Genomic DNA, 461,373 nt, shown 5'->3' on the forward strand with positions numbered 1-461,373 from the left:
CGGCCTCGTACAGCACCACCTGATGTCCCAACGAGGCCAGGGATCTGGCGGCTTCCAGCCCGGCCGGGCCGCCGCCGATCACAGCGAACCGCCCAGCGGGTCCTGAGCCTGCGGGCGGCTCCGGGACGTCGAGTTCGCGGCCGGCGCGGGGGTTGACCAGGCAGGAGACCTCGGCGTCGCCGATGGAGCGGTCGATGCAGGCTTCGTTGCAGGCGATGCAGGTGTTGACCAGGTCGTGCCGGCCGGCGCGCGATTTGGCCACGATGGCCGGGTCGGCGAGGAACGGCCGGGCCATCGAGACGAAGTCGATCTTGCCGCCGGCGAGGATACGTTCGGCATGATCGACATGGTTCACCCGATTGGAGGCGATCACCGGCACCTCGACGTCGGCATTCTGCAGCGCGTCCTTGATCATTTCCGCGTACGGCACCCAGACGCCTTGGGGGACAAGGGTTTGCACGGTCGGCACCCGCGCTTCGTGCCAGCCGACGCCGACGTTGATCGCGTCCACGCCGGCTCGAGCCAGCGCAGTCGCGTAGTCGGCGATCTCGTCATGACTGCTGGACCCCGGCATCAGATCAGCGCCGGAGATCCGGAAGATCACCGGCAGGTCGGTGGCGTCCTTGATCATCCGCAACACCGCCAGCCCGAAGTTCCGCCGCCGCGACGGATCGCCGCCCCAGTGATCATCGCGCTGATTGGTCAGCGGCGACAGGAACTGGTTCAGCAGATAGCCCTCGGACGCCATCACCTCGATCGCGTCGAATCCCAACCCGGCGGCGGCTTCGGCTGCTCGACCGAAGTCCTCGAGGGTCTCGTCGATCTGCTCGGCCGACATCGGCTCCGGCATGCATCGGGAGAAGTTGCTGAAGACCGCGGACGGCGCCAGCGGGGTCAGCCCGAACGCCGATTCGAAGGCGTAACGGCCGGCGTGGAACAGCTGCGCGGCGATCTTGGCCCCGCCGTCGTGGGCAGCGGCCACCGCGCGAGCCAACGCAGGCTGATGGGAGGCCTCGCCGATCAAGGAGTACATCCGGCCGCCGGCCCCGACCCGGTTGATCGCGATCCCGCCGGTGACGATCAGGGCTGCGCCGCCACGGGCCCGTTCGGCATAGAAGGCGGCCAGCGCTGCACCGTGATCATCTCGCCCCTCCAGATTGAGGTGCATGGATCCCACGATCAGCCGGTGATCGACTTCCAGTGAGCCGATCCGGCCGGGCTGCCAAACCTTCATGATCAACTGGCCCCGAGTCCAGGGGTCAGCGGGTCGGACGCTCGGGCAGCGTCAGCGGCGCATCGACGTCGGCGAAGAACGGCGGGGCGGTGATGCTCAGCCCGCCGTCGACCACGATGGTCTGACCGGTGATGTACTCCGACGCCGGCGCCAGCAGGAAGGCGCAGGTGTCGGCAACCTCCTGCACGGTGCCGGGCCGCCGCTTCGGGATCCGGTCCAGCACCGTCTGCATCGGCGCCATCCCCGGCACGTTGTAGAAGAACTCGAGCGAGTCGGAGTCGATCAACCCGCCGTTGACCGCGTTCACGTTGATCCCGTACGGCGCGAACTCGACGGCCATGTAACGAACCCAGGCCTCCACTGCGGCCTTCATCGCGCCCAGCGTGGCGTACGTCGGATAGGCACGGATGCTGCCGTACGAGGTCAGTGTCAGGATCCTGCCACCGTTGTCCATCAGCTTGATCGCTTGCTGCGCCCCGAGCACGAAGGACCGCATGTTCATCGCGTACGAGCGATCCAGGTGATGCGGCTTCAGATCAACGATGTTCTTGAACGCGCTGGCCGCGGCGTTGGCGACGAAGTAGTCCAACCGGCCGTACTGATCGGCCACGGCGTCGAACAGCGCCGCGATCCCGTCCTCGGTCTCCACGTCGGCCTGGACGGCAACGCCCTGCCCGCCGGCCTCGGCCACATCGGCGACGACCTTCTCGGCCAGGTCGGCGTTCTTCTTGTAGTTGACCACCACCGTGGCGCCCTCGGCGGCCAGGGTGAGTGCCAGCGTCCGGCCGATGCCCCGGGAGGCACCGGTGATCAACGCGATCTTGTTCTCGTGCAGCTTGCTCAAAATGTGTTCCTTCTCATCCGACTTGTCAGAATGTAGTTGGGCTATAACCCAACCAGCTTCTGACAACTCAGCGGGTCTTGGTCTTTTGTAGTTCGCGGAAGACGACCATCTTCTGGATCTCGTTGGTCCCCTCCTCGAAGCGCTGAGCGCGTGCGTCCCGGTAGACGCGTTCGATCTTCTCGGTCTTCCAGTAGCCGAGTCCGCCGTGAATCTGCAGCGCCTTGTCGGTGACCCGGCCGAGCATGCTGACCGCGGTCATCTTGGCCATCGAGCTCAGCGCCTGCGACCGCGGGCTGCCGGCTTCCCACTCACGGGCGGCGTACAAGATCAACTGTTTGGCCGCCTCGATGTCGGCCTCGTTCTCGGCCAACATGAACTGGATGGCCTGCCGCTGGGTCAACGACTTGCCGAAGGTCACCCGACGCTCGGCGTAGTCGTAGGCCAACTCCTGCGCGCGCTCGGCCAGACCGACGCAACTCATCGCCACCGAAACCCTTGACGGCAACAGGAAACCGCCGAGTGCGACCTGAAGTCCCTGTCCCTCCTCGCCGAGCCGATTGGCCACCGGCACCGGCGCCCGGTCGAAGATCATGTGCGCGTGATCGGTGCCGGTCACCCCCATCGTCTGCGAGGTGTCCTCCACCCGCACCCCGGGAACATCGCGCGGCACCATCAACGCCACCGTGCCCTCATGCCCGGTCGAACCGGCCAGCCGTGCGGCCAACAGCCAGTAGTCACACCGAACACCGAAGGTGATCAAGTGCTTCTCGCCGGACAGGTAGTACGTGTCCCCCTCGCGCTCGACCGAGCAGCTGATGTCGGCGCCGGTGCCGTTGCCCGGTTCGGTCAGAGCGAAGGCGACCTTCTTGGTGCCGGCCACCGACGGGCGGACGAATTGATCACGCTGCTCCTCGGTGGCCCATGGATCCATCGCCCGCCAGGTGCCGTTGACCACGTGCACGATCATCCGCACCGACGCGTGGGATCGGGAGAAGATCTCCATCAGGCCGAGCCACTGTTCGAAGCTCAATCCCTTGCCACCAAGGCGTTGTGGTGCGGCCATCGACAGGTAGCCGCGTTCCCGGAGCTCGCTCCACAGCTCCTCCGGCACCTCGCCGGACGCCTCGATCCGGTCCGCCCAGTCCTCGCCCGGACCGGTGACCCATTCGGTCACCTCGGTGATCAACTTCTCGTACGAGCCCTGGTCGATGCCGACACCTTGCGGGTTGGTCACCTGGTCACTTCCCTTCGATGCGCTGCGGGCGCAGTTCCTTGGCCTGCTCGCGAAGCAGGAATTTCTGGATCTTTCCGGCAGCGTTGCGCGGCAGCGCGTCGATCAACTGCAGTCGCTCCGGCCAGTAGTACTTCGCGACCTGACGATCATCGAGGTATGTGATCATGTCCTCGAAGCCCAGGCTGTGGCCACTCTTCAACACCACGAAGGCACAGGCCCGCTCGCCCAGACGCTCGTCCGGCATCGCCACCACCGCAACATCGTCGACACTGGGGTGGTCGTAGATCAGATTCTCGATCTCGGCCACCGGCACCTTCTCGCCGCCGCGGTTGATCACGTCCTTGACCCGGCCGGTGATCCGGATGAATCCGGACTCGTCGATGACGCCGAGGTCACCGGTCTTGTACCAGCCGTCGGCGGTGTAGACCTCCGCCGTCAGATCCGGACGATCCAGATAACCCTCGAAGTAGGTCGGCGACAGGATCTCGAAGTTGCCCTCCGTGCCGGCGGCCAACACCCGCCCGGTGTCGTCGGTGATCCGCAACTTGATCCCGTCCAGCGCCCGGCCGTCGGTGCCCCACACCTTGACCGGCTCGTCCGTCGGCGCGCTCAGCGCGCCCAGACAAGTCTCGGTTGTGCCGAAGGCGCCACAGACCGCCGTGCCCAGCACCCGAGTCGCTCGTTCGGCCAGGCCACGCGGGACCGCTGCACCGGTGGCCACGAAGATCCGCAGCTCCGGCGGCGCCTCCTCGCCGGCCTCGACCGCCTTGACCAGATCGGCCAGGAACGGAGTCGCCGCCTGGACGAAGCTGCCGTTGCCTTCACGCAGCGCGGCCAGCGCCCGCCGCGGATCCCAGACCGCCTGGATGATCTGCGGCACACCGAGCTCCATCGCCAGCCACATGCCGTAGAGGAATCCGGTCTGATGTGCCAGCGGGGAAGGGATGTAGACGGCATCGGAGGCGTCCAGGCCGAGGTGCTTGATCTCCATCGACGCGGCCCGGGACAGGGTGCCGCCGGTCATCAGCGACCCCTTCGGCTCGCCGGTGGTGCCGGAGGTGAAGAGCAGTTGAGCGGTCTGCTCGGGCGTCGGCTTCCGCTGCGCCAGGGCCTCGACGTCAACCTCGCCGGACAGCAGGTCGTTCCAATCGTGCCAGGCCACCGGTCCCGGCACCCAGTCGCCGCCGGACTGCACGTCGCCCGGCAACACCACCACGTGCTTGAGCTCCTCCGGCGGCTCGACACCATCGCCGTCGACCAGCCGGGAGATCTCGGCGGCGTACTCGCGACCGCGGAAGGTCTCCGGTACGAACAACACGCGAGCCTTGGCTCGGCGCAGCATGAAGGCGATCTCGCGCTCCCGGAAGATCGGCATCAGCGGGCAGCAGACGGCGCCGATCCGCATGGTGGCCAGCGCGATGATCACGAACTCGGTCCAGTTCGGCAACTGCAGCGCCACAGGTTCTCCGGGCTGCACACCGAGCTTGATCAACTGGCTGGCGACGACGTCGACCCGTTGGTTCAGCTCACCCCAGGTGATCTTGGTCGTCGCCCGCGGCCGGGCGTCCAGCACGGCAAGATCATCCGGTCGTTCCTCGGCCCAGCGCGCAAGCCAGTCGGACAAGGTGGTCTTGGCAGCAAGATCGGGACGGCTGGCCTGGATCGGCAACGTACGCTGCGGGCGCTCGTTCTTGCTCGGCGTACCACCCTCGACGCTCATCGGGATGCCGAAGCCGTTCATCGCTTCCAGATAAGCGGGATAGGAGATCCGGTACGCGTTCGGGTAGGTCAGCGTCGACTCGCCGCGAGCGGTCGACGCAGCCACCGCCAGCGACATCAACACTCGGTGATCGTTGAACGAGGACAGCTTCGCGCCGACCAGACCGTCCACACCCCGTACCCGCAGGATGTCTCCGTCAAGATCAAGGTCTCCGCCCATCTGGTTCAACTGCAGCATGGCCGACACCCGGTCGGACTCCTTCAGCCGGACGTGGGCGATGTTGGAGAAGGTGGTCTCGCCGTCGGCGAAGGTGCCCATCACGCTCAAGATCGGCAGCATGTCGGGGATTCCGCGACAGTCGATCTTGGTCGGGTTGAGCCGGATGCCGTCGTGCCGGATCCTCACCCCTTCGTCGGTCAGCTCCATCGGCACGCCCATCTCCCGGGCGACGTCGAGGAAGTGCACCTCGGGGTGATCGGCCGGCCCACCGGAGAGTTGATGCAGTCCGCGGAGCAGGATGTCGGACGGATGCAGAGCAGCCGCGGCGATCCCGAACGCCGCCGAACCGATGTCCGGAGGCATGATCAAATCGCACGGAGTCGCCTGCTGGTCGGGTTCGATCTCGAAGCGACGCCAGTCCGGCGACGCCTTCACGATCAGGCCGAACTGCTTCATCATCTCGACGGTCAGCTCGATGTAGGGCTGCTCGTTGAGCTCGCCCTCGACCTCGATCACCGTCCTGCCGGTGGCGAACGGGGCGAGCAAGATCAAACCGGAGATCCACTGCGACAGGGTGCCGGCGATGGTGACGTGACCGCCGGTAGGTCGCTTCGCGGCAACACTGATCGGCGGGCAGTCGTCGGCGGACTCGAGCTCGACGCCCATCTGTTGCAACGATCGCAGCAGCGGGCCGACGGGCCGGCGCTGGAAGTACTTCTGACCGGTGACCACGACCGGAGTCTCGGCCAGCGACGCCAATCCGATCATGAAATACAGCGTGGTCCCGGAACTGCCGGCCGAGACGCTGTCGCGCACTGGACGGTAGGGGCCGCCGTGAACGATGAAGGTGTCGCCCTCGATGTCGATCTTGGTGCCCAGTCCACGCAACAGCCCGACCGTGTATTGCACGTGCCGCGCATCGGACAATCCGGTGATCCGGCTGACGCCGGGTGCCAGCGAAGCCAGAATCAAGGCCCGATGGGCGTGGTATTTCGAGTTGGGTACGAGCGCCTCGCCGGTCAGCCGGCCACTGGTCCCTTTGACGAGTAGATGCATGGGTTGACTCCCGTCCCTCTCCTGGTCGCCTGGCGGCTGCACTGCCTGGACCATCCGGTTGTCCTGCACGGTCGACGACTCAGTCGCACTTTAGCGACCGACCGTACGCTAACTGCCGATTCGTCAACATACGCCCACCTCTCAGCCGGCGCATCCCGGGGCCACGGCGTGTCCGCCGCCGACCTTGGAATTTCCTAAGGGCAACGTCCAGTGGACAACCACAGCAACGGGCCAGAACAGCAATGAATATCCCGTTGAGCGCCCCAGCGCGAAACCGTGCCCGCAGCGAAGCGAAGGGGGCGGCAGCACTATCGGCACCCCGAGCGGCCGAGGCGGGGGCCCGGGGCCCTCCCCGGAAGCCCAACCCGTAGCACACAAGACCGGCGGCAGCCGCACCCAAAGGACTGAATTCAGACGACTATTCGGTCATCACCCGACGGGCGACCCGAGTCACCACGGCGCGGAACGCGGCCTGCACCTCGGCCGCCTCGGCATCGGGCATCAGCTCCGGCAACTGCTCCAGCAGCCAGGCGGTCCAGGCGCCGATCAGCGCACCGACAACGGCCCGGCCCTGTTCGGTCAGCCGCAGGCCGTCGTCGCGGATCAGAAAACCGGCGGCGACCAGCCCATCGAAGAAGGACGTGAGGACACCGTGCGGCACTCCCAGCCGATCCTCCACGTCCGCCTGCCGGGGACGGCGATCCTCGGCCAGTCGCCGCGCCTGCACGTTCAACAGACCCCAGGCGGTCGGCGGATCGATGTCGATGTGGGCGTTGGCCAGCACCTCCTCGAAGGCGTGCGGATGCTGCCGCAGCACTCGCCCGATCATGGTTTCCAACTGGTGATCGGAGCTGACGCTGGACGGCATCGCGAAGCCCTCGCCGGTGTCGCGCGCGCTGTCCGCGGCGACTCCGCGCATCGCGACCTGAGGCAGGAAGATCGCCAGCAGCAGGCCGAGCAGGGCGACCGGGATGATCCAGGTGAAGACGGCCTGCATGGACTCGGCGTAGGCACGCACGATCGGAGCCTGCTGGGTGGCGTTGAGCTGATGGACAGCCGCCGGCGTGGTCACCGCAGCCGGCGAGACCCCGGCCTGGGCCAGCGCAGGCGGCAGCAGAGTGTCGATCCGGTTGGCGTAGATGGTGCCCATGATCGACGTACCGAAGGAGCCGCCGATGGTACGGAAGAAGGTCAGCCCCGAGGTCGCCGCACCGAGATCCTGATAGTCGGCGGTGCTCTGTACGACCAGGGTGAGCACCTGCATGACCAGGCCGATCCCGGCCCCGAAGACGAACATCGCGATCGACTGAACCAGCACCGTACTGGCCTCGTCCAGCCGGGACAGCAGGAACAGTCCGATCGCGATCACCGCCGTGCCGACGATCGGAAACGCCTTGTATTTTCCGGTCTTGCCGACCACCTGGCCGGCGGCGACCGAGCAGATCAGCAGGCCGACCACCATCGGCAACACGCGCAGCCCGGAGCTGGTCGCCGTCGCGCCGTGGACGTACTGCAGGTAGGTGGGCAGGTAGCTGATGCCGCCCAACATCACGAAGCCGACGAGGAAACTCAGCAGACTGGAGATCACGAACACCCGCGATCGGAACAGTCGCATCGGCAGGATCGGTTCCTCCGCACGCCTCTCGACCAGGACGAAGATCACCAACGAAGCGACCGAGCCGGCGAACAAGCCGATGATCACCGGCGATCCCCACGGGTGTTGGGTGCCGCCCCAGGAGGTCGCCAAGGTCAAACCGCTGGCGCCGAGTGCCACGAACACCACACCCAGGTAGTCGATCTTGGCGCGCTTGAGGTCGCTCAGTCCGGGAATCGTGCTGGCGGCCAGCACCACGACCAAGATCGCCAGCGGGATGTTGATGTAGAACACCCAACGCCAGGACAGGTGATCGGTGAACAGCCCGCCGATCAGCGGCCCGATCACGGTCGCGACGCCGAAGACCGCGCCCATCGCGCCCTGATACTTCCCGCGCTGCCGCAGCGGAATGACCTCGCCGATGAGGGCGGTCGCGGTGACCGCGATGCCACCACCGCCGATCCCCTGCACGGCCCGCGCGATGATCAACATCGTCATGTTCTCGCTCAGGCCGCAGAAGAACGACCCGACGATGAAGATCACCACACTGATCTGGAACAGCCGTTTCCGGCCGAACAGATCGCCGAACTTGCCGGCCAGCACGGTGGCGATGGTTTCCGCCAGCAGGTAGGCCGAGATCACCCAGCTCATGTGCCCGGAGCCGCCCAGCTCGCCGACGATGGTCGGCAGGGCGGTGGACACGATCGTCTGGTCGAGCGCCGACAGCAGCATCCCGAGCACGATCGTCAGGAAGATGATGTTGCGCCGCCGTGAACTGAGCTCCGGCGGCGCGGGCTCGTCCGGTTCGGCTGCTTCCGGTTCTGCGACCCGGGTCGCCGTCATCGGTTCACCTCCGCCATGATCGCCGATCAGCCGTCGGAGCTGCGGGGCCGGTTGGTAGGGCGTGCCTGGCCGCGCGCACGATCGCGACATTATCGTTGCGGGCACCACACCGCTACACCGCAGGCACTCCAACCACCAACCGGCCGAAGGATCATCGTGGCAGCGCTTGAATGGGACACCTCTGCACTCACCCTGCAGTTCAGCATCGACACCGACGGCCCGGTCCAGCTGACCGACATCCGGCTCGCCGACCAGCCCGCGGCCGAGTCCGGCCGGGCCCGGCAACCGTTGGTCGAGATCCTCACGCCCGCCTGGGGCAACGAGAACTGGGGCAGTTGCAATCGGCACAGCGGCACTCGGATCGGCGCCGATCTGCGTTACGTCTCGCACCGGCAAGATCAGCACGGCAAGATCAACAGTTTGTCGATCACCCAGATCGCGCCGGAGTCCGGACTGGAGGTGACCTCCGAATTCCGTTCCTACACAGGGATCCCAGCGGTGCACGCCACCACGACCGTTGGTGTGCAGGCCGGTTCCGAGCCGGTGACGCTGTGGGCGGTGACCAGTCTGGCAACCGGTGCGGTGATCAGTGATCAACCGAACAACCTCGACGTCTGGTACGCGGAGACCAGTTGGTGTGCCGAGAATCGCTGGCGGTCCCGTCCGCTGCGCTCGGCGGGCATGATCACCACCGATTCGGCGGCGCGCGGGGCGACCACCCGGGACAGCATCCGAATCTCGTCGGTCGGTTCCTGGTCCTCCGGGGCCTTTCTGCCAGCCGGAGCCGTTCAAGATCGCGAATCCGGCCGGACACTGGCCTGGCAGATCGAACACAACGGCGGCTGGCAGTGGGAGGTCGGCGAGCGACCGCACACCGTGCCCGCCGAGGCTGACGAAACCTCGACCGGCGGGCCGGTGGTGGGCAGCGAGGAGGCCGCCGGGCCGCCGCGGACCGAGGGCCGTGACGACGGCGCCTACCTTGCGCTGCTCGGCCCCATCGACGCGCTGCACCAGTGGTCGTACACCGTGGACGCCGATCATCGGTTCACCACGGTTCCGGTCACGTTCACCGCCGGCACCTCCTTCGAGGACGCCTTCGGTCAGCTCGCGGCCTATCGACGGGCGGCGCGTCGGTCGCACCCGCAGAACACCGACCTGCCGGTGATCTTCAACGACTACATGGACACCCTGGAAGGCGATCCGACCGAAGCCAAGCTGCTGCCGTTGATCGACGCCGCGGCCGAGGTGGGCTGCGAGTACTTCTGCATCGACGCCGGCTGGTACGACGACACGTCCGGTTGGTGGGAGAGCGTCGGCGACTGGGAACCGTCCACGGTGCGCTTCCCGCGCGGGTTGCGATTCGTCCTTGACCACATCCGTTCCCGCGGCATGATCCCCGGCCTGTGGATGGAGCCGGAGGTGGTCGGGATCACCTCGCGCGCAGCGACGACGCTGCCCGATTCTGCTTTCCTGCAACGCAACGGCATTCGAATTCGAGAGCGGAACCGCTACCTGCTGGACCTGCGCAGCACCGACGCGACCGCGCACCTCGACGCGGCGGTCGATCGCTTGATCAGCGAGCTCGGCGTCGGATTCTTCAAGTTCGACTACAACGTGACACCCGGATCCGGCACCGATCTCGATGCGCCGTCGGTGGGTCACGGCCTGCTCGAACACAACCGTGCCTTGTTGGACTGGCTGGATCGGTTGCTGGATCGCCATCCGCAGTTGATCATCGAGAACTGCGCCTCGGGCGCGATGCGTTCGGACTTCGCGATGCTGTCCCGGTTGGCGTTGCAGTCGACCACCGACCAGCAGGATCCGTTGTTGTACCCGGCGATCGCGGCCGGCGCACTGGTGCACCTGCTGCCCGAGCAGGCCGGGAACTGGGCCTACCCACAGGCCGCCATGACCGACGAGATGATCAGCTTCACAATGTGTACGGGGCTGGCCGGCCGGATCTATCAGGCCGGTCTGATCGACCGGATGTCGCCGGCGCAGGAGGCGCTGGTCGCTGCCGGGATCGCTGTGCACAAACAGATGCGGCACGATCTGGTTCGCTCGATTCCGCGATTCCCGACCGGGATGCCCAGCTGGGACCAGCCGTGGACCACGGTCGGGTTGGACGCCGGCGAGGCGACCTACCTGATCGCCTGGCGGCAGCAACACGCACCCGAGAGCGTACGACTCGAGCTGGCCGGTGTCGCCGACCGGACCATCGAACAGCTCTATCCGCCCGTCGGCACCGTGCCGGACTGGCAGGTCGAGCGGCACTCCGGGGGCTTGACCTTGATCGCCGCGGAGCCGGTTGCCGCCGCCCGCGTCTACAAGATCACCGACTGAGGCGCTTCACCGTTGCAGCCGCGCGTCCTGGGTCGGGTCGGCGTACATCGGCGGGCAACCGTGATCAATCGCGTCCGGGCGTAGCTCGAAGTGCCAGGTTTCGTTGCGGTAGATCTGACACAAGCCGTACTTGGATCCGTTTCTGGACAGCCACGTGGTGGCATCGGATTCACCCAGATCGACCGCCTCCCCGGCTTCGTGTACGGAGGTCCCGGGCCGCGCCACCCAGCGTGCTGCCTCGGCGGTCGAGCCGTACTTCGCCACCGCCTCGGCGAACAGTTGATCTTGGTAAGCCTTCGAACGCCAGCCACTGTTGACGTAGAAAGTGATGCGGCCCCGACCGGCATCGGTAGCAGCCCGGCGCAGTGCGGCGAGCAGCTGCGGTTGAAGCTTGGTCACGCCCGGGTTCACGGTGTCGAAAACGGTCACCCCGTCGCGCAACACCCCGTCGGCCGGCCCGATCGTGGCGTGCTGGTTGTCGCCTGCCCTGGCGTCAGGAGCGCCGTGCTTCTTTGCCCCGTTCTGCCGGCCGTGGGCCACCGGCCGTACCGTTTCGGGCGTGATCGCCGCCGAGGGAGCCGACGCCGATCGGTGGCCGAGGACGCCGACCAGGGTGGCGAAGATGCCGACGGTCAGGACGACGAGGACGACCGATCGGAGGCGTGGTGGCCGGTGCGGGGCCGGTTCGCTGAAGGACATGCGTTCCAGTCAAGACACCGCGATGTTGCCCGCCCGTATCAGGATTTCGATATGCCGGCGATAGGTGTCGGCCCGTAGCATCGACGAATGCGCGTGTTGATCGTCGAGGACGAGCCGTTTATGGCTGACGCCATCCGCGACGGGCTTCGGCTGGAGGCGATCGCTGCCGACACCGCCGGCGACGGCGACACCGCCCTGGAGTTGCTGAGCGTCAACAGCTACGACATCGCCGTCCTGGATCGCGACATCCCCGGCCCGTCCGGCGACGAGATCGCCGCTCACATCGTTCGGAACGGCAGCGGCCTGCCGATCCTGATGCTGACCGCCGCGGACCGGATCGACGACAAGTCCACCGGCTTCGAACTCGGCGCCGACGACTACCTGACCAAGCCGTTCGAGTTGCGCGAACTGGTGCTCAGGCTCAGGGCTTTGGACCGCCGGCGGGCGCGTAGTCGGCCGCCGATTCGCGAACTGGCCGGATTACGGCTGGATCCGTTCCGCCGCGAGGTCTACCGGGACGGTCGCTTCGTCGCGCTGACCCGCAAGCAGTTCGCGGTCCTGGAGGTGCTGGTCGAGGCCGAAAGGTGGTGTGATCAGTGCCGAGGAACTGTTGGAGCGGGCATGGGACGAGAACGCCGATCCCTTCACCAACGCCGTCCGAATCACGGTTTCCGCGCTGCGCAAGCGGCTCGGCGAGCCGGGGCTGATCGCGACGGTGCCAGGGGTGGGCTACCGCATCGACACCGGATCCGGGCGAAGTTGATCATGAAGACCAAGATGATCATGAACCGACAACCGGGCTTGAGCGTCCGGCTGAAACTGACCCTCAGTTACGCCGGCTTCCTGATGCTCGCCGGTGCGGCGGTGCTGGCCGTGGTCTGGGTCTTTTTGCTGCGCTACGTGCCGGACGTGATTCACACCCGCGGCTTCGCACCGTTCATCCCCAGCCGGTCCGATCTGGAGCGCGCGTTCGCGCCGAGGGTCGCCCTGATGCTGGGATTCCTGCTGCTCTTCGGCCTGCTCGGCGGTTGGATCCTGGCCGGCCGGATGCTGGCGCCGCTACACCGGATCACCGAGGCGGCTCGACTGGCCGCCGACGGTTCGCTGTCGCATCGGATCCGACTGCCCGGCCGGAAGGACGAATTCCGGGAGTTGGCCGACGTCTTCGACGGCATGCTGTCCCGGATCGAGGCCCAAGTCCTTGAACAGCAGCGATTCGCCGCGAACGCGTCACACGAACTTCGTACGCCGCTCGCGGTCACCCAGACCATGCTGGACGTGGCCCGCACCGACCCCGATCGTGATCCGAAGGAACTGGTCGAACGGCTGTCCGCGGTGAACACGCGGGCGATCGAGCTGACCGAAGCGTTGCTGGTGCTCAGTCGCACCGAGCAGGGTGCCTTCACCCGCGAGCAGGTCGACCTGTCGCTGATCGCCGAGGAGGCCGCCGAGACTCTTTTCCCGCTGGCGGAGAAGCGCGGCGTCACGATCCGGATCAGCGGCGACATCACCCCCGCGATCGGCTCGTACTCCCTGCTGTTGCAGCTGACCGCCAACCTGTTGCACAACGCCGTCGTGCACAACCTGCCCGAACGGGGCGGCGTGCACATCAGCACCGCGACCGGCCCCCGATATGTCCTGCTCCGGGTCGAGAACACCGGCTCGCAACTGTCCCCCCGATTGGTCGCAACCCTGACCGAACCCTTCCAGCGTGGCAGCGAACGGATCCGCACCGATCATGCCGGCGTCGGTCTCGGCCTGGCGATCGCCAACAGCATCGTCCAAGCCCACAACGGAATTCTTACTCTGACGGCTCGGCCCGAGGGCGGCCTGGTCGCCACCGTGCAACTGCCCGCCGCAGCACCGGCGACCACCGGACGAGATGGTCGGATCCTGCCCTAGCTCGTACCGACCAAGATCAGTTCAACGTCCGTCCGATGACACCTTGCTTGATCAGCCGTGCTGCGACACGTCGTCCAGCCGGGCGGTGCGGAACGGCGAGAGGGCCAGCGCGATCGCTACCACGGCGAAGCCGGCAGCGATGCCCCACAACACCGTACGGTCGCCGAGGGCTTCGGCCAGGAAGCCGCCGGCCAGCGCTCCGACAACGATCATCGCCCGATTGGTCGAGCGCATGATCGCGTTCGTACGACCTTGCAGTTCATCCGGTGTGATCATCTGCCGGTACGCCAACGAGTTCGTGTTCTCCGCACCGCCGACCAGCCCGAGGATGAACTGGGCGGTGCCGAACGTGAGCCATCCCGGCCATCCGTTCCCCGGGCAGAGGGCGATCAGCGCCCAGCCGATCGGATAGCCGATGAGTGCCGCGACCACCACTCGGCCGATCCCGAACGCGGCGCCGAGTCGCACGGCGAAGAGGGCGCCGATCAGGGCTCCGACGCCGCCGGCCGCCATCGCCAGACCGAAGGCGGCGGCCCCGAATCCCAACTGCTGATACACATACGGCACGAGCACGGCATTGGCCGCCGCGTTGCAGATGAACCACGTGTTGGTGTTCAGCGCCAGCGGCATCAGCATCCGATGCCCGTACACCCAGCGCAGTCCGTCAGCCGCCTCCCGCCCGATCCGACGCAGCCGGCCGGCGGTGTCGTCGCGTCGAGGGGGCGGCTCCTCGACGCGTACGATCAGCGTGAGCACGGCCGAGGCGAGGTAACTCGCGGCATCAACCAAGACCGCCCACGGCGCGGTGATCAACTTCACCAGCGATCCGCCGAGCGCCGGTCCGGCGACCTGGACGACGGCTGCCGCTTGGTCGATGCGGGCGTTCGCGGCCGGCAACTGATGGCGCGGCACCAGTCGGGGCAGGATCGACTGCGAGGCGGCGTCGTTGGCCAGCGACAGCATCCCGAAGATGATCATGAAAATGATCAGGCTCGGCACCGACAGCAGGCCGGCCAAGGCCAGTGCCGGGATCGCCATCAGCAGCAGGCCGCGACCAAGATCAGTGATCACCAGCACCGGCCGTCGCCGCAGTCGATCGATGATCACTCCGGCCAGCAGGCCGAAGATCATGTACGGCAACCAGCGAGCTGCGTTCACCATTCCGGTGACGTCCGAACCGCGGCCCAGTGTGTCGACGATCAACCACTGCAGCGCGATCGCGGTGATCGCCGAACCGAATCCGGAAACCGTCTCGGCCGTCCAGAACCGTACGAACCCGCCCCGCTCGCCCAGCGATCGGTCCCGGCCCATCCCCGCATCCTGCCAGGTGGCCGCCCCGACCCACCCCCCACAGCCGCGCGCAAGAACTGCCGCCGCCCGCGAAATATCGGCCGCGGGAGCACGTTTCGCGTGCGGGAGTGTCCGGCCAACGCAGCCGCGCGCGAAATAGCCCGTTCGTGCGGGGATTGACGGGGGATTTGATCAGCTCGAGGGACGGAGCGGGTGACGGGAGTCGAACCCGCCTCTCGACCTTGGGAAGGTCGCGTTCTACCGATGAACTACACCCGCAGGCGACTTCTGCGAGCCGCGGCATCGGAGTCTACACAATCTCAACGCGCCGGGATGCACCGACCGAACCAACCACGTGCGCTGGCTGACCTGGGCAGGATTACAAGATCCCTGCACCAGTGGCATCGAGGTCCCCGAAATCAGGTACCAAACCCTGACTGGCGCAGCACTCTTGTCATCCCACCGCGGACTGGGCACGAACGCCGGCGATCTCGTGCGGCCCCACTGGATTCCAGGAGCTTGCGCGCCGGCCACCCCGGAGTAATGTGATGGTATTAGCTATCACTTTTCGAAGGGAGTCGGTGATGACTCAGCCACAGGTGACCGGGGACGTCGGACCGGTCGGCCATCAGGGAGCGCGGGTGGGCGTCAGTCAACGCAAGGCGCTGGCGGTCAACGGCTGGATCGGGGTGCTGATCGGCGCGGCCAGCATCTACGGCATCGTCGAGGCAGTGCTCAACAGCAGCAAGCTGATCTGGATCCCGATCGTCGTGCTGGTGCTGATCTGCACCATGCTGGTGGTGGTCCCGCCGGGGCGTACCTCGGTGATCCAGTTCTTCGGCAGCTACATCGGTACGGTGCTGCGTCCCGGCTTCTGGATCGTGGTTCCGCTGACCACCAAACGCACGGTCAGCGTCCGGGTCCGTAACTTCGAGACCAGCCGGCTGAAGGTCAACGACGCCGACGGCAACCCGATCGAGATCGCAGCCATCGTGGTGTGGCAGGTCCGCGACACCGCCAAGTCGACGTACGCGGTGGACAACTACCTCGACTTCGTCTCCGTCCAGTCGGAGTCGGCGCTGCGGCATGTCGCCAACAGCTATCCGTACGACATTCCCGGTAGCTCGGTGAAGGAAGTTCAGAGCGGATCCGAGAGCACCGGCACCTCGCTGCGGGGTTCCACCGACGAGGTCGCGGGCGAGTTGGCCCGCGAGGTCGCCGAACGGGTATCCGTTGCCGGGGTGGAGATCCTCGAGGTACGCATCTCCCACCTCGCTTACGCACAAGAGATCGCCCAGGCGATGTTGCGGCGGCAGCAGGCCAGCGCGGTCGTCGCGGCTCGCGGACGGATCGTCGAGGGCGCCGTCGGCATGGTCGAGTTGGCGCTGGCCCGGCTGACCGAGGACGGCGTGGTCGACCTGGACGAGGAGCGCAAGGCCAGCATGGTCAGCAATCTGATGGTGGTGCTGTGCGGGGATCAGCCGCCGTCGCCGATCGTGAACACCGGCTCGCTGTACACCTGAGGGCAGGCCGGTGAGCGAACGACGCCAGGTCCTGCTCCGACTGGATCCCGCCGTCCACGATGCCCTGATGCGCTGGGCCGACGACGAATTCCGCAGCCTGAACGGCCAGGTCGACCTGCTGCTGCGCCGGGCCCTGACCGAGGCCGGGCGGATGCCCCGCAACGTCGGACCGCCCCCCCGCCGCGGCCGCCCGCCCGCCCGGGACACGACGGACTCCTAGCCGACCTGTCAGCATCAGGAAGCGCCAGAGCGCCCGGTGAGGCTGACAAGTCGGGAGAATTCACTGGCTAGGTTGGGGACATGGCCAAGATCGAGTCACTCGACGAGGAGAGTCCTGAAACCGACGAGCGCCAGGAAGACGACCGACAGCTGACCTACGCCGATTATCTGCACCTTGATCAACTTCTCGGCGCCCAGCAACCAAGATCACGCCCGGTGCATCACGACGAATTGCTGTTCATCATCCAGCATCAGACCAGCGAGCTCTGGCTGAAGTTGATCTTGCACGAGTTGATCAGCGCCCGGGACGGTTTCCGCAACGACCAGATCCCCCTTGCGTTGAAGCGATTGGCGCGGGTCAAGCACATCCAGCACACGTTGGCCGATCAATGGTCGATTCTGGCCACGCTGACGCCCAGTGAGTACCTGCAGTTCCGCGACTTCCTGGCCACCTCGTCGGGATTCCAGTCCTATCAGTACCGCGCGGTCGAATTCATCCTCGGCAACAAGGACGCCAAGTTGATCACCGGATTCGATCATGATGAACAGGCGTCGGCGATGCTCGCGGCACTGTTGAACAGCCCCAGCCTGTACGACGAATTCCTGCATCACCTGTCCCGGCAGGGCTACCCCATCCCGACCGCCGTGTTGAACCGCGACCCGACCTTGCCGTACGTCGCCGACGACCGGCTGCTGCCCACGTTCAAGATCATCTATACCGATCCGCAGCAGCACTGGGCCGCGTACGAGACCTGCGAGGAGCTGATCGACATCGAGGACAACTTCCAGCTCTGGCGGTTCCGGCACCTGAAGACGGTCGAACGCACCATCGGGCACAAGGTCGGCACCGGCGGCTCCAGCGGCGTCGACTTCCTGCACAAGGCGCTGGACCGGACCTTCTTTCCCGAGCTGTACGCGGTCCGGACGATCCTGGAACCGGCCGGCCGTCGCGACGGCTGACACGAACAACGACCCGCGGTCGGATATGCGGAGCCACAGCGACGGCATACCCTGGGCGACGGGGATAACCCTGATCGTTCCCGACGTAGTAGCCAAATAGCCCTGGAACGACCGATTCCGCACCGTCGCCGGATTTAGGTTGAACGCCGTGAGCACTGAACCAACACCGAACACCCCAGCGGAAGCACCCGCTGCCCAGCGCCCGTCCGCCCCGGCGGCCGGTGGCCTGCGCGCCTCCGACGCCGATCGGGACCAGGTCGCAACCGTCCTCAGCACCGCCTACGCCGAGGGCCGGCTGACGCTGGAGGAACACGACGACCGGCTCAGCCAGGCGATGGCGGCCAAGACCTTCGCCGAGCTGATCCCGATCACCCAGGACCTGGTCTACACCGGCAGCCCGCAGCCGAAGACCGCGCCCGAGCCCGAGTCGCAGATCGACACCAACGGTGCCACCACCGAGCCGGACCGGATGATGGCCGTCTTCGGCGGCACCACCCGTAAGGGCCGTTGGCGCGTTCGCAAGCACATCCAGGCCTACGCCCTCTTCGGCGGTCAGGACCTGGACATGCGCGACGCCATCTTCGAGAGCCCGGTGGTCGAGATCTCCGGCTTCTGGTGCTTCGGCGGACTCGACCTCAAGGTCCCCGAGGGGATGGAGATCCGCGACCAGACGATGGGCATCTTCGGCGGCACCGAGATCAAGCACGTCGGCGAACCCGAGCCCGGCGCCCCCGTCCTGGTGATCAAGGGCGTCTGCCTGTTCGGCGGCGTCAGCGTCAAGGGCATGGCCCGAAGGCCCAAGGCGACCAAGGCCGCGCAGGATCACTGGCGCGAGCGGACCGACGAGTGGCAACAACGCTGGGCCGAGCGAGCCGAGGAACGCCAACAGCGCTGGGCCGACCGGATCGAGGAACGCAAGCGCCGGCACAGTCATCGGGACTGGTGAACCCCGGCTCGTTGGTTCCCGCACCGGTCCCAGCACGCAGCACCATCTGCACCCGGTGCGGCGTGCTGGGACCGGTGCGGGAAGAGGGACCACCGTAAGCTCTGGGCATGCCGATGGAAGCCCTGTTCGCCCCGCCCGACGAGGACTGGCAGCCGATCTCCCCGAAGTACCGGACGATGCGGCGGCTGAATTCGGTCCTCTGGATCGGGGTGATCTTCACCGCCGGCGCGCTGTACGCCGGGCTCGGCTTCGGACTGTGGTGGCTGGCCGCGGTGATCTGGGCGGTCGCTTTGGCGATCGGCATCCCGCGCTGGATCGTCATCGGCCGCAACTGGCGCTCGTGGGGCTATCTCGAACGCGACGACGACCTTTACATCACCCACGGCGTACTGTTCCGCGAGCTCACCGCGGTCCCGTACGGACGGATGCAGGCCGTCGAGGTCCGCACCACTCCGCTGCAGCGGGCGTTCGGTCTGGCCACCGTGCAACTGGTCACTGCCAGCGCCGCCACCGACGCGGTCATTCCCGGGCTGCTGCCGGATGAGGCCGCTCGGCTGCGGGATCGGCTGACCCAGGTCGGCGAGGCCCAGGCATCCGGCCTATGAGCGAGCAGCCTGGCACGACGCCGACTTCGCGGGAGGCCGACGTGACGCCGACTTCACGCGAAGCTGACACGACCCCGACGCCGCCTCCGCCCAAGGAGACCGAGCGTCCGCATCCGCTCACTCCGCTGATCCGCGGCTGGGCCGTCCTGGTGGTGATCATCTTCCTGGCCGGCCGCGAGGCGGTCCCGGACGAGCACGGCAAGTCGAATCTGCAACAGGTCCTGTCGCTGGGCATCGGCTGGCTGCTGCTCGGCGTGCTGGTGATCGTGCTGTTCGCCGGCGCGGCCGGCTTCGTCTCCTGGTACTTCACCCGGTACGTGATCGACGACGAGGAGCTCCGGGTGGAGACCGGGGCGCTGGCCAAGCGCTCCCGCCGGATCGCCTTCCAGCGGATCCAGTCCGTCGACATCATCCAGCCGCTGGCCGCGCGGATCTTCGGCCTGGTCGAGCTGCGGATCGAGGCCGGCGCCGGCGACAGCCGGACCGTGCTGCGTTATCTGACCCGCAGTCAGGCAACCCAGCTGCGGGACTATCTGCTGGCTCGAGCCCATGGTGATCAAGTCACTCTGGCCGGCTCGGCCGCGCTGCCCCAGGCCAGCGCCTTCACCGATCTCAGCGCCGCCGAACGCACCCTGGTCACGCTGAGTCCCGGGTTGTTGATCATGGGCCTGGTGCTGTCCACCGAGTTCGCCGTGTCGGTCGGGATCCTGGTGGTGATGGTGATCATCAGTACGGTGGCGGGCGCGCCCCTGGTCGGCCTGTTCGGCCTGCTGCCGCTGGCACTGACCGTGGTCGGTCTGGTGAGCCGGCGGGTGACGGCACAGTTCAACTACACCCTGGCCGAGTCGGGTCGGGGCCTGCGGATCACCCGTGGGCTGACCAACCTGAGCAGTCAATCGCTGCCGCTGAACCGGATCCAGGGCGTACGGATCACCGAACCGCTGCTGTGGCGTCGCTTCGGCTGGGCCCGGGTCGACGTCGACGTGCTCGGCTACGGCAGTCACGACCACGAGGACAACAGCACCGACGTCAGCAGCATCCTGCTGCCGATCGCCCGGCTGGATCAGGTCCGTACGGCGTTGTCCCGGGTGCTGCCGGGCGCCGAGTTGGACGGCATCGACCTGCGGCCGTCGCCGAAGCGGGCTCGGGCGATCCGCTGGTTCGACGGCTGGACGTTGCGCTACGGCTGGAATGCCGCGGTGATCACGGCCCGGCGTGGATTCCTGGACCGGGTGACCGACGTGGTACCGCACGCCAAGACGCAGTCGGTGCAGATCAGCCGCGGACCACTGCAGCGTCGGCTGCGGCTGGCCAGCGTGCATGTCCACACGCCCAAGGGTCCGGTCGATCTGATCGCCCGGCACCTGGATCCGGCGGTGGCGCGGGAGTTGGCGATGACGCAACTGGACCGGGCCCGGACCGCACGCCGTACCTCGCTGACCGGCACCGGCGAAGCGGCGGACGAACCGGTGCTGGAACGCTTCGGTATCCCCGGGGTGACACCGCTCGGCTCCGGCGGTGAGTCGGTGGTCTACCCGCTCGGTGATGATCATGTGCTGCGGATCTATCGCTCCGGTCACGAATCCGCCCAGCGGATGATCGAACAGCTCCGCCCGGCCTACCGGTCGTTCGCAGGAGTTGATCTTGGTTTTCGTACGCCGGAGATCATCGAGTCCGGCGAGATCGGCGGCCGGACCTACACGGTGGATCGGCGGATCGCCGGCACGTCGCTGTCGGCCTGGTTGCCGACTGCGACCGGCGACGTACGCCGCCAGGTCCTTGATCAATATCTGCAAGCAGCGGCCAGCATGAGCCAGCTGCCCTTGCCCAGCAGGCAATTCGCTCGGTTGTTCGGGCACGACCCGCGAATCTTCGACTCGCTCGGCGATCTGCTCGAAGATCAACTTCGGACGGCCGAGCAGCGGGTCCGAGACAATCTTGATCGTGATCTTCCGGCCGGCTCGGTGCAGCGAGTGATCGCCGAGGTCCGGCAGCGGGTGTGCGAGCCGGCCCTGGTGCACGGCGATTTCTATCCCGGCAACGTGATGGTCGGCGCGACCCGGCGACCGGATCCGGGTGGCGACGCGGTGCAGACCGTGATCACCGGAGTCGCCGACTTCAGCCCGCATACGCTGGCCGCCGACCCGGTGATGGATCTGGCCGGAGCGATCACGCTGATGGGGATGGAGCAGTATCCGGACGTGCTGGATGATCAACGCTTCCTGCACGAACTCGCGATCAACCGCTACGGCCCGTACGTGCTTGATCTCGAGCACTGGCTGGACGTGTATCGGCGTTACTACGCGATCTACTACGCCGACGATCCGATGGTCTACCCGTACTCGATCGAACACCTGCAGGGCTGACAGCATCGAGGATCTGCAGCCCTGACAACTCTTCGGGGCTGCCCGGAGAAATTCCTTGCGATTGATCGGAACCGGTCAGGGGATCGCGCCGTCCCAGACCCCGACTTGCCGCTCAGCGGCCCTGATCTATCGGCGAGTCGAATGCCAGGAGGTTCAGGTCCTCCCAGAGCGCGTATGGGTGCGCAGCCTCCTGGAATTCGACCCGTCGGGCCGGGGCTCAGCTCGAACATCGGGATTTCAGGAGGTTCGGGTCCCAACAACCCTCGTATGGGTGCACAGGCTCCTGAAATCCGATCCGGGGCCGGGGCGCGGCTGAGGACGGTGCGCCGGCGGGTGACACCGTGCCGATAATCTGCTCCCCATGAGCGAAACCACCGCAGCTTCTGGATCCGACGGCGTCGCGTCACCCACCACGGGTTCGGCCTCGGACCGTCCGGTGCTCGGCATCGACATCGGCGGATCCGGGATCAAAGGCGCGCCGGTCGATCTGCACACCGGCGAATTCGCCGCCGACCGGCTCCGCATCGACACGCCCGCCGACTCCACGCCGGAGAACGTCGCCCGGGTGGTGGCCAAGATCGTTTCCGAGTTCACCGACCAGATCGGCGATGGCCCGATCGGTGTCACCATCCCTGCGGTGGTCAATCACGGCATCACCCGCTCGGCAGCCAACATCGACAAGTCCTGGATCGATCATCCGGCGGAGAAGACCTTCGAGGACGTGCTCGGCCGCAACATCGTGCTGGTCAACGACGCCGACGCCGCCGGTGTCGCCGAGGTTCAGTACGGGGCGGCCAAGGGCAACCTCGGCGTCGTACTGCTGACCACGCTCGGCACCGGCATCGGCAGCGCGCTGATCCACAACGGGATGCTGGTGCCCAACACCGAGTTCGGACACCTGGAGATCGACGGGCATGATGCCGAGTCCCGCGCCTCGGCGAAGTTCAAGGAAGACAAGGGTCTGTCGTACAAGAAGTGGGCCGAGAAGCATCTGCAGCGTTACTACGAGGTGCTCGAGTCGCTGACCTGGCCCGACCTGATCGTGGTCGGCGGCGGAGTCAGCCGGAAGTCGGAGAAATTCCTCCCGCTGCTCAAGCTGAACGCCGAGATCGTCCCGGCCAAGCTGCAGAACTCCGCCGGCATCGTCGGCGCCGCCTGGCTGGCCCACAACTGGAAGGGCTGACTCCTGCCGACTTGTCAGAAGGTAGTGGTGCTATAGCCCATGTACATTCTGACAACTCGGGTCACATGCGGTCGGGGGCTTCGATTCCCAGCAGGTCGAGGCCCTTGGCGAGGACTCGCTGGGTGGCCAGGCAGAGGGCCAGCCGCGAGCCGCGTACCTCACCTTCGGACTTCAGCACCGGGCACTGCTCGTAGAAGGTCGAGTACGCGACCGCGACGTCGTGCAGGTAGCCGCAGAGCCGATGCGGCTGCAGGGTGTCGGCGACCTCGTTGACGATCTCGGCGAACCGCGGCAGCAACAGCGCCAGCTGCTGCTCGGCCGGCTCGTCCAGCACCGTGATCTTGTCCGGTACGGCGATGCCTTCGGCTTCGGCCTTGCGCAGCACCTGATGGGTCCGGGCGTGCGCGTACTGCAGGTACGGGCCGGTGTTGCCGGTGGTCGCCACCATTCGGTCGACGTCGAAGACGTAATCCTTGTTCAGCCCGCTGGAAAGGTCGGCGTACTTGATCGCGGCCAGCGCAACCGCCGGCGCAGCCTTCTCCTCGGCCGCGTCCAGCAAGCTCTTCAGCGTGGCCACCTTGCCGTCACGGGTCTTGAACGGCTTCCCGTCCTTGCCCATCACCATTCCGAACGCGACGTGTTCGGCGCTCACGTTCTCCGGCAGGTAACCGACCTTGCGGCTTACCGCGAACACCTGGTCGAAGTGCGCCGACTGCCGCATGTCGACCACGTAGACGATCCGGTCCGCGTGCAACTCCCGCACCCGACGCCGGATCGCGGCCAGATCGGTGGTCGCGTACCCGTAACCGCCGTCGCTCTTGCGGATGATCATCGGAGCATTGAAGCCCTCGACGAACACACATAGCGCACCGTCGTCGATGACCGCGGTGCCGTTGGCCTCCAACTCCGCGACAACCTTCGGCAGATCGTCGTTGTAGCTGGACTCGCCGGCAAGATCATCATCGGTGAGCCGGATGTTCATCCGTTGATAGGTGGCGTTGAAGCCGGGCAGCGAGATCTTGATCAATTGCTGCCAGATCGTCCGGGTTTCTTCGTCACCGGCCTGCAGCGCGACCACCCGTTTGCGCGCCCGATCCGCGAAATCCTGGTCCTGCTTGAAGTGTGCTGACGCCCGGACATAGAGCTCAGCGGCCGACTCCAGATCGAGGGTGCCGGCATCGATTCCCTCGTCGAGGATCTGCTCGACCAGCTGACCGAACTGGGTTCCCCAGTCGCCGATGTGGTTCTGCGGAATGACGTGGTGTCCGAGCACCGACAGCACCCGGTTGAGGGTGTCGCCGATGATCGTCGAACGCAGATGCCCCACGTGCATCTGCTTGGCGACGTTCGGCGCGGAGTAGTCGATCACAACGGTCTGCGGCTGGTCGGCCTGCTCAAGACCGATCCGCGGATCGGCCAGCTGCTCGCTCGCCGCCGCGGCCAGAGTCTCGGCCTTGAGCCGGAAGTTGATGAAGCCGGGGCCGGCCAGGTCCGGCGGCTCGCAGAGGTCGGCCACGTCGAGGCTGTCGATGATCCGCTGCGCCACCTCACGCGGCGGCTTGCCCTCCTGCTTGGCCAGGCGCAGCGCGACGTTGGACTGGAAGTGGCCGAACTGCGGCTTGGTCGCCGGTCGCAACTCAGGGTCGACTTCCGCGACGGACTGGATGCGGGCGCTGAGGATGGCAGGAAGTGAAGACATGATGGACGCGATTATTTCACCCTCGGCATAGTGCTTTCTCCACCTCCGCCCGGCTCCGGAGCGTTCCCTGCACCATCGGCGTGCCCGCGGAACCCCGGCGCTCCAGCGGATGCACGCCCGACCACCCTTCCCGCGCACCTACGGCGCTGCCGCGGATGCACGAACCTGCGCGGGAGAACCGACGATGCGCGGGAAGGATCGAGGGCCACCGGTCCGGTGAGCGGATCGGGCGGAGGTTGCGCAAGATCGTTGGCTACCGTAGTGCGGAGACGCCGTCCGCGATCGTGGATGGCGCGTCCCGGCCGGCCGCGGCCCCACGTCGTACGCAGTCCGGCAGCAATCCAAACCGTGAGGAGTTCTACCCCTATGGCGCAGGTTCCCACCATCACGTTGAACGACGGCCGTTCGATCCCGCAGTTCGGCATCGGGGTCTGGCAGGTGTCCACCGACGACATCGTCCCCACCGTCAGCAAGGCGCTCGAGGTCGGCTACCGGCACATCGACACCGCCCAGGGCTACCAGAACGAGGAGGGCGTCGGTGAGGCGATCGCCGCCTCCGGCATCGCCCGCGACGAACTCTGGGTGACCACCAAGCTGGCCAACGGCAAGCACGAACGCAGCGACGCCGTCGCCGAGCTCAAGACCAGCCTGGCCAAGCTGCGGCTGGACTACGTCGACCTGTATCTCATCCACTGGCCGACTCCGAACAGCGGTGACTACGTCGAGACCTGGCGCGGCATGCAGGACTGCCTGGAGCAGGGTCTGGCGAAGTCGATCGGCGTCTCCAACTTCCAGCCCGATCATCTGGACAAGATCATCTCCGAGACCGGTACGACGCCGGCGGTGAATCAGATCGAGGTGCACCCGACCTTCGCCAACCAGGCCGCGGTCGACGGCAGCCTCAAGCACGGCGTCCGGGTCGAGGCCTGGAGCCCGCTCGGACTCGGCTCCGATCTGAAGAGCCCGGAGATCGGCGAGATTGCAGCCAGGGTAGGGAAAACTCCGGCCCAGGTGATCTTGCGCTGGCACCTGCAGAAGGGCTACATCGTCTTCCCGAAGTCGGTCACGCCGGCTCGGATCGAGGAGAACTTCCAGGTGTTCGACTTCGAGCTGACCGCGGATGATCTTGCCGCAATCGACGCTCTGGACGAGGGCAACCGGACCGGGCCGAACCCGGACACGTTCGGCTGATCCATCGTCCGAAGAGTCACCCGTGATCGCCGCCGGCCGACACCAGTTCGGCTCGGCGGCGAGCAAGGTAGGCGGTCTCGGCGGTGTTGCCTGCCGACTCGATGGCCGCGTCGTACGCGGCCAGTGACTCCTCGGTCCGGCCCAGCCGACGCAACAGGTCGGCCCGGGTGACGTGGAACGGGTGATAGCCGGACAACTCGCTGGCAAGATCATCAACGGTGGCCAACGCCGACTCGGGGCCGGTCAACTCCGCTACCGCGACCGCCCGATTGAGGGCGATGATCGGCGACGGGTCGAGCCGGACCAATCGGTCGTAGAGCGCGACGACCTGCGACCAGTCGGTGTCCCGGGCCTCCCGTGCCGAGGTGTGGACGGCGTTGATCGCGGCCAGCAACTGGTAGCGTCCCGGCGCAACTGGGGCCGCCAGCCGCTCGCGGACCAGCCGATGCCCCTCGGTGATCAACTCCGCATCCCAGCTGCTGCGGTCCTGCTGACCGAGCGGAACCAGTTCGCCGGCGGCCGAGGTCCGCGCGGTCCGGCGGGCCTCGGTCAGCAACATCAGGGCCAGCAAGCCGCTCACCTCGCCGTCGTCCGGCAGTAGCTCCCGCAGCAGCCGGGTCAGCCGGATCGCTTCGGCGGTCAGCTCACGGCGTACCGGATCGGTGTCCGGGCCGGTCGCCAGATAGCCCTCGTTGAAGATCAGATACAACGCCGCCAGCACCCCGCCGACTCGATCCGGAAGGTCCTCGGCCGACGGGATCCGGTACGGGATGTTGGCGCCCTTGATCTTGGCCTTCGCCCGGGTGATCCGTTGTGCCATCGCGGTCTCGCTGACCAGGAACGCGCGGGCGATCTCGGCCACGGTCAGCCCGCCGAGCATCCGCAGGGTCAACGCGACCCGGGCCTCGATCGCCAGCGCCGGATGGCAGCAGGTGAAGATCAGTCGCAGCCGTTCGTCCTCGATCGCCCCAGCAGACTCGACCGGCTCGGCCGGCACCGCTTCGTAGCGTGACGCCTCACGCTGTTTCCCGTCGCGCTTGCTCTCCCGTCGGATCCGGTCGATCGCCTTGCGATTCGCGGTAGTGGCCAGCCAACCGCCTGGGTTGACGGGCACGCCGTCGACCGGCCAGCGGTGTACGGCCGCCGCGAACGCCTCGGCCGCCGCCTCCTCGGCCAGGTCCAGGTCGCCGAAGCGGCGGGCCAGCGCGGCAACCAGGCGTGCCCATTCGTGCCGATACGCCCGGCTGAGTTCTTCCTGCACATCGTCGGGTCCGGAGTCGCCGAGTTGTCGGCGGTCCGGTGCCGTCGGGTTGAACTCGCTCGATGAGTTCATCTGCCAGACGTTAGCCCAAACCGTTAGCGTGGTCGCCGCAGGTCGCGCGCACGAACAAAGATGATCACGAAGGAGGGCGGATGGAGATTCGTGATGCCGAGGCAGCGGACTGGGAGGCGATCTGGGCGATCTTCCAGCCGATCGTGGCCGCCGGTGAGACGTACGAGTACCCGCGGAGGAGTACATCGGAGCAGGGTCGGCAGTTGTGGATGCTCGAGCCGCCCGGACGGACCGCGGTCGCGGTGGCTGACGACGGCGTCGTCGTCGGCACCTCGCACATGAATCCGAACCGGCTGGGCGCCGGGTCCCATGTGGCCAACGCAAGCTACATGGTCCATCCCGACAAGGCCGGTCGAGGGATCGGCCGGGCCCTGGTGGTCGAGTCGCTGGAGTGGGCGAAGAACAACGGCTATCGGGCGATGCAGTTCAACGCCGTGGTGGACACCAACGCCGGTGCGGTCGGGTTGTACGAGAAGCTCGGTTTCACGATCATCGGCACGGTCCCGGAGGCGTTTCTCTCACCCAGCAAGGGATATGTCGGGCTGCACGTGATGCACCGCTTCCTCTGAACGCGGCCAGGAATCAGACTGGCTCGACGTGAATCCAGCCGCAGCTCAGCCCAGTCGGTAGCCGCGGCGGACCACCGTGGTGATCATCCCGGACACACCGAGTGAGCCGCGCAGCCGGCCGATCGCAACCTCCAGACCATGATCATCACTGACACCCGGCAGAAGTTCTCGGAGCCGCTCCTTGCTCACCACGCCGCCCTCGGCGTTGATCAAGATCTTCAAGATCATCGCACCCGTCGGCGACAGCAGCACACCATGATCAGCCGCGCCCGCGATCACGACCCGGCGGCCGCGCAGCTCGATCGACCCGACCGCGGTGCAGGCGTGCAGGACCCGGGCCTCCAACTGTTCGCACACCGTCCGCACCAGGGCGCCGAGCCGGAAGCGGTCGGGATGGACCGGGTTCAGCCCGACTCGGCGCAGCGGTGCCGCAGTCACGGTGCCGACCGCGATCGGCAGCACGTCACCGGCGAGGGCGGCCAGCAGGCCGGACAACTGGTCGGCGCGTTCGGCGGCCTGCAGCAGCGCCTCCGCCGCGGGGGCGCTGGTGAACGTGACCACGTCGAGTTGCCGTCCGACAATCGCCTCGATCAGCCGGTCCACCTGGCGCGGATCCGGCGGATCGGCCCAGCGGTAGGGGGCCACCGTCAGCAGTCGCGCGCCGGCCTCGGTCAGCCGATCGAGTTGATCTTGGTCGACATAGCCGTGCAACTGCATCGCCACCGTCTGCTGATCGACGCCGCGATCCAGCACGAGGTCGACCAGGCTGGCGGTCGTCTCCTCCGCACCGCTGCCCTGCTCGCTGAGCCCGGCGGCTCGAACCGCGCCGCGGGCCTTCGGTCCCCGGACCAGGATCCGTGCACCGGCCAGGACCTCCAACAGGTGCGGGCCGAGGCCCGCTGCGTCAGCGGCGTCCATCCAGCCGTTGAATCCGTACGAGGTGGTCGCCAGGACGATGTCGGGGCGAGCCTCGATCACCGCGTGGGTGTCGGCGATCAGCCGGTCGTCCTCACCTGCAGGCACGATCCGCAGCGTCGGCGCGTGCAGCACCTCGGCACCACGTCGGACCAACGCCGCGATCAGGTCGTCGGATCGGCGATCTGCGGTGACCCCGATGGTGAAGCCGGCCAGTTGATCACTGCTGTAGCCGATCTGCGCGCTGCTCAGATTCCCCACCCATCACTCGTCGGCCCGTTGCTCGGCGGCCCGCTACTCGCCGGATCCGCGGGTACGCCGACCGGGATCCTCGGTCCGCACGCTAGCACCGCGCGATCGCGTTCGTGTTCCAGCGGCGGCCGCTGCTGACCACGTTCGGTGACCCGGGTGATGGTGGTGTCGGCTCCCTCGGGCGCGTTCACGAAACCGCGGAATCGACGCAGCATCTGAGGATCAGACAGTGTCGCGGCCCACTCGTCGCGATAACCCGCGACGTGCTGCGCCATGGCTTGCTCCAGGTCGGCGCAGATGCCCAGCGAGTCGTCCAAGATCACGTCTCGAAGATGATCAAGTCCACCGTCCAGGTCGGCGATCCACGCTGCGGTCCGTTGCAGTCGATCTGCTGTCCGGACGTAGTACATCACGAACCGGTCGATCACCGTGATCAACATCTCGTCGGTCAGGTCGCCGGCCAGCAGTTCGGCGTGCCGTGGGGTGAAGCCGCCATTTCCGCCCACGTAGAGATTCCAGCCCTTGTCGGTGGCGATCACCCCAACGTCCTTACTGCGCGCCTCGGCACATTCCCGGGCACAGCCGGAGACGCCGAGTTTGATCTTGTGCGGCGACCGCAGCCCGCGGTAACGCAACTCCAGCTCGATCGCCATCCCGACCGAATCCTGCACGCCGTACCGGCACCAGGTGCTGCCCACGCACGACTTCACCGTACGGACCGCCTTGCCGTAGGCGTGCCCGGACTCCATTCCGGCGTCGATCAGGCGTTGCCAGATGCTCGGCAGTTGATCAAGCCGCGCGCCGAACAGGTCGATCCGCTGCCCGCCGGTGATCTTGGTGTAGAGACCGAACTCCTCGGCCACCTCCGCGATCACCTTCAGCTTGGCCGGGGTGATCTCGCCGCCGGGGATCCTGGGCACCACCGAATAGGTGCCGTCCTTCTGCATGTTGGCCAGCGCGCGGTCGTTGGTGTCCTGCAGGGTGCCGCGGCCGTCGGACAACACGTACTCGTTGAACTGACTGGCCAGGATCGAGGCGACCATCGGCCGGCAGATGTCGCAGCCGCGGTTGCTGTCGCCGTCCTGAGCGGCAGCACCGAATCGTTCCACGATCGCCGAGAACGACGTCAACCGCGCGACCCGGATCGACTCGAACAACTCCGATCGCGACATCGCGAAGTGCTCGCAGACGGCCTTCGGGATCTCCACCCCGGCCGCCGCCAGCTCGTTGTTGATCAACTTCTGCACCAGACCCACACACGAGCCGCACTGGCTGCCGGCCCGCGTGCACGCCTTGACTCCCGCCACATCGGTGCAGCCGTCATCCTTGACCGCACAGCGAATGGTGCCGGCGCTGACCGCGTTGCAGGAGCAGACCTGCGCATCGTCGGGAAGGTCGGTCGCGCCGGGTAACTCCGCGCCGGCCGCAGCCAGATAGGAGGCCGGTTCGTTGCCGAGCTCGCGCCCGATCATCGGCCGCAGCGATGAGTACGCTGCTGCGTCGCCGACGAGGATGCCGCCGAGCAAGGTGCGGCCGTCGTCGCTCATCACGAGCTTCTGATAGACGCCGCGGGCCGGGTCGGCGTAGACCACGTCCAGGCAATCCGCGGTCTTGCTCAGCGCATCGCCGAAGACCGCGACGTCGATTCCGGAGAGCTTGAGTTTGGTCGAGTCGTCGACGCCGGGGAAGGTGGCCGGCCCACCCAGCAGCCGGTCCGCCACCACTTCGGCCATCGCGTTGGCGGGCGCGACCAACCCGACGCAGCCGGAGCCGGGCAGCGAGGCGATCTCGCCGATCGCCCAGATCCTCGGATCGGTGGATCGGCAACTTTCGTCGACCAGGACCCCGCCGCGCGGCCCCAGTTCCAGACCCGCATCGCGTCCGAGTTCGTCCCGTGGCCGGACGCCGACCGCGAAGATCACCATGTCGGCGTCGACCTCACGGCCGTCGGTCAACCGGACCGACAGACCATGATCAACAGCGTTGATCTGCTCCGGCCCGACGCCGCCCAGCACGCTGACGCCAAGATCGTTGATCAACCGGCCGAGTGCCTGACCGGCACCTTGATCAAGTTGGGTCGGCATCAGCCAAGGAGCCAGCTGCACCACCCGGACGTCCATCCCCTGGGCGACCAGACCGCCGGCCGCCTCGAGTCCGAGCAAGCCGCCACCCACGATCAGCGCCTTCGGACTCTCCTTGCCGGCAAGGGATTCCAGGTGGCTCTTCATCCGATCGACGTCGGCGATCGTGCGATAGATGTGCACTCCTGGCAGGTCGGCACCAGGAACCGGCGGCACCCACGCATAAGAACCGGTTGCCAGCACCAGCTGGTCGTAGCCGATCTCCGCCCCGCCATCGGTTGTCACGGTGCGATGGTCGCGATCGATCGCGACCACCCGCTCGCCCGACCGCAGTCGTACGCCGGGTCGGCTCCACAGGTCGACGTCTCCCAGCTGCAGATCGGCCTCCGGATCCCAACGCTGTGCCAGATTGACCCGATCGTACGGAGCATGCGGCTCCTCGCCGATCACCGTCAGTGTCCGCTCCCCCAACCCGCGGCTGACCAGCGCGTCGGTCAGCCGGTACGCCGCCGGTCCCGCCCCGACGACGACGATTCGGTCGGGCCGCGCAGTGGGCGAACCGTTCACGGGTCCAGGTTCAGTGTCCACGAGTTCCTCCGCGTCGGTGATCAGGGACGAGCTGAACCAGACCCTAGGAAGATCGGATTTCCTCACCGCTTCATCGCTGTAACGACGTTGTTTCAGCGACCTCACCGTGTGCGCCCGGGCCGGTGTGAACGCCGGAACCCGTCGGTAACCGAGGCCGACAGTGGTCGAAACAAGCCACCCATAGCGTCAACGCCGCAAGGGCAGCCGTCATTGTCGCCAGCTCCCGCCCCACCCGCCCGGAGATCGGAGAGCCGACGATGAGCCTTACCAACAAGGGCCCCGAGCTCGCCACCCGCGCTCAAGCCCCGGATCGGGTGCCGCCGCGCGGTGGCAGCTGGATCGACGACTGGCGCCCCGAAGACGAGACCTTCTGGCAGCAGACCGGACGCGCGGTGGCCCGGCGCAATCTGGGCTGGTCGATCTTCACCGAGTTCCTCGGCTTCGTGGTGTGGCAGCTGTGGAGCATCGTCGTGGTGATGTTGCCGAAAGACGGCTTCACCCTGACCACCAGCCAGGCGTTCTGGCTCATCTCGCTGCCGAGTCTGGTCGGCGCCACGATGCGGTTCCCGTACACGTTCATGGTGGGGCGCTTCGGCGGCCGGAACTGGACCATCATCTCGGCGTTGTTGCTGCTGATCCCGACCACCGGCTTGGCCGTCGTGGTCAGCAATCCGCAGACGCCGTTCCCGGTGCTGCTGGTGGTTGCCGGACTTGCCGGACTCGGTGGCGGCAACTTCGCCAGTTCGATGGCCAACATCACCTTCTTCTTCCCAGCAAGGGAAAAGGGCTGGGCGCTCGGTCTCAACGCGGCCGGCGGAAATCTCGGCGCCTCGGTTGCTCAGCTGGTCGTCCCGATCGCGGTGACGATCACCGCCGGCGCAGGTCTCAACCTGCCCATCGCCGGGCTGCTGTGGATGCCGTTGATCTTGCTCGCCGCCTTCGGCGCCTGGCGGTTCATGAACAATCTGACCGGCGCTCGGAGCGACTTCGCCGGTTCGCTGGCGGCGATCAAGGAGCCGCACCTTTGGCTGATGGCGCTGCTCTACGTCGGCACCTTCGGCTCGTTCATCGGCTTCGCCGGCGTCTTTCCGAAGTTGATCAATGACACCTTCGCCGAGTACTCGACGTTTCAGGTCGGGTCGGCGGCGCTGTCACTGGCATTCCTCGGCGCCCTGGTCGGCTCACTGGCCAGACCGTACGGAGGCCGGCTGGCAGACCGCTTCGGCGGCGCCCGGATCGCCGCAGTCGCCTTTGCCGCGATGGCGGTCGGTTCGTGCACCGTGGTGGCAACCCTGCCGCTGAAGAGCTTCGCGCTGTTCCTGGCCTGCTTCCTGTTCATGTTCGTCGCGACCGGGATCGGCAACGGGGCCACGTACCGGATGATTCCGGCGATCTTCGCCGCGCGCGCAGTCCGCACCGACGCGCCGGGCAGCGGCGGCGCGATCAGTCATCAGCGCAAGGCGTCTGCGGCGCTGGGGCTGGTCGCCGCCGTCGGCGCGTACGGCGGCTTCATCATCCCGCAGATCCTCAGTGCGTCGAAGCAGTCCACCGGTGGCTACGCGAGCGCGTTCCTGTGCTTCGCCGGGGCCTACCTGGTGATGTTGATCATCACCGTCGCGGTGTACGTCCGCGGCCGCGCCGGACTCGGCGGAGCGAGGATCTAGTGATCAACAGCGCCGTTCCGGGTCGGACCGACCTTCCGGACTCCGTCGACACCCACTGTCCGTATTGCGCGTTGCAGTGCGCCATGACGTTGACCCGTGGGTCCGACGACGCCGTCACCGTGACCGGGCGCGACTTTCCCACCAACCGCGGCGGCCTGTGCCGCAAGGGGTGGACCGCGGCCGAGCTCATCCGGCATCCGGATCGGCTGACCCGGCCGATGCTGCGTGATCGTCACGGCGACCTCCGGCCGATCGGCTGGGACCGCGCGTACGACGTCATCGTCGAGCAGATCCGTCGGACTCAACGCGATCACGGCCATGACGCGGTCGCGGTCTTCGGCGGTGGCGGCCTGACCAACGAAAAGGCTTACCTGCTGGGGAAATTCGCCCGGGTCGCTCTGGGCACGGCGATGATCGACTACAACGGGCGCTTCTGCATGTCGTCGGCTGCGGCGGCCGCCAACCGCGCGTTCGGCATCGACCGTGGGCTGCCGTTCCCGGTCGCTGATCTTGATCGCGCGAACACGATCATGCTGCTCGGCTCCAACGTGGCCGACACGATGCCGCCGTTCGTTCAGCATCTGGCCGGCGCCGTTGCGGCCGGCGGTCTGATCGTGGTCGATCCCCGGGTGTCGGCGACAGCGCGGCTGACCGCGGGCGGCTCCGGACTGCATCTCCAGCCGGCGCCGGGCACCGACCTGGAGTTGCTGCTCGGCATCACCCAGGTGCTGTTCGCGGAGAAGTTGATCAAGAACGACTATCTGGCCAGGCGTGCGGTCGGGGTCGGCACGATCCGGCGCAGCGTTGCCGCACTCTGGCCCGAGCGGGTCCAGTCGATCACCGGTGTCCCGGCCGACACCATCCGAGAGGTTGCCCGACGGCTGGCCTGGGCTGCGGATCACGGCGGCTGCTACCTGCTCACCGGTCGGGGTGTGGAGCAGCACGTGAACGGCACCGACACCGCGACCGCGGCCATCAACCTGGCCTTGTTGCTCGGACTCCCCGGCTCGCCCGACTCCGGCTACGGCACGCTGACCGGACAGGGCAACGGCCAGGGCGGCCGCGAGCACGGCCAGAAGTCGGATCAACTGCCCGGCTACCGCAAGATCACCGACCCGGCCGCGCGTGATCACGTTGCTCGAGTCTGGGGTGTCGACGTCGATCAACTTCCCGGACCGGGACTGCCGGCGGTGCAGTTGCTGGAGCGACTCGGCCGGCCGGACGGAGTCCGGATGCTGATGGTGCACGGTTCCAATCTGCTGGTGTCCGCACCCGATGCCACCCGGTTGCAGCGCCGCCTTGCTGATCTTGACTTCCTGGTGGTCAGCGACTTCGTCCTCTCCGAGACCGCTCTGCGGGCCGACCTGGTGCTGCCGGTGCTGCAGTGGGCCGAGGAGGACGGCACCATGACCAACCTGGAGGGCCGGGTGATCAGACGCCGCGCGGTGATCGAACCACCCGGCCAGGCCAAGAGCGAGTTGGAGATTCTGCAGGAGCTGGCCCGGCGGCTCGGTGCCTCCTCGGCGTTCCCGGCCAGTGCGCGCGAGGTGTTCGAAGAGCTCCGACTGGCCAGCGCCGGTGGCATCGCGGACTACTCGGGGATCGACTACGACCTGCTTGACCGAGACGCAGCGGCTCACTGGCCGTACCGCTCGGAGAGCACGCCGCGTCTGTTCACCGACTCCTTCGGCACGGCCGACGGCAAGGCGGTGCTGGTGCCGGTCCGCCCCAGTCGGCCGGTCGACGCGCCACCGTCGGGCCGGCAGCTGACGCTGATCACCGGCCGGCTGCTGGAGCATTATCAGTCCGGCGTCCAGACCCGACGGATTCCGGAACTTGACCATGCTGTTCCCCGAGCCAGGTTGCAGATCCACCCGGCCGCCGCTGCCCGGCTGGGAATCGACGACGGCGACGAAGTGCTGGTCCGCAGCGACCGAGGTGCCGCGGTCTGCTGGGCCGAGCTGACCACCTTGATCCGGCAGGACTCGGTGTTTCTCGCTTTTCACTTCGCCGAGGACGCGTCCGCCAACCGGCTGACCGCCGCGGTCGCCGATCCGATTTCCGGGATGCCGGAGTTCAAGACAAGCAACGTCACGGTCGAGCGCGTCACCTCCGGACAGTCTGGCGGGGCGCAGTTCGACGGCGAGGAGGTCGCGTGATGTTGCTCCAGCACGCACGGCGCGCGCGCCGACTGGTGATCATCGGCTTCGGTCCGGTTGCGTCCCGACTGATCGATGAGTTGCTGCCGGCAGTACGTGATCACCGTCTGCAACTGCTGGTGATCGGTGCGGAGTCGCAGCCGGCCTACAACCGGATCATGATCGGCGAACTGGCACTGGGGAGCATCGATCAAGAGCTGATGATCATGTCGGACCTGCAGGAACTGGAGGCCGACGGCGTCCGGTTTCGGCTGGGGGTGCCGGTGACCGAGATCGATCGGGACCGTCGGTTCGTGACCCTGGCCGACGGTGATCAGTACGCCTACGACGAGTTGATCTTCGCCACCGGTGCCGCGGCCCGGGTGCCCCGACTCGCCGGGTTGCCGGAGTGCCCGCCCGGGCAGGATCCGATGCTGCCGGCCGGTGTCACGGTGTTGCGTGATCTTGGCGATGCGGAACGATTGGCGACGATGTCGCAGCGGGGGCGCGAACTGGTTGTTCTCGGCGGTGGGGTGCTGGGCATGGAGCTGGCACTGACCGCAGCCGAAGCCGGTGCCGTTGTCACCCTCGTACACGCCGGCCGGGTGCCGATGGAACGCAACCTCGACCCGACTGCGGCCGCGATCGTGGCTCGACACCTGCGTCGCCGGCGGATCCGCATTGTCGCCGATGCTCGGGCTGCCGCGGTGCGGCTGCACGAGGGCCGGTTCGCCGGTCTCGGGCTCGCCGACGGCAGTCAGATCTCCGGTGACGGGCTGGTGGTCTGCTGTGGCGCTGCACCGCGCACCGGCTTGGCGGCGCGTTCCGGACTACTCGTCGACGTGGGCATCGTGGTTGATCATCAGCTGCGTACGGTCGACGACGCCACGATCTCGGCAATCGGCGACTGTGCTCAGATGCGTTGTGCAGAAGACGATTGCGAGCGGTGCGTCGCGATCAGTGCACCGAGCGGACTGATCGGTCCCGGCTTTGCTCAGGCCGAATGGCTGGCCGCTCGGCTGCTGGCCGACCGCCACCAGCGCCAGCCGGTTGAGTCGCCGGCAGTTCGGTCGCCGGCGTCGGGCGACGACGCACCGTGCGACGGCGCACCGGTGATGATCTTGAAGACGCCGGGGCTTTCGGTGGTGTCGGCAGGCTCGGTGGATCTCGATCCGCTGGATTGTCTGGTCGGCGAAGATGATCGCCGGGTTGCGCAATGGAGCGATCCGGAGCTCGGCCGGTACGCGAAGATGATCACTCGCGGCGGGACGTTGGAGGGGCTGATCTGCATCGGATTGCCGCGCACCGCGGCCGAGCTGACGCTGTTGTACGAACGCGGCAGCGAACTGCCCAGCGACCGATCGAGCCTGCTGCGGCATGACGGGCCCGATCACGCAAGCGGCACCGATCCGCTCGGTCCCGATGCCACCGTCTGTCGCTGCAACGGTGTCTCGGCCGGTGCGATCAACGCCGCCATCGACGACGGCCATCGCGATGTCACCGCGATCGGTCGCGCTACTCGAGCCGGCACCGGTTGCGGGACCTGCAAGGACCGCATCTGCGAGCTGCTGCGAACTCGGACGGAGGTGGTCGTCGCCTGATCCCAACCGTGCACGTGATGCCTGATCAACCGACGCGGCTTGATCAAGTCCTTGTTCCCGATCCGAACCGACGCTTCCTTGACCGAGGTGATCTTGATGACTCTGACCGCTGACAACCCAACCCTTGTCGATCTTGCCTGGACCGACGTCTGCTCGCTGACTGATCTCGAGCCCGAATGGGGCGAAGCCGCTCTGCTGGACGGCCGCCAACTGGCCGTGTTCCGGCTGTGGGACGACCAGGTGGTGATCACCTCGAACCTGGACCCGCGGACCGGCTCAGCGGTGATCTCCCGCGGCATCGTCGGCACCCGGTCGGGCTGCCCGACCGTTGCTTCGCCCCTGCACAAGGAGTCGTACAGCTTGATCACCGGCGAGTGCTTCGGCAATCCCGACCTGCGACTGCAGATCTACCTCGCCCGCGTCGTCGCCGGTCGAGTCCAGGTCGCCCTCTGATCGCAAACGCGACCCACCGATCCGCGATGCGACGGGACTCGGCATCATCGCCGCGGTTGGCAGTGCGGGCACCAATAGCTGAGGCGTTCCTGCCCGCCCGGGCCGAATTCCTCGACCGCGATCGGGGTGCCGCAGCGCCGACAAGGCCGGCCGCTGCGTCCGTAGACCCAATGGGCGCGGCTCGGCCGTCGATCACCGGTGGTGTTCTGCTCGAAGCCGCCGAGGTTGTTGATCATCAACGTACGGGCTCGTTCGCACAGGCGGCGCAGATCGGGCACGTCACCGACCCTGGTACGCGGGTGAATGCCTTGCAGGAAAAGGATTTCTGCGCGGTAGACGGTGCCGATGCCGGCGAGATTGCGCTGATCGAGCAGGGCTTCGCCGATGGAGCGGTTCGGATTCGATCGCAATCTGCGTACGGCAACGTCTGGATCCCAGTTCTTGTCGAGCAGATCCGGGCCGAGGTGTCCCAGGACGTGCTGTTCGTGGTCGGTCAAGATCAATTCCAGCACCGGCAGCCGGTAGCCGACGGCTGTTGCGCCCCGCACGCCAAGAACGGCGCGAATCTCATGGATGGGTCCGCCATTCCAGTTGCGGCCGTCGGCGAAGACCCGCCAAGCACCGTCCATCTGCAGGTGGGAGTGCAAGGTGTAGCCGTTGCCGAAGCGGACGAGCAGGTGTTTGCCGCGTGGCCGTACCTCGTTGACGATCTCTCCGGTGAGGTCGGTCACAGCGAGGGCGGGGACGCGGAATTCGCAACGGGTCAAGGACTTTCCGGCCAGCGCACGATGAAGTTGCCGGCAAACCGACCAGACGATGTCACCCTCCGGCATCGGCCCTCCCCGGTCGTCGGTTCGCCGTGATCGGCGCGGCTTCTGGTCATGATCGTCACGGCCCAGGGACCAGTATCCAAAAGTCTGAAAAGGATCGCTGCCAACTCTGGGGCCACAGGAATCGGCCCCTAGGATTGGGAGGTGCCTCGACACCGTGCCCGCAAGCAAGCGCAGCCGACCGGCTACGTCCCCCGGGTCGGGCAGGTTGCATTGCTGGGGGCCGGTGTTGGGGTCGCGGCGTTGGCCGGTTCGGTCGGCTACGTCCGTTCCTTCGCCCGCGGCCGGCTGTTCAGCGCCGCCGATGTCCCCTATGCCCCGGTCGGTCTGGTGCTGGGCGCCTTGGCGTACTCCGACGGCACACCCTCGCCCTTCCTGCAAGCGCGACTTGATCTGGCACGACAACTGCTGGCAGCCGGCAAGATCGGAATGATCTTGGTCTCCGGTGATCATGCCGCGCCCGCCTTTGACGAAACCCTGTGCATGCAGGAATATCTGCATGCGCGCGGTGTCCGCAGGGACAAGATCGTCGTCGACCGGCATGGTTATGACACCTACGACTCCTGCGTTCGAGCCCGCGACGTCTTCGGCGTGACCAAGGTCACCGTGATCACCCAGAGCTATCACCTCCCCCGCGCCGTCGGCACCGCTCGTGCGATCGGACTGGACGCCAACGGCGTGGGTGACGACACCGTTCGCGAACGCAGGACATCCTGGACCCGTGGCGCGATCCGCGATCAGCTCGCCTGTCTGAAGACCGTGACCGACCTCGCCCTGCAGCGCCGCCCGGTGCTGCAGAACCCGACCGATCAGGTCCAACGCGCCCTGGATCCTGCTCGCCCCCGCCACAACTGATCGCCAGCAGATCCGCCGGGCTGGCGCTGTTCTCCCGCGCCGGTTCTCCACGCCGACCTCGGCAAATCCTTGAGCTGTTGTGCGTCCGAGGTAATGGTGTAATCATGTAATCGTCATGTCGTACGGAGGAAGGAGGACATGATGAGAGGCACAGATTTCCCGGGTGGCGGTTTCGGCCCCGGCGGGTTCGGTCCACGGGGCTTCGGTCCCGAGGGGCCCGGTCCCGGCGGTCGTCGCGGGCCCGGTGCGCGCGGCCCGGAAGGCCGCGGCGGAGGCCGAGGCGGACGCCGCCGCGACTCCGAAGATGACGATCCCCGCGAAGGACGGGGGGGTGGTCGTGGTCGAGGTGGGCACGGTCCGGGCGGGCACCATCACGGCGGCTTCGAACCGAGCCCGGAAGCACTCCGGGAGTGGTTGTCGGATCCGGCCAACATTCCGTGGGGCCGCGGCCGCGGCCGACGCGGGCCGCGCGGATTCGGCCGGCCCGGCGGATGGCAGCAGAGCGATCTGCCGGCCACCGACGACATCGAGTCCTGGTTCAACGGGCGCCTGCCCGGCGAATGGTTTTCGGCCGTCGAGGTGACCGCGGATCGCGAGGAGATCATCGTCGTCGGCACCCTGGCCGACACCGACGAATTGACCGGAGCCGAGGCCGAAGGACGGATCAGCCGGTTCCGTTCGGACAGCCGGGAGACCCGAATGGAGATCGCCGACGAAGCCCAGGAACGCTATCGCCGCAAGGTCTCCTGGGGTGCCCGCGCCGGCGATGTGGACGAACTGTTCACCCACATCTCGGTGCCGGTGATGACTCGACTCAAGCAACCGGAGCGTCAAGTTCTTGACACGTTGGTCGACGCCGGCGTCGCGCGGTCTCGTTCCGAGGCACTGTCCTGGGCGGTCAAGCTGGTCGGCGAGCACACCGAGACCTGGTTGACCGATCTTCGGGCCGCGATGGCCGAGGTCGACAAGCTCCGGGCCGAGGGTCCGCAAGTCGCGACCGCTACCGACGAGAACGACGCGGACGACGAGCAGGACTGACCCCGCCTGAGATCGAGGCACTGACCCCACAGCCGCACCAGTTGCCGCACGCCGCACCGGCTGCAACTAGTGCGGCTGACTGCAAGTGGTGCGGCTGTGAGACGCGGCAGCGGCATCAGGCCCGGCGGCGCTGCGATCGGTAGTAGTCGATCAAGGACTGGGTCGAGGAATCCTGGTTGGCCAGGGCATCGGCGTCACCACCGACGGCGGGCGCGACCTCGAGCGCGAGTTGCTTGCCCAACTCGACGCCCCACTGATCGAAGCTGTCGATTCCCCACACCGTTCCTTCGGTGAAGGTGATGTGCTCGTACAGCGCGACCAGCTGACCGAGCACCGCGGGGGTGAGTGCCGGGGCCATGATCGAACTCGTCGGCCGATTGCCGGTGAACACCCGGGCCGGCACGATCGACTCCGGCGTCCCCTCGGCCCGCACCTGGTCGGCGGTCTTGCCGAATGCGAGCGCACGGGTCTGAGCGAAGAAGTTCGCCAGGAACAGCTCGTGTACGTCGACATCCCCGTCCTGCAAGGGATGTGAGGGGTTGGCGACGGTGATGAAGTCACACGGGATCAGCCGGGTGCCCTGGTGGATCAGCTGGTAGAACGCGTGCTGGCCGTTGGTGCCGGGTTCCCCCCAGAACACCTCACCAGTCGAGGTTGTGACCGGGCTGCCGTCGTAGCGGACGCCCTTGCCGTTGGACTCCATCGTCAGCTGCTGCAGATAGGCCGGGAAGCGATGCAGATATTGCGCGTACGGCAGCACCGCATGCGTCTCGGCGCCGAAGAAGTTGTTGTACCAGACGTTCAGCAAGCCCATCAGAGCCGGCACGTTCTGCTCCAGCGGGGTCGTGCGGAAATGTTCGTCGATCTTGTGGAAACCGGCCAGGAAGTCGGCGAAGTTGTCCGGCCCGATGGCCACGGCCAACGAGGTGCCGATGGCGGAGTCGACCGAGTAGCGGCCGCCGACCCAATCCCAGAAGCCGAAGGCGTTCGCCGGATCGATGCCGAAGTCGGCGACCTTGTCCAGCGCCGTCGACACCGCGACGAAATGCTTGGCCACGGCTTCCTTGCGTGAGTCCTCGTCGCCGGAGATCGCCCCCGACGCGATCAGCCCGTCCAGCAGCCACGACCGGGACAGTCGGGCATTGGTGAGCGTCTCCAGGGTGCCGAAGGTCTTGGAGCTGACGATGAAGAGTGTCGTCTCCGGATCAAGATCGTGAGTCTTGGTGTACGCGTCGGTCGGGTCGATGTTGGAGATGAAGCGCGCGGTCAGCCCATCCTGCTTGTACGGCAACAGGGCCTCGTACGCCATCACCGGACCAAGATCAGAACCGCCGATGCCGATGTTGACGACGGTCTCGATCCGCTTGCCGGTGACACCGGTCCACGTCCCGCCGCGGACCTTGTCGGCAAACTCGTACACCCGCCTCAGAACCTCGTGCACCTCGCCGACCACGTCCTGACCGTCGACCTCGAGGGTGCCGTCTTCGGGAGCGCGCAGCGCGGTGTGCAGGACGGCGCGATCCTCGGTTACGTTGATGTGCTGGCCGGAGAACATCTGCTCGATCCGATCGGTCAGACCGACCTGCTCGGCCAGCGCGATCAGGGCCTGCTTGATCTGCGGGTTGAGGAAGTTCTTCGACAGGTCGACGAAGAGGTCGCCGGCGGTGAACGTGTACGTGGCGGCCCGCTGCGGATCTGCCGCGAACCAGCCGCGCAGATCGGGCTGGAAGTCGTGCTGCAGTTCGGTGAGCGTGGCCCAGGCCTCGGTGCCAGTGGGATCGACCGGTGCTGTCATGTCTACCGCCTTGTCGAGGTGCGTGTTCTCCCAAGGCCGAGCAGCAGCCCGGGCCTGCGGCCCGGCAATTCAGCTCACCCTCCGCCGCCTCTGGTGAAGGGCAACATCGGCCGGTTCGCACACTACTGACCCGTCCCGCCGCCGTCTCCATCGGCCCCGGCCTGGGACAGGTCAACGTCAGGGGGCGCTGTCATGCGTCCGGGCGCGTGCCTTCTCGGCGGATTTGAGTTGATCGGGCAGGGTTGCCGGGTGGAGGTTGTGACCGAGATCTGGCAGCGAGCCACCGCAACGCAGCCGCCGCCGCACCCGCAGGTGGTCGGCGTGATCGCGGTGATCGGAATGATTCTGGTGCTCTACCGGCGGACCTGGCCGGTCACCCGGCTGTTGGTCACCATCACCCACGAGGGCGCGCACGCGCTGGCGGCGATGCTGGCCGGGCGTCGGCTGACCGCCATCCATCTGAACAGCGACACCTCGGGCCTGACCGTCTCGCACGGCAAAGCCAGAGGGCCGGGCATGATCATCATGCTGACAGTCGGCTACCTCGGGCCGGCGCTGGCCGGGCTGGGCGCCGCCGCGCTGCTCGCGGCCGGACACAGCATCGGTCTGCTCTGGCTGCTGGTGTTGCTGCTGTCGCTGATGTTGCTGCTGATCAGGAACGCGTACGGGATCCTGGTGCTGCTGGTCGCGGGTGGTTCGGTGTTCTTGATCAGCTGGTATCTGGACCCGGTCTGGCAATCCGCGGCGGCCTACCTGATCACCTGGATCCTGCTGATCGCAGCACCGAAGCCGGTGATCGAGTTGATCATGCAACGGCGGCGCGGCGGCGATCGTAGCTCCGACGTCGCGCAACTGGTGACGCTGACCCGGATCCCCGGCCCTATCTGGAGCGGGCTTTTCCTGGTGTGCAGTCTGGCCGGTTTGGCACTGGGAACCGCGGTCCTGCTGCCGAGCCTGATCGAGCTGTTCGAACCGATGTTCACCGGCTGAATGCGATGTCGCCGATATCCACGAGAAGGCTTACAGTGCAGCAAAAAGGGCTTCCGTTCACGACGGAAGCCCTTGTCGGTTTGCCACCGGATGGATCAGCGGAAGCGCCGATCGAATCCATCGCGCTGAGAGATGACGATCAACTCATCACGCATGGTGGGTGTCGGAGCCTTCGCGATCGCACGATCGAGAGCACGACGATTACGAGCAACCTCACGGCGGCGAAGAGCCCTGCCGAGGCGGGACATGGCGGATCCTTTCCTGCTGACCTTCTTTTTACAGTGGCCATCGATCCGCCGAGGATCAAGCCGCGGCGCGAACGATGGAGAAACTTCGACGCCGAAGCTCACATAGCTTAACAGCCGCCTGCCGGCAGCTATTCCGTGGCGTCCGAGAATCCGCTAAACATCGCCCCAGGATCATCCGAACTCAGCCTGGACCGGGCTGAATGATCCTGAAAGGATCGTCAGGCGTTCTGACCGTGGCGGCGGATGTTGCTGATCACGATGCCGTGCCCCTCGAGCATCGCCTCGACCCGCAGACGCTCGATGTCGCGTTCCAGTCCTTCGGTCGGCAGATCGAGATGATGCGGCAGGTCCAGCATCGCGCAGGTCTCGATCAGGACCCGGTCGTAGGCCTGGCGCAGGGCAGCCTGTTGAGTTGCCGAGGCATGTTCACTGTGCCGGATCAGTTCCCGCAGCCGGCGCAAGTCAGCGCCGAGCCGTTCGATCGGCACGCCGACCTGATGCTTGAGCGCACGGACATTTCGGCGGTGTTCGCGCCGTTCCTTCAGCGGTTGCGAAATCCGCTGAATGCCTGACTCACGTAGCGTCTCGTCGTAGCGGCCGATGAGAGCATCGAAGCCGACCATGATCAACAACGGCAGAGCGGCGATGATCAACATCGCCAGCACGCCGAGGGTAATCTGGACCGGCTGCACCATGTCTTCAGGCTACGTCCGGATGGTGGATTCGGGCGACGGAGTCATCGATCCTCCCGATAAGTCTTATAAGCGCTCACAGGACCGGATCTGCGCAGTCAACTTGTGAGGCGTACGCGGCTGGTGAGGCTGCTGAGGTGACGCTTGCTGTTTCTGCGGAGTGCTGATCTGTAGTTTGAGCGCATGGAACGCTTTGATGCGATCGTGATCGGCGCCGGTCAAGCCGGTCCCAGTGTTGCCGGCCAGCTGGCCGGCGACGGGCAGCGGGTGGCGCTGGTGGAGTTCGAGCAGGTCGGAGGCACCTGTCTCAACCACGGCTGTCGCCCGACGAAGGCGCTGCGAGCCAGCGCGGTCGCGGCGCATCGGGCCCGTCGAGCCGGCGACTACGGCATCAGGACCGGTCCCGTACGAGTTGACTTCCCGGCAGTCATGCAGCGCATGCACAGCATGATCGACGAGATGCGATCCGGACTGCTCGACTGGCTGGAATCCCTGCCCGGGTTGGAATTGGTGAGTGGCCAGGCGACCCTGCAGACCGGCGACGGCGAGCACCGGGTGTTGACCGACGACGGCCGCGAACTGGTTTCACCTCGCATCTATCTCGATCTGGGAGCTCGTGCCGCAACGCCGCCGATCCCGGGACTGGACGCGGTCAACTTCCTGACCGAGGTCGAACTGTTGCAACTGACCGAGCTGCCGGAGGACTTGATCATCATCGGCGGCAGTTACATCGGCTGCGAGTTCGGTCAGATGTTTGCCCGGTTCGGATCTCGGGTGACGATCATCGGCGCGATCGCCCCGCGCGAGGATCCGGATGTCTCCTCGGCAGTGGCCGAAATGCTTTCCAGTGAAGGGATCCGACTGATTCCGAGCCATGCCGACGAGGTCAGCGAGAACGAGGGGCGAATCACGGTTCGCTGCCAGGACGGCACCTCGGTCTCCGGTGAGCAACTCCTGGTGGCCGCCGGCCGGCGGCCCAACACCGACCTGATCGGGAACGAACACGGCCTGGAGGTCGACGAGCACGGCTACCTGCGGATCGATGATCGCTACGCCACCTCGGTCCCGGGTGTCTGGGCGCTGGGCGACATCAACGGGCACGGCGCCTTCACCCACACGGCTTATCAGGACAGCCAGATCCTGCTCGATCCGGATCGGAGCGTTGCCGCGCGGATCACCGCATACGCGATGTTCACCGATCCGCCGCTGGGCCGCGTCGGCATGACCCAGACCGAGGCGCGGGCATCCGGGCGTCGGGTGCTCACGTCGAAGCTGCCGATGTCTGCGGTGAGCCGAGCCAGATTGGACAGCGAGACAGTCGGACTGATGCGGGTCCTGGTGGACGCCGACACCGAGGAGATCCTCGGCGCCACCTTCTTCGGGCTGGACGGAGACGATCTCGTGCAGCAGGTCGGCCTCGCGATGCAGGCGAAGGTCGGCTATCGCCGGGTCCGCGACGCGCTGCCGATCCATCCGACGGTTGCCGAGTTCATTCCGACGTTGATGTCCTCGCTGGCCCCGTTGGATCAGTAGATCGTGGCTCAGTCCGTCACCGGGTCGACCCCGCGTCGCTTGCGCGGGGTGTGTCGGCGATAGGCAGAGACATGCTGATCATCGGCGATCCAGAACCGCCAAGGCCGCTCCATCTCCTTGCTGATGCCGACCCGCGGGCCGGTGTTGATCTTGGGCGGCGGCGTGGCTCGGGGCAACAGTCGGACCGCGTCGGTCGCCGGGTCGGTTGCCAGCAGGTCGGTCCCGTTGTCGGCCCGGGTGATGCCCAGCGCCTGGGTCAGCCGACCGGGGCCGCGAGCAAGATCACGATCGACGACCGCGGGTCCCCGGCGCTGTCGAGCAAGATCGATTCCGCGGATCACCTCGCCGGCGCGCAGCAACACCCCGCTGCCTCGACCGTCGGGCCCGGCCGACACGTTGGCGGCGTGATGCATGCCGTAGTTGAAGTAGACGTACAGATGGCCGGCCGGTCCGAACATCACCCAGTTGCGATCCGTCTTGCCGTTGTAGGTGTGGGCGGCCGGGTCGGTCGGACCGTCGTACGCCTCCACCTCAACGATCCGCACCGCGACCTCGCCTCGTTGCAAGGTCGCCCCGAGCAGCGTCCGAGCCGCCACCGTCACATCACCGGCCAGTTCGGTCCGCACGCTGCCGCCTCCCCTCGGAGCGCCGGCTGAGCCTGAGCCGCACTCACGTTGGCTGTCTGGATTCACCGACTGCACCGTAGCCAGCGGCACAAGAACCGTGCCAACCACTCGCCGACAGCCTCGGAAATCTTCGTTCGAGTCCACAGATCGGCGGCCGTCCGGTGGCGAAGCGGCCCGGTTTGGCGGTAGAAGTATCGGATGGGGGACGTCGCGGACTCGGCGATCGATCCGGCACGGTTCGGTCACAGCGATTGGCCGTTCTGTGCCCGCGGCGAGGAATTCGACGTGATCACCGCTCTGTTCGCCGAGCAGCTCGGCGCCGCTGATCCGGCCAACGTCTCCGCAGCAGGCACGCCCCCGACGGCCGACGCCCCCACTCACCCCGACACCTCGTCTCCGACAGGTGCGGTGGTGGTGGCACCGGCGGGGATCGGGAAGAGCCGGCTGCTCAAGGAGGTGCAGTCCTGGGCTCGGCGGCAGCAGCTCCGTACCGCGACAGTGATCGGGACCAGGGCAGCCGCGACCACCCCATACGGAGCGATGTTGCATCTGGTGCCGGCCGAGGCACGGCAGGGCCATACCGACGCGACCTCCTGGTACGGCGCCGTCATCGGCGCGCTGCGATCGGGCGGCGATCCGCTGTTGTTGATCATCGACGACGCCCAACTACTCGACGCCGGCAGCGCGGATCTGATCTTGCATCTGGTGTTGGAGGGCGTGATCCGGCCGCTGGTCGCGATCCGGCGCGGCGAGCCCGTACCGGATCCGATCACCGCTCTGTGGAAGGACGGCTACGCCATCCGGATCGACCTGCAACCCTTCTCCACAAGGGAGATCAAGGAGTTGCTGCGTGCCGCGTTGGGTGGCGAACTGAGCGCCAGGACGGCCGATCTGCTGGCCCGGATGGTCCAGGGCAACGTGCTGTACGCCCGTGAACTGGTCACCGGCGCGGTCCAGGACGGAGCGCTGCGCCGAATCGACGGCGTCTGGCGATGGAACGAGCAGCTGGTCCTCGCGCCGCGGCTGATCGACGCGGTCGGACAACGGCTGTCCGGTTTGAGCGAGTCCGACCGGCAGACGCTGGCGATGCTGGCGTTGGGCGAGCCGCTGCCGCCGAGCTGCGTCGAACGGCTGGCCGACCCCGAAGCGCTGACCCGGCTGGAACGGGCCGGCCTGCTGCAGGACGACCAGGACGAGCTGCGGCTGCACCATCCGCTCTACGGCGAGGTGATCCTGTCCCAGATCGGGGTGATGACCCGCCGCCGGCTGCTCCGGCGACTGGCCGATGCCCTGGAGGCCGACCGGCCGGCCTCCCGCCCCGGAGAAGTTGATCAAGAACGCGAAGTTGATCAAGAAGAAGTTGATCAAGGACGAGGCAACCCGGAAACGCTGCTCCGGATCGCGAGTTGGCGGCTGGAGGCGGGCGGCGAGGTACCGCCGCAGATGCTGACGGCAGCAGCGACCCAGGCCAATCGCGTGTTCGACTACGTCCTGGGCGAAAGGCTGGCCCGGGCGGCTCGCGCCCGCGGCGCCGGGGTGGCCGCGTCGATGGAAGTCGCCCGCGGACTTGCCGGCCAGAATCGGTATCCGGAGGCGGAACGGGTGCTCGCCGACAACGAGCAGGCCGTGCTGGCCGAGACCGACGCGGAGCTGCATCAGACCTACCTGAGCTGCCGAGTCCGGGGGCTCTACCTGGGGCTCGGTCGGCGCGACGAGACGGCGGCCATGCTGGAGCGATTCCACGCCGCGCATCACGACCCGGCTGCCCGGTTGACGCCGGCCCATGTCCGAGAGGCCGACCATCAGTACCTCGGTTACCGGGCCAACCTCGACATCGACGACGGCCGCGCAGCCGATGTCCTCGATCGGGTGCAGCCGGTGTTCGCCGACCCCGAATCCAGCGCGCAGTCTCGGCTGTTGGCGCTGGAGACCAGTGGCGAGGCGTTGGCCTACCTCGGCCTGCACGCCCGAGCCCAGCAGGTGCAGGATTCGCTGCGCCGGTTGTCCCAGGACGCCTTCACCAATGTCGCCGCCGCAGCCGACGTGGCCAGCGCTGCCGCGGAGGCAACCCTGCAACAGGCGCTCTGTCTCACCCTGGACGGCCAGGCCGATCAGGCCACCGCGATGGTCTCGGCGATCCAGGACGCGCTGGTGCACAGCCCGGACGCGATCAACCGCGGTCTGTCCGCGCTGGCTCTCGGCAAATGCCTGCTGTTACAGGGAAAACCGGCCGAAGCACGTGGCCCGCTGATGGATGCGGAGGTCGCCTTCCGCAGCGCCGAGGTCGGTGGGTCGCGTTCCTGGGCGTTGGCGATGCTGGCCCAGACCGCGGCGTTGACGGGCGACATGACGACCGCTCGACGGTGGCTGGGACAGAGTCGGGAACGCGCGCTGGATCGGCGGGTCGCCCGGACCGAGGAGGACGCGGTCGCAGCCGCCGTCTGGATCGCCGTGCTCGAAGGCGATGCGACCGGCGCCGCACGGATCGCCGTCGAGGGCGCGGAGCAGCTGCGCGAGTTACCGATGCCGCGGGCCGGCCTGCTGCACCTGTCCGTACGCGTCGGTGGATCAGCATCGGCCGTCCGCCGGCCGTTGCAGGAGCTCGCGGACAGTTCCGAATGCACCTTCCCGGGGCTGCTGGCCGACCACGTCGACGCGACCGCCGGCGATGATGCGATCGCGCTCGAACACTGCGCCGAACGGTTCGCCGAGCGTGGCCTGCGACTGCTCGCCGCCGAGGCCGCCGCGCAGGCGTCCGTCAGCCATGCCGCGTCCGCTCGGAGCTCGGCCGCATCGCGTACGGCGGTTCGCAGTCAGCAACTCGCGGCCGGGTCCGCGGGCGTACGGACTCCGTTGCTGTTGGACGAGCGGCCGCGATGGCCCGAACTCAGCCGCCGGGAACGCGAGGTCGCCCGGCTGGCCGCCGACGGTTTGTCGAATGCTGCCATCGCGTCCCGGTTGGTGCTTTCGGTGCGGACGGTCGAGTCGCATCTCTACCAGGCGTACGCCAAACTCGGCGTCGAGAGCCGTGCCGAGCTGGTCCGTTATCTCGGCACCGACTGAATTCCGGACCGGACGGATCGGCGGCCAGGCACAGAAATCAGTAGCCGACTACCGAGCCGTACGGGTCGCCGGCGCCGTAGCTTGCCTGACATGGAGCGCGATCAGCTCATCGATGAGCTACCCGACGGCCTGGCGGCAACGCTGCGCCTGTACGAGGCGGGCCAGCCGAGCAGCGTGATCGCCGTGGCCTTGGCCGTGCCGGTGGAGAGTGTGCCGACGCTGCTGCAACTGGCATTGGCCAAACTGCAGAAGCTGATCGACGAGTCCGAACTCGCAGCGGATTCCGGAATCGACCAGCATGGTCCGCGAACCGAATCCCGAGCTCCCGAATCCGCAAGCCCTAAATCCGTAGGTTCGAATCAGTAGGCCCGATCCAGTAGGCCCCGAACCAGTAGTCCAGTACTGAGGCGATCAGCGCGGGCCGTCGTTAGCGTCGGCCATCGGAAGCGACGCGATGGCAGCAGCAATCCCTGGGTGTTGCCGGCGATTTCATCGGCGGTTGTCGGGTCGTGGATGACAACGGTGTGGTGGCGGCCGCCCAGCCTGACGGGGGACGTCGGGAACGGCGTAGGAAGGCGAGCCGCCATCTCATCGGGAGTTCTGGCCATCGGGGGTTCTGGCCCATCGCGGATGGGTCAGACCGTCTCCCACGCCCGGGAGTCAACCGAGCGCAGCATGGCGTCACAGATCTGGGCTGCGCGCAGCCCGTCGGCGAAGGTCGGCAGTCCCTCGGGAGCCTCGCCGTTTCCAACGTAGGCGTCGATCGCGGCGTAGCTGTCGGCAACGAAATTCTCGAAGCACTGCGCGTATCCCTGGGCATGGCCGGCCGGCAGCTGGGACAGCCGCCGCTGCTCGGCGCTGCCGTGGTTGGGGTCGCGGACCACCGTGATCGACTCGGCGTCGCCACCGATCCACAGCTCCTCGGCATGTTCTTGATCAAAAACAGCACTGTGCACGGCGCCGTCGACCTCCAACCACAGGCGATTCTTGCGGCCGGCGGCGAGCTGACTGATCACCGCCGAACCCGAGGTGCCGCGGTCGGTCCTGAACAAGATCAACGCACTGTCCTCGGTGGTCACATCCACCAACGGCCCCTCGCCGCTGGCCGTGGTGAAGGAGGCGGCGGTGCCGGCGGGCCGCTGGGGGATGGCGATCGACGTGTCGGCCACCACCTGGACGATCCGTTCCCCGGTCACCCATTCGGCCAGATCGCACCAGTGCGATCCGATGTCGCCGAAGGCCCGCGACGGACCGCCGGCCTGCGGGTCGACCCGCCAGCCGCTGGCCATCGGATCCAGCATCCAGTCCTGCAGATAGGAGCCGTGGATGAGGTTGGGCGCGCCGAACTCCTCGGACTGCACCCGAGCTCGCATCTCCCGGGCGATCGGATGGAAGCGATAGGCGAACGGCATGGTGTTGACCAGGCCGGCCTTCTCGGCCGCCGCGGCCGCCTGCTGAGCGGTCTCCAGGCTGACCCCCAGGGGCTTCTCGCAGAGCACGTGCTTGCCGGCTTCCAGGGCGGCGATCGAGAACGGCACGTGGGACGAGTTCGGGGTGCAGATGTGGACCGCGTCGATGTCGGAGGCAACCACCTCGTCGATGCTGGCGAAGGCGTGTTCGACACCCCACTGCGCTGCTACCTCGCGGGAACGCTCCGGGCTGGACGCCATCACGCCGACCACCTGGGCACCGGCCAGGATCGCCGCCCGGCGGTGCACTTCGCCGATCATGCCCGCTCCGAGAATCGCCACTTTTCGTACGCCGTTGTTCATGGCGCTCAGAGTAGTGGAGGCGACTTGCGCAACCGCTGCCCGGATCCGCGGTCCAGCCCGCGAAGCGTGCCGATCCGCGTCGGTCGTGCCGGCGCCTAACGGTCGTGCACCAGCTGGGTCACAGCCCCAGCAAGATCATCCGACGGCAGCGCGATGACCCTGCCGAGTCGCTAGGTTTCCCACGAGAGGGGAACAGATGACCATCGAAGCCAGTGGACCCGGGACCGATCAGTCGTCCGGAACGATCGAGTGCACCATGATCAAGACCGAGGACGCGCAGTTGCCGCCGGCCCTGCAGCACCGTGGCCCACGGCTGACCGAACGGTTTCCGTTCCTCTATCCGGCAGCGGTGGAGCTGCTGCGGCTGCGCCGCCGACTGCAGTGGAGTCGCTGGCAGATCGACTGGGCAGGAGACCGCAGCGAAGATGATCTTCCGGTACGGGTCAAACAGCACAAGTCGCTGCTGCTGCGCACGCTCGGTGACTCCGAGATGTGGATGCAGCACAACAAGGTGCAGAATCTGCGGCTGGTCGCCGACCGGCTGGACGGGATCATGATCAAACCCGGCGAGGAGTTCTCCTTCTGCCGGCTGGTCGGCAAGGCCACCCGGCGGAAGGGCTATCTGGACGGCATGCTGCTGGACAACGGCGAGGCCAAGGCCGGGCTCGGCGGCGGCATCTGCCAGATGGCCAACCTGCTGCACTGGATGATCTTGCACAGTCCGCTGGTGGTGACCGAGCGTTCGGAGCACTCCTTCGATCCCTTCCCGGACAACGGCCGGGTGCTGCCCTGGGGTGTCGGGTGTGCCGTCTACTACAACTACGTTGATCTTCGTTTCCGCAACGACACCGACGTCACCTTCCAGCTCCGTACGAAGGTCGGCGAACGTTATCTCGAGGGCGAGTTGCGGGCTTCCGGTCGGGTGCCCTACTCGTACAGCGTGTATGCGAAGGACGAACACTTCACCCGCCAGGGCGACGACTGGTTCCGGCACAACGAGATCTGGCGCGATCTGATCGATCGCACCACCGGCAACCGAGTCGGCAGCGAGTTGATCAAGAAGAACTGCGCGCTGGTGAAGTACGTACCACAAACACCTGCTGTCCCCAGCTGATCAAGATCTTTTCGGGACGTTGGTCACCTCTTTACTCAGATCCCTCTCACCACCATCGGCACGTCGTTAGCTTGCTGCTGTCGGCAGGTGTCGGGCCCGCCGACTGGTCGACATGAATTGCCTGGCTGGGCGTGCCTCTGGGGGGAGAGCCATGACCTTCATAGCCGAGAGTGCCGATGTCGCCGATCCGCACAGGGTGGGCGAGCGGACGAGGATCTGGCATCTCGCGCAGGTCCGCGAGGATGCCGAGATCGGCTCGGACAGCATCATCGGTCGCGGCGCCTACGTCGGTCCGGGAGTACGGATCGGCAACCGTTGCAAGCTGCAGAACTACGCCCTGGTGTATGAGCCGGCCCGGCTGGAGGACGGCGTCTTCATCGGGCCGGCCGCGGTGCTGACCAACGACCTGCACCCGCGCGCGATCAATCCGGACGGGGGCCTGAAGACGGCGGAGGACTGGCGGGCCGTGGGAGTGACGGTCCGCGAGGGCGCCTCGATCGGGGCCCGTGCTGTGTGCGTGGCTCCGGTGACGATCGGACGTTGGGCGACGGTGGCGGCGGGAGCGGTGGTGACCCGCGACGTACCTGATCATGCACTGATGGTCGGCGTTCCGGCTCGGCAGACCGGCTGGGTCGGCGAGTCCGGTCACCGGCTGCAACCCGATGGTGATCACTGGGTGTGTCCGGCGTCCGCGGCCCGATACCGGGTCGAAGACGGAAGGTTGGTGCCGGCATGACCGCCGTCGAGATGATCAACACCGGTTGGCCGCGCGTCAGTCTGGCCGGAGTCCCGGTCGATCTCCTGGACACCGAACCGGCGGTCGCGTTGATCGGCCGGCGAGCTCGGTACGGATCCGACAGCGGGCGGCCGCTGTCCGTCGTCTCGGCCAACCTGGATCACCTTGCCCAGTTCGGATCCAGCGGGAGATGGTTCGACACGTTGGACTACCGGCTGGGCGCCGTCGGCGGGCCGGGCGACGAAGTTGATCATGACCAGGAGTCGACCCTCAGCCCACCCGGATCGGACTGGCTGACCCTGCTGGACGGCGCCCCGCTGGTCGTCGAGGCGTCCCGGCTGACCGGGCGGGCATGGCCGCGGCTGGCCGGCAGTGACCTGATCGGGCCGCTGCTGGACCGGGCCGAAGCCGACGGCACCACGGTCGGTTTCCTGGGCGGGTCGTACGTGATCCAGCGGCTGTTGTCGCGTCAGCTGACCAGGACTCGGCCGGGGTTGATCGTGTCGGGGTTGTGGGCGCCGGATCGAGCCGAGTTGGCGGATCCCGAAGCGTCGCGGGAGCTGGCCGCGACCATCGCATCGTCCGGCACCCAGCTGCTGGTGGTCGGTCTGGGCAAGCCGCGGCAGGAGCTCTGGATGGCCAAGTACGGTCTGGCCACCGGGGCGAACGTGTTGCTGGCCTTCGGTGCGGTGGTTGACTTCCTGGCCGGTGGGGTGCGTCGGGCGCCGCAGTGGGCAGCCGGCCACGGGCTGGAGTGGGCCTGGCGGTTGGCGCTGGAGCCGCGCCGGCTCGCGCGTCGCTATTTGATCGACGATCCGCCCAGCCTGATCCAGTTGCGACGCGATTCGCGGTTGCTCGATGCCGCCGAGCCGGCGGGCGATGGTCGGCCCTACTCGGATCGGCCGGCATCTGCCGAGTCGTCGCCCGAGCAGGTCCTGATCGGCACCGCCGACGGCCGATTCGTTGCCGCGGGCGAGCAGGCCGATGTGGTTGTCCATGTCGTGACGTACAACAGCGCGGGCGCGATCGGCCAACTGTTGCGGAGTCTGCGCGCCGACGCCAGGATGCTGCGACTTCGGGTGATCGTCGTCGACAATGCCTCCACCGACGGCACGCTGGACGCCTTGTCCGGTCTCGATGACGTGACGATCATCTCGACCGGTGGAAACCTCGGCTACGCCGGCGGAATCAACGCGGCGCTGCACCGGTCTCGTACTGCAGAGGCGGTGCTGGTGCTCAATCCTGATCTTGAAGTCGTGCCGGGCGCCGTTCGTGCCCTTTTCCTGCGTATGCGGCGATCCGGTGCCGGGATCGTGGTGCCGCGGCTGCTCAGTGACGACGGCAGCGTGTATCCGTCGGTGCGCCATGAGCCGACGGTGCTGGCGGCGTTCGGCGATGCGGTCCTGGGCAGTCATCTGCCTGGTCGGCCGCGCGCTCTGTCAGAGATCGAATTCAATCGGGAGAGCTATCAACACCCGCATCGGATCGCCTGGGCGACCGGGGCCGCGTTGCTGGTACGGGCCGAACTGGCCGAGCGGCTGGGTGATTGGGACGAGCAGTTCTTTCAGTACTCGGACGACACCGACTACTGTCGTCGGGCCCGCGAACTGGGCGACACGATCTGGTACGAGCCGTCGGCCGTCGTCAAGTTCGGACCGGAGCTGATCAGCCAACCCTCGGAACTCACCGCCTTGATGGCGATCAACCGCATCCGGTACGTCCGCAAACACCGGCCGCGTCCCTATGCTCGGTGGTTCTTTCGTACGGTGGTGCTGGCCGAAACGCTGAGGGCATGGAAGCCGGATCGCCACGGTGTGCTCGCGACCGTGGTCGACGAGGGGACCTGGGACCAGTTGCCCCGGCACCGCCGGGCCGAGCCGTCAGCTCGGACTCTGGACCAGTTTCCGACCGGTTCGGTGATCATCCCGGCACACAATGAGGCCGAGGTGATCGGCCGAACCTTGCAGCACCTCCTACCTGCGTTGGCTTCCGGACGGATCGAGGTGATCGTTGCCTGCAACGGGTGCACGGACAGAACTGCGGAGATCGCACGAAGTTTCGGCGACGTTCGGGTGCTGGAAGTCGGCGAGGCATCCAAGATCACGGCGCTGAACGCCGCCGACGCGGTGGCGACGCACTGGCCACGGATCTACCTCGACGCTGACATCGAACTCGATCCGCTTGCGCTCCGAATGGTTCTCGACCGGCTGCATCGTGGAAGGGTATTGGCTGCCAGGCCGGCGTTTCACTACCAGGACAAGGATGCATCGCCGCCAGTACGTGCCTTCTATCGCGCCCGGCGGCGGATCGGTTCAACCCGGAGTGCCATGTGGGGCGCCGGCGTGTATGGGCTCACCGTCGAGGGTCACGAGCGGTTCGGCAGCTTTCCGCCGGTTGTCGCCGATGACCTCTTTCTGGATGATCAGTTCAGTGCGGAGGAGAAGGTGGTCGTCCCGACATCGCCGGTGACGGTGCACACACCGCGGACTTCAGCCGCGCTCTTGCGCATTCTCCACCGCAATTACCGGGGACAAGCAGACCTTGTCCAGCAGCGGTCCTCTGGCACCGTCGAGCCGATCAAGGGGCGTCCGCACAACACCGCCGACACGGCGCGTGAGCTGATCGCTTCGGTGCACGGCCCGTGGAGTGCCATCGACGCCTTCGCCTATGCAGCGTTTGTCGCCGCGGCCAGACTGTGGCGAACACCGGCCTCTGCGCCCAGTTGGGAACGTGACGAGACGAGCCGCGCAGAAGGAGGGCCAGCATGACCCGGCGCCACTTCACCGCAATCACCATCGCGATCATCACCTACAACAGCGCAGACCACATTGAGAAACTCATCGACGGCATACCCGCCGCAGCGGCCGGCTTGGACACGCGCATCATCGTCGTGGACAACTCATCCAGCGACGACACGATCGAGCGAGTGCGCAGACATCCCGACGTTCTGTTGATCAGCGCAGGCGGCAACACCGGGTACTCGGGCGGCATCAACATCGCCCGCGAGCAGGCGATCGACGGCGCACCGGTCGCCGTGCTGAATCCCGACTTGATCTTGAAGCCTGGCACACTCAGCAGGCTCGTCACCGAACTCGAGTCCTCCGAGACCATCGGGATCGCCGTCCCGCAATTGACCAAACCTGATGGTGCGATCTTCCGGCACCTTCGACGGGAGCCGACGCCGGCTGGAGCGCTCGGCGAGGCACTCTTCGGCGCACACTGGTCGGCCCGGCCAAGATCGCTGGTCGAGATCCTCCAACGCGACACCGACTACGTCGCTGATCACGACGTGGATTGGGCGGGAGCCGCGTTGTGGGTGATCTCGCCCGAGTGCGACAGAGCGGTCGGTGCATGGGATGCCGAGCGATATTTCCTTTTCTCGGAGGAGACCGACTACGCCTACCGGGCTCGACGCCTCGGCTTTCGCGTGCGGTATGTCTCGGCGGCACAAGCAGTACACGAGGGCAGCGGCTCGGGGACGGCAACGATCTTGCTCGCGCTGCTGTCGGTCAACCGGATCCGCCACATCGAGCGGACGCGTACCCGATGGGTTGCCCTTCGCTTCCGGGCCGCGGTCGTCGTTCAACATCTGCTCCGGGCCCACCGGGAGGAGAACAGGCTCACTCTGAAGTACCTGCTCTCACGCAGATCCTGGGACCGTCTGCCGCACGGCGATCCACCGGCGCCGAGGGTCCTGTCGTCCATCGGATCCAAGGACGGCGCCGCATGATCACAATCGGAACGCATCGAGTCAGCACGCTGTGTTTCCATGGGGTCGGGACGCCGGGACGTGTCCTCGAACCTGGCGAGGAGCGGTTCTGGATCAGCGAATCTCGATTCACCGAGATGCTCGATCTGCTGGCTGGCCACCGTCAGGTCGAGATCACCTTTGACGACTCCAACGAGTCCGATCATCGGTTGGCGTTGCCGCAGCTGCAGCAGCGTGGACTGGCGGCGACCTTTTTCGTCATCGCCGGTCGGGTCGATACCGCGGGGTCCCTCAGCTCAGCGCAATTGGTCGAGCTGGCTGCGGCGGGCATGAGCATCGGTTCACATGGAATGGACCACGTCTCCTGGCGTTCGTTGACGACGGCAGCCGATCGACATCGCGAGTTCACCGAGGCAGCGGTGCGGATCGAAGGAGTGACCGGGGCGAAGGTGCGCCGAGTCGCCTGTCCGAACGGTCAGTACGACCGGCGGGTGCTGGCGGGCCTGCGTGCGCACGGATATGAGCGGGTGTACACGGTCGATGGGGGCGCTTCATGGTCATCGGCGTGGGTCCGCGATCGCTACACCATCACCTGTCATGACACGACCGAGTCCTTGGCCGAATACCTCACCGCACCTGACGGAGCACTTCGGACCCGGGCCGCACGGACAGCGCGAGGAGTGATCAAGAGATGGCGCTGACGATCATGATCGGCTTCGCCGACGCCTTCTCCGCGATCGAGGTGGCCTGGTCACTGCAATCCGCAGGATTCTCGGTGGTGGCGTTGAACCGCTCGGGCACTCGACCCGCGCTCCGCCACGTCCGCGGCGTACGGCTGATCGAGGTGACCAGGCCCGAGCACAGCGCGGCACGGTGTCTGGACGACATCACGACCGCTGTCGAAAGCATCGGACCGGCTGCGATGATGCCCTTGGACGATGCGTCGTTGTGGCTGTTCTCCCGGGTCGACGCCGGGGAATCTGTGCTGGTGGGACCTGATCGGAACGGTGCCGATTGGGCGTTGAACAAGGCAGCTCAATTGCGCACAGCGTCTGCGCACGGCCTGGCCGTACCGGACACGCTGGTGATCACGGCGGCATCGCAACTCGACACCCTCGACCTGCCATGCATCGTGAAGCCTTCGGCTGCTGTCGAACTCGTCGATGATCATCTTGTCCGGCCGACCGGCCGGGTATGCGGCGACCGATCCGAGGTAGACCGAGCCCGTACTTCCTTGTCCGGGTATCCCCTGCTGGCACAGCCGATCAAGACCGGGGTCGGCGAAGGAGTCTTCGGCTACGTCGGTCCGGAAGGTCCGACTGCGTGGTCAGCGCATCGACGCGTACGGATGGTGAACCCACAGGGTTCGGCATCATCTGCCTGCGAGTCGGCCGACCCCGATCCTGCGCTACTGAACAGCGTTTCGGCGATGATGGCCGCGCTGGGATGGCGCGGACAGTTCATGGCCGAGTTCCTCCGCGACGTCGACGGAACTCCGTGGTTCATGGAGGTCAACGGCAGGGCCTGGGGAAGCATGGCTCTATCACGTCGTCGCGGTTACGAGTACCCCGCCTGGACGGTGCAGCAGGCACTAGGTCTGCCGATCCGGCCGAGCGTTCCCGTCGATGCGCCGCATGTGAGATGTCGGCACGTCGGCCGGGAGATCCTGCATGCAGCGTTCGTATGGCGAGGGCCCCAATCACAGGCACTTGATCATTGGCCGAAGCGCGGCGCGACGATCCGAGGTTTGCTGACGGTGCAACGACGGGATCGCGTGTACAACTGGAATCGTCGGCAGCCGCACGTGCTGCTCGCCGACACCTGGCAGGCGCTGAGCAGCCAGGCTCGTGGCCGGAAGCGAGCCGTGCGATGAAGTATCGGCGACTCGCCGCTCACATTCACTCGGACTTCTCCGACGACTGCGACTGGCCGTTGATCAAAATCGTCCGTCGGCTGCGGTGGATGGGCTACGACGGTGCGATGGTCTGCGAACACGATCGGACGATGACCGACGAGAAGTGGCAGTTGATCGTCCGCACCTGCGAGCAGATCAGTGCCACCGGCTTCCTGATTGTGCCGGGGATCGAATACCAGGATCCGAGCCACACGATCCACCTGCCCGTGTACGGCGAGATCCCCTTTCTCGGCAGCAGCCCGGCGGTACCGGAGCTACTGTCGCACGCCCGTAGCCACGGTGCGGTCAGTGTTTTCGCCCACCCGGCTCGCCGGTCGGCTCATGATCATTTCGACCCGGCGTGGTTCGCCGATCTCACCGCGATCGAAGTATGGAACCGCAAGTACGACGGGGTTCGGCCCAACACCTGGGCTTTGCGGACCGCCGCCGAGAACAACCTGATGCAGTTCACCGCGCTCGACTTCCACGGCCCTCGCCAGCTGTTCCCCCTGTCCGTGCGGGTACGCGCTTCGGCCGGCGACACCGCCGGTGGGGTGGTGGCCGCAATTTTCTCCGGGGCGTCCATGCCCGGTGCCATCGGGACCAGTCCGGACCGGCTCGCCGACGGTCTAGCCGGTCGGGCGTTGGCAGGGATGGAGGCCAGGCGAGCGGCCCTTGCCCCGGTCATCCGGCGCTGGGAGTCGCTGCTGACCGGTCATCGAGGCATGAGCTGAGAATCGGCAGGTTTGCCGCGGGCAGCTGCTGTCCGAGGAACATAGCGACGAAAGTCCCGAGATGGATCAACGGTCCACGCCGACACTCCTGCGCGGCTAAGTTGACTATGGCAGCGGGCGCCGATTCCTGCTGCAAACGAGGTGAATGCCTGGCTAGGGGGAGCCATGACTTTCATCGCCGACCAGCATGTCGTCGATTCGGCGTGGTCCATCGACCACGTGATCATCACTCGGTTCAACCTCCCGTCGCCCGGACGCGAGCAGAGCATCCGCTCTCGCGAAGGGTGGCTGAGGAGGCGGGTCGAGTTGTTCGAAACCTATTGCGAACCGTCCGTCGTCCGACAGACGTCGCAGGACTTTCATTGGTTGATCTACTTCGACCCGGACAGCCCTGACTGGCTGAAGGCCTGGATCGAACGTAACGACCGACGGTTCACGCCATTCTTCCGGACGAGCGTTCCGCACGACGCCCTGATCGATGATCTTCGTCGGCTGACGGGCGCCACAGGGCAGATCTTGATCACCACCAACCTGGACAACGACGACGGGCTGTCTCCCGATTTCGTCGCTCGGGTTCAGCAGTCGACATCGGGGACTGCGCGGCGGGCGATCTATCTGACCCGGGGTGTGATCATGCACGGTCACAAGCTCTACTTGTACCGCGATCGGTTAAACGCCTTCTGCTCGGTCTCGGAGAGTTGGGAGGCCCCGGTCACCGCGTGGGCGGATTGGCACAACCGGCTCGGTCGCTCGATGCCGGTTGCCCAGCTGACCGGCGCGCCCGGGTGGTTGCAGGTCGTTCATGGTGGCAATGTGAGCAACCGCGTCCACGGTCGACGTGTGGCACTGAGCAAGGTCGCCGGCTTGTTGCCGGGCACCGTACCGATGCCCGATGACCCGGGTCAGATCCGTTGCCTGGCAGAGAATCTCACACTACGACCGATGCGGGGCGTGCGGACGGTAGTTCGCTCCACCATCCGTCGAACGCTCATTCGAGCCTTCGGACGGGACGGCTTCGATCGGCTCAAGAACGCAGTAGCCGAGATCCCCCAACGCGTAGGTGGCAGCCTTCCCGAAGCCTCCGTCGGCGACGGGGAGCAGGTCCGCTGATGCGGCTCGTCGACACCCTTCGCAGCTTGGCGCGCCGGTGGTACATCCTGCTCGCCGGGATCTTGGTGACCGGTGCGATCGCCTACGGCGCCTTCACCTCGATCACACCGACCTACCAAGCGCAGGGGCGAGTGCTGCTGATGCCTCCGACGCTGACGGTCGGGCCCAAGGGCAACCCGTACCTCTTCCTCGGCGGCATGTCGCAGGCCGTTGACGTGTTGATCGGCAAGGCGAGCGCCGAGACGATCGTCGAATCGATCACGACCGCCCACCCCGGCACGACGTACACGCTCGTGGCCGATCCGACGACCAGCGCGCCGGTGGTCCTGATCACCGCGACAAGCCATGACCCGGACTCTGCGATGGCGGTGATGAAGCAGGCCGTGGGAACGGTCGACACCACCTTGACCAGGATGCAGGACGCAGAACATCTCGGCGACAAGCTCCGCATCCGGGCCGAAACCCTTGACCTGGATTCGGAGCCGACGCCGCAGACCAAGACCCAACTCGCTGCGACCATCGTCGCGGCCGGGGCCGGACTGGTCGGGACCGTCGTGCTCACAGGGTTCATCGATGGCTGGCTGGTCCAGCGACGGCTTCGCCGGCAGGGTACGCAGCCGGAGTCGGACCGCAACGGCGGGCCCGAGGAGTCACCCGAGAGTTCAGCCCCATCGGACGTCGCCGAGCCGACGCCAGGTCCCGGCTCTGCCGAGGCAGCACGCGAACCGGCTGCCGGCTCCGATCCGGCCGGCTCCGGGGCCACACCGCCGGACGACCGAACGTCCGGAGCCGGGAGATCACGCGAAACCGCGACCGTCCCGTGACGACTCGTCAAGTTGCGCTGGCGCTGCGTCGGCGTTGGTACGTGGTGCTGTTCGGTCTGCTCTGTTCGGTGGCCGGCGTGATCGGCCTCGACGGTCCGCACCGGCTCTACACCGTGCAGACCGAGTTCGTGTTCGTCGGGCCCGGCAATCCTGCGATCACCGGCCTTCCCGATGCGCGAGCCGAGACGTTGACCGACTTCGCGGGCGTTGTGGGGCGCAAGTACGAGGCTTCCCATCCGACCATCGAGCTCACGTCCCCGACCGCAACCTTGTTCGGCAACGGAATTCGACAAGGGGTGTCCGTTCAACTCGCCAACGCCGGCAGCCAGTGGGTGCACTCGTACAACCGGCCGGTGTTGATCGTTCAGATCATCGGCGATGATCCGGTAGAGGTCCAGCAGACACTCGGCCAGGTGAGCACCGCCCTTACCGCGATCACGCGCCAGTTGCAGACCGAGGCCGGTGCCGCTCCGAGCACGTACATCACGGTCTTCAACGACACCCAGCACAGTCTGATCGGATCGTTCGGCAACTCTCGGATGAGCCGAATGAAGGCCGCCGGAATCATCGCCGGTCTCGGCGTCGGTGCCTCGATCGCGCTCGCGGTCGCCGCCGATGAGTTCATCGGTCGGCGACGGTCGCAGACGATCGTGCGAGCGGCCACCGGACCGACACCGGGCCGAAGTGACGGCCGTGGCGGCACCGGTTTCGACGCCGTGACGTTCCTGACCATCTATCTCGTGCTGGCCTGCGCATTGCCGTCCTACTTGGTGATTCCCGCGCTCGGCCAGATCGGCCGTCCCTCGATTCTCTGGGGCCTCGCCGGCGTTGTCTGGTGGGTCTATTTCCGATTGCAACGAACGACGCCGCTGGCGACCGGCGCCAGGTCGGTCCATCTGGCTCTGTGGGCATTCCTCGCCGTCGCCCTCGCCGGCCTGGCGCGCGCCTATCTCCTTGGCCTGCCGACAACGCAGACCGGTCCGGCCGATGCCGGGCTCCTGCGCCTGCTGAGCTGGGCCGGTGTCGCCCTGGTCGCGCTGGACGGTATCCCCAGTCTCGACCGATTGCTGACGCTGTTGCGGCGGATCGCCCTACTTGGCGGCCTGATGGCGATCCTGGGGCTACTGCAATTCGCCACTGGCCGATCGTTCGTCGACGCGCTGACCCTGCCCGGGTTCGCGGTGAGCTCGGACTTCGACAGCATTCAGGGACGCGCAGGATTCGTACGTGCCGCAGGCACCGCGTCCCATCCGTTGGAGTATGCCTCAGTGCTGTGCATCGCACTGCCGATCGGCATCGTGTTGGGAGCGACGGATCGGCGGCGCGGAGTTCTGCTGCGCTGGTGGCCACCGCTGGTGATCAGCCTTGCCGTGTTGATCTCCGTGTCCAGATCGGCGATCGTCGGAACGGTTGCCGGCGTGGTGTTGCTACTGCCCGCCATTCCCCCGCGGCTCCGGGTCAAGGCCGTCGGTGTCGTCTTCACGCTGCTCGGTCTGGTCTTCTTCCTGGTGCCCGGGATGATCGGTACGTTGCGAGGTCTGTTTCTCGGCATCAACGGCGATCCGAGCACGCAGTCGCGGACTGACAGCGTTGCGGGTGCCGTCGCGATCGCCGGCCGGGCACCCTTGATCGGTAGCGGTTTCGGCACGTTCCTCCCCCAGGAGTTGATCTTGGACAACGAGTATCTGGGATTGGTGATCGAGGTCGGCTTCATCGGTTGCGGATTGTTCATCATCGCTTTGATCGCTGCCGCTTGGTCGGCTTGGCGGTCCGGGCGAGGTGCCGCTCGTGAGCCGTGGGTCCAACTCGGCCCCGCCGTTGCGGCTGCACTGGTGTCCGGATCAACCACGATGATCTTCTTCGACGGCCTGTCGTTTCCGATGTCCGCCGCGCTTCTCTTTGTGCTGCTCGGAATCGCCGGTGCGCTGAGCCGGCTGCTCGCTGGCGACCAGCGTGTCTCAGCCAGTCAAGACGCGCTTGTTGCGCGAGTGCGGTGGCCGGCCCGAAGCGTAGAGACGGCAACCCCGAAATCCTCCTCGATGACCCCTGCCAGCTGACTCCCCGTCTCACCCCAGCTGCAACCGCGGGTCCGAGCCGCTTGGGCGGCCTGTACCGATCTGTCGGGACCGCCGACAGCCTCGGTCAAACCAGCTGCGATCCCGTCCGGAGTGGCGGGCGCCCAGATCGCGCCGTCGTCTGCGAGCCCGAGCCTCGCCAAGGGAGAGTCGTTGATCACGGGGATTGTGCCCGCCGCCAGCATCTCCTCGGCGACCAACGAGATGTTGGTGAAGGACAGCGAGACGCCTGCAATCGTTTGGTTGTAGAGCTCATTCAGCGCCCGCGGCGAAACGCTACCGTGCTGAGTCAATGGAATGGACCAGCCGGTTACCTGGTCTCCAACGACATGGATGGCTTGCTCGGGGTGACTTTGGTGAAAGAGATGCAGCGCTCGACGCGCCAACCAATATCCCCGACGATCGGCTCCGGTCTTGGCGTAGAACACGACCCCTGACCTGACGGCACGTCGATCCGTACCATCGAGCAGGCAGTAGGTGTCCGTGTCACAGCCGAACGGCACGGTCGCTCGCGTCTCGACGCCCAATTGGGCCTCAATACAAGCCGCCGGCATGTCGCCGAGCGCGATGATCTTGAACCCGAAGCGGTAACTGTCCTCGGCGAGAGCATGGAGGAATCCCTGCGGGTAAAAATACGGTTCGTAGTCCTGAACAAAGTAGTAGCGTTCGATCGCCCGATCGGCACGGCAGGCAACCACATGCGCGGTTTCCCAACTGCTGGCCAACACCGCATCGATGCCATCAATCCGTGGCCGGGCACTGCGAATCGGCACATCCATCCAAGGCCATCCGCGCCGGATCACATCCACGTGTCTGGTCACGTCTTCGGTATCTCTGTCATAGAGGTACAGCACGCACTCATGACCTCGGGACTGCAGTGTCTTGATCATCCTGAAAAGTGTCGTGTGACCGCCCGACCCTTGGGCCGGCGGAAAGCACACAACGCCCACGCGCAGAGGCTCATGGTTTCGATCCAGACGACTCGCGGAGACATTCCGGGGGACGGCGGCGGAGTTGGTTATGTCTTCGGGCCGAAGCAGGAACTGCCGCTCCGGCCATGCATATCGATCGCTCATCCACCGGCCGAGCCGAAGCGATGCCCTGGCCATCAGCTCTTCGCGACCGCCCGCTCGCCAGACACGCGCGACGCGCCGAGTCATTTCCGCAGCCTTCGTGATCATGATCATCAACTCCATTCCGGTCATCCCACGCGGGGCACTGACCCGTGACGCGACTTGTGGTGAAGGATCTTCAGACCTCCGGCGGTTACCTGTTCCAAAATTGCGCCCCATGACAACACCAGATAGCAGAGCCCACCAGCTAGACCCCCAACCAGCAAAGCCACGATGTTCTGACTGATCACAATCTCGGTCAAGCGAGCGATCACCCCGGCAACGATGGCAGCCATCAGCGGGCCCTTCAGCGCGTGCAGCATCGCAACCGGACCGCCAGGCGCAATCCGGCGGATCAAGATCATGTAGGCCGGCAAGATTGCCACGGTCACGACGACGACGTGAGCAGTTGCCACGCCACGCAGACCGTCCCAGGCCGCGCCCGCCCACATTGCCGGGAGCAGGAGGATCAGCCACCCCGCCTGCACGGCCATGAGCACAGCGGTACGCCCGGTGCCGACGAGCAGGTTCGCGAACAACAAGGAGATCACGAACAGCGCGCCGTAGGCGCCCAAAATCTGCAGCACCGGAACGGCGGCGGTCCACTGCCTCCCATAGACGGTAGTGATCAACGGACCGGCCAATGCGATCGTCAAGGCGCTGATCGGAAATGCCACCAGGCCGACACTTCGCGCTGCGGTGGCCAACGCCGAACGCAGCGCGGTTTCGTCCTTGCCCACTTGGGAAAACGCTGGCATGGCCACCGTGTTCACCGTTGACGACAACACAGACGTTGCCCACGACGCAGTGTTGAATGCCAACATGTAGACGCCCAGGACGATTGGCCCCATGCGGTGACCGACGAAGATGTAGTCGAGATTCAGAAAGGTGAAGTTGATCAGGTTTGCCCCGGCCAACGGCACGCCGAACCGCAAGATCATCTTCAACTGGGAGCGATCGATGTTTGGGCGAACGAACGCCCTGAGCTGCCAGGCCAGGAACGCGCCCGAACACAGCTGACCGATCACTCGCGACCAGGCAAACGCCATCGTGCCGTCCCCGTGAACCGCAAGCAGGACGAGCGATGCGTTCGCCGGGACGAACCCCACCAACGACGAACTGAAAACCAGCCGCTGCCGGAAGTCCCTGGCCGCCAGCGCAGTCGGCGCGGTGAACACCCCATTGAGGATGATTGACAGCGCGAGTACCCGGACCGCACCTGCCGCGTCCGGCGCGCCCATCACCGTTGCCAACGGACCCGCCATCATCATCGTCGCAATGCCCAGCGACGTTGTCGTCACCAATGCCAAGGCCACGACGGTCGGCCCAATCTTGCGTGGGTCGAAGTCTCGCCGCTGAAGGCAGGAGCCCAAGCCGAAGTCTGAGAAGCTCGAAACAATCGCATACACGGTGGCAGCGACCGCGAAGACACCGAACTCACGTGGTGTGACGATCCGCAACACGATGGCCGTGATCGCGATCGTGACCAGCTTGACGAAGATCGTGTTGGCCGCGCTCCACATGGCGCCGCTGCGGACCGCCCCCGCGTCCAGGACGGCGCTACGTTTTTCGCTCATGTGCCGGTCACGCGCCATCTGCGCCAGCGGTAGGACTCGACGATGCGGTTCAGCGCCCGGTCGGCCCCGGCGAGCGCGCCCGAACTCGAGATCGACTGATAGTGATCGAACTGGCGCCAGGCAAGGGTGGACACGATCTCGGGGCATACCTGACGCGCAAAGCCGGCTAACTCCTGGGCCGACGCTGAGCTACCACCATCCGCGAGTGCCGCCATCCGTGCCCGCCGGAGGGCCTCGTTCGCCAACGCTCGGCGGGCCGCATGATGAGCCCGATCTCCGATCCGCGACGCCACCGTAGGATGCTCAGCGAAGAACGTGTCGAACACATTGGTTCGAGCTTGAAGGTCGGCCAACCAGAGACCTTCGGATCGGCCATGGTGCATATTGGCGCCGTGATCGCGGTAGTAGGCCTGATCCGGTCCGTTGATGCGGCCGACATCGCTGACCGCTGCGATGCGTAGCCATAACTCCATGTCGGCCTCATGTGGCATGTCGGCGCGGTAGCCGACCAGTCGACGCATGATGTCGGTTCGGACAACGGCCTCCGGGCTGAGGATGACATTGCCGCCGCGACGGCACAGCCGCCGGATCCATCCGACTCCGTTCCACACGGTCCAACTGCTGCGGCGCCCAATGAACTCCGGCGGAGTGTCGACGAAATCCTGTGGATGGCCGTAGACCAATCCGACGGTGGGATTGGCGCGCATCAGGCCCGTGGCCCGGCCGAGCGAGCCTGGCGCGAGCAGATCGTCAGCAGACAACAAGACGACGTATTCGCCGCGCGCACGGGACAAGCCCTCGTTGTAGGTGGCGATGTGGCCGGCGTTTCGCTCGTGCAGCAAGACCTTGACTCGGGGGTTGGCATCAGCCAACTCTTGAGCGACCGCCTGGCTGCCGTCGGTCGAGCAGTCGTCGACGATCAACACGTCAACCGCGACGCCTGGCTGATCGAGCACCGAATGCACGGCCTGCGGCAAGTAGCGGCCGTAGTTGTAGCACGGGACCACGACCGAGACGGTGGGTAGAGGCACCTGGCTCCCCGGAGTTGATCTCGGGAGCATCCAGCGCGGCACGTCAGCCCCTCGTTCGCGCTGCCATGGCGGTGACCATTACCTGAGCAACAAACTCCTGCTGATCAACCGTCAGGTGGGGATGGATCGGCAGCGACAGGATCTCCCGCGCGGCTTGTTCCGCAACCGGGAACGAGCCGGGACCGTAACCCAGGTGGGCAAACGCGGGAGTCAGATGTATTGGGACCGGGTAGTGGATGCCGGCGCCGACGCCGGCTCTGTTGAGCGTCTGCAGCAGTTGATCACGGTGCGGCACTCGGACCACGTACAGGTGCCAGACGTCCTCGTTGCCGGGCGCACCCCGCGGCAGTCTGATTCCGGACAGATCATCGAGCAGGCCCCCATAACGCGCGGCGGTCCGGCGGCGACGGTCGTTCCAATCGGCCAGCCGCGACAGTTTCGCGTTCAGCACCACCGCCTGGATCGAGTCGAGCCGGGAATTGATCCCGACCACTTCGTGGTGATACTTGCGAGCACTGCCGTGTGCACTGATCAATCGAACCATCGCAGCAAGATCATCATCGTCGGTGAGGACGGCCCCGGCGTCGCCGGCTGCACCCAGATTCTTGCCCGGGTAGAAGCTTGTCGCGGCAATCCGACCGAGCGAGCCTGCGGCCCGACCATGTCGCCGCGCCCCTTGCGACTGCGCTGCGTCCTCGATGATCACCGCGCCACAGTCGCGCGCGATCGGCTCCAGCTGTTCGACGAACGCGGTCTGCCCGAAGAGGTGGACCGGCACGATCGCCTTGGTTCGCTCGGTGACCGCCGCCGCAACCTGCTGCGGATCGATCAACAGGTGATCGTGATCGACATCGACCGGCACCGGCAGCGCCCCGATCCGCGCGGCCGCCTCGGCTGTCGCAATGAACGTGTTGGCCGGCATGATCACCTCGTCGCCGGGTCCGACGCCTGCTGCCCGCATCGCCAACTCCAGAGCATCCGTGCCGTTGCCGACGCCGACGCAGTGCCGGACACCGATCAGATCGGCGTAGCCGGCCTCGAACTCGGCAACCGCCGGGCCACCGATGAAGGCGGTGTCGGCAAAGAGCTGCTTCAAGCCGACCTGTACGTCCGCGTCGATCTCTGCCTGCTGCGCACCAAGATCAACCATCGGAATCTGCATCAGGGGTTCACCATCCCTTCCCTGCTTGCCGTTTCATGCTTGACCACATCCCCCATCCGTTCGGCCAGCCGATACCGGGTGACATCGACTGCCGAGCGCGCCAATGACGGCGCCATCCGTCGCAGCCGCAACCGATTGCTGCCCACCTCTGCGTACACGCCGGCCAGCCGCCGCGAAGCCCGGCCGGTGCTGTAGCGGTAGCCGACCAACTCACGACCGAATCGGCCCAACTCGGTGCGCAGCCCGGCATCGCCCAACAACGGCCGCAACGCACCTTCCAGATCACGTACACCCGCGCCCCCGGCGCCGAACCAACCCGCGTGCAGGAATCGTTCGGAGTTGTCGGGCCGCAGCGACTGCCAGAATCCGGCCTCACCCTGGACGATCAGCGGCTTGCCGTGGGCCATCGCCTTGATCGCCGACGTACCCATCCCGATCGCCACATCGGCCGCCTCGTACACCGGCTCCGGATCCGGCAGGAACCCCAGCGGGCGGACGATTTCGCGGCCGTGACGCTGATTGACCTGCTGAGCACGACGACAAACCTGCTCGAACCCTTCTCCGTCGCCGGCGATCAACAGCCGGATCGGGTAGTCGGCAGACAGCCGATCGACAACCGCAATCAACGCCAGCACACCCTGCAGCTTTTCCAGCTCGGTGGTCAGCATCGACACCGTCGAGATCACCAGCTCATCGGACCGAACCCCCCACCGAGCGCGTGCAGCCACCACATCCCTGCTCTGGTTGGTGATCATGTCCACCGACGGTTCAATCAGGAACGTCCGACGGCCGAGCGAGTGCTGCCGAGTGGCAAGCGCCGGAGTACCGACCACGATCGGCAACCCACGCGGCAAGAACGCCGGAACCGCCATCGACAGCACCGACATCAGCACCGGGGTGCGACGCAACACGCCGGCCCCGAAGGCCGCGTCCAGGCACGGTCGCCATTCGTACCCGTGGACCAGATCGATGTGCTGTTGCCCGATCACGGTGATCAACTTGCGCACCCACTCCCGTCCGCGGCGCGGATCGGGAGCAGTGATCAGCTCCAGTCCCAGCGTGCGGGCCCGGTCGACCAGGACGCCTGCCGGGGCGAAGATGCTGACCCGGTGCCCGTGACCGCCCATCGCGGCGGCCAGCTCGATGGCGGTCAGCTGACTGCCGCCCATGCCCATCTGATGCGGGCAGACCAGGATCCTCATGACAGCCTCTCAGAGGTGAGATGCAGACTCGCAGCCCGCCCGATCCGGTGATGATCAAAAAGATCCCGTCCGTCCAGCCGGCGGGCGGGCACCCCGGCCCAGGTCTCGTACGACGGGAGATCATCGACGAGCACGCCGCCCATGCCCAACGTCGCGTACGCACCGACCGCCAGTCGTTGCCGGACCGATGAGCCCATGCCCAGGTAGGCTCCCCGTCCGACCCGCACGCCGCCGCCGAGCAGCACACCCGCTGCCAGGGTTGCAAAGTCGGCGACCACGTCGTCGTGGGTGAGCACCACCGACGGCATCGCCACCACGTGTGCACCGACCGTCACCGAGGCGGTCAGCACGACTCCCGACAGCAGGATGCTGCCGGGACCGACCACGCAACCGGGCGGGATCCGAACCCCGCGGTCGATACAGGTCGCGAATCGCTGCTGCTCCACACCGGCCGTGATCAGCCGGCGGACCACGCGTTCTCGGGCCGGACCGGCGCCGATGCAGACCAGCAGCTGTTCGTCCCGCAGTGGCGCCTGGCTGACGTGCCCGATCACCGGGACGCCGTCCAGCTGCGAACCGTGCAGGCTTTCGTTGTCGTCGAGCACTCCGACGATCCGATGCGTTCCCGTCGCGGCGACGGAGGCGATCACCTCCCGCGCCAATCCGCCGGCCCCCAACAACAGCAGCGATTTCATGATCGCTCCGCCCCCGAGGCCGCCTGCAAGCAGTCGATCACTCGTTGTTGATCTTCAACGCTGAGCTGGTGGTAGAGCGGAAGGATGATCGTGTGACCGGTGAGCCGTTCGGTGTTGGGCAGCGGTGTCACCAGCTCCGCCGCCGCATACGCCGGCTGCCGATGCGCGGCCATGATTCCTCTGCGGGCCGAGATTCCCTCGCTGGCGAGCTTCTCCAGCAGCTCCTCCCGGTTCAACGGGAACTCGGCGGCGAGCTCGATCCAGTACGACTGGAAGTTGCTCATCCCCCACGGCGGATCAGTGACCACCCGGACACCCGGGATGTCGACGAGCGCTGTCCGATAGCGGGCTGCCAACGCCCGCCGACGATTCACCAGCTGATCGAGTTTTTCCAGCTGGACAAGGCCGACCGCGGCCTGGAGGTCAGTCATCCGATAGTTGAAGCCGACCTCGGCATACTTCTCCGCCGGCGACAACAGCACGCTGTGCCGATCAGCCGCGGACGTGCTCATCGCGTGCTCGCGCAGGGTACGGGCGCGCTCGGCCCAGCGCCGATTGCCGGTAGTGATCATGCCGCCCTCGCCGGTCGTGATCAACTTCCGCGGATGGAACGACCAGGTGGCCAGATCCGCACCGACACCGACTGGCCGGCCGCGATAGCTGGATCCCGCCGCACAGGCGGCATCCTCGATCAGCACGACGCCGCGACCGTCGCAAACCTCCCGAATCGGTTCAAGATCAACAGGCAGCCCACCTTGATCGACGATGATCACCGCGGTCGTCCGCGCGGTCATCGCCGCCTCGATCGTTGCTGCCGTCACGTTCCCGGTGACTGGATCGACGTCTGCGAACACCGGCCGCGCCCCGGCGTAGGTCGGCGCATTGGCGGTGGCGATGAAGGACAACGACGGGACGACCACGTCGTCCCCTTGTCCCACCCCCGCCACCAACAACGCGAGATGCAACGCCGCCGTACAACTGGAGGTCGCAATCGCATACGGGGCTTGCTGACGGTCGGCGAACGCCGCTTCGAACTGAGCCACCCGCGGTCCCTGCGCGACCCAGCCGGAGGCGATCGTCTCGGCAACCGCTGCGGCTTCTTCCGTACCCAGCCACGGTTTCATCACGTTGATCCGCTCGGTCATCGCACGACCTCCGCAATGCGCTGACCGGCAACCTCGGCTCGTACCGGCCGCCACCAGTCGACGAGCCGCCGCAGTCCCTCGTCCAGACCGACCTCGGCCGCGAAACCGAGATCGCGACGAGCCGCTGCCACGTCGGCAAGCCGACGAGTGACGCCGTTCACTGCGCGCTCCGGGCCGAACTCGACACCGACGGACTCCGCGTCCATGGCCCGCAGCAAGGCGCGAGCCAGGCCGAGCAGACTGGTCTCGGTCCCACTGGCAACGTTGTAGACACCGTCCACAACCTGATCTTGGGTCGCGGCCAACAGGTTGGCCCGGGCGATGTCCTCGGTGAAGACGAAGTCCATCGTCTGTGCGCCGTCGCCGAAGATCAACGGTGGCAGGCCGTCGGCGATCCGCTCCATCCAGCGCACCAGCACCTCGGTGTAGAGGCCGTGCACGTCCATCCGCGGTCCGTACACGTTGAAGTAGCGCAACGCGACGTAGTTCAATCCGTACATCGCTCGGAAGCTGCGAAGCATCCCCTCGTTGAACGACTTTGCCGCACCGTAGAAGGTGTCGTTGTTGTGATGGTGATGTCGTTCACCGGTTGGGAATTCCTCCGCCAGCCCGTACACCGACGCGCTCGACGCGGCCACCACCTTGCGGACGCCGGTTCGGACGGCGGCTTCCAGCACGTTGAAGGTGCCGTCCACCAGCACCTCCAGGGCCAGCCGTGGTTCTTCGGCGCACTGGGTGATCCGGATCGCCGCCTGATGGAAGACCGTGTCCTTGCCGTCGGTCAGCTCACGGAGCAGCGAGCGGTCGCCGATGTCGCCCTCGATCAGGCGGACCCGCCCGCTGCTGAACGCTGCGGCCAGGTTGTCGCGCCGGCCGCGGACCAGGTTGTCCAACACGTCGACGTGCTCGGCGCCGGCCGCGACCAGCTGGTCAACAATCTGCGAACCGATGGTGCCGGCTCCGCCGGTGACGAGATATTGCTTACCAGCAAGGGATGTGAGTGTCATCCGACGACCTCCAGGCTCGGCTCGGGACGGGTGACGGATTGGCAGCGGCTGCCCTGCGTCAGGCTTCGCTGCGCTGCCTCCAGCACAGCCAGCACCCGCAGCGCGGCCCCGCCGTCGGTACGGGCCGGTCGCTGTTCCCGGATGCTCGCCGCAAATTCGGCGACCATCCGGCCGAGCGGCTCGTACTCGGGCAGGGCCGGCGCCCAGGTGTCGCCGAGACGGTACGAGATCTGTGCGGCTTTGCGGCGGCTGGAGTCGCCGAGCATGTCGGCCTGTCGTTGGAGGTCGACGCCGCGGTCGAAGACGCTGACCCGCTGTTGCGGGTTGAGGTCGTCCCACAACAGGGTCCGCCGGCTGCCGCCGATCACCAGCTGTCTGATCTTGGTCGGGCTCAGCCAGTTGACGTGGACGTGGGCCAACGCACCGGCCGGCAGCGTCAGTCCAAGGTAGCCGACGCAGGATCGCCCGGATCCCAGCGGGTCTGCGCCCTGTGCGGTCACCCCGTCCGGTGCCAGCCCGTCGGGCAGCACGAAATCGAGGATGGACAGATCGTGGGGCGCGAGATCCCAGAACACGTCGACGTCCGGCTGCACCAGTCCGAGGTTGATTCGCACGGAGTCCACGTAGAGGACATCGCCGAGCTCGCCGTTTTCGATCAGTTCTTTGATCTTCACCACCGCGGGCGTGTAGCAGTAGGTGTGGTCTGCCATCAGGATCAGCCCGCGTTGCTGTGCGGCGCGCACCATCCGCCGACCCGCCTCGACGGTGTCCGCGAGCGGTTTCTCAACCAGTACGTGTTTTCCGGCGCTCAGCGCGGCCATCGCGATGTCGGCATGAGTCCGTGCCGGTGTGGCGATGGCGATCGCGTCGATCTGCCGCCGATCCAACAATTCGTCCACCGAGTGCTCGACCGCGGCACCGGTCCGGTCGGCGAGTGCGCGGGCCCGTTCATCGTCCCGGTCGCAGATCGCGACCAGATCCCAGTCAGGGCTGGCCGCGAAGTTGCGGGCGAGGTTCGGTCCCCAGTAGCCGGCGCCGACAACGGCCACCTTCAGTTTTCGGACATGGCGAAGCATCGATTCTCATTCCCCCGAATGATCAACAGTGGAACGCGGCGCTCGTCTCGGCGCCCGTTCTATGGCTATGGAGCGTCTGTGCAAGGAAGGGTCTGCGCTTCGTCGCCGCAGGGTCCAGGCGGCGGACGTGTCGTCGCTTCGACGCGGCGCGTTACTCACCGGCCGCCGGCACCAGACAGGAGGCCATCCGATCCGGATTTGTCCAGATCCCGTGCCTGCTTGGCAACCGACGGCGCGGAGGTCAGCCGCGCGTTCGTTGGCTACATCGTCGGCTTGTGCGCCGGATCGCAGTACGCCTTGGTTGCACCGGATCTCCGGTCGGATGCCGCGGATGCCGGCTCCGGACCGCGCTGCTGACGCGTGTCGTGATCATGAAAGATTCCCCCGAATCACTGCGGCCCCCGATGACCGCCGATGGAGCGACAGTAGCGCCGACCGATACGGGTCGTGATTGAATCCTTAAATTTGGCTGTCGATCAAGGTCCTTGGTCCCGTCGATCAACTATCGCGGCAACGGGCAGATCCAGTCTTGGGCCGGCTTGGGTCAGAATGGGGGCATGGATCTGGATCAGGTGGCGGCCGAGTTGTACGCCGGCGCACCCGAGGATTTCACCGCTCGGCGGAAGACCCGCGCGGACGAGGCTCGCGCCGCCGGCGACCGCAGTCTGGCCAAGCAGATCACCGCGTTGCGCCGGCCGACGCGATCGGCCTGGATCGTCAACCTGCTGACGGATCAGGCCGCCGACGAGCTGGCCGAACTGCTCGATCTCGGTGCCGCCCTGGTCCAGGCCCAGCAGCAATTGTCCGGACCGGAGCTGCGCAGGCTGTCCGGCCGACGCCATGCGGCGATCGCGGCGTTGGTTCGCCGTGGCACCCAGCTGGCCGAGGTGCGCGGACACACGCCGAGTGAGGCCACCCTGCGCGAAGTGTCCGCCACGCTGCAGGCAGCCTTGTCCGATCCCGAGATTGCCGCCGAGGTCCGACAAGGCCGGCTCGCCCAGCCACGGGAGTACAGCGGCTTCGGACCGCAGCTCACCTTTGCCCCGCCGGCGGTCCAAGATCAACAGTTCGAGGAGACTGCCGATGACGACCGGCAGTCGTCCGCGGGGGGTGACGCCGAGACCGACCATGATCAGCTGTTGGAGCAGTTGAGTCGTGCGCAGTCAGCCCTGGATCGGATCCGAACTGCTGCCCAGCACGCCCAGCAGCGTGTCGACCGAGCCGCCGAAACCGCCCAACGCACGTCCGCCCGAGTCACCGAGCTCAAAGATCAACTTCGGCGAGCCGAGCAGGAAGCGGCGACGGCGGCGGCAAAACTTGCCGATCACCGGACCGCCGTCGAGGACTTGCGTCGCGACGAACAGGCCGCCGAAGCCGCGGTCTCCGAAGCTCTGGCCCAGCTCGCCGGCGACGACTAGGCCGCTCTACCTCCGTACGCTGCTGCGATTCAAGATCAACACCGCCACGCCTCCCGCCGCCAGCAGCGCCGTGGCCAGCGCGACCGCGTACGTCCAGCCCGACTCGAGCTGCCGTCGATCCATCCCTCCGTGGAGCAGCAGACTCGCGCAGAGGGTCACTCCGATCGCCGACCCGAGGTAGCGTGCGGTGTTGTTGATCCCGCTCCCCAACCCGGTCCGGCCCTCCGGCGCAGTGCCCGCGGTCTCCCGCCCGAGCGCGGAATTCACCACGCCGGCGGCGATTCCGGCGATCAGGAAGCCGGGCAACATCGCCGCGACCGACTCGGCCCGGATCAGGGTCAGCTGCCCAACCGCGATGATCAACAGTGCTACCCCCAGCTGTCTGCGGCCGCGCAGCCAACCCGGCAGTCGGCGAGCGAAATACGCGGTCACTGTGCTGGCCAAGGACCAGCAAGTGAAGACGATCGACGTCGCGAGGACGCCGAGGTGAAAATCGGCGATCATGAAGACCCCGGACACCGACATCAATCCGATCGACCCCAGTCCGACGGCGAATGCCGCCACCTGAACCGCAGCGAAGTCCCGATCCCGGAAGTAGCGAGGGTCGAGCATGGGATCCCGGCGCCTGAACTCGATCATGACGAAGGCGACGAACAGCAGCACGGCGACGGCGATCATGATCACGGGTTCACGTCGGTCGGCTGACGTCCGCAGATCGACCAGGCCGATCAAGATCGTCACGGCGGCCAACAGAAACATCACGGCCCCGGCCAGATCCAACCGTCGCCGGTCAGCGGAGCGTGACTCGGCGAGCCCCCTGCCGCCGACGACCAAGAGCGCGGCACTCAGCACGGCGAGCCCGAGATAGCTGAGCCACCACTGCCCGGCACGGTTGGCCAGGGCTGCGCCGAACGGGCCGGCCGCGATGCCGGCGCCCAGCGCGACAGCCCAGGTGCTGCCCGCGGTCGCTCGTTCCGCCGGACGCGGAAACGCCTCGGCCAACAGCGCCAGCGCGGCCGCCACGACCGCGGCCGCGCCGATGCCGGTGATCACCCGCCCGACGATGAAGGTCACCGACCTGAGGTCGACGTTCACGATCCCAGCGGCAAGATCAACGACCGTGCCCAGCAGCAGCACGGCCGCGCCGAGCACGAACATCCGCCGACGGCCGTACCGATCGGCCAGGGTGCCGGCCAGCAACATCGCAGCCGTCAGTCCGACGCTCATCGAGCTGAGGATCCAGGTGCGCGCGGCCGCGCCGGCTGCCAGCGCAGAACTCAGCGTCGCCAGGTCGGTCAGCGGAAGGGTGTAGGCCGCCAAGGCGAGGAAAGTCCCGGCAGCGGTGATGATCAGCGTCGCGTTCCGAGACCGGGCAGGACCGACCGCTCGGGGTGCCGTGGGTGCGGGCATGGTTCGCCCGTCGATTCTTGACATGCTCTTGCCGCCTTGCTCGATGAGATGCGGCTGAACCGCCGTGCCGGCCCGCCCTGAGTCTGGAATCCAGACTCGGCCGTACGACTCAGCTGGTCTGTTGACCGAACCAAACTGTGACACACTTCCGGTCTGGTGACAAGACCAAATTTCGATAGACTCTCAGCATGGCTTTGGGCAGTGGGTACGACGCTCAGGACTGCGCGGTGGCGCGGGCCTTGGAAGTCGTCGGCGAGCGGTGGACCATGTTGATCATCCGCGACTGCTTCCTGGGGGTACGCCGCTTCAGCGACCTGCAGGCGCATCTCGACATCTCCAAGGCCGTGCTCACCGACCGGTTGAACCGGCTGGTGGAGCAGGGGGTGCTCGAGCGGGACGGCGACCGCGGTCATCAGGAGTATCTGCTGACGAAGGCCGGCCGGGCCCTCGCGCCCGTGCTCGCGACGTTGTCCTACTGGGGCCGGACGTACGGCAACCCGGACGAACGTCCGACCCGGCAACTCGTCCACAGTTGCGGCGCCGAACTGGACGCGAACGGGCGCTGCGGTCCCTGCGACGTCACGCCTCGAGTGGCCGAGATGATCAGCCGTCCCGATCCGAACCGCCCGTCGCGCCGCAACGATTTCGTCACCCGCCAACTGGCCGGCGACCACCGACTGTTGGATCCGATCCGACCTTGATCAACTTCGGCTCTGCGAAGTTGATCAACGGTTCGCACCCACGTCTGGGGCCGCCAGTTTCAGGCGACGGTGGCGTGTTCGGGCCGTTCGGCCATCCAGTCGTCCAGGGTCGCAACACGCTGGGGATGACTTCGACTGCGGGCCAGGAAGCCGGCACCATGCTGGGGCATCGGGTCCTGGTCGGTCGGCTGGTAGCGCAGATCGACGCTCCACCGGACATGGTCGGAATCGTTCGGAGTCGAACTGTGCACCAGACGATCGTTGAACAAGATCGCCGTTCCGGCCCGCACGGGTAGCGCTACCGGCCCGCGCTCGACAGCTCCCAGCTCGGAGACGTCGAGTTCGAGGAAGCCCGTACCGCTGTAGTCCTCCTGGTGGTAGCCCATCACCCGGTGCCGTTGAGTCCTCGGATACACGTGCAGGCAACCGTTCTCCAGCGTCGCGTCGACGAAGGAGATCCACACGGTGATCACCGGATTGGAGTTCGCGTCCGGCCAGTACGACTTGTCCTGATGCCACGGCACGGCACCGGCGGCGATCCTGGGGACCTTCGGCCGCACGTTGTAGACCGGATTGGAGAAGATCTCCGGACCGATCAAGCTTTCCACCACGTCCAGGATCCGCGGGTTGCTCATCAGCGTGTAGTAGCCGGGGATCCGGTCCCGCCAGCTCCGGCCGTACTCCAGGAACTGATCGGGCTCGAGCCCGTCGAACAGATTTGCCAGCCGGTACGGGAACGCCGCCTCGGTCAGCGGATCATCGATCAGCCCTGCCTCGATCAGTTCGTCGGCGATACGGTCCACCTTTTCGGTGAGGGCGCTGCGGACCGGGGCCATGTCCTCCTCCGACAAGAGGTCGGGAAGGACGAGATAGCCCTCGGTGTCGTACTGCTCGACCTGTTCGGCGGTCAACGTCCCCTGGTTGCCAGCACGCATCCGGGCGTTCCCGGTGGCGTCGTCCTGGCGCTGGATGGCAGCTCTCATGTCCCATGACACTAGGGAAGATTGTCGACGCTGTCGTGGTTTACGACGCCCAACAAGTGGTATGAATCGCTCATGATCACACCGCCCGCCGGGCAGCTGATCGCGGTGCCGCTGCAGCATCCGCCGCAGGTGGTGAGTCTTGGCTTCGGGTTGCACGGCGTACGAGATCGGGTCGAGCATTGGTTGTTGCCCGAGCTGTATGCGTTGCACATCTACGACTGGCACGGCAGCTTGAAGATCGGTGCCGTGGTGCATCCGATCCGGCCGGGGGATCTGAGCCTCATCCCGCCGGGGACGCCGATGGAGTATCGCTACAGCGGCCCGTCGCCGCACCTCTATGCACACTTCCGGCTGACCGGCGGCGCGTCGTCGATCGAGATCCCGACCGTGCAACCGCTGGGTCCGCTGGCGTCGGAGTTTCGCAGGCGGCTCGGGGCGGTCAGCAGCACCGATGATCGGGCGCAAACCTCGGCCGCCGTCTGGGCGCTGCTGTGGGAGGCGGCCGCCCGGCGACGCGAGCCGGAGCCGCCGGCCGGTGATCAACACGCCGCTGTCGTCACGGCGGTCGGCTACATCGAACGCAACCTGGCCGGGCCGCTCCGGGTGAGTGTGATCGCTCGCCACGCGCTGGTCTCGCCCAGCCACCTGAACCGGCTGTTCCACGCGACCCACGGGATCAGTGTTTCGACCTACATCCGCGACCAGCGTGCGGAGCGGGCCGCCCACCTGCTGCGTGACACCACCCAGACCATCAGCTCCGTCGCGGCCAGTGTCGGGATGCCTGATCTGCAGGCGTTCAACAAGTTCTGCCGCAGTCGGCTCGGTGCTCCGCCGAGCCGACTGCGACCACAATCCGACAGATCAAAGCCATAATCCAACAGGTCAGAACAGGCCCTGCTTGGCAACCCGTCGGGCCAGCCAGTTGGCCAGCAAGATCAAGATCAGTGAGATGACGGCCTTGAACAGTGCGATCGCCGTCGCGTACGAGTACTGCGGAATCTGTGACTGGAAAGCGATCTGGAACGAGTACGTGTCAAGAACCTGCGACACAGACAGGTTGTTCGGGTTCTGCATCAGGAGAACCTTCTCGAACCCGACGCTGAGCATCTGCCCCATGTTCAAGATCAACAAGGTGACGGTGACCGGCAGGATGCTGGGCAGATCGATGTGCCAGATCCGGCTGATGATGCTGGCACCGTCGACCCGGGCGGCCTCGTGCAATTGCGGATCGACGCTGGCCAGCGCAGCCAGGAAGATGATCGCGGAGTAGCCCAGGGTCTGCCAGGCTCCCGACCACACGTAGGTGTGCCGGAACAGGCCCTCGCTGAGGAAGTCGACCGGATTCCCTGTCAGTGCGGTGATCGGGCGGTTCACCACGCCCGTCGTTGGCGAGAACAACATCAGGATGATGCCGACCAGCACCACGGTCGAGATGAAGTACGGCGCGTAGGTGATCAGTTGCACCGCCTTCTTGAACCGCTGGTTGCGCAGGGAGTTGAGCAGCAGGGCCAGGATGATCGGCAACGGGAACAAGGCGATCAACGCGTAGATGTTGAGCACCAGGGTGTTCTTGATCACCGGCCAGAACAGGTGGCTGTGGAAGAACTGCGAGACGTACTGCATCCCGACCCACGGGCTGCCGTTGATGCCCTCGACGATGTTGTAGTTCTTGAAGGCCAACTGCAACCCGTACATCGGCCAGTAGAGGAAGATCAGCGAGAAGACCACCGGCGGGATCAGCAGCACGTACAACTGCCAGGCCCGTCGCATGCGGCGCAGAAGTGAGGTCTTGCGCGGCTTGGTCTTCGTCGACCGGCGAGTCTTGGACGTCGTCTCGGCCGCGCGTACGGAGGTTGTGGTCATTTGACTGATCCGATCAGTGCGCCCTTGACGAAGTGTTTCTGGACGAACGGGTAGGCGACCAACGGCGGGATCATCGCGACCACGATCATCGCGTACTTCAGCTTGTCGAACAGTTCCTTACGACGCAGCAGTTCTGCCACATCGCCGCTTCCGATCATGGACGGGTTGATCGCGCTCTGCGACAACAACTCCCGAAGCACCAACTGCAGCGGCTGCAACCCGGGATCGGTGGTGTACAGGAATGCGTTGAACCAGCCGTTCCACTGGGTGATCCCGTAGAACAGCAGATTCACGGCGATGATCGGCTTGCTCAACGGGAGCGCGATCCGAAAGAAGAAGCGGAAGTCGTTCGCCCCGTCCACCTTCGCCGCTTCGAGCATCTCGTTGGGAACGTTCATCTGATAGAAGGTCCGGGTGATGATCACGTTGAACACGCTCATCGCTCCGGGCAGGATGATCGCCCACCGGGTGTCCAGCAGCCCGAGCTGCTGGACCACGATGTAGGTCGGAACGATGCCACCGGCGAACAATGCTGGGATCAGGAAGAAGAACGTGATCAGCCGCCGAAACGGAAGATCATCGCGCGAGGATGCGTACCCGGCCAGCAACGTCAGCGCTGTCCCGATCACAGCTCCGGCGACCGTGTAGAGCACGGAGTTGCCGAAGCCGATCACCAGGTTCGGTGACTGAATGATCGTCTTGTACGCGTCCGCGGTGAACCCGACCGGCCACAACACGACCTCGTTGTTCGCGATCGCCGAAGCGCTGGAGAAGGACGCGCTGAAGACGTAGATCAGCGGGTACAGCACCATCAACGTGAACAAGATCAACACGCTGTAGTTGACGATGTAGTAGGCCCGATCGCCCTTCGGTTCTCTGATCCGCATGATCACTTCGGCCTGGAGTCGTAGGCCTTCTGGTAGATATCCAGGTAGCCCTGCAGGTTCATCTGCTTGAAACCGTCCAGGTAGGCGTTCCAGTCGGCGTCGCTGTTGATGTTCTTCTTTCCCAGGGCAAACTGAGACATCGCCTGCTTGACCTGCTGCTGGATCGACGTCGCCGTGTCGGCGACCTGCGCCGCGCTCTCGTCGGGAATGATCAGCGGCGGCAGCTGCAACTCCTTCGGCTCGGCGTGCTGCTCGTACACCTTGCCTGCCTCGTACAGACCCTTCTCATAGGTCGGCGCCTTCGGGTTCACCTGTTGCCCGTTGCGGAAGTCCAGCGATCGAACCGGAGACGTACGAGAAGTATCAGCAGTATTTCGCTGCCGATCGCTACGACCCGAAGAAGTGGGCCGAACTCGCGGCCGAGGCCGGCATGAAGTACGTCGTGCTGACGACCAAGCATCATGAGGGTTTTTGCTTGTGGGACACGCAACTGACCGACTACAAGTCGACCAACACCCCGTTCGGTCGGGATGCCGTCGCCGAATTCGTCGAGGCTGTCCGCGGAGCAGGACTCAAGGTCGGCTTCTACCACTCGCTGATCGACTGGCACCATCCTGACTTCCCGATCGATCAGATCCACCCGCTGCGTGATCATCCGGATGCCGCCAAACTCAACGAGAGCAGGGACATCGCGAAGTACCGCGACTATCTGCACGGTCAGGTCACCGAGTTGCTGACCAACTACGGCGAGATCTCCTACCTGTTCTACGACTTCTCCTACCCCGACTCCCGAGATCCGCGCTATGCCGGCAAGGGCAAGGACGACTGGGGATCGGAAGAGTTGCTGGCGCTGACCCGCAAGCTCCAGCCGGGCATCATCGTGAACGATCGGCTCGATCTGCCGGGCGACCTGGCCACTCCGGAGCAGTACCAACCGTCCGGGCCGATGCTGCGCGACGGTCAGCAGGTGCGTTGGGAGGCCTGCCAGACGATCAACGGCAGCTGGGGCTACGACCGGGACAACCTGGACGCCAAGCCGGTCGACCTGCTGGTACGGATGTTGGTCGACGGCGTTTCCAAGGGTGGCAACCTGTTGCTGAACGTCGGTCCGAACGGTCGCGGCGAGATCGACCCACCGGACGCCGCCCGGCTGCGCGAGATCGGCGAGTGGATGGATCTGCATGCCGACTCGATCTACGGCGCGGGTCCCAGTGACTTCACTCCGCCACCGGGAGCGGTCTACACCCAGCGCGGTGACCGTCTCTACCTGCATCTGTTCAGCTGGCCGATGCGCCATGTGCACCTGCCGAACCTCGCCGGCAAGGTCCGCTACGCGCAGCTGCTCAACGATGCCTCCGAGGTTCGGTTCCGCGAGGTCGACCCGGACCAGCAGGCTCAGAACACCACCCCAGGCGGCCAGCCTGCCGGTACGGTCACGCTGACCCTGCCGATCCGACCGCCCCAGGTCGCGGTGCCGGTGGTGGAGATCTTCTTGGCGTGAGCCGGGGAGTCGGCGGATTGATCATGGTCGAGCGGTCGGCTCGATCATGATCAATCCGTACGCATCGCGCGGCGGATGACGCCGCCGACGGCTTGCAGGAAACGATCTTCCGGGGATCCGAAGGCCATGTCGTCGACCATGTAGGTCCAGGTCGAGGTGGGGCGTTCCATCCCGGACGCCTCCTCGTCCAGGCCGTCGGCGGTGATCACGGCTGTCTCGAACGCCTCGGTTGCCTTGCCCAGCAGGCCGTCCCGCAATCCGCGATAGGCCTGATCACAGGCCGAATGGAACGCCATCAGCGGGGTTTCCCGGCCGAGCGCACGCAGGTGAATGCCTTCGCGAAGCTCGTCGGCAAAGGCGAGATGATCACTCCAGGCACGGTCCAGCACATGCAGCATCACCTGCCGTGCTGCCTCCTCCAAGACTTCGGGCTCAACAGCCTCGGACAACTCCGCCCAGCGCTCAGGGCAGAGCCGGGCGAACTCGACCGCGGCAAGATCATCGCGCAGCACTCGATCGCGATACCCGACCACGTCGTTGCGCTGCGACTCCAGCTGCTGGCTGTAGTTCCAGCTGTTCTGGTGGGTGTCCAGCAGCGCACCTTCGCTGATCCGCTGGGTCTGCTCGACCTTGTCGATCAGTTGCTGGGAAGAGATCTCACCGGTCTCGTCGTCGATCGCCCACCGCAACTGCAGCTCACTGGTGTTGGGGTCATCGTCCAGGCTGACGAAGATCACCGACTCCCCCGGATCGCCCTGGCGGCCGGCCCGCCCGCGAAGTTGATCATCGAGCCGGCGGGTGTGGTAGTGCCCGTGTCCGATCACCAACAGCCCGCCCAGCTCGGCAACTTGATCATGCTCATCGGTGTCGCCGTCGCCGAGCTTGATGTCCACGCCGCGACCAGCCATCTGAGTGGACACCGTGACCGCAGCCAGCCGACCTGCTGCCGCGATCACCTCGGCCTCGACCTCGTCGTTCTTCGCGTTCAGCACGGCGGGCTCGATGCCGTCTTCCCGCAGCAGGTCGGCGATCCGTTCCGAGCCGGCAACGCTGTGCGTACCGACCAGCACCGGGCGCCGCTCGCCATGCTGTTGTTTGATCAACTCGATCATCGCCGCATCGCGATCTTGGTCGTTCTCGAAGATCCGGTCCGGCTGGTCGATCCGGATGCATTCGGCGTTGGTCGGCACCGCACCGGTCTCCAGGCCGTAGAAACCGCGGAACTGTTCGGCCGCGGCCAGCGCCGTGCCGGTCATCCCGCCGACCAGGTCGTAGCGCTTGATCAACGCCTGCACGGTGATGGTGTCCAGGATCTCGCCGTGATCGGTGAGCTCCAAGCCCTCCTTGGCCTCCACCGCAGCATGCAGACCGTCCGGCCAGCGCTGCCGCTGCGCCACCCTGCCACGGTTGGGATCGACCAGCCGTACGGTGCCGTCGCTGACGATGTAGTCCACGTCGCGTTGCACCAGCGTCTCGGCGTACAGGGCGACATTGATCTTACTCAGCAGCAGTTCGTTGCCCTCTGCGTAGAGATTGTCGACGCCCAGCAACTCCTCGACCCGACGCAGCCCGTGATCGGTGAGGTTGACCTGCATGCCGTCGTCGGCCGACTCGTAGTCCTCCTGCTTGATCAACTTCCGGACCACGTCGGCCAGGTTGCCGCCGTCATCGGACACCGGCAAGCTGCCGGCCAGCACCAGCGGCACCTTCGCCTCGTCGATCATCACCGAGTCCGCCTCGTCGATGATCAACGCGTCCGGTTCCGGCTGCACGATCTGATCAACACTGGTCCGCAACCGATCCCGAAGCAGGTCGAAGCCGATCTCGCTGACCGATCCGTAGCAGATGTCGGCGGCGTAGGCGGCGGCGCGATGATCATGATCAACGGTGCCGGTGACCCAGCCGACCTCGATCCCGAACAGCTCGTACAGCGGTCCCATCCACTCGGCGTCCCGGCGAGCCAGATAGTCGTTGACGCTCATCACCTGCACCCGCCGGCCGCGGGCGATCATGCCCAGCGCGGCGATCGCCCCGGCCAGCGTCTTGCCCTCGCCGGTGGCCATCTCCACCACCGTGCCGTCGAGGATGCCGAGCGCGCCCTGCAACTGGACGTCGTACGGACGTTCGCCGATCGTGCGGCGCGCGCCCTCCCGTGCCAGCGCACAGAACTCGCGCAACTCGTTCCGGCCGTCCATCGGCCCCCAGAGCGCGTCGTAGCGCTCCTTCAGGCTCGCGTCGTCCAGTTGCTCGAGCTCCGACTCCAGTTCGCCGGCCGCGACCGCAATCGTGTGCTGCTTGCCGAATCCGGCCGACCCCGGCTTGCCGACCAGCCGCCGGAGCGACGATTTCAATCCCACCCGAGCGACAGTACCGCCCGCCGGATCAGAACGCCTGTTCGTCCAACTCCATCGCGGCCAGATCGGTGTTCTCGGCGATCACGCGCTCGGCGGAGAGCTTGGGCAGCACCGTACGGGCGAACCAGCCGGCGGAGGCGACCTTGCCCTCGTAGAAGTGCCGCTCGGGTTCGGACAGCTCGCCGTTCAGCGCTGCCAGGGCGACCTCGGCGCCGCGCAGCAGCAGCCAGCCGCAGACCACGTCACCCAGTGCGAACAGCAGCCGGGAGGTGTTCAGGCCGATCTTGTAGAGATTTCGCGGATCGCCGCCGGGCACCCGCGGATCCGAGGACATCGCATCGGTCGCCATCACGGTGCCGATCGCCTCGACATCCTCCAACGCCTTAGCCAGCAACGCCCGCTCCTCCTTCAACTGGCCGTTGCCGGACTCGGCCTGCAGGAAGCCGGCGACCTCTGCCTGAAGCTGGCCGAGTGCCTGGCCCTGGTTGCGGATGATCTTGCGGAAGAACAGGTCCTGGCCCTGGATCGCGGTGGTGCCTTCGTACAGGGTGTCGATCTTGGCATCGCGAACGTACTGTTCCAGCGGATAGTCGGCCAGGAAGCCGGAGCCGCCGAACGTCTGCAGCGACTCGGTGCCGAGCAGCGTCCAGGACCGTTCCGAACCGTAGCCCTTGACGATCGGCAGCAGCAGGTCGTTCAGGGCGATCGCGTCCCGGTCCTCGCGGCCCTCCGCAGCGGCGAGCGCCACCTGATCCTGGATGCTCGCGGTGTAGAGCACCAGTGCCCGCATCCCTTCCACGTAAGCCTTCTGGGTCAGCAGCGAGCGCCGTACGTCGGGGTGGTGGGTGATCGTCACGCGGGGCGCGGTCTTGTCCCGGTTGTTGATCAGGTCCGCACCCTGGACGCGGCTCTTGGCGTAGTCCAGCGCATTCAGGTAGCCGGTGGACAACGTCGCGATCGCCTTGGTGCCGACCATCATCCGGGCGTCCTCGATCACCTGGAACATCTGCGCGATGCCGTCGTGCACGTCGCCGAGCAGCCAGCCCTTGGCCGGTTCGTCCGCACCGAAGGTCAGTTCGCAGGTGTTGGAGACCTTCAAGCCCATCTTGTGCTCGACTCCGGTGACGACGACACCGTTGCGCTCACCCAACTCGCCGGTTTCAAGATCGAACTCGTACTTCGGGACCACGAACAGGCTCAGCCCCTTGGTGCCCGGGCCACCGACGCCCTCGACGCCGACCGGACGGGCCAGCACCAGGTGGATGATCTGATCGGAAAGATCATGCTCGGCCGAGGTGATGAACCGCTTGACGCCCTCGATGTGCCAGATGCCGTCCTCCTGCGGGATCGCTCGGGTGCGACCGGCACCGACGTCGGAGCCGGCATCAGGTTCGGTCAACACCATGGTGGCGCCCCAGAGCTTCTGCGCCATCAGTCTGCCGAGCTTCTGGTCCCGCTCGGTGCCGTTACGGAACAGCATCTCGCCGAACTTGGGACCGGAGGCGTACATGTAGATGGCCGGGTTCGATCCCAAGATCAACTCGTTCATCGCCCACCGCACCGACGGTGGTGCCGGCACGCCGTCGACATCGGCGAGCAGGCCGATCTTGTAGAACTCCGAATCCATCAGCGCCCGGAAGGACTTCTTGAACGACTCCGGCAGCGGAGCGGTGTGGGTCTGCGGATCGAAGACCGGCGGCTCGCGATCCGCCTCGACGAAGGACTCGGCCAGCTTCGTCCGGGCCAGATGATCAACCTCGTCCAGGACGGCTTCGGCGGTCTCGGCGTCCATGTCCTCATAAGGGCCCCGGCCCAGGATCCTCGAGCGCCCCAGCACCTCGAACAGGTTGAACTTGATGTCGCGGAGGTTGGACTTGTAGTGAGTCATCGTACGCACCTCGGGTCTTCGTCGAGCCTGCCGGCCGGTTCTGCGGAAGGGTTGTTACTGGTGAGTAACTTCGGCTGATCTTACTCGTCGGTAACCGGCACGCCAAGATGTCCGGGACCGGGAATCGATGACAGGAATCCTGCGCCAGTCGCACTCAGCCGGCCCGATCCGGGCAGCAACTGCCGACTGGTGCACGATTCCTGCGATCCTCCGAGCGACGGACCCGCACTCCCACGGTGATTGTCAGGGCGTCCGCGGCTGGGCAGGATGGCGGCATGACGCATCCCGATCCCCCCAACGAGGCCGACCAGCCGACCCAGGTCAATCCGGCCGTTCCATCCGACCCATCCCGGGCCAATCCTTCCCAGGCTGATTCCTCCCCGGTGCAGAACGAGCCGTCGCAGGATGAGCCGACCCAGGCCCTGGGCTCGCAGTCCGAGCCGACCCAGCAGGTCTCTTCCCAGCCGGGTCAGTGGCACCAGCCCGGTTCCGAACCTCAGCAATGGGGTCAGCAGCCCGACGACGCGGGCGCCCAGCATCCCGGCAGCACATGGACTCAACCACCGGCCAGTCAACCCACCCAGTCGCAACCGTCGGCCGGCCAGTGGCAGAGCCAGCCGTCGGCGAGTCAGTGGCAGAGCCAGCCATCGGCGAGCCAGTGGCAGACCGGACACAGTGGCCAGCCGGGGCCTGCCGGGCACTCGGCACCGGGTGGCCAGTGGGGGCAAGGCCCGTCGGGCACGCAGCAACCCACCGGCGCCCAGGCACCTCAGCCGGGCCACCCCCAGGGACAGGGGTCGGCGAATTTCGGTGCCGCACCGCAGTACCCTCCGATGGGCCAACCACCGACCCAGCCCACCGCGTACCAGAACTGGCAGCAGCCGTCCGGCCGCAAGATCGCGGACGCCAATCCGATCCGGGCCGCCTTCGACTTCAGCTTCAGCCGGTACGCCACCCCCGGCCTGGTCAAGATCATCTACGTGCTCGCGGTGATCATTGCGGCACTGTGGTGGGTCGGTGGAACGATCATCACGTTCATCGCCGGTGCCGCGGCATCCAGTGTCACCGACATGTACGGGAACAGCAGCGGCGGCGGCACGATCTTCTTCGGCTTCGTCTACCTGGTGCTCGGCTGGATCCCGGCCCTGCTGTGGGTGCTCTTCGTCCGGGTCGTGCTGGAGGGCCTGATGGCGCTGGTCCGAGTGGCCGAAGATGCACGCGGCATCCGGGAGAAGGTCGCCGAGTAACGCGCTCGGGACCGTCAGTTCGGGTCGTCACCTCGACCGCTGCCGAGGTGGCGGTCTGCCAGTTCGGTCAGCACCGGCAGGGCAGCTGCCAGGGTGGCACGTTGCGCTGCGGTCAACTCGGCGATTCCTTCGCTGAGCACTCCGGTGCCGGCGCAACGCAAGCCGGCCAGCGTCGTACGCCCGTGATCGGACAGCGCCAGCAGATACGCCCGCCGATCATGGTGATCTTGCTGTCGCGACACCCAGCCACCGTCGGTCAACGCCTCGACCAGACGGGACATGCTCGGCGCGGTCACGCCGAGCGCGGCAGCAAGATCGCCGGGCCGCAGCGGACCGAGCTTCTCCAACGCGGCCAGGGCAGTCAGCCGGGTCGGCGTCAGGCCCTCGCGGGTCGCCGGCTGCCGCAGGTGATAGCCGAGCCGGTTGATCACCGTACGGAGTTGGCCGGCCAGTTGAGCGGTGTCGGACCGCTCGGTCGAGTTGATCATCCTTCACTCCTCGACCCCGCCGGCTGCTGATCCTCGGCCACTTCCGGGGCGTCGACGTGGACGTACTTGCCGCCGCGCAGAGCAGAGGCGATCGCGGCCACCACGCAGGCCAACGCGGCGAATCCGAAGGCGATGCCGAGTCCGGCGGAGAACGGCTGCGAGATCAACGAGGGAAAGAATTCTCGGCCCGTCAGGTAGGCGGCCTGAGGTGCGGCCAGCCGACCGAGCACGGTCGGTCCGAGCAGGGTCTGGACCGGGTTGTAGCCCAGCAGCGAGGCGAACAACACGCTGACCGGTGGCAGAGCGCCGATCTCGGCCGCGGAGGCCGCCGGCACACCTTGCGCGGTCAGTCCGGCCGTCAACGTGTGCGGCAGCGTCCGGGCCAGGCCGGTGATCATCAACGAGAAGAAGATGCCGATGCTGAGCACCATCGCGGAGTTCTGGAAGGTCGTACTCATCCCGGCCCCGACACCGCGCTGGTGCGCCGGCAGGCTGTTCATGATGCCGGCCCGGTTGGGTGCGGCGAACATGCCCATTCCGAGACCGTTGATCAACAACGCCACGGCGAACTGCCAGTAGGCGAAGTCGACCGGCAACACGTACAACCAGACGAAGCTGGCCGCGGCGACCAGCATCCCTACGGTGGCGAAGGTTCTGGCGCCGAAGCGATCGGACAACCATCCCGAGGTCGGCCCCGCCACCAGGAAGCCCACGGTCAGCGGCAGCATGTAGATGCCGGCCCACAACGGCGTCGACTCGAAGCTGTAACCGTGGATCGGCAACCAGATCCCCTGCAGCCAGATGATCATGATGAACATCAGCCCGCCGCGCCCCAGCGCACTCAGCAACGACGCGATGTTGCCCGCTGCGAAGGCGCGGATCTTGAACAGCTCGATCCGAAACATCGGCTCGGCCACCCGGGTCTCGATCACGCAGAAGACGACCAGCACCGCACCGCCGCCGATCAACGCGGTCAGCACCCACGGATTGGTCCAGCCCATCGTGTGGCCGGCGTAGGGCTGGATCCCGTAGGTGATTCCGACCAGCACCGAGATCAAGCCGATGGCGAAGGTGATGTTGCCCCACCAGTCCATCCGAGCATGCCGGCGGACGCCGGTGTCGTGCAGCTTGAGGTAGGCCCAGACCGTACCGAACAGTCCGAACGGCACCGAGACCAGGAACACCAGATGCCACTCGATCGGTCCGAGCAGACCGCCGATCACCAAGCCGACAAAGGATCCGGCGATTCCGGCCACCTGGTTGAGCCCGAGACCGAAGCCGCGTTGATCAACCGGGAAGGCGTCGGTGATGATCGCATTCGAGTTGGCCATCAACATCGCACCGCCGACGCCCTGCAGTACCCGCATGATGATCAACCACAACACCGCCGGCGTGCCGTGCATCCAGGTGATCGACAACAGGATCGAGAACAAGGTGAACACGGCGAAACCGGCGTTGTACATCCGCACTCTGCCGTACATGTCGCCGAGCCGCCCGAAGCTGACCACCAGGACCGCGGTGACCAGCAGATAGCCCATGATCACCCACAGCAGCAGGCTGGTGTTGCCCGGTGCCAGCGGATTGATCCTGATCCCGCGGAAGATGTCCGGCAGCGCGATCAGCAGGATGGACGAGTTGATCACAGCCATCAGTACGCCGAGGGTGGTGTTGGACAGCACGATCCACTTGTAGTGCGGGCTGCGTACCGCGATCCGGGCGCGCTCTGCTCGACTCATGCTCATCATCGGACCCCTGGATCCAACTCAGGAAGGGCGAACAGTTAGTTGTCGTGTACTAACCAGTCCCGACGTTAGGCCCGATCCGTGCCGGGCGCGGTCGCTTCTCAGCCCACTGCCAGCCCCGGCGACCGTCCGGCCGAAAAAGTCCTGAGCTTCGGTTGCTCAGAACAGCAGGGCGGTGGCGGGGTCAGAGAGGATGGCAGCGACGTCGGCCAGGAAGCGGGAGCCCTGTTCCCCGTCGACGATGCGGTGGTCGAAGGAGACGGCCAGGGTGGTGACCCAGCGCGGTTCGATCCGTTCGTCGGCTCCGGTGCCGACCACCCACGGGCGACGATTGATCGCGCCGACCGCCAGGATGCCGGATTCGCCCGGGTTGAGGATCGGCGTACCGGCGTCGACACCGAAGACTCCGACGTTGGTGATGGTGAACGTGCCTCCGGCCAGATCCGCCGGCTGACTCTTGCCCTCGCGAGCGACCATGATCAACTTCTGCAACGCTCCGGCCAGCTCGCGCAGGCTCATCAGGTCGGCGTTCTTGATCTTGGGCACAACCAGGCCCCGCGGGGTGGCAGCAGCGATGCCGAGGTTGACCGCGCCGTGCTGGACGATCTCCTGCGCCGGCTCGTCCCAACGTGAATTCATCGAGGGCGTACGCCGTAGGGCCAACAGGCAGGCCTTTGCGATGATCAACAGCGGCGAGACCTTGACCTCGGCGAATTCCTTGCGTGCCTTGATCGATTCGACCAGCGCCATCGTCGCGGACACGTCGCAGGTGACCCACTCGGTGACGTGCGGCGCGGTGAACGCGGAAGTCACCATGGCCTGCGCGGTTGCCTTGCGGACGCCCTTGATCGGGATTCGTACGTCCTGGCGACCGGGGGCCGGTGCTCTCGTCGTGTCGGATTCCGGTCCTTCGACAAGCTCAGGACCCTTGGAGGCCGGCTCAGGAGCATTGGAGGCTGCGGATTCGACGTCGTCGCGGGTGATCACGCCGCCCGGTCCGCTGCCGTTCACGGCAGCAAGATCAACTCCAAGATCCTTGGCCAGCTTGCGAACCGGCGGTTTGGCCAGCACCCGGCCACCGCTGGGATGCGGCTCGGCATGGGGCTGACCGGGCTGCGGCAGCGGATCGCCGACCGGCTCGGCCGGAACCGGGTGCAACGGCGCCGGCTCGCCGTGCCGGTAGGAGACCGGGTGGTCGGTGCCGAACGCGTCGGCCACCGCCGCATGCGGTTCCTCCGGCTTGTCGGCGACCTTGCGGGCCCGGCGCTTGGTGGAGCCTGCGCGGGCCCCATAGCCGACCAATACGGGTTCGCGTTTGCCGGGATCGGCCTGCTGTGGTTGGGCTTCTTGCCCTTCGGCGGGCTCAGGGCCCTTCGGAGCGGCTTCCTGCCCTCGGGTGGATCCCGACCGTTCGACAGGCTCAGGGACCGTGACGGAGGTGCCGTCGTCAATGGTGATGATCGGGGTGCCGACGTCGACGGTGTCGCCCTCGCCGACCAGCAACTCCGTCACCGTTCCCGCGTACGGGCTGGGCAATTCGACGATCGACTTGCTGGTCTCGACCTCGAGCAGGATGTCGTTGATCTTGACCTGATCACCCGGAGCGACGTGCCAGCTGACGATGTCCGCCTCGACCAGCCCCTCGCCGGGATCGGGCAATCGGAACTGCTTCATGATCACTCTCCTCAGAAGGCCAGTGAGCGGTCGACGCCGTCCAGCACTCGATCAAGATCAGGAAGATACTCTTCCTCCAGCCGGCTTGCCGGGTAGGGAATGTCGAAGCCACCGACGCGCAGCACCGGCGCCTCCAGCGAGTAGAAGCAGTGCTCGCCGATCCGCGCGGCGATCTCGCCACCCAGACCACCGCTGACCGCGGCCTCGTGCACGATGATCACCCGACCGGTCTTCTGCGCCGACTCGGTGATCATGGTCATGTCCAACGGGGACAGCGTTCGCAGGTCGATGACCTCGAGGCTGCGCCCCTCGTCCTCGGCGGCGGTGGCGGCGTCCAGGCACACCTTCACCATCGGCCCGTACGCCAACACGGTGACGTCGCTGCCCGGCCGTACCACCGAGGACGTGTGCAGGGGTTGCGGTTCGGTGTGCTCGTCCACCTCGCCGCGTTCGTGGTAGCGACGCTTCGGCTCGAAGAAGATCACCGGATCGTCGGACGCTACCGCCTGCTGGATCATCCAGTACGCGTCGTGGGCGTTCGACGGCGAGACGACCTTGAGCCCTGGCGTGTGGCAGAAGTACGCCTCGGGTGACTCGCTGTGGTGCTCGACGGCTCCAATCCCTCCTCCGTACGGGATCCGGATCACCACCGGCATCTTGAGCCGGCCGGCGGATCGGTTGCGCATCTTGGCGACCTGGTTCACGATCTGGTCGAAGGCGGGCATGGTGAAGCCGTCGAACTGCATCTCGCAGACCGGACGATAGCCACGCAGCGCCATCCCCACCGCGGTGCCGACGATGCCGGACTCGGCCAGCGGCGAATCGATCACCCGCGCTTCGCCGAAATCCTTCTGCAAACCTTCGGTGACACGGAAAACTCCGCCCAGCTTGCCGATGTCCTCACCGGCCAGCACCACCTTCGGGTCGGCTTCCAGCGCGCGCCGCAAACCGGCGTTCAACGCCTTGGCGATGGTCAGCCGGCTCATCGCACACCCCCTTGGACCGGAAGTTGATCTTCTTGATCGTCATCGGTGAAGGTGTCCAGGTAGGCCGCGTAGTTGGCCTTCTGCTCTTCCAGGTAAGGGGTTTGCTCGGCGTAGACGTGATCGAAGGCGTCGACCAGCCGCGGTTCCGGCAACTCCAGGCACCGCTTGCGCAGATCGGCAGCAAGATCATCCGCCTCGGCGTCGATCTCGGTGAAGTAGTCCTCGGTGACTGCCCCATTACGCACCAGGTAGGCCTTCACCCGGGCGATCGGATCCTTCAGCCGCCAGTGCTCGACCTCGTCGCCCAGCCGGTATTTCGTCGGGTCGTCGGAGGTGGTGTGGGCGCCCATCCGATAGGTGTAGGCCTCGATGAAGGACGGGCCGCTGCCCGACCGGGCCCGTTCCAGCGCCTGCTGGGTGACCGCGTACATCGCCAGCACGTCGTTCCCGTCAACCCGTACGCCGGGAAAGCCGAAGCCGGCCGACCTGCGGTAGAGCGGGATTCGGGACTGCCGTTCGATCGGTTCGGAGATCGCCCACTGATTGTTCTGGCAGATGAAGACCACCGGCGCGTTGTACGAGGCCGCGAAGACGAACGCCTCGCTGACGTCACCCTGACTGGTGGCACCGTCGCCCAGATAGCCGATCACCGCCGCATCCCGATCCGGATCACCGGTGCCGACCAGCCCGTCCCGCTCCAGCCCCATCGCATAACCGGTGGCGTGCAGCGTCTGCGCGCCGATCACGATCGTGTAGAGGTTGAACCGGGTCTGATCGGGATCCCAGCCGCCCAGATCGACACCACGGAAGAGCCGCAGCAGGTCGACCGGATCGATCCCCAGCGTCCAGGCGACCCCATGCTCACGGTAGGTCGGGAAGACGTGATCCTGACCGCCGAGCGCACGGCCGGAGCCGATCTGCGCCGCCTCCTGGCCCAGGCAGGAAGCCCAGAGTCCGAGTTCTCCCTGTCGCTGCAGGGCCGTCGCCTCGGTGTCGATCCGGCGGGTCAGCGTCATGTCCCGGTAGAACCCGGCGATCTGCTCGTCGGTGCAGGTGTTCTGATACTCGTCGGAGGAGACGAGAGTCCCCTCCGGAGTCAGCAGCTGAATGAAGTCGACGTCGGTCGACGAGCCGCTCATCTCGCCCATCGAAGGTTCCTCTCGCGTCGTTGCGGGATCGCCGCAGCTGTGCACGTTCGGCCGATCGGAAACAGCCTGGGGCCGGAGAACAGCCTGGGTGTGGCCGTACGCCAGCCTGTGGCGCCCAACGTACCCCGGCCGTGTTGTTCGGGAGAAAAGAACTTGCCCACCCGAGTTGTTTTGCCCGATGCTGTCCCCGCCTGTTATGCGCAGCCTCGTCGGACACGTTCCGATCGTCGCTGCGGCCCACAGGTTCTGGATCGCCGGCGAGGCCCTAACTCCGCCGGCCCGCAAGAAGGGAGGCGCCGCCGTGATTGTCGTGCTTGATCGCGCCCGCTTGCCGATCCAGAACCCAGGAGCCTTCCGTGACCTCGTCACCGCTTTCCCGTCCCGACTGGGACACCCCCGCCGCTGACAGTTCAACTGCCGGCAGCGACACCGCTGCATTCTCGTTCTCCTTCGTCCCGGTAGCCGAGCCCGGGCCCGGTCAGCGCTGGTCCGCCTACGACGACCCCGGCATCCTGACCGGCCCGGAGCCCGTGCCCGACTGGGTGATCACCGAATCCGGCGCCATCGAGACCGAGCTCGGCACCCTCAAGTCCGGCAAGGAGGCCGACGTCGACCTGATCGAACGTGCCCTCGGTGAACGTCGTACGGTGTTGGCCGCCAAGCGCTACCGGAGCACGGATCATCGCCAGTTCCACCGCGACACCGGCTACACCGAGGGTCGCCGGGTCCGCAACAGCCGCGACCGGCGGGCGATGGCCAAGGGCACCCGCCACGGTCGGTCGGTGGAGGCCGGGCAATGGGCCGCGGCGGAGTTCTTCACCCTGGCCGATCTGTGGTCGGCCGGGCTGCCGGTGCCCTATCCGATCCAGTTGGACGGCACCGAGATCCTGATGGAGTTCATCACCGTCGAGGACGGGACCGGGGCGCCGCGGCTGGCGCAGACCCGTCCCGACCAAGATCAACTCGCGTCCTACTGGGAGCAGTTGCACCAGGCGATGGTGGTGCTCGCCGGGCGGCAGCAGGCACATGGCGACCTGTCCCCGTACAACCTGCTGGTGGCCGATGATCGACTGGTGATCATCGACCTGCCGCAGGTGGTTGACATCGTCGCAAACCCCAGCGGGATGGAGTTTCTGGCTCGCGACTGTCGCAATGTGTGCAGCTGGTTCACCGCCCGCGGGCTGGAGGTCGACGCCGACGACCTGCTGGCCGAGTTGACCTCCTACGCCTGGTGACCACCGACTGACAACTCCCGTCAATCCAAGCAGAACTCGTTGCCCTCGGGGTCGGCCATGATGATGTGGCCCAGGCCCATCGGCGGACTGGGCTCGTGGCGCTGCAATCGGCTGGCTCCGCGGGCGACCAGCCGCTCGGCCTCGGCCTCCAGGGCGGCCATCCGCTGCTCGCCCTCGTGACCCGGTGCTGCTCGTACGTCGAGATGCAACCGGTTCTTGGCCTGCTTGGGTTCGGGCACCCGCTGGAAGTAGAGCCGTGGGCCGACGCCGTCCGGATCGTGCACGGCAGAGGCGTTGTTGCGCTCGGACTCCGGTACGCCGAACGCGTCCAGGGCGGCGTCCCAGGAGTCGAAGCCGGCGGGCGGATCGTCCAGCCGGTAGCCGAGCGCGTCGGCCCAGAATTCGGCCAGCCGGCCGGGATCGGCGCAGTCGAACGTGATCTGTACGGTGCGGGTCATCTCAACTCGCCACCCTTTCGGTTGAGTGCCCTGATTGTGACGATTGCCCTGCTAAATGCGTGTGCAGGTAAAGATCGCGGAGCAGGCACACCTCGGACAAGTGGTGAATCAGCTCGCGGTTGATGTGCAGCACCAGCGCGGACATCGGGTGGTCGGCCCACTCCCCTTCGGCCGGGCCGCACGGGCGGGACAGACCTTCCTCGCCGAGCGCGGCGACGCCCTCTTGCCAGGTCTCGTACTCCGCATCGAGCTGCGCCAACGCCTCGCTCGCGGTCGCAGCGTAATCGAACGCGTGATAGTCGGTCGGCGTCCGGCCGAAGTGGGAGGCGTTGCGCATCGCCAGAACGCCCACGATCACGTGGCCGAGACGCCAGGCAATGGTGGTGAACGGCGGCGGCTCGGGCGGCGGGAAGGCGAAGTCGATCGTCATCGCGCCGCTGCCGGCCTGGACCGGCGCCGTACCCGTGCCCCGCGGACGGACGTTCCAGGTGCCCGGCGCCGGCTCGTCGAAGTATTCGTCATCGGTCAGCCCGTCCAGGCGGGGCCGGGCTTGATGCCGCCAGTGCCAGTCCAGCTGGTCACGCAGCTGCTCGTTCCAGGTGATTTCGGTCATGGGCACAGCCTGCCGCAGATAGCGGACAGAATCGTTCCGCGATCCGTGCGACGATTTCGGCGTGAATCAGGAGTCGACGACCGAGCGGGTGCTGCGACTGCTGTCCTTGCTACAGCGCCGTCCGACCTGGACCTCGGCCGAACTCGCGGATGAGCTCGGCGTGACCACGCGATGCATCCGCCGCGATGTGGAACGGCTGCGCATCCTCGGCTATCCGGTGCACGCAACGGCCGGCGTCGGCGGTGGCTATCAACTCGGCGCCGGTACGCGACTGCCGCCGCTGCTGCTCGATGATCAAGAAGCGATCGCGACCGCGGTGTCGCTGCGCCTCGCTTCGGCAGGAACGGTCGCCGGTGCGTCCGAGGCAGCATTGCGAGCACTGACCAAACTCGATCAGGTGATGCCGCCGCGATTGCGGTCGGAGGTCAGGGCTGTGCACGGTGCCACCGACACGTTGCTCGGCCCGGGTTATGAGGTCGATCCCGAGTTGCTGGCCGGCCTGGCGCGATCCTGCCGCGACACCGTACGCGTGCGGTTTCGATATGCGGGCCGCAGCGGTGACGAGCAGCTGCGCACGGTCGAGCCGATCCGGATGGTGACCACCGGCCGGCGCTGGTACCTGATGGCCCGCGATGTCGATCGCGACGACTGGCGGACCTTCCGGCTTGACCGGATGCGCGAGTTGATCACGACCAGTTGGCGGTTCCGGATCGGTGATCATCCCGATCCGGTGGAGTATGTGCAACGATCGGTCACTGCGTCGCCGTACCGGCATCTGGCAAGGGTCCGGTTGCACACCGACCCGGAGCATGCGCGCTCGCTGATCCCTCCACAGGTGGGCCGGATCGAAGATGATCATGATGGCTGGTGCGTGCTGCTCGCCGGTGGGGACAGTCTGGACTGGATCGCCGTACACCTGGCGATGCTCGATCTGGAGTTGGAGATCCTGGAGCCGGTTGAGCTTCGCGATGCGACCGCGAAGTTGGCCCGGCGGCTCGCCGCGATCGCCGACTCCGCAGCCACACCGCGAGAGTCGAGGCAGCCATGATCAACCTGCCTCCTGGGCTCGACGTCGGCCTGGGTGGCAGACTTCTCGGGGTATCACCGCCCGAACGGAGGTCGACGGATGACGTGGGTCGAGCAGGAGAAGACGGCACTGGTCGCGACGTTCCGCAGCTCGGATGCTGAGGCGCCGACGCTGTGCGAGGGCTGGAACGTACGCCGGTTGCTCGCACACCTGATCCAGCGCGAGCAGCGGCCGGCGGGAGTCCTCGGTGACGTGATCTCGCGAAAGCCGCCGGGACAGGAGCCCGGACTCACCAAGCTCACCGGCACCGCGATGACGCCGGCGGGATACCAGGAGCTGATCGATCGGTTCAGCCGGGACACTCCGCGGTGGTCTCCGATGAGCTGGGCGGCGGAGAAGCTCAACCTCGTCGAGTACGTCATTCATCACGAGGACATCCGGCGGGCCGGCACGGAGCCTGCCGAACCGAGGGACCTGCCCGAGGACGAGCAACTGGCGATCCGGCGGCAACTCGGGACGCTGGCCAAGCTCGGGCTGCGCAAGGCGCCCGTCGGTGTACGGCTGGCAACCCCGCAGGGCGAGAGCCGAGAGATCAAACCGGGCGACGGCGTGACCCTCACCGGCGACCCGGTCGAGCTCGCCTTATGGGTGAGTGGCCGCCGGGACGCAGCCCACGTCAACGTCACCGGCGATCCTGGCGCGGTCAACGCCTTCCAGACCTGGGCTCGGGCAAAATAGCCGGGCGACTACCACGTCACGTCGTCGAGCGCCGGCCAGGGTGGGCCGGCCCGCAGAGCGTTGAGGAATGCCGTCCCCGACTCCCTGCCACTGGGGTGCCGGTCGCCGCGCCGCCATCGATAGGCCGCGACCATCGACAGTACGAGGCCGCGACAGCCATCAACCAGCTGCTGGTCGGCCTGGGTGTAGCGGTCGCTCACCCGTATCGGCAACCAGCCGAGGTCGTACTCGACGGGTCCGCGGGCGGTGTTCTCGAAGTCGATGAAGAGCGGCCCGTCTCTGGTGACGAGCACATTCCCCGGGTGTGGCTCGCCGTGCAGTAGCTGCTCGGGTGCGCGTCGATCCGTGATCGACAGCGTCAGATCGCCCAGCGTGCTGGCAAGGAACGCGCGGTCCGCATCGGTGAGCTCGGGCGTGACGTCGCGGTTGGCGACGTCTTGTTGTACGGCGGTGACGCGGTCCGTGATATGCGGCGTCGTCACCCCGAGCTGCCGCAGACCGACATGAAGGCGCTCAAGGGCCCGCGTGTAGTCGGCGGGCGGAACACGTGACTGCATCGGTTCGAAGTACGTCCAGAAAGTGATCGCGAAGCCGTCCCGCACCTGGACCCGCGGCTCGACCCGCGGGTCGAGTTGAGCAACCGGGCTGTCTGTTTGCCCGAGCCCTGCCACGATCTCGACTTCTCGTTCCGGACTCATCCAATGGCCCGCGTAGTGCGTCGTCGGGGTGACTCGAGCGACCGTGTCGCAGGGCGTCAACCGGACGACCATCCGATTGGAGTCGTTGAGGACCACTGCGTCGTCCACCGCCAAGCCAAGGGCCGAGCCGGTCGACATCGCAGCAGTCACCGCACGCCGTGAATGGGACAACTCCATCCCGTACGCCTCCTAGCCCCGCGCAAGCACCCTACTCGTCCAACGGCGCGACACGACGTCGCGAGATCCAGCGATCTCACGGCGTACTGGCGCTGCATGCTCAGCCTTCTGCGACTCTCGGCTGACTGCCACTGTCGGAGCCATCAACCAGACACAGCACGGCAGGACGCAGCAAGGCGATCACCTCATCCGGGTCGGCGTCGGCCAGCTCGGGTGACTTGATCAGGTGCCGGGACAGAGTCACCCCAAACGTGATCGCGCTGATGATCGCAGCGCGTAGCTGCGCATCATGGCTGGGGATGGCGCGAGCGATCTGCTTCTGGTAGCGCGCGATCCCGGTGCTGGCAGCATTGGCCGCTTCGGGGTTGGTCAGCACCGAGCGCAGCATCGCCAAGGATGCCTCGGGGGCATTGGCGAGCTGGCCGGCGAGGATGGAGAGGAGCTGGTTTGGTCGCTTCGGCCGGTGTTCCACTGACCGGGTCATGGTCAAGCAGGAGCCGGGCAACTGTGCGGCGGTGGGCATACACAAGTCCACCCGCCGCGACGGCCAACTTGCGTGACGAAGGTGCAGAGTTTCAGCCTCCGGAACTGCACCTTCGTCACGCAACTTGATCTTGGCCCAGGCGAAACCCTGACGGGACCGGGGTGCTCGTCGCAGCCGACCTCACTGGCGGCTGACGTCGACCACACCAATTCACGCGACCACCGCAACAGCTGTGCGGCCGCCGTCGACGTCGAGCACCGTGCCGTGCACGAAAACGCTGTTGTCACTGGCCAGGTAGACGGCTGCGGCGCCGATCCCTGAGGCGTTTCCGGCTGCGGCCGCCGGTGTGCCGTTCATCAGAGCAGCACCGGGGAAATCTCCGTCGGCGGCGTGCTCCTCTGGTCTGATGACGCCGGGCGAAATCGCGTTCACACGGATGCCGTGTGGGCCGAACTCTGCAGACCATGCTCGAGTCAGCGTTTCCATCGCTCCCTTGGTCGATGCGTACAGCGCGCCGACCGGGACGGCGAGCCGGGCGATCCAGGATCCGAGATTGATCACCACGCCACCGCCGGATTCGATCATGGACGGCACGACTGCCGCGGTCAGGAAGTACGGAGCCTTGACGTTGATCGCATACATCCGATCGAAGGCGGCCTCGTCGGTGTCGACGGTGCTGACCGCCGGGTAGATGCCGGCGTTGTTGACCAGGATGTCGAGCCTGCCGCCCGCTGCGGTCAGGGCATCCGCGGCCAGCCGCCGACTCGCCTCCGGCGAACCGTCGAGGTCCGCGGGGACGAAGGCCGCGTGGCCACCGGCACCGGTAATCGTGTCGACGACCTCGGCGCCGCGCGCGGTGTCCCGTCCGGAGACGATGACGAACGCACCTTCGGCCGCCAGCGCGACGGCGATCGCAGAGCCGATGTTGCGGGTGGATCCGGTGACCAGAGCGGTCTTGCCTTGCAAACGGGTACCTGTACGTGGGTTCATGGGCCATGACGGTAGGAACATCTTTTTGGACTCGAAAGTCCAAAGTTTCGGGCTAGCGTGGTGCCCAACGCACAGGAGGGCGTGAGTTCGTGGACCGTACGGCCAAGCTGACACCGAAGGGCGAAGCAACGCGGCGCCGGATCATTGCCGGTGCGGCACAGCAGCTCCGCGACTTCGGCGTCGCCGATACCACCCTGGACGATGTCCGGGCCCGGACGTCGACCAGCAAGAGTCAGCTGTTCCACTACTTTCCCGGCGGACGGGAGGAGTTGCTGCTCGCGGTCGCCCGGTACGAAGCCGAGCGGGTGCTGACCGATCAGGACCCGTACCTGAGCGAACTCACCAGCTGGGCTGCCTGGGGACGTTGGCGCGACGCCGTGATCGCCCGCTATCGAGCGCAGGGGCCCAACTGCCCACTGGCGGCGTTGATGTCCCAGGTGCGGCAGACCCAGGGCGCCGGTGAGGTGACGACGGTGCTGCTGGCGCAGTGGGCGGACAAGCTGGCCGCCGGCGTGGTCGCGATGCAGCGCTTGGGCAAGGTCCGCACCGGCCTCGACCCACGCCGGACCGCGCAAGCCATCGTGGCTCTGATCCAGGGCGGGGTGGCCGTGCTGATGGCCACCGGCCGGATCGATCACCTGGAGGCCGCGATGGACCTGGCGCTGAACTACCTCCGTTCCCAGGCCCCCGGGAGCAGGAGATAGCGGCGTCCTGATTGCCGACGCAATCCAAGATCAACTCGGAGCCGGACCCGTACTCTGCCTGATGATCAGATCGGTAGCAAGATCAACTCGAGGGGCCGGGCCGGTCTCGTCGAGGCTGAGGACCATCTGGGCGGCCTGCCGACCCATCTCCAGCAGCGGCTGCCGAACGGTGGTCAGCGGCGGCCCGGTCCACTCGGCGACGTTGAGATCGTCGTAGCCGATCACCGACAGATCGTCCGGAATCGTCAGTCCCGCCAGCCGTGCGGCCTCGTACACGCCGAGCGCCATCAGGTCGTTGCAGGCGAAGATCGCCGTCGGTGGATCGGGCAGTGCCAGCAACCGCTGGGCCTGCCGCAGTCCGCTGTCGCGTTCGAAGTCGCCGGCCAGGATCAACTCCTCGCAGACCGGCACCCCGGCCTCCTCCAGCGCCGAACGATAACCGGCCAGCCGGGCCCGGGAACAGATCATGTCCACCGGACCGCCGATGATGCCGATCCGGCGATGTCCCAGTTGGAGCAGGTGCCGGGTTGCCGACAGGCCGCCGTTCCAGTTCGCCGAACCGACCGACGCGACGCCGGGCGCCGGGTTCCCGGCCGGATCCACAATCACCACAGGGATTCCGCGGGCTTGCAACTGTTGCCGCTGGGACCTGGTGACCCCCGACAGCACCAGCACCACACCGATCGGATTGCGCTGCAGCACGCCGTCCATCCACTCCGGACCGGGCGCTCGATGATCACCGCTCTCGGTCACCACCACGCCGAGTCCGCGGGCGGCCGCGGCCGTCTGTACGCCGCGCAGGATCTCCAACGCCCAGACCGTACTGAAGTTGGCGAAGACCAACTCGATCAGCGCTGCCGGGTCACGCAACCCACGTCGCTGATAGCCGTGCTGATGCAGCAGATCCTCGACCCTGGCTCGGGTCGCCTCCGAGACGCCCGCGCGACCGTTCAGCACCTTGGAGACGGTCGAGGTGGAGACGTCCGCGTCAGCAGCGATCCGGGACAACGTCGACCGTTCCTGCGCAGTCACCTGGGCGTCCGCCATTGTCCCCTCCCCGATCGGTCGTCGTCATCCATCTTTCCCGGCAGGATCATGCCGCACCCGTGGCTCTCAGGTGGCTGATGTCGGCAATTGCCCGAGCTGCCGTTGTCGAGCATCGTTCGGGCCGCCGACGTCAGGCGATCTTGATCATCGCCCGGCGAGTGCCCCACCGATGCCGCCGACACTGAAGTACTTGTTCAGCGCGGCGAACAAGATCACCGGCGGCAACATCATCACCACGGCCACCGCCATCACCAGACCCCAGTTGGTGGCGTTCTGCTGGAAGAAGGTCTCCAACCCGATCGGCAGCGTGTAGTTCAGGTCCGAACGCAGGAACACCAACGCGATCAGGTAATCGTTCCAGGAGAGCAGGAAGCAGAAGATTGCCGTCGACAGTACGCCGGGCAACGAGTTGCGCAGCACCACCCGCAGGAATCCGCCGAACAGCGAGCAGCCGTCCATCCAGGCTGCTTCCTCCAGCGAGATCGGGATCGAGTCGTAGTAGGCGGCCATCATCCAGATCGACACCGACAGACTGGAGCTGACGTAGACGATCACCACGCCGCCGAGGTTGTCGACCAGATTGATCTTGGCGAACAGGATGAACAGCGGAATCACCGCGGTGACCACCGGCAACGACTGCACGATGAACAGCACCAGCGAGTAGCCCGACACGAGTTTGTTGCGGACCCGCGAGATCACGTAGCCGGCCGGCGCCGCCACGGCGAGCGCGATGATCACCGTGACGAAGGTGACACCGAGGCTGTTCTCCAGCCAGTAGACGATGTTGGTCTGCTCGAAGACGTGCTGGAAGTTCTCCAGCGTCGCGCCGGTCGCCGAACTGCCGAGTCCAGGACGGACCGACAAGATCAACACGCCGACGACGGGGATGATCACGATCGCGGTGATCACCAAGATCAACACGAACCGCCACCACTTGCCGCGTTCGTCCGGCGGTGCGGACCGGCGACGTGGCGACTCCTGCGCCGACGTGGGAGATGCCGCCTGCAGCATGGTCTCGGTCATTCGATGTTCACCTTCTTGATCTGGCGGTACAGCACGACCGACACCACAACCAGCACCAGCGTCATCAGGAACGCGATGGCCACCCCGGGCCCGGTCTGGAAGTTCTGGAAGACGGTCCGATATGCCAGCACCACCAGAGATGTGGTCGCGTTCACCGGTCCGCCGCCGGTGAGCAGGAAGATCGTCGGGAAGTCGTTCACACAGAAGATCGTCATCAGGATCCAGCTGATGTAGGTGGATCGCGAGATCAGCGGCATGGTGATGTTGCGGAACGCCTGCCAGCCGGTCGCGCCGTCGACCTTTGCGGCCTCGTACACGTTGACGTCGACCGAAGCCAGCGCCGAACTCATCATCATCATCATGAACGGGAAGCTGATCCAGACCTTGAACACACAAACGGTGATCTTGGCCAGGGTCGGATCGGCCAGGAAGAGTACGTTGCCGAAGCCGAGATGCTCCAACAGGATCGGCAGCGGGCTCTGCGGCGTCGCCACCAACCAGTTCCAGGCCGTCGACGACACCACCACCGGCACCACCCAGGGCAACAGCAGCAGCACCTTGAACAGGGTTCCGGCGGGGATCTTCGTCCGCAGCAGCATCGCCAGCGCCAGACCGATGATCCAGCTACCGAAGACGCCGGTGATGGTGAAGATCAACGTGAACAGTGCGGCGTGCCAGAAGGCCGGATCGGTGAGGACGTCGGCGTAGTTCTGCAGTCCGATGAAGTCGCCCGTCTTGATCAACGTGCCGTCGCGAACCGACTGCAATGCCGCGTACAACAGCGGGTACAAGTTGATCAACAACAGCAGGAACAACGACGGCGCGGCGAGCAAGATCAACGTCACCGCATTGCGGCTCAGTCGGTTGCGCTTACCCGGCGGCACCGGCCGTGCGCCGGTGCCGACGCCGACACCGCGACGTGCCTTGTCGAAATTCTCCGCGAGTGCGGACCCTGACATGAATCAAGCCTCCTAGCACAGCTGGTCAGCCCGGCCGGTGTGCCGACCGGGCTCACCCAGCGATCGCCGCAAAATCAGCCCAGCGACTTGATCGTCTTGGCCACGGCATCCTGCAACTTGGACAGTGCGTCCTTCGACGTGGTCTTGCCGCCCAGGATCGACTGGGTGAAGGTGTCCATCGCCGGTGTGCCGTCAACGGCGGTGACGCCGAGGAAGAGCGCGTCGGAACCGGGCGCCGACCAGGTGTGCGAGATCGGCTGCCACTCCTTGATCGCCTTCACCGCGTTGGCATCCTGCTGGAACTCGGCGGTCTCACTGATCGACTTCAGCGGCGGCAACCCGATGCCGGTGTGCTTGGTCCACAGCTGCGCCATGTTCTTGTAGTAGTAGGTGAGGAACGCCTCGGACGCCTTCTGGCTCGGGGTGTTGGTGTACATCATGATGTTGTTCGGGAAGTAGAGCGCACCCTTCTTGCCCGACGGCCCGGTCAGCGGGCTCATCACCAACAGATCCTTGCCGACCGAACCGCCGATGTTGTTGGCCAGCCCGGCGGTGTCGATGCCCATGGCGAACTTCTTGCTCCGCCACTGGGTGTCGCCGTTGTCGTTGCTGTAGCTGACCGCGCGCGGGTCGGAGTAGCCCTTCTTCACCAACTCCAGCACAAAGTCCATCGCCTCGACGTTGGCGTCGGTGACCATCTCGGGCTCGTGGCCCTCGTTGAACAGTCCGCCGCCGTTGTTGATCATCCAGCAGACCAGGGCGTGGCTGCCGAGGTAGGCACCGGCGCCCGCGCGGGTGCCGTAGCCGAAGGTGCCGATCTTCTTCAGTGCCGCACAGGACTTGAGGTAGCTGTCCCAGTCGGTCGGGATGTCCGCTCCGGCCTTCTCCAGCAGGGATTTGTTGTACCACATCACCCGCATGTCGAGGTTGTACGGAACTGCCGCGTAGCCCTTCTGGACCTTCATGGTGTCGAGCAGGTTGGGCAGGAAGTCGTCGTAGAGGCCGTTGCTCTTCCACGAATTCAGCAGGTCGTCGGCGTAGGCGATCTTGCCCTGCGACTCGAACTGGAACGCCTGGGTACCGCCGCCGGAGCTGACCGCCGGTCCGGTGTTGGAGGCGACCGCGGACGAGAAGGTCTGGGTGAAGTTCGCCCACTGAATGACCTGGTACGTCGCCGGATTCAGTCCCTCGGCGGGCTTGTAGTCGGTGGTGATCTTCTTGTCCAGCACGTTGAACTGGTCGTTGCCCCAGGGCATGTTCCAGAACTTCAACGCGGTCTTGCCGCCGCCTCCTCCGCCACCACCGCTGCTGGCAGCGCGGTTGCAGCCGGTCAGGGTCGCGGCACCCGCCAGTCCAGCCCCCGCGGCCAGACCGATGAATCCCCGACGGGAGAACGCAGAACTAGGACGTGGAGCCATGATCGGTCCTTCCGAACCCGCCGAGATCGTGCGGGTCATTGCTCGTCTCTGAACGAAAACTGTCGAAACCAGAGCAGCTGCGAACGCCCTCAGAAGTCGACTCGGATAACAATGAGCCGCCCGACCGGGGCTTGTCAACCGCCTCGGCCGAACTTCTGCTCGGATCGCCGCAATCGTGTCCAAAACGTCATCAGAAGACCCGCCCTGACCACCTCAATGATCGATTAACCTGGCTCTGGCTAGGGATTTTACCGTCCGGGACCGCTTTCCGACCCGGTCTTGAGCCACCGCGGACTTGACGTCAACTGAAGCGCTTCGGTAGCTTTCGATCGGAGCCCATCAGGGAAGGGACGCGTGTGCCCGAGAGGTACCGCAACAATTTCTCATCCGGCACGAAAAAATTCGCATGCCGCGGATTGCGAAGCACGCGGCCGCCCCGGACGCTCGGCCGATCCGACCGAGGAAGTCAACGTCCGCCGAGACGAGCACACCGCACGCGGATCCGGTGCGGAACAATGACACCGGCCCACCGCCGGGGTGGGCCGCGGACACCGGGAGCCTGAATTGGGTTTGTGGCGAGGTCTTGAGGTCGGCGGGCGACGGATTCTGGCGATCGGTCGGGACGGATCGGCCGTGGCCGCCGTCTCCGCGCTGCTCGACGCCGGCGCCCGTGTCCGGGTGCTCGCGGCTGCTCCGACTCCAGCCCTTCGTGATCTTGCCCAACGCGGCCGGATCGAGCTGGCGGACAGCTTTGCAGCGGAATTCTTGGCCGGCGTCGCGCTGTTGATCATCGCCGAGGATGTTGATCGTGATCATCGGGCGTTGCGGGCCGCCGCCGAGCACGGCATCGTCGTGTACACCCTGCCCGGAAGTGGTTCGGCCGCGGGCCAGCAGCGTAGCGATGACTCACCGAGCAGCAATTCCTTGCTGGACAGGGATTCGGGCGAGGACGCAGTCCGCGCCGGTGAAGTGGTATTGGTCGGTGGCGGCCCCGGAGATCCCGGTCTGCTGACCGTGGCCGGCCTGGCGGCGATCAAGGACGCCGACGTGATCGCTGCCGATCGGTTGGCACCCCTGGCCGCGCTGGCCCAGGCCAGACCGGACGCCGAGATCATCGACGTGGGCAAGATTCCGCGCGGCCCGGCTGCCGAGCAACGTTCGATCGAGGCCCTGCTGATCGAGCGCGCTCAGCAGGGCCTGAAGGTGGTCCGCTTCAAGGGCGGCGACAACTTCGTGTTCGGCCGCGGCGGCGAGGAATGGCAGGCCTGCGCGGCCGCCGGCGTGCCGGTACGGATCATTCCCGGAGTCACCTCGGCGATCGCGGCGCCCGCTGCCGCGGGCATCCCGGTGACTCACCGCAGTCTGACCCAGGGGTTCACCGTGGTGACCGGCCACGTACGCCCGGACGATCCACGTTCGACCGTCGACTGGGCGGCACTCGCGCGCACCGGTACCAGCCTGGTGATCATGATGGGAATGGCGCACCTGCCGGTGATCACCGAGACCTTGATCAACAACGGGTTGGCCGCCGACACTCCGGCGGCCGTGATCGAGGACGGCACGCTGTCCACCATGCGCATTGTCCGCGCGCCGCTGGCCGACATCGCCGCCAGCACCCGCGCCGAAGGCCTGGGCGCTCCGGCCACCATCGTCATCGGCGCGGTCGCCGCCTTCGACCCGTACGCCGATCTCTGAACCCTGTAAGGGATCCAGCCCGTAGGTCCGCGATCACATCTGCCAGACCGTCAGACAGAACGGGTGGCCGGCCGGATCGAGCAGCACGCGCCAGGTTTCGCCGGGCTGATGATCGGGGACGGTAGCGCCCAGTTCCACGGCGGCCTTCTCGGCGGCCGGTATGTCGGCGACCTTGAGGTCCAGGTGGAACTGCTTGTCGCTGTTGTCATCCGGCCACGCCGGGGGCGTGTAGTGATCAACCTTGCCGAAGCCGATCGCCGGCCCGTTCTCGCCGGCCAGCATGCCGACATTCTCGTCCTGGTAGGCGATCGTCATGCCCAACAGTCGGGAGTAGAAGTCCAGCAACGGCTTCGGATCGGCACAGTCGATGGTGAACATGGCCACGCTTGCCACCGGCGTGGCGGTGCTGCTTTCGGATTGCTGTGTTTCGGTCATGGGGATGAGTCAACCCGCCTAGGGCGTCCGCGTCTTGAAGATTCCCGACGCGCCCGCCGGCCCCATGAATCGGCCCTGTCAGTCGGCTCGCGCGGCGTTGGCGTCGAGCATGAATCGCCAGACCAGTCCGTGCGCCAAAATCACCAGGATGATCAACAGCAGCGCAGCCACCTGGATCGGCTTCAACCCGATGCCGCCCACCAGACCCGGTGCGACGCCGAGCACGGCGATCAGCAGATAGGCCAGCAGTCCGCCGGCCTGGGCCGCCCTGACGACCGAATTCGACCGGTCACCACGGGCCCGCGACAACAGCCGGAGCATCGAGACCGCACCGACGAGCGAGATCACGACGAACGAGATCCGCCACACCGCCGGCGACGTCGTGCCGCCGACCTGGGCGAACAACCCCATCAGGGCCGGCAGCAGGAACGACAGGTAGATGCCGCCGATCGTTCGGCGCATCGCGCTGTCCCGGCTCCAGTCGGGCCGGTTGTGAACGACGTTCCACCACAACCCGGTGAGCGTGAAGCAGGTTGTCGAGAACAGCGCGTAGAACGTACTGACGTCCACCTTCTCAAGGTAGCCATCCCGGTCGAGCGCGGAGCGCGATTCGCACACTCCGGGACACACGTCCCGCAGCAGCGCACGAGATCTGTCGCCCCCCGTCCGCCGCGGTGATCGGGACGGGCAGCCGGGGCCGGGCGGGGCCGGATGAATGGCCGTTGGCAGGATGTCGATCATGACCGCGCCGATGTCCACTCCAGAGCCCGACCAGTCCGACCGGGAGAACTTGATCAAGGTCCCGATCACGGCCGACCTGCTGCACGGGGTTGTCGAGTTGGAACAGACCGAACGAGGGGTACGGCCACATCGGCTGCCGGGTTGGGCTCGGGCCCAGACCGCGGATCCGCAACTGGCGATGGTGGAGGCACAGACCTCCGGCGTCCGGCTGGTGTTTCGTACGACGGCCGACGTGGTGGAGTTGGAGGTGCTGCCGACCAAGGTCGTCTATCCGGGCGCACCGCCGCGGCCGGGTGTTCGCTATCACTTGGTCGTCGACGGCGAGCTTCGGGCCGAGACCGAGGCAGCGGCTGGCAACGTCCTGAGTGTTGACCTTGCCACGGGCAGCAGCCGGTTGGAGCCGGGACCGAGTCACACGTTGCGGTTTGATGATCTTGGCCCGGCCCCAAAGACCGTCGAGATCTGGCTCCCGTACGGCGAAGTCAGCGAGCTGATCGAGCTCCGGTCCGACGCGCCGATCGTGCCAGTGACCGATGATCGCCGACGCTGGGTGCATCACGGCAGCTCGATCAGCCACGGCTCGAACGCCGACGGCCCGACGACCATCTGGCCGGTCGTCGCCGCCCGGGGCGGCGACGTCAATCTGACCAACCTCGGATTGGGTGGGGGTGCGCTGCTCGACCCGTTCATCGCGCGGACCGTCCGCGATCTGCCCGCGGACCTGATCAGCATCAAGCTCGGCATAAACCTCACCAACGCCGACCTGATCCGGATGCGTGCCTTCACGCCGGCTGTGCACGGCTACCTCGACACCATCCGCGACGCCCACCCGGACACGCCGTTGCTGCTGATCTCGCCGATCTACTGCCCGATCCACGAAGACACTCCGGGTCCCGGCGCGCCCCAGTTCCGTGAGGACGGCACCATCGCTTTCGTCGCCACCGGAGATCCTGCCGAGGTGGCCCAGGGCAAGCTCACCCTGAACACCATCCGGGACGAGCTGGGGAGAATCGTGCAGCAACGCGGCGCCGCCGATCCGCAGCTCCACTACCTGGACGGCCGACGGCTCTACGGTCCGGATGATCACGACGAGCTGCCGCTGCCGGACAACCTGCACCCCGATCCGGCCACCCATCGCCGGATCGGCGAACGCTTCACCGAGATCGTCTTCGGCGCGGGCGGACCGTTCGCGGGTTGACGGCTCCGCGTCGGTTGCGCCGGACGGGATCGGATTCAGTCGGTGGACGCGCGGGCGACGATCTGCAGATCGGGTGCGGTCTCGTGCAACAACCGGCCCGCCGCGGCGGCGACCAGGCACCTGCCGACCGATCGGCCGAGCTCCTCGACGTGGTGGTTGAGCGCCGTGATCGGCGGATCGGCCCGCTGGCAGGTCAGCGAGTCGTCCCAACACATCAGCGCCACGTCACCGGGGACCGAGAAGCCCAGTTCGCGGATTCGCTCCAGCACCCGGATCCCCACGTCCTCGCCATCCAGCAGAAACGCCCGCGGTCGGACGTCCCGCTGCAGCGCCGCGGTGATCAGTTCGAGGCAGCGGTCGACGTCGTAGTCGGCCTCCGCCGCCTGACCGAGGATCCGCCCGTCGGCCCGATACTGTTCGAACACGCCGAGCCGAACGTGGGTGTGCAGCTGCCGCTGTGGGCCCGAGATCCAGTCGATCTCGTGCCGGCCGCCCGCGATCAGGTGGTCCAGCACCCGGCGCATCCCGTCCGCGTTGTTGACCGCCACCAGGTTGGCGTGATTGAGCTGGGACGAGTCGCCGAGGATCGCGTACGCGAGTCCGGTCCGCTGCACCGAGGCCTCGAAGTCGTCCCCGACAGCGATGTCCTTGCACACAACGCCCTGTACGGCGCCGTCCCGGGCCCACTGCCGGAGCGTCGAAAGCTCCTCGTCCCGGTCAGAAACGATCTTGATCAGTAGTCCGTGAGCTTGCGCGACCAGTTCGTCCTCCAGGCCGACCAACAACCGGTTGTAGAACTGCTCACTGCGCGGTGACCAAGCAGCATTCTGAATTGCCATGCCGAATACGGACACCTGTCTTCGCCTAACTCCTCGGCCATTCGCCTAACTCCTCGGCCATGGGTACGCGGTTGATTTGCATTACCCTCGATCCAGATTTGCCCTCGATCCAGATTTACCGAACACCGACTTCTCCTCGGTTCCGATTGGACGGCAGCTGCTTGAGGTCCTTGGTGAGCCAGAGGATCAGCGAGTGGTCGACTGTGACAATCTCGCCCTCACACAGCGGTGTTCGTGCTCGGCAGGCACCTTTCCCGTCCGGCACGTACCCGCGTTTGGCGTATAACCGTTGGGCGGGCCCGTACTGATCGAACAGGCCGACGGTGATGCCCACGGTCGTCCGGCCCCGGTCCGCCGCCAGTCGTTCGGCCGCGTCCAGTAATGCCGTGCCGATCCCCGTCCGCCGGTGACCGGGTACGACCATCAGTTGATGCACCAACGGGATGTTGTGCGCGGCGAAGTCCGGATTGTTCGACGTCCAACGCAGGGTGACGAGGCCGACAACGGTCCCATCGAGCCTGGCGGTCAGCGTCGTCCCAGCGCCGTCGGCGTGGTCGGCGACGTGCTGCTCCGCGACGCCATTACTGCCGGCCACCCACTCCGTGAGAAAGTCCAGCACGGCAGCCGGATCGGGGTCCCGGCCGAAGTCCGTGATTGCGATGTCGTGGTTCGTCACCGTGATGGCGCCGCGTCAGTTGTATGAGGTGTTCAGTCGCAGGTCCTCTGCCTGTTTCCGCTCCCGCTGCGCCTTGACCCGAGCCGGAACGATCGACTCCCGCGGCTGGGTCGGCTCGAAGTGGTAGCGCTCGGTGCCGAGGGCCCGCAGGACGGCCTGTTCGACCAAGGAATGATCCGAAAACTGCTCCCGGTCGAAACGCATCGGCGCATTCAGATGAATCGGCGGGTTCGTGATGTACCGCGGCGTCCGCGTCACGTTCTGCGCTTTCGCGTGCAGGATGTACGGATGCAACAGGTAGACCGTTCCGATCTCTCCGGTCGCCTCGGCAAAATGCGAGCACTGATCGATCAACCGTGCTTGGGAGAATGCGCCGGGGCCAACACCCTCCGGATGGTCGGCCAGGAAGTTGGCGACGTGACCGACTGAATCGGTCGCGACGAAGGTGGCGCCGCCCTGATGCTGTACGTCCGACCACAGAACCAGGGTGAGAAGACCTTGTTCGGGAGAGTCCAGGAAGTGCCGGAAGAAATCACCATCCTTGTGCCAGCCGGGCGAGGTGGCCGACGCGTCTTCCCAGGGCGTGTCCGCGCCTTCCCACAGGTTGACGATGAATCCGTCACCCCAGGTGTACGGCTCCTTCACCCGGTCGGCTCCGCCGACCAATTCACAGGCAGCCTGCCAGGCCTTGGGCGCAAAGGATTTGACGTCGATCGTGCGATGTGTCGGCATGTGAATCGACGACTCGGCCCAGGTGGACTGGTCATCACTGCGATAGCCCAGACGAGTCCAGATCCACGACGTGTACTCGGCGGCCGCCTTCCGCGAAAAGCAGTCCGGGATGCGTACGAATCCTTGCTCCAGGAATTGCTCGCGCTGATGCGAGTCGAGAACTTCGTACTTCACGGTTCTTCCTTCTTCCGTTGGTGATCAGTTGCTCAGGCAGGCCGCACGGCAGCAGCCTCAGGTGTCGACCTTCGAGGCAGATCGCACCGTGGTGTCGAGCACCTTGGTCAGCCGTGGGGTGGTCGATGCCGTGGCGTCGGCCGGGGCAAGCGGGTAGTGGCAGGCGACCAGTCGTCCCGACGCGTCCTTTTGCAGTGAAGGCTTCTCGTGCTGGCACTTGTCGGTGGCGATCGGGCACCGCGGGTGGTAGGGGCAGCCGGACGGCGGCGACAACGGTGAGGGGATCTCCCCCCGGGGCGGGGCGATCATCCGACGGTCAGCTGCGCTGTGCGGCACCCGAAGGATGGAGTCGATCAGCGCCCGCGTGTACGGATGCCGGGGAGCGTCGAAGAGCTGCTCCGCGGGAGCCTGCTCGACAACCTCGCCCAGGTAGAGGACCAACACCGTGTCACTCAGATACTGGACGACGGCGAGGTTGTGCGAGATGAACACATAAGCGATGCCGAGCTCCTCCTGCAATTCCCGCAGCAGGTCGATGATCTGCACCTGGATGGACACGTCGACGGCGGAGACCGGCTCGTCGCAGACGACGAGTTTGGGCGACAGGGACAGGGCGCGGGCAATCCCCACTCGCTGCTGTTGGCCGCCGGACAGTTCGAACGGGTGAGCATCCCGGACCGAGCGTGGCAGACCCACGCGTGTCAGCAGATCACCCACTCGGGCCCGCCGGGCCGCGGCCGATCCGCCCATCTTCTGGACGATCAGGGCGTCCTCGATCGCGGCTCCCATGGTCATCCGCGGATTCAGGCTGGCCAGCGGGTTCTGGAAGATCATCTGCAGGTCGCGACGGCGCTCTCGCAGCTCCTTCTGCCCGAGGTCCGCCAGGTCCTGCCCTTCGAAGAGGACCCGACCGGCGTCGGCTTGCAGCAGGCGCAGCGCGACCCGGCCGAGAGTGGACTTTCCGGACCCGCTCTCGCCGACAACTCCCAGCGTCTGGCCGGGTTTCACCTCGAACGAGACCGACTCCACGGCATGCAGCGTCCGTCCGCCGATCCGGAATCGCTTCGACACCGACTCGACCTGCAACAGCGCATCAGCTGGCACGTGACATCACCTCTTCGGCTCGGTGGCAAGCCACGGTGTGACCGGGCCCCAAAGACCGCAACTGGGGCACCTCTTGGGTGCAGCGATCGATCGCCATGCTGCATCGGGGAGCGAACGGGCAGCCGCGGATCGGCTCGGTCAGAGTGGCCGCCATCCCCGGGATCGGGGTGAGCTTTCGCCCTCGCTGACCGACTTCGATGACCGAGTCCCTCAGCCCGACCGTATAGGGATGTGCCGGGCAAGCGAGAAACTCCGCCAACCGCGCGCTCTCCATCACCTTGCCCGCGTACAGCACGACGATCCGGTCGCAGAAGTTGGTGGCGACGCCGAAGTCGTGAGTGATCAGGATGATGCTCATCCGGCGGCCCTTGCGAAGATCGTCCAGGAGATCGAGGATCTGCGCTTGCACGGTGACGTCAACGGCGGTGGTGGCCTCGTCGGCAATAAGCAACTGCGGCTCACAGGCGATGGCCATGGCGATCATCGCCCGCTGTCGCATGCCGCCGGAGAACTCGTGCGGATAGCTGCGGAACCGCGCCCGGGCCTCTGGGATGCCGACCTTGTCCAACAGCTCAAGCGTCCTGGCAAAGGCGCCCTTGCGGTTGGTGTAATGGTGGGTCAGCATCGCCTCCATGATCTGATCGCCAATGCGCATCGCCGGATTCAGGCTGGTCATCGGGTCCTGAAAGATCATCCCGATGTCGCGGCCCCTGATGTCCTCCAACTGACGCCGGCGCAGTTTGAGCAGGTCGGTTCCCATGAACCGGGCCGTTCCGGATACCGAGCGGGCTCCGCGGGCCAGGCCCAAGATCGACAACAGCGACACTGACTTGCCGGAGCCGCTCTCACCCACGATGCCGAGCGTCTCTCCCGGTGCCACCGAGAAACTCACCGAGTTGACCGCATAGATCGTGTCGTCGCCTCGCCGGAACCGTGTCTCCAGGTTCTCGACCGTGAGTACGTCCTCAGCCGTCTGGTTTTCGGTCGCCAGCTTCTCGGCTGTCAGATCCTCGATCATCTATGAGCCTCCTTTGGGATCCAACGCTTCCTGCAGTCCGTCCGCGACGAAGAGGAACGACAGCAGCGTGATGGCGAAGATGCCGGCCGGGAAGTAGAGCAACCACGGATAGCCCAGCACGTTCGCGCCGGCCTGGGCGATGAGATTTCCGAAGCTGGGTAGCGGGGGCAACAACCCGAGGCCGACCAGACTCAGGGCGGCCATGATGACCAGGTCCGCGGGAATGCCGAAGGCCAGCGCCACCAGCATGTTGCTGATGGAATTGGGCAACAGGTACCGGCGTGCGATGTGCGGCCAGCTCGCGCCGAGCGCGCGTGCCGCTTCCACCATTTCACCGTTGCGCATGCTCAGCACCAGACCCCGAATGAGCCGAGCGTACGAGGCCCACCCGGTGATCCCGATGGCGATCATGATCGGAAACATTCCCCTTCCCAGCGTGACCACGAGAATGAGGTCGAGAAAGTAAGTGGGGAACGCGAACATGAAATCCACCACGCGCATGATCACCATGTCGGCGGCGCCACCGCGCAGCCCGGCCCAAAGGCCGAGCGCACAGCCGATCACGAAGCTGACGAGGGTGGCACCGAGGGCGATCTCCAGAGCGTTTCGGACGCTCCACAGGATCTGACTGAACATGTCGTGGCCGAGGCCGTCGGTGCCGAACGGGTGTTTCAGCGACGGGGGTTGGTTGGCGTTGATGAAGTCCGTCTCGGTGTAGCTGTGCGGTGCGATCCACGGTCCGATCACGCCGGCGACGAAGAAGATGGCCACCCATACGGCGCCGGCGACCGGCAGCCAGCTCCGACGGTATCGCCGCCACGCAAGACGTGCTTGGGATCGGGGCCGGTCTGGCACTCCGGCAATCGCGCCGGACACCATTTGCGTCACTGCCAAGGCTCTCTCGCTCTCTCTCGCCGCAACGACGGCTGGTGGACCGGTAGCGTGTTCATTCGAGCGCAACCCTCGGGTCGAAGGCGCGATACAACACGTCGACGACGACGTTCATCCCCATCACCATCAGCGACAGGATGTACACCGAGGTGATTGACAACGGGACGTCCTTGGTGGGGAAGGCCGCGCCCATCAAGTTGCCCATTCCGGGGATCGAGAAGATCTGCTCGACCCATACCGTGCTGACCACCGCAAAGGCGAAGGTCGGTCCGATCACTGTGATCAGCGCCGTCAGCGAGTTGCGCATCGCGTGACGGACGACAACTCTTCGACGGGGCACGCCCTTGGCTTCAGCGGTCCGCACGTAGTCCTGACGGAGGCCCTCGATCAGCGAACCTCGCATGTAGCGGGTGATGATGCCGACGCTGCCGGCCGACAACGCGATGATCGGCAGAACTGCTTCGCCGAACGTCCCCCAACCATTGACCGGCAGGATGCCCGGGACCACTACTCCGAAGAGCAGCACCAAGAGGACCGCCAGCACATAGGACGGAATGGCCTGACCGGCAACCGACAATGTGGTCAGCGCGGAGTCGATCCAGGTGTGGCGTTTCAGCGCCGCGACGACCCCCAACGGGATGCCGATGAGAATCGCAAGGAAGACCGACCCGAGCGCCAGCACAGCACTGATCGGGAACGCACTCTTGAGCTGCTGCATGATCGGCACCGACGGATTCGCGAACGACGTCCCGAAGTTGAACGTCAGCGAATGCCACACGTACTTGGCAACCTGCTGCCAGAGCGGCTGGTCGAGCCCGTACCTGCTCTGGAACTGATCGACGTACTGCTGGTAGAGCGCTGGGTTCTGAAGGCGGAGTTGGCCGAGGCCCGCACCGATGTTGGTGGAGTTGAAGAACGAGCCCGGCGCTGCGTACATGAGCAGGTAGGCCACGGCCAGCACCGCCGAAATCGTCATGACCAGCGCGACGAGTCGTTTGGTCAGAAACTTGACAAAGCCCACGTCACCCGACCAATCTTCGGCCTGCGTTGAGTTTTCGCATCGGGCTCGCCCCTACTTCCAGGTGGCGTACTGCAGCTGGAACAGACCGCTCCACGACCAGGGGTTGGGCTGGATTCCGGTGAGTCCAGGCTGGGTCAGGTAGAACGTCTTCTGGAAGTAGAGCGGCATTCCGTAGCCGTTGTTCAGCACGTAGTTGTCAATGTTCGCGCTCAGCTGGTTCGCCGTGTCCTGGTCAATTGCGGCGTTGAGCTCGGCGTTCCACATGATGGCGTCGTGAACCTCCTGCGGCATGTTCTTGTCATCCCAGACCTGGCCGTTCAGGCCGACATTGGCGCCGCCGTTGCCTGCACTCCAGTCCCCGACGAACTTCCATGCCGACACCCATGCGTCGTGCTTGTCCGCTGCACTCTTGGCCTGCTCCCACGCCTTGGTGTAGTTGTCCCATTGGTCCTGGTTGGTCGCCGCACCAGGGATGACGAGAACCTTCTGATAATCGGCCGGCTGCTGCTTGTTCCACTTGTCCAGGTAGGCGATGTCGGCCTTGGCGGCGTCGTCGAGCTTCTTCCAATCTGCCTCCGTCGTCCCCGCAGTCTTGTCATCGGGGTTTCCGAGCTGCTTGACGTCGTTGGGGTCGTACTTGGGGAGGTAGTAGTTCGCGATGTGCTGGCGATAGGACACGGGCCCCTGTGAACCGGAAAAGATGATCTCCTGATTGGCCTGGATCGGCAGACTGGTGAAATCGCTCCAGTTCGGAGTACCGCCGCCGATCACATAACCGGGATGGATGTCTGGGTTGATTCCGCCCCAGGTGATGTTTCCGTAGAGCGTCGATGCCTCCGGCACGATCTTGGTCGTGATGCCCAGGCCCTCTTTGAGCTCCTGTTGGATGGCCTCGGCCACCGGGATGCTGTTGGGATTGTCGGCGGCCGTCTGGGTATAGATGTAGAGCGTGGGCATTCCCTTGCCACCGGGATATCCGGCCTCAGTCAGCAACTGCTTCGCCTTCGCCGTGTCGTACGGAAGGGGATGCTGCAGCGAGAAGGTCGGCCAGCCGGGGAAGCCGAACGCCGACGTGACGCCACCCATGCCGTTGAGGACGTTCTGCACGATCGGTTGGCGGTTCAGGGTCATAGCGACGGCCTGACGCACCTTGATGTCGTCCAGCGGTGAGGCCTCGGTCGACTTGTCCCACTGGAGATAGCTGACCAGATTGTCGGCCTGCGACTTCAGGTTGGCCTTCAGATTGGGGTGAGTTTGAACGTACTTGTAGTCCGACGGCTGGGTGATGACCGCGGCACTCAGTTTCTTGGCCAGGAAATCCTCAACCGGGACGTTCGGCGTCGGGATGACGTTGATCGTCTTGATGTTGCCGACGTTCGTCTGGTTCGGTGCGCCGACATACTCGGGATTGCGGACCAGGGTGACCTTGCCGTTGGGCACAAACGATTTCACGACGTAGGGCCCGTTGCCGACAAAGTAGTCCGGCATGAACCACTTGCTCGGGTGTGCGTCGACCGATGGGCCGTACAGCGGCATCGATCCGGTGATGGCCATCGCGCCGAGGATGTTGTGCGGTGAGGTCAGGGTGAGCTTGATTTCGTAGGGGTTGACCACCTTGACGCCGACATCTTTGGCGGGAACGCCCCCGGCGTGGTAGCTGTAGGCGTTGTTGACGTACGTCATCACGCTCGCCCACATAGCGTCGCTGCTGTTCTTGGGCGAAGCCGTCCGCATCCAGGAGTAGTAGAAGTCCTGGGCCGTCACCGGCTTCCCGTTCGACCACTTGGCGTCATGGCGCAGAAAGAAGGTCCACACCTTTCCGCCCTCGGAGGTCTTGTAGTGGGTGGCGACTTTGGGGACGATCTTGCCGTCCGGCCCGTACCCGTACAGTCCCTCCATGACTGTGCCCTGATCGATCAGGATCTGCGCGCCCCATTGAGACGGATCGAGGGTCGAGACTGCATTTCCGGTCTGACCGACCCCGATCGTGATCTCGGACGGCGCGGCCGCCTTGCCTCCGACCTGGTTGGAGCCATTGGCGCCGGATGTAGCTCCGCCGCCGGATGAGCAGGCTGCAGCAACCATGACGCTGAGTGATGCGACCGCCACCAGAAGGGCTGAACGTTTTCCTCTGTTCATTCCTGTCGAACCTTTCTGCGGACCCGGGTGCCGACGGCCACCGTGGCCGGGCCCCTTCCAGTTGACCGCCGGTTGAGATACCGGCGGTCCGCGCTTAGCGCTTCCGCTGAAGGCCGTCGACGGTGACGAGCCGAACACCAAAGAATTTGGGAACCAACCGACGAAAGAACTCTGTACGTGGAGCCATCGGTGGCCGCGACACGGCTGAATCGGAATGCTGCGCAGCGTTCCGCCGTGCTTTGTGGCCGCCAACAGGCTGACCCGGCGTCGCGCCCTCACAGGAGAGAGTGTCGCCACATCGAGACACTTCGTTCACTAGCTGAATAAACTTCGGGTAGTCTGCCCGAGCGTCGCCAACGTTGTCAACGGTCAAGTCGGAGACATTCTGCGAAGGCGGCTCAAGCCTGAGTTCAGGCTGAGGGAAGGGCCGTGCAGGCTGCAGATCGAGCCAGTAACCGAAGAGCTTGGAGGTCGGCCGGTGCAGCGATCCACGCAAGTACTCGACCATGCCGTGCTCGAACTGGCGCGGCGGCGGGGCGCCGTTACTCGCCCTGAACTGGCCCTCGACCTGGGCGTGACCGCGGCGACGATTACCAACGTGGTCAAACGGCTGCTCGGCGATCAGCTGCTGGTCGAGTCCGGGCATCTTGCTTCCACCGGCGGCAAGCCTCGCTCGTTGCTGCGACTCAATCCCACTTCGCGCTACTCGCTAGGCGTCAGCTTCGGGCCCGGTCGGCTCATCGTCGCGCTCACCGACTTCACCGGCGCAGCAGTCGGTCGGGCGGCGTTCCCGATGCAGGCGGTCGGCCGTGCCGCGGATCTTCGGCGTGGCCTGAGCGACCGGCTGGACGACATCCTGAAGAGCTTCGACGTCAGCCATCAGTCGCTGGCGGGCATCGGAGTGGCCGACCCGGTCGGAGCCGGCACCCCGTGGCTCGACGGCGAGGACGGTGCTCTGAGCGTCAGCGAACCCGCGATCGAGCAAGTTCGGCGCGACACTGGCCTACCCGTGGTCGTGGGAGACGAGGCAAGCTGCGCCGCGCTTGCCGAACTATGGAACGGCTCGCCGGTTGAGGTGGGCGCCAATTTCGCCACCCTCTACATGTCGACACAGATCACTGCGGGCCTGGTGCTGAACGGCCGAATCCACCAGGTGACGCCGCGAGGCAGCCTCGGGCATGTGTCCATCGACCGCAACGGAGCACCCTGCCCATGCGGAGCCCGCGGGTGTATCGACGTGTTGGCCTCGCCGGCAGCGGTCGTCGAACATGTGTTGACGAATGCGCCGCATGCACGCCGGCTCGGTCTGCTGGGCGCGCCGACGACTCGGGCGGTCGACTTCGCCCAGATCGGACGTGCAGCCGTACAGGGTGACAAGACCTGCAGTGCGGCCATCCACGATTCTGCCGAGGCGCTCGCGGTCGGCGTCGCCAACCTGGTCGTGATGCTCGACGTGCAGCGGGTCTTCCTGGCCGGGCCTGGATTCGCCGACGCCGGCAGCATCTATGAGCAGGTGATCAACGACGGGTTGGCGCGAGTGCACCGCACGGGCACCCGGCCGGTGCGGGTCACACTTTCTCGACTCGATCTTGGCTCGGCCGCAATCGGGGCGGCGTCGCTGGTCCTTCAGTCGCGTGCGTTGCGGTAAGGCTCCACACCGACTTATTTCAGCAGCTTGATTTAGCACACGGGCCGTCTTCACGGTCGGCACCGGCGACCGGCCATCTGAGTCGCAGGATGCAGATCCACACTCGGGCCGCACGCCAGGAGGAGAAGTTGATCAAGGTCCCGATCACGGCCGACCTGCTGCACGGTGTTGTTGAGCTGGAACAGACCGCCCGAGGGCTGCGGCCGAGCTGGGAAAGCGGGTAAAACGTAGGAGCAGTCGGCCGGAAACCCTTGAAAACATGGGGTTCCGGCCGACTGCTCCTACGTTCTTACCGCCGAGCCCGGCAACCGGTCAGGCCAGGGACTCCTCCCAGGCCTCGTACAGGGCGGCGTAGCGGCCGCCTTCGGCGTGCATCAACTCGGCCGGGCTGCCGTCCTCCAGGATCCGTCCGTGCTCGAGGACGAGCACCCGGTCGGCGATCTCGACGGTGCTCAACCGATGGGCGATGATCACCGCGGTCCGGCTGGCCAGGATCGTCTGCAACGCCTGCTGCACCAGCCGTTCGCTCGGGATGTCCAGGCTCGACGTGGCCTCGTCCAAGATCAACACCGCCGGATCGGCGAGGAAGGCCCGGGCGAAGGCAACCAGCTGTCGCTGACCGGCGGACAGCCGGCCGCCCCGCTTCTCCACGTCGGTGTCGTAGCCCTTCGGCAGCGCGCTGATGAATTCGTGCGCGCCGACCGCCTTCGCCGCCTCGATCACCTGCTCCCGGCTCGCGCTGGGCCTGCCGAAGAGAATGTTGTCGGCGACCGTCCCGTCGAACATGAAGTTCTCCTGGGTCACCATCACCACGTTGCGGCGCAGGTCCTCGTCACTCAGCTCACGAAGATCGACGCCATCCAGGGTGATCCGGCCGCCGGTCGGGTCGTAGAAGCGGGAGATCATCTTCGCGATCGTGGTCTTGCCCGCGCCGGTGGTGCCGACCAGCGCAACCGTCTGTCCGGCCGGGATCGTCAGATCAAGATCAGGAAGCACCGGTCGATCGTCGACGTAGCTGAAGTCGACGTTCTCGAACTGCACCCGGCCAGCGGCCCGATCCATCGGCACCGGCTCGCTCGGATCGACCACCTCCGGATCCTGCTCCAGCACCCCGGACAGCTTCTCCAGCGCAGCCGACGCGGACTGGAAGAGGTTGTAGAACTGGCTGATGTCCTGCATCGGATCGAAGAACATCCGCAGGTACAGCAGGAACGCGGTCAGCACGCCGATGGTCAGATCGCCTTCCATCGCCCGCCAGCCGCCGTACAGCACGACGATGCCGATGGTGATGTTGCCGATCAGCTTGACGCCCGGCATGAACAGCGCGACCAGCCGGAAGGCCTTGGTGTTGATGTCGCGGTATTCGCCGGCCAGATCCTCGAAGATCTCCGAGTTCCGCGGCTCCCGACGGTAGGCCTGCACCGCCCGGATGCCGGTCATCGTCTCCACGAACTGCACGATCACCATCGCCGAGAACTCCCGCACCCTGCGGTACGTCTTGGACGAGTTCACCGAGAACCAGCGCACCAGCAGCATCAGGATCGGGAAGCTCAGCAGGCAGATGATGCCGAGCTTGGTGTCCAAGGTGATCAACATGATGCCGACACCGACCAGGGTCAGTACGGCCCGGATCAGGCTGTCGAAGCCACCGTTCAGCATCTCCTGAATGGCTTCCACATCGCTGGTCAGCCGGGACACCACCCGGCCGGAGGTGTATCGATCATGGAATTTCACGTCCAGCTTCTGGAAGTGCTTGAACACTCGGCGGCGTACCTCGAGCAGCACGTCCTGACCGACCTTGCCCGAGGTCCGCTGGAAGATCACCCGGGTGACCGCCTGGATCGCGGTGATGATCAACATCGCGATCACGATCTCGATCAGCACCGTGGCAGCGCCGTGATGCATGATCGGCGGCACACCCTTGTCGATGCCCAGGCTGACCAGGTACGGGATCGCCAGCCGGGCCGCGTTCTCGATCACCACCACGATGATCATGAACACCACGGTCAGTTTGTGCGGTGCGAGCAGGTCGCCGAGCAGCCGCCGGCTGCGCTGTTTGAGGAAGACGCTGCCCTTGGCACTCAGCTCCGCCGAGTCCTCGGCGCCGACGCCGCGCCATTGCTGCAGGTTGTCCTCGGGCCGGCTCTGCTCGGATTCGGTAGGTCGGGTTTCGACCTGAGTGCTCATCGGTGCGCCCCCTCCTCCAGCAAATCGAATTCGTCCTGCGGATTGAAGTCCGCACTCAGCAGCTCGCGATACTCCGGCACGGTGTCCAGCAGCTCGGTGTGCGAACCGACGTGGGTGATGGTGCCGCCGGACAGCATCGCCACCCGATCGGCCAGCAGCACGGTGGATGCGCGGTGCGCGACCACGATCCCGGTGACCCCGACCAGCACCCGCTTGAGTGCCTGTTCGACCAGCGCCTCGGTGTGGATGTCGAGCGCGGACAGGGTGTCGTCGAGAACCAGCACCGACGGCTTGGCCAGTACGGCGCGGGCCAGCGCCAGCCGCTGCCGCTGACCACCGGACAGGCTCATCCCCTGCTCACCGATCCGGGTGTCCAGGCCCCAGGGCAGGTCGTAGACGAAGTGCGCCTGGGCGACGTCGATCGCCTCGTCGATTTCGTCCTCGGTCGCGTTCGGCCGGCCGAGCGTCAGGTTCTCCCGCGCCGACATCGAGAACAGGGTCGGATCCTCGAAGGCGGTCGCGACGACCTGCCGCAGCTCGGTCAGCTTGAGCTGCCGGATGTCGGTGCCGTCGATGGTGATCCGGCCCTCGGTGACGTCGTACAGCCGTGCGACCAGGCTGGTCAGGATGGACTTGCCGGCACCGGTGGCGCCGACCAGCGCCACCGTCTCACCCGGCGCGATGTCCAGACTCAGACCGGACAACACCGGGGTGTCCGAATCGGGGAAGGTGAAGCCCGCCCCGTCCAGTTGCAGGTGTCCGCGGACCGGCTGAGACAGTTCGGCCGGGCCGTCGGTGATCGTGTTCTCGGTGTCGAAGATGTCGGCCAGCCGATCGGAGGCGGTCATCGACTCCTGCGCCTGGGAGATCTGCATGCCCAGCATCGAGATCGGGCCGACCAGCGAGGTCATCAGGGTGGTGAACGCGACCAGGGTGCCCAGGGTCAGCTTGTCCTGGCCGGCGGCGACCGCGCCGAGCGCCAGCACGACGATCAGCGTCGCGTTCGGAATCACCTCCAGGAAGGTCCAGAAGTTGGACTGCAGCCGGACCTTCTTCAGCGAGGTGTCGTACAGCTTGACGCTGCGCGCGTCGAACTTGTCGAACATGTACGCCGACCGGCCGAACGACTTGATCACCCGCAGTCCGTGCGCACCCTCCTCGATGGTGGAGGCGACGTCACCGGTCTCGTCCTGGATCTTGCGGGACAGCCGGACGTACTCCCGGGTCACCCGCAGGCAGACCGCGACGATCGGCACGATCGAGACCAGCACCACCACGCCCAGCGGCCAGTAGAGGTTGATCAAGATCAGCGTGACCACGGCGATCTGCAGCGTGTTCAGGATCAGGAACAGCAGACCGAAGCCGAGGAACCGGCGGATGGTGGACAGGTCGCTCATCATCCGCGACAGCAACTGGCCGGACTCCCAGCGATCGTGGAAGGCCATCGGCAGTCGCTGCAGCTTGGCATACAGGTCGATCCGTATGTCGTACTCGACGCCCAGGGTGGCCTTGGCCACGGTCCAGCGACGGCCGAAGATCAGGATCGCCTCGACGATGCCGAGGCCGATCGCGAACAAGCCCAGGGCCCACAACCCCTTGTTGTCCTTGTGGGCGACCGGGCCGTCGATCACCGCCCGGGTGACCAAGGGGACCACGATGGTCGCGCCGACGCTGAGCCCGCCGAAGACGAACATCGCGATGAACCGCGGCAGGTACGGCAGCATGTAGCTGCGCAGCCGCCACAGTGAGGTGTACGAGTGCCGCTTCGGGTTGCCGTCCTTGTCGTACTTCACCGGCGGCGGCGGCAGGATGGCCGCCGGTCGATCCAGGGCAGTCGCGGTGGGGCCGGCGGCCAGGCCCTGCCGTGTCTTGGTAGCTGTTGGTTCGTCCTTGCTCTGTGACGTCCGAGACGTCGGTGCCGATAAATCGGCGGACATGGGGCATACCTCAATAGCTCGGTGGCGGAGAGCACGAGCGCAGCGTGCTCCTTCTTGCGTGCAGGTTCACTGACAACTCAGCCCCTGCGCGTGCCCACAGATCGAGTCAGCGGATCGAGCCCCGACGATGGGGCGGGAAGTCGCCGGACGAGGTACGGACCCCACGGCAGGGGCGGCTGAGCTTGACCAGTCTGCAAGCTCAACTTCGGTTGAGGTCAACTGGAATCCTGCAAGCCATGGCGCGGAGATTTTCTTCGCAGCCGAGGCATCACTCTATCGGAGTTCACCCGATCCGCATCGATCGATTAACCGGCAGTCTCACCTGTCGTACGTTTCCGTTGATGTTTCGCGTTGCTAACCAAGTCCGGTTGCCGGCGGGCAGTGTCGGTCAGGGCGCGGTCGCGGGCTGCAGCTCGGCGACGGCGAACCGGTGCGCCGGCGACGTCACCGCACCGGCCAGCAGCGGATCGTCGGTGGCGGCCATCCAGGAACCGAGTCGAGCCAGCAGATCGGCCCTGACCTCGGCCAGCGCGGGATCATCGGCGCGGTTGCGCAACTCGTACGGATCCTCGGCCAGGTCGTACAGCTCGACGATGGGGTCGTGGCCGATGTTGCCGTTGGGCGCGTGCACCGGGATGCAGCGCCTGACCCAGGACTGGCTCGGGTCCATGAACTTCGGCGCTGCGGTGAAGTTGACGATCAGCTTGTGCCGCTGCGTGCGTACGGAGCGCTTCGGGTCGTAGTAGTCGTGATAGGTCAGCTCGCCGAAGACCTCACCCCGAGTCGCCTGTCCGGATGCTTCACCGTCGGGCTGCTCACCGGGCAACAGCGGCAGGAAACTCCGGCCGTCGATCGCCGGTGCTCCGGCCGGCCCGTCCTGCTCCAGTCCGAGCGCCACCAGCAGCGTCGGCGTCACGTCCAGATTGAGCAGCAGCGGTTCCAGGTGTACGCCTCCGGTCCAGCCGGCCGCCGGCCAGCGGATCATGAACGCGACCTCCAGGCCGGGGTCGTAGAGCGAGCACTTGGCCCGCGGCAGCGCCAGCCCGTGGTCGGTGGTGAAGATGGTGATCGTGTTCTCGGCCAGTCCCAGCCGATCCAACTCGTCCAGCACCCGGCCGGCGCAGTCGTCCATGAACTTGATCGCGCCCTGCAGTTCGGCGATCTCCTCCCGCGCCGATTCGGTGTCGGCCAAATAGCCCGGCACCTCGACGCCGCGGCTGTCGTCGGGCTGCAGGTGATTGCCGATGAAGCCCATCACGCCCGGCGCGTCGCGCTCCCCGGGCCTGCGATGCGGCTCGCTGAAGCCGGCCTGCAGATAGAACGGTTCGTCAGCAGCGGCCAGTCGCCGCAGCGCGTCGGTGGTGCGCTCGACGACCACCTCGCCCAGCCCCTCCGCCTGCACCCGATCGAAGCCGAGCCGGGCGGCGACCTGGTCATCGGCCAGCCGCCGCGACTCGTGATGCTGGCCGACCAATTCGGTCCGGTAACCCGCTCGGCGCAGCCGAGCGGCCAGGTGCTGCTCATCCGCGTGCAGGTCCCAGCCGAAGATGTCGTGGGTCAGCCCGAGGACGCCGTTGTGATGAGGCCAGCGGCCGGTGAACAGGCCCGCTCGGGACGGGCTGCACTGCGGCGCCGTCGCGTACATCTGGTCGGCGATGACGGCGTCTGCGGCGAACGCGTCCAGTCTCGGCGAGCTGACCGTCTTCGCGCCGTACACGTTGAGATGGCGGCCCAGATCGTGACAGTGCAACAACAGCACGTTGGGTCGGCGGACGTTTCCGGCGGTCGGTTCTGCGGTGGACTGCACTGTCTCGGTCGGCATGGATCGTCATTCTCGCGGGCCGGGTGGTTCGTCGCCACCCCGGGGTCCGGCCGATGCGTTTGGCCGGGCTCCGTCGGGTCGCCGGGACCGAAAGCTGACGCCGCGGACGTGTGGGAGAGTTTGACTGGCAGCAAGCCTTCTACGATGAGTCCCTGGTTGCGCAGCCGCGGCCGGTGAGCCGCCAATTCGACAAGGAGATCGGATGCCCCAGCAGGTCAACGGTGTGATCGTACGAGCCAAGGGGGCGCCGACCGAGCTGGTGCCGATCATCATTCCCGATCCCGGTCCGGGCGAGGCCGTGGTGCGGATTCAGGCCTGCGGGGTCTGCCACACCGACCTGCATTATCGCGAGGGTGACATCGGTGACGATTACCCCTATCTGCTCGGGCACGAGGCCGCGGGCGTGGTCGAGTCGATCGGCGACGGTGTCACCGATCTTGCTCCCGGCGACTACGTGATCTTGAACTGGCGCGCGGTCTGCGGGACCTGCCGGGCCTGCAAGCGGGGCCGGCCGTGGCTGTGTTTCGCCACCCACAACGCGAGCCAGAAGATGACGTTGACCGACGGCACCGAGTTGTCGCCGGCGCTGGGCATCGGCGCCTTCGCCGACAAGACGCTGGTGGCGGCGGGCCAATGTACGAAGGTGGATCCGGCCGCCCGGCCGGCTGCGGCCGGGCTGCTCGGCTGCGGGATCATGGCCGGCCTGGGTGCGGCGATCAACACCGGCGGGGTCGGCCGCGGCGACTCGGTCGCGGTGATCGGCTGCGGCGGCGTCGGTGCGGCCGCGATCGCCGGTGCCCGGCTGGCCGGCGCGAGCAAGATCATCGCTGTTGATCTTGACGAGCAGAAGCTGGCCGGCGCTCGTGATCTTGGTGCCACCGACGTGATCAACTCCTCCCAGGGTGACCCGGTGGCGGCGATCCAGCAGCTGACCGGAGGCTTCGGCGCCGACGTGGTGATCGACGCGGTCGGCCGGCCGGAGACGTGGAAGCAGGCCTTCTACGCCAGGGACCTGGCCGGCACCGTCGTGCTGGTCGGCGTACCGACTCCGGAGATGACGTTGGAGATGCCGCTGCTGGACTTCTTCAGCCACGGCGGTTCGCTGAAGTCCAGCTGGTACGGCGATTGTCTGCCGGAGCGGGACTTCCCGATGTTGATCGACCTCTACCTGCAGGGCCGGCTGCCGCTGGACCGGTTCGTCAGTGAAGAGATCGGGATCGGCGAAGTTGATCAAGCATTCGAGACGATGGCATCGGGACGCGTGCTCCGTTCCGTGGTGGTGATGGAGGCAACGGCATGAGCGAGCTGGATCGGGAACCCGATCTTGACGACGATGACGATTACGAGGACGGCCCGGATTTCGGTCCGCACGGCGAAGCCAGGATCGATCATGCGATCACCTCGGGCACGTTCTCCCTGGACGGTCAGACCTTCGAGGTGGAGAACAACGTCTGGGTTGTCGGCGACGAGGCCGAGTGTGTGGTGATCGACGCACCGCACGACGTGGCCGAGATCCTGCAGGTGGTCAGTGGCCGGCGGGTGATCGGGATCCTCTGCACCCACGGTCATGATGATCATGTCCGGTACGCGTTGGATCTGGCGCGGGCCACCACCTCCCGGGTGCTGATCCATCCCGGCGACGAGCCGGTCTGGAAGCTCACCCACAGCCGGCAGCCGCACGGGCAACTGCGCGACGGTCAGCTCATCCCGATCGCCGGAGTTGATCTTCGGGTGATCCACACCCCCGGACACACACCGGGCTCGGTCTGCTTCTACGCCGAGGAATTCCCCGGCTACCGCGACGGCGTGGTCTTCACCGGTGACACGTTGTTCAACGGTGGTCCGGGCGCGACCGGGCGCAGCTTCTCCGACCACTCCGAGATCATCGACTCGATCCGGACCCGGCTGCTCACCCTGCCGTCCGAGACCGTGGTGAAGACCGGACACGGCCCGGACACCACCATCGGCGCCGAACGTGCCAACGTCTGAAGCGGCTAGCGATCCGCGTCAGCCCGACTGATGGCGGCTACCGGGTCGCGCCGAGAACTCCATCGACCAATTGACGGAGGTCACTCTTTGCCTGGGTGACGCTGCGGCCGTCCAGGTGGCGCAGCTGGTGCCAGGTGGCCACGTCGAGAACGGTTGCCAGCAGCCCGGCTACGACCTTGCGCCGGCCAGGAGCGAGGACGGCCAGCTGCGGTCCGAACACCGATTCGACCCAGGCCCGATGCGCTTGCCGGCCGTAGCGGACAGCATCCGCGACGCCGTCGGAGCGTTCGGCCTGCGCTCGCATCCGCATCGCCCCCAACCCGGTCTGCTCGTAGTCGCCGATCACGGTGGTGATGATCGACGCTGGATCACCAGGGCGCGCCCGCGAGCGATAGTCGGTGACCCGAGGGCCGACGAGCTCGACGATCCCGCGCAGGTAGACGCCTTCCTTGGATCCGAAGTGATTGATCACCGTCGGCTGCGAGACGCCGGCCGCACCGGCGATGTCGGCCAGGCTCACCTCGTCGTACCAGCGTTTGTCGAAGAGTTGTTCGGCTGCCCGCAGGATCGCCTGACGTGTCTGCTGAACGGCCTGCGCCCGCGCTCCGAGTCGATAGCCACGGCGCGGCCGAGGTTCATTTTCGCTTCTCCTTGACACAAGTCAATTGTAGCGCGCATAATCGAAACCGTCATCGTCGCCACACACGAATCGGGGAAAATCTGATGGCGCGCATCCTCGCTTACACACCACCCGCAACCGGCCACGCGTTTCCGCTGGTGTCAGGCTTGCTCACACTGCAACGCTACGGCCACACGGTCCATGTGCGGACGTCGCCACGGATCGTCGACGTGCTCCGCCGGGCCGGCCTGGAGACATCAGCCCTCGGCCCTGACGTCCTGGGGTCCGAATCCGACAACGGCGCGGCCGCCGGCAAGCCCGGCCAATTGGCCACCGGCCTGCAGGAGGTGCTTCGTCGCGGATCGGCCGAGATGGCTGATCTTGATGCTGCGGTGGGCGCAGTCCGGCCGGACGTGCTGCTCGTGGACGGCATGGCGTACGGGGCACTGACCCGTGCCGAAGCCGGCGGCCTGCCCTGGGCACTCACATTGCCGTCACTGCTGCCAATGCGCGAGCCCGGCATCCCTCCGTACAGCCTGGGGATGCGGCCGGCGCGCACACCGATCGGACGCGCCCGGGATGCCGTGCTTTGGCCGATCGTCGAACGCGCCTTCGGCAGGGCGCTGCTGCCCGGAATCAACGGCCTGCGCCGGGAGGTCGGCCTCCCGGCGTTCACCTCACCGCTGGACGTCTACAACACCCCCAACCTCGTGATCGCGATGACCGGGGAGCCGATCGAGTACCGGCGTCACCGGCTTCCGGGCAATGTCCGGATGGTCGGCTTCCAACCGTGGGATCCGCCCGCACCGGGCCCGGACTACCTGCGCCAGGCGGGTGATCCGTGGATCCTGGTGACCTGCTCCACCGACTACCAGGGCGACGAATCACTGGCCCAGGTCGTCGCCGCAGCGCTGGCCGGCCGACCGTACCGAGTGTTGATCACGTTGGCCGACAGCTACGGCAGGGTCGACCTCCCGACCGCACCCAACATCTTCGTCGAGCGGTTCGCCCCACACGCCGCCGCGCTCCAGCACGCAGCCCTGGTGATCACCCACTCCGGCATGGGCATTGTCGGCAAGGCCACTCGAGCCGGAGTTCCGGTGGTCGCGGTGCCGTTCGGGCGCGACCAGCCGGAGATCGCACGTCGCGTGGTCGAAGCCGGCACCGGCGTCCGACTACCGGCCGCACGGCTGACCACCGAGCGGGTTCGCACCGCGGTCCGAAGCGCCGTCGCCCTGCAGCCACGAGCCGCGCAGGTGGCCGCCCGACTCGCGCTGACCGATCCGGCCACCGACTTCGCCGATGCGGTCAGTGAACTGATCACCTCTGCACGGCCGACGTTGATCGGCCCGGCGGGCAGATCTGACTGACCATTGCCGCGTCGACGCGGTGAGCCGGCTGTGGACTCGGCGGTCAGCGCGGCAGTTCGGCCGGCAGCCGCGGCGTGTACGGCGCCTCCAGCCGGGCGATCTCGGTCTCGGTCAGGTCAAGCTCGACCGAGGCCAGCGCGTCGGCCAGGTGCTCTGGCTTGCTCATGCCGACGATCGGCGCGGTGACCACCGGGTTCGCACTCACCCAGGCCAGCGCCACCTGGGCCGGTGCGACACCGCGTACCGCGGCAATGTCCAACACTGCTTGGACGATCTCGCGATCGCTGTCCTGGTAGAGGCTCTTGCCGAATTGATCGGTCTCCAGCCGTTGGGTGCTCTGATCCCAGGGCCGGGTCAGCCGACCGCGGGCCAGCGGACTCCACGGGATCAGCCCGACACCAAGATCATCACACAGCGGCAGCATCTCCCGTTCCTCCTCGCGGGCGAGCAGGTTGTAGTGATCTTGCATGCTGACGAACGGCGTCCAACCCCCTGCCATGGCAACGTACTGCGCCTTGGAGAACTGCCAGGCGTACATCGAGGAGGCGCCGAGGTAGCGAGCCTTGCCGGCCTTGACCACGTCGTGCAGCGCCTCCATGGTTTCCTCGATCGGTGTGATCGGGTCCCACCGATGGATCTGGTAGAGGTCGACGTAGTCGGTGCCGAGCCGGCGCAGCGAGTTGTCGATCTCCTGCAGAATCGCCTTGCGGGACAGGCCACCTCCGTTCGGTCCGTCGCTCATCCGGCCGTGCACTTTGGTGGCCAGCACGATGTTGTCCCGCTGAGCGAAGTCGCGCAACGCCCGGCCGGTGATCTCCTCACTGGTGCCGGCGGCGTACACGTTGGCGGTGTCGAAGAAGTTGATCCCGGCCTCGATCGCGTGCTGGATCAGATCGCGCGCTGCGTCCTCCTGCAGCGTCCACGGCCGTCCCTTCGCCGGATCCCCCCAGGACATGCAGCCCACACAGATCGGCGACACTTCCAGCCCGGTGTGGCCCAGCCGTACGTATTCCATGATCATCTCCCGTCGCGATCGCACCCCTTTGCGCCCAACCTATTCCTTGCCCACCTCCCGCGTTCTCGCACCTGGGCGGGATCCGGCTGACGGAGCGTCGGCTGACGTGACAGGATCGAAGTCATGAGATGGCTCCTTCGGCTGCTGGTGAACGCGGCCGCGCTGGCGTTGGCGACCTGGCTGCTCAGCGGCATCACGTTGACCGGGGCGACAGACACCGACAAGGTGCTGATGATGCTGGCGGTGGCGCTGATCTTCGGCATCGTGAACGCGATCGTCAAGCCGCTGTTCAAGCTGGTGACGTTGCCGATCCTGTTGCTCACGCTCGGTCTGTTCCTGCTGGTGATTAATGCGCTGATGTTGATGTTGACGTCGTGGTTGGCCGGATTGTTCAACCTGGGTTGGCATGTCGACGGTTTCTGGACCGCGGTGCTGGGCGCGTTGATCGTCTCGGTGGTGAGCTGGCTGCTGAACACGTTCATCCCGGACAAGCACGAGGAGCGGCGGTGACCGGCTCGGAGCTGTCGGTGATCTTCGTCTGCTGGGGCAACATCTGCCGGTCCCCGATCGCCGAACGGGTCGCCGAGAAGTACGCCGCCGACGGGGGCCTGACCGGTGTCGCATTCAGCAGCGCCGCGACCAGCACCGAGGAGCTCGGCGAACCGATGGATCGGCGTGCGACCGAGGTGCTGCGCCGCCACGGCTATCGCACCGGTGATCATGTCGCGCATCAGATCCAGCCGTCCGAGCTCGCCGATGCGGATCTGGTGATCGCGATGGAGCCGCTACACATCGACCGGATGGGCCGGATCGGCGACAGCAGCCGCGTCCGGTTGCTGACCGATTTCGATCCCGACGCCGAGCCGGGCTCGGGAGTGCCCGATCCCTGGTACGGCGGCCCGGAGGGCTTCGACGACACTCTGGCCGCGGTGGAGGCGGCCATGCCCGGCGTCCTTGATCAGGTACGAGACCTGCAACGGGACTCCGTACGCTGACGCCGTTCCCAGCGATCGCCCCCAGCTCCGATCCAGCCACCGGCTCCGGTCCAGCTGCCGGTTCAGGCGGCCAGGGCCAGCCGCTGCCTGATCCGCCAGGCCCGCAACCCGAGCGTCGGATCGTGTTCGGCCTCGGCGATCTTGGTCAATGCCGACACCAGCGGTCGGCCGCCGCAACGACGGGCGGCGGCGTCATCGGCGATCAGCTCGATCAGCAACCCGGTGGCCCGGCCCAGCTCACGTGCGGTCCGCGAGGTCGGCAGACAGGCCTGGTTGAGCACCGCCAGCCGGGAGAAGATCAGATGCCCACCTCGCAGATGCGCCCGCTCATGCTCCACCACCGCCCGCAGTTCGTCGGCCGACAACGCGAGGTCGAGCCCGGACGAAACGATCACCTCCGCTGACGCGCCCGACTTGTCAGCGTTGGAAGGCGCCATGGCGCTCTGTGCCGCTGACAGGTCGGTGGCGTGGCGCCGGTGCAGGCCGCAGGCGATCAACCGGCGGCTGGTCACGTACGTCACCGGGGTGCCGGCGATCAGCTCGCGCCGATAGCCCGCGCGGGCGACCAGTTCGTTCACCTCGGCCCGGATCCGTCGTTGCGCCAAGATCAACTTCTGGGTACGGGTGGCGACCAGGCTGATCAACGCGCCGCCGATCGCCAGCGCCGACCAGCCGATGATGCCGCCGACCACCCGCGTCGCCGGGCCGATCCAATCGACCGCGCCGAAGCCGAACGAGTTGGCCAGGGTGTCGCCGTCGACCTGGATCCGCCAGCCTTCCCAGACCGCGACGGTGCCGGAGGCGACGGCCGCGGCGACACCGGTGAGGAACAGCAGGTACCACAGCGACAGACACAGCCGCGGATAGTGCACCCGCCAATGTCCGCGGGTCAGCAGCTGCGGGGCCGACACCAGCGTGATCACCGCGTACGCCGCCAGCGCGAGCGCGATGATCATCCGCGGTCCTTGACTCCGCCGGACGAGTCGGCCCTGGAGCCGGGCCGGGTACGCCGCCGGTCCCTTCCCTCCAGGGCACGCCGCAACAGCTCGGCGTCGGCACGGTCCAGGTCGCCGGCGAATCGGAGCAGCACCGCCTGCCGGTCGCCGGTCGTCTCCAGTGACTGCAACATGTTCTCCACCGCATGGTCGGACTCGGACCGGGTCGCGGTGAAGGTGATGTTGGTCTTCGCATCCGAGCGCGTGACCAGGCCCTTGCGCCGCAGCCGGTCCAGCACCGTGAGCACGGTGGTGACGGCCGGCGCCGAACCCTCGAATCCCGCTTGGAGTTCCTTGGCCGTCCGCGGCGCGTCGGCGTCCCAGAGCAGCCGCATCACATCGGCCTCCAACTGGCCCCGATCCCGCGTCACCCGACAACCTCCGCTCGCTCCTGCCCGGCCGATCATACGGCGCCCCGCGCCAACTACGCGCTCCCGGCTCCGGCGCAGCCGGGGGTCGTCGGCCCGGCGCCGAAAGCCCGCACGTGCTGGAAAATACGGCCGAACCAACCCCGACCCGGCCCGAGAACCCAGCACGTGCTGGAAAGTTCGGGACGGGACCTAACCTCGAGCGGGGTGGGTCAGCCGACGGCGGGGACGATCGAGGGGGCAACCCGGCGGCGGACGACGGCCAGGATGCCGGCCACGGCACCGATCACCAGCCAGGCGATCAGTACGCCGATCTGGTCGCCGGCCGAGGAGCCGGTGATGATCGCCCGGGCACCGTCCAACGCCGGGGTGGTCGGCAGGTACGGCCGGATCACACCGAACAAGTCCGGCAGTGCGGTGGTCAGCGCACCCGCGGTGGCCAGCACCGCGACCGCAAGCGAGACGAACCGTCCGATGCCGCCGAACCACGCCACCAGGGCATGGTTGACCACCGCGAACGCGATCGCCGCCAGCAGCGCGAAGCCCAACAGGCCGAACGTCCGCCCGACCGACAGGTCGAGCAGCACGCCCATCATCACCGACAGCACGACCGCCTGCGCGGCGCCGATGACGACGCCGGGAGCGATGCCTTCCAGCGCCAGCCGGAGTGACGACTTCGACGAGCCGAACGCGTCCCGCGGCACCGCCCGGACCACCAGGTAGGTGGCCAGCCCGCCGATCCACAGCGCCAGCGCCATCAACAGCGTGGTGGTCACCACGTTGGAGAAGAGCTCGTCGGACTGATCGGCGGCCACCGGCGCGCTGGCCACCTTGGCCAGCTGGGTGCGGTCGTTCTTGGAGTACGACGGCAGCTGGTCGGCCGCCTTCGCCAGCCCGTCGGCCAGGCTCTTGGTGCCGTCGGCCAACTGAGTGCCGCCGGTGTGCAGCTGGGTCAGCCCCTTGGTCAGCTGGGCCGAACCGGTGGCGGACTGTTTGGTGCCTGTCGCCAGTTGATCACCGGCGTCGGCGAGCTTGCCGGTGCCGTCGCTCAGCTTGGTCGCCCCGGAGCTCAACTGGGTGGCGCCCTTGCTGAGCTTGGCGGTGCCGTCGGCCAGTTTGCCGGTCGCGTCGTGGATGCCGGAGACGCCGGTCTGCAGCTGCTTCGCGCCGGCGGCCAGCTTGCCGACGCCGGTGCCGAGTTGATCACCGCTCTTGCTGATCGTGGTTCCGGAGGTGCCGAGCTTGGTGCCTCTGCTGGCCAGCTTCTCGCCGCCCTTGGTCAGCTTGGTGCCGGCCTGTTTCAGCTGCTTGAGGTCGCCGGTGCCTCCGGTCGAGGCCCCGGAGAGGCTCTTCTGCAGATCGGCCGATCCGCTGATGATCCTCTTGCCTGCTTCGGAGTTCGAGCCGACTCCCTGCTTGACGCCGGCGGCCGTGCCCTCGGCGCCGGTCTTCAATCCCTGTTGCATACCGGCGATGTAGGCCCCGCAGGTGGTCGCGTCCCAGCCCTGCTTGGTGCACATCGCCTGGATCTGTTGCTTGTTCCTCGATGCCGTCGGATCGGCCTGGTTGATCACGGCCTGGGATGCGCCGTCGGCTGCCTTGTCCACACCCTTGACGTAGCTCGACGTGCCGGCCGCGTACTGCGTCAACTGTCCGGTGGCCGCCGACGACTTCTGCATGCCCTTGATCAACTGGTTGACACCGCCGACGTACTGATCAACGCCGTCGGCGTAGCCCGACACACCGTCGGTGTACTTCTTCACGCCGTCGGCGTACTTGCCGACGCCCTTGGTGTATTTCGTCACCCCGGTGGAGGTCTGCTTGGCGCCCTTGCTGAAGTCGCCCATCGACGTGTCCAGCTTGCCGACACCCTTGTCCAGCTTGGAAACTCCGCCGCTGGTCTGCTTCAACCCGGTGGCCAGTTGCTCGGCTCCGGTGGCCAGTTGGGTGGACCCGGTGTCCGTCTGGTCGAGACCAGTGGACAGTTGCTTGGTTCCGTCGCCGAGTTGATCAAGACCGTTGGTCAGCTTCTGCGACCCGGCGGCCGACTTGCCGATCCCGTCGCTGAGCCGGCTGGCACCGTCGTTCAGCTTGTCCGCGCCGTCGGCCGATTTCTTCATCCCGGCAGAGGTCTGGTTGAAGCCGAGATAGAGGTTGTCCAGGTAGGACTTGGTCAGCTGATTGTTCATCGACGACACCGCAGCCGCGGAGATCGCCTGCGCGATCGCCGAGTCGGTCACCCCGGACACGTTCGAGGTGGCGATGTCGAGGGTCGCCTGTTCGGCCTTGTCCCCCGTGTTCTTCGAGTACGAGGTGGCGTCGGCGGAGAAGTTCTTCGGAATGGTGACCACGGCCGCGTACTGACCGTCGGCCAGCCCGTCGGCGGCGTCATCGGAGTCGGTGATCACCCAGTCGAAGTTGTTCCGGTTCGCGTTGTCGTTCTTGGATCCGGCGTCCACCAGTCCACCGGCCAGCTGCCGTCCCAGCGGTACGGTCTGCCCGTTGATCTTGGCGCCGGCGTCGTTGTTCACGATCGCCGCCTGCACCTTGCCCCAACGCGAACTCGAATTCCAGGTGGCCGCCAGGAATCCTCCCGCGACGATCATCGGGACCAGCAGCACGCCGACCACCGACACCCAGCTCAGCCGCCGCTTGCCGGTCGTACGTTCAAGACGGAACATCATGCTTTCCCTTGCTCTGTTGCTTTTCTGTCGGTACGCGGTTGGTTGGTCTGCGCCGCGCTTCAGACGGTTGCGGGCGCGAGTCGGTGATCTTCACTGCCGATCGGCGCCAGCCGCAGCTGCAGGTAACTGCTCGGCAGCAGCGACGCCATCCGTTCCGGATCGGCGGTGGACAGCACCAGACCCCGACCGCTGGTCCGGCAGTCGTTGATCAACTCCGACAAGGCGCCGACCGGGGCGCCGTGCTCCAGCCGTTCGACGTGGTCGACCATGATCACCTTCGCCCGGTGATCACGCGACGCACTGATCGCGGCGACCTGGTCGTCGACCGCGGCCAGGTCGACCAACCGGACTCGGCGGCGTACGGCTCCGGCTTGTTGCGGCAGTACCGAACCGACGGCTTTCAGCTTGCCCGTGGTCGGTCGCATGCGTCCGGACAAGGTCCACAGCAGGCTGGACCGGGCCTCGGCGTCCTCACCGCCGACCACCAGCACCTGGCCGGGCAGCAGCTCCATGTCGGTCCGATCGAAGATCAACTTCTCGCCGCCGCGCTGCTGGGTGCGGACGGTCAATCCCTCGGCGCTGATCAGCGCCCGACTGTCCGGTTGCGGCCAGTCGCGCAGCTCGATTAGGCGGGCCAGACCGGCCCCCTCCACGTCGAACGACGGCAGTCGCTTGTCGATCCATTTCGGTAGCTTCCAGGCGCTCTTTCCCAACAGGGCAAGGACTGCCGGCACCAACGTCATCCGGACGATGAAGGCGTCGACGAAGACACCGGTGGCCAGCCCGACCGCGATCGACTTGATGGTGGAGTCACCCTCGGGGATGAATGCGGCGAACACCGAGAACATGATCACCGCGGCCGCGGTCACCACCCGAGCGGAACTGATGAAGCCGGTCCGGATCGCTCGCTGCGCATCACCTCCGTGTACGTAGTCCTCCCGGATCCGGGAGACCAGGAACACCTCGTAGTCCATCGCCAGCCCGAACAGGATGCCCATCAGCACGATCGGCAGGAAGCTCAGCACCGGGCCCTGGCTGTCCACGTTGAGAAGATCGGACAGGAAGCCGTGCTGGAAGACCAGGGTGACCACGCCGAACGATGCGCCGACGCTGAGCAGGTAGCCGACCGCCGCCTTCAACGGCACCGCGATCGAGCGGAACACCATCATCAGCAACACCAGCGACAGCCCGACGACGAGAATCCCGAACGGGAGCAGGGCATCGCCGAGCTTGTCCGACACGTCGATCGCGATCGCGGTACTGCCGGTGACGGCGATCGCCGTGCCGTGCTCCCGCTCGAATCCGGGAGCAAGATCACGAATCCGCTGGACGAGTTGCTTGGTCTGTTCGGAGTCGCCGGCCGAGCTCGGTACGACCTGGACGATGCCGGTGTCCGCGTTCTGGTTCGGTGTCGCCAGCGGCACGCTCGCCACCCCGGGCAGGTCCTCGATCTCGGACTTGAGGTCGTCCATCACGCCGAGCGGATCGCTGGAGGTGACGATGTTCGCGGTGACGATCAGCGGCGCGTTGTAGCCCGGCCCGAAGTACTTGCCGATCAGATCGAAGGTGACCCGGGCCGGTGAACCGGCCGCAGCACTTCCGTTGTCCGGAAGGGCGAGCTCGAGCCCACGGGCCGGCAGAGCCAGCGCACCCAACCCGCCGACGATCACCACCACGGTCAGGATCGGGATCTTGGTCGCCACCTTCACCCAGCCCGCGAAGAAGCGCTGAGCGCCCCGCAGCTCGGGCACCCGAGCACCGTCCGACGCCTTGCTCAGAGCGCTCTGCTTGCGTTCCTTGCGGCTGGGCTTGGGGCGCAGGCGGTCGCCGGCCAGGCCGAGCATGGCGGGCAACAGGGTGAGGGCGATGGCCACGGCGATGGCGACGCCGATGGCGGCGGCGACACCCATCGTGGTCAGGAACGGGATACCCGCCACCCCGAGGCCGGCCAGCGCAATCATCACGGTCAGGCCGGCGAAGACGACGGCCGAGCCGGCGGTGGCGACCGAGCGGGCGGCCGACTCCTCGGCGTCCATCCCGTCGCGAAGTTGATCACGGTGCCGGGAGATGATGAACAGCGCGTAGTCGATGCCGACCGCCAGGCCGAGCATCAGGGCCAGCATCGGCGTGGACGAGTTGATGGTGGCGACCCCCGTCGCCGCCATGATCCCGGCCATCGTGATGATCACCCCGAGAATCGCGTTCAGCAACGGCATTCCCGCCGCGACGAACGAGCCGAGGGTGATCATCAGCACCACCAGCGCGACCACCACGCCGACCACCTCGGTGATGCTGATGGAGACCGAATCCATGCTGTAGGCGTCTCCGCCGGCAGAGGCCTGGGAGCCGGGCACGGCATCCTGCAGCTGCTCGGTGATCTTGCTGACCTGCTCGGTGGTGGCGTCGGTGACGTCGGCCCGTTCGCCGTCGAACTGGACGGTGATCAGCGCCGCCTGGCCGTTGTCGGAGATCGCGTCGGCGACCTGCTTGGAATACGGCGAGGACACGGCCTGGACCTGATCGAGCTTCTCGAACTTGTCGATCGCGACGTTGATCGCCTGCTTGACCTCGCTGTCGCGGACGGTCTCACCGTCCGGCGCGACCATGATCACCTGCGCCGAGGTGCCGCTGACCTGCGGGAAGGTTCGCTGCAGTTGGGTCAGTGCCTGTTGCGACGACGTGCCCGGCAGCGAGAACGAGTTGTCGAAGGACTTCCCCAGGCCGAGCGCGGCCAATCCGGCGACGACGAGCACCGCCAGCCAGATCCCGAGCACCCGAAGCCGATGCCGGTAGGCCATTCGGCCGAGTCCGTAGAGAAAAGTCGACACGGAGCCTCCATGGCGCTTGGACAACGTACGCGATGGCGACCCGGCGCTGGATCACGCAACGATGGGATTCAGGAACGATTGGATACAGTACTGTATCCGGATACAGAACTGTATCCGCGCTGATGCGACCTGCGCCACAGTCGATCCGACCGGCACAGCTGACGACAGCCCCGCACCACAGATGGCCCTCAGGCTAGGTTTGGGGCGAGGGGTGAATCGATGACCAGCAGTACGGCGGCGCAGGCCGCCTCGGTGAGCGCACCGTCCGCGCGGCGTACCCAGACCCGCGAGCGGCTGATCAATGCGGCCGTCGGCGTCTTCGCCGAACGCGGCATCATCGGTGCCAGCGTGGAGGAGATCAGCGACCGAGCGGGCTTCACCCGGGGCGCCTTCTACTCCAACTTCGCCGACAAGGACGCGCTGGTGCTGGCCATCGTTCAGCACGACGCCGAGCGGGATCTGCAAGCCGTGCAGGACATCTCGGAGGCGCTGATGAACAACGCCGAGCTCGCCGCCAGTGCGCCGGAATCCTTGATCAACATCGCCCTGACCCGGTTGTTCGGCGACGCCGCTCACGACCGGGACGCGATGCTGGCGCGGCACGAGATGAAGCTGTATGCGATCCGCCGGCCCGCGCTGCGGACGGCCTATCGCAGCTACCTGGACGAGTTGTACGGACGGATCGGCGGACTGGTCGACCGGGCGATGACGGCGATCGGGATCGAGTTCACTGTCGACTACCAGGTCGCCATCCCGATGCTGCACGCCTGTTCGGACCACATCGAGATGGGTGCACTGCTGGCCGACGCACCGGCCGACACCGCGCCGATGGAGGCGCTGATCAAGGCCATCAGCCGACCCGTCGGCGGTTGCTCCGAAGGCGGCCAACACACGTCCTAACGCCGGATTGCGGCTCCGGTCGGGCAAGATGGGCCCCAGCACTTCGCCGGTGATGGGCGTTCCGGGTTTCGACAACGGGAGTCAGATGTCAGACATGCACGTGCTGGTCGTCGATGACGACCAGGCGGTGAGGGATTCGCTGCGCCGGTCGCTGGCCTACAACGGCTATCAGGTGAGCACGGCCGGCGACGGTCTGGAGGCGCTGGCCCGGCTGGGCGCGGTCCGTCCGGACGCGGTGATCATGGACGTGATGATGCCGAAACTGGACGGCCTGGAGGCCACCCGGATGCTGCGGTCGGCGGGCAACGACGTACCCATCCTGGTGCTCACCGCACGCGACGCCGTCGGCGATCGGGTGGACGGGCTGGACGCCGGCGCCGACGACTACATGGTCAAGCCGTTCGCTCTGGACGAGTTGCTGGCCCGGCTGCGGGCGCTGGTCCGGCGGGCCGGCACCGTCGCGGACTCGGCCGATCCGTCCACCCACAGCATCAGCTTCAGTGATCTGGCGCTCAACACCCACACCCGCGAGGTGATCCGGGGCGGCCGTTCGATCACGCTGACCCGAACCGAATTCGCCCTGCTCGAGGCGTTCATGGACCATCCGCGCCGGGTGCTGGAGCGGTCCTGGCTGCTGAACGAGGTCTGGGGTTTCGACTTCCCCACCACGGCGAACTCGCTCGAGGTCTACATCGGCTACCTGCGCCGCAAGACCGAGGCCGAAGGCGAGCCGCGACTGATCCACACCGTACGCGGCGTGGGTTACGTGCTCCGCGAGACGCCCCCGTGATCTGTGGATCGTGATCCGCAGTGGCCGATCAACCGCACGACGACAACCCACCCGGCAACCATGATCAACAGGCAGTTGATGATGAGCTGACACCGGCCGATGATCATGATCAACGAGATGTTGATCATGACGACGACTGGGGGCCTCCGGAGCCTCGGGTGCTGCGGATCCGTGGCACCCAGCTGGTCATCCCGGGGTCGTTGATCCTTCGCTTCCGCGGGTTCCTGCGTACGTTCTCGCTGCAGACCCGGGTCACCGTGCTGACCGCGGTCGCCGTGGCGATGGCGGTTGCGGTCACCGGCGCGGCGGCGTACCTGACCACCCGAGTGGCGCTCTACCAGCAGCTCGACTCCCAGCTGCTGGACCTGGCCACCACGGTGGCGACGCCGATCGGCGACGACCCGCAGGATCTCGGCAACGTCAACGCAACCGCCTTGCAGGCGGCCACCGTGAGCGCGGCGCTGGTCCGGGCCAACGGGCAGATCTATCAACTGCCACAGGCGCAGGTGGACCTCAGACCGGGCGCGCCCGAGTTGGCCGTGGCCCGGCTGGGCAGCAGCCGTTCGGTGCGGACCGCGTTGGCCTCCAACGGCGAGCCGTATCGTGTGGTCGCGGTGCCGGTGCCCAATTCTGATCTTGCTCTGGTGCTCGGCCGGCCGCTGCGGCAGACGAACTTGATCTTGAGTTCGCTCTGGCTGGTGTTGGTGATCTTCGGTGCCGCCGGGGTGGTCTGGGCAGCGATTGCGGGCTCGGCGGTGGCCAGATCCGGCCTGCGTCCGGTCCGGCGACTTACTGCGGCCGCCGAGCACGTGGCCGACACCGATGATCTTGCTCCGATCGCGGTCACCGGGAACGACGAGCTGTCCCGGCTGGCCGACTCGTTCAACCAGATGCTGCGTTCGCTGGCCCAGTCCCGGGAACGGCAGAAGCAGCTGATCGCCGACACCGGGCACGAGCTGCGGACGCCGTTGACCAGTCTGCGGACCAACATCGAGCTGCTGGTGGCCGACGAGAAGCAGGGCAACCTGCCGCCTGCTGCGCGGGACGAGATCCTCGGCGACGTGTCGGCCCAGCTCGCCGAATTCACCAGCCTGATCGGCGATCTGGTGCAGCTGGCCCGAGATGATCAGGTCACCCCGGCGCCGGAGCCGATCGACTTCCGCAACGTGGTGAATGCCGCCCTGGAACGCGCCCGGCGGCGCGGTCCGGGGCTGCACTTCGACGTCGAGCTCAACCCGTTCTATGTGGTCGGCGAGGCGGACACACTGGAGCGGGCGATCACCAACCTGCTGGACAACGCGGTCAAGTGGAGCCCGCCGGGCGGCACCATCCGGGTGCAGTTGGAGGGCGATCGGCTGCGGGTAGCCGACGAGGGCCCGGGCATCGCCGAGAAGGATCTGCCGTACATCTTCGACCGGTTCTATCGGGCGGATACCTCCCGCAACACTCCCGGCACCGGGCTCGGGTTGTCGATCGTGGCGCAGACGGTGGCCCGGCACGGCGGCACCGTGCAGGTCGCCCGGTCCGCGCAGGGTGGCGCCGAATTCACCGTACGACTCCCCGGCTCGACCACCTTCGAGGGCCTGAACCTCCCCCACTGAGCCGACTTGTCAGTCGCTGGTGTGGCTATGACCAAACCACCGACTGACAACTCGGCCATACTGCTCGGCAATGCGCACGAATCTCAGGGTCGGCCTGGCCACCACTCAACTCACGCTTGGCGTCGTCGCCGTGCTGCTCACCGCGGCCGCCCTCATCTACACGACCGAACCCGACGAATCCGAGCGGGCCGGCAACCTGCTGCTCGGGACCGGGTTCGGGTTAGGGATCGGTCTGCTCATCGTTTGGGCGTACGCCCGGCGTAGGCCATGGCTACGCAGCGTACTGGCGATCATCTGCGCACTGCTGGCCGCGGGCGGGCTGGTCATGGCCACCCTGATGATCCGCAGTGCCCGGATCAACCCGGATGCCGCGATTCCGATCGGCGCGTTGGCAGCGGCCTCGGCCACGCTCGCGTGGGCGGTCATCGCGGTGGCCGCAGGTTGGGAGGGCCGATTCACGACCGCCATCGTCGAGACGGCAGAGGTGGAGGAGAACAGCGGCGACACCCTGGATCCGGGCCGGCGGCGCTTCGAGACCTTCGGCGTTGTGGTCGTGGTGGTCGCCGCGGTCACGCTGCTGACGGCGGTGGCCGTGGTTGCCGTGAAACCGATCATGTACGGCCTCAATCAGGTCCGCACCTCCTCGGGAACTGTCGCCGGCTCGGTCCGGCGATCGACTCTCGACGGAGGCGCCCGATGGAGCAGGACGATCGACGCCCGCGACGTCGTACCGACCGTGGCCGGGTTGGCGGCCGCAGTCGACGATGGCGTGATCATGATCGATCCGGCAACCGGCAAGACGCTGTGGAGCTACGGACTGCGCTCGGTACATCAGCCGCCGGCGATCTGGCCGGCGGACGCCGGGTCCAAGATCATCGTCAGCTGGGACGACGATCAGGTGGTCGACGGTCTCGATGGATACATCGCCCTGGATGCTCGAACCGGACGCAATGTCGGCAGCTGGCCCACCCGGTTCGACGGAGACGACCTGGCAAGCTCCGACCCGGCGCTGATCAGTCACCAGGTCGGCCTCGGTTCGGATTCGATCGTGGGGATGTCGGCGACCGGAGGCGAGTTGTGGCGCTACCGGCCGGGCCGGTGCATCGACATGGTCGCCGACGGGACGCCATCGATGATCCTCGTGCTGGATCAGCGTTCCTGTGCCAACGGATCGAACACCCTCGTCGGCCTGGACCCGCGGAACGGCCGACAGCGCTGGCAGCAGCCCGCGCCCGCTCCCGATTCCGTCGACCTGACCGTCGCCGGTCTGCGACTCGAGTACGACGGATCGCAGTTGCGACGCCGATCATTGGAGACCGGCCGAATCCAATGGACTTCGCCGGCCGCATCGCTGCACTGCCAACGCCGAACGGAACTGCTGGACAGTGCCGACGGCGTCAACTATCTGGCCGGTTGTCGCGCCGCGGGCGCGGACGCAATCGATGTGGTGCAGGGATACCGAGCCGCCGACGGTACGCCGACGTGGAAGACGGCATTGCCCTTCCCGATGGAGTCGCTGACGGCGGTCGACGACCGGCAGGTGCTGGCGATCACCTCCGGATCGGCGTGCCGGCTGCTGGTGGTCGGAGAGTCCGGCAGTCGGCCACTGTCGGCTTTCCAGTCGCGGGCCGATGCCAGCCGTTGTCGTGCGTCTTCGGTGATCCGGATGGGTGGGGCGTACTTCCTCAACCTGCAGACCGGCGACGAGGCGACCACCCGGCTGATCGCGCTCTCCTGAGTGGCCGCTACGACTTGGTGCTCTGCAGCGTGCCGGGTCAGTCAGGAACGGCCGCGGGTGGCGTACGGGGTGTGCGTCGGGAGCGTCATCCGGGGCGCTCGGCGCGGGCGATGCAGGCCCATCAGTCCGAGCAGCGTCTGGACCCGGAAGCGGTGCCCGCGATAGGGCTCCAGCAACTCCTCGGCCGCGGCATCGTCGAGCACCTCAGCGGTCAGCGCCCAGCAGATGTCCTTGCCGACGTGATAGTCGCCGATGCTCCAGGCGTCCGGGTCGCCGTGGCTGCGCTGGCGTACCTCGGCCGACGTCCAGGGTCCGACGCCGGGCAGGCTGCGCAGGCCCCGATCCGCGTCGGCCGCCGGTCGAGTGACCAGCCGGTCGATCGCGGCAGCCCGACGGGCGGCGCTCACCAACGTACGGCTGCGGTTGGACTCCAGGCCGAGCTGGAGAAACTGCCAACTCGGGATTGTCGCCCAGGCCCGCGGCGTCGGCGGCACTCTCATCCCGTACGCCGCCGAGGCCGGATCCTGCGCAGGTCCCGGCGCCGGTTCGCCGTAGCGGGTGACCAGTCGGCGGAAGGCGCCGTAAGCCTCCAGGCCGGTCACCTTCTGTTCGATGATCGACGGCGCCAGCGCCTCGAAGGCGAGTTCGGTCCGGCCGATCCGCAGCTGCGGATACCGTCGCGCGGCCTCGACCAACACCGGATGCCGCGGCCGGAAGCCGGTCGGATCATCCGCCTCGCCGAGCAGCGCCGGCAACTGTTCCAGCGCCCAGTCGGCGCCCTCGCCCCAGGCTCGCGCGTGCACGCCGCCGGCAGCCGGGTTGATCTTGATCAGGACCGGCCCCTGCGGTGTCAGCGAAGCGCGCAAACAGCCGTCGCCGATCCGGCGGTGGGTCGGATCGTGTGCGCCGCGCTGCAAGGAGCCGAAGACCATCCCCAACGCAACCGGGCGATCAAGCCTGAGGGTTCGTGACCGACTGCGCTGGAGCGGTCGAGGCAGCGGTTCGGCGACGGTCACGGTGCCATCATGCCCGTCCGGTCGCCGCAATCCCTGACCGCCATGGGCTACGCGGCTTGCGTTGACAAGAATCCTGCGCCAGTGAGCCCCGCCTCCGGCTGAGACGCCCGGTGAGTCCGACTGGTGCAGGATTCTTGTAAGACAGACCAACGCGTCAACGGGTCAGCGGTGCTTTGCGCTGAGCGCGGCACCGCCGTCCGCCCGACCCCGACTGCCGCGCGAACCGCGGCGTCGACGCGGTCGTCCCTGATGAGCGGTGCCGCCGCTCCGCGGCTGCTCGGATGCGGGTCGCCGATGTCCGGCCGGCGCGCCCCGGCGGGACTGGTTGCCGCCAGATTGCGCGACACGGGTCTGATCAGCACCGGTCTGGGTGGCCCGGGTCCGCGTACCCGGGGCTAGCTCGACGAGCACCGCGTCGTCGGTGGAGTTCACCGTGGTGGTGGTCGGCTTGATGCCGGCAGCTCGCGTCAGCTGTTTGACCTGCTGCACCTGGTCGGGAGTGGCCAGGGTGACCACCGTGCCGGACTTGCCGGCACGGGCGGTCCGCCCGGAGCGGTGCAGGTAGGCCTTGTGCTCGACCGGCGGGTCGGCATGGATCACCAGCGCGACGTCGTCGACGTGGATGCCCCGGGCGGCGATGTCGGTGGCGACCAGGGTCGAAGCCTCCCCGGAGTGGAAGGCGTCGAGATTGCGGATCCGTGCGTTCTGGCTGAGGTTGCCGTGCAGTTCGACCGCCGGAACGCCGCCGCGATTCAGTTGGCGCGCCAGCCCCTTGGCGCCGTACTTGGTCCGGGTGAAGACCACGGTCCGGCCGGGAGCGCTGGTCAGGTCGATCAGCACCGGCAGCCGGTTCTCGCGTGTCAGCTGAAGCACATGGTGCGACATCGTGTTCACCGGCGACTGCGCCGAATCGGCCTGGTGGACGCGCGGATCGGACAGGAACTGCCGCACCAGCGCGTCGACCGCCTTGTCCAGGGTCGCCGAGAACAGCATTCGCTGGCTCGTGGTCGGAGTCAGCGTGAGCAGTCTCCGTACGGCGGGCAGGAAGCCGAGATCGGCCATGTGATCTGCCTCGTCCAGCACGGTGACCTCGACCTGGGACAGCGAGCAGTGCCCCTGCTCGATCAGGTCTTCGAGTCGGCCGGGGCAGGCGACGATGATGTCCGTGCCGCGCTTGAGCGCCGCCACCTGGCCGCCCTGGCCGACACCGCCGAAGACCGTGTACGAGGTGAGCCGCGCCGCCTGCGCGAGCGGCTGCAGCGCCGCGTCGATCTGGGCCACGAGTTCGCGGGTCGGAGCGAGGATCAGGGCCCGGGGAGCGCCACGGCCGGCCCGCGGCTTGCCGGACAGCCGAGCCACCAGCGGGACCAGGAAGGCCAGCGTCTTGCCGGAGCCGGTGCGACCGCGGCCGAGCACGTCTCTGCCGGCCAGGGCGTCGGGAAGGGTCGCCTGCTGGATCGGCGTCGCGGAGTCGAATCCGAGATCGGTCAGGACGGTGGACAGGCGCGCGGGCACGCCGAGTTGGGCGAACGAGGTCAAGGCAATGGCAATCTGTGAGAGGTATCCCGCCGACAACCGCGACCGGATTTGGCCCGGCAGGTTACGTGCGGAGCAAAGGAGCTTGCTGCAACGCACGGACAACCCGCAGCAGGAACGTGACGAGTTGCGCAGCCGAGGATAGCAGCCGATCGCCGCTGGACCCGCTTCGCGGCTCGACGCGATGGCCTACATCCGTCCGGTCGGGTCGGTGATCACGGTCAGTTCCCAGCCGGTACGCGTCGGCCCGGTCAGCTCGCAACTTGCGTGTTCGGCGACGATCTCGGCGACTTGGGCGACAGTCCTCGGCGACCGCGGCGCCTGCAGCAGCAGTCGGGCCACCGCACCGCGAGTGTGCTTGGCGAAGTGCGAGACCACGCTGCGGTTGCCGGCTCGTTCGGTGACCGCGTTGACCTTGATCAACTTGTCCGTCCGCTCCGGCCGCCAGGCCGCGGCGTAGCCGGTGGAACGGCAGTCGATGATCAACTCCTGGGCGTGGGCGTCGTCCAGCACGCCGGCCAACTGCTGGCGCCATAACGCCGGCAGCGGGCCGATGCCGGGCAGGTTGGTACCGATCGACAACCGGTAGGGCGGGATCCGGTCGGTGATCTTGATCGGACCCCACAACGCGCTCTGCACCCGGATCGCCGCCGAGGCACGACGGCGGGCCGCGCTCTCCAGCCCGGCCAGGTCGAGGGCGTCGTACAGCACCCCGGTGTAGATCTCCGCGGCCGGCCGGGCCGGTTGTTCCAGCAGGGTCCGATTCAGCTCCAGCTCGCCGACAGCGGTCGGACCGAGGTCGAGGATCTCGGCCGCCTGCGGTCCGCTGGAGATGTTGATCAAGGCGTCGATGATCTTGCTCCGGCCGGGATTCAGCTCCGGCAGCGACAGCCGATCAAGATCAACCGGACGGCCGCGGCGAAACGGGCCGGCCTTCCCCTCGGACGGCGGCAGCAAGATCAACAACGGGTCAGCCCTTCGGATACGGCCACGGATTCTTCTTGCAGCCATGCAAACCCTTGGTCTGCTGCATCATGATCGGTGCCGCCTTGCCCGGACCCGGACAGCGGACATGATCATGGCCGAGCGCATGGCCGAACTCGTGGTTGACGACGTTGCGACGATAACCGATCAGATCGGAGCCGTACGATTTCGCGCCGTAGGCCCAGCGGTCGGCGTTCAGCACCACCCGATGCTTGTTGAAGCAGGACACCTTTCCCTCGGTCTGCAGCGGCTCGCACAGCCGGTCGGTGGTGGTGCGGGTGACCAGATAGACGCTGACGTCGGCCTTGGTGTCGGGGCCGACCAGCTTCAGCCGCCAGTCGCCGGACCGGCCCCAGCTGCGCGGGTCGTTGAGGACGGCGTGGATGAAGCGGGCCGTCGCATCCGGGTCGTACGGCAGTCCGCGCTGGACTCGTACCGAATAGGTGATCAGCGCACCGCGGTGTCCCTTCGGCGGCGCGGTGATCTTGGCCGGGCGATACTGCCGCGGGCCGGCGGCCGGAATCTTCACCTTCGCCGGTCGGCTGCTCGGTTCGGCAGCGGATTTCTTCGGGGTCGTCGTGCCGGGTCGCGGAGCAGTCGAGGGGGTTGGGGTGGTGCGTGAGCCGGCGTCCGGGATCGGCCGGGGCTGACCGGCGGCGGTCAGCTGGGTGATCAGGATCAGCGCGAGCAGGCCGGCGCCGACCGCCAGCAACACCGCGCCGGCGGGCCACAGACGGATCGGCCAGAAGCCGCGCCCCGCACCACTCCGCGGCTGCTGGCGGGCCCGGCGGGGCCGCCCGGGATCGGTCGAATCACGCGGGGGTGGGGTCGGGTCTGTACGGTTCGGTTGTCCGCTGGAAGGCCCCACATCAGGAAAGACTAGGACCCGTGAGCCATACGCACGTCTCCGACCATCCGACGACGGCCGAGAGCTCGGTTCGCCAGGTGAAGGCGCTGCGCCTGATGATCGTGATTCTGATCCCGATCGCGATCTGGACCGTGGTCGGCCTGGTCTGGCTGTGGCCGCATCACACGGACGCGCACATCCGCGAGGACACTTCGACCTATTCGGCCAAGGGGGTCACTCTGCCCAAGGGTGAGATCACCAAGGTGCAGCCGATGTCCTGCGAGGGTCAGGCCGGAACCAGTTCCGGCGGCGGTCAGGGTGAGCAGCCGTCCTGCGCGACCATCACGGTGAAGTTGTTGGAGGGACCGGAGCAGGGTCAGCAGACCGACGTGGTGCTGACCTCGGCTCAGTACGGATCGGGCGTGCACGTCGGGCAGAAGGTGAAGCTGTTCCGGGTCCCGCCGGCTCAGGGTGCAGACGGCAAGGCCTCGTACCAGTTCTCCGATTTCGACCGCAGCGTGCCGTTGATCGCGCTGGCGGTGGCGTTCGCGATCGCGGTGATCGTGGTGGCTCGTTGGCGCGGTTTCGCCTCCCTGATCGGGCTCGCCTTCGCCGGCTTCATCCTGATCGAATTCATGTTCCCGGCCCTGGTCAGCGGTCAGAATCCGCTGCTGGTCGGGCTGATCGGCTCGTCCGCGATCATGTTCGTGGTGTTGTACGCGGCGCACGGGTTCAGCGCCCGGACCACCACCGCGCTGGTCGGCACCCTGTTCGGGCTGCTGCTGACCGCGGGACTCGGCTGGGCGGTCGGCAAGTGGGCGCATCTGACCGGGGTGGCCACCGAGGACGACTATCTGCTGGCCGCATCCGCGCCGGACCTGACGCTCAACTCGGTGGTGCTCTGCGGCATCATCATCGCCGGTCTCGGCGTGCTCAACGACGTCACCATCACCCAGGCCTCGGCGGTCTGGGAGTTGGCCGAGTCCGATCCGGATCAGCAGAAGCTCTTCTCCCGGGCGATGCGGATCGGCCGTGATCACATCGCCTCCAGCGTCTACACGATCGCCTTCGCCACCGCCGGCGCCGGCCTGTCCGCGCTGCTGCTGATCACCGTGTACGGACGGCCGCTGACCGAGGTGGCGCAGACCGAGGCGCTGGCCGAGGAGATCATCCGGACCCTGGTCGGCGCCATCGGGCTGGTGTTGGCGATGCCGCTGACGACCGCGATCGGCGTTGCCGTGGTCCGCGCCGGAAAGCTCGGGCGACACCCCGCGGCCGAGACCGGCCGAGCGGACGCCGAGCCGGAATCTCGTACCGGAGAGATCGGCGCACGGACCGGAACGGAGGCGACGAGCGCGGAAGCTGCCTCGAGCGCCGAGGACTCCTTCGCCGCCACGGCAGCTGCGAAGAATCCGAGCGATGCCGGCACCGACGTCGGCGCAGCGCCGACCCGAGTCCGGCCGACGGCGGCCACGACCGCGCCGATGGACGACCGGGAGACCACCGAACTGCCCCGGATCCGGCGCGCGAAGGATGCGTCGACCGAACAGCAGTCGTCGTCGGGCCGCCGCTCCCGACGGGCCCACGACGACGACTCCTTCAATTTCGCCGACCTGCGCGAGGACGACGAGGACGAGCAGCCTCGCGGTCGTCGCTGGCGGTGAGCCGGGCCGGGCCGAAGCTGGGCGACATTCGCAACCGGGACCGCAGTCAGTCCATCGGCTTGCCCGGCTCGTAGTTGCGGCTGGGTCGCAGCCCGGCCGACTGGCCGCCGTCGATGGGGATGACGGCTCCGGTCACGTACGAGGCCGCCGACGAGCACAACCACAGCACGACCTCGCTCACCTCGGCCGGTGCGCCCATCCGCTGGATCGGCACCGATTGGGCGGCCAGCTGCTGGGCGCGCTCACCGGCCGACTCGATGTGATGGGTACGGATCGGGCCGGGCGCGATCGCGTTCACCCGGATGCCCTGGTCGGCGTAGTCCAGCGCGGCGACCCGGCTCAGTCCGATGATCCCGGCCTTGCCGGCCACGTACGGCGCCAGCCGAGCAGTCGCGGTCAGGCCGGCCACCGAGGCCATGTTGACGATGGCGCCGCCGCCGCTCTTCAGCATGGCGGGGATCTGGGCCTTCATGCCGAGGAAGGTGCCGCGGACGTTGGTGGCGATCTCCCGGTCGAACTCCTCCAGGGTGATGTCGGCCAGCAGGGCCGGCCGGTGCCCGCCGGTGGCGTTGTTGAAGGCGAAGTCGAGACGGCCGAACTGTTCGACAGCGGTGTCGACCAGAGCCTGGCAGTCCTCGGCGACCGTCACGTCGGAACGCACGCCGACGGCCCGGCCGCCGGCCTCCGAGATCTCGGCGGCCAACTTCTGCAGGAGTGGCTGGTCCCGGGCGCCGATCACCACCGCTGCCCCGGCTGCGGCGAACGCCCGGGCCGCGTCGGCGCCGATGCCCTTGCTGCCTCCGGCGATCAGTGCCACAGTTCCGATCAGATCGTGTTCCAGGGTTGTCTGCTGCACCATCAAGATCATCTCCCTCGATCGAACCGTTCGATGGTTCGAAGATGATCATCACGCTACGGCGGCGGAGCACTGACATCCAGCGGTCGGCCGCCTGAAACTGTTACCTGGCAGGAAAATACGTCCGGTTGCGTAGGGCACGGCCGCTTCACGACGTAGCCGACCGGTCGCCGCAGACCCGGCGGCAGCGATCCGTCAGCTGACGGTGACGGTGGCGGTACGGGTGACGCCGTTGACGGTGACCGACAGGGTTGCCGTGCCGCTGCGGAGCGCGGTCAGCCGGCCGGTGGCGGAGTCGAAGGCGAGCACCGCGGGTCCGTGATCATCGTCGATCCGGACTCGATCTCCGGACCATCGGGCGCTGACCGGCCAGGCCACCGGGACCCGGCGATCGCCGTCCTGAATGAGCGTCGCGCTCACCGTCGCCGACGCGCCCCGGCGCAGCTTTGCCGGCGCGTCGAGGCTGAGGTCGTCGACCCGGGCATGGGTCTCGACCCGCAGCCAACCCAGCCGCTCACCGGTCGCCGGAACCGGGTTGGCCGATGCAGCAGCCGCGACCCGGCCATGGCGCGGATCGACCCCGAGCATCGTCCAGCCGGTGAAACCGCCTTGGGCGGCCGTCCCGCTCGGTGTCTTGCCCGAGTTGCCGTTGATCACTCGGGTGACGCCGCCGGCCGCGTCGGTGTAGAAGATGCCGACGTGGCCGTTGACCTGGGCGACGGACTTGCCGGTCTCGGCCGTGAACGCCGACAGCGTCCGGGCCAGCGCGGCTGCCTCGTACCGGTCACCGAGCTGGGATGCCTTGTCCGGTTGGGGATCGTCGACCGGATGATGATCGAAGATCAGCACCCCGGTGATCTTCGGGTCGCTGGCCGCGTCGGCGAGTTGATCTTGAAGCATCCGCAGCTGATCGGTGGAGCCGGCCGGATGCAGGGTGCCCGAGGACGAGTCCAGGGTGATGATCTTGATCGCGGTACGGCCTGGCCCGGCAAGATCACGATGGGTCGCGGCCGGGCCGAAGACGTCGGTGAAGTTGCTGATCTTGCCGCCCATGATCTCGTGGTTGCCGGGCACATAGACGTACGGGATCTTGGTGCCGATCTCCTGGTCCAGGATCTGCTGGGCCAGTTGAAGATCCGCCGGCGATCCCTCGTCGACGAAGTCGCCGTCGATGACGAGCAGGTCCGGCTTGGCGGCGACGATCTCCCGCAGCGTACGACGGCCGGCCTGGACGATCGGCGAATCGGGATCGCGGGCGACGAACTGGGTGTCGCTGAGCACCGCGATCCGCTGCGGACGACGATCCACTGTGCCGTTGCCGATCACGGCCGGATCGTGCGGCCAGACCTGATCCGGCAGCTCGGTGTCCAGCGGCACCTGCGCTCGCAGATCGGCGATCGCGAGCTGGTCGGTGTAGCCGGCGTCCGACCGGGTCTCCATGAATCTGATCTTGGTCAGCGTGATCGGGTACGGAGTCCCGGCCGGCACCGGGAAGCGGACCTGCTGCCAGCCGTTCCAGCTGATGATCGGGTTGCTGGCCCCCTGCTCGGGATCGAGATTGGTGACCGTGCCGTCGCCCTTGGTGATCATCAACCGCGGCCACTCGCCCTTGCCGTTCCCCTTGATCCAGAGCGCGAGCGCCTGCGGCTGGCCGGGCACCGCGATCGGGGCCGGCGGCACGGCGTAGGCACCCCGGGTGGCGGTGCTGGTGCTGAAGTCGAAGCTCAATCCCAGCCCTGCTTTGCCGTCCGGGCCGTCGGCCGGTGCCACCGATCCGGTGGCCCGGTCCGCGGCGAACGTCCAGGACCCGGCGTCGACGAAGTCGGCCAGCTGCGTCTCCTGGTAGCCGACCGTGACCGGCACCGTCAGCTGGTGCCCGGCGACGGTGAAGTTGATCTTGGTCGACAACAGATCGCGTTGTGGCGTGATCGTGAAGCTCGCGGGTCCGTCGGCGGCGACCGTGATGCCGTCGCCGGCGCTGACCGTAACGTCGCGAGTCTCCACCGGGACTCGGTAGCCGTCCGGATCGATCGCGGTCAGCGACAGCGTCCCGGTCGCGTCGCCGGACGGAATCGACAGCACCTGGCTGGAGGCAACGATGCGCTGCACCGGGCCGTGCACGGTGATCTTGGTGTCGGTGCGGTGTCGGCGGTTGGCGTAGGTGATCGTCGCCGCTCCGGTGTCCCGGCCGCGTACCACGAGGGTGTCGGAGGTCTTCTGCTCTTGGTCGGACACGATCGACAGGGTTCGGCCCGGGACGCGGAAGCGGCCCCCGCCGGACGCGGCGGCGAGGTTGCCGTCGGTCCCGGTGCCGGTGATGGTGCGGCTCAACCCGACCAGCAGCTCCGCGGCGCCGTCGACGGCCAGTCCCGCGGCCGGTTGCAGCTCGGGCCGGGCAACGGCATCTCCAGGCGCCGACGGGGCCGCCGTGGAGCGGAAGACCAGCGCGTTGGTCACCTTGCGCTGGTTGCCGTCGGACGGCCGGTCGGTCAGGGTCGGCTCGGTGGTGCCGGCGGCACGCGCGACCAGCGTGGTGGAACCGCCGCCGTCCAGGTTGAGCGCGTTCCAGGCGCCGAGATCGGCCATCATCGCGGCCAGTTCCTGGATGGTCATGCCGTGGCTGTCGCCCTGACGGCCGTCGATGCTGACCACCCAGAGACGGCTGCCGTCCTTGCCGATGCCGATCGCGGTCCGGCCGGCGGTGACCTGGTCCTCGGTGGTCGGGATGCCGTCGGTGAGCAGTCGCTGGCTGCCGCCGACCGCAAGATCAACATCGGCGCTGGCCTTGACGGTGAGGTCGACGTGTTCGCCGATCGTCAACGCAGCAAGGGTTTCTGCGCCCTGGCCGCGGCCGACCAGGATCGAGGTGCCGGCCGGCACGGCTTCGGCGTCGGTGATGCCGGAACGGTCGTCACTGACGGCGGTGACCACGCCGTCGACCACCCGCACCACCCGGACCGCATCGGCGGCCGGGATCAGCCGGGCGATCGGGTAGCTGCCCCAGACCGAGTTGAAGAGGCCGATCGAGTCGGCGGCGAAGGTCGGCGAGTTGACCGAGCCGATCTTGGTGCTGCTGCCGCCGGCGGCGTATTCGGCTGCCGACATCAGCGCCTGGATCGCGGCCCGGCCGCCGCTGATGGTGAAGGCCTCTCGCGGGGTCGAGCCGGCGCTGCGCAGACCGGCACTGGAGACGTCGGTGCCGACCGGGGCGTCGGAGGCGTTCATGTCGAAGTAGTCCCCGTTCACCGCGGCCACGACGCGATCGTCGGTGCCGGCGAACTCGCCGACGGTCTGATTGGAGGCCGACACCGTACCGCCGTCGGCGACGTCCAGCGACAGGCTCGGCGTGGTCAGATCAGCGGTCATCACGTGCCCGGTCACCCAGCCGCCCGGCTGCAGCCGCTGGAACGAGGTGAGGTTGAGTCCGGGCGCGATCGCGGTCCCGCGCTGCCGCAGGTAGACCGAGTCGGCGCCGTCCAGCCCCGCCAGCCCGCCGGTCGGTGGCGGGCTGGTCGGCGGCGCCGGCTTCGCGGCCGCGTACGGCGTCATCAGCCAGCCGGCGGACAGCACGACCAGGGCGAGCGCAGCGACCGAACCCCGGCGCGCGAACGAAATTGACATCACCCGCCAACCTTGGCGTGAATCAGCAACCTCGGCAAGGGTCGGCGCCGATTCCGTCCTCACAGCCGCGCGCAAAACCGACCGCCGCACCCGAAACCGGCCGCCATCCCCACAGCCGCGCGCGAAACCTGCCGCCGCACCCGCTATTTCGCGCGCGGCGGCAGGTTTCGCGCGCGGCTATGGGGGCGGGTGCCGATTTCGGGTGCGGCTGCGAACGCGCGGGCCCGATTTCCCGCGACCGGGCTACCAGCCGTGGGTCATGATGGCGGGGATCTCGCCGCTGCCGTGGAATTCGGCGCGCAGCGCCATCAGCACCTGGAGCTCGTGCGGGACCACCGGCTCGGGCAGTTCGTCCAGGGCGAACCAGTCCAGGCCGGAGGACTTCTCCGGCTCCATGGTCCGGGGCTTTCCCTTCCAGTGCTGGGTTGTGAAGAAGAAGTCGACGCGTTCGTCCAGGTCACTGTGCCGCCGGTCGGCGTCCCGGCTGGTGCGGTGCAGGGTGGTCAGCGGCTCCAGGTTGGACTCCTCCACCTCGACGCCGAGCTCCTCGAAGGCCTCCCGGCAGGCGGCCCGCCAGACCGACTCACCCTGCTCGACGTGGCCGGCGGCGCCGGCGGCCCAGTAGCCGTCGCGATAACCGGTGTTGCTGCGTTGCTGCAGCAGCACGTGGTCGTCACGCCGGAGGATCAGGTACGCCGCGGGAACGACCCGGAAACGATCCTTCACAAGTTGATCTTGATGGGTCGAGTTGAGTTCTTCATTGCGCACCGTTGCGTTTCACATCCCATATCTCATTGCGTTTCACTACATTCGGTCCGGACGAACACGAGCCGACGAGTCCGGCCGGCTCCCGGCTGTCAATCGCGTTCGCTGCGGTCGTCCACCGACTTCAGGATCGTCAACAGATCGGGCCGGTCGAAGAAGGTAGCAGTGTCCCAGGCCGACGGCGTACCCGCCCGGGGGTTGGCGCCGGCATCCACCAGCAGCCGCACCACGTCCTCGTACCCCTTGAAGACCGCGCCCGCCAACGGGGTCTGGCCGCGCTCGTTCAGGGCGTCCACGGTGGCCCCGTGGTCGATCAGCGTCCGCACCGTGCCGGCGTGACCGTGGTACGCGGCCAGCATCAGCAATGTGTTGCCGCGGGCGTCGGTCAGGTTCACCGGCATTCCGGCCTCGATGTGGGCGGCCAGCTGTTCCGACTCGCCGGCCCGGGCGCGGTCGAACAGCCACCCGGCCAACTCCCCCGGATCCGAGCCGTGAGGAGCGGACCCGTCGGGAGCGTCGGAGTTGCTGGACGTCGAATCGTCGGCAGCCGACCCGGGATCGGGGTCGCCCATCCTCCTCAGCCCTCCGGCTTGAGCAGCGGGAACAAGACCGTTTCGCGCAGCCCGACGCCGTAGAAGAGCGCCAGCAAACGATCGATGCCGAGCCCCACACCGCCCATCGGCGGAGCGCCGAATTCCAACGCGGCAAGGAAATCCTCGTCCAGCTGCATCGCCTCCGGATCGCCCTTGGCGGCCTCCAGCGACTGCTGGTGGAGCCGATCACGCTGGATCACCGGATCGATCAACTCGCTGAACCCGGTGCCGCGTTCGACGCCGCCGATGATCAGATCCCAGGCCTCGATCAGGTTCGGATCATCGCGGTGCGGCCGGGCCAACGGCTGCGCGATCGGCGGATAGTCGCAGACGAAGGTGGGCTGGATCAGGTCCGGCTCGACCAACTCGCCGAACAGCTCCATCACCAGCTTCTGCGCACCCCACGCCGGGTCGTACTCGACCCCGTTCGCGTCGGCGTATTTGATCAAGGTCGGCAGATCGGTCTGCGGGGTGATCTCCTCGCCCAGCTTGGCAGACAGACCCGGATAGACGCTCAGCCAGGCCCACTCCCCGTCAAGATCAATGGTGCCCATGGGGCTCTCGATCTGTCGCATGCCAACCGCATCGGCTGCGTCCACGATGATCTTGCGGGTGAGTTCGGCGACGGTTCGCTGATCACCCCAGGCCTGGTAGAACTCGAGCATGGTGAATTCGGGCGAGTGGGTGTGATCGCTGCCCTCGTTACGGAAGATCTTGCCCAGCTCGTACACCTGTTCGACGCCGCCGACCACGGCTCGCTTGAGGAAGAGCTCCAGCGCGATCCGCAACGTCATGCCGATGTCGAACGCGTTCAGGTGGGTGTTGAACGGGCGGGCATGCGCGCCACCGTGCACCAACTGCAGCACCGGCGTCTCGATCTCCACGAATCCCTGTGTGTGCAGGGTTTCTCGGATGCTGCGGGTGACCGCGGCCCGGTTGCGGACCATGTCCCGGGCGGCTTCTCGTACGGTCAGGTCGGCGTAGCGTTGCCGGACCCGGGTCTCGTCGGACAACTCCTTGTGGAGGGTCGGCATCGGCCGCAGCGCCTTCGACGCCAGCTGCCAGTCCGAAGCCATCACCGACAGCTCGCCACGGCGGGAGCTGATCACCCGGCCCTCGACGAAGACGAAGTCACCAAGATCAACATCCGCCTTCCAGGCGGCCAGCGACTCCTCGCCGACCTCGGCCAGCGACAGCATCACCTGCAGCCGGCTGACCGAGCTGTCCTGGGTGAGGCCCTCCTGCAGGGTGGCGAAGCAGAGCTTGCCGGTGTTGCGGACGAAGACCACCCGGCCGGTGACGCCGACCCGGTCCTGGGTCTCCTCGCCGGTCTCCAGCTGCCCCCACTGATCGCGGACCTGGCGCAGCGAGTGGGTGCGCGGCACCGAGACGGGGTACGGCTGCTTGCCCTGCTCCAGCAATCGGGCGCGCTTCTCGTGCCGCACCCGGGTCTGCTCGGGTACGTCGCTGCCGAATTCGTCCTCGCTCACAGCGGGCAAGCCTAGACGAGTGATTCCCGGGGCACGCGGCGGTAAGGGGTGGCCACGGCGGCGCTCGGTCGATAAGAATGGCGGCATGACCTCCGATAACGACAACACAGCCCAGAACTCGAACGGGCAGGAGTCCGCGCAGGAGGCGACCAAGCGTCGCTTCCGGGAGGCCTTGGAAGCCAAGCAGGGCCGCAACGGCACCGACCACGTCGACTCCGATCCGCACCCGACCGAGCATGCGCATGGCCCGGTGGACGCCAAGCGGACCTTCCGCCGCAAGACCGGCTAGTTCCAGCGCCTCGTCGTAGGGCCTCAGGCCCCTGCACCGACGTGACGGATCAGGCGGATCTCACCGCTCGTCGGATCTGTCTCCCAGCCGACGGCGGCCAGGTTCTCCACCACCAGATCGGCCTGCAGCTCGCTCCGCGGGCTGGTGGTGATCACGGCCAGGGTCGCCGCCCCGGCGGCACGAGCCGACTGGAGTCCCTTGGGCGCGTCCTCGACCACCAGGCAGTCCGCCGGGTCGAAGCCGAGCCGCTCGGCCGCTGCCAGGTACGGGTCCGGCGCCGGTTTCCCGTGCTCGACGTCGTCGACGGTGACCAGCACCTTCGGCCACCTCAGCCCGGACGCCGTCAGCCGAGCCTCGGCCAGCGGCGCCGTACAGGAGGTCGCGATGGCTACCCGGTCGACCGGCAACCGGTCGAAGGCGTCGATCGCGCCGGGCAACGGCACGATGCCCTCGGTGTCGGTCAGCTCCAGGCGGTTGATCCGCTCCAACGCCTCGGCCTGCCGCTCCGCCGGCAGCACCGCAGCCACCACGCCCTCTGCCGGCACGCCGTGGAAGCCGGTCAGCGCGGCGGCCGGCACCCGCTCGTCGATCGCCCACTGGGTCCACGCGCGAAGCACCGCCGGCGTCGAGTCGATCAGGGTGCCGTCCATGTCGAAGATCACCGCCGCGAACGTCCGGTCGATCAGTTCGGTGGGCATGCCTACTCCTCGTTGCTTCGGTTCGCTTCTGGGCTTCGGTTCGCCTGGGCTGTGTCCGTCACCGCGCCGGGCCGGGCTCGCCAGCGGCGCAGCGTGCCGGTGACGGCCTCGACCAGGGTCTCCGTGGTGAGCAACACCAGACCCCAGCTCAGAATTTCGACCACGTTGCCGTTCAGCTGCGCGATCGCGAACAGCACCGCGACCAACAGCAGCCGTCCGTCCAGCCCCAGCAACGGAGCCGGGCCCATCCGGCCGCGGAGCCGGATCGAGTAGATCAACTCGTACCGCCGGTAGGCGATGGCGGCGAGAGTGACGAAGATCAACAAGCCGGCTACCTCGTCGGCCAGCAGCGCGCTGATCACTGCCGCCTCGGCGATCCAGACCAGCGGCAGGGCCAGCCAGCCGAGCCCATGCACCAGTGGCGCTCGCAGGGTGCCGCCGACCGCGAAGATCAACACCACCGCGGCGATCAGGGTCAGCAGCCACCAGCCCAGGCAGATGCCCAAGATCATCGCCAGCCAGCAGCCGATCATGACCGCAACGCAGATCAGGTACGGGATCCTGACCACGCCGGCGAACCGGGCCAGCCGGCCGACGTCCAGCTGATCATCAAGTTCTCCCGACCTGTCAGCGGCAGAGGTCGCCATGGCGCCTTGTGAGGCTGACAAGTCGGGAGTTTTGAGGGCGCGGAGGAAGCGGCCGCCGGCTGTCCAGGCCAGGGCGAACGCGGAGACCGCGATGGCGGCGATCAGCACCCACAACGGCTGCCTGGTGAGCAGGGTGAGGCTCAAGATCAGATAGCGTTCGGCGATCGGTACGTGGGCGATCTTCTTTACCCAGAAGGAGATCCGCTGGTTGCGCGAGGCGGGTGCGGGCAAACTCGTACGCGCGGACGGGTCGGCGGCCAACCCGGCGTCGACCGGATCGAGAATCGACCGCAGAAGCGCTCGGGCCCGATCGGCTGCACCGGCGGCGCGCAGGACCGTGGTCCGATCGGTGTAGGCGTAATCCTCCAGATGCCGGGCGGTGACGATCACCATCGCGATGATCGCCAACAGCCAGGCCGACGAATGCCCATCGCGTACGCCGACCGCTGCGACGGCGGCGAAGACCAGATACTCCTTGATCCGATCGCCGATGCCGTCCAGCCAGCCGCCGAACGCGGAGAAGCGGCGGGTGAAGCGAGCGACCTCGCCGTCCATGCAGTCGATCACCAGGGCCAACTGCAGCAGCACCGCAGCCGCCACCCAGGCCCACCCCGTACCGGTCAAGATCAACAACCCGGCGACGATGCCGACACCCAGACTGATCGCGGTGATCACGTTCGGCGTCAGCCCGATCCGCAGCGCCAGCCGAGTGCCCAGCCGCGACAGCGGCCGGACCACCGCGGCGGAGTAGGCACCGTCCCCCAGCCGGGACGCGGAACGCAGCCGCTGCCGCCACGGCGACGACCCGAGCCCGCGCTGGCCGACGTGAGAGTGGTCGCGGCCCGGCCGGGACCAGTCGTAGTAGCCCAGCGGTTGTCCGCCGAGCGGCAACCCACCCCGTACCAAGATCAACAACGCCAGGTCGAAGAGGTTGTTGCCGGTGATCAACTCCGGATGGCCGGCAAGCTCATCCACCGCCGTACGCCAGAGCTCGGCGGCACGATCGCGGTCGGCGGCCCGGACCCGCAGCAGCCCGACCGAGACCCGGTTCGGCTCGCCGACCCGATGCCGGACACTGCCCGCCGACTCGATCGTCCGGCCGTCCACCCCCACCCGCAGCACAGTGGCCCGATCAAGATCAACTTCCGGCTGCCGCGGCGCCTCGATGTTGCGCGGATCAGCGACCAGCGCCGCAGTCGGATCACCCGGCACGTCCAGCAGATCCAGAACCGCCGGCAGACTGATCCGCAGCTCGGCGTCGGCAAGCACCAACGGCCCGCTGCCGTCCGCGGCCAGCTCGGCCAACCGACCAAGATCATCAACCGTGCTCAACCGGGCCGGTGCGCAGACCTCGGCCAGCGGCCCTTCGACAAGCTCAGGGATCTTCGGTTCAGTTTGCGGCCCTTGGGCGGGGCCTGGTGACTTAGGGAAAGGCCCTGAGCGTCTTGTCGAAGGGCCGTTCGGCGAGGCGAGCAGGACGCAATCGGCGCCGCGACTGGAACCGCGCACCGAACGCGCCCCCGCGTTACCGATCAGTGCGGCTTTGCCGATCAGCGGCGCATCGCCGGCCGGGGTCGGGCTGCCGATCGAGGACTCGGGCGGCAACTCGGACACGGGCGCATGGTAACCGGCGGACGAGACTGTCGCCGATCCGCAAACATCGACGCGCGACAGCGGGCCGAGGGTACGAGCCGTCACGGCAGACTGGGGGCATGTTCGGGACAACGCTGCCGCTGGGACGGATCGCCGGGATCCGGATCCGGGCGCACTGGTCGGTCGTCATCGTGCTGGCGATGCTGGCCTGGGTGCTCGGCAGCAGCGTGCTGCCCGCGTCGGTGCCGGGCTACAGCTCGCTCGCGTACGGGTTGGCCTCGCTGTTGTTCGCCGTCTGCTTCCTCGGCGGGCTGCTGGCCCACGAACTCACCCACTCCTTCATCGCCCGCCGGTTCGGGCTGGAGGTGGACGGCATCACGCTGTGGGCGCTCGGCGGCGTGGCCCAGCTGAAGGGCGAGCCGCCGAGCCCGAAGGCCGACCTGCTGGTGGCGGCCGGCGGACCGGCGATGAGCGCGCTGATCGGCGGCGCGTGCCTGGGCGCCTCGTACCTCTTCGACGACGGCAGCACGCCACTGCTGCTGATCGCCGGGCTCGCCTGGCTCGGCGTGACCAACCTCTTCCTGGCCGGCTTCAACCTGTTGCCCGGGACGCCGCTGGACGGCGGCCGGGTGCTGCGCTCGGCGGTCTGGCGGGCCACCGGCAATCGGGCCAAGGCGGTGGCGGTCGCGGCCCGTTGTGGGCAGGTCCTCGGCGTGCTGCTGATCGCTGCCGGCATCGCCGAGTTGGTGTTCTGGCGGCAGACCACCGGGCTGTGGCTGGCAGTGATCGGACTGTTCCTGATCTCCTCGGCCCGCAGCGAACTCAACGCCGAACGCGCCCGCGGCCGATTGGTCACGATCCTCGTTCGCACCGTGATGGACAGCCGACCGACGCTGGCGCCCGGCTGGTGGCCGATCGACGCCTTCCTGCAGCAGTTGGGTCCCAACCCGCGGCGGCGGGTCTTCTGCGTGATGTCCGAGCAGAACCAACTGATCGGGCTGACCAGCCTGGCCGAACTGAACGGTCTCGCCGGCACCGGCGGTGGCGGCCTGCGGATCGCCGACGTCTGCCGGGACGCGCCCCGCCAGGTCGGCCCGGACGAGCCGCTGCTGCAGGCGCTCTCCGGAATCTCCCTGCGACCGGGACTCGACCTGCTCGCCGTCCTCGACGACGATCGGCTGATCGGTGTCGTGGACGCCGACGATCTGGTCCGGTCGTGACAGTTGTCATCGATCCTCTCCGCTGCACACGAGAGAGTGATCTGCGGACCAAAACCGCTTGAGTGAGTGAGCACTCACTCACTAGAATCCCGCTCGTGCCTCGCGCGACCGCCCTACCACCCGATGAACGCCGCAGCCAGATCCTGGATGCGGCCGAACCGCTGCTCCGCGTCCACGGACGCAAGGTCAGCACCCGAGAGATCGCCCAGGCCGCCGAGGTTGCCGAGGGCACCATCTTCCGGGTGTTCGACAGCAAGGAAGATCTGATCAACCAGACCATCGTTCGGGCCATCCGGGCCGAACGGACCGTCGCACAGTTGGAGGAGATCGACCCGGATCTTGATCTCGAGGACACTCTGGTCGCGGTCGCGCAAGTCCTGCGCGAACGGCTCCGGCAGACCTTCGAGCTGCTCCGCAGCATCGGCCCGCCGGCCAATGCCACCGAGCAGGACCGGCAGGCCTTCCACGACTACATGGTCGATCAGAATCGGTTGATCACCGCCGCGGTCACCCAGCTGATCGGGCCCGACCAAGATCAACTCGTACTGACCCTGGACCAGACCGTTCAACTGCTCACCACTCTCACCATGACCGTCTCGCACCCGCTGCTCTCCCGTGCGCATGAGCTGTCACACCTGTCGGATGATCCGCGTGCGCTGGTCGATCTGCTCCTGCACGGGGCTCTGATCGACAGCACGCGGACTCGGCAGTCCTTCGATCATCGCTCCGCCGACCCCGCCCCGATGGACATTTCCGCCTGGGCATCCGCTCCCGCCTCCTAACCGAACGCTTCCGCAGAAGGGACGCTTCGTGCTCATCTCGCTGTTACGCCGATATCTGGCGCCCTACAAGGTCTTCTTGGGCCTGGTAGTGCTGTTCCAGTTGATCGGCACACTGGCCAACCTCTATCTACCCAGCCTGAACGCCAAGATCATCGACAACGGCGTGGCCAAGGCCGACATCGACTACATCTGGCGGACCGGCGGAATCATGCTGGTGATCAGCCTGGTCCAGGTGCTGTGCACCATCACCGCGGTCTACTTCGGTGCCCGGACCGCGATGGCGTACGGACGCGACGTCCGGTCGGCGCTCTTCGATCGGGTGCTGACCTTCTCCGCCCGTGAGGTCAACCACTTCGGTGCCCCGTCGTTGATCACTCGCAACACCAACGACGTCAATCAGGTCCAGATGCTGGTGCTGATGAGCTGCACGATGCTGGTGGCGGCGCCGATCACCATGGTCGGCGGCGTGATCATGGCGCTGCGCGAGAACGCCGGCCTGGCCTGGCTGATCGTGGTCGCCGTACCGGTGCTGGCGCTGTCGGTGGGCGCGATCGTGATCCGGCTCGGCCCGCTGTTCCGCAAGATGCAGGAGCGGATCGACGTGGTCAACCGGGTACTGCGCGAACAGATCACCGGCATCCGGGTGGTCCGCGCTTTCGTCCGCGAGCCGTACGAGACCGACCGTTTCGCCCAGGCCAACGCAGACCTGACCGACATCGCGCTGCGGGTCGGCCGGCTGTTCGCGTTGATGTTCCCGGTCGTGATGTTGATCATGAACCTGTCCAGCGCCGCGGTCATCTGGTTCGGCGGACACCGGATCGATGCCGGGAACATGCAGATCGGACAGATGACCGCCTTCCTCACCTATCTGATCCAGATCCTGATGTCGGTGATGATGGCGACCTTCCTGCTGATGATCGCCCCGCGCGCCGCGGTGTCGGCCGAGCGGATCAGCGCGGTGCTGAACACCGAATCCAGTGTTGTGCTGCCGGACCATCCGGTGACCGAGGTCCCCGAACGGGGTGTGGTGAGGTTCAGCAGCGCCGAATTCACCTACCCGGGCGCGGATTCGCCGGTGCTGCAGGACATCAGCTTCGTGGCCGAGCCCGGCAAGACGACAGCGGTGATCGGGTCCACCGGCGCCGGCAAGACCACCCTGATCTCGTTGATTCCACGGCTCTTCGACCTGACCGGCGGTTCGGTCACGGTGGACGGGGTCGAGGTTCGTGATCTTGATGCGGAATTGCTGTGGAGCAAGGTCGGGCTGGTGCCGCAGCGACCGTTCCTGTTCTCCGGAACGGTCGCCAGCAACCTGCGCTACGGCAATCCGGATGCCACCGACGAGGAGCTGTGGCATGCGCTGCGGGTAGCTCAGGCGGCCGACTTCGTGGCCGAGATGCCCGGCGGCCTGGACGCGTCCATCTCCCAGGGTGGCACCAACGTGTCCGGCGGTCAGCGGCAACGCTTGTCGATCGCACGGGCCCTGGTCCGGAAGCCGGAGATCTACGTCTTCGACGATTCCTTCTCCGCCCTGGACGTCACGACGGACGCCAGGCTGCGGGCGGCGCTGCGATCGGAAACCACCGACGCCTGCGTGATCATCGTCGGTCAGCGGGTCTCCACCATCGCCGATGCGGACCAGATCATCGTCCTCGAGGACGGCCGGATCGTCGGCATCGGAACTCATGATCAACTTCTGGAGACCAGTCCGACGTACGCCGAGATCGTCGACTCCCAGCTCAGCGCCGAGGAGGCTGCAGCGTGACCGACAACACTCGTACCGAAGTGACCGAGGACGACTCCGTCAAGACCGGCCCGGACGCCTCGACCACCGCAACCGCGCCGGTCAAGGCCAAGTCGAACGAACGCCCCGACTACGCCAAGAACGCCCGCGGCGGCCACGGCCCGGGCAGCGCTCAGGTGCACGAGAAGGCGATGAACTTCTGGCCGTCGCTGAAACGACTGCTCGGTCACCTGGCGCCCGAACGCGTACGGATCGTCTTCGTCGTCCTGCTGGCGATCGTCGGCATCGTGATGAGCGTGGTCGGCCCGAAGATCCTGGGTCGGGGCACCGACATTCTCTTCGCCGGCATCGTGGGCCGGCAGTTGGCCGGCAAGTTTCCGCCCGGCACCACTCAGCAACAGGTGGTGGACGCGCTTCGCGCGGCCGGCCAGAATCAACTCGCCGATCTGGTCTCCGGGCTGAGGGATCTGGTGCCCGGTCAAGGCATCGACTTCGGCCATCTGGCCCAGGTGCTCGGTCTGGCAGTCGGGCTGTTCGTCCTCTCCTCGATCGCCTTGGCCATCCAGGGTCGGATCCTGAACGTGGTCGTCCAGCGGTCGATCTACCGGCTTCGTGGTGAGATCGAGTCCAAGATCAACAAGCTGCCGCTGAGTTACTTCGACCGGCAGACCCGCGGTGAGTTGCTCAGCCGGGTGACCAACGACATCGACAACATCTCCCAATCACTGCAGCAAACGCTGAGTCAGTTGCTCACCTCGCTGCTGACCGTGATCGGTGTGTTGATCATGATGTTCTCGATCTCGCCGCTGTTGTCGGTGATCGCGTTGATCACCATTCCGGTGGCGCTCGGGGTGACCACGATCATCGGCAAGCAGTCACAGAAGCGATTCGTGCAGATGTGGCGGAGCACCGGCGAGGTGAACAGCCACGTCGAGGAGGCGTACACCGGCCACGCGCTGGTCAAGGTGTTCGGCCGCAGGCAGGAGGTCGAGACGGCCTTCAACGAGAAGAACGACGAGCTCTACAAGGCCGGCTTCGGCGCCCAGTTCATCTCCGGCATGATGATGCCGATCATGATGTTCGTGGGCAACCTCAACTACGTGGTGATCGCGGTGGTCGGCGGGCTCCGGGTGGCGAACGGCCAGATCAGCCTCGGCGACGTACAGGCGTTCATCCAGTACAGCCGGCAGTTCACTCAGCCACTGACCCAGTTGGCGTCGATGGCCAACCTGCTGCAGTCCGGTGTGGCCTCGGCCGAACGCGTCTTCGAGGTCCTGGACGAGGAGGAGCAAACGGCCGAGCTGCAGGGTGCGATGAATCCGACCGAGGGCCGGATCGCCTTCGAGCACGTGGATTTCTCCTACGACCCGGAGAAGCCGTTGATCACCGACCTGTCGCTGGTGGCCGAGCCGGGGCAGACGGTGGCGATCGTCGGCCCGACCGGTGCGGGCAAGACCACGCTGGTGAACTTGATCATGCGGTTCTACGAGTTGAACAAGGGCCGGATCACCTTGGACGGAGTGGACATCTCGACCGTGCCGCGGTCGGATCTGCGATCCAAGATCGGCATGGTGCTGCAGGACACCTGGCTGTTCCACGGCACCATCCGAGACAACATCGCCTACGGTCGGCCGGACGCGACCGAGGAGGAAATCCTCGCTGCCGCCGAGGCGACCTACGTGGATCGGTTCGTGCACTCACTTCCGGACGGCTACGACACGGTGATCGACGAGGAGGGCAGCAACGTCTCCGCCGGTGAGAAGCAGTTGCTCACCATCGCCCGCGCATTCCTCGCCGATCCGGCATTGTTGATCTTGGACGAGGCGACGAGCTCGGTGGACACCCGGACCGAGTTGCTGGTGCAGCAGGCCATGGCCCGGCTGCGCAGCGACCGGACCAGCTTCGTGATCGCTCACCGGCTCTCCACCATCCGGGACGCCGACGTGATCTTGGTGATGGAGCACGGCGCGATCGTCGAACAGGGCAACCACGACACCCTGCTGGAAGCTCGCGGCGCCTACTACGAGCTCTACAACAGCCAGTTCAACAACGCACCGGAGGAGATGGAAGAGGTTCCCGAGACCGCCGCCATCCCGGCGGGCTAGTCGCCGGGTCCTGAGCCTGTCGAAGGACCGGATACCCAACCACACAAGGGCCCTGAGCTCATCGAAGGATTGCATCCCCTTCGACAAGCGCAGGGCCCTTGTTGCGTCTCTGCCCGGCACACGCTGAGGTCCCTCGCCAACCGCAGGGGCCCGTTGGGGCTCAATCCTCGAGCAGGCTCTGGACGGGCCGATCGAGTCGCTCGACCATCGCGGTCACGGCTGTCGTGGCGGCGTCGGCGAACTTGCGATCGGGGTCGCTCGTCGCCGTCACCAGCGCCGCCGCATGCTCGGCTTCGCCCAGCCGGCTCAACACCGTGATCGCGGCGAGTCGAACCCGGGCCGTGTCATCGCGTACGACGAGAGTCGCGCACCCTTCGGCTGCCGCTGCCAGGTCGTGTCTGGCGGCGACCTTGGCGCACATCTCTCGAACCCGCCAGTGATCGTCGGCCAGACCGGAGACGATCGCCGGCTCGGCCAACGGACTCCACTGATGCAACAGGCTGCGCGCGGCCCAGACCCGTGGCCAGTAAGCCATCCCGCGTTCGGTCCAGGTCTCGGCAGGCCCCAGGCCGACCAGGCGCCGTCGGCGAGCCAGCGTGGGTCCGGCTCCGGTTCGGTGATCAACTGCTCCATGCCGATCGCACCGGTCAGCACGCCGGCGCACATGCTGCAAATGCTTCTGGTACCAGCACGGCAACCGCCGCAGCCGCCCGGTCCGACGGCGAGAGCTGATGGCTCCACGGATCCGACAGCGGGCTCACCTGCCCGAAGTGCAGTTGGTCCGTTTCATCGTGCCAGGCTGGGAAACGGCGGGTGAAAGGTTGCACCGGTAGCAGGTGCTTCCCGACGTTCCCGCACACGAGACCCTGAGATCAAGGCGCCAGATGCGCAGCACGCCGCCCACGAACCGATTTTGCCCCGCTGGCGCCTGGATCTCAGGTTTTCCGTTGCCGGGCCTGCCCAGGATCCGAATCTTGCCGTCCCCGGCGCCGTCCGGCTGCCATCATCAACTCCGCGGGTCGCCGTACAGAAAGGGGAAGGCCGATGACGTTCGTGCTGCAGGCGCCGGTGCTGGAGGGCCGTCGGGTCCGGCTGGAGCCGCTTGATCATCGACACACCGCGGACCTGGCGGAGGCGGTCGAGCAGGATCGCAGCTCGTACGAGTTCACCTGGGTGCCGACGGCCGACGAGGTCGACGTCTACATCGACGCACAGTTGGGCCGCAAGGCGGAAGGCAAGCTGGCGCCCTACGCCCAGATCGAGGTGAGCAGCGGCAAGGCCGTCGGGTCGACGTCGTACTGGGATCCGCGGTTCTGGCCGGACACCGACCGGCTGTCCGCGATCGAGGTCGGGTTCAGCTGGCTGGCCGGCCCGGCGCAAGGCACCGGCATCAACACCGAGGCGAAGTTTCTGCTGTTCCGCCACGCCTTCGAGGTCTGGCAGGTCGCCCGGGTCGACCTGAAGACCGACGCGCGCAACGCCCGATCCCGCGCCGCGATCGCGAGCGTCGGCGGCCGGTTCGAGGGCGTGCTGCGGAAGTACTCGAAATCCTGGGCGCCCGGAGAGGACGGCCTGCTCCGCGACTCGGCCGTGTTCTCCATCCTCGACACCGAGTGGCCCGACCTCAAACCCCGCCTCGAATCCCGACTTGTCAGTCGGTACTTTGGCTATAGCCACACCAGCGGCTGACAAGTCGGCTAGGCGAGGCCGGTTTTCAGGCCGGCGCCGCAGAGCGGGGCGACGGTTTCATGATCACGAAGCAGTCGCCAGCCGAGTTGACCATCGTCGGTTTGTTCGGCGTGCCGGACCGCGGCCCAGCAGGCCGCCGCAGTGGCCTCGACGTAGAGACCACGACCGGCCAGATCCCGTTGTGCTGCACGGACCTCGTCGTCGTCGACGGTGACGATGTCGCCGTACGACTCGTCGACGGCTCGCAGGATCTGCTCCGCCCGAGCGGGTTCGGCGATGGCGATTCCCTCGGTGATCGTCTCCGCGCCGTGGGCGTAGCCCGGCGGCAGCTCGGTCAGCCCGGCAGCGCGGGCTCGGGCCAACGGTGCGACCGACTCGGCCTGCACCGCCACCAGCCGCGGCCGCTGGTCGGTCAGACCATGATCAACGAGCTCGGCGATCGCCAACGCCACTCCGAGCACCAGCGTCCCGTTGCCGACCGGCAGCACGACCACCTCGGGCAGCCGGCCGCCAAGGTCCTCCCAGAGTTCGTAACCGTAGGTCTTGGTCCCGTGCAGGAAGTACGGGTTGTAGACGTGGCTGGCGTAGAAGCTGCCGTCCTCGTCGGCGGCCTGCTGCGCCGCGGTCGCGGTCGCCTCCCGATCGCCGTCGATGATCATCACCTCGGCGCCGTGGGCGCGCACCTGTTCGATCTTCTTGGCCGAGGTGCTCGCCGGAACGTAGATCCGGGCGGGCAATCCGGCGCGGGCGGCGTAGGCGGCCACTGCAGTGCCCGCGTTGCCGCTGCTGTCAGCGATCACGCGCGCGGGCCGCAGCCGCCGCGCCGCCTCGAGCAGCATCACCGCACCGCGGTCCTTGAAGGACAGCGTCGGCATCAGGTAGTCGAGCTTGACACTCAGCCGATCGGTGATCGACACCAGCGGCGTACGGCCCTCGCCGAAGCTGATCTTCGGATCGACCAGCGGCAGCGCCTCGGCGTAGCGCCACAACGAGTTGACCCGCTGCGGAAGTTGATCATGCTCGACGACGCCGGCGGTGAAGTCGAGATCCCACGGACCTCCGCAATCCGGACAGCGCCACGCCAGCTCGGACGCCGCCGAGGTGCGGCCGTCACGGGGGCAGCGGTAGCCCGCGATCATGGGCTCTCCCGTGATCATGGCAGGGGCCGGATCGGCAGTTCGGTGGTGTGTTCGGCCCGAAAGCCCAGCACCGTACGGGATCGGGTCAGGTCGATCGGCACCTCCCGGCCGGCAAAGGTACGCGTGCGCAGCACACCCGGCGCGTATCGGTCCAGCAGATCCTCGGTCGCGTACGGCGCACCCGTCACGTCGGCGGCCACCAGCACCGGTTGTACCCCGGGAGCGCTGCACAGCAAGGACTTCTCCACCGCGACCGCGGCGTCCCGCACGTCCAGGTGCGACCACGCCTCGACCACCGCGTGCGCCGGATCCCGGCTGAGCCAGCCGACGTGTTCGGCGATTCCCTCCGCCGGCGCGGTGTACGGGAACCGCAGCGCGACGATGTCCGTCCCCCAATGCCGGTGCACCATCCGGGCACTGATCTCGTCCACGTACTTGCTCAGCGCATACGCGTCGTCCAGATCCGACGGCAGCTGCTCGTCGATCGGGAAGTAGGCCGGCACCACCTCGTGCGAGTTGTACGGAAGCCCGCTGTGGTTGATGCTGCTGGCGATCACCGCCCGCCGGATGCCACGCTCGGCAGCCTGGGTGAGCACGTTGAAGGTGGCGTCGGTGTTGGTCCGGAACACGGTGTACGGCGTGTTGTTCAGCGGATGCGGGATCGCGCCGAGATGGACCACCAGCTCGACCCCGTCCAATGCGTCGGCAACCGTGTCCACGTCGCAGGCGTCGCCGATCAACCGCCGACTCAGCGGCGGCGGTTCATGATCACCGTTGGGCGACAGCGACAGCCCGGTGATGACCGCGTCCAGACCGGACAGCCGGGTGCAGACGGCTCGACCGATGGTGCCCTCGGCACCGGTGACCAGGATCCGCCTGCCCGCCAACGGATGTGCGGTCACCGGGCGGACTCCGCGGACAGCTGGGCCACAGCCCGATCAAGATCAGCGAGCCCGACGCCGAACATGCCGAACCCGGCCAGTGTCGACATCGGCATCTGCCCGATCATCTGCCGCATCGGGCCGTCCAACTGCTGCAGGATCGGACCGACCTTCGGGTCGGCCTCCAGCAAGCCACGGCCCCGGGCATCGGACAACCACTCATCCAGCGTGGATTCGCTGCCCAGCGGGCCGTCGATCGACGGTGCGTCCAGGGTGATGGTCTGCTTCTGGGTCAACTCCCGCGACGACGATCCGACCGCGATCTCGAAATCCCCCGCCTCGACCGCCCACCGGTGCAGTCGCTCGGACCAGAAGGCGAACGCTCGCTGCTCCAACCGGAATTCGACCTCGCCGGATTCGCCCGGTGCCAAGTTGATCTTGGCGAAACCCTTCAACTCGCGCATCGGACGCGGCACCGTGGACGCCGGATCGGCAACGTAGAGCTGCACGACCTCGGCACCGTCGCGATCACCGGTGTTGCGGACCGTGGCCCGGGCGACCACCTCCAGGTCACCGTCCGCGACGCTGCCGCCCACCGTGACGTCGAGATCGGAGACGGCGAAGCTGGTGTAGGACAAGCCGTGCCCGAACGGGTACGCCACCTCGAGCTCGGCCTTGTCGTAGCCACGGTAGCCGATGAAGACGCCTTCGCCGTAACGCACAATCCCTTGCCCACCAGGGAAATTGAGGTAGGAGGGGTTGTCCTGCAGCCGGTCCGGGATGGTCTCGGCGAGCTTGCCGCTGGGGTTGGCCCGGCCGAAGATCAGATCCGCGACCGCGCCCCCGGCGGCCTGGCCGCCCAGCCAGCATTCCAGGATCGCCGTCGCGTGTTGCTGCCAGTCGCTGACGCTGACGGCCGCTCCGTTCGCCAGCAGCACGGCGATCCTGGAGTTCGCCCCGGCCAGCGCGGCCAGCAGGTCGCGTTGACTGGCCGGCAGGTCGATGTCGGTACGGTCGAAGCCCTCCGACTCGGCGGCCGCGGGCAACCCGAGGAAGGCGAGCACCACATCGGCTTCGGCTGCCGCCGCAATCGCCTCGTCCTGCAACGTCGCGTCGTCGCCGCCGTCCTCTAGCCCGTAGCCCGGTACGAAGTTGATCACGACCTCCGGGCCGGCCAATGTGCGCAGCTCCTCCAGTGGGAGGTCGATGCGGGTCGGGTTCACCTGAGAGGAGCCGGCACCCTGGAAGCGCGGCTGCCAAGCGAACTCGCCGACCACCAAGATGTTGATCTTGCTGTCCGCCGCCAGTGGTAGCAGCTGATCATCATTCTTCAGCAGCACGGCCGATTCAGCCGCGGCCCGACGGGCCAGCCGATGGTGTTCGTCGGCGTCGAAACCTTGTTGATCTTCGCGTGCCGGCCGGGTCCGGTCCACCAGGTCGAGCAACCTCCGTACCGTGTCTTCCAGCACCGATTCGTCCAGCTCGCCGGAGCGTACGGCCTCGACCACCGCAGTGTCGCTGTAGCCGATCTTCGGCGGCATCTCGAGATCGAGACCGGCGCGCAGCGCAGCCACCCGATCATGAACGGCACCCCAGTCGGAAACCACCAGCCCGTCGAATCCCCACTCCTGCCGCAACAACTCGGTCAGCAGCCAGTGGTCTTGCGAGGCGTAGACGTTGTTGATCTTGTTGTAGGAACACATCACCGTCCACGGCTTCGCCTCGGTGACCACCCGTTCGAAGGCGGGCAGGTAGATCTCCCGCAGGGTGCGCTCGTCGACCTCGGCGCTGACCCGCATCCGGTCGGTCTCCTGATTGTTGACCGCGAAGTGCTTCAAGGAGGTGCCGATGCCCAAGCTCTGCACGCCGCGCACCATCGCGCCGGCCAGCACGCCGGCCTGGTAGGGGTCCTCGGAGAAGTATTCGAAGTTGCGGCCGCACAACGGCGATCGCTTCATGTTCACGCCGGGGCCGAGCAGCACCGAGACACCCCAGTGCAGGCATTCGCGGGCCAGTGCCTGGCCGACCTCGTACAGCAGCTCCGGGTTCCAGGACGAGGCCAGCGCGGAAGCGGTCGGGAAGCAGGTCGCCGGAACGCTGTCGCCGATGCCGACGTGGTCGCCGTGTTCGAACTGGGCCCGCAGGCCGTGCGGTCCGTCGGAGACCATGATCGATTCGAGCCCGAGCCGCTCCACCGCCGCGGTGTGCCACATGTCCGAACCGATGCTGAGCGCGGCCTTCTCCTCCAGCGTCAGGTCGGCCAGTACCGAGTCCACGTCCAGCGCCATCAGTCCTCCTCGATCACGGCAGCTCACCGGACGACGCCGGCCTGCCGCAGATGCTATCCGCGGGCGGCCGGGCGCGAGCCGAAAGGTGGCCAGCGGGCCGTTCGGGTGCGGGCGGGCTGTCCACCATGCCGACCGTCGGGGCGCGGTTCGTGGCGGAGTGTCAGGATGGTCGCCGTGCACAAGATCCGGCAGAGCAGGAAGTTGACGGGCGTCCGCTACGACGTACGCGGGCCGATCCTGGTCGAGGCCCAACGACTGGAGGCCGAGGGGCATCGCATCCTCAAGCTGAACATCGGCAACCCGGCCCCGTTCGGCTACGAAGCCCCGCCGCAGATGCTCGCCGACGTCATCCACCATCTGCCCGAGTCGCACGGCTACAGCGACTCCCGCGGGATCTATTCGGCCCGGACCGCGGTCGCGCAGTACTACCAGTCGCACGGGCTGCGGGACGTCGAGGTGGACGACGTCTTCATCGGCAACGGGGTCTCCGAGTTGATCTCGATGGTGTTGCAGGCGTTCGTCGACGACGGCAACGAGATCCTGGTGCCGGCTCCGGACTATCCGCTCTGGACAGGAGCGGTCACCTTGTCCGGCGGAACTCCGGTGCACTACCTGTGCGACGAGGACAACGACTGGAATCCCGACCTGACCGACGTCGAGTCCAAGATCACCGAGAACACTCATGCGATCGTGATCATCAACCCGAACAATCCGACCGGAGCCGTTTACAGCAAGGAGATTGTCGCCGGTCTGGTGGACATCGCCCGGCGTCATGATCTTGTCGTGTTCGCCGACGAGATCTACGAGAAGATCATCTTCGACGACGCGGTCCATCATCATGCGGCGACCGCGGCCGGCGACGACGTGTTGTGCCTGACCTTCAGCGGGCTGTCGAAGTCGCATCGGGTCTGCGGCTACCGGGCCGGCTGGGTGATGATCTCCGGTCCGAAGGAGATCGCCGAGGATTTCCTCGAGGGCCTGACCCTGATCTCCAACATGCGGATGTGTGCCAACGTGCCCGGCCAGCACGCGATTCAGACCGCGCTCGGCGGCTATCAGTCGATCGACGAGTTGGTGAAGCCGGGCGGGCGTTTCTACGAGCAGAGCATGCTGGCCGATCGGCTGCTGAACGAGATCCCGGGCGTCAGCAGCGTACGGCCGAAGGGTGCGCTCTACTGCTTCCCTCGACTCGATCCGGACGTCTACAAGATCACCGACGACGAGACGTTCGTGATCGACCTGCTGCGGGCCAAGAAGATCTTGGTCACCCACGGCACCGGGTTCAACTGGCCCACCCCCGACCACTTCCGGCTCGTCACCCTGCCCGACGTGGAACTGCTCGAGGAAGCCATCGGCCGGATCGCCGACTTCCTCGCCACCCGCCGCTGACCGGTCCTGCCAGAGGTTCAGCCGAACCAGCGGTAGGTGAGGTTCATCCGCGGCCCGACCGCGGTACGCGTCTTGGGCACGGCGTGCCGGTAGTCGGACTGCGACTCGTCCTTCATGATCAACAAGTCGCCGGCGCCGAGGTCGAGCTGCCACCGTTGCCCGGATTCCTGGTGCCGGATGGTGAAGCGGCGGCGAGCGCCGAGGCTGATGGAGGCGATGGTCGGCCGGTCGCCCAGCTCCGGTTCGTCGTCGCTGTGGTAGGAGATCGAGTCCCGGCCGTCGCGATACAGGTTGGCCAGACAAGAGTTGTACGTCGCCGCCGACTCCTGCTCCAGTCGCCGCTGCAACGCCTGCAGCGCCTCCGGCGCCGGCTTCGGCTCGTTGCGTACGCCGGAGTAGGTGTAGGCGGCGTCCCCCATCCAGCAGGTCAGCCGCGGGATCTTGATCGTCCGCCCCGCGATCGTGATGTCGTTCTGCTCCCACGCGATCGCGTCGACCAACGCTGCGTACACCCGGTCCTCGTCCTCGACCCAGCCGGGGAGGTAGCGAAAACACGCGGGCAGTTCCATCGCTCCTCCGATCCATCGCGGACTACCAACGTACGCAGGGTGGGACGCCGCTTCAGGGGATCTGGACACAGATGACTGCCAGCGATTGCGGATCGCTGACGGATCGGGGCACGCCGGGCCGCAAACGACCGGATCGGGGCACGATGGTCTGGTGACCAACACAACGCTCGCCACCGCGCCGGCCGACGCGGCACGACCGGATCGACGGGGGCCTGGCTGGGCCTGGTTGAGCGGCATCGCCGCCGCCCTGGCCGGGCTGGCCGCGGCAGAGCTGCTGACCTGGCTGATCGCGCCGCTCGGCTCACCGATCAGCGCCGTCGGCACGTACTTGATCAAGGTGCTGCCGGCACCCTTGATCAACTTCGGCAAGGAGACCCTGGGCTTTGCCGACAAGCCGGTGCTGCTGGTGGTGATCACGATCGTCGCGCTGGCCGTGGGCGGATTCGCCGGCCGGCTCGAGTACGCCCGAACCGGGCTCGGCGCGATCGGGGCCGCGCTGCTGGCGGTGCTCTCGATCTTCGCCATCGCAGCACAACCGGACGTCTCGGCCAACGCGTACGCACCGGTGCTGATCGGGATGGTGGTCGCCTATCTGGTGCTGCGGTTGTTGATCACCCGGCTGCATCGAGTCGAGGCGCCACCCAGCGTCCCGGCCACCCGAGAGATGACCGCAGACCGGCGCCACTTCCTGATCTTGACCGGAGCGATCGCGGCCGGTTCGCTGATCATCGGCGGCGGCAGTCGGGTCCTCGCCAGCGGCAAATCCCTTGCCCTGCAGGCACGTTCCATGATCAAACTTCCGGCAGCTGCCGAACCTGCCCCGCCGGTGCCGGCCGGCGCGAACCTCAAGATCAACAACCTCACCCCGTACATGACCGCCAACGACAACTTCTACCGGGTCGATACCGCCCTGACCGTACCGATCGTCAACCCGACCGACTGGACCTTGCGGATCACCGGCATGGTCGAACGGGAGGTGACGATCAGCTGGCAGGAGCTGCTGAAGCTGCCCCTGTCGGAGTTCTATGTGACCCTGACCTGCGTCTCCAACGAGGTCGGCGGCAACCTGGCCGGCAACGCCCGCTGGCTGGGCTACCCGTTGCGGGAGCTGCTGTCGCGGGCCGGTCCCAAGCCGGGGGCCGACATGGTGTTGTCCCGCAGCGTCGACGGTTTCACCGCGGGCAGTCCGCTGTCGGCACTCACCGATCCGCACCGGGACGCGATCATCGCGATCGGGATGAACGGCGAACCGCTGCCGGCCGAGCACGGCTTCCCGGCCCGGTTGGTGGTGCCGGGCCTGTACGGCTACGTGTCGGCGACCAAGTGGGTCAAGGAACTCAAGGTCACCACGTACGCCGACGATCAGGCCTACTGGACGCCGCTGGGCTGGTCGGCCCGCGGGCCGATCAAGCTCGCCTCGCGGATCGACACCCCGACCGGTGCGGTGAACGCCGGGCGGGTCGCGGTGGCCGGGGTCGCCTGGGCCCAGCACACCGGCATCTCCAAGGTCGAGGTCCGGGTCGATTCGCAACCCTGGCGCACCGCCCGGCTGGCGGCCACGGTCAGCGCCGACACCTGGCGGCAGTGGGTGTACGAGTGGGATGCAGCGCCCGGCGATCATCAACTGACCGTGCGCGCCACCGATGCCGACGGCAACCTGCAGACCGCGGCCTCCGCACCGCCCGCACCCGACGGCGCCACCGGCTGGCACACGGTCAACGTACGGGTCCGCTGACGCTCGGCGACCCGGCGGCCCGGGCCGTCCCGTGCTCGAGCCGGCGCGGCAATTCGCTGGCCGTTTCGGGCAGTCAGTCGGCACGATGTGCGGGTGACCTACGGCTTCGATCTCCCGGCTGACCTGCACCGGCAACTGCGCGGAGAAGTGCCGGAGGCGGCGCTGCGCTGGGTAGAGGAACAGACCGGCCGCCGGGTGGTCACTGCCGAACCGCTGGACGGCGGGCAGTCGGCGGCGCTGCATCGGCTCACTGTTTCCGGGGCCGACGGCGAGGATGTTGATTCGCTGGTGTTGCAACGGTTCGTGCTCGACTGGATCGACGAGGAGCCGTGGGCGCCACGCAACGAGCTCCTCGCCTTCGAATTGCTGGAGAATTCGCCGGTGCCGGCGCCGCGAACGGTCGCGGCCGATCCGGACGGCCTGAACACCGGATCCCCGATGGTCTTGATGAGTGCGCTGCCCGGCGAGGTGATCTGGGATCCGCCGGAGCTCGACCGATGGCTGTCCGCGCTGCTGCAGACCATGATCACGATCCACCGCACGCCGAGACCTGCCACGATGCGGGACTGGTCGCCGTACCCGCCCGAGGAGGTGCCCCCGACCTGGACCCGACACCGCTGGGCTTGGGAGCGCGCGATCACCGCGTACGAGGGTGACCGGCCGCCATCGGAACGCGTCTTCCTGCATCGCGACTTTCATCCTGGCAACGTGTTGTGGCAGGACGGTTCGGTGTCCGGCGTGGTGGACTGGGTGTCGGCTTGCGCCGGCCCGCCCGAGGAGGATGTCGCCCTCTGCCGGATCGACCTGGCCCGCCGCCACGGCCAACCGGTGGCCGACCGCTTCCTTGACCTGTGGCTGCAAGCGACCGGCCGGCGCGAGTACGACCCGTACTGGGATCTGGTCACCGCCGTCTCGATGGGCGGCGATCCCCACCCGCGGCTGGACGAGTTCGTCCGATCCGCCGCCGCCCGCCTCTGACCGCGTCAGGTTTACAACATCTCTGCACCAGTGACGCCGCACTGCCCGAAATCCGCCAGCACACGCCAAGTGGCGCAGCATTTTTGTAATGCCGCCCCCAGATGACTCAATACCAGCCGAGGTTCAGCCCGGTCACGTGCAGCCAGGCGAACACCGTCGGGGCGCCGAGAATGACCAGCGGCAGCGCGATCAGCCCGAGGGCCAGCGCGTAGATGCCGGCACTGAGAAGTCGATGCGGCCGTGGCCGTTCCGCCAGCCGGGCGACCCGTACGGCGGTGCCGTAGCTGACGCCCATGGCGAACCCGGGCACCGGGGCTGCGGCCATCGCGACCAGGGCGCGGGCCAGCGGGATCGGTCCGGTGCGACGGCGGGCGGCGTCATCGGCGAGCAACTCCACCAGCAGCCGCGCCTCGTTCAGCGGGACCTCGCTGCGGACCGCGATCGGGAAGGCTCGGTGCAGTGCGGCGAAGGTGTCCAGCACCAGATCGTGCCGGGCGCGTACGTGGGCTTCCTCGTGGGCCAGCACGGCGGCGACCTCATCGGCGGCGAGCGTCTGCAGTGCGCCCTCGCTGAGCACGACCCGGGACTGCCGCACCGCCGGCAGACAATAGGCGACCGGCTCGGCAGCCGACATCACCCGCAGCCCCGGGCTGGCCACCACTCCGGGAAGTGCGGTCCGCCGCTCGATCTGGTCGAGCAGGTCGAGGGCGTGGCGATGCCGGGTCCGGCGGAGCCGGGACGTGCGGCCGACGATGAGCAACGACCAGATCAGCCGGAGCACCACGATCACCGTGAACAGCAGCACCGTGCCGTACACGATGATCTCGGCCAGCGGCGGTTCCGGCGTACGAAACAGGCCGAGGCTGAGCGCGAAACCGGCACCGACGACCGACAGCAACGCAGCCACCGAACCCGCCTGCCACAACGCAACCGCCGGCCGCGGCGCCCGGTGCAGGAAACGCCAGCGACCGACCCAGATCGAGCCGGGGCCGACCAGGATCACGGCCAGGATGCCGAGCGCAACACCAATCATGCCAACGCAGCCGGTCGGGTCAGTTCTTGGCGGAGTCGGCGGGTGCGGCGCCGGCCTCGAGTTTGGCCAGTGCCTCGCGCATGGTCGCCGCCTCGTCTGGCGTCACCTTGCCGACGAACGCGACCAACGCAGCGGTGCGATCCCGCTCGCTGCCGACCAACGCGTCGTGCATCACGTCGGCGACCATTTCCTCGCGGGTCTGCACGGCGGCGTAGAGGTAGGCGCGCCCGGAACTCTCCCGATGCACCAATCCCTTCTTCGCCAACCGGTCGAGGACCGTCATCACCGTCGTATATGCCAGGTCCCGCTCGCGCGTGAGCGCAGCGTGGACGTCACGGACCGAGCGCGGGCCGTCGGAACTCCACAGTTCCTCCATCACCCGGCGCTCCAGATCCCCCAGAGAACTAACCACGCCCGCATCCTAGCTCGCGTACTACCGTGATCAGTACTACATCGATTCGTACTACGGTTCGTAGTAGTTCTGCGTTACCGTCATGCACATGGACACGGAACTGCTGTCGCGAATCCAGTTCGGGACCACGACCGTCTATCACTTCTTCTTCGTCCCGGTCACGATCGGGATGGCCGGCCTGGTCGCCGGTTTCCAGACCGCCTGGGTACGCACCGGCAAGGACCGCTACCTTCGCCTCACCCGGCTGTACGGGAAGTTGTTCCTGATCAACTTCGCCATCGGAGTGGCCACCGGCATCGTGCAGGAATTCCAGTTCGGGATGAACTGGAGCCAGTTCTCCCGCTTCGTCGGCGACATCTTCGGCGCACCGCTGGCACTGGAGGGGTTGCTGGCGTTCTTCCTGGAGTCGACCTTCCTCGGCCTGTGGATCTTCGGTTGGGATCGGCTGCCGAAAAGGGTGCATCTGGCCTGCATCTGGATCGTCGCCGGCGCCACCGTGCTCAGCGCGACCTTCATCCTCGCGGCGAACTCGTTCATGCAGCATCCGGTCGGCTTCCAGCTCGTGAACGGACGTGCCGAACTGACCGACTTCGGCGCGGTGCTGACCAACCCGGTCTTGCTGGTCACGCTGCCGCATCAGATCTTCGCCTGCTACCTGGTCGGCGCCGGCATCGTCGTAGCCGTCGCCGCCTGGCACCTGACGCGGATCGCCCGCGCCGGCAAAGAACGTGAGCCTGTCGAACGGCCGGAGCAAGACATGATCACCGGCCCTTCGACAGGCTCAGGGATCGATGAGGAGCGGGCCACCTTCCGTACGGCGTTGCGGGTCGGGGCAGTCGCGTTGCTGGTCGCGGGTGCGGGCACGTTCATCTCCGGCGACCTGCAGGGCAAGGTGATGACCGACGTCCAGCCGATGAAGATGGCCGCGGCCGAGGCGCTCTACAACACCGAGAAGCCGGCCTCGTTCTCGATCTTGACCATCGGCACCCTGGACGGCAAGCACGAGGTCTGGTCGATCAAGATTCCTCGGCTGTTGTCCTTCCTGGCCGAGGAGAACTTCACCGCCGAGGTGCACGGCATCAACGACCTGCAGGCCCAGTACGAGCAGACCTACGGCCCGGGCGAGTACGCGCCGAACATCCCCACCACCTACTGGACCTTCCGGCTGATGATGGGGATGGGCATCGCGGCGTTCGGCGGCGGTGCGTTGATCTTGTGGCTGACCCGCAAGAACCGTGACCCGGTGACGACCGGCCTGTGGGGTCTGGTCTGGCGATTCGGCCCGATCCTGTTGCCCTTCCTGCCCATCCTCGGCAATTCGTTCGGCTGGATCTTCACCGAGACCGGGAGACAACCCTGGCTTGTGTTCGGCCTGCTGCCGACCAAGGCCGGGGTCTCACCGAACCTCAGTCCGACCGAGGTGTGGATCTCGCTGATCGTCTTCACCCTGCTCTACGGCATCCTCGCGGTGATCGAGCTCCGGCTGTTCACCCGCACCATCGGTCAAGGACTGCCCGTGCTGGATGCCGAGCCCGAAGACGAGGCAACCGACCGACCCCTCTCCTACGCCTTCTGAGGAGCTGATCATGGAACTCACCACGGTCTGGTTCGTCGCCCAGCTGATCTTGTGGCTCGGCTACTTCGTGCTCGAGGGGTTCGACTTCGGGGTCGGCATGCTGCTGCCGGTGATCGGCCGCCGGGAGGGCGATCGCAGAGCGATGCTGAGCACCATCGGGCCGATCTGGGACGGCAACGAGGTCTGGCTGATCGTTGCCGCCGGCGCGATGTTCGCCGCCTTCCCCGGCTGGTACGCAAGCACGTTCAGCGCCTTCTACCTGCTGCTGTTGATGATCCTGGTCGGTCTGATCGTCCGAGTGATCTCGTTCGAGTATCGCGAGCATCACGAGACCGTCCGCTGGCGGCGCGGCTGGGATGCCTGCCAGATCGTCGGGTCCACACTGCCGTCCTTCCTGTGGGGTTTGATCTTCGCCAACCTGGTCCGCGGGCTGCCGATCAACGCCGACCAGGACTTCACCGGAGGCTTCACCGACCTACTGAATCCCTTTGCCCTGCTGGGCGGAGCGGTGACACTGCTGCTCTTCCTCACCCACGGCGCGGTGTTCCTGGCGCTGAAGACGACCGGTGCACTGCGGCTGCGCGCCAAGCGGACGGCCAGCGTGATCGGCACGGTCACGGCCGCAGCGGCACTCAGCTTCGGTTGCTGGTTCAATTTCGGCGTCGTGACGATCAATCACGGTTGGGTGCTGCTGGCCTCGGTCATCTCGTTGGCCGGGCTGATCTTCGGACTCGGCATGCATCTGCGCAATCGTGACGGCTGGTCCTTTGCCGGCACCGCGGTCGCAGTGGCCGGCCTGGTGGTCTCCTTCTTCGCCTCGCTCTACCCGCGGCTCATCCCCAGCACCAGCAACCCCGCCTGGAGCCTGACCATCCACAACGCCTCGGCAAGCCACTACACGCTGACGATCATGAGTTGGTCCGCGCTGGTGCTGTTGCCGCTGGTGCTGGCCTACCAGGCGTGGACCTACTGGGTCTTCCGCAAGCGGATCACCGTCGCGATGGAGGAACCAGAGTCGGTAGCCGCCCAACCATCCGTGGTGCCGTGACGATGCCCAGTTTGATCACCGAGGGTGTGCGTACCGGCTCGAGTCCCGGTCCCTCGACAGGCTCAGGACACTTGAGCGCGGATCGCCGTTGCCAGCAAGGGCAACCTCTCGCCCGGGGTTCTGAGCTCGTCGAAGGACCAGGAACGCAAGCCAAGGCGATCCAGCACCACACCGGACCGAGTGCTCCTGGCGGAGCAGACCAAGATCAACATCGCGGGCCGGTTGATCCGCAGCTGCTCCGCCGGGCGGCAGCGGCGCGTCGGTTGCTGATCCTGCAGACGATCATCGGCACGGCGAGTTCGCTAACCGTTGTGCTGATTGCCTGGTTCATCGCGTACGGCGTCGGCAGCGCGTTCGACTCCGGCCGACCGCAGCCGCTGGTCGAGGTCGCGCCGTGGTTGGCGGCTGCCTTCGTGGCGCGTGGATTGCTGTCCTGGTTGAGCGATCTGGCGGCGGTGCGCGCGTCGATCGCGGTCAAGGCGCAGCTGCGTCGCGACGTGATGCAGGCGTATCTGGTCCCGTCGGCCGGGCAGCCCGATCACGGCACCGTGACAACGCTGATCAGCAGCGGCCTCGATGATCTTGACGGCTACTTCGCCAAGTACCTGCCGCAGCTGGTGCTGGCGGTCACGGTTCCGTTGGTGATCGGGATCGCGATCGCCGTTCAGGACTTGCTCAGTGCGGTGATCATCGCGGGGACCCTGCCGTTGATCCCGATCTTCATGATCTTGATCGGCTGGACCACGCAGAAGTTGACCGGTCGCCGCTGGCGGGTGCAGGCTCGGCTGGCCCACCACTTCGCCGATCTGATCGCCGGCCTGCCCACGCTGCGCGCCTTCGGTCGGGCCAAGGCTCAGGCCGAAGGTTTGCGCCGCTCGGGCGAGGCGAATCGGGTGGAGACGCTGGCGACCTTGCGGATTGCCCTGCTGTCGGCGCTGGTGCTGGAGCTGCTGGCCACTCTGTCGGTGGCCATCGTGGCGGTGGTGATCGGACTGCGGGTGATCAGCGGCTCGGTCGACCTGACTACGTCCCTGTTCGTGTTGATCTTGGCGCCGGAGGCGTATCTGCCGCTGCGCAAGGTCGGCAGCCACTACCACGACGCCGCCAACGGTGCTGCCGCCGCACGGGCGGCACTCGATCTGATCGACGCCGCGCCAGAGCCGTCGGTCGGCGAGGACGAACTTCCGGCTGGTCCGCTGACCGTGACCGTAGCCGGCGTAGGGTTCGCCTACCCCGGCGCGGCACCGGTGCTCGACAGTGTCGACCTGATTGCGCCGGCCCGCAGGCTGACCTGCTTGACCGGACCGAGTGGTGGCGGCAAGTCCACCCTGCTGTCGATGATCATGGGCTGGACCCGACCGGACGCCGGGCGGCTGATGATCAACGATCGCGATCTCGCCCGGATCCGGCCGGACGCACTCCGGAACGCGATCGCCTGGGTCGGGCAGAATCCCGCGCTGGTCACCGGCACCGTTGCCGACAACGTACGGATGGGTCGGCCGTCCGCATCGCTGGTGCAGGTCAAGCGGGCGATGGCCGCCGCGGGGGTTGATCTTGATCCGGATCGGAGGTTGCAACCTCCGGACGGCATGCTCTCCGCCGGCGAGCTGCGCCGGCTGGCGCTGGCCCGTGCGTGGCTGCGGGTGCGATACGGCGGAGCCCGGTTGATGATCTTGGACGAGCCGACCGCGGGACTGGACGAACAGACCGAACTCGACGCACTCGCCACCATTCGTCGGCTCGGCGTGACCGCGCTGGTGGTCTCGCACCGCCCGGCGGTGCTCGCCTCGGCCGACGAGGTCATCCAGCTCACCGGACCCGGAACCGGATCAGAACCTGGTCAGGGATCCACGTCTGGACAGGGATCCGCGACCGGCGACGGCTCCGGGGCGTTGCTCGCGTCCGGAACGGAGCGCCGTCGAGCATGATCGGCGAACCCGCCGCTGCCGTGCACGCCACCTCCCACCGGGGTGTCGCCGAACCCCGTCCGGAGCAGCGAATTCGCCTGCTGGGCAAGGATTCCGGCTGGCCGATGATTCGCCCGATCCTGCTCGGCGCACTGGCGCAACTGTCCGCGGTCGGGCTGATGGCGCTGTCCGGCTGGCTGCTGTCCCGGGCGGCGCAGCATCCCCCGGTGCTCTACCTGATGTCGGCCATCGTTGCCGTGCGAGCGCTCGGCATCGGTCGCGGCGTATTCCGCTATCGGGAACGAATCGCCGGCCATGATGTCGCGTTGCGCTGGCAGGCGAAGTTGCGGCTGCGAGTGTTCGAGCGTCTCGCCGACGGACGGCCGCTGCGCCGTGGCGGTGACCTGCTGGCACGGGTGCTGGCCGACGTCGACGCGGTCCAGGATCTCGTCGTACGGGTTATGGTCCCGGTGGCGTCCACGGCCATCGTGATCATCGCGGCGTCAGCGGCGATCACGTTCATCTCCTGGCCGGCCGGCGTGCTGCTGCTGGTCGGTTCGGTGTTGTCCGGGGTGCTGGTGCCACTGCTGATCGCGCGCGGGTCAGCGGCCGCGACCGCATCGATGGCACCGCTGCGCGCCGAACTGGCCGATCAGGTGGACGAGGTCGCCCGGGCACGGCAGGGCCTGGTGGCCAACGGCGCCGACGCGGCGGCTCTCGGTCGGCTGAGCACGGTCAGTAGGAGGCTGGCTGCGGCCGAGCGGCGTGCCGCGTACTGGTCCGGGCTCGCGGGCGGCCTGCAATGGTCGATCACCGGGCTGGTGATCGTCGGCTCGCTGCTGATCGGCGGCAGCGCTGTTGTTGATCATGGCCTGGACCCGGTGTATCTCGCCGTGTTTGCGTTGACGCCGCTGGCTCTGCACGAGGTCGTCGCCCAGCTGCCAGTGACGGCGCAGACCTGGCTGCGGACCCGTACCTCATTGCACCGGGTTGCAGCGCTGCTGTCTCGTCCGCTGACTCGATCGACAGGAACGCGTACGGCGACGGCCGCCGACAGCGAGATCGCCTTGCAGGTAAAGGATCTCACGGTCGGCTGGCCCGGAACAGCTGCGGTGGTGGCGGGGTTCGAGCTCACGCTACGGCGTGGCGAGCGCGTCGCCCTGATCGGTCCGAGCGGTCGCGGCAAGTCCACCATCGCCCAGACGATCATGGGATTCCTGCCGCCGGTCGCCGGTTCGATTCTCGTGCCGCACCGGCTCGGATATCTGGCTCAGGACGCGCACCTCTTCGACACCACGGTGGCCGAGAACGTACGGATCGGCGCCAAGGACGCATCCGATGCCGAGGTCCGGGCAGCCCTGACGAGCGTCGGACTCGATTTTGATCTTGATCGCCAGGTCGGTGAGTACGGCGCCGCGATCTCGGGCGGCGAGGCTCGGCGGCTGGCGCTGGCCCGGCTCGAGGTGTCCCGCTCGTGCGCCGGCGACTTCGATCTGTTGATCATGGACGAGCCGACCGAACATCTCGATCGCAACAACGCCGAAGCGATCACCGAGTTGGTCATGACCGTGCCTGCGCGAACGGCGGTGCTGGTGATCACCCACGATCCGCGGTTGATGAGTTGCTGCGATCGCGTGGTTCACCTCTGACCTCTTGGGCACGCTCGCTCGGTACGCCGTTGTGCAACTGCTGGGTTGCACTTCTCGCGATTATGTGCAACCCTAGAATTGCAGTTACTCATCGAGGAGGAAGCATGAACAACGCAGTGCAGGAAGCCACCGAGATCGATCCGCTGGATCGGATCGAGAAGAACATCAAGATCAACGCCGGCCCGGAGAAGGTGTTCGAGATCGTGTCCCGGCCGGGTTGGTGGATCAACGACGGCACCGAGATCGATCCCGAACCGGACCTGCGCCAAGAGGGCGACGTCACCGTGGTGAGCAGTCCGAAGCTCGGCGAGTACCGGATGCAGACCGTCGCGTCCGACCCACCTCACTACGTCGCCATCCGCTGGCACCATCAACTGCCGGACGACGGCATCAAGCGGTCGACGCTGGTGGAGTTCCGACTCGAACCGCAGCCCGACGGCGTCCTACTGAGCGTGGTCGAGAGCGGATTCAGCAAGCTGCAGAAGCCGCGCGAGGACTGGCTCGCCGATCGGGCCGGCAACACCGAGGGTTGGGAGCTGGAGCTGGGTCTGGTTCGTGCCCTCGTCGAGGCGTCGTGACCCACGCCTTGACCGACGTGTTCGCTGCTCTGGCCGACGACACCCGTTGGGCGATCCTGAGCAGGCTGGGCGAGGGGCCGGCGTCCGCGTCGGCCCTCGCTCGGGAGTTCCCGGTCAGCCGGCAGGCGATCGTCCGGCACCTGGACGTGCTGCAGGCGGTCGGTCTGGTCGAGGCCGAGCAGCGGGGCCGTGAGGTGATCCACCGCGCGCTCGGTGGCCGGCTCGACGAGCTGGCCCGCGACCTGGAGCAGATCGCCCGCACCTGGGACCGCCGGCTGGCCAGGATCAAGGAGCTGGCCGAAGATCAGACCTGACCGGGTTCGATCAGTCGCGGGCGGTCAACACCAGCGGTTCGCCGTCGGTGATCACCACGGTGTGCTCGGCATGGGCGCCCCGTGAACCGTCGACGCTGCGCAGGGTCCAGCCGTCGCGATCGGTGTAGATCTGGTCGGTGGTGTGCAGGAACCAGGGTTCGATCGCCAGCACCAGACCCGGCCGCAACCGCAGACCCTTGCCACGGCGGCCGTTGTTGGGCAGGTGCGGATCGCCGTGCATGGTGTGCCCGACGCCGTGTCCGCCGAACTCCAGATTGACCTGCAGCCGATGCTGCTTGGCGACGGCGCCGATCGCCGCGGAGATGTCGCCGAGCTTGTTGCCCGGTCGGGCCTGGGCGATGCCGGCCCGCAGCGCGTCGTTGGTGATCTCGATCAGCCGCTGGTCCTGTGGCCGCGGTTCACCGACGATCACGGTCAGCGCCGAGTCCGACACCCAGCCGTCCACCGAGGCGGCGAAGTCGAAGCTGACCAGGTCACCGTCGGCCAGGTCGTAGTCGTACGGCAGTCCGTGCAGCACCGCGTCGTTGACCGACGTACACAGCACCTTGCCGAACGGCATCGCACCGAACGACGGGTGGTAGTCGATGTAGCAGGACTCGGCGCCGCGGTCCTTGATCATCTCGTGCGCCAGCGCGTCCAGATCGAGCAGATTGCTGCCCACCTTGGCTTCTTTGGCCAGCGCCGTCAGTACGTCGGCGACGAAGCGTCCCGCCGGACGCATCTCCTCGACCTCTTCGGGCGTGCGGTACTCGATCACCCGTGCACCCTACCCCCACGGCGTCGGCTGGCGATGCTCGGCGCTGAGCGGTAAGAACGTCGGAGCAGATGGCCCGAAACCCCCGATCTGGCGGGTTCAAAGCCATCTGCTCCGACGTTCTTACCTCGCTCGCGCAGCACTCAGGGAATCAGCGACACCTTGATCGACTTGGTGCCGTCCGAGACCAGGTCGAGCCCGGCCTGGAACTCGGCCAGCGGCAGCTGGTGGGTGCAGATCTCGTCCATCGGCAGGATGCCCGACTCGAGCAGCTTGATCGCGGCCGGCCAGCAGTACGGGCCGAGGTGGGCGCCGAGCACGTTCAGCTCCTTGTCGTCGGAGATGATCGACCAGTCCACGGTGACGTCGGAGCCGAACACGCTGTACTCGACGTAGGTGCCGAGCTTGCGCAGCAGGTTCAGGCCCTGCGGCACGGCCGACGGATGCCCGGTGCCCTCAATGTAGACGTCGGCGCCGTAGCCGTCGGTCAGGTCCTTGATCGCTTGTACGACGTCGACCTCGGCGATGTTGAGGGCCAGGTCGGCGCCACACTTCTTGGCCAGCTCAAGCTTGTTCGGCGCGACGTCGAGGGCGATCACTCGCAGCGGGTTCTTCGCCTTCGCCCCGGCGATCATGCCGAGTCCGATCGGGCCCGCGCCGGCGATCACCACGGTGTCCTCGAACTTGATTCCTCCCCGCTCGACCGCGTGCAGTGAACAGGACAGCGGCTCGACGAAGGCGGCGTGGGCCGGCGGCAGGTCCTTGCTGATCTTGTGCACGAGGGCGTCGGTGGAGTAGATCATGTACTCCGCCATCGCGCCCGGATTCCTGCGCTTGAAGCCGTGCATGTCGTGCGGCCCGCACATCCAGTACTCACCGCGTACGCAGTAGCGGCACTTCCAGCACGGCACGATCTGCTCGGCGGTGACCCGGTCACCGACCTCGACCCCACGCTTGTTGCGGGCTTGATCATCCAGCTGGACGACGGTGCCGACGAACTCGTGCCCGGGCACCACCTCGGTCTCGGCCCAGGCCGGCCGGTTCTCGTCGCCCCAGAATTTCGCCGCGCCGTGGTAGCACTTCAGGTCGCTGGCGCAGATGCCGACGGCCTCGACCTTGACCAGGATCTCGCCCGGGCCGGGCCTCGGTACGGCGATCTCCTCCAGCGAATAGTTCTCGGGTCCGTGACAGATGACGGCCTTCATCCGATCCGGAATGACGTCGACCATGTGGCTTCTCCTCCTCGCGCTGACGCTGCCTGTCACCGTAGAAGGTCGCGCGCACACCACGCCACCCGGTCACCCTTCGATGCGGATGATCCAGTCCGGCTCGGCCGCCAACGCGCCGTGTACGAGTGCGGTGTAGTCAGCCGCCAGACCGGCGGTGATCGGGCCCGGCCGATGTCCGAAAGTACGGGTCCGGCCGGCGTCGGTGACGATCGTGCGGACCGGTGCGACGCCGGCTGCGGTACCGCAGGCGAACACCTCGCTGATCATGCCGTCCGGGTCGAGCACCTCGTCCAGCGCGATCGGCGCTTCCCGCACCGCGATCCCCCGGCGCTGGGCCAAGTTGATCACCGTGGCGCGGGTGTGGCCGGGCAGGATGGTGCCGGTCAACGGTGGCGTGATCAACTCTGCGGAAGCCCCGGATCCCTGCACCACAAAGCAATTCATCGCCCCGAACTCTTCCAGGAAGCGGTGTTCGACGGCGTCCAGCCAAAGCACCTCGTCGCAGCCGCGGGACATCGCCTCGGTCTTGGCCGCCATCGCGCCGGCGTAGTTGCCGGCGCATTTCACATCGCCGGTGCCGCCGAGCGCGGCCCGGATGTGGCTGCGCTGGGCGTACGCGTCGATCATGGTCCGGCCGCTGGCGAAGAAGCTGTCCACCGGCGAGGCCAGCACCAGGAAGCGAAACTCGGTCGACGGCCGCACTGCCAGCGACGGCTCGTCGGCGAACATCACCGGCCGGATGTATATCGCACTGCCGGGCGAGCTCGGCACCTCGGCGGCGTCGGCGCTGATCAGCCGGGTCACCGCGTCGACGAACAGGCCCGGCGGCAACGGCGGCATCCCCATCCGGGTCGCACTACGGTCGAATCGGGTCGCGCAGTCGGCCGCTCGGAAGATCAACACTGTCCGCTGATCGGCCCGGAAAGCCTTCAGGCCTTCGAAAATCGCCTGTCCGTAGTGCATCACCATTGCCGCCGGTGACATCCGCAGATCGTCGAAGTCGAGCAGCTCGGTTCCCGACCAGACACCGTCGGCGTAGCGGGCGCTGATCACGTGCCGGCTGAACAAGGCGCCGAAGCCGAGCCGCCGTTCACCGTGCTCCGGTTCGGTGGTCTCCGGCGTGCGTGCTTCCTCGGTCTGGCTCATTTTCAGCACGTTACGCCGCGGGTTCGGCCGTGGCGTCATCAGCTGCGGTAGACGATCACCTTGTCGCCGACCTGCGCCTGGCTGAACAGGCTCTGGATGCCGGTCAGGTCTCGTACGTTGACACAGCCGTGGGATGCGCCGGCGTACCCGCGGGCGGCGAAGTCGGAGGAGTAGTGCACCGCCTGGCCGCCGGAGAAGAACATCGAGTACGGCATCTTCGAGTGGTAGATGGTCGAAGTCCAGTCCTTGGCCTTCCAGCCGACGCTGAACGCACCCTCGCGGGTCGGCGAGGTGTCGGCCCCGAACCGGACGTCGAAACGCAATTGAGGCTTGCCGTCGATCACCCAGACGAGCTGGTTCCTGGTCTTGTCGATGCACATCGCCCGACCGGTCAGGCAGCGTTGATCAAGTTCGCTCGTGCTGCCGCCGGATTGGGTCCTCGGATCGTTGCCGGACAGCTCGTCCTTGGTCGGTTCCTTCGTCATGCCGACCAGCCGATCCCAGGTCTTCTGGTCGACGTCACCGGTGGCCGGCAGGCGGCGCTTGTCCTGGAATCCCTTCACTGCTTGCGATGTGACTGACCCGTAGTAGCCGGTGATCTTCTCACTGAACCAGTCCAGCTGGGCCAGTCGTGCCTGCAGTTGTTTGATCTTGGTGCCGTTGTCGCCCTGTTTCATGATCGCCGGGCCGGCCGGTTCGATGTTGTACAGCTCGTTGTGACTGGGTTGCTGGGTCATCGCGGTCAGCTTGGCCCAGGTGACCTCGTCCACAACTCCCGTGGGGGACAAATCACGCTTGTCCTGGAACCCCTTCACCGCGGTCGCGGTCTGCGCACCGTAGTGCGGGGTGACGTCGCCGGAATACCAACCGACCTGCTTCAGCCGGGCCTGCAGTTCCCGGATCTGCTGCCCGTCGTCGCCGGTCCGGTAGATGATCTTGGCCGGCGCCGTGGTCTTCTTCGCGGCCGGTTTGTCCGTGTGCTTGCTGGACGGCTTGGTGGACGTCGTGGACTTGGGCTTCGCGGCCGGTTCGGCGGCCGAGGTCGTGGCTGTCGCCTTGGTCGAGGACGGGCTGCTGCTCGGTGCGGCACTGATGCCCGGAGGGCTGCTGCTGGCCGATGCCACCGGTTTGCCGGAGGAGGCTCCGGCTCCCGGCTTGGCCATGTCGGCCGGCAGCTGTCCGCAGCCGACCAGCACGACCGCGGCCAGGGCTCCGGTGATCGAGGTCACCGCGGCGGTCCGGATCGACCGCGGGCCCGTGCCGGACTTCGTGGTGAGTGCGGAATGCTGGGTGGCGCGGCGGCTCGTCCGCGGCCGGTTGTCGGCCACATCGACTCCTTGCGGGTGCTGGGGAACGCATCCGTCGTACGGTTTCGGGCGCGGCCCGGACACGTACGACGGCCTCAACCTACGGGCCAACCTGCCGGTGCGGCGCCACCGACACCAGCCCGTGCGTCGATCCGTTATCTGCTCGCAACCATCCGCTACTCGGCGCCACGAGCCTTCCCGCGCACCGTCGGTCCTCCCGCGCACGTTCCTACCTGCGCCGCAGCGTCGCCGGTGCGCGGGAGCGAGGGTGGCGAGCCGGTACGTTGGCGGGGTGCGGATCTGTGTCTTCTGCGGCTCGTCGACCGGCCGGATCCCGGCGTATGCACAGGCGGCCGCCGGGCTGGGTCGACTGTTGGCCGAGCGCGGCATCGGATTGGTCTACGGCGGCGCCACGGTCGGCACCATGGGCGTGATGGCCGACGCCGCGTTGGCCGCCGGCGGACAGGTGTACGGGGTGATCCCGGGGCAGCTGGTCGATCGGGAGATCGCCCACCGCAGCCTGACCGAGCTGTACGAGGTCGCCGACATGCATCAGCGCAAGGCAAAGATGGCCGAGCTGGCCGACGCGTTCATCGCTCTCCCCGGCGGCGCCGGCACGCTGGAGGAGCTCTTCGAGGTGTGGACCTGGGCCCAGCTCGGGCTGCACAACAAACCGATCGGGCTGCTCGACGTGGCCGGTTACTTCCAGCTGATGACGCCGCTGCTCGATCACATGGTGGCCGAGGGGTTCCTCAAGCCGCAATATCGCGAAGCGTTGCAGATCGATGCCGACCCAGAGTTGCTGTTGAAGCGACTGGCCGCGGTCGAACCGCCGCCGCCGAAATGGTCGGGCGCCGCAGCGTCGGCCGGCGACAAGGAACGCTGACCCCCGGCGAAGCTGATCATGAATTACGCCCTGGAGGACCAGAATCGGCGGATGCTGCGGGCCCGGGACGCGATGGATCGGACCTTCGCCGAGCAGCTCGACATCCCTGCCCTGGCAGGGATCGCGCATGTCTCCGAAGCGCACTTCATCCGTACGTTCTCGGCGACGTTCGGCGAAACACCGCATCGCTATCTGCAACGGCGTCGGGTCGAACGGGCGATGTTTCTGCTCCGCAACACCGACCTGTCGGTGACCGAGATCTGCTACCGAGTCGGTTTCTCCAGTCTGGGCACCTTCAGCCGGACCTTCACCGCGATCGTCGGCGAGCCTCCGTCCAGACATCGCGGCCGCGGCCCGATCCCGCCGATCCCCGGCTGCTTCGTGATGTCCTGGACCCGCCCCACCCGGCCGACTTGTCAGTAGCTGGTGTGGTTTGAGGAGCGTGCTGAACAATCCGCTCTGCTGCGCGACGAGCGCCTTGTTCAGCACCCTCCTAGCCAAACCACCGACTGACAAGTCGGCTGGAAGTGAGCAGTTTTGGATAAGCAGCGGCGGTCGGTCGAGCCCTAGATTCGACCTCATGTTGAACTCAGTGAGTCAGTCCCAGATCTTCGTCCTCGACCAGGACGAGGCCCTCGATTTCTACACCAACAAGCTCGGCCTGGAGGTCGGCACCGACTTCGACCTCGGCTTCATGCGCTGGCTGACCGTCCAGGTGCCCGGGCATCCGGAACGGCAGATCCTGCTGGAACGTCCCGGAGCCCCGGCGATGGACGAAGCCACCGCCGCGCAGGTACGAGACCTGCTCACCAAGGGAGTGATGGGCGGCTGGTTGATCTTCACCACCGACGACGCCTACGCCTGCTACGAGGACCTGAAGGCCAAGGGAGTCGAGCTCACCGACGGTCCGACCGAGCAGCCGTACGGGGTGGACTTCGGCCTGCGCGACCCGTTCGGCAACCGGATCCGGATCGGCACGATCAAGGTCTGGGCCAACGACCTGCCCGCTGACGCGTTTTCCCAGAACGCGAACTGACCTCGGCGAGTCCACCCGCCTCACAACGTCGGAGCGCGATCGGTGGGGTCGGAACTCCTCGCGCTCGGACCGCATGACAAGATCCCTGCACCAGTGACCTCGAACCGCCCGATCTCGGGCAGTCTGTGCTCACTGGCGCAGCATTCTTGTAATCCCAGCAGAGGGCGCCTTACGCGTGGCCATAGCTCCTGGGATTCGAGCCGGGCGGTCACCCGCGTCCACCGACACGGCGGGTGCCGGCTCACTCGGAGTTGATCATGCTGGTCCGCAGCCGGTGGTTGCCGAGCACCACCGGCGCGGCGGCGGCACAGATCCCGGCGGTGACCAGGAGGGCGCTGCCGGCGCCGAGCCGGGCGGCGATCAGGCCGTAGGCCAGGTTCATGATCACCATCGGCACCGCCTGCACGATGCCGAACAGGGATTGGAATCTGGCCGTCAACTCCGGCGGCGTCCAGACCAGGAACAGCGGGATCAGGTGACCGGTGAAGGTCGCCGTGCCGATGCCCATCAGCACCGACCCGGACACCGCGCACGGCAGCGTCGGCGCGACCGCGATCATGATCGCCCCGACTGCGGCGGCCAACGGCCCGATCATGATCATCCTCCGGCCCGGCGGTAGGCGCCCCAGCGGGCCATGATCACCGTCACCAGCAGCGAGCCGACGATCCAGGCACTCTCGATCCAACCGGCGGCGCGGACACCCCGGCCTTGTTCGCGGACCAGCAGCGGCACTCCGAGATAGATCACCGGCAGGACGCCGCCGGCCACCAGGGCCAGCGAGCCGAGCGCGGCGGGCATTCCGGCAGTCCGCCCGGCCTGCCGCAGGCCGTCCAGCACCTGACCGGCGGTGCCCTTGACCGCGGGGTGCTCACCCGAATCGGCGGCAAGCCGGATCGGCGGCCGGACCACGAGCAGCGCGACCATGATCACCAGGTAGCTGATCAGGTTTGCGCCCAGCGCACCGATCAGGCCGGCGGCCACCACCACCAGCGCACCCAGCCCCGGGCCGACGAGTCGCGCCACCTGCTGCACACCGCCGACCCGGGCCATCACCTTCGGCAGTCGCTCGGCCGGCACGAAGAGACGGACGAATCCGCCGGCCGCCGGCAGGTAGAAGGCGGAGATCGCACCGCCGAGCACGGACAGCCCGATGATCACCGGCAGTGTCGACTCGGTGCCGATCAAGATCGAAAGCGAGCTGATCAAGATCGTCGTCATGCACGCATCGCAGATGATCATGATCCGGCGGATCCCGTGCCGATCGGCGATCGCGCCGCCCAGCAACATCAGGATCGCCCGCGGCAGTGCACCGAGGGTCGCCACCAGACCGGCGATGCGAGCGCCGAACCCGGTCGCCTCCCAGTTGACGGCGAAGGCCAGCATGGTGCTGCCGAGGCCGGCCAGCGTGCTCGCGCCGACGTAGAGCCCGAAGCCGGCCGACCCGGACCGCCAACCCGCCCGGACGGCGTACTGCTGTCCGGTCATGATCAACTCGGCGTGCCCGCACCCGGGTCAGGCGACGAGTCACGGGTCGGATCGCCGGGTGCATCACCGGTGCCATCCAGCCGACGCGGCATCACCAGGGTGCTGAAACTGCCCTGATCGGCCGACCGCACCACGGCCGCCCGCCCGGGCGCGCCCTCGATCAGCACGTCCGGGCCGACGCTGCTCTGCAGCGCCGAAGCCAACAGGGCGGGCGAGAACGCCATCGGGTGCAAGGGGCCGGAGCAGTAGGCGGGCAACGTCCGGGTCTCCGGATCGTTCAGCCGTCCGATCCGAAGTTGATCTTGTTCCGGTTGGAGCACGACGGTGCTGGTCTGATCGGCCGCGATCAACGTCAGCAGGCGGACGCGATCGGTGATCACCCGGCTCCTGACGGCCTCCTCCGCCGTTCCGGTCAGCACCCGACGGTAGTCCGGGAAACGATCGTGGACGACGGCCACCTCGACCCGTTCCGGCTCTTGAAGTTGATCATGGTCGCTGATCATCAACGATCCGGCCCGACCGGTCAGCCGGACCCGGCGACGACGCATCAGCCAGTCGACGACGTCGGTCAGCGCCGCGGCGGGCACGGGCATCCGGCGAGGCGCCCCTTCCAGCTCGCTCAGCGGCAGGGTTCGAGCGGCCATCCGATAGCGGTCGGTCGCGGCCAGCGTCAATTCACCCTCACTCGCGTCGACCAACACACAGTCCAACGCCGCCTCGTCATGATCGGCGGCGGCGAACGGCGCCACCTGCCGGATCGCCCCGGCCAACTCGACCGCACCGACCACGAATGTCGTCGCCGAATCCGCCGCCTCGATCCCACGGCCGCGCAGGGCGCCGACGATCTCGTCCACCGCGGCCCGTGCGCGGTCGGCCCGTTCGGTCAGCCGTTCTGCGTGCGTACGCAGCAAGGCCTCGGCCTGGTCGGGCTCGGCCTCCAAGACCGCCCGCATGGTGGTCAGCGGCACGTCCAGTTCGCGCATCTGCCGGACCAGGACTGCCTGCTGGCGTTGGCCGTCGTCGTAGTAGCGGTAGCCGGTCCGGCCGTCCACGGTGGCCGGCGCGAGCAGCCCGGCGTCGTCGTAGAACCGCAGCGCGCTCGGCGTCAGCCCGACCGATCGGGCGAAGGCGCCGATGGTCAGCAGCGAGGTCTGGGTCACAAGATCATCCTGCGGCTTCGAGTTGGTCGAAGGTCAAGCGCCGCCGGGGTCCGCCCCGTACGCCGATAGCCGCACCAGTTACCGCAAGCCGCACCGGTTGCAACCGGTGCGGCTTGCGGTAAGTAGTGCGGCTGTGGGATTGGGGACTGGGTCGGGTCAGTCCTGACTGCTGCCCAGGGCTGCGGCCAGGTTGGGAGTCTTCAACGATCCGATCCCGGTGATGTCGTCATAACCGGTCCGGGTCTTCAGGGTGCCGCCCTGGTTCAGGGTGACCAGATAGAGGTTGCCCGACTTGGCACTGGTGTAGCTCAGTGCCTGCGGGGCGGCCGGAGTGACGATGTCGTGGAACGCGCCCGGATGTGCCTTCGCCTGCTGGTAGAGCGCCGGATTCGCGAAGCCGAGCTGCTGTCCGGTCCTCTGCTGGGTGATCGCCATCTTGGCCGCGACGATCGGGCTGGCCAGACTCGTACCACCCCAGGTCTGATACTCGAGGTCACCGGTGGCCAGCGTGCTGTCGTCGGTGATCGGCCGGATCGCGATCTGGAATCCGGTGTACGGATCGGCCAGGTCGGCCACGTCCGGGATCACCCGGGACGCCTTGTTTCCCTTACCTGACAGGGATGTCGGCACCACGCCCCGCTGATACTCGGGCTCGGCGATCACCGTACTGACGCCGCCGCCGGCACCGCCGCCGTAGGTGTCACCGGGCAGCGGCGAGCTGTATTTGCCGTTCACCACCTTGTCCAGCTGGTCACCCCAGCCGACCTCGGACTTGTAACCGCCGCGGGCGTTGATCGCCTCGCTGGTGCCGCCGACCGCGGTCACGTACGGCGAGGTGGCCGGCCAGTTCGCGGCGGGGTAACCAAGATCAACAGTGTCGTCACCGTCGTCGCCGCTGGAGAAGTAGAGACCGATGCCGGTGCCGGCAGCCTGGATGTGGATGTTCTGCTGGCCGCGGATGACGTCGTTGCCGACCGCCTCGCCGGTGTAGCCGTAGCTGTTGCTGACCAGGTCGGCCCGGCCGTGATCGAGGATCGCCGACAGGGCGATGTCCATCCCGCCGCCGCAGTTGAAGGCGCCGGAGTAGAGGATGTGAGCGTCCGGCGCGACCGAATGTGCCGACTGGACGTCGATGGTCTCCTCGGTCTGCCACCCGGACGGATAGCCGCAGAGCGCCTCGTCGGAGAAGTCGGCCGGCTTGGCACCGATCTGGGTGAACCGGCTCATCAGCGGTTCGTAGACCGCGCGCATGTAGTCGTTGGTGTCCTGCACGATCGTCGGTGAGGCGTACGCGTCCACGATGCCGACGGTGACGCCGCTGCCGTCATAGCCGGAGTTGATCAGTCGGTCCACGTTGCCGGCCGACCGCAGTTGGCTGGGCAGGTAGCCGCAGACGAAGGTCGGGAACTTGGTCCTGCCGTACGCGCTCGGCATCGTGGCCTTGTACTCGCCGTAGTAGGTCGAGCACTGGCTGGTGGTGGCGGCCTGGCTGCGCGGTGTCGCCTTGGCCGCGCCGCTGGTGGTCGCGCCGGAGCCCTGGACCCCGGTGCTGGAACGCTGGGCACCCGGTACGCCCTCGCCCTGGCGGACGCTGGAGGGCCGAGTCAGCTTGCTGCGCGCGTTGCCGAGACTGATGCCGAGCACCTTGCCGGCGACCGAAACGGGCAGCGTCGGCGCCTTGCTCGGTGCCGAGACGGTGGTGCCGTCGATCCGGTAGTTGTGCAGTGCCGTGCCGAAGGCGGCGTCGACCTCGTCGGCCGGGCCGCGGAAGACCACGTACTCGCGGCTCGCCGGGATCGCTGTGATGGTCATCCCGCTCTGCTTCAGATACTTCTTCACCGAGGCCAGGTCGGCCTTGGTCGGCGCGAACCGCTTGATCCACTGCGCCGGCGTCAGGTATTTGCCGTAGCTGGCGTTACCGGGCGTAGAGACCGCGGTAGCCAACCGCTGGGCGCCCACCTCGTCCTGCAGGTCGAGGTAGACCTCGCCTTCGACGGTGGTGTCGCTGCTGGCTCCGACGTCGTTGGCGGCGGAGACGAAGGCCGGCACGGAGCCGGGGAAGGACCGGCGAGCTCCTGGGTCGGCAGACGAGGTGGTGCTGGCGAGTCCGACCATCGCGACGCTGAGCGTCGTCATGCCTGCGATGGTCAGTCCGCGCTTCAACCGGGGGGAACGGCTGCGCATGATTTCCTTCCTGGTCCGGGTGGCTGGCGATCCGCTGGATTGCGGCCGATGGCCAGCAACTTAGGGACCTGAGCCGTTGCGTGGCGCAACCGGCAGTCGATTCGTACGCGACACGCTGACCGTTGCTGAGAATCTCTCAGGAACGGTACGAGGGTCTCCGAACCGACGCCACCGCGAGCATTGACAAACCGCGGCTGCAGTGATCGTCGGCCACTCCCCGCGGACGACCCAAACCCGCGTTGTCACGACTTCCGGCAGACGAACCGACACCCCCGGCCGCCCGAACCCGCGTTGTCGCGACTTTGAGCGGTGTCCTGGCCGCGGTCGAACGCCCGAACTCGTGTTGTCGCGACTTCCGGCGGTCGGTCCGGGCGGGGCAGGAGCTTGACTGCTGGGTGGGACTTTGGACCTAGAGTCGGCGGCATGGGGCAGGATCTGGACGGCACGGCAGCTCGGCAGCCCACCACCGCAGACCTGCGGGACCTTGCCGCCGGTCTGCCGGTCGAGCCGGTGCCGGCGGACTGCGAGCTCGCACGCCGGGCGGTCGGGCACTACTTCGCCGAACTCGACCGGCGATTCGAAGCCGGATTCGCCGCCGCCGAACAGTCGGCGCACGACGCCGAGGCGATGAGCCCGCCGGACGGCATCTTCCTCGTCGTGGTCGACGACGTTGAACCTGTCGCGTGCGGTGGACTGCAGACGATCGGACCCGGAATCGCCGAGATCAAACGGATGTGGGTGCACCCGGAATGGCGCGGTGCCGGCCTGGGGAGACGACTGCTGGCGGCGCTGGAACTGCGGGCGGTCGAACTCGGCCGGGACCGGATCCGGCTGGACACCAACGACACGCTGACCGAGGCGATCGCCATGTATCAGCGGGCCGGCTACCGGAAGGTCGATCGCTACAACGACAACCCGTACGCCCGGCTCTGGTTCGAGAAGGAACTCCGGCAGGAGTCGATCAGCGATCCAGTTGATCCATGATCAACTCGGCGGACGCGCACATGCCCGCGGCATTGGGATGGAAGCGGCTGCCGTCGTCGGCCGGCGGCCGGAAGCCGTTCACCCACGGTTCGGTGCTGCCGATGGCGTGATCACGACTGGGCTCGGACACCACCACGAGCTCGGCGCCGGACTGCTCGGCCGCGGCGGCGAACACGCCGACCAGTTGCTCGCCGATCCGATGCAGGAACCGCAACTCGTCCGGCTCGACCGGCAGCTGTGGCCCGACCACGGTGTCGGGACCGATCAAGATCGGATAATCCACCAACATGATCCGCGCTGCCGGCGCACGCTTCCGGGCGGCATCGACGACGCGCTCGAGACCGGCGATCGCGTTGTCGACGTCGGCTTCGGACGGCGGCTCGGCGGTCGAGCGTGGCAGTCGGCGCAGCACCGGTCCGAGCAGCCGGTTGCTCCGCAGCCGGCCGGCCGCAGACAGCCGCATCATCGAGCCGATGTAACCAAGATCATTTCCGCCGGCGGTGATCATGATCAACTCTGCGTCCGCCGGCAGCTCCGACAGCTGCGGCGGGTACTTCTTGATCAACATCCGCTGCGGGCTGTCCAGCAACGTCTCGGTGGTGGCGCCGGAGACGCTCAGGTCGACCAACTCGGTACCCAATCGACGGGCGACCAGCTGACCGTAGTTGTTGGCCGATCGTCCGGCCCACCGATCGCGGACCGGTGCGATGCCCGGCCCGGCGGCGAAGGAACTGCCCAGCAGGACCACCCGGTTGACGTCGCTCACGCCACCATCATGGTCGTCGGGTGACGATGTGGGACGCCAACCCGCTGGGATCGCCGGAGCTCGGCCATCCAGGTCGCACCGCGCTCCTTCGACAACCCGGCGGGCACTGTCGGTGCCGGGTGACAGGATGCCGGCATGCGGTATTCGATCAACATCCCCAACTTCGGCAACTTCGCCGACGCACGCGCCGTGCAGCGGGTTGCGGTCGCGGCCGAGCAGGCCGGCTGGGACGGCGTGTTCGTCTGGGACCACGTCGTGCACAACAAGGTGCAGCGTCGAGGCCAGCCGTTCGGCGATCCGTGGATGCTGCTGACCGCGGCAGCGCTGGCCACCAGCAAGATCAAACTCGGCACGTTGCTGACGCCGGTGGCTCGTCGCCGACCCGAGCAGCTGGCCCGTCAGGTGGCCACGCTGGACGCGATCAGCGCAGGCCGGGTGATCTTCGGCGCCGGTCTGGGCGCCCCGATCGAGGACGAGTTCGGCAGCTTCGGCGACACAACCGACGGCCGGGTGCTGGCGGAGCGGCTGGACGAGGGGCTGGAGCTGCTGGCTCGTTACTGGACCGGGCTGCGCGTTGATCATGACGGTCGGCATTATCGGGTACGGGAGGTGACGTTGCTGCCACCGACGGTGCAGCAGCCGCGGCCACCGATCTGGATCGGCGGCTATTGGCCGAACCGGCCGCCGATGCGGCGAGCTGCCCGCTGGGACGGCGTGGTGCCGTTGTTCGCCAGTGCCCAGCATGGCCAGGTCCCGGCGCTGGACGAGGTTCGTTCCATGATCAACTTCGTCCGGGAGCAGCGTGGCAACGTTCCCGACCCGTACGACATCGTGGTCGGCGGCACCACCGATCCCGGCTCCGCGGCCGAGATCATCGGCCCGTTCGCAGACTCCGGCGTCACCTGGTGGGACGAGCGGATGGTCCAGTCCGAGGACGGCTTCGACCGCCTCGCCCCGGTGCTGCGCCGGATCGACCAAGGCCCGCCAAACCTCTGAAACCCAACAACACAAGGGCCCCGAGCTTGCCGAGGTATCCCTGAGCTTGTCGAAGGGGCCTGAGCTAGTCGAAGAGCGCAAACTCGACCACCGCGACTATCCGCGACCCGCCAACAACTCGGCCAGCAAGATCGGCCGACGACCGGTGATCCGCTCGACGTCCGAGCTGACCGCCGCCAGCTCGCCGGCGGCGATCGCGGTGTAGGTGGACACCCAGGCGTCGTACTGCCAATCCGGTGCCGGCCAGCGTTTCCGCGAGGCGTAGGCCTCGGCCACGGTCTCGTCGTGGAAGCGCACCGGTCGTCCGGTCTGCTCGCCGATCGCTGCGGCGATCTCGGCCATGGTCAGCGCCTGCGGCCCGGTGAGGTCGTAGCTGACGTTGCGGTGTGCGGCCGGATCGGCCAGCACCTCGGTTGCCACCCCGGCAACGTCCGCGCGGGCGATCGCGGCCAGCCGACCGTCGCCGGCCGGTCCGCGGATCACCCCGTCCTCGCCGGCGAAACTCGGCAGCAGGTCGAGGTAGAAGTTGTCCCGCAGGAAGGTGTGGGTCAGACCGCGGGACCGGATGTGTTCCTCGGTGGCGTAGTGATCACGTCCGAAGGTGAAGGTGCAGTCGGCCGCCGCGCCGTAGAAGGAGGTGTAGATCAGCTGTTCGACACCCGCCTCGGACGCGGCGTCGATGAACGTACGGTGCTGATCCAGTCGGTCCGGCGCCTCGGTCGCCGACACCATGAACAGCACCCGCACACCATCGAGCGAGCGCAGCGCCAACGCCCGATCCGCGTACGAGGTCGGCACCGCCACCGCCCCATCCACCCTCGGCGCTCGGTCCGGCGTCCGGACCAGCAGCCGTTGCGCGATCCCGCGCTCGGCCAACCCGAGCGCAACCAGCCCGCCGACCGCCCCGGTCGAACCCGTGACCCCGATCTCCGGCAACGAACTCATCACCCTCCTCGCCCCGATCATGATCATCATCGAACCGGGCAGTCAACAGCAAGCCAGCATCCAGGTCCTGAGCCTGTTCGAAGGACCAGAAACTCAACCCCGCGGGCCCTGAGCAAAGCGCAAGGGCCAGAAACTCAACCCAGGGTCCTGAGCGAGGTGCAAAGGGCCAGAAACTCAACCCAGGGTCCTGAGCGAGGCGCAAGGGCCAGAAACTCAACCCAGCGTCCCGAGCACGCCGAAGGATTTCCAACCTCCGCCACTCTTCCTTCTGCTTCTCGTCGTCAAGCCACCGCCCAAGATCACTTACTGGCATTGGTGGGCTCCCGGTCTCAGCAACTGAGCACGTGCGAGTTCACGGGATAGCAGGAGCATGCGCACCCATAGAGGCGCGTCAGCGGTCCGAACCTCATGCAATCGGAGGGGCTGCGGTCGGTTCACGGCCCTCGCGAGGCCGAGCTCCGAGAGACAGCCGAGCGGGTGCCAGTTTTCCGGATTCCAGGAGTCTGCGCACCCATAAACGCGTCCGAGTGGACCGAACCTCCTGAAATCCCGAGGACTGAAGGCGATCGACGCCCTCGACAGGTTGAGGAGCCCTTCGACAGGCTCAGGGACCGGTTTCAAGGAAGTGCCGACGCTACGGTTGCCGGCCGATGATCAAGATCATTTCCCTACTCGGCCGGGTGCCGAAGCCGGCTCATCGGGAGGCCCGACCGGCCCGTGCGGACCAGCGGCCGTCGTGACGGCTGACCCGGATGTCGTGCTGGAAGGCGGCGGTGACGTTCTCGGTGTTGATCACTGCATCCGCCGGACCCTGGGCGACGACCGAACCGTCGGCGATCAGCAGCGCATGGGTGGTGCTGATCGGCAACTCCTCCAGGTGGTGGGTCACCAGCACCCAGGCCAACTCCGGCGCGATCACATCCAGCTCGTCGACGGTCTCCAGCAGTTGCTCGCGGGCGGCCACGTCCAGCCCGGTCGACGGTTCGTCGAGCAGCAGCAGCGCCGGATTATGGACCAGCGCGCGGGCGATCAGGGTCCGGCCGCGTTCGCCCTGAGACAGGGTCGGCCAGCGTTCATCGGCCATTCTGTCCAACCGCAGGGTGAACAGCAGCTTGGCCACCCGGTCGAGTTGTTCCTCGGTCGGCTGCCAACGCAGCGGCGTCTCGATGGTGCCGGTGAATCCGGTCAGCACGACCTCGCGTACGGTCAGCGGGCTGCGCAGCGGATGGCGCGGATTGACGTGCCCGATCCGGCGCCGAAGCGCCTGCAGCTCGACGCGGCCGAGCCGCCGGCCGAGCACGTCGACGGTGCCGGTGGTCGGGTGGGTGACCGCGCCGCAGAAGCCGAGGATGGTGCTCTTGCCGGCGCCGTTGGGACCGAGCAGGGCCCAGTGCTCACCGGCCCGGACGGTGAACGAGATCCCGTGCAGGATCTCCTTCTCGTTGCGCCGGAACGTGACCCGGTCGAGGTCGAGTACGGCGTCGGGTCGCGGCTGCTGGCCCTCCGACTCGGCGATGCGCACGCAGCTACTCCTTCCCCGACGACTCACCCAGCAGCCTGACGATTTCAGCTCGTCGCAGTAGTTGTCCAACCGGTTGTCTCAGATCTCCGGCAGTTCCGTGATCGCTCCCTGCAACGCCGCCGCCGGGTTCGTCGTCTGCATGCCGCCCAACCGAGCAACCACCGGCCGATCCGAGCTGAGTCAGAAGCTCGCCGCGCAAGCGTTACAGCGCTGAAATTGGCCGCCGGAGGTAACCGCTGATTGCCCACGCTGTCAACGGTAGGGTTCGGTGCGCCGGGGAAACGGGGCGAAGGGAGACGCCGGATGGCGAGGGTGCGGCTGCAGGATGTCGCGGCGTTGGCCGGGGTGTCGATGAAGACGGTGTCCAACGTGGTGCACGGGCATCCGGTGGTCCGTGCCGAGACTCGGGAACGGGTGCAGCGGGCGATCGACCAACTCGGCTATCGGCCGCACCTGCAGGCCCGGAATCTCGTCACCGGCCGGACCGGCTTGCTGGCGCTCGCCTTCCCGACCCTGCTCAACCCGTACTTCGCCGAGCTGGCCCACGTGTTCTCCGCAGCCGCCGCCGAACGCGGGTACCGACTGCTGCTGGAGGAGACCGGCGGGCACAGCGACAGCGAACGGCAGATCCTGTCCGGTCGGGAGGCCGGCATGGTCGACGGCGTGCTGTTCCATCCGATGCGGCTGACCAGCGTCGAGATCGCGCAGGCCGCCGGCGATCTGCCGCTGGTGCTGCTCGGCGAGGAACCGGCACCGATCAGCAACGACCACGTGATGATCGACAATCTCGCCGCCGCCGCCGAAGCCGTCGCTCACCTGCTGGCTCTGGGCCGGCGTCGGATCGGGTTCCTCGGACACGAAGCCGGCGAGCTCAGCCACACCTCACGGACACGGCTGCTCGGCTACCAGCAGGGGCTCGAGGCCGGCCGGCTGCGGCTGGACACCTCGCTGCTGGTGCGGGCCGAGACCGGCGACGCGGCCGGCGCCGAACGGGCGCTGTCGGCTGCGCTCAACGACGGGTTGCAGATCGACGCGCTGATCTGCCGGCACGACCTCGTCGCGATCGGAGCGCTGCGCGCGCTGGCCGCGCACGGGCTGACCGTGCCGGGCGACGTGGCCATCATCGGCTGGGACGACATCACCGTGGCCGCCGAGCTGAGGCCGAGCCTGACCTCGGTCCAGCCCGACCTACCGGCGCTGGCCCGCCGTGCGCTGGACCTGCTGGCGGAGCGGATCGACGACTACAGCGGGGTCGGCCGGCATGAACTGGTCGGCCATCGGCTCGCGGTACGGGAGAGCGCGCCGGCCTCCTGACCGCATCGCGGTTGCCGAATTGCAGCGCTGGAATCCGTACGGCATGATGGCGGTCCATGAGCATCGCGTTGCGCGCCAGTCAGCAGGACGGCAGCTACCCCCGCCCGCAACTGCTGCGGCCGGCCTGGACCGACCTGTCGGACACCTGGTCCTTTCGCTACGACGACGAGGATCGCGGTCTGACCGAGGGCTGGCGGCAGGGGCTGCCGGCGGCCGACGGCGGGCCGGACTCGATCGTGGTGCCGTTCCCGCCGGAGTCGGTCGCGTCCGGGATCGGCGACACCGGCTTCCATCCGGTGGTCTGGTATGCCCGCAACTTCGGCGAGCACGAGCTGTCTGCAGCCGGGGAGGCGGGCGGCCGTACGTTGCTGCACTTCGGCGCGGTGGACTACTTCGCCGAGGTCTGGTTGAACGGGCAGTACCTCGGTGATCACGAGGGCGGCAACACCCCGTTCAGCTTCGACGTCACCGACGCGCTGGTGGACGGTGATCAACTGTTGGTGGTGCGCGCCTACGACGATCCGCACGATCTGACGCAGCCGCGGGGCAAGCAGGATTGGCACCGCGACCCGCACGCGATCTGGTACCACCGCACCACCGGCATCTGGCAGCCGGTCTGGTTGGAGCGGGTGCCGGCGACCTCGATCGCCGAACTGGCCTGGATCCCGGACCTGTTCACCGCGACCGTCCGACTGACCGCAAGCATCCGCGGTCCGATCGGCTCCGGCGCCTCCCTGCGCACCGTGCTCGACTTCGACGGCGAGCAACTCGCCGAGCTCAGCTTCCCGGTCGACCGGGCCAAGATCGACATCACCATCCCGCTGCCCCGGCAGCGCAACGGCCAGGGCTACGACGAGGTGATCTGGACCCCGGAGCAGCCGCGCCTGGTCGACGCCGCCGTGCAACTGGTGTCCGACGGCACGGTCACCGACGAGGTGAATTCCTATCTGGGCTTGCGTTCTGCGGTGGTCGACGGCGGCCACTTCCTGCTCAACGACCGCCCCTACGACGTACGCAGTGTGCTCAACCAGGGCTACTGGCCGGACAGTCACCTGGCCGCGCCGTCGGCCGCCGCGCTGCGCCGCGAGGTGGAGTTGATCAAGGAACTCGGCTTCAACGCGGCCCGGATCCACCAGAAGGTCGAGGACCCGCGGTTCCTGTTCTGGGCCGACAAGCTGGGCTTGTTGGTGTGGGGCGAGATCGCCAACGCGTACGAGTTCTCCTTCGACGCGGTCCGTCGGCTGGCAGCGGAGTGGACCGAGGCGGTCCGGCGGGACCTGTCGCATCCGTGCATCGTGAGCTGGGTGCCGATCAACGAGAGTTGGGGTGTCCAGCACAATCCGCAGCAGACCGATCAGCAGGCCTACCAGCGGGCGCTGGCCGATCTGACCCGGGCGTTGGATCCGAGCCGTCCGGTGCTCTCCAACGAGGGCTGGGAGCATCAGAACTCCGACATCATCGGCATCCACGACTACCAGCAGGATGCCGGAATCCTCGCCGAAACCTATGCCCGGTTGGAGAATCGTACCGAGGTGCTGTCCGGTGTCGGGCCGGCCGGGCGTCGGATCATGATCAAGAACGCTACCCTCGGTGGCGAGCAGTACGGCGCCGGCGGCGTTCCGGGTGATCATGGTCAGCCGATCATGCTGACCGAGTTCGGCGGCATCAGCTACGCACCCGACGATGCGCCGGAGCGGCACTGGGGTTACTCCGCGGTGACCGACGCCGACACCTTCCGGACCCGGCTGACCGCGTTGTACGACGCGGTTCGGGCCAGCCGGCTGCTGTCAGGTTCCTGCTACACGCAGCTCACGGACACCTTGCAGGAGACGAACGGATTGTTGACCGCCCGGCGCGAACCGAAGCTGCCGATGGCCGAACTGCGCAAGGCGATTCTGGGAGACTGAGGTGGCCCGATGGCGACGGTTGACGATGTCCGATCCCTCGCACTGAGTCTCGACCGGTCGTATGAGGTCTTCGTCCGCGGACGCCGCAAGTTCCGGATCGGCGACATCGTTTATCTCGCCTTCTCCAGCGACGAAACGATCATGGAATTCGCGTTTCCCAAGGTCGAGCGGGATGCACTCATCGCCGGCGCCCCGCAGAAGTTCCTGCTGCCGGACGTCTCCGACCTCCGGTTCAACTGGGTGCGTTCCCGGCTGGCCGTACTCGATCCGGCCGAAGCGCGCGAACTCGTCCTGGACGCCTGGCGGCTGTGCGTACCGAAGAGGCTGTCCCGCGCGTACGACCTCGACCATCCCGACGGACCCGGATAGATCCGCGAGGCCACGCCTTGTCTTCTTCCCTTCGGCCGTCGGCGTGCTCCGTCACCGGTGTCGAGCGTCGTAAACGACCCACCGCGAGTAGCGTTGTGATCGCTCGCGCAGAGCCCGACCGTGCTCGCGCGGCGCCGGACCGAGGAGGGCACCATGTTCAACTTCTGGACTGTTCTTTATCTGCTTGTGGTCGGCTTGATTGCGGGCTTCATCGCCCGCCTGGTGGTCAAGGGTCGCGACCCGATGCCGTGGTGGATGACTCTGCTGCTCGGCATCATCGGGTCGTTCGTCGGCGGGTTCGCCGGCTATCTCCTGTTCGGATGGGACAAGGAAGAGGGGTTCTTCCAACCGGGCGGCCTGATCTTCTCGATTCTGGGCGCGATCGTCGTCCTGCTGCTGTTGCGGCTGATCCGGCGCCGCCGGTCGCCGAATCCGAGCGGCGGGAGTTCCGAGTCGTAGCCTCCCGGACCGATCGGTACAAGTCGTCCTTGTCCGGCGCTGCGGCCGGCAATTCGGTCGGCCGGCGTCCCTCCGCCGGTAGTTTCCCCGGCATGGCCGAGGCCGCAGCCGTGACGAACACCGTCGGAGCCACCTCCTGGTGGCGCCGCTGGATCCCGGTTGCCGGGTTGTTCCTGTTGTCGCCGTTCTGCGCGGAGTATCTCGTCGGCTACCAGGGTGTGATCATCAACCCGGCGGGCCTGTTGGTCGCGGTGTTGTTCGTCGCGCCGATCTACGGTGCGCCGGCCATGCTGATTCGCGAGATCACCCGCCGTCGCGGGGGTGGTTGGCCGACGATGTTGCTGTTGGCGACGTCGATGCGGCTCAGTTGATCACGTTCGTCGTCGGCCACATCGTCTGGAGCTTCGGCTCGCCGATCGCGGTGATCGAGTCCTGCGTGCCGACACGCGCGGACCGTCCCTGGTTGGAGCGCCCGGGCCTGATCGCGATGGCGATCATCTATCTCAGCGGCGCGATCTTTTTCTCCTACCAGCTGGTGGTCGCGGTTGGCTTTCACGCTTCGGCGTTCCAGTTGATCATGGTTGTGTTGGCGATCGTCGCTGCGGTGGTGGCGGCATTGCTGCTGCCATGCCGACGCAGATCGACTGCGGAGCGGGGTGACGCGCGGAGCACTGGCCGCTCTGCTCCGCCGCCGTGGTTGATCGGTCCGGTCAGCTTGGCGCTGTTGCTCGGCTATGTGTTGGTCCTCGATCAGTGGGGTTGGGTCGGCGTCGCACTCGGCTCGGCGGCGCTGGCGCTGCTCGGTCTGATCTTGATCATCTTCTCCCGGCGCCCGGGTTGGGGGCAGGCTCACATCCTGGCCGCAGCGGGCGGGGCACTGCTGACGTACGCGATCATCGCGTTCTGGGTGAACCCGGAGCACGTCTCGCGGTCGGAGTTGATCTTGGGCCGCGGCGCGACCCTGCTCGGCATGCTCGCGTTGTTGATCTTCGCCGCCGTTCGCTTTCACCGGGCCGCGCGAGTCCCCGAGGAGCGTGCCGAGTAGTCCGCTTTGCTGCGACGAGCGTCGTATTCAGCACCCTCCTTGCGTGCCTCGGCCGCTCGGGCCGACATCGCAGGAGCCTACGCACGCATAGACGATCGCGGAACGACCCGAACCTGCTGCAATCCACACGCCGGCGTCTACGACCGCGACCCTTACCTGCCTGCGGATGATTTCCAACCATGGTTGGGTTTCGGACCGGCAGACCTCGTTTGCGCGCGTCCCTTCTCTTCTCTGGTTGGGTTTCGGACCTTCACCCGGCACTGGCCACCACGGTCACCGGCTGTCGCAGGATCGTCCGCAGCTTCGACGGTTCGACCCGGCGGGCGTCGCTGAGGTAGATCTCGTGGTGCCTGCCGGTCATCCGCAGTCCGGCGGAGGGGATGAACCGGTCGTGCAGGTCGGCGAGCACCTCCGCTTCGTCGTCGTACGAGCCGATGTGCAGCGTCTGCACCGCGGTACCCTCACCCAGGCTTGCCAGCCGGAGCTCGGTCAACCTCGGCGCCGAGCCCTTGCGCGCCGCGGTCGCCACTGCGGCCTCGTACAGCTCGGCATCGATCCAGTCCGGCACCATGATCATCGCCGTCCAACTCCACCGCGACTTGTCCCGGGCCGAGGTGAAGACGCTCAGGTCGTCGGCCCACCACAGCGCCTCCAGCGGAGGGACGACGTAGTCGCGGCCCAGCCCGGTCCTGCTGGCGAACTTCACCGCGTACGCGACCGGGAAGAGTGTCGCGATCGCCCCGGCGTAGGCAGCCGACGTGTTGGGGTCACCGTGGCCGTCGATCATCAGGTACTGCAGCGGCGGCACCTCGACGATCCGAAACTGCCCTTGCCGCGCCCGGTAGCAGTCCAGCGTCTTCTTGAAATCGATCTTCCCTGCCGGCTGCCTCACGCGAGCTGACTCTATCCCGCGGTTTCCCGGCGACGGAGTCCGCGCAGCGCTCAAACCACGCCCATCCGACAACGAGTGGTGCGGAGCTGCACGCAGTGAAGATCGGCCGCTGGGGAAGATCGACTGGGAGCCGGGCCGCGGTCCGATCAGTCCGCGCCCTTGAGCATCGCCGCGGTCAGCACGGTGCCGCCGATACCCCAGCCACCGTCGACGACCTCGTCGACGATCACGAGCGTGTTGGGTCGCGCCACCTCGCCGTAGAGCTCGGCGTAGAGGTCGGTGGCGCGGTCGATGATCTGCTGCTTCTGCTCGGGGCCGAGAGTTCCGGCGGGAACCTTGAAGTTGGCGAACGGCATGCTGATCTCCTTGTGGTGTTGAGTTTCGTCGGTTCGGGTTGTCGCGGTTGAGGTGATGGTGGATCGAGGGTTCCTGGCTGCGTACGTGGTCAGCGGCCGATTCTCTCGGGTGACAGCTCGGCGTCGTTCGGCTGTTGCGTGCCGTGCGGGTCGAGCTGGTTCAGGGTGGCGACGACTTGGTCGTAGTCGCCGCGAGCCTCGCCGTAGCGGAGGAACTTGACCCGCTCGACTTGGATCTCGCGGGCGTCGGGCTGGGTCTCGATCAGGTCGACGACCTCGCCGATGAACTCGTCCAGCGGCATCGCGAAGCTGCTCTCCCGCTGCCCGGGCAGCAGGTCGGTGGCAACCGACGGGGGCTCCAGCTCCAGCACCTTCACGCTGGTGTCGGCGAGTTGCAGGCGGATCGACTCGCTGAGCATGTGGATCGCGGCCTTGGTCGCGTTGTAGCTGGGCGTCGCCGTGAGCGGGGTGAAGGCCAGCCCCGAGGAGACCGTGACGATGGTGGCGTCCGGGCGGCCGCGGAGGTGCTCGACGAAGGCCGCGATCAATCGGATGGGCCCGAGCAGGTTGGTGGTGACCGTGGCCTCCGCGTCGGCGAGGAATCCCGGAGTCGTCCAGTCCTCGACGCGCATGATGCCGGCCATGGTGATCAGGACGTTCAGGTCCGGGTACGCGGACCTGACGTCGGCGGCCGCCCGCCGGATGCTGGCCGGGTCGGCGGTGTCGATGGTCACGGTGCCGATGCCCGGATGGTCGGTGGCGATCTGCTGGAGCAGCTCGGCCCGGCGACCGCCCACGATGACGGTGTTGCCCCTCGCCTGCAGGGCGAGTGCAAGGGCCAGGCCGATGCCGCTGGTCGCCCCGGGGATGAAGATGGTGTTGTCATTGATTTGCACACCACGAGTCAACCGACATTGTCGGGCTCCCGGCAGAGACCGGTTATCGGGGGATTGCCGGTCCCTGCCTCGGCCGCACGGCGGGGCTGGATAATCGGCGCCGTGGATCGAACCGCGCTCGCCGAGTTCCTGGTGCGTCGGCGCCAGTCGCTGTTGCCGGCCGACGTCGGGCTACCGGCCGGAGCGCGGCGTCGTACCCAGGGGTTGCGCCGCGAGGAGGTCGCGTTTCTTGCGGCCATGTCCACCGACTACTACACCCGACTCGAACAGCAGCGGGGTCCGCAACCGAGCACGCAGCTGCTCGGCTCGCTGGCGCGTGCGCTGCGTCTGTCCCCGGACGAACGCGACTACCTGTTCCGCGTCGCCGGTCATGACGCGCCGGACCGGGCGGTTTCGACCCCGTACGTCGCGCCGGCGTTGATGCGCGTGCTCGACCGCCTCACCGACACGCCCGCCCTGATCCTCTCCGCGCTCGGGGAGACCCTGGTGCAGAACGATCCGGCGCGAGCGCTGCTGGGCGACCGCACCTCGTACCAGGGGTTCGAACGCAGCGAGATCTACCGGTGGTTCGCATCGCCCGACCACGAACGACGGATGTATCCCGAACACGACCGCGAACGCGCCGGCCGCGCGCAGGTGGCAACCCTGCGCGCCGCCTACGGTTCGATGGGCCCGCAGTCGCAGGCCGGTGCGCTGGTAGCCGAGTTGTTGCGGATCAGCCCCGAGTTCGTCGAGCTTTGGGACAGGCAGGAGGTGGCCCGCAGGTTCGAGGACCACAAGATCCTCATCCATCCCGAGGTCGGCGAACTCGAACTCGACTGTCAGGCGCTCTTCACCGAGGACCAGTCCCAGGCACTCCTCGTGCTGACCGCCGCACCGCGCAGCGACAGCGAGCAGAAACTGAAACTGCTCGCCGTCGTCGGTACCCAGCGGTTCAGCAACGCGTAACGCCCCGCCCGGGGCGACCGTCTGTCGCCGGCAGTTGTCGACTTTGCCGGCTGCCTGCTCGGCCTCACTGATGCATGTCGATGAAGCGGGAGTAGTGGCCCTGGAAGGCGACCGTGATCGTCTTGGTCGGCCCGTTGCGGTGTTTGGCGACATCGAAGTCCGCCTCACCGGCCCGCTCGGACTCCTTGTCGTAGATGTCCGGCCGGTTGAGCAAGATCACCATGTCGGCGTCCTGCTCCAGGCTGTTGTGCACGGAAATCCCGTTGGCGACGAAGTTGTGAGTGCCGAGCACGGTCGCGTCATAGACCGGCTGCCTGCCGAGGGATTCGATCGCGGCAACCTCGTCCCAGAAGACGTCGTTGCTGGCCTCCAGATGCAGCTGTTGATCATGCAAGAGGTCCGCAACCCGCGCCAGCCGCTGCCGGCTCGGCGCGTGCTTCCACATCGTCGACCCGCAGAAGCTGGTGTCCATGGCGGTGGCGACCTGGCGATGTGTCGTCGACTGCTCGGTGAGCACCTGCTTGACGTTCAACCAGACGTCCGTCGGGATGGTGTCCACGTTCGTGTTCGCCTCGATCGAACGCAGCCTGGCGCGCACCTCGGCAACCTGGGCCGAGCGGGCGCCATGCACACCAATCTCGTTGCAGAAGCGCAACTGCTGGTCCACGCCGTTGATGATCAAGTGATAGCCGTCGCGATACCCGGCCTTCTTGACCGTCTTGATCCGCGTCAGGATCCCGCACCGCAGCAACAGTCGAGCAAGATCATCGGTCAGCCGGCGACTGGTGCTGGCGTAGTGGATGCGTCCCTGACCGGCGCGGGCATCCCAGCGGACCGAGCCGTCGGTCGCCCACAGATGTTCGATGAAGATCCTGATCTGTGGGGTCGGCAGCTTGAACACCCAGTCCGGTACGAACCTTTCGTGACTGCGCAGTCCGAACAGGCCTGATTCGTCCAGATTCGCCTCATCGGTGCTGGCGTGGCGGATCGGCTGGCGACGGACGAACGACCCGTCCCCGAGCAGGTGGGCCAGCAGCTTGATCTCGTCGGTGTCGTGGGGCTCGACGTGCAGCGGGGTCGGCAGGGTCCGGGGCACGGCGAGGCGGCTGCCGGGCGCCAGTTCGGCCAACGGTTGCCAGCCCTGATAGGTCAGGAACGGATGATTGGCGGTCGCCTCGACCTCACGACCAGATGTCAGCCGCAGTCGGAAGACTTCCTTCGTACCGCTGGGGAAGGCATGCGTCATGGTCCGGGGCACCAGCCGGAGGTGTTCGTCCAGCGACCAGACCGGAATGTCCGTGATGCCGCCGTTCATCAGCTCACCCAGGGTGACCTCGGCACCCGTGTCGGCGCGTTGGATCCGCGTACTCGCGGTCAGGCATCCCGATTCACGAAGGTCGGAGAGCATCGGCTTCTTGTCCCCACCGCGGGTCTCCGGGCCACGGTTCAGCTGGGCCAGCGCGACCACCGGGAGCTCGAGCTCCTTGGCCAGCAGCTTCAGCTGGCGGGAGAACTCGGAGACCTCGACCTGGCGGGACTCCACCTTCTTGCCGGAGGTGAGCAGCTGCAGGTAGTCGATGATGATCAACTTCAGCTCGTGCCGCTGCCGCAACCGCCGGGCCTTGGCCCGGATCTCCATCATGGTCAGGTTCGGCGAGTCGTCGATGAACAGCGGCGCCTCGGCCACCTCGCCCATCTTCTTGGCCATCCGCTGCCAGTCGTCGTCGTTCATCTTGCCGTTGCGGATGTGGTTCAGCGGGATCTGCGCCTCGGCCGACAGCAGCCGCATCACGATCTCGATCTGGCTCATCTCCAGCGAGAAGATCGCCGAGGTGAGGCCGCTCTTGATCGACGCGGCGCGCGCAAGATCCAATCCCAGGGTGCTTTTCCCCATCCCGGGCCTGGCGGCAACGATGATCATCTGGCCGGGGTGCATGCCGTTGGTCAGGTCGTCGAGATCGGCGAAACCGGTCGGTACGCCGGCCAGCTGGCCGCCGCGGGAGCCGATCGCCTCGATCTCGTCCATGGTCGGCTGCATCAGCTCCGACAGCGACTTGTAGTCCTCGCTGGTGCGCTTGTCGGTGACCGAGTAGACCTCCGCCTGGGCCCGGTCGACGATGTCGTTGACGTCGCCCTCGGCCGCGTACGACATCTGGCCGATCCGGATCGAGGCGTCGGCCAGTCGACGCAGGATCGCCTTCTCCCGGACGATCTCGGCGTAGTAGCCGGCGTTGGCCGCAATCGACGTGCTGGCCAGCAGGTCGTGCAGATAGGGCGCGCCGCCGACCCGGGCGATCTCGCCGCGGCGGGTCAGCTCGGCCGCGACGGTGACGGCATCGGCCGGCTCGCCCCGGCCGTACAGATCGAGAACGGCGTCGTAGACGAGCTCGTGCGCGGGCCGGTAGAAGTCGGGGCCGCGCAACACCTCGACCACATCGGCGATGGCGTCCTTGCTCATCAGCATCGCGCCGAGCACCGACTGCTCGGCGATCAGGTCCTGCGGCGGCGTCCGATCACCGGCCGAACTGCGGGGGCTGCGGACGTCCTCGTCACCGTACGGCGCGTTGACCTCGGCCAGGCTCACTGAATCCCCCTGCACATTCGTCATCCCACCGGCCGCCGCGTTGTCGGTGGCGACCGCTCGCATATCTCCTGCCGACGAATCACATGCCTGTCATTCGCTCTGCCGCCACTCTAGGTTCGGGCCCTGACAGTTCATCCGGCATCGCGTCACCGAGCGTGCTCGATGGACACTCGGATGGGCACGACAGGGTCCTGCGAGCAAACCCCGCGGCGCAGGTTGGGGCCGGCCGGTCATCGATCGAGCAGCTGGTCTCAGACGGTCCGCCCGGATGACCGAGCAGCACCGTACGCCGGTTCGAGGACCCTGAAAAGCCCGTTGTCCACAGCCCGTGTGGACAAGATCGGATCCCTTGTGGAGACACGCTTGCTGGTTGTGCACCGGCTGCGGACAGCGCTGGGGATAACCGAGCACTCACGCCGGAAAAGCGGTTCTGACTAGGTGTAACGCGATCCACGATCGGTGGACGAGAAGAAGTCCGAGCGGCCGGCAACCGACGGCACGGTCGTCTGCGGCGAGTTGACAGCAGCCGCCTGGTGTGCCTTATCCACGGCGCTTGGGGATAACTGTTGATAACCATGGCCACACGCCGATTACTCGCTTTGTCGACATTTGGTGCGGTTGCCGTTGGGCCCGGAGACCCAGCCGCGCGCAGAACCTGCCGGCGCGCGCGAAATACCCGGTGCGGCGGTCGCTATCGCGCGCGGTAGTTACCGCCACCGGGGATTTCGCGCGCAGCTGTACCGCAACGGGGATTTCGCGCGCGACTGTCTGAACGTGGCGTCGTCGCGACTCCGGGCACCTTCTGGAGGGCTACCCCGGTGGGGTATAGTTTCGGGAGTTGGGAGACAGGGGAGAGAGCGATGAGCACACCGTCCACCGCCACCGCTTCGGCGGCCGCCGGCGAAGCGGAGACCGGGCACAGCCATGGGTATCTGAGCAACAACCACAAGGACGACTACCTCAAGCGGCTGCGGCGGATCGAGGGACAGGCCCGCGGGCTGCAGCGGATGATCGAGGACGAAAAGTACTGCATCGACATCCTCACCCAGGTCTCGGCGATGACCAGCGCGCTGCAGTCGGTGGCGCTCGGCCTGCTCGATGATCATCTGGATCACTGTGTCACCGAAGCCGTGCAGTCCGGTGGTGACGAGGCGAACGAAAAGTTGAAGGAAGCGTCCAAGGCGATCGCCCGCCTGGTTCGCTCCTGAGACCGTCGCAGCCAGGGTCCGGTAAGTCTGCCCGTCGCTCCTTCATGATCAAGTTTTCATGATCAACTCGAAGTTGCAGGATCTTCGAATCCCCAGCGTGAAAGGCGAAATTCATGATCAACACTTATTCCGTACGCGGCATGAGCTGTGAGCATTGCGTGCATGCGGTGACCGAAGAGGTCAGTGCGATCCCCGGCGTCGAGGCGGCCGCTGTCGACCTGGAAGCCGGATCGCTGACGGTGACCAGTGAGCAGCCCATCGATTTCACGCTGATCGAGGCGGCTGTCGACGAAGCCGGTGACTACACCGTCAGCGCGGCCTGATCACCTTCCGAAGGTCGGCCGATCGACTGCGCGGTCGGCCGATCTCTTCCTGGTCCGCCGCGACCCGGATGCCGCTGAGATCAGCCCCGCGGCACGCGATAGCGCAATTCCGCGAATACGCCGCCGACCACCCGAGTCCCTGCCAATTCCAATGGCGGCGTGCTGATCTTGCGCGGGAGCAGCGGCGCCCCGGAACCGAGGAAGACCGGCGCGACGCTGAGGATGACCTCGTCCAACAGGCCGTGATCATGGAACTGGCCGACCAGTTCGCCGCCGCCGACCAGCCAGATGTTCTCCCCGGCCGCCGCCTCGGTCATCGCGGCGTGGATCGGGACGACGTCGCCGGCGGCGAAGTGCAGGTCCGCTCCGTCGACTGCGGGCAGCTCGCGATGGGTCAGAATCCAGCACGGCTGTCGGTACGGCCACGGTTGCGGGCGGGCGGCATCGGCGTTGACGTGGTGGGCGAGAATCCATTCGTACGTGGTCGCGCCCATCGCGATCGCGCCGACCTTCTCGATGAACTCCGGGTAACCCGACTCGTCGCCCTCGTCGAACTGGAACAGCCAGTCCAGTGAGTTCTCCGCATCGGCAATGAAGCCGTCGATGCTGGTCGCGGTGTAGTACTGCGTTGCCATTCCGACAGCCTGACACGGTGCGGGCTGACACGGTGCGGGCTGACACGGTGCGGGCGGCGCCTGCCGGGTCGACCTGGTCGGCCCGTACGGACACAACTGCCGGCAGGATTACGCCCGGGCCCGGAGCCGACCCTCCATCACCTGCTGCAGCAGGTCAACGGTGTCCGGATGCAGGTCCACGCCGAGCGCCCTGCCCTGGGCAGCGAGTTGGAGGGCCAGTCGCTCCACCTCGGCCGCGTTGCCGGCCTGGAACTCGGTACGAATCCGGGCACCCATCAGGAACTCGTCCTGTGGCGCTGCGGTCAGCCCGCGGGAGGCTGCCCACCGGGCGAGATCGACATCGGAGTCGGCCAGAGCGCGTTCGGTGATCTCGACGGCGATGTCGCGGATCACCGACACCATGTCGGTTCGCATCTCCTCGGCCCAATGCCACTGGGTCGGTGCCGCATCGGCCAGCGGCGCGCCGCGCACCAGATCCAACGCCTTGCACAACCCCTCGGTGCTGGTGACGTTGACCCCCGTACCGGTGAGGATCTGCAACCGGTGCCAGTCCGATCCCACCAGGGCAGACAGCACGATCCGGCCCGAATACGCGTCCGGCAGGTAGGGCCGGCCCTCCTCGTCCGCACCGAGCCAGGTACGCAACCGGCTGACATTCGACCGCCGGGTCCCCTCGGCCACCACCAGACCGGCCGCCATCGCGTGCGCGGTGCTGCCGGGATGCTCCAGCAACCACGCAGCGTACTCGATGCATTGCAGCACCGCCCTGCTCGGCCGCGGACCGCCGGCGCCGATCAGGTCGATCGGTCCCAGCAGCATCAACGTCGGGTGCCGGGGTGGCGGCGGCTGTTCCGCGGCGAACGGGCTGGGCACGATCTCGAACTCCTTACTCGCCCCTTGCCTGACCAGCGGGGCCGTCCGGCCCGGCCGATCATCGGATCCGGCTGGCGGATCCGCGGCGACGTCATTGCCGCCGGGGTGAACTGCGGCCGATGGCCAACTCAGGTTGGCGGCCGATGGCCGCCGATGATCAACTTCGGGGCGCTGGTCAGACACCGGTACGGCGTCCGAACGAGCCCGGCTGGGCCGATGGCTTCCGGGCGGGAAGTCGGCAACCCACCACGGAGCCGGCTCGGTGTCCTGCCGCCCGGTGCACTCGATCAGCTGCTGAATCAGACCCGCTGCCGGCGAACCCAACAGCTGGGCGGTGAACTTCCAGCCGGGCGGATCGAGCTCGGCATCGACTAAGTCAGAAGCCGACGGCGACAGCCGAAGCCGCGCCCCTGCGGTCAGCCCGCGTCCGCACAGCACAACCGACAAGCCGACCCGAGGTTCGCTGAGCAACAACTCGGCGAGCTGCTCGGCCTGACGCGGGCTCGGCCGCTGGCTGACGATCGCCACTTCCGGGACCCACGGATCACCAAGATCAGGATCGACTCGGAAGTCGACCGGCGTACGCTTCCTGCCGGCCGCCAGCTGTTCGCGCTGCCGGCCGGCGCGCTGCTGCCAGCGCCACAGAAGTTGATCAAGGTCGGTGACGGTGCCGACGTTGTGCTGATCGACCGACTCGGGCAGCCCGGTCCGATCACCGACGACGGTGATCACCATCTCTTCGGACCAGGGAACGAAGGCGAGCTCGGCGATCATCGCGGTCAGCACGTCCGACGGAGCCGAGCCGGTCCCCTCGACCGCGAACACCCCGGCGGCCTCGAGGTTCACCAGGATCACCGATCCGGCCGAGTCGGTGCCGACCGACACCAGGGCCGGGTACGGCTGCGGACTGTCGGCGAGGTCGCGATCCTGCAGCAGGAACTCCGCATCGGCGACGGACAACCGCCAGTGCACACCATCCGCCACGAAACCGGTCGGCACCGATGCGGCAGGCTCTCTCATGATCAGGTCGAGTTCGCGGCCGGACAGCCGAGCCGCCTGCAGGATCGGTACCGCGACGCCACGTTCCAGGCAGTCCCGGCCGATTGCGCGCAGCGCCCGATCGAGCTGCTCCAGGCTGAGAAGTTGGCGACGACCGAGATCTGCCTGCGCTCGGCCGGCCGCCGGCGGCGGTTGAGGGATCCGCCGGCCGACCGGCCGGGCCCGCAACTGCAGCTGACGTCGGCTGACCAGTCCGGCGGTCAACGCCGCCGCCAGCAGACCTCCGACGCCGGCCAATTGGGCCGGTACGGCCGGTAGATCTCGATCGGCATCCCCCACCGCCTCCGCGTACTCCCCGGCCGGCTGCGGTGCGGACGTGGGTCGGGTTGAGGCGCCTGCCCCGCCCGTGCCCGGCTCACCGGCCCCGGGCGCGGCCGACTCATCGGTGGGCGGGCCCGACTCATCATCGCGGGGCGGGGCCGAACTGTCGCCACCCCGAGACGGAGCCGACGCATCGCCCCGGGGTGCGTTCGATCGACGGTTGTCCAACCGTTGGCTGGATTCATCGTCGTCGGCGGCATCGGCCGTCGGATCGGCGGCGGAGCCCTCGCCGGTCGACCGCCGGCCGGCTGATCGCCCGGCCGAAGGCTCCTGCGGATGCGCCGGATCCGGGCCCGGCGGGATCAGCAGCCGGAGACCGATCGGCACCAGGTCCGGGTCGGCCAGCACACTGCGGTTGGCGTGATAGATCTGCGGCCACGCCGCCGGATCGCCGTAGACCCGATCGGCAATGGTCGAGAGGGTTTCGCCGGGCCGGACGCGAACCTCTCGGGCCGCAGGGCCGACTCCGGGAATGATCAGCCGCCACCCCGGCAGCAGCCGGTCGGGTCCACCGCTGAGCACCGACGGGTTGGCGCGGGCGATCGTCCGCCACTCCTGGCCGCGGCCGTAGTACTGCTCGGCCAGACTCCACAAGTCGTCGCCGTCGCGGACGACATGGACGAGCCGATCCGCATCGCCGGCTCGTTCGTCGGCCAGGGCAGGCCGGTTCCCGTCGCCGGCGCTGCGCGACGAGCGCAATGCCCCAGGCCCAGCAGGCCCAGCAGGCCGGGTCGGTCCGTGCGGTTCAGAACCGGCGCTCGGCGCGGCAGCGGCCGGATCCCCGGGGACCGGATCGGCCGGATGCGGGACCGCGTCGGACGAGGCGGTCTTGTTTGCATCGGTGACGGGCGGTTCGGCGGCGGTCGGGCCGGCGGCGGGAGAATCGACCGGCCCAGGTCTGTCCGGCGCCGAGGCCACGCCTCCCGAGTTCGCCGACCCTGACGCACCGGGCCCCGTTGCTACCGGACCGACCAGCCCCGGAGCCGCTGCGGCGAGTTGGCTCGGCATCACGAACATGCCGAGCACCAGCAGCACGAGTCCGCCGGAGATCTTCTGCATCCCGCCGAGCCCGGGCAGCCGGAGCCGGATCCGCTGCCGACTCACCACCGCGACCACCTCGAGAATCACCGAGATCGCGAACACCAGCCAAGCGACCCAGCCCACGACGGCGATCAGGCCAACCAGAACCGTGCCGTCGTCGGGCGTGGTCAGTGCCGCCCAGATCCGATTCGGATCGAGTCGCTCGGGCAGTGGATTGCCGGCCAACTCGACCAACAGCCAGGGCACCCCGACCACCGCGCCGAGCAGCGCAACCAGTGCTGCGACGCCCTTGACCAAGCGCCCGGCCGCCCCGGTCCTGTCGGGCCCCGTGCGGTGCTGCCGTTGGGTGATCATGAGGGCACCACCCGGGCGGTGGCCTCGCCGGTCCCGGTCACCGAGTCGATACCGATCACGGACAGGAAGATGGTGCGGGCGGTGGCATGGGTGGTGACGATCACGGTCCCGCCTCGGATCTGCACCGATCCGCCCACCTGCGGACCGGGACCCGTTGCCGCGCCGGCGAGATAGTTCCGGGCTGCCGACCGTGCCGAACCGCCGGCCAGACCGGACGACTCGCCGGTGGCGAACGATCCCGACGCACCGGCGTCGGCTGCGGCTCGGGCGGCACCGGCGGCGACGGACTCCGCCCGGCTCACCGCTGCGGCCTTCTGCCCGCCGTCGACGACGAGACCGGCAACCAGGATGAGCGCCGCCGTCGCCACCAGCACGAACACGCTCAGCGCTTGGCCACGGGCATCTCCCCAGGTTCGACGCACAACGCTGCGGAGGGCTCCAAGGGATGCCCGGATGCCGGCGATCGTCATGTCTCATCGCTCCCGATAGGTGTCGATCACGGCCGAGGAACGCCCGGTCAGCCAGAGCGATCCCGGAAAGCCCGGTAGCAGGACGTCGCCGAATTCGACCCGGCACCGTACGACCCCGGTGACCGCGGCCGGCTGCCCGACCGGGGCCCTGAAGCCGCCGAGGTCGAAGCTGATCCGTCGCTGCGCGCAGTCCACGCCGTCGGTCTGCAGTTGCGCGTCGGCGGCAGCGGTCGCGGCCTCGGCGGCGCTGTCGATGCTGCGTTGGATCGACGCCGCCCGTGCACCGGAGTAGGCGGCCTCGGTCAGCGTCGAACGGACGAACCAGATCCGGGCACCGGCCACCACCAGTCCGAGCAAGATCATCAGCGCCGGTGCCAGGATGACCAGCTCGATTGCCGGCGACAGGCCGCGCTGATCGCTGCCGGCCCGCAGAGCACGCCCTGCGGCGACGATCGTCTTGTCCGGCGATGCTGTGTTCGGAGCCGTGTTGATCATGGTCTGGTCACCCGCTCCATCGGTGCGGTGGCGATCTCGGTGATCCGGCCGCGACCGATGTCGAAGATCAGCGGCGCCCGAGCCGACAGTTCCACCCGTACGTTGTCCCCGGAGCGATCGACCCGCAACCGGACGTCCCGCAGACCGCCCACCGCAGCGACCCGGAGCGCCGCCTCAGCCGCTGCGGATCGGTCGCCGTGGTAGTTGCGCGCCACGTCGGCGGCCGCATGCGCTGCTTCGGCGGCGACATTGCGTCCGTGCAGCCAGACACCTGCCTGCACGACGCCGAGCAGGCACAGCATCAGCAGCGGCGCGAGGACGGCGAACTGCAGACTCGTACTGAGCCCCCGTTCGTCGTCAACCGATCGTCCGCGGCGACTGCTGGTGATCATGATCATTGGCCCCAGCGGCAATCAGAACCCGGAGAGCTTCTTGGACACGAACGCCTTCACCGCGACGACGATCGCAGCGGCCACGGTAAGCGCTGCGGCCAGCAGGATCGCCACCTCGGTGGATTGGCTCAGCCCGCGCTGGGACTGGCGCGGGTCGGACCGCAGTGCGACGATCCAGCCGATGGCCAGCTCAAGGTAATGCTTCATGGGTAGGTGATTCCTTCCTCGGTGCTCTGTGTTCTCTGTCCGAAAAGTTGTGCCCGCGGTCAACTCGTCACCAGCCGGATCAGGGCGGGTATCAGGAAGATCAGCGCGAAGATGATCGACGGAATCGTCATGTAGACGGTCATCCCCTCCGATGCCGAGTTGGCCTCGCGCAGCGCGATGGTGAGGTTGGCGTCGCGAAGCTCGCGGACGCGGGCGCGCAGCACCCCGGACAGCGCCACGCCGCTCTCGTCGGTCTGCATTACGTCGGCCAGATCTCGCAGTTCCGGCAGATCAAGATCATCAGCGAGCCGGCGCAGCTCGATGAACGGCGGCTGCTGCTCCAGCCGAGCCCGTTCCAGCGCGGCCCGCAGCTGCCGGAACAGCGGCACGTCGGACAGGGCGGCGGCGTTCTGCAGTGCCTGGGTGCTGGAGGCGTTCGACAGCCGTTCCAGGGTGACCAGATCGATGTACATCAACAGTGCCGAGGCCGCGTCGCCACGGGTCGTCCTGGCCTCGCCGCGCAACATCAGGTCCGGCACGAAAAAGCCGGCGCCCGCACCGGCCAGACCGACCAGAACCGGCACCGGTGCGGCGATCGTGCCGCCCAGCAGTGCCCACAGTCCGGCCAGGATCGGCGGCACGGTCAATCCGATCAGCGCCCAGACGGCCTTGTCGGCATAGAACTCGCTGACCGAGCGGCCACGGATCCGCAGTGCCCGATGCTGGCCCGGCGTCAGCGGGATCGGAGATCGGCGATACACCCAGCTGCCGAACCGTTCCGATCTGGTCTGCGCGATCGGTTCGGCGGCTGCACCCCAGCGCTCGCCGGTGATCGTCCAGGGCCGGCTCAGCCGGGCAATGGTGTCGGCGAGGTGCGGAGTCGCCGGCACCAGCCCGGCGACGATCAACACCACGCCGCCGCTGAGCAGGATCCCGGAGAGCAGGATCATGCCGGCGTTCATCGCCCCGTCCCGAGCAGGATTCGCCGGCGGCGAGGTGGCAGAGCGCGTCGTCGCATCAACATCAGCGCGCCCAGATACAGCGCGGCCAGGATGGCGAGCAACAACTGCCCCAGCCCCGACTGGTACGGGGCGAAGTAGTCGCGGGCGAAGACGAACGCGATGGCCAGCGTGCCGAGCGTGATCACCGTGACCTGACGTACGACCAGGTACGGCTTGGCTCGCTCGGTCTCGATCTCTCGGCGGCCCTTGAGCTGTGCCTGGATCGAGTCTGCCAACTCCGACAGTGTCAGCGCGGCACCGTTGGCGCCACGGTTGGCGGCCAGGATCAGCGCCGCGATCACGGTGTCGGCGTCCGGGCTGTCCAGGTCGTCGGCGAATCGCATCAGCGCTTCCCGGCTGTCCCAGCGGTGGTTCAGACGGCTGATCAGCGAACTCAGCGGATCGCGGATCGTCTCCGGAGCGGTGCGGCCGGAGATCCGGATCGCATCCGGAATGGATTTGCCGGTAGGCAACGTCGCCGCCAGATTTCGTACCCAACGGTCGAGCGCCTCGAGCAGCACGACGTCACGGTCCTTCGGCGGGGTCAAGATCACCGGCAGGGTCCAGGCGATCGCCGGCAGCACCACGATCATCACCACCCAGCCGGAAAAGGCCGCGATCACGAATCCGGTCACCAGTGCCGCCAGCAGGATCAGATCCCGCCGCCGGCCGGCCGCTCCCGGTGGGCGGCGGCTGATCCGGACCCACAGTTGCCCGATCGACGGCCGTTCGCGCCGCGATCGAGGCGCCGGATCGACCGCGACCGGACGCCACCCGACGATCACCAGGACGACGCCGCCGATCAACAGCAGCCCGGCCCAGACGGCCACGAACGGTTCCATCAGCCGGCCGCCTCGATTCGATCCTCGCGGTCGCCATCCTCGCCCCGATCCGGCCTGGGACGAGTCTCGGAGGTTGGGGACCAGCCGGGCAGCGGCCGGTGGAAGGGGGCGAGTTCGGCCGCGAAGTCGGCGTCGGGGTAGAAGCCGGGAGGCTGGGCGCCGGTACCGTGCGAGCTGTAGGCCAGGTGGGTCACCGGCCGGCCGTTCTCGATCGACCGGGTGAGCGTACGGATCTCGGAGATCAGCCGGCGCCGGGTGCCGCCCTTCCAGGTTTCGTCGACCAGGCGGACGTAGATCAGCACGCCGATGTTCAGCGCGATCTGCCGATAGGCCTCGTCGATGGTCAGCACGCCGCCTTGCGCGACCCGGGCGGCGAGCCGATCCATGGTCGATTCGGCCGAGTGCGAGTGCGTCGTGGAGAGCGTGCCCGCCCCGGATTGCATCGCCTCGAACATCGCGAACGCCTCGCCGCCGCGGACCTCGCCGACGACGAGCCGGGCGAGGTTCTGCCGCAATGCCTCGGGAAAGAGCCGGGCGACGGTGAAGTTGCCCGTTTCCTCGGCGCCGTCGCGTTCGCCATGACCGACTCTCGCCTGCAACGCGAGGATGTTCTCCCGGCCCGGCTGCAGATGGGTCATCAATTCGTAGTCGGTCTCCAGGGTGCCGAACCGCTCGCCGGCCGGGATCGCATCGATCAGTCCGCGCAGCAGAGTTGTCTTGCCGGCACCCTGGTCGCCGGCGATCACCATCGACTTGCGGGCCAGTACCGCCGCGTCCAGGAACTGCGCCACCTCCAACGGCATCAGTCCGCCCCGCGCCAGGTCGGCCAGCGACGTACGGGTCAAGGTGTGCTGTCGAATCACGATGCTCGGCCGATAGGACAGCCCGAAGCCGATCGCGTGCAGCCGGAAGCGGTCCCCCAGCGCGAGCGTCATGGTCGGATGGCTGTCGTCGAAGGGCCGGCTCGGCCGGGCGTTCTCGCCGAGGAAGCGGATCGCATCGATCAGTTCCTCGTCGCTGTCCGCGACCGGAGGCAGCTTCTTGCGCCGGCCGTCGCCGTACTGCACCACCACCGAGTCCCAGCCGTGGATCTCGATGTTCTCGGCATCGTCGATCTCGAACAACGGTTGCATCCGGCCGTAGCCGAAGACGCTGTCCTCGAGTACGCGGACGTAATGCCGCTCGGTCTGCGGCGACCACAGCGCGGCTCCCTCGCGATGCAGCGCCCGCACGTGGGCGTTGACCACTCGGCCGATCACCGCCCGGCCCATCAACAGCCGGTCCTCGGCCGGCATCGCCCGCCCGTTCTCGGCCAGGTGAGCCTGGCTCTCTGCCGTGATCTGCTCGGAGGCCTGCTTGCGCAGTAACACCACCTGGGCCCAGTCGACCTCGTCGGACTGGGACCCGCCCGGAACATCGGACGCCGACCGGCCCGACCGCGCCGCCGATCGGTCCGCCGAGTCCGGCGGGCCGAGCCGCGAGCGGTGCGGCAGATCGCGTTCGGGCTGATGCCAGGTCCGGAGCCCGCTCCCCGGGTCGCCGGCAAGTGGCCGCGCCAGGATCGGAACCGCGTCCAGCGGAGGGGTCTTGGTCGCCTCGTCCACGGCCGCGCGGTCCTGCTCAGGCATCGCGATCACCGCCCGGCCACATCCCCGCCGAGAGCCAGCCGCCGGCGCCGATCGGCATCGGTTCCCGCGGATCCTCCAGCCGGGTCTGCCGCCGTCGGATCGTGGCGTTGAGATCGTCGACGGCGGCCTGCAGCGATCGCACCAGCGGAGACCGGTCGAATCGTCGAGGGCGGCGCGCTCCGTCGGAGAACACCCGCGCCGACTCCGGGTCGTCGGCGATCACCGACACCGCGGGCAGGCCGAGCTGCCGGGCGATCTCCCGCCGCCCGTACGGCTGGTTCTCACCCCGCAGGATCAGGCCGAGGTTCGGCTCGCCGGCACTGCGTTCTCGCAGGGTTGTCGCCGCGTTCCGCGCGGCCGCGACCGAGCGGAGATCCGAGGCCAGCATCAGCGCCACCAGATCCGCCCGGTCGACCAGTGGCTGGGGCAATCCCTGTGCGTCCATCCGGCCGGCGTCGAGCAGCACGTCGATGCCGGCTCTGCCGTAGTCGACCAGTGCGTCGGCGAGGTCGGCCCAGACCGATGAGAACAGCGCCGCGTTGGCCGGCCGGACGAACCCCGGGAGCAGCCTTCGGCTCGACGCGGCAGTCGAGTGGTCGGCGGCGTCGGCCTGCGCAGCGGGCTCGACCGCACCGGCAACCGGCTGATCGGTCAGCGGCACCGTTTCGTCACTGATCACCTCGACCAGGCGGCGGCGGTCGCGATGTGCCTCTGCGACCCGCTGCAGTCCCTTCTCGGTCGGCAACTGCCCGCGCAGATAACCGGCCAGTACGGCTTGAAAGGCACCCGGATCGGCGTCGACCAGAATCGCCGACCGATGCCAGGCGAGCGTCAGGCCGACCGCTGTGCTGGTGACTCCCGGCGATCCGGCGGCGGAGGTCAGCACGATCAGCGCCATCTCACCGCTCCGACTCGCGGATCACGACCACCCGGTCCTCGGCCGCGTACGCAGCCGCGTCGATCGCCTGTCGGGCGTCCAGTTCGATGTTCAGGTAGATGCCGTCGTCCAACCGCTCGGAGCTGACGACGGCGGCGGTGATGGTCGGGAGCTGATCGGACCCGGATGCCGGCTGAGCGGTCGCCACCGGTGGAGCTGCGGCGTCCGAATCGGCCGATCCGGCGCCGGCGGCCGACGCCGGCAGCACCACCAGTCGGATCGGACTGCCCGGGGTCAGAAAGCCACTGGGTGCGCGGCCGATCGCGACCCGAATGCCGACCACGCTCTTGCTCTTGGCCGGCGGCAGATTGTCGGTGGTGGCATCTGCCGGGAGCAGCGAGCCGGCGACCAGGTCGTAGGCGGCGACCTGACCGACCAGTGACGGCAACCGATCCGCCGGCACGGCCTGGGCCCCGCCGATGTCGCCGACCGAAACAACCGCCAGATCGTCGGCGCCGATCGTGGTCCCCCGCGTAACCGTATGCCGGATCGCCACCACCTGATGCGATTCGGAGAGCTGCGAATAGAGAAAGAACGAAGCCAGCGCACCCAGGCAGATCGCCACGATACCCAGCGCGATCCAGCGGGGATTTCGTCTGGTCCGGACGCGCGGTCCGACCGGCAGCTGCGGCACCGCGGCCGGCACCGTCGAGGTGTCCGGCATCCGTTCATCAATAGCCATCCTGGGGCCCTCCCATACTGCTCGGGCCCAGAGCCCGCCATTGCTCAGCGCCTGCCGATCCGTGGATCGAACAGGGGATCAAAGGATTGGTTGTGCCCGAACAGAATGTCAAGCGAATGCGGCTAATTGACGATTTCCAAAGGCCTTCTTCAAATTCAATGCCCGCAAAATTGGTGGTGAGGCTTGAGCCGCGATCGGGCGATGAGGACCGCATCATGCGGCCTCGGCGATCACGGCGGCGTGCGCGGCCAACTTGCGGATGGCCCTGCTGCAGCGGAAGCGAACCGTCTCGGCCGTCAGGCCGAATCGGCGGCCGGCCTCGGCGCTGGACAGGACCTCCACATAGACGCTGAGCAGCAGGTTTCGGGTCGCTTCGTCGATGAGCTCCAGCTCAGCCGCCGCTCGGAGCACCCGGCGGGCGTTCAGATCGGTTACCTCCTCGGTTCCCGATCGACCGAAGCCGGCCAGCTCCAATTCCCGGGCGGACAGCGGGAGAGTTGCGATCGAACCGGACGCGGTGGACGCGTCGCGAGTCACCTGCTTCAGGGTGTCCAGCGCGAGGTTGGCCGCTATCCGGCGTGGCCGATGCACCAGCGGGTAGCTGCCGATCCTCGCCCACAACTGGCCGACATAGTCCTCGATCCGATGGCGGTGATCGCGCCGCGCCATCGTCACCAGCTTGCCGAGCATGGTCTGCAGCACGATCCGGCCGGCCAGCTCACCGCCCGGCGAACGGCGCCGGACACCTGCCCCGAGATCGGCCGTGTCCTGTTGATGAATCACGATCAGGGCCGCCAGCACGGCATCCGGGTTGTCCCGAATCGCGGTCAGCACGTCGGCCGCGGTGCGGCAACCGGCCAACGCCGGATGCTCGGTGAGCCACCTCCGGATCTCGGCGCGGCTGTAGCTCGCCAGCCAGCGATCCTGATCGAACTGCGACCATTCGACATTCAGGGCATCGATGAGCGCGAAACGGGACGTACCCGGGCGCGCAGAGCGCGTCTCGACGACGCGCGCTGGGCGCGACTGATCGACGCACCTGGGGCGCGAGCCGCCCGCGGGTTGAGCGCGGCTGCCGACTGCTGACGTCACCGACATGGTGTCCTTCGTGGGTTGGCCGTTTCCGACCTACGTCACACTGCTCCCACGGTGTTGGCAGGAGTGTTGTCCGGCCCTGCGACGTTGTTGTCCGAGAAGCCGAGTTGTTGCCCGCTGCGGTCACCATGACTCGGCACCCCCGACTCTGCACCTGCTTGCAGTTCGTGCGCGAGAACACCGGGCTGTCGGCGGCTGCGGTCAGCCAAACGTCGGCCTGCCGAAACCCTTGGTTGAATCTGATCGCATCTGGCTGGATATTTCCGATCCGGGTGAGCAGGGTGATCGGTAGCGAAATTCGGGTGCCCTGGGGAGAGCGACCCGATTCGCCCATCAGTGGCCCAGGGGGGATGGGACCAACTGAAGGCCAGTTGCCGCTGTTCGTGATTCCGCCTCAGGCGAAGTGATCTCGGGCTCCGGTGGCTGATGACGTGGGTCGGCCCCCGCGATCAAGCGCCGGGGCCGACTCACCACGTACAGGACTCACCACGCACAGGGGGTCGACCGCCGATACGCGGCGATCGGGCCAAGCCGTGGCAGACTGTTCCAGGCCTCGCGCCAGCCCCGACCGGTACGTGGCGGGTCGCGGAGCCGCGGGCCGGGCGTTGTTCTTGATGACCGGTATGCCTTCCAGTAGTAGGACGAGGAGCGGAGCCGGGATGCCAGTTCAGGGCGCGCCGACGCAGACCGCCGTCTATCAGCAGTTCACCCCGCACCGGGTCGGACTACCCAACCTGATCGACTACTTCCGCAATCTGTGGCAGCGGCGCGAGTTCGCCGACGAGATGAGCCGGTCCCGGCTGCGTGGGGCCAACACCAACACCTTCTTCGGCCAGGCCTGGCTGCTGCTCGATCCGCTGCTGCAGGCAGCGGTCTACTTCCTGCTGATCATGCTGGTCCGCGGTGGTTTCCATCACCTCGATTCGGCCAAGCAGTTGATCGCGCACCTGACCGGATCGCTGTTCGCCTTCCGGATCGCGCAGACGGCGCTCAGCACCGGTGCGAAGTCGGTGACCACGGCCGGCAAGGTGCTGCTGAACACGAACTTCCCGCGGTTGCTCATTCCGCTCTCAGCCGTACGCACGACCTTCTTCCGCTTCCTGCCGACGATCCCGCTGTATCTGGCGATTCATCTGGTGGTCGGCGGGCCGTGGTCCTGGCGGATGTTGCTGTCGATCTACTTCCTGCTCTGCATCCTGGTCTTCTCGATGGGACTGGCCGCACTGGTGGCCACGGTGAACGTCTACTTCCGCGACACCGCCAGCTTCCTGCCGTACCTGTCGCGGCTATGGATGTACATGTCGCCGATCCTGTGGCTGCCGACCCAGCTGGATCGCTATCCGGCACTGCTGCAGAGCGTGATCCAGCTCAATCCGATGTTCAGCATGCTCGGCGGGTACTCCGAGTTGTTGCAGAAGTCGAATTGGCCCGACCCGTACATGTGGTTCAGCAGCGCCGGTTGGGCGCTCGCGACGATGGTCGTAGGATTCCTGTTCTTCATCTCCAGGGAGCGTGATTTCGCTGTCCGTGTCCTCTGAGTCACCGGACCGGCCGAACGACCCGTCGGCCCGCTCCGGCGAGGTCCGCCCGCGTCGCGCCCTGGCTTCCGATCAGCAGGAACCGGCCTCGCCGCCGACCCCCGTCCGGTTGCCCGCCCGGTCGGCGTCCGACGGACCGCGCCGTGGAGCCACGCCGTCGCCGGCCGATGATGCGGATACCCAGATCTGGCGTTGGACCGACGCGCCTGATGCCTCGATCCAGGAAGCTGACCGGACCGGTCATCGCCCTGTCGAGGGCAGGCGGACGGCCTCCGGGGCCGAAGACGCCGGATCGGAGACTGCCGGACGGGCCGAATCCGCCGGGGCCGAAGCCGCCGAGGCCGTGCCCGCCAAGCCCGCACAACCGAAGCCGGCACAGGCCACAGCAGCCCAGGCCGAGCAACCGCAGGCCAAGCAGGCCCCAGGCAAGCAGGCCCAAACCAAGAACCGGCAGCCGAAACCCGCCCAGGGCAAGGGCGCCCAGGGCAAGGGCGGACAGGCCAAGCCCGGGCAGGGCAAGGGCGGCAAGGCGAAGGCAGGGCAGCAGACCAAGCAGGCCGCACTGCCCACCCGGCGGAAGAAGTTCCGCGTGCTGCAGGGCATGGGACCGATGGAGCCCCGGCCGGAGATTCCGGACCAGTCCCACCTGCCGCCGGAGCAGCGGACGGACCTCGCGGTCCGCGTCAACGACCTGTACGTGAACTACCGCACCAGCTTCGAGAAGAAGCCGACGCTGCGGCAGGCACTGATGCGATTCGGCCGCGGTCAGCGGGCGGTTCGCGAGGTGGAGGCGCTCAAGGGGATCAGCTTCGAGGTCCGCACCGGCACCTCGATGGGAATCATCGGCGCCAACGGCGCCGGCAAGTCCACCCTGATGCGAACGATGTCGGGCATCCTGTCGCCGACCAAGGGCAGCGTCGAGGTCTGGGGCCAGGCCAGCACCCTGCTCGCGCTCGGCGTCGGCTTCAACAACAACCTGTCCGGCCGGGAGAACATCATCCTCGGCGGACTCGCGGCCGGCCTGTCCCGCGAGGAGGTCGAGGAACGCGCCAACGAGATCGCCGAATGGACCGAGCTCGGTGACTTCATCGACATGCCGATGCGCAGCTACTCCTCCGGCATGTTCTCCCGGGTCTCGTTCTCGGTGGCCGTGCACATGGAACCGGACATCCTGATGATCGACGAGGCGCTGTCCACCGGCGACGCGCACTTCCGCGAGAAGGCCAGCGCCAAGATGGCCGAGCTGCGGTCCAAGGCGCGGGCGATGTTCCTGGTCAGCCACGGGTTGGGTTCGATCAAGGAACTCTGCGATGAGGCGATCTGGATCGACAAGGGTCACCTGAAGAAGGCGGGCAAGCCCGACGAGGTGGTCGAGGCCTACCTCGACTTCATGCAGGCGAAGCGCTCGGCCACCACCCTCGAAGACATCTGAGCCGCCTGCGCCGAAACGCACGACTCGTACGCCGACCGTCCCCGGCTCAGCCCTCGGCGAGCCGCTTGTCCAGGAAGAACTTCAGGTCGCCGGTCTCGCCGTCCTTGCCGCCGCGTCCGACCACCATCGGCGGCGGGCTCGGCTGCAGTCGTACGCCGCGGAGCCGTTCGGCCAGGCCGCCGGGCACCACCAGCTGGTAGTAGCCGCCGTCGGTGCCGATGGCGATGCTGTGATCGCGGCGCAGATACCAGCCCGCCCGGTCCGTCTTCACCTGCTGGCCGGACAGCAGCCGGGCCCGCAACGGTTCGGCCGCGATCCCGGCCGAGTTCGTGGCCGCGACGAAGTCGTCGATCAGCTGCTGCGCACGGGCAGCCTCGGCCCGGCGCGCGCCGGCTGCCAGCTCGGCCCGTCGGGCGGCGTCATCGGCTCGTGCCACCCCGCGATCCTACGGCCGAGGTCGGCGAGCCAGGTTCGGCGGCAAAGGATTGGCTGAGTACGGCCGTACCGCGATCTCATCCGCGGTTCACACCGATTCATTAGACTGCCCCAAGCTCGGGGGACCGGCCGCACCCTGTCCAGCGAGCACTCCTGGGGCGGCACGGCCGCACGTGGCCCGTGCGCCCCAACCCCTGACCACGAAACCAGAGGATGATTCATGTCATCGAGCACGCCGCCCGACGACCAAGGCCTCGACCTGTTCGAGCGCGACGACTCCGCTCCGGCTCCCCGTCGGGCGCCTCGCCGGCGCTGGCCGAAGCGGCTGCTGATCACCCTGCTCGCGGTGGTCGTGGTGGTGGTCGCCGCCGGCGTCATCTACGCGTTGTCGATCGAGCGCAGCATCACCGGCAATCTGAAGCACAGCGACAACCTGCCGCCGGACACCCCGACTGCGGCCGGTCAGTCGCCGCGGCCGGAGAAGCCCAGCAACGACAAGTCGCTGAACTTCGTCCTGATGGGCTCCGACAGCCGCGACCCGAACAACATGCAGGACAACGGCCGCAGCGACACGCTGATGATCCTGCATCTGGACGCGGACCGGAAGAACGCCTACATCGTGTCCTTCCCCCGCGACATGTACGTGCCGATCCCCGGCCACGGCAAGAGCAAGATCAACGCCGCGTACTCCTGGGGCGGGCCGCAGCTGGCGGTCTCCACCCTGGAGCAGTTGACCGGCACTCGGATGGATCACGTCGCCCAGGTCAACTTCGAGGGCTTCATCAACCTGACCGACACCCTCGGCGGCGTCACGGTGACCAACAAGTACGCGTTCAAGTCGCACGGCTACGACTACCCCAAGGGCAAGATCACGTTGCAGGGCGAGAAGGCGCTGTGGTTCGTCCGCGAACGCCATCACCTGCCTAACGGTGATCTCGACCGGTCCGCGAACCAGCGCAAGGTCGTCCAGGCGATCATGGCCAAGGGCCTGAGTAGTTCGACGATCAGCAACCCGCTGAAGTTCAACAGCTTCGTCTCCGGAGTCGCCAAGGACGTCACCGTGGACAACGGTCTGACCAGCAGTGAGATCCGCAACGTCGCCCTGTCGCTGCGGCTGTCGCCCAGCAACATCGAGCAGATCCAGGCCCCGGTCAGCGGCTTCGCCAACGTGTCCGGCGTGGGCAGCATCGACGTCGTCGACCAGGCCAAGATGAAGGAACTGGCGAAGGATCTGCGCAAGGACAACCTGGACGCGTACGTGAAGAAGTACCCGAAGGGCTGATCGTCGTACGGTGCCCGGGCCTGCATCCTCTGCGGTCCGGGCCGCTACGAGCCCAGGCCACGCTCCAGAATGTCGAAGGCCGCGTTGATCGCGGACACCAGGTCGGCGGTGATCTGATCGGCGGAGTCGCCGGCCAGGGTCCGTTCGACAGCGGCCAGGTAGCCGATCCGGTAGCCCGCAACCGCCAGCGCCGCGGTCAGCCGCGGATGGGGGTCGTCGCTGTGCTCGGCCAACAGTCCGGCGAGCAATATCTCCCACTCGTCGACGACCTCCCGAACCCGGGCGCGTAGCGCGGGCGAGTCCTGGACGAGCCGCCAGAAATGCGCGTACGGCTCCCGCACCCCGCCCAGCGGATGCCGCTGCTCGGCCAACTCCAGCACCAGTCCGCGCAACGCCGCCAACGGCGTGACCCCGGCCCCCCGATCACGAACCGCGGCGGTGATCAACTCGGCGGCCTGCGGGATCCGGTCGAAGAAGATGTCCTCCTTGCGCGGGAAGTAGTTGAAGACCGTCACCTTGGAGACCTCCGCCGCGGCGGCGATCTCGTTCACGGTGACGTTGTCGAAGCCACGCTCGGCGAAGAGCCCGGTGGCGATGTCGGAGATCCGTTGCCGGGTCGCCGCCTTCTTCCGTTCGCGTAGCGAGTCCACGAGTGACAATTGTACTTGACTCAATTTTGAACCGAGTTAAGGATTATTCGCATGGACTATGACGTGATCATCGCCGGCGGCGGACCGGTCGGGCTGATGCTGGCCTGCGAACTGCGGCTGCAGGGGGTTGGTGTTGCGGTGCTCGAGCGACGGACCGACATCGATCCGACGATCAAGGCCGGTTCGATCAATCTGCCCACCATGGAGGCCTTTCATCGCCGTGGCCTGCTGCCGGCGGTCGAGCAGGCACAACAGCAGACCCTGGCCGCGATGAAGGCGATGCCGGACGGGCCACGACCGGTCGGCCACTTCGCCGGCCTGTTCATGTTCAGCGACAAGCTCGACGAGTCCGCGCTGGCTGTCGACGGTCCGGCCGCCGGGCTGGGGCTGGTGTCCCAGCAGCAGGTCGAGTTGATCCTCGCTGGCCGCGCCGCCGAGCTCGGCGTCGAGATCCGCCGCGGGGTCGAGGTCACCGGGATCGACGTCGACGACGAGGGCGTGACCGTGCACGCGGGCGACCTGCTGCTGCGTACGACTTGGCTCGTCGGTTGCGACGGAGGCCGCAGCCGGGTACGCGGCTGGGCCGGATTCGACTTCCCGGGCACCGGTCCGGAGATCACCGGACACCAGGCGATGGCCGAGATCGAGGGCGAGGAACTGCTCGGTCGCGGCTGGCACACCACCCCGTACGGCACCTACGCGCACGGGCCGGCCAAGGGCCGGATCCTGACCGTGGAGTTCGACGGCCCGCCGCTGGATCGGGACGCGCCGATCACCCGCGAGGAGCTGGAGGCCAGCTTGCGGCGGGTGACCGGAGCCGACGTCCGGATCGGCGAGGTCAAGACGGCGACCCGGTTCACCGACAACGCCCGGCAGGCCAGCAGCTATCGGCGCGGCCGGGTGCTGCTGGCCGGCGACGCGGCCCACGTGCATTCGCCGTTCGGCGGACAGGGGCTCAATCTCGGCATCGGCGACGCGATGAATCTGGGCTGGAAACTTGCCGCCGAGATCCAGGGCTGGGCACCCGCCGGGCTGTTGGACAGCTACACCACCGAACGGCATCCGATCGGGGCCTGGGTGCTGGACTGGACCCGGGCCCAGGTCGCGCTGATGCGGACCGATCCGAAGAGTCGGGCGCTGCGCAGCATCGTCGCCGATCTGTTGGACACCAATGCCGGCACCACCTACATGGCGAAGAAGATCTCCGGCTACTGGCAGGGCTACGGGGATGATCCGGTGGTCGGCCGCAGCGCACCGGATCTGCTGCTCGCCGACGGCAGCCGCGTCGGTGATCACCTGCACGACGGCAAGGGCCTGTTGCTCGGCACGGCTGCTGAGCTCGACAGCGACCGGGTGATCACGCTGAGCGGCGACTGTCAGCCGTTGCTGATCCGTCCCGACGGGATCGTCGCCTGGGCCGGCGGGGACGGTCTGCACGCAGCCCTGCAGACCTGGTTCGGGGCCGCCGCGGTGCCGCAGTACGCAGCCTGAGTTGCCGGATGGCGGGCAGCCGATGAACGCGGGATAGATTTCGTCGGTGGAGTTTCTGCGGGGGCTGCGTCGGTTGTGGCGACACCGGCTGTTCCGGCGACTGTTCGCCGTCCGGGTCGCCGCGCAGGGTGCCGACGCGGTGCTGCAGGTCGCGCTGGCCTCGTACGTGTTGTTCTCGCCGGAGCGCCAACCCGACGCGGCCGCGATCGCCACCGTGCTGGCGATCACCCTGCTGCCGTTCTCGATCCTCGGCCCCTTCGTCAGCGTGGTGCTGGATCGGGTGTCCCGTCGGCAGGTGTTGTTGATCACCGAGATCTGCCGGGCCGTGCTCGGCTTCGGGCTGGCGGTGCTGGTGGCCGGCGGGATCGGTTCCGGCGCCCGCGAGGCGGTCTTCTACGGCGGCGTACTGCTGGCGATGAGCCTGAACCGGTTCCTGCTGGCCGCGCTGTCGGCGTCGCTGCCGCACACCGTCGACCCGCAGGAATATCTGGTCGCCAACTCGGTGGTGCCGACGGTCGGCCCCGCCGCAGTGATCATCGGCGGCGGCATCGCACTGGGGGTCCGGTTGGTGCTCGGTGGCCGGGTCCCTGCCAGCACCGCCGACGCGGTGTTGTTCGCGCTGGCGGCCTGCGGCTTCGTGATCAGCGCCGTGCTGAGCCTGCGGATCGGCCGCCGGCTGCTCGGTCCGGATGTGGCGGTGCCGACCCGGGCAGCCGAGGTCGTCCAGGGACTGGCCGACGCGGTGCGGCACCTGCGGCAGCGGCGCGAGGCCGGGCTCGGCTTGATCTTCATCGGCCTGCACCGGGTGCCGTACGGGGTGGTGACGGTGGCCAGCATCCTGGTCTATCGCAACTACTTCAACCGGCCGGACCAGGTCGACGCGGCGATCGGTGATCTCGGTGTGCTGGCCGCGGTGACCGGGATCGGGTTCGTGCTGGCCGCGGCGGTGACACCGATCGTCCGGCACCGGATCGGCGCCCGCGCCTGGATGGTCGGCTGCTTCCTCGGATCCGCTGTGCTGCAGGTCTTTCCGGGCGCCACCTACACCAATCTCGGCATCCTGATCGCCGCCTTCTGCTGCGGGGTGCTGGCCCAGGCGATCAAGATCAACGTCGACACCTTCGTCCAGGCCCACGTGGACGACGACTACAAGGGTCGGGTGTTCGTGATCTACGACATGATCTTCAACGTGTCGCTGGTGCTGGCCGCGGTGATCAGCATCTTCGTGCTGCCCGACAACGGCAAGTCGGTGCTGGTGTTGGTGATCATCGCCTGCTGCTACCTGGTGACGGGCATCGTCTTCGGCGTCCTCAGCCGTGGCCTGAATCTCGATCAGGGCAGCGAATCGCTGGCCACCGGGCCGGACCCCGCCCAGCCCGACCCCGCCCCGACAACCGGACGCCCGCGAACAGAATCCCCCGCTGATTGAGCGGATCCGGGCCGAATCGGCCCGATGGACGCAATCAGCGGGCGATCGTGTTCACCGGTCGCCGTCGACCCCCGGGATGTCAGCGCCCGGCACATCGCTCGGAGCGTAGATCTTCGAGTCACCCGGGTAGGGCTTCTTCCAGCCGTGGGTCTGATACCAGGTGTAGCGGTTGAACTGCTCCGGGTGCGCGTAGTCGGGGATCGCGCCGTTGCCGCTGAAGTGCTGCCGGCCGCTCCACTTCTCCCACGCCTTGGCCACGTTCTGCTGATCGGCCGGCACCGCGACGGCCTGCTTCTGTTGCGTGGCCACCTTCGTCGCGGCCGCACCGGTCTTGCCCAGGGTGTCCAGCCCGCACTCCGGCGCGGTCACCACCCCCTCGGTCAGCGGCACCTGATTCGGCACCGACAGGTACGGCGTGAAGTCCGGCTTGTTGGTGAACGCGTCGTACATCGGTGTTGCGGCGGCCACCTTCTGGTTCAGCGGCTGGGCTCCGAGGATCTGTTCGATCGTGCGCACCATGGTGATCTGCGAGAAGTAGGTGCTGATCACCTTGCCGTGTTTGGCGTACGGGCTGATCACCTGCACCGGCGCCCGGTGGCCGTCGACGTGATCGGCACCGTTCTGGCTGTCGTCCTCGACCACGAAGATCGCCGAGTTCTTCCAGTACTTGCTGTGGGAGATCTCGTCGACGATCTTGCCCACCGCCAGATCACCGTCGGCCACCTGCGCCCGCGGTCCCGCGGTGCCGCCGGTGTGATCACTGGACAGCCACATCATGTTCAGGTTGGCGGGCCCGCGCTTCTCGAAGTCCTGTTTCCAGATCTGGTAGCGATACAGGTCCGGGATGGCGGTGTCGAACTGCGGCGAGGCGTGGTTGGAGATCGCGTTCAGCGACGGGATGGCGGACTGATCGTCGACCCGCAGGGCCGAATCGGTCAGCTGGGCCGGATCGCCGCCGTCCTCGACATCCCTGCTGGCGCAGTAGTACTGCTGCCAGGTGGCGTCGGCCGGCTTGTTCTCGAAGGACATGAACTCGCCGAAGTTGCGGGCGGTCTTGCCGGCCGATGCGACCGCGGTCCACAGGAATCCCGAACGCTGGTGGCCGAGCACGTCGTTCTCGGTGTCGTAGCTGCGGATGTACTCGCCGGCGCTGGACTCGGTGTATTCGGGGTTGTCGCCCTGCATCACCCAGTTGTGCCCCTCGGCCGAGTTGGTGCCGACGTCGTAGAAGTTGTCGTAGAGGCCGAACTGCTTGGCCAGCGCGTGCTGATTGGGAGTCACGGTCTTGCCGAACTGGGCCAGGGTGGCGTCGCCGTTGCCGCGCGGATCGTCGCCGTAGATCTGGTCGTAGGTCCGATTTTCCTTCACCAGCAGGAAAACATGCTTGATCTTGGACGGGTCGCCGACCCGGCGCGGGATCGCGACCGCGGCGCGTTTCTTGCCGGTGGCCTGGGCGACGTCGTGGGCGGTCCAGCCGTTCTGGGCGAACACGGTCTTGGTGTACGCGGCGATCTTGCTGTCCTTCGGCAGCCTGAATCGGGTCAGCGAGCCGGTGGTGCTGTGGGTGCCGTGGCCGGTGGCCAGCACCGTGCCGGCGCCCTCGTTGTAGCTCAACTCCGGTCCACGGGCGTCGATGCCGCGGGTGTTGGTGACCACGACCTTGCCGTCGGCGATGGCGAGATCGGCCGGATAGAAGTCTGTCGGCAGCAGACCCAGGTAGGTCACCGGCTCCCGCGGATCGCCGTAGTACTTGAAGACCGCGACCGCGTTGGCCCGGCCGAGACCGACCAGCAGGTGCCCGTCGTCGGTCAGCGCGATGCTGTTCGGCGCGTAGCCGACATCGGAGGACGGCCACGGTTTGGTGTCGATGGTCTGCACCACCTTGTCCTTGGCGGTGTCCACCACCGAGACGCTGTCGTCGAAGGTGTTGGTGACGAAAAGCGTTGCCTGGTTGGCATTCTGGCTGACATAGAGGGCGGTCGGGTGCAGCCCGACCTTGATCGACTTCACCGCCGCGGACGGGTCGGCGATGTTGATCATGCTCAGGGTGCCGCTGGTGGAGGTGCCTTTGTACGGGTCGGCCGGGACTTGGGTGCCGTACGACTCGATGGTGTCGTCGTCGGTGGTGGCGGTCCGGCCGCCCTCGTTGCTCACGTACAGCTTGTCACCGACCAGCGCGACCGAACGCGGTGCGGTGCCGACCTGCCAGCTCTGCGTGACCTGACCGGTCGCCGCATCCAACGCCGCTACCGTGTTCTGGCCGTTGATCGGCACGTACAGCGTCGACCCGTCGGCAGAGAACACCGACTTGCCGGGCAGCGCCGAGCGGCCGTCGACCTGCGGCAGCGAGATCGCCGCCGGGGTGCCCAGGGTGCCGTCGGCGTTGATCGGGAATCGGGTGAAGCCTCCTGTTTGTGGTAGCCAGAGGAACTTGCCGTCCGGCGACCAGGTCGGCCCCTCCTGACCGACGCTGCCGTCGGTGACTTTCTGGTTGACGCCGGTGACGTTGCCGGCCATCGAGATCAGCCGGTAGTCGGACAGGTCGAAGATCTGCAGGATCACCTTCTTATCGGTCGAGGAGACCGCCAGGAATCGTCCGTCCGGGCTGAGCGTCGAGCCCATGAACTTGCCGAACTTGGTCACCAGCCGCTGGCCCAGTGGCGAGATCTGCTGGTCACCGGAGACCTGCAGCCCGGCGGCGTACTCGGTGCCGACCTGTTGCTCGCCGAAGACCGCGGTGCTCGCCGAGGCGACGCCGGATCCGATCAGGGCCGCCGCCGCGATGCCGGCGACCGCCAGCCGGGCCGGGCGGCCACGCCCCAGGTGTCCGGTCGCGTTGGCTGTCGCGGGTCGCCTGTTCCTTCTTACCTGCATGCGTTTCAGTCCTTCTGGGTTGGGGAGAGCAGATCGACCGAACCGTCGAACTGCCAGAGCGGGTTGGGCGCACTGCCGTACGGCGCCCGGACCTGGAAGAAGCCGTTGACCTCGGTCGGCCCGTCACCGTCGGCGACGTAGCGACCGTCGGCGGTGACGTCGAGCTGATAGATCGCCTGCCCGACCGCGGTGGCGCCGGGCAGATGCCAGGTCACCACGCAGCGCCAGTCGGTGCCGGGGCCCTGGTCGTCGACCATCGGACCGCCCTTGTCACAGGTCGCGGCCGCCCGCAACTGAGCCTCGGTGACGGCCGGACGATTGAGTTCTGCTGCCTGCAGCCGATACAGATGTCCGTACGCGGTGGCAAGCGAACGCTCCAGTTTCGGCTTGTCGATGCCCGACCCGGCGGCTGGTGCAGCGACCGCGATCACCAGCACCGAGGCAGCGGTCAGCACCGCCAGCGGCAGCAGCCCGGCCAGCACGAATTTGCGTCCTGACCCGTCGTTGGCCAGGTCGGTGAAGTCGCGGCGGACGAAGATCCGGTACGCGGCGCCAGTCGCCACCGCGGCCCAGGCGAGGGCCACGACGATGCCGATCAGCAGCGGCCCGGTCTGCACCGGCTCGGTGAACAGCCCGCGCCAGGCGATGAACGCCTGGCTGGGCAGGGCGAACCGGACCGCGACCGGCAGCGGCAGCAGTTGGACCACCGCCAGCAGCACGGCCAGCAGGGCCGGCAGCAGCAGCCCGACCGGGGAGCGTCCCAAGGCCACCGAGCCGAGGAAGCCGACCGCCGCGAACGCCGCGGTCGGTGCCAGCACGCAGAGCCAGGCGAGCAGATAGCGCCAGCCGATCTCGGCGCCGGTCAGCTGCCCGCCGTCCAGGCCCACCAGCGGCCGATTCCCGGCCGAGACCAGTCCGCCGGCCAGGGCGGAGACCGCGAGTCCGGCAACCAGCAGCAGGATCACGGATCCGGCGGCCAGCACCTTGGCCAGGAAGATCCGCCGGGGTGAGCGGACGGCGACCAGCAGATGCCGCCAGGTGCCGAGCCGGTCCTCCACCGCGAACACGTCGCCCGCGATCAGCGAGGTGAGCAAGGGCAGCGCCCAGCTGCAGGCGAAGGCGAGCACCACCAGCGCGCCGGCCCAGCCGGTCGCGTTCATCCAGCGGCCGAACACGGTGTCGGCCGGCAGCGAGCTCTGCCGGCTGACGATGCCGACGAAGCCGGCCGGTACGATCCAGCAGGCCAGCAGCAGGATCCGGACCCGCCACTGGGACAGCAGCTTGATCAGCTCGAAGCGGTAGCCGGCAAGCAGCGGTGCCGACCGCGAACTCGTGCGCGACAGCCCGGTGCGCGTCGAGCTGGTACGAGTACGAGCCGGAGCGACCGCGGCACTCATCAGGCGACTCCCCGCTCGGTCACCGGCTGCGCACCCCCGGGAGCGTCGCTGTCGTCACCGCACAGCGCGAGAAACGCCGCCTCCAACGGAGCCACGGTCGGCGCCAGCTCGCGGATCGCGACCTCTGCGCGTACCAGCCGGACCACCAGGTCGTCCAGTTCGCCCTGCGAGCAGCGGACGAGCAGCGAATCGTCGGGATGGGGCCGCGCCTCGTCCGGCGGCAGCAGCGTCAGGTCCGAGGCCTGGGCGATCAGCCGGGCCCGGGCCGGCTCGTCGGTGCGCACGCGGTAGTCCAGGACGTCCGTCGCGCTGGCGAGTTCGGCCAGCGGTCCGGAGAACATCACCCGGCCCGCGTTCAGGATGGTGACCTCCGAACACAGCGCGGCCAGGTCGTCCATCCGGTGACTGGACAGCACCACCGCGGTGCTGGCCGCGGCGAGCCGGCTGAGCACCCGATGTACCTGCCGGGTGCCGGCCGGGTCGAGTCCGTTGGCCGGTTCGTCCAGCACCAGCAGCCGCGGCTTGGTGAGCAGCGCGGCGGCCAGGCCGAGGCGTTGGCGCATGCCGAGGGAGAACCCACGGATCCGGTCGCCGGCCACCTCGCGCAGGCCGACCTGCTCCAGCACCTCGTCGATGTCGTCGGCGTCCTCGGCGCTGTTGTCGGCACCGTCCGTGTTGTCGGCATTTTCCGTGTTTTCGGCGTTGCCGGGGCCGCTGCCGCGGAGCGCGACCAGGGCCGCGAGGTTCTGCCGCGCAGTCAGCGAGGGATACAGTCCCGGGCCGTCGACGAAACCGGCCACGCCGTCGGGCACCGCCGGCCGACTACCGACCGGGCTGCCGAGGATCTCGAGCTGACCGCCGTCTGCTACGGCCAGGCCGAGCAGCAGCCCCAGCAGCGTGGTCTTGCCGGCCCCGTTCGGCCCGACAAGACCGTGGATGCGGCCCTGCTCGACGTCGAGGTCGACGCCGTCCAGGGCGACGACGTCACCGAAGCTCTCACTGATGTCCCGCGCTCGTACGGCGGTGGTCTGATCCATCTGCGGCCCCCAGGAGGTGAAATTCCTCGCTGAAGCTAGGGGCGCGCCGTTACCCGGTTCCCGCCGAACGGCGAACAGTCGGCGAACGATTCAAGATCATCCGGGGCCGGCGAACACAATCACCCGCGCATTGCGCGAAATCGGCTCGCATCGGGGCCGACGGCTCAATCAGCGGGTGATTGTGTTCGCTATGTCCTCGGCACGGCGTTCGGCGAAGAAGCCGCGCAGGTCGTTCAGATACACGTCGGGGACCTGATGCGCGGCGTAGTGGCCGCCCACCGAGTAGCTGTGCCAGGACACGATCCGGGCATGATCGCGTTCGGCGTAGTGCCGGATCGCCCGCACGTCGGCGGCGAACTGCGCCAGTCCGAGCGGCACGGTGGTCGGCCCCTCGGCCGGGTCCTCCAGACCGCCCTCGCGGTAGATCCGGATGGCCGATCCGCCGGTGCCGGTCAGCCAGTGCAGCGACACGTTGGTGAGCAGGAATTCCGGGTCGACGCCGTCCATCACCTGGCAGACCCAGCCCAGCAGGCCGACCGGCGAGTCGGAGAGCGCATGGGCCAGCGTCTGCGGCTGGGTCGCCTGCAGATGGTGGTACCCGGTCCCGGTCGCCTGCCATTCCCGCAGGCCGGCCAACGCGTCCCGGTCGGCGGCGGACAGTTGGTCAATGTCGGCAGGCGGCGGCGGATCCGCTGAGTACGGCAGTTCGCCATCGGGTGCGCTGAACAGCTGGGTGACGTGGACACCGACGACACGATCCGGTGCGATCCGGCCGACCTCCGGCGAGATCACCGATCCCCAGTCGTTGCCGGCAACGCCGTAGCGCCGGTAGCCGAGCCGCGCCATCAGCTGGCTCCAGGCACCGGCGATCCGCCGGGGTCCCCAGCCGGATTCGGTGGCCGAGCCGGACCAGCCGAAGCCGGGCAGCGACGGGATCACCAGATCGAAGGCGGGGTCGTCGGCGGTCGCCGGCTCGGTCAGCGGATCGATGATGTCGAGGAATTCCACCACCGATCCCGGCCAACCGTGGGTCAGCAACAGCGGCAGCGCGTCCTCGCGGGGCGAACGAACCCGCAGGAAGTGGATCCGCTGGCCGTCGATCGAGGTCACGAACTGGGGGTAGGCGTTCAGCCGCGCCTCCCAGCGACGCCAGTCGTACCGGTCGCGCCAGTGCTCGACCAGCCCCCGTACCCGATCCACGGACACGCCGTAGCCGGACGGGTCCGGTTGCGCCCCGACCGGCTCCGGCGGCGCCCAGCGCACCCGCCGAAGCCGATCCTGCAAGTCGTCGAGGTCGGCCTGGGACACCTCGATCCGAAACGGCGAGATCCGCTCGTCCTCCATCGCACTCCCCCTCTGTCGGTGGCACCTTGTCGGCGGCACCGCCGCAGTTCGCGGCGGCCGCACTCATGACACGAAGGTGGTGCGCCGAAATCGACGAGTCCGACCGGGACGGATCCGAGCTTTGGGTCAGCCGGGCAGCCGGCCGGTGGCGAAGTAGGTCGTGCAGACACCGGAGTCGTCGTAGCCGGTTGCCAGTTCGAGCAGCCGTCCCCGCTCAGGCATCGGCAGCAGCGACGAACTGTAGTTCGGGCAGTAGTTGTCGTACGGGGCTGCGATCCGGACCGGTGCCTGCGCAGTGCGCCAGCGCCCTTCGGGTGCGGCGGAGGTGTAGAAGATGGTCGAACCGTTGCCGGCTGCGACGTCGCCGTCCCGGTCGTAGAGCATCTGCCCGACGCTGAGCAGTGCGCCGCCGCCCGAGCGATCGTCGTACCAGCTGATCGTCGGCGCGTGCCGGAACTGCTGGCCGTCGCGGGTGGCCACCAGCCGGCCGAGGTCGGCGGGATCACCCCAGGACACGCCGTCGGGCGCGCGCCGGACCCGCTGCCGGCAGTCCTGTCCGGGTCCGCAGATCTCATAGCTCATCAGGTAGGAGCCGTTCGGCAGCCGACGGACCACCGGCATCCCCGGCCGCAGGTCCGGATCGGCGGCGGCCACCACGTTGCGGGCGGCCGACCAGCTCCGACCGTCCCGGCTGACGGTCTCGATCAGGGTCTGGCTGTGCGCCGGCTGCTGGGTCTCGTCGGAGACGTAGAGCACCAGCCGCCCGTCCCGAGAGACCGCGAACTCCGGCTCCCACAACCCGCCGCTGTTGGCCGCGGTCAGCACCGTGGCCAGACGTTGCCAACTCCGGCCATGATCACGGCTGGCCCAGATCGGCACCGTCATCCGCCGATCCGCGCCGGCGTTCTGCCCGACCGAGGCAGACCACAGCAGCGTTCCCGGCGTCAGGTCACCGACCCGGCGCGGCAACTCGTACAACGTCGAGCAGCACAGTCCCTGGGCGGCTCCCGGGTCGACCACCGAGCCGATCCGGCTGAAGCTGCGGCCGTCGTCCCGGCTCGCGAAGATCGCCCCGATGCCGCCGCTGTCTCCGAACGTCACCACACTCGCGATGATCCGGCCGTCCGCGGATCCGGAATGCTGCAGTCGCAACACCCGTGGATAGAGCGCCGTACCTGCCATCAGCCGGGTGCCGTTGAGTGCTCCGCCGGTCGGAACGGCCGACGCCGGCGTCAAGCCGGCCAGCGCGAGCGCCACCGCGACGCACAAGGACAGCAGGAATCGGATCGGATGACGAGACATCTCACTCCCAGCGATCGACGGTGATCGCTCAGCAGTACAGCAGATTTCTTACAACGATGGAAGAGAGGACGTGGCCCGCTGCCCCGATCCGCGCCGGGAGCGATTGCAGGACAACGGGCCCGCACTGTGGTTCGCTGTTGACCATGTTGCGCCTCACCCGGGTAGCCGTGGCCGGCGCGATCGTCACCCTGACCGTGGCGGTCCCACCGGCCTTCGGCGAGCCGACCGACAGCCCGTCACCGTCGCCGACGCCGGGCGTCACACCGGCCGCCGCCACCCCGGCAACCCGCTCGCCGTCACCCGAAGCTTCGCGCAGCCCGAGCCCGTCGGACACCCAGGCCTCGCCGACGACCTCGCCCTCGACCGAGACCTCGGGGCCACAGTCCGCGCCATCGACGGGCAAACCGTCCAAGCCACCAACGGCGTCGGCGTCGACCTCCGCCACGCCGAGTTCCCCGACGTCGAAGACCCCTGCCGCGAAGTCGGCCGAGCCGATGGCCAAGGCCCAGGCGACAACGAAGCGAAGCGTCAGCCTCAGGGTGTCGGCCGTCGACACCCCGATCAAGGGCCGGTTCTTCCAGGACATCGGCTCGTACGGTTTCAGCGGCACCGTCTCCGGCGCCACGACGGGCCAGAAGGTGGAGGTCTGGTGGGCCAAGTCCACCGGCGGTTGGCAGCGGCTGATCAGCACCACCGCGAAGTCGTCCGGCAGCTGGAGCGTCAACAAGATCACCCGCGGCCCCGGCATCCGCCGCTTCCGGGCCACCCTGGGCGGCAACCCGAGCAGTTCCGGCGTCGTGCACAGCGGCGAGGTCAAGATCAACATCGAGAACGCCTATCCGAAGGTGAACCAACCGCCTTCGTCCGTCGACTCGCTCAGTTCACCGACCATCTCCGGTACGGTTTTCCCTGCCAGAGCAGGGGTTCTGATGCATTTCCGGGTCAAGTCGGGCAAGGACTTCCACGACAAGGCGACGATGCGGACCGACAGCAAGGGCCGCTTCGGTTTCACCTTCAGCACCGGCAAGGGCGATTTGCGCAGCTACTACCTGAGGGCCGTCTACTGGGACGCCCGGGGCAAGTTTTGGGAGGGCGGCAACGTCGTCAAGGTCACCCGATCCCGGGTGCTGAACGCCAAGGTCACCAAGACCACCGCGGCCGACGTGGCCAAGACCTATCGGGCCGGCTGCCCGGTCGGCCCGTCCAAGCTGCGCACCATCAAGATGAACTACGAGGGCTTCGATCACAAGATGCACCGGGGCGTGATGATCGTCCGCTCGGATCGGGTGGACAGTGTGATCGCCTCCTTCAACAAGAGCCTGGGCAAGTCGATCCGCCGGATGGACAACCCGAACTTGTGGGGTGGCAACGATCCGAAGCAGATGGAGGCCGACAACACCTCGGCGTTCAACTGCCGCAAGGTGACCGGCAACCCGTACGCGCAATCGCCGCACAGCTACGGGATCGCGATCGACATCAACACCCGGGAGAATCCGTATCGCGACGTGAACGGCAAGTGGTGGCCGAAGAGCGGTAAGGCCTACATCAAGCGGACGCCGTTCCGGCAGGGCATGCTGACCAAGAGCAGCGGCTTGACCAAGCAGCTGCGTTCGCGTGGCTACTTCTGGGGCGGGCTGTGGAACCCGGGCCGGGACTACCAGCACTTCGAGTACGACAAGTGACGCGCCACAAGCGTCGGTTGTGCCTGCCGGTTTCCCTTGCCGGGTTGGCGATCGGGGCCGTCTTGCTGACCGGTTGCAGCCCGTCGTCGCAACCCGCGCCCTCGCCCAGCACCCCTGCGTCGCCGTCTGCGGGCACCTCGGCGACCCCGACACCCACCAGCGCGACCTCACCGGCATCCACCGGATCGGGTTCGCCGCAGCCGAGCCTGCCGCCGGAGCCGACCACCACCAACACCCTGCCGCCACCTCCGGAGCCGACCGCCCCGGCGCCCAAGTCGGCCGGACCGCTGACCGCCAAGGATCTGCCGGTGCCGGCCGGTTGGCAGCAGGTGGTCAGGGCCGGTGGTGCGGAGGAGGGCTATCGGGGCAACGGCACCTGGGTGCACGGCCGCGACCCGCGCTACGCCGCTCAGGACACCATCACGGTCGGTTGCGCGGGCATCACCCGCGACGACTACCCCGATCCGATCGCCGCCCTCGAAGGCAGCTACGGCAAGCGCGGTGCCACCGGGTCCCGGCCCGGCGTCGGACTGATCATGCAGTTCCGATCGTCGGCCGACGCGCAGCACTACTTCAGCCAGTACCTGACCCAGATCAAGGCCTGTACCGATCCGGACGCACAGACGTACGCCAAGATCACCACCACAACCGAACACAGCGTGATCGATCAACGGACCTACGACGGAAGCACCGACTGGACCGAGATCGCCGCCGTACAAGGGAATCGGGCGACCTTCATCATCCTCACCGACCCCGGCCACAAGATCAACAACAAGGAGGCCGAGGCGGTGCTGGCGAAGATCAAGAGTTGATTCCGAGAGTCACCGGCGATCATGGCCGCGCGGTGTCGTCCTCGTCCTGTGGCAGCGGATACCGGGCAATCCCGCGGATCCGGTCGGTCACCGTCCCCTCGCCGCGGTCGGCCCAGCCGACCAGCGCACGAGCTGCCGTGATCGCCGCCCGGGACGGCGGCGTGGTCACAGGAGGCTCGTCCGTCCGCATCGGGGTCTGGTTCAGCGGCTGCTCGATGGTCCGGTGGGCGTCATCGACTTCGACCTCGACGACCGCGTTCAGGATCCTCCGTACATAGCTTCGCTGCTCGGCCTGAACCATGTTCGCGTTCACCAGCGCGACCAGCGCTGCCACCCCGATCTGCTGGGTACGCGCCTGGGGAGCCACCGCCAGCCCGACCGCCCAACGTAGCGACTCCATGGTTTCCTCACGCTGCCAACCACGGTGGCCGGCCCGGGCGCTGATCCAGGCACCGACCATCGCGCCGCCGAAGGCCAGCACCCCGGTGACGACGAGCACGATCGCGTCGAACATGACCTCATCCTGCCGCGCCACACCGACGGAGCGTCTCGAACACGCCTACCGATCGCGACGGCGTTGGATGGCTAGGATTCGGGCGTGTCGTGGTGGACGCGATGGCGTGCTTATGAGTACGTGCGCAACAGCCTGTGGATCGTCCCGCTGCTGTTCGTCGCGATTGCCGTCGCGCTCGGCTTCGCGATGCCGACGATCGACGAACACACAGCCGGCCGGATCGGCATCAGCTTCGGCTCCACCGGCGCCAGCGGGGTGCTTGGCGCCATCGCCGGCGGCATGATCACCTTCACCGGTTTCGTCTTCTCCATCCTGCTGCTGGCCGTCCAGTTCGGCTCCAGCCAGTTCTCCCCGCGACTGCTGCGCCGATTCCTCCGCGACCCCACCACCAAGATCGCCTTCGGCACCTTCATCGCGACCTTCGTCTATGCGTTGATGGTGTTGCGGGTGGTCGGCACCGGACCGCGGCATGACTTCGTGCCCAACAACGCGGTGTCGGTGTCGCTGTATCTGCTGCTGGTGAGCATGCTGACGTTCCTCCGGCTGGTCAGCCGGACCACGCAAGGGCTGAGGGTGGCGACCGTGGTCAGCGAGGTCGGCCGGGACGGCCGCCGGATCATGGTCCGGAGCTATCCGGACCTGATCACCGATCCCGCCGCCGATGCCGTCCCGGCCCAACCCACGGCGCCTGGCACGGTCCACACGATCCGCCACCGGTTCGCTCCCGGCATCGTCCAGAGCGTCGGCATCCGCGGCCTGGTCGCCTTCGCGCAGCAATCGGACACCGTGATCGAGTTGGTCCCCCGAGTCGGCGACCTGGTCGCCACCGGTGATCCGATCTTCCGGGTGTACGGGTCCGGCGGGCTGAGCGCGGCCGATGAGAAGCGGCTGCAGAAGTCCATCGCCGTCGGCGACGAGCGGACGGTGACCCAGGATCCGCCGTTCGTGTTCCGGCTGCTGGCCGACATCTCCGCCAAGGCGCTGTCGCCGGCGGTCAACGATCCGACCACCTCGATCCAGGCCCTGGATCAGATCAATCTGCTGCTCCGGGTGATCGGCACTCGCCGCCTCGACACCGGCGTCGTCCGCGACGATCGGGGCACCGTTCGATTCTGGCGGCAGGTGCCGTCCTGGGAGGACTACCTGCGGCTGGCCCTGGTGGAGACCCATCAGTACGGCGTCGGCTCGGTCCAGGTGATGCGGCGGATCCGCGCCCTGCTGGAGGACGTCCGCGACAACGTGCCCGACTTCCGCCGGGCCGCGGTCGAGGCCGAACTCGAACTGGTCGCCGCGGCCGCGCTGCGTTCCTTCCCCGAGCCCGGTGACCAGCAGGCCGCCTCGGTGGCCGACCGGCAGGGCCTGGGCGCCACCGCGATCGCCCGGCCGCAGGTCGCCGAGCAGCAGCCCTGAGATTCAGGAGTTGCGCTGCTGCCACCAGGACTGCAGCTCCTGGGTAGCCCGTTCGGTGCCCAATGGGCCGTTGTCGATCCGCAGCTCGAGCAGGTACTTGTAGGCTTCGCCGACCTCGCGGCCGGGAGCGATGTCGAGGATCTGCATGATCTGGTTGCCGTCCAGGTCCGGACGCATCGCGTCCAGTTCCTCCTGCTGGGCCAGTTCGTCGATCCGCCATTCGAGTTCGTCGTAGGCCCGCCGCAGCTTGGTCGCCTTGGCCTGGTTGCGGGTGGTGCAGTCGGCCCGGGTGAGCATGTGCAGCCGTTCGAGTTGATCACCGGCGTCGCGGACGTAGCGGCGTACGGCCGAATCGGTCCAGCCGCCCTCGCCGTCGGAGTAGCCGTGGAAGCGCAGGTGCAGCTCGATCAGCTTGGCCACTGCGTTGATCTCGTCGCCCGCGTAGCGCAGCGCCTTCAGCCGCTTGCGCGCCAGCTTCGCGCCGACCACGTCGTGATGGTGGAAGGTGACCTTGCCGCCGCCCTCGAAGCGCCGGGTCCGCGGTTTGCCGATGTCGTGCAGCAGCGCGGCCAGCCGGTTGATCAGGTCCGGTTCGTGGTTGCGCGACTTCTCCAGGTCGATTGCCTGCTCCAGCACCGTCAGGCTGTGGCTGTAGACGTCCTTGTGTCGGTGATGTTCGTCGCGTTCCAGCCGCAGCGCCGGCAGCTCGGGCACGAAGATGTCTGCCAGTCCGGTCCGGACCAGCAGGTCCAGTCCGACCCGCGGCCGATCGGTCAGCAGCAACTTGGAGAACTCTTCCCGAATCCGTTCGGCGGAGACGATCTGCAGCCGCTCCCGCAGTTCGGTCATCGCGGCGATCAGCTGCGGATTCGGCAGCAGCCCGAGCCGGGCCGTGAACCGCGCCGCCCGCAGCATCCGCAGCGGGTCGTCGGTGAAGGAGATCTCCGGTTCGGCCGGTGTCCGCAGCCGCCGCTCGGCCAGGTCGTCCAGGCCGCCGTACGGGTCAATGAAGCGATGGTCGGGCAGTGACAACGCCATCGCGTTGACGGTGAAGTCGCGCCGGATCAGGTCGCCGTCCAGGCTGTCGCCGAACTCCACCACCGGCTTGCGGCTCTCGGCCTCGTACGAGTCCGCCCGGAAGGTGGTGATCTCGACCTGCCAGTCGCCGACCTGGCCGCCGATGGTGCCGAACTCCCGGCCGACGGTCCAGACCGTCTTGGTCACCGTACGGAGCAGCCGCTCGATCTCGTCCGGCCGGGCCGAGGTGGTGAAGTCCAGGTCCTGGCCGAGTTCACCGAGGATCGCATCACGTACGGTGCCGCCGACCAGGTAAAGCCGATGTCCCGCCTCGGCGAACAGCTGCCCGAGTCGATCGACCAGCGGCACCTGCTTCGTCAGCCGGTCGATCGCGGCCCGCACCCGAGCGTCCGGCCCGTGATCGGGTCCGGCAAGCGCGGCATCCTGGCCGGGTTCCATGGGGTTCGGGCGTTCAGGCACGACGGATGAGTTTAGTGTCATCGCCGCTGGTGGCCGCCCCGGCGGGTGCCCACCAAGTCGATCAATCCGGTTGCGACGAGGTCGCCCCATTAATATGGCGCAGTGCGAGATGGGCGCTGGGCAGGGTCCGGGCGTTGCGTCGTCCGGAAGAACTCCGCGACCCTGCTCGCCCTGTTGCTCGCGGCCCTGCTCGGCATCGCTTCGGCTGCGGTGGCGAACCCGGCGCGTGCCGATGCCGACTCCGGCGCCGACGTGTCGATCGCGCTCAGCAGACTCAGCCCTTCGATCGCGCACAGCGATTCCACCGTCGTCTTCGAGGGCACCGTCACCAACACCAGCGATCAGCCGCTGTCCCGGCTGCAGGCCACGATCTGGCGAGACCTGACGCCGATCACCACCCGGTCCGAGCTCGACACCGTCAACTCCTCTGCTCCGACCGACCCGGTGGGCGCGCGGATGTACAGCTCCGACACGCCGAACGCGTTCCAGGACCTGTACACCGACGCAGCTCCCGACCTGGCGCCGGGACAGTCCAAGAAGTTCAGGATCAGCGCGAAGGCCTCCGACCTGTTCGAGTCGACCACCCCCGCCTCGGGCATCTACCTGGTCGGCGTCCAGGTGCGCGAGGATGGCGTCTCGACCGTCGGCCGGACCCGTACCTATCTGCCGGTGGTGTCCGATCAGTCGTCCAACGGTCTGCAGCCCGGACAGTCCCAGATCGGCACCTCGACCCTGGTCGAGCTGACGGCGACGCCGACGATGACCCGGACCGGGGTGTTCACCGACGACCGGCTGGCCGACCAGTTGGCGCCCGGCGGCCGGCTGGACGCTCTGCTCAGCGCAGCGGAGAAGCCGAACACCAGCTATGTCGTCGACCCCAACCTGATCGCCGAACTGCGGTCGATGCGGGCCGGCTATCAGGTCGTCGACGAGGACGGCCACAAGACCGCGGGCACCGGACAGGACCTGGCCACAGACTGGTTGAACAGGTTCACCGCGATGCAGGCAAGCCATGACGGCTTCCAACTGCTGTACGCCGACGCGGACCTGACCTCGCTGGTGCACGCCGGCCGGCTGGACATCGTCGAACAAGGTCAGCAGGCCGCCGCCCGGGTACCGGAGACCAAGGATCTGCCGCTGCTGGTCACCCCGGCCGGCGGCGCAGCCGACCGGCCGACCCTGTCGGCCGCCAAGCAGCTGGGAGCCCGGGCGATCCTGCTCGCCGACGACAACGTCGGCGATCTCGGCCCCGTGGTCAGCGCGGACAACAGCCCCACCATCCTCAGCTACGACACCGAGGCGTCGACCGGCCCGGGACCCGATCCGCGCGACACCGAGGTCCAACTGCGGCAGGCCGGACTCGCCGACAGCTACATCGATTCGGTCAGCGGCGAGGATCCGAGCACGCTCGGCAGGCTGCGACTGGTCCGCAACGCCGACGAGGCCGGCAGCGAAACCGCGGTTCAGACCGCCCCGTGGCTGACCCCGCGCAGCGTCGCCGATCTGCTGAACGATCCGACGACGCCGTTGGGCAATCGGCTGAGCTATCCGGACGCGGACGGCAAGGACGAGCTGACCGGCCGGCAGCTGAACAAGATCGACCAGCTCACCGGGGACCTCACCACGTATCAGCATCTGCTGGCCCGGCCGGGCAATCTCGGCGTCCTGATCGAGCAGTCCGGTGCCCGTGCGGCCAGCAGCAGCTGGCGCAACCACCGCAAGGCGATGAGCGAATTCGTCGAGGCGCAACGCCGGCTGCTGACCAGCGTGACCGGTACGTCGCTGTCGCTGGACGACCTGATCGACGGCGACGCAGTGCGGGTGGAGAGCAATCCGCAGATCACCTTGACCGGTTCCTCGGCCACGGTGCCAGTGACGATCGTGAACACCCTTGACGTGCCGATCTCGGTGCAACTGGTGGCGTCATCGGCCAACCAGTCCCGGCTGCGGCTGGAGGACGTCGGCGCCGCCGACATCAACTCCGGCAAGGCCATCCCGCCCGGTTGTGACACGCCGGCGCCGGACTGCAAGCCCAGCCGGGTGCCGGTCCAGGTGCCGGCGCATGCCGACGCCAACGGCGATCTGCCGGTGACGTTGCGGCTGGAGACGCGCCAGGGCGAGGACGTCGGCCGGCCGCAGACGATTCGGGTCAATGCCACCCAGGCCGGCCTGGTCGGCTGGGTGATCGCGGTGGCCGCAGGCATCGTCCTGCTCGGTACGGTGGTGCTGCGGATCCGCCAGGTCGCTCGCGAGCGCGGCGAGTCCGAACCCGACGCCAGCGACACCGAACCCGACGACAGCGACACAGGACCTGACGACACCGGAACCGAGGCCGAGACCGGCCGGGCTGAACCCGAACACAGCACGGACGGGCTGCCGCGTGGCTGAACCAATGACCGGATCCGAGACCGACGCCGACGGCAAGTCCACGGCAGCGAGTGCGGGCGCCTCGCGGCTGATCTCGGCGACGGCGGTGATGGCCGCCGGCACCGGGATGTCGCGGGTGCTCGGCTTCCTCAAGGCCGTACTGCTCGGTGTCGCGCTCGGCTACGGCACCCGGCAGGCGGACATGTTCAGCTTCGCCAACGTGGTGCCGCAGGCGATCTACCTGCTGCTGGCGGGCGGCGTACTGAACACGGTCTTCGTACCGCAGATCGTCCGGGCCATGCACGAGGACGACGACGGCGGCGAGGCCTTCACCAACCGGTTGATCACCCTCGGCATGACCGCCATCGCCGGCATCGCGGTGATCGCGACGGTGGCCGCCCCGCTGATCATGTCGGTCTACCTGGACGGCCAGTGGCGACACCCGGATCTGGCCGCCCAGTTCGACTCCGTGGTGATGCTGGCCTACTTCTGCCTGCCGCAGATCTTCTTCTACGGCATCACCGTGATGCTCGGCCAGGTGCTGAACGCCCGCGGCCGGTTCGGGCCGATGATGTGGGCACCGGTGCTGAACAACGTGGTCGGCATCGCCTCGATCGGCCTGTTTCTGTTGCTGTGGCCGGGCAGCCGGGACCTCGGCGCCCCGTTCACCCTGCAGCAGGAACTGGTCCTCGGGCTGGGTGCGACGCTCGGCATCGTCGCCCAGTCGCTGGTGCTGATCCCGTTCGTCCGGGCCATCGGCTTCCGCTTCCGGCCGCGGTTCGACTTCCGGCACACCGGCCTGGGGCGGGCCGGACACGTGGCGAAGTGGACGGTCGGCTACATGATCGTCACCCAGCTGGCCCTGGTGGTGGTCAGTCGGCTGGCCAGCAGTGCGGTGCCGAGCGGACACGGTGCCGGCTGGACGGTCTATCAGAACGCCAACCTGATCTTCATGCTGCCGCATTCACTGATCACGGTCTCGCTGGTCACCGCGATGCTGCCGTCGACCTCGCGGCTGGTGATCTCCGGTGATCTGGCCGGCGCCCGGGACGAGGTCACCCGGACGATGCGGCTGACGGTCGCCGCGCTACTGCCGGCCTCGCTGGCCTTCCTGGCGCTCGCCTTCCCGATCACCGCGGTGCTGTTCGCACACGGCAACGGCTCCGAGCAGTCGGGGCTGATCGGCTGGACGCTGATCGCGTTCGCCATCGGGCTGGTCCCCTTCACCTTGCAGTACGTGTGTCTGCGCGCGTTCTACGCGTTGGAGGACACCCGCACCACGTTCTTCCTGCAGATCCTGATCGCCTCGGTGAACGTGCTGGTAGCGCTGCTGCTGGTGCTGCCGATCGGCAAGCCGAACTGGGTCGCGCCCGGGCTGGCCCTGGCGTATGCGAGTGCCTATCTGATCGGTCTGGGCGTCTCCTTCCATCAGCTCGGCAAGAAACTGCCCGGGCTGCGGGGCCGCGAGATCATCGGGCACTGCGTACGGGTTTTCCTGGCCGCGCTGCCGGCCGCCGGCATCGCGCTGCTGATCACCTGGGGATTCGGACACTGGTCGGACTCGTTCTTCGCCCGGGTGCTGGCGCTGGCGGTGGCCGGGGTGGTGGCCGTCGGTGTCTATCTCGCGATGGCACGGGTTCTGCGGATCTCAGAGGTGAATCAGATCATCAGCACCGTGCTGCGTCGCGGCACGGGCGGGACCACCGGCACCGACGGATCCGATCCCGAGTCACCGGCCGACGAGGAGGAGCCGGCGGGTCTGAACCGGGCCGCGGACGATTCCGGTTCGGTCGGCGGTTCAGTGGTGCCAGCAGCGCCGGAGTCTGGCACGATCGGAGCCGGGATGGCGGATGCGGCTGCAGCCGGCAGCTGGCCGGCGGTCGACGCGGCGACTGAGGCGTTGACCGTCACCCGGATTCGTCAAGCGATCAATCTCCCAGCGGGGCAACAAGCGATGACAGGTGGAAAGTCGGAGCAGTCGGCCGAGGCCATGGCCGACGAAGATCTTCGGCAACCTCCCAACTCGACGGACCCCGATCAGACGGCCGAGTTCTCGCTGGCCGAGCTCGAGGCCGCCGCCGACGAACCAGCCTCCGCCGACGACACCAACCCGGGGGGCAGCCACTCCCCCCTGCCGGTCGACCATCTGCCGGCCGGGGCCGTACTGGCCAGCCGGTATCGGCTGGAGGAGTTGCTCGCCTCCACCGGCAACACCGCCCGCACCTGGCGTGCCTTCGACCTGGTGCTCAGCCGGTCGGTGGTGATCCATCTGCTGCCGGTGGGCGACGAACGCAGCGCCGATCTGCTGGCGGCGGGTCGCCGTGCGGCCGCGGCCACCGATTCCCGCTTCCTGCGGGTGCTGGACGCCGTCGGTGAAGGCGGCCGGACCCCCGACGGCGAGCTGGTCGGCAGCTACATCGTCAGCGAGTACGCCAAGGGCCAGTCGCTGCAGTCGTTGCTGACCGCCGCCCCGCTGACCGGGCTGGAGTCGGCCTGGCTGATCCGCGAGGTGGCCGACGCGTTGTCCGGCGCGCACGCGCGCGGCCTGCAGCATTGCCGGCTCAATCCGGACACCGTGATCATCACCCCCAGCGGCAACATCAAGATCGTCGGACTGCTGATCGAGGCCGCGTTGCGTCCGCAGGAGTACGCGTCCGCACCGTCCGGCGCGCACGACCTGGAAGCCGCCGACATTCATGACCTCGGCCGGTTGCTGTACGCCTGCCTGGTCGCCCGTTGGCCCGGCGGCGGCGAGTTCGGCCTGCCGCCGGCACCGCCGGCCACCGGCGCCGCCCAGGAGAGCGGCCACCCGTGGCTGACCCCGCGGCAGGTCCGGCACGGCGTCTCGCCGACCCTGGACCGGGTCTGTGATCAGTTGCTCAGCGCGGTCCCGCGACAGCACGCGCCGCGGATCGTCACCGCCGCCGAGTTGGTCGGCGAACTCGATCGGGTGCTCGGTTCGGCAGATGCCTCCAGCGACCTGGAGCGACGGCTCCGCCATCCGCATCCGCTCTTCCTGAGCGAGGACACCGAGGCCGAGGACCCGTCCTTCGACACCGTCGCCGCCACCCCGTACGCCGTGGTGGAGCGGACCAGCAGCATCGCCGCCGGCACCAACACCTCCAGCCCGAGCCGCCCGGCCGCGCCGACACTGCCCCCGACGCCACCGACACCCGAACCGGAACGGCGCCGCACCGGCCCACGCCGCTGGATCTGGCTGGTGGTGATCGCGCTGCTGATCGCCGCCGTGGTCGTCACCATCGTCACCTCCCGCGGTCTGGGTCCGGCCCGCAACGCCGAACAGTCTCCGAAGGCCAAGGCGTCGGCGACCGCGCCGGCCCCGCCGCAGCAGCTCAAGATCGTCGACGGTCACGACTTCGACCCGCCGCCGGGCAACGGCGAGGAGAACCCGGACGAGGTGAAGTACGCCTACGACGGGGACCCGAAGACGCGCTGGCGGACGCTGTCCTACATCGGCAGCCCGAAACTGGGCAACCTCAAGCCGGGCGTCGGCATCGTCTTCGACCTCGGCGCGGCCAAGACGGTCGGCGAGGTGAAGCTGCTGCTGTCCGGCGACGGCACGAACCTGCAGATCCGGGTGCCGAAGTCGGACGGTGACGCTCCGGACCTGGACCATCTGAAGAGCTGGCGTACGGTGGCCGAGCAGAAGGGGGCCGGCGGTTCCGCAACGCTGACCCTGAAGCAGCAGGTCGACACCCGCTACGTGTTGGTATTCCTCACCTCCCTGCCGAGGGAGGGGGGCAACTACCGCGGCGGCATCTACGAGGCCGAGGTTCTGTCGTGACGCCTACCCCGCCGGCGGCCGCACCGGCCGAGCCGACCCGGGCTGCGGTGTCGGCTCCGGCGGATCGGCAGCGGGTGCCGACCACGCCGGCGGAGTTGGATCGGGCTGCCGGGCCGCTGTCCGAGTTGTCCGACAGCGAACTGATGGCCTCGCACGTCGCCGGCAATCCGTACGCGTTCTCGGTGCTGGTGGCCCGGCACAAGGACCGGATGTGGGCGGTCGCACTGCGTACCATGCGTAACCCCGAGGACGCCGCGGACGCACTGCAGGACGCGTACATCTCCGCGTTCCGGCGGGCGGCCAGCTTCCGTGGCGAGGCGCAGGTGACGACCTGGCTGCACCGGGTGGTGGTCAACGCCTGCCTGGACCGGATCCGCCGTAACAAGGTACGGGCCGCCGATCCGCTGCCGGAGGATCCCGATCGGGCCGGAGAGCTGGCGGCAACCGGCGACACCGAGGATCCGGTGCTGCAGCGGGAGGAACGAGCCGACATCAACTCCGCGCTGGCCCGGCTGAACCCGGACCAGCGCGCCGCCCTGGTACTGGTGGACATGGAGGGCTACTCGGTCGAGGACGCGGCGGCAATGCTCGGCTGCGCCACCGGCACCATCAAGAGCCGCTGTGCTCGCGGCCGAGCAAAACTGGTGCCATTACTCAGACATTTGCGGGAACCGGATGACGAGCCGGAACGTCGGTCGGACGGTGCCCGCACCAGATCCACCGAACCACCCGCGACCGCAGCGGCCGCCGATCGAGGAAGGACGGGTTGATGAACCGTCCCGTACGGGCCCCAGCATGGTGAACCCACCGCAGCTGACCGACGGTCACCTCGACCGCGCCGACCACCTCGAACTGGATGAGCTGGCCGACGCGGCCGAAGGTTTGCTCGCACCCGAACGGATGCGGCAGGTCGATGCCCATCTGCGCGGCTGCGCCGATTGTCGATCCCTGGCCGGCGAGCTCGCCGGCGTCACCGACCAGCTGGCCACCGCGCCGGCTCCGTCGATGCCCGATGCGGTCTTCGCCCGGTTGCAGCAGACGCTGGCGCACGAGCACGCGTTGCGGCAGCCGGCCGCCGAATCCCGGCCGGCCGGTCACCCCGGGCAGTCCAGTGCCCCGGGTGCTTCCTCCGGAGCCCCGTACGCCGACAAGCCGAGCCCGCGGGTTCATGGCGGAGGTCGGGTCGAGAAGCCACGACTGGCTGAGCACTTCGCCGACACGCTCGGCACCCGCCGCGGGATGCGGGCCCGGTTCGCCGGCGGCGCGTTGGCGGCGACCGCACTGGCCGCCGCCGTCGGTTTCGGCGGGTACGTGGCCAGCGCCTCGGCCGGCGCTGCCGAGCCGTCGCAGGATCAGCCGATGGTGGTCAGCCCCGGAGCGTTGCACGCCAGCGCCGCCGCCGAGGTCGCCGAGGGCGACCTGTCCTCCTACCGTTTCACCCAGGCCTGGTTCTGCGTCCGCAAGGTCACCGACGGCAGGATCACCGGCATCCGCTCCACCGTGCTGAACGGGGACACCGGCTACCTGGTCTTCCTCGACCGCGGCAACGGCGTCCGCGCCGTCTTCGTCACCGGCTGTGACACCGACACCCCCAAGGCCGGCCCCACCGTCACCCTCCCCGGCAAGTAGGCGCCTGAGCCCGTCGAAGGACCCGAGCCCGTCGGAGGGCCCTGCGCCCGTCGAAGGGCCCCGGGCTCACCCACCTCACCGAAGTTGCGTGCCGAAGGTGCAGATTTCGGCGATGAGTCCGTGCTCCTTCGTCCCGCAAGTTCGGTGCGTGTCACCGGACGCGGGGGATCGAGGATGCCACGAGCACCCGGGGCACGGGTGCGATGGGTTCTGCGGGTCGCGGATGGCGGAGGCCGGGTCCGGCCGCGAACACAATCACCCGCTGATTGACTCGAATCGCACGAGACCGGCCGATTCAGCTCAATGGGCGGGTGATTTTATTCGCGAGCTTCCGGGCGCAGGGCCCCAAGGTGTCCCGACCGGATCTGCCGAATCCGCGCGACCGTCGCGGATTCCGGGCGGCTCAGGCGCCGCGGGTGGTGGCGATGTGCTCGATCAGCGCGGTGGTGGAGATCGACGGCGTACGCGGCAGGTAGACGACCTTGCAGAGGTCGGAGCAGAAGTCGAATTTTCCGGCCCAGTCGTCACCCATCACCAGCACGTCAGCCGCGTGTTCGGTGATGTAGTCCCGCTTGAGGTCCAGGCTCTCCTCCACGAAGACCTGATCCACGGACTTGAGGTTGCCGACCAGCTCCAGACGTTCGTCCTGGCTGAAGACGGGGTTGCGGCCCTTTTTGGAGAAGTTCAGTGCGTCGGAGGACACACCCACGATCAGCCGATCGCCGAGCTCGGCGGCTCGGTTCAGCACCCTGACGTGTCCGACATGCAGCACATCGAAGGTCCCGAACGTGATCACAGTGGTGTTGGACACGACTACTTCTCCCACGGGTTGCGCCGAATTCTTCAGGCTCGGCGGGTGACGATTCCGCCCAACCCTACGCATTGTCACCCGATGGACGTGAATTCGTCGCCATTTCGTCCGCCACCGGCAATGTCGCCATGCTCACGGGCGCCAACTCGGTCTCCGTCGGTCTGCGGAGCTCGAACCGACCCCGCCGTACCTTTCCCCACCAGAGCAGGAAACCGACGCCGCAGCCCCGCGGCACCCCATCGTTCCCAGGACGAGTACGGGCGCGTACCTTGCTGCGACCCCGCACAAAGCTGGGCTGACTGGATCGGGCCCGGCACCCCGTCCTTCCCGGGACCCCTCCCTGCGCAGATTTCAGGAGGCTCCGGTCGCCTCCGGGCCCGTATGGGTGCGTACCCTCCTGCAATTCTGCACAGGACGGGTTGATCCCGGCCTCAGGCACGAGACGGATCGGACTTCAGGAGGTTCTGGCCGCTCCGGGACGAGTATGGGTGCGCAGCCTCCTGCAACCTGGAGAAAGCTGGGTTGGTCCGGGTCGGCCGCTGCGGCATCACGCCCCCACCCGAGCTTGATGCAGACCCAGCCACCGCGTTCGTTTCCCACCACAGCGGGAAACCAACCCGCCGCCCGCGGCACGCCCGTACGTTTCCCACCACAACGGGAACCGACGTAGGACGGGCGGAGGGAGCGACCGTCCACGCTGGAACGCACTGGAATACGGCTGGAACGCACTGGAATACGGCTGGAACGCACTGGAATACGGCTGGAACGCACTGGAATAAGGGCGGTCCATGCCCGGTTGCAGGTCGTGCCGGGCGGATCCTGCCCAGGTAGGGTGAGCGCGAACAGCTGGCGGGACAAGGAGTTCGATGAGCAACAACCTTCGCGAACCAAACGACAACATTCGCGATGTGATCATTGTCGGCAGCGGGCCGGCGGGCTACACGGCCGCCATTTACGCCGCCCGCGCGGAGTTGAAGCCACTGGTGTTCGAGGGCTCGATCACCGCCGGCGGCGCGCTGATCAACACCACCGAGGTGGAGAACTTCCCCGGCTTCCCCGAGGGCGTGATGGGCCCGCAGCTGATGAGTCGGATGCGCGACCAGGCCGAGCGCTTCGGCGCCGAGTTGATCCCCGACGACATCGTCTCGATGGAGCTGACCGGCGACATCAAGACCGTGACCGACACCGAGGGCACCGAACATCGGGCCAAGACGGTGATCTTGGCGATGGGGTCGGCGTACCGCAAACTCGGACTGCCGGACGAGGATCGACTCAGCGGACACGGCGTTTCCTGGTGCGCGACCTGTGACGGATTCTTCTTCAAGGACAAGGACATCGCGGTGGTCGGCGGTGGCGACTCGGCCATGGAGGAAGCCACCTTCCTGAGCCGCTTCGGCAAGTCGGTGACCATCGTGCATCGCCGCGACGAGCTGCGCGCGAGCAAGATCATGGCCGACCGCGCCCAGGCCGATCCCAAGATCAACTTCGCCTGGGATTCTGAGGTCGCCGACATCAACGGCGACAACTCGGTTCGTTCGATCACGCTGCGCGACACCCGGACCGGCGAGACACGTGACCTGGAGATCTCCGGCCTGTTCATCGCGGTCGGTCACGATCCCCGATCCGAACTGGTGAAGGGTCAGGTGGACCTCGACGACGAGGGTTACGTCCTCACCGAGGGGCGCAGCACTCGGACGAATCTGACCGGCGTCTTCGCCTGTGGCGACCTGGTCGACCACACCTACCGGCAAGCCATCACGGCTGCGGGTTCGGGATGTTCGGCCGCGCTGGACGCCGAACGTCACGTGGCCGACCTGGCCGACGCAGCAGCGCTGGCCGAGCCGGCCGTCGTCGGTTGAGCCGAGTGTCGGAGCCCGGCGACACAATCACGTACGCGAACAACCAACAGCTAGGAGCAGCAATGGGTGCAGTCAGTGACGTCACCGACGCCGATTTCGAGGAGCGGGTGCTCAAGTCCGACAAGCCCGTGATGGTCGACTACTGGGCCGACTGGTGCGGGCCGTGCAAGCAGGTCAGCCCGATCATCGAGGAGTTGGCCGAGGCGCACGGCGACAAGATCACGTTCGTCAAGATGGACACCAACACCAATCCGGTGACGCCGGCCAACAATCACGTCCTCGGGCTGCCAACCATCCAGGTGTACGTGGGCGGCGAGTTGGTGAAGGCGTTCAAGGGTGCCAAGTCCAAGTCGGTGCTCAAGGGCGCCATCGAGGAATACCTCTGAGCACTGACTTCTCGTAGTCCCCGGGCCCGATGCCCGGGGACTTCGTCGTTTCAGGTTTGAGGACCTTGATCAAGCCGCACGGTGATCGCATCGACCCGAGCGGCAACACGGTGACCCGGAAGAGCCCGGGCAATCACACATCGATCATTTGGGACTGGTGAACCAATGGCTGACTACTGGGATCTGCCGGGATTGGCAGAGGTGTATTTCGAGGACAGCTGGGTGCTCGACGTGATCGCCCAGCCGGGGCGGGTCGGGCTGGACATGGACATCGTGCTGCGCGAGTCGCATCCCGACTATCGGCCCCCGGCGCCGGGTGAGCAGTACTGCTATCGGCGGGGTCGGCTGATCTTCGCGCAGGTCCGTTCACTGAGCTGGCAGGACCAGGGGGCGCCGCCGGCCACCGACGCCTCGGGTGATCATGACTACGGCTCGATCGACGAGTTCGAGGTGGAGGAGGGCAACTTCACCCTGACCGGAGACTTCGGCACCGTCCGGCTGACGTCGGCGGCACCGCAGATCGTGTGGGCGCCGACCGCCGGTAGCTGATCACCAATCGTGCACGGTGCCGTCGGCCAAGCGGTTGAACGGCAGATAGGCCGTCTGGTAGGGGTACTTCCCCGCCTCGTCCACGTTCAACTCGACCCCCAAGCCCGGCTTGTCACCCGGATGCAGATAGCCGTCGGTGAAGGTCATCGACTGTTCGAAGACCGCGTTGGTCTTGGCGCCGTGCGGCATGTACTCCTGGATGCCGAAGTTGTGGATGGCAAGATCAAGATGCAGCCCGGCCGCGAAGCCGACCGGCGAGATGTCGGTCGGTCCGTGGATACCGGACTTGATCTGATACTGCCCGGCGTACTCCAAGATCTTCTTCAGCTGGGTGATGCCACCGGTGTGGGTGATCGCACTGCGTACGTAGTCGATCAACTGTTCCTTGATCAACAGCTGGTAATCCCAAACAGTGTTGAAGATCTCGCCGATCGCCAGCGGAGTGGTGGTGTGCTGGCGGACCAGCCGCAGCGCCTCCTGATTCTCGGCCGGAGTGCAATCCTCCAACCAGAAAAGATCGTACGGCTCCAACGCCTTGCCGAGCTTGGCCGCCTGGATCGGCGTCATCCGGTGATGCCCGTCATGCAGCAGCGGCAGCTGGGGCCCGAACTCGTTGCGAACAGCCTCGAACACCGTCGGCAGATGCCGCAAGTAGGCGCGGGTGTCCCAGTCCTCCTCCGGCGGCCGCAACGCCCGCTGGGCCGGCTCGTAATGATCATCACGATCATCGCCGGGCACCGGTTCGACCTTCGCGTGGACACCGTAGATCGCCCGCAGACCGGGCACGCCGGACTGCACCCGGATCGCCCGGAAACCCTGCTCCTGATGCGTTCTGATGCTGTCGAAGAGCTCCGGCAGCTCGCTGCCGCTGGCGTGGCCGTAGGCCAGGATCCCGTTCCGGCTGGCTCCGCCGAGCAACTGATAGAGCGGCAACCCGGCCTGCTTGGCCTTGATGTCCCACAGCGCCACGTCGACTGCGGCGATGGCGGCCATGGTCACCGGACCACGCCGCCAGTAGGCGCTGCGATAGAGGAACTGCCAGGTGTCCTCGATGTTCTGCGGATCCCGTTCGATCAACAGCGGGACGACATGATCCTTCAGGTACGAGGCGACGGACAGCTCGCGGCCGTTCAGGGTCGCGTCACCGAGACCGGTGATCCCGTCGTCCGTGGTGATCTTCAACGTGACGAAGTTGCGATCCGGGCTGGTGATGATCACCTCGGCCGACTTGATCAACATCGATGCTCCTACTTGACGTCCAGCTGCTTGAGTTGATCACCGATCGCCGCTGCCAACTCGTGATCATCGGCCAGGTCAGCGCCGAAGAATTCAAGCATGACAGGGATTCGCGCCGACGGCGTCGCGGTTTCGGCCGACGCGAAGCGCGAGTACAGCTCCGCCACACCTTGATCATTGACCCGATCGGTGCCCAGGTGGATCAGCCAGCCGGCCAGCGTGGCCGGCGTGCCCGGATCCAGCGGCAGCCGCGCGGCCCGCCGGGCCCGGTAGATGCCCAGTGTCCGGTTCGGCAGCTTCTGCGAACCGTCGCCGGCGATCTGGATCAGGTTGTGCCGGATCCGCGGATTGCGGAAGCGGACCCGCAGCGCCTCGCACGCACGCTCGATCTCCGCCGCGTCGAACGGCAGCACCTCGGCCGCTGCAGACCACAGCGCCTCCAGCAACTCGGTGCAGCGCGGGTCGGCCATGGTCTGGTCGATGGTCGCGTGGCCGAGCGCCAGACCGTAGTAGGCCAGCATCGAGTGGCCCGCGTTCAGCAGCCACAGCTTGCGCTGCTCGTACGGGGCCACGTCGTCGACGACGGTCACACCGACCTGATCCCAGGCGGGACGTCCTGCCGGGAAGTCACCGGCGATCACCCATTCGGTGAACGGCTCGCAGACGACCGGCATGTTGTCGATCGCCTGCTCGGCGCCCTGCTCGCGCAGCCAGGCGGTGGCCAGCTCCCGATCGGCATCGGTGGTGGCCGGTGTGATCCGATCCACCATGGTGCTCGGAAAGCTCGCCGACGTTTCGATCCAGGCCGCCAGGTCGTCGTCCCACTGCCCGGCCAGCTCGCGTACGGTCCGGCCCAGCACCTCGCCGTTGCTGGCCAGGTTGTCGCAGCTGATCACCGCCACCGGCCCGAGCCCGGCCTGCCGCCGGGTCTGCAGTCCGTACAGCAATCGCGACATCGCCGAACCCGGACGACCCGCCTGCAACGCGGGCAGATCGTCCGGCGTGACCCGATAACCGGCCTCAGTGATCGTCATGGTGACCAGCTGCAGATCGTCGACCAGCCAGGCGTCGCGCCAGGCGTCCTGGTCGGCACCGGCCGAGGCCGCGCGGATGCTGTTGATCAACTCCAGCTTGTCGCCGTCGGCGCCGCGTTCGATCAAGGTGTAACCGAATCCCTGTGCAGCAAGGGTTTCTGCGGCATCGGGCTTGCGGCCGGTGAAGGCGTGGATGCCGGTTTGTTGTCCGGTGAGCTGCTCGGCACGGTGGGTGTAGTAGGCCTGATGGGCGCGGAAGAAGGCGCCCAGACCCAGGTGGATCGTGCGCGGGTCGCTCACGCCGTCGCGTCCCGGGTGACGGTGACGGTCACGTCGTCGTACTTCCCGTTGAGGACGTCGTCGAAGTTCACCGGCTGGCCCAGCGTCGCCGAGATGTAGAGCGAGCGGACCAGGGCCAGCGACAGCATCGCCTCGGTGACGGTGACCAGCGGCTGGGTGCCGCCCCGCAGCGCTTGGGCGATGTCGTCGTACTGACGGAAATGGCCGGCGACGAAGCCGTCGGGCTCGTTCCGGCTGCCGGCGAATTCGTCCCGCTCGGCGGCTGCCTTGCCGAGCACGGCCTCGGCCTGGTTGCCGATGGTCTTGGCCTCGCGGAGGTTGTCGGAGACCTCGCCGTCACCGGCGTGGAAGTAGCGCAACTGATCGTTGTCGACGATCGCCGAGCCGAGCGAGCCGAGCACCTGGACCCGCGCGGTCAGCCCCGGGTAGGCGGCAGTCGTCATGTGGATGACGGCCAGGGCTCCGGACTCGAACCGGACCGTGGCGGTGGCGGTGTCCTCGATCTCGATCCGCTCGTGGGCCAGCTGCGCGGTGTGGGCGAAGATCTCCACCGGCCGTCCGCAGAACCAGCGCAGCAGGTCGACGGTGTGCACGCCCTGGTTCATCACGGCGCCGCCGCCGTCGAGCGCCCAGGTCCCGCGCCAGTCGCCGGAGTCGTAGTACTCCTGGCTGCGATACCAGGACATGGTCGCGACGGCGGAAGTGATCCGGCCGAACCGGTTCTCCTCGATCGCCTGGTGCACCAGCGCGCTGCCCGGATCGAACCGGTGCTGGCTGATCACCGACACCAGTTGGCCGTTCTCGGCAGCCTTCGCGGTCGCCTCGGCGAACTCCCGGCTCTTGGCCACCGACACGTCCAGCGGCTTCTCGATCACCGCATGCTTGCCGGCGTTGATCACCTCGAGCGCGTTGTCGATGTGATAGCCACTCGGCGTGCAGACCACCCCGAGGTCGACGGTGCCGGAGGCGACGGCGTCGGCGATCGAGTCGTAGATGACCGGCTCGGTGGCGCCGAGCTCGACGACCTTCTGCGCGGTCTTCTCCGCGGCGGACCGGTCGACGTCGACCAACGCGGTCACGGTGAAGTCGGGGTGCTTGGTGAGCACGTTCGCGTGGTGGACGCCGATGATCCCGCAGCCGATGATCAGGGCCCGGGTCTGCCCGGACTGCTCCGAAGTCGCCGGGGCTGCTGCGGTGGTCGATGAGGGTGTGGTCACGAGTGGTTCACTCCAGCCGTCGTTGCCGTTGTCCCCGAGCATGCCGAGCAGCTCGCTCAAAGGGGTTCTCCAACGCAGAACGTTAGAGAGCGCCGCAAGCGATGGCAAGCGTTTGCCACAGTGTTTCCAGTCCGATTCGCCCGATCCGCGGGATCGGCGTCACAGAAGGAGGCCGTCGGCTCATCGGTCGCCGGCATCCGCGTCTCGCGGAGAACTGAGCCGTGCTCAGCCGGCGATCGTCTCGCCGTGCAAACGTGCGGTGATCGGCGTACCGGTTTCGACGGTTCGGCCGACAGTGCACAACCGGTCGTGGGACTGCTTGATCGAGCGGCGCAGTACGTCGGTGGCCTGCCGTCCGCCGTCGTCGTCGGGGAAGCTGATGTCGAAGTCGATCAGCAGATCGATCAGCCGATTGCCGTGCTCGTCGGCGATCTTGTTGCCGGAGCTGGTCGCGGTGAAGGTGTCCGGCTCGGAGCGTTTGCCGGTGATGAGGTCGACGTCGATCGCGCTGCACGCGGCGATCGCAGCCAGCAGCAGTTCGACCGGGGTGAAGTCGTCGCCCTGTCCGCTGCCGATGTCGATCGTGCCTCCGCGCACGTTGGTCGCGGTGTAGCTGCCCTTAGCGGTACGTGCCAGGGTGACGCTGCGCAGGGTGTCCTTGGGGGTTTGCTCGGCCATGTGCCTGAGCCTGCCACGCCAGATCGGTTCGGCCGAACCGGGCCCGAGGCCCGTGCCGGAGGGCGGCGGCGTCGATCAGGACGAGTGCGAGAGGTGCTGCCGGACCAGATCCTGGTGCTGTTGAAAGCTCGCCGGTTGAGCCGGGCCCGGCTGGGAGACGAGGTCGGCGAACCGTTGCCAGGCGGCCGCGAAGTCCGGTCGCCAGCGAGCGGTGCTGGACGCATCCAGGCGCAGCGTCGGCGTGATTGGGTGTCGGCGAACGATGTGGAATCCCATCGCCTGCCAGAAGCTGACCGGCAACAGCACCATTCTTGACCCCTGGTCGCCATCGGCGTGCGGGATCGCGGCCGGGCCGAAGGTGCCGATCACCTCGACAGTGCCGAGTTGGCGCTTGGCCAGTTGGGCGACGGCGGTACGGACCAGGTTGCGGGCCAAGCCGCGGCCGCGATAGTCACGGCAGACCGCCACCGCCGTCAGCACGGCCGCGTCCGGACTGAGCGCGTCGGCCGAGTTGCCGCCGAGTCCGGGGAGCGGGACCGGAGGGACCAACTCGGCCGGTGCGAGGGTGAGATAGCCGGGTTGATCGCCGTTCAGTTGGGCGACGACGCCGCACAGACCCCACAGGTCGGTGGTCTCCTGGATCCAGTCCGGCAACCGATCGTCGCTGCGGCCGAAGGCGTCGATCACCGTGCGGGCGGTGAAGCCGTAGCCGCAGTGCGCGCACGGATCCTCGATCCCCGACAGGATCGGGCCGGTCAGCGGCCGGTAGCGCGGCGTGGTCATGACGCTTGTTGCCCCCGGACCGAGAAATCCTCGCGTGGCCGCGACAGCCCGGCGACGAAGCCCGCCAGCATCCCGGCCGTCGCGCCGCCGACGAGCCACAGTGCCCAGCGCAGGGCCCGTCGCCCGGTCGGATTCGGCTCCCCACTCCGACTCATGGCCTACATGCTAGGGCGTCCGGCGAAACCTCGTCCGAATCCAACGCGGCCGGAGGTCGCTCCGCTCAGAATCGTCGGCGGTGCCGGCAGTGTTCGAGAGCGGCTGGAATCGGCCGATTATCGTGGGGGCGTGAATCCGGACCGACCGCCCCGAGCCGCTGCCGTCGTTGGGCCGGTCCGCCGCAGCATTTTCGATACTTATCCGGACCGTGCATCGAGCGGCAGGAGCGATCTCGCTGCCGGTTGCGCTCTTGACCGTGGCGTCGAGTGGTGACCGTCGTCAAGCAGATCGCGGTCGTTCTGGGCGGGTTGCTGATCGCGGCGATCATGGTCGGGCTGGGCGTCTGGCAGCTCGACGTGTACGAGTCACAGGGCCACAGTGCCGCCGTTGCTCGGGCCGCCGCGCCGCCGGTCGACGTCGCGTCGGTCGCGCCGCCGGGACAGGACGTCGGCGACGCGTACGGGCGTCGTGTTCGCTTCACCGGGCATTACGACCCGAAGCTGCAGACCTACATCGCCGACCCCGAACGGCGCGGACGCTATCGCGTGCTGACCGCCTTTCGGCTGGATTCCGGCGGCGCCTTGGCCGTGGTTCGTGGTGTCACCGACGGCAAGGACGCTGCGCCGCCGCCCACGGGGACGGTCACTCAGACCGGCGTATTGCTGCCGTCGGAAGGGGCCGACGCGCAGGCGGCGCCCTCCAGCGAGCCGACCTCGGTGGTGCTGGCGTCGCTGACGCAGTCGTGGCCGATCGATCTGGTGAACGGCTATGCGACCCTCGGCGCCGACGAGGCACGGGCCCAGTCGCTCACTCCGGCGACGATCGAGCTGCCGAGCTCGCACGGGCGACTCCGCAACGGGTTCTACGCTCTGCAGTGGTGGGTGTTCGCCGGGTTCGCCGTGGTGATGGCGATCCGGATCGCCCGCGATCTCGGCCGAGACGGCGATTCGGTCGAGGCTTTTGACTCCGACGCCGACTCTGACTCCGGCGGCGCCTCAGCGGCGGCCGAGACGGAACAACACTCCTCCGACACGGCTGACCATCGTGTGTCCGGCCCCGTGCGGTCGCCGTAGTGCGCATTGTCCTCCAGGGCCACCCTGCGTTCGTCGTCTGCGTCTGGCCGCAGCTTCGGGTGTTCGAATGCGACGCTTCCGATGAGTTGCCGCTGAGCGGCGGTCCGTGGGCGATCCCCGGCGATGCGGCGCTGGATTGATCTACGACATAGAGTCGTCGTCATGCGTGGCGCCCTGATTCGGTACCGGGTGATGGCTTATGTCGTCGGCACCCTGTTGATCATCCTGATGTGCATTGCGGTGCCGTTGAAGTACTTCGCCGGAGATGATCGGCTGGTCAACGTCGCCGGCGTCGCGCACGGCTGGTTGTACATGCTCTTGATCATCTCGGCCATCGATCTCGGCCGTCGGGCGCACTGGACGTGGAAGCGCCTGCTCCTGATCGCGCTCGCCGGGACGGTGCCCTTCCTGTCGTTCGTAGCCGAACGGTCGGCGACCAAGAACGTACGCGCGAAGCTCGCTGCGGAAGAGGCCGAGGAGGCCGAGTACGTCGACAACTCCGAATACGCGGACGGTGCCGCCGACTGACCACAGGACGGCCGGGTCAGTTGACCCAGCAGGCCGCGTCCCGGGCGGTTCGGCCGGCACGATCTCGCCGGCGATGGTCCCGACATCCGGACGAACTGCCCCAAAGCCCGACGACACCCGGAGGTCATCCTGGCCACCCGGCCATCGCATCCTCTTCTTCGGTCGCAGGCCGGCAGGTCACTATTTGTCGACATATCGTCTAATTAACTAATTGCTGTAGCGTCTTCGTGACCGGACGATTCACGAGACGGCTGGCTGTGGCCCGAAGGTAATGCGGCCGAAGCGCAGCTGATGTTCATCCGACGGCGCCGGTGCGTCAGTCAAGACCGCTGGACGGGCTCCCGTCCGGGCGCGTCCGCCGATCCGAATCACGAACTCGATCGCTCCGGGTCGCAACCGCGGGCGCTCGGGACGACCCCGCTCTCACCGTCCGTCGATCAACGCGACGATGCGCTCCATGTCCTCGGCCGTGGCGAAGTCGATGGTGATCTTGCCCCGCGACTTTCCGACGTCGACCCGGACGCGGGTCTCCAGCCGATCGGACAGCCGATCGGCAATCTCCAGCGCGCGCGGGCTCGCGGCGCGACGCTCGCGGGTGCGCGAGCGAGGCTCCTCGGTGCCCTCTCCCAGGGTCACGAGCTCCTCGGTGGCACGCACCGACAGGCCCTCGGCGACAACACGCTGCGCCATCCGTTCCTGCGCCGACTGGTCCTCGACCATCAGCAACGCCCTCGCGTGGCCGGCGCTGAGCACGCCTGCCGCGACCCGACGCTGCACCGATCCGGGCAGCCGCAGCAGCCGGATCGTGTTCGAGATCTGCGGCCGCGAACGCTTGATCCGCTGCGCCAGCTCCTCCTGCGAACAACCGAAGTCATCCAGCATCTGTTGGTAGGCCGCCGCCTCCTCGAGCGGATTCAGTTGGCTGCGGTGCAGGTTCTCCAGCAGAGCGTCGCGCAGCAGGTCCGCTTCCTCCGTACGACGGACGATCGCCGGGATCGTGGTCAGCTCGGCCGCCTGGGAGGCCCGCCAACGACGCTCCCCCATCACCAGCTCGTATCTCGGATCGTCCGCATCGGCGTCGTCCAGTGGTCGCACCACGATCGGCTGCAGCAGGCCGACCTCGGTGATCGAGTCGACCAGTTCGTTCAGTTCGTCCTCGTCGAAGACGGTTCGAGGCTGCCGCGGATTCGGCCGGATGCTGCCGATCGGCACCTCGGCAAAGTAGGAGCCTTCGGGAACTGGATGCTGGTCGCCGGACGTCGCCGTCTCGGCCGGAGAAACGCCGTCGGCTTCGACCGGTGGCTTCTCCGTCGAGGGCGTGTGCGACGCGGTGGGCGGCCGCGGCTCTGAGCGTTGGATCAGCTGGCCGAGTCCGCGTCCCAGTCCGCGTGGTGCTGCGTTGCTCATCAGTTCTCCTTCGCGCCGCGGCGGGCGATCTCGTGCGCGGCTTCCAGGTACGAGACCGCACCGGCCGACTCGGGGTGATAGGTGAGGACGGTTTGGCCGTAGCTCGGTGCTTCCGAAATGCGGACCGACCGCGGAATCACGGTCGGCAGCGTCTGGTCGGCAAAGTAGGCGCGGACCTCATCCGCCACCTGCGCGGCGAGACGGGTCCGGCCGTCGTACATGGTCAGCAGGACGGTACTGAGCTGCAACTCCTCGTTCAGCTCGCCCATCACCAGATCGATCGTGTTCATCAACTGAGAGACGCCCTCCAGGGCGTAATACTCGCATTGGATCGGGATCAGCACTTCACCGGCCGCAACTAGCGCGTTGAGGGTCAACAAGCCCAACGAGGGCGGGCAGTCGATCAGGATGTAGTCCGTCGGGTTGTCGGCGAGGTAGCGCGTCAGGGCCCGCTTCAGCCGGTTCTCGCGCGCAACCACGGAGACCAGTTCGATCTCGGCGCCGGCCAGGTCGACCGTGGCCGGAAGCACCTTCAGGTTCGGAGCTTCCGGCGAGTCCACGACATGGTCGGCGATCGGCTCCCCATCGATCAGCACTTCGTAGGCGCCCTTCACACCGGTGTCGTGTTGTACGCCCAGCGCCGTCGACGCGTTTCCTTGCGGGTCGAGGTCGACAACAAGCACCGACAAACCGCCCAACGCGAGCGCGGCAGCAAGGTTCACCGACGTCGTCGTCTTGCCCACGCCGCCCTTCTGATTCGCCACCACGACAATCCGGGTCGCGTGCGGCGCGGGCATCGGATCGACCTCGGGGGTTTCACGTGAAACAGCGCCAACGTCTGGTGGTGCGTCGACAGGCTCACCAGGGGATGTTTCACCCAACGTCGGGCCATCAACACCCGCCGGGCCGACCTCGCCGACGGCTCCTCGCTCCCCGGCCACGGCCCGCGATTCGTCGGGCACGAAGGAGACCATGGCCCGCCGCGGTCGGATCTGCGACTCCTCAACCGCGTCGGCGCCGGCAACCCCGTCAGCGGATTCCGGGGCGTCGAATCCGTGTCTTTCGGTCCGATTGGTCGTCCCGACTCCAACTGCGGCAGCCGTTGTGCTGCCGATCGCCGCATCCGCTGGCACCGAGGGGCGCAACTCAACCGACGGCTGCTCGCCGGTCCTCACGCCGTAGGCGCTCCCCCGATCATGGTCCCCCTGCGCCCACGGTGCTGCCCCGCCTCCGACCGACGCCTGATCGCCGCCGACCTGATCTTCGTTGCCTCGATCGCTTCCCGCCGGAACCGTGACCGACTGGTCCTCAGCTTCTTGAGCTTCAGTCTCCCGAACTTCGGCACCCTGGTCCTCGGTGACATGGTCTGTGACCGGCTCGACTCTCGTCGACTGATGTCCGGCCGCGCGGGCTTCGCCCCGCGGGTTGCTGTCCGGGTCTGTTCCGTCCCCGACATTCGGATTGGCGGTCATCGCGTCGCGAGCCGCCATACCCGTACCGGAATCGGTCGACGGCGCAGAACCCGACGGATGCGTCGCTCCACCGTGGGCGTCGTGCCCGCCGACGGACAGAGCATCACTCCCTGCCGCTGGTGCGTCCTGCACGACCGTTGGTTCTACGGGTTGCGGTCCACCAGTGTCCTCCGAGTCGCCCTGGCTCGCACCGACTTCCCGCGATGGATTTTGCTGTGCGTCAGCCGACGTCTCGGTTCGTCGGTCCTCTGTCGACACCGGCTCGGCAGGGTCGCGCTGCCCAGCTTCACCCGGCGGGAAGACGGACATCTCAGCGCTCTCTTGCTCGGCGGCGTCCGCCGCGTCGGCGTCTTCCGATGGTTCCGCTTCGGCCGATTCGGCGGATGCGCCCTCACTGTCGGCTTCTCGGTCCCCCTCGGGCGCATCCAGACGTTCCGCCCGTTCGTGAGCTGCCAACCGCTCGCTGTCGTTGCCATCAAGGTCGACCGAGACGTCGACCGCTGTCTCTGACCCGGAAGACTCCGGTCCAGTGGCGGGGGATCGATCCAAGCCGTCATTGCCCGCGGGATCGACTTGCGCCCCGGTCCCGTCCTCGACCGGATGGACACCTTCGGACGTTTCACGTGAAACATCCGGGGTGGTCGTTTCACGTGAAACAAAGGGCCAGCCGAGCAGGCGGCCAATCTTCGGCATCTTTGGCCAGCCCAAGCCGCCACCCTTCGGAGAACTTGAATCAGAAGAATTCGTCGCCATCGGTCCTCACTCATCGACCGCCCCGCCGGCGGCACCCGCTAACGCTACAAGACCTAGCCGACACTTGCCTCTCCGCCTGCCGCGTGTCCGAGCACCCTTGTTCCGGGCACCGGGCTACGCGACTCAACCGCCATTGACACGCTCTTGAGACAACCATTCCGGGTGAGACGGGAGGCCTCAGAAGGAGAGGCCAAACGCGCTCAGCCGCGGGTCTGGCCGTCACACTCCTGGGCTCAAGCGACGTCTGCTACCCGGCCGCCGGCTGCCACCGATGCCGCCAAGTTCATCGGGACCGTGTCGACGGAGATCGACAGGAACGCTGTGACCGGGTGGGCGATTGCCTCGACCTGGTCCGCACATCGGAAGAGTTCGGGCTGTCGATGCGCTGTCAACCACAGGGTTGTGCGATCACAGCCGTTGACGACGACATGGCACGAGAGCCGGGCAGCTCCGAATCATAGGTAGATCGCTATCCGAGCGTGAGGGTGGGGCCGGACTCGCGAAAGGATCCATTCGTCCGTGTCTCCGCCCCGAACTCCGGCGTTGCTTGCGAGAGCGGACGGGTCCACCGATTGAGGCACGCGGGTCCCGAGCATCCTCGTGAGGCCGAGCGACACACCGGGCGTCGGGGCGCCGGATGCCGGACTGGTCGTACGGGGTGTGGCTGTCCCGGCAGAGGGATGCTCCGGACACGACGGTTGCGAATCAGGCAGTCGGCCCGATGGTGTCATCACGCCGGAGCAATCCGACCTGCTGCCAGAGCCGTCGGCATGGGCTGAGCACGCACGCATCGATCACGTCCAGCTGCCAGACTTCGGCTGTCGTCGGACACCACGGACCAAGAGTCAGCGCACATCGGCTTGCGACCGGGTGAACTCGGCAAGTTCGGCGGGGCAGTCTTCGGGTGGTCGCCCTGCGTATCACTCTCGGTGCCAATGCCCCGTCACGCGGTGAGCAAGGGGCCGCCGCGCGCAATGGTGCTGATTGGCCGAGCACTATCGGGCGTACCCCGAAGCGTAGGAAATGGCAGTCGGGCCATGCACCGAGCGGTGCGCAGCGGGCGAACCTTGCAATCCCACTGTCGGATCCACCCGCTGGTGGCGGCTCGTCGAGCCACCAGACTTGACAGACATTCCTGCCGGGTCAGGCGAGAGGCCCGCGACGGACACGCTCAGGCCGCCGCCTGCAGTCCGCTTGAAGCCGCCCACTGGCCCAACGAACTCCAATCAAGACGACACAGCGGTCGAGAATGAGCTCGGCGAACCAGGTCGCCACGGGCGTTCCGACTCGAGAGCCTCCAGCAGATGCTCGCCGGCCCCGCACTCCGAACGACAAGGAATCCGACGCCGAGGTCGCCGCCCGACATCGATTGTCGCGGACGAGTCAGTGGGGTTCGAACAATGCGGCTGCCGGCACTACTGAAACGATTTAGTGCCGCCGAGCTTGGGGCGCCGGACCAGACTTCCGGTCACGTGCAGTCTGGGCTGCATGAACTGCGAACGTCACGGTTTCAAGATCAGCAACCGAAGGGCGAGATGTCGGATCGGACAGATTTGTTCATGATCAACAACCCGAATTCAGTCCGGACAAGTCATGATCAACTTCGACAATCCTCTTACATACAAGGGATTTGTCATTTGATCAGCGAGTGTCGCCGTCGAGAAGTTGATCTTGCATCCAACGCTGATCGGCTGGGGGAGGGCGCGAAGTTCTGCGCAGCGAAAGCCTACTGTTGCGACGAACCACGGAATCCCAGTTCGTCTCCGCCGAGCGAGCGGGCGGCCGCATCGCATCGCCGGTCGGCAAATGAACGGGCGCCCCATTCACCCAGTCTCCTTCAGCTGGCTGGCGGGCGGGTGAGCGCTCCAAGTCGAGGACGACGCGTACGGACGGTCGCCCTCGAATTCCGTGCCCCAAGCCACCGCTTTGTGGCACAGCGCGCATCAGATGCGTATGCGTTAGCAAGGCGCCGGCGCGTTGCGGCCAGGCGACGGACCGTGAGCAGCGACAACGCGGCCACGACCACATCGGTCACGAAGTAGGTGGCGGCGCTCCGTGCAGCTGGAGTCGGTGGATCCGCGGTAATGCCTCAACTCGTGACCGGTGGGACGCGTCGGGTTTGTCGCCTGCCAGGAGGAAGGGACCACCGGTTTGCCATGAGGATGGGACCGGGTTCGTCCCCGGTGGTCGACCGTGGGACCGATGATTGCTGATGGGTGGGGTTCTGGTCAATCCTGCTGGTCGGACTCGGCTGGTTTGCCGGGTCGGGGCCGTTGTCGTTGGCGGTAGGACTCGCCTTCGACGACGAGTTCGTAGGCGGCTGATTGGAACCGGTCCATCGCGGATTGGGCGAGCAGCGGGTCGGCCATCATGGTCAGGATTTCGGGTGGCTCGCGGTTGCTGGTGATGATCATGGAGCCTTTGCGGTGTCGTTCGACGATGAGTTCGTAGAAGTCGCTGGTTTCGGTGGTTTCGAGGCGGTGCAGGGCGAGGTCGTCCATGATCAACAAGTCGACGCGGTGGAGTTTACGCATCTCGTCGTCGTAACTGCCGTCGAGCCGGGCGCCGCGGAGTCGTTTGAACAGTTTGTCGGCGCGTTCGGCGTGCACGCTGTGGTGACGTCTGACGGCGATGTGGCCGAGTGCGTTGGCCAGGAACGTCTTCCCGACGCCGACGGGTCCCATGATCAGAACGTTGTAGGCATCGGCCAGGAACCTCAGTGAGGTGAGTTCCTGCCATAGGTCCTGATCGAAGCTGGCCGGCGTGGTGTCGTCCCAGGCCTGGAGCTGCATCTGCGGGTCGAGGTGGGCTGCTTTGGCGCGGCGTTGGGCGGATTGGCGGTCGCGGCGGGTGACTTCGTCGGAGAAGATCATTTCCAGGAAGTCGTGGTGCGGCATCCGGTTCGACCGTGCCAACGCGAGCCGGTCGGGCAGGGTGTCGAGGAGTTGACCGAGTTTCAACCTGCGCATCAACGACTTCAACTCCGGGGTGACCTCGATCGGCTTGACCGCAGGCTCGGCATCCGGTCGACGACTCGCGCGCTGGCTCGTGCTCATGGCAACCTCCGGACCGTCTCCGACGACGAGTCGGAGCCTGTTGTTGATCTTGAAAGTGTTGGTCTCGACGTTGATCTTGATGTTGACGTTGATCGCCGGATGGCGAAGTCGCCGGTGTCTCGGACGAACCGGGACGGCGCTGACACCGATCTCGCTGGACCCGGTGTCGCCGAGTCCGCTGTTGCTGGCAGCAGCGCGGGCTGGGCCTGGATGGCTTGGGTGGTGGCGCGGGTGAGCATGCGGTCGATCAGGCCGATGTCGATGACTTCGGCTTCCAACGCCCGCCGGCAGGCGTCATCGACCGCTTCCGGGCCGTGGCGTTTGACCAGGCCGAGGAGCCGGTAGACCTGCCGCATCTTGGTCCACGGCAACGGATGCTCCAACACCTGCGCGGCATAGACACCGATGTGGTCGCCGTGGATCGCGGCTTTGCGTTGCAGGGCGTCGATATCACGCATCGCATAGACCGACTGATGCGCCGGCAGATCAGCCGGATCGGTCTGCCGACGACCAGGTCCCACCCTCGGGTGGACCTTGATCAACTCGGCCCGCCAATACAGCTTCACCGTCGCCGCATCGGCGCGGGCGGTGATCCGTTGCCCGATCAGATCGCCCGGGACGCTATAGAGGGCCTTGGCGACCTGGACGTGCCGGTCCGGGGCCACCTTCGGCCGGGTCCAGGACGGCACGTCGAACGGCGTCACAGGGCGGGCCAGCAGCTTCGGCTGCTCGTCGGCGGTGAACACCTCGGCCGGATGGAGCCGGGTCGTGCCATGGACCCGCATCCCGGCGGTCTCAGCACACCACCGCTCGGCCCGAGCCCGGCAATCGTCCAGGCCGTTGAAGGACTCGCCGGCGAAGAAGTTCGAGCGCGCATACTGCACGCACCGCTCGACCCTCGGTTTGTCCTGCGGGCTGCGGACCCGGGCCGGGTCGATCACGAACCCGCGGGACTCGGCATACTCCCGGAACGATTCGTTCAACCGCGGATCGGTCGCGTCCGCGCGGTCGACGATGGCCTTCATGTTGTCCGGAATCACCACCGCGAACACGCCGTCGAAGAACTCCCACGCCGCCTCGAACCCGGCAATCACCTCCTGCAATGTTTCACCGAAGGTCGGATAGACGAACATGTGCCGCGAATAGACCGCGGTGAAGATCAACCCCTTCGTCACCCGACGACGAACCTGACCGGAACCATGATCAACTTCGATCATCCCGAGTCGTCCGAAGTCGACCTGCAACTCTGCACCCGGCTCACAATCAGCGACTCGAACCGTGGCCCGCCGACGACCGAAGTCCAACTCACTGGTCGCATACCGATTCAGGGTCCGATACGACACCACCACACCCCGACGACCCAACAAGATGTTGATCTTGGTCAACGTCAGGCCCTGATCCAACCAGGCCTTGAGTTGATCATGATGAACAGCGATCGTCTCCCACGCCTCACCCTTGCCGTTGGGACGCTTGCTACGAACTCCACCGACCACCGCGGTGATCAACTCACTGGTCAGCTGGGACGCGTCCCCGTCACGGTCCAGGCCGTGGGACTGCGCCATCTCCACATACCGGCGGACCGTCTTCCGATCGGTGCCCGACAACCGGGCCACCTCCCGCAGACCGGTACCCGCCAGCCACAATCGCAAGATCTCTCGGATCTCGACCACCGAAACCTCCCGGAAGCTCATAGGGCCAATAGATCGGCCGAACAACCGAGACCCCGGCAGGCGCGCCAACGGTGGTCCCATCACTGGCAAAACCGTCAGCCAGGTGGTCCCATCACTGGCAAACCAGTGGTCCCATCCTCATGGCAAAACCGGCTCCAAAGCGGTCCCTTCCCGCTGGCAACCGACATCGGGTTGTCGGTTGACCTGCGTGGGCCGTTCCATTGGTGATCGTCCGGACCCGGATCCTGACCGCCGACTCGCCGCGATCGCACAACACCCGCGAGTCGGCCACGGCGGTCGCGCGGGCCGACTTCGCGGTCACGGTCAGCATCGACAACGGGATCCTCGCCGGGGCGCCGGCCGGAGCGTGACGCCAAAAGCGCGGTAGGCGTCGAGTTGGGCTTCGTCGAGTCGGCCGGATCAGAAGGGGACGGCGATGGTTGATTGCCGACGCCGGATCGTGATCGAGCGACCTCGAGGACCGGCGCCGGCCTACCGGTGCATCCGGATCTACTCGATGGGGTTCGGCCAACCGCCTCAACCACAAGCCAGCAGCAGCGAGCAAGCGCATTCACCGGGCAAATAGTCGCGAACGCCGGTGGGAAAGGGTCCTACCTCTAGGTCGACCGTAGAGCTTGGACCAACTGGTGCGAATCAGCGCGACGGCTCTGCCGTCGTCCGTCGACGCGCGTTTCCCCTGGTCATCGGGCTGACCGGACCCGTACGACCTGGGTAGCTTCGGCTTGCGGGTGCGCTCGGACCGACAGCACCTCAGCCGACAGCCGGCGCTTGGCCAACATTGACGACGCCTGATCGATCTCGCCCGCGGCGGAGCTGCCCTTCAGCGCCAGCAGCTCACCGTTGCCCGCCATCAGCGGCAGGCACCAGGTCAGCAGCCGGGGGAGCGGCGCCACGGCACGCGCCGTGACGACATCGAAACGCCCGTCGTGATCCTCGGCGCGGGCACGGACCACGGAGATGCGTTCGGCCAGACCCAACTCCTCGACCGCCTGGGTCAGGAAATTGAAGCGCCGCAGCAACGGTTCCAGGAGCGTCACGCGCAGGTCCGGGCGGCCGATCGCCAGCGGAACACCAGGGAGGCCGGCGCCGCTACCGACATCCACGAGGGTCGATCCCTCCGGGATCAGATCCGCCATCGCGACCGAGTTCAGCACGTGCCGATCCCACAGCCGATCGGTCTCGCGGGGCCCGATCAAGCCCCACGCAATTCCTCGATTTCTCAATATGTCGACATATTGTGAAATTTGGTCAAAGTTGGAGAAGGTCTCCCGCGCTATGCCTTCGCTGCGATCGTCTGCCACGGCGACTCCTTCCGCTCCATCGTCCCAGCCATCATCGGAGTGCGCCCGTTCACCCGGATGGATTCAGCCCGGGAGGGACACGCTCGTCGACGGATCGACGTGGCTCAGCGCCTTGATTCCATTCAGCAGCCCGGCCCGGCTCAGCAGCGCGGCTCGGTGCCACTCGATCAGCCTGCGAAGTGTCGCTGTCGAGCTCAGGAACCTCGTCGGGTTCGGCAGGATGACCCGATTCAACGGGCTGCTCGGGCACAACAGGATCCTGCGGCTCGACGGGCCGCGCGGGCTCAGGGCGGTGACCCGGTTCAGCCGGGGGAGTCCTATCGGCCGAAACGGCCGAGTCGTCGGACTCGGCCGTCGGCGCCACACGCTTCGGCTCTTCGCAGGACACAGTGGTCAGTCGGCAGGCTGAATGACGACCCGCCGCTGAGGTTCCTCGCCCTCGGACTCGCTGGTCAGCCCAGCTTCGGCAACCACGTCGTGGACAATCTTGCGCTCGAACGGGTTCATCGGGGTCAGTCGGGCCGGCTCGCCGGAGGACTTGACCTCCTCGATCGCGTCCCGAGCGAGATCGGTCAACGTCTTGCGGCGCTGCTCGCGGTAACCACCGACGTCGAGCATCAGCCGGCTCCGATTGCCGGTCTCGGTGATCACTGCCAGCCTGGCCAGCTCCTGCAGCGCCTCCAGCACCTCACCGTCGGCGCCGACCAACACCTTCGAATCGGTGATCACCGAGACGTGGGCGCGACCGTTCTCCACGTACGTGTCGATGTCGCCGTCCAGGTCGGCGATGTCCAGCAGCTCCTCGAGGTAGTCGGCAGCCACCTCGCCCTCGGTCTCGAGCGGATCCGAGTCGGAGTCGTCATCGTCGTCCGAGTCATCGTCCTCGGCGTCCGACTCCTCGTCCGAGGCGTCCGCCGCGTCGGCAGCCGCAACCGACTCGGACGTCTGGCGGTCGGCGCCGGCACCATCAGGGTCCGAGCCATCGGCCGCGTCGGTCGGGTCCTGTGCGGTGACGTCTTCGACGTCCTGCTGGGGCGACGTCTGTTCCCGATCGGCTGCTGCCGAATCGATAACGGTGGTGTCCTCTGCGCCGTCAACCACGGCTTCCTCCTGTCGTGAGCACGGACCTGATCATCCGGCCCGGTTCTACGGACGCCCGGTTCATCGACCGAGCAGGTGAAATCTGTTGTGGAAATGCGCCGTCGAGCCGAACTCGGCGGCCAATGCAACCGAGAGCGTCGTCAGTTGCGGCGCTGGGATCTGGTCTGTCGCTTCGGTTGCTGCCGAGCCGGCCGGTTCGCCGCCGGCGTGGCACCGTTGCCGCTGCTGGATCCGTTGCCGTTCGTCGGATTGCTGTTCAGAGTCGTCGTACCCGCAGTCTGGGTCGAGACCTGTCGGCCGTTGCCGGTCGCATCGGGATGCGGATGATGCTCGGCCTTGCGCTTCTGCTTGGCTTCCCAGATCTCGTACGCCTCGGTGTTGGGCATCGGATTTCGTTTGATCACGTAGAACTGCTGACCCATCGTCCACAGTTGCGAGGTGACCCAGTAGAACAGCACGCCGATCGGGATGTTCACGCCCATGAACACGAAGATCAGCGGGAAGAGGTACAGCATCATCTTCTGCTGCTGTGCCAGCGGCCCCTCCAGAGCCTCCTTCGGCATGTTCTTGCGCGTCAGCTGCAGCTGCGTGTAGAACATCGTCGCCGTCATGATCACGATCATCACCGCGGCGACGGTCTGCACACTGCTCCAGTGCTCGACCGGCCAGAACTTGTCCGCCAGCCGGGCGCCGAAGACCGTCGACTGATTCAGCGACTGCAACAGGTCCGGGTTCTTCTCAAGCCAATAGCCGTGCGCAGTCGGCTGGCCGGTCTCCGGGTTGATCCGCGACGCACCGTCCAGCACCCGGTACAGGCCGATGAAGATCGGCGACTGCAACAGCAGCGGCAGGCAGGACGCCATCGGGTTGGCGTTCTCCTCGCGATACAGCTTCATCGTCTCTTGGCCGAGCCGCTCGCGATCATGGCCGTACTTCTTCTGCAGCTCGCGAATCTTCGGCTGCAGCATCTGCATCTTGCGCGACGAGTGGATCTGGCGCACGAACAGCGGGATCAGGATGATCCGGATGATGATGGTCAAACAGACGATCGACAACGCCCAGGTCCAGCCCGAATCCGGGCCGAGCAGCGGAGCCCACATCGTGTGGAACAGGACCAACAGACCCGACACCGCCCAGTAGATGGGGGTCATGATCGTGTTGAAGAAGTCCCCGAGTGCCGACCAGATACTCAGCGGGACAAGGAGCGGGACAAGTGTGTCCATCAATTCACCATTTCCTTGGGCGCCGGGTGCGCCGGTTCATCATGCCGATGCGGATGGGCCGACTCGGCGTCGTGTGCCGGATCCGTTCCCGGTACGGGGTCGTAGCCGCCGCGTGCCCAGGGATGGCAGCGGAGCAGTCTGCGGGCGGCCAGCCAGCTGCCGCGCGCGGCACCGTGCGTCTGCACCGCGGTCAACGCGTACGCCGAACAGCTCGGGTAATAGCGGCAGACGTTGCCGTACAGCGGACTGATCACCAGCCGGTACGCCTTCAACAGGCCGATCAACAGGTACTTCATCGGGGCAGCCCCATCAGGTTCGGATCTTCCACCCCAGGCTGCCACCGGCGCACCAACCGCGACCAAGCCTGGCCGAAGTCCTGCGGCAGCCGGGCCGGTCGCTGACTGGCGGCCGGCAGTGCGCGGACCACCAACAGGGCGTTGGTCGGCAGCTCGGTCAGGTGCTCGCGGACCAGATGGCGCAGCCGCCGCCTGACCCGGTTGCGGGTCACCGCGTTGCCGATCGCCTTGGACACCACGAAGCCGACCAGGGGTCCCTGGTCGGCTTGCGGATCACGCCAGCCGTGCACGACGACGGTCGGGGTACCGACCCGCGCGCCGCGCCGTACGGTGCGGGTGAAGTCGTCGCCGGAACGCATCCTCATCGCCTGCGGCAACACCGTGCATCACCGTCCGACTCAGCAGCGTCCGGATGTCGGGCGGTCAGGCCGACAGCCGGGCCCGGCCCTTGCGGCGGCGGGCGGCCAGCACGGCGCGGCCGGCGCGGGTGCGCATCCGGTGACGGAAACCATGGGTACGGCTGCGGCGCCGGTTGCTCGGCTGGAAAGTGCGCTTGCTCACGGGTGTACTCCGACGTTGTTCGCGTTTACTGGACTGACGCCCGAGTGCAAGGGCGTAAAAGGTCAGGTCCGCTGGGCCAGCTCGACAGGTACGAGAAGGCTTCAGGTGACCGGTCTACGGTACGCACCGGCGACCGCTGGGTCAAACTGAGCCCCGGACACCGTCCTGTCCAGGCGACACGCCGCAAGAATACGCAGATTGTCGGCGTTTGCTTGCGAGCCCGAACCGAGGATTGCTAGGTTCTCGCCACACCGGTTGTTCCGGATGCGGATGACCGGCACTCCCCCGAAACACACAATCCAGCCGAGGCCCCGCGCGGGCTGCGGCCAGTCACGCCTGCACCATGCACAGCTGTGGATAGACGTGTGGACGAACTAGAGTGACCCGGTGCCGCGACTTGTCGGGGCGCCATCAACCGAGCCTTGATGCCAGAAGGACCAGCGCTGCTCCTGCGACGGCACGGGGCGAACCGACGACGACCGGGAAGCCGTGGCGGAGATCGAGTGACCGAGGAGTCCCAACACCAGGCCGGTGCCGAGAATCTGGCACAACAAGTGCTTGTCGCCTGGAATCGCGTCCGGACCGAATTGTCTCCGGAGCAACGGATCTGGCTGAACGACAGCAAGCCGCTGACCTTGCACGAGAGCACGCTGATGGTGGCCGTGCCGAGCGAATTCAACCGGGAACGGCTGGAGACCCGCTACCGGGAAAGCATCGAGAACGTGCTCAGCGATCATTTCCGGCGGCCGACGAAGGTCGCCGTGATCGTGGACAAGGCGCTCAGCCAGTCGAACCCCGAGCAGTCCGATCCCCAGTCCGCTTCGGCCCAATCCGGTCCGACCCAACCCGGTTCGGGCCAGTCCGATGATCACTCAGGTCCCGACGGCGTCGAACCTCAGCCGTCAGCCGCCGCGGGGGAGGCGGACCCGGCCGGGGCCGACGCCAGCTACCGCAGCGCCTACGCACACCGTGATTTCGGCAGCGCCGAGTACGGACCGTCCGACCAGTACCTCGGCCAGGGTTATCCGACCGAGGGCGTCGGAGGTGGCCAGCCGCCGCGCGGACTCGACGGTGCCACGCCCCGACCGGCGCGGCAGGACTCCGCCGAGTTGCCGGGTGGTGGCAGCTTCGTACCGAATCGAGGCTTCGGCGGCGAGCCGGACTCGACGACCAATCGGCGCGAGGACACGCGGCTCAATCCGAAGTACTCCTTCGAGACGTTCGTGATCGGCGGGTCCAACCGGTTCGCGCACGCCGCGGCGGTCGCCGTCGCCGAGTCGCCCGGCAAGGCGTACAACCCGCTGATGATCTACGGGGACTCCGGGCTGGGCAAGACCCACCTGCTGCACGCGCTGGGTCACTACGTCCGCAACTACTTCAGCCGAGCCCGGGTCCGCTACGTGTCCACCGAGGAGTTGACCAACGACTTCATCTCGGCGATCACCGACAACAAGACGCACCAGTTCCGCCGCAAGTATCGCGACGTCGAGGTGCTGCTGGTCGACGACATCCAGTTCCTGGAGGGCAAGGAGCAGACCCAGGAAGAGTTCTTCCACACCTTCAACACGCTGCACAACGCGCAGAAGCAGATCGTGATGACCTCGGACCGGCCGCCGAAGCTGCTGGATTCCCTGGAGGCCCGACTGCGCAGCCGATTCGAGTGGGGGCTGATCACCGACATCCAGCCACCGGACCTGGAGACCCGGATCGCGATCCTGCGCAAGAAGGCCGCTCAGGAGCGGCTGACCGCCGGCCCGGACGTGCTGGAGTTCATCGCCTCCAAGATCCAGACCAACATCCGCGAACTCGAGGGTGCCCTGATCCGGGTCACCGCCTTCGCCAGCCTGAATCGACAGCAGGTCGACATGGCGTTGGCGGAGGTGGTGCTGAAGGACCTGATCCCCGAAGGCGGCGAGGCGCAGATCACCTCCGGCATGATCATGGGCCAGGTCGCCTCCTATTTCGGGCTGACCATCGAGGACCTCTGCGGGCAGAGCCGGACCCACGTGCTGGTCACCGCCCGGCAGATCGCCATGTACCTGTGCCGTGAGTTGACCGACCTGTCGCTGCCGAAGATCGGTCAGCAGTTCGGCGGCCGTGACCACACCACCGTGATGCACGCCGAACGCAAGATCCGTACGCTGATGGCCGAGCGCCGCAGCGTGTTCAATCAGGTCACCGAACTGACCAACCGCATCAAGCAGAGTGCTCGATGACGTCCGCCTGGGTGCCGCTTCCGCTGGTCTGGGTGCTGTAGGGAACCTTCTGGTGGCGACCCCAGACCTCCGCCGTGGGCGGCTTCACTGCCTCGCTTGGCTTCACCGCCTCCGCTTCGCTCGGCGGCGGTTTCGCGCTGGGGCGCTCAACGGGTTATTCATGCAGTTTCAGGCGTTCGGTGTGGCGGCACCCTGCGGCCGACCAAGGGCGGCAGACGCTGGGAAGCCGCGACACAGGTCCTGAGCAAGGCGTGCGGACCGTTTCGCGACGCGGCGACGAACGCAACGGAAGCACACTGGGCACGAAATTGGATCGACTGACTGCCGGCTGCGACCTAGGGTTCACGACCATGGTCACGTACATGATCCAGGTGCGTCGTGTCCGGGGCACGGCGACGTCCCGGTACGGCCGTACGGTCCGCAACGACGCAGCCGTCACCGACGCGGCTCTGGGGATGGCATCGGCTGCGGCCTGAATGGGCCGAGCAACTCGTCTCGGCAGCCGGGTTGGGTCCCGGTGACCTCGTACTCGATCTCGGCGCCGGGGACGGCGCGCTGACGGCTCCGCTGGCGGCCACCGGTGCTCAGGTTCTCGCGGTTGAGCTACACCCGCAACGGCTCGCCCGACTGCGCGAGCGATTCGCCGACCATCCGCGCGTTCACGTACTGGGTCTCGATCTGCTGGACCCTCGGCTGCCGGCACGGCGTTTCCACGTCGTGGCCAACCCGCCGTGGTCGCTGGCCAAGCCGCTGATTCGCAGCCTGACCGACGCCCGCAGCCGACTGATCGGTGCGCAGTTGGTGCTGCAACGCGGTCTGGTGGCCGACTTCGACCGACGGGGTGCCGCCGGCCCGGGCGCGAGAGCTCGGTTCCGGGCCGAATACGCGGCCTCCGTGCCCCGGCAGGCGTTTCGACCCAGTCCGCCGGGTCCGGCGGCCGTACTTCAGCTCACGGCGCGGCGTGGTCGTTGATCGGGCGCGCCACTCGTCCCGGCTGCGGCGACGACGCGTCGGATTCATCCCGACCGCACGGGTACCGCGGATGTCCGCATCTGCGCATCGGTCGAAGTTGCCGGTTTCGGACAGCACAGGCCCTTGCCAAATCCGGCCGAAGCGCGATACGCACAGTTGGGGAGAACGCTGTGGATAACTGTGGACGACACGCGGCGGCGTTGGGGACGTGCTCGGGACGCTCGAGCCGGGTTCGTCCGCCCATCCCAAAATCCTCCCCGTGTAATTCCAACCTTTCCACACCGGCATCGATGCTGGCATTCGCAAGCTGACCTGCGGAAACAACGGTTATCCCCAGGCTCCACAACCGCTATGACTACTACGAGAGTTACAACTATCCCGAAAGCTTCGAAGTCAGTTGCCCCAACATCGTGTGGATGACAACCCGCGCCGACGGTAAAGATCACCGATCGGTAACGGCCATTCGCAATTGGCGCCGGACTGTGATTGCGTGGCACGGCGTAACCGCACCCCGAGACATCCAGCGGCCGTTTTTGGCTGACGACGAGCAGGAAGGGCGACACCCGGCGCATGTGGGAGTTCATCAAGAAGCAACCCGAACAGCTTCTGTACAACTCCTACCAACACGCCAGTCTTGTCATTCAAGCGGTGATCATCGCCACCGTGATCGCCGTCGCCCTGGCGATCCTGATCCTGCGGGTGCCGCGGCTGACCGGCATCGCCAACGCCGTCAGCGCCATCGGCCTGACCATCCCGTCCTTCGCCCTGCTCGGCCTGCTGATCCCGTTGATCGGCATCGGCTGGCAGCCGGCCCTGGTCGCCGTGGTCTTCTACGCCGTCCTGCCGATCCTGCGTAACGCCGTGGTCGGTCTGCAGGGCGTCGAGCCGGTGCTGGTCGAGTCCGCCCGCGGGATGGGGATGAATCCGATCCGCACCCTGCTTCGGGTCGAACTGCCGCTGGCCTGGCCGGTGATCCTGGCCGGGATCCGGATCTCGATGCAGATGTCGTTCGGGATCGCCGCCATCGCCGCGTACGTGTTGGGCCCGGGCCTGGGCACGTACATCTTCGGCGGGCTGAGCAACATCGGTGGCGCCGGCGCCACCGCATCCGCACTCACCGGGACCATCGGCGTGGTGATCATCGCGCTGATCGTGGACGGCCTGCTCGTCCTGCTCGCCCGCGCCACCACCTCGAGAGGGATTCGTGTCTGACACAGCAACCAGCGTCTCGACCCCGGCCGGAACCACTCAGCCGACCGGCAGCTCGGGGGTCACCGGTGTCGACATCGAGCTGATCGGCGTCACCAAGAAATACCCAGGGCAGAAACGGGCCGCGGTCGAGCCGCTGGACCTGCACATCCCGGCCGGCGAGATCGTGATCTTCGTCGGCCCGTCCGGCTGCGGCAAGACCACCTCGCTGAAGATGATCAACCGACTGATCGAGCCGACCGGTGGGCAGATCCTGATCGGCGGCCGGGACGCCAGGTCGGTCGACGAGAACGAGTTGCGGCGCCAGATCGGCTACGTGATCCAGGGCGGCAGTCTGTTTCCGCATCTGACCGTGGCCGACAACATCGGGCTGGTGCCGCGGCTGTTGCGCTGGAAGAAGCCGCGGATCGCCGAACGGGTGGACGAGCTGCTCGAGTTGGTCGGTCTGGATCCGCAGCGCTACCGCGACCGGTTCCCGCGCGAGCTGTCCGGCGGCCAGCAGCAACGCGTCGGCGTGGCCCGCGGACTGGCCGCCGATCCGCCGGTGATCTTGATGGACGAGCCGTTCGGCGCGGTGGACCCGATCACCCGGCAGCGGCTGCAGGACGAACTGCTCAGCATCCAGGAGGAGTTGGGCAAGACGATCGTCTGCGTCACGCACGACATCGACGAGGCGATCAAGCTCGGCGACCGGATCCTGATCCTGGCCGAGGGCGCCCAGGTGCAGCAGTACGACACTCCGGAGGCGATCCTGGCCGCCCCCGCCAACGACTTCGTGGCCGATTTCGTCGGTGCCGGTTCGTCGTTGAAGCAGCTCAGCCTGAGCCGGGTCAGCGACGTCGAGTTGAGCAAGCCGACCGTGGCCAGCGTGGGCGATTCGGCCCCCGACGCCGTCGGCCGCGCCACCGCAGCGGGTGACGATGCGGTGATCATTCTTGATCGGCGACGGCGGCCGCGAGCCTGGGTGTGGCTGCGCGAACTGCGGCAACAGCAGCAGATCGCCGACCCCGGTGATGATCGCGTGCTGACCGTGGATCGCCGCGCCACCTTGAACGACGCCCTGGACACCATGCTTACCGACAGCCACGCCGGCGCGATCGTGACCGGACGCCGAGACGAATATCTCGGAGTGATCGACTTCCAGTCGGTCACCGAGTACATGGTCGCCAGCACCGCGCAGGTCCAGGCCGATCAAGATCACCAGGGGCAAGATCAACACGACCTTGATCAACAAGAAGTTGATCATGCTCCGCCGGCGACCGGGGCGCTGTCCTGATGACGGCCGTCGTCCAGGACCCTGCGGCGGCGCCGCAACCGATCGGCGAGGCGCCGAACCCGACCGTACAGCGCCAGAAGCGTCAACGGCCGCCGATCGGACTGTTCGGCCTGCCGATCTTCGTCGCCGTGGTGATGATCTGCTGGTTGATCTGGCGACTGACCGCCGACATCGACTCGGTGGCCATGGTCACGTTGAACTGGTCGGCGCTCGGTACCGCGCTCTGGCAGCACGTCAAGCTGACCATCGTCGGCGCTGTGATCGTGATGGCGGTGGCGATGCCGTTGGGCGTCGCGCTGACCCGCAACAGCCTGCGGAAATTTTCCGGCCCGGTGGTCGCCTTCGCCAACGGCGGCCAGGCCGCACCGGCGATCGGACTGCTGGTGCTGCTGGCGATGTGGCTGGGTTTCGGCTTCTGGACGGCCATCGTCGCACTCGGTATCTACGCCATCCTGCCGGTGCTGCGAAACACCATCACCGGCCTCGACGCCGTCGACCGGACCTTGATCGAGGCCGGCCGGGGGATGGGCATGTCGAATCTCTCGGTGTTGCTGCGGATCGAGATCCCGCTGGCCATCCCGGTGATCATGTCCGGGGTACGGACCGCACTGGTGCTGATGGTCGGCACCGCCAGCCTGGCCACGTTCATCAATGCCGGCGGTCTGGGCGTGCTGATCACCACCGGCGTCAACCTCTTCCGCAACTCGGTACTGATCACGGGGGCGGTCCTGATCACCTGCCTGGCGCTGTTGATCGATTGGGTCGGCCGGCTGTTGGAGTACGTCGTCCGGCCGAAAGGGATGCGCTGAGATGAGCCTTCGCCGGAAGATCAACAAGACCAAGATCAACAACCGTCGGCAGACCAAGATCAACAAGTCGCCGGTCGGTCGCCGGATCAAGATCATCGCTGCCGCCACCGTTGCGGCGATCATGGTCCCGGTCAGTGGCTGCGGGCTCGGCACCTCCGGCGGCTACGTCCCGACGGCGGAGTTGGCCGGGCCGTTGGCCGAGGTGAAACCGCTGGACGGCGCCACCATCAGCGTGGGTTCGAAGAACTTCACCGAACAACTGCTGCTGGGCAAGATCTTGGAGATCGTGCTCAAGTCGGCCGGGGCGAATGTCGAGGATCTGACCGACATCCCCGGCAGCGCGGCCGCTCGGCAGGCCCAGCTGGCCGGGCAGGTCGATGCTCAGTGGGAGTACACCGGCACCGCCTGGCTGACCTACATGGGTGAGTCGAAGCCGATCCGCGATCCGCACCAGCAGTACGTGGCCGTCCGGGATCGGGATCTGAAGGAGAACGACCTGGTCTGGATGCCGCCGGCTCCGATGAACGACACCTACGGGTTCGCCAGCACCGCGGCCACCGCCAAGAAGCTGGGCGTGAAGACACTGGCCGACCTGAAGAAGGTGCCCGTGAAGGAGCGGACGTTCTGCATCGAGAGCGAGTTCGCCAGTCGCAGTGACGGCTTCCGGCCGATGCTCAAGGCGTACGGACTGAACTACGGCACCGACGTACCGAAGAAGAACGTCAAGATCTTCGACACCGGAGCGATCTACGCGGCCACCGCCCAGGGCGCCTGCAACTTCGGCGAGGTCTTCACCACCGACGGCCGGATCGCCGCACTCGACCTGACGGTGCTCGCCGACAACAAGAACTTCTTCCCGATCTACAACGGCTGCACCGTCGTACGCAAGGAAGTGGTGGACAAGTATCCGCAGTTGAAGGACCTGATCGACCCGCTGTCGAAGAAGCTGACCGACAAGACCATGACCGAGCTCAACGGCCGGGTCGACGTCGACGGAGAGACCCCGGCTACGGTGGCCGAGGACTGGCTGAGATCCGAAGGCTTCATCCGCTGATCGGCGCGCGGGAACGGCAGAAGCGATGGACCGACACGGACGTCCGCGGTCGTCGGTATGATCAACCGCGCCCGTGCACACAGGATTCTTCGCAGGGCTGGCTGAGCGTGGCTGCAGGCATGAGGAGGCAAGGGTGAAGATTCGACTCGAGCGCGATGTGCTGGCCGAGGCCGTGCAGTGGGCGGCCCGGAGCCTGCCGACTCGACCGAGCGTGCCGATCCTGGCCGGTCTGTTGGTCACCGCCACCGAGTCCGGTGTCACCCTGTCGAGCTTCGACTACGAGACCTCGGCCCAGATCAAGGTCGCGGCCCAGGTCAGCGACGAGGGTCAGGCGTTGGTGTCCGGCCGGCTGCTCGCCGACATCTCCCGATCGCTGCCGCACAAGCCGGTCGACCTGGTCGCCGACGAGTCCCGGATGGAGATCACCTGTGGCAGCGCGCGCTTCACCCTGCAGGCGCTGCCGGTGGGCGACTACCCGAGCCTGCCGCACATGCCGGAGGCCACCGGCACGGTTGCCAGCGACGCCTTCGCCCAGGCGGTCAGCCAGGTCGTCGTCGCCGCCGGCCGGGACGAGCTGCTGCCCGTCTTCACCGGTGTCCGGCTGGAGATCGAGGGCGACACCCTGTCGCTGCTGGCCACCGACCGCTACCGGATGGCGCTGAAGGAACTGAACTGGAATCCCGGCTCGCCGCAGCTGTCCACCGCGGCGTTGGTGCCGGCCCGGGTGCTCGCCGACACCGCCCGGTCGATGTCGGCCGGTGAGGAGATCACCCTGAGCCTGGCCGCGAGCGCGAGCGGCGACGGCATCATCGGCTTCGAGGGACACGGCTCCGGCGGCCGTCGGCAGACCACCACCCGGCTGCTGGACGGGGAATTCCCCAAGGTCCGGCACATCATGAACACCCAGTCCGCACTGAACGTGCGCGTGAACACCGGCGAGTTGATCGCGGCCGCCAAGCGCGTTGCGCTGGTCGCCGAACGGAACACCTCGGTACGGATGCTGATCGGCGACGGATCGATCACCCTGGAGGCCGCGACCGGCGACCAGGCCCAGGCATCCGAGGCGATCGAGGCGACCGTCCAAGCGGTCGGCGGTGGCGAACCGGCCCTGGACGCCGCCGGCTTCAACCCGACTTACCTGCTGGACGCGCTCGGAGTCTTCGACACTCCGTACGTGAACTTCGCCTTCACCGCGCCGGGCAAACCCTGCCTGCTCACCGGTTTGGCCGAGATCGACGGCGAGGCGGTCGGCGAGTACCGCCACGTGATCATGTTGATGCGGCTGCCGTCGTAGCGCAGTCGAGACTCTGCCGCTGCCGCGATCTGGTCTGACGGCCTGCGTTCCGGGGGCGGCCCCGTACCCCTATCGCGGTTGCGTCACGCGGCGACCTCACGCCATGCCCTCCGCTGTGCTTCGGGCACGGTCTCGCGCTGGGGCGCTCGACGGGGGCGTTCAATCTAGCCTTCAAGCGTCCGTCGTGGCGGCATCACGCCGCCACGGTGGCGTCGAGCTGCGGCAGCCACCCCGTACCAGTCGCGCGTCCAACCCGTAAGGTGATGGGCGAGGTTTCGTCGCTAGAAGGAGTGGGTCATGCAGCTGGGGATGGTCGGTCTGGGACGGATGGGCGCGAACATCGTCCGGCGGTTGATGCACGGGGGTCACGAGTGCGTGGTCTTCGACACCAATCCGGATTCGGTCAAGAACCTGGCGGCCGAGGGCGCCACCGGAGCTGAGTCGCTGGAGGACTTCGTCGGCAAGCTCACCGGGCCCAAGGTGGTCTGGGTGATGATCCCGGCGAGTATCACCGGCAAGGTGGTGGACCAGGTCGCGGCGCTGCTCGGCGACGCCGACATCATCATCGACGGCGGCAATTCCAACTATCGCGACGACGTACGCCGGGCCAAGAAGCTGTCCGAGCGCGGCATCCACTACGTCGACGTCGGCACCAGCGGCGGCGTCTTCGGGCTGGAACGCGGCTACTGCCTGATGGCCGGCGGCTCCGACTACGCCTTCGACACGATCGAGCCGTTGCTGAAGACGATCGCTCCGGGCACCGGCGAGATCGACCGCACCCCGGGCCGCAACGGCGAACTCGCCCCGGAGGAGCAGGGCTACCTGCACTGCGGTCCGTCCGGCGCCGGCCACTTCGTCAAGATGGTGCACAACGGCATCGAGTACGGGATCATGGCCGCCTTCGCCGAGGGCCTGAACATCCTCGACAACGCCGACGCCGGACTGCGCGAGACAGAACACTCCGCCGAGATCGCACCGCTCGAGGAGCCCGAGTACTACCAGTTCGACATCGACACCCCGAAGGTCGCCGAGTTGTGGCGCCGGGGATCGGTCATCTCGTCCTGGCTGCTGGACCTGACCGCCGCGGCACTGAACTCCAATCCGAACCTGGACGGGCTGGCCGGCCGGGTGTCGGACTCCGGCGAGGGCCGCTGGACCGTGAAGGCTGCCGTCGACGTCGGCGTGCCGGCACCGGTGCTCGCCGCGTCGCTGTTCGAACGGTTCGCCTCCCGCGACAACGACCACTTCGCCAACCAGGTGCTGTCGGCGATGCGGCAGCAGTTCGGCGGCCACCGCGAATTGCCGTCCGGCGACTCCCTGGAGTCCGGCGCCAACCGGGACCACGCCGAGTAAGGGCCCACTTCCACAGCCGCGCCCTCAATCGACTCCCGCACCCGAAATTCCGCGTGCGGGAGCGATTCTTGCGCGCGCCTGTCTGCAGGCTGCCGCCGTCGAAGTTGATCTTGGTCGATCCACAGAGTTCTTCACACACTGGGGATTCCCGGCATCGCTGTGGACAGGAGTTGATCACGAACGAACGACGATGTTGCGCGACGAAAGTGCGGTATTTGTCGCCGAAGGGCAGCACTCTCGTTGCGCAAGTTGGTGAGACCCGCACTGCTGGCGTTCCCCGGCGGCAGCCGGACCAAGCCGACTAGGGTGATCCGCGTGTTCGTGGACCATCTGCAGCTGACCGATTTCCGGTCCTACGCCGGGGTCGACGTGCCGCTCGGGCCGGGGATGACGACCTTCGTCGGGGCCAACGGTCAGGGCAAGACCAACCTGGTCGAGGCGGTCGAATACCTGTCCACGATGTCGTCGCATCGGGTTGCCTCGGAGACGCCGCTGGTTCGCGCCGGCGCCGAGTTGGCGTTGCTGCGGGCTCGGGTCCGGGCCGGGCTGGACGACAACCGCTCGCTGCAGCTGGAGATCGCGATCACTCCGGGCAAGGCCAACAAGGCCAAGCTCAACCGGTCGCCGCTACCGCGTGCTCGGGAACTGATCGGATTGCTGCGTACGGTGGTGTTCTCGCCCGAGGACCTCGCCGTGGTCAAGGGTGACCCGAGCGAACGACGCCGGTTCATCGACACCCTGGTGATCTCCCGCTGGCCGCGAATGTCGGCGGTCAAGGCGGACTACGACCGGGTGCTCAAACAGCGCAACACCCTGCTCAAGTCGTTGAGCGGACGGTCGGCGGGCGGCCGACGCGGCGAGGTGCTGGCCGAGGCCGCCAGCACCCTGGACGTCTGGGACTCCCACCTGGCCCAGGCCGGGGCGTCGCTGCTGCAAGCCCGACTCCGTACGCTGACCGAGCTGCAACCCCTGACCAGCAAGGCGTACGCGGAGATCGCGCCGACCAACAACCTGGTCGGCGCCGAGTACAAGACCTCGCTGGAGATCGCCGAGGTCGACGGCACGCCGGAACTGGAGCTGCTGACCGAGGCTTTGTTGCAGCGGATGCAGGAACGGCGTACCGATGAGATCCAGCGCGGCATCAGCTTGGTCGGTCCGCATCGCGACGACATCGCGCTGAGCATCGGCGACCTGCCCGCTCGTGGCTACGCCAGTCACGGCGAGTCCTGGTCGCTGGCGTTGGCGTTGCGGCTGGGCAGCTTTGCGTTGCTGCGACAGGACGGAGTGGAGCCGGTGCTGGTCCTGGACGACGTCTTCGCCGAGCTGGACGCAACCCGGCGAGATCGACTCGCCGGTCAGATCCTCGACGCCGAACAGGTGCTGATCACCGCCGCGGTCGCCGAGGACGTACCGACCCGGCTGGCCGGGCGTCGCTTCCGGGTTTCCGCCGGCGAGGTGGTCGCCGACGACGTGTCCGAGGGCCCTGAGCCAGTCGAAGGGCCGACGACGTGAGCGAGATGCGGCCAGGTCAGGAGCCCGATCGACCGGAGAAGAACAGCCAGGAGGAGCAGAGGCCGGAGCATGACCCAACCGGGTTGGGGCTGGCCCGGGCGATCGCCGGATCGGTCGCGGGCAGCAGGTATCGGCGGCGCAAGCCGCGGCCGTCAGCGCCCCTCGAACCGCAGTCGACCGGTGCGCATCCCGACGACCGCGACCCGCAGTTGCTCGGCGCGGCCCTGGATCGGCTGGTCGATTCGCAGGGCTGGTCCAAGGAGATCAACGTTCGGCTGCTGCTCGGCAAGTGGCCGGTGTTGGTGGGCCCGGTGAACGCTCAGCACAGCACGCCGATCGGCTACCAGGACACCGTGGTGACGGTGCGGACCGACGCGACCGCGTGGGCGACCCAGCTCCGTACGATGGCACCGCAGTTGGTCGCCAAACTCAACGAGGCTCTTGGCGACGGGACCGTGACCCGGATCGAGATCCTCGGTCCCGAAGTGCCGTCGTGGAAGAAGGGACGACGCTCGGTCCGCGGCCGCGGACCGCGCGACACCTACGGCTGACCGCAGTCACTGCATCGCACAAGAATCCTGCACCAGTTGCGTCCGACCTCACGCACCCGGCGAGCAGACCTCAACTGGAGCAGCATTCTTGTCATTTCGACGTGGCAGGCGCGGTAGCGCGCCGGTCCCGGCGAGCCAGCCAGCGCAACTGGATGATCCGGGCGATGCCGAGCAGGATCACCAGGAAGGCCCCGCCGGCCGCGGCGAACAGCAGCAGCACGCCGAGCGGCATGCTGCCCTGGGCGCCGAAGTAGTGGACCGTGACGGGATCGAGGTTCTGCAGGATGAAGATCAACAGCAGCACCAGCACCACGAATCCGACGGCGACGGCGACCCAGGCGGCACCGATCCGGGTACGGGTGTTCACCGCCGGCGGCGCCGGCTTGGTCACGGCGTCGGGAACCGATTCGTCTGCAGGGACGAGCGTGCCCGAGTCCTCGGGCTGGGTCGAGTCCGTCGGCTCCGGTGACGCGACGTCATCGGACGCGATGCGTTCCTCTGGCTGATCCGTCATGGCTCTCCGTCCGCAAGGGCCCTGATGAGCCCTGATGAGTAGTGGCCCTGATGACCTCATGCATACCCGCTGTGGCCGGCAGGTCACCCTGCCTGAACGCTAACGGTCGGTGGCCGAGCCTCCCTGCCCATCCGTACGGCGCGCCCCAGGTCGCGATCCGGCCGGCGCTTCGATCCTGACGATGTCGTACGTGACCGACCGACACCCTAAGATCACCACCGATGACCGCCCTGGCCATGCTGTGGACCGACATCCGGATCCTGTTGGTCGACACCACCAAGATCTGGTGGAAGCTGCTGCCCAAGATCCTGGCGATCTTCCTGTTCGGCTGGCTCGGCTACCAACTCGGGCTGGAGGCGGCCGTGTTCGTCGGTCAGGCCAACGCCTGGTTGGCGCTGTTGATCTTCGCCTTCTCCTTCGTCAGCAAGCTGGTCGCGGTGGTGCTGATCCTGCGACTGGTCGGCAACGCGCTCGGGCTGCGTGGGCTGATTCCCGAGGACGAGGCCGAACAGGACGATCGTGACGACGGCATCACCCGGTTGCTGGCCGTGACGCTGCTGCCGTTCCTCGGCATCTACACCGCGTTCGGGCTGGTCACCAAGGCGAGCGATCAGATGTTGATCGAGGACATGTATCGCTCGGGTGGCGCGTTTGCCGATCACACCATCATGAGCAGCGTCCGGCTGAACGGCGACGACGTGTCGGTGTGGCGCTGGGTGTTCGTGCTGGGGCTGATCGTCGGCACCTACGTGGTCCGCCGGTCCATCGACATCGTGCACGAGCGGACCGGCTTCCGGCCGCTCGGCCTGGTCGGCACGTTCATCGAGGCGTTCTTCGTGCTGATCACGCTGACCGCCGGCATCGATGTGTTCGGCCAGATCAAGTTCTGGATCACCGATCGGCAGTTCGTGGCCTGGATCCACACCGCCGCCGAGACGATGTCCAGCGCGTTCGTCGCGCTCGGCATCAACCTGCCGGCGATCTTCACCACCATCACCGACTTCATCGGCCAGCAGGTTTGGCCGATCGTGGTGTCCGGACTGAGCGAGCCGATCTTCTGGTTGGCCATCGCCGCGCTGGTGTACGGGTCCAGCGTCATCTCGGTCGCCGAGCTGTGGCGCAAGGGTAAGCCGCTGGCCAGCCGCGTCCGGGTCGCCCGGCGGATGCTGGAGCGGTCGGCCCGCGAGCACGAACGGGCTGAAGAGTCATCACATAAGACGGGTCTTGTCGTCGCCACCGAGGTCAAGGAGGCGTTCCTCGGCGACATCGACGACAAGTACATGCCGACGCTGAACTCGTTGCGGTTGATCTTGCGGGCCGGGGTGATCTTCCTGGGTGCCTATGTGCTGGTGTACGCGTTGCAGCACGTCGCCGCGACCGCCTTCCTGCTGGTGATGAACCGCACTGTCGGCGGCCACGACATGAGCTTCTGGATCGTCTGGCTGCCGGGCTTCAACCTGCTCCAGGATCTGATCTTCGAACCGTGGCGGCTGTGTCTGCTGGCGGTTGCGTTGCGCCGCTGCCTGGAGATCTTCCGGATGCGGGCGGTGGTTGCCGGCACCCTGCAGCAGCAGGTGGAACGTCCGGTCACCGCCGAGCAGGTCGCCGCTGCCGATCTCGAGGCCAAGGGGCGCCCGGTGCCGCAGCAGGTGGGGATCTGATGGCCGAGCGTGGCACGGTGCCGATCAGCCGCCGGAACCGGGTGACGGCGGTGCTGGTCGCCCTGGCCTGTGTGGTGGTAGCGGGCGTCGGGGTCAAGATCACCGACGACCTGGACACAGGCGAGGTGGTGCGCACGGCCCGAGTCGGCGAGCCGGCCCCGTACAACGGTGGCACGCTGACCGTGACCAAGGTGACTCCGGGCACCATGATCACCAACGACTACTCCGACAACGCATTGACCACCGGCGGGATGTTCCTGCAGTTGACGGTCCGGATCGCCGCGCCCGACGGGCCGGTGGCCACCGGTGCGTCCGGCGGTCTGGAGCTGCACAGCGGCGACCACATCTATCGCTCCTTCGGCGACACCGTGATGTCGGTGACCACCGGTTACGTGGGCACCGCCGATCTGGTCTTCGAGGTCGATCCGCGCCATCTCGACGGCGCTTACGTGGACTTCAAGAAGAGTGAGATCATCCACGTCACCCCTGCCGTGGTACGAGTCCGGCTGGGCATCACCAAGGACAACGTCGCCCAATGGCGTGCGTCAGCGAAGGGTCGCACGCTGCAGCCCGCCGACCTGCAGGAGAAGCCGATTCCATGATCACCTCGAATCGGCTGTCCGATCGGGCCCGGTCCTGGATCGTCGCGATGATCGCCTTCTGCTGCGTACTGATCTTCCTGGTCGTCTGGACCACGTACGCGACCACCCATACGAAGGATCGATTCGAGCAACTGCCCGCCGGCGCCACGGGCACGCTCGCGGAGTCGACCTTCCGGGTGCTGGAGCTGAAACAGACCGAGGTGATGACCGACGGCGAGGATCAGCACCCGTCCGATGCCAACGAGGTCTGGGTGGTCGCGACCATGGACCTGACCCTGTCGCATCCGGTGAGAAATCCGACCTGCACCCTGGAACTGGTGGCCGAGGGCAACCGGACCTGGGAGCCGGTCACCACCGAGTTCTTTGATCGATCACTGCCCCAGTACTGCGGCGGGGACACCGACGAACATCCGATCAAGGTCGGGCAACCGTGGCGCTTCGAGCAGGTGTTCCGAGTGCCGACCCGGTTCGTCGACCACATCTACGGGGTTGCCCTCGTTGATCATGGAACCGCGGCCCCGATGAAGGTCCTCCGTCCGGCCTGACCGCCGCACCCGATATCACCGGGTGGTTGCCACAGCCGCGCGCAAAACCGACCGCCGCACCCGTTATTCCGCGCGCGGCAGCAAGTTTCGCGCGCGGCTGTGGGATGGGCGCGGGTCAGTAGTCGTCTTTCTTGGGGGGCAGGACTTTCAGTGGGATCCGGATCCGGTACAGGTCGCCGCTGTCGGCGTCCCAGGTTTCCTCATCGCTGGAGGAGAACGCCGAGTTGTTGCCGTAGGTCAGCTTCCCGACACCGAGCGTGATCGTCTTGCCCGGGTTCATCGTCTTGTCGAACTCGAATTCGATCTGGTAGGCGACCGGCGGCAGCCCGGGGGTGATCATGCTCGGTCCGTCCGGTACGTCGCCCTTGCGCAGGATGTGCGAGTAGGTCGCCTCGACCGGTGTGCCGTGACGGTTGACGGCCAGAAACCATCGCTCCTGGGGGGATACCGCCTCGGTCCAGGTGTTGCGGACGGTGCCGTTGATCAGCACCTTGTTGATCACCTTGTCGTCGTACTGCTTCTGCCGCTGCACCGTGGCCTGGGTGAAGGTGAAGTCGTACGGACCGTTGGCGAACGTCTTGCCGACCGCGACGTCGGTGATCTTGTCGTCGCGGTAGTCGAAGCCGCCGAGCGCCCACACCAGCGCGAACACCAACACCACCACCAGAACAGGGATCCCGACGCCCAGCACCCGCCGCTTCGGCCGCGGTCGCGGATCGGCCGGCGCCGACGGCGGCGCCCAGGACGAATCAGGGTCGGCATCATCGACCCAGGTCACGGCATCCGCCGCCCTCTGATCTCCAGCCCCCTGCTCCGTCACCCGCGAGATTCTAGGCCAGCCCAGGGTTCCTCAGCCTGTCGAAGGACCGAGACCCGACCCGACAGAATCAGACGAAGTAGTACACCGCCGCCAGACCGACGTACACGGCACACAACACAACCCCGGACAACACCGTCATGGTTCGCCGCAACAACAACAGCGCCGGCACCGCGATCGCGATCGCGATGGTGATCAGTTCCACCGGCCGGAAATCCAACGGCAGCGCGTTGATCGCGACGGCCACCAGCACCACCGCCGGCAGCACCAGGGTGGCGACCTGGGCGCCGGAACTGAACGCGATCTGCCCGGCCAGATCGAGCCGGCCGCGGTTGGCGATCAGGATCGCCCCGCCGTGCTCGGTGGCGTTTCCGACGATGGCCACGATCACTGCCGCGACGAAGAACTGCGGCAGCCCGGCGCTCTCGGCGAACTGCTTGATGGTGGAGGTCAGGGTCTCCGACACGCCGACCGTGGCCAGGGTGGCGACGCCGAGCACGATCAGCGCGGTGGCCAGCGGCCAGTGCTGCTCGTCGGAGTCGGGCTCCTCCCGATCGGCCAGGTATTCGGTGTGCGCGGCGTGGGCCCGGCGCACCGAGATCGTGGTGAAGCCGATGTACGCCACCAGCAGCGCGATGCAGACCGCGATCACCAGCGGACTGCCGATGCCGCCGGCGCTGTCGCCGGTGTGCCCGAGCATGGTGGTCAGCGAGAACAGCACCACCGCGAGGCCGGCCAACATCAGCGAACCGCCCGCGGCGCGGCGATTCACCCGGCCCCGGCGGGCCACGATGGTCGAGACCCCGAGCACCAGCAAGAGGTTGCTGACGATGCTGCCGGTCAGCGACCCCAGCACCACGTCCGGCAACCCGTGCGTCACCGCCAGCACCGCGACGATCAGCTCTGGCGCGTTGCCGAAGCTCGCGTTCAGCAGCCCGGCGATCAGGGAGCCGGTGTGTTCGCCGGCGTGTTCGGTCGCCTCGCCGATCACGTACGCGATCGGCACCAGCGCCGCGACGCTGAGCCAGAAGACCAGCACCGGCCCGGCGCCGAGCGCGTCCGCCAGCAGATCGGCCGGCACCAGCAACAGCAACAACCAGACCAGGTGCCTGGGCCGCAGCCGCCGGGCTCGTCCGAGGAGCGGTCGCCGCGTCGACCCGGCCGTCCTCGCCGGATGATCGCTGTGCGGGACGGGTCCCTCCGGCGGCCGGTTCACGCGAGGAGCTTACGAGGCGCGCCGCCGTCGGCCCCGATCCACCCGTCCCGGCACGACCTCATCCGACCCGGTAGGGCTGGTCGCCGTAGTGCTCCTGCATCCGCCGCAACTCGGCCTCCAACTCGGCCCGTACCTCGGCATAGTCGGGATCGTCGGCGACGTTGCGCAGTTCCTGCGGATCCGCCACCAGGTCGTACATCTCCCACTCCGGCGGGAAGACACGGTCGGATGCGCCCTTGACGCCGAGGCCGTCGTTGTAGAAGTAGATCAACTTGTGGGTCTTGGTGCGTACGCCGTAATGCGCCCAGGCGTGATGGGCCGGGTCGTCGTGCTCCCAGTAGCGGTAGTACATCGACTCCGGCCAGTCGTCCGCCACCTCGCCACGCAGCACCGGCAACGCGCTGCGACCCTGCGAGGTCGGCAACACCTCGTCGGCGGTGAGCCCGCAGGCGTCCAGGAAGGTGGCGGCGAAGTCGACGTTGGTGATGATCTCGTCGACCTGCTCGCCGGCAGCCAGTTGCCCGGGCCACTTGATCAGGAACGGCATCTGCAGCGACTCGTCGTAGATGAACCGTTTGTCGTACCAACCGTGATCACCAAGGAAGAAGCCCTGGTCGGAGGTGTAGACCACGATCGTGTTGTCGCTCAGACCATGATCGTCGAGATAGTCCAGCACCCGGCCGACGTTGTCGTCCACGGACTGGATGGTCTGCAGGTAGTCGCGCAGGTAGCGCTGGTAGAACCAGCGGGTCCGCTCGACCCGATGATCATCACCGCGCAACTCGTCCGGCAACTCTTCCTTGACGTCGGTGAAGGTCAGGTCGTCGGCGACCCGCATCTTCGCCTCGTGCACCGCGCGACTCTTGCCGGCGTAGTCGTCGAACAGCGTGTCCGGTTCGGGGATCGAGCCGACCGGGTAGAGATCACGGTGCTTGGGATGCGGGATCCACGGCCGGTGCGGCGCCTTGTGGTGGATCATCAGGCAGAACGGCTCTTGTTGATCCTGATTCAACCCGTCCAGCCAGTCCAGACTCAGGTCGGTGACGATGTCGGTGGCATAGCCGGGCACGGTCTGCTCACCGTCGACGGTGATCATCACCGGGTCGTTGTAGTCGCCCTGGCCGGGGAACACCCGCCAGGCGTCGAAGTCCTCCGACCGCGGCAAACTCTCCTTGTGATGACCCAGGTGCCACTTGCCGAACAACGCCGTACGGTAGCCGGCCGCTCGCAGACAAGCGGTGAAGTTGGGCACCCGGTAGTCGATCTCGGAGTAGATCGTCGCCACCCCGTTGACGTGGCTGTAGGTGCCGGACAGGATGCTGGCCCGCGACGGCGAGCAGATCGAGTTGGTGCAGTAACAGGCGTCCAGCCGGAGCCCGTCGGCCGCGATCCGGTCGATGTTGGGTGTCTGGTTCACCCTGCTGCCGTACGCGCTGATCGCGTGCGCGGCGTGGTCGTCGGTCAGGATGAAGACGATGTTCGGACGTCTCTGGTCGGCCATGACGGAAGTCTTTCGTGCCACCGATCACCCCGCGGCACCGGGTCCGTCCCGGCCGTCGGGTCCCGAACGCAAAATGGCCCGAGTGGCGCGTTGAGCCCCCCGGCCGCGTACGGGGCCACGGGCGAGGCCCTGCCAGAGCGGCCAAACCGGGCTAGCGGGCCGTTGAGTGCTACTCCTGTGCCGACATTGACCGTCCGCTGAGGTCGGATTCGCGCTCGGACGCGGTAATATGGCCCAGGCATGTAAAGAACGGTCCGCCGGCGCGAGCCGCACGACCGTGGTGAGCAACTTGGCGCCGCCGAATGTTCCCCCTCGCTGAGGGTCCGGAACCGGCGGCCCACGTGTGACAGGAGCCTGGAACCGGTGACCGAGACCCCCGACAACGATCGCCCCGACGACAACCTGGGCGAGACGCCCGAGGTAACTCCCGATTCGCCGAACCCCGACGCCCCGAACCCCGACGCATCCGACGCGCTGCCCGACCCGATCGACACCAAGTCTCCGACCTCGCCCGGGCTGCCACCGGTCGACGACTACGACGCGGACTCGATCACGGTGCTGGAGGGACTGGAGGCGGTCCGCAAGCGGCCGGGCATGTACATCGGCTCGACCGGCGAACGCGGCCTGCACCACCTGGTGCAGGAGATCGTCGACAACGCCGTGGACGAGGCGATGGCCGGCTTCTGCGACACCATCCAGGTGAAGCTGCTGGCCGACGGCGGTGTCCGGGTGATCGACAACGGCCGCGGCATCCCGGTCAAGGAGCACCCGACCGAGAAGATCCCCGCGGTCACCGTGATCCTGACCGTGCTGCATGCCGGCGGCAAGTTCGGCGGCGGCGGATACAAGGTCTCCGGCGGTCTGCACGGCGTCGGTGCCTCGGTGGTGAACGCGCTGTCCAGCCGGTACGAGGTGGACATCCGTCGCGACGGCTACCGCTGGACCCAGGCGTTCGAGTACGGCGTACCGACCGGGCCGCTGGAGCGGCACGAGCAGACCGACGAGACCGGCACCACCACCACGTTCTGGGCGGCCGAGGACATCTTCGAGACCACCGTCTACAGCTACGAGACGCTGGCCACCCGGCTGCGCGAGATGGCCTTCCTGAACAAGGGTCTGACCATCTCCATCGTCGACGAGCGGACCGATCGGCCGGACGAGGAGGGTGGCAGGCACGAAGACACCTTCCACTTCGACGACGGCCTGATCGACTACGTCAAGTACCTGTCGGCGTCGAAGGATCCGATCCACTCGTCGGTGATCGACATCGAGGCCGAGCGAGATGATCTTGGTCTGGAGTTGGCCATGCAGTGGAACAACTCCTTCTCCGAGTCCGTACACACCTTCGCCAACACGATCAACACGCACGAGGGCGGCACCCACGAAGAGGGACTGCGGGCCGCGCTCACCTACACCGTGAACAAGTGGGGCGAGCAGTGGGGCATGATCAAGAAGAAGGAGGACCGGCTCTCCGGCGACGACGTACGGGAGGGACTGACCGCGATCATCTCGGTCAAGCTGACCAATCCGCAGTTCGAGGGCCAGACCAAGACCAAGCTCGGCAACACTGAGGCCAAGTCCTTCGTGCAGCAGATCGTCAACGACGAGCTCGGCGACTGGTTCGAGCAGAATCCCAACGAGGGCAAGGACATCGTCCGCAAGGGCATCGCCGCCTCGGTCGCCCGAGTGGCGGCACGCAAGGCTCGCGACGCCGCCCGCGACCGCAAGGGTCTGCTCGGTCGCTCGGGTCTGCCGGGCAAGCTGTCCGACTGCTCCTCCACCAATCCGGAGGAGTGCGAGGTCTTCATCGTCGAGGGTGACTCGGCCGGTGGTTCGGCCAAGGGTGGCCGGGATCCGCGGACCCAGGCGATCCTGCCGATCCGCGGCAAGATCCTGAACGTCGAGAAGGCGCGGATCGACAAGATCATGCAGAACAACGAGGTGCAGGCGATCATCTCCGCGCTCGGCACCGGCGTACACGACGACTTCGACATCGAGAAGCTGCGCTACCACAAGATCGTGATGATGGCCGACGCCGACGTGGACGGTGCCCACATCCGTACTTTGCTGCTGACGTTGATGTTCCGCTTCATGCGGCCGTTGATCGAGGCCGGTCACGTCTACCTGGCGCAGCCGCCGCTGTATCGGATCAAGTGGAGCAACGCGGCGCACGAGTTGGCCTACAGCGACGCCGAACGGGATGCGCTGCTGCGGGTCGGCAGCGAGTCCGGCAAGCGGCTGCCGAAGGAAGCACCGATCCAGCGTTACAAGGGTCTGGGTGAGATGGACGCCTCCGATCTGTGGGAGACCACGATGTCGCCGGCGGGCCGGATTCTCTTGCAGGTAACGATGGACGACGCGGCCCGCGCCGACGAGATGTTCTCGATCCTGATGGGCGAGGACGTCGAGCAACGCCGGCTGTTCATCCAGCGGAACGCCAAAGACGTCCGCTTCCTCGATATCTAGTGATCACCGCACTCAAGGTCCCTGAGCTTGTCGAAGGGCCGAGAAGTTGATCTTGCACGGTGGGCTGAGCGATGGACCGCACGCCGTGCTCAGGACCCTTGTGGGTAAGGAAAGTAGAGATAGATGACTGAGACCACACCGCCGCAACACGATCGGCTGGAGCCGGTCGACCTCCAGGACGAGATCCAGAAGTCCTACCTCGACTACGCGATGAGCGTGATCGTCGGCCGGGCGCTGCCGGACGTCACCGACGGCCTGAAGCCGGTGCACCGGCGGATCCTGTACGGGATGTACGACGGCGGCTATCGCCCCGACCGCGGCTGGAACAAGTGCGCCCGCGTGGTCGGCGAGGTGATGGGCCAGTACCACCCGCACGGCGACTCGGCGATCTACGACACCCTGGTGCGGCTGGCGCAGCGCTGGGTGATGCGGTATCCGCTGGTCGACGGCCAGGGCAACTTCGGTTCGCCGGGCAACGACCCGGCGGCGGCGATGCGCTACACCGAGTGCAAGATGGCGCCGCTGGCGATGGAGATGGTCCGCGACATCGGCGAGGACACCGTCGACTTCCGGCCCAACTACGACGGCAAGACGTCCGAACCGGTGGTGTTGCCGGCTCGCTTCCCGAACCTGCTGGTGAACGGGTCGACGGGCATCGCGGTCGGCATGGCGACCAACATCCCGACCCACAACCTGCGTGAGGTCGCTGAGGCGGTTCAGTGGTCGCTGGAGCATGCGGAGGCGAGCGAGGAAGAGCTGCTCGAGGCCGCGATCGAGCGGATCAAGGGCCCGGACTTCCCCAACGGCGCCCTGATCGTGGGTCGCAAGGGGATCGAGGACGCCTACCGCACCGGCCGGGGTTCGGTCACCATGCGTGCGGTGGTCGACATCGAGGAGGACAAGGGCGGCCGGACCCAGCTCGTCGTCACCGAGCTGCCGTACATGGTCAACCCGGACAACCTCAGCCTGAAGATCGCCGAGTTGGTCAACGCCGGCCGGCTGAACGGGATCGCCGACATCCGGGACGACTCGTCGGCGCGGACCGGACAGCGGCTGGTGATCGTGCTCAAGCGCGATGCCCAGCCTCGGGTCGTACTCAACAATCTCTACAAGCACACCCAGCTCCAGGACACCTTCGGCTGCAACATGCTGGCTCTGGTGGACGAGGTGCCGCGGACGCTGCGGCTGGACCAGTTCATCTCGTACTGGATCACTCATCAGTTGAACGTGATCCGGCGGCGTACCGAGTATCGGCTGGCCCGGGCCGAGGAACGTGCGCACATCTTCCGCGGTCTGGTCAAGGCGCTGGATGCGCTGGACGAGGTGATCGCGCTGATCCGGCGCAGCCCGACCACCGACGAGGCGCGGGTGGGCCTGATGGAGCTGCTGGAGATCGACGAGATCCAGGCCAACGCCATCCTGGACATGCAGCTGCGCCGGCTGGCCGCGTTGGAGCGGCAGAAGATCATCGACGAGCTGGCCAAGATCGAGATCGAGATCGCCGACTACCAGGACATCCTGGCCAAGCCCGAGCGGCAGCGCAGCATCGTCAGTACCGAGCTGGCCGAGATCGTGGACAAGTACGGCGACGAGCGGCGGACCGAGATCATCGCGGCCGACGGCGACATGAGCGCCGAGGATTTCATCCCCGATCGGGACGTGGTCGTGACGATCACCCGCGGCGGCTACGCCAAGCGCACCAACACCGATCTCTACCGGGTGCAGAAGCGCGGCGGCAAGGGCGTCCGCGGTGCGTCGCTGAAGGCCGACGACGAGGTGGTGCACCTGTTCGCCACCAGCAACCACCAGTGGATCCTGTTCTTCACCAACAAGGGCCGGGTGTACCGGTCGAAGGTGTGGCAGCTGCCGGAGGCGAACCGCGACGCGCGCGGCGGTCACGTGGCCGGGCTGCTGTCGTTCCTGCCGGACGAGGAGATCGCCCAGGTGCTGACGCTGCGGACGTACGAGGACGCGCCGTATCTGTTGCTGGCAACGAAAAAGGGGCTGGTGAAGAAGTCCGAGCTGTCGCTGTACGACTCGCCGCGGCAGGCCGGCATCATCGCGGTGAACTTCCGTGACGACGACGACGAGCTGATCGGCGCCGAGCTGTGCAGCGCCGAGGACGACGTGCTGTTGATCAGCAAGAAGGGTCAGGCGATTCGGTTCCCGGCCGATGACGCGCAGCTGCGGCCGATGGGCCGGGCCACCTCCGGTGTCACCGGGATGAAATTCCGCGACGGCGACGAGCTGCTCAGCCTGACCCGGATCAGCCAGGACCTGATGAGTCAGCAGGGAGCCGAGGAGGACTGGTTCGTCTTCACCGTCACCGACGGCGGCTACGGCAAGCGGACCGCGGTGTCGGAGTATCGGCAGCAGGGTCGCGGCGGTCTGGGCATCAAGGCGATGAAGCTGAACGACTCGCGCGGCGAGTTGGTCGGCGGCCTGGTGGTGCGGGAGAACGACGAGGTGATCGCGATCAAGGCGAGCGGGCAGATCACCCGCAGCGCGGTCGCGGAGGTGCCGGTCAAGGGCCGCGACACCATGGGGGTCAAGTTCGTCGGGGTCAACGACGGCGATTCGGTCGCGGTGATCGCGCTGAATCCGGAGGCGACGCCGGAGCTGGAGGACGAGGAATCGGCCGCCGAGGACTCGGCGGCAGCTGAGGAGCCCACGAGCGTGAGCGGGAATGATTCGGATCCTGGCGCTGAATCTGGAATCGTGGAGGGCGCGTCCGCCGCGGCTGAGGACGCGGAGCAGGCAGAATCGAGCACGGACCCCGTACAGAATGACCCCGTACAGGATGAACCGGAGGAATGACCAGTGAGCGAACGCAGCAGGGGACCCGAAACGGCCTCCGGCCCGGCGACCACTGACCGGAGCAGCTCTTCGGCGGCCGGCGGGGACGACATCTACGCCGCCGCCGCGGCGAGCCAGGCCGGTCGGACGCGACGTAACGGTTCGCCCGCGAACGGGAGTGGAGCCAACGGCACCGCGGTGAACGGCGGCTCGGCCCCGTCGAGCAAGCAGTCGTCGGCGAAGCAGGAGCCGGCCAAGCAGTCTGGGGCCAAGCAGTCTGGGGCGAAACCGTCGACCGCCAAGCAGGAGCCCCCCACCAAGCCGGCGTCGGCAGGCGCCAAGTCGAACGCCAAGCCCGAGGCCAAGTCGGGTGCTCAGGCGGGCGCCCCGGTGAACAAGGCGCAGTCGGCGGCCGGCCCGGCCCCGGCGCAGAAACCGACGTCCAAGATCGCCAGCGTGACTACGGGCGCGCTGGCCGGCGAGAAGGCGGCCGAGGCGAAGCAGCAGGACGGCGGCGCCGCTGCCGAACAGACCGCGGTGATCCAGCAGGATTCGGTGGTGCCGACGAAGAAGGCCAAGCCCAAGGCGGGTACGGCCCGGGGCACCCGGACCGCCCGGCTGCGGCTGTCCCGGCTGGACCCGTGGTCGGTGATGAAGACGTCGTTCCTGTTCTCCATCGCCGCCGGGATCGTGATGGTCGTTGCGGTGTACGCGGTATGGCTGGTGATCGGCTCGTCCGGCCTGTTCAGCTCGCTGGACTCGATCGTCGGCAGCGTGCTGCAGAGCCCGGGCGACACCACCCCGTTCCGGATCGAGGACTACGTCAACACCCAGAAGGTGATGGGCGTGACCGCGTTCCTCGCCTGCATCGACGTGGTGATCTTCACCGCCCTGGCCACCCTGGCCTCGTTCCTCTACAACCTCGCCGCCACCATGCTCGGCGGCCTGGAAGTAACCCTCGCCGAGGACTGACCCCCCGGCCATCATCCGATCATGTTGCCTCATGTCAAGATGCCCGCGTGTTTTGAGTCGTTGACGGGTCTGTCAAGTTTTCGGTGTAACTGATTTTTGATCTTGTTAGTTGCGTCCGGCGGATAGGCGTCCGTCGAAGGTGATGTCGAAGGCGTTGAGTGCTGCCTTCCATCGGTTGGTCCAGCGTTTGCGTCCTCGGCCGGTCGGATCGAGACTCATGATCGCCAGGTACAGGCACTTCAGCGCTGCCTGCTCGGTGGGGAAATGACCGCGGGCATTGACCGCTCGCCGGAGTCGGGCGTTGATCGACTCGATCGCATTCGTCGTGCAGATCACGGTGCGGATTTCGCGGTCGAACTGCAGGAATGGGACGAACTCTGCCCAAGCGTTGGTCCACAGCCGGATGATCGCCGGGTAACGCTTCTCCCACTTGGAGCTGAAGTCGGCGAACCGGTCCAGCGCTTCGGCCTCGGAGGCGGCGGTATACACCGGTTTCAGGTCCTTGGCGACCGACCCCCAGTCCTTCTTCGAGGCGTATTTGAACGAGTTCCGCAGCAGATGCACGATGCAGGTCTGCACGATCGTCTTGTCCCACACCGCCGACACCGCGTCAGGGAGTCCGGTCAGCCCGTCGCAGACCAGCATGCACACATCGTTGGTGCCACGATTCTTGATCTCGGTCAGCACTCGCAGCCAGTACTTGGCACCTTCCCCGTCGCCGTGCTCACCGGCCCACAGGCCGAGCACGTCACGCTCACCGTCGGCGGTGACACCCAGGGCCAGGTAGATCGGCCGGTTGCAGACCTCACCCTCCCGGATCTTGACCTGGATCGCGTCGATGAACAGCACCGCATACACCGGGTCCAACGGACGAGACTGCCAGGCGGCCAGCCCCTCCATCACCCGGTCGGTGATCGTCGAGATCGTCTGTTTCGACACCTCCGCCCCATACACCTCGGCGAGGTGCGCCGAAATCTCCCCGGTCGTGAGTCCCTTCGCCGACAGCGAGATCACTAGGTCCTCCACCCCAGACAGTCGCCGCTGCCGCTTCGCCACGATCGTCGGCTCGAAACTGCCGTCCCGGTCCCGCGGCACCGAAACATCAACCGGCCCGGCTTCGGTCAACAGCGTCTTGGCCCGGTAGCCGTTGCGGGAGTTACCGCCGTCCCGGCCGACCGGATCATGCTTGGCATACCCCAGGTGATCATCCATCTCACCCTCCAGGGCGCCCTCGACGATCATCTTCGTCAGCCGGCCCAGCAAGCCGCCCTGACCGGTCAGCTGCAACCCGTTGGCCCGGGCCCGATCGGTCAGCTCGCGCACCAGCTGCTGATCGCTGGCCGACAGCTCCTGCCCGTCAGCAGCAGCCACATCCCTACTCGTCACGTCAGTCACAGGTGTCTCCTTCGTCTCAGGAGTTACACCGTTAAAATTACAGTCCCTCGTTGACTCATCGGAAGGTGCCCGCTTGGTTCGGGGCATTTTGCGTTTGCTGAGGTAGACGTGGTTGGTCTTGGCTCGGCGTTGGACCTGGCCTCGGCGTCGGGCCAGTTCGAGCAGGTTGGCCTGGAGGTCGGTGATCTGATATTTCAGCTGCTCGATGTCGGTGTCGTGGTGCAGGGTCTGCAACCGGTCAAGGTCGTGGGGGTCGACCATGTCGCCGAACCGGGTGAGGAGTCGATCCATCGGGGTGGCGGCGGTGTCGTGGCGTTTGGTGACGGTGGCGCCGTGGCGGGTTTTGGAGATCAGGCGTTGCTGGGGCAGGAACAGGTTGACCTGGAGTGAGACCAGCGGCCAGACCTGGTTCAGCAGGTCGAGCTCGCGCGGGCTGTCGTAGCGGTAGTAGCCCACGTTGCGGCGGACCACCGACCAGTTCTTCTGCTCGACGTGGGCTTGATCGTTGGAGTGTGAGGCGCGGCCGCGGGAGAAGTTGATCTTGCGGGTGGTGCACCATTTCAGCAGGTGGTGGTTGATGAACTCCGAACCGTTGTCGGAGTGGATTCCACTGACGTGGAAGGGAAAACGCAGCCAGAGCTGTTCCAGCCCGGCGGCCACGATCCGCTCGCCCTTGGACCTGACGGTGATCGTTTCGGTCCAGCCGGTGGCCACATCGGTGGCATCGAGGCTGTAGTGGAAGTGGCCGTTGGCGTCGCCGCCGTCGTGGCCGACCAGGTCGATCTGGATGATGCCGGGGATCGACTCGTTCCACTCGTGCCAGGTTTTCATCGGGATCGACGATTTCAGCAACGATCCGGGCCGGGTGTGGGAGATGCCCTTGCCTGCGACCAGACCGATCCGGGCCGGTGCCAGCCGGCGGTCGATGGTGGCCGGTGACATCTGCCGGACCTGGGCGATCACCGTGGGGTCGATGCCGTCGAGGTGGCCGTGCCGGGCCAGGTTGTTCAACACGTCGGCCAGGGCCGGTTTCAACCGTTTGCCGCTCGGCCCGTCCAGCACGGCCCAACAGCGTTGCAGCAGATCGACCGCGGCCTGGTCGTAGGTCAGCACCGGCTCACGCTGCTTACGCGGAGGCGGGCCACCGTGGGCACGGTGGGCCAACGCGATCCGGATCGCCTTGCGGGCATGATCACGATGCCAGCCCGTCACCTGGCAGACCGCATCCAAGATCGCCGACTTCTCCGCCTTCGTCGCCTTCGGCCACTTGTCCAACTGGGCTTGAGTGATCGCCTTCCGCGCCGCCATCGAGAGCTCCATCCAACGAGAGGTCCCACGCGGGCAACTTGAGATGAGTCAACGACACGACCTACGCGGGCATTTTCGATGAGTCAACGCGCCGATTTGAAGTGATCCGCCCCGATGGGCTACCGTTGCGCTTCGGCGCAGCACCTCGGGGCGGTCCTCCAACCTGACCAGCGTCACCCACGCGGGCCTATAGCTCAGTCGGTTAGAGCGTTGCCCTGATAAGGCAAAGGTCACTGGTTCAAGTCCAGTTAGGCCCACCCCGCTGACTAGGTGAAACACCCCACATCTCGCCCGTCGGGCCGGCGTCTCGAGCCACCGAGTATCCAGCATCGAATTCACGGCAGGCCCGACTCGACCGAGCTGGTGGCCGATTTGACCTAGGCTCTGGCGATTTGGTCGAGCTGGTGCAGCCCGGAGGCCCCGAACCAGCTGCATTGGCTCGGCGAAACCGGCAGAACCTCGGAGGAAACATCGCCGGCTCAGGGGACGAAACCGCCGAGCAGGCCGGCCAGCGACGGACCGGCCAGCCCGTTGGGATCGATCTTGTCGGCGGTCTCCGGGATGACCGAGGTATCGGTTGACCCCATAAACCGTGGTGCAAAGGCGTACACGTCACCGACGAGTACGGCGGTCGACTGCCCGACCACCGACCGGCCGGGAAAGCCGATCGGGTGAATGCCGCAAACCGGTCCGCGGCCACCGCCTGCAGCGCCTCGATCGCGGCCTTGCGATCGAGGAACGCACCCCGGACGAATGGCGGGTTCGACGCCGCGAAGTCGGGCAGCCGGGGCATGCTGATCAGCACCTTCAGCCGGGGGTTGGTCCCAGTCGGGTAGCCAGCAGCCCGACCAGATCGACCAGGTGCCGCTGGCAGGCCCTGGCGCGCTGCAGCTCGTGGTGGCTAGCGGTGGTGGCGTGGGCCCTGGTGGTCGTGTTCCGGCTCCTCGACCCAGGCGTTTGGGGCATCTTCGGGCTGCCCGTCCCAGCGGTAAAGGCGAGCGGCTGAGGGTTCGCCGCTGCCGTCCGTGGTGAGATTGTGAATCTCGTCGACGACGCGGCGGACGCGGGTGCCGGCCTGGTTCCTGATCATGCGCACCGTGATCAAATAAGGCACCGTCGCCGCGACTGCAGCGGGGACGCCGTTGGCGGCCAATACCTCGAAGACTTGATCGACGGTGTCGGCGTGCAGGCTGGACGCCAGCGAGTAGCCGCGGGTCAGCAGGTCGAAAATCCGAGGTACGTCGGGACCGGCGAGGTAGCCGGGTCGGCCGTGGTGCCCGATCTCGGCAACCAGCAGATATCCGGGTTCTTCGGCTGCTGCCAGGGTTTGTCGTTCTTCTTCGGTCCCGAAGAACTCATCCCGGGGCACGCTGTCCGGCACTTCAGCAAGGATTGCTTGGACCAGGGTGGTCTTGCCTGCGCCCTGCGGGAGGGCGTGAACCAGGAACGACTGTCGGGTTTTGGCAATGCTGCGGAGAATGTCCGCGCCGGAGGATGTGATCGACTGGCTGGTGATCATGTCGTCAAGATTCAAGGCAAGTCCTCGGAGTCGGGGATGCGGACCATTCAGCGATCTCAGCAGATCTTGTGTTTCTGCCAGCGCAGTTCCTCGTCGTGGTCGACCAGCCTCAGGTCGCGGTCCCTCCAGTAGTACTGCAGACTCTCATCGGTCCAGCCCTGGTACACCTCGTCCCAACTCAGGATGTTGCAGTGCGGGCTGATCGACCCGTACGTGATCGGCTCGTCGTCGCGTTGGTAGCGCAGGTCCAGCGACAGGCGTACCTGCTCACCGGGGAGATTCGGCTGACTGCGATGCACCGTCAGGCTTGTGAACGTCAGCACGTCGCCGGCCCGGAAGTCGGCAACGCCCCAGTTGTAGCCGGAGTTGCAGATGTACGCCTCGAGCTCACCAGCACCCTTGGCCGCGTGATAGGTCAGCAGACCGTCGGCGTGCGAGCCGACCAGTACCGTCAGGCCGCCCAGCTCCACCGGGCAGTCGCCCAGCGGGAACCACGCGGTCCACACGTGCTTCGTGCCCTGGATGTGGATGAAGTCCTGATGCGCCGGTGTCGGCGCCGTCTCGGTTCCGGGCACCATCACCCGGGCGATCGACAGCGGTTGCCGCAGCACGTTTCCGCCCAGGAGACCGTCGTACAGCCCGAGCAGTGCCGGGTCGTGGCCGATGGCGTGGAAGTCCTGGATCCGATAGACGTCCTGGTACGCATCCAGCGGCACGCCGGTGCCGCAGAACGCCGCGGCGGTCGGATCGACCCGGTCGAACGCATCGACGTCGGCGATGCCGTCCATCACCTCCGTGCCGGGCTCGAGCCAGCCGTGATCGGCGACGACCTGCATGATCTGTCGCCGCACATTGAGGACCTTGTCGCGGTCCAGCAGGCCGCGGAAGAAGAGGTAGCCGTCACGTTCCGCACGGTCGAGCAGAGCGTGCGGACTTCCCAACAGGGGCTTGGAATCCGTCAACTCGACGGAGGGAAGTTGAGTGCTGTCTGCAACCGCGGTCATCGCGCTGCCTTCCTGATGGATGTCGGCTCCCGGTTGGTCTTGACGACAACTCTCGCACTGCTGACCCAGACCCGGCCACCGTCACCGGTAAGCGGGTCGATCGCACGAACGACGTACGCCCGTTCCCGTGACCTTTGCCGGCATCCATTGACGCGGACCACCGCGGCACGCCATTGTTCTGGGTGATCCATCGATGAACAAAGGAGTTCAGATGAGTAACCCGATCTCTCGGCGTACGGTCTTGGCCGGCTCGGCGGCGGCAGCGGCGGTCGTGTCGCTGCCCGCTCTCCCTGCGTACGCACACGGCCGACCGTCGACCGCGGTGACCTTCACCCTCAACGCCGAAGTCCTTGACGGCGGCGAACAGGTCACTTCCATCACCCTCGACACGTCTCGGCTGGGTCCGATCGACGCCCGTGATATCAGCACCGACGCCTTCAGCGTGCATGCGACGGCGACGTTGCCAAAGCCGCTCGACGAGGCGGGGCAGGTCAGCTACGACGTCGACCGGACGATCACCGGCGTCGAAGTTGATCACCGTGGGCGGATCGTTCTTCGTCTCGACTACGGGGAGGGGAAGGTCGGGGGCAGTACGCTGGCGTACCTTGTTGATCAAGCCCGCAACGTGGTTGCTGATCTTGACTACACGATCGTGCAGCGCACGCCGATCGGCGCTCGCGGGCATCGACAGATCATGATCAACAAGTTCGAGCAGGGTCGGCTGTCGGATCCGGAGGTGGATGCGTTCAGCTATCACGTCTCCGACTCGGGCATGAACTATCGGCTCTACTCGCCGCGCGGCGGCAGCCACTACCATCGCAGGTCGCGGCGGCCGTTGATCATCTGGCTGCACGGCGCCGGCGAGGGCGGGATGGCCGACGGGGACTACTACGACAATGAGACGCTGTTGCGGGCCAACCGGGGCGCGCTCGGCTTTGCCACCGACGAGGCGCAGCGGATCTTCGGCGGCGCCTATGTCGTCGCGCCGCAATGTCCGCGGGCGTGGATGGACGACGGGCCGCGGTTCGCGCCGCTGATCCAGGAGATCATCGACGAGGTCAGCCGGCGGCATCCGATCGACCATGATCAAGTTCAGGTCGTCGGCTGCAGCAACGGCGGTTACATGACGATGAAGATGACCACGGTCTACCCGGACGAGTTCGCTGCTGCGGTGCCGATCTGTGGCGTCGTGCAATCGCTCACCCCGGGCGGGCCGCGGTTGATCACCGACGCCGAGCTCGGGGCGATCAGCACGCCGACCTGGCTGGTGGCTTCGAAGGACGACCCGGTGGTCGATCCGGTTGCCAACACCGAGCATGCCCACGACCTCATTCCGCACTCGCTGATGTCGCTCTACGACCACGTGATCTGGAACGGGTATCAGTTCCTCGGTCACTTCTCCTGGATCTACGTTGCCCGCAACGATCCCAGGCAACACGGGATGCACATCTGGCAGTGGATGGCGCGTCAGCGGCGCTGAGCGCAAGCCGAAGCCGCACGACGCTAGACGACCTCGAAGTTGTCCATCATCGCCATGTCCTCGTGTTCGAGGTTGTGGCAGTGGAAGACGTACTTGCCGTAGCCGTAGAATTTGACCACCACGTTCCACAGGCTCATCCCGTCGCGTTCGGCGCCGCCGCGTTTGAACTCGAACTCGCGGGTCACCGTTGCCTGTTGCGCGGTCAACGGCTCGAAATCCGTAAGCCTGCTGGGGATTCTGCTGTCGTCGGTCGCCTTCTTGGCGACCACGAACTGCATGATCTTGGCGGTCGCGCCCCTGCCGAGTTTGTTCACCAAGGTGATCTTGGTGCACCGCGTACTGGGAGAAGTCGATGATCACGTCGAATCGTTCGGCCTGTGCGATCTGGATCTGACCTTGTCGCCGCGGTGCGCCGAGCAGGCCGGAATCGCTGCCCACCCGGATGAACGACGTGCCGCTCGCCGGCGGCGGGTCCAAGGCGAGTTTGTAGCGTCGTGCGTTGGAGGCGTTGAGGATCCGGAACCGATACCGTACGGCGTCGACCTCCAGCTGCGGCCACGGCGCCCCGTTGACCAGGATGCAGTCGCCGAGCACACCGCTGACGTAGTCCGACGTCACGCCGGGCGCTTGCTGTAGCTCTGATCAACCGCCGGATAATGCAGCGAACCGTCCTCGGCGAACGAACGGTCCATGATCATCAACGGGATGTCGCGGTCGCCGTGCGGCAGTTCGAGTTGATCTTCCTCGTCGTCGTGTACGAGATGAAAGCCGGCCAACCCGCGATCGACGGCCGGACCGGTGAAGTCCATCCGATGATCGTGGTACCACAGCGTCGCGGCCGGCTGATCCAGCGGATAGGTGTAGGTCTTGGTGCCCTTGCTGATCGTGCCGGCGTGCGGATCCATCGTCGTGCCCTGCCAGCGGCCGACCGGCATGACCAGGTCGGTGGGGTAGCCGTCGTCCTGATGCGGGGTACGACCACCGTGCAGATGGACCACGCTGGGCACCGGCAGTTCGTTGCGATGCTCGACCACCGTCCGACGGCCGCGCCGGGACACGATCGTCGACCCGGGGAAGATGCCGTTGTAGCCCCAGATCTCCGTCTTCAGGTCGGGCAGGATCTCGGCCTTCGCCACCTGCTGGGTGATCTGGTAGTGGTCGGTGTTGCCGTGTCGAATCGGCTTCAGCACCGGCGGGATCGGCAGCAAGACGCTGAACGGTGCCGGAAGCTTCGCGGTGCTCTTCAGCACCGCGCCGGCGCTGGACTCGGTTTCGGTGTTCGCGCCGCCCTCGGAGCAGCCGGCGGCAAAAGGGCAGCGTGATTGCCGCCAGCCCTGAGGTTCGAAGGATGTCTCTGCGGGTGATTCTCCCGCCCGAGATCAGGCTCGGACCGGGCTCCCGCGCACCCACGGCGCTCCCGCGTATGTTCGTACTTGCGCGGCAGCGCCGACGGTGCGCGGGAACGATGCCTGGACAGGGCGGACGGCGCCCGCGCGACAAGGTTCCCGACCACGGAAGGGGCGCGACATGGCGGTGGTCGAGGCGTTGCCGGCGGAGTTGGTGTGCGAGCTGGAGAGGGCGGCGTACAACTATCCCGAGGTCGGGGCGACCCGTGGTGATCAGTTTCCGGGCGGCTACCGGGCGTTGCACGAGAGCGTCACGATCCGCGGCGGACGGAAGACCTTCGAGCGGCTGGCCGGTCGGCTGATGACCTGGCGGATCCACCTGGATGCCGGGCTTCGGCTGCAGGTCAGCAATCCGCGGCCGATCGAGTCGGCGGTGGTGATCGCTACTCTGCGGCTCGGGCCTTTTCCGGTACGTACGCGCTGCCGGGTGGTGTACGTGATCAAGGAAACCAATCGGGTCGGCTTCGCCTACGGCACCCTGCCCGGCCATCCCGAACGCGGCGAGGAGCAGTTCCTGGTCGAGCTGTTGGATGATGATCAGGTTCGCTTCGGACTGACCGCGTTCTCCCGCAACGCAAGTGTGCTCGCCCTGCTCGGTGGACCGATCAGCAACCGGGTCCAGCTGATGGTGAACCATCGCTACCTGGACGCGGCCCGATCCGCCCGAACGGGTTGAGCCGAGAATCGCCGTGCTGGTTGGGATTTTCGGTACCGTGAAGAGTGCCCGCCTTGGCTAACGTAACGGCGTGGACTATCACAAAGATCGGATCGAGCTGACCCGGGCCGCCGTCGAGGAACTCTTTGCGTCGCGGGTGATCGAACGCGACGGTGCGCCGGCCGTCACACCGTCGACTGTGTACGCGGTGTTCGACCGCAGCGGCATCCGGTACGGCGCCGGTTTCGGTGATCTTGGTGACGTCCGTACGCCGACGTTGCGGACCGCGTACCGGATCGCCTCCTGCACCAAGAGCTTTACGGCAGCCGCGTTGATGATCATCGTCGAACGCGGCTTGGTCGCGTTGGACGATCCGGTGGACCGCTACCTGCAGCTCGGGCCGCTGATCGGTCCGGACGGAACCGGTGCCTTCCCGGTCCTTCGACAGGCTCAGGATCCGTCGGGCGGCGTTGGTGTGAGCGCGCCGACGCTGCGCCAGCTGGCCGCGATGGCCGGCGGGCTGCCGACGGACGATCCGTGGGCCGATCGTCAGGAGTCCCTGTCCAGCAGGGCATTCCGGGAGTTATTGGCCGCCGGGATCCGGTTCGTCGCCGAGCCCGGTGAGCGCTACGAGTATTCCAACCTCGGCTTCGCGATGCTCGGCGCCGTGATCGAGACGGTGACCGGCCGCGACTACATCGGTTTTGTCACTGACGAGTTGATCAAGCCGCTCGGGTTGACCGGGATCGGCTACAGCGACGATCTCGCCGGTGTCGACGGCGTCGCGGTCGGTCATCGCAGGACAGGAGGGGAATGGGAGGCTCTGCCGTTCTCAGCTCCGGGAGCGTTCTCGCCGATCGGTGGCGTGTTCGCGTCCGCCGCCGGCCTGGTCGACTGGATCGGCTGGCTGTCGGCCGCCTTCGACCGCGGAGATGATCATGATCAACCGCTGGGCCGGCTGAGCCGGCAACTGATGCAGAGCATCCAGACCCCGTACGAAAACAACCCGGGACACCACGGCTACGGTCTCGGGCTGGTCGTCCAGGAGCATCCGACCCACGGCCGAATCGTCGCCCACTCCGGTGGCTACCCGGGCTTCGGTGCTCACATGCGTTGGCATGCCGACTCGGGCATCGGCGTGCTCGCGTTCGAGAACGCCCGCTACTCCCAGCCGATGCGACCGACCACCCAGGCACTGGAGTTGATCTTGGACGAGATCGCCCGTCCCGGCGCCGAGCCGTCCTTGTGGCCGGAAACGGCGGCTGCCCGGCTGAGCATCGAACGGCTGTTGCGGGATTGGGACGACGCGACCGCCGAGAAGATCTTCGCCGACAACGTCGCGCTGGACGAGCCGATGGATCGACGTCGTCGGGAGATCGCCGAACTGGTCGCAGAAGTTGATCTTGACGACGAGGTGCTCCCGCTGCTGGAGTCGGCACCGTCCAGCCGGACGCCGGCCCAACTCTCCTGGACTGTGCCCGGCGGCAACGGATCGCTGCGCTGCGAGATCAGCCTCAACCCTGCGAACCCGCCGAAGGTGCAGCGGCTGGTGGTGCGTCGCGGGTAGCCGCCTCAGCCGGCGAGGCAGGTGCTTGGTCGGATGATCGGTCAGGGTTTTGGTGTGTCGATGGCCGCGGTGAAGTAGCCGCCGCCGGTCGGCGGGACGTCCCGGCCGAGCAGCCGGATCCGAGCCCCGTCGGCGATGGCCTGCTCGAGGCTCTGCCGACCGGGTCCGGAAGACCTGATCACCCCCGGCACGGCGGTCCAGTTCTTGGCGTCCCGGCTGGTCCACAGGATCGCGTTCTGGTCCGCGCCGGACCAGTCGCTACCGACGGCCAGCCAGCCGCCGGGGATCTTGACGATTCCGGACAGCCGGGCCTGGCCCGGCATTGCGGCCGCCAGGCGCCAGGTCTTCGCGTTCGGGGCGAGCGTCCAGGTCAGCGTCCTGCGCGCGGACTCGGGAACGGCCGTCGAGGAGCCGCCGGCGACCACAAGTCGACCCGTACGGTCGGCCCCGACAGTGGAGACGTCAACGTCGCGTACGCCGGCGGGCAACGGCAGCCGCTGCGATGCGCCCCAGGTCTTGCCGTCCTTGCTGGACCACACCACCGGTACATCGTGCCGCTCACCTCCGCGGGCGCTCTGACTCCGGCTGCCGAAGACCCAGAAACCGTGATCGGTCGAGATCGCGTCACTGATCGACAACCCACCGCCCGGATCGCGGAAGGTGGTCCACGGCGTCCGGCCGTCGGAGCGCTCGGTCGTCGACAACTTGATCTTGGTGGTACCGACGCCGCGTTCCCAGGTCCGGCCGTCGTCACTGTGCAGGAAGACGGCGTCGGTTCGCCGATCCGCATACTCGGTGCCGACGATCAACCAACCCCGGTCACTGTGGGTGACCGCGTCCGCATCCAGGTATCCGTAGTCGTCGGCGACCCGCGAGACGAAGTCGGCGTCGTCGAGCTGCTCGACCCGGCGATCGCCGGTGATCCTCCAGGCCCCGATCCGGCTGCCCCGGGTGCGGTTCAGAGTTCCCACCGCGATCGTGGTGCCGTCGCCGTCGTCGGCCAGGTCGTACGCACCGGCGGTGGTGACACCGTCGCGACCGCGGGCCGGCAGCACCAGCGGGGCCCAGCCCTTCCCGTCGGCGCTGGTCCACGCCAACGGGGTGCCGTTCACCGAACCGACGGCCCGATAGCCCGCCGGAGTGTTGATCATGGACGCCACCTCGGCCGACGGTGTCGCGCCGGCGATCGGCAGCTCGATCCGCGCAGCCCGGCCGTTCCGGACCCGGATCATCATCGGGTCGCTGCTGCCGGTCCGCTCGTCCGTGCCCAGCAGGAAGGCCGTGTCGCCGAGCGCGACTCCGTCGTAGAGCGACTGCGAAGCAGCACCGACGAACGCGTCGGCGTCGACCCGCCGAAGCTGATCAACCGACCTGCCGACGGCCAGTCTGGCGTCCGACGGCGACTTTCCCACACTGCCGCCCAAGACCCAACCTGCACTTGTGTGCACGAGCACGTCGGCGTAGTCGTCGGCGTCCGTACCGAAGGTCGTCGGCTTGGCGACGGTGCGCCACGAGTCGCCGTGTACGCCGCCGGAGAGCAGCACGCCGTCCCACGAGGAGTCGTCGTCGCGATCGGCACCGTCGCCGATCGCGGCGGCGATGAACCGCCCGTCGGCGAACACCAGATGGTTCAGGTAGGCGCGGTAGCCGCCACCCAGATCGGCCGGCGTGTCGACGACGTACCAGCTGTGACCGGCATCCGCCGACCGCAGCACGACGATCCGGTTGGGCTGCTCGGGGTTGCTGTTGTCCTTGAGATCACCGGTGATGATCAGATCCTTGCCGTGGACGGCGAAGCGGTCGGCCGACAGCGTCCCGGGCAGGTCGGCAAAGCTGACCGGGACTTCGCGCCTGGTCCACTTCTTGCCGTCCTTGCTGATCCAGGTCAGCACCCGGACCCGATCGCTGTCGGGATCCTGCGCCGTACCCGCGGCAACCCAGTGACCTCCTCCACGAGCCAGCCCGGCAACGTTTTCGTCCTCTTCGAAGGCCCGGCCGACGTCGGCCGAACGCCGCCAGGTGACCCCGTCGGCGCTGGTCCAGCTCAGGTGTCGGCCCGCGGAATCCCTGCCCAGGGCCAGAAAGCCGGCGTTTCCGTCCGCGGCGACGTGGTAGGCGTACTCGTCATTACCGAGCCGGCCAAGGGTGTCGGCCCGTACGACTCCGCGGCGGAAGTGCTTGCCGCCGTCCGTGCTCGTGATGAACAGCGGCCTGCGGAGGTTGGCCGACTCCTCACCACCCACCGCGACGATGGTCGACGAGGTGGCGGCGACGTCGCTCAGTCCTTGATCAACCTGATCGCCGACAGGTACGTCAATCTGGTCCGCCGGCGGTGCCGTGAAGCCGACCGGCGCCGGGGCGTTGGGATCGTGCGGTGCCGACGCGGCCGGCGTGGACCGCTGGTCAGCCCCGGCCGCGCCCGTCTGTTCGGAGCCGTGGCAGCCGCCGAGCAGGCAACATCCCAGAACGACAATCGACAGGACGGCGCGAACCATCAGCGTCGTCCGTGAGGTCGGTCGGCGGCGAACAGACATCGGCGTCTCCTCCGTGGATCAGGCGATGCCCTCCAGGCATCAGAGGTCCGCCGAGGCTAACAGCGTCCTGCCCCTGCTCCGGGTGAGTTGTCCACAGGTACCTGCCGTCGAGAGCGGGTCAGGTTTCGGCCAAGGCATCGACCGGCGCGGACCGTGCCGCCCGTCGGGCGGGCAGTACCGAAGCCAGTACGCCGGCGACGATCGCAACTCCAGCGACCGCGAGCGTCTGGCCGAGCGACATCGAGAAGTACGTCGTGGTGTAGTCGAGTTCGCTGCCGAGCGCGGCCGAGCCGACCCAGCCGAAGAACGCGCCCGCGACAATGCCGACGGCGGCACCGGCGAAGGCCAACAGCACCGCCTCGATCGCGAGCATCAGCCGCAGCTGTCGGCGTTGCAGACCGAGCGCCCGCAGCAGTGCCGACTCGCGGCTGCGTTCGAGTACCGACAAGCCGAGCGTGTTGCCGACACCGATCAACGCGATCACCACTGCCACCCCGAGCAGCACGGTGGCGATCGTCAGCAGAGTGTCGAGCAGAGTCTCGTACGCGGCCTTCTGGGTCAGCGATCCGCTCAGCTGCAGGTCCGGTTGATCTTGCAGCAGTCGATTCAGCGCCGAGGTGATCTTGGTGATGTCGGCCGACGGCGCGGCCTTCGCCCAGACCGCGCCCGGGGTTGGGTTCGGCGCCAGCCGGTGCATCACCGCTGGCGAGACGACGCCGATGTAGTCGGCGGCAATCCGGTTGGGTTCGGCGATCATGGTCTGCCTGACCGCACCGTGCCGCACCTGGACCCGATCACCGCTGCGGATGCCCATCGACTGGGCCAACACCGGATCGAGCAGCAGTCGATCGGCCGGGACCTGCCCGGCACCGGGATTGATCACCGACGCAGCGTGATCCCCGGCCAGGATAGGGATCTTGCGGGACGGCTGCCCGGCCGGCTTGACGGTGATCATCGTCTTGTTCAACACCACCGCACTCTGGATCCCGACGATCTTGGTGATCTTCTGATCCAGACCGGCGGGCAGCGGCTTCGTCGAAGCAGAGACCGTGACGTCGACCGGGTAGTGCTGATCGAGCGTGGCCGACGTGCTGGCTTTGACGCTGGCCGAACCCACCTGCAGGGTGACGATCAGACCGGTGGCCAGCATCAACGCCGCCCCGGTCGCCGCGGCCCGGCCGGGATTACGCGCGGTGTTCGCGGTGGCCAGCCGGCCGACCGGACCGAGCGGAGCGGTGATCTTCCCGATCACTCGCAGCAATGCCGGGAAGTAGAGCTTCACCCCGACCAAGATCGCGACAGCGAGCAGGGCCGATCCGGCGATGCATACCAGCAGGGTTTGTACCTCGCCGCGCAGGCCGAGCACGATCAGACCGCCGCCGACAACGGCCAGCAGAGTGGCGACTACTCCACTGATCACCGAGCCGCGCCGAGTGTCGGCGGCGTCACCGACCGGACGCAGCGCCTCCAACGGACTCACCCGCGTCGCCCGACGGGCCGGACCGATCGCGGCCAGCACCGTCACCAGCACTCCGATCAGACCGGCGGCCAGCACGGTCGGCGGAATCACCAGACCACCGGCGAGTGAACCACTGATCCCGGCAGCGACGGCACTGACACCGACGCCGAGGCCGATCCCGAGCGCACTGCCGATCAGACCGGTGATCAACGCCTCGATCAGTACGCTGCGGCGCACCTGCCGTCCGGTCGCACCGACGGCTCGCAGCAGACCGATCTGCCGACGGCGCTGGGCGAGCAAGATCAAAAACGTGTTGACGATCAGGATGGTGCCGACCAACAGAGCAATGCAGCCGAAGATCAACAACAGATTGCGCAGGACGTCCGCGCCCTGGGCCATGTCCTTGACCTGTTGCTGTCCGTAGGCCGCCGAGGTCTGTACGGTGATCTTGGACCCGAGCCGTTGATCGAGCGCCTCCGCCAGGCCGTTCGCAGAGGTGGAGCCGTCGCCGATCACCAGGAGGTCGGCCTGAGCCTGCTGCGGATCGATGGCCGCCGGCAGGAGGAAGCCGGTCTGCAGCTTGCCGGAGAACAGCGACTTCTGCTCGTCGGTGATGCCGCTGACCGTGAACGTCTGCGGCCCGTTGCCAAGATCAACTCGGATCGTGCCACCGACGCCGAGATTCTGTTGCTCGGCCGCGGTCTTGCCGATCGCGATCTGATTCCTGCGCGTCGGCCAACTGCCGGTGGTGAGTTTCGCCCAGCGCAGTTGATCAAGGCGAGGGAGGCTCTGCAGCTCGATGGTCGACCGCTGGTCGATGTTTCCGTACAGCTGATAGCTGAGTTCCGCGTCGGCCACGCCGGGCGTGCGTCGTACGGTTTGCACCCGGTGGCCGAGCTGTCTCGCCGACAGTTCGTCGGAGCTCACCACGACGTCCGCACCGGCGGTCCGGGCCGCCAGTTGACGGCCGATCGCAGCAGTTTCCGTTGCCAGGAAGGACAATGTGGCGGTCAGATAGCCGACGCTGATCATCACCGCCAGCAGAACGGCAACGATCCGGCCCGGGTGTCGGCGCAGTTGACTGAACGCGATGTTGATCATGACCCGCCGGGTCGCGGTTGCCGGCGTCGCCGAGGTGGCCGACATCAGGCCTCCAGTCGCTTCATCGCGGCCAGTACGGAGTCGGTGTCGGGACCGTCGATCGATTCGGTGATCCGGCCGTCGCTGAGCAGCAGCGCCCGATCCGCGTAGGACGCGGCGATCGGGTCGTGGGTCACCATCACGATGGTCTGGCCGAGGTCGCGGCAGGAGGTCCGCAGATAGTCCAGCAAGGTTGCCGCGGTGCGGGAATCCAGCGCGCCGGTGGGTTCGTCGGCAAAGACGACGTCGGGCTCGGTGATCAACGCGCGGGCGATTGCCACCCGCTGCTGCTGCCCGCCGGACAGCTCGCTCGGGCGATGCGCCAGCCGATCCTCCAGGCCGAGCGAAGTGACCAGCGAACTGAACCGATGCTGATCGGCCCGCCGACCGGCAAGATCAACCGGCAGCAGGATGTTCTGCCGCGCGGTCAGGGTCGGCAGCAGATTGAAGGACTGGAAGACGAAGCCGACCCGGTCCCGCCGCAACGTTGTCAGCCGACGGTCGGACAGTCCGGTGAGCTCGGTGTCGCCGATCACAATGCTGCCGCTGGTCGGCGCATCGAGCCCGGCCAGGCAATGCATCAAGGTCGACTTGCCGGAGCCGGACGGGCCCATGATCGCGGTGAAGCTGCCGGCCGGGAAGGCGACGCTGACCCGGTCCAGCGCCCGTACTGCGGTGTCTCCGCTGCCGTAGATCTTGATCAATTCGTCGGCTCGGGCGGCGACCCGAGTCGTTGGCGACGTGATCACGGGTACGGACATGCGGCAATCCCTTCTGGGTAAGGACGACCGGGTGATCCCGGCCCTCGCAGACGCTACGGAAACTGCCGCCGACGGGGCATCGGAGTGCGGTTCCTTCCGAGGTCGGCGGGATGCGACCAGGGGAGTAGGGATGCGATCTCGGGTACGAGTTCGGTGGGTTGGGCGAAAGTCCCTTCGACAGGCTCAGGGACCGGCGGGGTTCAGGAGCCGGGTTGGGGAGAGCGGGCGGCGCGCGGTTCGGCCAGGCCGGCCTCGAAGGCGAAGAGCACCAGGCTGACTCGGTCCCGGCAGTCCAGCTTGGCCAGCAGTCGGCCGATGTGGGTCTTCACGGTTCCTTCGGCCATGTAGAGGGTGCCGGCGATCTCGGCGTTGGTCGCGCCGGCGGCGATCTGCTGCAGGACCTCGACCTCGCGCGCGGTCAGCAGCTGCACCTTGTCGTCGTGTTGGCCGGCTGCCTCGCCGGGCAACGACTGCACGACGTGGGCCAGCAACCGGCGGGTGGCGCTGGGAGCGACCACCGCGTCACCGCCGGCCACGTTGCGGATTGCGGACAGCAGCTCCTCGGGCCGGGCGTCCTTCAGCAGGAAGCCGGCCGCTCCCGCCTTCAACGCCGCGAACACGTACTCGTCAAGATCAAAAGTGGTCAAGATCAACACCCGGGTCGGCGAGCCGGCGGCGACCAGTCGCCGGGTCGCCTCGACGCCGTCCATGATCGGCATCCGGATGTCCATCAGCACCACGTCGGCGGGGCGCTGCAGCAACTGCTTGACCGCACCGGCGCCGTCGGCCGCCTCACCGACCACCTCAAGATCATCTTCTGCTTCGATCAACATCCGGAAGCCGCCGCGGACCAGTCCTTGATCATCGGCCAGGAACACCTTCGTCATGGCCGCGGGCTCCAACCCGAGGACTGCGAATCGTCGCCGGCGTGTCCCGAGACTGTCGACGGGGCGTTGGCCCGGATCGAGGGATCCGAAGTGGTGCTGAGGCTGTCCATGGAGTTGTTGATCATCCTGTCGGTGTTGACGTCGGTCGGAATCTGCTGGGTCGGCTCGGTGTCGAGGGCGATCACCTGAGTGGGTTCGTCGGTGATCGGGATCACCGCGGTCGGCTCGACGGCCGTCGGTCGACTGGTCGGGACGGAACCGGTGAAGGTTGGCTGCTCCGGTTGTGGTTGCCAGGCAACCGGCGGTCGTTGGTCGCCGGTTCGCGCGATCGGCCCCGGTTGCCGGCCTGGCGCGAGCTGTTGACCGGTCTGGAACTGCGGGCCGGTCTGGGACGGAGGTGCCGTCGGGGCGCCGCCCGTCGGGAACGGCAGCCAGGCTAGGACTTCGAAGCCGCTGCCACGTCGCGGTCCGGCGGTGAGCGTGCCGTGATGCAGGGTGACGCGCTCCCGCATGCCGCGCAGCCCGTGCCCCTTGCCGTCGCTGCTCGCCTGGCTTCCGTGGCCGTCGTCGACCACCCGGATGCCGATCCCGTTCGGCGCGTAGGTGACCCCGACCGCCGCCCGAGCGGACGGGCCGCCGTGCTTGAGGACGTTGGTCAGCGACTCCTGCACGACCCGGTAGACGGTCAGGCCGAGCGCCTGGCTGACGACCGGACGGGCACCGTACTCGGTCAACTCGACGCTGTCGGCGGTACGAGCCACCAGTTCGGGCAGGTCGTCCAGTCCCGGCGTCGGCAGATAGCCGTCCGAACTGCCGTCGACCCGGCCCTCACCCGGCGCGCCGCCACTGCGCAACAAGCCGACCATCTGCCGCATCTCGCTGAGAGCTTCCCGGCTGGTGTCGGCGATCGTGCTGAACACCTCGGGCGCCATCTGGGGCCGTTTGGCCGCCAGTGCCCGGCCGCCCTCGGCCTGTACCACGATCACCGACAGCGAGTGCGCGACGATGTCGTGCAGTTCGCGGGCGATCCGGTTCCGCTCGTTGATGCTGGCCACCCGGGCGCGTTGTTCCTGTTCGGCGGCCAGCAGCCGTTCCCGCTCGATCCGGGCCTCGATCGACTGCGCCGCCCGCTCGGAGCGTTCCCGCCGGCGGCTGCCCAGCACGTACGCCAGGCAGACCATGCCGGCGCAGGCCAGCACCGTCATCATCAGCACCCCGACGTGGACCAGGACCTCACGCAGACTCGAATCGGTGACCAGCCAGCGCAGCGGGCCGAGGATCGAGCCGATCAGCCCGATGCCCAGCGCGAGCCGGGCCAGCGTACGGTCGAACCAGCGTGCGTAGGTGTAGATCAACAACGGCACGGTGATGATCGCCACAGCCGGCATCGGTGAGGCCACCAGCACACCGAGCGCACCGACGGTGGCGACGGCCAGCGCGGTCCGTGGATAGCGGCGGCGGATGATCCAGGGCAGTGTCAACGTGAACGAGGCGAGCATCAGGGCCGGCTGGGAGACGTAGAAGAGGCCGCAGAATCCGGTCAACAGCAGGCCACTGATCAGATCGAATCTCCAGGCGCGCTCCCGAGCGGCGCTGAGCTGGGTCGACTGGGAGGCTCGCGGGTCCGGCGGCACCGGATGCCCGGACGAGCTGGCGGTCGGATCCGGCAGATAGCTCATGACCCGGCCAGCGTAGGCCGATCGGCGTTCCAGGCCCATCTGACTGCGGTCTGACATCTCGGCGGACCGCTCCGAGCGCGGTCGGACGGTTCGGCTCCGGTCGAGGGATGTCGCCCGGCAGTCAGCCGGTTCCGGACGGGCCGAGGCGGCATAGGGTGGCGGGATGAAGAAGCTTCTGTTCGCCCTGGCCGTTGCCGGCGGCGTCGCGGTGCTGGTCCGGCAGTACAACCGCAAGACCGCCGAGGCGGACCTGTGGGCCGAGGCCACCGACCACGTCAGCCCGGTCGGCGAGTCCAGCCGCCGCTGACGCTCATTTCATCAGTCGAACCATTGCCGTTGCCGAAGCACCGCGGTGGCCGGGCCGCGCTGGCGGTGATCGGCCTGCTGCTGGTTGCCGCCTGCCTGCGTTCGGCGATCACCTCGGTCGGCCCGGTGCTGGATCAGATCGGTGCCGCGACCGGACTCGGTTCTGGCGCGCTGGGACTGTTGGCGGCGCTGCCGCTGTTGGCCTTCGCCGGCATGTCGCCGCTGTCCCATCTGGCCGCTCGTCGGTTCGGCACCGACCGGATGGTGCTGGTGTCGCTGGGCGTGCTGGCCGTCGGCCTGCTGTTGCGCTCACTGCCGGTGCCCGGGCTGTTGTGGTTCGGCACGCTGGCCATCGGCGTCGGCATCGCCGTCGGCAACGTGCTGGTGCCGGCGGTGGTGAAGCGGGACTTCCCGACGCACATCTCCCGGCTCACCGGCTCCTACACCGCCACCATGAACACCTTTGCTGCGTTGGCATCCGGGCTGTCGGTGCCGATCGCGGCCTGGGCTGTCGGCGGCTGGCGGACCGCGATCGGGATCTGGATCATCCCGGCGGCGTTGGCGTTGATCGTCTGGGCGGCGCGGATGCGGTGGGTGCCGGGCGGTGATTCCTCCGTACGAGGTCGGGCCGGCGTTGCGTTGTCGGGCGCCGTCGATGTTGATCATGGTCGCCCTGATCACGCTGCTGCCGACTCCGATGTTGATCATGAAGAAGTTGGTCACTCCGGCCGGTCGGTCGCCGGCCGGCGGGTCGCGGACCCGTCGGCCACCGTGCGGCCGATGTGGCGGTCGGCGCTGGCCTGGCAGGTCACCCTGCACATGGGCCTGCAGTCCACCGTCTTCTACACCCTGGTGAACTGGCTGCCGTCGATCGAGGCCGATCGTGGCGTGTCGGCAGCCACGTCCGGTGCGCACCTGTTCATCTACCAGCTGGTGGGGATCGGGGCGGCGTTCGGCGTCAGCCTGTTGATGAATCGGCGTCACGACCAGCGGGGGATCGCGGTCTTGGTCGTGTCGCCGATGATCATCGCGTTGCTGGGCATGCTGTTGTTGCCACAACTGGTGGTGGTGTGGGTGATCTTGGCCGGGATGACGTCCGGGAGTTCGATCACGTTGGCGTTGGCGCTGATCGGGTTGCGCACCGCGGACGCGTCCGCCACGGCGCGGCTGTCGGGGATGGCGCAGGGGTTGGGTTATTTGCTGGCGGCCGGTGGTCCGATTGCTGCCGGTGCGATCCGCGGGTTGACCGGCAGTTGGCTGCCGGAGATCATCTTGCTGCTGGCGTTGACCGTGGCGCAGGGAACGTTCGGCGTGTTGGCCGGCCGGAATCGTACGATCGGCTGACGGTTGCTGTACCGCGCTCTCGGAAGATGATCATGGAGGAGAACGAAGCATGACCAGCTCGGATCTGGTGTTTCGGCTGCTGCCGTTGGCTTTCCTGGTCGGCGGCATCCTGATGTTGATCTTCGGGGTTCGGACCGCCGTCGGCGTTCGGCATCGTCGGCTGACCTGGCTGCGGTACCAGGGTGAGGCATTCGATTACGTGTGGGACAACAGCGGTGACAGCTCCACCCAGCACTGGATGATCCGCTGGATCGACAACCAGGGTGTGCAGCGAACCGCACGTAACCCGTACGGCGTCTCCGGCGGCACGCTGAAGAGTTTTCCTTTCCCGGTTGAGATTCTGGTCAATCCGGACGACCCTCGGCAGGGGCAGGTGGCCGGCGGCGCACAGTCCGGGCTGACCGTCGCGATCGCGTTCATCGCGGCGGGCGTGGTTTTCGCGCTGGTCGGCGCGGTGTGGTCGGTTTCCACCTTGATCAACTAGGCGTCTTGCTGCTCGGGGGTCGCGAAGGGTCCTCGCCGCCGGCGCTGCTGTCAACTGGATCCCACTGGGTGAAACCGGATTTGAGTCTGGCGTCCAGAGCGGGAACGGTGGACAGATCTGTTCACTACGGAAGGAGAGCTCATGCTCACCCTCACCGAGAACGCAAGCAACGTCGTCACCACCATCGTCGACAAGCAGATCCAGTCCGAGGATGCGGGATTGCGGATCAGCGGACCGACCGACGGGGCCTTCGCCATCGCGGCGGTGCCGTCGCCCGAGCCGGGGGACACCCTGGTGGAGAGCGGTGACGCCAAGGTCTATCTGGAACAGAGCGCGACCGAGGTCTTGGACGACAAGATCCTCGACGCCCAGGTCACCGAAGCCGGTGACGTGCAGTTCCAACTCGCCCAGCAGGGCTGAGATCAGCGGTCGGCCTGTCGGCTGACCACGCACGTACGGGGCCGTCATCGCACGTCGATGGCGGCCCCGTACGCGTGCCCGATAGGGTCGCTGCACGGTGACGGCCTGTTGCCTGCGACGCGGACCTGCCAGGCCGGACCTCTTCGGATTTGAACGCGTCCACTCGGCTGGGTGCTGTGCGTGGCGTGGATGATGTGGCGGCGGGACGGAGGGTTCGAGTGACCGAGGGCGGCGGGGCGGCGGACTGGACAGCGCGATTTCCGGGGCTGTTTGCGCGTGGGTACGTCGACTATGCCAACGCCGATGTCGACTTCTTCGTCGGCGAGCCTCCGGACGAGTTGATCGCGCGGATCCACTGCATCGCCACCGATTCCGCCGGCCGCGTGATCGTGTGTCGCAGCGAGCAGGAGTGGCGATTCCTGCCCGGCGGCACCCGCGAACCCGACGAGCCGATCGCCGAGACCGTCGCCCGCGAACTGCTGGAGGAAGCCGGGGCAAAGGTGACCGGTGAACCGGTGATCTTCGCCGCGCAGGTCGCCACCAGCCGCAACGAGGGCCCGTACCGGCCGCACATGCCACATCCCTTGTCCTACTGGGCTTTCGCGCTCACCACCGCCGACCTCATCCACCCGCCGACCAACCCCGCCGACGGCGAACACGTGGTCGAGGTCCTCGCACTCCCCGTCGACGAAGCCGTCCGCTGGCTGGCCGTCCACGACCAAACCGCTGCCGACGTAGTCCGCCTGGCCGCCGCGATGGGCCTCCTGACATCGCCCAACGGTTCCTGAGCTAGGCAAGGGCGCTGAGCTAGGCAAGGGCCGAAACCCAGCCCGGGCAGGGAATCAAGCTCGCGCGGCCGGACCCGGACCTCGATCCCGCGCCAGCGTCCCGACCGTGCGGACCAGGTCCTCGAAGAAGGCATCGACGTCGGTGCGTTCCGCGATCAGCGCATTCGGCTCGCGACCCCAGAAGCCGTCCTCGTCGGCAACCACCTGCCCGCGAGTGAGCGTGCCGGTGAGTTCGACGTCGAGCACGGCAGGCCGGGTGTGCACGATCGACGGATCGATGGCGACCGCCGCCGCGAACGGATCGTGCACGTGAGCGAAGTAGCCGCCGTCGTGATCTTGATGAAACTCGAAGTAGAACCGCAGCGCATCCGTCAACCTCCTGACAATCGAATTGCTTGCTCCGGAACGGATCCCGCGGACGTCGTCAACGCCGGCGACCTCAACCGGCGCACTGCCCGCGACCTCCGCGAGCCGGGCCAGATGCTGCGGTGTCATCACGATCTGTTCGGTCAGATTGAGACCACACAGAATCGGCCGCGGCGCACCGTTCGTACCGAACGCGGTGAGCACCTCGTGAGCAGCCTCGGGATCGACCAGCACATTCCACTCGGCGACCGGCGTTGTGTTGCCCGGGTAGTTGACGCAGCCGCCCATGATCACCAACCGCTTCAGCCGCCGCGGCAGGTCGGGATCGCGTCGAATCGCCAACGCCAGATTGGTGCAAGGTCCGATCACCAGCCCGATCAGCTCGCCCGGACGTTCCCGGGTCAGCTCGATCCACGCATCGGCCGCGCCGCGTTCCGAAGCCGTTCGAGAATTCAGCGGCCGCTCCGCGTATCCGATGCCCTGCGGCCCGTGGGTGTCCTCGCAGGTCCGTAAGTCGATCGCCAGCGGCGCCTCCGCACCGCGGCACACCTCGACGTCGCCGCGGCCGCAGAGTTCCAGCCAGGCAAGGTTGTTGGCGACCACCTGATCCACCGGCACGTTGCCCGCCGTGGACAGCACCGCGGCCAACTCCACGCCGGGATGCCCGAGCAGATACAGCAGTGCCAGCGAATCGTCGATCCCGGTGTCACAGTCCAGCACGATCGGCACACTCACCCGCGCACCCTAGCCCCGCCGACCGGTAAGAATGTCGGACGGGATCGCCTCCACCCCACCAGATCGGGCCGTACAAGCCATCGCGTCCGACGTTTTTACCGCTCTCGGTCCGCGAGTAGCCGCGGCCGCACGACCACCCTCGCCGAGCCGCCCCCGCTCCCGGCGGTCAGAACGCAGGAGCAGATCGCCCCAACCCGGGCAAACAGGGCGTAGGAGCGAACTGCTCCTGCATTGTTACCGCTTCTGCACACGCGGGAAACCGCGACACGCGCCCGATTCCGCGACGCGCGCGTTGAGTTGGTGGAGCTAAGGGGACTCGAACCCCTAACCCCCTGCTTGCAAACGCCAATTGGGCTGTGGTCGGGCGCATTCTGACCACGGTCTGAGTCCGTGCGTGTCCGTGTTCGACGGTGCCGGCGGTCGCCTGTTGTCAGGCACTTTGTCAGGCAACGTGGGCGACCGCAGCCTTCTTAGCAGGTCGTCTCGTGGGTGTCCGAGTAGCGATTTCACGCTGCCGGCCAGCGGCACGAGCCGCCGAATTGGCCTGCATGGACGTCACCGGACGGTAGGTGGATGAGATCAAAACTGAGACCAGAACTCGATCTCTAGTCAGCCGGCCGGCCCACACCAGCCGCGTCCCCTCGTAGGCGCCAATCGTAGGTCGGAGCGGAGTGGGTCAAGGGTGGAGCGAAGCGGAATCCGAAGGACGCCGAAGGCGCCCTTGACGTGCGGAGTGGAGGCCGGAGACTGGTCCGGAGAGGGGACGCGGCGAACCACACTCAGATAGGAATGGCCTCAGGGTGAATCCTGGCGCGAATCTAGCCGCGAAGGTCCCGTAGGAGGTCCTTGCGTGGAAATTTGATCCAGTCTGGTTCGGTCACTGCGCCACCAGATGAAAATACACGCCAACCTTTGCCCACTAGGAAAACCAGGGTGACGACCAGAGCCCGCGCTGAATCACCCTTTCTTGCTCGCTCGATGTCGTCATCATGGATCAGCCGGACGTAGGCAATCCGTGGCGTCGGATACCACACATGCGCTGCCAGGCCGTAGGCGGCGTGTTCGTCGCGTAGGGCTACGAGCTCCTCGTTGGTTAAAGCCGACCATCCCGTCGCGGTCGGCGACAGAAGCGGCTTGAGGTCCTGGACGGTGGTCGCGCTTTCCAGCGCTGAATGGAACGCTGTGACGACTGCGATCGGGTTGAACGGGCTATCGAGCGGACCAATCTGTGCCTCGCCGGTCTCGCTGTCCGGAGAGATCGCCTGGTGTCCGCCGCCTTCTTGAAGCTTGCCGTCGTAGCCTCGAGTCCACGCAACGCCTCGAGAGTCCTCGAAGGAAATGCTAGCGATTGGGTCCGTGGGAACCTGGCCGACGCCAGTCGAATGGGCGGCGAATCCAGGGCTGACATCCCACGACCTGGCCTGCCTGGCAGGGAGGACGTGTATCGGAACTGGAATCGAGAGCGGACCCAGCTGTATCAGCGGCGATCCGTAGGCCAGCACTACGTTCAGATTGAATGCGGGCTCAGTGCTTTCGTTTGCGACGTGGGCAATTACCCGTCTGACGTAGTGAGTTCCGTCAGGCGATGGTTCGTATTGGGACTCTGCCCAGGCGGTCACCAGTGCAGCAATGCCTCGACGCTGCTCTGCGAGGCGTTGCCGGCGCTCGTCCTCCAGGGCCGATTCTGCCGCGCGTGCTCGGGCCACCTCGCGAATCGCGACGGCGACTGACACCAAGACAGCAAGCACGGTGCCGATCGCTGACAGCGCTTCCCACCAGTTGGCGCCGGGGTCCATCTGGTCTCCTTCGGTCTCTCGCATGACATGCTCGGAGTGACGCTATCGACGGCCTTACCCTCTCGGGCGGATTTAGGCAGATTGTCGAGAACACGTTGCGTCCCGTCGACTGCGAGGACCGGAGCGGAGCGGAGCGAGCAACCGGACCGCAGCGGCGCCGAGCGCAGCGAGGCGCTCTTGATGTCGGCGTACTACCTCACATGTTGCATGGGGTACGACCTGACGTGTCGGTCTCGGCATGGTGATCATGGCATGGTTTCTCCTCCGGTGGTGAGGTTGAAGCGGTCTTTGAGTCGGTAGGAGGGTCCGTTGATGTTGATGACGTCGCAGTGGTGTAGGAGTCGGTCGAGGATGGCGGTGGCTAGGACGTCGTCGCCCAGGACGCTGCCCCATTCGGTGAAGGCCTTGTTCGAGGTGATGATCATGGAGCCGCGTTCGTAGCGGCGGGAGACGAGTTGGAAGACCATGTTGGCTTCGGCCCGGTCCAGGGGGAGGTAGCCGACTTCGTCGACGATCAGGACCGCGGGTCGGAGGTAGGTGGCGAGTTGGCGGTTGAACCGGCCGGTGGTGTCGGCGGCGCGGAGTTTGCGGACCAGGTCGTCCAGGGTGGTGAAGTAGATGGAGAACCCGGCTTGGCAGGCGGCGACCGCGAGGGCGACGGCGATCATGGTTTTCCCGACGCCGGGTGGGCCGAGGAGGACCACATTGGATTTGGTGCGGGCGAACTCCAGGGTGGCCAGGTCGCGGACCTTGCGGACGTCGAGGTCGGGTTGGAAGGCGAAGTCGAAGTCGTCGAGGGTTTTGTGGTGGGGCAGGCCGGACAGGCGTAGGGCGTTGCGGAACCTGCGGCCCTCGCGCAGGCCGACTTCTTCTCCCAGGAGCAGGTCGATGAAGTCGAGGTAGCCCAGTTGGGCTTGCTCGGCGCGGTCGACCAGTGGGCCGATCGATTCGGTCAGGTGGGTCAGTCCGAGTTTGGTGGCGTGGTCACGGATCCGGTCGCTGGTCAGGCTGTTCACCGGGCCACCACCCCGGTGCGGGCCTGGGCAGCGGTGACCGGGATGATCCGGTCGTGGTCGGGGTCGGTGTGCCAGTTGTCGCGTGGGCTGGGGGTTGTGGCCTTGATCCGCTGGTGCAGGTGGAGTTGGTGGAAGCCGAGCATGTCGATCAGCCAGCCCGGGTCGGCCGGTGGGGTCTGGCCGGTGAGGTATCGGCGAAGTTCGGCATGGACGGCCGGGCCGGCGGTGCGGAGGAATTCCTCACACAGGCCGAGCAGCTCGGCCAACGTGGCGGCGGTGTACTGGCTCAGCTCCACCCCGGCAGCTGCTGGTGTCGGGCTCGGGTCCAGGCTGTGTCCGGGCAGACCCTGGATCGACGACACGGAGTTGGGTGGGCCGCAAACCTTACCGCTGCTGCTGTTCGTGCTGTTGATCATGTCGTTGTTGATCATGCTCTCGTCGTTGTTGATCTTGTTCCTGTTGTTGATCATGGTCAGCTCCTGGCGGTGTGGGATCCGGCGGCGGGGTTCGTCTGGGCGGCGGGGTTGGTCTGGGCGGCGGTCTGGTAGTCCGACAGCGGCCGGACAGCGACCGGCTGGCCGGCGGCGTGATGGCTGGCCAGCAGCGCGGTCAACGGACTTGGCTCGGCCGGACCGGTTCTGGAGCGTGGTGCCGGTGGAGGGTCGAGACAGATGGCCCGGGTGTGACCGTCGGGCAGCCCGGCCCAATGGGTCTCATCGACGATCCACGAGCCCCGTCGGCGGGCCCGTTGGTGGGTCGCCAGCCAGCCGCCACCATCAACGGCGAGCGCGCTGATGGTCACGGTGTCGGCGTTCACGGCCACCTCGACCTGCCCACCGGGCCGGACCCGGCTGGCGGGCACGGAGTAGAAGCTGGCCTCAAAGGAGACCAGGGCGTCCTTACCGACTCGACGCAGATACCGATCGCAAACCAGATATGGCCGGTCCGGCAACGGCAACAGGGCGGCCCGATCGCCGATCGCGCGAACGGCGATGACCTGACCGTGGGTGCGGTGGACCTGCCCACGTCGGATCGGTAGCCAGGCATCGAAGGCGCCGTCCAACTCCTGGATCGAGTCGAACCAGCGGCCGGCGACCACGTGTTCACGCACGATGTTGACCTGGCGTTCGACCCGGCCCTTACCGGTGGGTCGGTAGGCGGCCAGAACGTCGATGACGAACCCGTAATGATCGGCGAACGCGGCCGCTTCCGGGTGCACCGGCACCGCCAGCCCGGGCGCGACATGGCGTTTGACCACGGTCTTGGTCCGGTCATAGACGATCGCACCCGGCACCCCGCCGAAATGGGCGAACGCGCGCCGATGGCAGTCGAAGAACGTGGCCAAATCCATGCTGGTGGTGAAACAGCAGAACGGGTCCCGGGAATGGGACAAGGTCATGTGGAACGAATACACATGGCCGATCCCGACATGGGCCAGCAGATCACCCTCATCGCCCCAATCGACCTGGGCCTGCGCACCCGGCACGACCTCGAACCGGCGATGGAACCCGATCAACGGGTTCTCATCGGTCTGGGCCAGCTCGGCGGCGATCCGGGGCCGGGCCTCGGCCAGGAACATCTTCACCCGCTGATACGACCCGGTGAACCCGTGCTCGGCCACCAGCCGCTCATGGATCACCGTGCCCTTCAACCCGACATCGGCACGCAGCCAGGCCTCGACCACCCCGATGAACGGGGCGATCACCCTCGGCTGCGTCCCGGCCCGGGGCGGTGGTGTCGGTGGGACCGAGGCAGCGTCCTCGATCAGATACCTCTTCACCGTGCGCCAATCCACCCCGCACTCACGGGCGATCTCGGCAAAGCTCGCGCCGGCAACATGCAAGGCGCGGAAACGACGGACATTCATCCAGGACTCCGTATCCAGGATCATGGAGCAAGTCACCCTTCGGACTCGTCTACTTGGCAGTTGACGAACCGAAGGGTGACCCAACTCAAGGCGAGCAGGGACTCAACTCGCCGAGACCGACCTACACGTCAGGTCGTACGGAGAACGACATGTGAGGTCGTACGCGGACACTTGATACATCAGAGCCAGAATCGGCAGGGCACTAGACAACTAGACAAGCGATTCGTAAGGCGTCCCCATCCGGGCACTTGGTGCCGGGCGGGGTCTACGGACAACCGCGTCCCGAGTGTGTGCGGCTCGTCTGCCGTGGCCCCGGTGATGGAACCTCTTACGGTGCGCCCGTCGATTGGTCCGCCTTCCTTGGGGTGCTCGATGGTGAAGCTGCTTGATGGTCGGGGCTCGCTGGAGTGGGGGTGGTCAGGTGGTGTGGCGCATCGGCAATTCTGCCTATCTGCTCGGATTCGGGTTGGACTTGCGGCGTGCGGCCGTATTCTCTTGCCCCAGACTTCGTTATCATGTTGTTATCTGTTTGGGCTGTGCGTTTGCGATGGGACCCGTGAGAGTAGTGACCGTCTTCGTCAGGTAGACGAGCTAACTGATCTCAGATCTTCCCCGGTCTGCCGCTCCTCTCCTGATTCCCTTTTCTGTGGCCGTTGGCCAGTTTCGGGGTGTGTTGTGCGCTCTTCTCGCATCGTGGCGGGTTTGTCGGGCTTCGTGTTGTGTTCGGCTTTGTTGGTGGGCGGTCAGTTGCCGTCGGCGTTCGGATCGGCGTCGATCGGCGTGTTGGCCGGGGCGGGGGAGCGGCCGGGGGCGACCCGGTTGCAGTTCACTGCCGGTGACTCGGTCCGCGCTCAGGTCGATGTCGGTTCCGGGAATCTGTTGCTTACGGTGCGCGGACTCACGATGCGGGGTGTCAACGGCCAGCAGCCCTTGGGTGCGTTCTACAACTCCGCGGCGGTGATCGGCTCCGGCCCGTCGTCACGGCTGGGCAATGGGTGGGGCTTGGACTACACCCAAGACATCCAGCTCACCTCGAATGCGGACAATTCGGTCACCCTGCATGCCTCGGGTGGCCTGACTGGGGTGTTCGCGCTCGTGTCGGGTTCGACCACGAACTACCTTTCGCCGGAGGGTTTTGAGCAGTCGTTGGTGAAGAACCAGTACGGCTGGACGCTGACCGACCATCAGTCCCAGCAGCAATGGACGTTCGACACCGGCGGCAAACTGTCGAAGGTGACCGACCGCAACGGCAACACCACCACCGACACGGTGACCAGCGGGTCGGGAACCACGGCGACGTTGACGGTCACGCCGCCGGCCGGGCCGACCGCGGGCCGCCGGTTCACCGTGTCCACCAACAGCACCAGCGGGGTCACCACGATCAGCCAGGGCGTCTCGGCGTCGTTGCGGCAGGTGTCGTTCACCCAGACCAATCATCAGATGCGCAGCTTCACCGACGCGTTGGGCCGTACGACCACGTTCGGCTATAACAGTGCCGGGCTGGTGACGTCGATCAAGGCGCCAGGTGGGGTGGAGACCGACTTCTTGTACGACTACTCCTGGCGGGTCATGTCGGTGACCCAGGTCGAGAACGCCACCGGCGGACCGGGATCGTCGGTGACTCGGCTGGATTACCCGTCAGCGACGCAAACGTTGGTCGCCGGACCGGACACGCTGCAGTCGAATCCGGTGTCGGTGGCTGCCCACACCACCTACACGCTGAACAGTGACCAGCGCGTCACCCAGGCTATCGATGAGCTGGGCCGGGTCCGGTCGCGTACCTACACCCCGAATTTCGCCACCGCCACCGACACGGTCGGTTCCGGTGCGTCGGCGTCGACGACCACGAACACCTACGGCGCCAACAGCGGCGAATCTCTCACGAAGACCCAGACGCCGTCCGGGGCGAATTTCTCCCTGACCTATGCCAACACGTCGGGGCCGGCGCAGTACCTACCGACCGGGTCGAGTGATGATGCCGGCAACGCCAGCAGCTATGGCTACGACACTGCCGGGAACCCGTCCTCGACCACCGACGCGTTGACCAACCAGGCCGCCCTGACCTACAACACCGACGGCACGGTTGCGACCGCGACCGCACCCGGGAACGGGTCGATCAAGACGACCTACAGCTACAGCGCCAAACAGTTGGCCCAGGTCCAGTCTCCGGCCGGTGCGATCGGCGCCAAGTCCTACACCTACGACGATTACGGCCGGGTCAAGACCGCGACCGATGGCCGCGGCATCACCGCCACCTACAGCTATGACGATCTCGACCGGACCACCAAGATCGCCTACACCGGCGGCGATCAAGTGACCTACGGCTATGACGCCGGCGGTCGCAACAACAGCCGGGTCGACTCGACCGGGACGACGACCTACACCTACGATCAGCTGGGCCGGTTGACGTCGCGGCAGAACACCGCCGGCGGCGGGTTGATGCAGTACAGCTACGACAAGGCCTCCCAGCTGACCCAGACGATCACCCCAGCCGCGGGCACCATCACCTACGCCTATGACAAGTCCGGGGTGCCGACGTCGATCTTCTACCCCAAGAACGGCAACACCCAGACCCTGAACATCGCCACCGATGATCACGGCCGCCGGACCGATCTGTGGCTGCAAACCAGTGCAAACAACACCGTCTGGTCCGCCCACCAACACATGGACTACGACACCTCGGGCCGTCTGGTCCGGCTGATCGGTGAACGCGGACCGGGCAGCAGCGACAGCACGCCGGTGATCGACTACAGCTACTGCTACGTGGCCAACACCACCGCACCCAACTGCACCGCCAGTACCAGTAACGACCGCAGCAAGCTGCAATGGCGACGTAGCAACATCTCCGGCGTCGTCACCCACTACCACTACGACCCGGCCGGCCGACTCATCAAGGCCACCACCAGCGACGGTGACAGCTACGACTACGGCTACAACAGCCGCGGCGACCGCACCAGCGCCGACTCCCAAACCCTGACCTTCAACGCCGCTGATCAGATCACCAGCAGCGGATACGGCTATGACGCCAACGGCAACCTGACCGCCGACCCCAGCGTCAACGCCACCCAGGTCACCTACACCGCCGCGAACCAGCTCGCCTCGGCGACCGTGGCCGGCACCACCTACACCTACACCCACGCCGGCCCCAGCAACAACGAAATGCTGTCCCAGACCGCGCCCAACGGCACCGGCACCGTCCAGTACGCCTACGCCTACGGCCGGCCCGACGCCAACGGACAACCCGTGGTCGAATCGCTGACCCGCGGCACCGGTTCCTCGGCCGAAACCGCGGCGGTCACCAGCGACCCCGTCACCGGCCGGCCGCTCTTCCTGAAAACCAGCACCGGCACCGTGTCGCTGTACATCAACGCCGACAAAGGAAGCCCCCTCGGCCTCTTGACCGACTTCAACTCCACCGCCTTCACCTACAAATACGACCCCTTCGGCGCCCCGATCCTGGACCAAAACTCCGGCGGCACCGGCGTCCCACAAAACCCCTACACCTTCGCCGGCGGCATCCAAGACCGCGCCACCGGCTGGATCCACTACGGCAACCGCTACTACAACCCCAAAACCGGCACCTTCACCCAACAAGACACCCTCGACACCCCACTCAACCCCGCCAACGCCAACCGCTACGCCTACGCCGGCAACGACCCCATCAACAACACCGACCCCACCGGCCAGCTTCCGTACGCCTGCCCCGTTGCAACGGCTGGACTGATCATCGGGGCAGCCTTTGTCGTGACGGCTGACATTGCCAGCCTGGGAGCTGCTTCTGCGGCGGTGGTGGGCTACGGCATCGCAGCCTATGGATTCATCGACAGCTGTTACTGAACGAGGCGACGCCGTGACCCGAAAGCTAAAAATCGGAATGTGGACTGTTGCATTCTGCGTCCTTTTGAGCCAGATCCTGCTGGTAGCAGAGCAAGGAGGAGTACGAACCACCAACGTGGTTCTCGTCTGTGTGGTCGCCGCCTTCGCTATTGCCATCGCTCTTATGCCTGCGCGGCCGCGCAACGATAAGTAGGACGGCCCGAGTGCTGATCGTGCTTTACAGCATTGAAGGTCTGAGGCGCCCGGACAGGGTTCCACCGCGTGCTCACCGGGCACCACTCTCGGCCGGACGAGCGCCCGGCCATCGATCGTCCTACGACACCTTCGACGGTCTCGATGACCCTCCGACCGGAGTTCGTCTCAGGAATGAGTGCAACCGTTGCTACGGCTGAAAGTCGTTGGATGTGAGGTAGTCCTCGACGGCGGGGGCAAAGCCGTACGGGACGTACTTGGCTACCTCTGGCGGCGTCACCCAGGCGACGGCGGCGAGTTCGTCGTCGTCGTTGACGTGGGCTTCGCCGGAGTCGATGTCGCAGGCGACGTAGGCCATCCGGCGGCCGGTGTTGGGGTGGACTCGTTCGCCGAGGTGTTTGGTTGCGTGAACGGTGAGGCCGACCTCTTCGCTCGTTTCGCGTACGGCTGCTTCCTCCGCTGTTTCGCCTGGTTCGACTTCGCCGGCTGGGAATTGCCAGGAGAGGCTGCCTTCTCGGACTTTGCGTTGCGCCAGGAGCAGCTTGCCGTCTTGCAGGATGATCGCTGCGGAGATGGCGGGTCGATCCTCGGGTGCGGTGGTCACGAGGCCTCCTTGATGGCGTCGAGTACGGGTGGATAGATGCGGTCGGACGGGATGAATTTCGTCAGGTCGTCTGTCGGGACCCAGCGGACGTTGATGTTCTCGAAGGGGTCGCGGTTCTCGGGTTCGCCGGCGAGGTATTCGCACAGCAGGTAGACGCAGTAGACGCCGGTGATCGGGTGGGTGCGGCTGCCTATCTGTCCTCGGACGGCGCAGTCGATGCCGGTTTCGGCGAGGGTTTCGCGTACGGCGACAGCTTCGGGTGAGGACTGGGGTTTGACGACTCCGGCGGGGAATTGCCAGGACGCCGATTCGGGGGTCCGGGGTCGCACGAGCAGGATGTCGGGTTGCTTGACGACGACGGCCAGGGCCGCGCTGAGTGCGACGGCGGGTGTGACGTCGGAATCGCTTGCGTAGAAGCGTTCCCGCTGTTCGGGTGTCGCGTTTTCGAGTGCGTGATCGAGCACTTGCTGGATCGCCGGCCGCGGTGTGACATCAGGGTGAGATTTCCCCGAAATCGTGAAGGGTTTCGGTTTAGGCCGCTGCCGGTTGGTCAGCGGTGATCATCTCGTATTGGTCGGGTGGCAGCAAGGCCGCGCCGCTGTGCCGTCGTTGGACGTTGTAGAACTGGTGGCACCAGGCCAGGACGACAGCCCTGGCTTGGGCTTTGGTTTCGAAGTGGTGGCGGGACAGGACTTCGTGTTCGAGGGTGGAGAAGAACGACTCCGCTGCCGCGTTGTCGAAACAGGATCCGACCCGTCCCATCGACTGTCGGATCCCGAGTTTCTTCTTACACAGCAGGGAAAAGTCCTTCGCTGTATACGTTGATCCACGGTCGGAGTGGAAGATCACACCCTCGATGTGGTCCCGGCCACCGCGGACCGCCGCGGCGATCTTGATCGCATCACAGACCAATGGCGCGTCGGGGTGATCGCTGATCGGGCAGGCCAGCAGCTTGCGCGAGAACAAGTCGATCACCGTGGCCATGTAGAGCTTGCCCTCATCGGTCGGAATCTCAGTGATATCGCCACACCATTTGCAGTTCGGCGCCCGGGCGGAGAAGTCCCGCTGCACCAGGTCCGGGAACTTGGCCGCCTTGCGGTCCTGCTTGGTCAATCCCTTACGGTGTTTGCGTTTTCTGCCCTGCAGGCCTTGGCGGGTCATCGAGTCGGCGACCGTGTTGTGGCCCACCCTCCAGCCGGCATCGACCAGATCCCGGTGGATCCGCGGTGAGCCGTAGGTACGACCGGACGCCTCAAACATGGCCAGCACCGCAGCATCCAGCTCGCGGCGCCGCTGCTGTCGGTCGGTGACCGGGGACTTGATCCACTTGTAGAACCAGCCCACACTCAGGCCGAGGATGGCGCAGCAGACCGCGATCGGGACGCGGTAGAAGGTCCTCTGGTCGGCGATGAAGCGTGCCACGCTCACCTCATCGCCTCCTTCACCCACAGGACCACGGAACGCTTGAGAACATCACGCTCCATCCGCAGCTCGGCGTTCTCAGAGCGCAGCCGCTTCAACTCGTCAAGATCATCTTTGGACAGGCTATTGACGCCTTCACGCTGTTCACGGTCCCGGGCCACCCAGTTGCCCAGGGTGCCCTCGTTGACCCCCAGGTCACGGGCGACCTGCGCGATCGACTTGTTGGACTCGTGCACCAGCCGCACAGCGCCCTCGCGGAACTCCGCGTCGAACTTCCGTCGCTTCTCTGGCATGACAACTCCTCATAGTGCATGCCTTCACGAAAGTGGGGGATTTCCAGGGTCGTGATGCCAGCGGGCGACGGTGCGTGGTGCGACGTCGAGGTGTTGGGCGAAGTCTTCGATTGAGTGCCTGAGGGCGCCTTGCAGTTGAGTCGCGGTGCGGCCGCTCCATTGCTGCATGCCGGTCCTATCGGGGTCTGATGATCTTTCGCTGACTACAGACTGTCGGGGACATGTCACGGCTGGTGCATGGCTGAGTCATGGCTCTGCCGGCTCGTCGCGACTTGCCTTGGAAACATGATTTTCGAGGTCAATCGTTCGGCCCTCAAGGTTGTCGAGTCGCTCGCGGATTGCGCGGAGCTGGTCGGCCAGCGATTCCTCTTGCTGGCCGGGGATGGCGAGGACGCGCGATCGTGTCCCGCGTCCGGTCGAGACGATGCCGTTCTCGCGCAGTGTGCGGAGGGCCTGCTTGATCGTCATGTGCGAGACCTGGAACTCCTCGGCCAGGTTCGTGACCGTCGGCAATTCGTCGCCGACCTTGAACTGCCCGCTTCGAATCTGCGTGCTGATCGTCGCGACCACGTGACCGTATCGGGTCGGGTTCGCAGACGTCATGACAGAAACCTTAGCTAAAAGGCTAGACAAGTTCATCCTGTTCGTGATAGGCAAAAGTAAGCTAGCTCAATCTACTTGAAGGAGCAGTTATGTCGAACCAAGCGATCAGTCAGGGAACCGCACTGCCCGTTGCCACGCACTCCGATGCGTGGCCGGTCGAGGTGATCGGACTGGGTGAGTCCCCGCGGGAGCGCAAGGACAAGGCCACGCCGGCCGGCGAGGTCACGTATTCGTCGGGCTGCATTCTGCGGCGCCGGCAGAAGGACGGCTCGGTGCGGGTGGACAAGTCCGCGTCAATCAACGTGATCAATCCGGCGGCGACCTATGAACTCGGAGTCGTGTATCTGGCTCGCGGCAGGGTCTATGTGATGCCGTACGAGTCGAACGGCCGGATGGCACTGTCGATCACGGTCGAGGGTCTGTTCCCGGCCGAGCAGGCATCGGCGCCGGCACGGCCGTCCAAGACTGAGGCGGCCTGATCGTCATGGGCGAGAACGTGAGTGTGACGGTCGCCGGCCTGCGGGCCTGGGCTCGTGGTTCCTACGCCGAGGAAGCGGCGGTGGAGTTGCTGGCTCGGTCGTTTGGTGGCCGGTTCGCCTCGACTGGTTGGCCGTGGGTGCAGCAGTGTGACCGGGCGGGCTGGTTCTGGCTGAACCCGGACGCGATCTGGACCGGCTCGGGTGCCCTGTCCGGTGGTGAGCGGCGACTGTTGAACGTGGTCGCTGCCCTTGTCGGTGGGCAACCACTCACCGATCTGGGCGGCATCCTGGCCGGCCTGGACAGGCAGAACCTGGCGCTGGTGCTGGCGGCGTTCGCCCATGCCGGCGGCTCCCATGAGCACGCACTGTTGATCATGACCGCCGACGGCCAACCGTCCTTTGATCGGCCAGGCGCGTTGATCGGCTGGCCGACCGTAGTCGAGGCGGTGTGAGCGATGTTGTCCGCTGTCGCCGTCGCCGTCCTGCTCGGTCTGTTGATCGTGTTCATGATCAAGTCCAAGATCCAACGGATCCCCGGCGCCGTCGTCTGTGTCCTGTTTGGTCTGGTGATCGGCGTGACGCCGGTCGGTGACCCGGTACAGGACGCGTTGCACGCCTCCGGTGCCTGGCTGTGGGAACAGGTGACCCAGCTATGAGCCCGACACCCTTCACCCGCGGACAAGCCACCGACACCACCCCGGTCCGCGTCCACACCAGCTCGCTACGGGTCGGCCTGGTGTTCGTCGTCGCGGTCTGGCTGATCCGCCGGCTCGCCGGCCTGGTGATGATCATCGTCCGGACTCCGCTCCTGTTGGCGGCCGCGCTGGTGATCATCGGGCTGGCCGTGCTGTGGTCGAGGTTCGGCACCTGGCCGGCGGTTGTGGCTGCGGTGCTGCTGGTCGTCGGCTTGGTCGTCTGGCGGCTGCGGTGGCCAGCGTGGTTCACCCGAACCGTCGGGAACCGGGCCCGCAGCCTGGGCCGTTGGTTCTGGATCTATCGGCGCAGCTGGCAGCCGGCGATGATCACGGCGAACCTGGCCCAGCATCGCGACGGCACCGAGTACCTGCCGCAGCTGCTCGACGTCACCTCAACCCGGTGGGTGGATCGGGTCCGGGTCCGGCTGCTACCGGGTCAGACCCTCGATGATTGGGCCGAGATCGCGCATCGGTTGGCGCAAAGCTTCGCCGTCGATGCCTGCCGGGTCCACTCCACCGACCATGTCCAGGTCATCGAAGTCTGGGCGCTGCATCGTGACCCGCTCACCGACACGGTTGCCCCCACAGATCCGGCGGATCTCGACCTGGACCGGCTCGAGCTTGGCCGGGCGGAGAGCGGTGATCGGTTCCGGCTCGGGCTGCTCGGTCATCACGTCCTGGTGGTGGGGGCGACCGGCTCGGGCAAAGGGTCGGTGATCTGGTCCATGATCGGCCAACTCGCGCCCGGCTTGGTCGATGGGTCGGTGCGGTTGTGGGTGATCGATCCCAAAGGCGGGATGGAACTCGCCCCCGGCGAAGCCGTCTTCGACCGCTTCGCCCACGGCACCACCGCGACCGATGCCGGTGAGGTTGGGCTATGGGAGGGATCCTTCGCCGGCCTGCTGGACGATGCGGTGGAGGTGATGCGGGACCGGCAGGACCGGCTCCGCGGCGTCACTCGGTTGCATCAGCCGACACCGGGTGATCCGTTGATTGTGATCATCATCGACGAACTCGCCTCGCTGACCGCCTACGTCAGCGACCGGAGCATGCGGAAACGGATCGATGCGTCGCTGTCGCTGCTGCTGTCCCAAGGACGCGCGGTCGGCGTCTCGGTGGTGGCCGCGGTGCAGGATCCGCGCAAGGACACGATTCCGGTGCGGGATCTGTTCCCGACCCGGATTTGTCTGCGGGTGACCGAACCTGAACACGTCACCCTCGCCCTGGGCGCCGGCACTCGCGCCAAAGGGGCGCAGGCTGAGCGGATCCGGCACGACCTGCCCGGCGTCGGGTTCGTCCAGGTCGACGGCATCCCCGAACCGACACGGGTCCGGTTCGCTCACATCACCGATCCCGACATCGCCGCGATGGTCACCAAGATCACGACTGCGGCTGACCATGACCAACAACTCCATGCGGTCGGCGGGGCAGTCGCATGACCTTGTCGCCGCTGACCGACATCACCAACGACATGGTCTATGACATGGCGATCGTCGCCAAAGTCTGCGTCCGGCCGTTGCTGCGCCGAGTCCTCGACCGCACCACCGGCATCGAGGAAGTCGTCCCGATCCCGTGCGGCTCGACCCGCGAGACAGTCTGCCCATCGTGTGCACACAAGGCTCGTGTGCTGCGGATGCAGCAATGCGCCGAAGGATGGCACCGCAACACCGAACCCGAACAACCACCGACAGCCAACCAAGATCAACACGACGCCGATCAAGATCAACACGAAGATGATCAAGATCAACAGGACGAAGATCAAGAGTCGGATCGTCGGGTGCGGTCAACACGTCGCCGGCCGGATGTTGTTGATCTTCCGCGCGTGAAGGCCGATGACCGGACGATCGGGCGGACGTTCACCAGTCGGGAAGGGCAGGAATACCGGCCGTCGATGTTCCTCACCCTCACCCTGCCCTCCTACGGATCGATCACCGACGGCGTACCCACCCAGCCGGCAAGCTACGACTATCGGCGGGCGGCGATGGATGCGTTGCTGTTCCCGAAGCTGGTTGACCGGTTCTGGCAGAACCTGCGGCGCTGTGCCGGCTACAAGGTGCAGTACTTCGCCGCCGTCGAACCCCAGCAACGGATCGCGCCACACCTGCACGCGGCGATCCGCGGTGCCATCCCCCGCGAGTTGCTGCGCCAGGTCATCCGGGCCACCTACCTTCAGGTGTGGTGGCCGGCCTGCGACCGACCCGTCTACGTCCACCGAACACCTGTCTGGAATGGAAGCGACTACCTCGACCCCGACACCGGCCAACCCCTGCCCAGCTGGGATCAAGCCGTCGACGCCCTGGCCGACGACCCCGACGCCACACCGGCACACGTGATGCGCTTCGGAACCCAGGCCGACATACGCGGCATCATCGCCCCGTCCGAGGAAGCCGACCGGGCCATCCGCTACCTGACCAAATACCTCACCAAAGCCATCGCCGAACCCATCACCGACACCACCTCAGCTCGGCGGGAAGCGCACATCGGCAGGCTTCATGATCAACTGCGCTGGCTTCCCTGTTCCGAACGTTGCTCGAACTGGCTGCGCTACGGCGTCCAACCGCAGAACGCGACCGCCGGCATGCAAGCCGGCCACTGCCCGAGCAAGGCTCACGATCGCGAACACCTCGGCGTCGGCGGCCGCCGCGTTCTCGTTTCCCGGCAGTGGTCGGGAAAGACCCTGGCCGAACACAAAGCCGACCGGGCGACCGTGGTCCGCGAGACGCTGCATGCGGCCGGGATCGTGCCGCCCGAGGTCGAGCGACTGTCGGCTGAGGTGAAGGCGCCCGATGGGTTGCCGCGTTACGTGTGGACCGACACCCGACCCGGCAACGCGGGCGAGTATCGCAAGATCATCTTCGCCGCGATCCAACAGCGCCGCACGTGGCAACAGCAATACGACGCCGCCAAAGCCGCTACGGAGCCTGTGGAAAACCATTCGGCAACCGAGCAGGAGGGCGGTCCTGCTCCGTAGGGCTCGGGTCTCCTGCAAACACCGATGGCTCGTGTTCACGATGCCGTCGCCACACCTGAGGAAGGGATGTTGATCATGAAAGAGCGAGTGATTGTCCCCGTCCTGTACAGCGTGGACGAGGCGTGCGAGGCGCTGCGCTTGAGCCGGTCCGCGATCTATGAGCTGATCCGGTCCGGTCGCCTGCGCTCGATCAAAGAAGGGCGCCGGCGGCTGGTCCCGGTCGCTGCACTTCAGGAGTACGTGGCGGCCTTCGATGAGGATGCAGCGTGAGGCCTACGCGACGTGTGCGCGGTGAGGGCGGCTTGCGTTGGCAGGAGGGGCGACAACGCTGGATCGCTGAGCAGACCGTTGGCTATGACGGCCGCGGGAAGCGCATCGTTCGGTCAGGCTCGGGCAAGACAGAAACGGCCGCGCTTCGTGCGTTGCGCGACCGTGTCCGGGAGTACGAATCCGGTCTGTTGCTGGAAGGGCGTCGGGTCACGGTCGGCCAGGTGGTGGAGGACTGGCTGAAGTTCGATCGGTCGAACGTGAGCGAGAAGACGCGGCAGGGCGACGAGGAGAAATACCGGCTGCACATCAAGCCATATCTGGGCGCCCGCCGGCTCAAGGATCTGCGGCCGGATGAGGTTGACCGTTGGCTGCTGGACCTCTCGTCGGAGTTGGCCTCCTCGACGCTGAAGCAGGTTCTATCCGTGCTGCGGCGCTCGGTGAATCGGGCGGTCAAGGTGCGGCTGGTGGATCGCAACGTTGTTGACCTCTGTCAGGCGCCGAAGGGTCGTCCGGGCCGGCCGTCGAAATCCCTGACGCTGCAACAGGCGTCGGATCTGTTGGTCCGGACTCGCGAGCAAGAGATGCACGCCTACATCGTGGTGTCGCTGTTGACCGGGCTTCGTCCGGAGGAAGTCCGCGCGCTCCGGTGGGATCGAGTGCATCTCGATGCGGAGGTGCCATTTGTCGAGGTTTGGCGGTCGGTACGCGTCGGTGGTGATGTGAAAACCGCAAAGTCGCGACGGACTTTGGCGATAGCCGGCTACGTGGTCCAGGTCCTCGAGGAGCACCGCGAACGTCAGGCCGTGAAGGCTGCTCGGAGTGACTGGCAGGACAACGGCCTGGTCTTCCCATCCGAGGTCGGGACTGAGCAGGACGCGCACAACGTCCGCCGGAAGTTCCGCGATGCGCTGAAGCAGGTTCCCGGGATCGTGCACACCGAGTGGGCTCCGTACGAGCTGCGGCACTCGTTCGTCTCGATTCTGTCGGAGCACGGGCTGCCGATCGAGGAGATCTCGCGATTGATGGGCCACAGCGGTACGGCGGTCACCGAGCTGGTTTATCGCCACGAGTTGCGGCCGGTGCTGGAGTCCGGGGCGACCGTGATGGATTCGGTGTTTGGCCTGGTCACGAAGGAAAACGGGACTGACGACGATGCAGCGTAGAGCTTGCGCTTGTCAGGCAGTTTGTCAGGCAGAGCCACTTTTCGGGGATCGCCGCGTCGGGCGGTTTTGCGTTTGCCCTAGTCAGAGTGGGTGGAGCCAAGGGGACTCGAACCCCTAACCCCCTGCTTGCAAAGTCCCGGGGGCACGCGCGTTACGCGGTGCTGAGCGCACCCCTGGAACAGCGTTGCTCGCCTAGCAACGGTCAATTTCACTCTTACTGCTGCAGTTCGCTGCTGCACATTCACCGTTGCGGCCGTCGTGGGCGACTCGGTGAACAGCAGTCGCCAGATCTGGACTCGCAGCGTGTCAATCCTGAACGTTCGCTGAGTTCGATGGGAGCGTTCTGGGCAACGTTTCGGACGTTCCCTTCACCCGGAGGCGCGCGTGAGCCCACAGCCGGTCGGGGCGGTTTGCCCGTCGGCGCGCTGGCGCGCTCTTGCTCCGGGTCGCCGGGAACCCGTCCCGTTTTGGGCATCCGACTCGGGGGAGTTGGTGGATGTCTTTCGGCCGCGCCTGTTCTGGGCCGCGGCGATATTCCCTGGTTCGACGCGCGTTGTCGCGTCTCTGCCGCATGCCGTTCGGCTGCGGTTTCCTTCTCTCCCCCGGAGGTAGTTCGTCATGTTCGATGAAGGCAAGATCCAGACCCTGCTGCTGGCGGTTTTCGGCCTGGTGGTGATCGCGGTTGGTATCGCGATCGCGGCGGGTGCGAAACGGGCCCAGTATTCGGAAACGGCGCGGGTCGGGTTCAACACGATGGTGTCGATCGTGATCGTGGCGGTCGGCTTGGGGGCTGTCGGGGTGGCCGCGTTCGGCGGCAAGGTGCTCGACGCGCTGGGCATCAACTGATCTGCGGTGATCGGTGATGCCGGAATTGCGTACCGATGACGGTCCGCGGAAGTTGCGGGCGGTCTGGCTGGGTCCGAAAGGTGCGACGTTGCCGTTTGAGTGGACCTATGTCCAGTGGGCGGTGACGTTGTTGATGATCCCGGTTGGCGTGGTGTTGGTCGCCGGGATCGTCGCCGGCGGTGGCTTGTTGATCTTGGGTCATTTGCCGTGGTTTACCTGGTGGTTCGGCCTGATCTACGGCGGGCCGGCCGGGGTGTGGGTGGCGGTCCGGTTGATGCGCGGGGTGAGTTTCGATGAACCGCTCCGGTTCAAGCTCACCACGCTGCCCCAGGAGTGGGGCCGGCAGTCGCGGATGCGAGCCGAGACCACCATCCGGTGGCAGATGCCGTGGCCGCCGGTGCGTGAGCTGCCGCCGACGGCGCTCGAACTCCCCGACGACTCCCTAGGCCCGCCCGATTCCGATGAGGAGTAACTGATGATGTTCAAACGCAAGGTTGTTGAGCAAGATCAACAACAGCAGTCGGATGAGCAGCCGGCCAGTGGTGCACGGATGGTGCATCCGGGCCGTGCAGCTGAGGGGTGGTTGCGGCGGCATCTGACGTCGCGCCGCGAGGTCACGTTTCCGTTGGCGACACGCGAGATCGCCGGGCCGTTGCAGTTCACGCGCGGCGGGGTGTTCGCCTGGTTCATGTTGGAAGGGCAGGCGTGGGACTTCCGCACCCTGGATGAGCGGCGCCGCCTGTGGGATCAGCAGACCTTCCGGTACGGGCAGTTGGCGGCGTCGCGTCCGGAGGGCCGGCCGATCCGGTTGCGGTTGTCGACGCGGCCGTATCCGTCGTTTGAGTACGCCCGCAGCCTGGATGAGCAGACGCCGGATCCGTTGCCGCAGGTAGAGGGCGGCGAATCCTGGGACGACTACCTCGGCCATGCCCAACGCCGGCTGCAATCCACCGGACTGGATCAGAAGATCACCGCCCTCGGCGTCTGGATCGCGCCGACCCCGAAACCCGCCGTCCGTGAGGAACTCGTGTCGGGTGCGGTGGCGCCGTCGCGGGAGGCGTTGGCGATCATCGAGCAGATCCTGCAGATCGAGAAGATCGTTTCCGGCCCGGGGTTTGACGGCTGCCGGGCGACCGGCCGGGAGATGGCGTTCCTGATGCACCGGTCGCTGTCGATGGGCGTGCCGGCACCGGTGCACGCCGGGGTGGGCGGCGAACGGTGGGATGTCGAGGATCTGGCCGAGTTCACCGAACGGCGGGCCTGGTTGTGTGAGCCGTACGCGTCGTCGGTGCAGGTCATCTCCGAGGTCCGCGGCACCCAAGTGTCGAGGTCGGCGGCGGTGTTGACGATGGGGGTGATGCCGGATCGGACCTGGCCCGAAGACGGGAAGGATCCGTGGATGGTGGCCTCGAACCGGCTCGGCTTCCCGGTCGAGTGGTCCCTATCGGGGACGTTGTTGTCGGCGAAGACGTTGTCGAAGGCGATCGAGTTCGAACAGAACCGGGCCTCCGGCATCGCCTCCCACTACGACGAACACCGGATGGCGCCACCTCCGTCGGTGGGTCGGGCGATCCGTGCTGCGGCCGGGAATCTGGACGAGGTCACCGAGGGCGATTCACGGACCGCGGCACGGTTCTTGGGCACGGTCCGGCTGGCCGTGTACGGGGCCAGCGAGGATGAGGCGTTGAAACGCGCCCGCGATGTCGTTGATCTGTATGGGGAGCGGTTGAACATGCCGCTGCATCATGCCCGCGGGCAAGCCCGCGCGCTGCGCGAATTCATCCCCGGCGAACCTCGCGCCGCGCACGGATACGAGCGACGGATGCCGGTCCGCTATCTCGCCTCCGCGTTGCCGAACGTGGACAGTGCCCTGGGCACCCCGACCGGGCCGTATCTGGGGTACGGGATCGGCTCGGCCCGACGGGCGTCCCGGTTCGACATGCACTACGGGCCGGAGGTGCTACAAACACCGGGTCTGTTTCCGATCGTCGCTGAGCCGGGCGGCGGGAAGAGTGTGTTGATCGGCACCCTGGCCTACAACGCGGTCCGGGCCGGGCAGCCGACGATCATCTTCGACCCGTCCGGACCGCTCGCGCGCCTGTGTGAGTTGCCGGAGTTGGCGCCGTTCTCGCGGGTGTTGGATTTGACCGCGTCTCGGGCGGGGACGTTGTCGCCGTATCAGCTGGTGCCCGAACCGACACGCGATGCCTTCACCAACGATGGCGGCGCGTTGAATGAGGTCGAGTTCGAACGGGCGGTCCGGCGGGCGGTGGCCGAGCGGCAGCAGTTGATGTTCGACGTGCTGCGGATGTGGCTGCCGTCCTCGACCCTGCGCCATCCGGGCACCGATGTGATGCTCCGCGACGCGCTGCGCAAGGTGGCCGAACGGGTGAAGAAACGCGGACTGCGCGACACCCGGACCAATCCGCGCTGGATCATCGAAGAACTCGAGCAGCTCGCCGACACCGCCAATGAGGCGTCGAAGGACCTGGCCCACCAGTTGGTGGAGGAACTCCGCGCGGCCTCGGAGTTCCCGCTGGGTGAGTTGATCATGCCGCCCCACCGGGCCCCGATCGACGACGAACAAATCGAAGACAAAACCCTCGTCGTGGTCACCATGCCCGGCCTGGCGCCGCCACCCGAGTCGGTGGAGCGGGAGTTCTGGGGATCGGAAGAGCGCTACACCCAACCCCTGCTGCATCTGGCGGCGTTCTTCGCCTCCAAGTTCATCTACGGCCGACCCCGCGACGTACGTAAGAACGTGTTTCTGGATGAGAACCATCTGATGGGCCAGTGGGGATCCGGTCGAGCGTTCTTCGTGAGACTGTCGCGGGACTCGCGGAAGTGGAACACCGCAATTGGCGCAGCCTCGCAGCATCCTGCCGATCATTTGTCGATCGGCCGGATGGACGCGCTGATGGGCTCGGCGTTCGTCGGCCGGCTGACCAAGGATGCGACCGCGGTCGAGGCGTGCAAGCTGATCCAATGCCCGGAGGACTACGCCCCGGTCATCCAAGCACTCTCCCCGAAGCCCCGTGAGGGTGAGACCACGGCCGAGACCGGCGAGTTCGTCTGGCTCGACCCGCTCGGTCGGCTGGGCAAGATCCGCATCGACCTGGACTGGCACCCCGCGCTCCGGGCAGCCCTGCAGACCACACCCGGCCGAGTACGGGGAACCGGGCCAGTGGAGCCGCAGCCGACCCCGTTCATCGACCCCGACCTCTTCGAGTACGTGCCCCACATCCCGATCGAGGACACCGTGGAGGCGGCAGCATGAATACCGCGGCCATTTCGCACCCCGGCGGGCATCGGTGGCTTGTTCGGATCGTTGCGTTGTTGATCTTGGCAGCGGCCGCGCTGACGGTTCAGGCACGGCCCGCGGCGGCCGACATCTGTAAGGATGCGCCGGCTCCGATCGAGCCCAAGTCCGGGCTCCCGGGATTGTTGACCAGCAGGCCGAAGGACATCCCGGATCAGGCGCCGGATCCGTTTGCCGACACGTCGGTGCCGATCGGTGATGTGTACGGGTACAACTGGCAATGGTCGAACTACGACCTCGGCTGCGGAAACGACTTCCTCCGCGACCCGGTCGCGGTGACCAACACCAAATCCGGAAACGTCGTCCTGTCCTTTGTCGGCATGGTCCCGGCCGGTGTCGCCTCGTTGGAGCAGATGGCCCGGACCTCGTCGCTGGCCTGGCTTACCACCGTGATCACCGGCATCGCCGACAAACTCCGCACCCCCGTACTGGCCGTGTGGCTGCCGCTGGCCCTGCTGGGCGTCGGGGTGATCATCGGCGTTCGGGCGAGACGGGCCAGCTACTCCGACACGCTGCGCACCCTGATCATCATCACCGGCGCGATCAGCCTGGCCGTGTTCGCCCTCGCCTACCCCACCATCGCCTCCAGAACCGCAGACAAGGCCGTCGTCGCTGTGGCCGACGCCGCAGGCTCCCAGTTCCCGCACTCATCGTCCGATGCGATCAACCGGGAGAGCGCGTACAGGACCTGGCTGGCGGGGAACTTCGGCGATCCCGACTCCCAAGTCGCCAAAGACCTCGGGCCACGGTTGATGGCGGCGACGCACTACTCCTGGTCCGACATCAAACGGATCCAGGCCGACCCCGATGCCAAAGACGACATTGACGATGCCAAAGCCGACGAATTCAAGAAGATCGCCAACGAACTCGAAGACCGTAACGAGGGCGCTTACGACACCTTCACCGGCAGGGGTGAACGGACCGGACCGGCCCTGTTCGGGATGGTGCTCGCGCTGTGTATGTCGTTCTTCGTGATCGTGTCGATGATCATGGTCCTGGTCGCCCGGTTGATGATGCAAGGTCTCGCCCTCGCCGCACCCTTGGCCGCCGTGATCGGGATCCTGCCCACCCACACGTTCGCCCTCGCCCGGGTGTGGGATCTGTTCACCGCCGCCCTCCTCGCCGTGGCCAAGTTCGTCATCGCCGGCGGTGTGATGACCATGGTGCTGGCCGCGATCGAAACCAACGACGATCTGGCCGGGGCGCCGAAACTGTTCTGGATCGTCGTGGCCACCGTCGTCGGGATCGTCCTCACCCACCCGGTCCGCAGCTTCAAAACCATCGTCCCCGGTATGGACCCCAACCGCTCCTACATCCGCACCATCATCTCCGGCGTCGCCAGCTACCTCGGAGCACGCGCCGGAGCCGAAGACGGCCAACACGACGACGGCGAGGATGAATCCTCGACCCAGACGAAGAAAACAACCACGGCTCGACCCTCGCCCGACGCGCGGGAATCACTGCCCGCACTGCCCGCGCCGCAATGGCAGTCGGCCGACCAGACGTCCAGCGTCCGAGTCATTCAAACTGAGCCAACCCAACCGCCCACCACAGCCACAGCCCCAGAAGAGAACCGCGTATGGCCCGGAGTCGTCACCGCGCCACGCGCCGCAGAACTTCCGGCCGCATCCGCACGGATCTCTGCCGTACCCGAGCCTGCGTTGGCCATCACGGCCGGCACGACATCGACAACCGAAAACGACCGGCAAGCCGACACCTCATCTGAGAGCGGGTCCGGCGGATCGTCGGGGACCGAGGCTGATCACGGATCCAGCACCGTGACACCGGATGTGGATCGTCCGCGGTCGAACGTACCGGCCGAGAACGGCAGCGAGGTCGTCTACCCGACCGGGATCATCGTCGCCGACGACGAATCACCGCTCTACCGGCGCTCCGAATCCGACGACGGCCGGTCGCGGGAAACCTATGTTCCGATGGGCGACCTCGAGCTCGCCCAGGACGGCAGCGAACACGACCACGTGACCTACCACAGCGGAGCCGGCCATGCGACGCCGTGACCCGCTGACCTACGACCTCGGCGACCCACACCCCACGGCTTCGACGGTGAGCCGGCCGATGATCTTGCTGCTCGCCAGCATTCTCGCGATCGCCGCGCTCCTGGTCGTCTGGATGCTGCACGCGGTCAACCGCACAACCACCGCCACCGACGACAACGCGCCCGAAGCCGTGGCCTCCTCGGCTTCGCCGTCCACCGAGGCGTCGGCATCGCCCGCACCGTTGGGATCGGATGAGGCAACCGCCGGCATCGCGCCGACCGGAAGTCAGACAGCGACCGCCGAGTTCGTAGCGGCCTGGCTCGAAACAAACCCCACTGCGCGGAAGCAGGCACTGCAGCGCACCGCAACGCCGGGCCTGGCCGAACAGCTGATGATGACCACACAGGAGAACATTCCCGACGCGACACCGGCCGGGGCGCCGACACTTGAGCACGCGTCGACCTACAGCGCCCAGTTCGTCCAGAACCTGACCGGCGACCTGAGCATCCGCGTCTACCTCGCTGCCGATCCGCAATCCCGCAACGGCTGGATCGCCACCTCGGTCGAACAGGCCTGATCGTGGATCCGAAAACCGCGCAGATGGCAGTCCAGATCGGGCTCACCCTCGCCCGATCCAAAGCGGTCCGGTACGTAATCGTCGGCTCGATCCTGGCCTCGATGCTCGCGGTGCTCTCCCTCACCTTCGGGCCCTGGATCCTGACCACCCAACTCGCCGCCAGCATGAGCCACCACAACCAGCAACAAAGCACCGACGGCGGAACCTGCTCCGACACCACCGGCACGAGCGACACGACCGGCGACGGGCAACAGTCCGCGTCAAACCTGACCGCTGCCCAGGTCGGCAACGCCAAGATCATCTGGACGGTCGCCCAATCCATGTCGCTCGGACGGCAGGCGGCCGTGATCGGGATCGCCACCGCGCTCCAAGAAAGCGGGCTGCAGAACCTGCCCCATGGCGACCGCGACTCGGTCGGGCTGTTCCAACAGCGCGCCAGCTGGGGCAGCTACACCGAGCGGACAAACCCCCAGACATCGTCGCGGCTGTTCTTCCAAGCGTTAAAGAAGATCCACGGCTGGGAACTGATGTCCGTCGCCGCTGCAGCACAAGCCGTGCAACGCTCAGCCTTCCCCGGCGCCTACGCCAAACACGAAAAGGCCGCCGCCGGCGTCGTCGCGACCATCGAGTCCAAGGCCGAGCCGGGTACCGTGCAAGCCCAGATCGCCGCGGGCTCGGCCATGTGTGGAACCGCGGCCGCGGAGTCGTGCCCGCCGACTGGAATGGCTGTCGAAGCCGGGCTCACTCCCGACGCCCTACGGGTGCTGCGCTGCGTCAAACAACGGTGGCCACAACTCACCAGCTTCGGCGGCATCGGCGAGCGCCCCAGCAACGTCGACCGCGACCACCAAGACGGCCGCGCCATCGACGCCATGATCCCCAATTACCACAGCGACACCGGACGGAAGCTCGGGAAGACCATCGCCGACTGGGCCGTCGATAACCGCCAGCGGCTCGGGGTCAAGTACGTCATCTGGAACGCCCAGATCTGGAACGCCGAACGTGCGAAAGAAGGATGGCGCGTCTGCGCCGGCCCAGACGCCAGCTGCTACAGCGGACCCGACGACACCGCCGCCCACCGTGACCACGTCCACATCTCCGTCTACGGCAACCACGCCGGCCAAACCGCTGCCGACACCGGCACACCGGTGCTTCCAGTCGAGCAATACGTGCTCACCGCCCGGTTTGGTCAATGCTCCAGCCACTGGGCCAACTGCCACACCGGCCTCGACTTCGCCGCACCCACCGGCACACCCATCCACGCCACCCTGCCCGGCACCGTGATCTGGACCGGCTGGGGCGGCGCCTACGGCAACCTGACCAAGGTTCAAAACGGCGGCGGTGTGCAAACCTGGTACGCACACCAATCCGCCGTCGACGTCAAGGTTGGTGACACAGTGACCGCAGGACAGCTCATTGGCCAGGTCGGCGCCACCGGCAACACCACTGGACCCCACCTCCACCTCGAGGCCCGCGTGGCCGGCAACCCGGTCGACCCCGACCAGTGGCTCACCATGCGAGGAGTCAAACCATGAGCGAACGGCCAAGCCGGTGGGAAGACCTCGCCTTCGACGAGAACGGTCGCCTAGTTGATGTCAACGGCCCGGTCGAGTTCGTCGAGTTCGGCCCACCTCCACCTATTACCTGGGTCTCGGTTCTTGACGTGCCCAACGTGTTCGGACGTCGCGCGGCGACGATGAACTCGCGTGGACCCACGTATGGCCTCCGCATGGCGTCAGACATCTTCGAGAACGGTGGCAGCCTGTACGTGAATCTCATTGGCGAGGATCAATGGTGGGACTGGCGATCGCTGCCCGACGAACAACGGTCGGAACGACCAGGACGAGCGGTGTGCTGGCACGCACGGTACGTATGGGCCGAGGTACGCGAACATCCGGAACCGGTGACACCGCCGAGGGCTGCGGATGACTCTTGAGTCCGTACGATCTTTCGCTCACAGACATCAGTGCGCAGCCTCCCCAGGGTGGACTCTAACTAACTCCGTACACTTCCCTCGCCTGATCGACTGCCCAGGGTGTTATCTGGCCTGGAACCGCACGGGATTCCTCGCGCCTGACTCAGCCGGGTCCCCCCTGTGTACTCCCGACGAACGGAGTGGAGACCAAGAGCCTGGACGGAGGGACCTGCCGGGCCGCGCGAGGCCTGTCGGTGTAGTTACGACTGTGCTCATCCGGTGATGCAGGCGTAGCTTCCCCTTCTGGAACCGCAGCTGTGGTATTGTTTGAGGAAGTTGAAGGGAGGGCTCATGTCAATCAGCCCAATCGGTCGCCCTGTACTTGAGTATGCGGGCGCGGATGCTGTTCAGCGGCTCCAGTCGCTCGGACTTACGGTCGATTCATTGCGTGGGGCAGTTGAGCGTGGGAGTGAGCATCGGCAGAATGTTTCACCGTTGAGTCCCAAGATGTACCCGAGCCTGGTGATGTGGGCCCAGACTACCCAGGCACTGCGTGAACTGCTTATTCCGTCGGGGCGTGATTGGGAGCCGAATTCAGAGTGGAACTACGAGACAGTTGACAGCATTGCGACTCGGACAGCAATCGTTGTAGTTGGAGGAAACTCTCGGACCGGCAGGGCAGGGCCGCCATACCCAAGCACGGATCGGCCACGGGGGCCTATGACACGGCACAGGGTTGATCGAAATTCGGATCCCGCCGTACCGATTCCAGGGCTTGGTGGCGATGCCGCGAGTGATGCGCCCGTTCGGCTGCGCACTTGGTTCCTGATGATTTACGGAGCTCGTAATCGGGTCCAAGTTGAACTATCACTACCTACCAGTTATGACCAGCACAATTATGTTGGAAACTGGGCCGAGCGGATCCTATTGGACGACATCGACACGGATGGAGACGTTTCAGTTGAAGGTTGGGAACCCGATGGAGAAGGCCCAACAGTCAGCGTCCATCGCCGATAGCGAGTTTCTGCCTGAGCGCCTCACTGTCGCGCGCGAACGAGTGGGCTGGACTAAGGCCGAACTCGCGGACGCGTGCGGAGTTACACGCCGAACGGTCTCTGACTGGGAGGCAGGGAGAGTCGTGCGACCGCCAGTCGAGCAAATCGCGGACGTTCTCGACTTTCCTGTGGGCTTCTTTGGAGTCGAACCCGTTGACCAGGTCGACGTGGAGCATGTGAGCTTTCGTGCTCTGACTAGCCTCAGCGCGAGAGAACTTAAGAGTACGATCGCCGCCGCAACTATTACTGGCTCGCTAGCGCGGTGGATTGACGAGAATTATGCAACCCCTGAGGTGGATATTCCATGGCTCGACCAGCTGATCCCCCCGGTGTCACCCGGGGATCCAAATCCAATTCAGGCGGCGGCCAGCCTACGCAGGATCTGGAATATCGGTGATCGGCCAATCCCCAACATGATGTCTCTACTGGAAAGTCGGGGAGTAAGAATATTCAGCCTCTCTCCGGATGTTCGCGAGGTTGATGCATTCTCACTGTGGCTGAGCGAGAGACCTACGATCTTTGTGAATCCCGACAAGAGCGGAGAACGTCTGCGGTTCGATCTCGCCCACGAGCTGGGCCACCTAGTGATGCATCGTGCCGTTGTGACAGCAGGCAGACGAGAATGCGAGATATCGGCAAACTCATTCGCCGGGAGCTTCCTAATGCCCGCAGCGAAATTGATGGCGATAGTCGGTCGAAATGTCAGCCTCACGACGGTTTTCGAGTTGAAGCGTCTTTTTCGCGTATCGGCGACGTCGATGGTTTTTCGATTGCACGAGTTGAAGCTAATCAATGACTGGAAGTATCGCAATTGGATGTCTGATCTGAGCGGTCGTGGATTTCGGAGATCTGAGCCGGATGGGATCCCGTCTGAGAAGTCCGAGCTGCTAACGCAAATCGTTCGTTTGGCGCGTGAGGATGGCCTGCCGATTGCTCGGCTCGCGGATAACTTGCACATTCCCGCCCGGGATGTCAGGGCAGCATTGGGCGGGTTAACACTCGTCAGTATGTCATAGCTCGTGATTACGACAAGATCGGCTTGTTTCCGTCGGCGTATACGGCACGTCAGCCTCGTGATTCAGAATCGCGGCGTTACCGGCGCGCATCGACTGATCCCCGACTTGGCCCTCGCCTGTGTAGTAATACGCGCCATCCGCCGATCCGTCGAAGTCGTAGTCGTGGCATCGACCGGTAGCAGGATCCGAGTAGATCATGACGTTCGGAGTGCGGGCAGATTGGTTGGATTCCGCCTTGGGTGGATCCGCCGTAACGTGCAGCGACGCCAGCCCGCGTCACGGTTTTCCCCGGGTTCAATGCCCCAGTGAGTGCGCGTGCCGAGCTGGTCAAGATGGTCTCGCCATCGACGCTCGAGGTTGGTATCCGCTGGGGGCCTGACCTGAGCAGCTGCCCGGATGCGTAGACCTGGTTCCATCGATGACCAGAAACATTCGAGATCAGGTCATCTATCGGGATGCGGGCCTCAGGCGGCAAGATCGCATCCCACGAGACCTGGACGTAGGCCACAGGTTCGTTGCTTGACTCAGTGTCCCAGTGAGGGCCCTCAAATAGCCCGCGAAGAACACGGCCGCTCGCGATGATGCCCCGATGATCGTGCTGCCGCAGCAGGAAGAGCCGATCGCCGACCGAAATGGAACGACTTCTGCACGCCCACGGCATCTCGACGTGGCTTCCATCCGCGGAAGTCCTTTGGTCGGCCTCGTAGCTCGGCCAACCTTGAGGGCTGCCGTTCCAGGTCAAAAGGTAAGTCGGCATGTTGGCATGCTGGCATAGGAACGGCTGCGAAGTCCTGCACGGCGTGCTGCTGGAGTTTCCCTGGCCGGAGGCTGCGGCGAGGACCGGAGCGCAGCGAAGCGAGCACCGGACCGCAGCCGCCGGCGCGGAGCGCCGGCCTTGATCCATTAGAGCTCAGTTCGGCAGAGCAGGGTCGGAAGTCGGATCGGAAGAGGCAATGGTCAAAAGAGCCGCTTTGTCTCCGTTGAGGTCTTGATAGTCCGGCATCACCTGCTTGTTGGCATGGATCGGGACCGGCAAGCAGAATCGTAAGATGCTGAATCGGCGGGCGTTGGACTAGTCGACGTGCAGACCGGGTTCGACTAGCTAGAGCTCGTCAAATGGGACCTGCTGGCGGGCTTCTTGGACCAGGTTCGATCCACTCGAGTCCATGCAGGACGTCCGGGCGGGGCCCAAATGATGAGTTGGAGCAGTACGCCGGCAAACCTCCCAGCAGTCGCCGGACGGAAAGCTGTCGATCCCGACGGTTCCGTGTCCCGCTACCGGAACATGGCGTTGATCGTCTGATCTGTGTAGCCGCCGTCAGGGCCCGCCGCCCGTCGATCCTCGCAGACCAAGAACCAGCACCGATGGGCCGGGATGAACCAGCACCGATGACTTGGTCGGCGATCCAGAGCATCAGTTCTTCCAGGGATGGGCCCTGACGCTAATGCCGTGGGCAATGCGTTGCAACCGCGCGGCAGGTCGATGGTGTGGCGGTCTCGGCGGATCAGGCTCTGTGGCCAGTTTACATCAGCCGGCTCACTTCGTGTTGGCTCACTTCGTGTTGTTCGTCCAGCTCCTATGCCAGCCGTTCCAGGCGCAGTGCGCGGACACGTTCTTGTCGCTGATCCATCGGGCGTTCCGACCCGCAGTCCTGGAAGTCACGTTCGGGCGCGCCGACCTACGAGTGCCGGGAACTCCGACCGGCGACCTTAGCTGACTGACCGCCACGAATCCGACAGAATTTTAAGCGCGTGAGTCACATCACTTGGTCCAGCGTTTTCACGTAAGTACCGACAGGCTCGTATCACGCCAAGCCGCACATTGCTCTTGGCCGCATTTGCACTCGCAGCGTCCTGAAGTGCCGATTGCATGCCTGTGAGTGCCAGTTCGAGGTACGGACGCCTTCTAGGTTCTGGCAAGTCCCGTCCGTTTCGGAGGAATCGATGAATAAGAGGGAGGAAGACTCCATCGGAGTTGTTGAGAACGTCAAATATTCGGCGGTCGTGCGTGGGATCCAAGTGTGCCAGCTCTGTGAGCATCCAGTGACTCATAAGCGAACAGCCATCGCACACGCGAGTTCCGTTCTCCGAGCGCCAGCGACAGGATTCCCTGATGGGGCACTCGGCACCATGGTCCGTTAGGTCAGCCGACGTCGACCTGGAGTTAGCCAGAGCACCGACCTTGCACCTGCCACCCACGTCGTTCTTGCAGCCCTTACCCAAGCACGGCTTAGCAACGCGGACCAGCAAGGGATCATAGCCGCCTGTCCGTGTAGTCGGCATGCCTAGAGGGACCCATCGATCTTGGGGGGTCCCTCGAACAGCAATTGGAACTACCTCGCCCATTGGAAGCGCACTCGGACACATCAGAGACGGTCGAGGCTCCGGCGGGTCTGCTTGCCTGGACACTCTTGGCTACCTGCTCTGCGGATTGCGGTCGCCACTACGGTGAGCAAGGAGAGCATGCGCCGCCGCACCCCGTGGAGCTACAGTCCATCAGATCGATTATCGAGCGATCGATCTGAATCTCGTAGAGGGTGAACTCTGACTCTGGACGATCTGTGGGCGGCACCCCAGCGATTACATCTGGCTGGTCAATCAGGACAGTTGGCGGCATCGTAAGCCTCCCTCACATGTAGAACCTTGGGTCGTCCACGTTGGAACGCCCATGTGATGCGACACACACACCTACTAAGGTCGCAACGTAGACGAGGATCCATCCCAAGTCAATGCTTGCGGCGGAGTGCGAAGGCTGGCCGCCATGACTGCAATGCATGTCTACCGTTGACTATCAGCGAACTGGCCCGGTGGCATCTAGAAATCCTTGCCGGCGGGGGTCGAAACCGGCGAGTCGCATCGCCAAGTCCTTCTAAGCCTCAATCCGTGGACTGGCTCGGGTGTTGATCTTGGTTTGTGATGTTGATCTTGGATTGGCTCGTTGTTTGTCGTCGGGGCATGGGTGAGTTGCTGGTCTGCCCAGCTTTTCCACGTCTGCTCTCCGGTTGGCGCCGATGCGGCGGTCGGGTCGATGGGCTATGTGGCTGCCGGTGGCCCGATGCTGTTGGTGAACACGTGGTGCCACAATCGGAGCCACTGATCGGCCCAGGGCCAGTGAGCGGGTAGGTGCAGGAACTTTCGGCGGGCCGGCCGCGCGATCCGGGCGGGCACCATGATCAGGTGCCGGCGCAGGGTGGCTCCCCGAGCCACGGCATGCCGGCCGCCGACCAGGCTGCCGGCGGCGCGGAGCAGGTTGTGACAGATCCCGGCGCAGATCGCCCAGGCTGTGTTGGCGGCGAATCGGCCCGACGGCAGGTGAGCCAACGGGCCGTCGATCAGATCCGAGTGCACGGTTTCGATGATCGCGTGTTGGCGATGGGTCACATCGGCTCGGGTGACGGATTCGAGACTGTTGGTCAGGAACGGGTGGTAGCGCCACACCGGGAACAACTCGTCGAGCCTGGCGACATCCCGCACTCGGCGGACGACCAGCCGGGCGGTGATCGGCCGGGCAGTGCTGGCGAAGGCGGTGAACGCCTCGACCTCGGCGACCTGGGCGTCGGAGATCAACACGCCGGTGTCGGGGTCGACGACGGCACCGGGATAGTGCACGGCAGTCCAGGCATCCTCCGCGATCGAGGCAATCGCTTGGTCGAGCGCGGCGTTGCGGGTCAACACCAGTGAGAACCGCACGCCGTGGTCCAGGCAGGCTCCAGCGACCAGGTGGTTGCCGTAAGCCGAATCGCCCCGCACCAAAATCTCGCCGGTCGCGCCGGCCTGTCGGGCGGTGCCGATGGCCTCGGTCACCATCGATGCCGCACCACGCCCGGATCCGGCCTTCCCGGCCCTCAGCCGGATCCCCGCCACTACCGGGGCACCGTCGGTAGTGCTGATCGTGGTCACCAGCGGCGACAGGCCCTTGCGGAGCACCTGTTTGCCGGCGATCTTGGCGTGCCCGAAACTCGCACCCTCCTTGGCATGCCCGTAGACCGGACGGAGCAGCGAGTCGATATCGATCAACGCCCGCTGCTCGATCCCCGGCAACAAGTCGCTGCAGCCGACGAGGTTGACCAGGTGGGCTCGGGCCACCGACGCCAGCTGGCTGGTGTGTCCATGGCTGAGGTTGCGCAGGAACTGACCCAAGGTCGCGGGCGCGTACACCTGCTTGAACAGTCGCGCCGTTCCACCAGCCCGGATCACGTCCAGATCATCGATACAGTCCGCACCTGCGGCCATCCCGGCGATGATCGAGGTGACCTTCCCCGCCGGGTTGACCCCAGACGAGGCCACCCATGCCGAATCGACCCGAACCCGGTCGGCCAGCAACTCCGACAAGCCGGCCCGCTCGGCCAGACCCATCACCGGAGCCAGCCCGGCACACGACACCAGGTGCTCCTCATCGAACATCGGAACAGCCCGCGTCCACCCATGAGGTAGTTTCACTATCAGTGCCTTCTTGGTTCGGTCGGATCAGTGCGTTAGCAACACAGATTCTCCCTTGCCAGGAAGGCCTCTCACGTCCTCACACGCTGGACAGCCCCACCCAACCGACTACTCGTCCACGGATCGAGGCTAAGATTCGCCTCAGGAATCGCTCCGCGCCTTCAAGGGCTGTGCCAGGGGGCTAGTGCCGAAGGCGGACTACCGACGATGTTTGCATACGAAGCACCACTCCAATGGTCAAGGGGACTCTTGACCGGCGTCAGCGGCGAAGCGTGGCCCGCGTGTTCAGTGTGCGGCCTCGGCACCTCGCTCAGAAGTGGCCAGTACGCCCAGCTCGGGGAGGGTCGATGACTACGTGGCTGGCGAGCAGACGAGGGCCAGGAGTAGATGCCCACGAAGCCGTCAATCCGGGCGCGTCACAGTCTGCTGGAACGGAAGCCTTGACGACCCCTTGATGCGGTGCTAGCGTCCCGAAGCAACGTCCGGCTAAGGGGACACTCGATGCAGATGTCCGCCTCGTCCGTAGGGCGGCCTCTCAAGTCCCGCCACCGACGCCGGGCCCATTCAACGACGATTGGGGCTTACCGTGACAACTGGGACTTTGCAAGGCGCCGTCTCAATGGAGTACCTGGCGGCGGACGACACGATTGGGCTGCCGACCAGTAACCGGTCCGGCGCGGAGCAGGGGCTCGATCCATTCTGGATCGACGACTTTGACGGCATGATTGTCGAGGTCGTCAACAGTGCCGCTTACTGCTCAGGCTGCAGCGGTTGCGTCGGGTGCTCCGGGTCCTGCCGGGGATAATCTCGTCTCAGACCCGATTGTTCACGAAGCACTCTGATTACCTCCCGCACCGTGAGGATGATCACGCCATTATGCGTGCCCAGGTCGCACTCCTGTGCGCGCGGCCCGTCAAAGCGGCGAAAGGATCCCGCCATGGCGGCAAAGAATTGTAGTAGAGCGTCGCGCAATTCCACGACAGGAGAAGTTAAGCATGACGACATTGATTGCGCCGGATGCCGGCCAATGTCAGGAGACAGCATTGGGGGTGCCAGAGTTCACGGATCTCGACACACCCTCCGAGTTCACGATTGCGGAGATCAGCTCGGCCTCACAGCTCATGGCCTTCGACAAATCGGAGCCCCTCGGATTCTGTGACGGATGCCAGGGATGTAGCGGGTGTTCAGTCTAGCGCACACCACGTTCTGTCAGTCACGGGTCTAGAACCGCGGTTGACTATGAAACAAGAATGGTGTCAGGCGTGAGGATAGGAATAATCGGAAAGGTCCCTCCCATCGAAGGGGGAGTCAGCCGATCAACATTCTGGGAGGCCCTTGCGACGGCGGAAATTGGCTACGCAACCACCGTTGTAACGAACGCATCAGAGGTCGAGCAGGAGTACCGCTCTAGTCATCTAGGGCAGATGCCAACAAATCCCCTTCTGTCCATTCATAGTACCGTCACACCTGCGGCCGCACTTCGCCATATACCACGGTCGAATCCGTTCGTTTCCAAGCTGGTGGGCTTAGCGTTAACTCAGTTTGAGCGTTCTCGCCCGGAATTCATTCACGCTCACTACCTGGAACCGTACGGCGTCGCGGCGATGGTCGTTAGCAAGCTGCTGGAAATCCCATACGGGGTTCGACACGCAGGCAGCGACGTTGGACGTCTCTACAACCGCGCACCGGAACTGCGTGGCGTGTATGAGCGCGTATTCGCAGATGCCTCCTACATAATCGCGTCAGCGAGAGTCAAGAGGGCTCTTATCCATCTCGGCATCGATCCGGACGCATTTCTGAACTCACCGCCAGATTGTCTGAACGACAACTACTTCAGGCCCAGCGGTCAGACCTTGGACTTCAGTGCACGGAGAGCGGGGCTTGATCCAGGCTCCATCCATGCTCGCTTGAATGCCGATTCTAGGTTTGACGAGTCCGCGCCGACCCTTGGGGTCTACGGAAAAGTCGGCGAATTCAAGGGCTCTTTTGACCTTGTCGAAGGGCTCCGTCGTATGCGTTCCGCTCGGTACAACCTTGTGGTGCTATCCTCGGGGCCGCCGGTCGCTCTCGAGCAGATGCACGCCAGAGCCACCGAGCTCGGTGTAGCGGGGAACATTACGTGGATTCCCTTCATCCCGCATTGGGAGATTCCTCAGTTCATCCGTGGGTGCACCGCCGTTGCGTTCCTAGAACGGAACTTCCCAATCGCGATCCACCGCCCGGGAATCATGAGAGAAGTAATGGCATGCGGGCGCCCCCTTGTTGTCTCGCAAGAGGTGGCAGCGAAGGCCCCCGTCGAGGGTGAGCCGTATCTCGTCGTCGATCCGACTCAACCGGAGGAGCTTGCCGCAGCACTCGACACGGCCCTGGAGCCTTCTGGGGACGCCGCACAGAGAGCTGAAGCAGCACTCGTCCACTATGCGGCATCGGCTCCCTCGTGGGTCGAGTACCGCGAGATCCTACAAACGCATTGGGACCTGCGGCTCGAGGCGGTAAGGGAAAGGAAGCAGAAGGTGTCAGCCATCGCTGTACAGAAACTTGTGGCTCGCCTTAGTGTCAGTGAGCCTTTCAGAGAATGGTTCAAGGTAGCACCGGCCGAGGCCATGCGTGGGTATGATCTGTCTGACGATGAGACGGAAGTTCTGCGGAAGATCAATCGCAGGATGCTGGATCACTTCGCGGCGTCCCTTATGTCCAAGTGGCGCCAGTCGGCTGAGCACCAACTGCCTCGTGCTCACGGCTTTCTGGAGGACGATTTCTCCAAGCTTTTCTCGGAATATTACGGGCTTCACGCGCCAGACCCCTCAAGAAGCCGGGTCGACTACATCCTGGCCTTTGCACGCTTTCTTGAGGACTCCTTCAGCATTCCTAATGCCGACGATCGAACACTCAGGGCCATGAATATATGCAAACTTGACCGATGCCTACTTGAGGTCAAGACCCGAGTGAGTTCCTTGGATAGCCTGCTGCGAATAAATGCAAAGACCGGCGGCCTATCCCCAGATTCTAAGGTGGCTCGAGATCCGCGAATGATGATTGAGTCGTTCGACTACCCGGTGACTAGCCTTATCGATCCGGCATCGTTCGATGGCGCACAGCTTGACAGTGGGATGAAGGTTGCCTTCCGGCCCGCTGATTCTTTAAACCGTAGTCCATGCGTGGAGATCTCTGGAGCGGTTGGGCGTCTTCTGGGGTACGCATCGGAGTCACCGAGAACGATCGCGGAGATCGCGGAGCTCTATGCTCGTGACAATGGAGGATCGGTTGATGCCGAGCAGGTCGCAAAGGCATGCCAGATGTGTGTGGATCAGGCACTCATGGTGGTGATTGAGTGATGTCAGGAATTGTTCTCGAAACCTTGCAGTTTCGCGAGGTCCCCGTTGAGCCGGTCAGCGATGAACACCCCTGTGATATATGTCAGGCATGTTTTGGCCGGATTCTGTCCCGGACAATCGACCCGCGAGCCGTAGACGGAGATGACCAGCGATCATGTGACGGTGGACCCGTCACTCGTTCACTAGCTCAATCGGGGATGCAATGAACTCGGAGCCTCGGGGAGCCGTTGAGCCGGGTCCCGTCGTGAATGTTCGGACGGGTGGCTTCGGGCTGGGATATCGGTCTGAGCTCATGGATGAAATTTCGAACGCTGCGTACGTGGACACTCTTGAAGTCTTAAGCGAGCAGTTCTTTGACTCCAAGTCCAGGGAACTACTTCGCGAACTGGCGGCTGCCTATCATGTAGTCCCGCACGGTACAGGTCTCTCGATTGGTTCGTTTACTCGTCCTCGGCCGGAGTATTTGCAGTCGATTAGACAGGTTTGCGACGAGATTGGCGCGGACTACTATTCTGAACACTTGTGCATGACACGCGCTCCAGGCGTGAACATGGGGCATCTTGGTCCGCTGTTGCCAAGTCGCGCATCTGTCGACATCGTCGCGCGTAATGTTGACATCGTTCAGAATGAGTTGGGCTTACCGCTTGCCCTAGAGAACATCACACAGCCTTTGATTTTGCCCTCGCCCGACATGAGCGAGGCTGAATTCTTCTCAGAAGTCATTGACCGCACCGGTGCGCTTGTGCTTCTGGACATTACGAACCTCTACACAAATTGCGTAAACCAGGGCAGAGATCCAGATGCGGAGCTGTCGCACATGCCGTTGGATCGAGTGCGGCATGTCCACCTGGCAGGAGGACGGTGGCGTGACGATGTGCTTGTAGATAGTCACTCTCACCCAGTTCCGGACGCTGTTTGGGAGTTGCTAAAAACCGTTTCTAGCATTACACGAAATTTCAACCTCATCATTGAGCACGATCAGAATTACGCAGACCCCGCGACCATTGTGTCGCAGGTCGCGCGAGCGAGGGAAGTAGTTCTGACGTGAAGAGCAAGCTGCGACGCGATGCACCTGAATGGCGCCGCTTGCTCCGCTCGACCTTCAGGCCGTATTCGGGCCGACTGGTCGTTGTCGGCCTGGCGACGGTAGTCACATCGGTTGCGAGCATCGTGACTCCATTGATACTTGCGACTCTGGTCAATGAAGCGTTCGCTGTCCAGCCTCGCGGTGGCGTAATCGCGAGGGACGTCATTCTTCTGCTGCTGCTGCCTTTGATAGCCGGCATTGGTGGTATGTGGCATGCGCTCCAAGTCACGGAGATTAGCCAACTGGCTATCCGCGACCTGAGAGTGCGACTCTTTGACGCTGTTCACCACCAGCCGATGGAAGCAATTGACCGGGCTGGCGGTGGCCATGGGCATGCTGCAATAGTCACAGACACGGTGTCCATCGAGAACTCCATACTTGAACCTGCGCGTGGCGCACTACTGAACCTCACAATCCTCGGTGGTTCGATCGGTGGCATGTTTCTTCTGAACTGGCAGCTTTCCCTCGTGGCCGTGTGTATTCTGCCTCTGTATCTAGTTCTTATCTGGCGAATTGGTATCGTTCGACGAAGAGTTGCACGTATCCGACAGGAGCGGCTTGCCGGCTTAAACGGAACCGTCGCTACCACAACAAGCAGAGATGCTGTTGTGACGGCCCGCACACTGGGATCCGTTGCTCGTCTTCGGGACATTTTTCGTGAGAGTATCGCGGAGCTACCGCTGTTGGCCCTCCGGGAAAAACGCGCCGGCCGAGTATTTTTCACTAGCTCAAGCATTCTCTTTAGCTGGCTTCCGCCAATCATTTATGGTCTAGTTGCCGTTTCCCATATGGGTGGATTTGGCGGCGCGTTTTCGATCACTGTTGGCGGTGCCGTCGGATTCGTGGCCATTCTGACTCGGTTGTATTCGCCCGGCGGTCCACTCAATCAGCTCCTTTCGATATACGGGGATTTTGTTCGAGATCTTGCCGTGTGGGATCGGATCGCGGACTTCTTGGGTGCTGAAGAACCTGGCGATGAGGCGGGGCCGCGGCCGGGGCGCTCCGATGATCGATCGGCGAGAGCGCCGTCGGGCATGGGGTTGTCGCTGCGGGACGTCGCGTTCCACTACTCTGGGGATTCGGTAGCATCGGTTGGACCGGTGTCTATGGACGTTCCCCGAGGGCAGCTGATCGCGATTTCTGGTCGCAGTGGGGCGGGGAAGACGACGTTTGGAATGCTTTGTGTCGGACTGCTGTCCCCATCGTCGGGTTCAGTGACATTAGATGGGGTTCCGATTAGCGATTTGGGTGTCGCCCTCCCTGAGCGTATCGGATATTTACCGCAGAGTTCATACATTCTTGATGCCGACTGGAGGTCGAACCTTCTTTTAGGCGGCGATGTCGCAGACTCTGCTTTGGAAGGCACTCTCGCTGAAGTGGGATTGTCAGATAGGTCGTCACATTCCGAGTTGGGACTATCCGAACCGCTGGGGTTCGACGGTGTCAACCTGTCCGGCGGGGAGAGACGACGTCTTGCCTTGGCGCGGGTCTTGCTCAGGAAGCGCGAGCTCTACGTCCTCGATGAGCCAACGGCGGGCCTTGATGGATACTCAAGGCGGCTGGTTGGCGATCGGATTGAGCAGCTCGCTAAGGATGCGGCGGTTATTGTGATCACGCACGATGACGGCCTTCTCAATGTGGCCACGAGGCGACTTGTGATCGATCGTGGCCTTTTGATTGCAACTGACGTGGTAGGTGCTTGATTTGTGGATTGCGGCCGGCTTTCGACAGATCTGCCGCCCGACTCATGGTTGAAGGATTTCGCGTGGCGCTTAACGTACTGTTCATCTCGGCATCTGTGGCGCCACACCATCGCGGAGGAATTGGCCGATTTGTCACTGAGGCTGCTCATGGGCTTGTCGCGGCCGGCGCTCGCGTTGGAATATGCTGGCCTGGTGGCAGCTGGATTGAAAACGGGGTAGAGGTATTCGGTGCCAGCAGTGACACCGGCCCACGGCATTGGAGTCGTGTCTTTACGTGGCAGGACTACGCATCTCGTTATGCGGCCGCTATTGAGAGGTCGATCGACGCCGGACCTTGGCATGTTGTTCACTTACACGACTGGTTGGTGGCGCCATCCCTGCCTTCAGTCGGCCGGCTTCAAGCTCCGCTCAAAGTTGCGACATTGCATACGGACGCGAACCTCGCGGTAGGAGCCAGTGATCAGCGGCGTGCGTTGCGAATACGTTGGGAGAGGCAAGTTGTAGAATGTGCGGATGCGCTGACGGTCTGCAGTTTGGATATGGCACGTCGCGTCGCGACTCGATATGTTGACAGTCGGGTTGAGATTGTACCTGGTGGAGTGAACACTCAAGTATTCGGGCGTCCGTTGGTTACGGGACGGTTTCACAAGAAGGTGTTGTTCTTTGGGCAGTTGATTCGACGCAAGGGCTGCGACACATTCCTGCGGGCTGTTTCGCGTGTACTGACTGAAGTGCCCGACCTAGAAGTCGAAGTCATCGGCAGCGGGCCCGAGGCGGAGCGGCTTGCCTTGCTCGCTAAACAGTTGTGTATCGAGTCCGCGGTTAGGTTTCGGGGTCGGCTCGACGGAAGAGAGCTCGGCGATGAGGTTGCGAGCGCGTCAGTGGCTTGTCTTCCGAGCCGTGAAGAGCCATTCGGATTGGCTGCGTTAGAGGCTATGGCGGCCGGGGCAATTGTTGTGGCCTCCCGCACTGGTGGATTTGTGGACTTTATCAAGCCTGGATTCAACGGATTCTTGTGTCGCGTGGACGACGACGAATGCTTCGCGGACTGCATGTTGAATGTCCTTAATGGTCGCATCCCGTATGGCGTCATTGCGCGAAGGGGGCGAGAGACTTCTGATAGGTACTCATGGGAAGCGGTCGCGGAGAACCTTCTGGATGTGTACCGAGCGACGCTGTGATGAGTTATGTTTGCCCGCTGTCTTGTTCGTGGTGTTTGACAGGAGATGTGGTTGCAGTGTTTGAATCGTTTACATCCGAGGCGCGAGTAAGTATTGAAAATGGTAAGGGGGCAGCCCGGGTCCTTCGATCGAATTGTGTTGGAACTGAGCATATACTTCTCGGTGTCTTACACGATCGGTCGGGTATGTCGTGTCGCATCCTTGAAGAGTTCGGACTGACGGCGTCATCTGTGCGTCGGGAGATCGAAAGGACCATTAGTCCGAGCGTTACTGAAGGTGGCGCGCATGTGTCGTTTTCGTTGCATGCGAGAAGTGCTCTCGAGGCAGCCCGTCTTATGGCCACACTGATGCGCGCCAGCGGTGTCGGAAATGAGCACCTGGTGCTCGGCGTGATGGGAGAGATCGGCGGCGGTGCAGTTCGGGTGGTGTCTGATCTGTGTCCGAGTCCGGGCAAGATTCGTGCAGATCTGCTGTCTGCCATGGCTAAGGAAGATTCGCGATCCGGAGGTAACCTTGCGATCGATACCCGTGTGGCAGCGGTCGAGGAGCGGCTTCAGGCCATTGAGAGGGCGCTGAACGGTCGTGAAGGCCTGGAGTCCTGATTCCGATACGATTGTGCAGGGCCTCGACGGCCGGTCGACTTGACATTATGTGGGGAGACCACTTATGCGGAGTCGTTGTCACCTTGCCGGTTGAGAAATTCGGAAATCGAGTCGGCGAGGGTCCCGATCGTCGTTGTGAGGGCCTGGGCTCCGGCCTGACCAAGTTCTCTGCGTCGATCGGGCCGCTTCGCATATCCGATGGTCCTGAGACCCGTTAGCTCTCCGACTTCAACGTCGCTAACCGAATCCCCGATGAATGCGACCGTCGAGGGTTCCGATCCGATGAGCTGGAGCGCCTGGTCGATAAGGTGTCGGTTCGGCTTCATGAGGTATGGGTCGCCTCGGACGCGCCCTACAACGGCGTCTACCTGGTCCGAAAGCTTGAGGCGCTCAAGGTATGCATGAATGGCGTCCGCCGAGTTGTTGCTGACTATGATCAAGGGGCGGCCCGAGGCGCGACAAGCGCGGATGAAGACCGTCGACCCGGGAGCTGGGTCGCTGTCGCCAGCCGCTTGCACTTCTCCGTCAATGCAGGTCTGCTCCGCGTCTGCGGCTGCATCGGGCGTGCAGTGGTCGTACGCCCACCGGAGAACGGCAAGCGGATCAGCCGTTGTGGCCGCCTCTCCATTGGCCGGCTGTTGATGCTGTTCCAGTCTTGACCGCATACGGTCAGCGATGGCCTGGTTACGTCCATCGGCGAACAGATGCGTCACGGGGCCATCGAAGTCGAGAAAGACTGCGGTCGTTTCGGCCAAGATCTGACTTGGGTTGGTGGTCACAGTGTCACCGGCCGGGCGATTGTGGACCAGACGCTGTCGAACCATCGCTCAGCTTCTGTGACGTACTGAGTGCCCAGTGCGTCGGGATCCTTCGTCGCAGTGTGGTGGAAGAGTGCGGTGTCCTTTCCCATTGGATCGAAGGTCGGTACCACCTCCCCGCCGATCACGACGTCGTGAGCTACAACTGGGTAGAAGCCAAAGAAGAGATCCGCCCGGTTGATCAGATACAGCTTGAACAACGGTGCCGAGCCATGGACACGGATGTCGGCCGATGCCTTCTCGACTAAGCCCAGCAGGGCTAGTTCACCCAATGACTCGTTGATGCCGCCGGCGTAGCGTTCGATCGTCTTCTGCATTCGTTGGCGAACCCTTGGGTCGTCTCCTGGGTCGTCACCGGCCCGCACCGGCAACGCGATCGGCTGGGTCATGTCGGCGAGTAGCAGCCGGAGCCGAATGCTTCTGGGCGCGAGTCTTCCGTCGCGGATCTTGTCGATCGGTTCCTGGATGGCGGTGTGCAGGGTTTCAGCGGTGTAGCCGGAAAAGTCAATCTGCACGTCGGCGTGTTCGAAGGCAGCCTCGATGTGCGGTCGAAGACCGACGGGACGACTCGTACGCTCGCGGACAAAGACGCCGCTCCCCTGGCGGGAGACGATCAGATTCTCCTCGCGTAGGAGCCGCAGGGCCTGTTGGATCGTCATCCTGGCAACGCCATACCGCTTGGCTAGCTCCGCCTGAGACGGGAGGCGATCCCCGGGCTCGATCGACTTGCTCAGGATCGCGGCGCGCAACAGCTGTGCCACCTGCATGTACGGCGGTTTCGGATTGTCGAGATCAAGCCCACTCATGACGCCACTGTAGAGCCACATGGCTAGGCGACATAGAAAAGTTGTCCAAATGCTTGACATGGCTAGGCAGGCTAGTGCTACCGTCTTACTTGAACAACATGACTAGGCCAGTTGGCCAAACGTCTATCGAGAGGACCTGTCATGGCTATCCAAGGGCCGTTCACCATCGACTGCAAGACGCTGTTTCCGCTTGGGTGCGGTGTCGTCTCCGCAGTGACGCCCATCAACGACTTCGAACGCTCGACGCGTGAGAACCCCGTGCAGTCGCGCGACCGAGAGACGGGGTTGCCCATGTGGTCGGTCGATGTCATCGACTTCGACCCAGACGCCCGCGAACGCACTTTTAAGGTCAAGATCGCAGCGGAAGTGCAGCCGATCCCTCCGGAAGCTGTCTCAGGCGTCCCGGTTCGTCCCGTCTACCTTGAAGGGCTGCAGATGACGCCGTACATCAAGGAGGGCGGCATCCGGCCGAAGATTGCCTACAGCCTGCGCTGCTCCGGTCTCTCCGCGCCGAAGAACGCCCCCGTGGCCAAGCCCGACGGTGGGCGCACTGAGTCGGGGAGGGCTGCCTGATGAGTCTCGCTCCGATGAACCGGGGTTGCGCTTCGGTCATGGTCCACCTAGGAGCGCCGGGAACCGTGACGGCTCGAGAGTTCGCCGGTGCTGACCCATTCGTCTCGATCGATGTCGCGCCGGAAGTGACGCTGATGTGTCGGGACCCGGACGCGTTGTTGGCCTTCGAGCGGGAGGTACGACACGCACGTCAACGGCTGACTGCACTGCTGGAAGCTGCTATGACCGAGTTTGAGGTTGTCTCGGATCTGCTCGAGGTGGACGCGGACGGAGACGAGATCGGATCGGAATCGACCGGGAGGGACGCCTGGACACCGCCGGGGCGGATTCATTCCGGTGTGAGTGGGCGGTTTTGATCATGCGGCGCCTTGTCGTGCGGGTCGGGCCGATTGTTCGTCAGCCGGCATGGGTGGTGATCATGGTTGGTTTGTACCGCGGCATTGCTCGGGGGCTTCGCCGGTGCGTCCGGGCGCCGTTTGTTCTGATCACCATCGTCGGTTTCGTGGGCCTTGTTTGGTGCCTTATCCATCACGGCTTGCGGCCGGTGGCGGCAGTTCCGGCCGTGGTGGTGGTCTTGGCGGGTTGGCGGTGGCGTTGGCCGGCCGGGTTTGATCGGCTGGTCTGGATTCCGTTGCGGTCGTCGCGGCGGCGTCGGCGGACTTATCGGCGGCATTGGGATCTGGCGATGGACGCGTCCGGCCTGGTGCGGATGAGTGGCGACGTGAGGCGGGTGCCGCCGCTGGTTCGGGTGCGGAGTTCTCGATCGGTGGATCGGGTTCGGGTGGAGATGCTGCCAGGTCAGGTGTTGGACGACTTCGCGGCGGTGGCTGATCGGTTGGCGCAGACCTTTGGTGCGTTGGATTGCCGTGTGCACAGCGTTCCGGGTCGTCCGCATCGGATCGAGTTGTGGATGTTGATCAAGGAACCGTTGGAGCAGGTGGTGCAGCCGTGGCCGACCACGGTGGAGGACCTGACGCGGGGCGTTCCGGTGGCTCGGGCTGAGGACGGCCAGGTCCATCGGTTGATGATCATCGGCTCGCACGTGCTGGTGGTGGGTGCGACGGGCGCCGGTAAGGGGTCGGTGGTGTGGTCGCTGCTGGTTGGTCTGCAGCCGGCGATCGCGGCCGGCCTGGTGCGGGTGTGGGCGATCGATCCGAAGGGCGGCATGGAGCTGTCCCTGGGTGCTGGCTTGTTTGATCGGTTCTGCCACGGCGACGCCACCTCGGCCTCGTACGAGGAAGCGTTCGCCGGGCTGCTCGAGGACGCTGTGGTGACGATGCGGCAGCGGCAAGATCAGCTGCGCGGCGTGTCCCGGCTGCACGCGCCGACGGTGGATGAGCCGTTGTTGATCATCGTCATTGACGAGCTGGCTGCGTTGACGGGCTGGGTTTCGGACCGGACGCTGAAGAAGCGGATCGAAACTGCACTCGGGCTGTTGTTGTCCCAAGGCAGGGCCGTGGGCGTGGTGGTCGTGGGCGCGGTGCAGGATCCGCGCAAGGAAGTGCTGCCGATGCGGGACCTGTTCCCGACCCGGATCGCGTTGCGGGTCAACGAATCCGAGCAGGTCGGTCTGGTGCTGGGTCAGGGTGCTCGATCGCGTGGCGCGTTGGCCGACCGGATCCCCGAACGTCTCCCCGGTGTGGGTTACGTCGTGGTCGACGGCATCGCTGAACCGCGCCGGGTCCGATTTTCCTACGTCAGCGATGAACAGATCGCCGAGGCGTGCCGCAAACACAGCAAGGCGCTGGCGGCCGAGGAGGTGGCGGCGTGAGCGCGGCAATCATGCCTGAGGTCACAGCGGAGATGGCCCGGGAGCTGGCGGTCGAGCAGAAGGTGTGTGTCCGGCCGTTGTTGCGGCGGGTGATCGATCAGCAGACCGGGGACGAGACCCGGGTGGCGCTGCCCTGCGGTTCCACGCGCGAATCGGTGTGCCCGTCGTGCGCTGACAAGGCACGCCGGCTCCGGATCCAACAATGCGCAGAGGGATGGCACCGCGACGTCGAACCCGAAATCGACACTCCGGAACCGTCCGAGGACCCTGCCGCTGATGATCTTGATGCCGAGACCGGTGCGGGTGATCTGGACGAGAGTGATGCTCGGCGGGTTCGGTCGACACGCCGGCGGCAGGATGCTGCCGAGCTTCCTCGGGTTCCGGTCGAGGATCGCACGGTTGGCCGGGTGTTTGAGACGCCGGATGGGCGACGGTACCGGCCGAGCATGTTCGTCACGATCACCCTTCCTTCCTACGGCAAGGTCAAGGCCAACGGGGCACCGGTCGACCCGAGCAGCTACAACTACCGTCGGGCTGCGTTGGATGCGTTGCACTTCCCGAAGCTGGTGGACCGGTTCTGGCAGAACCTGCGCCGCTGTGCCGGGTTCAAGGTCCAATACTTCGCCGCTGTTGAACCACAGAAACGGCTCGCACCGCACTTGCATGCCGCGGCGCGCGGTGCGATCCCGCGCCAGACGATTCGGCAGGTCGTTCGGGCAACCTACGCCCAAGTCTGGTGGCCGCACTTCGATCAACCGGTGTACGTGGATCGGGTGCCGGTCTGGGACGGGCACGACTACGTTGATCCCGACTCCGGCGTCGTTCTGCCGACCTGGGATCAGGCGGTTGCTGATCTTGATCAGGATGGTCGGGCGGCGCACGTGCTGCGGCTGGGGTCGCAGGTGGACATGGCCGGCATCATCGCCCCGAGTGAGGACGCCGACCGGGCCATTCGCTACCTGACCAAGTATCTGGCCAAGTCGATCGCCGACACGTACGTCGACAACGATGCTGCTGTTGTTGATCTTGACTACGAGTCGCACGTGGATCGGCTGCACCAGGAGTTGCTGTACTTGCCGTGCAGCGAGCGGTGCGCGAACTGGCTCCGGTTCGGTGTGCAGCCGAAGAACGCCGGTCCCGGACTGCGGCCCGGCGCGTGTGTGTCGAAAGCGCATGATCGGGAGAACCTCGGCATCGGTGGCCGGCGGGTCCTGGTGTCGCGGCAGTGGTCAGGCAAGACGTTGAAGGAACACCGGGCCGATCGGGCGACCGTGGTGCGCGAAGCCCTGTTGAACTCGGGGATCGTGGCGCCGGAGATCGAACGATTGGCGGCGTCGGTCAGGTTGCCGGACGGGCGGCCGCGGTTCGTCTGGTCGGACTCGAAAGTTGATCATGCCGGCTACGTGTGGACAATTCTGCAGTCGGTGAACGAACGGGCCAGGTGGCGGGAACAGTACGAGGCAGCCAAGAAACGCCAGGCTGTGGACACTGTTTCGGCAATTGATCATGAAACCGCCGACCGTCCGCCGCCAGGTGCAGACCGAGAGGGTGACCACAGGGTGGCCTCCCCGATAACCAGCCCAAATGTGGTCCCCGGGCCGTGGGTCAAGGGTGAGCGCAGCGAATCCGAAGGACACGAAGTGCCCTTGACGCGCGGCCCGGGGACCAGACAATCACAAGTCGGGGAGGCCACTCCCGGGAACGGCACGGAGGGTGATCATGACGGCTAATGCGGTTGATCATGAGGTTCGTGTGCTTCGTCCGAAGTGGTACACGGTTGCTCAGGTGGCAGAACTGTTGGGTTACGGCGAGTCGAAGGTGCGGTCGTTGATCCTTGCTGGTGACCTTCGATCGTTGAAGGATGGCCGGTCCCGCCGGGTGTTGCCGGAGTGGGTTGATGAGTACGTTGCGATGCGAGCGGCTGAGGCCGAGCAGGCCTGGTGGACGTCATGAGCCCGCGGCGAGTGAACGGTGAGGGTTCGATCTATCCCTATCCGCATGGGTTTCGGGCGTATGTCTGGGTGACGACTCCGAGTGGTCGTCGGCAGCGGAAGTACGTTACGGGCAAGACGCGTGAGGACGTCCGGGAGAAGTACCTCCGGCTGCACGAGTCCGCCCGTCGTGGTCCTGTGGTGACGAAGGCTCCGCGCCTTGAGCAGTTTCTTGACGGTTGGCTGGATGAGGTCGTCGAGCCATCGTTGGCGCCGACGACCGCGGCGAGCTATCGGATGTGTGTTCGGCTCTACATCGTTCCGAGCCTCGGTGCGAAACGGCTGGACAGGATCACTGTGCGCGACGTGCAGTCGTGGCTGAATCGTCTTCGGGTGACGTGTCAATGCTGTGCGCAGGGCAAGGACGCCTCGCGGGAGAGGCCGCAGTGCTGCGCAGTGGGTCGATGCTGTAACCAGCTGCTTGGTGATTGGGCAGTGCATCAGGCGTACCGGGTGCTGCGAGCGGCGTTGTCTCAGGCGACTCGGGAGGAGCTCGTGGCGCGTAACGTCGCGGCGTTGGTTCGGGTGTCCGCTCCGCGAACGCAAGGGCGGGCGGTGTGGACGGTCGAGGATGCGCGCCGGTTCTTGGAGTCGTCGCGGGAGAGTGGCGACCCGTATCACGTTGGCTATGTCTTGCTGTTGGTCCTGGGGCTGCGTCGCGGGGAGTTGTTGGGCCTGAAGTGGTCGGACGTCGACCTGGATGCGGCGGAGGCAAGGATTCGGTGGCAGTTGCAGCGGACGAACGGTGAATTGGTGCTCCGGAGGACGAAGACGTACGCGTCGGAAGCGGTGCTTCCTTTGCCGCAGATCTGCTCCGACGCTCTGGCGTCGCATCGCGCGTTGGCGAGTGCTTGGCGGCTGGCAGCTGGTCCAGCTTGGCACGACAACGACTTGGTTCTGTCGACGCGCTACGGGCTGCCGATTGATCCTCGCAACTTCCACCGGAAGTTCAAGGAGCGTGCAGCGGCTGCCGGGGTGCCGGTGGTTCCGGTGCACTCAACGCGACGGACGTGTGCTTCGTTGCTGGTCGAGTTGGATGTGCACCCTCGGGTCGCGATGCAGATCCTTCGGCACAGCCAGATCGCGGTGACGATGGACATCTACAGCCAGGTCGCCTCCGCCTCGACGCGTGAAGCTTTGACGAAGCTCGGTGGGCGGCTCGATTTCGGGAGGAATTGAACGATGCTGCTGCAGTTTGCTGCTGCAAGTGCCGATTTCGGTGCCTCCGATGAGGGCTTGAAATGCGGTCTGACTAGGGGTGGAGCTAAGGGGACTCGAACCCCTAACCCCCTGCTTGCAAAGCAGGTGCGCTACCAATTGCGCCATAGCCCCAGATCGGTTCCCGGTCAGGTCCTTCGACAGGCTCACTGACGTCGTACCAGGTCGACGCCAAAGCTTACGGCACTGCGATGATGTCGGACAAAAGCTGACTCATCGAGGAGGTCGGGGTGGACATCCACGCCGCGCACGGGGCCCATCGCACACACGGTCCGATCCGGTACGGAGTGGTCGGCAGCGGCTACCGGACTGAGGCGTTCGTCCGGATCGCCGAACGGATGCCGGAGCGGTTCACGCTGGAGGGCGTGGTCACCAGGACCGAAACGCGCGTGGACGAGATCGTGGAGGATTGGCAGGTGCCGGCCTACACCGATCTCGGCACATTCCTCGAGCACCATCCGGTCGACTTCATGATCACCTCGACGCCGCATGCGGTCACCCCGTCGGTGATCGGCGACCTGGTTGCCCGTGAGATCCCGGTGCTGGCGGAGACGCCGCCGGCGCCGGACGTCGACGGGCTGCGAGCGCTCTGGAAGAACGTCGGGGCGAGCGGGCTGGTGCAGGTGGCCGAGCAATATCCGTACGCCCCGGGCAACGCGGCCCGACGCGCGCTGCTGGAAACCGGCGCACTCGGCGACCCCACCTGGGCCTACGTCTCCTCGACGCAGACCTACCACGCGGTTGCCCTGCTGCGGCACTTGCTCGGCGTCGAATTCGAACCTGCTCGGGTCAGCGCCCAGCAGTTCGAGCTGCCGGTGGTCGACCCGCAGACCCGTGCCGGCTGGGCCGACGACCTCGAACCGCAGAACCGCAGGACCACCCTGGCCACCCTCGACTTCGGCGGCCGGGTCGGCGTGTACGACTACACCGACAACCAGGTCCGCAATCCGATCCGCGGCAACCGGATGCTGGTCCGCGGCACCCACGGCGAACTCGCCGATGACCAACTCACCCGACTGGCCGCGCCGAAACAGCCGCTGCGGTCCGAGCTCACCCGCTGGCAGACCGGCGAATACCTCAGCTTCGAGGAACGCGACCTCTACCAGATCGGCGACGGCGAACGCGTCCTCTACCGCAACCCCTACTTCGGCGCCCGGCTGTCGGAGGAGGAGATCGCCGTCGCCACGCTGCTGGAACGCACCGGTCATTGGGTCCGCGACGGCGGCGAACCGCCCTACCCGCTGGCTCAGGCTGCGCAGGACCAGCTGCTCGCGCTGGCGATCGCCGAGTCGGCACGGAACGGTTCGGTGGTGCAGACCGAGCGGGAGGATTGGGCCGGATAATGATCGGCTGAGACCTCCGCGGCAACCCCCTTAAGGGTTCTGCGGCTGCTTGCCCTGGTCGTACCCTAGAGCCCATGTGGTCGCAGCGGGAGGTCATCGATTACGCGCTGCAGCGTCGTGCAACTCTGACGGCGATGCGGCAGCCGGTGCGTAATCTGGCGTCCCTGGATGCCTGCGACGCCGATCCGATGTTGGTCCGGGCCGCGAAGCATCACGGCGAAACCACCGACGACGCCTGCCCGGTCTGCAGCAGCGACGAGATGGTGCATCTGCACTACGTCTTCGGCGACCAGCTCGGGCAGTACTCCGGCCGGATCAAGAAGCTGGCCGAGCTGGACCTGATGCAGAACCAGTTCGGTGAGTTCAAGGTCGTGGTGGTCGAGGTCTGCCCGGCCTGCGGTTGGAACCACATGATCACTTCGTATCTGCTTGGCGACGGGGTCAAGCGCAAGCCCCCACGCCGCCAGCAGACCGTCGAGGACATCTATGGCTGAATCCAACCGGAGGACCCGCTCGGGGACCTCCGCCAAGACAGGTGCGTCCACAGCCAAGAAGGCAACCGCCAACAAGGCCACCGGCAGGAAGCAGAAGAAGAAGCGCGGCCCGGGCCGGATCATCGGCCGGATCGCGCTCACCATGTTGATCTTGGTCGTGGTCGGCGGCCTCGCCTCGGCAGCGTTCGTCGGCGTCTCCTACCAGCGGCTGACCGTGCCCGACCCGAACGCCGAATTCACCACCAACACGACCAACATCTACTACCACAACGGCAAGACCAAGCTCGGCGACATCGCCATCCAGAATCGGCAGTCCATCCGGTACGACCAGATGCCCGATTCGATCAAGAACGCCGTGGTGGCCGCCGAGAATAAGACCTTCTGGACCGACCCCGGCTACTCCATCCAGGGCATGATCCGGGCCGGCGCCAACATCGTCCGCGGCGGTTCGCTGCAGAGCGGTTCGACCATCACCCAGCAGTACATCAAGATCATGTACTTGTCGCAGGAGCAGACCGCGAGCCGCAAGTACAAGGAGATCCTGCTGGCCCGCAAGCTGTCCCAGCAGATGTCCAAGCAGGACATCCTCACCGGTTACCTGAACACGATCTACTTCGGCCGGGGCGCCTACGGGATTCAGGCCGCCAGCAAGGCCTACTTCGACGAGGACGCCTCCGAGCTCACCGTGCCGCAGTCCGCGGTACTGGCCGCCGTACTGAACAGCCCGTCCTACTTCGACCCGGAGGAGAACGGCGGCGACCCCGATCCACTGCTCGGCCGCTACCGCTACGTCCTCACCTCCATGCAGGAGTCCGGCTTCCTCACCGCAGCCCAGGAAGCCAAGTACGCAAAGAAACTTCCGAAGTTCCCCAAGATCAAAGTCAGCGAGAAGTACGGCGGTTCGCAGGGCTTCCTGATGAAGGCGGTCGAGTCCGAGCTGTCCACCCTGCCGGTCGATCAGGCCCAGGTCCGCGGTGGCGGTTACAAGATCATCACCACCTTCGACAAGTCGGCGCAGGACGCAGCAGTTCAGGCCGCCCAGGACAACACCGCGCAGGCAGCCCAGCTGGCCGGCCGGAAGAAGTCCAACCTGCACGCGGCGATCGCCTCGGTGGACACCGACACCGGTGGTGTGGTGGCGATGTACGGCGGCCCGGACTACATCAAGAACTCGCGCAACTGGGCGACCACCCCGCGGGCCGCGGCGTCGACCTTCAAGCCGTTCGCGTTGGCGACCGGACTGGAGAACGGCTTCAGCCTGTATTCGATCATGAACGGCAACACGTTCACCCCGCCCGGCGACGGGGTGCCGATCCGCAACGAGTTCTCCACCCAGTACGGCCCGGTCACCCTGCTGAAGGCGACGGCCGACTCGATCAACACCGCCTTTGTTGATCTTGACACCAAGCTGCCCGGCGACGGTCCGCAAAAGGTGATCGACACCGCGCAGAAGCTCGGTGCGGTGAAGCAGAAGGGTGCCCAGGACTGGGTGGCCAACAACCGGGTCGCGATCGGCAGCGCCCAGGTCAGCCCCCTCAACATGGCCAATGCGTACGCCACCTTTGCCAACAACGGCGAATACCTGCAGAACCACGTGATCTCCGAGATCCTGGACAACCACGGCAAGGTGATCTACCAGGCCGATCCGAAGCCGAAGCGGGCGATCTCCTCCGACGTCGCCGCCGACGTCACCTACGCCCTGCAGGGTGTTGTCAAGGACGGCACCGGCACCGCGGCCCAGTCGTTGGGCCGGCCGGTGGCCGGCAAGACCGGCACCCAGGGCGTCGGGGACAAGATCACCTCGGCCTGGTTCACCGGCTACACCAAGCAGATCGCCACCTCGGTGATGTACGTGGCCGGCGACGGCGGCACGATGGATCTGGACAACTTCAAGCGGCCCTGGGACGCCACCTTCTTCGGCTCCAGCTACCCAGCGCAGACCTGGGTCGACTACATGAAGGTCGCCACCCAGGATCAGAAGGTCCGCGAATTCACCGACCCGGCCTACGTCAACCGGGACAAGTTCCCGCCGCCGGCGAAGAAGACGCCGAAGCAGAAGTCGGACCAGCAGAAGAAGCAGAACGACAAGCCGACCGGGCAGGCCTCGGCCAGTGATCAGCCGAGCGACAAGCCGTCCGATCAGCCCACCGATCAGCAGTCGGAGCGGCCGACGAACACGGCCAGCACGCAGCCGTCAAACAAGCCGACCCAGCAGACCACCGACAAGGCGTCCGCGCCGGCGACGTCGAAGGCACCGAATCCCGGCACCTCGGCCACCAGCAAGCCGCCCAAGTCCGGTGGCACGAGCGGAGCCAAGGACAACACGGATACCAAGTCCGGTTCGGATTCCAAGAAGTCCGACACTGCCGGGAACACGACGAAGACAGACACCAAGTCGGGCGCCTGATCCGATGGCTGCCGGTACAGCCCGCCCCGGGAACGACGGGTTCGTGGCCATGATCAGCCAGCGGATCGGCGGTCCGCTGGGTCGGCATGCCGACACGGCATCTACCTGGTTCGGGCCGGTCCGGGTCTCGCTGCTGGCCGCGACCCTGGCCTGGATCGTCGGCGCGATCCAGAAACTGCCCTGCCAGGTCACGGTGGCCGGGCACTTTCCGGACAGCTATCGCCGGCTCTGCTACTCCGACATCCCCTTGCTCTACACCGGCCGCGGTCTGGCCGACGGCAACATCCCGTACCTTGATCACGGCAACTATCAGCCGCTGGAGTATCCGGTGCTCACCGGCTGGCTGCTGGAGTTCGAACGCCGGATCACCGCTCTGCTGGGTGCCCCGGTCGGTCCCGGACTGACCGCACAGCAGGCCGTCGACGCGTCCCGGCTCTTCTTCCAGGTCAACGTTGTGGTGCTCGGGCTACTGTTCCTGGTCGCGGTCTGGGCGCAGGCCCGGACTATCCCGGGGGTCCACGGCGTGCCGCGTCCGTACGGAGTTGATCATGTACGCGGCTGGGACGCGATGATGCTGGCGGTCTCGCCGTGTGTCATCCTGGCCGGCTTCATCAACTGGGACATGCTGCCGATCGCCCTGACTGCGTTGGGATTCATGTTCTGGGCGCGCAGCCGGCCGACCCTGGCTGGAGCGATGTTCGGCCTCGGGATGGCCGCCAAGCTGTATCCCGTGCTGTTGCTGGGTCCGTTGCTGCTGTTGTGTCTGCGCGGCCGGCGGATGGGCGACTTCGGCCGCACCCTGCTCGGATTCGTGATCGCCTGGCTGATCCCGAATCTGCCGGTGATGGTCTTGGCGCCGAGTCAGTGGCTGGCGTTCTGGACCTTCAACTCCGATCGCGGCGGCGACCTCGGCTCGATCTGGTACGTGTTGTCGCTGGCCGGGCACCCGGTGCCGCACCTCAACCTGGTCAACGCGGTGATCTTGATCCTGCTCTGCGCCGGCATCGGCTGGTTGATCATCAGCGCGCCGCGGCGACCGCGATTCGGGCAGGTCGCCTATCTGGTGATCGCTGCGTTCCTGATCACCAACAAGGTCTACTCACCGCAGTACGTGCTCTGGCTGCTGCCGTTGTTGATCTTGGCCCGGCCGCGTTGGCGGGAATGGTGGATCTTCACGTTCGGCGAGATCGTCTACTTCCTGGCTATCTGGGGACACCTCGACCAAACCCTGACCCCGGGTGGTGGCGGCCCGGACCGGATCTATTGGCTCGCGGTGATCGTCCGGATCGCCTGTGAGGTGTGGGTCGGCATCATGATCATCCGCGACATCCTCGACCCCGACCGCCGCGACCCTCTGCGCGAGCGCGACACCGTCTATGGACCGGTGCCGGACGATCCGGGCGGCGGCGTGCTGTACGGAGCCCGGGACGCGGGCTGGGTTGTGCGACTGCGGCGCTGGCTCGACCTCACCGACACCGGCCCCCGATAGGTTCGGTTGCGATGAACTCGCCCGCAACCGAGGTGGCCGAACTGGACCGCGCGACCGCCACCGAACCGCCCGGCCGCGGTGGCGTGATCGGCCGGTGGTGGCGTAGACCGGGCGGACTCAGCTTGCATTCGTTTGACCCCCGCGGCGGCCGGATCACCATCCAGGCTTGGCTTGCCAGCCGCGGACTGATCGCGCTGGTCGCCTTGTTGCTGGCGGTCGTCACCCATCGCGACCTGATGGCGATGGTGAACAACTGGGACGCGGTGCACTTCGCCGACCTCGCTCGGCACGGCTACGGCTACGACCCCGACGGCAAACTGATGGCCTTCTTCCCGGGGCTGCCGCTGATGCTGCGGGCCGGGCTGCTGTTCGGCGTCCCGACCCAGATCAGCGGCATGATCATCGCCGGCATCGGCTCCGCGTTCGCGGCGGCCGCGCTCTACCGGCTCGGCGGTCCGTGGGCGGCGGTGGTGTGGCTGTTCGCGCCGACCGCAGTGTTCACCACGGTCGGCTACACCGAGGCGGCCTTCTGCGCTTTCGCCTTCTGGGCTTGGGAACGCGCTCGCTCCGATCGCTGGTTGGCGGCCGCGCTGCTGGCCGGCTGCGCCTGCACCGTACGGGTGTCCGGTCTCTTTCTGGTCGGTGCCCTGTTCATCATGATCATCACCACCCGCAAGATCAACTGGGCCACTCGGCTGCGGCGGGCCGGGTTGTTGCTGATCCCGGTCGCCGTGCTCGCCGCGTACGCGACCTATCTGCACGGACTGAGCGGCAGCTGGACCGCCTGGTACGACGCCCAGGTCGCAGGCTGGTATCGCGGCTTCACCTGGCCGTGGCAGTCGTTCCAGAACACCTGGGCCGCCGTCCAGCCCGGCGCGTACGCCGATCATCCCTACTGGGCTTGGGTATTCCGGGCCGAGATGGTGTCGATGGCGGTCGGCGTGCTGGTCACCATCTGGTGCCTGACTCAGAAGTTGTGGGCCGAGGCGAGCTGGGTCGCGGTCCAGGTGCTCGCGTTCTCCTTGTCCTATTGGTACATGTCGGTGAACCGGGCCGTGCTGCTCTGGTTCCCGTTGATGATCATGATCGCCCGGTTCGGGCAGTGGCGGCCGGCGTCCCGGCCGGCCGCCGTCGCCCATCGGGTGGTGGTGATCATCGGGAGCGCCCTCGGGACTGCTGCAATGATCACCTGGTCCTGGCTCTTCTTCAGTGGGTATTGGGCAAGCTGAGCGGTCGGGGTCGAGGGGGTCGTCCCGTACGCAAGACGCCGGACCAGATCGCGGCAGCGGCATTCGCTCGACCCCGATCAGAGATCGTAGGTCAGCTTGACGAGGTTGCCGACCGCCGATGCGTCGACCAATCGGAGGGCTCTTGCCGAGGTCAGTTCGCCGAAGAGGCGGTTGCCGGAGCCGACGAGGTGCGGGTAGAGGAACAGGCGGAGTTCGTCGACCAGCTCGTGTTCGAGCAGGAACTGCGCCAGTTGCGAGCTGCCGAGCACCACGACGTCGCCGTCGATCTGCTGCCGTAGCCGGTCGATCGCGGAAACAAGATCACCGGTGAGTTCGGTGGTCGGGCCCCAGTCCGTACGCGCCGGCGTCGAGCGGACGACGTACTTCGGCAGGCTGAACAGGCGTTCGGCCCACTCGCCGGGGCGGCCGAGCCAGCGATCGGCGAACCAGCCGTAGGTGCGGCCGCCGAGCAGGAACGCCGAGGTCTCCAGCGCTTCGCCGAATTCGATCTTGGCCCAGGCTTCCCGGTCCGGGTCGCTGACCCGGGTGAACCAGCCGCCGAATCCGAAGCCCTCGTCGCCGGACGGGTCCTGACTGACTCCGTCCAGAGTGGTGTTGCTGTTGATGACAATCCGTCCCATGTCCGTCTCCTCGGTGGGTTTGTTGGTGCGTACGAACTGATGGACACCGGATCGCTGCAAAACTGGGCGCGGCGATCCCGACTGGTTGGCCGCCCAGTTCTTGGCGAGCCCGGTGTCCAAGTCGGTGGAGTCGCAATCGGGCGACGGGGTGGAGGGGTCGGATGGAGACGGAGCTGGTACACGCCGAGGAGCAACTCCGCGACGCCCGAGCGGGCAGTCAGGACGCGTTCGACCAATTGATCGCACCCTTTCGGCGTGAACTGCTGACGCACAGCTACCGGATGCTCGGCTCGCTGCAGGATGCCGAGGACTGCCTGCAGGAGTCGCTGTTGGCCGCCTGGCAGGCGTTGCCCGGGTTCGAAGCCCGTTCCTCGCTGCGGACCTGGTTGTACGCGATCACCACCAACCGCTGCCTGAACGCGCTCCGGGCGATCCGTCGTCGGCCGGCTCAGCCGTGGGCGGTGCCCGGCATGCAGCCGCCGGAGCCGTCCAGGCTCGGTGAGGTGGTCTGGCTGGAGCCGCTGCCCGACCGGCTGATCGGCGGATCGAACACCACCGCGGCAACACCCGAGGCTCGGTACGAGGCCCGGGAGTCGATCTCGCTAGCGTTCGTCACCGCACTGCAGCGATTGCCGCCGCGGCAGCTGACCGTGCTGGTGCTGCGGGACGTGCTGGGCTTCCACGCCCGCGAGGTGGCCGAGATTCTGCAGGTCAGTGTCGAGTCGGTGACCAGCGCCCTGAAACGCGCCAGATCCACCCTGCAACGGCACCGAGACGATGAGGCCGGCACCGAGCCGCCGCCGGAGAGCCAATCGCCGATCGAGCGGGAGTTGATCGCCCGCTTCGTCACCGCGTACGAGGCCGGTGACGTCGCCGGACTGATCGAGCTCTTCACCGACGACGTGATGATGTCGATGCCGCCGGTGCCGCTGGAGTATCAGGGACCGGAGTTGGTCGGGGAGTTCCTGTCGCTGCTGTTCGGAGCCGACCGCCGCTTCCGGCTGCTGCCCACCCGCGCCAACGGCCAACCGGCATTCGGCCTCTACCTGCGGCGGCCCGACCGTTCCTGCACCGGTTCCGGACTGCTGGTGCTCGGCCTGTCCGGCGACCGGATCAGCTCGCTGATCCGCTTCGAGCCAGAGTTGATCAAGCAGTTCGACCTGCCGGCCGCGCTGACCGATTCATGATCAACCGCGGATTCATGATCAACAACCGGTTCATGATCACCGCGCCGGGAACGCCCGCCGGGCGAACACCACCACCGCAGCGGCCAGCAGAATCGGAATCGAGCTCAGCCAAGCGAGATTGCCGATGCCGACAGCGCCCAGCACCACGCCGCCCAGCGCCGAACCGGCGGCGATGCCGACGTTGGCCGACACGTTCAGCCAGGCGCCGGACAGCTCCGGTGAGATCGCGTTGGTCCGGATCGCGGTGCTCTGGAACAGCGACGGCGCCGGCCCGAACGCGGCGTTCCAGATCACCCCGAAGATGATCACCAGCGGCAGCGACGGAAAGCCGACAGCGACCGCGAGCATGCCCACGCCGCTGACCAGCAAGATCATCAACGCGGTCCGGCGCGGCCTAGCGTCCAGGGACCGCGAAGCCAGCCAGATCCCGAACAGACCGAAACCACCGAAGAGAAACAGCACCGGCGCCACCCAGGACGTCTGTGCGCCGGACTGCAACAGCAGCACCGCGACGTAGGTGTAGAAACCGTACTGACCGACGTAGGCCAACGCGTTGGCCAGCATCACCGCCGCCGCGTCCCGGCGGCGGCCGGACGGCCGGCCGCTGTCGGCGACGCTCCGCGGCTCGGCCGGCGGCAGTGTCCTGGCGAGCAAGATCAACACCACCAGCATCAAGATCACCAGCACCCCGAAGGCGGCCCGCCAGCCGACCGCGTTGCCGAGCCCCGTCGCGGCCGGTGCGCCGAGGATCAGACCGGCCGCTACGCCGGCCGAGACCAGGGCCAGTGCCCGCCCGGTCTGGGACGGATGGACCAGCCGGGCCGAGTAGCCGATGCAGATCGAGAAGAAGATCGCGTGCGTCATCCCGCCGAGAGCCCGGCCGACGCCGAGCACGACAACAGTCGGCGCGAAGGCGCAGATCAGGTTGCTGACCGCGAACGAGCCGATGCCGATCAACAGCAGCCGCCTGCCCGGGATGCGCCGGGTGAGCAACGTCAGCGGTACCGCCGTCAGCATCACCATCACCGCGTACGTGCTGACCAGCAGACCGGCGACCGACGTGCTGATGTGCAGCTCGCGGCTGATCGTCGGCAGTAGGCCGATCGGCAGCACCTCGGTGGTCACGGCTGCGAACACCGCCAATGCCAGCACCGCCAGCGCCGGGCCGACCGCGGACACGTTCGGCCGCTGCGCCAGCTCGTCGCCACCGGTCACCGATTGGGTGTCAACCATGAGTTCCTCGCATCAGATCTGCTCGTGTCGGCTAATTTACTCGATTGGCGAGGATATTGTTGCTTCGACAGCTCCAGGCTGAGATGGAAGGTGGCCGGGTGACTCGACTGGCACGCAGACGGTGGGCGACGGCAGCTGAGCTGCTGCAACTCGTCAACGCCGAGCCGGGAATCACCCGACGCGAGGCCGCCGAGCGGCTGGGGCTCTCCAGCGGCGCGGCCACCGAACTGGTCGACCGGCTCAAGCGGCTCGAACTGTTGAACGAGTCCCGCGCCGAACACACCGGACCCGGCCGCCCGACCACGATCCTCGAACCGCACGAGCAGGGGCCGCTGGTGCTGATCATCGGCCTGCGGGCGTCCGGCTGGGAGCTGCGCCTGTCCGATCTGGCCGGCAGGCTGACCGCGTTGACCGATGCGCCGTACGAGGACGATCGACCCGAGGCCGTGCTGACCACGATTGCCGCAGCGGTGGCGGGGGCCGTCGACGACGCTGAGCCGAGGATCCGGTGCGTGGTCGTCTCGGCCGCCGGCCCGGTCAGCGGCACCGCGCTCGGGCAGCTGTCGGCCCGGCACTGGCTGGAGTTGCTGGATCTGCAGCGGCTGACCGCGGGCATCCCGGCCGAGCGGCGGCCGCCGCTGCTGGTCGGCAACGACGCCACCCTTGCCGGGGTGGCGGAGGCCAGGACCGGAGCGTCGAAGGACACCAGTGTCGCCGTGCATCTGATGGTCGCCACCGGGATCGGCGGCGTCCTGCTGCTGAATGGCGAGCCGGCGCTCGGCGCACACGGGACCGGTGGCGAGTTCGGCCACCTGCCGTTCGCCGATCCCGCGCTGGAGTGCACCTGCGGTTCGTACGGCTGCTGGGACCTCGCGGTCGACGGCCGGGCGCTGGCACGGCATCGCGGCGAACCCGAACCCGCCGACCCGGAGGACTACGCCCGGCGGCTGCTGGACGACCTCGAGTCCGGTCGTTCCCGATCGGGCGACAATCGCGGGGCCGTCGCGTTGGCGGCGGGTGCGTTCGGCCGCGGCATCGCGGGCCTGGTCAACGCTCATGACCCGGACGTGATCACCCTCGGCGGCCTGGGACCGCAACTGCGTCGCACTGCACCGGAGGCGTTCGACCGGGCCTACCGATCCGGGCTGATGACGGTCCATCAGCGGCAGCCGCCGCCAGTTCTGGACAGCGTGCACGGTGCCGACGGCCCGACCCGCGGCGCGGCCTATCTCGGCATCGACCACATCACCAGCCCGGCCGCATTGGACCGCTGGGCCGGCAACGAACCGGAGACCGACACCGCCGCGCGGTAACGGCGAGCGAAGCTCCGTACACTGACCCGCGTGACGGCGAACTGGATCGATCTCGAGACCCTGGTCAATCTGCGTGATCTCGGCGGCACGCCGACCACCGACGGGGGAACGGTCGCCGCGGGCCGGTTGCTCCGCTCGGACAACCTGCAGTCGCTCACCGATTCCGACATTCGCGCGCTGCTCGACCTCGGGCTGACCGACGTGATCGACCTGCGCAGCGACCTCGAGGACGCCCAGGAGGGGCCCGGGCCGCTGACCAAGGTGTCCGAGGTGACGATTCACCACCACTCGCTGTTCAAGGAGAACCTCACCGAGGCGCAGACCGAGACCCAGCTGACCGAGCAGATCAACGAGCTCAGCCCTGAGGACCTCATCGCCAAGGAGGAGATCATCGGCAAGGCGCTGCCGTGGACCGAGGTGGTCAAGCCGACCATCCAGGTCGACGACGAGTCGGCGTCCTTCTACCTCTCCTACCTGGTCGACCGGCCGGATTCGGTGCTCGCCTCGCTGCGGGCGATCGCCCACGCGCCGGGTGCCGCGCTGGTGCACTGTGCGGCCGGCAAGGACCGGACCGGCACGATCGTCGCGCTGTCGTTGCGGCTGGTCGGCGCCGAACCGCAGGCCGTGATCGACGACTACGCCGCCAGCAGCGAGCGGATCGAACGGATCCTGGACAAGCTGGCCCGGTCCGACACCTACCGCGACAACGTACGCAGTCAGACGGTGGCCGCGCAGACCACCCATCCCGAGACGATGCAGCTGTTCCTGGAGTACGTCGACTCCGAGTACGGCTCGGTGGACCGGCTGCTGGCCGGCTTCGGCTGGACCGACGAAGACACCGCAGCGATGCGTACGAAGTTGCTGGCCGAGTCCTGAAATCGGTCGATCACGTCGTGAAGTCGACCGCGCGAACGCCGTCGATGAGCCTCCCCCGACGAAGATGGGTCGAGTGCCCGATCAGCTGATCTGCCCGCAGTGCGGGACAGCCAACCCGCCGACCGCCCGGTTCTGCGCCGAATGCGGCTGGGCACCGTCGCCGGAGGCCGACCGGACCTCGGCAACAGCATCGACCCGGCGCCGACCGCGGGCCGGGATGCTGGCCGCGATCATTGCCGGCACCGCAGCCGTCGTGGTGCTGGTGATCGTGGTGATCACGCAGACGACTCGGGTCGGCAACGGCGCAAGGATCGCCGCGACACCGGTGCAGAAGGTCGGTTCGTCACCGGGCGCGACAGCCACCGGCCGCGCTTCCGGCGGCCCCGCCGGCACCGACCCGGCCGATACCGGTCCTGCCGGCAGCGGCCCGGCCGCAGACCGATCCGGCACGGCCGCGCCGGACTTCGGCCCGATCGCCGAGCGGATGCGGTCCGGCGTGCTGGGCGTCTTCGCCACCGGCTGCGGCGACGGGACCCGGGTCGGCAGCGCCTTCCTGGTCGGCAGACAGACCGCGGTCACCTCCTACGCCGCGCTGGTCGGTGCGAAAGCCGTTGCCGTCACCGCCGGCGACCGGACGATCTCCGCCACGATCCGCTCCGCCGATCCGTCCCACGGGGTGGTCGTGCTGAAGCTCGGCCATCCGGTCGACGGGCAGGTGTTCTCGCTGGCGGATCGGCCGCTGCGAGAGGGTGAGGACACCGCCGTGCTCGGTGTCGAGGTGGGCTCGGCGACCGCGCACCCGACCAGCGCACGGATCGCCGCCACCGACCTGACCACGCTGGTCGGCAGCACCGAGGTGTCCGGGCTGGCCGCGATCGACACCGGCTACCACCCCGGTTGGACCGGAGCCCCGACGCTTGCCGCCGACGGCTCGGCCAGCGGGATGATGCTGGCCGGTCCGCAGCGCGGAACCGTCGTGCCGGCAGCGGCGATCAAGGCCGCCCTCGACGGGCATGAACCGCTGCCGAGTCAGCACTGCGCCGGACCGGTCAGCGGCCCGGCGACGACCAAGATCAACGGGACCTCGAACGCCGCGGTCGAGCAGCTGCTCAGCAGCTACTTCGGCGCGATCAACGGCGTCGACTACTCGACCGCGTACGCGCAGCTCGGGCCGGGCAGCAAACCCGCCGGTTCCGGCGCCGAACAGTTCTTTCAGGGCTGGTCCACCTCGTACGACTTCAACATCACCGTGCACTCGGCGAGTCGGCAGCAGGCCCACGTCAGCTTCGACTCGGTCTTCGCACCCGGCCACGGGCCCGAACCGTCGATCACCTGTGCCCGTTGGGACATCGACTACCGGTTCACCAGCCACAACGGTGGCTTGTTGATCAACAAGGCGAGTCCGCACTCGGGCCGGATCTGGCACCACTGCTGACCCGACCACAGCCGCACCGCTCACAGCAAGCCGCACCGGCTGCACCCGGTGCGGCTTGCCGTAAGTGGTGCGGCTGTGGTCGTGGGCTCGGGCTCAGACCTCGTCGATCCGGTCCACCAGGGCCGTGGTCAGCCGGAGCTCGACCGGGATCTCCTCGCCGACCTGGGGCGGCTGCTGCGACTTCGGCAGGTAGATCATCGAGGCCTGCATGTGCGGCGGTTCGCAGAACCAGCGCTTCTTCCCGCCGATCGTGTACGGGCTGAGCGCGAGCCCGGCCGCCTCCAGGGTGCCGGTGGCGGCGGAGATCGCCCGCTGTCGCAGCGATGCCGCGGGGGTCGGTGCCTCCATCCCGATGCCGTGCGAGGTGCCGCCGGCCATGATCACCACCCAGCCGTCGAACGGGGCCGCCCGCTGCCGGTAGCCGACACGCGTGCCGCGCCGGACCGGATGCACGTCCAGCACGGTGGCGGTGGTGATGCGGCTGCTCTCGTCGCCGAGCCACAGTCGGGTGCCGACCCGAAGCCGGATCGGTGCCGGATCGCCCGGTCCGCCGAGTTGTCGACTCAACCCGATGGCCTCGTCGGCCGGCAGGTGGGACAGCCACAGGGTGCCCGGCCGCGCCGCCAGCGCCGCCCGGCTCAACCGTTCGGCCTCGGCGTACTGGCCTTCCTGCAGCAACGGCAGATGGATGGTCCAGCCCTCGAACCGGAGGTCGCCGAGCTCGCCGATCGCTTCGGCCAGGTCCTCGGCGGGGATGCCGTGGCGGCGCATCGCGGTCAGCACCTCGATCAGCACCCGGGAGCGGCTGCCGGTCGCGGCCAGCGCCTTCAGGTCGGAGATCCGGGAGACCGTGGTGATCACCCGATCATCGGCGGCCAGTTCGTCGGCCAACTCGTCACCGGGCCGCCAGGCCTGCAAGATCACCACGGCGCCGTCGAACTGCTCGCGGACCAGCGCCACCTCGGCCGGCACGCCGACCGCGACCACCTCGGCCTGGAGCCGGCTCGCCTCGGCCGCCAATCGCTGATGCCCGAAGCCGTACCCGTTGCCCTTGATCACCGGCACCAGTCCGGGGGTGGCGTCGGCCACCACCCGCAGATGCTCGCGCCAGCGTTCGATGTCCAGCCGCAGCGTCACTCCAGTCACGGATGCGAGCTTAGGACACTCCCTGCGGGGTGGTTGCTGCGCTGCGGCCGACACTCAGCCGCGTCGGGACATGTACAGGTCGAAGGCCTTGTAGAGCAGGCGATTCAGCGGCAGATCCCACTCGCCGAGATATTCGACGGCCTCGCCGCCGGTGCCGGCCTTGAACTGGATCAGGCCGACGTGCGGGTCGTCGGCGTCGACGGTGTCGGTGATCCCGCGCAGGTCGTAGACGGTCGCGCCGGCGGCCCGCGCGTCCTTGATCATCTGCCACTGCACCGCGTTGGAGCCGCGTACCTCGCGCTTGGCGGTGGTGGAGGCGCCGTAGCTGTACCAGGCGTGCTGGCCGACCCGGACCCAAGTGGTCGCCGCCACCAGGTCGCCCTCGTGATGGGCGAGATAGAGCCGGATCCGATCCGGATCCTCGGCCAGCAATGCGCGGAACATGGTCTCGAAGTACTCCAGCGGGCGGGGCGTGAAGTGATCCCGTTCGGCGGTCTCGCGGTAGATCCGGTGGAAGTCGGGCAGATCGTCGATGTTGCCCTGGCTGACCTCGACCCCGGATTTGGCGGCCTTCTTGATGTTGCGCCGCCAGAGCTGGTTCATGCCCTTGAGAAGTTGATCTTCGTCCTTGTCCTGCAGTGGCAGCTGGAAGACCCAGCGCGGCTGGCCGGCAGCGAATCCTTCGTCACTCGTGGGTGGGCGCCAGCCGAGATGTCGCAGCTGGGTGTGCGCGCGGGTGGTGGCCAGGTTGATCTCGTCCGGGGTGACGTCGCTGAGCTTGCTGATCGAGGCGTCCGCGATCGCGGCCTTGACGGTCGCGTTGCTCCACCGCCGGGCAACCGCCGGCGCGCCGATCCGTACCGCGAAAGCCCCACCCTGCTTGAGATGTCGGGTCATCGGCTCCAGCCAGTGGGCCAGATCGTGGGAGGCCCAGTCGATGGTGGGACCCTCGGGCAGGTAGGCCAGCGTCTTGTTGATCTTGGGCAACCTGCGGTGCAGCACCAGCCCGGCGCCGACCAACTCGTCGGCGTCGTCGAACCACCCCAGCGACTCGCTGCGCCACTCGCTCTTCACCTGCGCCCAGGCCGGCGTCTGCAGGAAGCTGACGCTGGGCAGGGTCGCGTTGAAGGCGACGTGTTCTGCTGCCGTGATGGTCCGTACCCGAAATGTCACGCGCCGCAATCTACCTGGCCGACGCGCCCGCTCCCGAGTCGTCAGCCGAGTTCGGCTCGGCGACGCACCAGGTGGTCGCGTTCTGCCTGGTTGTCGGCCAGTTCGATCGCCTGGTCGTACGCCGCCAGGGCTTCGTCGGTTCGTCCGAGCCGTCGCAGCAGGTCGGCCCGGACGGCGTGGAAGAGGTGGCTGCCGACCAACGAGCCCTGTTCCATCCGCCGGCTGACCGGTCGGTTGCCGGTCTCCTCCACCGCGTCCAGTGCCGCCTGCGGGCCGTCGATCTCGGCGACCGCGATGGCGCGGTTGAGCCCGACCATCGGGGTCGGATTGAGCGCGTACAGCTGATCGTAGAGCTGCCGGATCTGCGCCCAGTCGGTGTCGGCGACCCTGGTCGCGTCAACGTGTGCGGCGTTGATCGCCGCCTGCAATTGATACGGCCCGGGTTGGTTGCGCCGGATGCAGTCCTGCACCAACTGCTGGCCTTCCATGATCAACTGCCGATCCCACCGGTCTCGGTCCTGGTCGGCCAGCGGCACCAGCTCACCGGTCGCTGTCATCCGTGCCGGACGGCGGGCTTGGGTCAGCAGCATCAACGCGAGCAGCCCGCGTACCTCGGGTTCGTCCGGCATCAACTCCAGCAGCAGCCGACCCAGCCGGATCGCTTCGACAGCTTGATCATCACGGACCAGCCGATCACCCGAACTGGCCAGGTAGCCCTCGTTGAAGATCAAATAGATCACCGCCAGGACCGCGCGCAGCCGGTCCGGCAGGTCAGCGTCGGCCGGGATGCGGTACGGGATCCGGGCGCCCTTGATCTTGCCCTTCGCCCGGACGATCCGTTGTGCCATCGTCGCCTCCGGCACCAGTAACGCCCGGGCGATCTCCGGCGTGCTCAACCCGCCGAGCAGACGCAAGGTCAGCGCCACCTGAGCCGGTGCGCCCAGCGCAGGATGGCAGCAGGTGAAGATCAACCGCAGACGATCATCGGACACCGGTCCCTCCTCCTCATCCGCCAAGGTTCCCGAGCTTGTCGAAGGGCCCAGCTGGTTCAACAACGCTGCCGCCTGGGCGTGTTTGCTGTCCCGCTGGGCTTCCCGTCGCAGCCGATCGATCGCGCGATTGCGGGCGGTGGTGATGATCCAGCCGGCCGGACTGGGCGGGATCCCGTCGGTGGGCCACCGCTGCACCGCCGCCGCGAAGGCTTCCTGGACCGCATCCTCGGCAAGATCAAGATCACCGAAACTGCGGGTGAGAACCGAGACCGCGCGGCCGTACTCGTCCCGGAAGATCCGGGCGATCTCGTCCTCGTCGATCATCGCTGACAGGTTCTTGACATCGGCTCAGAATTCGTTGTAGAGCGGGCGAACCTCCATCGGCAGCCCGATGGCGCCGTGGAGTCGTCGAGCCCAGTGCAGCGCAGCATCAAGATCATCGACGTCGATGAGAGTGAAGCCGCCCAGGTATTCCTTCAACTCGACGTAGGGGCCGTCGATCAGCACCGGTTCGCCGTTGCTCGTGGTCACCACGGTCGCTGTGCTCGGATCGTCCAGACCGCCGGCGAACACCCACGCGCCGGCGTTCTTGATCTCGGTGTTCACCGCGTCGACATCGGCCATGATCTTGGTCAGTTCCTCCGCCGACGGCTGGGTTGCCGCGGACGGCTGGAAGATGCTGATCAGGTAGCGGGTCATGATCTTGCTCCTTGGTTGGCGGGACCGGCCGATCCGATCCTCACCTGATACACGAACCGCGCCGAGCCCGATCGACACTGGCCAGATCGGTACTCACCCGCGGGAGTCCGGACTGCTGCCGGATCCCGCCGGCTCGGCATCGATCGTGTCGAGATCGCGAACCGCGTAGCGGTGGTGATGCCACTCCTCGTTGGCGATGATCCCCAGACACTGTCGCACGGTGAAGTCGCCGGAGGTGAAGAACGGGCTGCGGCCGTCCTCGTCCAGCTGCTCGTCGGTGAGGGTTGCGAGGAAGTCCCGTACCATCGCGGTCCGATCGGCGCGCATCCGCAACACCTCCTCGTACGACGGTTCGGCGCCGACCTCGATGCCGACCTCCGGCGCTCGGTCGCGCCAGCCGGAGAACGGTTCGCCGTAGCGATGGTAGGGCCGGTCCCGGCGCAAAATCGCGTCGCCCAGCCACACGTCGGTGGCGAAGACCAGATGCCGCAACGTCTGCGCGAACGTCCACTCGCCGTCGACCGAGCGGTCGACCGTGCCCGCCGGCATCGCCGCGGCCCGGTCCATCGTCTGCTGCCATCTCCCTTCCAGGGCGGGCCAGCCGGTACGGAAGTCCGTCGCGGCCTTGGCGTGCAGCACCGCACGCTCGGGGTGGCGGCGATCGAGCTCGGCCTCGATCAGGGGCGCCACCTCGACCCCGTTCACCCGGAGCCGGTCGATCCGACCGTCGAGCTCGGTGCCGGTCAGGTCGGCGCCGCGGATGTGAGCGTTCTCGAAGTCGGGTTCGCGAAGCCAGGCGTCGCGGAGGTCGACGGCGAGAATCTCCTGCCCCCGGAGATCTGCGTTGCTGAGTTCGTTGATGGCGCCGACGTTATGGCCAGTTCCGGACGAGTCGTGTCCGAAACCCTTGGAATTCTTTGGGCTCGGGCCTCGAGGTCCGATTCCAGGAGGTTCCGGCTGATCCGGCCGCCGCTATGGGTGCGCGACCTCCTCGGATTCGCCGGCTGGATCCTTCTGTCGGCTTCCCGGAGGTACGGCGGCGGCAAATTCCGGCGCGATGACCAGCTTGGGCGGCCGGCTCGCGTACAACACTCCACCGATCACGGCGCAGCCGGCGATCACCTCGACCAGCGAAATCCCTTCACCGAAAGCGATCCAGGACGACAGCACCCCGACCACCGGGACCAGCATCGAGAACGGCGCCACCTGCGACGACGGGTTCCTCGACAGCAGCGTGTTCCAGATCCCGTAGCCGATCAGCGCGGCGAAGACGGCGATGTAGAGCAGTGCCAGCACCGAGCCCCAGGCGTCCCAGGTGGTCAGGGTGCTGAAGGAGCGGGCGATCCGGCCCGGCCCGTCGAAGAACAGCGACAAGATCAACAGCGGAATCGGCGGCACCACAGCCATCCACATCGTCAGCTGCATCGGCTTGGGTGCGCGGGCCTCCCGACTGCAGACGTTGCCGATCGCCCAGCCGAGCGCACCGGCCAGGGTCAGGATGACCGGCAGCAGGGCAGCGACCTGCGCGCGGTACGCCGCGATGGCGGCCAGTCCGAGCACGGCGGCACCGATCCCGATCGCCTGTCGGCGGCTGATCCGTTCGCCGAGGAAGACGCCGGCGAGCAGCATGGTGAACGGCGCGGACGCTTGCAGCACCAGCGACGCCAGCCCGCTGGGCATCCCGGCGGCCATCCCGGCGTAGAGGAAGGCGAATTGCAGCAGTCCGATTCCGGCGCCGACACCGATCAGCCAGCGCAGCTTCACCTGCGGGCGCGGGACGAACAAGATCGCCGGGATCGCCAACAAGGTCCATCGCAGAGCCGCCAGCAGCATCGGCGGGAACTGATGCAGGGCGATCTGGGTGGCGGGAAAGTTCAGCCCCCAGATCACGACGACGAAGAGGGCGAGCAGACGATCACGAAGCGGCACCCCGCCATTGAACGTGACCGCGACCGTCAAGCACAAGAACGATTACCGCCCCGGATTGTGTAGCCTCACTTCATGGACGTCGCTCATCTGGAGCTGTTGCGGGAGCTTGCCGACCGGGGCAGCGTGACCGAGGTGGCACGGGCCACCGGGAAGACCACCTCGGCGGTGTCGCAGCAGTTGCGGCTGCTGCAGCGTGACGTCGGCGTGGCGCTGGTCGAACGGTTCGGCCGCGGGGTCCGGCTGACCGATGCCGGCTGGGCGCTGGCCCGCACCGCAACCCGGGTGGCCAGTGCGCTGGCCGAGGCCCAGGCGGAGTGGGACAGCTATCGGGACACCGCGTCCGGCACCGTACGACTGGCGTTCTTCTTCTCTGCCGGGGAGTTGCTGGTGCCGGGATTGCTGCGGCGGATGGCCGACTTTCCCGAGATCGAGTTGATCACCGAGGAGCGTGACGTCGGCGAAGGCGAGTTCGATCCGCTGATCGCCGACTACGACCTGGTGATCGCGCACAGTGCCGACGACGGCACCGAACTCGTACGCCGTGACGTCGCGGTCACCCAGTTGGTCCGCGAACCGCTCGACGTCGGCGTGCCGCTGGATCACCGGCTGGCCGGCCGGAGGAGCGTCAGCGCCGACGAGGTGATCGACGATCCCTGGATCGGTGTCCCGCCGGACTTCCCGCTGGATCGGGTGTTGAGCGCGGTGGCGATGCAGGCGGGCCGCTCGGCCAAGATCATCTTCCGCTCCACCCATCTGCCGTTGATCGAGAATTTGGTTGCCGACGGTCAGGGGGTGGCCCTGCTGCCCCGACACACCTCCCGCGGCCGATCCGCCGGCCGCTTCGACCTGCTCCCGTTGACCGGACTGCGGGCCGGCCGCTACCTGGAGATCCTGTCGCGCCCGGACCGCGCCGCCCGCCGGGCCGTCCGCGTCGTACGGGATGCCCTCGTCGCCGAAGCCGCCGCCGCAACTGCACCGAGCACCTGAACGCTCCCCGCCCCCAACAGCCGCGCGCAAAACCCGCTGCCGCACGCGAAGTTTCGGGTGCGAGAGCGAGTTTTGCGCGCGGGCGTGAGGGTGGACGTCTCAGGAGCGGCGACGGCGGAAGAGCCAGGACCCCCAGACCGCGCTGACGATCAGGATCAACAGGCACCAGCCGAGCGCCAACCATCCGCTGTGGCCCATCGGAGTGCCCATCAGCAGCGAGCGCATCGCCTCGATGATCGGGGTGATCGGCTGGTTCTCGGCGAACCACTGCAGCCATTCGGGCATGGTGTCCACCGGCACGAAGGCGCTGGACAGGTACGGCACGAACATGATCACGAAGGTGTAGTTGTTGGCCGCCGAGGTCGACCGGGCCAGGATGCCGAGGGCAGCGAACAACGTCGTGATGCTGAGGATGTAGAGGGCAACCAGGCCGATGGCGCCGAGCCAACCGAGCACGTCGGCGCCCGGACGAAAGCCGATCAGGACGCCGACCACGACGACGATCCCGGTGGCGACGAGGTTGCGCAGCAGGCTCGCCACCACGTGCCCGCCGATCACCATCGGACTGTGCAACGGCATGGTCCGGAACCGGTTGATCACGCCGTTGGTCATGTCCTCGGCAACCGCAACCGCGGTGGTCGCCGCGCCGAACCCGGCGCAGAGCAGAATCACGCCCGGTACGACGTAGTTGACGTACTGCCCGCTCTGGTCGAGCGCGCCGCCGAAGACGTAGACGAACAGCAGCATCAAGATCACCGGCATCGCCACCGCCATGATCAGCGCCTCGGGGTCGCGGATCGAGTGCCGGATGCTGCGTTGGATGAAGGTGAGTTGAGTGGTCAATGCGCTGGGCTTGCCGGTACGAAGTGCCGGACCGTCGACGGTCCAAGCGGTGTTGATCATGGTCACGCTGCGTCCCTCTCGTCATGATCACCGGAATCGGTTCGCTGTCCGGTGAGTTGCAGGAAGACGTCGTCCAGGCTCGGTCTGCGCACGCTCACCCGCAGTCGGCGGTCGTCGGCATCCAAGTCGGCCAGGACCTGTTGCAGGCCTCGTACGGTGCCGTCGGTTCCGACCTCGTTGATCAACCGGTCGTCGCCGTCGCGCAACTCGAGGACGTCGGTGCCGACCTGCGCCTTGAGCTCACGCGGCGATCCTTCGGCCACCACGCTGCCGTTGTTGATCACCGCGACCCGGTCGGCGAGGTGGTCGGCCTCCTCCAGGTATTGGGTGGTCAGGAAGACGGTCGCGCCGACCTCGGTCAAGGTCGCGATCACGGCCCAGAGTTCTTGCCTGCTTCGGGTATCGAGTCCGGTGGTGGGTTCGTCCAGGAAGATCACCGACGGGATGCTGATCAGACCGAGCGCGAGGTCGAGTCGGCGACGCATCCCGCCGGAGTAGCCCTTGACGGACCTGGCGGCGGCATCGACAAGATCGAATTGCACCAGCAGTTGGTCGCTGCGGTCACGTGCCTGGCTGCGGCTCAGTCCGGACAGCCGGCACATCATGATCAAGTTCTCCCGGCCGGTCAGGATCTCGTCCACCGCTGCGTACTGGCCGGTCAGGCTGATCGCCGTCTTGACCTTGGCACGCTCGCGGACGACGTCGAAGCCGGCGATCGACGCACGGCCGGCATCGGGTGGCAGCAGCGTGGACAGGATGTTGATCAAGGTGGTCTTGCCGGCCCCGTTCGGGCCGAGCAGCGCGAAGACCTGGCCGGCTGTCACCCGAAGGTCCAGCCCGGTCAGCACTTGCTTGTTGCCGAAGACCTTGGTCAGCCCCCGGGTTTCGATGGCGTACGGGTTCGATGCGGAAGACATGTTGGCGTCCTTTCTCGAAGAATGTCCTGTGTCGGTTGGGATGTGGCGACTCAGCAAATCGGCACGGTGGCGCCGAGCGGATAGCCCGGCAGATCGATCGCGTCCGCCCTGGCGAACTGCCGAACCATCAGTTGGCGCATCGGCCAGTGCATGCTGGCGCGCATCGACGCCGTCCGCAGCCAGAGTGCGAGTCGGCTGTCCGGGGCATAGCCGCCGATGCCGCCGGGCGGCAGTTGCTGCGCCTGCTTCACGTACGGACGCATCAGCTGCTCGTAGCTGATCAGGGCCCGTCGGTGATCACCTGGGTTGGTGGCCAGTTCGCCGGCCAGCACATAGGCGCCGACGAGCGCGAGGCTGGTGCCCAGACCGGTGAGCGGGCTGGCGCAGTAGCCGGCGTCGCCGAGCAACACGACGCGGTCGCGATGCCAATGCGGCAAGTGGATCTGGTCCATCGAGTCGAAGCCGAAGTCGTCGGCCGTGGACATCCCGTCCAGCAACCGTGGAATCCGCCAGCCGGCGTCGCGGAATCGCTGCCGAAGATGATCTTGTTGTGCAGCGATGTCGCGACGATCGTACGTCAGCGGTCCGGACCGGAAGCTCAACGCAGCCTTGATTTCGTCCGGTCCGTGCCCCGGCCGAACCATCGCCGTCAGCCCGCCTGGTGCGTTGTACATCTGCACCCAGCCGTCAAGATCGAATTCGGCACCGACGGTGAACCAAGATGTGTAGCAGCCGAGCGGCCGGACGGCAGTCCTGTCATCGAAGGCAAGTCCGCGAACGACAGAGTGAGAGCCGTCGGCACCGATCACCAGTCGGCAGCGGATGGGTTCGGAGTTCTCCAGGGTGACGGTGACGCCGTGATCGTCGACGTCGATGGCCGTAATGGTGTCGTCGAAGATGTAGTCGGTGTCCGGCAGGGTGGCCCGGTAGAGCAGTTCGGCCAGATCGCCGCGCAGGATCTCGATCTCGGACACGATGCCTTCTCCGTCGAACGCATCGACCGGCATCCGGAGCAGGTTCCGTCCGTTGGCGTCGACAACAGCGAGCCCACGCTGGTCGGTGGCGATCGTACGAGCCTGATCGAGCAGCCCCATCCGTTCGACCACGGTGCGGCCGGCGCCGCGGACGTCTACGGCTTGGCCACCCTTCCGGGGTTGCGGTGCCCGTTCGACGACGATCACCCGCTGTCCGGCCCGACCCAACCAGAAGGCGGCGGCCGCACCGGCGATGCCGCCTCCGCAGATCAGTACGTCGATCTCGTTCATGATCATCAAGTCCTTTGTGTGCGTCGTACACAGCGTGTGGCGTACACAGAGTATTACATGCACAGAGTGCGATGTACACAGTTCATTTTCGAGCCGCTAGAGTCGCCGGTGCGGATGGAGGGAGCGACAGATGAGCGATGCCTCGGACCTGGGGCTGCCGCGCGCGGTGGCGATCGCGTGGGGCATGGTCGCCGACCCGCAGCGCGGGCCGAAGCGGGAGCTCAGCCATGAGCGCATCGTGGAGGCGGCGATCGAACTCGCCGACGCCGAGGGGATCGGCGCGGTGACGATGAGCAAGGTCGCCTCGTCGCTGGGCTTCACCACGATGGCGCTGTATCGCTACGTCACCGCCAAGGACGACCTGCTGCAGCTGATGCAGGACGCGGTACTGGAGCAGCTGCTCGGCACCGCCGATCCGGAGCTTCAACCACAGCGTGAGGACCAGGTCGGCTCGGGGTGGGAACGGGAGCTGCGCTTGATCGCCGACCAGCTGTATGCGATGTATCGCGAACACCCCTGGATGATCGAAATCCCGGTCGCCTCGGCGCAGCTGCTGATGCCGAACAATCTCGCCCTGGTGGACAGCGCCATGCGGGCCATGCGGCAGCTGCCGATCGCAGACCACGAGAAGATCGGTGCGCTGTTGCTGATCAGCACCTTCGTCCGCGGCGCCGCCGACCTGGTTCGCGACATCGGCGGCCGGATCGACCCGGTGATCGGCGGCGCACCCGGCAGCCGGGCACAGTTGATCAAGGAACTGATCAGCGAGGAACGCTATCCCTACCTGCGTCCGCTGGTCGAGTCCGGCATCTACACCGCCGGTGTGGACGCCCCGGTCGACGACGATCCCAGCGACTACGACTTCGGCATCCAGTTGATCTTGGCCGGCATCGCCAACCACGCCGCCGATCCGAGCCAGCAGATGGGGGCGGCGACCTCCGAGCCCGGCTTCAAGTCCGATGATCAACTTGCCGAGGCGCTGACGGTTGATCATGTCCGCAAGGACCCCAAGGTCAAGGACGCCGTCCGCCGCCGCCGCGAAGCCGAGACGAAGCTCCGCGAGGCGCGCAAACGCGAACGCGACCAGATCAAGAGCGCCCTCGAACGGGGCCCCAAGTCCTGACAAGTTCGCCGACGGATGCTCCCGGACACCTCCATTGGCATAAAATGCCAATGGAGGTGATCTCGTGGCGACGAGGAATGTGGTGCTGAGCGATCATCAATATGAGCTGGTCGAGTCATTGGTGGCGTCTGGCCGCTACCAGAACGCCAGTGAGGTGCTGCGCGAAGGTCTCCGTCTCCTGGAGCGGCAGGAGGCCCAGGACGCTGCGAAGATCGCGGCTCTGCGTGACGCGTCCGAAAAGGGATGGTTGGACCTCGCCGCCGGCCGATTCGACGAGGTTGCCGATGAGGGCCTCGACGACTTCATCGGTCAACTCGGGGCTCAAGCAGCGCGGGCCCAGCGGGCCGGCTGAGCGTGCGGTATCGCCTCACCCGTGCTGTCCAGGCCGACATCGTCTCGATTCTGGCGTGGTCTGAGGAGCAGTTCGGCGAGGAGGCACGCGAGCGCTATCAAGCCTTGATCGCCGCTGCCGTTCGCGATGCGGCCTCGAACCCTGACCCTGTGGGCCGCATCGCGCGTCCTGAACTGGGAGCTGAGGTGTTCTCGTGGCATCTGGCGCAGAGTCGTTCACGCTCCCGCGGAGGCATTGTCCGCCGGCCACGCCACTTCTTGATCTGCCGTCGCGAGGGTGAGGTGCTGGTTGTCGGCCGCGTCCTCCATGACGCGATGGATCCGCGCCGCCACGTTGACCCTCGGCAGTCCGGGGAATAGAGATCGCCCCAGCTGGCTGAGGCTGTCGGGCTCGTCGTGCTGACCATCGCCCTGCAAGTCGCCGACAAGGTCCGTACGGTACGCCTTCTCAGGACTCTCGGGTCAGCAGATCTTCCCAGGGTTGAGGTTGCGGCCCGGGTCGGTGGCTGCGAAGAGGCCCTTCATGATCTTGGAACCGGCCGGAGAGATGTCCTGCGACAGCCAGGCCGAGTGCTCGGTGCCGACGGCGTGGTGGTGGGACAGGGTGCCGCCGTTGTCGATGAAGGACTGCTGGATCGCCGACTTCACCTTGTCGTAGAGCGGCATCGGGTCGCGATCGCCGTACACGAAGGCGAAGGTGAAGTAGAGGCAGGCGCCGGTGTGGTACGAGTGCGACAGGTGGCACATCACCCACCCCGGGTCGATGCCCAACTCCTCGTACGCGTCGTTGGCGGCCTGAATCGTGTTGTAGTACAGGTCTTTCAGCCGACTCCACGGCCCGGCTGTCTCGGACACGTCGGCCGCGCCGCCCCAGTCGAGCAGGAAATCGCGGATGTACGGAGTGTCGAACTTCTTCTGGTCGTACAACACGCCCGGGCCCTTGCCGACCCCGATGCCGCCGTGCTTCTTGACGATCTCCTTGACCTCGGACTGCTGCCGGGACACGTGCTGCTTGGTGCCCTCGAAGCCGACGAAGGACAAGCACATCTTGTCCAGGTCCCAGCCGCGCCGCTTCAGCACCTTGAACAGAATCGCCTGTCCAGCAGAGGATTTCTTCGCCGTGGCCATGGTGAAGCCGGTCTCCCGAGCATCGGAGACCCGGGTGATCGACGGCCGCGAGTCCAGCAGCGAGATCTCTTGCATCGCCTCTAGGCCGGCGTCGAACGTGGGGAAGAAGTAGGCCAGGATCACGCGTTCGTCGGGCAGCCGGTGCACCTGGGCGTTCACCTCGGTGATCACGCCCAGCCGACCCTCGCTGCCCAAGATCATTTCCCGAACGCTCGGCCCGGTCGAGGTGCTCGGCAGCGGCCGCAACGCCAACGGACCGCCGGGGGTGGCGACCCGGACACCGCGGGTGATGTCGGAGATGTCGCCGTACTTGTCGGACTGCATGCCCGACGAACGGGTGGCGACCCAGCCGCCGATGGTGGAGTGAGTGAAGCTGTCCGGGTAGTGGCCGACGGTCCAGCCCCGCTGGTTGAGCTGTTCCTCCAGGTCCGGACCCTGGGTGCCCGCTTGGACGGTCGCCAGCCCGGAGTCCTCGTCGATGTCGAGGACCTTGCTCATCCGGCCCATGTCCAGCGAGATCACCGTACGGGTCTCGGCGGGCGGCGGCTCCAGGCTGCCGGAGATGTTGCTGCCGCCACCGAACGGGATCAGCACCGCATCCGCGGCCACCGCCAGGTCGACGACGCTCTGCACCTCGTCGTTGTCGCCCGGGTAGACGACGACGTCGGGCACCCGTGGGAAGTCGCCGGCTCGGACCCGCAGCAGGTCCCGGATCGACTTGCCGTAGGTGTGCACCACCCGGTCCTCGTCGTCGGTGACCACGAACTCCTCGCCGACCGTGCCCTTGAGCTGAGTCATCAGGTCGTCGGAGATCTTGGCCGCCGGCACCACCAGCTGGCTGAAGTCGACCGAGGTGGGCGGCGCCTCACCGGTCAGGTCCAGGCCGACCGCCTTCTTCACGAACGGCGCGAATTTCGGCTTGTCGTCGAAGTGGAAGGCGACGCCCTCGACGCCCCAGCCCCACCACTTCATGTGCTTGACCGAGTTCTGTCCAGTGCTGGCGGCCATGCATCCTCTTTCCGGGCATCACCGCAGCCTGCCGGCGTACCCCGGCTGCGGCGTTCTTGTTCGAATCGATGTCAGACGGTTCGGAACCGAACCGTCTCAGTTGATCTTGCCACGGGCCCGATCGTCGCGCTCACGCCGCTCCATCGCTTCGTCGGTGAGCGCGCGGACCTCCTTGGCCAGCCGGTCGGAGAAGTCGACGGCGTCCTCTTCCGGGAACGCGGACATCGGGCGGCCGATGTTGAGCGTGACCGGCGGGCGACCGCTCTTCGGCCAGCTGGCGCCCTTGGGCATCGCGTCGTACGCGCCGGCAATGGCAACCGGTACACAGGGCACACCCTGGCTGATCGACAATGCGGCGGCTCCGGGCTTGAACGCTGCCATCTCACCGCTCATCGAGCGGGTGCCCTCCGGAAACAACAGCAGGGGTACGCCGGCATTCAGCAACTGCCGCGTCATCCCGTTGCGGCCGCGCACCTTGGTGCGTTCGACCGGGAAGGAGTTGAAGAACAGTTCGGTCAGCGTACGGCTCCAGCGGACCTGGTAGAAGTAGTCGGCCGCGGTCCCGGTGGCCAGGTAGCGGGTCGCCTTCCGTGGCAGCGCACCCATCAGCAGCGGCGCGTCCAGGTGACTGGAATGGTTGGCGACCACGATGTACGGCGGCTCCACCCCGTCAAGGTGCTCGGTGCCGTACACCTTGACCGAAAGCAACGACCAGATGAACGGTCGCATCAGCCCGCGCTGCGCGAAGAAACGCAGGCCCGCGTGCCCCCGTGAGGTGTATCGGCTGGCATCCGTCATTCGTTCACCATATATCTCGCGGTCGGGAAGTGCCGCTTCCGCCATTTTGGCGCGCGTGGTGCGTCCTGGGGGGCGACCCCCAGACCCCCGATACGCCAATCACCTCCACGCATGCGTCAACCCGTCGCCTCCGCTGCGCTGCGGCGTCGGTCTCGCTGCGCTCGACGAGCATGCAACGTTGCGCTGCAACCGTCGGGAATGTCCGAGCCACGGCCCTGGAGCGTTCGTGCTGGCGGACGATTGACGGCAATCGCGAAGGGGCGGTTGAGAGGGGTTCACTCGGTTTCGTTGGTGGTGGCGGCCTGTGGTCGGCAATCGCGAAGGCGGCGGGTTCGGCGGGGTTCACTCGGCGGGGCGGCCGAGTTCGGCGGCCATGTCGTCGGCCAGGCCGGGATTGGCGTACGGGCCTGGGCCGCGGAGCGCGGCGATCACCTGGTCCTGGCTGACCCGATCCTTGTCCTGGCTCAGCTTCACCTTGCAGATGAATCGGCTGATCGGGATCCGCAGGCCGACCGTCCCGCGAGCGACCGGCCGGGCCCACTGTCGATCCAGGAACATCGGCTGCTCGACATTGCGTTCGAAGTGCGCGACCAGCCGGCTGAGCACGTCCAGGTTCTCTTCCTCGTCCAGGATCTGGGGTACGCCGTAACAGTGCGCCGCGGTGAAGTTCCAGGTCGGCGCCTGGCTGGAACCGGGCGCATACCAGGACGGCGAGATGTAGCCGTTGCGGCACTGCACGATGATCAACACCTCCCGATCACCGAAGTCGTGCAGTTCCTCGTCCGGCCGGCCGACGTGGGTGAGCACCGCCAGTCCGTCGGCGTCCTCGTCGAGCAGGATCGGATAGTGCGAGGCGACGATGTCGTCGTCGGTGCGGCTGACCAGGACCGCCCACGGATTCTCGCGGATCAGCCGGCGTACGACCTCGGGGTCCTCGCTGGCATGGTCAGGGTTGTACCGCATGGTTCCGATTCTCTGCCGCAATCACGAATGCCTGCTGCTGCTCAGCATTCGGGAGACGGCGTGGATGGCGCCTCGGGGTGCACGCTGGGCAATGCCCATCAGGATCTTGTAGCGGGTCGAGGGCATCGACAGCACCTTGCCGCGGTCGAAGTCGATCAGCGCCTGCCGGACCAGCGGCTCGGCGTCCAACCAGAGCGGATCCGGGATCTTGGAGGCGTTGATGCCGGCCCGCTGATGGAATTCGGTCCGCACCCATCCGGGCAACAGCGCGGTGACTCGTACGCCGCTGCCGTGCAGTTCGCCGGCCAGGCTTTCGGTGTACGTCGTCACCCACGCCTTGACCGCCGAGTAGAGGCCCATGGTCATGAAGCCGGCGGTGCTGGACACGTTGAGGATCCCGCCCGAACCGCGCTCCCGCATCGCCCGGCCGGCGGCGTTGGACAGCAGCAGCACCGCCCGGATCATCACGTCGACGGCGACTTCCTGCCGGCTGGTGTCCGGGTCGAGCAGCTTCGAGTGCACCCCGAAGCCGGCGTTGTTGATCAGCACGTCGATCGGCCGGTCCTGATCGGCCAGTCGAGCGGCGACCTGGAGCACCTGATGCCGGTCGGCCAGGTCCGCGGAGATCGTCTCCACCTCGACGCCGAAGCCGGTGTGCAGCTCGTCGGCGGTCTCCTTCAGCCGCGTCTCGTCCCGCGCGACCAGCACCAGGTCGTAATTCTTGGCGGCGAGTTGCTGCGCGAACGCCGCGCCGATGCCAGAGGTCCCGCCGGTGATCAGGGCTGTTGCCATGGGGCCGATCCTAGGGGCCGCTCCCACCCGGCCGGTGGGCCGGTGTGCGAGCGTCCGATCACAAGAACGCTGCTCCAGATGGCCGAATCTGCCCGATTTCGGCCGGTGCGGGCCGACTGGTGCAGGATTCTTGTCAACTCGGCCGACCGATCGGACGTGCGGACCATCGACCGTGGCACGATCAGCGTCGTGATGCTGCGCCGCCGGGTGCCGGAGACCAAGCGCACGCTGCCCGGCGTCCGCAATCCGGGCCGGGCGATCGTCGCGGGCTTCGGGCTGGTGGTGATCATCGGCACCGTGCTGCTGTCGTTGCCGATCTCGTCGGCCGGCGGTGATCCGACCCCGCTGCTGAAGTCGCTGTTCACCGCCGTCTCGGCAGTGTGTGTGACCGGTCTGGTCGTGGTCGATGTCGCAACGTACTTCTCCACCTTCGGCCAGGTGGTGCTCCTGGTGCTGATCCAGATCGGCGGCACCGGGGTGATGACGCTGGCCACCCTGATCGGCTTGATCGTGAACCATCGGATCGGGCTGCGGATGCAGGTCACCGCGCGCGCCGAGAGCAAGGCGTTCAGCGCCGGCGACGTGCCCGGAGTGATCCGCCGGGTGGCGTTGATGACCGTCACCATCGAGGCTGCGGTGGCGCTGGTGCTGGCCGTCGGGTTCGCCCGTGACCATCGCGTGCACAGCCTCGGGGAGGCGATCTACTACGGCGTCTTCCACTCGATCTCGGCCTTCAACAACGCCGGCTTCTCACTCTTCAGCGACAACTTGGTCGGCTTCGTCGGCGACCCGCTGATCTGCGTACCGATCATGCTGGCGATCATCGTCGGTGGCATCGGATTCCCGGTGCTGGCCGAGATTCAGCGGCGGACCCGCAGAACCGGACGGCCCCGCCGGCTCGGCCTGCACACCACGATCACGCTGTTCACCACCGCCGTCCTGGTGGTGGTCGGCAGCATCGCCTTCCTGGTCAGCGAATGGAGCAATCCCAAGACGCTGGCGCCGCTGCCGCTGCCGGAGCAGATCCTGGCCTCGATCTTCGGCGCGGTGGTGCCGCGGACGGCCGGGTTCAACAGCCTGGACGTGGCCGCCTTCCGCCCCGAGACCCTGCTGCTGAACGACATCCTGATGTTCATCGGCGGCGGCAGCGCGGGCACCGCGGGCGGCATCAAGGTGACCACCTTCGCGCTGCTCGCCTTCGTCGTACTGGCCGAGCTCCGCGGCGAACCGAGCGTGCATGTCCGTAACCGGCAGTTGCCCACCACGGTGATCCGTCAGGCGCTGGCCGTAGCGTTGCTCGCGCTGACCCTGGTGGTGGCGTCGACGATGGCGATCATGGCGATGACCGGCTACTCGATGGACCGGGTGCTGTTCGAGGTGGTCTCCGCCTTCGCCACCGTCGGTCTGTCCACCGGCATCACCGGCCGGCTGCCCAGCGCAGCGCAGTTGATCTTGATCGGGTTGATGTTTGTCGGCAGGCTCGGACCCATCACCTTGGGTTCGGCCCTGGCGTTGCGGGACCGACCACGGCGGTACGAGTATCCCGAGGAACGGCCGCTGGTCGGCTGAGTCTGGATCAAGGCTGGGCGAGGACAGGAGTTGGTCATGTTCGGCAGCGGTTCGAACGGGCGCAAGCAGGACCACGACGGCAGCCGTCAGGTCGCGGTGATCGGCCTGGGCCGCTTCGGCAGCTCGCTCGCGTTGGAGTTGGCGGCCAAGGGCGTCGAGGTGCTCGGCATCGATTCCGATCATCGTCTGGTGCAGCGCTACGCCGAGGAGCTGACCGAGACGGCGGTCGCCGACAGCACCGACCCCGAGGCGCTGCAGCAACTCGGCCTGCCCGACTTCGAACGGGTGGTGGTCGGCATCGGCACCCACCTGGAGGCCAGCATCCTGACCACCTCCGTGCTGGTGGACTTCCAGATCCCCTACATCTGGGCCAAGGCCGTCACCCGGCAGCACGCCCGGATCCTGGAGCGGATCGGCGCCCACCACGTCGTCTCACCCGAGTACGACATGGGTGAGCGGGTCGCCCATCTGGTGGTCGGCCGGATGCTGGACTACATCCAGCTCGACCACGACTTCGCGTTGATCAAGACCGTGGTGCCCGGTTGGCTGCAGGACCGGCCGTTCGCCGAGACCAGACCGCGCAGCCGGTACGGGGTCACCGTGGTCGGCCTCAAACGCTCCGGCGAGGACTTCAGCTACGCCACCGAGCAGACCACGCCGCGTCGTGGCGATGTGATGATCGTGTCCGGAACCGTCGATGCCGTGGAGAGATTCGCCAATGACGCTTGAGCAAGATCAACTCGACACGCAGGCCCTGCTCGACCGGTTGCGCGAGCAACATCAGGTGCCCGGCGCGGCGCTCGGCGTGCTGCAACTCGGCGAGACGGCCGACCAGGACGTGATCACCAGCCACGCCAGCGGCGTCCTCAACCTGGACACCTTGGTCGCGGTCCGACCGGATTCGATCTTCCAGATCGGCTCGATCAGCAAGACCTTCACCACCACGATGATCATGCAGCTGGCCGAGCGGCAGCAGTTGGATCTGGACCGGCCGGTGATCGAACTGCTGCCCGAGCTGCGGCTCGGCGACGAGAACGCCACCCGGACCGTCACCCTGCGACACCTGCTCAGCCACAGTTCCGGCATCGACGGCGACGTGTTCACCGACTACGGCCGCGGAGACGACGCCGTCAGCCGGTATGTCGAAGGGCTGGCGGAGGTTCCGCAGTTGTTCACGCCGGGCACGATGTTCTCCTACTGCAACGCCGGTTTCGTGCTGGCCGGGCGTCTGATCGAGGTCGTCACCGGCACCAGCTGGGATCAGGCGTTGCATGATCAACTTCTGCAACCGCTCGGTCTGCGGCAGACCGCGACGCTGCCGGAGGAGGCGATCTTCGGCACGGCCGCGGTCGGCCACGCCGGCCAGCCCGGCGAGCCGCGGACGGTGATCAAGCGCTGGCAGCTGCCGCGTTCGATCGGTCCGGCGGGCTTGATCAACTCCACCGTCGCCGACGTGCTCCAGTACGCCCGGATGCACCTGCGCGGCGGCAGCATCGGCGACACCATGATCATCAGCCCGGAATCGGCGCACCGGATGCGGACCGAGCAGATCCGGCAGCCGGTCGGCCAGCAACGCGACGGCTGGCAGGGGCTGGGCTGGATGGTCGATCACTGGGACGGTCACCAGGTCTTCGGCCACAACGGCGCCACGGTCGGCCAATACGCTTACCTGCAAGCGTTTCCGGATCAACGGGTGGCGATCTGCCTGCTCACCAACGGTCCCGGTGCGGGCATGCTCTGGGCCCGGCTCCGGCACGCGCTGCTGGCGTCGTACGGGTTGGACACGCCGATCGGCATCGACCAGCCACCGGCAGACCCCTACCGGCTCAGCGATCCGGTCGCCGCAGTCGGCCGCTACGGCCGGATCTCCGAGACGTACGAGGTCACCCGCACCGACACCGGTCTGCGGGTCGACGTCCGGCCGACGGAGGATTCGCCCGATCCCGAGGACGAGCCGGAGTCGCTGGAATTGATCCCGATCAGTCAAGATCATTTCGTTGCTCGTGCCGATCCGAGCCTGCCGTGGAGCACGTACAGCCACGGCACCTTCACCCGCGAACAGAACCCGGCCGGCGGCGACTACCTCTACACCGGCACGCGGCTCACGCCACGACTGAGCTGATCAGACCCGCTCCCGGAGCCACTCGATGTCGGCGGCCTGTCCGTCGACGCCGCCGGGAGTCTCCACCACAACGGGTGCACCGGCATCGCGGACCACTGCGGCGATCCCGTCCGGATCCGCCTCGCCATTGCCCAGGTTGGTGTGCCGGTCGGCGCCCGAACCGAAGGCGTCCCGGGAGTCGTTGGCGTGCACCAGGTCGACTCGGCCGGTGATCTTCTTGACCCGATCGACCAGGCCGATCAACTCCTCACCGCCGGCGTGGAAGTGGCAGGTGTCCAGGCAGAAGCCGACCTGATCAGCGCCGGACGCCGCACCGATCGCCTGCCACAGCTTCTCGATGCTGGACAGCTGCCGGGCCATCGCCCGGTCGCCGCCGGCAGTGTTCTCGATCAGCAACGGCAGACCGATCTCGGCCCGGTCGATGCACTTGTACCAATTCTCGAAGCCGAGCTCCGGATCGTCCTTGGCCAGCACGTGACCGCCGTGCACGATCAGCCCGGCGGCACCGATCTGGGCGGCGACGTCCAGCTGTTGCTGCAGCAGCTTGCGGCTGGGGATGCGGATCCGGTTGTTGCTCGTGGCGACGTTGAGCACGTACGGCGCATGCACGTACAGCGTGATCCCGGCCTCGCCGGCGGCGTCCTTCAACGCCTCGGCACCGCCGGGATAGGCGACCTTCGGCCCCTTCCAACCCTGCGGATCACCGAGGAAGAACTGCGACAGGCCAGCGTTGCGCGCCCTCGCCTCGGTAATCGGGTCTTCCTGGTCGACGTGTGCACCGATCAACAGCATGCCGCGACCCTAATCGACCGCTCCGACAGTGGGGGCGCGGCCGGTCCGGACGCAGTTCCCGGTGTCCCGTCATCCCGACGGGGCACCGGAAAGCCGGGGACTCAGCGCGGTGCCGAGCTCACTCAGCGCGGATCTCAGACCAACGCTGCGCACTGACCGATCGCACGGCCGCCGACGGTGTTGACCTCGCCGGGGATGAAGCCGCCGGACACTCCGGGGCGCAGGCCCACGCAGACCAGGTTGTGACGAACCGTGTTGCGGACGATGAAGACGCGCGGCACCGGATCGGGATCGGTGACCGTGATGTCGGCCAGGGTCACGTTGCCGCCGACTTGGTTGAACAGAACGCCGACCCAGATGGCCGTCTGTCCGGTGACGGTGAGGTTGCGGCCGATCGTGTTGTTCTTGATCGACCAGGGGATCTCGCCGCCGCCACCGGCCAGCGTGACGTTGCCGGTGACGCTGATCCCGTTCAGCAGCACAGTGTTCGCGCCGAACGCGGTGACGTTGCCCCGCACGGTGATGGTGGAGTGTCCGTCCGGGTCGACGGTGCACGGGTGCGCCGAGTTGCCGGTGTACGAGGGCGGCTGGCAGCCCAGACCGAGCAGCGAGCCGCGCATTGCGGTGACGTTGTGTCCGACGGTGATCGTCGCCGGCGCGCTTTGCGCGTCGAGCACCGCGTTGGCGGCCACGTACACGTTGCCGCTGACGTTGATCATCGCGCCGTCCGCTACGGCGCAGTTGCCGGTGACGATGAGGCTCGTGTAGTTGCCGGACGGAACGTCGCCGCCGGTGCAGGTGTACGCCCTTGCCGCCGTGCCTTGTGCGGAGGCGACGGCCGTACCGGCCACGATCAGGATGGCGGCCCCTACCAGGGTGCCGATGGCACGCAGAACTCTTCGCATTTTGTTGTTCCTCCCCCGAGCGAAATGCTCCCTTGGAGCGGACGCTAACGGCGGCCGGTCCGCGTCGGTAGGGTCTTTCGGCGCGGGGCCGGACAGCTCCCGGGGAGGACCGCGGATCAGGACTCGTTGGCGTCCTCGGCCGAGGGGGGCTCGTTGCGACCGGCCTGCCACCAATCTCGTACCCGATTGGCGGCCAGACCACCGACGCCGCCCATCACGCCGCCGACCTTGCCGACCACCTTGAACAGCGGATCGGAACTGGTCTTGAAGCTCTCCTGGTAGGACGCGGCGGCCGCTTTCACGTCCTCGCTGAACGGCGCATCCTTGTCGCCGGAACGGCGCGGGTAGTTGCCTGCCAGGATGTCCTGATACTCCGTCCCGGCAGCCCACTTCTGCAGTTCGGCTGCCCGTAGCGCGGCCATCGGATGGGTCTGTCCCCAGACCTGCAGCAGCTTCAGCACCGAATCGCGGACGTCTCCGCTGGACTGGTAGTCGCGAGCTTGATCAAGGAATCCGGCCACGTCCATCTCATCCGGATTCAGCGCCCCGGCCAGTGACGCGTGCACCCGCAGCGTCGCCGCAGGATCCTGTACACACAGCAATCCGGCCCGATCACAGGACAACTCGGACTTGCGATACCACTCGTTCAACGCGACGATGATCGCCCGCAGACCCCAGACGCCGATCGGCATCCACTGGATGGACTGCGCGATGCCGATCAGCTGCAACAGCATCGTCCGATAGACCGCGTGGCCACTCAGCACGTGACCCATCTCGTGCCCGATGGTGAACCGCAGCCCCTCCTCGTCGAGCAGCTGCAACATGCCGGTGCTGATCACGATGATCGGCTTGTCCAGGCCGATGGTCATCGCGTTCGGGACCGGGCTCTGCTCGATGTAGAGCTCCGGGATCGGCTGCACGTCCAGGGTGGTCGCGCATTCCTCGATCAATCGATGCAGTTCGGGATACTGCCGCGGCGAAACCCGGATCGACGTGGCCAGATAGAGCAGCCGGATGCTGCGTTCGCCGATCGCCCCGGACAGTGCTTTGAGTACGGCGTCGAATCCGGGGATCGCGCGCAGCGCCACCAAGGCACCGCGGTCGGCCGGATGTTCGTACGCCCTGGGGCTGATGTCGGGGAATCGAATCCGTCCGCGCCCGATCTGCCGCTGCTCTGCATAGCTCACCTGCGTGAGTCTAGGTTGCTCCGGGAGCGGTGAAAGGGTTCGCACAAAGGTCCGGCCCCGTACCTGGTCGGGTACGGGGCCGGCGGGGGACTTCGGCGGTGGACGAGTTCAGCGGGCCGCGGTCGCCAGGGCTGTGGGTCCAAGTCCCGGGGGCTGCGGCAAGATCAGCTGCAGGTGACGACGCCGCTGCCGACCTGGTGCACGCCCGGTCCGAGATCGGAACAGGTCTGGCCCAGATGCACTGCGGCGACGATGGCGATCACTCCGCCGATCAGACCGAGCGCGGTGGTGATGCAGCCGACGATGATGCCGGCCTTGGCCAATCCGTTCCGGAAGCCGGCGTTCTTGGACTTCCGGAACGCGACAACGCTGATGATCAAGCCGATCCAGCTGGCGACGATGGACAGCACGAGACCGACGATGCCGAGCGTGCGGCCGGGATCTTCCTGCAGCGCGACGCCACCGGCGTAGGGGGCGGCGTTGCTCATCGGGGTCTGGGCGTCACTCATGTCTAACTCCTTAACCGAACGGGTACGCGATGTGCGTACGGGGCCTGTGACGGCCCGTTTTCAAGTCCGGTTCCCACCAGATCCCACTGATTTTCGTCGGCGCGGATCCCCTGCGGGTGGACCCTGTGGATCCCTTCCACGCAAGAGCTTCCGATCCGGACGATCCCCATCCCGCACCGGCGCGATGTCCGCTGCCGACGTGGTGTTCGAGCCGTCATTTTCCGGCACGTGTGGGGTTTTGGACAGCCGGAGATCAGCCGTCCTGCCCGGCGACGAGGGACTAGCCGGAGAGTGTGGTCGGCCCGCCGGAGTGGTCGGCTACTCGCCGGTCTGCTGATCGATCAGTTCGCGGACCACATCGAGGTGGCCCAGATGCCGGGCGTACTCCTGCAACAAGTGGAAGCCGATCCAACCGAGCGTCGGTGGATCCTCACTGAATCGACCGCCGATCTCGGCCGGGGTGTCCAGCGGTGCGGACGACAGCACCCGGGTCGTCCGTACTCCCTGCTGGAGCAGGAAATTTCGAAGATCATCTACCGACTCGTCCGGGCCGACCGACCAGCGGCCGGTCTGCGGATCATTGTCACCCCAGGGATCCTCGACCGCGATGGCCTGAAACCCCCATTGGATCCAGCGACGTTCGACGTGACCGAGATGCTTGATCAACTCCAGCGGCGTCCAACCGCTCGGCAACACGGTGTGCCGAAGTTGATCATCGTCGAGGCCGTCGATCTTGCGCAGCATGGTCTGCCGATAGAGCTCGAGGTATTCGATCAGCAGCCGGCTCGGATCCGCGATCCGGCCGTCCGGTTCGTCGAAGCCTTCCATCGGCTCAGCCTAGAACGAGGAGGCTCCGACGGACGAGAGCCGAAACGACGAAAGGCAGCCGGGTAAGGAACCCGACTGCCTCACGAGGTTGCTGCTGGGGCTCAGCTGCAGGTGTAGGTGACGCCACCCTCGACATGTACGCCGGGGCCGAGATCGGCGCAGTGGCCGGCGACCTTCACTGCCACCACGATCACGATGATGGTGACGATGATCGAGATCGCGGTCAGGATGCCGCCGATGATGATGCCGGCCAGTGCCGGGGTGTTCTTGAAGCCGGCCTTCTTGGACTTGGTGAACGCGATGATGCTGATGATCAAACCGATCACGTTGGCGACGATCGACAGCACCAGGCCGACGATGCCGAGGGTGCGGCCGGGATCCTGCGCGACCGGCATGTAGCCGCCGGGCGGCGGTGCCGGCTGGAAGTTGCTCGGTGGCTGGGCGTTGCTCATGGTGGTTCTCCTTGGAAGTTCGGGCAGCGCGCCATCGGGAAACTGACGGGGCGCATCGGACCCGAGGAATTGCCGCCCCGACCCCGATCGGCTCCGCCGATCCTGGTGAAAACAACCGACGGAGGCGCGCGAAGAATATCGCGACACGGTTGACTTGTGCCAAATTCCGAGGCGGCTGTGAAATTGATGTGGATTGTCGGCGGGGCGCCTCGTACGAGTGGAAGCGACTTGAATCCATCGGGGAGGCTGTAGGCATGTCTTTGACCACCGAACGTCCGATGGCCGCGCAACAGGGCGGATATCAACAGCCGCGACCGCGGAAACTGTCGTGGAATCTCCGCAGCGCGATGCCGGTGTTCGTGGTGGCCGTGCTGGGCGTTCTGGCGACGACGTGGGTGGCGCTCTACACCACTCGCGGCCAGCTCTACGACCAGACGGCGATGCGGGTGCTGGACAGCGGCAACGGCAGTACCGCCAACGCACACCTGGTCCAACTGCTGCAGCAGGTGAGCGTCGGCGGGACCGCGATCGCGTTGGCGATCATGGCCGGGGTCGCGGTGCTGCGCGGACGTTTCCGGCTGGCGCTGGCCGCGGGTGTGCTGGTGGTCGGTGCGAACGTCACCACTCAGCTGCTGAAGCGGTACGTGCTCGAGCGGCCCGATCTCGGGCAGGGCGCGGTCAATTCTCTGCCCAGCGGGCACACCACGGTGGTCTTCTCGCTCGTCCTGGCCGCCGTCCTGGTGTCGCCGCGGGCGCTGCGCTGGCTGGTGGTGCTGATCGGTTCTGCGGTCGGCGGGCTGACCGGGCTGGCGACCGTGATCGCCGGTTGGCATCGTCCCAGTGACGTGGTCGCCGGGCTGTTGGTGACCCTGGCCTGGGCCGCTCTGGTCAGCGGATTGCTGACCGGTGGACCGCGGGACGGCCGGATCGGCCACAGCGGGATGTTCGCCGCCCTGCTCGGAGGCGCGCTGGCCGCACTCGGTGTGATCATCTACGGCTTCGGCTGGTCGGCCGCCGCCGATGCGTCGAAGGTGATCCCGTTCACCGCGGCGGTGATTGCCGGCGTGGCGGCGTTGGCCGTCGGCGGCTACGCGCAACTGGTGTCTCGTACCTCCAATTAGCTTGCTGGCGCGACGCCTCTTTGTCGCTGATCCAGGCTGACACCTCGAGCGTCCGGCAAGATGAGACGGTGAACGGCTGGAAGCGGCTACTGCGCGGCATCGTCGCCGTCGTGCTTGCTGTGGTCGTCTACTTCCTGGTTCCGTTGGGCGAGGGGCACGACAACGTGGTCGTCCGCGCCGTGCTCACTGTGACCTTTCTCTTGCTGCTGGTGGCGCTGGTGATCTGGCAGATGGGACGCCAGGTCCGCGACCCGAACAGCCGGGTTGACGGGCTCGCGCTCGCGGTGGTCGTGGCCGTGCTGGGCTTCGCGCTCGGGTTCTACCGGATGGCCCTGTCGCAGCCGGGCCAGATCATCGGCCTGCAGACCCGAGTCGATGCCCTTTACTTCACCCTGACCACGCTGCTCACCATCGGCTACGGCGACATCCATGCCGCCGGGCAGGAAGCGCGGGTGCTGGTGATCGTGCAGATGGTCTTCAACGTGGTCGTGTTGGCCACCGCGGCGTCGCTGCTGACCAGTCGGTTGCGGACTCGTGCCGAGGAGCGGCGCGAGTCCAAGCGTGGCTGAGCGTGCCGGATCCCATTTACCAGCATGCTGCTCCAGTTGCGCCGGCCTGGCCGAGATCGGGCAGCGCAGGGCCACTGGCGCAGCATTCTTATGATCCGTCGTCGTCGATTAGCTCCGCCGGTCACTGCCCGGTAGTCTTGGCGGCTGGCCCAGCGCGATCCGAACGCGCAGGGGCCGAGCAACGCCCTCCTGTCATGGGGACGTCCCATGACCGCAACAGACCAGAGGAGGAGGAGAACGCGTATGCGCAAGTACGAGGTCATGATCATCATCGACCCGGACACCGACGAGCGGCAGGTTCCTGGCACGCTCGACAACTATTTGAAGGTGATCACCGACGCCGGCGGTTCCGTCGAGAACATCGACATCTGGGGTCGTCGCCGGTTGGCGTACGAGATCCAGAAGAAGCCGGAAGGCATCTACGCGGTGGTCAACCTGACCGCCACCCCGGCCGACGTGCAGGAGCTGGATCGTCAGCTCGGCATCAACGAGTCGATCATGCGGACCAAGGTTCTTCGCACCGATCACTCCTGAGCTGGGGACAACCGGCAGCCAACTGTCGGTGGTCCGTGACACAGTGGGGATCCACCTCGTTCCAAGGGTCGATCGACGTGAACGTCCACGTGGAGATTGACACCTGGATGAGGCGACATCCACATTCGGTACGGACCGACCAAACCGCTGATCACCGGAGACTCTTATGGCAGGCGAAACCGTCATCACCCTCGTCGGCAATCTGACCGCCGACCCGGAGCTGCGCTTCACCCCGTCGGGTGCGGCCGTGGCCAACTTCACCGTCGCCTCGACGCCGCGGACGTTCGATCGTCAGACGAACGAGTGGCGCGACGGGGAGGCGATGTTCATCAACTGCGCCGTCTGGCGGCAGGCAGCTGAGAATGTTGCGGAGTCCTTGCAGAAGGGCATGCGGGTGATCGTGCAGGGTCGCCTGAAGTCGCGCAGCTACGAGACCCGCGAGGGCGAGCGGCGTACCGTCTTCGAGATCGACGTCGACGAGATCGGCCCGGCGCTGAAGTACGCGACCGCCAAGGTCACCCGTACCAGCAGCGGCGGCGGTCAAGGTCAGCGCGGCGGCGGTTACGGCGGCAACGCCGGCGGCCCGGCCAACTCGGGCGGCGGCTACGGCAACAATGCCGGCGCCCCGGCCAACACCGGCGGCGGTTCCTACGGCGGCAACAACTCCGATCCGTGGGCCACCAACAGCGGTGGGGGCAACAACGGTGGGGGCAACAACGGCGGCGGCATGGCGGGCAACGACCCGTGGGCCACCAACGCCAACGAAGAGCCCCCGTTCTGATCGCCAAGCAGTAATCGGAAGGTCCCCAGCAAGGCGGCGGGCCGTCCATCGGGAAAGATCCCTGAGCCTGTCGAAGGGCCGATCCCAACCACAGAAACCAACTGGCACATTCCGGCGACAGCCGGGCTCATAGAAGGAGAGCACCACAATGGCCAATGCACCAGCCGTACAGCGCAAGCCGAAGAAGAAGGCGAATCCGCTGCGCGCAGGCCAGCCCATCGATTACAAGGACACCGCGACCCTGCGGAAGTTCATCTCCGAGCGGGGCAAGATCCGCGCTCGCCGGGTGACCGGTCTGAGTGTCCAGGAGCAGCGCAAGGTCGCGATCGCGATCAAGAACGCCCGCGAGATGGCGTTGCTGCCGTACGCCTCGACCGCTCGCTGAGCTGAGTAGGAGAACGAATATGAAGCTCATTCTGACTGCGCCGGTGGAGAACCTCGGCGTCGCCGGCGACATCATCGAGGTCAAGGACGGCTACGGCCGCAACTACCTGGTCCCGCGCGGTTTCGCGATCAGCTGGACCAAGGGTGCCGAGAAGCAGATCGAGGGCATCAAGCGGGCGCGCGACGCGCGGGAGATCCGCGGCATCGAGCACGCCCAGCAGGTCCGCGATCAGCTCGAGCAGATCTCGGTCGAGGTCCCGGTCCGGGCCTCGGAGTCGGGCAAGCTGTTCGGCGCAGTGACCCCGTCACTGATCGTGGCCGGCATCAAGAAGTCCGGTGGTCCGGCGCTCGACAAGCGCTCGGTCCAGGTCGACAAGCCGATCCGCCAGCTCGGCTCGCACAAGGTCGGCATCAAGTTGCACGACGCAGTGACCGCCCACGTCGGCGTCACCGTGGTCGCCGACGCCTGATCGGTTCGACACCGGAACTACAGCGCAACATCAGAAGGGCGGCTCTTCGGAGCCGCCCTTCTGCATGCTGGCGATGTGACCCTGCGGCCCGCAGGGTGGTGTGTTCGTTTTCCCGCCGCAGTTGGGTTCTGGAGCGTCGGAGCGGCGTGCCGACTGTTCGTTTTCCAGCCGGTGTTGGGTTCTGGGTGCGGTTGGGGCTCGAGGTGTGTTCGTTCTCCCGCCGGAGTCGGCTTCTGTGCGCGTCGGAGGCGCGGGCGGGCTTGTTTCCAGCCGAATGTCCCGACCCCGGCCCTTCGGAGCGAGCTGCGGGTCGCGCTTCGGGCAGGTCACGCGATGCGGTGGGGTTACGGATGGGACGATCGGGCGACCAGGTCGACCGGCGCGGCGTGGACGGATCGGCTGATGCGGAACGAGGGGGACAAGGATGGGCGGAGCGAAGAAGGCAGGAGTTGCTGCCGGTACGACGGCGGGCATCGCGGCAGCGGTGGCGGCCTGGGATCTGCTGCAGCGCAAGCATTCGGTGCTGCGCAACTATCCGATCGTCGGCCACCTGCGCTATCTGCTGGAGGACATCCGGCCGGAGGTCCAGCAGTACTTCATCGAGCGCAACACCGACGGCCGCCCGTACGATCGCGACGTCCGATCGATCATCTACGAACGCGCCAAGGGCATCCACGGCGAGCAGGCGTTCGGCACCGAACGCGACGTCAACCGGGCCGGCTACGAGTTTCTGCTGCATTCGGTGGCGCCGCTCGATCCGCCGGACGACCCGCCGCGGGTGCTGATCGGCGGTCCGGACTGCAGCAAGCCGTACAGCATGGCTCTGCTGAACGTGTCGGCGATGAGCTTCGGCGCGCTCTCGGCCAACGCGATCCGGGCGCTCAACAAGGGCTCCAAGCTCGGCGGGTTCGCGCACGACACCGGCGAGGGCGGGCTGTCGCCGTACCACTTGGAGAACGGCGGCGATCTGGTCTGGGAGATCGGCTCCGGCTACTTCTCCACCCGGACCAAGGACGGGCACTTCGATCCGGGTCAGTTCGTGGAGAACAGTTCGCACGAACAGGTGAAGGCGGTGTCGCTGAAGCTGTCGCAGGGTGCGAAGCCGGGCATCGGCGGGGTGCTCCCGGCGGCCAAGGTCAGCGCCGAGATCGCCCGCATCCGCAACGTACCGCAGGGCCAGAAATGCGTCAGCCCGCCCGGTCATCGGGTCTTCTCCACGCCGGTCGAACTGATCGAATTCATCGCCAGGATGCGAGAGCTGTCCGGTGGCAAACCGGCCGGCTTCAAGCTGTGCGTCGGCAATCGGCAGGACGTCCTGGCCATCTGCAAGGCCATCCTGCAGGTCGGTACGGCGCCGGACTTCATCATCGTCGACGGTTCCGAGGGCGGCACCGCGGCCGCTCCGCTGGAGTACGAGGACCATGTCGGGATGCCGCTGACCGAAGGGCTGATGCTGCTCCACAACGCGCTGGTCGGCACCGGGTTGCGGGACCGGATCAAGCTCGGTGCCAGCGGCAAGGTCGCCACCGGCAGCGACATCGTCAAGCGGATGATCCAGGGCGCCGACTACACCAACGCGGCCCGGGCGATGATGATGGCGATCGGTTGCATCCAGTCCCAGCGCTGTCACACCGATCGTTGCCCGGTCGGCGTCGCCACCCAGAATCCGCGCCGATCCAGGGCACTGGACGTGGCCGACAAGAGTCAGCGGGTGTACCGCTATCAGCAGGCGACCGTTGCCGAGGCGATGTCGATGATGGCGTCGATGGGCGTTCGTACGCCCGAGCAGTTGAACCCGCATCAGTTGCGTCGCAACGTGTCCGAGGTGGAGAACCATTCCTACGCCGAACTGTACGAGTGGCTGCACCCGGGCGAGCTGCTGTCCGATCCGCCGGCGAGCTGGCTGGGCGACTGGGCCGCAGCGTCCGCCGATCACTTCCCCAGCCCGTACGTCGGCACCCACGCGTGACCGGTTCGACCCGCTTCGTCGGCTGCCGGAGTGGGTACGTCACGCGCGATGTCAACGCCGAAGGAGAGCGACATGCCTGTGACCGACAAGCGAGCCCTGGTAGTTACCACCGACTTCGGAGTGGAGGAGGCCGAGCTGGTCTCGCCGACCAAGGACCTGCGTGACGCCGGTGTCGACGTGACGGTCGCATCCAGCACCGGCAAGACGATCCAGACCGTCAACGGGGACAAGGAATGGGCCTCGACGGTCGAGCCGGACAGTCCGCTGGAGGGGCTCCGCGCCGAGGACTACGACATCGTGATCATCCCCGGCGGGACGGTGAACGCCGACACCCTGCGCGGCAACGAACAACTGCAGGAGTTGCTCCGGGAAACGGCCAGCGCCCAGAAGCCGATCGCGGCGATCTGCCACGGACCGTGGACCTTGATCGATGCCGGGCTGGCGCGCGGCAAGACCCTCACCTCGTACCCGAGTCTGCGCCTGGACCTGATCAACGCCGGCGCAACCTGGGAAGATCAGCAGCTGCAGCGCTGTACGGCCAACGGCTGGGTGCTGCTCACCTCCCGCAACCCGGGCGACCTGGACGCCTTCAACGCGGCCATCATCGACGAACTCGGCTGACCGGAGCGGCCGGTGCGGCGGTGCTGCCTCGGACGACCAACTCCGGGGTCGGCGCCTGCACGGTGACGGGTTTGCGCTGAGCCATCGACTCGATCAACGTACGAGCGACGATCGAACCGAATTCGAAGGTGTCTCGATGCAGCGCGGTCAGCGGCGGATGGGTGAGTCGCGTCAGCGGCGAATCGTCGAACGACACCAGCGACATCTCTTCAGGCACGGCGATTCCGGACTCCTGCAACGCCGCCAGACCGGCCAGCGCCATCACGTCGCTGTCGTAGATCACTGCGGTGGCGCCGAAGTCTCCGGCCAGCAACTTCCGGGTCAGATCCGACGACTGATGATCGGAATAGTCGGTGGCCAGCGAGCGCGTCCACTCCAGGTCTCCGCGACGCCGCGCATTGCGCAGCACCCGGATCCGTCGTTGGGTGTGCAGGTAGGACGCGGTGCCGCAGACATGGGCGATCCGACGATGTCCCAACCCCACAAGGTGATCCAGGCAGCTGCGCATCGCCGCGGTGTCGTCGGCCCAGACACTGCTGAGTCCTCCGGCGGTCTCCGGTTCGCCGATCACCACCCCGGGCAGTTCAAGATCATTCAGCGCGGCTGTTCGCGGGTCGTCCGGGGTCGGATCCATCAGCACGAATCCGTCCACCCGGCGCTCGAGCCACCAGCGGCGATAGCTGGCGAGCTCCTCCTCGACCGAGCCGACGATGAAGGTCTGCAGGCTGATGCCATGCTCGGCCAGTTCCGCCGACAGGCCGGAGCTGAGCTGGGCGTAGAACGGTTCGACGCCGAGGGTCCGCATCGGCCGGTTGACGATCATGCCGACCGACTCCGCACGCGACTGACGCAGCGACCGGGCCGCATGGTGCGGATGCCAGCCGAGATCGTCGGCTGCCTTCTTGATCCGCTCTCTGGTCTGTTCGCTGACCCCCGGGGATCCGTTCAAGGCAAAGGAAACAGCGCCCTTGGACACGCCAGCACGATCAGCGACATCGGCGATCGTCGGTCGCCGGGCCCGGCCCTTCTGCATCTCTGGAACTGTATCGGTTTATCACCGGTCCCATTCCGGAATCGACACACCCACCGGATATCGAGCCGGTCGGTCGCCCGGTACGGCTCGATGACCAGATTGTCATCGGCGCTCGTACGGCCTCCAGACGGAACGGTTCCAGACGTCGGCCGGGATCCGGTCGAGTACGTCGCACATCAGGTCGAGCCGAGGTTGCAGCATGGCCGCCTCGAAAGCGCCGCCCTGGTAGGAGAACATGTCCGGTCCGGCCAGCCGCCAATCCCAGGCACCGGTCGACTTCAACAACTCGACCAGTCCGGGCTGCAGCAGCCAACGACCGAAGTTCTCGTCGTCGCATTGATCTTGAACGTGTTGTCGAAGTCGTCATCGCCGGTGTTGATCCGATGGAAGCCGAACGCCTCGGCGACCTTGCCGCCGAAGGCGCCTTCCGCACCGACACTGAACTCCGGCACAGCGGCCGGCAGCGACACCACCACGACCATGAAGTTGTGCGTGTGGGTGGTGGTGGTCTTGCCGTTGTAGGACGAACTGGTGTAGCTGTACTGGAAGCTGCAGAAGGCCCGGTTGCGATGGTGGCCGAGGATGATGTTGTTCGCTCGGCCGCCTCGTTCGAAGGGCTTGCCCTGCCAGCGCTTTGCGTACGAGTTGTCCTCGGCCAGGAACTGCCAACCACGGCTCGCGGCCAGCTTGCCGAACTCGTCCTCGCGCTTCTCCTTGGCGCGCTGGCCGACCATCCAGGCGACCACCGCGAACGCGACGATCACCATCATCAAGATCACCATGACCGTGGCGAAGCCGCCCATGTCCACCTCCCGTTTGCTGCCCGCAGACTATCCGGCGCACCGGTCAGCAAAGACACTTCGAGCCCGGAAGCTGCACAGCTCCCGGGCCCGAGGCGAATCGTGCGGTACTACTTCAAGCTGCCTGCAGTGACCGATCCCTGCAGTTGCCGCTGGAAGATGATGTAGACGATCAACACCGGGACGATGGTGATGATCACTGCGGCGAACAACATGCCAAAGTCGGTGCGGTAGCCCGCCTGCGAGGCGAACGATGCGATCGCCTGCGCCAGCACCCAGTTGCTGCGGGTCGTGTTCAACGCGACCGGCAACAGGTACTGATTCCACAGGCCGAGGAAGTTGAAGATCGCCACCGAGGCCATCCCCGGCCGCGCCATCGGCAGCATCACCAGGAAGAACGTCTTCCACTCACCCGCTCCGTCGATCGCAGCCGCCTCGCCGATCTCGTACGGCAGCGTCCGGAAGAACGCGTACAGGAAGAAAACGGTGAACGGCAACGCGAACGCCACGTAGGTCAGGGTCAAGCCCGGCAAGGTGTTGAGCAGGCCGAAGTTCTTCAACACGAAGAACAGCGGCACGATCGCCAGGAACGCCGGGAAGGTCAGACCGGCGAGCATCAGATAGTAGATCACCCGCCGACCGGGGAACTGGAATCGCGCCAGCACGTAGGAACACATCGCGCCCAAGATCATCACCACGGCCACTCCGACACCGACGACGATCACGGTGTTGAGGAAGGCACGTCCGATGCCGGCCTGCTGCCAGGCATGGGCGTAATTGATCCACTGGGGCGTCGCCGGCAGATGGAACGGCGAGGCGAAGATCTCCGACGACGTCTTGAACGAGGACAGCAGCGTCCACAACATCGGGACCAGGACAACGATGGTCCACAAGATCAACACCGCATGGGCGACCGTTGCTGTCGCACGCTCGCCGGGAGTGTCCTTCGCCTTGCGGTCCGGCGCCGGCGCAACGGTCGGCTCGGCAACGGTTTGGGTAGCGGTCATCGGCCGGTGTCCTTGTCTGCGCCGGTCAGCCGGTTGACGGTGAACACCAGGGCGGCGAACGCCAGCGTCACGATGGCCAGCGCAACCCCCATGGCGGTCGCGTAGCCGAACTTGCCCTGGGTGAACGCGGTCCGGAAGAGCAGCTGCCCCATCACCAGCGTCGAGTTGTCGGGGCCGCCGGCCGGGTTCAACGCCTGCATGAACACGAAGCCGTCCAACGCGGCGATGCCGAGATAGATGTACGCGGTCTGCACGTTGTCCCTGATCAGCGGCAGGGTGAGGTGGATCGCTGTCGAGAAACGACCGGCACCGTCGAGGCGCATCGCCTCGTAGTACTGCGGATCGATGCCGCGGATGGCGGCGATGAAGAGCACCATGTAGAAACCGATGCCACCCCAGGCCATCGCGAAGATCGAGGCGGCCATGGCCGTACGTTCATCCCCGAGCCAGGGGTAGGACTCGAAACGATCGAACCCGAGCCCGGTCAGGATTCCGTTCAGCAAACCGGCACTGGGGTCGTAGATCTGAGCCCAGATCAGGCCGATCACAATCCCCGGGATGACGTACGGAAAGAACGACACCACCCGATAGAGGCCGGAGTTGCGCAGGCCGCGCACCTGCCCGCGGCTGCTGCCGGCGACCGTCACCAGCGAGGCGAAGATCAACGCGACCACCAGGGTGAAGATCGGCAACGCGATCAACAAGATGACGTTGTTGCGCAACGCACGCAGGAAGAGATCGTCGCTGAGCAATGCCCGGAAGTTCCGCAGCCCGACGAAGTTCATCGTGCTGCTGAAGCCGCTCCAGTCGGTCAGGGAGTAGTAGATCGACTGGGCGAACGGCGAGATGACGAAGACCAGATAGATCACCAGGGGCACGCCGAGGAAGACGGCCATGAAGGAGATCTTGTCCAGCGTCCAGCGGCCGCGGCGCCGCCGCCGGGCCGGGGTGCCCGGCGGCGCGACCTGTGTCGGAGCAGTCACTTGGCCTCGGTCTTCTTGATCGAGCTGTCGTTCGCGATCTTGTCCATGATCTTCTGCAGACCATCCGTCAGGCCCTTGACATCGATCTTGCCGGACAGGAAGTCGTTCCAGACCACCAGCTGGTCGGTGTTCATGCCGTAGGTGCCGATCGTGGTGAACCGGAAGATGTTGCTGCCGGCGTCATCGAGCATCTTGATCTGCGACTTGAGCGCGGTCGAACCGAACGCGTCCTCGGGCAGCGTGTCTTTGACGATCGTCGGCGCGAGCTTGGTCTTGGCGAAGTTGGCAGCCGCATCCTTGGACAGCATCGCTCGCAGGATTTCCTTGCCACCGGCGGGATTCTTCGAGTTCGACGGCACGATGAACGGCTCACCCGCGGTGCTGTAGATGGCCTCGTACGGCATCTTGCCGTTGCTGGAGACGTCGGGCACCGGAGCGCCGGTCATCTCGAAGCCCTTCTTGGTCTGGTCCTTCATCTCGTTCTCGATCCAGGCACCGGACGGGTAGAGGATGGCGGCCTGGTCGTTGCTCCATTGGGCTTGAGCGGCGGTGAACTGGGTGCCGGCGCCGCCGGGCTTGAAGTAGCCCTTCTTGATGCAGGTCTCCATCGCTTGGAAGACCTTCTGAATGGCGGGATGAGACCACGACTTCGGCTTCAGATTCTCCAGCGGCAGCCGGAAGTCGTCGCCGGCCTCCTTGGTGGCCGACTGCATCGCGAGGGTCTGGTAGTAGGTGGCGGCTTCCTTGCCCCACACGAACAGGTACTTGTTCTTCGCCTTCGCCTTGGCGCCGAGCGCGACCACCTCGTCCCACGTCTTCGGCACGGTCCAGCCGTTGTCCCGGAAGAGGGAGGCCGAGTACCAGATGCCGTACAGCGACAGGACGTAGTTCAGCTCGAGCAGCTTGCCACCGAAGGTGCCCGACTCGACAGCGCCCGCGTACAGGGTGTCGCTGATCTTCTTGCCCTCGTAGTTGTTGGCGTTGACCAGGTCGGTGAGGTCTGCGAGTTGATCTTGAATCGAGTTGAACGTCATCGCACCGGCGCCGGAGTTGTCGATCAGGTCCGGCGGATCGCCGCCGGCGAAGCGGGGCTGCAACTCCTGGGAGATCTGCGTCGACGGCGACACCTTCGGCGTGACGTTGGGGAACTTCGCCTTCACCTTGTCGGCGGCGAACTGTACGTAGTCGTATCCGTAACCACCGTTGAAGATCACCGCGTCGATGGTGGAGTCCTTGGCGAGGCCGAACGGATTGTCGGCGCTCTTGGCGCCGGTGCTCTGCTTGGCGCCGGCGTTGTCGTTACCGCCGCCGGTTGCGCAGCCGGCCAGAGCGCCGCCGAATGGCACCACTGCGGCCGCCGCCAACGACCCTCTCAGGAGAGTCCGTCGCCCCAGCTTCTTCGTCTCGGTCATTCGGTTCCGCCTCTTTCTGATAGATCCCGACGTCGTCGTCCGGGAGCCGATCACGCTGCGCTGTGCCTTCGCACTCGATGACTACAAGTGATCGAATCCGTCCCAAACGGACAGTTCCGCACAGCATAAACATGACTTGGCCGGGCTGTGGGAAATTTCTCCCAGTCGTTACATTCCCGCGCCGATGGCGATCCGCGGGACACATTGTGCCCCCGATCGGACGAGCGCGACGCAACCGCGCCGGTTCCAGGTCCGCCGGTCACCGCAGCGAACGTTTCAACGCGGCAAGGCGGGCCGGACGAACGTCTCCGGACGAGGGCCAACAGGGCTCCCGCGCACCGGCGACGCTGCCGCGCAGGTCGGAACTTCCGCGGGAGCGCCGTACGTGAGCGGGAAGCGGTCCGGCGTCGGCCGATCCGCCCGGATCTTCCTCAACCGCGGGTTTGGTCCGACGGGAGGTACGGCAACCGGTCGGTTGCCCAACCCCAGTCGATCCGTTCCTGTTCGAGACGTACGGAGTCGGCCAGTCGGTCGGTGACCAGATCTTCGTAGAGCAAGGACTCTTCGTCGGTGAGTCGATCCAACTGGGCATTGGTGGGCGTCGGGTCTCGGACCCAACGGTCGCGGTGGGCGAGCAGGGTGACGCGGTCCATCAGGAACGATCTCGTCTGCGGCAGCCAGGCGCGGAGCTGATGCAGGATGGCGAAGCCGTGGCTGTCCAGGTCGCCCCAGTAGTGCACGTCGGCGTCGCTGAGCCAGCCCAGCCGCCCGGCGCGATCCACCTCGAATCCCTTGCCCCACAGCACAATACCGTTGTCGGGGATCGGCACGCTGAGGAAGGTGATCTCGTTCTCGATGATCACCGCGGTGCGTACGTCGGCCGGCAACCTGGCCAACTCGTCGAGTCGGAACGTCGCCTCGGTGATCATGGTCGGCAGCCCCAGCGGGCCCGGGTCGAACCGCAGCCGGATCAACTCGGGCCGGCTGCGCAATCCCAAGCCGGCAAGGAAACCCGTCGCACTGCGGCTGACCCCGACCAGTTGGGCGAGCAAGGCGCGGTGGTGTTCGATGAACTTGGTGTCGACACCCTGGGCGGTGACCTGGCGCAGATACAGGCCCGAGTCCCGGGACTCGGTCAACCAGCGGTAGGCCGACAGCAACTGCTCCCACTCGTCGGCCACCGCCAACGCGCGCAGGGGATTCGTCGCCGCCCAGTCGCGCACCGCCGGCAACTCGGCGCTGTGGTGCAGCAACTCCCGAAACCGACCGACCTCGGCCACGACGCCGAGCAGTTGCCAGGCCTGCTCGGCGGTGTTGATCTCGGCCCGCAGTGGAATCTGGTTGCGTCCGACGTGGCGGCCGCCGATGCCGCCGTAGATCAACTCGTAGCGTTGACCGCCCCGACTGCCCCGCTCCAGCGCGTCGATCCAGCCTCGTACCGCGTCAAGATCATCACCGATGTCGGCCGCCTTCGGACCACGCAACGGCAGATCGATCGGCTCGAACTCCCCGCCACGGGCCAAGATTGCCAGCAGCTCGCCACTGTCCCACCGGCGTAGCACCTTGGTCTTGAGGTCGGTCGGAGACGTCCATCCTGATCGCGATTTCATGATCACGCCACCCGTATGATCAAGTACCTGCTGCTGATGATCATGACCCCTCGGTGATCACGCCGAGGGTCCCCGGTGGGCCCGGAATTCCTCGATGGTGAGCATCCGCAGCCGGGAGTAGTTGCCGTCCGGGTTGTCCACGAAGCCGATGGTCTGCACGTACGGTTCGATCACGTGCACCTTCTGCAGCGGCGTCACGATCAGCAGTTGGAGGCCGAGCTTGTTGAACAGATCCAGGGCGTAGCGGGTGGAGGCGTCCGAGCCACGGCCGAACGCTTCGTCGATCACCGCGAAGCGGAAGTCGCGGGCCTTGTCCACGCCCCACTCCAGGCCGAACTGGTAGGCCAGCGAGGCGGCCAGGATGGTGTAGGCGAGCTTCTCCTTCTGGCCGCCGGACTTGCCGTCGGAGTCGCTGTAGTGCTCCCACTCGGCGTCGGTCGTGCTGTCACGTTCGGAGGCGGAGAAGGTGAACCAGTTGCGGACGTCGGTGACCCGCCGGGTCCACGCCTTGTCGGCGTCGGCGTGTGAGTCGCGGCCGCGGAAGCGCTCGATCAGCTGCTGCACCTGATTGAACCGCTGCTCGGAGTAGCGTTCCTCGTCCGGGCCGAGTACGTCGTCGGTGGCCGCACGCAGATCGGTCCGGAAGGCCTGCACCTCCTGATTGTTGGTGCGTTCGGCGACCAGCATGATGTAGCGGCCCGGGTTGTACGGGATCGCGCCGAGCGCCTCGTTGATCCGCTCCACCCGGGCGCCGATCTCCTCGGACTTGCGTCGCAGCCAGTTGTTGAAGCCGGCCAGCTCGCGGATCGTGTTGGTGTTCAGCTGCCGCTTGAACTCGTCCTCGAACGCCGGCAGGTCGTCGTTGGCCACCCGCTCGGCGAAGGCGCAGTAGTCCCGCCGTGCTTCGACGTCGACGTCCATCTCCGAGGACGCTTCCGGCCAGCGCTGGTGGAATTCGTTCATCGACTCCAGCAGGTTCTTGCTGAAGCCGGCCAGCGACTTGTTGAGCTTGTCGATGTCATCCTGCAACGCGTCCTTCAACCGGGCGGCGGTTCGCTCGCAGGCGTCCGGGTCGGAGGGCAGGTCGTTGCCGAGACGTTCGGCCAGGCCGGGATAGGACTGGCGGGCACGTTCGCGAAGCTCGGCCGGCAGGTCGGCCAGGAAGTCCTCCTCGGCTTCCCGTGCCGCGGTGGCTCGGTCGATCCGGTCGCCGAGCACGCCGATCTTGACCCGGGTCCGCTGCAGCCGGTTCTCGGCCTCGCTGAGCCTGACGGCCAGCGCCGCCAACAGCCGTTCGATCTCCTCCAGTCGGGTCGAGCCGGCCAGCAGCCGATCGCGCTCCTGCCGTGCGTTCGCCGCCTCGGCGGCGCTGTCCTCCCAGGCGAAGTCGGTCCACGGGGCACTGAGCTGGCCGGCGAGTTGGCGCAGCTCACCCAGACGGTCGGTGAGCCGGGTGCGTTCGGCGGCCAATTCATCACGCCGCTCGGTCAGCGCGAGGCTGTCGGCCTGCAGCCCGAGCAGCTGTTCGGTCAGCGCCTCGATCTTGCGCTCGTTGGCCCAGCCGAGCACCCAGGTGCGTGGGTCGTCGACCCGGCTGCGGTCGTCCTTCTCGTGCCGATCCCGGGAGCGGACCTGGCCCTGCCGGGTCACCGCGTACGACGCGGTGCGGAACTCCTCGATCGTGTCCGCACACCGGTAGCCCGCCCGCCGGACCAGCTGGGCGCGCAGGTAGTCCTCGAAGTCACCCGGCGCGACCTCCAGGGTGTCGGCCAGCATCAACCCGTCGGCCTGCTCACCCCGGACGCGAACCTGGCGCGGCGCGACCAGCTCGTACACCAATCGCAGGCCACGCTCCCGGCCGTCGTCGCGGCGGAAGCTCAGCCGATGACCGTTCACCCAGTCCGAGACGGCGGGGTAGTGCTGCTGCGGCACCAACAGCGACAGCGCGAAACCGCGCAGCACCCGCTCGGCGGCACCCCGCCAGGGCTGATACTCCTCGGCGACGTCGATCAGCTCTCCGGCGAACGGCAACGTCCCGGTGGTCAGCCCGAGCTCGGCACACAACTGCTCCCGGATCGCGAGCTGTTCGGCCGGCAGGTTGGTGCGTCGACCGGCCAAACTCTCCAGCTCCGTACGGAGTTCGGCGCCCTGCCGGTCGAGCTCGCGGCGCCGTACCTCGAGATCGGCCAGCTCGCCGTCCAATTCGGGCCGGCGGATCTGCAGCGGTTGCTGCTCCGCGGCGATCCGGTCCGCCAGCCGCGCGTAGCCGTCCCGGTCGTCGACCGGCGAGAGCCCGGCGGCCGCCACTTGCCGATCGAGTCCGTCGCGGCGCGCCGTGCGGGTTGCCGTCGCGGCCTCGGCGTCGGTGATCAGCCGTTCCAATTCGCCGAGTCGGTCACCGCCGGCCCCGCGACGTTCGTCCCGAAGTTGATCTTGCTGCTGCTGCAGGGATTGCCGCTGCGACTGCTCGGTCTCGGCGCGACGTTCCAGTTGGCCCCGTTCACCGAGCGCGGTGTCGATCTGTTCGGTCAGCAGGTCGCGGCGCAACTCGGCGAAGTAGCAGCGGGACGCGTCGCGCTGCTGCTCCAACCCGGTCCGCCGCTGCTGCGCCTCGTCGTAGCGCCGAGCGGTCGCGGCCAGCGGCTCGAGCACGGCGAGCTGTTCGCGCGCCCGACGCACCGCTTCGTGGGCCTTGGTCAGATCCTCGAAGTGGTTGATCACCGCGTTGATCCGGTCGGTCGCGTCGACCGGCTCCAGCATGTGCGAGCGGACGAACTCGTTGAGATTGCCGACCGACTTCATCGACACCGTCTGGCCGAACAGCTCCAGCGCCTGATCGGACTTGATGCCGAGCATCTTGCGCAGCTGCCGGGAGTAGTCGGGATAGGTGGTGCTGATCGCCGCGCCGGCCGAGCGGAGCCGGCGGCGGAGATCGTTGAGGTTGGTGCCGAAGTCGGTGAAGTCGGCGTCGATGCTGAGCTGCTTGTCGGAAGTGACGAAGAACCGGTCCGGCTGGCCGGCCCGCGGATCCTTCTGATGGAACACCTGAGCCAGCGTGACGGTCTCGCCGTAACCGTCGTTGATGAAGACGCCCAAGATCACCGAGTACGACGTGTGGTCGCGCAGACCGACGGCTCGGGTGTTGCCGGTGCTCTCGACGCGTTCGGACTTGTAGTGGCCGAGAACGTAACTGCGCAACGTGCGTTCGCGGGTCTCCGCTCCCGCCGCCTTGTTGTACGCGATCCGGTGCGCGGGCAGCAGCAGGGTGGTCAGCGCGTCGACCAGGGTCGACTTGCCACTGCCGATGTCGCCGGTGAGCAGCCCGGTGTCGCCGGCCGGGGAGAGCCGCCAGATCCGTCGGTCGAAGGTGCCCCAGTTGAACACCTCCAACTGATGCAGCCGGAAGCCGGCCTTGGACGCGGTCAGCTCACCGGGGCCGAAGAGCCCCGGCGCCGCGTCGAAGCCGGGCTCACCGTCGCCTCGATCGCTGCTGAAACTCGGCTGATCAGTCATCACCACCACCGGAGTTGAGGCTGTCGGCGTACTCGGACAGTTTGCCGGCGAAGTCGGCCATCGTCGCCGCATCGACGTAGGCCTTGAGGATCCGGCGGACCTCCCAGTGGTTGGGCTGGCCGCGGAGCTGGCGGATGAAGCCGAGCTCGGCGACCTGTTTGATCGTGGTGTCGATCTTCTCGATCACCCGGGCCTCGTTGGTGCTGTCGCCGAGAAAGACGCGCAGTATCTCCACCAGTTGATCGCGGCTGAGCACCAGCTTGCCCTCGTGCCCGCTGGTCTCGAACTCGACCAAGCGTTTGCGCAGCAGCACCAGCAGCAGACTGACGTTGAAGGTGAGACTGCGACGCTTCACCAGCCGGGGCAGCTGTTCGGCCTCGTCATCCACGGATTCGCTGCGCAGGAAGGCATATCCCTCGGTGTCGTCGATGATCACGTCGACGCCGATGGCAGCGAAATGATCACGCACCGCGGCACCGTGGCGTTGCAGGGTGAGCCAGCTGTCCTCGTCGGTCTCGCGATAGACGACGCCGCGCATCAGGTCGATGGTCGCCGTACTGACGGCTTGCTCGGTTGCGGTTCTCATCGTCGACTCACCGTCGCTCGTGGCAGGCGGACCCGTTTGCCGGCGCCGAGATGATCATGGAAATCGATCAGGCTCTCCCCGCTCTCGTCCAGCTCGACGGCAAGATCATCTTCGTTCAGCGCCAGGTAGCCGACGATCTCGGCGATGCCCCGCTCGACCGGGTAGAGCTCGACCAGGTCACTGAGCAGCACCGAGCCGCGTTCGGGAACGGTGGCACGGATGTTGTCCGCCAGCCGGGCTTGATCGACGAACGCCTGGGTGAAGAGCGCGGACGTGTCGACCTCGACCTCGTCGGCCGGCGCGGCGAGACTGTCCACGCTGGCGGCCGGGCGGGCGTCGTACAGCGGGCGCTCGAACGGCAGATTGATCGGCACTCCGGGAAGATCAACTTCGAGGCCGAGGGTGGGCGGGCCGTCGCGGACCTGCAGCGCTGCCCCCTCGATCTGTCGGACCAGGTCGAGCACTCGCCGATTCTCCAACCACACTTGATCATCCAGGAATCGGCGCAGCTGCTCGGAGATCTGCCGGACGGTCTGTTGGGTGCGTTCGGCCGCTTCGGACCAGTCGTGGTGAATCGTTCGAAGTCGGCGGTCGGCGTCGACCGCGGCCAGCCGTTGCACGGTGGTCAGCAGCTCGTTCAACTCGTCCTGCCGATCGTCGGAGAGCAGGAAGTCGTAGAACGCTTGGAAGCTCGCGCCCTGATCGGAGCTGCTGATGTCGGCCCGGCTGGACACCAGTTCGGCCAGCAGCGCACCCTTGGAACCGGTCCAGGAGGCGATCCGTTCGCGCGCGGCGCGGTCGAGGCCGCGGAAATTCTCCTCCACCTCGCGGAAGTCCGACAGCAGCTCGCGGGCGGTGCCGGCGAACTGCTGATAGCGATCCCGGATCGCGGTGTCGCTGAGCAGGTCGACCTCGCCGGCCTCGGCGGCGGCGATCTGCCGGTCGATCTCGTCGCGTTGCTGCTGCAGGACTTCCAAGCGGGCTTGCGGATCCTGCTCGGTCCCGTACGCGATCTGGCGGAGCAGGTCGACCACCGTGTGCAGCCGGGACTCGGTGCCGACGAAGGCGCGTTGCCGCAGACCGCTGACCCAGCTGTAGGCCCGCTCCAGCGCGGGCGTGGCGTCGTAGTGGACCTCGTCGGAGTCGGCCGGATAGAAGCGGCGCAGCCAGCCCGACTCGGGTTGGGACCAGTCGTAGAGATAGTCCTCGGCCGTCTTGGCGAAGCGCGACTCGTCGTCTCCGGTTCGGAGCAAGCTCAACTGATCTTCCAGCGCGTCGGCCAGCCGACCCGCCGGGGTGGCGCCGTTGTTCTGCTCGACGAAGTGGCCGCCGAGGAAGGACAAGATCAACGGCGCGTTCTGCGCACGCAGCAGCCGCCACGTGGGGTGCCGCTCCTGCAGCGCCGCGATCGTCTCGAAGTCCACGGCGTACACCCTAGGGAGCTGGTCCGACATTGTGGCAAACCGGGCAGGCCGGTGTCGCGATCGCTTGCGCGGCTTCGGCTGCCGGCACCACGAGGGGCGGAACTTCATTCCGTCCTGGGACCGAACGGAGAGTGGTAAGAAGGTCGGGTCGGATCGCCCGAACGGACCGATATCTGGGGGTTGAGCCAATCCAGCCCGACGTTCTTACCACTCATGCTCGGCAGTCAGACGGCTGCTATGCGGCGGGCGGCATCGTCCAGCGCTGTCGCCAGGTCGTCCGTCTCGGTCAGCACATGCCGAGGACGCTTCGTGGGCATGCGGCCGAAGGTAACACCGAGCTTCTGGTGTGACACTGCACCTGCTGCCGGCTTTGCGGGCACCCAGCTGCCCGCGTGATCACCGCCCGGTTCCGCCGGCCGCCAGTGATCCGTGAGTCGGTTGGCAATCTCGCTCTGCTTCGACTTCACTGGGCGGATGGCAGTCAGAGAGAACCCGCCGAGCCCGTTCGAACGCCCGCGACTGGTCGCCGTCGATGGTGAGAGACGCGACGATCCGGAGTTGGAAACCGGCGGTGCCGATGAACTGCTGGCCGACCTGGATCAGGCGTTGGCCGACGATCATCCGCTGGCGCTGCTGGCGTTGGCCAGCACGATGACAGAGGCGTTGGCGCCGAGCCGCGACGCCGTACTGGAGCGGATCTTGCCTCAATCGGACACCGACCGCGAGCGGTCCGAGCTCCCCGGCTTGCCCGACCTGCTCTCGATGTTCATCGAGTCGGGTCAGCAACAGACCCAGGCACTCGCGTATGCGATCTCGCGGCTGCAGGACGATGAGCTGTTGCGTACCCGGGTGGATCGGCGGCTGGGACCGGCGATGGATCGTCTGCCGGGGTGGTTGCAGGAACTGGACAGGGCGGAGCCGATCGCGACGTTGCAAGCGCTCGATCCGGTGCTGGCTGGGGTCAACCTCGCGATCGGCGTCCGGTTCGCGACCGGCCAGCAGATCACCGTGGTCGGATTTGTCGACTTAGATCTTGGTGGGCCGCTCACCGACGCCTTCGTGCTGGATGTGGCGGCGGAGGAATACCTGGCGAAGTGGGAAGAGTTCGCTGCAGAGGCGGAGCAGTTGCCGATCGCGCCGGCCGATCTTCGAGCCAGACTCGAAGCGGCGCTCGACATCACCGATCACACCGTGCCGCCGTACGAGACGGACAGCTGGCCGCAGTGCCGGGCGCTGCTGCACTGGGCGATCAGGATGCTTCCCGAGGGCGGCGAGGAGTTTGCGGACCGGGCGCCGTCCGACCGTGAGATCGAGTCGATGGTGACCGGGTTCCTGAACTCCGCCGAGGCGGGAGAGCTGGCCGATGATCCCGACACCGGCCCGTTGGCCGATGCGTTGCTTGACAATCGCAGCCCGTACAACGATCCGTTGTTGTGGAGCACCAAGGCGGTGCAGATCTTCCTCGGTGAGTTCGCGGTCGAGCGCTTCATGGCACCGACCGACTTCTTGATCAAGTTCGCCGACGTGCTGCCGGCCTTGATCAGATACGGGCATCGAGTCCGTGGGGTGAGCCAGGGGCTGACCGACGACGCGTTGCGGGCTGTACGGGAGATCACGCCCCAGTTCCGTGCCGAGATCCAGCGACGTCGTACCGGCACCGCGATGTCAGCGCGCGGAATTGCCGAGCTGTTGGCCGCCCAGGGCCTGAACCAGTTCGATTTTGACCTTGGCGACCGGTTCGCCGACGGCTCGGATTTCCACGCCCGGATTGCCGATTCCATGATCAACAACCTGGCGATCAAGGTGGGCGGGGAGGAGCTGTTGGAGGAGGTCGACGTCGTCGCGTTGCCGGACGAACCGCTCTCGCTGGATGGCATCGACGAGACGATCGCCGATCGGGTGCTCGAGGCTGGCCAGCACATCGACGAAGCCTGCAATGCCCTGCTGGAACAGGAAATGCGGACCGCGGCACGTCGGATCCTGCACGACGTGGCGGTGAATGATCCAACGATCTTCAGCCGGCGCGGCCGGATGGACACCGCGGCCGCAGCGATCTGCTGGATCACCTTGATCAACAACTGCGGCAACCCCATGTTGCACCAGACCCAGATTCCGATCAAGGAGCTGCGCAACCACTTCGGCGGCGGCACGCCGAGCCAGCGGGCGAAGCCGATGCTGGAAGCGCTCGGCCTGCCGCCGTCGCAGGGCAGTCCTTTTGATCTCGGTGACCTTCGCTACCTGACCTCGTCCACCCGTCGAGAGATCGTGCAGGCCCGGGAACGCTACTCTGCAAGGAGAAGCGGCCGTTGAGCGGTGACGCAGTCGTGGCTGATTCTGACGCCGGTGACGACCTCTGCGAGAGGTCAACGGAGCAGGAGGCGCAGGACAATCTGCGCCTGGTGCTGCTGATGTGTGCAGCCGGTGAGCTGCGATGCAGCCAGAAGACCAAGCGCCCGACCGCGGCCACGGTGCGGACTGTGGGATGGCGGTTGGTGGGCGGCGACTTCTATGCCGAGGATCCGATCGCGGCGTTCAGCTGGCCGTTGTTGATCATGGCGGGCGGTCTGGCGAGACTCAACGGATCCCACCTGGTGCTGACAGCGAAGGGCCGGGTGGCGTTGAATGCCCCGCCCTTCGAGGTGTTGCGCGGACTATGGCAGCGCTGGATCAGCCACGGCCTGATCGACGAGTTCAGTCGGGTTGATCAGATCAAGGGCCAGCGGTCGGCGAATGTGCTGACTGCTGTGAAACCGCGCCGCGAGGTGGTGGCCCGTGCGGTAGGCAGGCTGCCACCGGGTGAATGGGTGACGGTGGACTCGCTGTTTGCCCGGATGCGGCGGGGGAGGCTGAGTCCGCAGATCACCCGTTCCGATCGTGCGCTGTTCAAGCTGCACGTCGGCCATCCCGAGTACGACAGTTTCGGATACAGCGATGTGAACAGCTGGGTGCTGGCCGAGGGTCGTTACACCCTCGCGGTGCTGTTCGAGTACGCCGCAACCCTGGGTCTGATCGACATCTCGTACACCTCCCCGATCGGTGCGCGACAGGACTGGCCGGACTATTGGTGCGCAGGGGAGTTGGAGTCGCTGAGCCGCTACGACGGGTTGACGTCCGTACGACTCAACGGGCTCGGCAGCTGCATTGTCAGCAACGACGAGGCTTAGCGGGGTCACAGCCGCGCCGAAAACCGTGCTCGGTCAGAGCATCGTGGCGTATTTATGACGCGTTGATGTGCGGTAGGCGCGTTGCGCGGGTTCAGGCTAATCTCAGCGCATGAGCATGCAACCGATGTCCTGGGGTGGCCCCGCAGGGCCCAATCTCGTGTCCATCGGGAATATCCATGCAACCACTCACCACGTCATGACCCCGGCGGGGACCTGGCCGATTGCCGACATCAACGTGACCAGCATTGATCAAACCTCGACTACCTCGCGTACCCCCACCTGGGCGATCGTTCTGGCGGTCGTCCTCGTCTGGTTCTTCCTGCTCAGCTTGCTGTTTCTGTTGGTCCGAGAAACGCGAGTCCAAGGCTTCATCTCGGTCACGGTGACGACAATCCAGGGACGGTCGTACACCGAGCAGGTGCCCGTGATTGATCCACTCGGCCGGGCCGATGTGTTCAACCGCGTGACCTATCTGCAGAGCCTGATCGGGCAGGAACGATTCCGACTGGGTCGCTGAGCATCCGGTCAGCCATCACAGATCAGTAGCTGCGAAGCCGTTCGACCACACGATCCGCGGGGAAGTGACTGAGCAGCAGCGCGAGCAGAATGCGAGCCTGGGTGTTCGGCAACCGGACCGGGACGGCGCCCGCCTTGATCGCGTCGACCGCGCCACCGCCGCCGTAGATCGGCGCGACCGGACCGAACGGCACCCGCGTCGACAAGGCCACGACGGTGCCCGCTGCGGTCGCGTCCCGGACTGCGTCGACATTGTCGCGATTGAGGTTGCCGGCACCGGTGCCGGCCAGCACGATGCCGCCGATTCGCTGCTCTACAAGGTGATTCAGCAGCTCCGGAGTTGCGCCGGGATAGAGCGTGAGCAATTCGACTCGGGTGCCGTCGAAGGCCGGCTCCGGGTGCGGCAGGGGTACATTCCGGACCGGTCGGGCATGTAGGCGTAGTTCGTCCTGGGTGAGTTCGCCGATCGGGCCCGTCGGGTCCGCGGCGTAGGGCTGCGGTTGAAGGGTGTGCACCTTGCGCAGGCCGCGGGTGGGAAGGACCTGACCGGCGAAGAAGATCAACACACCAAGTCCACGCGACTGCGGATCTGCGGCCACACTGATCGCTCCGGCCAGATTGCGCTGACCGTCGGTGCCCGACTGATCGGGAGCGACCTGAGCCCCAGTGAGAACGACCGGCCGATCGTCGTTGTGGATCAGGTCGAGCAGCACGGCGGTCTCCTCGATCGTGTCGGTCCCGTGCGTGATCACGATCCCGTCGACATCGCCGCGGGCCAGTTGATCTCGTACGCCATCGGCGATGGTACGAAGATCACGAAAACTCAGGTTGAACGAGTTCTGCCGGAGCAGGTCAACCGCCTCGACCGTTATCCCTGCCCTGGTTGAGGTTCCGCCAAGGAGCGTATCGGCGGAATCGCTGGCAACCGAAGCGCCGTCGGACCCGGCGCGTGAGGCGATGGTCCCGCCCGTGGCGAGGACAACGATGTGCGGCATTGCGGTCCCTCCGCCTTTAGTTGGACGGATCGAGCTCGGTTTGATCTTGCCACGACTGGGTCGCAGCCCGCAGCGCCTACTCGCGGGCCTGGGAAGCGATCCGACCTTGCCGGTTGCCGCGGGAGACCTGCGATGACGGCGACTCCATCCGAGGTGCTGCGGCGGCGTCCCGCGACGGTCGCGTCTGCTCAAGCCGCTGCTGTCACCTGCCATCCGATGCCTGACGCGCCGGCACACTTCTTGCCTGTCGAGAGCGAGCACGGCCCCGCGGCGTTGATCGGCTTGGTTGTCGGCGCGTCATGCATCTGGACGAATCCTCCGTGGGATCAAGGGCATGCTTCCCAAGAGCGTGGTCGAAAGTTAGGTTGATTTGGAGCAGTCTGGTCAGACTTACCCGAGAAGGGATTTGATCATGGTTCGCATGTTCGGCCACCATCCATGGACGGTCGGCGATCTCGTCGCTGGCGTGGACCGCGGATCTGTCCGACTGCCGGACATCCAGCGCCCATTCGTGTGGCCGAACGCGAAGGTTCGTGACCTCATCGATTCAATGTATCGGGGTTACCCGGTCGGAGAATTGATGTTTTGGACCAACCGAGATTCTGCACACACCCGGCCCATCGGGGCTGAGGTGAAGACTCAAGATGCCTCTTATCAAGTCGTCGACGGACAGCAGCGGCTGACCAGCCTGTACGCGGCGATCAAGGGTCTGCAGGTCTGGCGAGAGGACTACTCTCGCGAGCTCATATCGATCGGATTCAACCCGCTTACCGGAAGATTCGAGGTCCCCACTCCGATCGTTCGCAGGTCGGTGGAGTGGATACCTGACCTTAAGTCCGTGTTCGACGATCCGATCAACGCTCGTTACGACTACCTGAAGCGGCTCCGCAGTGACCAGGCGCGGACGGTTGATATGGAGGTCGAGCGCGCGGCGGAGATCGCGATCACGCGCCTCTATCAGTTGCTCAGCTATGAATTCCAGGTTGTGCAGGTCAAGGAGGACGTTGATCGGGAAGTGGTCGCCGACATCTTCGTTCGCATCAACTCCGAGGGGGTCAACCTGTCGTCTGCAGACTTCATACTCACTTGGTTGAGCGTGTTCTGGGAGGAGGGGCGAGCGCAACTCGAGAAGTGGGCTCGCAACTCGCGGTTCACACCGCGTGAGGTAACCACGATCGACCGCGAACACGAACCCCAAGCTCCAAAGTGCAGTTGGACGCCGAGCAATCCATTCATGACCTTTCACCCTGGCCAGATCCTCAGGGTTGCCATCGCTGTTGGTCTGAACCGGGCGCGCTTAGCCGATGCGTACAACGCGCTGCGCGGCCGCGATCCGCGTACCCGGACGATTCATCCGGAGCGCCGCGACATCGAGCTAACCAAGTTGAAGGACGGTCAGGCCCAGTCGTTGAATCCGTTGCACTGGGACGAGTTCCTGAAGGTCATGGAGCGAGCAGGATTCCGCAACAAGTCGATGATCACATCGACGTCCACCATCCTCTACACCTATGCACTGTGGCTGATCGGGAGAAATCGCTTCGGCGTGCCAGTCGACGAGTTGCGGGAGGTGATGGCCCGTTGGTTCTTCATGTCCCAAGTCACTGGCCGTTACACCTCCTCGCCTGAAACCCGCATGCAGGAGGATCTGAATCGCCTCGACGGCCAGGCAGAGACGTCGGCCGAGTTCACGAAGACTCTTACCTCGCAGATCGAGGCCGCGCTGCCCGCCGACTGGTGGGCCGTTACCCTGCCCGACGCCCTGGACACCTCGTCGGTGAAATCGCCTGCTTGGGTTGCCTACGTCGCCGCACTCAACATTCTGGACGCTGACGTTCTGCTGGCCACGAGCAAGGTGAAGGACTGGATCAATCCCAACCGCACGACGGTGAAGGGCATCGAGAAGCACCACCTATTTCCGAAGGCGTACCTCAGAGACCAGCTTGGACTCCGCTCCGTTCGCAAGATCAACCAGGTCGCGAACTTCGCGCTCGTGGAGTGGTCCGACAACATCGCGATCAGCGACGATCCGCCGAACAAGTACTGGCCAGCGGAGGTTGCCGCCAAGAACCTGGACGAGAACCGCCGGTGGCGGCAGGAACAGTGGCATGCACTACCTGTCGACTGGACGATGCTGGGGTACGAAGAGTTCGTGAACCAGCGCCGCAACCTCATTGCGGCTGTCACCTACGAGGGTTTCAAGCGGCTGACCGACGCGAATTACGAGCCGGACCTCAGTCGGCCGGACGCAGATACCGATGGTGGTTTGAATCCGCTGCTGCTGCCGACCCTCGAAAACCTCGTGACTGCGGGCTGGCTTCCGGCAGGGACGCTACTTGAGCCGGTGGACGATGCGAGTAGCAACACTGCCGAAATCACGGAAGACGCTTACATCAAGGTTGGTGATCACACCTGTGAGACGGTCGACATCGCCGCCAGGGAGGACAATGTCGATGTCGAATCGGGTTGGGACTACTGGCGGGCCCGTCTCGACACCGAAGATGAGCCCATCCTGCTGTCTGAGCTCCGGATCCGGGCGGCGCACGCAGGGATCACGACGGCTCCTGCCGACTAGAGTCGCCACCGGATGACCGCAAGTTCAGCTTCGCTGACCAGCATGTGACCCGCGGTGATCGCGATTCGCGCGATCTGCTGCGAGGTCATGCTTCCTCAGTTGGAGGGTACGCCGGTGACGGTTCGGCGCGCTGTCGATTGTGCATGATGTAGGCCGATCGCCCGGCGTACCCCCGACGGGCCGGGCGATCGGCTGCACGCTCCGGGTTGGCACAGAGCGCGCGCTCGGGAGGCGTCTTATGCGACGCCCTTGGTGGCATCGACGGCCGCGACAGCAGCCTCCGAGTGCGGCGCACCGGCAAGAGCAGTCAGGGCGTCGTCGAGCAGCCGGTGAATTGTGGTGTTGATCTTGGTGCACTCGCTTTCGATCTTGCCGGCGTTCTTCTGGATGGTGCCGGCGATCTTCTTCACCGTGTCGATCTTGACCAGCTCCTCGATCGCGTCGGCGATCTTCTCCTCGGCGGTCTCGATCTCCGCACTGCCGGTACGGATCGACGCCGCGATCGCCGTCGTGCGCAGCAGCATCACTGCGGTGCGCAGGAGTTCGGCGTCGTCCTCGGCGGGATCGAACGCCATCACCACCCGGCGCGGACCGAGGATCCGAATGCTCTGATCGCAGTTCTGCTCCCGGGTCCGTACGATCCCCAGTGCCGCCTGCGCACCCCGATTGCGCTCGGCCTCATCGAAGTAGCCGACCCACCCCTTGCGGTCGGAGTCGGTGACCTCGATCACCACCTGCGCGGATCCGCCGTCGACATTCAGCACACCGTCGCCCTTCTTGCTCCGCGGCACCAGCCCCACGGTCTTGGTCGTGTCGGCGTACTCGTCGCCGAGGCCGGTCGCGATCTGCTGCATCAGCGCGTGGATCTGGGCCTCAAAGTTGTTCCCCTTGATCGGCGTGACGCTGGCCAGCGTCGTACGCGCCTCCTGCACCTTGAGCGCGGTCACCAGTGCCTCGACCTTTTCTGCGAGTGCGCGATGGTTCTTGTCCATCTGCTCGGCGACCTTTGACTGCTCGCTCGTGATGGCGGCGATGTGCTTGGCCATCGGAGACGTCGGATCGGACGGATCGAACTGACGAGCCGCCTTCTCGATCAGCTTGTTGGTGCTGTCCTGGGTCCTTTCGTTGAGCCCGGTTCCGAACCGTTCGAGCAGCACCTGCAGCTGACTGGCGAGCTCCGGGTGATCGCCGCCGATCAGCCTGTGCAGCTCCGCGGCAAATTCCTTCTTGGCAACGTCCACGGCCCGCGTGAACTCCTTGCGCTGAGTCTCCTCGGCGTCGGCGAACGCCTTGCGCGACGCCTCGGTCGCCTTCGTCACGGCCTCGCTCGCATCCTTCACCACGCGCTCGGTCAGTTCGGTTGCGCGGTCGGTGGCCCGTACGGTCTTGTCCTCGACCTCCTTGAGCAGCTGCTCGAACGCGCGGGCATCGGTGGCCTGACCGGTCACGGCGAGTGCATACGCGCCGAGCTTCAGCGCTTCGACGGCGAACGCGGTCAGATCGGCCGCGGCCAGTGTCTCGTTGTCCTCGACGATGCGGTCGCGGACGCCCGTCGTCCAGCGGCAGGCCTCGCGAGCGATCGCCTCATCGGAGACGGTGAGGTGTTCGATGACGACGGCGCGGAGTTCGTCGTCGAAGTGTGCATTCTGCGTCATGGCTCCTCCTTCGAGCGGATGTCGCCGCGCCGGACGACGCGGAGTTGCGTCAAACACTGCGACCTGAGTGTGCGGATGTCGATGCAGATCTCTGATAAGGGGGATTATCAGTTAGAGCCGCTACACAGCTACCGGCGCTTGACGTAACGTTCTGAAGGACGCACCTCGGAGAGGAGGATGATCGTGACTTCACAGATCGCAACGCTGACCCTGCAGGACATCGCCACGCTGGCGAAGGTCCGTCGGCCGGTCGTGTCGATGTGGCGACGGCGTCCCTCCGTACGGGGCCAGAAGTTCGACTTCCCCGCTGCCATCACGACCATCGGCGGCGTCGAGCACTTCGACCGTGACCAGGTGGTCGGCTGGCTGCAGGCCACGGGGCGCGGCAACAACACCGAAACACACCTCGACGCGAGCGCGCTCGCCGTTCCTGATGACGCGGATCCGGAGCACTTGATCACCTTGCTCTGCCTGCACGCTCTGAGCCAGCAGCAGCTCGCCGGCCGATCTCACGAGGACCTGATCGCGCTGGCCGAGGAGGCCGATCCCGATGATCTGCTCCTGCTGACCGAGGTCCGAGGCCGCACCGCCTCGTCCGAGGAGCTTGAGTTCATCGACCAGCTGACCGAGGTCTCGTTCGGCCCGTCAGACGCGTTGGACCGGCTCGGCTCATCTCGACTCGCCCGACGTATTGGCACGGCGTCCTTCGTTGCTGGCAAGGAGGTGGACGCGGCGCTGGTACGGATCTTGCAGACCGTGGCCACGGCCGTACGGATCGAGCTGGAGGCGACGGCTCCGGGTCCATGCGCCATCGCTCCGCAGCTTGATCAGCACACCCTCCGTGAGTTGACCGAGGGCTTTGCCGGCGTCGTCGTCGACGATGATCACCAGGGCCGGAGGTATCGCAGGTACGCGGTGCTCCACGGTGCCGAGTTGGCCGAGCACCCGGCGGCGACGCTTCACGTGCTGTCCGTGATCGGTACGGAGCCGAGGGAATCCCTGCAACGGATCGACGAGTGCGTGCTGAGCCTGGGGCCCCATGACGCGGCGGTTATCGTCGGCGGCTCCTCTGTCACCTGCGAGGCGATGGTCGGCGACCTGGAGAGGCTGCGAGCTCAGACGCTGCGAGGCTCGGGACTTGCAGTGGCGCTGCGGTTGCCGCGCGGACTCCGCAAGGCGGCGCACCGACAGAGCCTTGGGCTGTGGGTGGTTCTCGGGGCCCCTCCCAGAGACAGCAACCCCGTGTTGCAGGTTGCCGATCTTGCCGGCGTGGACATTGATCACGGCGATCTGGCCTCGGACATCACAGCCGCGCTGTCCCACGTGCCGGGCCGGGCGTTCCGCTACACCCGGGCGACCCGGCTGGCGACCGCTCTGGCGGGCGGACCGGTCGTTCCGCCCGGAGTGCAGGCGATCCGGGCGATGAGTCGGCCGGAAGACGATCTTGATCGGGTCCGTTCGGCTTCGTTGGTCACCAGCGAGCCGATCCCGGGCTTCGACGTCGAGGTCGAACCGTCGCCGAACACCATCCGAGCGCGCCAGCGTACGCTGCGCGAGTTACAAGCAGGCGGCAAGATCAAATTCATCCGCGGCAGTCGGGTGACCAGGGATGGACACGATCCGCGAGGCACGGTCCGTGTACTGTCAGCCGACGGCAGCTACGAAGATCTCCGACTGGATCCGTTCGATGTAGCGCGGGCGTATCCCAAGATCAAATCGACCGAACCCGGCGACGTCGTCTTCCTGGAAAAGCCTCGCCCGCTGGCGCGAGTTGATCATGATGGCGGATCGCTGGTGCCGTCGCCGAATCGGATCCTTCGACTCACCGACGCGGCCACGATCGGGCCCGACACCTTGGCTGCCCTGATCAACGAAACGGCTCGGCCCGGCACCGAATGGCAGACCTGGATGGTGCCCGAGCTTGGCTCCTCCGAGGCTGACGCACTCGATCAAGCACTCCGTGGAGCCGCCACGCGGGCGGAACAGCTCCAGCGTCATCTCGACACCCTCCACGAACTCACCGCGAGCCTGATCCAAGCAACAGCCGCCGGGTCCGTCATGATCAAGCCCACCACGACAAGTCAGAAAGCAGGATGACGATGCCACCGCGTACGAAGAAGAAGGAGCCCCAGGCGCCTTCGACGATGAAGGAGCTCAAGGACACGTTGTGGAAGGCGGCCGACCGGCTCCGGGGCTCGCTGTCGGCCAACCAGTACAAGGACGTCATCCTCGGCCTGGTGTTCCTGAAGTACGTCTCGGACGCGTACGAGGAGCGGCGCGAGGCCATCCGGGCCGAGCTGCAGTCCGAATACGACGAAGATCAAATCGCCGACCTGATCGACGACCCGGAGGAGTATCAGGGCTACGGCGTGTTCGTTGTGCCGCCGGAGGCACGCTGGTCGTTCCTGGCCGAAAACGCCAAGGGAACATCAGGCACCGATGGACAGATCGAACAGAACATCGGCTCGCTGGTCGACCGCGCGATGGACGCGATCATGAACGCGAATGAGAATCTGCGCGGCACGTTGCCGCGGCTGTACAACCGGGACAACATCGATCAACGCCGGCTCGGCGAGCTGATCGATCTGTTCAACAGCGCGCGGTTCAGCCGGCAGGGCGAGCATCGGGCCCGCGATCTGATGGGCGAGGTTTACGAGTACTTCCTCGGCAACTTCGCTCGCGCGGAAGGTAAGCGGGGAGGCGAATTCTTCACCCCGCGCAGCGTGGTCCGGGTGTTGGTCGAAGTGCTGGAACCCAACAAGGGAAGGGTTTACGACCCGTGCTGTGGGTCAGGTGGCATGTTCGTGCAGACCGACGCGTTCATCCGCGAACACGACGGGGACCCGAAGGACATCGCGATCTACGGCCAGGAGTCGATCGAGGAGACCTGGCGGATGGCCAAGATGAACCTGGCCATCCACGGCATCGACAACAAGGGGCTCGGCTCGCGCTGGAATGACACGTTTGGCCGGGACATGCACGCCGATGTCGAGATGGACTTCGTGATGGCGAATCCGCCGTTCAACATCAAACACTGGACCAGGAGCGTTGAGGACCCGCGCTGGACCTTCGGCGTCCCGCCGGCCAACAACGCCAACTACGCGTGGATCCAGCACATCCTGTCCAAGCTCGCACCCGGCGGCACCGCAGGTGTGGTGATGGCGAACGGTTCGATGTCGTCGCAGTCCAACGGTGAGGGCGACATCCGCGCTCGCATTGTCGAGGCTGATCTTGTTTCCTGCATGGTCGCGCTGCCGACCCAGCTCTTCCGCAGCACCGGAATCCCGGTTTGCGTTTGGTTCTTCGCCAAGGACAAGACCGCGGGCAAGCAGGGGTCCATCGATCGATCCGGCCAGATGCTCTTCATCGACGCCCGCGAGCTGGGCTACATGGTCGACCGGGCCGAGCGCGCGCTGACCATGGAAGAGATCGTCAAGATCGGCGACACCTTCCACGCCTGGCGCGGATCCCCTTCTGCAGAAGCAAAAGACCTGCAGTACGAGGACGTGCCCGGCTTCTGCAAGTCGGCGACGCTGACAGAGATCAAGGACGCCGGCTATGCGCTGACTCCGGGTCGCTACGTCGGTGCGGCTGAAGCAGAGGACGACGGCGAACCGATCGACGCCAAGATCAACAGGCTCACCAAGGAGTTATTGGAAGCCTTTGACGAGTCGGCGCGGTTGGAGAAGGTCGTCCGCGAGCAGCTGGAGCGGGTCGATGGCTGAACTTATCGAATACACGCTTGGTGAGTTGACAATCAACTTTGACTCCGCACGGCGGCCGATCAAGTCGAGTGATCGGACCTCAGGGGAGACTCCGTACTACGGGGCGAGCGGCATCGTTGATTGGGTAGTTGGACACACCCACGACGGTGACTTCCTCCTTATATCCGAGGACGGTGAGAATCTCCGGTCACGGTCTGCCCCGATCGCATTCGAGACTCATGGCAAGGTGTGGGTCAACAACCACGCGCATGTGGTAGCCGGACGCAACCCGGCCGATACAAGATTGCTGCGGTACGCGCTGGCACAGACAGACATTGCCGGTTATCTGACGGGAAGTGCGCAGCCCAAGCTCAGCAAATCGGCAATGGAGTCAATACGACTTCGTCTTCCGACGTGTGACTCACGTCACGCCATCGCCGAAGTCCTGGGCGCCCTCGACGACAAGATCGCCGCCAACGACCGCACTGTTCGGGTGTTGGGGAACCTGTCGGCCGCGCTCCTTGAGGCGGAACTCTCCAAGGGCCAGAGGTCGGTTCCGCTTGGCGAGCTCGCAACGTTTCACAACCGGCGCCGTGTGCCGTTGTCCGGACGTGAACGCGAGTCACGCAACGGTACGGTTCCGTACTACGGCGCTGCAGGTCAGCTAGACACCGTAGACGAAGCCCTGTTCAATGAGCCGCTCTCGCTGGTTGGTGAAGATGGCACAGTCATGCGCGATGGCGGGCAGCCGGTCGTCCAATACATCTGGGGGCCAAGCTGGGTGAACAATCACGCCCATGTCCTGACAGGAAATGGGATCTCGACGGAGTTGCTCAGCATTCTTCTTCGTCGGCTGAACGTGGCTCATCTTGTGACTGGTGCCGTCCAACCGAAGTTGAGCATGGGCAATCTCAAGTCCCTCGAGGTCGCAGTGCCACGAGACCCGACCGCGATCGAGAGACGCGCACAAGCACATCTGGCAATGCACCGGGCAACTACGGACGAGAACACGATTCTCGCCCGGACCCGCGACGAGCTACTCCCGCTGCTGATGTCCGGCAAGGTCCGGGTCGGGTCGAAACAGGTCGACGCGCGTGACTTTATCGCCACGGACGGTGACCAACCGGTAGCGACAGAATAAGCTCGGGTAAGTCGTGAATAAGTGTGGGTAAGTCTGGGTATGGTTCGGTAGAGGGGGAGTGAGGATGGACACGGCAGTGTTGCTCGAGCGACTGCGTCGCATCGGCTCCGAGCTGCCGTGGGCTGAGATCAAGGCGGCCGCGCACGGCCTACCGAAGAACGCGGTCGAGACTGTCAGCGCGTTCGCCAACGGATCCGGCGGCACTCTCATCCTCGGCATCGACGAACACCAGGATTTCGCGCCGGTCGAAGGATTCGACCCACTCGCTGCCCGGGATGCACTCGCTGACGCGTGCGCCAACAAGATTGAGCCGCCGTGCCGGGCTGACGTCGTCCTGGAGGAGCACGACGGCCACCCGATCGTGCGGCTCGACGTACCGGAACTTGATCCGGTTGCGAAGCCATGTTTTGTCGTCGCTCGGGGTGCCTATGGCGGCTCATTCATCCGCGGCGGCGACGGTGATCGACGGTTGACCCACTACGAAGTCACCCAATTGCTGTCGAACCGGAGCCAGCCGACTCATGACCGCGACTCGGTGCCTGGGGCGACCTTGGACGACCTCGATCAAGAACTTGTCAGGACGTACCTGGCCAGGGTTCGCCGGCGTTCGCCGCGTCTCGGCCAGGTCGCTGATGATCGCCTGCTGATCAGGTTGGGGGTGGCGAGTCTTGACGAGAAGGGAGAGCCGCATCCGACGTTGGCCGGGTTGCTCTGCCTGGGCGAGTATCCCCAGCAGTTCTATCCGCAGCTCTTTGTCTCCTTCGTCGTGCTGCCCACGACCCGGATGGGCGAGACAGACCCCGCGGGTCGCCGGTTCCTGGACAACGCGACGATCGATGGACCGATTCCTGCGGTGGTTGCTGACGTGATCGCCATGGCAATCCGCAACATGCGTGTCGGTGCAATCATCAGCGGGATCGGTCGTGAAGACCGTTACGACTACCCGCTCGACGTCATCCGGGAGCTAGTGGTCAACGCGATCATGCATCGCGACTACAGCCCCGATGCGCGTGGCGCCCAGATTCAGATCGAGTTGTATCCGGATCGCCTCGTGATCAAGAACCCCGGTGGGTTGTACGGCCCCATTACGATCGGCGACCTCGGCTCCGAGGACCATCAATCCACGTCCCGGAACCAAACCCTGGCAGCCATCCTGGCCGACGTTGAGCTTCCCGGATCGCGTGGAGAGACGCTGTGCGAGAACCGCGGAACCGGGCTGCTCAGCGTGATGGCGGAGCTGCGGCGCGTCGGTATGAGCCCGCCCGACTTCCACATCGAGCCGGGACACATCTCCGTGACCGTTCCTCAACACGCGCTGCTGTCGCCCGAAACAGTCGATTGGATCGGATCACTTGGTCAGAGTGGGCTGACCGACGCGCAACACCTTGCGTTGGCGATGATGCGCAACTCCGGTGTCGCTACCAACGCAACTCTGCAAGCGTGGGGAGTGGACCGTGTCACTGCCGGCGAAGCGCTCCGCGAGCTTGTGGCGCGTGGGATCGCGTTGCGCAGCGGAGGACGGCGCTACGCCAGCTACCGGCTGGCTGAGGACGCCCTCCCCATCGCGATGCCATCGCCGCCGTCGACCCCGACCTCCAGCGGGACACCTGGCGTGGAGGCCGACTTGTCGGCCATCGTCGAGGCGATCCGCGCCGGACACACCAGCAGCCGGGCAATCCAGGACCAACTCGGTATCTCGCAGAGTACGGCCAGCAGGCGCCTGGGTGAGTTGATGAAGCGTGGCCGCGTCAGATCGGTCCATCCCAAGAGGAGCAGCCGACAGGAATACCGGCTGATCGAACCCGAGGAGAAGTGATGGTCAGCGAAGCGCAGTGGGAGCAGATCGCTCTTGATCGACTGGCCGAGCACGGCTGGGAACATCTGGACGGAATCAAGATCGCGCCGGGCGCCGACAACGGCCGCGCCAGCTGGGACGAGTTGATCATGCGTGAACGCACCATGGCGGTGATGCGTCGGCTCAACCCGCAGGTTCCGGCGACCTATCTCCAGCAGGCGTTGGACGAGGTCATCGCGCCGAAGTCACAGGACGCGCGGGCGGAGAACTTCCGGCTGCATCAGATCCTGGTCGACGGCTATCGCGGGTTGAGCTACATCGATGACGACGGCATCGAGCAAACGCCGACGATCCGTCTGGTCAGCAACTCCGTTGAGGACAACGAATTCCTGGCAGTCAACCAGGTCACCATCCGATCCGCAGAAGTCCAGCGACGCTTCGACATCGTGCTCTACCTGAACGGCCTGCCGGTCGTGATCATGGAGCTGAAGAAGGCCGGTTCCGAGCAGGCCGACATCGATGCCGCGTACGGTCAGCTGCAGACGTACCTGCGAGAGTTCCCGCTAGCCTTCCGGTTCTGCGTCGCGACGGTGATCACCGACGGAATTATCGCGCGATACGGCACCCCGTTCACTCCGCTCAATCACTACGCCCCGTGGAACGTGGACGACGACGGACGTCGCCTGACCACGGGCACCGAGGTCACCGATGATGATCTTGGTGTTGAGCTCGAGTACTTGATCGACGGCATCTGCAATCTGGAACGATTCCTACAGCTGCAACGCAACTTCGTCGCCTTCGACACCGACGGTGGTGAGCTGAGCAAGCGGATCGCCAAGCCACACCAGTACTTTGCCGTCACCAAGGCCGTCGGATCCACCGTTGACGCGGTGGAGAGCAACGGTAAGGCCGGCGTCGTCTGGCACACCCAGGGCTCCGGCAAGTCGATGGAGATGGAGCTTTACGCCCACCTCGTCGCACGTCAACGGAAACTGAAGAACCCCACGATCGTCGTCGTCACCGACCGCAACGAGTTGGACAGTCAACTCTTCGAGACCTTCCGGCGTTCGACCCTGCTGTCGGAGGAACCGGTCAAGATCAACTCGCGCAAGCAGTTGCGGGATGAGCTGACGCAACGGATGACCGGCGGCATCTACTTCACCACCCTGCAGAAGTTCGGGCTCACCGAAGTCGAACGCAGCACCGGACAAGATCATGCGCTGCTGAGCGACCGACGCAACATCATCGTCGTAGTCGACGAGGCGCACCGGAGCCACTACGACGATCTCGACGGGTTCGCCCGGCACATCCGCGACGCGCTGCCCAACGCCGCCTTCATCGCTTTCACCGGCACACCGATCTCGTTCGTCGATCGCAACACCCGTGAGGTTTTCGGCAACGTCATCGACACCTACGACCTCACTCGCGCCGTCCAGGACGGGGCGACCGTACCCGTGCACTTCGAGCCGCGACTGATCACCGTCAAACTCGCCGGCAGTGTCACCGAGGAAGATCTGGACGAGGCCGCTGACGAGGCGACGCTCGGCCTGGACGACGTCGAACGCGACCGGATCGAGAAGGCCGTTGCGGTGATCAACGCGGTCTACGGGGCGCCAGTTCGACTAGCCGAACTGGCCAAAGACATCCTCGGGCACTGGGACGAGCGGTCGGCAGCGATGCGTCCGTTCATCGGCTCGCCGGGGAAGGCGTTCATCGTTGGGGCGACGCGGGAGATCTGCGCCAACCTGTACGAGGAGATCGTCAAGCTCCGGCCGGAGTGGCACGACGGCGCGATCGACAAGGGTGTGATCAAAGTCGTCTATTCGGGCGCGACGAAGGATCCTGAGTTGATCATGAAACACGTCCGTCGACAAAGTGATACGAAGGTGATCCAGAAGCGGTTGAAGGACGCCGAGGATCCGTTGCAGATCGTGATTGTCAAGGACATGATGCTGACCGGATTCGACGCGCCGCCACTGCATACGCTGTATCTGGACCGGCCCTTGAAGGGCGCGCTGCTGATGCAGACGCTGGCCCGGGTCAACCGCACCTTCCGCGGCAAGCCGGACGGCCTGCTGGTCGCGTACGCACCCCTGGCAGAGAACCTCAACCGCGCACTCGCCGAATACACCGAAACAGATCAAGCCGAGAAGCCGGTTGGTCGCGACATCGACGAAGCGGTCGCCGCGGCGCGGGAGTTGATCAAGGAACTGGACAACCTGTGCTCGGGATACGACTGGCGCAGCAGGCTGATGGGAGACGCGAAGAGCTCGATCAAGACCGCTACCGGGTTGGCCGACTACCTGCGTTCGCCGGAAACACCGGGCAACCAGGTCGCCGACGGAGAAGAAGCCGTCGGGCATCGCTTTCGCCGACTTGCCAGCCAACTTGCGCGAGCGTGGGCGTTGGCAGCCGGCAGCCAGACCATGGAAGACCTGCGCCAGACCGTACGGTTCTACGAGGACGTCAGGGTCTTCATGGGCAAGTTCGATGCCGCCGAACGGCAGGCGTCGGGGCAACCCGTACCCGAAGAGATCCAGCGCATGCTCTCCGGCCTGGTCGCTTCGTCTGCGGCTACCGGCGAGATCGTCGACATCTATCAGGCTGCTGGCATCCCCAAGCCATCGCTTTCTGATCTTGGTCCGGACTTTGCGGCCAAGGCGCAACATGCGGAGAATCCGCATCTGGCGATCGAGGCGATTCGTGACCTGCTCACCAGTGAGTCCGGAAGCGTCACCCGCAACAACATCGTTCGGCAACGTGCCTTCTCGGAGCGGATCAAGGAGCTGATGAACAAGTACACCAATCAGCAGCTGACCTCGGCCGAAGTAATCGCGGAGCTGATCGAGTTGGCCAAGGAGGTTGCCCAGGAGAGCAACCGGGGCAAGGATTTCGCGCCTCCGCTGTCGCACGACGAGCTGGCGTTCTACGACGTCGTCTACACCAACGAATCGGCCGTTCAGCTGCAGGGCAAGGACGTGCTCGCCCAGATCGCCCGCGAACTGGTCGAGGTGATGCGCCGCGACGTCAAGACCGACTGGACCGTGCGTGATGACGTACGAGCCAAGCTGCGCTCGTCGATCAAACGCCTACTGGTGAAGTACAAGTACCCGCCGGACAAGCAGCCGGCCGCGATCAAGCTGGTGATCGAGCAGATGGAGGTGCTCGCACCGCTGTACGCCGCCTGAGCGACAAATCCAGGCATGACGAGTCGATCGATTTGCCGATCGACGATTCGCCCGAACTCTCAAGATCAACAACACAACCGAAGAGACCCCGCCCGAGAGTTGCGTCCGGCAGAGTGGTGTACGGCTCCCTGGTGAGCGTGTCGTCGGTGTAGATGACGGTCACCGGGTGATCCTTCGAGTGAACCTTCCAAAGCACTCTCGAATGGAGCATCACGATGACCGTCAATCCCAGTATCAACCATGTCGCTGTCGATCCCGCACAGCTGTTGGAGGAACAGCTCGATCAGGCCAGTCCCGATCTGCTACGGCAGATGCTCGGCTCCTTCATCAACACCCTGCTGTCGGCCGAGGCCGATGCGGTGTGTGGCGCTGAGTACGGCGCCGTCAGCCCCGAGCGCACGAATCGTCGTAACGGTTACCGGCACCGTGATTTCGACACGCGAACTGGCACGATCGATGTCGCGATCCCGAAGTTGCGGCAGGGTTCCTACTTCCCCGAATGGCTACTGGAACGCCGCAAACGAGCCGAACGAGCACTCACCAGCGTGGTGGCCACTTGCTACCTGCTCGGGGTGTCCACTCGGCGGATGGACAAGCTCGTCGCCAGCCTCGGTATCACTTCGCTGTCCAAGTCGCAGGTGTCGGAGATGGCTCGTGATCTTGACGATCAAGTCGGCCAGTTCCGCACCCGCCGGCTCGACGGGCCTTACACGTTCGTCGCCGCTGACGCGCTGGTGATCAAGGTCCGCGAAGGCGGCCGAGTGGTCGGCGTCCATGCACTCGTGGCGACCGGCGTCAACAGCGATGGCCACCGTGAAATCCTTGGCCTGCAAGTCACCTCGGCCGAGGACGGGGCCGGCTGGCTGGCCTTCTGGAGGGATCTTGTGGCTCGTGGGCTGACCGGCGTCCGGCTCGTCACCTCCGATGCCCACCAAGGACTCGTGGCCGCCATCGCCGCGACTCTGCCCGGCACGGCCTGGCAACGCTGCCGCACCCACTACGCCGCGAACCTGATGTCGGTCACACCCAAAGCGTCGTGGCCGTGGGTCAAGACCCTGCTGCACTCGATCTATGACCAACCCGACAGTGAAGCCGTCCATGCCCAGTTCGACCGGGTCGTCGACGCCTTGACCGACAAACTCCCCGCCGTCGCCGCTCATCTCGACGACGCCAGAGCCGACATCCTCGCCTTCACCAGCTTCCCCAAAAGAGATCTGGCGACAGATCTGGTCCAACAATCCCAACGAACGCCTCAACCGCGAGATCCGCCGCCGCACCGACGTCGTCGGCATCTTCCCCGACCGCGGCTCCATCATCCGACTCGTCGGCGCCGTACTGGCCGAGCAACACGACGAATGGGCCGAAGGCCGCCGCTACCTGGGCCTCGACGTGCTGGCCCGCAGCCGCGACGCCAAGATCAACAACAACGACAAGGAGAACACCAACGAACTAGCCATCACGGCCTGAAGCCAAAGAACGAAGGATCAAAACCGGTACACCACCTCAAAGGACTTGACCCGCCCGAGTTGCCGCTCGGACGGGGCCAGAAGCAAACCGACTGTGAGGAGTCGATTCATGTCCAACCCTAGCCAACCGCCGTACGGGCAGTTCGGACCGAAGCAGCCGCGGCCGCAACCGTCGCAGTCGCACCAGCCGACCTTCGCCGGTCCGGGAGTGCCGCAGCCGCCGACCGGATCACCAACTCCGCCGCCGAAGAAGCGACGCTGGTATCTGTCGTCACCGGTGATCGGCAGCGCTGCGCTCATCGTCGGATTGATCATCGGCGTGGCCGCCGGCGGCGGCTCCGATACCCCTGCCCAGCCGTCCGCGACCAAGACCATCACCGTTCCAGGACCGACGACAACCGTGACCGCGACAGCCAAGAGCAAGTCGACATCGACAAAGACCGTGACCGCGAAGCCCAAGCCTGCGCCGACCAAGACAGTCACCGTTACCGCCAAGCCCAACGATGAGTCGGGCAGTTCGGGTGGTGGGACTGTAATTTTAACGGTGTAACTCCTGAGACGAAGGAGACACCTGTGACTGACGTGACGAGTAGGGATGTGGCTGCTGCTGACGGGCAGGAGCTGTCGGCCAGCGATCAGCAGCTGGTGCGCGAGCTGACCGATCGGGCCCGGGCCAACGGGTTGCAGCTGACCGGTCAGGGCGGCTTGCTGGGCCGGCTGACGAAGATGATCGTCGAGGGCGCCCTGGAGGGTGAGATGGATGATCACCTGGGGTATGCCAAGCATGATCCGGTCGGCCGGGACGGCGGTAACTCCCGCAACGGCTACCGGGCCAAGACGCTGTTGACCGAAGCCGGGCCGGTTGATGTTTCGGTGCCGCGGGACCGGGACGGCAGTTTCGAGCCGACGATCGTGGCGAAGCGGCAGCGGCGACTGTCTGGGGTGGAGGACCTAGTGATCTCGCTGTCGGCGAAGGGACTCACGACCGGGGAGATTTCGGCGCACCTCGCCGAGGTGTATGGGGCGGAGGTGTCGAAACAGACGATCTCGACGATCACCGACCGGGTGATGGAGGGGCTGGCCGCCTGGCAGTCTCGTCCGTTGGACCCGGTGTATGCGGTGCTGTTCATCGACGCGATCCAGGTCAAGATCCGGGAGGGTGAGGTCTGCAACCGGCCGATCTACCTGGCCCTGGGTGTCACCGCCGACGGTGAGCGTGACGTGCTCGGCCTGTGGGCCGGTGAGCACGGCGACGGGGAAGGTGCCAAGTACTGGCTGCGAGTGCTGACCGAGATCAAGAATCGTGGCACCAACGATGTGTGCATGCTGGTCTGCGACGGGCTGACCGGACTCCCTGACGCGGTGTCGGCGGTGTGGGACAAGACGATCGTGCAGACCTGCATCGTGCATCTGCTGCGGAACTCGTTCAAATACGCCTCGAAGAAGGACTGGGGGTCGGTCGCCAAGGACCTGAAACCGGTGTATACCGCCGCCTCCGAGGCCGAAGCGCTGGACCGGTTCGCCGACTTCAGCTCCAAGTGGGAGAAGCGTTACCCGGCGATCATCCGGCTGTGGACCAACGCTTGGGCAGAGTTCGTCCCATTCCTGCAGTTCGACCGCGAAATCCGCACCGTGATCTGCACGACGAATGCGATCGAGTCGATCAACGCCCGACTCCGGCGAGCGGTCAATGCCCGCGGTCATTTCCCCACCGAGCAGGCAGCGCTGAAGTGCCTGTACCTGGCGATCATGAGTCTCGATCCGACCGGCCGAGGACGCAAACGCTGGACCAACCGATGGAAGGCAGCACTCAACGCCTTCGACATCACCTTCGACGGACGCCTATCCGCCGGACGCAACTAACAAGATCAAAAATCAGTTACACCGAAAACTTGACAGACCCCGGGTGGTGGCCAGACCCCCGACGGCACCTACCTGGTCGGCTCGGAGATCGCGCCGGGCAACTACAAGTCCTCAGGCGGAGGCGGTTCGCTCTGCTACGCAGACACCCAGACCGAGTCGGGAAAGATCCTGCAGCAGGAGGTGTCCCAAGGGGAACCTGTGGTGATCAGGATTACCTCGCAGGCGTACACGTTTGAGGCCAGCGGCTGGCGCAAGGTTGGCTGAGCGAACCTCGAGGCCACCAGCGGGAAAGAGCCCGGTGTCGGCGTGTCGAAGCGCGGCTTCCCGATTTCAGCCGTCGGTATGAACTGGTCCGCGGAATCTTGCCGCTCTACCCGGCTCCGGGACACCTTGAAAATCGAACATGGGAGTTGCAATTTTCAAGGTGTCGTAGCCGGATGATCGACAGACCCAAGGATGACGCCCGGCTCCAATCGGCCCTTGCTCGGTCGCCTGTCGTTGTGCTCTCCGGCCCACGGCAAGTCGGAAAGTCAACGCTGGCACGGCAATTGCAACCCTGGTACGCAAACCTCGCCATGCGGCAGGTCCGGGCCCCGAAGGTGTACGTCCGTGATCCCGGCTTGCTGCACAGGTTGTTGCAGCTCACGGATCGAGAGGATCTGCTCGGTCACCCCAAAGCCGGCGCCAGTTGGGAAGGCTTCATCATCGAGCAGTTCCTCGCTGCTGCTGACGTAGCCGATCCGCACTTCTGGGCAACCCACAGTGTCGCCTGCCAGGAGGAAGGGACCACCGGTTTGCCATGAGGATGGGACCGGGTTCGTCCCCGGTGGTCGACCGTGGGACCGATGATTGCTGATGGGTGGGGTTCTGGTCAATCCTGCTGGTCGGACTCGGCTGGTTTGCCGCGTCGGGGCCGTTGTCGTTGGCGGTAGGACTCGCCTTCGACGACGAGTTCGTAGGCGGCTGATTGGAACCGGTCCATCGCGGATTGGGCGAGCAGCGGGTCGGCCATCATGGTCAGGATTTCGGGTGGCTCGCGGTTGCTGGTGATGATCATGGAGCCTTTGCGGTGTCGTTCGACGATGAGTTCGTAGAAGTCGCTGGTTTCGGTGGTTTCGAGGCGGTGCAGGGCGAGGTCGTCCATGATCAACAAGTCGACGCGGTGGAGTTTACGCATCTCGTCGTCGTAACTGCCGTCGAGCCGGGCGCCGCGGAGTCGTTTGAACAGTTTGTCGGCGCGTTCGGCGTGCACGCTGTGGTGACGTCTGACGGCGATGTGGCCGAGTGCGTTGGCCAGGAACGTCTTCCCGACGCCGACGGGTCCCATGATCAGAACGTTGTAGGCATCGGCCAGGAACCTCAGTGAGGTGAGTTCCTGCCATAGGTCCTGATCGAAGCTGGCCGGCGTGGTGTCGTCCCAGGCCTGGAGCTGCATCTGCGGGTCGAGGTGGGCTGCTTTGGCGCGGCGTTGGGCGGATTGGCGGTCGCGGCGGGTGACTTCGTCGGAGAAGATCATTTCCAGGAAGTCGTGGTGCGGCATCCGGTTCGACCGTGCCAACGCGAGCCGGTCGGGCAGGGTGTCGAGGAGTTGACCGAGTTTCAACCGACGCATCAACGACTTCAACTCCGGGGTGACCTCGATCGGCTTGACCGCAGGCTCGGCATCCGGTCGACGACTCGCGCGCTGGCTCGTGCTCATGGCAACCTCCGGACCGTCTCCGACGACGAGTCGGAACCTGCTGTTGATCTTGAAAGTGTTGGTCTCGACGTTGATCTTGATGTTGACGTTGATCGCCGGATGGCGAAGTCGCCGGTGTCTCGGACGAACCGGGACGGCGCTGACACCGATCTCGCTGGACCCGGTGTCGCCGAGTCCGCTGTTGCTGGCAGCAGCGTGGGCTGGGCCTGGATGGCTTGGGTGGTGGCGCGGGTGAGCATGCGGTCGATCAGGCCGATGTCGATGACTTCGGCTTCCAACGCCCGCCGGCAGGCGTCATCGACCGCTTCTGGGCCGTGGCGTTTGACCAGGCCGAGGAGCCGGTAGACCTGCCGCATCTTGGTCCACGGCAACGGATGCTCCAACACCTGCGCGGCATAGACACCGATGTGGTCGCCGTGGATCGCGGCTTTGCGTTGCAGGGCGTCGATATCACGCATCGCATAGACCGACTGATGCGCCGGCAGATCAGCCGGATCGGTCTGCCGACGACCAGGTCCCACCCTCGGGTGGACCTTGATCAACTCGGCCCGCCAGTACAGCTTCACCGTCGCCGCATCGGCGCGGGCGGTGATCCGTTGCCCGATCAGATCGCCCGGGACGCTATAGAGGGCCTTGGCGACCTGGACGTGCCGGTCCGGGGCCACCTTCGGCCGGGTCCAGGACGGCACGTCGAACGGCGTCACAGGGCGGGCCAGCAGCTTCGGCTGCTCGTCGGCGGTGAACACCTCCACCGGATGGAGCCGGGTCGTGCCATGGACCCGCATCCCGGCGGTCTCAGCACACCACCGCTCGGCCCGAGCCCGGCAATCGTCCAGGCCGTTGAACGACTCGCCGGCGAAGAAGTTCGAGCGCGCATACTGCACGCACCGCTCGACCCTCGGTTTGTCCTGCGGGCTGCGGACCCGGGCCGGATCGACCACGAACCCGCGGGACTCGGCATACTCCCGGAACGATTCGTTCAACCGCGGATCGGTCGCGTCCGCGCGGTCGACGATGGCCTTCATGTTGTCCGGAATCACCACCGCGAACACGCCGTCGAAGAACTCCCACGCCGCCTCGAACCCGGCAATCACCTCCTGCAATGTTTCACCGAAGGTCGGATAGACGAACATGTGCCGCGAATAGACCGCGGTGAAGATCAACCCCTTCGTCACCCGACGACGAACCTGACCGGAACCATGATCAACTTCGATCATCCCGAGTCGTCCGAAGTCGACCTGCAACTCTGCACCCGGCTCACAATCAGCGACTCGAACCGTGGCCCGCCGACGACCGAAGTCCAACTCACTGTGAGATTTCCCCGAAATCGTGAAGGGTTTCGGTTTAGGCCGCTGCCGGTTGGTCAGCGGTGATCATCTCGTATTGGTCGGGTGGCAGCAAGGCCGCGCCGCTGTGCCGTCGTTGGACGTTGTAGAACTGGTGGCACCAGGCCAGGACGACAGCCCTGGCTTGGGCTTTGGTTTCGAAGTGGTGGCGGGACAGGACTTCGTGTTCGAGGGTGGAGAAGAACGACTCCGCTGCCGCGTTGTCGAAACAGGATCCGACCCGTCCCATCGACTGTCGGATCCCGAGTTTCTTCTTACACAGCAGGGAAAAGTCCTTCGCTGTATACGTTGATCCACGGTCGGAGTGGAAGATCACACCCTCGATGTGGTCCCGGCCACCGCGGACCGCCGCGGCGATCTTGATCGCATCACAGACCAATGGCGCGTCGGGGTGATCGCTGATCGGGCAGGCCAGCAGCTTGCGCGAGAACAAGTCGATCACCGTGGCCATGTAGAGCTTGCCCTCATCGGTCGGAATCTCAGTGATATCGCCACACCATTTGCAGTTCGGCGCCCGGGCGGAGAAGTCCCGCTGCACCAGGTCCGGGAACTTGGCCGCCTTGCGGTCCTGCTTGGTCAATCCCTTACGGTGTTTGCGTTTTCTGCCCTGCAGGCCTTGGCGGGTCATCGAGTCGGCGACCGTGTTGTGGCCCACCCTCCAGCCGGCATCGACCAGATCCCGGTGGATCCGCGGTGAGCCGTAGGTACGACCGGACGCCTCAAACATGGCCAGCACCGCAGCATCCAGCTCGCGGCGCCGCTGCTGTCGGTCGGTGACCGGGGACTTGATCCACTTGTAGAACCAGCCCACACTCAGGCCGAGGATGGCGCAGCAGACCGCGATCGGGACGCGGTAGAAGGTCCTCTGGTCGGCGATGAAGCGTGCCACGCTCACCTCATCGCCTCCTTCACCCACAGGACCACGGAACGCTTGAGAACATCACGCTCCATCCGCAGCTCGGCGTTCTCAGAGCGCAGCCGCTTCAACTCGTCAAGATCATCTTTGGACAGGCTATTGACGCCTTCACGCTGTTCACGGTCCCGGGCCACCCAGTTGCCCAGGGTGCCCTCGTTGACCCCCAGGTCACGGGCGACCTGCGCGATCGACTTGTTGGACTCGTGCACCAGCCGCACAGCGCCCTCGCGGAACTCCGCGTCGAACTTCCGTCGCTTCTCTGGCATGACAACTCCTCATAGTGCATGCCTTCACGAAAGTGGGGGATTTCCACTGGTCGCATACCGATTCAGGGTCCGATACGACACCACCACACCCCGACGACCCAACAAGATGTTGATCTTGGTCAACGTCAGGCCCTGATCCAACCAGGCCTTGAGTTGATCATGATGAACAGCGATCGTCTCCCACGCCTCACCCTTGCCGTTGGGACGCTTGCTACGAACTCCACCGACCACCGCGGTGATCAACTCACTGGTCAGCTGGGACGCGTCCCCGTCACGGTCCAGGCCGTGGGACTGCGCCATCTCCACATACCGGCGGACCGTCTTCCGATCGGTGCCCGACAACCGGGCCACCTCCCGCAGACCGGTACCCGCCAGCCACAATCGCAAGATCTCTCGGATCTCGACCACCGAAACCTCCCGGAAGCTCATAGGGCCAATAGATCGGCCGAACAACCGAGACCCCGGCAGGCGCGCCAACGGTGGTCCCATCACTGGCAAAACCGTCAGCCAGGTGGTCCCATCACTGGCAAACCAGTGGTCCCATCCTCATGGCAAAACCGGCTCCGAAGCGGTCCCTTCCCGCTGGCAACCGACACCAAACGTTGTCCTTCCCCCCTCGGAGACTTGCTGCCGTGCGCATGTCCCCTATCCCACGGAAGGTTACGGTCAACCGCATAGCGAAGCTCCGATGGCGCCGGTCTTGTGACCTCGGCAGGCTCGAAGATTTCGATGGCTCGCCAATAGTTGATGGCGCGAATGCGCGGGTCTCGGTCGGGTCGCATGGGTTGACCCCCGTCAGTCACGATGGGCCGGTTCCTCGTCGCCGGACTCCAGATCGTCATCGAACACGAAGCACTGTAGAGGGACGCGGGGACAGTCAAACCGCGGGCGAGCATTCCCGGGAAACCGCATCAGCGTACGTGCAGGGCAGCGCGCTGGCGGTGGAGGCTCGCTGGCCAGCTGAGGCCGCGTCGGCGTACCGCAACCGCATCTAGCCTGAATCCAGTTAGCCTAACGGGAGTTTGGCTAACATGAGGGTGTGCCAAAGCCACCAACCATCTTCGATCGCGACGCCGAATGGGACGACCTCACCCGATTCGTCGAGGACCCGGCGCCCGGGCTGCGGATCGGGATCGTGAGAGGGCGCCGCCGATACGGAAAGTCGTTCCTGCTGGAACATCTATGCGCCCAGCTCGGTGGCGTGTACACGCTGGCCGTTCGGCAGAGCCGGACGATGGGGATCCAACGGTTCATCAACGCCGTGTCGGACGCGGTCGGCTTGCCGCTGGGCCGGTTCGACACCTGGGAGGGCGCACTCGAGGCCGCTATCGAAGCCGGCGTCCGGACTGCTGGTGACCGAATCCCCGTACTTGTGGTGGACGAATTCCCGTACCTGGAATCGCAGGCGCCAGAGCTGTTGAGCGTGATCCAGGCGATCTACGATCGGCGCGGACCGTCATCGGGGCATCCGTCGTACAAGTTGATCTTGTGTGGGTCGGCACTATCGGTGATGTCTCGATTGGTCATGGGTGATCAGGCACTGTACGGGCGGACCGCTCTTGATCTGAGGATCGGCACCTTCGACTTCCGGGACACTGCCAGCTATTGGGGCGCGGACCCTGAGACAGCACTCTTGATCGATGCCACGATCGGCGGCGTTCCCGGGTATCGCGACGTGATCGGTCGGCCGCCGGCTGCGGGCAAGAAGGGCTTCGCGACCTGGCTCTCAGGCAGCCTGCTCAACCCATCGCATGCGTTGTTCAACGAACCGGACTACCTTCTCGCCGAAGACCCAAAGCTCACCGACCGCGCACTTGTTTACGCCATCTGGGAAGCGGTCGCGCAGGGTGCAACGACACCGACCAAGATCGGCGGGATCGTCGGGCTGGAAACGAAATCGCTGGACTACTACCTGCGCCTGATGCGTGCAGCAGGGTTCCTCCGACATGATCAGGATCTGCTGTTGCAACGCCGACCTGTGATCACCATCGCCGACCCGGTCGTACGATTCCACAACCTGATCGTCCGGCCAAACCTGGCAGACCTCGAGCTCCGCAACACCCAGCTTGCCTGGCAACGATCCGAGACGACCTTCGACGCCAAGGTTCTCGGGCCACACTTCGAGGAGCTTGTCCGCGCATGGGCAACCCGTTACGGCCGTGCCGAAGGCAAACTCGACATCGGCCATGTTGGCACCACCGTGATTGCCTGTCGGGAGCACCGGGGGCACGAGGTCGACCTGGTTGCCCTGGACTCGGAATCAACCCCTCGACGCAAGGGCGGCCGGATCAGTGTGATCGGCGAAGCCAAGGCAACTACTCAACCGCGCGGCGAAGCCGACCTCGTACGGCTCGAGCATGTCCGCGATTTGCTTACGGCACAGGGATGGCAGGCAGATTCAGCCCGGTTGCTCCTGGCATCGCGGTCCGGGTTCCGACCTGAACTGCGGACCAACTCACCGGCGATCCTTCTCGACCTGCACGATCTGTACGGCCGCTGAGCAGTGTGCGGCTATCCCGGACGACCGACACCGCGGGTGCTGCGGCCGACCGACGTGACGAGGGCGCGGTGGAGCTTGACCGAGTCGCTGAGTCGGTGGCGCAGGGCGCGCTCGAGGCCACCGATCGTGACCAGCGGATCGTGGTCCGGCCAGTCAACGGCCCGTCCAAGATCAACTTCGGCAAGGTCGTCGACCGCACTCACACACGGAGTCATGTCGCGACGTCAGCTTGAGCGATTCATGATCAACTTCACCGTCGGCAGATCTGCGGGTGCCCAGTGCAGACCCGTCAACCTCGAGCGTGGCAGCCACCTGAGCTCGGCATGCTCAGTGAGTTTCGGAATCCCGGTGATCAAGCTGCAGTAGTACGTGGTCAGCGTCACGAGGCCGAAGTCGTACTCGTGAGTCGTCGAGATGATCTTCTCGCCGACCTGTACCTCGCAGTCGAGCTCCTCGCGGATCTCCCGGCGTAGCGCCGCCCGTGCGGACTCACTCGGTTCGATCTTGCCGCCGGGGAACTCCCAGCGGCCGGACAGCTCTCCCTCGGATCCGCGCTGTGCGCACAGAACCTGCCCGTCGCGTACGATCACCGCCCCAACGACGTTGATCAACTTCTCCGTCGGCGTCTGGCGCATGACGGTAGCTTAGGCACCAAGATCACGCCGCATTTGTTCCCGCCGAGACTGCGCGAATCGAACCGCCAGGGCAGCATATATATACGAGGTGTCCGTATATACTCAGCGCCATGAAGCGTCTGATCGACATCGATGACGACGCGTTGGAGCGCGCGCGAAAGACGCTCGGGCTGCCAACCATCAAGGCGACCGTGAACGCCGCGTTGCGACTGG

At 66.5% G+C, this 461,373-nt stretch carries 394 protein-coding genes, 3 tRNA genes and 9 pseudogenes (2 of these 406 running past the window's edge); 198 read left to right on the top strand and 208 right to left on the bottom strand.

Going from position 1 to position 461,373, the window contains the following annotated elements:
* From FOE78_RS00270 to FOE78_RS00290, 5 genes are all read right to left on the bottom strand, one after another.
* Window positions 1–1,234: the 5' portion of an oxidoreductase gene (locus FOE78_RS00270; protein WP_228266167.1), read on the bottom strand. Its footprint begins 797 nt before the window's first position; the window shows 1,234 of its 2,031 coding nt (coding positions 1–1,234); its start codon is at window positions 1,232–1,234; its stop codon lies off the left edge, out of view.
* A 25-nt stretch (window positions 1,235–1,259) separates the two neighbouring features.
* Window positions 1,260–2,078: a 1-cyclohexenylcarbonyl-CoA reductase gene (chcA, locus tag FOE78_RS00275; protein WP_210414735.1), complete on the bottom strand. Its 819-nt coding sequence runs from the start codon at window positions 2,076–2,078 to the stop codon at window positions 1,260–1,262.
* Between the two features lie 67 nt (window positions 2,079–2,145).
* Window positions 2,146–3,312 carry an acyl-CoA dehydrogenase family protein gene (locus FOE78_RS00280; RefSeq protein WP_143984548.1) on the bottom strand — a complete coding sequence of 389 codons (1,167 nt, stop codon included), beginning with the start codon at window positions 3,310–3,312 and terminating at the stop codon, window positions 2,146–2,148.
* 4 nt (window positions 3,313–3,316) lie between these two features.
* Window positions 3,317–6,307 carry a 3-phosphoshikimate 1-carboxyvinyltransferase gene (aroA, locus tag FOE78_RS00285; protein ID WP_143984549.1) on the bottom strand — a complete coding sequence of 997 codons (2,991 nt, stop codon included), beginning with the start codon at window positions 6,305–6,307 and terminating at the stop codon, window positions 3,317–3,319.
* 418 nt (window positions 6,308–6,725) lie between these two features.
* Window positions 6,726–8,744, bottom strand: coding sequence for an MFS transporter (locus tag FOE78_RS00290; RefSeq protein WP_143984550.1), 2,019 nt, complete (start codon window positions 8,742–8,744; stop codon window positions 6,726–6,728).
* 156 nt (window positions 8,745–8,900) lie between these two features.
* Here FOE78_RS00290 and FOE78_RS00295 point away from each other — a divergent pair, with 156 nt between their 5' ends.
* Entirely contained in the window at window positions 8,901–11,087 is a 2,187-nt protein-coding gene (locus FOE78_RS00295) for a glycoside hydrolase family 36 protein (protein ID WP_168207290.1), read from the top strand.
* 6 nt (window positions 11,088–11,093) lie between these two features.
* Here FOE78_RS00295 and FOE78_RS00300 read toward each other — a convergent pair whose 3' ends face one another.
* On the bottom strand, window positions 11,094–11,786 hold the full coding sequence (locus FOE78_RS00300; RefSeq protein ID WP_143984552.1) for a M15 family metallopeptidase: 693 nt from the start codon (window positions 11,784–11,786) through the stop codon (window positions 11,094–11,096).
* Window positions 11,787–11,873: 87 nt separating this feature from the next.
* Here FOE78_RS00300 and FOE78_RS00305 point away from each other — a divergent pair.
* Window positions 11,874–12,549, top strand: a pseudogene (locus tag FOE78_RS00305) (response regulator transcription factor).
* A 332-nt stretch (window positions 12,550–12,881) separates the two neighbouring features.
* Window positions 12,882–13,688 (top strand): annotated as a pseudogene (locus tag FOE78_RS00310) (sensor histidine kinase); the annotation flags it as partial.
* Window positions 13,689–13,739: 51 nt separating this feature from the next.
* Here FOE78_RS00310 and FOE78_RS00315 read toward each other — a convergent pair.
* Entirely contained in the window at window positions 13,740–14,999 is a 1,260-nt protein-coding gene (locus FOE78_RS00315) for an MFS transporter (RefSeq protein WP_143984553.1), read from the bottom strand.
* Between the two features lie 187 nt (window positions 15,000–15,186).
* Window positions 15,187–15,257, bottom strand: a tRNA-Gly gene (locus tag FOE78_RS00320).
* Window positions 15,258–15,562: 305 nt separating this feature from the next.
* Here FOE78_RS00320 and FOE78_RS00325 point away from each other — a divergent pair.
* The 7 genes from FOE78_RS00325 to ppgK all read left to right on the top strand — a co-directional run bounded on the left by FOE78_RS00325 (window position 15,563) and on the right by ppgK (window position 22,780).
* The gene (locus FOE78_RS00325; RefSeq protein WP_143984554.1) at window positions 15,563–16,501 is read left to right on the top strand and encodes an SPFH domain-containing protein; all 939 of its coding nucleotides are present in this window, start codon (window positions 15,563–15,565) and stop codon (window positions 16,499–16,501) included.
* A 10-nt stretch (window positions 16,502–16,511) separates the two neighbouring features.
* On the top strand, window positions 16,512–16,721 hold the full coding sequence (locus tag FOE78_RS00330) for a hypothetical protein (RefSeq protein ID WP_143984555.1): 210 nt from the start codon (window positions 16,512–16,514) through the stop codon (window positions 16,719–16,721).
* An 80-nt stretch (window positions 16,722–16,801) separates the two neighbouring features.
* The gene (locus FOE78_RS00335; RefSeq protein ID WP_143984556.1) at window positions 16,802–17,680 is read left to right on the top strand and encodes a tryptophan 2,3-dioxygenase; all 879 of its coding nucleotides are present in this window, start codon (window positions 16,802–16,804) and stop codon (window positions 17,678–17,680) included.
* 148 nt (window positions 17,681–17,828) lie between these two features.
* Window positions 17,829–18,626 (top strand): DUF1707 SHOCT-like domain-containing protein, encoded by a 798-nt coding sequence (locus FOE78_RS00340; protein ID WP_210414736.1) that lies wholly within the window; start codon window positions 17,829–17,831, stop codon window positions 18,624–18,626.
* A gap of 107 nt (window positions 18,627–18,733) precedes the next feature.
* Window positions 18,734–19,231, top strand: coding sequence for a PH domain-containing protein (locus FOE78_RS00345; RefSeq protein WP_228265977.1), 498 nt, complete (start codon window positions 18,734–18,736; stop codon window positions 19,229–19,231).
* On the top strand, window positions 19,228–21,597 hold the full coding sequence (locus FOE78_RS00350) for a PH domain-containing protein (protein ID WP_143984557.1): 2,370 nt from the start codon (window positions 19,228–19,230) through the stop codon (window positions 21,595–21,597). Before FOE78_RS00345 ends, FOE78_RS00350 begins: the two co-directional genes overlap by 4 nt.
* 361 nt (window positions 21,598–21,958) lie before the next feature.
* A complete protein-coding gene (gene ppgK, locus FOE78_RS00355; protein ID WP_143984558.1) occupies window positions 21,959–22,780 on the top strand; it encodes a polyphosphate--glucose phosphotransferase in 822 nt (273 codons plus the stop codon).
* A 61-nt stretch (window positions 22,781–22,841) separates the two neighbouring features.
* Here ppgK and argS read toward each other — a convergent pair whose 3' ends face one another.
* On the bottom strand, window positions 22,842–24,479 hold the full coding sequence (gene argS / locus FOE78_RS00360; RefSeq protein ID WP_143984559.1) for an arginine--tRNA ligase: 1,638 nt from the start codon (window positions 24,477–24,479) through the stop codon (window positions 22,842–22,844).
* Between the two features lie 366 nt (window positions 24,480–24,845).
* On the opposite strand from argS, the gene FOE78_RS00365 reads away from it, so the two are divergent.
* Window positions 24,846–25,670, top strand: a complete 825-nt coding sequence (locus FOE78_RS00365) for an aldo/keto reductase (protein ID WP_143984560.1) — start codon at window positions 24,846–24,848, stop codon at window positions 25,668–25,670.
* A 16-nt stretch (window positions 25,671–25,686) separates the two neighbouring features.
* Here the strand turns inward: FOE78_RS00365 and FOE78_RS00370 are convergent, their stop codons facing one another.
* Entirely contained in the window at window positions 25,687–27,003 is a 1,317-nt protein-coding gene (locus tag FOE78_RS00370) for an RNA polymerase sigma factor (protein ID WP_143984561.1), read from the bottom strand.
* Window positions 27,004–27,083: 80 nt separating this feature from the next.
* On the opposite strand from FOE78_RS00370, the gene FOE78_RS00375 reads away from it, so the two are divergent.
* Window positions 27,084–27,572, top strand: a complete 489-nt coding sequence (locus FOE78_RS00375) for a GNAT family N-acetyltransferase (RefSeq protein WP_143984562.1) — start codon at window positions 27,084–27,086, stop codon at window positions 27,570–27,572.
* A 45-nt stretch (window positions 27,573–27,617) separates the two neighbouring features.
* Here the strand turns inward: FOE78_RS00375 and FOE78_RS00380 are convergent, their stop codons facing one another.
* The gene (locus FOE78_RS00380) at window positions 27,618–28,748 is read right to left on the bottom strand and encodes a uroporphyrinogen-III synthase (protein ID WP_210414737.1); all 1,131 of its coding nucleotides are present in this window, start codon (window positions 28,746–28,748) and stop codon (window positions 27,618–27,620) included.
* Window positions 28,736–31,408, bottom strand: coding sequence for a nitrite reductase large subunit NirB (gene nirB, locus FOE78_RS00385; RefSeq protein ID WP_228265978.1), 2,673 nt, complete (start codon window positions 31,406–31,408; stop codon window positions 28,736–28,738). Before nirB ends, FOE78_RS00380 begins: the two co-directional genes overlap by 13 nt.
* Before the next feature lie 257 nt (window positions 31,409–31,665).
* Between nirB and FOE78_RS00390 the strand changes: the two genes are divergently transcribed.
* The 4 genes from FOE78_RS00390 (at window position 31,666) to nirD (ending at window position 37,264) form a co-directional block, all read left to right on the top strand.
* Window positions 31,666–33,072, top strand: a complete 1,407-nt coding sequence (locus FOE78_RS00390) for an MFS transporter (RefSeq protein ID WP_143984563.1) — start codon at window positions 31,666–31,668, stop codon at window positions 33,070–33,072.
* 83 nt (window positions 33,073–33,155) lie between these two features.
* Window positions 33,156–35,231: a molybdopterin oxidoreductase family protein gene (locus FOE78_RS00395; RefSeq protein ID WP_143984564.1), complete on the top strand. Its 2,076-nt coding sequence runs from the start codon at window positions 33,156–33,158 to the stop codon at window positions 35,229–35,231.
* Window positions 35,231–36,811: an FAD-dependent oxidoreductase gene (locus tag FOE78_RS00400; RefSeq protein ID WP_143984565.1), complete on the top strand. Its 1,581-nt coding sequence runs from the start codon at window positions 35,231–35,233 to the stop codon at window positions 36,809–36,811. The genes FOE78_RS00395 and FOE78_RS00400 overlap by 1 nt, the downstream gene beginning before the upstream one ends.
* Window positions 36,812–36,907: 96 nt before the next feature.
* On the top strand, window positions 36,908–37,264 hold the full coding sequence (nirD, locus tag FOE78_RS00405; RefSeq protein WP_143984566.1) for a nitrite reductase small subunit NirD: 357 nt from the start codon (window positions 36,908–36,910) through the stop codon (window positions 37,262–37,264).
* A 44-nt stretch (window positions 37,265–37,308) separates the two neighbouring features.
* Here nirD and FOE78_RS00410 read toward each other — a convergent pair whose 3' ends face one another.
* A complete protein-coding gene (locus FOE78_RS00410; protein WP_143984567.1) occupies window positions 37,309–38,097 on the bottom strand; it encodes a DNA-formamidopyrimidine glycosylase family protein in 789 nt (262 codons plus the stop codon).
* A gap of 141 nt (window positions 38,098–38,238) precedes the next feature.
* On the opposite strand from FOE78_RS00410, the gene FOE78_RS00415 reads away from it, so the two are divergent.
* Both FOE78_RS00415 and FOE78_RS00420 read left to right on the top strand, forming a co-directional pair.
* Entirely contained in the window at window positions 38,239–38,949 is a 711-nt protein-coding gene (locus tag FOE78_RS00415; RefSeq protein WP_143984568.1) for a SanA/YdcF family protein, read from the top strand.
* A gap of 414 nt (window positions 38,950–39,363) precedes the next feature.
* Window positions 39,364–39,987, top strand: a complete 624-nt coding sequence (locus FOE78_RS00420; RefSeq protein ID WP_323125706.1) for a hypothetical protein — start codon at window positions 39,364–39,366, stop codon at window positions 39,985–39,987.
* Window positions 39,988–40,102: 115 nt separating this feature from the next.
* On the opposite strand, the gene pgi is transcribed toward FOE78_RS00420, so the two are convergent.
* Complete coding sequence (gene pgi / locus FOE78_RS00425; protein WP_143984569.1) at window positions 40,103–41,782, bottom strand: glucose-6-phosphate isomerase; 1,680 nt, start codon at window positions 41,780–41,782, stop codon at window positions 40,103–40,105.
* A 249-nt stretch (window positions 41,783–42,031) separates the two neighbouring features.
* On the opposite strand from pgi, the gene FOE78_RS00430 reads away from it, so the two are divergent.
* Window positions 42,032–42,772, top strand: coding sequence for a M50 family metallopeptidase (locus tag FOE78_RS00430; protein ID WP_228265980.1), 741 nt, complete (start codon window positions 42,032–42,034; stop codon window positions 42,770–42,772).
* Between the two features lie 466 nt (window positions 42,773–43,238).
* Here FOE78_RS00430 and FOE78_RS00435 read toward each other — a convergent pair whose 3' ends face one another.
* Window positions 43,239–43,643, bottom strand: a complete 405-nt coding sequence (locus FOE78_RS00435; protein WP_168207291.1) for a hypothetical protein — start codon at window positions 43,641–43,643, stop codon at window positions 43,239–43,241.
* Between FOE78_RS00435 and FOE78_RS23470 the strand changes: the two genes are divergently transcribed.
* Together FOE78_RS23470 and FOE78_RS00440 are read left to right on the top strand one after the other, a co-directional pair.
* Window positions 43,642–43,821, top strand: a complete 180-nt coding sequence (locus tag FOE78_RS23470) for a hypothetical protein (RefSeq protein WP_168207292.1) — start codon at window positions 43,642–43,644, stop codon at window positions 43,819–43,821. The two genes, FOE78_RS00435 and FOE78_RS23470, sit on opposite strands and share 2 nt — an antisense overlap.
* A gap of 74 nt (window positions 43,822–43,895) precedes the next feature.
* Window positions 43,896–45,245 (top strand): mercuric reductase, encoded by a 1,350-nt coding sequence (locus tag FOE78_RS00440; protein WP_143984572.1) that lies wholly within the window; start codon window positions 43,896–43,898, stop codon window positions 45,243–45,245.
* 8 nt (window positions 45,246–45,253) lie between these two features.
* Here the strand turns inward: FOE78_RS00440 and FOE78_RS00445 are convergent, their stop codons facing one another.
* Window positions 45,254–45,871, bottom strand: coding sequence for a DNA-3-methyladenine glycosylase (locus FOE78_RS00445; protein ID WP_143984573.1), 618 nt, complete (start codon window positions 45,869–45,871; stop codon window positions 45,254–45,256).
* 198 nt (window positions 45,872–46,069) lie between these two features.
* Between FOE78_RS00445 and FOE78_RS00450 the strand changes: the two genes are divergently transcribed.
* Window positions 46,070–48,934, top strand: coding sequence for a LuxR family transcriptional regulator (locus FOE78_RS00450; RefSeq protein ID WP_143984574.1), 2,865 nt, complete (start codon window positions 46,070–46,072; stop codon window positions 48,932–48,934).
* A gap of 90 nt (window positions 48,935–49,024) precedes the next feature.
* Window positions 49,025–49,300, top strand: a complete 276-nt coding sequence (locus FOE78_RS00455; RefSeq protein ID WP_143984575.1) for a hypothetical protein — start codon at window positions 49,025–49,027, stop codon at window positions 49,298–49,300.
* Between the two features lie 269 nt (window positions 49,301–49,569).
* On the opposite strand, the gene FOE78_RS00460 is transcribed toward FOE78_RS00455, so the two are convergent.
* Window positions 49,570–50,706: a Gfo/Idh/MocA family protein gene (locus FOE78_RS00460; RefSeq protein ID WP_143984576.1), complete on the bottom strand. Its 1,137-nt coding sequence runs from the start codon at window positions 50,704–50,706 to the stop codon at window positions 49,570–49,572.
* Between the two features lie 196 nt (window positions 50,707–50,902).
* On the opposite strand from FOE78_RS00460, the gene FOE78_RS00465 reads away from it, so the two are divergent.
* The 10 genes from FOE78_RS00465 to FOE78_RS00510 all read left to right on the top strand — a co-directional run bounded on the left by FOE78_RS00465 (window position 50,903) and on the right by FOE78_RS00510 (window position 62,884).
* A complete protein-coding gene (locus tag FOE78_RS00465) occupies window positions 50,903–51,820 on the top strand; it encodes a VanW family protein (RefSeq protein ID WP_228265981.1) in 918 nt (305 codons plus the stop codon).
* Window positions 51,821–51,971: 151 nt separating this feature from the next.
* Complete coding sequence (locus tag FOE78_RS00470) at window positions 51,972–52,556, top strand: acyltransferase (RefSeq protein WP_143984577.1); 585 nt, start codon at window positions 51,972–51,974, stop codon at window positions 52,554–52,556.
* Window positions 52,553–55,324: a WecB/TagA/CpsF family glycosyltransferase gene (locus FOE78_RS00475; RefSeq protein ID WP_143984578.1), complete on the top strand. Its 2,772-nt coding sequence runs from the start codon at window positions 52,553–52,555 to the stop codon at window positions 55,322–55,324. The genes FOE78_RS00470 and FOE78_RS00475 overlap by 4 nt, the downstream gene beginning before the upstream one ends.
* Complete coding sequence (locus FOE78_RS00480) at window positions 55,321–56,286, top strand: glycosyltransferase (protein WP_143984579.1); 966 nt, start codon at window positions 55,321–55,323, stop codon at window positions 56,284–56,286. The genes FOE78_RS00475 and FOE78_RS00480 overlap by 4 nt, the downstream gene beginning before the upstream one ends.
* Window positions 56,283–56,966: a polysaccharide deacetylase family protein gene (locus tag FOE78_RS23475; RefSeq protein ID WP_168207293.1), complete on the top strand. Its 684-nt coding sequence runs from the start codon at window positions 56,283–56,285 to the stop codon at window positions 56,964–56,966. The genes FOE78_RS00480 and FOE78_RS23475 overlap by 4 nt, the downstream gene beginning before the upstream one ends.
* Window positions 56,957–58,138, top strand: a complete 1,182-nt coding sequence (locus tag FOE78_RS00490) for an ATP-grasp domain-containing protein (protein WP_143984581.1) — start codon at window positions 56,957–56,959, stop codon at window positions 58,136–58,138. Before FOE78_RS23475 ends, FOE78_RS00490 begins: the two co-directional genes overlap by 10 nt.
* Window positions 58,135–58,893, top strand: coding sequence for a PHP domain-containing protein (locus FOE78_RS00495; RefSeq protein ID WP_143984582.1), 759 nt, complete (start codon window positions 58,135–58,137; stop codon window positions 58,891–58,893). Before FOE78_RS00490 ends, FOE78_RS00495 begins: the two co-directional genes overlap by 4 nt.
* Before the next feature lie 165 nt (window positions 58,894–59,058).
* A complete protein-coding gene (locus FOE78_RS00500) occupies window positions 59,059–60,003 on the top strand; it encodes a glycosyltransferase (RefSeq protein ID WP_143984583.1) in 945 nt (314 codons plus the stop codon).
* Window positions 60,003–60,827 (top strand): hypothetical protein, encoded by an 825-nt coding sequence (locus tag FOE78_RS00505; protein ID WP_143984584.1) that lies wholly within the window; start codon window positions 60,003–60,005, stop codon window positions 60,825–60,827. Before FOE78_RS00500 ends, FOE78_RS00505 begins: the two co-directional genes overlap by 1 nt.
* Complete coding sequence (locus FOE78_RS00510; RefSeq protein ID WP_143984585.1) at window positions 60,824–62,884, top strand: O-antigen ligase family protein; 2,061 nt, start codon at window positions 60,824–60,826, stop codon at window positions 62,882–62,884. The genes FOE78_RS00505 and FOE78_RS00510 overlap by 4 nt, the downstream gene beginning before the upstream one ends.
* Here FOE78_RS00510 and FOE78_RS00515 read toward each other — a convergent pair.
* Genes FOE78_RS00515 through FOE78_RS00555 form a run of 9 tightly spaced genes read right to left on the bottom strand, consistent with a single transcriptional unit; the run spans window position 62,794 to window position 72,909 of the window.
* Window positions 62,794–64,098: a glycosyltransferase family 4 protein gene (locus FOE78_RS00515; RefSeq protein WP_143984586.1), complete on the bottom strand. Its 1,305-nt coding sequence runs from the start codon at window positions 64,096–64,098 to the stop codon at window positions 62,794–62,796. The two genes, FOE78_RS00510 and FOE78_RS00515, sit on opposite strands and share 91 nt — an antisense overlap.
* A gap of 5 nt (window positions 64,099–64,103) precedes the next feature.
* A complete protein-coding gene (locus tag FOE78_RS00520; RefSeq protein WP_168207294.1) occupies window positions 64,104–65,609 on the bottom strand; it encodes an oligosaccharide flippase family protein in 1,506 nt (501 codons plus the stop codon).
* A complete protein-coding gene (locus tag FOE78_RS00525; protein WP_168207295.1) occupies window positions 65,588–66,622 on the bottom strand; it encodes a glycosyltransferase family 2 protein in 1,035 nt (344 codons plus the stop codon). The genes FOE78_RS00520 and FOE78_RS00525 overlap by 22 nt, the downstream gene beginning before the upstream one ends.
* 43 nt (window positions 66,623–66,665) lie before the next feature.
* Window positions 66,666–67,784, bottom strand: coding sequence for a DegT/DnrJ/EryC1/StrS family aminotransferase (locus FOE78_RS00530; protein ID WP_143984589.1), 1,119 nt, complete (start codon window positions 67,782–67,784; stop codon window positions 66,666–66,668).
* Entirely contained in the window at window positions 67,784–68,986 is a 1,203-nt protein-coding gene (locus FOE78_RS00535; protein WP_143984590.1) for a glycosyltransferase family 4 protein, read from the bottom strand. The genes FOE78_RS00530 and FOE78_RS00535 overlap by 1 nt, the downstream gene beginning before the upstream one ends.
* The gene (locus FOE78_RS00540; protein WP_143984591.1) at window positions 68,983–69,681 is read right to left on the bottom strand and encodes a NeuD/PglB/VioB family sugar acetyltransferase; all 699 of its coding nucleotides are present in this window, start codon (window positions 69,679–69,681) and stop codon (window positions 68,983–68,985) included. The genes FOE78_RS00535 and FOE78_RS00540 overlap by 4 nt, the downstream gene beginning before the upstream one ends.
* The gene (locus FOE78_RS00545) at window positions 69,678–70,826 is read right to left on the bottom strand and encodes a DegT/DnrJ/EryC1/StrS family aminotransferase (RefSeq protein ID WP_210414739.1); all 1,149 of its coding nucleotides are present in this window, start codon (window positions 70,824–70,826) and stop codon (window positions 69,678–69,680) included. The genes FOE78_RS00540 and FOE78_RS00545 overlap by 4 nt, the downstream gene beginning before the upstream one ends.
* Window positions 70,823–71,833 (bottom strand): NAD-dependent epimerase/dehydratase family protein, encoded by a 1,011-nt coding sequence (locus FOE78_RS00550; protein ID WP_143984592.1) that lies wholly within the window; start codon window positions 71,831–71,833, stop codon window positions 70,823–70,825. The genes FOE78_RS00545 and FOE78_RS00550 overlap by 4 nt, the downstream gene beginning before the upstream one ends.
* Window positions 71,830–72,909 (bottom strand): Gfo/Idh/MocA family protein, encoded by a 1,080-nt coding sequence (locus tag FOE78_RS00555; protein WP_143984593.1) that lies wholly within the window; start codon window positions 72,907–72,909, stop codon window positions 71,830–71,832. Before FOE78_RS00555 ends, FOE78_RS00550 begins: the two co-directional genes overlap by 4 nt.
* Window positions 72,910–73,466: 557 nt before the next feature.
* Here FOE78_RS00555 and FOE78_RS00560 point away from each other — a divergent pair.
* The gene (locus FOE78_RS00560; RefSeq protein WP_143984594.1) at window positions 73,467–74,327 is read left to right on the top strand and encodes a hypothetical protein; all 861 of its coding nucleotides are present in this window, start codon (window positions 73,467–73,469) and stop codon (window positions 74,325–74,327) included.
* Between the two features lie 6 nt (window positions 74,328–74,333).
* Here FOE78_RS00560 and FOE78_RS00565 read toward each other — a convergent pair whose 3' ends face one another.
* Window positions 74,334–75,737, bottom strand: a complete 1,404-nt coding sequence (locus FOE78_RS00565) for an MFS transporter (RefSeq protein ID WP_168207296.1) — start codon at window positions 75,735–75,737, stop codon at window positions 74,334–74,336.
* 188 nt (window positions 75,738–75,925) lie between these two features.
* On the opposite strand from FOE78_RS00565, the gene FOE78_RS00570 reads away from it, so the two are divergent.
* A complete protein-coding gene (locus FOE78_RS00570; RefSeq protein WP_143984596.1) occupies window positions 75,926–76,438 on the top strand; it encodes a winged helix-turn-helix transcriptional regulator in 513 nt (170 codons plus the stop codon).
* A 59-nt stretch (window positions 76,439–76,497) separates the two neighbouring features.
* On the opposite strand, the gene FOE78_RS00575 is transcribed toward FOE78_RS00570, so the two are convergent.
* Entirely contained in the window at window positions 76,498–77,421 is a 924-nt protein-coding gene (locus FOE78_RS00575) for a phytanoyl-CoA dioxygenase family protein (protein ID WP_168207297.1), read from the bottom strand.
* Window positions 77,422–77,493: 72 nt separating this feature from the next.
* Here FOE78_RS00575 and FOE78_RS00580 point away from each other — a divergent pair, with 72 nt between their 5' ends.
* On the top strand, window positions 77,494–78,294 hold the full coding sequence (locus FOE78_RS00580; RefSeq protein WP_143984598.1) for a helix-turn-helix transcriptional regulator: 801 nt from the start codon (window positions 77,494–77,496) through the stop codon (window positions 78,292–78,294).
* A 9-nt stretch (window positions 78,295–78,303) separates the two neighbouring features.
* Here FOE78_RS00580 and FOE78_RS00585 read toward each other — a convergent pair whose 3' ends face one another.
* The 3 genes from FOE78_RS00585 to FOE78_RS00595 are packed head-to-tail and all read right to left on the bottom strand — an operon-like array spanning window position 78,304 to window position 80,482.
* A complete protein-coding gene (locus FOE78_RS00585; RefSeq protein WP_143984599.1) occupies window positions 78,304–79,284 on the bottom strand; it encodes an ABC transporter permease in 981 nt (326 codons plus the stop codon).
* The gene (locus FOE78_RS00590; RefSeq protein ID WP_143984600.1) at window positions 79,281–80,171 is read right to left on the bottom strand and encodes a carbohydrate ABC transporter permease; all 891 of its coding nucleotides are present in this window, start codon (window positions 80,169–80,171) and stop codon (window positions 79,281–79,283) included. Before FOE78_RS00590 ends, FOE78_RS00585 begins: the two co-directional genes overlap by 4 nt.
* A gap of 2 nt (window positions 80,172–80,173) precedes the next feature.
* Window positions 80,174–80,482, bottom strand: coding sequence for a hypothetical protein (locus tag FOE78_RS00595; RefSeq protein WP_143984601.1), 309 nt, complete (start codon window positions 80,480–80,482; stop codon window positions 80,174–80,176).
* 26 nt (window positions 80,483–80,508) lie between these two features.
* On the opposite strand from FOE78_RS00595, the gene FOE78_RS00600 reads away from it, so the two are divergent.
* Window positions 80,509–81,672: an alpha-L-fucosidase gene (locus FOE78_RS00600; RefSeq protein WP_228266168.1), complete on the top strand. Its 1,164-nt coding sequence runs from the start codon at window positions 80,509–80,511 to the stop codon at window positions 81,670–81,672.
* Between the two features lie 50 nt (window positions 81,673–81,722).
* Here the strand turns inward: FOE78_RS00600 and secA2 are convergent, their stop codons facing one another.
* Together secA2 and FOE78_RS00610 are read right to left on the bottom strand one after the other, a co-directional pair.
* Window positions 81,723–84,029, bottom strand: coding sequence for an accessory Sec system translocase SecA2 (gene secA2, locus FOE78_RS00605; protein WP_210414740.1), 2,307 nt, complete (start codon window positions 84,027–84,029; stop codon window positions 81,723–81,725).
* Between the two features lie 25 nt (window positions 84,030–84,054).
* Entirely contained in the window at window positions 84,055–85,914 is a 1,860-nt protein-coding gene (locus FOE78_RS00610) for an acyl-CoA dehydrogenase (protein WP_143984604.1), read from the bottom strand.
* Between the two features lie 275 nt (window positions 85,915–86,189).
* Between FOE78_RS00610 and FOE78_RS00615 the strand changes: the two genes are divergently transcribed.
* On the top strand, window positions 86,190–87,161 hold the full coding sequence (locus FOE78_RS00615; RefSeq protein ID WP_143984605.1) for a DUF4282 domain-containing protein: 972 nt from the start codon (window positions 86,190–86,192) through the stop codon (window positions 87,159–87,161).
* Between the two features lie 14 nt (window positions 87,162–87,175).
* Here the strand turns inward: FOE78_RS00615 and FOE78_RS00620 are convergent, their stop codons facing one another.
* The 5 genes from FOE78_RS00620 to pdhA form a co-directional block, all read right to left on the bottom strand.
* Window positions 87,176–87,649: a MarR family winged helix-turn-helix transcriptional regulator gene (locus FOE78_RS00620; RefSeq protein WP_143984606.1), complete on the bottom strand. Its 474-nt coding sequence runs from the start codon at window positions 87,647–87,649 to the stop codon at window positions 87,176–87,178.
* Complete coding sequence (locus tag FOE78_RS00625; protein WP_143984607.1) at window positions 87,646–89,385, bottom strand: MFS transporter; 1,740 nt, start codon at window positions 89,383–89,385, stop codon at window positions 87,646–87,648. Before FOE78_RS00625 ends, FOE78_RS00620 begins: the two co-directional genes overlap by 4 nt.
* A gap of 165 nt (window positions 89,386–89,550) precedes the next feature.
* Window positions 89,551–91,065 (bottom strand): dihydrolipoamide acetyltransferase family protein, encoded by a 1,515-nt coding sequence (locus tag FOE78_RS00630; protein WP_210414742.1) that lies wholly within the window; start codon window positions 91,063–91,065, stop codon window positions 89,551–89,553.
* A gap of 11 nt (window positions 91,066–91,076) precedes the next feature.
* Window positions 91,077–92,051 carry an alpha-ketoacid dehydrogenase subunit beta gene (locus FOE78_RS00635; RefSeq protein ID WP_143984609.1) on the bottom strand — a complete coding sequence of 325 codons (975 nt, stop codon included), beginning with the start codon at window positions 92,049–92,051 and terminating at the stop codon, window positions 91,077–91,079.
* A complete protein-coding gene (gene pdhA, locus FOE78_RS00640) occupies window positions 92,048–93,199 on the bottom strand; it encodes a pyruvate dehydrogenase (acetyl-transferring) E1 component subunit alpha (protein ID WP_210414743.1) in 1,152 nt (383 codons plus the stop codon). The genes FOE78_RS00635 and pdhA overlap by 4 nt, the downstream gene beginning before the upstream one ends.
* A 356-nt stretch (window positions 93,200–93,555) precedes the next feature.
* Here pdhA and FOE78_RS00645 point away from each other — a divergent pair, with 356 nt between their 5' ends.
* Complete coding sequence (locus FOE78_RS00645; RefSeq protein WP_143984610.1) at window positions 93,556–94,434, top strand: serine protein kinase RIO; 879 nt, start codon at window positions 93,556–93,558, stop codon at window positions 94,432–94,434.
* 20 nt (window positions 94,435–94,454) lie between these two features.
* On the opposite strand, the gene FOE78_RS00650 is transcribed toward FOE78_RS00645, so the two are convergent.
* Both FOE78_RS00650 and FOE78_RS00655 read right to left on the bottom strand, forming a co-directional pair.
* Complete coding sequence (locus tag FOE78_RS00650; protein WP_143984611.1) at window positions 94,455–94,892, bottom strand: VOC family protein; 438 nt, start codon at window positions 94,890–94,892, stop codon at window positions 94,455–94,457.
* A gap of 1 nt (window position 94,893) precedes the next feature.
* On the bottom strand, window positions 94,894–95,505 hold the full coding sequence (locus FOE78_RS00655) for a DinB family protein (RefSeq protein ID WP_143984612.1): 612 nt from the start codon (window positions 95,503–95,505) through the stop codon (window positions 94,894–94,896).
* Between the two features lie 61 nt (window positions 95,506–95,566).
* Here FOE78_RS00655 and FOE78_RS00660 point away from each other — a divergent pair, with 61 nt between their 5' ends.
* Both FOE78_RS00660 and FOE78_RS00665 read left to right on the top strand, forming a co-directional pair.
* Window positions 95,567–96,553, top strand: a complete 987-nt coding sequence (locus FOE78_RS00660) for a helix-turn-helix transcriptional regulator (protein WP_143984613.1) — start codon at window positions 95,567–95,569, stop codon at window positions 96,551–96,553.
* A 78-nt stretch (window positions 96,554–96,631) separates the two neighbouring features.
* Window positions 96,632–97,270 (top strand): TIGR03085 family metal-binding protein, encoded by a 639-nt coding sequence (locus FOE78_RS00665; RefSeq protein WP_143984614.1) that lies wholly within the window; start codon window positions 96,632–96,634, stop codon window positions 97,268–97,270.
* An 8-nt stretch (window positions 97,271–97,278) separates the two neighbouring features.
* Here the strand turns inward: FOE78_RS00665 and FOE78_RS00670 are convergent, their stop codons facing one another.
* From FOE78_RS00670 to FOE78_RS00680, 3 genes are all read right to left on the bottom strand, one after another.
* Window positions 97,279–98,145, bottom strand: coding sequence for an aminoglycoside phosphotransferase family protein (locus FOE78_RS00670; protein WP_143984615.1), 867 nt, complete (start codon window positions 98,143–98,145; stop codon window positions 97,279–97,281).
* Window positions 98,146–98,245: 100 nt separating this feature from the next.
* Entirely contained in the window at window positions 98,246–98,668 is a 423-nt protein-coding gene (locus tag FOE78_RS00675; RefSeq protein WP_210414744.1) for a TetR/AcrR family transcriptional regulator, read from the bottom strand.
* A 171-nt stretch (window positions 98,669–98,839) separates the two neighbouring features.
* Entirely contained in the window at window positions 98,840–99,619 is a 780-nt protein-coding gene (locus FOE78_RS00680; protein WP_143984617.1) for an SDR family NAD(P)-dependent oxidoreductase, read from the bottom strand.
* Window positions 99,620–99,708: 89 nt separating this feature from the next.
* Here FOE78_RS00680 and FOE78_RS00685 point away from each other — a divergent pair, with 89 nt between their 5' ends.
* Complete coding sequence (locus tag FOE78_RS00685) at window positions 99,709–100,323, top strand: TetR/AcrR family transcriptional regulator (protein WP_143984618.1); 615 nt, start codon at window positions 99,709–99,711, stop codon at window positions 100,321–100,323.
* Between the two features lie 30 nt (window positions 100,324–100,353).
* Here the strand turns inward: FOE78_RS00685 and FOE78_RS00690 are convergent, their stop codons facing one another.
* The 4 genes from FOE78_RS00690 to FOE78_RS00705 all read right to left on the bottom strand — a co-directional run bounded on the left by FOE78_RS00690 (window position 100,354) and on the right by FOE78_RS00705 (window position 104,770).
* Window positions 100,354–101,370, bottom strand: a complete 1,017-nt coding sequence (locus FOE78_RS00690) for a LacI family DNA-binding transcriptional regulator (RefSeq protein ID WP_143984619.1) — start codon at window positions 101,368–101,370, stop codon at window positions 100,354–100,356.
* Window positions 101,371–101,514: 144 nt separating this feature from the next.
* On the bottom strand, window positions 101,515–102,393 hold the full coding sequence (locus FOE78_RS00695) for a carbohydrate ABC transporter permease (protein WP_143984620.1): 879 nt from the start codon (window positions 102,391–102,393) through the stop codon (window positions 101,515–101,517).
* Window positions 102,390–103,352 (bottom strand): carbohydrate ABC transporter permease, encoded by a 963-nt coding sequence (locus FOE78_RS00700; RefSeq protein WP_143984621.1) that lies wholly within the window; start codon window positions 103,350–103,352, stop codon window positions 102,390–102,392. Before FOE78_RS00700 ends, FOE78_RS00695 begins: the two co-directional genes overlap by 4 nt.
* 74 nt (window positions 103,353–103,426) lie before the next feature.
* Window positions 103,427–104,770, bottom strand: coding sequence for an ABC transporter substrate-binding protein (locus FOE78_RS00705; RefSeq protein WP_143984622.1), 1,344 nt, complete (start codon window positions 104,768–104,770; stop codon window positions 103,427–103,429).
* A gap of 633 nt (window positions 104,771–105,403) precedes the next feature.
* On the opposite strand from FOE78_RS00705, the pseudogene FOE78_RS24500 reads away from it, so the two are divergent.
* Both FOE78_RS24500 and cobA read left to right on the top strand, forming a co-directional pair.
* Window positions 105,404–105,568 (top strand): annotated as a pseudogene (locus FOE78_RS24500) (hypothetical protein); the annotation flags it as partial.
* Window positions 105,569–105,697: 129 nt separating this feature from the next.
* Window positions 105,698–106,465, top strand: a complete 768-nt coding sequence (gene cobA / locus FOE78_RS00710) for a uroporphyrinogen-III C-methyltransferase (RefSeq protein WP_228266169.1) — start codon at window positions 105,698–105,700, stop codon at window positions 106,463–106,465.
* Window positions 106,466–106,498: 33 nt separating this feature from the next.
* Here cobA and FOE78_RS00715 read toward each other — a convergent pair whose 3' ends face one another.
* Entirely contained in the window at window positions 106,499–106,900 is a 402-nt protein-coding gene (locus tag FOE78_RS00715; RefSeq protein ID WP_143984624.1) for a VOC family protein, read from the bottom strand.
* A gap of 78 nt (window positions 106,901–106,978) precedes the next feature.
* The gene (locus tag FOE78_RS00720) at window positions 106,979–107,470 is read right to left on the bottom strand and encodes a hypothetical protein (protein ID WP_143984625.1); all 492 of its coding nucleotides are present in this window, start codon (window positions 107,468–107,470) and stop codon (window positions 106,979–106,981) included.
* Between the two features lie 169 nt (window positions 107,471–107,639).
* Here FOE78_RS00720 and FOE78_RS00725 point away from each other — a divergent pair, with 169 nt between their 5' ends.
* Window positions 107,640–108,839, top strand: coding sequence for a GDSL-type esterase/lipase family protein (locus FOE78_RS00725; RefSeq protein WP_228265982.1), 1,200 nt, complete (start codon window positions 107,640–107,642; stop codon window positions 108,837–108,839).
* Window positions 108,840–108,874: 35 nt separating this feature from the next.
* Here the strand turns inward: FOE78_RS00725 and FOE78_RS00730 are convergent, their stop codons facing one another.
* The 8 genes from FOE78_RS00730 to FOE78_RS00765 form a co-directional block, all read right to left on the bottom strand.
* Window positions 108,875–109,678 (bottom strand): substrate-binding domain-containing protein, encoded by an 804-nt coding sequence (locus FOE78_RS00730; RefSeq protein ID WP_143984627.1) that lies wholly within the window; start codon window positions 109,676–109,678, stop codon window positions 108,875–108,877.
* A gap of 115 nt (window positions 109,679–109,793) precedes the next feature.
* Window positions 109,794–110,354 (bottom strand): GNAT family N-acetyltransferase, encoded by a 561-nt coding sequence (locus FOE78_RS00735; RefSeq protein ID WP_168207299.1) that lies wholly within the window; start codon window positions 110,352–110,354, stop codon window positions 109,794–109,796.
* 15 nt (window positions 110,355–110,369) lie between these two features.
* Window positions 110,370–111,260, bottom strand: a complete 891-nt coding sequence (locus FOE78_RS00740) for a phytanoyl-CoA dioxygenase family protein (RefSeq protein ID WP_143984629.1) — start codon at window positions 111,258–111,260, stop codon at window positions 110,370–110,372.
* A 57-nt stretch (window positions 111,261–111,317) separates the two neighbouring features.
* Window positions 111,318–112,364 (bottom strand): ABC transporter ATP-binding protein, encoded by a 1,047-nt coding sequence (locus tag FOE78_RS00745; protein ID WP_210414745.1) that lies wholly within the window; start codon window positions 112,362–112,364, stop codon window positions 111,318–111,320.
* Window positions 112,354–113,382: an ABC transporter ATP-binding protein gene (locus FOE78_RS00750; RefSeq protein ID WP_143984630.1), complete on the bottom strand. Its 1,029-nt coding sequence runs from the start codon at window positions 113,380–113,382 to the stop codon at window positions 112,354–112,356. Before FOE78_RS00750 ends, FOE78_RS00745 begins: the two co-directional genes overlap by 11 nt.
* Window positions 113,383–114,261, bottom strand: a complete 879-nt coding sequence (locus FOE78_RS00755; protein WP_143984631.1) for an ABC transporter permease — start codon at window positions 114,259–114,261, stop codon at window positions 113,383–113,385. It lies immediately after the preceding gene.
* A 67-nt stretch (window positions 114,262–114,328) separates the two neighbouring features.
* Window positions 114,329–115,294, bottom strand: coding sequence for an ABC transporter permease (locus tag FOE78_RS00760; RefSeq protein WP_143984632.1), 966 nt, complete (start codon window positions 115,292–115,294; stop codon window positions 114,329–114,331).
* Between the two features lie 51 nt (window positions 115,295–115,345).
* Entirely contained in the window at window positions 115,346–117,571 is a 2,226-nt protein-coding gene (locus FOE78_RS00765) for a peptide ABC transporter substrate-binding protein (protein ID WP_143984633.1), read from the bottom strand.
* A 340-nt stretch (window positions 117,572–117,911) separates the two neighbouring features.
* On the opposite strand from FOE78_RS00765, the gene FOE78_RS00770 reads away from it, so the two are divergent.
* Window positions 117,912–119,081 carry an ROK family transcriptional regulator gene (locus FOE78_RS00770; protein WP_143984634.1) on the top strand — a complete coding sequence of 390 codons (1,170 nt, stop codon included), beginning with the start codon at window positions 117,912–117,914 and terminating at the stop codon, window positions 119,079–119,081.
* 89 nt (window positions 119,082–119,170) lie between these two features.
* Window positions 119,171–119,305: a hypothetical protein gene (locus FOE78_RS24370; protein WP_266094998.1), complete on the top strand. Its 135-nt coding sequence runs from the start codon at window positions 119,171–119,173 to the stop codon at window positions 119,303–119,305.
* 88 nt (window positions 119,306–119,393) lie between these two features.
* Here the strand turns inward: FOE78_RS24370 and FOE78_RS00775 are convergent, their stop codons facing one another.
* The 3 genes from FOE78_RS00775 to FOE78_RS00785 form a co-directional block, all read right to left on the bottom strand.
* On the bottom strand, window positions 119,394–121,268 hold the full coding sequence (locus tag FOE78_RS00775; protein WP_143984635.1) for an ABC transporter ATP-binding protein: 1,875 nt from the start codon (window positions 121,266–121,268) through the stop codon (window positions 119,394–119,396).
* Window positions 121,265–123,205, bottom strand: a complete 1,941-nt coding sequence (locus FOE78_RS00780) for an ABC transporter ATP-binding protein (protein ID WP_143984636.1) — start codon at window positions 123,203–123,205, stop codon at window positions 121,265–121,267. The genes FOE78_RS00775 and FOE78_RS00780 overlap by 4 nt, the downstream gene beginning before the upstream one ends.
* Window positions 123,206–123,593: 388 nt before the next feature.
* The gene (locus FOE78_RS00785; RefSeq protein ID WP_143984637.1) at window positions 123,594–125,027 is read right to left on the bottom strand and encodes a sulfatase family protein; all 1,434 of its coding nucleotides are present in this window, start codon (window positions 125,025–125,027) and stop codon (window positions 123,594–123,596) included.
* 202 nt (window positions 125,028–125,229) lie between these two features.
* Between FOE78_RS00785 and FOE78_RS00790 the strand changes: the two genes are divergently transcribed.
* Window positions 125,230–126,327: an S-(hydroxymethyl)mycothiol dehydrogenase gene (locus FOE78_RS00790; RefSeq protein ID WP_143984638.1), complete on the top strand. Its 1,098-nt coding sequence runs from the start codon at window positions 125,230–125,232 to the stop codon at window positions 126,325–126,327.
* Entirely contained in the window at window positions 126,324–127,016 is a 693-nt protein-coding gene (locus FOE78_RS00795) for an MBL fold metallo-hydrolase (RefSeq protein WP_143984639.1), read from the top strand. Before FOE78_RS00790 ends, FOE78_RS00795 begins: the two co-directional genes overlap by 4 nt.
* A gap of 37 nt (window positions 127,017–127,053) precedes the next feature.
* Here the strand turns inward: FOE78_RS00795 and FOE78_RS00800 are convergent, their stop codons facing one another.
* Window positions 127,054–127,674 (bottom strand): TetR/AcrR family transcriptional regulator, encoded by a 621-nt coding sequence (locus FOE78_RS00800; RefSeq protein ID WP_143984640.1) that lies wholly within the window; start codon window positions 127,672–127,674, stop codon window positions 127,054–127,056.
* A gap of 65 nt (window positions 127,675–127,739) precedes the next feature.
* On the opposite strand from FOE78_RS00800, the gene FOE78_RS00805 reads away from it, so the two are divergent.
* Window positions 127,740–129,005: a glycosyltransferase gene (locus FOE78_RS00805; protein WP_143984641.1), complete on the top strand. Its 1,266-nt coding sequence runs from the start codon at window positions 127,740–127,742 to the stop codon at window positions 129,003–129,005.
* Between the two features lie 43 nt (window positions 129,006–129,048).
* Here FOE78_RS00805 and FOE78_RS00810 read toward each other — a convergent pair whose 3' ends face one another.
* Window positions 129,049–130,026: an aldo/keto reductase gene (locus tag FOE78_RS00810; protein ID WP_323125707.1), complete on the bottom strand. Its 978-nt coding sequence runs from the start codon at window positions 130,024–130,026 to the stop codon at window positions 129,049–129,051.
* A 117-nt stretch (window positions 130,027–130,143) separates the two neighbouring features.
* Between FOE78_RS00810 and FOE78_RS00815 the strand changes: the two genes are divergently transcribed.
* Together FOE78_RS00815 and FOE78_RS00820 are read left to right on the top strand one after the other, a co-directional pair.
* Window positions 130,144–130,530: a phage holin family protein gene (locus tag FOE78_RS00815; protein WP_143984642.1), complete on the top strand. Its 387-nt coding sequence runs from the start codon at window positions 130,144–130,146 to the stop codon at window positions 130,528–130,530.
* Window positions 130,527–131,015, top strand: coding sequence for a low molecular weight protein-tyrosine-phosphatase (locus FOE78_RS00820; protein ID WP_143984643.1), 489 nt, complete (start codon window positions 130,527–130,529; stop codon window positions 131,013–131,015). Before FOE78_RS00815 ends, FOE78_RS00820 begins: the two co-directional genes overlap by 4 nt.
* Before the next feature lie 62 nt (window positions 131,016–131,077).
* Here the strand turns inward: FOE78_RS00820 and FOE78_RS00825 are convergent, their stop codons facing one another.
* The 4 genes from FOE78_RS00825 to FOE78_RS00840 form a co-directional block, all read right to left on the bottom strand.
* Window positions 131,078–131,971 (bottom strand): M56 family metallopeptidase, encoded by an 894-nt coding sequence (locus tag FOE78_RS00825; protein ID WP_143984644.1) that lies wholly within the window; start codon window positions 131,969–131,971, stop codon window positions 131,078–131,080.
* On the bottom strand, window positions 131,968–132,381 hold the full coding sequence (locus FOE78_RS00830) for a BlaI/MecI/CopY family transcriptional regulator (protein ID WP_210414746.1): 414 nt from the start codon (window positions 132,379–132,381) through the stop codon (window positions 131,968–131,970). The genes FOE78_RS00825 and FOE78_RS00830 overlap by 4 nt, the downstream gene beginning before the upstream one ends.
* A 209-nt stretch (window positions 132,382–132,590) precedes the next feature.
* Entirely contained in the window at window positions 132,591–135,062 is a 2,472-nt protein-coding gene (locus FOE78_RS00835) for a YhgE/Pip domain-containing protein (protein WP_143984646.1), read from the bottom strand.
* A gap of 59 nt (window positions 135,063–135,121) precedes the next feature.
* Window positions 135,122–137,890 carry an MMPL family transporter gene (locus tag FOE78_RS00840; protein WP_143984647.1) on the bottom strand — a complete coding sequence of 923 codons (2,769 nt, stop codon included), beginning with the start codon at window positions 137,888–137,890 and terminating at the stop codon, window positions 135,122–135,124.
* A 219-nt stretch (window positions 137,891–138,109) separates the two neighbouring features.
* Here FOE78_RS00840 and FOE78_RS00845 point away from each other — a divergent pair, with 219 nt between their 5' ends.
* From FOE78_RS00845 to FOE78_RS00860, 4 genes are all read left to right on the top strand, one after another.
* Complete coding sequence (locus FOE78_RS00845) at window positions 138,110–138,790, top strand: TetR/AcrR family transcriptional regulator (RefSeq protein WP_143984648.1); 681 nt, start codon at window positions 138,110–138,112, stop codon at window positions 138,788–138,790.
* Window positions 138,791–138,884: 94 nt separating this feature from the next.
* Entirely contained in the window at window positions 138,885–139,580 is a 696-nt protein-coding gene (locus tag FOE78_RS00850) for a response regulator transcription factor (protein WP_143988428.1), read from the top strand.
* Between the two features lie 281 nt (window positions 139,581–139,861).
* A complete protein-coding gene (locus FOE78_RS00855) occupies window positions 139,862–141,181 on the top strand; it encodes a HAMP domain-containing sensor histidine kinase (protein ID WP_143988429.1) in 1,320 nt (439 codons plus the stop codon).
* A 70-nt stretch (window positions 141,182–141,251) separates the two neighbouring features.
* Window positions 141,252–142,919, top strand: coding sequence for an outer membrane protein assembly factor BamB family protein (locus FOE78_RS00860; RefSeq protein ID WP_143984649.1), 1,668 nt, complete (start codon window positions 141,252–141,254; stop codon window positions 142,917–142,919).
* 41 nt (window positions 142,920–142,960) lie between these two features.
* On the opposite strand, the gene FOE78_RS00865 is transcribed toward FOE78_RS00860, so the two are convergent.
* The 4 genes from FOE78_RS00865 to FOE78_RS00880 form a co-directional block, all read right to left on the bottom strand.
* The gene (locus tag FOE78_RS00865) at window positions 142,961–143,851 is read right to left on the bottom strand and encodes a DNA-3-methyladenine glycosylase family protein (protein ID WP_143984650.1); all 891 of its coding nucleotides are present in this window, start codon (window positions 143,849–143,851) and stop codon (window positions 142,961–142,963) included.
* Between the two features lie 246 nt (window positions 143,852–144,097).
* The gene (locus tag FOE78_RS00870) at window positions 144,098–145,474 is read right to left on the bottom strand and encodes a DEAD/DEAH box helicase (RefSeq protein ID WP_210414747.1); all 1,377 of its coding nucleotides are present in this window, start codon (window positions 145,472–145,474) and stop codon (window positions 144,098–144,100) included.
* 186 nt (window positions 145,475–145,660) lie between these two features.
* Window positions 145,661–146,482, bottom strand: a complete 822-nt coding sequence (locus tag FOE78_RS00875) for a YaaA family protein (RefSeq protein WP_143984651.1) — start codon at window positions 146,480–146,482, stop codon at window positions 145,661–145,663.
* Window positions 146,442–147,170, bottom strand: coding sequence for a DUF3152 domain-containing protein (locus FOE78_RS00880; protein WP_210414748.1), 729 nt, complete (start codon window positions 147,168–147,170; stop codon window positions 146,442–146,444). The genes FOE78_RS00875 and FOE78_RS00880 overlap by 41 nt, the downstream gene beginning before the upstream one ends.
* A 173-nt stretch (window positions 147,171–147,343) precedes the next feature.
* Between FOE78_RS00880 and FOE78_RS00885 the strand changes: the two genes are divergently transcribed.
* Complete coding sequence (locus FOE78_RS00885; protein ID WP_143984652.1) at window positions 147,344–148,966, top strand: YibE/F family protein; 1,623 nt, start codon at window positions 147,344–147,346, stop codon at window positions 148,964–148,966.
* 46 nt (window positions 148,967–149,012) lie between these two features.
* On the opposite strand, the gene FOE78_RS00890 is transcribed toward FOE78_RS00885, so the two are convergent.
* The 5 genes from FOE78_RS00890 to lysS all read right to left on the bottom strand — a co-directional run bounded on the left by FOE78_RS00890 (window position 149,013) and on the right by lysS (window position 156,291).
* Window positions 149,013–149,834, bottom strand: a complete 822-nt coding sequence (locus FOE78_RS00890) for an SDR family NAD(P)-dependent oxidoreductase (protein WP_210414749.1) — start codon at window positions 149,832–149,834, stop codon at window positions 149,013–149,015.
* A 183-nt stretch (window positions 149,835–150,017) separates the two neighbouring features.
* A complete protein-coding gene (locus FOE78_RS00895) occupies window positions 150,018–153,443 on the bottom strand; it encodes a phosphodiester glycosidase family protein (protein ID WP_143984653.1) in 3,426 nt (1,141 codons plus the stop codon).
* 243 nt (window positions 153,444–153,686) lie between these two features.
* The gene (locus tag FOE78_RS00900) at window positions 153,687–154,211 is read right to left on the bottom strand and encodes an NUDIX hydrolase (protein WP_228265983.1); all 525 of its coding nucleotides are present in this window, start codon (window positions 154,209–154,211) and stop codon (window positions 153,687–153,689) included.
* An 89-nt stretch (window positions 154,212–154,300) separates the two neighbouring features.
* Complete coding sequence (locus FOE78_RS00905) at window positions 154,301–154,780, bottom strand: ankyrin repeat domain-containing protein (RefSeq protein WP_143984654.1); 480 nt, start codon at window positions 154,778–154,780, stop codon at window positions 154,301–154,303.
* A gap of 5 nt (window positions 154,781–154,785) precedes the next feature.
* Window positions 154,786–156,291 (bottom strand): lysine--tRNA ligase, encoded by a 1,506-nt coding sequence (gene lysS, locus FOE78_RS00910; RefSeq protein WP_228265984.1) that lies wholly within the window; start codon window positions 156,289–156,291, stop codon window positions 154,786–154,788.
* Window positions 156,292–156,376: 85 nt separating this feature from the next.
* On the opposite strand from lysS, the gene FOE78_RS00915 reads away from it, so the two are divergent.
* Window positions 156,377–156,580, top strand: coding sequence for a DUF5302 domain-containing protein (locus FOE78_RS00915; protein WP_143984656.1), 204 nt, complete (start codon window positions 156,377–156,379; stop codon window positions 156,578–156,580).
* Between the two features lie 23 nt (window positions 156,581–156,603).
* Here FOE78_RS00915 and FOE78_RS00920 read toward each other — a convergent pair whose 3' ends face one another.
* Together FOE78_RS00920 and FOE78_RS00925 are read right to left on the bottom strand one after the other, a co-directional pair.
* Window positions 156,604–157,278, bottom strand: a complete 675-nt coding sequence (locus FOE78_RS00920; RefSeq protein WP_143984657.1) for an HAD-IA family hydrolase — start codon at window positions 157,276–157,278, stop codon at window positions 156,604–156,606.
* 2 nt (window positions 157,279–157,280) lie between these two features.
* Window positions 157,281–159,257 carry a CDP-alcohol phosphatidyltransferase family protein gene (locus FOE78_RS00925; RefSeq protein ID WP_168207301.1) on the bottom strand — a complete coding sequence of 659 codons (1,977 nt, stop codon included), beginning with the start codon at window positions 159,255–159,257 and terminating at the stop codon, window positions 157,281–157,283.
* Window positions 159,258–159,637: 380 nt separating this feature from the next.
* Here FOE78_RS00925 and FOE78_RS00930 point away from each other — a divergent pair, with 380 nt between their 5' ends.
* The 4 genes from FOE78_RS00930 (at window position 159,638) to FOE78_RS00945 (ending at window position 165,369) form a co-directional block, all read left to right on the top strand.
* On the top strand, window positions 159,638–160,738 hold the full coding sequence (locus FOE78_RS00930) for a site-2 protease family protein (RefSeq protein ID WP_143984659.1): 1,101 nt from the start codon (window positions 159,638–159,640) through the stop codon (window positions 160,736–160,738).
* A gap of 95 nt (window positions 160,739–160,833) precedes the next feature.
* Window positions 160,834–161,520 (top strand): TetR/AcrR family transcriptional regulator, encoded by a 687-nt coding sequence (locus FOE78_RS00935; protein WP_168207302.1) that lies wholly within the window; start codon window positions 160,834–160,836, stop codon window positions 161,518–161,520.
* A 28-nt stretch (window positions 161,521–161,548) separates the two neighbouring features.
* Window positions 161,549–163,285: an ABC transporter ATP-binding protein gene (locus FOE78_RS00940; RefSeq protein WP_143984661.1), complete on the top strand. Its 1,737-nt coding sequence runs from the start codon at window positions 161,549–161,551 to the stop codon at window positions 163,283–163,285.
* Entirely contained in the window at window positions 163,282–165,369 is a 2,088-nt protein-coding gene (locus tag FOE78_RS00945; RefSeq protein WP_323125708.1) for an ABC transporter ATP-binding protein, read from the top strand. Before FOE78_RS00940 ends, FOE78_RS00945 begins: the two co-directional genes overlap by 4 nt.
* 160 nt (window positions 165,370–165,529) lie before the next feature.
* Here the strand turns inward: FOE78_RS00945 and FOE78_RS00950 are convergent, their stop codons facing one another.
* Entirely contained in the window at window positions 165,530–165,904 is a 375-nt protein-coding gene (locus FOE78_RS00950) for a HEAT repeat domain-containing protein (RefSeq protein WP_143984662.1), read from the bottom strand.
* A gap of 509 nt (window positions 165,905–166,413) precedes the next feature.
* Here FOE78_RS00950 and FOE78_RS00955 point away from each other — a divergent pair.
* On the top strand, window positions 166,414–167,058 hold the full coding sequence (locus FOE78_RS00955) for a GNAT family N-acetyltransferase (RefSeq protein ID WP_143984663.1): 645 nt from the start codon (window positions 166,414–166,416) through the stop codon (window positions 167,056–167,058).
* A gap of 8 nt (window positions 167,059–167,066) precedes the next feature.
* Here the strand turns inward: FOE78_RS00955 and FOE78_RS00960 are convergent, their stop codons facing one another.
* Genes FOE78_RS00960 through FOE78_RS00970 form a run of 3 tightly spaced genes read right to left on the bottom strand, consistent with a single transcriptional unit; the run spans window position 167,067 to window position 171,366 of the window.
* Complete coding sequence (locus tag FOE78_RS00960; protein WP_143984664.1) at window positions 167,067–168,197, bottom strand: pyridoxal-phosphate dependent enzyme; 1,131 nt, start codon at window positions 168,195–168,197, stop codon at window positions 167,067–167,069.
* Between the two features lie 14 nt (window positions 168,198–168,211).
* Window positions 168,212–169,099, bottom strand: coding sequence for an NAD-dependent epimerase/dehydratase family protein (locus FOE78_RS00965; RefSeq protein WP_228265985.1), 888 nt, complete (start codon window positions 169,097–169,099; stop codon window positions 168,212–168,214).
* Window positions 169,096–171,366, bottom strand: a complete 2,271-nt coding sequence (locus tag FOE78_RS00970) for a glycoside hydrolase family 3 C-terminal domain-containing protein (RefSeq protein WP_143984665.1) — start codon at window positions 171,364–171,366, stop codon at window positions 169,096–169,098. Before FOE78_RS00970 ends, FOE78_RS00965 begins: the two co-directional genes overlap by 4 nt.
* A 174-nt stretch (window positions 171,367–171,540) precedes the next feature.
* Here FOE78_RS00970 and FOE78_RS00975 point away from each other — a divergent pair, with 174 nt between their 5' ends.
* Window positions 171,541–172,755, top strand: a complete 1,215-nt coding sequence (locus FOE78_RS00975; RefSeq protein WP_143984666.1) for a pyridoxal phosphate-dependent aminotransferase — start codon at window positions 171,541–171,543, stop codon at window positions 172,753–172,755.
* Window positions 172,756–172,772: 17 nt separating this feature from the next.
* Here the strand turns inward: FOE78_RS00975 and FOE78_RS00980 are convergent, their stop codons facing one another.
* Complete coding sequence (locus FOE78_RS00980) at window positions 172,773–173,324, bottom strand: alpha-ketoglutarate-dependent dioxygenase AlkB family protein (RefSeq protein ID WP_143984667.1); 552 nt, start codon at window positions 173,322–173,324, stop codon at window positions 172,773–172,775.
* Window positions 173,325–173,475: 151 nt separating this feature from the next.
* Between FOE78_RS00980 and FOE78_RS00985 the strand changes: the two genes are divergently transcribed.
* Together FOE78_RS00985 and FOE78_RS00990 are read left to right on the top strand one after the other, a co-directional pair.
* Window positions 173,476–175,059 carry a molybdopterin-dependent oxidoreductase gene (locus FOE78_RS00985; RefSeq protein WP_168207303.1) on the top strand — a complete coding sequence of 528 codons (1,584 nt, stop codon included), beginning with the start codon at window positions 173,476–173,478 and terminating at the stop codon, window positions 175,057–175,059.
* 93 nt (window positions 175,060–175,152) lie between these two features.
* Window positions 175,153–176,037 (top strand): phosphotransferase family protein, encoded by an 885-nt coding sequence (locus tag FOE78_RS00990; protein ID WP_143984668.1) that lies wholly within the window; start codon window positions 175,153–175,155, stop codon window positions 176,035–176,037.
* Window positions 176,038–176,143: 106 nt separating this feature from the next.
* Here FOE78_RS00990 and FOE78_RS00995 read toward each other — a convergent pair whose 3' ends face one another.
* Both FOE78_RS00995 and FOE78_RS01000 read right to left on the bottom strand, forming a co-directional pair.
* Entirely contained in the window at window positions 176,144–177,070 is a 927-nt protein-coding gene (locus tag FOE78_RS00995; protein WP_143984669.1) for a M56 family metallopeptidase, read from the bottom strand.
* A 19-nt stretch (window positions 177,071–177,089) separates the two neighbouring features.
* Window positions 177,090–177,482: a BlaI/MecI/CopY family transcriptional regulator gene (locus FOE78_RS01000; protein WP_228265986.1), complete on the bottom strand. Its 393-nt coding sequence runs from the start codon at window positions 177,480–177,482 to the stop codon at window positions 177,090–177,092.
* Window positions 177,483–177,570: 88 nt separating this feature from the next.
* Between FOE78_RS01000 and FOE78_RS01005 the strand changes: the two genes are divergently transcribed.
* The 6 genes from FOE78_RS01005 to FOE78_RS01030 all read left to right on the top strand — a co-directional run bounded on the left by FOE78_RS01005 (window position 177,571) and on the right by FOE78_RS01030 (window position 184,554).
* Window positions 177,571–179,058 (top strand): cytochrome ubiquinol oxidase subunit I, encoded by a 1,488-nt coding sequence (locus tag FOE78_RS01005; protein ID WP_143984670.1) that lies wholly within the window; start codon window positions 177,571–177,573, stop codon window positions 179,056–179,058.
* Window positions 179,059–179,068: 10 nt separating this feature from the next.
* Complete coding sequence (cydB, locus tag FOE78_RS01010; protein WP_143984671.1) at window positions 179,069–180,106, top strand: cytochrome d ubiquinol oxidase subunit II; 1,038 nt, start codon at window positions 179,069–179,071, stop codon at window positions 180,104–180,106.
* A gap of 263 nt (window positions 180,107–180,369) precedes the next feature.
* The gene (cydD, locus tag FOE78_RS01015; RefSeq protein ID WP_228265987.1) at window positions 180,370–182,034 is read left to right on the top strand and encodes a thiol reductant ABC exporter subunit CydD; all 1,665 of its coding nucleotides are present in this window, start codon (window positions 180,370–180,372) and stop codon (window positions 182,032–182,034) included.
* Window positions 182,031–183,662, top strand: a complete 1,632-nt coding sequence (gene cydC, locus FOE78_RS01020; protein ID WP_143984672.1) for a thiol reductant ABC exporter subunit CydC — start codon at window positions 182,031–182,033, stop codon at window positions 183,660–183,662. Before cydD ends, cydC begins: the two co-directional genes overlap by 4 nt.
* A gap of 104 nt (window positions 183,663–183,766) precedes the next feature.
* Window positions 183,767–184,240, top strand: coding sequence for an SRPBCC domain-containing protein (locus FOE78_RS01025; protein WP_143984673.1), 474 nt, complete (start codon window positions 183,767–183,769; stop codon window positions 184,238–184,240).
* The gene (locus FOE78_RS01030; protein ID WP_143984674.1) at window positions 184,237–184,554 is read left to right on the top strand and encodes an ArsR/SmtB family transcription factor; all 318 of its coding nucleotides are present in this window, start codon (window positions 184,237–184,239) and stop codon (window positions 184,552–184,554) included. The genes FOE78_RS01025 and FOE78_RS01030 overlap by 4 nt, the downstream gene beginning before the upstream one ends.
* A 10-nt stretch (window positions 184,555–184,564) precedes the next feature.
* Here the strand turns inward: FOE78_RS01030 and map are convergent, their stop codons facing one another.
* The 4 genes from map to FOE78_RS01050 form a co-directional block, all read right to left on the bottom strand.
* Window positions 184,565–185,332, bottom strand: coding sequence for a type I methionyl aminopeptidase (map, locus tag FOE78_RS01035; RefSeq protein ID WP_143984675.1), 768 nt, complete (start codon window positions 185,330–185,332; stop codon window positions 184,565–184,567).
* A 140-nt stretch (window positions 185,333–185,472) separates the two neighbouring features.
* A complete protein-coding gene (locus FOE78_RS01040; protein ID WP_143984676.1) occupies window positions 185,473–186,558 on the bottom strand; it encodes a zinc-binding dehydrogenase in 1,086 nt (361 codons plus the stop codon).
* 69 nt (window positions 186,559–186,627) lie between these two features.
* Complete coding sequence (locus tag FOE78_RS01045; protein ID WP_168207304.1) at window positions 186,628–187,704, bottom strand: branched-chain amino acid aminotransferase; 1,077 nt, start codon at window positions 187,702–187,704, stop codon at window positions 186,628–186,630.
* A 38-nt stretch (window positions 187,705–187,742) separates the two neighbouring features.
* A complete protein-coding gene (locus tag FOE78_RS01050) occupies window positions 187,743–189,032 on the bottom strand; it encodes a L,D-transpeptidase family protein (protein WP_228265988.1) in 1,290 nt (429 codons plus the stop codon).
* Between the two features lie 271 nt (window positions 189,033–189,303).
* Between FOE78_RS01050 and FOE78_RS23925 the strand changes: the two genes are divergently transcribed.
* From FOE78_RS23925 to FOE78_RS01065, 3 genes are all read left to right on the top strand, one after another.
* Window positions 189,304–189,897, top strand: coding sequence for an LOG family protein (locus FOE78_RS23925; RefSeq protein ID WP_228265989.1), 594 nt, complete (start codon window positions 189,304–189,306; stop codon window positions 189,895–189,897).
* 18 nt (window positions 189,898–189,915) lie between these two features.
* Window positions 189,916–190,320: a helix-turn-helix domain-containing protein gene (locus FOE78_RS01060; protein WP_143984679.1), complete on the top strand. Its 405-nt coding sequence runs from the start codon at window positions 189,916–189,918 to the stop codon at window positions 190,318–190,320.
* Between the two features lie 157 nt (window positions 190,321–190,477).
* The gene (locus tag FOE78_RS01065) at window positions 190,478–190,933 is read left to right on the top strand and encodes a VOC family protein (RefSeq protein ID WP_143984680.1); all 456 of its coding nucleotides are present in this window, start codon (window positions 190,478–190,480) and stop codon (window positions 190,931–190,933) included.
* A gap of 241 nt (window positions 190,934–191,174) precedes the next feature.
* On the opposite strand, the gene FOE78_RS01070 is transcribed toward FOE78_RS01065, so the two are convergent.
* From FOE78_RS01070 to FOE78_RS01085, 4 genes are all read right to left on the bottom strand, one after another.
* A complete protein-coding gene (locus FOE78_RS01070; RefSeq protein ID WP_143984681.1) occupies window positions 191,175–191,528 on the bottom strand; it encodes an MFS transporter in 354 nt (117 codons plus the stop codon).
* A 2-nt stretch (window positions 191,529–191,530) separates the two neighbouring features.
* Window positions 191,531–192,418: an MFS transporter gene (locus FOE78_RS01075; protein ID WP_143984682.1), complete on the bottom strand. Its 888-nt coding sequence runs from the start codon at window positions 192,416–192,418 to the stop codon at window positions 191,531–191,533.
* 2 nt (window positions 192,419–192,420) lie between these two features.
* Complete coding sequence (locus FOE78_RS01080; RefSeq protein ID WP_143984683.1) at window positions 192,421–193,578, bottom strand: DNA polymerase III subunit beta family protein; 1,158 nt, start codon at window positions 193,576–193,578, stop codon at window positions 192,421–192,423.
* Between the two features lie 156 nt (window positions 193,579–193,734).
* Entirely contained in the window at window positions 193,735–195,762 is a 2,028-nt protein-coding gene (locus FOE78_RS01085; RefSeq protein WP_210414753.1) for a S53 family peptidase, read from the bottom strand.
* Window positions 195,763–196,185: 423 nt separating this feature from the next.
* Between FOE78_RS01085 and FOE78_RS01090 the strand changes: the two genes are divergently transcribed.
* Window positions 196,186–196,746 carry a GNAT family N-acetyltransferase gene (locus tag FOE78_RS01090; RefSeq protein ID WP_143984684.1) on the top strand — a complete coding sequence of 187 codons (561 nt, stop codon included), beginning with the start codon at window positions 196,186–196,188 and terminating at the stop codon, window positions 196,744–196,746.
* On the opposite strand, the gene FOE78_RS01095 is transcribed toward FOE78_RS01090, so the two are convergent.
* Window positions 196,724–197,512, bottom strand: a complete 789-nt coding sequence (locus FOE78_RS01095) for an SGNH/GDSL hydrolase family protein (RefSeq protein WP_143984685.1) — start codon at window positions 197,510–197,512, stop codon at window positions 196,724–196,726. The two genes, FOE78_RS01090 and FOE78_RS01095, sit on opposite strands and share 23 nt — an antisense overlap.
* A gap of 135 nt (window positions 197,513–197,647) precedes the next feature.
* Between FOE78_RS01095 and FOE78_RS01100 the strand changes: the two genes are divergently transcribed.
* Window positions 197,648–198,508 (top strand): LLM class flavin-dependent oxidoreductase, encoded by an 861-nt coding sequence (locus FOE78_RS01100; protein ID WP_143984686.1) that lies wholly within the window; start codon window positions 197,648–197,650, stop codon window positions 198,506–198,508.
* 96 nt (window positions 198,509–198,604) lie between these two features.
* On the opposite strand, the gene FOE78_RS01105 is transcribed toward FOE78_RS01100, so the two are convergent.
* The gene (locus FOE78_RS01105; protein WP_210414754.1) at window positions 198,605–199,453 is read right to left on the bottom strand and encodes an SDR family oxidoreductase; all 849 of its coding nucleotides are present in this window, start codon (window positions 199,451–199,453) and stop codon (window positions 198,605–198,607) included.
* 694 nt (window positions 199,454–200,147) lie between these two features.
* Window positions 200,148–200,975 (bottom strand): ABC transporter ATP-binding protein, encoded by an 828-nt coding sequence (locus FOE78_RS01110; RefSeq protein WP_228265990.1) that lies wholly within the window; start codon window positions 200,973–200,975, stop codon window positions 200,148–200,150.
* Between the two features lie 303 nt (window positions 200,976–201,278).
* Between FOE78_RS01110 and FOE78_RS01115 the strand changes: the two genes are divergently transcribed.
* The 6 genes from FOE78_RS01115 (at window position 201,279) to FOE78_RS01140 (ending at window position 206,069) form a co-directional block, all read left to right on the top strand.
* Window positions 201,279–202,289: a LacI family DNA-binding transcriptional regulator gene (locus FOE78_RS01115; RefSeq protein WP_143984687.1), complete on the top strand. Its 1,011-nt coding sequence runs from the start codon at window positions 201,279–201,281 to the stop codon at window positions 202,287–202,289.
* 56 nt (window positions 202,290–202,345) lie between these two features.
* The gene (locus tag FOE78_RS01120) at window positions 202,346–204,196 is read left to right on the top strand and encodes a glycoside hydrolase family 2 protein (protein ID WP_143984688.1); all 1,851 of its coding nucleotides are present in this window, start codon (window positions 202,346–202,348) and stop codon (window positions 204,194–204,196) included.
* A gap of 9 nt (window positions 204,197–204,205) precedes the next feature.
* Window positions 204,206–204,565: an MmcQ/YjbR family DNA-binding protein gene (locus tag FOE78_RS01125; RefSeq protein WP_143984689.1), complete on the top strand. Its 360-nt coding sequence runs from the start codon at window positions 204,206–204,208 to the stop codon at window positions 204,563–204,565.
* Between the two features lie 153 nt (window positions 204,566–204,718).
* Window positions 204,719–205,024, top strand: coding sequence for a GlsB/YeaQ/YmgE family stress response membrane protein (locus FOE78_RS01130; RefSeq protein WP_143984690.1), 306 nt, complete (start codon window positions 204,719–204,721; stop codon window positions 205,022–205,024).
* A 92-nt stretch (window positions 205,025–205,116) separates the two neighbouring features.
* On the top strand, window positions 205,117–205,395 hold the full coding sequence (locus tag FOE78_RS01135; protein ID WP_143984691.1) for a hypothetical protein: 279 nt from the start codon (window positions 205,117–205,119) through the stop codon (window positions 205,393–205,395).
* Window positions 205,392–206,069: a hypothetical protein gene (locus FOE78_RS01140; protein ID WP_143984692.1), complete on the top strand. Its 678-nt coding sequence runs from the start codon at window positions 205,392–205,394 to the stop codon at window positions 206,067–206,069. Before FOE78_RS01135 ends, FOE78_RS01140 begins: the two co-directional genes overlap by 4 nt.
* A 250-nt stretch (window positions 206,070–206,319) precedes the next feature.
* Here FOE78_RS01140 and FOE78_RS01145 read toward each other — a convergent pair whose 3' ends face one another.
* The 3 genes from FOE78_RS01145 to FOE78_RS01155 form a co-directional block, all read right to left on the bottom strand.
* Window positions 206,320–206,961, bottom strand: a complete 642-nt coding sequence (locus FOE78_RS01145) for a GyrI-like domain-containing protein (RefSeq protein WP_143984693.1) — start codon at window positions 206,959–206,961, stop codon at window positions 206,320–206,322.
* A 146-nt stretch (window positions 206,962–207,107) separates the two neighbouring features.
* Window positions 207,108–207,317: a tautomerase family protein gene (locus tag FOE78_RS01150; RefSeq protein WP_143984694.1), complete on the bottom strand. Its 210-nt coding sequence runs from the start codon at window positions 207,315–207,317 to the stop codon at window positions 207,108–207,110.
* Window positions 207,318–207,406: 89 nt separating this feature from the next.
* Window positions 207,407–208,213: an SDR family oxidoreductase gene (locus tag FOE78_RS01155; protein ID WP_143984695.1), complete on the bottom strand. Its 807-nt coding sequence runs from the start codon at window positions 208,211–208,213 to the stop codon at window positions 207,407–207,409.
* Between the two features lie 102 nt (window positions 208,214–208,315).
* Here FOE78_RS01155 and FOE78_RS01160 point away from each other — a divergent pair, with 102 nt between their 5' ends.
* Window positions 208,316–209,161, top strand: coding sequence for a helix-turn-helix transcriptional regulator (locus FOE78_RS01160; protein WP_143984696.1), 846 nt, complete (start codon window positions 208,316–208,318; stop codon window positions 209,159–209,161).
* A gap of 64 nt (window positions 209,162–209,225) precedes the next feature.
* On the opposite strand, the gene FOE78_RS01165 is transcribed toward FOE78_RS01160, so the two are convergent.
* Window positions 209,226–211,769 carry a replicative DNA helicase gene (locus FOE78_RS01165; protein ID WP_228266170.1) on the bottom strand — a complete coding sequence of 848 codons (2,544 nt, stop codon included), beginning with the start codon at window positions 211,767–211,769 and terminating at the stop codon, window positions 209,226–209,228.
* A gap of 836 nt (window positions 211,770–212,605) precedes the next feature.
* Here FOE78_RS01165 and FOE78_RS01170 point away from each other — a divergent pair.
* Both FOE78_RS01170 and FOE78_RS01175 read left to right on the top strand, forming a co-directional pair.
* Window positions 212,606–212,953, top strand: coding sequence for a metal-sensitive transcriptional regulator (locus FOE78_RS01170; RefSeq protein WP_143984697.1), 348 nt, complete (start codon window positions 212,606–212,608; stop codon window positions 212,951–212,953).
* 113 nt (window positions 212,954–213,066) lie between these two features.
* Window positions 213,067–213,276 carry a heavy-metal-associated domain-containing protein gene (locus FOE78_RS01175; protein WP_143984698.1) on the top strand — a complete coding sequence of 70 codons (210 nt, stop codon included), beginning with the start codon at window positions 213,067–213,069 and terminating at the stop codon, window positions 213,274–213,276.
* An 80-nt stretch (window positions 213,277–213,356) separates the two neighbouring features.
* On the opposite strand, the gene FOE78_RS01180 is transcribed toward FOE78_RS01175, so the two are convergent.
* From FOE78_RS01180 to FOE78_RS01230, 12 genes are all read right to left on the bottom strand, one after another.
* Window positions 213,357–213,911 carry a dihydrofolate reductase family protein gene (locus FOE78_RS01180; RefSeq protein WP_143984699.1) on the bottom strand — a complete coding sequence of 185 codons (555 nt, stop codon included), beginning with the start codon at window positions 213,909–213,911 and terminating at the stop codon, window positions 213,357–213,359.
* Between the two features lie 108 nt (window positions 213,912–214,019).
* A complete protein-coding gene (locus FOE78_RS01185; protein WP_168207306.1) occupies window positions 214,020–217,559 on the bottom strand; it encodes a LysM peptidoglycan-binding domain-containing protein in 3,540 nt (1,179 codons plus the stop codon).
* Complete coding sequence (locus FOE78_RS23480) at window positions 217,556–218,029, bottom strand: hypothetical protein (protein ID WP_168207307.1); 474 nt, start codon at window positions 218,027–218,029, stop codon at window positions 217,556–217,558. The genes FOE78_RS01185 and FOE78_RS23480 overlap by 4 nt, the downstream gene beginning before the upstream one ends.
* Before the next feature lie 3 nt (window positions 218,030–218,032).
* Window positions 218,033–218,524, bottom strand: a complete 492-nt coding sequence (locus tag FOE78_RS01190) for a TadE/TadG family type IV pilus assembly protein (RefSeq protein WP_143984701.1) — start codon at window positions 218,522–218,524, stop codon at window positions 218,033–218,035.
* Window positions 218,521–218,916, bottom strand: coding sequence for a TadE/TadG family type IV pilus assembly protein (locus FOE78_RS01195; RefSeq protein WP_168207308.1), 396 nt, complete (start codon window positions 218,914–218,916; stop codon window positions 218,521–218,523). The genes FOE78_RS01190 and FOE78_RS01195 overlap by 4 nt, the downstream gene beginning before the upstream one ends.
* Before the next feature lie 21 nt (window positions 218,917–218,937).
* Window positions 218,938–219,123 carry a hypothetical protein gene (locus FOE78_RS01200; RefSeq protein WP_143984703.1) on the bottom strand — a complete coding sequence of 62 codons (186 nt, stop codon included), beginning with the start codon at window positions 219,121–219,123 and terminating at the stop codon, window positions 218,938–218,940.
* A gap of 59 nt (window positions 219,124–219,182) precedes the next feature.
* Window positions 219,183–220,073: a hypothetical protein gene (locus tag FOE78_RS01205; protein ID WP_143984704.1), complete on the bottom strand. Its 891-nt coding sequence runs from the start codon at window positions 220,071–220,073 to the stop codon at window positions 219,183–219,185.
* 8 nt (window positions 220,074–220,081) lie between these two features.
* Complete coding sequence (locus FOE78_RS01210; RefSeq protein WP_143984705.1) at window positions 220,082–220,966, bottom strand: type II secretion system F family protein; 885 nt, start codon at window positions 220,964–220,966, stop codon at window positions 220,082–220,084.
* Entirely contained in the window at window positions 220,966–222,594 is a 1,629-nt protein-coding gene (locus tag FOE78_RS01215; protein ID WP_143984706.1) for a CpaF family protein, read from the bottom strand. Before FOE78_RS01215 ends, FOE78_RS01210 begins: the two co-directional genes overlap by 1 nt.
* Entirely contained in the window at window positions 222,587–223,492 is a 906-nt protein-coding gene (locus FOE78_RS01220) for a hypothetical protein (protein WP_143984707.1), read from the bottom strand. The genes FOE78_RS01215 and FOE78_RS01220 overlap by 8 nt, the downstream gene beginning before the upstream one ends.
* A gap of 1 nt (window position 223,493) precedes the next feature.
* A complete protein-coding gene (locus FOE78_RS01225; protein ID WP_143984708.1) occupies window positions 223,494–224,213 on the bottom strand; it encodes an SAF domain-containing protein in 720 nt (239 codons plus the stop codon).
* A gap of 213 nt (window positions 224,214–224,426) precedes the next feature.
* Window positions 224,427–225,074, bottom strand: coding sequence for an RNA polymerase sigma factor (locus FOE78_RS01230; RefSeq protein WP_168207310.1), 648 nt, complete (start codon window positions 225,072–225,074; stop codon window positions 224,427–224,429).
* 893 nt (window positions 225,075–225,967) lie between these two features.
* Here FOE78_RS01230 and FOE78_RS01235 point away from each other — a divergent pair.
* Both FOE78_RS01235 and FOE78_RS23930 read left to right on the top strand, forming a co-directional pair.
* Window positions 225,968–226,846, top strand: coding sequence for an ABC transporter permease (locus tag FOE78_RS01235; RefSeq protein ID WP_143984710.1), 879 nt, complete (start codon window positions 225,968–225,970; stop codon window positions 226,844–226,846).
* Window positions 226,836–228,278 (top strand): ABC transporter ATP-binding protein, encoded by a 1,443-nt coding sequence (locus FOE78_RS23930; protein ID WP_228265991.1) that lies wholly within the window; start codon window positions 226,836–226,838, stop codon window positions 228,276–228,278. Before FOE78_RS01235 ends, FOE78_RS23930 begins: the two co-directional genes overlap by 11 nt.
* A 46-nt stretch (window positions 228,279–228,324) precedes the next feature.
* Here FOE78_RS23930 and FOE78_RS01245 read toward each other — a convergent pair whose 3' ends face one another.
* Complete coding sequence (locus tag FOE78_RS01245) at window positions 228,325–228,714, bottom strand: hypothetical protein (RefSeq protein WP_143984711.1); 390 nt, start codon at window positions 228,712–228,714, stop codon at window positions 228,325–228,327.
* A 219-nt stretch (window positions 228,715–228,933) separates the two neighbouring features.
* On the opposite strand from FOE78_RS01245, the gene FOE78_RS01250 reads away from it, so the two are divergent.
* A complete protein-coding gene (locus FOE78_RS01250; RefSeq protein WP_143984712.1) occupies window positions 228,934–229,995 on the top strand; it encodes an LCP family protein in 1,062 nt (353 codons plus the stop codon).
* 44 nt (window positions 229,996–230,039) lie between these two features.
* Here the strand turns inward: FOE78_RS01250 and FOE78_RS01255 are convergent, their stop codons facing one another.
* Window positions 230,040–230,645 (bottom strand): TetR/AcrR family transcriptional regulator, encoded by a 606-nt coding sequence (locus FOE78_RS01255; RefSeq protein WP_210414755.1) that lies wholly within the window; start codon window positions 230,643–230,645, stop codon window positions 230,040–230,042.
* 51 nt (window positions 230,646–230,696) lie between these two features.
* Between FOE78_RS01255 and FOE78_RS01260 the strand changes: the two genes are divergently transcribed.
* Both FOE78_RS01260 and FOE78_RS01265 read left to right on the top strand, forming a co-directional pair.
* The gene (locus FOE78_RS01260; RefSeq protein WP_143984714.1) at window positions 230,697–232,136 is read left to right on the top strand and encodes an FAD-dependent monooxygenase; all 1,440 of its coding nucleotides are present in this window, start codon (window positions 230,697–230,699) and stop codon (window positions 232,134–232,136) included.
* A gap of 46 nt (window positions 232,137–232,182) precedes the next feature.
* Window positions 232,183–233,565, top strand: coding sequence for an MFS transporter (locus FOE78_RS01265; protein WP_168207311.1), 1,383 nt, complete (start codon window positions 232,183–232,185; stop codon window positions 233,563–233,565).
* Between the two features lie 51 nt (window positions 233,566–233,616).
* On the opposite strand, the gene FOE78_RS01270 is transcribed toward FOE78_RS01265, so the two are convergent.
* The 6 genes from FOE78_RS01270 to FOE78_RS23485 form a co-directional block, all read right to left on the bottom strand.
* Entirely contained in the window at window positions 233,617–236,439 is a 2,823-nt protein-coding gene (locus FOE78_RS01270; protein ID WP_143984716.1) for a bifunctional YncE family protein/alkaline phosphatase family protein, read from the bottom strand.
* Between the two features lie 5 nt (window positions 236,440–236,444).
* Window positions 236,445–237,836 (bottom strand): ABC transporter permease, encoded by a 1,392-nt coding sequence (locus tag FOE78_RS01275; RefSeq protein ID WP_143984717.1) that lies wholly within the window; start codon window positions 237,834–237,836, stop codon window positions 236,445–236,447.
* Window positions 237,836–238,873, bottom strand: coding sequence for an ABC transporter ATP-binding protein (locus tag FOE78_RS01280; RefSeq protein WP_143984718.1), 1,038 nt, complete (start codon window positions 238,871–238,873; stop codon window positions 237,836–237,838). Before FOE78_RS01280 ends, FOE78_RS01275 begins: the two co-directional genes overlap by 1 nt.
* Before the next feature lie 168 nt (window positions 238,874–239,041).
* Window positions 239,042–240,217, bottom strand: coding sequence for an epoxide hydrolase family protein (locus tag FOE78_RS01285; RefSeq protein WP_143984719.1), 1,176 nt, complete (start codon window positions 240,215–240,217; stop codon window positions 239,042–239,044).
* A gap of 126 nt (window positions 240,218–240,343) precedes the next feature.
* Window positions 240,344–241,519, bottom strand: coding sequence for a sialidase family protein (locus FOE78_RS01290; RefSeq protein WP_143984720.1), 1,176 nt, complete (start codon window positions 241,517–241,519; stop codon window positions 240,344–240,346).
* 28 nt (window positions 241,520–241,547) lie between these two features.
* Complete coding sequence (locus tag FOE78_RS23485; protein WP_168207312.1) at window positions 241,548–242,084, bottom strand: hypothetical protein; 537 nt, start codon at window positions 242,082–242,084, stop codon at window positions 241,548–241,550.
* Here FOE78_RS23485 and FOE78_RS01295 point away from each other — a divergent pair.
* Both FOE78_RS01295 and FOE78_RS01300 read left to right on the top strand, forming a co-directional pair.
* A complete protein-coding gene (locus FOE78_RS01295) occupies window positions 242,059–243,201 on the top strand; it encodes a M15 family metallopeptidase (RefSeq protein ID WP_168207313.1) in 1,143 nt (380 codons plus the stop codon). The genes FOE78_RS23485 and FOE78_RS01295 overlap by 26 nt on opposite strands.
* Entirely contained in the window at window positions 243,198–244,013 is an 816-nt protein-coding gene (locus tag FOE78_RS01300) for a hypothetical protein (RefSeq protein ID WP_143984722.1), read from the top strand. Before FOE78_RS01295 ends, FOE78_RS01300 begins: the two co-directional genes overlap by 4 nt.
* 19 nt (window positions 244,014–244,032) lie before the next feature.
* Here the strand turns inward: FOE78_RS01300 and FOE78_RS01305 are convergent, their stop codons facing one another.
* Window positions 244,033–244,527, bottom strand: coding sequence for a hypothetical protein (locus tag FOE78_RS01305; RefSeq protein ID WP_143984723.1), 495 nt, complete (start codon window positions 244,525–244,527; stop codon window positions 244,033–244,035).
* Between the two features lie 84 nt (window positions 244,528–244,611).
* On the opposite strand from FOE78_RS01305, the gene FOE78_RS01310 reads away from it, so the two are divergent.
* Window positions 244,612–245,937 carry a DUF2254 domain-containing protein gene (locus tag FOE78_RS01310; protein WP_143984724.1) on the top strand — a complete coding sequence of 442 codons (1,326 nt, stop codon included), beginning with the start codon at window positions 244,612–244,614 and terminating at the stop codon, window positions 245,935–245,937.
* Between the two features lie 3 nt (window positions 245,938–245,940).
* On the opposite strand, the gene FOE78_RS01315 is transcribed toward FOE78_RS01310, so the two are convergent.
* On the bottom strand, window positions 245,941–247,413 hold the full coding sequence (locus FOE78_RS01315) for a CCA tRNA nucleotidyltransferase (RefSeq protein WP_143988445.1): 1,473 nt from the start codon (window positions 247,411–247,413) through the stop codon (window positions 245,941–245,943).
* Between the two features lie 123 nt (window positions 247,414–247,536).
* Here FOE78_RS01315 and FOE78_RS01320 point away from each other — a divergent pair, with 123 nt between their 5' ends.
* From FOE78_RS01320 to FOE78_RS01335, 4 genes are read left to right on the top strand one after another with little or no spacing between them, the layout of a single operon-like run.
* Window positions 247,537–249,822, top strand: a complete 2,286-nt coding sequence (locus FOE78_RS01320) for a DUF6049 family protein (RefSeq protein WP_143984725.1) — start codon at window positions 247,537–247,539, stop codon at window positions 249,820–249,822.
* A 4-nt stretch (window positions 249,823–249,826) separates the two neighbouring features.
* Window positions 249,827–253,606: a murein biosynthesis integral membrane protein MurJ gene (gene murJ, locus FOE78_RS01325; protein ID WP_143984726.1), complete on the top strand. Its 3,780-nt coding sequence runs from the start codon at window positions 249,827–249,829 to the stop codon at window positions 253,604–253,606.
* Window positions 253,603–254,376, top strand: coding sequence for an RNA polymerase sigma factor SigM (gene sigM / locus FOE78_RS01330; protein ID WP_228265993.1), 774 nt, complete (start codon window positions 253,603–253,605; stop codon window positions 254,374–254,376). Before murJ ends, sigM begins: the two co-directional genes overlap by 4 nt.
* 25 nt (window positions 254,377–254,401) lie before the next feature.
* On the top strand, window positions 254,402–255,235 hold the full coding sequence (locus FOE78_RS01335) for an anti-sigma factor family protein (protein ID WP_168207314.1): 834 nt from the start codon (window positions 254,402–254,404) through the stop codon (window positions 255,233–255,235).
* 403 nt (window positions 255,236–255,638) lie between these two features.
* On the opposite strand, the gene FOE78_RS01340 is transcribed toward FOE78_RS01335, so the two are convergent.
* Complete coding sequence (locus FOE78_RS01340; protein ID WP_228265994.1) at window positions 255,639–256,046, bottom strand: adenylyltransferase/cytidyltransferase family protein; 408 nt, start codon at window positions 256,044–256,046, stop codon at window positions 255,639–255,641.
* 866 nt (window positions 256,047–256,912) lie between these two features.
* On the opposite strand from FOE78_RS01340, the gene trxB reads away from it, so the two are divergent.
* From trxB to FOE78_RS01355, 3 genes are all read left to right on the top strand, one after another.
* Window positions 256,913–257,905 (top strand): thioredoxin-disulfide reductase, encoded by a 993-nt coding sequence (gene trxB / locus FOE78_RS01345; protein ID WP_143984729.1) that lies wholly within the window; start codon window positions 256,913–256,915, stop codon window positions 257,903–257,905.
* Between the two features lie 62 nt (window positions 257,906–257,967).
* The gene (gene trxA / locus FOE78_RS01350; protein WP_143984730.1) at window positions 257,968–258,291 is read left to right on the top strand and encodes a thioredoxin; all 324 of its coding nucleotides are present in this window, start codon (window positions 257,968–257,970) and stop codon (window positions 258,289–258,291) included.
* 165 nt (window positions 258,292–258,456) lie between these two features.
* On the top strand, window positions 258,457–258,840 hold the full coding sequence (locus FOE78_RS01355; RefSeq protein ID WP_143984731.1) for a hypothetical protein: 384 nt from the start codon (window positions 258,457–258,459) through the stop codon (window positions 258,838–258,840).
* On the opposite strand, the gene manD is transcribed toward FOE78_RS01355, so the two are convergent.
* The 6 genes from manD to FOE78_RS23490 all read right to left on the bottom strand — a co-directional run bounded on the left by manD (window position 258,841) and on the right by FOE78_RS23490 (window position 264,243).
* On the bottom strand, window positions 258,841–260,079 hold the full coding sequence (gene manD / locus FOE78_RS01360) for a D-mannonate dehydratase ManD (protein WP_143984732.1): 1,239 nt from the start codon (window positions 260,077–260,079) through the stop codon (window positions 258,841–258,843).
* 8 nt (window positions 260,080–260,087) lie between these two features.
* Window positions 260,088–261,410, bottom strand: a complete 1,323-nt coding sequence (locus FOE78_RS01365; protein WP_143984733.1) for a mannitol dehydrogenase family protein — start codon at window positions 261,408–261,410, stop codon at window positions 260,088–260,090.
* Window positions 261,407–262,687, bottom strand: coding sequence for a Gfo/Idh/MocA family protein (locus FOE78_RS01370; RefSeq protein ID WP_228265995.1), 1,281 nt, complete (start codon window positions 262,685–262,687; stop codon window positions 261,407–261,409). Before FOE78_RS01370 ends, FOE78_RS01365 begins: the two co-directional genes overlap by 4 nt.
* A gap of 165 nt (window positions 262,688–262,852) precedes the next feature.
* On the bottom strand, window positions 262,853–263,305 hold the full coding sequence (locus tag FOE78_RS01375; protein WP_143984734.1) for an OsmC family protein: 453 nt from the start codon (window positions 263,303–263,305) through the stop codon (window positions 262,853–262,855).
* A 75-nt stretch (window positions 263,306–263,380) separates the two neighbouring features.
* On the bottom strand, window positions 263,381–264,088 hold the full coding sequence (locus FOE78_RS01380; RefSeq protein ID WP_143984735.1) for a GNAT family N-acetyltransferase: 708 nt from the start codon (window positions 264,086–264,088) through the stop codon (window positions 263,381–263,383).
* Window positions 264,085–264,243, bottom strand: a complete 159-nt coding sequence (locus tag FOE78_RS23490; RefSeq protein ID WP_168207315.1) for a hypothetical protein — start codon at window positions 264,241–264,243, stop codon at window positions 264,085–264,087. Before FOE78_RS23490 ends, FOE78_RS01380 begins: the two co-directional genes overlap by 4 nt.
* Before the next feature lie 270 nt (window positions 264,244–264,513).
* On the opposite strand from FOE78_RS23490, the gene FOE78_RS01385 reads away from it, so the two are divergent.
* Window positions 264,514–265,317 (top strand): SURF1 family protein, encoded by an 804-nt coding sequence (locus FOE78_RS01385; RefSeq protein ID WP_143984736.1) that lies wholly within the window; start codon window positions 264,514–264,516, stop codon window positions 265,315–265,317.
* 162 nt (window positions 265,318–265,479) lie between these two features.
* Window positions 265,480–265,845: pseudogene (locus FOE78_RS01390) on the top strand (DUF3817 domain-containing protein); the annotation flags it as partial.
* Between the two features lie 423 nt (window positions 265,846–266,268).
* On the opposite strand, the gene FOE78_RS01395 reads toward FOE78_RS01390, so the two are convergent.
* From FOE78_RS01395 to istA (FOE78_RS01410), 4 genes are all read right to left on the bottom strand, one after another.
* On the bottom strand, window positions 266,269–267,252 hold the full coding sequence (locus FOE78_RS01395; protein WP_143984738.1) for a ParB/RepB/Spo0J family partition protein: 984 nt from the start codon (window positions 267,250–267,252) through the stop codon (window positions 266,269–266,271).
* Entirely contained in the window at window positions 267,252–268,049 is a 798-nt protein-coding gene (locus FOE78_RS01400; protein ID WP_143988448.1) for a ParA family protein, read from the bottom strand. The genes FOE78_RS01395 and FOE78_RS01400 overlap by 1 nt, the downstream gene beginning before the upstream one ends.
* A gap of 3,656 nt (window positions 268,050–271,705) precedes the next feature.
* Window positions 271,706–272,533, bottom strand: coding sequence for an ATP-binding protein (locus tag FOE78_RS01405; RefSeq protein WP_143984739.1), 828 nt, complete (start codon window positions 272,531–272,533; stop codon window positions 271,706–271,708).
* Window positions 272,530–274,224: an IS21 family transposase gene (gene istA / locus FOE78_RS01410; protein WP_210414704.1), complete on the bottom strand. Its 1,695-nt coding sequence runs from the start codon at window positions 274,222–274,224 to the stop codon at window positions 272,530–272,532. The genes FOE78_RS01405 and istA (FOE78_RS01410) overlap by 4 nt, the downstream gene beginning before the upstream one ends.
* 203 nt (window positions 274,225–274,427) lie before the next feature.
* Here istA (FOE78_RS01410) and FOE78_RS23495 point away from each other — a divergent pair, with 203 nt between their 5' ends.
* On the top strand, window positions 274,428–274,574 hold the full coding sequence (locus FOE78_RS23495; protein WP_168207316.1) for a hypothetical protein: 147 nt from the start codon (window positions 274,428–274,430) through the stop codon (window positions 274,572–274,574).
* 330 nt (window positions 274,575–274,904) lie between these two features.
* Here FOE78_RS23495 and rsmG read toward each other — a convergent pair whose 3' ends face one another.
* The 6 genes from rsmG to rpmH form a co-directional block, all read right to left on the bottom strand.
* On the bottom strand, window positions 274,905–275,525 hold the full coding sequence (rsmG, locus tag FOE78_RS01415; protein WP_143984740.1) for a 16S rRNA (guanine(527)-N(7))-methyltransferase RsmG: 621 nt from the start codon (window positions 275,523–275,525) through the stop codon (window positions 274,905–274,907).
* Between the two features lie 393 nt (window positions 275,526–275,918).
* A complete protein-coding gene (locus FOE78_RS24885) occupies window positions 275,919–276,596 on the bottom strand; it encodes a Jag family protein (protein ID WP_143988449.1) in 678 nt (225 codons plus the stop codon).
* Between the two features lie 170 nt (window positions 276,597–276,766).
* Window positions 276,767–277,849: a membrane protein insertase YidC gene (gene yidC / locus FOE78_RS01425; RefSeq protein ID WP_143984741.1), complete on the bottom strand. Its 1,083-nt coding sequence runs from the start codon at window positions 277,847–277,849 to the stop codon at window positions 276,767–276,769.
* Complete coding sequence (yidD, locus tag FOE78_RS01430; protein ID WP_228265996.1) at window positions 277,849–278,145, bottom strand: membrane protein insertion efficiency factor YidD; 297 nt, start codon at window positions 278,143–278,145, stop codon at window positions 277,849–277,851. Before yidD ends, yidC begins: the two co-directional genes overlap by 1 nt.
* Window positions 278,142–278,525, bottom strand: coding sequence for a ribonuclease P protein component (rnpA, locus tag FOE78_RS01435; RefSeq protein ID WP_407662602.1), 384 nt, complete (start codon window positions 278,523–278,525; stop codon window positions 278,142–278,144). The genes yidD and rnpA overlap by 4 nt, the downstream gene beginning before the upstream one ends.
* Before the next feature lie 43 nt (window positions 278,526–278,568).
* A complete protein-coding gene (gene rpmH, locus FOE78_RS01440; protein ID WP_143984743.1) occupies window positions 278,569–278,706 on the bottom strand; it encodes a 50S ribosomal protein L34 in 138 nt (45 codons plus the stop codon).
* A gap of 425 nt (window positions 278,707–279,131) precedes the next feature.
* Between rpmH and dnaA the strand changes: the two genes are divergently transcribed.
* The 11 genes from dnaA to FOE78_RS01490 all read left to right on the top strand — a co-directional run bounded on the left by dnaA (window position 279,132) and on the right by FOE78_RS01490 (window position 290,952).
* Window positions 279,132–280,922 (top strand): chromosomal replication initiator protein DnaA, encoded by a 1,791-nt coding sequence (dnaA, locus tag FOE78_RS01445; RefSeq protein ID WP_143984744.1) that lies wholly within the window; start codon window positions 279,132–279,134, stop codon window positions 280,920–280,922.
* 350 nt (window positions 280,923–281,272) lie between these two features.
* On the top strand, window positions 281,273–281,398 hold the full coding sequence (locus FOE78_RS24375; protein ID WP_266095000.1) for a hypothetical protein: 126 nt from the start codon (window positions 281,273–281,275) through the stop codon (window positions 281,396–281,398).
* 31 nt (window positions 281,399–281,429) lie between these two features.
* Complete coding sequence (locus FOE78_RS01450; RefSeq protein WP_266095001.1) at window positions 281,430–281,894, top strand: rRNA adenine N-6-methyltransferase family protein; 465 nt, start codon at window positions 281,430–281,432, stop codon at window positions 281,892–281,894.
* 570 nt (window positions 281,895–282,464) lie between these two features.
* Complete coding sequence (locus FOE78_RS01455) at window positions 282,465–283,106, top strand: ABC transporter permease (RefSeq protein ID WP_143984746.1); 642 nt, start codon at window positions 282,465–282,467, stop codon at window positions 283,104–283,106.
* Window positions 283,099–284,379, top strand: a complete 1,281-nt coding sequence (locus tag FOE78_RS01460) for an ABC transporter ATP-binding protein (RefSeq protein ID WP_143984747.1) — start codon at window positions 283,099–283,101, stop codon at window positions 284,377–284,379. Before FOE78_RS01455 ends, FOE78_RS01460 begins: the two co-directional genes overlap by 8 nt.
* Window positions 284,379–285,188: an ABC transporter permease gene (locus FOE78_RS01465; RefSeq protein ID WP_143984748.1), complete on the top strand. Its 810-nt coding sequence runs from the start codon at window positions 284,379–284,381 to the stop codon at window positions 285,186–285,188. Before FOE78_RS01460 ends, FOE78_RS01465 begins: the two co-directional genes overlap by 1 nt.
* Window position 285,189: 1 nt before the next feature.
* A complete protein-coding gene (locus tag FOE78_RS01470; protein ID WP_143984749.1) occupies window positions 285,190–286,242 on the top strand; it encodes a glycine betaine ABC transporter substrate-binding protein in 1,053 nt (350 codons plus the stop codon).
* A gap of 133 nt (window positions 286,243–286,375) precedes the next feature.
* A complete protein-coding gene (gene dnaN / locus FOE78_RS01475; protein ID WP_143984750.1) occupies window positions 286,376–287,536 on the top strand; it encodes a DNA polymerase III subunit beta in 1,161 nt (386 codons plus the stop codon).
* 297 nt (window positions 287,537–287,833) lie between these two features.
* Entirely contained in the window at window positions 287,834–288,889 is a 1,056-nt protein-coding gene (gnd, locus tag FOE78_RS01480; RefSeq protein ID WP_143984751.1) for a phosphogluconate dehydrogenase (NAD(+)-dependent, decarboxylating), read from the top strand.
* Window positions 288,890–289,204: 315 nt separating this feature from the next.
* Entirely contained in the window at window positions 289,205–290,401 is a 1,197-nt protein-coding gene (gene recF / locus FOE78_RS01485; protein WP_143984752.1) for a DNA replication/repair protein RecF, read from the top strand.
* Between the two features lie 5 nt (window positions 290,402–290,406).
* Window positions 290,407–290,952 carry a DUF721 domain-containing protein gene (locus FOE78_RS01490; protein ID WP_143988450.1) on the top strand — a complete coding sequence of 182 codons (546 nt, stop codon included), beginning with the start codon at window positions 290,407–290,409 and terminating at the stop codon, window positions 290,950–290,952.
* 91 nt (window positions 290,953–291,043) lie between these two features.
* On the opposite strand, the gene FOE78_RS01495 is transcribed toward FOE78_RS01490, so the two are convergent.
* Window positions 291,044–291,466 (bottom strand): LapA family protein, encoded by a 423-nt coding sequence (locus tag FOE78_RS01495; RefSeq protein ID WP_143984753.1) that lies wholly within the window; start codon window positions 291,464–291,466, stop codon window positions 291,044–291,046.
* A 221-nt stretch (window positions 291,467–291,687) separates the two neighbouring features.
* Between FOE78_RS01495 and FOE78_RS01500 the strand changes: the two genes are divergently transcribed.
* From FOE78_RS01500 to FOE78_RS01510, 3 genes are read left to right on the top strand one after another with little or no spacing between them, the layout of a single operon-like run.
* Window positions 291,688–293,127 carry a hypothetical protein gene (locus tag FOE78_RS01500; RefSeq protein ID WP_143984754.1) on the top strand — a complete coding sequence of 480 codons (1,440 nt, stop codon included), beginning with the start codon at window positions 291,688–291,690 and terminating at the stop codon, window positions 293,125–293,127.
* The gene (locus tag FOE78_RS01505) at window positions 293,127–293,729 is read left to right on the top strand and encodes a hypothetical protein (protein WP_143984755.1); all 603 of its coding nucleotides are present in this window, start codon (window positions 293,127–293,129) and stop codon (window positions 293,727–293,729) included. Before FOE78_RS01500 ends, FOE78_RS01505 begins: the two co-directional genes overlap by 1 nt.
* Window positions 293,726–294,274: a hypothetical protein gene (locus tag FOE78_RS01510; RefSeq protein WP_143984756.1), complete on the top strand. Its 549-nt coding sequence runs from the start codon at window positions 293,726–293,728 to the stop codon at window positions 294,272–294,274. Before FOE78_RS01505 ends, FOE78_RS01510 begins: the two co-directional genes overlap by 4 nt.
* Window positions 294,275–294,389: 115 nt before the next feature.
* Here the strand turns inward: FOE78_RS01510 and FOE78_RS01515 are convergent, their stop codons facing one another.
* From FOE78_RS01515 to FOE78_RS01525, 3 genes are all read right to left on the bottom strand, one after another.
* The gene (locus tag FOE78_RS01515) at window positions 294,390–295,094 is read right to left on the bottom strand and encodes a hypothetical protein (protein ID WP_143984757.1); all 705 of its coding nucleotides are present in this window, start codon (window positions 295,092–295,094) and stop codon (window positions 294,390–294,392) included.
* Between the two features lie 67 nt (window positions 295,095–295,161).
* A complete protein-coding gene (locus FOE78_RS01520; RefSeq protein ID WP_143984758.1) occupies window positions 295,162–296,307 on the bottom strand; it encodes a hypothetical protein in 1,146 nt (381 codons plus the stop codon).
* A 58-nt stretch (window positions 296,308–296,365) separates the two neighbouring features.
* The gene (locus FOE78_RS01525) at window positions 296,366–297,808 is read right to left on the bottom strand and encodes a sulfatase family protein (protein ID WP_143984759.1); all 1,443 of its coding nucleotides are present in this window, start codon (window positions 297,806–297,808) and stop codon (window positions 296,366–296,368) included.
* 402 nt (window positions 297,809–298,210) lie between these two features.
* Here FOE78_RS01525 and gyrB point away from each other — a divergent pair, with 402 nt between their 5' ends.
* The 3 genes from gyrB to FOE78_RS01540 all read left to right on the top strand — a co-directional run bounded on the left by gyrB (window position 298,211) and on the right by FOE78_RS01540 (window position 304,042).
* Complete coding sequence (gyrB, locus tag FOE78_RS01530) at window positions 298,211–300,274, top strand: DNA topoisomerase (ATP-hydrolyzing) subunit B (protein ID WP_143988451.1); 2,064 nt, start codon at window positions 298,211–298,213, stop codon at window positions 300,272–300,274.
* A gap of 123 nt (window positions 300,275–300,397) precedes the next feature.
* Complete coding sequence (gyrA, locus tag FOE78_RS01535; RefSeq protein ID WP_143984760.1) at window positions 300,398–303,091, top strand: DNA gyrase subunit A; 2,694 nt, start codon at window positions 300,398–300,400, stop codon at window positions 303,089–303,091.
* A 3-nt stretch (window positions 303,092–303,094) separates the two neighbouring features.
* Window positions 303,095–304,042, top strand: a complete 948-nt coding sequence (locus FOE78_RS01540; RefSeq protein WP_143984761.1) for a DUF3566 domain-containing protein — start codon at window positions 303,095–303,097, stop codon at window positions 304,040–304,042.
* A gap of 105 nt (window positions 304,043–304,147) precedes the next feature.
* Here FOE78_RS01540 and FOE78_RS23940 read toward each other — a convergent pair whose 3' ends face one another.
* Together FOE78_RS23940 and FOE78_RS24505 are read right to left on the bottom strand one after the other, a co-directional pair.
* Entirely contained in the window at window positions 304,148–305,524 is a 1,377-nt protein-coding gene (locus FOE78_RS23940; RefSeq protein WP_456082807.1) for an IS256 family transposase, read from the bottom strand.
* Between the two features lie 486 nt (window positions 305,525–306,010).
* Window positions 306,011–306,757 (bottom strand): annotated as a pseudogene (locus tag FOE78_RS24505) (integrase catalytic domain-containing protein); the annotation flags it as partial.
* A gap of 171 nt (window positions 306,758–306,928) precedes the next feature.
* Here FOE78_RS24505 and FOE78_RS01550 point away from each other — a divergent pair.
* Window positions 306,929–307,002: transfer RNA gene (locus tag FOE78_RS01550), tRNA-Ile, on the top strand.
* A 644-nt stretch (window positions 307,003–307,646) separates the two neighbouring features.
* Here the strand turns inward: FOE78_RS01550 and FOE78_RS01555 are convergent.
* Both FOE78_RS01555 and FOE78_RS01560 read right to left on the bottom strand, forming a co-directional pair.
* Window positions 307,647–308,264 (bottom strand): P-loop NTPase family protein, encoded by a 618-nt coding sequence (locus FOE78_RS01555; protein ID WP_143984763.1) that lies wholly within the window; start codon window positions 308,262–308,264, stop codon window positions 307,647–307,649.
* Window positions 308,265–308,320: 56 nt separating this feature from the next.
* Window positions 308,321–309,268 (bottom strand): phytanoyl-CoA dioxygenase family protein, encoded by a 948-nt coding sequence (locus FOE78_RS01560; RefSeq protein ID WP_143984764.1) that lies wholly within the window; start codon window positions 309,266–309,268, stop codon window positions 308,321–308,323.
* A gap of 211 nt (window positions 309,269–309,479) precedes the next feature.
* Between FOE78_RS01560 and FOE78_RS01565 the strand changes: the two genes are divergently transcribed.
* Window positions 309,480–310,748 carry a prolyl oligopeptidase family serine peptidase gene (locus tag FOE78_RS01565; protein ID WP_143984765.1) on the top strand — a complete coding sequence of 423 codons (1,269 nt, stop codon included), beginning with the start codon at window positions 309,480–309,482 and terminating at the stop codon, window positions 310,746–310,748.
* A 23-nt stretch (window positions 310,749–310,771) separates the two neighbouring features.
* On the opposite strand, the gene FOE78_RS23950 is transcribed toward FOE78_RS01565, so the two are convergent.
* Both FOE78_RS23950 and FOE78_RS23955 read right to left on the bottom strand, forming a co-directional pair.
* The gene (locus FOE78_RS23950) at window positions 310,772–311,062 is read right to left on the bottom strand and encodes a multicopper oxidase domain-containing protein (RefSeq protein ID WP_228265997.1); all 291 of its coding nucleotides are present in this window, start codon (window positions 311,060–311,062) and stop codon (window positions 310,772–310,774) included.
* Window positions 311,063–311,362: 300 nt separating this feature from the next.
* Window positions 311,363–311,998 carry a multicopper oxidase family protein gene (locus tag FOE78_RS23955; RefSeq protein ID WP_228265998.1) on the bottom strand — a complete coding sequence of 212 codons (636 nt, stop codon included), beginning with the start codon at window positions 311,996–311,998 and terminating at the stop codon, window positions 311,363–311,365.
* Between the two features lie 277 nt (window positions 311,999–312,275).
* Between FOE78_RS23955 and FOE78_RS01575 the strand changes: the two genes are divergently transcribed.
* Both FOE78_RS01575 and FOE78_RS01580 read left to right on the top strand, forming a co-directional pair.
* Window positions 312,276–312,830: a DUF1990 family protein gene (locus FOE78_RS01575; protein WP_143984766.1), complete on the top strand. Its 555-nt coding sequence runs from the start codon at window positions 312,276–312,278 to the stop codon at window positions 312,828–312,830.
* A gap of 70 nt (window positions 312,831–312,900) precedes the next feature.
* Window positions 312,901–314,376, top strand: coding sequence for a serine hydrolase domain-containing protein (locus FOE78_RS01580; RefSeq protein WP_143984767.1), 1,476 nt, complete (start codon window positions 312,901–312,903; stop codon window positions 314,374–314,376).
* Window positions 314,377–314,417: 41 nt separating this feature from the next.
* Here FOE78_RS01580 and FOE78_RS01585 read toward each other — a convergent pair whose 3' ends face one another.
* The 5 genes from FOE78_RS01585 to FOE78_RS01605 form a co-directional block, all read right to left on the bottom strand.
* Complete coding sequence (locus tag FOE78_RS01585; protein WP_143984768.1) at window positions 314,418–316,910, bottom strand: hypothetical protein; 2,493 nt, start codon at window positions 316,908–316,910, stop codon at window positions 314,418–314,420.
* A 118-nt stretch (window positions 316,911–317,028) separates the two neighbouring features.
* The gene (locus FOE78_RS01590; RefSeq protein WP_143984769.1) at window positions 317,029–319,515 is read right to left on the bottom strand and encodes an ABC transporter permease; all 2,487 of its coding nucleotides are present in this window, start codon (window positions 319,513–319,515) and stop codon (window positions 317,029–317,031) included.
* A complete protein-coding gene (locus FOE78_RS01595) occupies window positions 319,515–320,270 on the bottom strand; it encodes an ABC transporter ATP-binding protein (protein WP_143984770.1) in 756 nt (251 codons plus the stop codon). The genes FOE78_RS01590 and FOE78_RS01595 overlap by 1 nt, the downstream gene beginning before the upstream one ends.
* Before the next feature lie 200 nt (window positions 320,271–320,470).
* Window positions 320,471–321,157: a response regulator gene (locus tag FOE78_RS01600; RefSeq protein ID WP_143984771.1), complete on the bottom strand. Its 687-nt coding sequence runs from the start codon at window positions 321,155–321,157 to the stop codon at window positions 320,471–320,473.
* Window positions 321,154–322,836 (bottom strand): sensor histidine kinase, encoded by a 1,683-nt coding sequence (locus FOE78_RS01605; protein ID WP_168207318.1) that lies wholly within the window; start codon window positions 322,834–322,836, stop codon window positions 321,154–321,156. The genes FOE78_RS01600 and FOE78_RS01605 overlap by 4 nt, the downstream gene beginning before the upstream one ends.
* A 163-nt stretch (window positions 322,837–322,999) precedes the next feature.
* Between FOE78_RS01605 and FOE78_RS23500 the strand changes: the two genes are divergently transcribed.
* From FOE78_RS23500 to FOE78_RS01625, 5 genes are all read left to right on the top strand, one after another.
* Window positions 323,000–323,143, top strand: a complete 144-nt coding sequence (locus FOE78_RS23500; RefSeq protein WP_168207319.1) for a DLW-39 family protein — start codon at window positions 323,000–323,002, stop codon at window positions 323,141–323,143.
* A 29-nt stretch (window positions 323,144–323,172) separates the two neighbouring features.
* Complete coding sequence (locus FOE78_RS01610; RefSeq protein WP_168207320.1) at window positions 323,173–324,486, top strand: MFS transporter; 1,314 nt, start codon at window positions 323,173–323,175, stop codon at window positions 324,484–324,486.
* Between the two features lie 49 nt (window positions 324,487–324,535).
* Window positions 324,536–324,970, top strand: coding sequence for a DUF3592 domain-containing protein (locus FOE78_RS01615; protein ID WP_143984774.1), 435 nt, complete (start codon window positions 324,536–324,538; stop codon window positions 324,968–324,970).
* 141 nt (window positions 324,971–325,111) lie between these two features.
* Window positions 325,112–325,390 carry a Fe-S cluster assembly protein HesB gene (locus FOE78_RS01620; protein WP_143984775.1) on the top strand — a complete coding sequence of 93 codons (279 nt, stop codon included), beginning with the start codon at window positions 325,112–325,114 and terminating at the stop codon, window positions 325,388–325,390.
* Between the two features lie 218 nt (window positions 325,391–325,608).
* A complete protein-coding gene (locus tag FOE78_RS01625; RefSeq protein WP_168207321.1) occupies window positions 325,609–326,178 on the top strand; it encodes an NUDIX hydrolase in 570 nt (189 codons plus the stop codon).
* A gap of 54 nt (window positions 326,179–326,232) precedes the next feature.
* Here FOE78_RS01625 and FOE78_RS01630 read toward each other — a convergent pair whose 3' ends face one another.
* The 5 genes from FOE78_RS01630 to istA (FOE78_RS01650) form a co-directional block, all read right to left on the bottom strand.
* On the bottom strand, window positions 326,233–327,279 hold the full coding sequence (locus tag FOE78_RS01630) for a nucleoside hydrolase (RefSeq protein ID WP_143984777.1): 1,047 nt from the start codon (window positions 327,277–327,279) through the stop codon (window positions 326,233–326,235).
* 818 nt (window positions 327,280–328,097) lie between these two features.
* Window positions 328,098–329,075, bottom strand: a complete 978-nt coding sequence (locus FOE78_RS01635) for a hypothetical protein (RefSeq protein WP_143984778.1) — start codon at window positions 329,073–329,075, stop codon at window positions 328,098–328,100.
* Between the two features lie 245 nt (window positions 329,076–329,320).
* On the bottom strand, window positions 329,321–330,091 hold the full coding sequence (gene istB / locus FOE78_RS01640; protein ID WP_143984779.1) for an IS21-like element helper ATPase IstB: 771 nt from the start codon (window positions 330,089–330,091) through the stop codon (window positions 329,321–329,323).
* Window positions 330,088–330,561: a hypothetical protein gene (locus FOE78_RS01645; protein WP_143984780.1), complete on the bottom strand. Its 474-nt coding sequence runs from the start codon at window positions 330,559–330,561 to the stop codon at window positions 330,088–330,090. Before FOE78_RS01645 ends, istB begins: the two co-directional genes overlap by 4 nt.
* 2 nt (window positions 330,562–330,563) lie before the next feature.
* Window positions 330,564–331,982 carry an IS21 family transposase gene (gene istA, locus FOE78_RS01650; protein ID WP_210414671.1) on the bottom strand — a complete coding sequence of 473 codons (1,419 nt, stop codon included), beginning with the start codon at window positions 331,980–331,982 and terminating at the stop codon, window positions 330,564–330,566.
* A 348-nt stretch (window positions 331,983–332,330) separates the two neighbouring features.
* Between istA (FOE78_RS01650) and FOE78_RS01655 the strand changes: the two genes are divergently transcribed.
* Window positions 332,331–335,795, top strand: a complete 3,465-nt coding sequence (locus FOE78_RS01655) for an RHS repeat-associated core domain-containing protein (RefSeq protein WP_168207322.1) — start codon at window positions 332,331–332,333, stop codon at window positions 335,793–335,795.
* A 382-nt stretch (window positions 335,796–336,177) separates the two neighbouring features.
* Here FOE78_RS01655 and FOE78_RS01660 read toward each other — a convergent pair whose 3' ends face one another.
* From FOE78_RS01660 to FOE78_RS01680, 5 genes are all read right to left on the bottom strand, one after another.
* The gene (locus FOE78_RS01660; protein ID WP_143984782.1) at window positions 336,178–336,591 is read right to left on the bottom strand and encodes an NUDIX hydrolase; all 414 of its coding nucleotides are present in this window, start codon (window positions 336,589–336,591) and stop codon (window positions 336,178–336,180) included.
* On the bottom strand, window positions 336,588–337,055 hold the full coding sequence (locus FOE78_RS01665) for an NUDIX hydrolase (protein ID WP_168207323.1): 468 nt from the start codon (window positions 337,053–337,055) through the stop codon (window positions 336,588–336,590). The genes FOE78_RS01660 and FOE78_RS01665 overlap by 4 nt, the downstream gene beginning before the upstream one ends.
* A 67-nt stretch (window positions 337,056–337,122) precedes the next feature.
* A complete protein-coding gene (locus FOE78_RS01670; RefSeq protein WP_143984784.1) occupies window positions 337,123–338,019 on the bottom strand; it encodes an IS3 family transposase in 897 nt (298 codons plus the stop codon).
* On the bottom strand, window positions 338,016–338,306 hold the full coding sequence (locus FOE78_RS01675; protein WP_143984785.1) for a transposase: 291 nt from the start codon (window positions 338,304–338,306) through the stop codon (window positions 338,016–338,018). The genes FOE78_RS01670 and FOE78_RS01675 overlap by 4 nt, the downstream gene beginning before the upstream one ends.
* 246 nt (window positions 338,307–338,552) lie before the next feature.
* Window positions 338,553–338,909 carry a winged helix-turn-helix domain-containing protein gene (locus FOE78_RS01680; protein ID WP_168207324.1) on the bottom strand — a complete coding sequence of 119 codons (357 nt, stop codon included), beginning with the start codon at window positions 338,907–338,909 and terminating at the stop codon, window positions 338,553–338,555.
* A gap of 89 nt (window positions 338,910–338,998) precedes the next feature.
* Between FOE78_RS01680 and FOE78_RS01685 the strand changes: the two genes are divergently transcribed.
* The 15 genes from FOE78_RS01685 (at window position 338,999) to FOE78_RS01755 (ending at window position 355,212) form a co-directional block, all read left to right on the top strand.
* Window positions 338,999–339,388 (top strand): hypothetical protein, encoded by a 390-nt coding sequence (locus FOE78_RS01685; protein ID WP_143984787.1) that lies wholly within the window; start codon window positions 338,999–339,001, stop codon window positions 339,386–339,388.
* A 17-nt stretch (window positions 339,389–339,405) separates the two neighbouring features.
* The gene (locus FOE78_RS01690; protein ID WP_143984788.1) at window positions 339,406–339,840 is read left to right on the top strand and encodes a hypothetical protein; all 435 of its coding nucleotides are present in this window, start codon (window positions 339,406–339,408) and stop codon (window positions 339,838–339,840) included.
* 3 nt (window positions 339,841–339,843) lie between these two features.
* A complete protein-coding gene (locus tag FOE78_RS01695; protein ID WP_143984789.1) occupies window positions 339,844–340,044 on the top strand; it encodes a hypothetical protein in 201 nt (66 codons plus the stop codon).
* On the top strand, window positions 340,041–341,522 hold the full coding sequence (locus tag FOE78_RS01700; protein WP_143984790.1) for an FtsK/SpoIIIE domain-containing protein: 1,482 nt from the start codon (window positions 340,041–340,043) through the stop codon (window positions 341,520–341,522). Before FOE78_RS01695 ends, FOE78_RS01700 begins: the two co-directional genes overlap by 4 nt.
* Window positions 341,519–343,054: a replication initiator gene (locus FOE78_RS01705; RefSeq protein WP_143984791.1), complete on the top strand. Its 1,536-nt coding sequence runs from the start codon at window positions 341,519–341,521 to the stop codon at window positions 343,052–343,054. The genes FOE78_RS01700 and FOE78_RS01705 overlap by 4 nt, the downstream gene beginning before the upstream one ends.
* A gap of 75 nt (window positions 343,055–343,129) precedes the next feature.
* Window positions 343,130–343,324: a helix-turn-helix domain-containing protein gene (locus tag FOE78_RS01710; protein WP_143984792.1), complete on the top strand. Its 195-nt coding sequence runs from the start codon at window positions 343,130–343,132 to the stop codon at window positions 343,322–343,324.
* 152 nt (window positions 343,325–343,476) lie between these two features.
* Complete coding sequence (locus FOE78_RS01715) at window positions 343,477–344,487, top strand: site-specific integrase (protein WP_210414756.1); 1,011 nt, start codon at window positions 343,477–343,479, stop codon at window positions 344,485–344,487.
* 618 nt (window positions 344,488–345,105) lie between these two features.
* A complete protein-coding gene (locus FOE78_RS01720) occupies window positions 345,106–345,333 on the top strand; it encodes a hypothetical protein (RefSeq protein ID WP_143984794.1) in 228 nt (75 codons plus the stop codon).
* Window positions 345,334–345,421: 88 nt separating this feature from the next.
* Entirely contained in the window at window positions 345,422–345,805 is a 384-nt protein-coding gene (locus tag FOE78_RS01725; protein ID WP_143984795.1) for a hypothetical protein, read from the top strand.
* Between the two features lie 3 nt (window positions 345,806–345,808).
* Window positions 345,809–348,610, top strand: coding sequence for an ATP-binding protein (locus FOE78_RS01730; RefSeq protein WP_143984796.1), 2,802 nt, complete (start codon window positions 345,809–345,811; stop codon window positions 348,608–348,610).
* Window positions 348,607–350,670 carry a hypothetical protein gene (locus tag FOE78_RS01735; protein ID WP_143984797.1) on the top strand — a complete coding sequence of 688 codons (2,064 nt, stop codon included), beginning with the start codon at window positions 348,607–348,609 and terminating at the stop codon, window positions 350,668–350,670. Before FOE78_RS01730 ends, FOE78_RS01735 begins: the two co-directional genes overlap by 4 nt.
* Window positions 350,657–351,226, top strand: coding sequence for a hypothetical protein (locus FOE78_RS01740; protein WP_143984798.1), 570 nt, complete (start codon window positions 350,657–350,659; stop codon window positions 351,224–351,226). Before FOE78_RS01735 ends, FOE78_RS01740 begins: the two co-directional genes overlap by 14 nt.
* 2 nt (window positions 351,227–351,228) lie before the next feature.
* Complete coding sequence (locus tag FOE78_RS01745; protein WP_143984799.1) at window positions 351,229–352,761, top strand: M23 family metallopeptidase; 1,533 nt, start codon at window positions 351,229–351,231, stop codon at window positions 352,759–352,761.
* Entirely contained in the window at window positions 352,758–353,162 is a 405-nt protein-coding gene (locus FOE78_RS01750) for a hypothetical protein (RefSeq protein WP_143984800.1), read from the top strand. Before FOE78_RS01745 ends, FOE78_RS01750 begins: the two co-directional genes overlap by 4 nt.
* A gap of 958 nt (window positions 353,163–354,120) precedes the next feature.
* Entirely contained in the window at window positions 354,121–355,212 is a 1,092-nt protein-coding gene (locus FOE78_RS01755; RefSeq protein WP_168207326.1) for an XRE family transcriptional regulator, read from the top strand.
* A 3,033-nt stretch (window positions 355,213–358,245) separates the two neighbouring features.
* Here FOE78_RS01755 and FOE78_RS01760 read toward each other — a convergent pair.
* Entirely contained in the window at window positions 358,246–359,652 is a 1,407-nt protein-coding gene (locus tag FOE78_RS01760) for an IS1380 family transposase (RefSeq protein WP_168207289.1), read from the bottom strand.
* 1,250 nt (window positions 359,653–360,902) lie between these two features.
* Here FOE78_RS01760 and FOE78_RS01765 point away from each other — a divergent pair.
* The 6 genes and pseudogenes from FOE78_RS01765 (at window position 360,903) to FOE78_RS23960 (ending at window position 367,560) form a co-directional block, all read left to right on the top strand.
* Window positions 360,903–362,987, top strand: a complete 2,085-nt coding sequence (locus FOE78_RS01765) for a glycosyltransferase (protein WP_143984802.1) — start codon at window positions 360,903–360,905, stop codon at window positions 362,985–362,987.
* A gap of 319 nt (window positions 362,988–363,306) precedes the next feature.
* Window positions 363,307–364,035 carry a DUF692 domain-containing protein gene (locus FOE78_RS01770; protein ID WP_266095002.1) on the top strand — a complete coding sequence of 243 codons (729 nt, stop codon included), beginning with the start codon at window positions 363,307–363,309 and terminating at the stop codon, window positions 364,033–364,035.
* The gene (locus FOE78_RS01775; RefSeq protein ID WP_143984804.1) at window positions 364,032–365,777 is read left to right on the top strand and encodes an ATP-binding cassette domain-containing protein; all 1,746 of its coding nucleotides are present in this window, start codon (window positions 364,032–364,034) and stop codon (window positions 365,775–365,777) included. The genes FOE78_RS01770 and FOE78_RS01775 overlap by 4 nt, the downstream gene beginning before the upstream one ends.
* Before the next feature lie 44 nt (window positions 365,778–365,821).
* Window positions 365,822–366,958 carry a glycosyltransferase family 4 protein gene (locus FOE78_RS24630; protein ID WP_143984805.1) on the top strand — a complete coding sequence of 379 codons (1,137 nt, stop codon included), beginning with the start codon at window positions 365,822–365,824 and terminating at the stop codon, window positions 366,956–366,958.
* Window positions 366,958–367,152, top strand: a pseudogene (locus FOE78_RS24635) (hypothetical protein); the annotation flags it as partial. The gene FOE78_RS24630 and the pseudogene FOE78_RS24635, both read left to right, overlap by 1 nt.
* Window positions 367,153–367,293: 141 nt before the next feature.
* Complete coding sequence (locus FOE78_RS23960) at window positions 367,294–367,560, top strand: hypothetical protein (RefSeq protein ID WP_228265999.1); 267 nt, start codon at window positions 367,294–367,296, stop codon at window positions 367,558–367,560.
* A gap of 62 nt (window positions 367,561–367,622) precedes the next feature.
* Here the strand turns inward: FOE78_RS23960 and FOE78_RS01790 are convergent, their stop codons facing one another.
* On the bottom strand, window positions 367,623–368,339 hold the full coding sequence (locus tag FOE78_RS01790) for an HAD family hydrolase (protein ID WP_168207330.1): 717 nt from the start codon (window positions 368,337–368,339) through the stop codon (window positions 367,623–367,625).
* Window positions 368,336–369,184 carry a GntR family transcriptional regulator gene (locus tag FOE78_RS01795; RefSeq protein ID WP_143984808.1) on the bottom strand — a complete coding sequence of 283 codons (849 nt, stop codon included), beginning with the start codon at window positions 369,182–369,184 and terminating at the stop codon, window positions 368,336–368,338. Before FOE78_RS01795 ends, FOE78_RS01790 begins: the two co-directional genes overlap by 4 nt.
* Before the next feature lie 141 nt (window positions 369,185–369,325).
* Between FOE78_RS01795 and FOE78_RS01800 the strand changes: the two genes are divergently transcribed.
* The 7 genes and pseudogenes from FOE78_RS01800 to FOE78_RS23970 all read left to right on the top strand — a co-directional run bounded on the left by FOE78_RS01800 (window position 369,326) and on the right by FOE78_RS23970 (window position 374,698).
* The gene (locus FOE78_RS01800; RefSeq protein WP_143984809.1) at window positions 369,326–369,757 is read left to right on the top strand and encodes a hypothetical protein; all 432 of its coding nucleotides are present in this window, start codon (window positions 369,326–369,328) and stop codon (window positions 369,755–369,757) included.
* Window positions 369,758–369,822: 65 nt separating this feature from the next.
* A complete protein-coding gene (locus tag FOE78_RS01805) occupies window positions 369,823–370,113 on the top strand; it encodes a hypothetical protein (RefSeq protein WP_143984810.1) in 291 nt (96 codons plus the stop codon).
* Window positions 370,114–370,301: 188 nt separating this feature from the next.
* Window positions 370,302–371,528: an FtsK/SpoIIIE domain-containing protein gene (locus FOE78_RS01810; protein ID WP_143984811.1), complete on the top strand. Its 1,227-nt coding sequence runs from the start codon at window positions 370,302–370,304 to the stop codon at window positions 371,526–371,528.
* The gene (locus FOE78_RS01815; RefSeq protein WP_210414757.1) at window positions 371,525–373,258 is read left to right on the top strand and encodes a replication initiator; all 1,734 of its coding nucleotides are present in this window, start codon (window positions 371,525–371,527) and stop codon (window positions 373,256–373,258) included. Before FOE78_RS01810 ends, FOE78_RS01815 begins: the two co-directional genes overlap by 4 nt.
* Window positions 373,248–373,481 (top strand): helix-turn-helix domain-containing protein, encoded by a 234-nt coding sequence (locus FOE78_RS01820; RefSeq protein ID WP_143984812.1) that lies wholly within the window; start codon window positions 373,248–373,250, stop codon window positions 373,479–373,481. Before FOE78_RS01815 ends, FOE78_RS01820 begins: the two co-directional genes overlap by 11 nt.
* A pseudogene (locus FOE78_RS23965) lies at window positions 373,478–373,789 on the top strand (site-specific integrase); the annotation flags it as partial. The gene FOE78_RS01820 and the pseudogene FOE78_RS23965, both read left to right, overlap by 4 nt.
* 165 nt (window positions 373,790–373,954) lie before the next feature.
* Window positions 373,955–374,698 carry a tyrosine-type recombinase/integrase gene (locus tag FOE78_RS23970; protein ID WP_228266173.1) on the top strand — a complete coding sequence of 248 codons (744 nt, stop codon included), beginning with the start codon at window positions 373,955–373,957 and terminating at the stop codon, window positions 374,696–374,698.
* Between the two features lie 80 nt (window positions 374,699–374,778).
* Here FOE78_RS23970 and FOE78_RS01830 read toward each other — a convergent pair.
* Window positions 374,779–374,851, bottom strand: a tRNA-Ala gene (locus FOE78_RS01830).
* A 116-nt stretch (window positions 374,852–374,967) separates the two neighbouring features.
* Here FOE78_RS01830 and FOE78_RS01835 point away from each other — a divergent pair.
* From FOE78_RS01835 to FOE78_RS01855, 5 genes are all read left to right on the top strand, one after another.
* Window positions 374,968–376,080 carry a Gfo/Idh/MocA family protein gene (locus FOE78_RS01835; RefSeq protein WP_210414758.1) on the top strand — a complete coding sequence of 371 codons (1,113 nt, stop codon included), beginning with the start codon at window positions 374,968–374,970 and terminating at the stop codon, window positions 376,078–376,080.
* A 74-nt stretch (window positions 376,081–376,154) separates the two neighbouring features.
* Window positions 376,155–376,574 (top strand): DUF5318 family protein, encoded by a 420-nt coding sequence (locus FOE78_RS01840; RefSeq protein ID WP_143984814.1) that lies wholly within the window; start codon window positions 376,155–376,157, stop codon window positions 376,572–376,574.
* On the top strand, window positions 376,567–378,981 hold the full coding sequence (locus FOE78_RS01845; RefSeq protein ID WP_143984815.1) for a transglycosylase domain-containing protein: 2,415 nt from the start codon (window positions 376,567–376,569) through the stop codon (window positions 378,979–378,981). Before FOE78_RS01840 ends, FOE78_RS01845 begins: the two co-directional genes overlap by 8 nt.
* A 4-nt stretch (window positions 378,982–378,985) precedes the next feature.
* Entirely contained in the window at window positions 378,986–380,470 is a 1,485-nt protein-coding gene (locus FOE78_RS01850; protein ID WP_143984816.1) for a glycosyltransferase family 87 protein, read from the top strand.
* A gap of 11 nt (window positions 380,471–380,481) precedes the next feature.
* On the top strand, window positions 380,482–381,699 hold the full coding sequence (locus FOE78_RS01855; protein ID WP_143984817.1) for a mannosyltransferase family protein: 1,218 nt from the start codon (window positions 380,482–380,484) through the stop codon (window positions 381,697–381,699).
* A 77-nt stretch (window positions 381,700–381,776) separates the two neighbouring features.
* Here the strand turns inward: FOE78_RS01855 and FOE78_RS01860 are convergent, their stop codons facing one another.
* Window positions 381,777–382,340 (bottom strand): dihydrofolate reductase family protein, encoded by a 564-nt coding sequence (locus FOE78_RS01860; RefSeq protein WP_143984818.1) that lies wholly within the window; start codon window positions 382,338–382,340, stop codon window positions 381,777–381,779.
* 161 nt (window positions 382,341–382,501) lie between these two features.
* Here FOE78_RS01860 and FOE78_RS01865 point away from each other — a divergent pair, with 161 nt between their 5' ends.
* Window positions 382,502–383,527: an RNA polymerase subunit sigma-70 gene (locus tag FOE78_RS01865; RefSeq protein ID WP_143984819.1), complete on the top strand. Its 1,026-nt coding sequence runs from the start codon at window positions 382,502–382,504 to the stop codon at window positions 383,525–383,527.
* 36 nt (window positions 383,528–383,563) lie between these two features.
* Here the strand turns inward: FOE78_RS01865 and FOE78_RS01870 are convergent, their stop codons facing one another.
* A complete protein-coding gene (locus FOE78_RS01870) occupies window positions 383,564–384,760 on the bottom strand; it encodes an MFS transporter (RefSeq protein ID WP_143984820.1) in 1,197 nt (398 codons plus the stop codon).
* A 98-nt stretch (window positions 384,761–384,858) separates the two neighbouring features.
* Between FOE78_RS01870 and FOE78_RS01875 the strand changes: the two genes are divergently transcribed.
* The 3 genes from FOE78_RS01875 to FOE78_RS01885 all read left to right on the top strand — a co-directional run bounded on the left by FOE78_RS01875 (window position 384,859) and on the right by FOE78_RS01885 (window position 388,384).
* Entirely contained in the window at window positions 384,859–386,073 is a 1,215-nt protein-coding gene (locus tag FOE78_RS01875) for an ROK family transcriptional regulator (protein WP_228266000.1), read from the top strand.
* Between the two features lie 30 nt (window positions 386,074–386,103).
* Complete coding sequence (locus tag FOE78_RS01880) at window positions 386,104–386,949, top strand: tyrosine-protein phosphatase (protein ID WP_210414759.1); 846 nt, start codon at window positions 386,104–386,106, stop codon at window positions 386,947–386,949.
* Between the two features lie 73 nt (window positions 386,950–387,022).
* Window positions 387,023–388,384, top strand: a complete 1,362-nt coding sequence (locus FOE78_RS01885) for a zinc-ribbon domain-containing protein (protein ID WP_143984822.1) — start codon at window positions 387,023–387,025, stop codon at window positions 388,382–388,384.
* 93 nt (window positions 388,385–388,477) lie between these two features.
* Here the strand turns inward: FOE78_RS01885 and FOE78_RS01890 are convergent, their stop codons facing one another.
* The 7 genes and pseudogenes from FOE78_RS01890 to FOE78_RS01920 form a co-directional block, all read right to left on the bottom strand.
* Window positions 388,478–389,530: an alanine racemase gene (locus tag FOE78_RS01890; protein ID WP_228266001.1), complete on the bottom strand. Its 1,053-nt coding sequence runs from the start codon at window positions 389,528–389,530 to the stop codon at window positions 388,478–388,480.
* A 54-nt stretch (window positions 389,531–389,584) separates the two neighbouring features.
* Window positions 389,585–390,703 (bottom strand): lipid II:glycine glycyltransferase FemX, encoded by a 1,119-nt coding sequence (locus FOE78_RS01895; protein WP_143984823.1) that lies wholly within the window; start codon window positions 390,701–390,703, stop codon window positions 389,585–389,587.
* Between the two features lie 41 nt (window positions 390,704–390,744).
* Window positions 390,745–392,019: an RNA polymerase sigma factor gene (locus FOE78_RS01900; protein ID WP_143984824.1), complete on the bottom strand. Its 1,275-nt coding sequence runs from the start codon at window positions 392,017–392,019 to the stop codon at window positions 390,745–390,747.
* Window positions 392,020–392,043: 24 nt separating this feature from the next.
* The gene (locus FOE78_RS01905; protein ID WP_143984825.1) at window positions 392,044–392,394 is read right to left on the bottom strand and encodes a YciI family protein; all 351 of its coding nucleotides are present in this window, start codon (window positions 392,392–392,394) and stop codon (window positions 392,044–392,046) included.
* Between the two features lie 93 nt (window positions 392,395–392,487).
* Window positions 392,488–393,084: a DinB family protein gene (locus FOE78_RS01910; protein ID WP_143984826.1), complete on the bottom strand. Its 597-nt coding sequence runs from the start codon at window positions 393,082–393,084 to the stop codon at window positions 392,488–392,490.
* A 102-nt stretch (window positions 393,085–393,186) separates the two neighbouring features.
* Window positions 393,187–393,336, bottom strand: a pseudogene (locus FOE78_RS24640) (hypothetical protein); the annotation flags it as partial.
* Window positions 393,337–393,366: 30 nt separating this feature from the next.
* On the bottom strand, window positions 393,367–394,323 hold the full coding sequence (locus FOE78_RS01920; RefSeq protein WP_143984827.1) for an EamA family transporter: 957 nt from the start codon (window positions 394,321–394,323) through the stop codon (window positions 393,367–393,369).
* Window positions 394,324–394,395: 72 nt separating this feature from the next.
* Here FOE78_RS01920 and FOE78_RS01925 point away from each other — a divergent pair, with 72 nt between their 5' ends.
* Entirely contained in the window at window positions 394,396–395,310 is a 915-nt protein-coding gene (locus tag FOE78_RS01925; protein WP_143984828.1) for a LysR family transcriptional regulator, read from the top strand.
* A gap of 99 nt (window positions 395,311–395,409) precedes the next feature.
* On the opposite strand, the gene FOE78_RS01930 is transcribed toward FOE78_RS01925, so the two are convergent.
* From FOE78_RS01930 to FOE78_RS01940, 3 genes are read right to left on the bottom strand one after another with little or no spacing between them, the layout of a single operon-like run.
* Entirely contained in the window at window positions 395,410–396,213 is an 804-nt protein-coding gene (locus FOE78_RS01930) for an ABC transporter permease (protein WP_143988456.1), read from the bottom strand.
* 2 nt (window positions 396,214–396,215) lie between these two features.
* Complete coding sequence (locus FOE78_RS01935) at window positions 396,216–397,130, bottom strand: ATP-binding cassette domain-containing protein (protein WP_143984829.1); 915 nt, start codon at window positions 397,128–397,130, stop codon at window positions 396,216–396,218.
* 50 nt (window positions 397,131–397,180) lie between these two features.
* Window positions 397,181–398,401 (bottom strand): FAD-dependent oxidoreductase, encoded by a 1,221-nt coding sequence (locus FOE78_RS01940; RefSeq protein WP_228266002.1) that lies wholly within the window; start codon window positions 398,399–398,401, stop codon window positions 397,181–397,183.
* A gap of 124 nt (window positions 398,402–398,525) precedes the next feature.
* Here FOE78_RS01940 and FOE78_RS01945 point away from each other — a divergent pair, with 124 nt between their 5' ends.
* The 3 genes from FOE78_RS01945 to FOE78_RS24645 all read left to right on the top strand — a co-directional run bounded on the left by FOE78_RS01945 (window position 398,526) and on the right by FOE78_RS24645 (window position 400,229).
* Window positions 398,526–399,518, top strand: coding sequence for a TetR/AcrR family transcriptional regulator (locus FOE78_RS01945; protein WP_143984830.1), 993 nt, complete (start codon window positions 398,526–398,528; stop codon window positions 399,516–399,518).
* A gap of 64 nt (window positions 399,519–399,582) precedes the next feature.
* The gene (locus FOE78_RS01950; protein ID WP_143984831.1) at window positions 399,583–399,870 is read left to right on the top strand and encodes a type II toxin-antitoxin system ParD family antitoxin; all 288 of its coding nucleotides are present in this window, start codon (window positions 399,583–399,585) and stop codon (window positions 399,868–399,870) included.
* 2 nt (window positions 399,871–399,872) lie between these two features.
* Complete coding sequence (locus FOE78_RS24645; protein ID WP_143984832.1) at window positions 399,873–400,229, top strand: type II toxin-antitoxin system RelE/ParE family toxin; 357 nt, start codon at window positions 399,873–399,875, stop codon at window positions 400,227–400,229.
* A gap of 102 nt (window positions 400,230–400,331) precedes the next feature.
* On the opposite strand, the gene FOE78_RS01960 is transcribed toward FOE78_RS24645, so the two are convergent.
* From FOE78_RS01960 to FOE78_RS01975, 4 genes are all read right to left on the bottom strand, one after another.
* On the bottom strand, window positions 400,332–402,005 hold the full coding sequence (locus FOE78_RS01960) for an FAD-binding oxidoreductase (RefSeq protein WP_143984833.1): 1,674 nt from the start codon (window positions 402,003–402,005) through the stop codon (window positions 400,332–400,334).
* A 96-nt stretch (window positions 402,006–402,101) separates the two neighbouring features.
* Entirely contained in the window at window positions 402,102–402,803 is a 702-nt protein-coding gene (locus FOE78_RS01965) for a lysophospholipid acyltransferase family protein (RefSeq protein WP_143984834.1), read from the bottom strand.
* Between the two features lie 342 nt (window positions 402,804–403,145).
* A complete protein-coding gene (locus FOE78_RS01970; RefSeq protein ID WP_143984835.1) occupies window positions 403,146–403,766 on the bottom strand; it encodes an FMN-binding negative transcriptional regulator in 621 nt (206 codons plus the stop codon).
* Between the two features lie 21 nt (window positions 403,767–403,787).
* Window positions 403,788–404,558, bottom strand: a complete 771-nt coding sequence (locus FOE78_RS01975) for an SDR family NAD(P)-dependent oxidoreductase (RefSeq protein WP_143984836.1) — start codon at window positions 404,556–404,558, stop codon at window positions 403,788–403,790.
* 78 nt (window positions 404,559–404,636) lie between these two features.
* Here FOE78_RS01975 and FOE78_RS01980 point away from each other — a divergent pair, with 78 nt between their 5' ends.
* Genes FOE78_RS01980 through FOE78_RS01990 form a run of 3 tightly spaced genes read left to right on the top strand, consistent with a single transcriptional unit; the run spans window position 404,637 to window position 408,249 of the window.
* The gene (locus tag FOE78_RS01980) at window positions 404,637–406,127 is read left to right on the top strand and encodes a TrkH family potassium uptake protein (protein WP_228266003.1); all 1,491 of its coding nucleotides are present in this window, start codon (window positions 404,637–404,639) and stop codon (window positions 406,125–406,127) included.
* A 36-nt stretch (window positions 406,128–406,163) separates the two neighbouring features.
* Entirely contained in the window at window positions 406,164–406,856 is a 693-nt protein-coding gene (locus tag FOE78_RS01985) for a potassium channel family protein (protein ID WP_143984837.1), read from the top strand.
* The gene (locus tag FOE78_RS01990; protein ID WP_168207331.1) at window positions 406,846–408,249 is read left to right on the top strand and encodes a serine hydrolase domain-containing protein; all 1,404 of its coding nucleotides are present in this window, start codon (window positions 406,846–406,848) and stop codon (window positions 408,247–408,249) included. The genes FOE78_RS01985 and FOE78_RS01990 overlap by 11 nt, the downstream gene beginning before the upstream one ends.
* On the opposite strand, the gene FOE78_RS01995 is transcribed toward FOE78_RS01990, so the two are convergent.
* From FOE78_RS01995 to FOE78_RS02020, 6 genes are all read right to left on the bottom strand, one after another.
* A complete protein-coding gene (locus FOE78_RS01995) occupies window positions 408,250–409,041 on the bottom strand; it encodes a deoxyribonuclease IV (RefSeq protein WP_143984839.1) in 792 nt (263 codons plus the stop codon).
* 134 nt (window positions 409,042–409,175) lie between these two features.
* Window positions 409,176–409,946, bottom strand: coding sequence for a DUF342 domain-containing protein (locus FOE78_RS02000; protein ID WP_143984840.1), 771 nt, complete (start codon window positions 409,944–409,946; stop codon window positions 409,176–409,178).
* A 116-nt stretch (window positions 409,947–410,062) separates the two neighbouring features.
* Window positions 410,063–411,133, bottom strand: coding sequence for a M48 family metallopeptidase (locus tag FOE78_RS02005; protein ID WP_228266004.1), 1,071 nt, complete (start codon window positions 411,131–411,133; stop codon window positions 410,063–410,065).
* A 164-nt stretch (window positions 411,134–411,297) separates the two neighbouring features.
* A complete protein-coding gene (locus tag FOE78_RS02010) occupies window positions 411,298–411,642 on the bottom strand; it encodes a hypothetical protein (protein WP_143984841.1) in 345 nt (114 codons plus the stop codon).
* Between the two features lie 318 nt (window positions 411,643–411,960).
* Complete coding sequence (locus FOE78_RS02015; RefSeq protein WP_143984842.1) at window positions 411,961–412,470, bottom strand: DinB family protein; 510 nt, start codon at window positions 412,468–412,470, stop codon at window positions 411,961–411,963.
* Window positions 412,471–412,571: 101 nt separating this feature from the next.
* Entirely contained in the window at window positions 412,572–412,922 is a 351-nt protein-coding gene (locus FOE78_RS02020; protein WP_143984843.1) for a hypothetical protein, read from the bottom strand.
* Between the two features lie 254 nt (window positions 412,923–413,176).
* Here FOE78_RS02020 and FOE78_RS02025 point away from each other — a divergent pair, with 254 nt between their 5' ends.
* The 8 genes from FOE78_RS02025 (at window position 413,177) to FOE78_RS02060 (ending at window position 419,371) form a co-directional block, all read left to right on the top strand.
* Window positions 413,177–414,043 (top strand): phosphatase PAP2 family protein, encoded by an 867-nt coding sequence (locus tag FOE78_RS02025; protein WP_143984844.1) that lies wholly within the window; start codon window positions 413,177–413,179, stop codon window positions 414,041–414,043.
* Window positions 414,044–414,111: 68 nt separating this feature from the next.
* The gene (locus FOE78_RS02030; RefSeq protein ID WP_143984845.1) at window positions 414,112–414,612 is read left to right on the top strand and encodes a potassium channel family protein; all 501 of its coding nucleotides are present in this window, start codon (window positions 414,112–414,114) and stop codon (window positions 414,610–414,612) included.
* Window positions 414,613–414,855: 243 nt separating this feature from the next.
* On the top strand, window positions 414,856–415,146 hold the full coding sequence (gene rpsF, locus FOE78_RS02035) for a 30S ribosomal protein S6 (RefSeq protein ID WP_143984846.1): 291 nt from the start codon (window positions 414,856–414,858) through the stop codon (window positions 415,144–415,146).
* 166 nt (window positions 415,147–415,312) lie between these two features.
* Complete coding sequence (locus FOE78_RS02040) at window positions 415,313–415,927, top strand: single-stranded DNA-binding protein (RefSeq protein ID WP_143984847.1); 615 nt, start codon at window positions 415,313–415,315, stop codon at window positions 415,925–415,927.
* Between the two features lie 148 nt (window positions 415,928–416,075).
* Window positions 416,076–416,312 carry a 30S ribosomal protein S18 gene (rpsR, locus tag FOE78_RS02045; protein ID WP_091525463.1) on the top strand — a complete coding sequence of 79 codons (237 nt, stop codon included), beginning with the start codon at window positions 416,076–416,078 and terminating at the stop codon, window positions 416,310–416,312.
* Window positions 416,313–416,331: 19 nt separating this feature from the next.
* Window positions 416,332–416,781 carry a 50S ribosomal protein L9 gene (gene rplI / locus FOE78_RS02050; RefSeq protein WP_143984848.1) on the top strand — a complete coding sequence of 150 codons (450 nt, stop codon included), beginning with the start codon at window positions 416,332–416,334 and terminating at the stop codon, window positions 416,779–416,781.
* Window positions 416,782–417,205: 424 nt separating this feature from the next.
* Entirely contained in the window at window positions 417,206–418,750 is a 1,545-nt protein-coding gene (locus tag FOE78_RS02055) for an FMN-binding glutamate synthase family protein (RefSeq protein WP_143984849.1), read from the top strand.
* A gap of 72 nt (window positions 418,751–418,822) precedes the next feature.
* Window positions 418,823–419,371 carry a type 1 glutamine amidotransferase domain-containing protein gene (locus FOE78_RS02060; RefSeq protein ID WP_143984850.1) on the top strand — a complete coding sequence of 183 codons (549 nt, stop codon included), beginning with the start codon at window positions 418,823–418,825 and terminating at the stop codon, window positions 419,369–419,371.
* Here FOE78_RS02060 and FOE78_RS02065 read toward each other — a convergent pair.
* The 10 genes from FOE78_RS02065 to FOE78_RS02110 all read right to left on the bottom strand — a co-directional run bounded on the left by FOE78_RS02065 (window position 419,352) and on the right by FOE78_RS02110 (window position 431,739).
* Complete coding sequence (locus tag FOE78_RS02065; protein ID WP_143984851.1) at window positions 419,352–420,404, bottom strand: LacI family DNA-binding transcriptional regulator; 1,053 nt, start codon at window positions 420,402–420,404, stop codon at window positions 419,352–419,354. The two genes, FOE78_RS02060 and FOE78_RS02065, sit on opposite strands and share 20 nt — an antisense overlap.
* A gap of 102 nt (window positions 420,405–420,506) precedes the next feature.
* On the bottom strand, window positions 420,507–420,689 hold the full coding sequence (locus FOE78_RS02070) for a hypothetical protein (protein ID WP_143984852.1): 183 nt from the start codon (window positions 420,687–420,689) through the stop codon (window positions 420,507–420,509).
* Window positions 420,683–421,213: a hypothetical protein gene (locus FOE78_RS02075; RefSeq protein ID WP_143984853.1), complete on the bottom strand. Its 531-nt coding sequence runs from the start codon at window positions 421,211–421,213 to the stop codon at window positions 420,683–420,685. Before FOE78_RS02075 ends, FOE78_RS02070 begins: the two co-directional genes overlap by 7 nt.
* A gap of 101 nt (window positions 421,214–421,314) precedes the next feature.
* A complete protein-coding gene (locus tag FOE78_RS02080; RefSeq protein WP_143984854.1) occupies window positions 421,315–422,211 on the bottom strand; it encodes a carbohydrate ABC transporter permease in 897 nt (298 codons plus the stop codon).
* Window positions 422,208–423,194, bottom strand: coding sequence for a carbohydrate ABC transporter permease (locus FOE78_RS02085; protein ID WP_228266005.1), 987 nt, complete (start codon window positions 423,192–423,194; stop codon window positions 422,208–422,210). The genes FOE78_RS02080 and FOE78_RS02085 overlap by 4 nt, the downstream gene beginning before the upstream one ends.
* Complete coding sequence (ngcE, locus tag FOE78_RS02090) at window positions 423,191–424,606, bottom strand: N-acetylglucosamine/diacetylchitobiose ABC transporter substrate-binding protein (protein ID WP_143984855.1); 1,416 nt, start codon at window positions 424,604–424,606, stop codon at window positions 423,191–423,193. Before ngcE ends, FOE78_RS02085 begins: the two co-directional genes overlap by 4 nt.
* A 431-nt stretch (window positions 424,607–425,037) precedes the next feature.
* Entirely contained in the window at window positions 425,038–426,216 is a 1,179-nt protein-coding gene (locus FOE78_RS02095) for a Wadjet anti-phage system protein JetD domain-containing protein (RefSeq protein ID WP_143988461.1), read from the bottom strand.
* 57 nt (window positions 426,217–426,273) lie between these two features.
* A complete protein-coding gene (locus FOE78_RS02100) occupies window positions 426,274–429,729 on the bottom strand; it encodes an ATP-binding protein (protein ID WP_143984856.1) in 3,456 nt (1,151 codons plus the stop codon).
* On the bottom strand, window positions 429,722–430,315 hold the full coding sequence (locus FOE78_RS02105) for a DUF4194 domain-containing protein (RefSeq protein WP_143984857.1): 594 nt from the start codon (window positions 430,313–430,315) through the stop codon (window positions 429,722–429,724). The genes FOE78_RS02100 and FOE78_RS02105 overlap by 8 nt, the downstream gene beginning before the upstream one ends.
* Window positions 430,312–431,739 carry a DUF3375 domain-containing protein gene (locus FOE78_RS02110; RefSeq protein WP_143984858.1) on the bottom strand — a complete coding sequence of 476 codons (1,428 nt, stop codon included), beginning with the start codon at window positions 431,737–431,739 and terminating at the stop codon, window positions 430,312–430,314. The genes FOE78_RS02105 and FOE78_RS02110 overlap by 4 nt, the downstream gene beginning before the upstream one ends.
* A 474-nt stretch (window positions 431,740–432,213) precedes the next feature.
* On the opposite strand from FOE78_RS02110, the gene FOE78_RS02115 reads away from it, so the two are divergent.
* The 3 genes from FOE78_RS02115 (at window position 432,214) to FOE78_RS02125 (ending at window position 435,420) form a co-directional block, all read left to right on the top strand.
* Window positions 432,214–434,049 (top strand): DUF6398 domain-containing protein, encoded by a 1,836-nt coding sequence (locus FOE78_RS02115; protein WP_143984859.1) that lies wholly within the window; start codon window positions 432,214–432,216, stop codon window positions 434,047–434,049.
* A gap of 14 nt (window positions 434,050–434,063) precedes the next feature.
* Entirely contained in the window at window positions 434,064–434,903 is an 840-nt protein-coding gene (locus FOE78_RS02120) for a hypothetical protein (protein WP_143984860.1), read from the top strand.
* 109 nt (window positions 434,904–435,012) lie between these two features.
* Window positions 435,013–435,420 carry a hypothetical protein gene (locus FOE78_RS02125; protein ID WP_143984861.1) on the top strand — a complete coding sequence of 136 codons (408 nt, stop codon included), beginning with the start codon at window positions 435,013–435,015 and terminating at the stop codon, window positions 435,418–435,420.
* Between the two features lie 22 nt (window positions 435,421–435,442).
* On the opposite strand, the gene FOE78_RS02130 is transcribed toward FOE78_RS02125, so the two are convergent.
* A complete protein-coding gene (locus tag FOE78_RS02130) occupies window positions 435,443–436,414 on the bottom strand; it encodes an asparaginase (RefSeq protein ID WP_143984862.1) in 972 nt (323 codons plus the stop codon).
* A gap of 412 nt (window positions 436,415–436,826) precedes the next feature.
* Here FOE78_RS02130 and FOE78_RS02135 point away from each other — a divergent pair, with 412 nt between their 5' ends.
* Complete coding sequence (locus FOE78_RS02135) at window positions 436,827–438,986, top strand: GmrSD restriction endonuclease domain-containing protein (RefSeq protein WP_143984863.1); 2,160 nt, start codon at window positions 436,827–436,829, stop codon at window positions 438,984–438,986.
* A gap of 236 nt (window positions 438,987–439,222) precedes the next feature.
* Here the strand turns inward: FOE78_RS02135 and FOE78_RS02140 are convergent, their stop codons facing one another.
* Window positions 439,223–440,641, bottom strand: coding sequence for a Fis family transcriptional regulator (locus tag FOE78_RS02140; RefSeq protein WP_143984864.1), 1,419 nt, complete (start codon window positions 440,639–440,641; stop codon window positions 439,223–439,225).
* Between the two features lie 183 nt (window positions 440,642–440,824).
* Here FOE78_RS02140 and FOE78_RS02145 point away from each other — a divergent pair, with 183 nt between their 5' ends.
* From FOE78_RS02145 to FOE78_RS24650, 9 genes and pseudogenes are all read left to right on the top strand, one after another.
* Window positions 440,825–442,738, top strand: a complete 1,914-nt coding sequence (locus FOE78_RS02145; RefSeq protein WP_143984865.1) for a hypothetical protein — start codon at window positions 440,825–440,827, stop codon at window positions 442,736–442,738.
* Window positions 442,735–444,366 (top strand): class I SAM-dependent DNA methyltransferase, encoded by a 1,632-nt coding sequence (locus tag FOE78_RS02150; protein ID WP_228266006.1) that lies wholly within the window; start codon window positions 442,735–442,737, stop codon window positions 444,364–444,366. Before FOE78_RS02145 ends, FOE78_RS02150 begins: the two co-directional genes overlap by 4 nt.
* Window positions 444,359–445,486: a restriction endonuclease subunit S gene (locus FOE78_RS02155; protein WP_143984866.1), complete on the top strand. Its 1,128-nt coding sequence runs from the start codon at window positions 444,359–444,361 to the stop codon at window positions 445,484–445,486. Before FOE78_RS02150 ends, FOE78_RS02155 begins: the two co-directional genes overlap by 8 nt.
* A 64-nt stretch (window positions 445,487–445,550) precedes the next feature.
* Complete coding sequence (locus FOE78_RS02160; RefSeq protein ID WP_143984867.1) at window positions 445,551–447,302, top strand: ATP-binding protein; 1,752 nt, start codon at window positions 445,551–445,553, stop codon at window positions 447,300–447,302.
* Entirely contained in the window at window positions 447,302–450,469 is a 3,168-nt protein-coding gene (locus tag FOE78_RS02165; protein WP_143984868.1) for a type I restriction endonuclease subunit R, read from the top strand. Before FOE78_RS02160 ends, FOE78_RS02165 begins: the two co-directional genes overlap by 1 nt.
* A 215-nt stretch (window positions 450,470–450,684) precedes the next feature.
* Window positions 450,685–451,936, top strand: a pseudogene (locus tag FOE78_RS02170) (IS256 family transposase).
* Between the two features lie 108 nt (window positions 451,937–452,044).
* Window positions 452,045–452,485 (top strand): hypothetical protein, encoded by a 441-nt coding sequence (locus FOE78_RS23710; RefSeq protein ID WP_210414761.1) that lies wholly within the window; start codon window positions 452,045–452,047, stop codon window positions 452,483–452,485.
* A gap of 71 nt (window positions 452,486–452,556) precedes the next feature.
* Window positions 452,557–453,798: an IS256 family transposase gene (locus tag FOE78_RS02180; protein WP_168207653.1), complete on the top strand. Its 1,242-nt coding sequence runs from the start codon at window positions 452,557–452,559 to the stop codon at window positions 453,796–453,798.
* Between the two features lie 575 nt (window positions 453,799–454,373).
* Window positions 454,374–454,601, top strand: coding sequence for a DUF4143 domain-containing protein (locus tag FOE78_RS24650; RefSeq protein WP_407662603.1), 228 nt, complete (start codon window positions 454,374–454,376; stop codon window positions 454,599–454,601).
* A 68-nt stretch (window positions 454,602–454,669) separates the two neighbouring features.
* On the opposite strand, the gene FOE78_RS02190 is transcribed toward FOE78_RS24650, so the two are convergent.
* From FOE78_RS02190 to FOE78_RS02210, 5 genes are all read right to left on the bottom strand, one after another.
* Window positions 454,670–455,497: an ATP-binding protein gene (locus FOE78_RS02190; protein WP_143984871.1), complete on the bottom strand. Its 828-nt coding sequence runs from the start codon at window positions 455,495–455,497 to the stop codon at window positions 454,670–454,672.
* Entirely contained in the window at window positions 455,494–456,741 is a 1,248-nt protein-coding gene (locus FOE78_RS02195; protein WP_210414762.1) for a Mu transposase domain-containing protein, read from the bottom strand. Before FOE78_RS02195 ends, FOE78_RS02190 begins: the two co-directional genes overlap by 4 nt.
* Window positions 456,742–456,841: 100 nt before the next feature.
* Complete coding sequence (locus tag FOE78_RS02200) at window positions 456,842–457,738, bottom strand: IS3 family transposase (protein WP_143984784.1); 897 nt, start codon at window positions 457,736–457,738, stop codon at window positions 456,842–456,844.
* Window positions 457,735–458,025, bottom strand: coding sequence for a transposase (locus FOE78_RS02205; protein WP_143984785.1), 291 nt, complete (start codon window positions 458,023–458,025; stop codon window positions 457,735–457,737). The genes FOE78_RS02200 and FOE78_RS02205 overlap by 4 nt, the downstream gene beginning before the upstream one ends.
* A gap of 24 nt (window positions 458,026–458,049) precedes the next feature.
* Window positions 458,050–458,454, bottom strand: coding sequence for a helix-turn-helix domain-containing protein (locus tag FOE78_RS02210; RefSeq protein ID WP_210414763.1), 405 nt, complete (start codon window positions 458,452–458,454; stop codon window positions 458,050–458,052).
* A 610-nt stretch (window positions 458,455–459,064) separates the two neighbouring features.
* Between FOE78_RS02210 and FOE78_RS02215 the strand changes: the two genes are divergently transcribed.
* On the top strand, window positions 459,065–460,525 hold the full coding sequence (locus FOE78_RS02215; protein ID WP_143984872.1) for an ATP-binding protein: 1,461 nt from the start codon (window positions 459,065–459,067) through the stop codon (window positions 460,523–460,525).
* An 11-nt stretch (window positions 460,526–460,536) separates the two neighbouring features.
* Here the strand turns inward: FOE78_RS02215 and FOE78_RS02220 are convergent, their stop codons facing one another.
* Entirely contained in the window at window positions 460,537–460,728 is a 192-nt protein-coding gene (locus FOE78_RS02220) for a hypothetical protein (RefSeq protein ID WP_143984873.1), read from the bottom strand.
* A 21-nt stretch (window positions 460,729–460,749) separates the two neighbouring features.
* Window positions 460,750–461,160 carry a (deoxy)nucleoside triphosphate pyrophosphohydrolase gene (locus FOE78_RS02225; RefSeq protein ID WP_143984874.1) on the bottom strand — a complete coding sequence of 137 codons (411 nt, stop codon included), beginning with the start codon at window positions 461,158–461,160 and terminating at the stop codon, window positions 460,750–460,752.
* 110 nt (window positions 461,161–461,270) lie between these two features.
* On the opposite strand from FOE78_RS02225, the gene FOE78_RS02230 reads away from it, so the two are divergent.
* Window positions 461,271–461,373, top strand: partial view of a type II toxin-antitoxin system VapB family antitoxin gene (locus FOE78_RS02230; RefSeq protein WP_143984875.1) — the start only. It continues 104 nt past the right edge of the window; the window shows 103 of its 207 coding nt (coding positions 1–103); it begins with the start codon at window positions 461,271–461,273; the stop codon falls past the right edge of the window.

The organism is Microlunatus elymi (genome assembly GCF_007362775.1).
GTDB lineage: Bacteria > Actinomycetota > Actinomycetes > Propionibacteriales > Propionibacteriaceae > Microlunatus > Microlunatus elymi.

Bases quoted from the DNA above. Each gene is read 5' to 3' on its own strand.
- aroA (WP_143984549.1), bottom strand. From the start codon at position 6,307: ATGCATCTACTCGTCAAAGGGACCAGTGGCCGGCTGACCGGCGAGGCG.
- FOE78_RS00290 (WP_143984550.1), bottom strand. From the start codon at position 8,744: ATGACGGCGACCCGGGTCGCAGAACCGGAAGCAGCCGAACCGGACGAG.
- FOE78_RS00300 (WP_143984552.1), bottom strand. From the start codon at position 11,786: ATGTCCTTCAGCGAACCGGCCCCGCACCGGCCACCACGCCTCCGATCG.
- FOE78_RS00315 (WP_143984553.1), bottom strand. From the start codon at position 14,999: ATGGGCCGGGACCGATCGCTGGGCGAGCGGGGCGGGTTCGTACGGTTC.
- FOE78_RS00325 (WP_143984554.1), top strand. From the start codon at position 15,563: ATGACTCAGCCACAGGTGACCGGGGACGTCGGACCGGTCGGCCATCAG.
- FOE78_RS00335 (WP_143984556.1), top strand. From the start codon at position 16,802: ATGGCCAAGATCGAGTCACTCGACGAGGAGAGTCCTGAAACCGACGAG.
- FOE78_RS00345 (WP_228265977.1), top strand. From the start codon at position 18,734: ATGCCGATGGAAGCCCTGTTCGCCCCGCCCGACGAGGACTGGCAGCCG.
- FOE78_RS00350 (WP_143984557.1), top strand. From the start codon at position 19,228: ATGAGCGAGCAGCCTGGCACGACGCCGACTTCGCGGGAGGCCGACGTG.
- ppgK (WP_143984558.1), top strand. From the start codon at position 21,959: ATGAGCGAAACCACCGCAGCTTCTGGATCCGACGGCGTCGCGTCACCC.
- argS (WP_143984559.1), bottom strand. From the start codon at position 24,479: ATGTCTTCACTTCCTGCCATCCTCAGCGCCCGCATCCAGTCCGTCGCG.
- FOE78_RS00365 (WP_143984560.1), top strand. From the start codon at position 24,846: ATGGCGCAGGTTCCCACCATCACGTTGAACGACGGCCGTTCGATCCCG.
- FOE78_RS00370 (WP_143984561.1), bottom strand. From the start codon at position 27,003: ATGAACTCATCGAGCGAGTTCAACCCGACGGCACCGGACCGCCGACAA.
- FOE78_RS00375 (WP_143984562.1), top strand. From the start codon at position 27,084: ATGGAGATTCGTGATGCCGAGGCAGCGGACTGGGAGGCGATCTGGGCG.
- FOE78_RS00390 (WP_143984563.1), top strand. From the start codon at position 31,666: ATGAGCCTTACCAACAAGGGCCCCGAGCTCGCCACCCGCGCTCAAGCC.
- FOE78_RS00395 (WP_143984564.1), top strand. From the start codon at position 33,156: ATGACGTTGACCCGTGGGTCCGACGACGCCGTCACCGTGACCGGGCGC.
- FOE78_RS00400 (WP_143984565.1), top strand. From the start codon at position 35,231: ATGTTGCTCCAGCACGCACGGCGCGCGCGCCGACTGGTGATCATCGGC.
- nirD (WP_143984566.1), top strand. From the start codon at position 36,908: ATGACTCTGACCGCTGACAACCCAACCCTTGTCGATCTTGCCTGGACC.
- FOE78_RS00410 (WP_143984567.1), bottom strand. From the start codon at position 38,097: ATGCCGGAGGGTGACATCGTCTGGTCGGTTTGCCGGCAACTTCATCGT.
- pgi (WP_143984569.1), bottom strand. From the start codon at position 41,782: ATGACAGCACCGGTCGATCCCACTGGCACCGAGGCCTGGGCCACGCTC.
- FOE78_RS23470 (WP_168207292.1), top strand. From the start codon at position 43,642: ATGATCAACAACGGCAGAGCGGCGATGATCAACATCGCCAGCACGCCG.
- FOE78_RS00435 (WP_168207291.1), bottom strand. From the start codon at position 43,643: ATGGTCGGCTTCGATGCTCTCATCGGCCGCTACGACGAGACGCTACGT.
- FOE78_RS00440 (WP_143984572.1), top strand. From the start codon at position 43,896: ATGGAACGCTTTGATGCGATCGTGATCGGCGCCGGTCAAGCCGGTCCC.
- FOE78_RS00450 (WP_143984574.1), top strand. From the start codon at position 46,070: ATGGGGGACGTCGCGGACTCGGCGATCGATCCGGCACGGTTCGGTCAC.
- FOE78_RS00455 (WP_143984575.1), top strand. From the start codon at position 49,025: ATGGAGCGCGATCAGCTCATCGATGAGCTACCCGACGGCCTGGCGGCA.
- FOE78_RS00460 (WP_143984576.1), bottom strand. From the start codon at position 50,706: ATGAACAACGGCGTACGAAAAGTGGCGATTCTCGGAGCGGGCATGATC.
- FOE78_RS00465 (WP_228265981.1), top strand. From the start codon at position 50,903: ATGACCATCGAAGCCAGTGGACCCGGGACCGATCAGTCGTCCGGAACG.
- FOE78_RS00470 (WP_143984577.1), top strand. From the start codon at position 51,972: ATGACCTTCATAGCCGAGAGTGCCGATGTCGCCGATCCGCACAGGGTG.
- FOE78_RS00475 (WP_143984578.1), top strand. From the start codon at position 52,553: ATGACCGCCGTCGAGATGATCAACACCGGTTGGCCGCGCGTCAGTCTG.
- FOE78_RS00480 (WP_143984579.1), top strand. From the start codon at position 55,321: ATGACCCGGCGCCACTTCACCGCAATCACCATCGCGATCATCACCTAC.
- FOE78_RS23475 (WP_168207293.1), top strand. From the start codon at position 56,283: ATGATCACAATCGGAACGCATCGAGTCAGCACGCTGTGTTTCCATGGG.
- FOE78_RS00490 (WP_143984581.1), top strand. From the start codon at position 56,957: ATGGCGCTGACGATCATGATCGGCTTCGCCGACGCCTTCTCCGCGATC.
- FOE78_RS00495 (WP_143984582.1), top strand. From the start codon at position 58,135: ATGAAGTATCGGCGACTCGCCGCTCACATTCACTCGGACTTCTCCGAC.
- FOE78_RS00500 (WP_143984583.1), top strand. From the start codon at position 59,059: ATGACTTTCATCGCCGACCAGCATGTCGTCGATTCGGCGTGGTCCATC.
- FOE78_RS00505 (WP_143984584.1), top strand. From the start codon at position 60,003: ATGCGGCTCGTCGACACCCTTCGCAGCTTGGCGCGCCGGTGGTACATC.
- FOE78_RS00515 (WP_143984586.1), bottom strand. From the start codon at position 64,098: ATGGAGTTGATGATCATGATCACGAAGGCTGCGGAAATGACTCGGCGC.
- FOE78_RS00520 (WP_168207294.1), bottom strand. From the start codon at position 65,609: ATGGCGCGTGACCGGCACATGAGCGAAAAACGTAGCGCCGTCCTGGAC.
- FOE78_RS00530 (WP_143984589.1), bottom strand. From the start codon at position 67,784: ATGCAGATTCCGATGGTTGATCTTGGTGCGCAGCAGGCAGAGATCGAC.
- FOE78_RS00535 (WP_143984590.1), bottom strand. From the start codon at position 68,986: ATGAGGATCCTGGTCTGCCCGCATCAGATGGGCATGGGCGGCAGTCAG.
- FOE78_RS00540 (WP_143984591.1), bottom strand. From the start codon at position 69,681: ATGAAATCGCTGCTGTTGTTGGGGGCCGGCGGATTGGCGCGGGAGGTG.
- FOE78_RS00545 (WP_210414739.1), bottom strand. From the start codon at position 70,826: ATGACCGAGCGGATCAACGTGATGAAACCGTGGCTGGGTACGGAAGAA.
- FOE78_RS00550 (WP_143984592.1), bottom strand. From the start codon at position 71,833: ATGACACTCACATCCCTTGCTGGTAAGCAATATCTCGTCACCGGCGGA.
- FOE78_RS00555 (WP_143984593.1), bottom strand. From the start codon at position 72,909: ATGCTTCGCCATGTCCGAAAACTGAAGGTGGCCGTTGTCGGCGCCGGC.
- FOE78_RS00560 (WP_143984594.1), top strand. From the start codon at position 73,467: ATGGATCTGGATCAGGTGGCGGCCGAGTTGTACGCCGGCGCACCCGAG.
- FOE78_RS00565 (WP_168207296.1), bottom strand. From the start codon at position 75,737: ATGCCCGCACCCACGGCACCCCGAGCGGTCGGTCCTGCCCGGTCTCGG.
- FOE78_RS00570 (WP_143984596.1), top strand. From the start codon at position 75,926: ATGGCTTTGGGCAGTGGGTACGACGCTCAGGACTGCGCGGTGGCGCGG.
- FOE78_RS00575 (WP_168207297.1), bottom strand. From the start codon at position 77,421: ATGAGAGCTGCCATCCAGCGCCAGGACGACGCCACCGGGAACGCCCGG.
- FOE78_RS00580 (WP_143984598.1), top strand. From the start codon at position 77,494: ATGATCACACCGCCCGCCGGGCAGCTGATCGCGGTGCCGCTGCAGCAT.
- FOE78_RS00585 (WP_143984599.1), bottom strand. From the start codon at position 79,284: ATGACCACAACCTCCGTACGCGCGGCCGAGACGACGTCCAAGACTCGC.
- FOE78_RS00590 (WP_143984600.1), bottom strand. From the start codon at position 80,171: ATGCGGATCAGAGAACCGAAGGGCGATCGGGCCTACTACATCGTCAAC.
- FOE78_RS00610 (WP_143984604.1), bottom strand. From the start codon at position 85,914: ATGACTCACTACAAGTCCAACCTCCGCGACATCAAGTTCAACCTGTTC.
- FOE78_RS00615 (WP_143984605.1), top strand. From the start codon at position 86,190: ATGACGCATCCCGATCCCCCCAACGAGGCCGACCAGCCGACCCAGGTC.
- FOE78_RS00620 (WP_143984606.1), bottom strand. From the start codon at position 87,649: ATGATCAACTCGACCGAGCGGTCCGACACCGCTCAACTGGCCGGCCAA.
- FOE78_RS00625 (WP_143984607.1), bottom strand. From the start codon at position 89,385: ATGAGTCGAGCAGAGCGCGCCCGGATCGCGGTACGCAGCCCGCACTAC.
- FOE78_RS00630 (WP_210414742.1), bottom strand. From the start codon at position 91,065: ATGAAGCAGTTCCGATTGCCCGATCCCGGCGAGGGGCTGGTCGAGGCG.
- FOE78_RS00635 (WP_143984609.1), bottom strand. From the start codon at position 92,051: ATGAGCCGGCTGACCATCGCCAAGGCGTTGAACGCCGGTTTGCGGCGC.
- pdhA (WP_210414743.1), bottom strand. From the start codon at position 93,199: ATGGGCGAGATGAGCGGCTCGTCGACCGACGTCGACTTCATTCAGCTG.
- FOE78_RS00650 (WP_143984611.1), bottom strand. From the start codon at position 94,892: ATGACCCGCACCGTACAGATCACGTTCGACTGCGCCGATCCCGGCCGG.
- FOE78_RS00655 (WP_143984612.1), bottom strand. From the start codon at position 95,505: ATGACCGAAATCACCTGGAACGAGCAGCTGCGTGACCAGCTGGACTGG.
- FOE78_RS00665 (WP_143984614.1), top strand. From the start codon at position 96,632: ATGACGTGGGTCGAGCAGGAGAAGACGGCACTGGTCGCGACGTTCCGC.
- FOE78_RS00670 (WP_143984615.1), bottom strand. From the start codon at position 98,145: ATGGAGTTGTCCCATTCACGGCGTGCGGTGACTGCTGCGATGTCGACC.
- FOE78_RS00675 (WP_210414744.1), bottom strand. From the start codon at position 98,668: ATGCCCACCGCCGCACAGTTGCCCGGCTCCTGCTTGACCATGACCCGG.
- FOE78_RS00680 (WP_143984617.1), bottom strand. From the start codon at position 99,619: ATGAACCCACGTACAGGTACCCGTTTGCAAGGCAAGACCGCTCTGGTC.
- FOE78_RS00690 (WP_143984619.1), bottom strand. From the start codon at position 101,370: ATGGCGGACGCCCAGGTGACTGCGCAGGAACGGTCGACGTTGTCCCGG.
- FOE78_RS00695 (WP_143984620.1), bottom strand. From the start codon at position 102,393: ATGACCGAGACCATGCTGCAGGCGGCATCTCCCACGTCGGCGCAGGAG.
- FOE78_RS00700 (WP_143984621.1), bottom strand. From the start codon at position 103,352: ATGTCAGGGTCCGCACTCGCGGAGAATTTCGACAAGGCACGTCGCGGT.
- FOE78_RS00705 (WP_143984622.1), bottom strand. From the start codon at position 104,770: ATGGCTCCACGTCCTAGTTCTGCGTTCTCCCGTCGGGGATTCATCGGT.
- FOE78_RS00715 (WP_143984624.1), bottom strand. From the start codon at position 106,900: ATGACCGAAACACAGCAATCCGAAAGCAGCACCGCCACGCCGGTGGCA.
- FOE78_RS00725 (WP_228265982.1), top strand. From the start codon at position 107,640: ATGACCGCGCCGATGTCCACTCCAGAGCCCGACCAGTCCGACCGGGAG.
- FOE78_RS00730 (WP_143984627.1), bottom strand. From the start codon at position 109,678: ATGGCAATTCAGAATGCTGCTTGGTCACCGCGCAGTGAGCAGTTCTAC.
- FOE78_RS00750 (WP_143984630.1), bottom strand. From the start codon at position 113,382: ATGATCGAGGATCTGACAGCCGAGAAGCTGGCGACCGAAAACCAGACG.
- FOE78_RS00755 (WP_143984631.1), bottom strand. From the start codon at position 114,261: ATGGTGTCCGGCGCGATTGCCGGAGTGCCAGACCGGCCCCGATCCCAA.
- FOE78_RS24370 (WP_266094998.1), top strand. From the start codon at position 119,171: ATGCAGATCCACACTCGGGCCGCACGCCAGGAGGAGAAGTTGATCAAG.
- FOE78_RS00775 (WP_143984635.1), bottom strand. From the start codon at position 121,268: ATGAGCACTCAGGTCGAAACCCGACCTACCGAATCCGAGCAGAGCCGG.
- FOE78_RS00780 (WP_143984636.1), bottom strand. From the start codon at position 123,205: ATGTCCGCCGATTTATCGGCACCGACGTCTCGGACGTCACAGAGCAAG.
- FOE78_RS00785 (WP_143984637.1), bottom strand. From the start codon at position 125,027: ATGCCGACCGAGACAGTGCAGTCCACCGCAGAACCGACCGCCGGAAAC.
- FOE78_RS00790 (WP_143984638.1), top strand. From the start codon at position 125,230: ATGCCCCAGCAGGTCAACGGTGTGATCGTACGAGCCAAGGGGGCGCCG.
- FOE78_RS00795 (WP_143984639.1), top strand. From the start codon at position 126,324: ATGAGCGAGCTGGATCGGGAACCCGATCTTGACGACGATGACGATTAC.
- FOE78_RS00805 (WP_143984641.1), top strand. From the start codon at position 127,740: ATGGCGCGCATCCTCGCTTACACACCACCCGCAACCGGCCACGCGTTT.
- FOE78_RS00810 (WP_323125707.1), bottom strand. From the start codon at position 130,026: ATGATCATGGAATACGTACGGCTGGGCCACACCGGGCTGGAAGTGTCG.
- FOE78_RS00815 (WP_143984642.1), top strand. From the start codon at position 130,144: ATGAGATGGCTCCTTCGGCTGCTGGTGAACGCGGCCGCGCTGGCGTTG.
- FOE78_RS00825 (WP_143984644.1), bottom strand. From the start codon at position 131,971: ATGATCATCGCGCTCGCGCTGGCGGCGTACGCGGTGATCACGCTGGTG.
- FOE78_RS00835 (WP_143984646.1), bottom strand. From the start codon at position 135,062: ATGATGTTCCGTCTTGAACGTACGACCGGCAAGCGGCGGCTGAGCTGG.
- FOE78_RS00845 (WP_143984648.1), top strand. From the start codon at position 138,110: ATGACCAGCAGTACGGCGGCGCAGGCCGCCTCGGTGAGCGCACCGTCC.
- FOE78_RS00850 (WP_143988428.1), top strand. From the start codon at position 138,885: ATGCACGTGCTGGTCGTCGATGACGACCAGGCGGTGAGGGATTCGCTG.
- FOE78_RS00855 (WP_143988429.1), top strand. From the start codon at position 139,862: ATGGCGGTTGCGGTCACCGGCGCGGCGGCGTACCTGACCACCCGAGTG.
- FOE78_RS00860 (WP_143984649.1), top strand. From the start codon at position 141,252: ATGCGCACGAATCTCAGGGTCGGCCTGGCCACCACTCAACTCACGCTT.
- FOE78_RS00865 (WP_143984650.1), bottom strand. From the start codon at position 143,851: ATGGTCTTCGGCTCCTTGCAGCGCGGCGCACACGATCCGACCCACCGC.
- FOE78_RS00875 (WP_143984651.1), bottom strand. From the start codon at position 146,482: ATGGCTGCAAGAAGAATCCGTGGCCGTATCCGAAGGGCTGACCCGTTG.
- FOE78_RS00890 (WP_210414749.1), bottom strand. From the start codon at position 149,834: ATGATCTTGATGGTGCAGCAGACAACCCTGGAACACGATCTGATCGGA.
- FOE78_RS00895 (WP_143984653.1), bottom strand. From the start codon at position 153,443: ATGTCAATTTCGTTCGCGCGCCGGGGTTCGGTCGCTGCGCTCGCCCTG.
- FOE78_RS00905 (WP_143984654.1), bottom strand. From the start codon at position 154,780: ATGGGCGACCCCGATCCCGGGTCGGCTGCCGACGATTCGACGTCCAGC.
- FOE78_RS00915 (WP_143984656.1), top strand. From the start codon at position 156,377: ATGACCTCCGATAACGACAACACAGCCCAGAACTCGAACGGGCAGGAG.
- FOE78_RS00920 (WP_143984657.1), bottom strand. From the start codon at position 157,278: ATGCCCACCGAACTGATCGACCGGACGTTCGCGGCGGTGATCTTCGAC.
- FOE78_RS00930 (WP_143984659.1), top strand. From the start codon at position 159,638: ATGTTCGGGACAACGCTGCCGCTGGGACGGATCGCCGGGATCCGGATC.
- FOE78_RS00950 (WP_143984662.1), bottom strand. From the start codon at position 165,904: ATGGCTTACTGGCCACGGGTCTGGGCCGCGCGCAGCCTGTTGCATCAG.
- FOE78_RS00955 (WP_143984663.1), top strand. From the start codon at position 166,414: ATGACGTTCGTGCTGCAGGCGCCGGTGCTGGAGGGCCGTCGGGTCCGG.
- FOE78_RS00960 (WP_143984664.1), bottom strand. From the start codon at position 168,197: ATGATCGCGGGCTACCGCTGCCCCCGTGACGGCCGCACCTCGGCGGCG.
- FOE78_RS00970 (WP_143984665.1), bottom strand. From the start codon at position 171,366: ATGGCGCTGGACGTGGACTCGGTACTGGCCGACCTGACGCTGGAGGAG.
- FOE78_RS00980 (WP_143984667.1), bottom strand. From the start codon at position 173,324: ATGGAACTGCCCGCGTGTTTTCGCTACCTCCCCGGCTGGGTCGAGGAC.
- FOE78_RS00995 (WP_143984669.1), bottom strand. From the start codon at position 177,070: ATGATTGGTGTTGCGCTCGGCATCCTGGCCGTGATCCTGGTCGGCCCC.
- FOE78_RS01005 (WP_143984670.1), top strand. From the start codon at position 177,571: ATGGACACGGAACTGCTGTCGCGAATCCAGTTCGGGACCACGACCGTC.
- cydB (WP_143984671.1), top strand. From the start codon at position 179,069: ATGGAACTCACCACGGTCTGGTTCGTCGCCCAGCTGATCTTGTGGCTC.
- cydC (WP_143984672.1), top strand. From the start codon at position 182,031: ATGATCGGCGAACCCGCCGCTGCCGTGCACGCCACCTCCCACCGGGGT.
- FOE78_RS01025 (WP_143984673.1), top strand. From the start codon at position 183,767: ATGAACAACGCAGTGCAGGAAGCCACCGAGATCGATCCGCTGGATCGG.
- FOE78_RS01040 (WP_143984676.1), bottom strand. From the start codon at position 186,558: ATGGTCGACGTCATTCCGGATCGGATGAAGGCCGTCATCTGTCACGGA.
- FOE78_RS01045 (WP_168207304.1), bottom strand. From the start codon at position 187,704: ATGAGCCAGACCGAGGAAGCACGCACGCCGGAGACCACCGAACCGGAG.
- FOE78_RS01060 (WP_143984679.1), top strand. From the start codon at position 189,916: ATGAATTACGCCCTGGAGGACCAGAATCGGCGGATGCTGCGGGCCCGG.
- FOE78_RS01065 (WP_143984680.1), top strand. From the start codon at position 190,478: ATGTTGAACTCAGTGAGTCAGTCCCAGATCTTCGTCCTCGACCAGGAC.
- FOE78_RS01070 (WP_143984681.1), bottom strand. From the start codon at position 191,528: ATGATCGGGCCGTTGGCCGCCGCAGTCGGGGCGATCATGATCGCGGTC.
- FOE78_RS01075 (WP_143984682.1), bottom strand. From the start codon at position 192,418: ATGACCGGACAGCAGTACGCCGTCCGGGCGGGTTGGCGGTCCGGGTCG.
- FOE78_RS01085 (WP_210414753.1), bottom strand. From the start codon at position 195,762: ATGCGCAGCCGTTCCCCCCGGTTGAAGCGCGGACTGACCATCGCAGGC.
- FOE78_RS01090 (WP_143984684.1), top strand. From the start codon at position 196,186: ATGGGGCAGGATCTGGACGGCACGGCAGCTCGGCAGCCCACCACCGCA.
- FOE78_RS01100 (WP_143984686.1), top strand. From the start codon at position 197,648: ATGCGGTATTCGATCAACATCCCCAACTTCGGCAACTTCGCCGACGCA.
- FOE78_RS01105 (WP_210414754.1), bottom strand. From the start codon at position 199,453: ATGAGTTCGTTGCCGGAGATCGGGGTCACGGGTTCGACCGGGGCGGTC.
- FOE78_RS01115 (WP_143984687.1), top strand. From the start codon at position 201,279: ATGGCGAGGGTGCGGCTGCAGGATGTCGCGGCGTTGGCCGGGGTGTCG.
- FOE78_RS01120 (WP_143984688.1), top strand. From the start codon at position 202,346: ATGAGCATCGCGTTGCGCGCCAGTCAGCAGGACGGCAGCTACCCCCGC.
- FOE78_RS01125 (WP_143984689.1), top strand. From the start codon at position 204,206: ATGGCGACGGTTGACGATGTCCGATCCCTCGCACTGAGTCTCGACCGG.
- FOE78_RS01130 (WP_143984690.1), top strand. From the start codon at position 204,719: ATGTTCAACTTCTGGACTGTTCTTTATCTGCTTGTGGTCGGCTTGATT.
- FOE78_RS01135 (WP_143984691.1), top strand. From the start codon at position 205,117: ATGGCCGAGGCCGCAGCCGTGACGAACACCGTCGGAGCCACCTCCTGG.
- FOE78_RS01150 (WP_143984694.1), bottom strand. From the start codon at position 207,317: ATGCCGTTCGCCAACTTCAAGGTTCCCGCCGGAACTCTCGGCCCCGAG.
- FOE78_RS01165 (WP_228266170.1), bottom strand. From the start codon at position 211,769: ATGACGAATGTGCAGGGGGATTCAGTGAGCCTGGCCGAGGTCAACGCG.
- FOE78_RS01170 (WP_143984697.1), top strand. From the start codon at position 212,606: ATGAGCACACCGTCCACCGCCACCGCTTCGGCGGCCGCCGGCGAAGCG.
- FOE78_RS01175 (WP_143984698.1), top strand. From the start codon at position 213,067: ATGATCAACACTTATTCCGTACGCGGCATGAGCTGTGAGCATTGCGTG.
- FOE78_RS01180 (WP_143984699.1), bottom strand. From the start codon at position 213,911: ATGGCAACGCAGTACTACACCGCGACCAGCATCGACGGCTTCATTGCC.
- FOE78_RS01185 (WP_168207306.1), bottom strand. From the start codon at position 217,559: ATGATCACCCAACGGCAGCACCGCACGGGGCCCGACAGGACCGGGGCG.
- FOE78_RS23480 (WP_168207307.1), bottom strand. From the start codon at position 218,029: ATGACGATCGCCGGCATCCGGGCATCCCTTGGAGCCCTCCGCAGCGTT.
- FOE78_RS01190 (WP_143984701.1), bottom strand. From the start codon at position 218,524: ATGATCAACACGGCTCCGAACACAGCATCGCCGGACAAGACGATCGTC.
- FOE78_RS01195 (WP_168207308.1), bottom strand. From the start codon at position 218,916: ATGATCACCAGCAGTCGCCGCGGACGATCGGTTGACGACGAACGGGGG.
- FOE78_RS01200 (WP_143984703.1), bottom strand. From the start codon at position 219,123: ATGAAGCATTACCTTGAGCTGGCCATCGGCTGGATCGTCGCACTGCGG.
- FOE78_RS01205 (WP_143984704.1), bottom strand. From the start codon at position 220,073: ATGATCCTGCTCTCCGGGATCCTGCTCAGCGGCGGCGTGGTGTTGATC.
- FOE78_RS01210 (WP_143984705.1), bottom strand. From the start codon at position 220,966: ATGGAACCGTTCGTGGCCGTCTGGGCCGGGCTGCTGTTGATCGGCGGC.
- FOE78_RS01215 (WP_143984706.1), bottom strand. From the start codon at position 222,594: ATGCCTGAGCAGGACCGCGCGGCCGTGGACGAGGCGACCAAGACCCCT.
- FOE78_RS01220 (WP_143984707.1), bottom strand. From the start codon at position 223,492: ATGGCGCTGATCGTGCTGACCTCCGCCGCCGGATCGCCGGGAGTCACC.
- FOE78_RS01225 (WP_143984708.1), bottom strand. From the start codon at position 224,213: ATGGCTATTGATGAACGGATGCCGGACACCTCGACGGTGCCGGCCGCG.
- FOE78_RS01235 (WP_143984710.1), top strand. From the start codon at position 225,968: ATGCCAGTTCAGGGCGCGCCGACGCAGACCGCCGTCTATCAGCAGTTC.
- FOE78_RS01250 (WP_143984712.1), top strand. From the start codon at position 228,934: ATGTCATCGAGCACGCCGCCCGACGACCAAGGCCTCGACCTGTTCGAG.
- FOE78_RS01260 (WP_143984714.1), top strand. From the start codon at position 230,697: ATGGACTATGACGTGATCATCGCCGGCGGCGGACCGGTCGGGCTGATG.
- FOE78_RS01270 (WP_143984716.1), bottom strand. From the start codon at position 236,439: ATGCAGGTAAGAAGGAACAGGCGACCCGCGACAGCCAACGCGACCGGA.
- FOE78_RS01275 (WP_143984717.1), bottom strand. From the start codon at position 237,836: ATGAGTGCCGCGGTCGCTCCGGCTCGTACTCGTACCAGCTCGACGCGC.
- FOE78_RS01280 (WP_143984718.1), bottom strand. From the start codon at position 238,873: ATGGATCAGACCACCGCCGTACGAGCGCGGGACATCAGTGAGAGCTTC.
- FOE78_RS01285 (WP_143984719.1), bottom strand. From the start codon at position 240,217: ATGGAGGACGAGCGGATCTCGCCGTTTCGGATCGAGGTGTCCCAGGCC.
- FOE78_RS01290 (WP_143984720.1), bottom strand. From the start codon at position 241,519: ATGTCTCGTCATCCGATCCGATTCCTGCTGTCCTTGTGCGTCGCGGTG.
- FOE78_RS01305 (WP_143984723.1), bottom strand. From the start codon at position 244,527: ATGTTCGACGCGATCGTGCTCGTCGTCACCGGGGTGCTGGCCTTCGGC.
- FOE78_RS01315 (WP_143988445.1), bottom strand. From the start codon at position 247,413: ATGGAACCCGGCCAGGATGCCGCGCTTGCCGGACCCGATCACGGGCCG.
- murJ (WP_143984726.1), top strand. From the start codon at position 249,827: ATGACCGGATCCGAGACCGACGCCGACGGCAAGTCCACGGCAGCGAGT.
- FOE78_RS01335 (WP_168207314.1), top strand. From the start codon at position 254,402: ATGGTGAACCCACCGCAGCTGACCGACGGTCACCTCGACCGCGCCGAC.
- trxB (WP_143984729.1), top strand. From the start codon at position 256,913: ATGAGCAACAACCTTCGCGAACCAAACGACAACATTCGCGATGTGATC.
- trxA (WP_143984730.1), top strand. From the start codon at position 257,968: ATGGGTGCAGTCAGTGACGTCACCGACGCCGATTTCGAGGAGCGGGTG.
- FOE78_RS01355 (WP_143984731.1), top strand. From the start codon at position 258,457: ATGGCTGACTACTGGGATCTGCCGGGATTGGCAGAGGTGTATTTCGAG.
- manD (WP_143984732.1), bottom strand. From the start codon at position 260,079: ATGTTGATCAAGTCGGCCGAGGTGATCATCACCAGCCCGGATCGCAAC.
- FOE78_RS01375 (WP_143984734.1), bottom strand. From the start codon at position 263,305: ATGGCCGAGCAAACCCCCAAGGACACCCTGCGCAGCGTCACCCTGGCA.
- FOE78_RS01380 (WP_143984735.1), bottom strand. From the start codon at position 264,088: ATGACCACGCCGCGCTACCGGCCGCTGACCGGCCCGATCCTGTCGGGG.
- FOE78_RS23490 (WP_168207315.1), bottom strand. From the start codon at position 264,243: ATGAGTCGGAGTGGGGAGCCGAATCCGACCGGGCGACGGGCCCTGCGC.
- FOE78_RS01395 (WP_143984738.1), bottom strand. From the start codon at position 267,252: ATGAGCAACGCAGCACCACGCGGACTGGGACGCGGACTCGGCCAGCTG.
- FOE78_RS01400 (WP_143988448.1), bottom strand. From the start codon at position 268,049: ATGCCCGCGCCGCACGCGACCCGGATTGTCGTGGTGGCGAATCAGAAG.
- FOE78_RS01405 (WP_143984739.1), bottom strand. From the start codon at position 272,533: ATGAGCACGAGCCAGCGCGCGAGTCGTCGACCGGATGCCGAGCCTGCG.
- istA (WP_210414704.1), bottom strand. From the start codon at position 274,224: ATGAGCTTCCGGGAGGTTTCGGTGGTCGAGATCCGAGAGATCTTGCGA.
- yidC (WP_143984741.1), bottom strand. From the start codon at position 277,849: ATGGACACACTTGTCCCGCTCCTTGTCCCGCTGAGTATCTGGTCGGCA.
- yidD (WP_228265996.1), bottom strand. From the start codon at position 278,145: ATGAAGTACCTGTTGATCGGCCTGTTGAAGGCGTACCGGCTGGTGATC.
- dnaA (WP_143984744.1), top strand. From the start codon at position 279,132: ATGCCAGAAGGACCAGCGCTGCTCCTGCGACGGCACGGGGCGAACCGA.
- FOE78_RS24375 (WP_266095000.1), top strand. From the start codon at position 281,273: ATGGTCACGTACATGATCCAGGTGCGTCGTGTCCGGGGCACGGCGACG.
- FOE78_RS01455 (WP_143984746.1), top strand. From the start codon at position 282,465: ATGTGGGAGTTCATCAAGAAGCAACCCGAACAGCTTCTGTACAACTCC.
- FOE78_RS01465 (WP_143984748.1), top strand. From the start codon at position 284,379: ATGACGGCCGTCGTCCAGGACCCTGCGGCGGCGCCGCAACCGATCGGC.
- FOE78_RS01470 (WP_143984749.1), top strand. From the start codon at position 285,190: ATGAGCCTTCGCCGGAAGATCAACAAGACCAAGATCAACAACCGTCGG.
- gnd (WP_143984751.1), top strand. From the start codon at position 287,834: ATGCAGCTGGGGATGGTCGGTCTGGGACGGATGGGCGCGAACATCGTC.
- FOE78_RS01490 (WP_143988450.1), top strand. From the start codon at position 290,407: ATGCGGCCAGGTCAGGAGCCCGATCGACCGGAGAAGAACAGCCAGGAG.
- FOE78_RS01495 (WP_143984753.1), bottom strand. From the start codon at position 291,466: ATGACGGATCAGCCAGAGGAACGCATCGCGTCCGATGACGTCGCGTCA.
- FOE78_RS01500 (WP_143984754.1), top strand. From the start codon at position 291,688: ATGACCGCCCTGGCCATGCTGTGGACCGACATCCGGATCCTGTTGGTC.
- FOE78_RS01505 (WP_143984755.1), top strand. From the start codon at position 293,127: ATGGCCGAGCGTGGCACGGTGCCGATCAGCCGCCGGAACCGGGTGACG.
- FOE78_RS01510 (WP_143984756.1), top strand. From the start codon at position 293,726: ATGATCACCTCGAATCGGCTGTCCGATCGGGCCCGGTCCTGGATCGTC.
- FOE78_RS01525 (WP_143984759.1), bottom strand. From the start codon at position 297,808: ATGGCCGACCAGAGACGTCCGAACATCGTCTTCATCCTGACCGACGAC.
- gyrA (WP_143984760.1), top strand. From the start codon at position 300,398: ATGACTGAGACCACACCGCCGCAACACGATCGGCTGGAGCCGGTCGAC.
- FOE78_RS23940 (WP_456082807.1), bottom strand. From the start codon at position 305,524: ATGCCCCGAACCAAGCGGGCACCTTCCGATGAGTCAACGAGGGACTGT.
- FOE78_RS01555 (WP_143984763.1), bottom strand. From the start codon at position 308,264: ATGATCACCAGCCAGTCGATCACATCCTCCGGCGCGGACATTCTCCGC.
- FOE78_RS01560 (WP_143984764.1), bottom strand. From the start codon at position 309,268: ATGACCGCGGTTGCAGACAGCACTCAACTTCCCTCCGTCGAGTTGACG.
- FOE78_RS01565 (WP_143984765.1), top strand. From the start codon at position 309,480: ATGAGTAACCCGATCTCTCGGCGTACGGTCTTGGCCGGCTCGGCGGCG.
- FOE78_RS01575 (WP_143984766.1), top strand. From the start codon at position 312,276: ATGGCGGTGGTCGAGGCGTTGCCGGCGGAGTTGGTGTGCGAGCTGGAG.
- FOE78_RS01585 (WP_143984768.1), bottom strand. From the start codon at position 316,910: ATGTCTGTTCGCCGCCGACCGACCTCACGGACGACGCTGATGGTTCGC.
- FOE78_RS01590 (WP_143984769.1), bottom strand. From the start codon at position 319,515: ATGTCGGCCACCTCGGCGACGCCGGCAACCGCGACCCGGCGGGTCATG.
- FOE78_RS01595 (WP_143984770.1), bottom strand. From the start codon at position 320,270: ATGTCCGTACCCGTGATCACGTCGCCAACGACTCGGGTCGCCGCCCGA.
- FOE78_RS01600 (WP_143984771.1), bottom strand. From the start codon at position 321,157: ATGACGAAGGTGTTCCTGGCCGATGATCAAGGACTGGTCCGCGGCGGC.
- FOE78_RS01605 (WP_168207318.1), bottom strand. From the start codon at position 322,836: ATGAGCTATCTGCCGGATCCGACCGCCAGCTCGTCCGGGCATCCGGTG.
- FOE78_RS23500 (WP_168207319.1), top strand. From the start codon at position 323,000: ATGAAGAAGCTTCTGTTCGCCCTGGCCGTTGCCGGCGGCGTCGCGGTG.
- FOE78_RS01615 (WP_143984774.1), top strand. From the start codon at position 324,536: ATGACCAGCTCGGATCTGGTGTTTCGGCTGCTGCCGTTGGCTTTCCTG.
- FOE78_RS01620 (WP_143984775.1), top strand. From the start codon at position 325,112: ATGCTCACCCTCACCGAGAACGCAAGCAACGTCGTCACCACCATCGTC.
- FOE78_RS01635 (WP_143984778.1), bottom strand. From the start codon at position 329,075: ATGGACCCCGGCGCCAACTGGTGGGAAGCGCTGTCAGCGATCGGCACC.
- FOE78_RS01645 (WP_143984780.1), bottom strand. From the start codon at position 330,561: ATGATCAACAACAGGAACAAGATCAACAACGACGAGAGCATGATCAAC.
- istA (WP_210414671.1), bottom strand. From the start codon at position 331,982: ATGATCCTGGATACGGAGTCCTGGATGAATGTCCGTCGTTTCCGCGCC.
- FOE78_RS01655 (WP_168207322.1), top strand. From the start codon at position 332,331: ATGGTGAAGCTGCTTGATGGTCGGGGCTCGCTGGAGTGGGGGTGGTCA.
- FOE78_RS01675 (WP_143984785.1), bottom strand. From the start codon at position 338,306: ATGCCAGAGAAGCGACGGAAGTTCGACGCGGAGTTCCGCGAGGGCGCT.
- FOE78_RS01680 (WP_168207324.1), bottom strand. From the start codon at position 338,909: ATGACGTCTGCGAACCCGACCCGATACGGTCACGTGGTCGCGACGATC.
- FOE78_RS01685 (WP_143984787.1), top strand. From the start codon at position 338,999: ATGTCGAACCAAGCGATCAGTCAGGGAACCGCACTGCCCGTTGCCACG.
- FOE78_RS01695 (WP_143984789.1), top strand. From the start codon at position 339,844: ATGTTGTCCGCTGTCGCCGTCGCCGTCCTGCTCGGTCTGTTGATCGTG.
- FOE78_RS01700 (WP_143984790.1), top strand. From the start codon at position 340,041: ATGAGCCCGACACCCTTCACCCGCGGACAAGCCACCGACACCACCCCG.
- FOE78_RS01705 (WP_143984791.1), top strand. From the start codon at position 341,519: ATGACCTTGTCGCCGCTGACCGACATCACCAACGACATGGTCTATGAC.
- FOE78_RS01710 (WP_143984792.1), top strand. From the start codon at position 343,130: ATGAAAGAGCGAGTGATTGTCCCCGTCCTGTACAGCGTGGACGAGGCG.
- FOE78_RS01720 (WP_143984794.1), top strand. From the start codon at position 345,106: ATGTTCGATGAAGGCAAGATCCAGACCCTGCTGCTGGCGGTTTTCGGC.
- FOE78_RS01730 (WP_143984796.1), top strand. From the start codon at position 345,809: ATGATGTTCAAACGCAAGGTTGTTGAGCAAGATCAACAACAGCAGTCG.
- FOE78_RS01735 (WP_143984797.1), top strand. From the start codon at position 348,607: ATGAATACCGCGGCCATTTCGCACCCCGGCGGGCATCGGTGGCTTGTT.
- FOE78_RS01740 (WP_143984798.1), top strand. From the start codon at position 350,657: ATGCGACGCCGTGACCCGCTGACCTACGACCTCGGCGACCCACACCCC.
- FOE78_RS01750 (WP_143984800.1), top strand. From the start codon at position 352,758: ATGAGCGAACGGCCAAGCCGGTGGGAAGACCTCGCCTTCGACGAGAAC.
- FOE78_RS01755 (WP_168207326.1), top strand. From the start codon at position 354,121: ATGGAGAAGGCCCAACAGTCAGCGTCCATCGCCGATAGCGAGTTTCTG.
- FOE78_RS01765 (WP_143984802.1), top strand. From the start codon at position 360,903: ATGGTGTCAGGCGTGAGGATAGGAATAATCGGAAAGGTCCCTCCCATC.
- FOE78_RS24630 (WP_143984805.1), top strand. From the start codon at position 365,822: ATGGTTGAAGGATTTCGCGTGGCGCTTAACGTACTGTTCATCTCGGCA.
- FOE78_RS23960 (WP_228265999.1), top strand. From the start codon at position 367,294: ATGGCCACACTGATGCGCGCCAGCGGTGTCGGAAATGAGCACCTGGTG.
- FOE78_RS01795 (WP_143984808.1), bottom strand. From the start codon at position 369,184: ATGAGTGGGCTTGATCTCGACAATCCGAAACCGCCGTACATGCAGGTG.
- FOE78_RS01800 (WP_143984809.1), top strand. From the start codon at position 369,326: ATGGCTATCCAAGGGCCGTTCACCATCGACTGCAAGACGCTGTTTCCG.
- FOE78_RS01820 (WP_143984812.1), top strand. From the start codon at position 373,248: ATGACGGCTAATGCGGTTGATCATGAGGTTCGTGTGCTTCGTCCGAAG.
- FOE78_RS01840 (WP_143984814.1), top strand. From the start codon at position 376,155: ATGTGGTCGCAGCGGGAGGTCATCGATTACGCGCTGCAGCGTCGTGCA.
- FOE78_RS01845 (WP_143984815.1), top strand. From the start codon at position 376,567: ATGGCTGAATCCAACCGGAGGACCCGCTCGGGGACCTCCGCCAAGACA.
- FOE78_RS01850 (WP_143984816.1), top strand. From the start codon at position 378,986: ATGGCTGCCGGTACAGCCCGCCCCGGGAACGACGGGTTCGTGGCCATG.
- FOE78_RS01855 (WP_143984817.1), top strand. From the start codon at position 380,482: ATGAACTCGCCCGCAACCGAGGTGGCCGAACTGGACCGCGCGACCGCC.
- FOE78_RS01860 (WP_143984818.1), bottom strand. From the start codon at position 382,340: ATGGGACGGATTGTCATCAACAGCAACACCACTCTGGACGGAGTCAGT.
- FOE78_RS01865 (WP_143984819.1), top strand. From the start codon at position 382,502: ATGGAGACGGAGCTGGTACACGCCGAGGAGCAACTCCGCGACGCCCGA.
- FOE78_RS01870 (WP_143984820.1), bottom strand. From the start codon at position 384,760: ATGGTTGACACCCAATCGGTGACCGGTGGCGACGAGCTGGCGCAGCGG.
- FOE78_RS01900 (WP_143984824.1), bottom strand. From the start codon at position 392,019: ATGATCGACGAGGACGAGATCGCCCGGATCTTCCGGGACGAGTACGGC.
- FOE78_RS01905 (WP_143984825.1), bottom strand. From the start codon at position 392,394: ATGACCCGCTACCTGATCAGCATCTTCCAGCCGTCCGCGGCAACCCAG.
- FOE78_RS01925 (WP_143984828.1), top strand. From the start codon at position 394,396: ATGGACGTCGCTCATCTGGAGCTGTTGCGGGAGCTTGCCGACCGGGGC.
- FOE78_RS01930 (WP_143988456.1), bottom strand. From the start codon at position 396,213: ATGATCAACACCGCTTGGACCGTCGACGGTCCGGCACTTCGTACCGGC.
- FOE78_RS01935 (WP_143984829.1), bottom strand. From the start codon at position 397,130: ATGTCTTCCGCATCGAACCCGTACGCCATCGAAACCCGGGGGCTGACC.
- FOE78_RS01940 (WP_228266002.1), bottom strand. From the start codon at position 398,401: ATGATCATGAACGAGATCGACGTACTGATCTGCGGAGGCGGCATCGCC.
- FOE78_RS01945 (WP_143984830.1), top strand. From the start codon at position 398,526: ATGAGCGATGCCTCGGACCTGGGGCTGCCGCGCGCGGTGGCGATCGCG.
- FOE78_RS01960 (WP_143984833.1), bottom strand. From the start codon at position 402,005: ATGGCCGCCAGCACTGGACAGAACTCGGTCAAGCACATGAAGTGGTGG.
- FOE78_RS01965 (WP_143984834.1), bottom strand. From the start codon at position 402,803: ATGACGGATGCCAGCCGATACACCTCACGGGGGCACGCGGGCCTGCGT.
- FOE78_RS01970 (WP_143984835.1), bottom strand. From the start codon at position 403,766: ATGCGGTACAACCCTGACCATGCCAGCGAGGACCCCGAGGTCGTACGC.
- FOE78_RS01975 (WP_143984836.1), bottom strand. From the start codon at position 404,558: ATGGCAACAGCCCTGATCACCGGCGGGACCTCTGGCATCGGCGCGGCG.
- FOE78_RS01980 (WP_228266003.1), top strand. From the start codon at position 404,637: ATGGCCGAATCTGCCCGATTTCGGCCGGTGCGGGCCGACTGGTGCAGG.
- FOE78_RS01985 (WP_143984837.1), top strand. From the start codon at position 406,164: ATGTTCGGCAGCGGTTCGAACGGGCGCAAGCAGGACCACGACGGCAGC.
- FOE78_RS01990 (WP_168207331.1), top strand. From the start codon at position 406,846: ATGACGCTTGAGCAAGATCAACTCGACACGCAGGCCCTGCTCGACCGG.
- FOE78_RS01995 (WP_143984839.1), bottom strand. From the start codon at position 409,041: ATGCTGTTGATCGGTGCACACGTCGACCAGGAAGACCCGATTACCGAG.
- FOE78_RS02000 (WP_143984840.1), bottom strand. From the start codon at position 409,946: ATGCGAAGAGTTCTGCGTGCCATCGGCACCCTGGTAGGGGCCGCCATC.
- FOE78_RS02010 (WP_143984841.1), bottom strand. From the start codon at position 411,642: ATGAGTGACGCCCAGACCCCGATGAGCAACGCCGCCCCCTACGCCGGT.
- FOE78_RS02015 (WP_143984842.1), bottom strand. From the start codon at position 412,470: ATGGAAGGCTTCGACGAACCGGACGGCCGGATCGCGGATCCGAGCCGG.
- FOE78_RS02020 (WP_143984843.1), bottom strand. From the start codon at position 412,922: ATGAGCAACGCCCAGCCACCGAGCAACTTCCAGCCGGCACCGCCGCCC.
- FOE78_RS02025 (WP_143984844.1), top strand. From the start codon at position 413,177: ATGTCTTTGACCACCGAACGTCCGATGGCCGCGCAACAGGGCGGATAT.
- rpsF (WP_143984846.1), top strand. From the start codon at position 414,856: ATGCGCAAGTACGAGGTCATGATCATCATCGACCCGGACACCGACGAG.
- FOE78_RS02040 (WP_143984847.1), top strand. From the start codon at position 415,313: ATGGCAGGCGAAACCGTCATCACCCTCGTCGGCAATCTGACCGCCGAC.
- rpsR (WP_091525463.1), top strand. From the start codon at position 416,076: ATGGCCAATGCACCAGCCGTACAGCGCAAGCCGAAGAAGAAGGCGAAT.
- rplI (WP_143984848.1), top strand. From the start codon at position 416,332: ATGAAGCTCATTCTGACTGCGCCGGTGGAGAACCTCGGCGTCGCCGGC.
- FOE78_RS02055 (WP_143984849.1), top strand. From the start codon at position 417,206: ATGGGCGGAGCGAAGAAGGCAGGAGTTGCTGCCGGTACGACGGCGGGC.
- FOE78_RS02060 (WP_143984850.1), top strand. From the start codon at position 418,823: ATGCCTGTGACCGACAAGCGAGCCCTGGTAGTTACCACCGACTTCGGA.
- FOE78_RS02065 (WP_143984851.1), bottom strand. From the start codon at position 420,404: ATGCAGAAGGGCCGGGCCCGGCGACCGACGATCGCCGATGTCGCTGAT.
- FOE78_RS02080 (WP_143984854.1), bottom strand. From the start codon at position 422,211: ATGACCGCTACCCAAACCGTTGCCGAGCCGACCGTTGCGCCGGCGCCG.
- ngcE (WP_143984855.1), bottom strand. From the start codon at position 424,606: ATGACCGAGACGAAGAAGCTGGGGCGACGGACTCTCCTGAGAGGGTCG.
- FOE78_RS02095 (WP_143988461.1), bottom strand. From the start codon at position 426,216: ATGAAATCGCGATCAGGATGGACGTCTCCGACCGACCTCAAGACCAAG.
- FOE78_RS02100 (WP_143984856.1), bottom strand. From the start codon at position 429,729: ATGACTGATCAGCCGAGTTTCAGCAGCGATCGAGGCGACGGTGAGCCC.
- FOE78_RS02105 (WP_143984857.1), bottom strand. From the start codon at position 430,315: ATGAGAACCGCAACCGAGCAAGCCGTCAGTACGGCGACCATCGACCTG.
- FOE78_RS02115 (WP_143984859.1), top strand. From the start codon at position 432,214: ATGGCAGTCAGAGAGAACCCGCCGAGCCCGTTCGAACGCCCGCGACTG.
- FOE78_RS02125 (WP_143984861.1), top strand. From the start codon at position 435,013: ATGAGCATGCAACCGATGTCCTGGGGTGGCCCCGCAGGGCCCAATCTC.
- FOE78_RS02130 (WP_143984862.1), bottom strand. From the start codon at position 436,414: ATGCCGCACATCGTTGTCCTCGCCACGGGCGGGACCATCGCCTCACGC.
- FOE78_RS02135 (WP_143984863.1), top strand. From the start codon at position 436,827: ATGGTTCGCATGTTCGGCCACCATCCATGGACGGTCGGCGATCTCGTC.
- FOE78_RS02140 (WP_143984864.1), bottom strand. From the start codon at position 440,641: ATGACGCAGAATGCACACTTCGACGACGAACTCCGCGCCGTCGTCATC.
- FOE78_RS02150 (WP_228266006.1), top strand. From the start codon at position 442,735: ATGACGATGCCACCGCGTACGAAGAAGAAGGAGCCCCAGGCGCCTTCG.
- FOE78_RS02155 (WP_143984866.1), top strand. From the start codon at position 444,359: ATGGCTGAACTTATCGAATACACGCTTGGTGAGTTGACAATCAACTTT.
- FOE78_RS02160 (WP_143984867.1), top strand. From the start codon at position 445,551: ATGGACACGGCAGTGTTGCTCGAGCGACTGCGTCGCATCGGCTCCGAG.
- FOE78_RS02165 (WP_143984868.1), top strand. From the start codon at position 447,302: ATGGTCAGCGAAGCGCAGTGGGAGCAGATCGCTCTTGATCGACTGGCC.
- FOE78_RS23710 (WP_210414761.1), top strand. From the start codon at position 452,045: ATGTCCAACCCTAGCCAACCGCCGTACGGGCAGTTCGGACCGAAGCAG.
- FOE78_RS24650 (WP_407662603.1), top strand. From the start codon at position 454,374: ATGCGGCAGGTCCGGGCCCCGAAGGTGTACGTCCGTGATCCCGGCTTG.
- FOE78_RS02190 (WP_143984871.1), bottom strand. From the start codon at position 455,497: ATGAGCACGAGCCAGCGCGCGAGTCGTCGACCGGATGCCGAGCCTGCG.
- FOE78_RS02205 (WP_143984785.1), bottom strand. From the start codon at position 458,025: ATGCCAGAGAAGCGACGGAAGTTCGACGCGGAGTTCCGCGAGGGCGCT.
- FOE78_RS02210 (WP_210414763.1), bottom strand. From the start codon at position 458,454: ATGAGCTTCCGGGAGGTTTCGGTGGTCGAGATCCGAGAGATCTTGCGA.
- FOE78_RS02225 (WP_143984874.1), bottom strand. From the start codon at position 461,160: ATGCGCCAGACGCCGACGGAGAAGTTGATCAACGTCGTTGGGGCGGTG.